We start from the raw sequence: 453,749 nt of genomic DNA on the forward strand, positions 1-453,749 counted from the left end.
AGGCGAAGGTGACGACGAGCACGATCGTCAGCGCAGCACGTCCAATCCGGATAGCGAAGTAGCGTCCCATCACGCCGCGTCCCGGGTTGCGACGCCCGTGACGAGATGGCAGGCAACCTGCCTGTCACCACCCACGGCAGACAACGCCGGCACCTCGCTCTTGCAGCGCGCGATCGCGCGCGGGCAGCGCGGATGGAAGGCGCAGCCCTGGGGGCGCGCTGCCGGGTTCGGCGGATCACCTGCCAGCACGATACGGCCCGCGCTGCGCCGGCCAGGTGCGGGTGATGCCGACACCAGCGCCTGCGTATAGGGATGCTCCGGCCGCGCAAACAGATCATCGGCGCTGCCGATTTCGACAATGCGGCCGAGATACATCACGGCGACGACATTGCTGATCTGCCTGACGACGCGCAGATCGTGGCTGATGAACAGGAGTGTGAGGCCGAGCTGTGCCTGAAGATCGCAGAGAAGATTCACCACCTGCGCCTGAATCGAGACATCGAGTGCGCTGACCGGCTCGTCGCAGACGAGGAAATCGGGCTTCGTGGCCAGTGCCCGCGCCAGCACGATGCGCTGGCGCTGACCGCCGGAGAGCGCGCCCGGATAGCGCCCGCCATGCGCCGGATTCAGTTCAACCGCGCGCAGCAATTCGCGGACGCGGTCGTCGCGCTCGGCAGGCGTGCCCAGTCCATGAATGTCGAGGGGTTCGCGGATCTGGGCCGCGACAGGCAAGCGCCGGTCCAATGCGCCCAGCGGGTCCTGAAAGATCATCTGCATGTGCGCCCGCTGCGCACGCCACGCCTTTGTCCCCGGCGCGGCCATCGGCTTGCCGTCGAAGTGCACCTCGCCGCGATCGGGCGGCTCGAGGCCGAGCACGATGCGGCCGGTGGTGGATTTGCCCGAACCGGATTCGCCGACGAGGCCAAGCGTTTCGCCCTTGGGGATCGTCAGCGACACACCGTCGACCGCATGAACGGCGGTGCTGCGGCCGAACATGCCGGAGCGCATGGCGTAGCTGCGCGCGATCGAGGACACCTCGACGAGCGGCGCGCTCATTCGGCGGCGATCCCGAGCAGTGCGCGGCGCGAGGCCTCGGCGCGGATGCAGGCCACAGTGCGGTCGTTCGCGATGGGCGCCAGCGTCGGCGCTGCAAGGCTGCACGGCTCCGCCGCCATCGCGCAGCGCGGTGCGAACGCGCAACCATCCGGCATGTGCGCAGGATCGGGCACGGTGCCGGGAATGGCGGTGAGACGGCGGCGCGGTCCGTCGAGCGGCGGCAGCGCGCCGATCAGGCCTTGCGCATAGGGATGCACAGGATCGACGAAGAGCTGGTTGGCGGGCGCCTGCTCGACGATGCGGCCGGCATACATCACGGCGACGCGGTCGCAGTTTTCGGCGACGACGCCGAGATCGTGGCTGATCAGCACCATCGCCATGCTCATCTCGCGGCGGATGGAGGAGAGGAGTTCAAGGATCTGCGCCTGGATGGTGGCGTCGAGTGCGGTGGTCGGCTCGTCCGCGATCAGCACGTCAGGGTTTCCGGCAAGCGCCATCGCGATCATGATGCGCTGGACCTGGCCGCCGGAGAACTCATGCGGATAGGCCGACAACCGCCGCGCCGCATCGGGAATTCCGACCAGATCGAGCAGGCGCCGCGCTTCGGCCTTCACCGCTTCACCCGAGAGGTCGCGATGCAAGGCCAGCGCTTCACAGAGCTGCTTACGGATGGTCAGCACCGGATTGAGCGCGCTTGCGGGGTCCTGGAAAATCATGGCGACCCGCCCGCCCCTGACATGGTCGAGCTCGGAAGACGGCGCCCCGAGAATCTCGCGTCCGTCGAGCCGCACGGAACCCGAAACCTTCGCATGCCGCGGGAGTAACCCAAGCGCGGCAAGCCAGGTCACCGACTTGCCGGAGCCGGACTCGCCGACGAGGCCCAGCGCCTCGCCCTTGCCGAGAGCGAGATCGACCCCGCGCAGGACCGGCACGCCGTTGAAGGCGACGCTGAGACCCTGGATGCTGACCAGCGGCGTCACGGCTCAGGCCTCGAAATTGCCGGCGCGGAAATCCATCGCGAACGCGGGCGACGCCTTCCACTTGATCGACTTCGGCTTGGCCGTGAAGGTCGCGTTCTGGTGCAGCACCGTGTAGGCGGGGTCTTCGCGCTCTGCGATCTCCAGCATGCGGCGGAATGCCTTCTTGCGGGCGGCACGGTCGATCGAGGTCTCCAAAAATTCCGACAGTGTGTTCAACTCGGCATTGGTCCATTCGCCGACCTGCTGCTGCTGGCCGTTCGGGCCATGCTGGGCGACCAGCGAGGAGACGGGATCGTTGAACGCGGCCGAGTTCGACCAATCGCGCACCGCGCGGCTCGGTCCGCGCTCCAGGATCTGCGACCAATTCTCCTTGGTCTCGATCTGGACGTTGAGGCCGACCGATCTCCACATCTCGACCAGCACCTGCGCGGTCGCAGTCTGGTTGGTATAGTAGTTGTTGAGCAGCCGATACGGAATCGGATCGCCCTTGTAGTTGGCCTGCTTCAGCAGGTCCTGCGCGAGCTTGGGATCATAGGCCGGCACGCTCCAGTCGGTGTTGAGCATGTCGCCGTAGAAGTCCCATTGCAGGCCCTTGGGCACGCGGGTGCGACCGGCCCACAGGCTGTCGACGATGGCCTGACGGTCGATCGCATGGGTGAAGGCGCGGCGCACGAGGGGATTGGCGAGCTGGGCGTGGTTCTTGTCGAACACGGTCAGGCGGTGATTGAGGATGGTGCCGCCCTGCACTTCGAACGCCGAATTCTTTTCGATGCCGGCGATCTGGTCCGGCGGGATGTCGCAGGCGAACTGATACTCGCCCGACAGCAGGCCGTTGATGCGGCTCGCGACCTCGGGCACCTCGAGGAAGCGGATGCGCTTGAGCGGCGGACGGCCGCCCCAATATTCGTCATGGGCTTCGAGCGTCAGCGAGACGTCCGGCTTGAGCTCGACGACCTTGTAGGGCCCCGTGGTGATCGGCTTGCGCGCCCAGTCGAGATAGCTCGCAGACTGTTCCCAGGCGCGGCGGTTCATGATGTCCGAGCCGTAGCGCTGCAACCGGCCCTCGATCGTGACGTCGGGCGTCGCATTGTAGAAGCGCACCGTGTACTTGTCGACGGCATCGACGCGCACGAGGTCCGGCCAGATGCGGCGGGCGACGGCGGGCACATCAGGCGGCAGTTCCTTGCCCGCGCGCGGAGTCGGGATCTTCTCGAACGCCTGGATGGTGGAGCGGCTCTTGGCCTCGCTCTCGCCGAACATGCGCTCGCGGCTGAAGGTGAAGATAACGTCGTCCGCCGTCATCTCGTCGCCGTTGTGGAACTTGACGCCCTGGCGCAGCTTCAGCTCGACGGTCTGGTCGTCGATGCGGCGCCACTCGGTGGCAAGGCCCGGCACCGCCTCGAGGCTGCCGCGCCAGTTCTTGGAGATCAGGCCTTCCCAGATCGACGAGAAGAACACGCGCTCGCCGACATTGGACTGCTCGCGCAGCACGTCGAGCACGTTCGAGTTCGTCACCTTCTGCACGGCGATCGTCACCGACGGACGATTGTCGGCCTGTCCGATCGCAAAGCGCGGCAGCAGCAGCGTGCCTGCGGCAGCGCCGCCGGACTTCAGGATGGTGCGACGGGTGAGTTTGCTCATGACAATCAGCCTTGCCCTTGATGAGGTCGGTTATTCGGCGAGACCAAGCGCGGCCAGATGGGCTGCGCCGGCGCGGACATTGTCGTGGTTACGCAGTTCGAGGATCAGCCGCGGGTTGGACGTCAACCGGCCGAGCGCGCGGAACACGGCGACCCACGGGATGTTGCCCTCGCCCGGCGCCCAGTGCCGGTCGGCAAAGCCGTCGGTGTCCTGAAGGTGGACATGGGTCAGCATGTCGCCCGCGGTCTCGACGTAATAATCGACCGGCGGCGCACCGGTGGAGATGTGGGCGTAATTGGCGTGACCGGTGTCGAGGGAGACGCGAACCTTGCTGCTTTCGAGCGCCTTGGCGAGACGCACGCGGTCGCGCGGATCCTTGTCCTCGATATTCTCGATGACGATCTCGCAACCGATCGTCTCGGCGCGCGCGATCACCTCGGCCAGCGTCGCCTTGACGCGCTCGACGATATTGGCGCGGTTATCCGGGTAGAGATCGAGATTGTTGTGGTCCCAGGTCGTGAACGGCGAATGGATCACCATCTGCGTCGCGCCGAGGAATTCAGCGGCGTCGAGCCCCTGAAGCAGGCGCCTGGTCACGGCCTGGCGGATCAGGGAATCGTGGCTGTCGATCTTGAAGCCCCAGAACGGGCCGTGAATGCCGAGCCGGCCGGTATGGCCCGAGAGCATCTGCTTGATCTCGCCGGCCGCACTGCGCCAGTCACCGTCGAGCAAATCCGCGCGGAAGAAATCCTGGATTTCGAGATCGCGCTGCCGTTCGAGAAGCCAGTCGCGGTGGGCGGGGATCGATTTGATGGACAAGGCGGCGCCCAACACCGGCTTCGACATGGCTTGCTCCTTCGACGTCGACGATGACGGGAGCAGCGCTAGACCAGTTCAATGACAGGCCGGTGAAATGCAGGTTCCGCAAGCCTCAGGAGATGTGGACATCGTGTCGACCGCCTGCATCGACTTCGGGCAACACCGCGCGCAGCGTGTGCAGACGCATGCATCGCCGCGCAGAATCAAGCACGTTTGAGTCCGTAGTGATCCGGAATGGAATCCTATTCCGATCTCGCGTACATCGCGGGACATCGATCGGCGGCCTTCCAAGGGCATCACCTTCTGATCGCGCTGCATGGGGTTGGGGGACCACATGGGGCTGGGGGATCAAAGGCTGGGGCAAAGGTGACGAGGTCCGGACTCCTAGGCACTCCGGACCTCGGCACTTTCTACGTTGAACGCAATTTCGCGCCGCCGGCTTGATCAGCCGCGCGGCGCGAAGTCGTTTTGAGCCTATCGGATCGGTCTGATCATTTCGGCACGTTCCGCTCGAGATCCTCGAGCCAGGCCGCCGCGCTCGAATCCGACGGCGCGCGCCAGTCGCCACGCGGCGACAACGAGCCGCCCGACGAAACTTTCGGCCCGTTCGGCATCGCCGAGCGCTTGAACTGGCTGAAGGCGAAGAAACGGCGCAGGAAAACCTCCAGCCAGCGCCGGATCTCGGGAAGCTCGTAGGCCTTGCGCTTGTCGGTCGGGAATGCCGGCGGCCATTCGCCCTTGGCGACATCCTTCCAGGCGTGTTGCGCCATGAAGGCGATCTTGGACGGCCGCATGCCAAAGCGCAGCGTGTAGAACAGGTTGAAATCCTGCAGCTCGTAGGGGCCTACCGAGGCTTCCGTGCTCTGGGGCTTCTCGCCGGGTTTGATCGGAACCAGCTCGGGCGAAATTTCAGCCGACAGGATCGAGGCCAGCGTCCCGTTCACCTCGCCGCTGAACTGTTGCGAGGCGATGACCCAGCGGATCAGATGCTGGATCAGCGTCTTCGGCACACCGGCGTTGACATTATAATGTGCCATCTGGTCGCCGACGCCATAGGTGCACCAGCCGAGCGCCAGTTCGGAGAGATCGCCGGTTCCGATGACGATGCCACCGTGATGGTTGGCGAGCCGGAACAGATAATCCGTGCGCAGGCCCGCCTGCACGTTCTCGAAAGTGATGTCGTAGACCGGCTCGCCCTTGCCGAAGGGATGGCCGATATCCTTCAGCATCTGCGTCGCCGTGGTGCGGATGTCGAGTTCCTGCCAAGTCGTCTGCAACGCCGTCATCAGCGCCAGAGCATTGGTCTTGCTCTCGCTGCCGGTGGCAAAGCCCGGCATCGTGTAGGCGAGGATGTTCGCGCGCGGCAGGCCAAGCAGGTCGACCGCCTTGGCGGCGACGATCAGCGCGTGGGTGGAATCGAGGCCGCCCGAGACGCCGATCACCACGCGCCTGGTGCCGGTGGCGCGCATGCGCTGCACGAGGCCGGCGACCTGGATGTTGTAGGCCTCGTAGCAGTCCTGCTCGAGCAGGCTCTCATCGCTCGGCACGAACGGGAAGCGCTCGATCTGGCGCAGGAAGCCGATATCGGTTGCGGGTGGCTTCAGCGCGAAACTGATCCTGCGGTAAAAACCTTCGCGCTGCCGGCGATTGTCGTCGAACGTCCCCATCGAGGCGCGCTCCTGCCTGAGCAGGTCGAGATCGACGTCAACAGTGGTGATCTGGCCGCCTTGACGGAACCGCTCGCCCTCGGCCAGCAGCACGCCGTTCTCGTAGATCGAGGTCTGGCCGTCCCAGGCGAGATCCGTGGTCGATTCCCCTGCCCCGGCGGCGGAATAGACATAGGCCGCAAGGCAGCGTGCCGAGGTCGACTGGCACAGCAGCGCGCGCGAGCGTGCCCGGCCGATCGTGATCGGGCTGCCGGAGAGGTTGATCAGCACGCTGGCGCCGGCCAGTGCCAGTTCAGAGGCCGGCGTCACCGGAATCCACATGTCCTCGCAGATCTCGACGCCGATCACCAGGCCGGGAACGTCCTCGGCCGCGAACAGAAGGTCCGGGCCGAACGGGGCATGCAGGCCGCCGAAGGCGATGGTCTCGCCGGCGATGCCGGTGCCGGAGGCGAAATGGCGTCCCTCGTAGAATTCACGATAGGTCGGCAGATAGCTCTTGGGTACGACGCCCAGCACATTGCCGCGATGAATGACGATGGCGCAATTGTAGATGCGCGCGCCGAAGCGCAGCGGCGCCCCGACGATCAGGACGGTCATCAGCGCCGATGAGGCCTCGACGATCGCCGCGAGGCCGCGCTCGACCGCATCGAGCAGCGGATCCTGCTTGACGAGGTCTTCGATCGCATAGCCGGACAGGCACAGCTCCGGAAACACGGCGACCCCCACCGACTGCGCGTGGCAGTCCTTTGCCGCCGCCAGGATCGCCGTCGCATTGGCGGTCGGATCGGCCACATGGGAGGTGGTGACGCAGGCCGCCACGCGCGCAAATCCGTGGGCGTAGATCGAGTGAAAACTCATCGAGCGCAGTACCTTTGATGATCTTGCCGCGGCCGCAGCCGTCAGTTCCAGCTGATATGTAGCCCATCGACCGGGTCCCGTGCAGACCCTCCACCATCATGCATAACGGATTTGCATGTTCGCCTGCCCGGCGATGTCAGGCGCGGCGGGCCAGCGCGCCGGACAGATCGTCGTTCAGCCACTCGGCGATCCGGGGCCAGGCATCGGCGTGGGTCCGCGCGCCCATGAACAGGCCGAGATGATTGCAGGGCTCCGAGACCGCGGCGATGTAGGCCGGCGGCGTGCCGAGCAGAGCGGCGGTCGCAAGCGCCTGCGCCGCCGGCACGACGTCGTCGTCGAGGCCAGCCAGCAGGAAAACCGGCACCTTGACGTCCTTCAGATCGACCTTGCGACCGAGCGCCGTAAAGTTGCCGCCCGCGATCAGATTGTCCCGGAAGATCCGGTTGACGATCTCCAGATAATAGGTGCCGGGCAGATCGAGCGTCTCGCTATTCCAGCGGTCGAACCGCGCGAGCAGTGCCGCGCCCTCCTCGTCCAAGACATCCTTCTGCAACGCCGTCGCGATGTCGTCGCGGCTCGGCGTCTTCGACCAGAGACGCAGCATCTCCTCGCCGCTGACATTGCCGCCGCCGCGGGCGACGAGTTGCTGGTAGACTGTTTCCGGCGTGCTGCGAACGAGCTGCGATAGCGTCGAGTGGATCGAGAGGTCCACCGGCGCGCCAACCAGCACCAGCCGCCGCACCTTGGCGGGAAAGCGGGCCGCATAGAGCAGCGACAGCCAGCCGCCCTGGCACAGGCCGACAAGGTCGACCGGCGCACCGATCTCGTCGATGGCAACGTTGAGATCGCCCAGATAGCTGTCGATCGAGAGATAGCGCATGTCTGATGAGGCCGAGCGCCAGTCGGTGAGATAGACCCGGTCGACGCCACCGCTCTGCAGGGACTGCACCACACTGTGGCCGGGCGCAAAATCCGCAATCAGGGCCCGATGCAGCGCATAGGGCGCACAGACCAGCGCCGGCTGACCGGACCGCGCCCGCGTGCAATCGCGCAGGCGCATGGTCGCAAGCTCCAGCGCGACGGTATTCGGCGTGGTCCACGGCAGATTGCTCGCGTCCTGTTCAGGTGGACCGCGCTCCAGCCACCAGAAACAGGCATCCATCGTGAGCCGCGCGGCGGCAAACGGCCACAGCAGCGGATCATCCGGAGCATGAACCGGTCCGCCCTGCCGTTTGCTGCGCGTCTCCACCATCTCTATCCCACGATCCTCACGGGAACGCTTCGAGGCTGACGACCGAGATGCCGCGCTCGCGAAAACTCCGGTGGGTCGCGGCCACCGAGCCGTCGAGATCGATGCCGCGGCAGGCGTTCTCGATGACGGCGACCTCGAAGCCGGCCGCGCGGGCATCCTCCGCCGAGAAGCGGACGCAGAAGTCCAGCGCCAGGCCGGCGACGAACACCGTCTTCAACTCGCGTTCGCGCAAATAACCGAGCAGGCCCGTCGGCGTCTTGTGGTCGTTCTCGAACAGCGCCGAATAGGAATCGATGCCGTGACGAAATCCTTTGCGCACCACGAGGTTTGCCCTGAGAACCTCAAGCTCCCGATGAAATTCGGCGCCCGCCGTGCCCTGCACGCAATGCGTCGGCCACAGCATTTGGGTGCCGTAGTCGAGCTCGATGGTCTGGAACGGCTGCTTGCCTTCATGGTTGGGCGCGAACGAGACATGCTCCCGTGGATGCCAGTCCTGGGTCAGCACGACATTGGTGAATTTTTGGGCGATTCGGTTGACGGCCGGGACGATCTTCTCGCCGCCGGGGACGGCGAGCGCTCCGCCGGTGCAGAAATCGTTCTGCACGTCGATCACCAGCAGCACGTCGCGGTCCGAAATTGTCATATTAAGATCCATTACAGCCACCGGGCGCGACAGACGCCCAAACGCTCTCGTCCAATGTCGATCTTCCCATCCGGCTTCGCAACCACCGACCGCATGCGGCGATGTCGCGCCCGTCGGAGCTATGATGCAACGGTTTGGCCTCGTCCGAGTTGATTAGGCTCACCCAAGGGCGGATTCTCGCAGAAATCCGCAACCTGCGGATCGAATGGAAGCGGAGGTAACGGTTCCCGCGAGCCTCTATGGCGCGGCAGCCGGATGGTCATGAGTATCGGCAAGACAGGCAAAATACTTCTCGCCGATATCGGCGGCACCAATGCGCGCTTCTCCCTCAGCGAGGACGACGAAGCCGGCCCCATCGACTATGTGAAGGTCGCGGACTTCCCGACCGTGCGGGAGGCCATCGCCGACGTTCTCGCGCGCCGGTCCGCGGGCGAGCAGCCGACAAGAGCCGTGCTGGCCGTCGCGGGTCCGGTGACCAACAACCGGTGCGTCATGACCAACAGCCCGTGGGTCATCGATGGCAACGAGCTGCAGCCGGCGCTTGGCTTCGACAGCGTCCACGTGCTCAACGATTTCGAGGTGGTGGCGTGGTCCCTGCCCGCTTTGCTGCCGGCCGATCTGATTCCGCTCGGCGGACAGGAGGGCCTTCCCGGTGAACCGTTGCTGGTGGTCGGGCCCGGAACCGGCTTTGGCGTCTCCTGTCTGGTCGAGCGCCATGGCGCCCGGCTGGCCGTCGTCACCGAGGCCGGACACGCGACGCTGCCGGCGGAGAACGAGCGCGAAGAGCGCGTGATCGCGTGCCTGCGCAAGCGCCTCGGCCACGTCTCCATCGAGCGCGGCGCGCTCTCCGGCTCCGGGTTGCAAAGTCTCTACGAGGCGCTGGCGGAAGTCGACGGCGCCCAGGTGCCGCACCGCGATGCGGCCGCCATCACCAAGGCGGCGCTGGAGGGCAGTTGTCCGGTCAGCCGCGCAACGCTGGACATGTTTTGCGCCATCCTCGGCTCGGTCGCGGGCAATCTTGCGGTGACTTTTGGCGCGCGCGGTGGTGTCTATGTCGCCGGCGGGATCGCGCCGCGCTTTCCGGAGTTCCTGACCGCCTCCGCTTTCCGCGCGCGCTTCGAGGCCAAGGGACGCTTCCAGGATTATCTGCGCAATATCCCGACCCGGCTTGTTACCAAGCCCGACGCGAGCTTCCTCGGCCTCAAGATGTTCGCCGACCACAACCCGGATTGAGACGCGAGCGCCCCTCCGGTTCCAGTCATGCACAGCTGATTGCAGCCCACACCCGGTTCCACGCAGGATCGTGCTTGCCCGTTTGTGTCCGATGGGAAACAATCACCTTCTGTATGTGGCGTAGTTGCGGGGGCGTGACATGCGTAAGCAAGACTTCGGTTTCGACTATCACCGCTATCACCGTCTGCTGCTCGAGGCGGACGACGACGACAAGCGACAGGCGCTGATCGAGCTCTTGATCGAGGAAAAGGCGCGCGACCGGCTGGCCGCGCAACGCGCCTCGGATCGTGCTGCCATGACGGCCCATACCATCGCCACGGTGCTGAAGAACGGCCGCAACTGAGACTTGCGGGAAAGCCTGTCACTCGCGCAACCACGCGAGCGATTGCGATTCCGTTAAGGATCCCTCGAAAGCTGACGTCAAACTTTCTGCTCTAGGGTTCCCTCACCTGATGCAATTCAGGGATCAACAAAGGGGGGAATGAACATGAGCATGATTTCGCTCGCCGCGATGCCGGCCGCCGTCGAAATGCGTTTTGCCAATTCTTCGTTCAAGACCATCTTGCTGTTCTGCTGCATGGGCCTGGTCGCCTCGTTCGGCCTGATGGCGCGCGGCATCGACATCGGCGCCGGCCTCGTCTGAGACTGACATCAATTCTTTCGCCAAATGGCCGCCCTCAGGGCGGCCATTTTCGTTGACGATGTCAACGCGGCGGCTCCGCCGTTCTCTGTTGGGCGCCTTCTCAGTGAGGTGTTTTGGCGATCGCGTCCGGAAACAGCGAGTCGATCATTATCTTGAGCTGATCGAGTGAAATCGGCTTGCGCAGGATCGGCCGGCGCCGGAGCAAGGATGGCAGCAGCTCCGGGCCGTAGCCGGTGGCGAACAGAAACGGCTTTCCGCGGCGCTCGATCAGATCAGCGACGGGATCGACGTAGAGGCCCTTCAGATTGATGTCGAGGATGGCGAAATCATATTGCGCGGTCATCGCGAAGGCGCTCGCGTCCCGGACATTGTCCGCCTCCGCGACGACATGATGGCCGAGCTCCTCCACCATGTCGACCATCATCATCCGGATCAAAGACTCGTCTTCAACCAGGAAAACGGAGAGTCCGTCCGCCATATCAACCCCGCAGTCAGCTTGCGAAGCTAACCATATCAGAAATGCGGAGAGGATTCACGAATTCGTGGCGGGCGCCGTTAATTCGGGCGCCCGCAATCGGATTCAACTTGATCAATCCAGCCCGCGCTCGTGGCTGAGGCGCACCATCTCCTGGATGAAGACCTGCTTCTGCTTGTCGTCGAGGCTCGAATAGAGCGGCTCGGCGGCATCGGCGACGTTGCGCTGGTCGGCGGCGCGGTCGATCAGGAATTGCGACTCGTTGCGCATCTGCTCGATGATGTCATCAGGCGGATCCCGCTTGGCCCGGGTAACCCGCAGGTTGAGCCGCTCCGCGCCGTTATGTCCCAGGTAATGCATGGCGCTCGAAAAGCCGAACCAGTGCTTCTCCTGATCGGGCGTCAGGTTCAACTCCGTCTTGATCCGCTCGATATAGGAATCGCTGTTGGCGACGATCTGCTCGGCTGTCTGTTGCGGCGCGCCGGTCTGGGTGAGGACGGGGACATCCTTGTCCTTGTCCTGCGGCGCGTTCTTGGCTTCCTTGGTCGCCTTGGCGTTCTCCTTGGCGCCCTTGCCCGCCTTGGCGTTTTCCTTGGCGCTCTTGGAGTCCTTATCTTTGCCGGCGCCCGGCTGCTTGGAATCCTTGGCGTCCTTGCTCGCATCCTTGCTGGCGTCTTTGGCGGCCGGCGGCGGCGCCTGGTTGTTGTTGTTATTGACGCCGAGCACGCCGGTGAAGACGCCGACCACGCCGCCGATCGCGCCGCCCAGCACGCCACCGACCGGACCGGCCGCCTTGTTGCCGGCCGCGGCCCCATCCTGAACGCCCTTGACCAGGCCTTGTGCATGCGCGACGGCGGCTGCGCCGAGCAGCACCGCGAGCACAGAGCCCAGCGCGAGCCATCGCCGCAGGTGAAGCCGCGCAGGCGGCGCCGGGTTGATCATTCTGGTCTCCATCGTCAATCCGATTGTCCTCTCGGGGTGGAAGCCACCCGCCGGTTGCAACTCTATCGTTTTCGCCGCTTCGAGGTCCAGACACGGCCAATGCCTGTCCACGCCCGAAAACTGTTTCGCGCGAAGCGGTTATGAAGGCTTATTCGAAACTGCGGCGTAATTGCGCACGGGATGTCCCCGTGCTCCCCATCAGACGTGTGCGTCGCAAAATGAGGGGCTGAGGTTCACGTCGGCCACATGTCGCACGACGCCCCCGCCGCGCTTCCGGACGCAACGTTAGTTCTAGACGGGAGCCGTTCGGCTTCCTCGACAGAGGCGACCAATCATGATCTGATCGCGCTACCAATTTGCAGAAGCGTTCTACAAAAAACGCCCAACAAGAAAATCAAAAGCAAACTCAGAAGAGTTCAGAGGAAACACCAGAACAATAAAACACCCAGGTGAGGAAACGAGATGTCACGCAAGACACTGACGCGACGTCAATTTGTGGCTGCCACTGCAATGTCCTCCGCGGCGCTGATCACAGCGCCTTATGTCCGGGGCGCCTACGCCGCCGGCAAGCTCTCGATCGGCTTCTGGGACCATTGGGTGCCGGGTGCCAACAAGGCCTCGACCGACCTCGTCAATGAATGGGCTGCGAGGGAGAAGGTCGAGGTCTCCATCGATTACATCACCAGCAACAACAAGAAGCTCGAGCTGACCGTCGCCGCCGAAGCGCAGGCGAAATCCGGTCACGACATTCTCCAGATGCCGACCTGGTGGCCGCATGCCTATGCGGAGCAGCTCGAACCGGTCAGCGACATCATGGAGGCGATCGTCAAGCAGAACGGCGAGGTCAACGGCACGACCAAATATCTCGGCCAGGCCGGCGGCAAATGGCTTGCCGTCCCTGCCACCGTCGGCAGCCAGATCAAGGGCCCCTGCTCGCGCATCGACCTGATGAAGAAGCATGCGGGCATCGACGTCCAGGAGATGTATCCGGCGGGCAGCACGCCCAAGGACGAGAACTGGACGATGGAGACCTTTCTCAAGGCCGCCGAAGCCTGTCACAAGGCCGGCGTCCCGTTCGGGATCGGCCTCGGCGAGACCACCGACAGCGTCGATACCGCCGGCGCGATCTTCCAGTCATTCGGCGCCGAACTGGTCAACGCCAAGGGCGACATCACCGTAAAGACCGACGCGGTTCGTCAGGCCCTCGAATTCTACAAGAAGCTGATCGCCGTGCTTCCGACGGATGCACCCTCCTGGGATGACGCGTCCAACAACAAATGGCTGATCTCGGGCCGCGGCGCGCTGATCCTGAATCCGCCGAGTTCCTGGGCCGTTGCCAAACGCGACGCACCGCAGGTCGCCGAGCAATGCTGGACTCACGGCATGCCGGCCGGTCCGAAGGGCCGCTTCGCACCGTTCCTGCCCTATTTCTGGGGCGTCTGGGCCTTCGGCAAGAACAAGGAGGCCGCCAAGAGCCTGCTGACCCATCTGTCGCAACCGTCGTCGATCGAGAAGTTTGTCGCGGCGAGCGGCGGCTACGACCTCCCGGCTTTCGCGAACATGACCAAGCTGAAGACGTGGGCCGAGGAAGGGCCGCCGAAGGGCACGCTCTATAGCTACCCCGACCCGCATGGACGCCAGACGATGTCGATCGCGGCGTCGCCGGCGCCGCCCAAGATCGCCCAGCAGATCTACAACCAGGCGACGCTGACCAAGCTGGCGTTGCGCTATGCCCGTGGCGAGACCATGGAGCAGGCGCTCGCCTGGGCCGAGGGCGAGTGCGAAGGCTTCATGCGGAGCTGATGCCGGGTCTATGCCATGGCGGTTTACGCGTTCGCGCGTGAGCCGCCGCGGATTCCACCCGCACCATCCCCTTCCGGGCGAAGCCGACCGATGCGGCCGGCTTCACCGTTGAACCTTCCGTCAGAAAGTTTGACCATGGCCGATGTCGTCGTTGAGCAAGGTCGCTCCGTCCGCGCTGCGAGTCCGCGCAAACGTGCCAGCCTGCACAATGCGCTGAGGCGGAAGTCGACGGTGGCGTTTTTCCTGACGCTACCGCTGATTCTCCTGATCGCGCTGCTCGTGCTCTATCCCGCCTTCTACTCCATGCATCTGGCAACGCTGAACAAGTCGATGCAGAAGTTCGTCGGCTTCGGCAACTTCACGTTCCTGTTCAAGCGTGAAACGTTCTGGATGGTGGTGAGGCAGTCCTGCATCTTCGCCCTCACCGCCGTATTCTTCAAAGCGCTGATGGGCTTCATTGTCGCGCATTTCGTCCACAATCTGCCGGCCAAGGGCCAGCGTAAATGGCGCGGCATGCTGCTGGTGCCGTGGGTGATCCCGCCGGCGATGAGCACGCTGGCCTGGCTGTGGCTGTTCGACCCCTCCTACAGCGCCTTCAACTACACGCTGTCCTTCTTCGGCGTCGGCCCCATCCCCTGGCTCGGTGACACCTTCTGGGCGCGCTTCTCGGTCATTCTCGTCAACGTCTGGTACGGCGCACCATTCTTCATGATCATGTACCTCGCCGCGCTGAAATCGGTCCCCGACCAGCTCTATGAGGCCGCGTCGATCGACGGCGCCAATTGGTGGCAGAAGATCTGGCACATCACGTTGCCGATGATGCGCAACATCATCGCCATCACCACGCTGTTCTCGCTGATCGTCACCTTCGCCAATTTCGACATCGTGCGCATCCTGACCTCCGGCGGCCCGCTGGATTCGACGCATCTGTTCGCCACCTGGGCGTTCCAGGTCGGCATCCAGAGCAGCGACATTCCGCTCGGCGCCTGCGTTTCGCTGTTCATGGTGCCCATCCTCGCGGTCGCGGCGATCTTCATTCTGCGCGACGTCAACAAACGTGGGAACGAAGCCTGATGAGCACGCTGGTAATCGACAAGGGCGGTCCTACGCGCAAGGTCAAATACCGCAGCATGAGCCGGGACCGCACCTGGGCGCTGCGCTGGTCCTACTTCTTCCTGGTGCTGTTTGCGATCTTCTCGCTGACGCCGCCGATCTACATGCTGATCACCTCGCTCAAGAGCAGCGCAGAAATCTCGGCGGCGACCAACCCCTGGTGGGTGTTTCATCCCACCCTGTCGAATTATGTCGAGCTTCTGACCTCGAACCAGTTTCTGCGCTTCTTCTGGAATTCCGCGATCGTCTCCATCGTGGTGGTGACGATCACGATGCTGATCAGCATTCCCGCGGCATTCGCACTGGCGCGGATGAAGTTCTGGGGCTCGACGACGCTCGCGACCGGCGTGTTCCTCACCTACCTCGTTCCGGACAGCCTGCTGTTCATCCCGCTGTTCAAGATGCTCGCGGTGTTTCAGGACATCACCGGCATCACGTTGCTCAATCGCTGGTACGTGCTGCTGTTCATCTATCCGACGCTGACGGTGCCGTTCTGCACCTGGATCATGATCGGCTATTTCGCCTCGATCCCGAAGGAGCTGGACGAGGCGGCCCTCATCGACGGCGCCTCGTGGCTGCAGACCCTGACGCGGATCTTCATTCCGGTCGCGCTGCCCGGGCTGATCGCCGCGACCATCTTCGCCTTCACGGTGTCCTGGGCCCAGTTCCTCTATCCGCTGGTGTTCACGACGTCGGTCGACCAGCTGGTGCTGCCGGTCGGCATCACCACCACGCTGATCAAGGGCGACGTTTTCAACTGGGGTCAGATCATGACCGGTGCGCTGCTTGGCGCAGCGCCGCCGTTGGTCATCTACGCGTTCCTGATGGACTACTACATTGCCGGCCTGACCGCCGGCGCGACAAAGGGTTGATGTCTCATGGCCGACGTTGCTTTGCGGAAAGTGGTCAAGCGTTACGATGATGTCGAAGCCGTGCGCGGCATCGACCTCGACATCTCCGACCACGAGTTCATCGTGCTGGTGGGCCCCTCCGGTTGCGGCAAATCGACCACGCTGCGGATGATCGCAGGGCTCGAGGACATCACCGACGGCGATATCATGATCGGCGGCGACGTCGTCAACGACGTGCCGCCGAAGGACCGCGACATCGCGATGGTGTTCCAGAACTACGCGCTCTACCCGCACATGACGGTCGCCGAGAACATGTCGTTCGGGCTGCGGCTGAAGCACTATCCCAAGGCCGAGATCAAGGCGCGGGTGACGGAAGCCGCCCGCCTGCTCGACATCACCGATCTGATCGACCGCAAACCGAAGCAGCTCTCCGGCGGCCAGCGCCAGCGCGTCGCCATGGGCCGCGCCATCGTGCGCAATCCAAAGGTCTTCCTGTTCGACGAGCCGCTGTCCAATCTCGACGCCAAGCTGCGCGTGCAGATGCGGATCGAGATCAAGAAGGTGCACCAGAAGGTCCGCACCACCACCGTCTACGTCACCCACGACCAGGTCGAGGCGATGACCTTGGCCGACCGCGTGGTGGTGATGAACAAGGGCAAGATCGAGCAGATCGGCACGCCGAACGAACTCTACCACAAGCCGGCCACGCGCTTCGTCGCCGGCTTCATCGGCTCGCCCGCGATGAACTTCATCCCGTGCCGGCTTGAAGATGCCGGCGGCACGCTCCAGATCCGCCTCACCGACCGCATCGCGTTCGCGCTGCCGCCGGCCCGCGCGGCGCGCTACAACGCGCTGCCGCGCACCGACAAGCTGCTGCTCGGCCTGCGGCCCGAGCATCTCACGGAGTCGCATGCGCATCTGGGACCGGGCGTCGAGACCTTCGACACCGTGCTCGACGTCACCGAGCCGATGGGAATGGAGACCCTGGTCTATTTCGGGCTCGAGGGCACGCCGATCTGCGGCCGCGTCGATCCCAACTCCGGCGCCAAGGACGGGGCACCCATGCGTTTGGCGATGGACCTCAATAACATGCACCTGCTAAACGAGGCGACCGGCGCCGTGTTGTGACGCTGGTTCAAGAAACTCGCGCAGGCAGGGGACGATGGCGACCAACAAGAAGAAGATTTTCGTTACACAAACTTTGTCGCAAGGGGCACGCGCCCTCCTCACCCAGCGGGACGATATCGAGCTCGTCGAGTTTCCGAACCTGATCTCGGCGAAGGACTTCGAAGCCTTGTTGAAGAGCCATGCGCCGGTCCACGGCGTGGCGTTAGGGGCCACCGCCTTCGGCGAGACCGAGCTCGAGGCCTCCCAGGACATGAAGGTGGTGACCCGCATCGGTGTCGGCTACGACGCCGTCGACGTGCCCGCCCTCTCCCGCCGCAAGGTGCCGCTGATGGTCGCGGGCAGCGCGAACTCGCCCTCGGTCGCCGAGCAGGCCTTGTTCATGATGCTGACGCTGGCCAAGCGCGCCAATGAAATGCACGCCTGCGTCAAGGACGGCCAATGGGCCAACCGGCTCGGCATGCTGCCGTTCGATCTCTATGGCAAGACCGTGCTGGTCATCGGCTTCGGCCGTATCGGCACCCGCACCGCCAGGCGCTGCCAGGCGATGGAGATGAAGGTGCAGGTCTACGATCCCTACAAGGGCGCGGCCGACATCAAGGCCGCCGGCTGCGAGCCCGTCGCCGATCTCGACGCCGCGCTGCCCCATGCCGACTTCGTCACCATCCACTGCCCGAAGACGCCGGAGACGATCGGCCTGTTCGATGCGACGCGGATCGGCCGGATGAAGCCGAAATCCTATCTCATCAATACCGCGCGGGGCGGCATCGTGAAGGAGGCGGCGCTGTACGACGCGCTGACGTCCGGCAGGCTCGCCGGTGCCGGCATCGACGTGTTCGAGGTGGAGCCGCCGCCGGTCAGCAATGCGCTGTTCGCGCTGCCCAACGTCATCATGGCGCCTCACGTCGCCGGCGTCACCGTCGAGGCGGTGAGCCGCATGAGCGAGCAGACCGCGCGCAACATCCTGAGTGTGCTGGACGGCGATCCGATCCGGCAGAACATCATCAATCAGGACGTGCTGGGCTGAGCCGACCTCCAGGCGGGCGGCTCATCCGCCCGCCTTCGGAACGCCAGAAAGCGTCCCATTTTGGTGCAGATCGAGCCCCAACTCAGCCTTAATCAAACGCGCGTAATAAGTCCGGCCGCGGCGGCAGTGGGACAGACTTGCCGGCCGCGTCGAGCTGGAGGATGGACCCTTGTCAGAGATCGACCCGACCGACCATGCGCTGGCGACCATCGCCAGCATCCTGGAGCACCCCGAGCCCGTTCTCGTCGTCCGCGACAGCCAGACAGAAACGGCGGCTACCGATGAGTATTCGATCGCCGACGAGCATCCGACGCGCGACGAGCACGCGGCAGTCGAGGAGCATCCGGTGGTCGAGGAGCAGCCGCTGGTGCCGGAGCACATTGATGCCGAGGGCTACAGCAAGGTCGGCCCTGGCCCGATGGTGGCGATCCGCCTGAAATGGACGGTCCATCGCGGCGACGACGGTCAATTCTACGTCCACGAGACTATCGGCGAGCAATCGACGCCCGTGGTCAGCGGCCCCATGACGAGCGAGGCCGCAGTGCATTTCGTCGACGCGCACGAGGATGAGGCCCATCGGCGCTTCGAAGAGCTGCGCAGCGAGATCGCCGGCCGCAGCTCGCTCGCCGATTACGAGCGCAGGGGTGAAGCGTAAGCAGCCCGAAGCATGAGCATGATCCCGAGCCGGATCATGCTCTACTTCCTTCCCAGGAAATCCTTCTTCACGAGCTCGACGCCTGCGTGCCGCAGCAAATCGTAGGCGGTGGTGACGTGAAAGAAGAACTGCGGGACGCTGTTGGTCAGCAGCAGCGACCGCCCGGTGAAGGGCAGCTCCGTCCCGTTCTTCAGCCTGAAGAAGACCTTCAGCTCCGCAGCCGAATCGATCTCGGCGCGCGGCAGGCTCTCGATGAATTCGATTGAGGTTGCGATGCGCGCCTGAATCCCGGCCATGTCGTGCTCCAGCGGCGGCAGCGCCACCGGCTCGCACTGCGCCAGCAGGGCCGGCGCGACCGTGGCATGGCGGCAGGCCTCGCCGATCTGCTGCGCCAGGTCGTACATGTTCGGCGCCATGCGCATGCCGAGCAGGACCGCCGGATTGAACTTGCGGGCCTCGGCATAGGCAACGCCCTTGTCGAGCAGGACTGACAGGTTGCGCAGGTAAGGCACGAAGAGGCCGACCGAGGCCTCGTACATCGAAATCGTCACGTCACAATTCCCTTCAATTCCGTCTCGCCAGCGACTGGCATCTGGTCTAAATCCACCCTCAAGCGCTGCACAATGACAGCTCGGGCATGGGTGGAAAAGAGATGATCGTTCGAATGAGTGTTCGAATCCTGGCGGCTCTGGCCGTGGTGTTGCTGGCTAACCTTTCGGCCCACGCGCAGCAGCCCTCGCCGTCGCGCCTCGACGACATCATGAAGCGCGGCACTCTGCGCGTCGGCATGACCGGCGACTACAAGCCCTTCACTTATCTCGACAAGGCCACGCAGCAGTTCTCCGGCTTCGACGTCGACATGGCGGAAGCACTCGGCAAGGCGCTCGGCGTCAAGGTCGAGTACGTCGCGACGGCCTGGCCGAAGCTGATGAAGGATTTCGAGGCCGACCAGTTCGATATCGCGATGGGCGGCGTCTCGGTCACGCTGGACCGGCAGAAGAAAGGCTATTTCTCGATGCCGATCATGCGCGAGGGCAAGACGCCGATCACGCGCTGCGCCGATGTCGGCAAGTACCAGAGCATCGCCGACATCGACAAGAAGGGCACCCGCGTCATCGTCAATCCCGGCGGCACCAACGAGCGCTTTGCGCGCGCCAACATCCGGGATGCCGACATCACCGTCTTCCCCGACAACACCGTGATCTTCGACGAGATCGCCAAGGGCAACGCCGACCTGATGATGACGGACGCCTCCGAGACCCGTTACCAGCAGAAGCAGCATTCAGGCGTGCTTTGCGCGGTGCATCCGGAAAAGCCGTTCGACTTCTCCGAGAAGGCCTACTGGCTCCAGCGCGACATGGCACTGAAGGCGTTCGTCGACCAGTGGCTGCACATCTCCATGGAAGACGGCAGCTACAGGAAGATCTACGCCGCCTGGTTCGACTAGACCCGCGTCGTCCTGTCGCTTGCCCCGGCCAAATTTTGGACCGGCTCCGCGCGTATTGAACCGGGAACCGCCGGAGGACGACTCATACGGACGACAGTGATCTAGATCACTTTTTGCGGTCGAACCGGGGCGTAAGCCTCGGTGCGGGGACCACCTGTTCAGGAGACGGAAATGAGGAAGCTGTTGGCCACGGCCGCATTCCTTTTGTTGGCGAGCACCGCTGCGCAGGCGCAGTACACTTTCGAATATGGCGGGCGCACCATCCGCATCGATCCGGACCGCGGCACGGTGCAGATCCCCGGCGTCTACGACAACACCGGCCAGGGCAAAGCGAAGAAGGCCAAGAACGACACCAAGGGAACTCCGAAAGCGGACCCGCAAGAGGCCAAGGTCGATCCGCAGCCGCCGGCCAATCCCGCGCCGCCCCCGGCACCCGCGCCTGCGAGGGCCGAGCAGGCCCCGGTCCAGCCGCCCGCCGCCGTGGCGCCTCCTGCCCCACCGGCACCTTCGGCCACCACTGCCAACAATGCCCCGGCCGAAGAGCCGCTGGTGCCGCCGCCTCAACCGGCTCCGAGCGCCGCTCCGACGGTCGCCGCAGTGCCGCCCGCACCGCCTCCGCCGCCTGCCCCGACAGTGGCCGCTGCGCCGCCTGCGTCCCCGGCTCCGCCACCCGCTCCGGCTCCTGCCGCCGCACCGGTGCAGTCCGCCGCCGTCGCGCCGCCGGCTCCAGCCGCGTCGACGCGCGACGTCAATTCACCTCTCGGCATCTGGCTGACCGAGGAGAAGGAAGGCAAGGTCCGCATCGAGCAATGCGGCAGCAATCTCTGCGGCTATTCGGTCGACAGCAAATCAAACCAGAACGGCGAGCAGGTCCTGATCAACATGAAGCCCGGCAAGGAGCAGACCAAGGATCCGAAATGGTCCGGCCGCATTCTCGATCCCAACACCGGTTCGACCTACGACTCCACGATTGCGCTGAAGGGCACGGATCGCCTGCGCGTGCAGGGCTGCGCCTTCGGCGGCATGTTCTGCGGCGGTCAGACCTGGACGCGCGTGAACTAGTTCGATTCAAGTCGGAGAGAGCTGCCGCTTGCGCGCGGCAGCGATCGGCTCGCGGCCTGCGCCGACCTGTGACAGCGCTTCGACGAAGATCGGCTCCCAGGCCCTGATGTGGTGGCGCAGCAGGTTCGTCAGCGCTTCCTCTTTGCCCGCGCTCGCCAGTTCGATGATCCGGAAGTGCTCGGTCGCGGACTCGTTCTGCCGGGCAAGGCCCGCGCGGGACTTGATGCCGTAGAGCCGCATCTGATCGCGCAGCCCCATCACCATCTCGGTCAGGCGAGGATTGTCGGCGGCGGCCGTCAGCACCTGATGAAAGCTTCGATCGGCTTCGAGGTAGAGCTTCATGTCCTCGGTCCGGACCGCGCGCGCGATGTCCTCGGCCCAGGGAATGAGCTCGCTCAGATCCCTGCCCGGTTTTCGTGCGACCAGTGTCGCGGCGTGGAGTTCGAGAACCTCACGCAGATCAAAGAGATTGCGGAGCTCCGTCAGGGTCGGCTCGACCACCTTGAAGCCGCGGTTGCGCACCGGCTCGATCAGGCCGCTGCGCGACAGCTCGAGCAGCGCTTCGCGGACGGGCGTCGTCGATACACCGAGACTGGCCGCCAAGGTCGGCACCGAATACATCGTGCCCGGCATGCTCTGACCGGAAATGATCTCCGCGCGCACCTGCTGCACAACCTGCTCGCGCAGATTCCGGTCCATGTCTCCTCCACCCCCGCCGATTGCCGCCCGATCTATCAGCACCGCCCAAAGAATGCACTTGACTTGCGAGGGCCCTCGACCAAGCATGTAGCGCGCTACTCTAATGCACTACCTTTGGATTGTCGATGGCAGAACGCTATCCCGGCTATTGCACGCTTTGCCGTTCGCGGTGCGGTTCCACGACCGTGGTCGAGAACGGCCGCATGGTCGCCGTGGAGAACGCGCCCGGGCATCCCACAGGCGGCGCGTTGTGCGCAAAGGGCCGCGCCGCGCCCGAAATGGTGCACAGCCCGCGCCGCCTGACCCACCCGCTTCGCCGTACCGCGCCGCGCGACGCCGCAGATCCGGGATGGGTGCAGATTTCCTGGGACGAGGCTCTGCGCGAGATCGCCGAAAAGCTCGGGCGCATCCGCAGCACCACTGGCGCGGAAGCCGTTGCCTTCGCCGTGACGACGCCGAGCGGCACGCCCATGGTCGACAGTTTTGAGTGGGTCGAGCGATTCATCCGCTGCTTCGGCAGCCCGAACCTGATCTACGCCGTCGAGGTCTGCGGCTGGCACAAGGATTTTGCCCACGCGCTCACGTTCGGCCGCGGGATCGGCTTTCCCGACTACGACAAGGCCGACACCATCGTCCTCTGGGGACACAATCCTGCCCGGACCTGGCTCGCGCAGGCGACCCGTGTTGCGGACGCGCGCCGCCGTGGCGCGCGCGTCGCTGTCGTCGATCCCAAGCCGAACGGATCGGGACAGCAGGCTGATCTCTGGCTGCGCATTCGCCCCGGCGCCGACGGTGCGCTTGCGATGGCGGCGATACGGCATCTCATTTCGACGGCGACGTTCGATGCGGCTTTCGTGACGCGCTGGACGAATGGTCCGTTCCTGATCGACACGGGCACCGGGCGTTTTGTCCGGGCGAACGATCTGTGGGCGGAGCAGTCGCCGGAAGCGTTCGTGGTGCTGGATCAATCAGGAAGGCCCCGAGCGCACGATCCGCGTATCGAGGCGCTTGATCCCGCGAACTGCGCGCTCGATGCCGAGGCAACGCTTGATCGCGTGGGCGGACGCGTGATCGTCGCGAAGACTGCGTTTTCGCGGCTCGCCGCTGAGGCCGCGTCCTACACGATGTCCAGCGTCGCCGCGACGACCTGGCTGGATGAAACCAAAGTCGCTGCATTCTGCGCACTGTTCGAGAACAGCCCAAAGCTCGCCTATCATTCGTGGACCGGCGTCGGCCAGCACACCAATGCGACCGCCACCGAGCGTGCGATTGCGACGCTCTATGCCCTTACCGGCGCATGCGACCGGCCGGGCGGCAATGTCTGGCAGGTGCCGCCGCCGACACGCGCGGTCAACGACATCAGCCTGCTGCCGCCGGGGCAAAAGGAGAAGGCGCTCGGCCTCGACGCATTGCCGCTGGGGCCGCCGAGCCGCGGCTGGATCACCGCGCGCGATTTCAGCCGTGCAGTGCTCGCGGGCGAACCCTATCGCGTCGAGGCGCTGATGAGCTTCGGCACGAACTTCGTGGTGTCGCAGGGACATTCCTCGCGCAATCGCGAGGCGCTGCGTGCGCTCGACTTCCATGTCCATGCCGACATGTTCATGAACCCGACGGCCGAGAATGCCGACATCGTGCTGCCGGCCAACATGCCCTGGGAGCGGGATGCGCTGAAGATCGGCTTCGAGATCACGCAGGAGGCCGTCGAGACGATCCAGTTCCGGCCGCAGATGCTGCCCCGGCTCGGCGAGAGCAAGGCGGACTACGAGATCGTCGCGGAATTGGCGCTGCGCATGGGCATGGCGGAGCAGTTCTTCGATGGCGACATCCATGCCGGCTGGAATTATCAGCTGGCGCCGCTCGGCGTCACGGTGGACGATTTGCGCAAGCAGCCGGAGGGCATGCGTTTCCCTCAGCCGTTCCACCATGAAAAATACGCCGACACCAAGAGCGACGGAACGATCGCGGGATTCGTCACGCCGACCCGGCGCGTGGAGATCTATTCCGAGCTGATGCTCGACCACGGCTATCCGCCACTCCCGGGCCACGTCGAGCCGGCCGAGAGCCCGATGACGGCGAGGCCGGACAAGCGTTTTCCGCTGGTGCTGACGACGGCCAAGAGCGGCTGGTTCGTCCACAGCTCGCATCGGCATGTCGCATCGCTTCGCAAGAAAGCGCCCGATCCTGCCGTGGAGATCAGCAGCACGCTCGCAACGCGGCAGGGCCTGGAAGACGGCGATTGGGCGATCGTCGAGACGCCGTCCGGTCAGGTGCGGCTCCGCGTCCGCCTGAACGATTCCCTCGACGACCGTGTCGTCCTCGCCGAGTTCGGCTGGTGGGAGGATTGTCCGCCACTCGGACGCAATGCCACGTCACCCGCCGGTGTCGCAACCTCGAACATGAACGATGCGCTGAGCGACGCATGGCGCGATCCCGTCAGCGGCTCGGTGCCGCTGCGTGCCACGCTTTGCGACATCCGGCGCGATCAGTCTGCCAACCGCGGCCGCTGGACCGGACGGCGCGCCTTCTCGGTCGCGAGTGTTCGTCAAGAGGCCGATGACGTCGTTGCGATCGACCTGGCTCCGAAGGTTGGCGATGCGCTTCCGTCGTATCGGCCGGGACAGCATGTCCTGCTGAGTCTGCCCGGTGTGGATGTCTCCCGTGCCTATTCATTGACCGGACACGGCGGCGAGAGCGTGCTGTCCGTTGCCGTCAAGAAGCGGCCGTCCGGCTTCTCCGAACACATCCATCGTCTTTCGGTCGGCGACGAGGTCTTCCTTGAAGTGCCCGGCGGCATCTTCACCCCACCGTTGCAGGGACCTCGCCCTCTGATTTTTCTCGCGGCCGGCATCGGTATCACGCCGTTCATGAGCCACCTCGAAGCCCTGCTGGCGCTGGCGCCAGGCGAGCGGGTCGACGACATCCTGCTGCTCTACACCTGCCGCAACGGCAGCGAACATCCTTTCGCAACACGGCTGCGAGAGCTCGCGGCGCAGCTGCCGCAGTTGAAGTTTGTGACGGCGTTCACCGCGCCTCGCTCCGCGGACCGCCTACATCGGGATTACGACCATGCCGGCCGCCCGGATTTGTCGGCGCTCGATCCGCTGCTGTCCAGGCACCCGCTCGTCTATCTCTGCGGCTCGGTGGATTTCACGTCCTCCATGACAGCGCGCCTCGTCGAGCGCGGTCTTCCTCGCTTCGACATCTTCGCGGAAACCTTCGCCTCGCCGCCTGACGTGCCGGCGACGCTTGCGCCGCAGACCGTTCACCTCGCCGGCAGCGACAGGAGTTTCGTCTGGTCGCCTGAGCTCGGCACCCTTCTCGATGCCGCGCACGCCGCGGGCGTGCCGCTTCCGAGTGGCTGCCGCGTCGGCCAGTGCGAAAGCTGCGCCATGCGCATCGTCGACGGCCGTGTCGCACAACTCGGCGACGGCGACAGCTCGGCCGAACACTGTCTGACCTGTCAGACGGTGCCGCTTTCGGAGCTCACGCTCGCGCTTTGACCACGCACACGACTTTCAACCACGACCAACACTGCCAAAATTGGGGGCTGATAATGACGACTGTTTCCGGAGACTCTCTCAACGAAAATGCACCAACCGAGTCCAACCCGCTCGCGAGGTTCTCGCAACGCCTCGTGGTGTTCTCCGAGCGCTGGTTTCCGGACGCCTATGTCTTCGTGCTCATCGCCGTGATCGCAATTGCCATCGGCACGATCGTGCATGGCGGCTCGCCCCTCGCCGTCAGCCGTGCATTCGGCGACGGCTTCTGGAACCTCATCCCGTTCACGATGCAGATGGCTCTGGTCGCCATCGGCGGCTATGTCGTGGCGATGTCGCCGCCCATCGCGGCCGCGCTGCGGCGGCTCGCGGCCGTGCCGTCCACCGGGCGCGGTGCGGTGGTGTTCGTCGGCGTCCTGAGCATTCTGCTGTCGCTGGTCAATTGGGGCCTGAGCCTGATCTTCTCCGGCCTGCTGGTGCGCGAGATCGCGCGGCGCACGGACATCAAGCTCGACTATCGCGCCGCTGGCGCGGCCGGTTATCTCGGCCTCGGCTGCGGCTTCACCCTCGGCATCACCTCGTCGGCCGCGCAGCTTCAGGCCAATGCCGCCAGCATTCCGAGCTCGCTGCTGCCGATCACCGGCGTCATCGGGTTTTCCGAGACGATTTTGACCTGGCAGAACCTGTTGACCACCGTCCTCGTGACAGTCGTGTCGGCTGTGATCTGTTACCTGACTGCGCCGAACGCGGCCCAGACGAAGACCGCTGAGGATCTCGGCGTGTCGCTCGAAGACGACACGATCAAGCCCAAGGCGCCTTCCCGTCCCGGCGACTTCCTTGAATTCAGTCCGATCCTGACCATCCTGATCGTCGTGCTGGCGCTGGGCTGGCTGTGGCAGACCTTCCAATCCGGCAATCCGCTGATCACGCTGTCGGGCCTCAACACCTATAATTTTGTCTTCCTGATCCTCGGCATCCTCCTGCACTGGCGTCCGCGCAGCCTGCTCGAAGCCTTCTCCAAGGCGATGCCGAGCGTCTCGGGCGTGCTGCTGCAATTTCCGTTCTATGCTGGCATCGCCCAGATGCTGACCAAGGTGCCGAACGCCAAGGGCGTGACGCTGTCCGACACCATCGCGCATTGGTTCGTCGATGCCTCCGCCAGCACCACCGTGTTCTCGTTCCTGGTCGGGATCTACTCGGCGGTGCTCGGATTTTTCATTCCGTCAGCGGGCGGCAAGTGGATCATCGAGGCGCCCTACATCATGAAGGCGGCGAACGCCGTCGGCGCGCATCTCGGCTGGACCGTCATGGTCTACAACATCGCCGAGACGCTGCCGAACTTCATCAATCCGTTCTGGATGCTGCCGCTGCTCGGCATCCTGGGACTGAAGTCGAAGGATCTGATCGGCTATACGTCGATCCAGTTCCTGATCCACTTCCCGATCGTGATGATCGTGGCGGCGATCCTGATGTCGACCTTCACGTATCACCCGCCGGTCCTTCCCTAAGGTTCGGAAAAGCATCGGCAGCGGGGCGTCCCGCTGCCGATCTGTGCTCTTGCGCACAGAACGGGAGCATCGCACCCCGGCCAGCCGGGGAACCGCGTGACAGCCCTCACATCGCCCGCCCCGGCCTCATGACACCATGCACGCAAGGTTCAACCATCGAGGCGTGTCATGAACAGCTTTCGCAAGGGTCTCTTCGCCACCATTGTCGCCATCGCGTTTCCGCTTGCGCAGGCCGATGCCGCGGGCTCCACCTTCGACGGCGCATGGAACGTCCGCATCTCGTCGTCGAGCGAGACTTGCGGCAACGGTTCGACCGTCTCGATCGGCATCAACAACGGCCAGATCGCATCGAGCAGCGCGATGGTGACGGCGTCGGGCCGGGTCGCGGACGCCGGCAGCATCAACGTCACCCTGAGCACCGGCATCAAGCGCGCGGTCGGCTTCGGGAGGCTCAGCGGCACCTCCGGCTCCGGCACCTGGCGCGGCGCCATGTGCACGGGCACCTGGACGGCGGAGCGGATGTAATTTCTTGTGTCCCGGACGCGCTGCAACGCGCCCGCGTTGCTGCGCAGAGCCGGGACCCAGAGATCTTACTTCAAGGAGAATTGTGGGCCCCGGATCAGCAATGCACCGCTTGCGCGCTGCATTGCATCCGGGGCACGAGAGCTAACCGAGCGGCGCGTTGTAGTCCGCGTCCGTCACCGGATCGAGCCAGGTCGAGAACACGCCGTCGAGCGCTTCCTGCATGGCGATGTGGCACATGCTGTTGTTCGGCGAGGCGCCGTGCCAGTGCAGCTCACCCGGCGGAATCCAGACGGTGTCGCCGGGACGGATTTCCTGGACCGGGCCGCCCTTGGTCTGGACGCGGCCGACGCCCGAAATCACGTAGAGCGTCTGCCCGAGCGGATGGTGGTGCCAGTTGGTGCGGGCGCCCGGCTCGAACGAGACGCGCGAGACGTTCAGCCGCGCCGGCGCGGGCGCCATGTTGATGGGGTCCTGCAACACGGTGCCGGTGAAATTTTCCTTGGGCGCGCGGCGGGTCGGCCGCGTGCCTGCGAGCGTGATATCCATGGGGGTCCTCGTTTCCTTCCAGATTGGTTCTTGCTGCTACTTCTTGCTGGCGGCGTAGCGCGCCTTGGTCTCGGCGTTCATGGGATAGAGGCCCGGCAGCGCAGCGCCGTTGTTCACCTCGTTGACGATCCAGGCTTCCATCCGCTCCTGCTCGACGCCCTCGTTGAGGACGTGATCGAGCAACGCCTGCGGGATCAGCACGCAGCCGTCCTGGTCGGCAACCACGATGTCGTTCGGGAACACGGCAACACCGCCGCAGCCGATCGGCTCGCCCCAGCCGACAAAGGTCAGGCCGGCCACGGACGGCGGCGCGGCATAGCCGTCGCACCACACCGGAAGATTGGTGCCGAGGGTGCCCTCGACGTCACGCACCACGCCGTCGGTGACGAGCGCGGTGACGCCGCGCTTCATCATACGGGCGCAGAGGATGTCGCCGAAGATACCGGCATCGGTGATGCCCATGGCATCGACCACGGCGATGCAGCCTTCGGGCATCGCCTCGATCGCGGTGCGGGTCGAGATCGGCGACGACCAGGATTCCGGCGTCGCCAGATCCTCGCGCGCCGGCACGAAGCGCAGCGTGAAGGCCGGTCCCACCAGGCGCGGCAGGCCCGGGCGCAGCGGACGCGCGCCGCGCATCCACACGTTGCGCAGGCCCTTTTTCAGCAGGACCGTGGTGATGGTGGCAGTGGTGATGCCGGCGAGGGTCTTGCGGGCTTCGGGGGACAGCGACATGGACGAAAACGAGCTCCGAGGTGCGGGAAAGAACGCGCGCATCTTGCGAGCCGGACGCTTTGCGTCAAGGGCCAAAGCCTCACAATAACGCAGGTCCGCCGGGCTGTTATGCGATGCGATAACAAGCCTTTATCGCTTCCCCCTGCATTAATTTATTGGACTTGCGGGCGCATTTACGCGAAGCAGGGTCAGGCGGAACTCAAGGTCGAGCCCGCGCAATTCCTCAAGGCCCGATTTCGACAGCTCATGGCCGCGACGCTCCCCCCGCCCCGCCTTTTGCCCAGTGGCGACAGTGCCGTCACGGTCGAATTCAGCCGCACCATCGACGACGCCGCCAATGAGCGCGTGCTCGCACTCGACAAGGCGCTGGCGGCCAACCCCATCGACGGCATCACCGAGACCGTGCCGACCTACCGCTCGCTGCTGGTGCATTACGATCCCGGAAAAATCGGCTTCGACGCGCTCGGAGAGAAGATCTTGCCGATTGCCACCCAGCCGCTACCGCCGGCCGGCAAGACGCGGCGCTGGCGCGTTCCCGTCGCCTATGGCGGCGAGCACGGCATCGACCTCGAAGACGTCGCCAAGGCGCTGAACACCACGCCCGACGACATCATCGCCCGCCACACCGGCGGCGATTATCGGGTCGCCATGATCGGCTTCACGCCGGGCTGGTCCTATCTCAGCGGGCTCGACAAATCGCTGCAGATGTCGCGGCGACAGAGCCCGCGGCTGTTCACGCCGGCCGGCACGATCTCGATCGGCGGCATCCAGGCAGGCATCCAGTGCCTGGCGGCCCCGAGCGGCTGGCACCTGCTCGGCCGCACGCCTGTGCGAACCTATCAGCTCCACCGAACTCCGACCTTTCTCACCGAACCCGGTGATCGCGTGACGTTTTTCGCCATCGACCACAAGACCTTCGAGGAACTGGACCGCGCCGCCGAGGCCGGCGAAATCGTCGCCGAGCAGGTGAGCGCATGAGCCGGCTCGTGATCGCCAGCATCGGCCCGGCAAGCTCCGTCCAGGATGGCGGCCGCCATGGCGCGCAGCGCTACGGCCTGACGGTCAGCGGTGCGATGGACCGGCTGTCGCTGGCGGCAGCGAACACGCTGGTCGGCAACGAGCCGTTCGCGGCCGTCGTCGAGATCGGCCCGTTCGGCGCCACGTTTACGGCCAAGGACGGCGCCGTGCGCGTCGCCATCGCAGGCGCGCCGCGCAATGCCGACGTCGCCGGGAAACCGGTGGCCATGGAGACGTCCGTCACGCTGAAGGACGGCGAGACGCTGACGCTGGGCTTTGCCCGCGGAGGTGCGTTCACGTATCTGGCGATCGAAGGCGGCATCAAGGGCGAGCTGGTGTTCGGCAGCCTTGCGGTGAATGCCCGCGCCGGGCTCGGCAGCCCCTACCCGCGCCCGCTCCAGGCCGGCGACGAGTTCACGGTCGATGCCGCGAGCGGTGCGCCCGAACTGCGGATCGAATTGCCGAAGCCGTCCACGGGACCAATCCGCGTGCTGCTGGGGCCGCAGGATGACGAGTTCGACGACGCCAACAAGGCATTGTTCCTCGATAGTGAGTGGAAGATCTCGGCGACCTCCGACCGCATGGGCTATCGGCTCGAGGGACCCGCGATCAAGCATCTGCACGGCCACAACATCGTCTCCGACGGCACCGTCAACGGCAGCATCCAGGTGCCCGGCAACGGCGCGCCGATCGCGCTGATGATGGATCGTGGCACCTCCGGCGGTTATCCCAAGATCGCAACTGTGATCACGGCCGATGTCGGCCGCCTCGCGCAGACCTCGGCGGGAACGGCGTTCTGTTTCAAGCAGGTCACCATGGCCGAGGCGCAGGACGAGGCGCGCAAATTCGCACAAGCGATCAAGAACCTGCCCGATCGCCTGCGCTCGTCCGACACCGTCGAACTCAACATCGAGGCGCTCAGCGATGCCAACGTCGCGGGCTATGCGGTGAGCGCCGTGGATGCCGGAACGTGGCAGGTCGTGGCCGAGCCGTAAACCACAAGAAGACCAGAGGCGGAGAGCACCCATGAAGACAGTCGATCTCAATTGCGACCTCGGCGAAGGTTTTGGCGCGTGGGAAATGGGCAACGACGCCGCGATGATCGACCTCGCCAGCTCGGTCAACGTCGCCTGCGGCTTCCACGCCGGCGACCCCGACATCATGCGCCGCACGGTCGAGCTGGCGAAAGCGCGCGGCGTCTCGGTCGGCGCACATCCCGGATATCGCGACCTGCACGGCTTCGGCCGGCATCCGATCGTGGGCTTGAAGGCCTCCGAGATCGAGAACCTCGTCGCCTACCAGATCGGCGCATTGCAGGCGATCGCGACCGCCGCCGGTCACAAGGTGACGCATGTGAAGGCGCATGGCGCGCTGTCCAACGTCGCCTGCGAGGACGACATGACGGCGAAGGCCATCGCTGCCGGCATCAGGGCGGTCGACCCCGGCCTCATCTTCGTCGTGCTCGCCAATTCGAAGCTGGTGAAGGCCGGCGAGGACGCCAATCTGCCGCTGGTGCACGAGGTCTTCGCCGACCGCGCCTATGAGGACGACGGCAACCTCGTCTCGCGCAAGAAGCCCGGTGCGGTGCTGCACGATGCCAAAGCGATCGCCGATCGCGTGGTGCGCATGGTGCAGGACGGCGCGGTGGTCTCGGTGACAGGCAAGGTCATCAAGATGCGCACCGACACGGTCTGCATCCACGGCGATACGCACGGCGCGGTCGATATCGCGCGGACCTTGCGTCAGGCGTTGAAGGATGCGGGGATTGAAGTGGCGCCGTTCAAGCGCGAGTGAGGCACATCAGGTGCCGTAGGGTGGGCAAAGGCGCAACGCGCCGTGCCCACCATCGCCGCATGATCGAGACAGGTCGTGGGCACGCTTCGCTTTGCCCACCCTACGAGATCCAGCAAGACGTCAGAACGGATGCACCGACAGCGTGCCGAACACGATCGCGGCGATGACCGCAAACGCGCTGTACATCCCGACATGGTGCATGCTCGCACCGGTCCGCCGCGAGAGCGAGCGCGCGTAGAAATGCAGTCTGGCTTCCGCCGATAGTTCGCGCATGGTCGATCTCCAACGCCCCATTTGCGGGAGTATGAAGGATCAACCAGGGCGGGAGGCAAGATGTCGGCGGAAATAGCGATGCGCCTTCTCTGAAGGCGCCGCATCGCAGGCGCAAATTCTCCCCGCATGCGGGTTCCGAGAATCTTATTCGTTAAGATCCGAGCCAGTTGGAACCGGCCCGAATGACGATGGGATGACAACCGGACCCGAGGCTTAGTAGACGTCGGCCTGGAAGCGCCCGGTCTTCTTGAGCTCGGCGACAAAACTGACGGCTTCGTCGGTCGAACGGGCTCCGAACTGGGCGACGATGTCGACCAGCGCGCGCTCGACGTCCTTGGCCATGCGCTTGGCATCGCCGCAGATGTAGAGATGCGCGCCGTCGGCGAGCCAGGTCCACAATTCGCGGCCGACCTCGCGCATGCGATCCTGCACGTAGAACTTCTTCTCGCCGTCGCGCGACCACGCCAGCGACAGACGCGTCAATTGTCCCGACGTCTTCATCGCATTGAGTTCTTCCTGGTAGAAGAAATCGCAATCGCTGCGCTGATGGCCGAAGAACAGCCAGTTCTTGCCGGGCGCGCCGGTCGCCTTGCGGTCGAGCAGGAAGGCGCGGAACGGCGCGATGCCGGTGCCGGGGCCGATCATGATCACAGGCGTCTTCGGATCCTGCGGCAGGCCGAAACCGTGCGCCTTCTGAACATAGACCTTGAGCTTCTCGCCCTCGCCGATGCGCTCGCCGAGGAAGGTCGAGGCCACGCCGATGCGCTTGCGCTTGCCGACGACGTAGCGCACGGAATCGACCGTCAGCGACAGCTTGCCGGGCGTGGCGTTGTGCGACGATGAGATCGAATAGAGCCGTGGCTGCAGCGGCTCCAGCGCCTCGACGAAGGCTTCGGGATGCGGGCGCGTGCCGGAAAACTTCTGGAGCGCCGCCATCACGTCGAGCGTCGCCGCATCGCCATCGGGATCCTCGCCCTGCGCCAGAGCCCGCGCCTTCTCGCGCAGCGCACCGCCCGTGATGAAGGAGAGCAACTCGAACAGCGTGTCGGGCGCCGGCGATAGCGAGACGTCGTCGATCAGCACCTCGCGCAGCGTCTTGCCGTTGACCTTTGTGGTGTGGGATGCCCCGAGCAGAGCGATGATCTGGTCGACGAGGCCGAGCTCGTTGCGCGCGAACACGCCAAAGGAGTCACCGACGATATAATCGAGCTTGCTCTCGGAGAGATCGAACTCGACGTGATAGGTTTCCTTTTCCGACTTCCCCTTGTTGAGCAGGCGCCGCGACAAAAACGTCGCTGCGACCGGATTGTCGCGCGAGCGGCCGGGCTCGGCGATCGTCACGGTCACGGCAGGCGCTGCCACCGCGTCCTGCTTGTCAGCCGTCTTGGCCGCCGGTGCCTTGTCGAGCTCCTCGTACAGCGACTTCAGCATCCGCGCCGTGTCCTTGCCGCCGGGGACGCAGAGGTTGAGCCGCGCCTCGCTGCGGCCCGCGATCGCCTCCGAATAGTCGTTGCAATTGTAGCCGCACTGGCCGCAATCCTGCTGCGCCATTGCCGCCATCATCTTGCGGCGCACGGGACGGCCTTCGGCGAGCTTCATCCGATCGGCGATCGGCATGGTCTGGTCGTGCCACGGCGCTTCACCGTCGTCGCCGTCACCGGCCTGCATGACGGCGGCGCCCTGCTCCGCCGACAGCGGCGTTGCCACATCAGGCGACAGTAGCCCGGCAAAGAAGCCGTTGAGCCAGGAGCGCTGCGCGTCGGAGAACGGCGCGCTCGCGGGAATGATGTCGAGTTTCGGCGGAGGGGTGATCTGGTTCATGCGGACACCTGTGCATCGGCAAGCTTGCGCAACGTTTCGCCGTCATGGCGGCGCGCAAAGGAGAGGAAGGTTTCGTCTGCAGACGAGCGATGGGCGATGTAGGCCTTGAGCAGACCTTCGACTGTCTTCGGCGCGTCCTCGGCCTTGAGGTCATGATAGACCTCCTGCCCGACGTCGGCATCGGGGCCGAAGCCGCCGCCGGTGAAGAGGTGATACCCCTCCACCGTGTCGTCCTCACTGACCGGCACACGCGCGCCGATCAGGCCGATGTCGCTGATGTAGTGCTGCGCGCAGGAATGATGGCAGCCGGTGACGTGAATGTTGACCGGCTTGTCCATCGCGACCCGCGGCTCGCACCAGTCGCCGATCTCGGCGGCGTTGAGCTTGGTGTTCGCCGCCGCGAAGCGGCAGCCCGCATTGCCGGTGCAGGCGATCAGGCCGGCGCGGATATGCGAGGCCTCGACCGCGAGCCCGATCTGCTTGATCGCGGCAATGGCGAGTTCGACATTCTCGTCGCGCACGCCTGAGATCAGCAGGTTCTGCCAGACGGTCAGGCGGATATCGCCGTCGCCGAGGTCGCGCGAAACCTTGGCGAGGCCCCGCATCTGGTCGCAGCTGATCTTGCCGAGCGTCAGCGAGACGCCGACCCAGTTCAGCCCATCCTGCTTCTGCTTGTGCACGCCGACATGCGCCATGCGGTCCGCGGCGGGTCGCGGCAGAAACGCGTCTTCCGGCACGCGGGTGAACGGCGTCTTCAGCCGCTCCTCGACCAGCTTGAGAAAGCCGTCATGGCCCATGGCGTCGAGCACGTATTTCAGCCGCGCCTTGTTGCGGTTGGTGCGGTCGCCGTGCTCGATGAACACGCGCACGATCATGTCGGCAACGGCCGTCGCGTGCTCCGGCTTGACGATGATGTCAGAGTATTTCGCGAAATCCTTGTGCCCGGTGATGCCGCCAAGACCGAGGCGGAACCAGACACCGGGCTCGACGCCGAAACCATCCTTCACCTCGAACGCGGTGAAGGCGATGTCGTTGGTCTCCTCGAGCACCGCGACCTTGCCGGCGCCGTCGAAGGCGACGTTGAACTTGCGCGGCAGGCCGTAGAGCGTGCGGTCGTTGAGGATGTGGTAGTGCCATTCCCGCGCATAGGGCCGCGTGTCGATCAGCTCCTGCGGATCGATGCCGGCGGTCGGCGTCCCCGTCACGTTGCGGATGTTGTCGGCGCCGGAGCCGCGCGAGCACAGGCCGAGGTCCTGGATGCCCTCGATCAGCTTGATGGCGTTCTTCGGCGGGATCTCGCGAAGCTGGAGATTGGAGCGCGTCGTGGCGTGGCTGTAGGGGCCGCAGAGATCGTCGGCGAGATCGGCAAGGCCCGACAGCTGCCAGTGCTTCATGATGCCGTTCGGAATGCGCAGGCGACACATGTAAGAGTCCTGCGTCGGCGCGACGTAGAAGATGCCGTAATAGCGCCAGCGGAAATTATCCGCAGGGCTCGGCGGGACATTGTCTGCCGCCTGCTGCCGAAGCCGCGGATAGGCATCGAACGGATGCTCGTCGCGCTTGACCTTCTCCTGGTCGTTGAGCTTCTTGCCCGACGCGATGACCTTGTCCTGCGCCTTGATGTGCACGGCGTCTGGGCCGGTCGGCTCGGCATTGGCCTTGCCGGTACCGCCGCCAAGACCGCGACCGACCCGGCTGATCTGCAAGCCGGTCGTGAAGCCTTCGAGATAGCGTTTCTGCTCGTCGGAGAAGTCGACTGAGACCGTATCGATTTTCATGGTCGGTAACGAAGCTCCTGCGGCCACCTCGGTGGCATCGACGGAAAATTGCGCGACCCGCGAGGAACTTGGCTGGCTCAGGAGCCGCTTCGCCACCCACGGTCCGGTCAGCTTCGTTGCTGCGGGACTTGGCTCAGCAGGCGTCTGTGACAAGCTGGCCGCACTGCAACATACAAGTTGCGTGCCAGCTTTGACGAAATTGAAATTGAAATGAAATCAGCCGGTTAGAGGCCCTCCCCCGGAATACCGCGGGGACGGGCATCTCATGAAATTCGAGCAGACGGCCTAAAATTTAGACGATGATCGCACCCGCCCAAAGACCGTGCAGATCGAATCAGGCCTTCCAGCGCCCGACCTCGAAGGCTTCGAGATGCCCTCGAATATTGCCGGAATCGAACGTCGGTCCGGCAAATGCCCCGAATGGTGCGGGCGCCTCAGCCGGCGGCTGGCGGCCAAGCGCCGCGTCATAGAGGTCGGGCCTGAACACGGCCATCGCCGTCTTGACCCCATCCGGGCTCAGCGCCGTCTGGCCCCAGCGCACCATCTGCGCATAGAGCCACGCGGCCTGCACAGGCTCCGGGCGCTCTGCCCCTTCACGTCCGACCAGGAGGTAACGCCCGCTCTCGCGCAGCGTCCCGTCGGGCGAGATCTTCAGCCGTCCCGTGAGGGTTCGCTGAATGACTTCGGCATCGACGCCGATCCGCTCCGGCTGCGCCAGGATGTGCGCTGCCTCGGCCAGATTCGCGGGCTCCTCGATGAACGCGGCGCCCTTTACCGCCGCACGCACCAGGCTCGCGACCACGTCCGGGTGCTTGTCGGCCCAGACCTGACGGACGGCCAGAACTTTCTCTGCCGCGCGCACCAGAATGTCGGAAACGAAATGCAGGATGTGGCCGATGCCGAGATCGACTGCGACGGAATTCCAGGGCGCGCCGACGCAGAACGCATCGACGTGGCCGTTGGCGAGACTGTCCACCATGTAAGGCGGCGGCAGCACGACGAGGCGCACGTCCTCATCCGGATCGACGCCGGCCGCCGCCATCCAGAACCGCAGCTGGTAATTGTGGGTCGAGAACGGGAAGGTCATGCCGAAGGTCAGGGGATCGGCACCCGCCTTGCGACGTTTCGCAACCACCTTCGCCAGCGCCTTGGCGGTCGCGAGCGGATCGAAACGGTCGCCTTCGATCTCCTGCATCAGCGCGGCATGCAGCCCCGGCGAGACCGTGATCGCGTTGCCGTTGATACCGAGATTGAAGGGCGCTGCGATCGGCACCTTGACGTGGCCGAGTCCGAGCGAGGACGCGATGGCCACGGGCGCAAGCAGATGCGCGGCGTCGAACAGGCCGATATTGAGCTTGTCGCGGACGTTGGACCAGGAGACCTCGCGCACCAGCGTGACGTCGAGGCCTTCGGCGGCGGCAAAGCCCTTGTCCACGGCGATGATCAGCGCGGCCGCGTCGACCAGCGGAATGAACCCGATGCGAAGGGGCGCGGTCATTTCAGCATCTCCGACGCGGTGATGATCGACTGGGCGATCTCGCCGATTTTCTTCTTCTCGCGCATCGCGGTGGAGCGCAGCAGCACGTAAGCCTCATCCTCGTTGAGACCCTTGACCTTCATCAGGATGCCCTTGGCCTTCTCGATGATCTTGCGGTCCTCGAGCTGCGATTTGGTGCGCTCAAGCTCCTCCTGGAGCTTGGCGAAAGCATTGAAGCGGGACACGCAGAGGTCGAGGATCGGCTTGATGCGCTCCTTCTTCAGACCGTCGACGATATAGGCGGAGACACCCGCTTCGACGGAGGCCTGGATCGAGGATGAATCACTCTGGTCCACGAACATCGCGATCGGTCGCTTCACGGCGCGGCTGACCTGGAACATCGCCTCCAGCACGTCGCGGCTGGGGTTCTCCAGATCGATCAGGATGATGTCGGGATCGACCGCATAAATACGGGCAAGCAGGCTCTGCATCTCGCGGATATGGACGATCTGCGTGAATCCGGCCTCGCGCAACCCCTCCTCAAGGATCGCAGCCCGGATCGGGCTTTCGTCGACAATCACGATTTTAGGCGACTGTTCGGCGCTCATGTCCCACTCACGTCCGGCGGTTCATCCATAGCATGCCGGAGGGCGATGCAAAGGGTTGTAATTATGGGCAATTGGGACTAGCTCAGGCCTGTCAATCAGGCAGATTTGGATATGGATCAGACGGCTGCGCCCAAGGTCAGCTTCGTGTCGCTCGGGTGTCCCAAGGCATTGGTGGATTCCGAGCGCATCATCACGCGCCTGCGCGCCGAAGGCTATGAGCTCGCCCGCAAGCATGACGGGGCCGACATCGTCATCGTTAACACTTGTGGCTTCCTCGACAGCGCCAAGCAGGAATCGCTCTCGGCGATCGGCGAGGCCATGGCCGAGAACGGCAAGGTGATCGTGACGGGCTGCATGGGCGCCGAGCCCGAGCAGATCGAGCAGGCCTATCCCGGCGTGCTCTCCATCACCGGCCCGCAACAATATGAGAGCGTGCTGGATGCCGTGCATCGCGCGCTGCCGCCCGCCCACAATCCGCATGTCGATCTGGTGCCGCCGCAGGGCATCAAGCTGACGCCGCGCCACTACGCGTACTTGAAGATCTCCGAAGGCTGCAACAACCGCTGCACTTTCTGCATCATCCCGAAGCTGCGCGGCGACCTCGTCTCGCGTCCGGCCAATGACGTGCTGCGCGAGGCCGAGCGGCTGGTCAGTGCTGGCGTCAAGGAATTGCTGGTGATCTCGCAGGACACCTCGGCCTATGGCGTCGATCTCAAATACGCCGAGAGCCCGTGGAAGGATCGCCAGGTCCGCGCGAGATTTTTGGACCTCGCGCGCGAGCTCGGCGAATTGGGAGCCTGGGTCCGTCTGCAATACGTCTACCCCTACCCGCATGTCGACGAGGTCATCGCGCTGATGAACGAGGGCAAGGTGCTGCCCTATCTCGACATCCCGTTCCAGCATGCAAGCCCCGAGGTGCTGAAGGCGATGAAGCGCCCGGCCGCGCAGGACAAGACGCTTGCGCGCATCAAGCGCTGGCGCGAGGAATGTCCGGATCTCGCACTTCGCTCGACCTTCATTGTCGGCTTCCCCGGCGAGACCGATGCCGACTTCGCCTATCTGCTCGACTGGCTCGATGAAGCCGAGATCGATCGCCTCGGCTGCTTCAAGTACGAGCCGGTTGCCGGTGCGACGTCGAACGTGATCGAGAATCCCGTGCCGGAAGAGATCAAGCAGGAGCGCTACAACGCACTGATGGCGCGCCAGCAGAAGATCTCGGCGCGCCGTCTGAAGCGCAAGGTCGGCACGCGCCAGCAGATCATCATCGACGAGGTCGGCCCAACCGTCGCAAAAGGCCGTTCCAAGGCCGATGCGCCGGAGATCGACGGCGCGGTCTATCTGACGAGCCGCCGCCCGTTGCGCGTCGGCGAAATCGTCACCGCGAAGATCGAGCGCGCCGACCAGTACGATTTGCACGGCACCGTCGCTGGGTTCTGAGATCCTCCGTCATTGCGAGCGCAGCGAAGCAATCCAGAATCCCTCCGCGGAGACAGCCTGGATTGCTTCGCTGCGCTCGCAATGACGACGTGGATGCCGTCAGGCCAGCCATTTCGGCACCCAACGCTCGGGGCGCGGTGCACGCGTCAGATCAGCTTTTGCTTCGGCCAGCAGCGCCGGCTCGCCGTCGATGGTCGGGCGCACATCGTAATCGAAATTCGGCATGACGCGGCCGTCGGCATAGAGGCCGAATTTCATCGCGTACCACAGCCCGAGCTCGGGCTGCGCCTTCCGCATCTCCTCGCGCAGATCGCGCAGCAGGGATTCGACCGAAGCGGCTTCCTCGAACGGCTGCGGCCCGCGCGACAGCACGCGCGCCTCGTATTGCTTGCCTGATATCGCGACCTCGAAATTCGTCTTGTCGCAGGGCTTCTTGCCCTTGGGCAGATGCGCGGCCAGCCGCCATCCGAGCTCGGCCATCAGGCGGTGATTGGCCCAATATTCCTCACGGTCCCTGCTCCATTTTTCCATGAAGCCGCGGAAGTCGGGCAACTCCGACGGTGCGTCGTCGGGCGACGTTGCCTCGCCGGCCGGCTGTCCGGCGAGCCATTGCGCAAGCTCGACCGTCTGACACTCGACCTCGTCATGCGGCTTGAGATCACTCCAGGCCTTGTCGAACGCCTGCGACGTCAGCTTGGCCAGCAAGGCGTCGAGGCTCGGCGCGAGCAGCTCATGGTCGCCTTCGGAGCCCAGCCCCACGATCGGCGGATTGTCGCGATCAAGGCCTGCGCCATACCAGCCGCCGACGGCCGAGCCGTCCGGCAGCCGCATGAACAGCGAAAATCTGTCGCGCAGGGGACTGCCGTCGAAGATCGGCGCCTGATCGGAGAACTGGCCCAGCAGGGAGAAACAGCCGACGCTGCCCCAGGGCCGCCCCTTCAGCCAGACGGCGAAGTCGACCAGCAGCGGCGGCGCCTCGATACCCGGCGGAAACGCGCCGCGAATGCTGTCGAGGTCGATCGGATAAGGCGTCTCGGACAAGGTTCTAAAACTATTCTGGTGGGTCCCGTCCCTCTTGGTCTGAGCCGACATGCATTCGGTTCGAACCAAGTCGCGTTCTTCGATCACAAACGCGCTAGAGGCGCAATGGTTTCCAGCGAGCGTACGAATGAAATGCGATGAAACATCAGGAATTTTTCTAAAGCTGTCCGCGATTGGCCTCGCGATGACCCTGCTTGCGCTGTCCGCGCCGGCCGCTGCACGATCACCGTCAGCCGCGCAGGCACGCCAATGGTGCTACAGCGACGACGACGGGGGCAGCGAGGACCAGCGCATCGCCGGCTGCTCGGCCGTACTCAAGGTCGATCCCAACGATGTTCATGCGCTCGCCAATCGCGGCGAGATGCTTCGGCGAAAGGGCGAAGCCGAGCGCGCGCTGGCAGACTTCAACCGCGCCATCGATCTCAATCCCAGGCATGCCGACCTCTGGTACAATCGCGGCATCGCCTATGACGATCTCGGCGACACCGATCACGCCATTGCCGACTACACGCGCGCCATCCGGCTGAATCCGCGCGAACCGCTCTACTACAACAACCGCGGCAATTCCCTCATCGACAAGAAAGACTACGAGCGTGCGATGGCCGACTACGATCAGGCCATCAAGCTCGATCCGAAATTTGCATTGGCCTATTTCAACCGCGGCACCGCCTATCGCAACCATGGCGAGGACGACCGCGGGCTTGCGGATTTCGACCTGTCGATCAAGCTCGACCCGAACTACGGCCCGGCCTATGGCAACCGCGCGCGCATCTTCCGCGACCGCGGCGACCGCACCCGCGCACTGGCCGATTTCGCCAGATCGCTTCAGCTCAGCCCGAACAACGACCGCGACTTCTATGCGCGCGCGAACCTGTATTTCGACACGCATGATTATGCGCTGGCGCTGGAAGATTACGATCGCTCGATCAAGGCCAACGCGACCTATCCCGGCGTGTTCAATTCGCGCTGCATGACGCGCGCGATCGTCGGCCGCCTGCAAGAGGCGCTCGACGATTGCGAGCAGTCGCTGCGGATGGCTCCCAACGATCCCTACACACTGGACAGCCGCGCCCTCACCCATCTCAAGCTCGGCAATCTCGACGCGGCGATTGCCGACTACGACGCGGCGTTGAGCGCAAAGCCCGGCTACGACAGCTCGCTCTATGGCCGTGGACTTGCGAAGCGGACGAAGGGCGACAACGACGGCGCCGAACGCGACATCGCAGCCGCCAAGGCTATCAACGCCGGCATTGCCGACATGTTCGCGCATTACGGAATTGAGTGAGGAAGCGGCGCATTCGGCCTGACCGACACACGTTCGGCGGGCATCTCGCAAAACAGCCGCTTGACAAGCCCTGCCATTCGGCTGTACGGACGCGCCCCATGATCAACGCTCGGACCCATCAGCGCATCGAAATGCTCCGCCGTCGCTCCCGCGACGACGAGAGGGTGCGCCATGTCCGACGACGCCGCTGAATCACTGAATTCAGCTCCGTTTTCGCAAAGGCCGCACCCGCAAGGTGCGGCCTTTCTGCTTTTTGCGCCCCTTTTCCACCCGCCTCCAGAGGAGTTCGACATGACGACGCATCCGTATGACGCGCTGATGGACATCACTGCACGGCCCAAGGCCGTGTTCGTCCGTGGCGCGGGCTCGTACCTCTGGGACGACAGCCGCAAGCGCTATCTCGATTTCGTGCAGGGCTGGGCCGTGAACTGCCTCGGCCATTCGCCACCGGCGATCGCCGATGCCTTGACCGCGCAGGCCAAGCGGCTGCTGACGCCGAGCCCGGCGTTCTACAACGAGCCGAGCCTGAAGCTGGCCGAGGCGCTGGTCGCAAACAGCGCATTCGACCAGGTGTTCTTCGCCAATTCGGGCGGGGAGGCCAACGAGGGGGCGATCAAGCTCGCGCGCAAATTTGGCAGCCTGCACAAAGGCGGCGCGTTCGAGATCATCAGCTTCGAGGGCGGCTTCCACGGCCGAACGCTGGCGACGATGTCGGCGTCGGGCAAGAAGGCGTTTGAGCCCCTGTTCGAGCCAAAGGTTGCCGGCTTCAAGAAGGCGAAATTGAACGACATCGCCTCGGTCGAGAAGCTGATCAACGGCAACACCGTCGCCGTGATGCTCGAACCGATCCAGGGTGAATCCGGCGTGTGGCCCGCGACCGACCAGTTCCTGCAAGAGCTCCGCGCGCTGACGGAGGCGCACGGCCTGCTGCTGATTTTCGACGAGATCCAGACGGGCATGGGCCGGACCGGAAAACTCTTCCACTATGAGCACGCAGGGATAGCGCCCGACATCATGACGCTCGGCAAGGGCATCGGCGGCGGCGTGCCGCTCGCAGCGCTGCTTGCCACCGAACGCGCATCCTGTTTCGAGCACGGCGACCAGGGCGGCACGTTCAACGGCAACCCGATCATGTGTGCGGTGGGGCTTGCGGTGCTCGAGGAGGTCGGCAAGCCGGATTTCCTCAAGGCGGTCACCGAGACCGGCCTGCTGCTCGAAAGCGAGCTGCAGAAGGTTTCGGCCCGGCATGGTCTCGGCGGCGTGCGCGGACGCGGGCTGTTGCTGGCGCTCGACCTCAAGCTGCCGATCGCGCCCGGCATCGTCGCTCAGGCGTTCGAGGCCGGCGTGCTGCTCAACGCGCCGCAAGTCGACGCACTGCGCTTCATGCCGGCGCTGAACGTCACGAAGGCGGAGATCGCCGAGATGGTCGATTGTCTCGACGGGATTTTGATCAAGGCCGGCGCGGCAAGACGCGTCGCGTAAAGCCGATCTCGTGCCCCGGACACCGAGGGCGTAGGGTGGGCAAAGCGAAGCGTGCCCACCATTCAGAAATGGTGGGCACTGCGCTTCGCGCCTTTGCCCACCCTACGAGACCAACCGTGACGGAGAGTTACGGCTTCAAAATCGACGCGCCCGTGGTCTTGCGGCTTTCGAGATCGATATGCGCCTTCGCGGCATCCTTCAGCGCGTAGGCGTGGTTGATCGGCACGTGCAGCTTGCCGTTGATGACGGCGGCGAACAGCGTGTCGGCGCCTTCGAGCAGCTCCTTGCGCGTGCCGACATAGTCGTTGAGCTTCGGCCGTGTCGCAAACAGCGAGCCGTGATTGTTGAGCTCGGCGATCGAGAACGGCGGCACCGGACCTGAGGCGTTGCCGAAGGAGACGAACATGCCGCGCGGCTTCAGGCAGGACAGCGACCCCGGGAACGTCGCCTTGCCGACGCCGTCATAGACGACGTCGCAGCCCTCGTTGCGGCTGATCTGCTTGACGCGCGCGACGAAATCTTCCTCGTTGTAGAGGATGACGTGATCGCAGCCATTGGCCTCGGCGAGCTCGGCCTTTTCGCGCGAACCGACCGTGCCGATGACGTGTGCCCCGAGCGCCCTCGCCCATTGGCAGGCGAGCAAGCCGATGCCGCCGGCGGCGGCATGGATCAGCACGCGGTGATGCGGCTCGACCTTGAAGGTCTTGTGCAGGAGATACCAGACCGTCAGACCCTTCAGCATCAGCACCGCGCCCTGCTCGTGCGTGATGTGGTCGGGCAGCTTGACCAGCTTCTCCCAGGGGATGTTGCGCTCACCGGCATACGCGCCGAGATTGTGGTAATAGGCGACGCGGTCGCCGGGATGGAAATGCGTCACGCCCGGCCCGACCGCGACCACCTCGCCCGAGGCCTCGTTGCCGGCGATGAAGGGCAGCCCCGGCGCCTTGTAGAGCCCGGCGCGATAGTAGACGTCGATGAAGTTCAGGCCAACCGCATGCTGGCGGATGCGCACCTCGCCGGGGCCAGGCGCCGGCACGTCGACGCTCTCATAGACCAGGGCCTCGGGGCCTCCGACCTTGTGCACACGGACGGCTTTGGTCATCACCTGACCTCCTCTTCTCCAGGGCCAGCGAAAGACATCGCGCCCACCTTGTCAACTCGACGCAAGCTGGAACGCCAGGCGGACGGCTTGCCAATTATCTTGCCCGCTTCCTGCGGTTGCGCTTGGCCAGCACGTTGAAGAATTCCACCGCCGCCGAGAACGCAATTGCGAAATAGATGTAGCCGCGCGGGATGTGGAAGTGCAGTCCGTCCGCAACCAGCGCAACGCCGATCAGCACAAGGAAGGCGAGTGCCAGCATCTTGGTGGTCGGATGCTCCGCAACGAAGCGCGACACCGGACCCGACGAGATATACATGATCAGGCAGGCGATCACGACGGCCGCGATCATGATCTCGATGTCCTGCGCCATGCCGATCGCGGTGATGATCGAGTCCAGCGAGAACACGATGTCGACGATGATGATCTGGACGATCACCCAGAAGAACGCGTTGCCGCCGGACTTCTCGCTGCCCTCGCCCTCATCGGCTTCGACCTCGGCGTGGATCTCGTGCGTCGCCTTCGCCATCAGGAACAGGCCGCCGCCGATCAGGATCAGGTCGCGCCACGACAAATCGTAGCCCGCGACCGACAAGACCGGTGCGGTCAGGCCGATCAGCCAGACCAGCAGGCTGAGCAGAATGATGCGGAAGATCAGCGCCAGCGCCAGCCCGATCTGGCGGGCGCGATGCGCCTGCTTCTCGGGGATGCGGGAGACGATCACCGACAGGAAGATGACGTTGTCGATGCCGAGCACGATCTCGAGCGCGGTCAAGGTGAGCAGCGCGGCCCAGGCTTCAGGACTCGTGAGGAGGTGCATCATGCGAAGAATCTTGCCAGGCGGATCATTGCGTCGCTGAAGCTGATCCAGAGCGCGATGGCACAGAGCGCGATGGTCACGGCCGTTCCGGCGTGGAAATCCGTCTTCAGAGCGTAGAAGGCGAGCAGCCCCCAGATCACGACGAGCGACATCGTCAGCCAGCGCAGCCGTACGACGCGGACCGGGTGCAGCACGTGGAACGGCACGAAGGTCAGCACCACCAGGGCCGCGACCAGCAACGTCGACCACAGCGGCGGCCAGTGCAGCAAGAAGAGGTAGAAAGCGGCCGCATTCCACAGCGCCGGAAAGCCGCGAAAATGATTGTCGTCGGCCTTCATGCGCAGATCGGCAAAATACAACGCGCTGGTGACGATGATGGCGACGCCGAGCAGCGGGGCTGCGACCGGCAGCAGCAGGCCGCTGGCGACGATGGCATAGGCCGGCACGAACACATAGGTGAGGAAGTCGACCACGAGGTCGAGCACGTCGCCCGACCAGTTCGGCTGCACATTCTTGACGTCCAGCCTTCGCGCGATCGGTCCGTCGATCGCGTCGATGATCAGGGCGATGCCCAGCCATCCAAACATCGCCACCCAGTGCTCGCGCACGGCCTCCAGCATCGCCAACAGCGCGATGGCCGCGCCGAACGCGGTGAAGATGTGCACCGAGAAGGCCGCGGCGCGGATCGCCGGTCTGGGCTTCAGGGAATCCTCGTGGGTATCCATGGCTTCTGCTATCAGAACGGGACCGGTTTGCACACAAGCCATTGCGGCGCCCGGTCGCACAATTCGCCATAAAATCAGGGAAATATAGATGGGCTTGAATTTGCCGCAGGCCGTGTCAAATGTCGGTCCCATGACAGAGGCAACGACACTTTTTGACGCGGCCGTGATCGGCGGCGGGCCGGCGGGATTGGCCGCGGCCATCGCGCTGGCACAGGGCGGCGCGCGGACCGCGCTGGTGGCCCGGCGCGTGCCCTATGCCGACAATCGCACCACCGCGCTGTTAGGCGCCTCCGTCGATCTGCTGGAGAGCCTCGACGTCTGGCCGCGCTGCAAAGACAAGGCGGCCGCGCTCGAAGTCATGCGGCTCGTCGATGACACCCGCCGGCTGGTCCGCGCGCCGGAGGTCCGGTTCTCCTGTCACGAGATCGGGCTCGATGCCTTCGGCTACAACATCGACAACCGCTCGCTGATGCTGGCGCTGGAAGAACGTGCCGCCGAATTGCCCAACCTCGTCCGTTTCGACGACGAGGCGGAGAATGTCTTGATCGAAGCCGACGACGTCGCGATCCGCACGGCGTCTGCGCAATTCCTCACGGCCCGGCTCGTGGTCGGCGCCGACGGCCGGCATTCGCTGTGCCGTCAGGCCGCCGGCATCGAGGTGACGCGGCGCGAGCTGACGCAGACCGCGCTGACCTTCAACGTCGGCCATTCGCGGCCGCATCGCAATGTCTCGACCGAGTTCCACACGCCACATGGCCCTTGCGTGTTCGTGCCCCTGCCCGGCGACCGCTCCAGCATCGTCTGGGTCTCGGCGCCCGCGGAAGCCGAGCGGCTGCGCGCCCTGAGCGATGCGGAACTGTCCGCCGCGATCGAGAAGCAGTCGCATTCCATTTTGGGACGCATGAGCGTCGAGCCCGGACGCAGCCTGTTCCCGCTGGCGATCGAGCGTCCCAAGTCGTTCGGCCGCGACCGCATCGCGCTGGTCGGCGAAGCCGCCCATGTGGTCCCACCGATCGGCGCCCAAGGCCTCAATCTCGGTTTGCGCGATGCCGCCGACATCGCCCGGTTCGCGGGCGAGGCCCTCGCGTCCAGCCAGGATCCCGGCGCGGACGAGGTGCTGAAGCGCTACGACCGGGCGCGGCGGCCGGACATTCTGAGCCGGACTTTTGCGATCGACATCGCCAACCGTTCCCTGCTCAGCGATTTCCTGCCGCTTCAGCCGGTCCGTGCCGTCGGCATGCACCTGCTCGGCGCCATCGGCCCGCTCCGGCGTTTCGCCATGCGCGAGGGCCTGACGCCGACCTGGCGGAAGTAGCTACGGAAACGCCAGCCGGCCGGTCTGGATCGCCCACATCACGCTGGTCAGCGTGACGACCGACGCAAAGGTCCCGAGCAGCACCGCGACAGAGGCGGATTCGATCCAGGCGTCGTTCTGCCGGGCGATGACGAACACGTTCAGCGCCGGCGGCAGCGAGGCCATCAGCACGGCGGTCGCAGCCCAGGGCTGCGCGAACGGGCCGAATGCCAGCATCAGGCCGAACGCTGCGAGCGGATGAAACAGCAACTTCACCGCGATCACGCCTGGCACCTCCCAGGGAACGCGATCGAATGGACGCAGCGCCACGGTCACGCCGAGCACGAACAGCGCGGTCGGCGCAGCCGCGTTCTGGAGGAAGGTGATGGTGCGGTCGAGCGCGACGGGCATCTCGATATGCAGCGATGCGAAGGCCGCACCAAAGACGGCCGACATGATCAGCGGATTCAGCACGATCTGCTTCAGCACGACGGCAAAGGCGTGAACGATCGAGGGATGGTCGCGGTCCGAGAGCTCGATCAGCAGCGGCACGATGGTGAACAAAAAGATGCTGTCACAGCAGAAGATCAACGCGGTCGGCGCTGACGCCTTGGTCCCGAGCACGGCGAGCGCCAGCCCCGGCCCCATGTAGCCGATATTGCCGTAGCCACCGGAGAGGCCCGCAAGCGTCGCCTCGCGCAGCGTCAGCCGTCCCAGAACCTTGCCGACGACCAGCGCCAGGGTGAATGCCGCAACCGTCGCAAGCGTGGTCGCGATCAGGAATGGCGGGTTGTTCAATTCCGAAAACGGCGTCTTCGACATGATCGCAAACAGCAGCGCCGGCAGCGACACATAGAGCAGGAAGAAGTTCATCCAGGCGAGGCCTGATTCCGGCAGCGATTTGGCCTTGCCGCACGCAAAACCGACGAAGATCAAGCCGAAATAAGGTAGAGCCAGATTGAGGATATCGACCATTGCTGAAGTGTTTTCTGAAGATTTGGGGGCTATCTGCCCCGCAACCGCGGGTTAATTCCAGATGAGGGCACTAGCATCGGCCACAATCCTGGTCTATCGACGGGGGATGATTAAAACGCGGACCGCGAAATTCCAGATCGGACAGGTCGTTCGCCACCGGATATTCTCGTTCCGGGGGGTGATCTTCGACATCGATCCGGAATTTAACAACACCGAGGAGTGGTGGTTGTCGATCCCCGAGGAGGTACGGCCTCACAAGGACCAGCCGTTCTACCACCTGCTCGCGGAGAACGCGGAGTCCGAGTACGTCGCCTACGTGTCCGAGCAGAACCTGTTGCCCGACGAGTCCGGCGAGCCGGTCCGGCATTCCCAGGTCGCCGAGATCTTCATCAAGAACAAGGACGGCGGTTATCGTCCGCGCAATCCGTCGCTGAACTGAAATAGCTGAACTGCATTTCGCCGCTGGTCAGCGGCCAATAAAAAAGGCGCTCGGATGAGCGCCTTTTTCATGTCCGGGATCTGGCCCCGATTACTTCTGAGCCGCCGGCGGTGCGCCGGGCGCGCCACCCTGCTGCTCGAGCTTCTTGCGCTGCTCGTCAGCCTTCTTCTGAAGCTCTTCCTGGAGCTTCTTCTGGGTTTCCTCGAACACCTTCGGATCGGTCGGCGGACCGTCATAGGCCTTCTGGAATTCGCCGGCGAGCGGCAGCGGCAGCGTCAGCGGCGCGCCATTGGCATTGATCGCCTGGACAACGAGATTCTGGCCCTTCTTCATCGAATTGATGAACTCGGGCGTGGCCTCGTAGTCCGACATGCAGCCGTTCTGGAAGCAGATCACATACGGCTGCTGCAGCGGCGCGTTGTTGTCCACAATGATGCGGGTGCCGTGCACGAGCTGCATGCCGAGCGGCAGCGTCACGCGCAGGATCTTCTTCGGCTCGCCTTCCGGCTCGATGATGACGGCGGCGATGACCGGCTGGCCCGATTCGATGCGGCCGTCCTTGCCGGTGAAGCACACCTGCTTGGCGTTGGCGTCCTGGCCCTTGAGGCAGAACTTGGTCCAGGGAGCGTAGATCAGCTGAATCTGCTGATCGGCCGGCTGGGCCGCGCCCTGCTGTGCCGGAGCGCCTGCGGCGGGAGGCTGCTGGGCTGGGGCCTGAGCGGCGGGCGCCGGAGCCTTGGGGGCAGCCTTGGGAGCGGCTTTCGGGGCCGGAGCTGCCTTGGGCGCGGCGGGCGCGCCAGGAGCCGGCGCCGGGGTCTGGGCCTCAGCGACAAACGGGACGGCCAACACCGTCGCCGCCAACAAGGCGACAAGTCGCCCGCGCGGCCGTACGGACGCGGCCAAGTAACGGAAATTCATTGCGGAAAACCCTTTCTGAACGGGAAGTGCCCGAACCGCTCCGAAGCGCCGAACCTGGCCGTCTTGGGCGCGGCTCTCTCCCCGCCAAATGAGGCGGATAAGTGACGGGCTCGACGCACTTGCGCGATTGCGTGCCTTCTTAACGTGGCCGACGAAAAGATCAATGCCGACAACCGTCTTTGACCACACCGTGAACCGCTCTCCGGCTGCGCTCCGCAAAATTGCCTGTGATAAGATTCAGGACCCGCCGGTCCTCGAATCAACGTGTGCCGATGTTCATGTTCCAGCGCCTGCTCGAGGGCGCTCTTGAGAGGTTTGGCGTCCGCCTCTGCGTCCTCGGCTTTGCATTGGCCCTGGCTGCCGGGATTCCAGCGAGCGGCGCACGCGCCGAGGAAGCCCATGCGATCGCGATGCACGGCAAGCCGGCACTGCCGGCCGACTTCACGCACATGCCCTACAGCAATCCCGATGCGCCCAAGGGCGGCCGGCTGGTCTGGGGCATTCTCGGGACCTTCGACAGCCTCAATCCATTCATCGTCAAGGGATTGGCGGTGCAGCCGATCCGCAATTACGTGGTCGAGAGCCTGCTCGCCCGTGGCCAGGACGAGCCGTTTACGCTCTATGGCCTGCTCGCCAGGACCGTCGAGACCGACGACGAGCGCAGCCATGTCACCTTCCGCCTCGATCCCCGCGCCCGCTTCTCCGACGGCAAGCCGGTCACGGCCGAGGACGTGCTGTTCTCCTGGCAGTTGCTCCGCGACCACGGCCGCCCCAACCACCGGCAATACTATGCCAAGGTCGCCAAGGCCGAGGCGAGCGATCCCCTCACCGTCCGCTTCGACCTCACCGGCGCCAACGACCGCGAACTGCCGCTGATCCTCGGTTTGATGCCGATCCTGCCGAAGCACGCGGTCGACGTCGCGACCTTCGAGGAGACGACGCTGACCGCACCGCTCGCATCGGGTCCCTATCGCGTCACGGCGGTGAAGGCCGGCGCCAGCGTGACCCTGACCCGCAATCCCGATTATTGGGGCCGCGATCTCGCTATCAATCGCGGGCTCTACAATTTCGACGAGGTCAGGCTCGACTATTTTCGCGAAGCCAACGGCCAGTTCGAGGCCTTCAAGCGCGGCCTCTATGATTTTCGCGTCGAGCACGAGCCGCTGCGCTGGCACGAGGGCTACGACTTTCCAGCCGCCAGAAGCGGCGAAGTGATCCGCGACACCGTCAAGCCCGGCGTGCCGCAACCGTCCGAATTCCTGGTGTTCAACACGCGGCGGCCGATCTTCGCCGACGTCCGCGTGCGCCGGGCGCTGACGCTTCTGTTCGATTTCGAGCTGGTCAACCGCAACTACTTCTTCGGACTCTATGCGCGCGTCGCCGGCTATTTTGCGGGCTCCGATCTCTCGGCCTATGGGCGGTCCGCCGATGCGCGCGAGCGCGAGCTGTTGAAGCCCTTTGCCGCGCAGATCCCGCCGGACATCATGGACGGCAGCTACCGCCTGCCGGTGACCGACGGATCGGGCCGCGACCGGACCACGCTGCGCGCTGCGCTGAAACTGTTGTCCGACGCGGGCTACGATCTCGACGGCACCGTGCTGCGCAATCGCAAGACGAAGGCGCCTTTCACCTTCGAGATGCTGGTGACGACGCGCGACCAGGAGCGCATTGCGCTGGCGTTCCAGCGCGACCTCAAGCGCGCCGGCATCGAGGTCAGCGTGCGTGCGGTCGATCCCGTGCAGTTCGACCAGCGCCGGCTCGCCTACGAGTTCGACATGATCCAGAACCGCTGGGACCAGTCGCTCTCGCCCGGCAACGAGCAGTCTTTCTATTGGGGCAGCGCCGCCGCCGACAATCCCGGGACCCGCAACTACATGGGCGCCAAAGATCCCGCGGTCGACGCCATGATCGGCGCCCTGCTCGAGGCCCGTGATCATACGGCCTTCGTCTCGTCGGTGCGGGCGCTCGACCGCGCCTTGATCGCCGGTTTCTATACAATCCCCCTGTTTAACGTATCCGAGCAATGGATCGCGCGCTGGAATCGGATAGAACGGCCAAAGGCCACCGCGCTGTCCGGCTATCTGCCGGAGACCTGGTGGTCGAAGGGGCAGCCGCAAGCCCCGCAAGCAAAGTGACGCCGTGAATCAGCCAGCCGTATCGCCGACGCTCGACACGCTGTTTCAGCGCACGCTGATGCGGCAGCCGCACGCCCCCGCTTTGCTCGATCCCATCAACAAGGCCCGCATCACCGGCCACCAGCCGCGGCGGATGAGCTATGCCGAGGCCGATACCGCCATCGAGGCGCTGTCGGCCCATTTCGTCGAATCGGGCCTGCCGGCCAATTCCGTCATCGCGATCCAGCTCCCGAATACGGTCGAGTTCGTGCTGACGGTGCTCGCCGCCCATCGCGCCGGCCTCGTCGTCGCCGTGCTGCCGTTGCTGTGGCGGCATGCGGAACTGACCGCCGCGCTCAACCGCACCGCGGCGCGCGCCATCGTCACCATGAGCAAAGTCGACGGCGTCAGCTATGCCGACCTGGCGATGCATGCGGCGGCCGAGGCCTTCTCGATCCGTTACGTCTGCGGCTTCGGAGGCGACCTGCCCGAGGGCATGGCCTCGCTCGACGACGTGCTGGACCGTCCACCCGGCACCGCCCGCGCCGTGATCCAGGACGGTCGCAAGGCGGCGATGATCTCCTTTGACGTCACCGCGGAAGGCTTTCGCCCGGTGCCGCGGCCGCATTTCAGCCTGATCGCCGGCGGGCTCGCGATGTCGCTCGAAGCCGACGTCAAGCAAGGCGCCACCGTCATGGCGGCGTTCACGCCGATGTCGTTCGCGGGGCTCGCCTCCTCGCTCGCGGTGTGGCTGCTGTCCGGCGGCGCGCTGGCACTGCACCATCCGTTCGAGAACGACGTGCTGGAGCAGCAGATCAACGAGCACGAATGCGAGGTGCTGATCGCCCCCGCCCAGCTCGCGCTGCGGCTTGGTGATTCCGGCCTCGCGGCGCGAATGCCGACCTTGCGCAATGTCATCGGCCTCTGGCGCGCGCCCGAGCAGGTCGCCACGAGCGAGGCCTGGACCGCGCCGCATGCGCCGCTGACCGACGTCTATCTGTTCGGCGAGGCCGGACTGTTCGGCGCCCGCCGTGGTGAGAACGGCATGCCTGTGCCTGTCTTGCCCGGGGCGCACGGCGCCCCGCGCGAGCAGTCGGGATCCTCCATCGCGGGCGAGATCCTGCTGACGCCGAAGGGCACGCTCGGCCTGCGTGGCGCCATGGTGCCGATCGCGGCCTACGCGCCGCCGCAACCGGCCGGCGATACGCTCATCGCGCAGCCGCCGCGCGACTATGTCGATACCGGCTATGCCGCACGGCTCGACCGTCCGAGCGGCGCGATCTGCATCACCGCGCCGCCCTCCGGCATCATGGCCGTCGGCGGCTATCGCTTTCTCTCCAACGACCTCCAGGAATGGGCGCGGCGGCTCGGCCAGGGAGCCCTGCTCACCGCGCTGCCGGACCGGCTTTCAGGTCACCGGCTGGCAGGGAGGGCCCAGGACAATGCCCGTGCCCGCGAGGCGCTCAGCGAGCTCGGGCTTAACCCGCTGATGGTCGAGGCTTTTCGCGACCGCTCCGGGCCGGTCTAGGCGCAGTTTCGACGTAGACATTGACGCTGCATTAAGGCGACCGGACTAGATTGCGCAGCATCTGTCGCGTGATCAGAGTTTCCTTGATGTCCCAGGCGGGCCCGATCCTGTTTGTGTCCAATGCCGAGCGGCCGCCCTTCATTGCGGCGCTGGACGAGGCCCGGCTGTTCCCCGTGGTCGACACCGATTGGGCCGGCGCGGCGCATGCGGTCGAGCAGGTGCAGCCGGCCGCGGTTCTCGCTGCGATGCATCCCGGGCATGAACCGCATCTGGCGCCGCTCGCCAGGAAGATCGCGGGCCAATCGCCCTACCTGCCCTTCGTGGCGCTGGACGCGGCGGGGATGCTGCCGCACAACGCCCTGCCCTTTTCCTCGCGCGGCGGCAATTCCGATCGCCTGATCGCGCGGCTCCGCGCCGCGCTGCGCGTCCGCACCCTTCATGCGACCGTGCTGCGCCGGCTGCCCGAGGTGACGGTCGCACTGCCGGAAGGCGATCCCGCACGCGACGCCAGCGTGCTCCTGATCGGCCGCGGCGCGGCCTATCCTGCGCTCTCCGTGACCCTCGGCGAACGCGTTGGCGTCGTCGGCGCGCTCTCGATCGAGGCCGCCGCGAAACATCTCAACACCCGCGACCTCGACGGCGTCGTGCTCGCCGAAGGTTTCACCCCGCGCGTCACCGATGCGTTCCTCACGGTGCTCGCCGAGGACACCCGCTTCCGCACGCTTCCTGTGATCGTCACCGCACATCAGCTGACGCAGACTTACGACCTGCCCAATCTCGAGCTGATCCCGGGCGAACCGGCGAAGATTGCCGCCAATGCACTGCCACTGATCCGCCAGCACGCGATGGAAGCGCAACTGAGCCGCACGCTGCGCTCGATCGACGCCGGCGGCTGGCTCGATCCACGCAGCGGCCTGCTCACAGTCGAAGCCTTCGCCAGCGATTTCGCCAAGGCGGTCGAGCAGACGCTGGCCCGCGGCGGCGGCCTCTCGGTCGCACGTTTCGCATTCGACCCCGGCAACTCCCGCGCCCAGCTGGACGCCGCGCGTATTCTCAGCCGCCTGATGCGGCAGATGGATTTTGGCGCGGCGCAGAAGGACGGCTCGGTGATCGTCGTGTTCGCGGAGACCGACTTCCGCACGGCCCATATGATCGCGCGCCGCCTGTCGGCGGTGATGCGGCACACCTCCAACGGCAAGCACGAGATGCGCAGCGATCCCGTCGTCAGCGTGGACGCGCTGTCGCCATCGGATACGGCACGCTCACTGCTGGCGCGGCTGTCGGCGGATGCGTCAAGGGCGGCGTCGTAACCACAACCTAGCTGCCATAGGGAGGGCAAAGGCGCGCAGCGCCGTGCCCACCATTTTCAACAACGACGAAACGCGTGGGCACGCTCCGCTTTGCCCACCCTACGGTAGCGCGCGCTAGCCGCCGCCATTCGTCCCCGGTTGCGCGCTGGTTGCGAGAGCAGGCGCAGGCGTGGCCAGGAGAAAGCCGACGGTCTCGCTCAGGCGCTCATAGGCACGGTCGACGATGTCGTCCAGGGACATCGTCTTCGTGAACATGCGCTGCGCTTCGGCGAGCAATTGCTCGCGGGTCGGCATGCTCGACAGGCGCAGATCGGCACGCTGTTGCAACAGAGTGATCGCGTCCCGCACCGACAATTCGGTCTCGTGGATCGACGTCCTGATCGCCAGCGCGATGTGTTCGGGATTGAAGCGGGCGGCAAGCTGCTCGGCCGCCTGCTTGACCACGCGCGATCCCAGCCGATGCTCATTGCGCAGAACCTGCTTCGGCGGCGCTTTCAAATCCCGGACGATCCCGAACCAGGACAGGGCCACCAGGATATAATAGGTGAAGTCGATCTCGTACCAGTAGAAGCCCTGCCGGGCGCTGGCCTGATAGGCGTGGTGATTGTTGTGCCACCCCTCACCCATCGTGAAGAACGCAAGCACCCAGTTGTTGCGGGAGTCGTCACCGGTCACATACCGCTTGCGCCCGTGAACATGCGCGAGCGAGTTGATGCAGAACGTGGCGTGATACACCAGCACGGTGCTCCAGAGGAAGCCGACCACGAGTCCCGACCACCCGGCGATGAGGAAGCACAGCCCCGCGAGCACGAATGCGGGCAGCAGCTCGAGTTTGTGCAGCCACATCAGCTCGGGATAGGCCGCCAGATCCGACACCTTCACAAGGTCAGTGCCGTCGTGCTGCCGGTAGAAGATCCAGCCGAGATGACTGTAGACGAAGCCCTTGTGGCGGGGCGAATGCACGTCCTTCGCCGTATCCGAGTGAAGATGGTGATGGCGATGCTTGGCAGCCCACCAGAGCACGCTCTTCTGGGCACTGCTCTGGGCCAAGAAGGCCAGGACAAACTGAAACACCCGGCTGGTCGCGTAAGCCCGATGCGAGAAGTAGCGATGGTATCCGGCCGTGACCCCGAACATGCGCAACCAGTACAGAACCACGCAAATGGTGACGGCTTGCCACGAAATGCCCGACCAGATCGCCGCGACGCATCCCGCGTGAACCAATATGAACGGCAGGACCTGCGGATACATGACGTCGTCGTGTTCGGCGTCGTTGTCCTGGCCTGAATCAATATTGACAGACACGCTCGCGACCTCAGTTGTTGTAATGGGGGTTACAAAAAGCCCGCGGCCGGTAAACCAGTCGCGGGTCGCACGAGCCAGAGGCTCTGTGACGGGGGCCAAGTCGTTTGGCCGAAACTCTTCGAATCGAACATGGCTGTTGTTCGACCATTCCGCAAGTGGCCATATGCCGCTGTTTTCGTATCCAAATACCGCGTCACTGATCCCGAAGTTCCTACGCCGCCTTCTTGCTCCCGGCGAGCTGCGCCAGCTGCCGCATGATCTCCGTGGTTCCGGCGAGACGCTCTTCCGGCGTCTCCCAATCCTGTAAAAATACCACCTTCATGTCGGGCCGCACCTTGGCGGCCTGGCCATAGCTCTTGATGAACGACACCAGTCGTTCGGGATGAGCGAACGAGTTGTCGCGGAAGGCGATGACCGCGCCCTTCGGGCCGGCGTCGATCTTGCCGACATTGGCCCGGCGGCAGAACGCCTTGATCGCGGCGACCTTGAAGAGATAGCGCACCTCGTCCGGCAGCACGCCGAAACGGTCGCGCATCTCGGCGCCGAAATTCTCGATCTCCTCCTCGGTGTCGAGGTCGGCGAGGCGCCGGTACAGCGACAGCCGCACCGAGAGATCGCCGACATAATCCTCGGGAATGAGCACGGGCATGCCGATGGTGATCGACGGCGACCAGCGGTCGGCCGCGGGCTCGGAGACGCCGGCCTTGAGGTTGACGATCGCCTCCTCCAGCATCGATTGATAGAGCTCGAAGCCGACCTCCTTGATGTGGCCGGACTGCTCTTCGCCGAGCAGATTGCCGGCGCCGCGGATGTCGAGGTCGTGCGAGGCAAGCTGGAAGCCCGCGCCCAGAGTCTCCAGCGATTGCAGCACGGTGAGCCGGCGCTCGGCCTGCGCCGTGATCTTCTGCTGCGACGGCAGCGTGAACAGCGCATACGCCCGCAGCTTGGACCGGCCGACGCGGCCGCGCAGCTGGTAGAGCTGGGCAAGGCCGAACATGTCGGCGCGGTGCACGATCAGCGTGTTGGCGTTGGGGATGTCGAGGCCGGACTCCACGATCGTGGTCGACAGCAGGATGTCGAACTTGCCGTCGTAGAAGGCGGTCATGATGTCCTCGATCACGGCGGGCGGCATCTGCCCGTGTGCGACCGCGACCTTCATCTCCGGCACGTTCTTGTCGAGGAAGTCCTTGACCTCGGCGAGATCGTCGATGCGCGGCACCACGTAGAAGGCCTGGCCGCCGCGATAGCGCTCGCGCAGCAGCGCCTCGCGGATCATCAGAGGGTCATGCGGGGCCACGAAGGTACGAACCGCGAGGCGGTCCACCGGGGGCGAGGCAATGATCGAGAGTTCGCGGACGCCGGTCAGCGCCAGTTGCAGCGTGCGCGGGATCGGCGTTGCCGATAAGGTCAGCACGTGGACCTCGGCGCGGAGCGCCTTCAGCCGTTCCTTGTGGGTGACACCGAAATGTTGCTCTTCGTCGACAATGACGAGGCCGAGGTCGCGGAATTTGATGGCCTTGCCGAGCAGCGCGTGGGTGCCGACGACGATGTCGACCGAGCCGTCGGCGATGCCCTTCTTGACCAGGTTCAGTTCCTTGGTCGGGACCAGGCGCGAGGCCTGCGCCACGTTCACCGGAAAGCCCTTGAAGCGCTCGGTGAAGGTCCTGTGATGCTGGCGGGCCAGCAGTGTGGTTGGCACCACGACCGCGACTTGCTTGCCTTCGAGCGCAACGGCAAACGCCGCGCGCAACGCCACCTCGGTCTTGCCGAAGCCCACGTCGCCGCAGATCAGCCGGTCCATCGGACGGCCGAGCTCGAGGTCCTTGAGCGTGGATTCGATGGCCCCTAACTGATCCTCGGTCTCGTCATAGGGGAAGCGCGCGCAGAACTCGTCGTAGATGCCCTGCTGCACCGGCAGCTTCGGCGCCTCGTGCAGATGGCGCGCGGCGGCGATCTTGATCAGCTCGCCCGCGATCTCGCGGATGCGGTTCTTGAGCTTGGCCTTGCGGGTCTGCCAGCCGGAGCCGCCGAGACGATCGAGCTCGACCGTGGTCTGGTCGGAACCGTAGCGCGAAAGCAGCTCAATGTTCTCCACCGGCAGGAACAGTTTTGCGTCGGCAGCATAATGCAGCTCGAGGCAGTCATGCGGCGCGCCGGCGACGTCGAGCGTCTGCAAGCCGATGAAGCGGCCGATGCCGTGGTCGGCATGGACGACGATGTCGCCGGCGGCGAGACTCGTCACCTCCGAGATGAAATTGTCGAGCTTGCGGCTCGCCTTGCGCGGCCGCACCAGGCGGTCGCCCAGAATATCCTGCTCGCTGATCAGCGCGATCTCGTCGGTCTCGAAACCGCTCTCCAGACCGAGAACGGCAAGCATGGTCTCGTTGCGCGGGGTGGCCTGCACCGTCCGCCAGCTGTTGACGCTGGTCACGGGGGTGAGCTTATGGTCGCGTAGCATCGAAATCATGCGGTCGCGCGAGCCTTCGGTCCACAGCGCGATCACGACCTTCTTGCGGCTTGTGAGCAGCCCATGCACATGAGCGACGACGGCCTCGAATACGTTGACCGTGGCGTCGTTACGCTCCGGTGCGAAGTCGCGGCCCTTGCGTGCGCCGGCATCGACGACATTGGTGCCATCGGCCGGCACGGAGAACTGCGTCAACCGCGCCAGCGGGATGTCGCCGAGACGCTTGCCCCACTCCTCTTCGGTCAGATAGAGCCGGTCGGGCGGCAGCGGCTTGTAGATCGCTCCACCCGCCCGATGCCCCAACGCATCGCGCCGGGCCTCGTAATAGTCCTGGATCTGCTTGAAGCGCTCGCGGACGGCGTCCTCGGCCTGCGGCTCGATCGCGAGGGCTGCGCCTTGCAGATAGTCGAACAGCGTGTCCATCCGGTCCTGGAACAGCGGCAGCCAGTGCTCCATGCCGGGATGGCGGCGGCCTTCGCTGACGGCCTCGTAGAGCGCATCGTCACGCTCGGGCGCGCCGAACTCGGCGACATAGCCCATCCGGAAGCGACGGATGGTGTCGGTGACGAGCTGGAATTCGGAGACCGGTACGAGATTGAGCGCGCGCATGTCGAGCAATGTGCGCTGGGTCTCGGCGTCGAAGGTACGGATCGATTCCAGGCTGTCGCCGAAGAAGTCGAAGCGGACGGGTTGCTCGAGACCAGCCGGAAACAGATCGAGGATGCCGCCGCGTACGGCATATTCGCCGGGCTCGCGCACGGTCGAGGAGCGGTTGTAGCCGTTGTGCTCGAGCCAGGCGACGATGGTGTCCATCGGCACGACGTTGCCGGGCGCGACCGACAGCGCTTGCGCGGCAACGAGCTCGCGCGCAGGCACGCGTTGCACCACCGCGTTCACCGTCGTCAGCACGATCAGCGGCTTGTCGCTGCCGGTAAGCGAGGCCAGCCGCGCCAGCGTGGTCAGGCGCTGGGCGAGAATGCCGCCATGCGGCGAGACACGGTCATAGGGCTGGCAGTCCCAGGCCGGAAACGTCAGCACCGGCAGATCAGGCGCGAAGAATTGCAGCGCGCGTTCGAGCTGCTGCATCCGCGCGCCGTCACGGCAGACCACGGCGAGGCTGACGGCCGGCTTCTTCGGCCGCGCCGCGATGGCGCGCGCGAGATCGGAGACGACGAGACCCTCGGCGCCCTCGGCGACATTGGCAAGCGTCACCGCGCGGCCGGGCGTGAGCAGCTCGGCCGGCGACTTCAGACCGGGTTTCATAAATCGCCGTCCGTAATCGGGAACGCCTTGATGCGGGCGAAGATCGCGCCGGTGACATCAGGTGGCAACACCTTGTCGCCGGTGATGGCGGCATAGAGGTCGGGATCGGACTCTTCGAGCAGGGTCTCCAGCTCGGTCAGCTCGGCATCGGACAAATTGCCGATCTCGGCATCGGCAAAGCGGCCGAGGATCAAATCCATTTCGCGCGTGCCGCGGTGCCAGCAACGGAACAGCAGCCGCTTGCGGCGGTCGTCCAGCCCGTTGCTCGATCGTGTCGTTCCCGTCATGTCTCAGATCCAGTCAAACGCCGAAAGCCCGGACGTGCCGGGCGGGGGTGATATAGCCACTCGGACCGCCCGTGTCAGCCCTTTGTTGCGACAGTTCGCCCATCCGATCCGTCATGGCCGGGCTTGTCCCGGCCACCCACGTAAGGCAGCGAAAAAAGACGTGGATGCCCGGCATAAAGCCGGGCATGACGGCGAGGAACAACCTTAGATTCCCATCCATGCGCCCCAGCCTGCTCAATCCGCTGTTTGCCCCCGTGACCAGCCTGTCCGGCGTCGGTCCGAAGCAGGACAAGCTGCTGCAATATCTGCTCAGCCGCAACGAGACGCCGCGGCTGGTGGATCTCCTGCTGCATTTGCCGAGCAAGGTCATCGACCGCCGCGAGCGGCCGAAGATCCGTGACGCCGCCCAGGGAACCATGGTGACGCTGGAAGTCACCGTCGATCGCCACCGCCCGCCCCCGCCGCGCAACGCCCGCGCGCCCTATCTGGTCTATGCCAGCGACGATACCGGCGACGTCGTGCTGACCTTCTTCCGCGCCAAGCCCGGCTATGTCGAAAAGCTCTTGCCGATCGGCGAGAAGCGTTTCGTCTCCGGCACGCTCCAGATGTATGACGGTATCCCGCAGATCGTGCATCCCGACCGCGTGCTCGACGAGGAGGCGATCTCGAAGCTGTCGGGCATCGACCCCGTCTATCCGCTGACGGAGGGCCTCGCGCTCGGCTCGCTGCGCCGCGCCGTGTCGCAAGCACTCCTGAAGTTGCCCGCTCTGCCGGAATGGATCAGCCCGGAGGTGATGCGGCGCTGTCACTTTCCGCCGATCGCGGAAGCCCTGAACCGCGTCCATCAGCCGGTCGAGCTGACGGACATCCTGCCCGAAAAACCGTTCTGGTCGCGCCTCGCCTTCGACGAACTGCTGGCCGGACAGCTCGCGCTGGCACTGATCCGGGCGCAATTGCGCCGCCCGGCCGGGGTCCGCAATGCCGGTGACGGCCATCTGCGCAACAAGATCATCGATGCCCTGCCCTATGCCTTGACGTCCTCCCAGCGTGAGGCAGCCGCGGCTATCGCGAGCGACCTGCAACAGCCGGTGCGCATGCTGCGCCTGCTCCAGGGCGACGTCGGCTCCGGCAAGACCGTGGTGGCGCTGCTGGCGGCCGCAGCCGTGGCCGAAGTCGGCAAGCAGGCCGCACTGATGGCGCCCACCGAAATTCTGGCGCGCCAGCACATCAAGACGATCGCGCCGCTTGCGGAGCGCGCCGGCTTGCGGGTCGCCATCCTCACGGGGCGGGAAAAAGGCAAAGAGCGGCGCGAGCTGCTGGCGCAACTCGAAGCCGGCGAAATCAATCTCCTCGTCGGCACCCACGCGCTGATCCAGGACGACGTCATCTTCCACGATCTCGCCCTCGCCATTGTCGACGAGCAGCATCGCTTCGGCGTGCGCGAGCGCCTTGCGCTCACGTCCAAGGGCGACGCGGTCGACGTGCTGGTGCTCAGCGCCACGCCGATTCCGCGTACCCTTGTGCTGACCTATTTCGGCGATATGGACATCTCCGAACTGCGCGAAAAGCCGGCCGGCCGCCAACCGATCGAGACCCGCACGATCTCGATGAGCCGCCTCGAAGAAGTCACAGAGAGCATCGGCCGCGCCTTGCAGGCGGGCACGCTGGTCTACTGGATCTGCCCGCTGGTGGAGGAATCCGAGGCCGAGGGTACCGAGCACTTGACCAATGCGACCAAACGTTTCGAGAGCCTGCAAAAACGTTTCGGCGACCGCGTCGGTCTCGTCCACGGCCAGATGAAGGGCACCGAGAAGGACCGCGTGATGGGCCAGTTCGCCGCCCACGAGATCGGACTTCTGGTCGCGACCACAGTCGTCGAGGTCGGCGTCGACGTGCCCGCCGCAACCATCATGGTGATCGAGAATGCCGAGCGTTTCGGCCTTGCCCAGCTGCACCAGCTGCGCGGCCGCATCGGGCGTGGTTCGGAGGCTTCGACCTGCCTTTTGCTCTATTCGGAGCCGCTTGGCGAGATGTCGAAGTCCCGGCTGAAGGTGATCCGCGAGACCACCGACGGCTTTCGCATCGCCGAGGAAGATCTGAAGCTGCGCGGCGAAGGCGACGTGCTCGGCGTGCGCCAGAGCGGCCTGCCCGGCTACCGCATCGCCCGCTCTGAGGTCCACGGCCAGCTCATTACGCAGGCCAGGGACGAGGCGCTGCGCATCCTCAAAGACGATCCGAAGCTGAAGGGCGAGCGTGGCGAGGCGCTGCGCTGCCTCCTGTATCTCTACGAGCGGGACGAGGCGATCCCGCTGATCGGCGCGGGTTAGCCGGCTCCTCTCTGACGCGCCACTTCGTAGGCCGCCACATGCGCGCGCGCCAGATCCAGCAGCGGTGTGTCGATGCCGAGCGCACGGGCGCGGTTGGCCATATCGCCGAGAATGTGCTCCGCCTCGGTGACCGAGCCGCGCTCGATGTCGCGTAACATCGACGCCTTGAGCGGCGAGTTCACCGTGGTGAAGAGCTTTCGGTCGAACTCGATGAACGGCGCGCGCGGCTCGTAGCCGGAGGCCGTCGCAACCGCGCAGCATTCCGCAAACAGGCGGAAGATGGACGCCTCGCCGTTCGGCACCGTCAGGATATCTCCGATGCTGGCGCGCATCAGGCAGGTGATGCTAGCGAGCGTCGTGAGTTGGACGAATTTCTCCCACATGTCCTGCATGATCGCGTCGCTGGCGCGCACATCGATGCCGGAGACCCGCAGCAGCTTCTCCAGCGCGAGCACGCGATCACTCAACGCGCCCCTGGTCTCGCCGAAGACGATCGTCTGATTGGCCATGAACTGAACGACACGGCCATCCGCATCGAGCCCGGCACTGACGTTGGCGAGCCCGCCGAGGACATGCGCGGCGCCGAACCGCGCCGTCAGAGCGTCGATATGTTTCAACCCATTCAGGATCGGCACAATCATCGTGCCGGCACCAACCGCCGGAGCAAACTGGCTCATCGCTTCGTCGAGCGAGTAGGCTTTCACGCCGACCAGCACGACGTCGAAGGGCTCCTTGAGGTCGTCAGCCAGGAGAATCTTCGGCTGCAGGGCAAAGTCGCCATGCGGGCTCACGACCCTCAATCCATCCCGCTGCAACTGCTCCGCACGCCGGGACCGTACCAGAAAGGTCACGTCAGCGCCCGCTCGGACCAGGCAAGCTCCGTAATAACCGCCGAGCGCGCCTGCGCCGATCACCAGCACTCTCATTCGAACTCCCATCTGAAAAACCTGCTTCCGCGGAAACAATAACAGATGGGCCTCGTGCCGTCTCCTCCTCGTCATTGCGAGCGCAGCGAAGCAATCCAGACTGTCTCCGCGGAAAGATTCTGGATTGCTTCGCCGCGCTCGCAATGACGGTGTAGGTAGAGCTAGGCCCCCATCGATCGGGTTGACTCGCGGCGACGCCCCCTCACCCTGCATGCACGCGCACGAACCTGCCGTGCTCCGCCTCGGTCGCATCATTGGCTGGGAACATGCATTCGAGCCGCAGCTCTTCGGCCGTCACCGTCTGCGGCGTTCCGACCGTCGTGACCAGGGAAAAAAAGTCGAGCGTCACGCCGTCCTTGACGAAGGAGAGCGGGATCATCGGCATCGCATCGGAGGCCGACGGCGCGCGCCATTCCGGCTTCACGCCGGGATAGTGCGACAGTTGCTCCAGCAGCGCCTTCGTCCTGATGTCGACGACGTGTCCGACAGCTTCACGATACACCCGTGCCAGCAATCCGCGAGCGGTCTGCGGCCAGTTCGCGATGAAGGGGCGCATGCCGTCAGGATCGAACATCAGATGCAACAGGTTTCTGGGTATCGGCCGCGCCGACAAGTCGATGAAGCAGTTGAACAGGAGCGGCGCCGCCTCATTGGTCATCAGCACGTTCCAGTAGCGGTCCATGACGATCGCCGGAAACGGCTCGTGCTGGCGCAGCATCCGTTGCAAGGCACGGTTGATGGTCGTCATGGCGGGCGCCTCAAGCGCGGGATCGGCATATGACGGCGCGTAGCCGGCAGCCAACAACAACTCGTTGCGCTCACGCAAGGGGACGTCGAGGGCTTGCGCAAGATCAAGCAGCATCTGGCGGCTCGGAATGCTGCGGCCGCTCTCGACGAAGCTGATATGCTTCTGCGAGACGCCGGCATCGAACGACAGATCGAGCTGCGTCTTGCCACGAATGTCCCGCCATTGACGCAACAGCGCGCCCGCAGATGTCGCACGTGCCCTGAGCGCGCTGGCCACAGCTTTCATGGTCGAACGATCCTTCCTGTCGGTGGCGCGGTGTCGTCAGCGCGCGAGCGCCGGTGTCCCGGGGGCGTCCCGGGACACTAGTTGGGTTGCCAATGACGGAAGATCAACCGAAGGCGACGGGCCCTACGGCCCCCACCCAGTGCCGCACCTTGGTCACGTCCCGCTCGTCCATGTAGAAGAAATGCGTCATCGTCGGATGTACCGTCTTCATCGAGGGATCGTCGGGCGTCATGTCCACGACGCCGCGAAACACCTTCAGCGACCCGGCATCCCAGTACTCGGTGATGTGATGCAGCGCCGTGAAGCCGGTGTCGATGAAGGCCTTCAGATTGGCACGGATTGCTTCCCGCCCCTTCCAGTCGGCGACGCCGAGATTGCAGACGGCATCGTCGGCAAAGCAATCAAAACCTCGTCCGAAGGTCTTGTCGTCGATCTCTTTCCACATATCGAGCAGCCATTGCGGCGGCTCCTGCTTCGTAAACACGGCCTGCATATCTCTCTCCTCTTGCGGTGGCGATGAGCGGGAAACTAGTCGGGCCGCGAATTGGCTCAATTACATCAGAGGTAATAAAGCGGGTGTGGTTTGCGTGGTCTTTCCCCGATGCTGATTTCGTGAAACCCTCGCGCCATGCGCCGGATCATCGTCGTCGGCTCCCAGGGGAGCGGAAAGACAAGCCTTTCCCGGAATCTCGGGCGGAAGCTCGGATTGCCTGTAGTGCATCTCGACGTGCTTTACTGGCGACCGGGCTGGAAGCCGTCCGATACGCCGAGCTTTCGCACGCGCGTCGCGGATGCGATCGCGGGCGATGCATGGGTGGTCGACGGCAGCTTTTCGGGGCTGGCGTTCGATCTCACGATGGCGCGTGCCGATATTCTCGTTGTCATCGACCGCCCGCGCTGGCTCTGCCAGTGGCGCATTCTCTGGCGCTCGGCCTTCGATCGCGACACGACGCGGCCGGATCTGCCCGAGGGGTGTCCGGAACAATTCGACTGGAAACTGATGCGGGAAGCGTGGCGCTACGATGTGGAGCGCGCGCCCGTTATCGAGGCCGAACGGCGGCAGTATGGTCCGGATGTCCCGGTCGTACGCCTGAGACGCGACCGGGACATTGAGGGTTTTCTGGAGTCGGTTTCAGTGAACGGCGAGTGAGTGCGAGCGATCAGGTTTTCTTCGTCGCGATGCTCGCCGCGAACGCCTTCATGAGATCGGCATCCACCGCCTCCCCATTCACATCCCCAGCGAGGTGCTCGAACCAACGCGCAAAACCCTCGTAGATCTGGCTGGCCGGGTGATCGGGGCCGAGGAAGCCGGAAATCTCCCGCATCTCCGCGACCCAGCGATAGGCCTTTGGAAGCATGTCGGGCAACGCGACTTCGAGCCGCGCCAGCACCGCGGGCTGGCTCAGCGCGAGCTCGTTACGCAGCGCATCTGCCGCGCCCGCTTTCGTCGCCGCGACCACCATGGCCGAGCTGATGCCGGCGAGACCCTTGACGATGCCGGCATAGGACATTTTGAGCGCCGACGCCGCACCGACCGGTCCCTCGACGATCCGTACGTCCAGACCGAAATCTTTGAGAAACGCGACGTCCTTGGCGTACTCGCCGGACATGTAGAAGGCCGGGCTCTTGCCGCCGGGCTGCGGCGGGAAGCCGATGATGCCGCCATCGACGAACGGTGCCTGCGCCGAGCCGATGATCTCCTCGATCCGTTGCACGGTACCGACGTTGACCGCGTTGCAATCGACCACGATCGGCTTTTTCTCGCGCCTGACGATCAACGCGGCCAGTCGTTCGGCCAAAGCCACCGCTTCGCCGGGCGGCACGATCGAGAGGATGATGTCGGCGTCTGCGATCGCGTCGTCTTCGGCGCCGATCATGCCGGCATCCGCCGCGCGTTTCAACGTGGCCTCGCTTCGTCCCTTCAGGGAGGTCAGCACACGCGCGCCATTCTCTGCCAGGCGGCGTGCCACCGCGCTGCCCATGGCACCGGGGGCGAGGATCGCAATGGTCTTGGACATCGTGCACTCCAGGTCGAATTCCGAGCGAGCCGCTCAGATCAACCGGAGAGTAGCAGACGATGCGAACGCATGCGTGACCGGCGGCCATCCGAAACCGGAATGGCCCTACTCCACCTTCGCAGGCTGCGGCTGGAGCGCTGACGCATTGGCGATGCGCGCCGCATTCGCCATGCCCGCGAGCGCGGCGGCCTTCTTCGGGTCGGGCGCCGAGCCCGGCTGCACCACGCCGGCCGACATGATCAGCGTCGCGGCATCTTCGGTGCTCATGTCGACCTCGACGATCTTGCTCCTGGGCACGTAGAAGAAGAAACCGGTCGTCGGGTTCGGCGAGCACGGCAGGAACACCGAGACGTGCTCCTCCTGCCCGGGCAGGCTGCGCGCAATGTCCTCGTTCGGCGATTGCGAGATCAGGACGATCGACCACATGCCGGGCGAAGGAAACTCGACCAGGCCGACTTTGCGGAAGCTCGAGCCCTTGCCCGAGAACAGCGTCTCGAACACCTGTTTCAGGCCGCGGTAGATGGCGCGCACCGCCGGGATTCGGCCGAGGAAGGTCTCGCCGACATCGACCAGCGTCCGGCCGATCAGATTGGCGGCGAGGAATCCGACCAGCGTCAGCGTGAAGAATGCCACAATCAGTCCCCAGCCGGGGATGACGTACGGCATGTAGGTTTCGGGCCGATAGGCCAACGGCACGAACGGCCGCACCACGCCGTCGACCCAGGTGACGAACCACCAGACCAGATAGAAGGTGATTGCGACCGGCCCCGTCACGACGAGGCCGGTGAGGAAGTAATTGCGGAAGCGGCCCATCAGGCCGGTATGCGGTTCCGGCGCGGGATCAAGCGGCGCAGGCGCGTCGTCGCGGGTGGTCATTCGGGTTCCAGGTCGGTCGCTACACTCAAGCTAGGGTCTTCTAGCAGGTTTTGGAAGAGCGCGGCCTGATCCCTTCTGCCTATTCCACGGTTACCGATTTGGCGAGATTACGCGGCTGGTCGACGTCGGTGCCCATGATGACCGCCGTATGGTAGGCGAGCAGCTGCACCGGGACGGCATAGACCATCGGCGTGAACGCCGCCGCCATGTCGGGCATGACGATGGTGACGAGCGAATCGACAGTCGCCTCCTCCGCCCCCTTGGCGTCGGTCATCAGGATGATCTTGCCGCCGCGGGCGGCGACCTCCTGCATGTTGGAGACGGTCTTCTCGAACACGCGGTCGTAGGGCGCGATGACGACGACAGGCATGGTCTCGTCGATCAGCGCGATCGGGCCGTGCTTGAGTTCGCCGGCGGCATAGCCCTCGGCGTGGATGTAGGAGATCTCCTTCAGCTTCAGCGCGCCTTCCAGCGCCAGCGGGAAGCTGGTGCCGCGGCCGAGATAGAGCACGTCGCGCGACTTCGCGATCTCGCGCGCCAGCTTCTCGATCTGGAGCTCGGTGGTGAGCGCGTCCGACATCAAACGCGGGATCTCGACCAGTCCGTGGACCAGCTTGGTCTCGTCCGCGTCGGACAATTCGCCTCTAGCCTTGCCGGCGGCGATCGCAAGGTTTGCCAGCACCATGAGCTGGCAGGTGAAGGCTTTGGTCGAGGCGACGCCGATCTCGGGGCCGGCCAGCGTTTGCAGCACCGTTTCGCTCTCGCGCGCGATCGTCGAGGTCGGCACGTTGACGACGGCCACCGTGTGCACGCCCTCGGCCTTGGCGTAACGCAGCGCCGCCAGGGTGTCGGCGGTCTCGCCGGACTGCGAGATGAAGATGGCGAGATCGCCCTTGCGCAAGGGCGCCTCGCGGTAGCGGAATTCGGAGGCGACATCGACCTCGACCGGCACGCGCGCAAAGCGCTCGAACCAGTATTTTGCGACGAAGCCGGCATAGCTCGCGGTGCCGCAGGCGGTGATGTTGATGCGCTGGATGTTCTTGAAGTCGAACGGCAGCTTGACCGGCAGCGAGACGCGTTCGGTCGCCATGTCGACATAGCGCGCCAGCGTGTGGCCGACCACTTCCGGCTGCTCGTGGATCTCCTTGGCCATGAAGTGTCGGTAATTGGCCTTGTCCACCAGCGAGGTCGAGGCGGCGTGCTTGATCTTCTCGCGCTGGACGGCGTGGCCGTCCTTGTCGAAGACCGAGGCGCTCTTGTGGGTCAGCACGACCCAGTCGCCGTCCTCGAGATAGCTGATCGTGTCGGTGAACGGGCCGAGCGCGATGGCGTCGGAGCCGAGATACATCTCGCCGTCGCCATAGCCGATTGCGAGCGGCGGGCCGTTGCGGGCGCCGATCATGAGGTCGTCTTCGCCGGCGAAGATGAAGCCGAGCGCGAAGGCACCGCGCAAGCGCGCCAGGGCCAGCTTCACCGCTTCCACGGGCTTGTTGCCGCGGGTCAGCAGATCGTCGACCAGATGCAGCACGATCTCGGTGTCGGTCTCGGTGTGGAACACCGCGCCCTTCTTCTCGAGCTCCTCGCGCAGCTCTCGAAAATTCTCGATGATGCCGTTATGAACGACAGCGACGCGCTCGGTCGCGTGCGGATGGGCATTGTTGACGGTCGGCTTGCCGTGGGTGGCCCAGCGGGTATGACCGATTCCGGTCGTGCCCTTCAGCGGCTCGGCTTCGAGCCGCTTCTCCAAATTCTTCAGCTTGCCCTCGGCGCGGCGGCGCTCGAGATGCTTGCCTTCGAGCGTGGCGACGCCCGCGGAGTCGTAGCCGCGATATTCAAGACGTTTGAGCGAATCCACCAATTGCTCTGCAACCGGTTCGCGCCCGAGAATGCCGACAATCCCGCACATGCGGATCAATATCCCCCAAATCGTCGAAAAATCGCCTAAACGACGCGCTCGGTTTTTAGCGAAGTTCCTAAGGAACCAGATACTCAATAATTATTGCTGATTGAGACAGCGCGGACTCGCGTCCAGCTTCGTGTGCGTCGAATTGGCCGGCGTTAAACCGCGCCGATTAACTTCTTGTCAACAAATTTGACCAACGATTCCCCCTCAGGGAGATATGGCCATGAAAGGCTCATCCGACCGCAAAGGTCTGTCATCGACACTCGTGCGCGCCAGCGAGACCACAGGCACGCACCTTGCGCATTGGCCGCCGCCTCACCGCGCCATGGAGCGAGGCAAGGAAGGCAAGCCTGCCCTCATCACGCAGACCGCCGGCGAACCGGCAAAGCGCGCAAGGCCGCGCGGCTGGCGCCTGGCACGCGCGATGTTCTCGGACGTCGCCGACGACGACTAGCGGCGCTCACGTCCCGGGTGTCTTCTCGACTTTCCTGCCGCTGGTCTTCATCTCGCGGTAGCGCGCAGCGCCGCCTTCGCGGATGGTCTGCGGGCTGCGCTCCAGCGCCATCGCATCGTCCGGCACGTCGCGCGTGATCACCGAACCGGAGCCGATATAGGCGCCGTTGCCGATCTTCACGGGCGCGACCAGCGAGGAGTTGGTGCCGACGAAGGCGCCCTGCCCGATCACCGTCTTGTGCTTCTTGAAGCCATCGTAGTTGCAGGTGATGGTGCCCGCGCCGATGTTAGAGTTGGCGCCGATGGTGGCATCGCCAATGTAGGAGAGATGATTGACCTTGACGCCGGCCTCCAGCGTCGCGGCCTTGGTCTCCACGAAATTGCCGATGCGCGCGCCGTCGCCGAGCGAGGTGCCGGGCCTTAAGCGCGCATAGGGACCGATCGAGACGTTCTTGCCAAGCGTGGTCTGCACGATGTGCGAAAAGGAATGGATCACCGTGCCGTCGGCGATGGATACGCCGGGGCCTATCACCACGAACGGCTCGATGGTGACGTCCTTGCCGAACTGGGTATCGGCGGACAGATAAACGCTCTCCGGCGCGATCAACGTCACGCCCGCGTCCATCGCCGCCTTGCGCAGCCGTGCCTGCATCACGCTTTCGGCCTCGGCGAGCTGCGCCTTGGTGTTGATGCCGCGCACCTCGTCCTCGCTGGTCTCGATCACCACGGACTCCCACCCCTGCTTGCGGACGATTTCGACCGCGTCGGTCAGATAATATTCGCCCTTGGAATTCGCATTGCCGATCTTGCTCAGAATTTCGAGCGCGCGGCGGCCGTCGATCGCCATCACACCGGCATTGCACAGATCGATCTTGCGCTCGGCGTCGCTGGCATCGGCCTGCTCGCGGATCGCGACCAGCCGGTCGCCCTCGACGATGAAGCGGCCATAGCCGGTGGGATCGGCCGCGCGGAAACCAAGTGCAGCGATTGCAGCGCCCTTGGCAAGCGGCGCGCGCAATCGTGCAAAGGTCTCGGCCGAAATCAGCGGCGTGTCGCCGAAGGCAATGAGCAGATCGTCGACGCCGCGGGCAATCGCCTCGCGTGCCGCCAGCACCGCATGCGCGGTGCCGAGCCGTTCGGCTTGCACGAAAGTCAGCGCGTCGGGTCGGATGCGCCTCGCCTCATCGGCGACCGCCTGATGGTCGGGGCCGATCACGACCGCGAGCGAGGTGCCGGTTCCCTTGGGAGCTGCGGCAAGCACATGGGCGAGCAGCGTCTGGTGAGCCACCGGATGCAGCACTTTCGGCAGTTGTGAGCGCATGCGCGTGCCTTCGCCGGCGGCGAGCACGATCGTGAGGCTGGAACGTGCGGTCATCGAGATCCTGTCAGATACGGCCGAATCGATTGGCAGCGGCGGGCCGATGCCGTCATGAGCTTGCAGCCTTGCTACCCCCGCAAACGCCCGGAGTTCAAGTGCGACCGGGTTTTCCTGTTAATGTTCCCTGACTGATTCGGGGAAGCTTCGGGGCTGGGCACTTAGCGTTCATGGCAAAGGATTCCGACCCACTAGCGGATGCCTTCGGCACCAAGGAGACCGGCGGGCTGTTCTCCGGACTTTTGGCCGAGGAAAGCGCGTTTGACCGCCGCATGGCGTGGCGGCTGGCCTCGTGGGGCGCGGCTGCCGTAGGCGCCGTCGTGCTGGCCGTATTGGCCAATCAGGCGCAGCTCGGCTGGCGGCGTGATCAGGTCGCCTCTGCGGATCTGTCGCGCCAGGCCGACCGGCTACAGGTGCTGACCAAGGAAAGCCAGAACGAGGCCCGCCGCCTCGCCTCCGCCATCGAGACGCTGAACACCGATCGCGACCGGCTCTATTCGCGCGTCACTGTGCTGGAGCAAGGGATTGATTCCGTCACCGGTGCCATCGCCAAGCAGAACGCGGCAGCATCGCAGACCTCCGCCGCGAAGCCGCAGGATGCGCCGGCTTTGGTCGGACCACCGGCCCCCAGCGTCGCGCCGGTCGCCTCGATGCCCGCTCCGGCGAGCGACAAGCCACGCGCGGACGCAGGCAAGGACACGAAGGACGCCGCCAAGGACACTTCCAAGGAACAGGCGAGCCCGCCGCCACAGACCGCGGCCGCCGCCTCGCTGGTGTCGCAGGCGCCGGCAACGACGTCCGCATTGCCCATGCTTCCGCTGGTGCCGTCCAAGTCGATGATGGCGCCGCCCGATGCGGCGGCCTCGAAGCTGATTCCGCCCGAGGCGACCGAGAAGGCAAACGAGAAGGCCGCCGAGAAGAAGCCCGAGCCGGCGCCCGTCGCGACCGAAGTCGCAGCCCTCCCTGCCAAGCCGCCGGAGGCCGCCGAAGCCGAAGCGCCTGCAATCGCAGTCCAGCAGACGCGCTTTGCGATCGACCTCGGCGGCGCCAACTCGCTCGACGGCCTGCGCGCACTCTGGCGCGGCGTCACCAAATCCAATCCGGAAGTCGCAGCACTGCGGCCGATCATCATGATCAAGGAAGGCAGCACCGGCCTCGGCATGCAGCTGCGCCTGGGCGCCGGTCCACTGATCAACGCTGCCGCCGCCGCAAAACTCTGCGCGGGCCTTGCCGAAAGCGACCGCCATTGCGAGACCGCTGTATTCGACGGCCAGCGCCTGTCGATGCGCGGCGGTCCGGACAAGGGACAAGAGAAGTCCCAGGACCGGGTTCAGGAAAAGAGCTCCGAGAAGACCCAGGACTCGGTGCCGCAAGCCGAGACCGCACCTGCCCCCGCGCCCGCCGCCAAACCGGACAAGCGCCGCCGCAGCTACTCGTCAAAGCGCTCCTCGAAGCGCGAGGAGCCCGCGCCGGCCCCCGCGCCGCAGCCGCCGGCCGCACAGGCGGCGAAGCCGGAAACCGCGTCGGCAGGATCGACGCTGTCGTCGTTCTTCAGGCGGTAGCGAACGCGAAGTCTGAACTTGTGGTAGAGTCCTGACAGCTTCGCTCAGGACCAGCCATGCACACGAGCTACGACGACATCATCTGCCGCATCAGCACGCCACCAATCTGGTTCGACGAGCACGCCGTACCCCGCTATTGCATCTTCGAGCCCGCACGTTCGGCAAACATTCACATTGGCGAAATCGCACTCGTTGAGATCGCTTGTCAGTCGTGCCAGCGCAAATTCCACGTTGCGTTATCGTCGGTCAATTTCCGTGAGGGGACAATCGCCGAGGCTATTCGTAGCAAGACGCTACATTATGGTGACCCGCCCCGTCACGACGGTGATCCAGATGACCTTCATGCATGCCGTTCCGGCGCAAGCATGAACAGCGAGCCGCGACGAGTCATCGAATACTGGCATCGCCATGATGCCCGCTTCGTTAAAGGCACCCGGGTTATCGATATGGCTTACTTCAAGTGGGCGCGGGATCCGGCGCTTGAAGTTGATATTCAGCGCGACAGGATCAATCAACATTAGCGGGCAACGCGAGTTTCGTACGCAAATTCGCCAAGAAAGGTCCACCTGCCCTGTTGCCCCCTTCCGTCATCCCGACCATATTGCGGCCATGACAAAAAAGCCCTTCCGCCTCACGCCCTACCAGGTGCAGTTCCTGATCGTCGTCGGTTTTGCCAGCGTCGGCTATGCGCTCTATCTGCGCTATCTCGGCATCGAGCTCTCGACCACCGGACTGGCCTGCGACGCCGGCTTGCAGACGCTGATCTGCAAGGCGCGCTCGGTCTCGACCGTGCTGTTCAAGAATTCGGTGTTCGGCATTGTCGCACTCGTCGCTGCGACGCTGAACCTGATGCGGCCGTCGATCGTGTTGCTGACCGTCGGCATCATCGCCGCGGGCCTTGGCATCGTGCTCTACAATATCGTGCTGGCGGGCCTTGCGATCGGCCTGCTCATCCTTGGATTTGCTCGGCCCGCGCCCGCCACAGCGTGAGCGCGAACAAGAGATAGATCGCGCAGGTCCACAGCGACTGCCAGTTCTCGCGGCCTTCGTTGAAGAGCACATAGGCCGCGGACAGCGTCAGCACGCCGGCGAAGACCGACTCCGCGATCGGACGCTGGCCGATCTGCGGCCGGTTCAGCATCAACAGCGCGAACGGCACCACCGCCATCGTCAGCGACGCGTAGGGGAAGTCGTGGTAGCGCGGGTCGAACACGAAGGCGAGCGCGGTCTGCGCCGCGATCACGGCGGTCACCGCCAGCGTCAGGCCGAGCACGGCCGTGAGCTTCGACCATTTGCGGCCCTCGCGCGGCCCCAGCAGATCGAGAAAGGTCGGTAGACTCCGGCCGATCACCATCGCCTGCGCACAGAAGATCGGCGACAGGATGCCGGCGAGCAGCAGGACACCCCAATGCAGCCAGCCGGCGATGCCGTAGCTCTCATAGTACATCTTGTCGACGCCGATCCCGAGCAGGATGCCCGCTGATGTCGCCGAGATGGCGACGCCGAGCCACGCCGAGAACCGCGGCGTCCACGGCCGCCTCCGCAGCGTGAGGCCCGCAACTGCGAACACCAGCACGCAGAGGCCCATGCCCGCGCCCATGTACCATTTCCAGAACGGAAAATTGCTGATCGGCTGGCCCGGCGGATATTTCAGGTTCCGGCGCACGGAGTCATAGAGCCCCCAATAACCGCCGACGGTGCCTTCCAGCTTGCGCTTCCAGGGCTGGTCGTAGGACTCGATCAGGTTGACGCGAAACTTGTTGGCTTTCGCAAGACCCAGGATTTCCGAGACGACGCGCGCCTGGTTGGTGCGCGACGGCAGCGCGCCCTCGCGCATGCGCCCTTCGCTCGGCCAACCGGTCTCGCCGATCAGGATCTCCTTGCCGGGGAAGGCCACCGCCATGCGCTCGCGGATCGCCTCGACATGGCTTGCCGCGAACTTCGCCTTGACCGGAATGTCTTCCCAATATGGCAGGATGTGGATCGTGACGAAATCGACGGCGTCATAGATCTCGCGATTCCTGAGCCAGAATTCCCAGACGTCGGCATAGGTCACGGGCACGCTGACCTGCGCCTTCACCGAGCGGATGATGGAGACGAGGTCCGCCGTCGTCATCTCGCCGCGCAGCAGCACCTCGTTGCCGACGATGATGCTGGTGACGGTTCCGGGGAAATCCTTAGAGAGGCGGACCGCGAGCGCGGCCTGCTCAAAATTCTTGGTGCGGTTGCTGGAGAGCCAGATGCCCTGGAGCACCTTCAGCCCGCCGAGCCTGGCGGCGATCGCCGGCACCTGGTCGAGGCCGTTCTCCATCGAATAGGTGCGGACGCAGTCGGTGATCTCCTTGAGCTGGCGCAGATCCTGCTCGATCTGGTCGGCTTCGATATGGGTCCACGCGTTCAGCGGCGTCTGCTCGCCGCGGAACGGCGCGTAGGAGACGCATTGAACCTTGTCGGCGGGATCGATCGGGGCGCGCGCGAGCGTGATCGGCGTGGCAAGCCACCACCACACGGCAGCAATCGCACCCAGTGAGACGAGCAGAAGCGCCAGTGGCGTACGAAGTGAAATCGGTTCCGTCCTCCGCGAGGTGCCGTCGATTACCTGCTCGCAGGCCATCTGCCAAGGGGTGACGAGAGGGACGCCCCGTCCCTCCCCCGAGGAATTTGCCTGCGGCCGTTCGACAGAGGCCTAGGATCGTGACTTTGCTGGACAAAATTCGAAATTCAGGCCATGGACTCGGGAGGACTTTTCCGCCGCATTGGAGACCCATTTGGACGCCATCACCGGCGCGTCCGCGGGATCCTGACGCGGGCGGTCAGCTGATATATTGGGGAATTCATGCGGCAACGGGTGTTCGAGTTACGAAATGCGGTCCTGCGGCAGTTGGCCGCCACCTTGGCCGTCTCCTCCATGCTCCTCCTGGCCGGCGTTGCCGGAGCCTCCGCCCAGAGCGGTACGCCCGCCCCGGATCAGGGCAAGGCCGCCGCCCAGCCCGCCGATGCCGCCGCCAAGGACGCCGCCCAGAACCAGCGCCGTACCGACGAGTTCTCCGAAGCCGCACAAGTCATCAACGGCCCGGCCGGCAATCCCGAATGCGTCTGGCTCGGCCGGCGCGTGGTGCGGCTGATGTGGCGGGACGACCTCGACACCGCGTTCCGCCATCTCGACCTCTACGACCGCTTCGGTTGCCCCGGCGGGCACGTCCAGGCCGCCTTCCGCTGCCTGACCCGGTTCGGCGGCCAGATCGACCCCAAGGTCGCCGAGACCTTGGACAGCCGTGTGCACGCTTGCTGGATCAATCCGGCGGCCCAACCGCAGCAGGCGGCGGCTGCGGCCTCCCAGCCGGCAGCTCCGGCCGCCAACAACGCCCAGCCGCAGCCGGCTGCAAGCCCTTCGCCCGCAGCGAGCCCGTCACCGGCGCCCCCGAAATAGCCGCGATCGTTTCAGCCGCCGTTCAGGAACGATCGTCCATAGACGCGGCTGGCACTGCCGCACACTCCGAAGCGTCACGCCCTCATACGGTCATGAGGGCATGACAGTTGTGAAACCGCGCGGCAGAGGTATGCTCCACTTGCCGCGGACTTGGTCGGATCTCGGGGTCGGATCCGCTGCCCTGCCCCCTCAGCCCCTTTTGGTTTAGCCGCGATGCGCGTTGTCGCCGCCGTTCTGTTGCTCGTGTCCGTGCTTCACGCAGGGCTGTGGGGAGTCTTGCGCGACAAGCAACCTGCGCCTGACTTCAAGGGCCTGTTGCCCAGCGTCTCCTACGCGCCGTTCGAAGGCTCGGCCCACCCCGACATCGACAACATTCCGTCCATCGAGAAAATCCGCGCCGATTTGAAGACGCTGTCGACGATGACGCGCGCGATCCGCCTCTATTCGTCCACCGGCGGCGTCGAGCTGGTGCCGCCGATCGCGGCCGAGTTCGGTATCAAGGTCACCGTCGGCGCCTGGATCGACAAGGACAAGGATCGCAACGAGCGCGAGATCAAGGCCGCCATCGAGCTCGCCCGCAAGAACAGCAACGTCGTCGGCGTCGTGGTCGGCAACGAGGTGATCTACCGCGGCGAGCAGAAGGTCGAAGACCTCATCGACATGATCAAGAAGGTGAAGGGCTCGGTCCGCGTGCCCGTCACCACCGGCGAGATCTGGAACATCTGGCGCGACAATCCCGACCTTGCCTCCAACGTCGACTTCATCGCCGCCCACGTGCTGCCCTATTGGGAAAACTTCCGGTCGGACCAGGCGGTCGACCAGGCCGTCGACCGCTATAACTTGCTGCGCAATCTGTTCCCCGGCAAGCGCATCGTGATCGCCGAATTCGGCTGGCCGAGCCAGGGCTACAATCTGCGCAACGCCGATCCGGGCCCGTTCCAGCAGGCGCTGACCCTGCGCAATTTCGTCAGCCGCGCCGAAGCCATCGGCATGGAATACAACATCGTCGAAGCCATCGATCAGCCGTGGAAATTCTTCGAAGGTGGCGTCGGTCCGTACTGGGGCATCCTGAACGCCAGCCGCGAGCCGAAATTCGCCTGGACCGGCCCGGTCGAGAACCCCGACTACTGGAAGCTGATGGGAATCGCGCTTCTCGTCGGCGTCCTGCTGTCGCTGCCGATCCTGCGGCTGGAGAAGCCGACCGCGAAGCAGGCCTTCCTGCTATCGGCAACCGCCAATGGCGTGGGCGCCTGGACGGCCACCGTGTTCGCGTTCTGGAACGACCATTATTTCATCTTCGGCTCGGCCTTCGCGCTGACGCTCGGCATGATCCTCCTTGTTCCTCTCGTCCTGATTGCGATGGCCCGCATTGACGAGATCGCGGCCGTCGCGTTCGGCCGGCCGCCGCAGCGGCTGCTCGCCAAGGACAAGCCGGTCGAGAACGTCCCGGAAAATTACTACCCGAAGGTCTCGATCCACATCCCCGCCTATTTCGAGCCGGTCGAGATGCTGAAACAGACGCTCGATGCGCTGTCGCGGCTGAACTACCCGAACTACGAATGCGTGGTCATCATCAACAACACGCCCGATCCCGCCTTCTGGCAGCCGATCCAGGACCATTGCCGCGCGCTCGGTGAACGCTTCAAGTTCATCAACGCGGAGAAGGTGCAGGGCTTCAAGGCGGGCGCGCTGCGCATCGCGATGGACCGCACCGCCGTCGATGCCGAGATCATCGGCATTCTCGATGCCGACTATGTCGTCGATCCCGACTGGCTGAAGGACCTCGTGCCGGCCTTTGCCGACCCCAGCGTCGGCCTCGTGCAGGCGCCGCAGGAGCACCGCGACGGCGATCTGTCGATCATGCACTACATCATGAACGGCGAATATGCCGGCTTCTTCGACATCGGCATGGTCCAGCGCAACGAGCTCAACGCCGTCATCGTGCACGGCACGATGTGCCTGATCCGCCGCGCCGCGATGGACATGGCCGGCGGCTGGTCATCCGACACGATCTGCGAGGACTCGGATCTCGGGCTTGCGATCCAGGAGCTCGGCTGGACCACGCACTACACCCGCTACCGCTACGGCCAGGGCCTGCTGCCCGACACCTACGAGGCCTTCAAGAAGCAGCGTCACCGCTGGGCCTATGGCGGCCTCCAGATCGTGAAGAAGCACTGGCGGCAGTTCCTCCCCGGCAAGAGCCGGCTGACGCCCGACCAGAAGCGCGAATACGGCCTGGGCTGGCTGAACTGGCTCGGGGCCGAAAGCCTCGGCGTCGTCGTGGCCCTGCTCAACCTCGTCTGGGTGCCGATCGTCGCCTTCGCCGACATCGCCATCCCCGACAAGATCCTGACGCTGCCGATCATCGGCGCCTTCATCGTCTCGCTCGCGCACTTCCTGTCGATGTATCGCGCCCGCGTCGCGATCAAGCCGGGCCAGATGCTCGGCGCCATGATCGCCGCGATGAGCGTGCAGTGGACGGTGTCGCGCGCGGTCGCGCAGGGTCTCATCACCGAGCACATCGCGTTCGCCCGCACCTCCAAGGGCGGCCTGAGCCGGATGTCGATCGAGTTCCAGGCGTTCTGGGAGGCCGTGATCGGCGCCCTGCTGCTGATCGGCGCCGGCGTGCTGGTCGCGACCAATAGTTTTCGGCAGATCACCGAGATCTACATCTTCGCGGGCGTGCTGGTGCTGCAAAGCCTGCCGTTCCTGGCGGCGGTCGCGATCGCCATCCTCGAGCTCAGCCGCATCAACTCGTTCCAGTTCTGGCGCGACAGCGCGATCCGCACCGCCGAACTGATCGGCCTGCGCCCCGTCGCCCTGCCGAACCCAGCCGGCACGCCGCAGCCGGTGCCGAGCGAGGTCCGGCGCGACGTGAAGTGACGCATCCAAACCTGGGCGCTCAGACCCCGTGATTAAAAGTCATGGGCGCTTTGGGCGTGGATGACGGCGCACCAATCGAGTTGAAAATCCCGGCCTAAACGACGGATACCGCAAGCAATTCCTCGCTCCAGCTACCTCTTTCGGCAGCCGCCCCTGCTATTGACCTCCGCCGCCACTCCCCCTACACAGCGCGGGCCGAAAGCATGATCCGGAAACAGCCGGTTTTTCCCCGCGACGCAGGTTACGCGCAGCGGCAAGACATGCTTCTCGAATGTCCGAAGACGATGGCGATCGACTTTTGAAGCCATCCAGCGGCCATGGGAGCGCGTAGCTCAGCCGGTAGAGCACGTGACTTTTAATCACGGGGTCCTGGGTTCGAGCCCCAGCGCGCTCACCACAGCCAAAGTAAACCTAGCTGAGAAATCAAAGCCGCCCCGCGATTGCTCGCGTCCGCTAATCGGTTGCCAGGCTGCCCGTCAGGGATTGCCGCACGCAAGCTGCTTGCGATGACGGAAAATCCCGTGCGCAACGCTTGCGTCTCGCTGCGTGAGCTGCCCTCAGCTCTCCGGCGCCGCAGCCGGCACGGTCAGCGGCGCGCCGCCGACCGAAATCGGCCCTACCGATTTCGGCTGCCGAACCATCCGCTTGCGCATCGCCGCCGACAGTCCGTAGCGCGCATTCGCGCGTCGAATGGAGGACGTGACGTCCGACGTCACGACGTTTTGCAACGAGTCGATCTTCGCGATCAGCGTCGACAGCTGCGACGATATCTTCCTCACATCGACCCGTTCGTCCGTGATGCTCTGGCGCAGGGACAGCAGCACCATCGAATCCTGCTGCTGCCGAACCGCATTTTGCTGCAAGGCGGAGTTGCTTTCCTGGAGCGAAGCGGTGTGTTGCTGCTGGGCCGACTGGATATCCTTCAAGGCGGCGACCACCGGATCCGGTTTCGGCGCGGAAGCGTCCCGGCGCGGAAGCAGTTCGGCCAGGCTGCCGACAGCCGCGGACTGAAAATCGGACGGCAAGGTGTAGATCGCCGCCGCGCCATTGATGGCCAAGGCGCAGACCGACAAGGCCAAGACCCGGCTGGAGCGCCTGGGCGGCGCCGGCACTTCCGGGACGGCCGATTCGGGCGCTGCGGCGAGCGCGAGTGCTGCGGGGTCGAGTTCTTCGACGAGGCCCTGCGCTTCGGATGTCGTGGTCATCTGCATTGACCTCATGAGTGGGCAAAAGGAGGCCATCGCCGGAACGTCCTCGTGACGCCTCCTTTACGCAGCACTCACTTACGCAACTGCCTAAAATTGTGAGCTTTTTGGCTTAATTCCACGTTAGCGACGTCGCCGTTCGGCCTGCCCGGCCACCCCGGCCGAATACGGTGTCCATGCGATGGAACCGCGCGACAAGGCCGCAGACAACTGTCGCAAAAGGTGTAAGATTCGGGGAAACAGGGAGGAACGGCATGTTTGAAATCAGCGGTTTCGACACGGCAGGCATCGTCAGCCTCAAGCGGCTCTCGCTTGAGGCCGCCCTCAAGAAGGCCAGGGAGCTCGTCCAGGACGGGTGCTGGGACGTTCAGATCGTCGATCCCGCTGGCCGGGTCTACACATCATTCGAGGAGCAGGCCGCTTAGCTGCCCTGCCATCGCAGGCAGCCGAAATGGAAAACCCCAGCGCCTGGTAGGGAGCGCTGGGGCGTTTTCAAAATATCAATCGGTAAAGCAATGAGGCCTTCATAGCAGTGGCCTCGCCGATCATGTGTGAACTGGTTCACACGTCTCCCGATTTTTCGACATTATCCGCCTCGGCCGACGTTGGACGAGGCACTGTTGAGCCAGCGCCGCGTTGCCTCGTCGCTCCAGCCCGGGACCGCGAAGCGCGCGCGAGAATTCACGTCCGGACCGGGACGGTCGACCGGAGGATGGCGTGTCGCGGAATCGCGCACGCCGGCGTGATGCACCGTTGCGGCGCTTGCCGACGTGCAGAGGACGATCAAGAGGCCCATGGCCAAAACGCAGCGCATCGTATCGGCTCCCATCGAGCAACCGTTCCAGCTGATGTGATACGCCGCCCGTCCCGCCGCAATCTGACGCGGCTTCACAGCTACGAGATGCGAAGGCAGCGCTCCCTGCGATGGCGGCAACCGGCACGCCATGCCGTTGCCGATCAACCTGTTTGGGAGCACGCCCTCTCCCGGCGCGCAGACGCCGCTCAGGGAGCTAGTCGATACTCGCCGCTCGACAGCACAGGAAAAACCAGCGCTTCAACCCTTCGGTTGAGGTGCCCGATCTGCAAAACCACAATCATGCGACCGCACCCAAGGGGAGATTGAGATGCGTCGCATTGTTTCGTTGGTTCTATTTTTTGGATTGGCAATAAGCTCGCTCGCCACGGCTCCGGCCCAGGCCCAGGCCACCCGCACCTGGGTCTCCGGCGTTGGCGACGACGTCAATCCGTGCAGCCGCACCGCCCCGTGCAAGACCTTTGCGGGTGCCATCTCGAAGACCGCCGCCGGAGGCGAAATCAACTGCCTGGATCCCGCCGGCTACGGCACTGTGACGATCACGAAATCGATGACTATCTCCTGCGAAGGAGTAACCGGGAGCATCCTCGGATCGTTCACCAACGGCATCAACTTCAACGGCCTCCCAACAGACTACCTCGTTGTGAAAGGCCTCGACATCGAAGGAGGCGGAAACGGGCTTAACGGAATCAACTTCCTTGCAGGCGGATTCCTTCACGTCGAGGATTGCAACATCCGTCATTTCACCGGCAGCGGGATCCTGATCCAGCCGACCAGCAGCGCAAGATTTGCGATCTCCCGGACCACGCTGTTCAGCAATGGCGGCGTCTCGACCGGTGCCGGCGTTCGCATCGCCCCCAGCTCGGGGACGATGAAGGGTACGATCGAATGGGTCCTGGCGGACCGCAATACCTACGGCATCGCCGTCGACGGAACCACCGGCGTTTCCGCGCTCACCGTTGCCATCCGCGACAGCGTGATGACCGACAACTCAAATGCGGCCCTTGTGGCAGTGGGCGCCAAGACGATTGCTCATGCAACCAGATCGTCGATGACCAACAGTGCGACGGGCGTTCAGAATGCGGAAGGCGCCACCATCAGGGTCGGCTCGTCCACGATCATCGGCAATGTCCTCGGCGTGAGCGCGAACGTGACGTCCTACGGCAACAACGAGCTCAACGGCAACACCACCGACGGCACGATGGCGGCGATCGCCTTGCACTAGGACGCCGCCGGACCGATGCCTCCAGGAGAATCCGCCGGCGGCAACGGCCGGCGGTGGCCTGACGAAGGATGATACCGTGCCCCGGATTGAGCCATCGACGTCGGCACGCTAGCATGAGCCTTTTTAAGGAGGCTCATTTGAAAACGATCATTTTCATCGCCGCGATCGCGCTCCTTGCCACCGCCCCGGCGCGTTCACAGGGGCTGGTCGATCCCAACAAGGTTGCCCCTGAGTATCGCGAGGCGGCCGAGAAGCGCCGGGCCGAGCAGATGCGGCAGCGCGAATGCGCACTGAAGGCGGATCTCGATAAGGTGCTGCCGAGGGATCGCACCGCCTATCTCAACCATTGCCTGGAGACGCTGGCGGCCAGGCAATAGCGACTGGCGGTTGAACCCGCCAAGTCCATCGCCCGTCGCGACCCATCGTCACCGCTCGGCCGAGCGTCGCAGGAGCCGTCGATCAAGTCGCGCGTGCGTTCAACCTTTCTTCAGACATTTGCGCTCACCCTGCACGTCCATTTCCAATCATCATTGTTGTGCGCAGATGAGTTCGGTTCAGGTTCAGTGCACGCGGTGCAAGGGCGTGTTTCGCGATCACGCCAGGCGATTGCAGGACGGCTATTCCAGGCAATGTCCGGGCTGCGAGGTGGTGCTGTTCTTCGCCGAAGATTCGCAGCATCCCTTCGTCAAGCGCGCGATGCGTGATGCGCGCAAGGTCCGCAAGCTGCTGCGCGAGGCCGAGGCGGCAAGCATCTCGGAGCCGCAGTCTCAGAAGACCCCGTCGCGGCGATTTGCCGGGCGCACACGCTCGGCGCAGAGATCCGACTAAGTTCGCGCCTGTCGTCGTACGAATGCAAACCGCCGGCCAGCGCGAAATCACGCTGCCGGCGGCAGGGCTTTGACAAGGCTGACGAAGCGGAGCGCAGGGCTCAGTAGCGCCGATAATAGGGCTTGTTCTGGAATTGATCCGGCACCGTACCGTTGGGGTAGCAACGGCCGTCGCGGGTATCGAGGTCCGCGCCATCGGTGCACGGCACCGGACGCCTGCGGGTTCCGTAGTATGGCCGGGGCTGCGCATATCCCTGCTGGTAATATCCCTGCATCGCAGCCTGATCTTCCGGACGCAGATAGCCGTTCGGATAGCACATGCCGTCACGGGCGCTGAGGTCCCAATGGTCGCCGCACGGCGGCGGATGCCGCGGCACGCCGCGATCGCGATACTGCACCTCGAGCGGACGCTCGGCAGCTGCGGTCGGCGCCGGTGCGCCGGCTTGAAGGGCAAGGATCGTGGCGATCGTGGCAATCAACATTGAGTTTCCTCCTGACGGCAGAACGATGGCCGCGTCGCACTGAATGCCACATGAACGCTGCAGCAACCAGCGGCGGTCATCATCGCGTTCGGGATCAGCGGGCAATTTGTCGCACCTTGTCGCAACGACCGCCCGCTCCTCACCGGCGCCGCGGCTTCCTTGGAAACAGGCGATCGCGGATGTAGCGCGAAGTCGCGGTCAGGCGGATGCCGCGCGGCTTCTGCCAGGCGGCGCGGTCGATCTCGTTCTTGTCGCCGATCGCGAGCCTGCCCTTGGCGCCCTTGGCGATGAAGATCGCGTCGTTCATCTTGCGGCCTGAGCGCTTGTTCCTGGCCGTCACTTCCTTCCAGAGGCTGATCCGGCCGAGCTTCAGCTTGGGCAGCTCCTCCTTGATCTCCCGACGCAGGCAGTCCTTGTCGGACTCGCGCGCACGTTTGCGGCCGCCCGGGAACATCCACAGGCCGTCCGACCGGCGTCTGACCAACAATACCTTGCCGCGCTTCGCTGCAACCAGCTTGGAAGACTTCGCCATTACAATCGTAGGCTCGAAAACTAGAATCTGGCCTATCGTAACTTGTCTAGCCGAATAGACAAGTTCAGCCGAAGCCTTGCTCACAGCCCGCGTGAGAAGCTCAACCCTCGCGCGCTGCCGCCCGGTCCTCGGTCCTGATCCAGGCCATCATCATCTCCCAGGCCACCGACAGGATGATCGGCCCGATGAACAGGCCAACGATGCCGTGGGCCAGCGTGCCGCCAATCACGCCGACGAAGATCACGATGGTGGGTGTGGTGAGGCCGCGGCCCATCACCAGCGGCTTCAGCATGGTGTCGATGAAGCCGACGAGCACCAGAAACACCGTGAGCAGCAGCGCCGTGGTGACGTCCTTGGCGGTCCAGATCCAGATGATCACCGGCAGCAGGACGAGGAAGGCGCCGATCTGGACGATCGAGAGCAGCAGCACGATGAAGGCGAGCAGGCCCGCGCTCGGCACGGCCGCAAGCTTGAAGCCGATGCCGGCCAGCAGCGCCTGCACGATCGCGACGCCGATCACGCCCTGCGCCACGGCGCGGATGGTGGCGCCCGCAAGCTCCAGGAAATGCTCGCTCTGCTCGGGCACGATGCGAAACAGGAAGCCGCGGCCGGCCGCGACGAGGCGCGGACCATGCGGAAACAGGAAGCCGGCGACGAACACCGAGACCAGAAACTGAAGCGTTCCGAGGCTGGCGTCTCCGGCGAGCCCCAACAATGGTCCCGCAAGCGGCTGAAGATAGGGCGCGACCTCGCGCAGCACCGCGCGGATGTTGTTGTAGGCCTGCTCCCAGAGCTCGAACAGCCAGGGGCCGACGAGCGGCCAGGATTTGAGCTGCTCCGGCGCCGACTGGAGCGCGAGATCCCCGGTGCCGAGCTGGCGGGCCAGCTCGCGCACGCCGTCGACCGCGCTGAGGCCGAGCCAGGTCGCGGGGCCGATGACGATGCCGAGCGTGATCAAGGTGAGGATCACGGCCGCGGTCTTCGGCCGGCCGCCAAGGATTTTCGCGACCCAGCTGAAGGCCGGATAGAACGCCACTGCGAGCACGCCGCTCCAGGCCAGGATCGGCACGAACGGACGGATGATCAGGAAGGTCCAGATGATCAGCAGGCCAAGCAGGCCGACCCGGATGACGAGCTGGATGATGTCCTCGCCCGTCAGGAGCTGACGGAGACTTTTCACGGGCACGGCTTTCCTTGCGGCATTGACGCGGGTTCCGGCGCTTGCGCGGCCCAGCGTTATTGCCAGCCAGACATCCGGCGTCAAGACGACGGGACCGCCTTCCGCCCGAGGATTAGGAACGCTTCGGCCCAAAGCGCATTTCGAAGTGATGCCGCGCCGCTCCAAACAGCCTGATCACCCCTCCGGCATTCATCGCGGCATACACTATGCGCTCGAGCCAAACGCCGCGCCCGGCTTCTGGCGCTACGCTTATGCGATCCGCGACCGGGTCCGGTCCGGCCGGGTGCAGGCCAAATTGCCGCTGCTCGCGGTCAGGCGCGTACGGATGCGCATCGACCGGGACATGCGGGGTGACCGGACCGAGGCGACGAGGTGAAATCCAGCCGCGGGATCAAGCGCGCGCCTGGACCCGCGGGCGGCGCAATTTGGACTGACGGGCCGCCTCGCGCCTGCGCGCCGGGTTTGGCTAACGACCATTAACCGGATTTCCCGAGGCCGGTTTACGCGGCTGCAAAGGCTCGCACCTACCCTTCCCGCAACGCATCCGGGAATACTGATTTGCAATGGCCAACAGCATCTGGACGACCGAAGAATTCACCTGCACCGGTTGCAGCATGAACTACACCGCGACACGCGAAGAGCACAGCGAAGCGCACAGCGGCCACTTCAAATGCAGCATCTGTAGCGGCGTGGTGCACAGCTGGTCCGGCAAGCATCACTTCTTCGGTTGGCGGGCTGTAAAGGCCAAGCCACCGGTGTTCGGACGGCGCTGGGCCGGCGTGCAGTGGTAGGCTGAGGCGGCACGTCCCTTGGAAGGTCGGTAGCCCGATTGAAGCGCGGCACCTCGACGCTGCCATTGCGCTCTGCACGAACTGCGGCTTCTGCTCCCTTGCGGCACCGGGTAAGCTCTCCCTCCCCGCAACAGAATCCGATACGCAATGACCGCTCCTTTCGTTCCCCAGATCGCCCTCTACCGCAACTGGCTCGCCACGCAGCGCGGCCTCTCCTTCTCGAATTACGAGGAGATGCGGCAATGGTCGGTGCGCGATCTCGATGCGTTCTGGCGCAGCATCTGGGACTATTACGATCTGCAATCGCCGACGCCGTTCGAGGCCGTGATCACCGAGCGAAAGATGCCGGGCGCGGTCTGGTTTCCCGGCGCGCAGGTCAATTACGCGCGGCAGGTGTTCCGGCATGTCGATGCCGCGCATGCCGCCGGCCTGCCCGCGATCGTCAGCTGCGGCGAGGACGGCAAGCTCAACGAGACCAGCTGGCCGGAGCTGCGGCGCAAGGCGGCCGCGCTGGCGCTGCATCTCAAGGACAAGGGTATCAAGCCCGGCGACCGCATCGCGGCCTATCTGCCCAACATCCCCGAGACCATCATTGCGTTCCTCGCAAGCGCCAGCATCGGCGCGGTCTGGAGCGTGTGCGCGCCCGACATGGCCGCGCCGGCCGTGATCGATCGCTTCAAGCAGATCGCGCCGAAAGTGCTGATCGCCTGCGACGCCGTCACCTATGCGGGCCGCAAGCACGACCGCAAGGACGTCGTCGCGGAGCTGCGCCGATCGCTGCCGACGGTCGAGCATGTCATCCTGCACAGCGAGGCCGCGCCCGCAGCGACGGACGTCCTGCTCTCCGACATCACCGCGAGAACCGGTGTCGCGATCGACGCGTTCGAGCCGATGTGGTTGCCGTTCGATCATCCGCTCTGGATCGTCTATTCCAGCGGCACCACCGGCCTGCCGAAGCCGATCGTGCATGGCCATGGCGGCATCGTCATCGTGGTGCTGGCGCTGCTCGGCCTGCACAACGACCTCGGCTGCTCCTATCACGAGAACTCGTTCGGCGAGCGCTATCACTGGTACTCGTCGACCGGCTGGATCATGTGGAATAGCCAGATCGGCGGCCTGCTCAGCGGCACCACCTGCTGCATCTTCGACGGCAGCCCCGGCGGCGCCAGGGACAAGCCGGACTGGACCACGTTGTGGCGCTTCGTGGCGCAGTCGAAGGCGACCTTCTTCGGCGCCGGCGCGGCATTCTTCGCCAATTGCGCCAAGGCCGAAATCGATCTGACCGCTGCCGGCGACCTGTCGCGGCTGCGCTGCCTCGGCTCCACCGGCTCGCCGCTCAGCGCCGATACGCAAGCGTGGTTCAACGACCGTTTCGCTGCGCTGTCGAAAACCAACGGCAGCGACGCGCAGGCCGACATCTGGTGGGCGAACATCTCGGGCGGCACCGATTTTGCCGGCGCCTTCATCGGTGGCAACCGCGAGCTGCCGCAGACGCCGGGCGCGATGCAGTGCCGCCTGCTCGGCGCTGCCGTCGAAGCCTTCAGCGAACAGGGCCGCGCCGTCATCGACGAGGTCGGCGAGCTCGTCTGCACCGAGCCGATGCCCTCGATGCCGCTCTATTTCTGGAACGACGAGGGCGATGCGCGCTATCGCGCCAGCTATTTCGAGACCTACCCCGACAATTTCGACGGCAGCGGCCGGGGGCCGGTGTGGCGGCACGGCGACTGGCTCAAGGTCAATCCGGACGGCTCCTGCGTCATCTATGGCCGCAGCGATGCCACCATCAACCGGCACGGCCTGCGCATGGGCACGAGCGAGCTCTATTCCGCGATCGAAGCCTTGCCCGAGGTGCTGGACTCGCTCGTCGTCGACCTCGAATATCTCGGCCGCGACAGCTACATGCCGCTGTTCGTGGTGCTGCGCGAGGGCATTGCTTTCGACACCGCGATGCAAGCCAGGATCAACAAGGCGATCGAGGCCGGCCTCTCCCGCAGATTCCTGCCGAACGAGATCTTCGCGGTTGCCGAAATCCCGCGCACCCTCTCCGGAAAGAAGCAGGAGTTGCCGATCAAGAAGCTGCTGCTCGGTCACCCCGTTGAGAAGGTCATCAACAAGGAAGCGATGGCCAATCCCGCCTGCCTCGACTGGTATCTTGCCTTTGCGCGCGACTATCTCGCGCGCACCGCAGCGTAAGTCGCAATCAGGCGCCGCCGAAATTGGAGGGATCGAGATTCCTGTTCTCCGAAGGCGGGATCGGCGGCCAGCCCGGGAATTTGTACCAGCCGGGCGGCACCGGCGCGTCGTCAGGCAGGCGGACGACGACGTGGTGACGCGGGCGAACGTGATGCGCCGGCGCTGCCGCGACGGACACGCATGTTGAAATCAAGAGGGTCAAGATCAGGACGGTTCGCATCGAGCGTACTCCAGACGCCACCCGGACCCTGATGTAGTGCGGGAACCACCGGCGAACGATGCACCGCAACGTCACGATGCCTCACTTCGGCGGCATCGTCGGTACCGGAGGCTCCGCAGATCGACCCAATTGCGCCGATGCTGTTTGGAGTCCGTTCACCGATCGCCGCTAGATCAGGACGCATCCTCTGCAACCAACAGCAGCCATGGCCGACCTCAACGCCGTCCTCACCAGACTCAACGATCGTCTGCTCCGCCTCGAGGGCGAGCTGTTCGTGCTGCGCTCGCTGGCGCGCGCAACGCTGACGGCGGGCGACGACCATGCACAGCGGATGCGTAAGCTGGTCGAGGCCGCAAAGGTCGCGCTCGACGACGAAGCCAAGCGCGAACTCGACAAGCCGACACGCAAATATGTCGATGCGGCAACCGCGCTCGTGGAAGAATTGCTGGTGGAGCCGACCCCTGCGCGACCGCTGTTCACCGTGATCGATGGCGGCCGGCGCGACTGAGTGGGTCAGATCGGACGTGTCGTCGCGATATCCGCGGCCGCAGCCTTCAGCCGGCTGAGGCCCGCCTCGATGATTGCGATCTCCTCGTCGATCTTGCCGATCGGCAGGCTGAAATCGTAGCCGGACCTGCTCTTCAGATCGACTGCGAGCCGCTGCCTGTGCATCATCAGCTCGTCGAGGCCACGGCGGTTCTTCAGCCGCACATAGGCGTCCACGATCTGCTCAATTGCGCTCGGCATGAAATCCGTCCCGGCAAAAAAGCCCGCGCGGCGCACCCACGCGGCGGAGCATTTTTGGTGTCGCGGTACGCAATACAAATCCGCGACGGATTCGTCGATACGCCCGGTTGGTTGAGAACGTGTTACCGTCTGATGATTTCGTGATGCGCGGCATGAAAAAGCCGCTGGCGTGATCGCGCCAGCGGCTAAAGCCGGGTTCGAAAACGGATCCGGAATGAAATTTGGCCAGCCCCGGTCCCTGCGTTCTACCCGCACACAACAGATTCCTTTGTTAAAAATGAAACAGAGGAACCGGAAAATCCATCATTTGCTGCTCACCGTGGCCGCGCGGCAACGCTAATCGACAACGCAAAAATATTTACGCGGCAGCCTGCGGTAGGCGCTGTAGCGGTAGTACGGCCTGTAGGCGTAGCCGCGATAGATCGCGGGCGGCTCCTCGCCGTAATAGGCGCGGTGGTAGAAATTGTAGGGAACCCCTTCGGCGCAACGATAAGAATCCCAGGTCGGGCCGATGAAGGGCGCGACCCCGATCTCGGGCGGGACCGCCGGGTATGGCCCGTCGGCATGGGCGGGCGCGGCCGCGATCAATGTCGCGAGAAGGAAAAACCAAGCGCTTCGCATTTGTCGCTCCTGATACGGTCCACTGCGCGCATGGAAGCACCGGGACTGCCGGCCGCGCAATCGCGGAATTCGGCGTGTTCGACGCCCGGCGCATTGTTGATAACCGCCGCAAACGCCCCACAGGTGGTGACAGGGCGTCCGGACGTGTTATCGGGTGGATGACGCAGTTGCGAGACGGAACGGACACCCATGCGCATCACCCTTGTCGGCTCCCGCCATTTCGGCGTGACCACCCTGAACATGCTCCGGGAGCACGGCGTCTCGATCGCGCGGGTCGTCGTGGCCGAGGCCGAGGATCGCCTCGCTGCGACCGCTCAGGCGGCCGGCATCGAGGTGGTGGTCCAGGCCAACCCGAAGCTGGTGGTGGCCTCCGAGATCGCCCCCGACACCGATCTGATCATCACCGCCCATAGCCACGCCCGGATCGGGAAGGACGCGCTGGCCGCCGCCAGGCTCGGCGGCATCGGCTATCACCCCTCGCTGCTGCCGCGTCACCGCGGCAAGGCTGCGGTGGAATGGACCATCAAGGAAGGCGACCCGATCGCCGGCGGCACGATCTACCATCTTGCCGACCGCATGGACGCCGGCGCCATTGCTGCCCAGGAGTGGTGCTTCGTCAAGAAGGGCGAAACGGCGCGGGAGCTCTGGGAGCGCGCGCTTGCCCCCCTCGGCCTCAAGCTGCTGGCCGACGTGATCGACTACGCCAAGGTCCACAAGGCACTGCCGTCCAAGACTCAGGACGAGCAATTCGCGACCTCGGCCCCAAGCCTCTCCTGAAGCCTTTCCTGAGTCGCTCCCGACGTTTACCCTTAACGTGAGGGGGCGTTGATTTTACTTCGAAAATTGGAGCCGGAAACACAAATAAACCATTGTTTCCACAGGAACAATTTTCGATTTGGCATTGCAACAAATTTCCGTCACATTTGGTCCAGATAAGCGACAGCATATCAGACACATTCAAGGACGGAATTCATGCGTTTTGCTCGCATCGCGGCGTTCTGTGCCGCTTCAGTTATCACCCTCGCCGCTCCCGCCTTAGCCCAGACTCCCTATGACGGCAACTGGCAGGTCACCATCGTCACCAAGACCGGTTCCTGCGAGCCGAGCGCAAGCTCCATGCTGACGGTTGCCGACGGCAAGATCACCGCCCCCGGCGCTAACGTTTCCGGCACCATCGGCAGTGGGGGTCTTGTGAAAGTTTCGATCAATGGTGCATATGCCAACGGTCAACTCAACGGCAACGCCGGATCGGGGAAGTGGAATGGAGCATCTGCAGGCATACCGTGCAGCGGGCGGTGGGAAGCATCGCGCCAATAAACCTATCGAGGCTCGCGCTTGGAACCGGCGGCTGCTGATTGCGGCCGCGGTTTTGTTTGCGGCGGGGATCACCAATTCTGAAAGCAGGGCCCAGTCCGGCCCGTTCGCCCCGCTGGCCGGCAGCTGGAGCGGCACCGGCACCGTCACCCTCGACGACGGCTCGACGGAGCGGATCCGCTGCCGGGCCAAATACGCCCCGATCGGACCGACCATGGAAATGTCGCTGACCTGCGCCAGCGACGCCTACAAGTTCAACCTCGGCGCCAACGTCAGGTCTGAAGGCAGCGCCGTCTCCGGCAGCTGGACCGAGGCCAGCCGCAACATCTCCGGCTCGCTCCAGGGCCGCGGCGCCGGCGGGAACTACGATTTGGTCGCCTCCACCGCCGGCTTCAACGCCAACATCTCGCTGAAGACGACCGGCAACAAGCAGAACGTCACGATGCGCGCGGACAGCCAGTTCCGTGGCGCCAACATTTCGCTGACGAAGTAAGCCAGCACGAGATCACGACGATCGACCCGGCGATCTCGCCGGGTCGATTTTTTTATGCGTTCGGCACGAACGCCGTGACCTCGATCTCGACCTTGGCGCGCTCGTCCACGAGACCGCCGATGTAGAGCAGCGTCGAGGGCGGGAAATTCCGCCCGAGCGTTTCTTTCCAGGCCGCCCCGATCCCGGCGCCCGCGGCCTCGTATTCGCTGCGGCTGGTCAGGTACCAGGTCAGGCGGACGATGTGTTCGGGACCGGCACCGGCCTCGCCCAGCAGCTTGATGATCCGTTTCAGCGCGGCTCCGACCTGTGCGGCCATGTCAGGCGCATATGCACCAGCGTCGTCGCCGCCGGTCTGACCGGCCAGCACCACCCAGCGGCCCGGGCCTTCCGCCACGACGCCATGAGAGAAGCCGCGCGGTTTCTTCCATTCGGCCGGCTGCAAGATTTGCATGAGCGAGTATCTCCCTTTTCTTGTTGTTCGATGAAGCCTTAGCACGTAGCGCTGCATCGCTGCATCCGCAGATTTGGCCGTTGCAAACGCCGGCGATGTCGCCGATACCGGCCGTCCCCTCAAGGCTTGATCTCCCGCACCCGCACCGATGACCGCGACACCGTCCAAAACCAGGGCTGCACTGTGGATGGCCGGCTGGCTGGCACTGATGCTGGTCATGGCGGTGGCCGGACGCGAGACCACGCGCGAGCTCAACGTCTTTCAAATTATGGAAGTGCGCTCGGTGATCGGGTTCACGCTGCTGCTTCCGCTCATCTACCGCAGCGGCGGTTTCAGGTCGGTCGCGACCAAGCGACTGCCCCAGCATCTCGCGCGCAACGGCGTCCATTATTTTGCGCAGCTCGGCTGGTTCTACGCCCTGACGCTGATCGGAATCGGCCAGGTCGTCGCGATCGAATTCACCATGCCGATCTGGACTGCCCTGCTCGCCGCGACCTTCCTGGCCGAGCGCATGACCGCCTGGAAGATCGCCGCCGTCGTGCTTGGCGTGGTCGGCGTCGTCATGATCGTGCGGCCCGCCACCGGCGAAATCAATCCGGGCCAGCTGATCGCGCTCGGGGCCGCGATCGGCTTCAGCATCTCCATGATCCTGGCCAAGTCGCTGACCCGGACCGAGAGCGCATTGTCGATCCTGTTCTGGATGATCGTGGTGCAATTCGTCGTGGGCCTGGTGCCGACCCTCTTCATCTGGACCTGGCCATCACCTCAGATGTGGGGCTGGCTCTTCGTCATCGGGGTCTGCGGCACATTCTCGCACTACTGCCTCGCCAGCGCGCTCCGCTACGCGGATGCGACCATCGTGGTGCCGATGGACTTCCTGCGGGTTCCACTGACGGCCACTGTGGGCTGGCTGCTCTATTCGGAGCGGCTCGACGCCTGGACGGTTTTCGGCGCCGCGCTGATCCTGTGCGGCAACCTCCTGAATTTGAAGCCCGCACCGCCGGTTCCCGCCCGCGCGCAGTGAACCAAACCCCGCCTTGCGCGACAAATCAAAGTGGTCGAGTGTGATTTGAATCACGTTGGAGGGGCATCCCATCGTGCACATTCGGCGCCGAAGTAATGGGTTGGGCGAACTGTCGTTTCGCTGGCGCGAAACCGGGCGTGTCGTGTAAGTTCGTTGCCAATTTGTTGCTGCCTGCAATTCGATTCTGGGGATTTCAGATGCGCTATCTCACCCTCATCGCTTCGCTGATGTGCATGGCATTGTCGGTCAGTGCCGCCAAGGCCGACCGCCGTGTTGCTTTCGTCGTCGGCAATGGCTCCTACAAGGCCGTCGCGCAATTGCCGAACCCGCCGATCGACGCCAAGGCGATGGCGGCGACGCTGCGCAATGTCGGCTTCGAGGTGATCGAAGGCTCCAACCTCACGCGCGATCAGATGACGGAGAAGCTGCTGGACTTCGGCCGCAAGGCACAGGGCTCCGATGTCGCGGTCTTCTATTATGCCGGCCACGGCATCGCGGTCGGCGGCAGCAACTATCTCCTGCCCGTCGATGCCGACATCAAGTCGGAGATGGACGTCAAGCTTGGCGCCGCCATCAATATCGACCTGACGCTCGAGCAGACCATGGGCGATGCCAAGGTCAAGCTCGTGTTCCTCGATGCCTGCCGCGACAATCCGTTCGCCGCCAAGATCAAGTCGAACTCGGCGACACGCAGTGTCAACGTGCAGAGCGGCCTCGCCGAGATGAAGTCCGGCGAAGGCACGCTGATCGCGTTCGCCACCGGCCCGGGCCAGACCGCGCTCGACGGCCAGGAGGGCAACAACAGCCCCTTCACCCGCGCCCTGATCGACAACATCACCAAGCCCGGTGTCGAGATCCAGCAGGCGATGACGTCGGTGCGCGCCCAGGTCAATGAAGAGACCCGCAAGGGTCAGCTGCCCTGGGGCCACACCAACCTGATCGGCGCGGTTTATCTCAATCAAGCGCCGACGACGCAGGTCGCCAATGCGGCGCCGACCGCTGCTGGCATCGTGCCGGCGACGGCCAGCAGCTCCGACGGTGTCGAGCTCGAGTATTGGCGCTCCGTGAAGGAGTCCAACAAGCCGGAAGAGCTCAACGCCTATCTCTCGGCCTATCCGAACGGCCAGTTCAAGGCGCTGGCGATGGCCCGGCTTGCGGCGATCAAGAGCGGCCCGTCCACGGCGACCCGCACCCTGAACGCAGGCATTGACCCCGCAACCTTCACCGATGACTCCACCCAGCTCACCGAGGACCAGATCGGCCTCGACAAGGGTCAGCGCCGCGATGTGCAGCGCCGCCTCACCGGCCTCGGCTTCGACACCAAGGTGACCGGCGCGTTCAGCGACGACACCCGCTCGGTGCTGAAGCGCTGGCAGGCCGCCCGCGGCTATCCGTCGACCGGTTACCTCAACAAGCTTCAGCACAAGGCCCTGCTCTCCGAGATCGTGGCGTCGGCACCAGCCACCGCGAGCGAGGAAAGCGCGAAGCCGGCCCGGCGTGCCCCCAGTCAGGCCCAGAGCGCACCGGCTCAGCATCGCAACAACGGCGGCGGCGATGCCGGCGCAGCCTTCGTCGGCGGTGTCGTCGGCGGCATGATGGGCGGCATGTTCCGCCGCTGAGGCGACTCAGATCGCAAACAAAAAGCCCGGCTCACGCCGGGCTTTTTTGTTGCTAGCGATGTCGCTAGTAGTCTTGGGTGAACCAGGGCACGAGCGTCCGGATGCGCGGCATCGCCTGCGTCGTAATGCTCATTCGCGCCAGCTCTGCGACGCGCGGCGCCAGGGATGAAAGATCTCCGCGGCGGGTCACCAGCAGCAGCTCACGAAAAAATCCAGGCCCCGGCAAAGGCAGCGCGCTGACTTGCGCCGCGTGAGCGAGCCCCTGCAACAAGCACAACGGCGTGGTGATCGCCACGCCCATACCCGTCGCGACCATGGCGACCAGGCTGTCAGAGGTGTCGAACTCGAAGGCCCGTGGCGGGCGAATGCCCAGACGGCTCAGATGGCGCTCGACCTGCGCACCTGCCCAGGAACGCTCGCTGTACCGAACCAGGCGATGTCGCGCGAGGATCTCGCGCAGGTCAAGGCCGGCAAATTCGGCTTCCATCCCGCGCGGCACCACCAGCAGATTTGGTTCGCGATAGAATGGCAAGCGCTCGACATCATAGAGGTCATCCATCGCGTCGCATGTGATCGCGGCGTCGATCTTGCGATTCATCAGCGCCTCGGCATGTGAGTGAGCGAGGCCCGACCATACGGACAGACTCAGTGCGATCTCGCCCGTCATGAGTTCTTTGACGAGGTGCGCGCCGACCGTGGCAGCATAGGAGTCGACGAGGCCGAGCCTCAGATCAACCCGTTCAGATTGTTCCGCCGCGACCCGGAGCGCGCTGAGAAGCGCATCAAAGTCACGGTTCAGGTCGAGAACGCGGCCTGCAAGAATACGTCCCGCCCGGGTCGGCGTGAGCGGCCTGCGGGTTCGATTGAAGAACGCGACGCCGACCGCGGCTTCTGCACGCCGGACCGCCTGAGACACCGCGGATTGCGTCATCCCGAATTGGCGGGACGTCTCCAGCATGCTGCCGGAGTCGGCGACGGCCGCGACAATCTGAAGGCTTCGCAGGTCTGGAACAGGTGGTGGCATCCGATGACTTAAGCAAAAGTCATATGAAGATGCAAACTTCCTTCATTATATGAATTATCCTTGTAGGAGAGCCGCATTTGAAAGCAGACTTCGGCCTGTCCTTACAATTAAGCAGTTCGATCGATGAGCGAGAAAGCGGATATTCTGGTGATCGGCCTCGGTGCCATGGGCAGCGCGGCGCTCTATCAACTGGCCAAACGAGGGGTGAAGGCGGTCGGCCTTGATCGCTTCGCCCCGCCCCACACGATGGGATCCAGCCACGGCGAAACCCGCATCACCCGGCAGGCGGTCGGTGAAGGCCGCGATTACGTGCCCCTGGTGCTGGATACCCACCGGATCTGGCGTGAGCTAGAAGCCGAGACATCCGCCGAGCTGCTGAACCCATGCGGCCTCGTCGTTATGGCGCCCGGTGTCGGCGAGACGTCGCACCATGGCAAACCCGATTTCGTCGCACGTTCAATTGGCGCGGCGCGTGACTTCAACATCGCTCATGAAGTGATCGACGGGCGGGAGGTGACCCATCGCTTCCCGCAATTCCTGAATCTCCAGGGCAACGAGAAAGCCTATTACGAGCCCGGCGGGGGATACGTTTTTCCGGAGCGCTGTATCAAGGCGCAACTGACGCGCGCGGAGCAGCTCGGGGCAACGATACGCACGGGAGTCGGAGTTCTCTCGATCGCGCAGAAAGGCTCCGCCGTTCAGGTGGAAACCTCCTCGGGCACGTTCGAGGCGGACAAGGTCGTGGTATCGGCAGGCGGCTGGAATGCTCACCTTCTCGGCGCGCCGTTTGACCGCGTGCTTTCGGTGAAGCGGCAGGTCCTGCATTGGTACGAGCTCGACGATACCAGCGCGTATCGCGCCAACGCCCCTGTGTTCATCTGGATGCACGGTGCGACGGACGTCGACTACCTCTACGGCTTCCCGCCGCTGCCAGGCGATGGTCGCCTCAAGGTCGCAACCGAGCAATACGAGACCAGCACGACGGCCGACACGATCGACCGCACCGTCGATCCGAGCGAGTCGGCCAAGATGTACAACGAGCACGTCAAAGGTCGGCTTGCAGGCGCCACGCCTCGTGTCGCGCACGCAGCCGCCTGTCTCTACACTGTGACACCCGATCGTGGCTTCATCATCGACCGGCATCCCGAACAGGACCGCGTCTTCGTCGTCTCGGCCTGCTCGGGCCATGGCTTCAAGCACTCGGCAGGAATCGGCAACGTCGTCGCAGGGATGGCAACCGACGCTCGAAGCGCGATCGACCTCACTCCATTCTCCGTCTCGCGATTTTCGTGAGATTTGGCACGAGCCTTGTATCTCGAAGAAGCACACGCAACCCGCGTCGTGATTTCAATCCTGGAGGCGTCATCCGATGAGAAACGTTGTCCTTTCCATGATGGCAGGTGCCGCGGCGCTGCTGATGTTCGGCGGCGCTCGAGCCGCTGACGGCGTCGATGCCATCAGGCAGCGCGGCACGTTGAATGTCGGCGTCAAGGCGGACTACAAGCCGTTCGGCTTCCGCGACCCCTCGGGCAACGTGGTCGGTATCGAGCCGGATTTTGCTGCGGACATCGCCAAGCGCCTCGGCGTCAAGCTCGAGCTCGTTCCGGTCGGAGCCTCGAACAGGATCGAGTTTCTTCAGCAGGGAAAGATTGACCTGCTGATCGCGACCATGTCGGACAGGCCGGAACGCCGCCGCGTCGTTCAAGCCATCGAACCGCTGTATTATTCGGACTACGTGAACATCCTTCTCAACAAGAAGGCCGGCATCAAGGACTGGGCCGACCTGAAGGGAAAACCCGTCTGCGCCACGTCGGGAGCCTGGTACAACAGGGACGTCGCCAAATCATACGGCCCCGAGATTGTTGCGTTTGACGGCTCGGAGAAGCCCCTGTTCGCCATGAAGCAGGGCAACTGCATCGGCTATGTCTACGATCAGACCTTCCTGCAAGGTAAACTGCTCGAAGACGAGTGGAAGACGGACTACGACCTCCCGCTCAAAGGCGTTCTGCCATCGCCATGGATGATCGCCGTCGCGCTCGAAAACACCAGCCTTCAGAAGCTGCTCGAAGACACGACGAAGGACTGGATGAAGACCGGCTTCATCGTGGCAGCTGAAAAGAAGTGGGGTATTACACCGACCGAGTACTCACTCTCCATGCACGAGCAGTACAAGGACAAATAGACGCGCGAAGCGGAGCGCCATGACCACCTCGCGCTCCGGACAGGTCGAACCAATGCACTGATACAAGGCATCGCCTCAACACTTCGGTGTCGCGCAACATGCAGGCCATCGGCGACTGGTTTCAGCAGCTCTACGAGACGACGGGGCTGAATTTCTCCGTGTTCTACGACGCGTATGATTGGGGCCGCTATCTCGGCGGCCTCAAGATGACGCTGTTTCTGAGTGTCACGACCATCCTGCTAAGCCTCATCCTCGGTGCGGTGGGCGCCTTGATGCAAGGCAGTCCGTCCGTGTTGTTGCGGCTGCCCGTCAATGCTTTCGTGGTGGTGTTCCGCAACACGCCCCCGCTGGTCCAGCTCTTCTTTTTCTATTTCGGCCTCGGCAACCTGCTTCCGGCCGTCGAGGCGGCGGGCATGCGCGTTCCGCTGCTGAGCAACGTTCAATGGGCCATCATTTCGCTGTCACTGTTCGCGGCCGCCTTCAACGTCGAAATCTTCCGCTCCGGAATTGAGGCGGTGCCGAGGACGACGATCGAAGCCGCGGAGGCGCTCGGATACACGCGCCTCAAGGCTTACGTCCATATCGTCCTGCCGCTGGCCATTCGCGTCTGTCTTCCCGCACTGAACAACAACCTCGTCAACCTGCTCAAGACCACCACCCTCGCCTACGCGATCGCCGTCCCCGACACGCTATACGCCGTCAAGCAGATCTGGTCGGAATCGCAGAATGTCCTCGAAATGATGATCGTGTTGCTGGCGACCTACGGCATCCTTGTTGGCGTCCTCGTCTGGCTGATGCATCGCTGGGAGCGGGCGATGCGCATCCCCGGATATGCGCGATGAAGACCGACCGCTCCGAGCACCGGCTCGCCGTCCTTCTGCCGTATCGTCTCGCGCCGTCCCGCATGTCCATTCGGATCGGTCCCCTATCCGCTGCGATCCTCTGCTTCTGCGCCATCATGGCGGCATCCACCGCGTGGGCGCAGGCCGGACCGACGATGCTGTCCCCGTTGCAGGTCATCGTGAAGTGGTCACCGCTCCTGCTGCGAGGGTTCGCCTTCAACATCCTGATCTCCCTGCTGGCGATGCTGCTGGGGACCGCCGCCGGGCTTGGCCTGGGTCTGGGATTGCTGTCGGAGTTCCGGCCGCTCGCCGCCGTCAGCTGGCTCCTCACTCAATTCTTCCGCAACGCGCCCTGGCTGGTGCTGCTGTTCTTCATCATGTTTCTGGTGCCTTTCCAGATCACCGTCTTCAAGACCACCATCCCCTTGCCGGATTGGGTCAAGGCGACGGTGGGCTTCGCATTGCCCGTCATGGCGAACGTCGCCGAGGTCGTACGTGGCGCGGTCCGCTCCGTTCCGTCGACGCAATGGGAGGCTGCGGAATCGCTCTCATTCACGCGGCGGCAGACGATGTGGCTGATCATGCTGCCACAGTGCATCAAGCGGATGCTGCCGCCCTGGATGAACATCTATGCGCTGGTCGCGATGTCGACGGTCCTCGCATCGATCGTCGGCGTATCGGAAATGCTCACGCTGACGGCTCAAGTGCATGCCGCCGAAGGCGGCAGACCGGAGCTGTTCGCGCCGCTCTACGGTTTCGCCCTGCTGTGTTTCTTTCTCTATTGTTATCCGATCAACCTCTGGACCGCTCGTCTCGAGCGTCGGTTCCGCGTACGCTGAGGGAAGCAGAGCATGGCCACGAGCTGGACTCCGGATCAGCCGATCGTCCAATTGGTCGACGTCAAAAAATCATTCGGAGCTCTCGAGGTCCTGAAAGGCATCAGCCTGTCGGTCAGGAAGGGCGAGGTGATCTGTATCATCGGCCCGTCCGGATCGGGGAAATCGACGCTGATCCGCTGCATCAATGCCCTTCAACCGATCTCGTCCGGCAGCATTCAAATCGAAGGCATCGAGGTGTCCGATCCCAGGCTCGACAAATTGGCGCTTCGTCGCAAGGTCGGGATGGTCTTTCAGCAGTACAACCTTTTCCCGCACAAGACGGCGCTCCAGAACGTGATGATGGCGCCGATCCATGTCCTCGGCCAGAAGCGCGCCGAGGTCGAAGCGCGCGCCCGGGCGCTGCTTGCCAAGGTCCGGCTCGCGGGCAAGGAGGACACCTATCCCGGCGAACTCTCCGGCGGGCAGCAGCAGCGCGTCGCCATCGCCCGCTCGCTGGCGATGCGACCGGACATCATGCTGTTCGACGAAGTCACCGCCGCCCTTGATCCGGAAACGGTCAAGGAGGTCCTGGTCACCATCCGGGAGCTGGCCGAGGACGGCATGACCTGCCTCCTCGTCACCCATGAAATGAACTTCGCCCGGGAGGTCGCCGACCACGTCTACTTCACCGATCGCGGTGTGATCGTCGAACACGGGCCGCCGGAAACATTGTTTACGGCGGCCAAGGACGAGCGAACGCAGCGGTTTCTGTCACAGGTGCTCTGAGCTCGCCGCCGGCATCCTCGCGCACGCCGGCTTCCGGTGCCCTCTGGCAACCGGCGCCTACTTCCCCGCGGCCTTGCGCAGCGCCTCGTTGATGCGGTCCTGCCAGCCCGGACCGCCCTCCTGGAAGAACTCGAGCACGTCCTGGTCAATGCGCAGGCTGACCTGCTCCTTGATCCCCGGCGCCACGTTTGGCTTCGGCGGCGCCACGGCGACTTTGGCGGTCACTTTCTTGAACGCTGCCTCGGCCTCGGTCCTGGCATCGCCAAGCGTGCGTGGCCGCCTCGGTGGTTGATCCGCCATGTGCTAAATTCCTTCAAACAGAGCCGTCGAAAGATACCGCTCTGAGAAGGACGGCACTATAGCCAGAATGGTTTTTCCCGCGGCTTCCGGCCGCTTGCCGATCTCGAGCGCTGCCGCGATCGCGGCGCCCGAGGAGATGCCGCCGGGAATGCCCTCGTGCCGCGCCAGCGCCCGCGCGGTCTCGATCGCCGTCGTCGAATTGATCTTCACGATCTCGTCGATCACCGAGCGGTCGAGAATGTCAGGCACGAAGCCCGCGCCGATGCCCTGGATCTTGTGCGGCGTGTGTTGGCCCCCTGATAGCACCGGGCTCTCTTCCGGCTCGACGGCGACCACGCGCAGCGAGGGTTTACGCGGCTTCAGCACCTGGCCGACGCCGGTGATGGTACCGCCGGTGCCGACGCCGGCGACGAAGAAATCGATGTTGCCGCCGGTGTCGTTCCAGATCTCCTCCGCGGTGGTGCGGCGGTGCACCTCGGGATTGGCGAGATTCTTGAATTGCTGCGGCATCACCGAGTTCGGCGTCGTCTTCAACAGCTCCTCGGCGGTGGCGATCGCGCCCTTCATGCCTTGCGCAGCCGGCGTCAGCACCAGCTCTGCGCCAAGAAAGGCCAGCATCTTGCGCCGCTCGATCGACATGGATTCCGGCATCACCAGCTTGAGCCGGTAACCGCGTGACGCCGCGACGAAGGCGAGCGCGATTCCGGTATTGCCCGAGGTCGGCTCGATCAGCACGGTGTCGGGCTTGACGATGCCGGCCTTCTCCATCGCGATGATCATGGCCGCGCCGATGCGATCCTTCACGCTGGCGGCGGGATTGAAATATTCAAGTTTTGCCAAAATCGTCGCGTTCACGCCCTGCATGCCCGGCAGTCGCTGCAACCGCACGATCGGCGTGTCGCCAAAAGCTTCGACGATGGAATTATAAACCCGGCCGCGGCCGGGTTGGTGCGCTGCACCCGCTTTTGCAGCCTTCTCGGACGATGCGTCCATGATGAACTCCCTGTGACGACAATTCGCACTTTGATCGCAGCTTCTGCGCAGTTACGGACAGCCTGTGACGACACGCAAGCGACAATGCGGCACATGTTAAATACGCTGCATCGCAAAATCGCGTGAGCTTCAATTAGCAGAAAACCAACGCATTTGTGTTGCGACCTCGTCAACTGATTCTGCTTATGTTAGACTTAGATCTCAAAGCAGGGAGGTCACCACGATGTCAGCAGTTGCTGAAGTGCTGTCGACCGTCACGCACCACCGCGATCCGCGTTGTAGCGAGTTGCCCACCTGTCCCGTCTGCGCCGACTCCATGGTCGCAGCCGAAGCCTCCGCGTATGTGTCCGACCACGTGATCAGCTATCTCTGGACCTGCGACACCTGCGGCTACGGCTTCGTGACCAAGCACGCCGTCAAGCAGCGGATCGTCTGCAACTGACGCCTGTCACGCCTCAGCGCGGGGCGATGTCGCCCCTCGCCCAGTCCTCGCGCGTACGCTGATAGAATTCCTCGAATTTTCCGTGTGCGATCGCGTCCCTGATGCCCTGCATCAGGAACTGGTAGTAGGCGATATTGATCTCGGACAGCAGCATCGCGCCCAGCGTCTCGCCGGCCTTGACGAGATGGTGCAGATAGGCGCGCGCGTAGTTGCGCGCCGATGGCCATGAGCTCTCTTCGTCCAGCGGTCGCGGATCGTCGGCATGGCGCGCGTTGCGCAAATTGACCTGGCCGAAGCGGGTGAAGGCGACGCCATGCCGGCCATTGCGCGTCGGCATCACGCAATCGAACATGTCGATGCCGCGTTTGACGGCTTCGAGGATGTCGTCGGGCGTGCCGACGCCCATCAGGTAGCGCGGCCGCTCCGTCGGCAGCCCCGGCGCGGTCTCGTCGATCATCGCCAGCATCACCGCCTGCGGCTCGCCTACGGCAAGGCCGCCGATGGCATAGCCATGGAAACCGATCTCGACGAGACCTCGCGCGCTTTGATGGCGAAGCTGCGGGATGTCGCCGCCCTGCACGATACCGAACAGCATGTAGCCGTCGGGCGCGCTCTCGAAAGCGCGCTTGCTGCGCTCGGCCCAGCGCAGCGACAATTGCATCGCGCGCTCGATATCGTCGCGCTCCGCCGGCAGCCGCACGCATTCGTCCATCTGCATGGCGATGTCGGAGCCGAGGAAACGCTGTACCTCGATCGAGCGCTCCGGCGACAGCTCGACCTTGGCGCCGTCGATATGCGAGCGGAAGGTGACGGCGTGCTCGCTGACCTTGCGCAGGTCCGACAACGACATCACCTGGAAGCCGCCGGAATCCGTCAGCATCGGCCCGTTCCAGCCGGTGAATTTCTGCAAGCCGCCGAGGGCCGCGATCCGCTCGGCGCCGGGGCGCAGCATCAGATGATAGGTGTTGCCGAGCACGATGTCGGCGCCGGCATCGCGCACCTCGCGCCAGTGCATGCCCTTCATGGCGCCGGCGGTGCCGACCGGCATGAAGGCCGGCGTGCGCACGGCGCCGTGGGGCGTCGTCAGGCGGCCGGTGCGCGCAGCACCATCGGTGGCGAGCAGCTCGAAATGATTGGGGAGAGCGGTATCAGGAGGATTCATGGCGGTGCTTATTGCGTGTCAGGCGAGGTCGATCAACCCGCCGCGACGTGATTGCTGCATCAGTCTGGGACACATTTGACGCGGACGTGATATTCGCCGCATCTTGCCAAACAGAACGATACAGTGTAGTTTCTCTCTGGGGGCTGGACGAGAGTGCTGCGGCGAGATTTGCCGGCGGCAGCAGATGCGTGATCGCCAGCCACCGACAATGTCCCCCGCTTCATGTTCGAATGATATGTCCGGTCCTTCGCGTGGCTGGACAAGGCTGACAAGTGCTCGCCTGACCGGAGCCCTGGTCCTGACGTGCAGCCTGGCGCTCGGCGCCTGCACCTCCCTGCCCCGCACGCCGTATACGGCAGCTGAAGCCAGCACGTCGCGCGTGCTCGATATCGACGGCTTGCGCCGCTACGCCGACGAGCCCGTCACGAAATTCAGCTTCGAGAAGGACACCAGCACCGCGACGAAATCCTATCTGGCGCTCTCGGGCGGCGGCGCCGATGGCGCCTATGGCGTCGGCGTGCTCAACGGCTGGACCGCGGCACGCACCCGTCCCACCTTCTCGGTCGTCTCGGGCGTGAGCACCGGCGGCCTGATCGCGCCCTTTGCCTATCTCGGATCGCAATATGACGACACGCTGCGAGAGGTCTACACCAGCGGCATCGCGGAGAGCCTGCTGAGCGATCCCAGCATCATGCGCGTGCTGTTCGGATCCGGCCTGTTCGGCAACACGCGGCTGCGCGAGCTCGTCGCCCGCTATGTCGGAGCCGAGCTCATGGCGCAGGTCGCGCGGGAAAATGCCAAAGGCCGGAAGCTCCTGGTGGTGACGACCGATCTCGACACCCAGCGCACCGCGATCTGGGACATGGGCAAGATCGCCGCGGTCGGGACGCCTGAGGCGCTCAAGCTGTTTCGCGACGTGATGGCGGCCTCCGCCAGCATTCCCTTGGTGTTTCCGCCGATCATGATCGACGCCGAAGGCCAGGGCCGCAAGTTTCAGGAGATGCATGTCGACGGCGGCGTGACCGCGCCGGTGCTGACGCTGCCGGAAGCCCTGCTCACGCAGGACCGCCTGCCGGGCAACGCGCGGCTGAACATCTACATCCTCGTCAACAAGAAGATCGAACGCAATTTCGAGCTCGTGTCCAACAGCACGATCGACGTCGCTTCGCGCAGCCTGTCGGCGATCACGCAGTCGCAGACGCGCTCGATCATCTTCTCGACCTACGACTTCGCCAAGCGCAACCGTCTCGGCTTCCATCTCTCCTACATCGCGCGCGATTATCCCGCGCCGCCCTCGGAAGGGTTCGACACCGCCTATATGCGCGCGCTGTATCAATACGGATATGAGAAGGCGGCGGCCGGCCAAGCCTGGACGTCGAACCTGCCGTGATCCCTGGTGACGGAACGACGCCGTGCCGAAACCGTTGACGATACGGCCAATTCGGCCAGATTAGCGATGACGCCCCCGCTCCTGCGCGATATAGAGCGAAGTACGACCGTCAGGCACGCGCAGGGATCATCGGGCATGGGATTGACTGCGACCAGGACAAGAACCACCGCGCCCCGGCGCGAAGTGCCGAAATCGCGCGGCGGCCGGCCGACGAAATCGGCCGCGATCGAGCGCGACCAGCGGCTGATCGAGGTCGCCACCCGCCTGTTCCTGGATCGCGGTTTCGACGCGACCTCGCTCGATGCGGTCGCGGAAGCGGCCCGTGTCAGCAAACCTACCGTCTATTCCCGTTACGGCGACAAGCGCGGCCTGTTTGCAGCCGTGCTGAGGCGCGAGATCGCACGCTGGCTTGCACCGCTGTCGGCGGCCGCAGAAACGCAGCTCGGCAGCGCCTCGGACATTTCGGTCGAGCAGCGGCTGGTCGAGATCGGCAAAGAGATGCTGACCTTCACCTGCGGGCCCGACGCCGTCGCGTTCAGCCGCATGATGACGTCACAGGCCATCAACTTCCCCGATGTCGCCAAGCTCGGCAAAGAGGAAGGCTGGCTCAAAGCCGTCGCCACCACGGCGCGTTTCTTCGACCATCTGGTGGCGCAAGGCGCGCTCGACGTCGACGACACCACCATCGCTGCGGAAGTATTCCTCGATGTCGTCGTGGGTCACAACCATCGCCTCGCGACGTTTGGAACGCCGCCGGAGATGAAGGCCGCGGAAAAGCGAATGCGCGCCGCGATCAAGCTGTTCCTGGCCGGTGCGCTGGGACGTGCGGACGGCGTCCAGAGCGCCGCGAAGGGCACGCCGCGGCGCCGCCCGGCCCGCTGACAATTCCGTGAAGTTGCGACGTTTCCCGCCGTGGCCACGCCCGCCCCGTTGACCAAAATAAAACGATACGGTATGGTTTAGTTATAAGCGATACGGACCGCTTTTTCACCAGCCCCAAAGTGGTCCGTACCGCTAAGATCGCCGCAACGGGTACAGCCCGTCGTGACGCTCCGCGGCCGGCCGATGCCCAAGGTCGGCCGCGAATTCTTTACGATCATCCGGCACACTCGCTGGCCGAGGGTTTCGAGCATGACGACAGCCAAACGACGGATCTCGCGACTGCTTGCGATCGCCTTGCCAGCGCTGCTCCTCGCTGTGCCAGCACGGGCGACCGTGACCACGGGCACGCCGACCGCGCTTCACAGCGACACAGATGGTGAGGCCCAGGCGGACCGCCAGGCCGTCAGCCGCGAAATCGAACGATTCCGTACCTCCTCGATCTCGATCAGCCAGGCCATGGCGATAGCGGAAGCCCGCCACGCCGGCGCCACCACCGCGGACGTCAGTTTCGACGGAGCCGCAGGCGTACCGGTCTACCGGGTGAAGACGCTGCACAACGACCGGATCTGGCGCCACACCATCAATGCCACGACAGGCGAACTCGTCGGCGGCGAAGCTGCCCTCCCCGTCGCCGAACTCGACCTCGACGATCGCAGCAACCTGGCAGCGCTCGGTGCGATCAGGCACCGCCTCGCGGATGCCGTGCACGTTGCCGAACGCGCGGCCTCGGGCAAGGCGATCAGCGGCGGCCTCGTGCGCGAAGGCGGTCGGCTGAATTTCGCGATCGTCGTCATCAGCGGCGACGACCTCAAGGAGGTCCTTCTGGAACCGCCGGGCGCCCGCGGGAAGTAGGTACCGCCACAATCCCGCCGAAAAGCCATTGACGGGCGTAAGACTCTCCCGCATAGATCGCCGCCATGTTCACGACCACCAAACGCACGACCAAAACCACCACGGCCTTCGGGGCCCGGGGAGGCGTGCGCTTGTAGTCGTCGACTAGAACGCAATCAGCTCTACCGAAGCCCCGCCTCTCAGGTCCGGGGCTTTTTTGTTGCCTAAATCTCAGCTCAACCGAAATGCAATGGAGGACAAAGTGAGTAACGATCCCGTCGTCGCGATTGTCGGCGTCACCGGTGCGGTGGGCGCCGAATTCATCGCCACCATGGACAAGCGCGGCTTCCGCGTCGGCAAGCTCAAGGCGTTGGCGAGCGCCCGCTCGGCCGGCAAGACGGTGTCATTCCGCGGCAAGGATGTTGTCATCGAGGAACTGACCGAGCGCGCCTTCGAGGGCGTCGATATCGCGCTGTTCTCCGCCGGCGGCAGCATCTCGAAGACGTTCGCGCCGATCGCCGTCAAGGCCGGTGCCGTCGTCGTCGACAACTCTTCCGCGTTCCGGATGGATCCGAACGTGCCGCTGGTGATCCCCGAGGTCAACGGCCACCGCATCCGCGACCACAAGGGCATCATCGCGAACCCGAACTGCGCCGCTATCACCGCGCTGGTGCCGCTGTGGCCGATCCACCAGAAGAACCGCATCAAGCGTGTCATCATCTCGACCTACCAGGCCGCCTCCGGCGCCGGCGCGGCTGCGATGGACGAACTCGTCGAGTCCACCCGCGCCAATCTCAACGGGCAGGTCTATACGCCCAAGGTGATGCCGCACCCCTACGCGTTCAATCTGTTCAACCACAACACCGCCGTCGACCCCGAGACCGGCTACAACGACGAAGAGACCAAGGTCATCAAGGAAACCCGCAAGATCTTCGAGGACGACAAGATCGCGATCGGCGTGACCTGCGTTCGCGTGCCGGTGCTGCGCGCCCATTGCGAGGCGATCACCTTCGAATGCGAGAAGCCGATCAATGAGGACCAGGTCCGCGCCATCATGGCCCGGGCCCCCGGCGTCAAGATCGTCGACGACCGCGTGAAGAACTACTTCCCGATGCCGATCGACGCCTCGGGCCAGGACGACGTTCTGGTCGGCCGTATCCGCAAGGACCTGAGCGACCCCTCCGGACATTCGATCTCGATGTTCGTGGCGGCCGATCAGTTGCTCAAGGGCGCGGCATTGAACGCGGTGCAGATCGCGGAGCTCTTGCCGCAGCGGGTCATGGCGTAACGGAAGTTGCGTAGGGTGGATTAGCCGAAGGCGTAATCCACCTCTTTACTGTCAACTCGGAGAGAGAGAAGTGGTGGGTTACGCCTTACGGCTAACTGTGGAATCTCAGGAGGTCGTCCATCGGTAGGCCGAGGCGGCTGATGGGTGGTTTGGCTTGCAGACTGCCGTGCGGGCGATGCCAGTTGTAGTGATGAAGCCAGATTGGCAGGTTTTTGGCGCGCTGATCTGAGGTGTCGTAGGCCCGAGCATAAGCCCACTCACGGAGCACTGTCTGGATGAAGCGCTCGGCCTTGCCGTTTGTTTGCGGTCTGTAGGGCCTGGTGAAGATGTGCTTGAGGCCGAGCTTGCTGCACGCTCTGGCAAAGGCCTTGGCGCGGTAGCAGGAGCCGTTGTCGGTCATGATGCCGGTGACCTTCATGCCGAGGCTGCGGTAGTAGGTGACGGCCTCCTTGAGGAAGGCGATGGCGCTCTCCTTTTTTTGATCTTGCCGGATCTGGGAGAAGGCCAGGCGCGATGCATCGTCGATGGCAACGTGGACGAACTCGTGGCCGGCGCCACGGCTTTCGCCCATCTGGCGATCGTGTGTGATGCGGTGGCCTGGTCTGACGAACCTGCCGAGCTTCTTGATGTCGATATGGATGAGTTCGCCGGGCTGCTCGCGTTCGTACCTGCGCACCGGTTCGGCGGGCTCCAGATCGCGTATCCGGCTTAATCCCAAGTGACGAAGGATGCGGCTGACAGTGGCCGGCGACACCTTAACCTCGGCTGCGATCTGCTTGCCGGTGTGGCGCTGCCGGCGCAACGTCTCGACGGCGGCGCGCGTGGCTGGCGGGGTTTGGCTTGGCGATGAAAGAGGCCTCGAGGAGCGATCCCGCAACCCTTCGACACCCTCCGCGCGGAACCGCTTGACCCATTTGGCAACGGTCTTCGCTGTCGTGTTGAACTGGTGGGCCGCGTCGGCTGGGCTCAGCCCGCCCTCGACGACGCTGCGCACCATCGCCTCTCGACCTTTGGGCGTCAAAGGCGCATTCTTGTGGACGTTCATCTGGTCTTTCCTTGGAATACTGAAGCTTCGCAACCTCAGCTTCCTCGGTTCAGACCAGATGGACAACCTCCTGAGAGACCAAAGCTAACCCACCCTACGGCACCGCCCGAAACAGCAAGCACGCATCCCCATACGAATAGAACCGGTACCCGTTCGCGATCGCGTGCGCATAGGCCTGCTGCATCGTCTCGAGCCCGGAGAATGCCGACACCAGCATGAACAGCGTCGATTTCGGCAGATGGAAATTGGTCATCAGAATATCGACCGCGCGGAAGCGATAGCCGGGGGTGATGAAGATCGAGGTCTCGGCCGCGAAAGGCTGGATGGTGCCGTCCTCGCTCGTTGCGCTTTCGAGCAGCCGCAACGACGTCGTGCCGACCGCGATGATACGGCCGCCATTCTTGCGCGCGGCGTTGAGCCGCTCCGCCGTCTCGGTCGAGATCGTGCCCCACTCGGCATGCATCTTATGGCCGTCGGTGTCGTCCACCTTCACCGGCAGGAACGTCCCTGCCCCGACATGCAACGTGATGCGATTGACGCCGATGCCCCGCGCGCGCAGCGCCTGCTCCAGCGCCGGCGTGAAATGCAGCCCCGCGGTGGGCGCGGCGACCGCGCCTTCATTCGCCGCGAACATGGTCTGGTAGTCGGCGAGATCCTGATCGTCGGGTGTGCGCTTGGAAGCGATGTAGGGCGGCAGCGGCGGGCTGCCGAGATCGGCGATTGCCTGGTCGAGCGCGGGGCCATGGAACGAGAATGAGAGCGTCACCTCGCCCTCGGCGCCCTTTGCCTCGACCTCGGCATCGAGATGCCCGAGCAGGCACACCTTGCCTTCGTTGCCGAAGCGGATGCGGTCGCCGGCGGTGAGCTTCTTCGCGGGCTTCACCAGCGCCTGCCAGCGCGAGCCGTCGAGCCGCTTGATCAGTGTCGCCTCGATCTTCGGCTCGGTCTCGCGGCCGATGCGGCGGCCTTTGAGTTGCGCCGCGATCACCTTGGTGTCGTTGACGACGAGCTGGTCGCCCGGCTTCAGCCATTGCGTGAGATCGGCAATGGTCTGGTCGCGCAGCGCGCCGTTCTCCACGACCAGCATCTTCGCGGAGTCGCGCGGATGCGCGGGACGCAACGCGATGCGCTCAGGCGGGAGATCGAAGTCGAAGAGATCGGTGCGCACGTTTGATACCTTGCCGCGCCCCGCCGAAGCGGGGCACGACTGCAGGCGTTACTCGGCGTCAGCCGCCATCCGCGCCTTGACGATCTTGTCGGGATTCTGCACCGGCTCGCCGCGCTTGATCTTGTCGACGTTCTGCATGCCCTCGGTGACCTTGCCCCACACCGTATACTGGTTGTCGAGGAAGCGGGCGTCGTCGAAAACGATGAAGAACTGGCTGTCGCCGGAATCGGGGCTCGCCGCACGCGCCATCGAGGTGACGCCGCGCACATGCGGCTCCTTGTTGAACTCGGCCTTCAGCTTCTTGCCGGAGCCGCCGGTGCCGGTGCCCTGCGGACAACCGGTCTGCGCCATGAAGCCCTCGATCACGCGGTGGAACACGATGCCGTCGTAGAAGCCCTCGCGGACCAGCTCCTTGATGCGCGCGACGTGGCCGGGCGCCAGGTCGGGACGCATCTCGATGGTGACGGGGCCCTGCGTGGTCTCGAGGATCAGGGTGTTTTCGGTGGCGCTCATGCTCGTCTCTCTTGCGTTGGAGGTGAAGTTTTGCGGTTACGGAACTGGATCGCGAATGGACGCCCTGCGGCGGCGCCGGCCATTGCGTCGGTAAATGGCATCGGCGTGCAGCGTTGCAACGCCTCCATCACCGCGATCCGGTATTGCAGCCGGTCATTGTCGGAGGCTTCCGCGGATTCATAGGAAATTCTCGGATGGCCCAAAATGTTTCCGGACCGGTTAAAGCTCACGACGACGGTGATGTCGAGAGGGCGAGCCTTGCTGGCCGGCGGCGGCTTCCAGCAGGTCCGCAAGTGCTGGAAGATGTCCTGGATGGTGTTGACCTCTGCGTCCCCCGCAGTCGCGCCGGAGACGCCTGAAACCAGCACCGCGGCAGCCAGCAAAAGCCTATTGCCGCAGCGCGCCATGGTCCCATCCTACTTGATGTCGGACGCGACCTGGACCTTCACCATCTTGTCGGGATCGGTCACGCTGCCGCTCGGTGAGCCGGGCGGTGCCTTCTTCAGCTTGTCGACGACGTCCATGCCCTGCACGACCTCGCCGATCACGGTGTACTGGTTGTCGAGGCTGCCGCCGTCCGCAAACATGATGAAGAACTGCGAGTTGGCCGTGTCGACGCTGTCGCCGCGCCGGGCCATGCCGACGATGCCGCGTGCAAAGTGCACCTTGGAGAATTCCTGCTTCAGATTCGGATATTTCGAACCTCCGGTGCCGTTGAACTTCTCGCCGTCACCGGTCTGGGCCATGAAGCCGTCCATGACGCGGTGGAACGGCACGTTGTTGTAATAGCCCTCACGCGCAAGCGTCTTGATGCGTTCGGCGTGCTGCGGCGCCAGATCAGTCCGCAGCTTGATGACGATACGGCCCTTGGTGGTGTCGATGACGATGGCGTTGGCCTTGTCGAGGCCGGCCGGCAAGGCTTGCGCGAACGCCGGCACCGCGAACAGGAGCGCGGCAAAAACTGCGAAAATTCGGATCATGACAACTCCGGATCAGAGACGAGAAAGGAAACGCGCCGTTATCAGGCGAACTTTGCCTTGAGCTGGCTGGCTACGAGCGGCGGTACGAAGGCCGAGATGTCGCCGCCCATGGCGGCGATCTGGCGCACCAATGTGCCGGTAATCGGGCGGACTATTGGGGAGGCCGGCAGGAAAACGGTTTGCACGTCGGGCGCCATGGTGCCGTTCATCCCGGCGAGCTGCATCTCGTAGTCGAGGTCGGTGCCGTCGCGCAGGCCCCGAATCATGATGGTGGCGCCATGCTTGCGCGCCGCGGTGACGGCGAGATCGTCGTAGGTCACGGCCTCGAGCGTGCAGCCGGCTGCGGCCGCCACCGGCCCGCAGACGTCATGCAGCATCTTGAGCCGTTCCTCGGTCGAGAACAGCGGCTTCTTGCCGGGATGAATCCCGACCGCGACCACCAGCCGGTCGCACAGCGGGACGCTGTTCCGGACCACGTCCAGATGGCCGTTGGTGATGGGGTCGAAGGAACCGGGGTAGAAGGCAATGCGCGGCATGCCCCCGTCCTACCGCGCCCGGCCCGGCCCGGCAAGCCGGACAGGTTCCTTGTCCGTTTTCCGCAAATTCCGCCTCGGCCCATGTCGGACCGGAGCGCTTTGTTTCGTCCTGGGGGCGGCCACGAAACAAAACGGACCGCGAACGAAACCATTTCCCCCGCCCGCGAAGACGTCCGGAAACTGGCCATGGTTAGTAATCCACCCAACGAATGACGGGCCGCACACAAGGCGCTAGCGGCCGCATCACAGGGGACCGTCACATGATCAAGACCATTTCGGCCATCGCGATCGCTGCGTTTGTTGCCGCCGCCCTCACCGTCCTCCCCGGTTTCGCTCCGGCCGTCGAAGCGAGCGTCCCGCAGCCGCTGGCCAAGAGCGACCGGCTCGACATCCGCAGCATCGGCAAGGATTGCTCGCAGCAGGCCTGGCCGAACTTCGAAGCCTCCTGCCTGCGTCAGGCCGGTAGCAAGGCTAACATCCGCGAGGCCCGCCTCGTGACCGCCGATCGCACGCCGTAGTTGCGGTTGTCAGCTTCGCGTCAGAGAAGCTTCCTGATATAAATTTCATGGATATTTGCGACGCCTCGTCGCAGACTGCCTGACACTCGCGCCCGTCGGAATGGCCCGGCGGGCGCGATCCCATCGGGGGGTCGACAGTGTCCAGTACGCCCGCAGTCGCTTCCGGCCATCACCCCGCCCCTCTGCCGATTGCCATGACCATGGGCGCCCTCGGGGTGGTCTATGGCGATATCGGCACCAGCCCGCTCTATGCCCTGAAAGAAGCCGCCAAGGCGGCTGCCCATGGCGGCACATTGAGCCACGACGCTGTCCTGGGCGTTGCCTCGCTGATCCTCTGGGCGTTGCTGCTGATCATCTCGCTCAAATACGCTCTGCTGATCCTGCGCGCGGACAATCGCGGCGAAGGCGGCATCGTCGCGCTGCTGGCGCTGCTCCATGCGCGCAACGCCCAACCCGGCACCTGGCGGGCGCATCTGCTGGTGGTCGGCCTCGTCGGTGCCGCGCTTCTCTACGGCGACGGCGCGATCACGCCGGCGATCTCGGTGCTCTCAGCCATCGAAGGCCTCAAGGTCGACGCGCCCTCGCTCGCGCCGGCGGTCGTGCCCATCACCGTCGCCATCCTGATCGGGCTGTTCATGATTCAGAAGCAGGGCACGGGCTTCATCGGCCGCATCTTCGGACCGGTGATGCTGGCATGGTTCGTCGTGCTGGCCGCGCTGGGCATCCACGGCATCGTCAAGGCGCCGGAGGTGCTGGCGGCGCTCAGCCCGCTCTATGCCTTCGACTTCCTGATCCACCAGAACTTTCACATCTCCTTCGCGATCCTCGGCGCGGCCTTCCTGGCCGTGACCGGCGGCGAGGCCATGTATGCCGACATGGGGCATTTCGGGCGCCTGCCGATCCGGCTCGCCTGGTTCGCGATCTGCCTGCCCGCCCTGGTGCTGAACTACTTTGGACAGGCCGCGCTCTTGATCACTGATCCCACGATGATCGAGAACCCGTTCTTCCAGCTCTGCCCCGACGCCCTGCACTATCCGCTGGTCGCCTTCTCCGCAGTCGCAACCGTGATCGCCTCGCAGGCCATCATCTCCGGCGTGTTCTCGCTGACCCAGCAGTCGATCCAACTCGGTTTCCTGCCGCGCATGCAGATCCGCCACACGCAGAGCGATGCGATGGGCCAGATCTACGTGCCGCTGGTGAACTGGCTGCTCGCGGCCGCAACGCTCGGTGCCGTCCTCAGCTTCGGCACCTCGGACGCGCTCGCCGGCGCCTACGGCATCGCAGTGTCGCTGCTGATGGCGATCACCACGCTGCTGGCCGCCCTCGTCGCGATCCAGTGGGGCTATTCGCCGTGGCTCGTGGTGACCGTGAATGGCTTCTTCTTCGTGATCGACGTGATCTTCTTTTCGGCCAATTCGGTCAAGCTGTTCGAGGGCGGCTGGTTTCCGCTGCTGCTCGCCGCGCTGGTCGCCTTCATGATGCTGACCTGGCGCAGCGGCGTGAAGCTGGTCGAGGCGGCGCGCGGCAAGCTGCGCCAGCCCGAGGAGGATTTGATCGAGACTGCGATCAACAAATGCAGCGCCCGGCTGCCGGGAACGGCCGTGTTCCTGGCCTCCGCACCGAACGGCGTTCCGCTCGCGCTGACGCAATTCGTCAAGCACAACCACGTCCTGCACGAGCGCATCGTGCTCGTCACCGTGCTGATCGAGGAATCCCCGCACATCGCCGACGAGGACCGCGCCGAGGTGATCGAGATCATCTCCGGCATCACCCGTGTGATTCTGCATTACGGCTTCATGCAAAACCCGACGATCTATGACGGGCTCAAGCTCGCCTGCCGCCAAGGCAAGCTGCCCGGCATCGACCTCTCCGACATCACCTATTACGTCGGTCGCGAGACCATCATCCCGAGCGAGGACGTCCCGGGCATGTGGGTCTGGCGCGAAGGCGTGTTCGCCTTTCTCCAGCGCAACGCCGAACGCTCGGCCGCGTTCTTCGGCGTGCCGACCAAGCAGGTGGTGGAGTTCGGGACCGAGCTGGAGATTTAGGGCAGTTCGTAGCCCGGATGGAGCGAAGCGCAATCCGGGACTTTCCGCGCGTGGCTAGAAATCCGGATTTCGCTTCGCTCCATCCGGGCTACGGGAGTGACGTATCACTCCCCGTTTGATTCCCCGTTCGCGCCGTTTCCGCTCTCGGCCTCTTCCGTGATGTGCTCGACCGAGACGACGTGCTCGTCCTCGGCGGTATCGAACACGATCACGCCTTGCGTCGAGCGCCCGGCGACGCGGATGCCTTCGACCGGGCACCGGATCAGCTGGCCCTTGTCGGTGACCAGCATGATTTGATCGGCATCTTCCACGGGGAAAGAGGCCACCAGATTGCCATTGCGGTTGTTGACGCTCATGGCGACGATGCCTTTGCCGCCGCGGCCCGTGGTGCGATACTCGTAGGACGAGGTCCGCTTGCCATAGCCGTTGACGGAGACAGTGAGCACGACCTGCTCGGCCGCCGACATCTCGACATAGCGCTCCTGGGCAAGCTGGAAGCTGCCGGAGGTCTCCTCGGCCTCGGCATCCACCGCGGGCTCTTCAGCCGTAGCTTCGCCGGCAACCGCGCGGCGCATCTTCAGATAGGCCGAGCGCTCGTCCGAGGTGGTCTCGACATGGCGCAGGATCGCCAGCGAAATCACCTTGTCGCCTTCGGCAAGCGCGATGCCGCGCACGCCCATCGAGGTGCGCCCGGAGAACACGCGCACGTCGGGGACAGGGAAGCGGATGCACTGGCCGGCGGCGCCGGTCAGCAGCACGTCGTCGTGCTCGGTGCAGATCTGGACATCGACAATCGCTTCGCCGTCGTCGAGCTTCATCGCGATGATGCCGGAGCGACGAACGTCGACGAAGTCGGACAGCTTGTTGCGCCGGACATTGCCGCCGGTTGTGGCGAACATCACGTCGAGATTGCCCCAGGTGGATTCATCCTCGGGCAACGGCATGATGGTGGTGATGCGCTCGCCCTGCTCCAGCGGCAGGATGTTGATCAGTGCCTTGCCGCGCGCGTTCGGCGCCGCCATCGGCAGGCGCCAGACCTTCACCTTGTAGACCTGGCCACGCGACGAGAAGAACAGCATCGGCGTGTGCGTGGACGCCACGAACAGGCGAGCGACAAAATCCTCGTCGCGGGTCTGCATGCCGGCGCGGCCCTTGCCGCCACGGCGCTGCGCCCGGTAGGCCGACAGCGGCACGCGCTTGACATAGCCGGCGTGGGAGACGGTGACCACCATGTCCTCGCGCTGGATCAGGTCTTCGTCCTCGACCTCGCCTTCCTGCTCGATGATCACGGTGCGGCGTGGCGTCGCGAACTCGGCCTTCACCTCGGCGAGCTCGGTCTTGATGATACCAAGCACGCGCTCGCGGGAGCGCAGGATGTCGAGATAATCGGCGATCTCGCCGGCGAGCTTGTCGAGTTCCTCGCGGATTTCGTCGCGACCGAGTGCGGTGAGGCGCTGAAGGCGCAGATCGAGAATCGCCCTCGCCTGCTCCATCGACAGCCGGATCGTGCCGTCCTCGCTGATGCGGTGACGGGGATCGTCGATCAGCGTCAGCATGTCCTCGACATCCCGCGCCGGCCAGTCGCGCGACATCAGGGTGTCGCGGGCGGTGGTCGGGTCGGGCGAGGTCCTGATGACGCGGATCATCTCGTCGATATTGGCGACCGCGATCGCCAGACCGACCAGGATATGCGCGCGATCGCGCGCCTTGGCGAGCAGGTACTTGGTGCGTCGCGTGACGACCCGCTCACGGAAGTCGACGAAGATCGCCAGCAGGTCCTTCAGATGCATGATCCGCGGACGGCCGCTGTCGAGCGCCACCATGTTGACGCCGAAGCTCGTCTGCAGCGGCGTGAATCGATAGAGCTGGTTCAGCACCACATCCGGCACGGCGTCGCGCTTCAACTCGATGACGACGCGGTAGCCGTCACGATCGGATTCATCGCGCAAATCGCCGATGCCCTCGATCTTCTTTTCCTTCACCAGCTCGGCGATGCGCTCGACCATCGTCGCCTTGTTCACCTGGTAGGGAATCTCGGTGATGATGATCGCCTCGCGCTCCTTGCGGATGGTCTCGATCGCGACCTTGCCGCGCATCATGACCGAGCCGCGGCCGAGGTGATAGGCGGCGCGGATGCCCTGCCGTCCGAGGATGACGCCGCCGGTCGGGAAATCCGGTCCCGGCACGATGTTGATGAGTTCGTCGATGGTGAGCGCGGGATTGTCGATCAGCGCGACGCAGGCGTCGATGACCTCGCCGAGATTGTGCGGCGGGATGTTGGTCGCCATGCCGACCGCGATGCCGCCGGCGCCGTTGACGAGCAGGTTCGGGAACTTGGCCGGCAGGACCGACGGCTCGGTCTCGTTGTTGTCGTAGTTCGGCTGGAAGTCGACGGTGTCCTTGTCGATGTCGGCCAGCAGGGCCAGCGCCGCCTTCGTCAGGCGCGCTTCGGTGTAACGATAGGCGGCCGGGGGATCGCCGTCGACTGAGCCGAAATTGCCCTGGCCGTCGATCAGCGGCACGCGCATCGAGAAGTCCTGCGCCATGCGGACCATGGCGTCGTAAATCGACTGGTCGCCGTGCGGGTGATACTTACCGATGACGTCGCCGACCACGCGGGCGGATTTGACGTACTTCTTGTCGGGCGTGTGCCCCTGCTCGTTCATCGAGTACAGGATGCGGCGGTGCACCGGCTTCAAGCCGTCGCGGGCATCGGGCAGCGCGCGCGCCACGATCACGCTCATGGCGTAGTCGAGATACGACTTCTTCATCTCCTCGAAGATGGAGACGGGGCGAATGTCCGAGGGTTGCGCCGGCTGGTCGCCGGGCTTGTTGTCGTCGTCAGCCAAGGGGAAATCCGGTGAGATTTTATCTGGGAATCATATAGCGCATCGCCCCCCCGATAACCACCCTTGCATGGCCAAGGGAAGCGCTTTTTCCCTTCGTTCTTTCATGGACTTACGGGATGGGCCGGAGGCTGTTCCAGCGCCCCGTTCCGGACACCGGCGGCACCGCGGCGCGGGCCCCGATGGCGGCCAGCGCTACGGCCCGAAAACCACTTCATGCATGATCCGGCCGGGCAGGAAGGTGAACAGCCCGGCAATCACGAGCGCGCCGAAGAAAATAGAGATCATCGTGATCTTGTGGCGCCGGACATTGCGGGTTCGCGCGGCCGTCACGCCCAATACGAGCATCACCAGCGCGAAGATCGAGAGCAGATGGATCGGGCTCCACGGACCGACCAGACGGATCTGGTGGATCCAGAACGAGCTGAGCGCCACGACCAGCATCAGCCCAACCCAGGTCCAGCCCAGAGCCCGGTGCGGCAGCGTTCCCTTGGGTGCGGCGAGCTGAACGATTCCGAGGACGAACGCAGCCATGGCCGCGAACGCGTGCAGCGGGATCGCCGGAGCAGCCTCAAGCAGCGGCGTCAGACTCACGCCTCATCCCCTCACGACGATGTCCCTGAGACGCAACATGAGCGCAGCCGGGAAACCCCAGTCTTCCCAGTCGACTGATAAGGATTGCTGACACTTCAGGAAAGCCGGCGCCGCGCTTGCGGCGCGCATGCTCTGGCAGTGGCCCAGCGGGCCTCAGAACGGGATATCGTCGTCCATGTCGTTGTTGCGGCCACCGCCACCGCCCGCGGCGACCGCACGGCGCGGCGCACTGCTGACGGGACCGGAGGAGCCGAAATCGCCGCCGGGCTCGTCGCCGAAGCTGCCGCCTCCCCCGCCGCTGCGACCGTCGAGCATCGTCAGGGTCGAGTTGAAGCCCTGCAGCACGACCTCGGTGGAGTATTTCTCGACGCCCGCTTGATCAGTCCATTTGCGGGTCTGGAGCGCACCCTCGATGTAAACCTTCGCGCCCTTCTTCAGGTACTGCTCGGCGACCTTGCAGAGCCCCTCATTGAAGATCACGACGCGATGCCACTCGGTCTTTTCCTTGCGCTCGCCGCTGTTCTTGTCACGCCAGGTCTCCGACGTCGCGATGCTCAGATTCGCGATCGGCCGCCCGTCCTGGGTGCGGCGGATTTCGGGATCCTTGCCGAGATTTCCAACCAGAATGACCTTGTTGACGCTTCCCGCCATCGCCGCTCTCCACTCCGAATGCCACTGAATTCAAAGGCTGAGCCCGCTTCCCGCGAGGCTCTGCCGCCCTGTTGAGGCGACCCTATACGCTTGCGAGGGCCGATCGCCCCACCGCGCCCTCGGTTATCCCCAAATATAGCACCGAACCAATCCTCGTTCCACATTTGTTCCAAATAAATCGCCACGACCCAAGCGTGCATGCCGGAACTCGATGTCACTGTTCACGCTGCAATGCATTGGAACTCCAATAGCCAAGAAAATACTTAACATTCATTAGCTTAGGACCACGACAGTGCGTCCGTGAGTGTTGCATTCCGGAGACGGACTCCCCCTTCCGATCGGAGTACGCTTCGCTTGGACTTGGATCATATGGGCGTCGCGCCTGATGACCGCTTCAGGGACTCCGGAAGCGGACAACACTGGGGAGACTGCAATGAAGAAAATTCTGTTCGGCACAATTGGAATTGTTGCGTTGGGGCTCTCGGCTCCGGCCGGTGCTGCGGACCTCGCTGCCCGTCCCTATACGAAGGCGCCGGTTGCGCCCCCCGCTCCGATCTATACCTGGACCGGTTTCTACGCCGGTATTCAGGGCGGCGGTGGCTGGGGCCGCAGCGACGAAACCTTCTTCGGCGCTCCGAATACGGCAATCTTCGCTGGTTCTCAGGACTACGACATCACCGGCGGCTTCGTCGGCGGCGTGTTCGGCTACAACTGGCAGTCGGGTCCGGTCGTGTTCGGCATCGAAGGCGATTACCACTGGTCTGATATCAGCGGCCGTTCAGCCGGGATCAATGCCGGCCTTGGCGACACCTACTTCACGAAGATCCGCAGCTTCGGCGATATCAAGGGCCGCCTCGGCTATTCGACCGGTCCCGCTCTATGGTTCGTCAGCGGCGGTGCGGCGGTCGGCGACATCCAACATCGCTATGACGGCATCCCCGGAAACGTCTTCGTGCAAAACGACTGGCGTTGGGGTTGGACCGTCGGTGCCGGCGCCGAATACATGTTCGCTCCGAACTGGTCCGCAAAGGTCGAGTACAACTATATCGATTTCGGCAACAGCGCCATTCAGTACAGCCCCGTAGCGACCAATCGCTCCGAGTGGAATGATACCGTGCACACGGTCAAGGCCGGTGTGAACTATCACTTCAACTGGGGCGCGCCCACGAGGTACTGATATCCCTCTGATATCTCATTAAGATCAAAGGCCGGCCTCGCGCCGGCCTTTTTCGTTTTCATGTGTGCAGGAGCAACAATGGGTCAGGCATTGTTACATTTTGTGGTTGCTGTGACTTTTGAGCGACACAACTTGCAGCTTTATTGATGTAGACCGTCAGCAGTTGGACCAACGCGTCCGCTGCCCTTCCACCGCACGGAAGGCAATATCAGAAACCGGGACTGGGATTTGTTGAAGATGAAAAAGGTTTTGTTGGCTTCGGCCTGTTTGTTCGCTCTCGCCGCTCCGGCTTCGGCCGCTGATCTGGCGGCCCGCCCCTACACCAAAGCTCCGGTGGCGATCTCCTCGATCTACAACTGGTCCGGCTTCTACATCGGCGCCAACGCCGGTGGTGGCTCGAGCCATAATTGCTGGGATCTCACCGCTGTCGGCGTCGCCGCAATTCCGGTCACGCCCGAGGGCTGTCACAATGCGACCGGCGCTATCGTCGGCGGTCAGATCGGCTATCGCTGGCAGTCGGCCAGCTGGGTGTTCGGCCTCGAAGCCCAGGGCGATTGGGCTGACCTGAAGGGCTCGAATACCAGCTCCCCGGCCGCTCTCGCGCCGCTGGTGAACAACACCAAGATCGACGCCATCGGCCTCTTCACCGGCCAGGTCGGTTACGCCTGGAATAACGTGCTCTGGTACGTGAAGGGCGGCGCGGCCGTCACCCACAACAAGTTCAATGGCTCGGTGGCTGGCGTTACGCTCGACACCGTGAACGACACGCGTTGGGGCGGCACCGTCGGCACCGGCATCGAGTTTGGCTTCGCTCCGAACTGGTCGGTCGCGGTCGAATACAACCACCTGTTCATGGGCAAGCACACCGACACCTTCACCTTCCTTGGCGTGACCACCCGCAGCGACAGCATCAAGCAGGACGTGGATATGGCCACGGTTCGCCTGAACTACACTTTCGGCGGCCCGATCGTCGCCAAGTACTGAGTTCAGTACTTAGCTCCAACGCCATCCGCGTTACGAAAGGCCGGCCTTGCGCCGGCCTTTTTGTTTTCGCGCGAGGGTGCGCCGGACCGTCAAGGAATCGTGGGGCGCAAATCGCCCACGCGAATTGGCTCGGTGCGTTGGGGACGTGAAATGAAAACATTGGCGCTCAAGACTCGGACGCTGAAGTCCTCGACACCAAATTCCTGGGCGCTGGCTGCGGTCAGCCTGTTCGCACTCGGCGCGGTCGCACCCGCCGGTGCCGCCGATATGCCACTCTACAAGGCGCCCGTGGCGCCTGTCCTCACCTATGACTGGAGCGGTATCTATGTCGGCATCAATGGCGGCGGCGGCCTGGCCCACGCCTGCTGGGGCGTGACCAGCGCGCTTGGCGTTGCGGTCGATCCGGCCGTCGGCGAAGGCTGTCACAATGCGGGCGGTGGCACGGTCGGCGGACAGCTCGGCTATCGCTGGCAGAAGTCGCGCTGGGTGTTCGGCATCGAGGGCCAGGGCAACTGGGCCGACTTCAAGGGCAACAATGTCAGCGTGGCGTTGGCGCCGATCACCAACCAGACCAGGATCGACAGCTTCGGTCTCTTCACCGGCCAGATGGGCTACGCCGTCAACAGCCTGTTGCTTTACGGCAAGGCCGGCGCCGCCGTAGCCCACAGCAAATACGACACCTTCTTTCCGGGCGCGCCCGCAGCGGCGGCGTTCAACAGCGTCAACCAGACCCGCTGGGGCTACACGGTCGGCATCGGCGTGGAATGGGGCTTTGCCGAAAACTGGTCGGTCGGCGGCGAGTACAACCACGTATTCCTCGGCCATCACAGCGCCGACTTCGCAACCCTCGTCGGCGGCTTCGCCCCGCGTACCGACCGGATCGGCCAGGACATCGACATGGGCCTGATTCGTATCAATTACCGCTGGGGCGGCCCGGTCGTTGCCAAATACTGACCCGGAGCATTGAGCCAGAGTTTCCGCAGGAACCTCCAAGTCCTGTCTCTGCGCGGATTGCCCCAAATCCGCATCCAAACGCGAACGAAGGGCCGGCCTCGCGCCGGCCCTTCGCATGTTCCGATTTGCCCGCTCCTGCCAGATGCCGCCAGCGCGCCAACAATCCGTTGACGATTCGCACACGCCACTGGAAATCCACTCCCGTTCTTCCTACGTTCGCTGACAACCCCATCGGCGCCGATCCCGGTTCCGGGCGAAGCGTGCCTTCTACGTTGGCGCGATCGCGCGCCCTTTGGAAATTTGCCCTCGGGATTCCTTGAGGACCACCAGGATGGATGAAGTGATCAAGGCGAAGCGCCAACAACCGAACGCCGGCTCCAGCCGGCACGCAATTACGATCCGTGGCGCGCGCGAGCACAACCTCAAGAATGTCGACGTCGAAATTCCCCGCGACAAGCTCGTGGTGTTCACCGGCCTCTCCGGCTCCGGCAAATCCTCGCTCGCCTTCGACACCATCTACGCCGAGGGCCAGCGCCGCTACGTCGAATCGCTATCCGCCTATGCCCGCCAGTTCCTGGAGATGATGCAGAAGCCCGACGTCGACCAGATCGACGGCCTCTCGCCGGCGATCTCGATCGAGCAGAAGACGACCTCGAAAAACCCGCGCTCGACCGTCGGCACCGTCACCGAAATCTACGACTACATGCGCCTGCTCTGGGCACGCGTCGGCGTACCCTATTCGCCCGCGACCGGCTTGCCGATCGAGAGCCAGACCGTCTCGCAGATGGTGGACCGCGTGCTGGCGCTGCCGGAAGGCACCCGCCTCTATCTGCTCGCGCCGGTCGTGCGCGGCCGCAAGGGCGAGTACCGCAAGGAGCTCGCCGAATGGCTCAAGAAGGGCTTTCAGCGCGTCAAGGTCGACGGCACCTTCCATGAGCTTGCGGAAGCGCCGACCCTGGACAAGAAATTCCCACACGACATCGACGTCGTGGTCGACCGCATCGTGGTGCGCGCCGATATCGGCCAGCGCCTCGCCGAAAGCTTCGAGACCGCGCTGAAGCTCGCCGAGGGCCTTGCCGTCGTCGAGTTCGCCGACGCGCCGGCGGCCACAGCGCCGGCCGAGGAAAAGAAGAAGACCGCAAAGATCCACGACAAGAGCGGCCCCGAGCGCATCCTGTTCTCGGAAAAGTTCGCCTGCCCCGTCTCTGGCTTCACCATCCCCGAGATCGAGCCGCGCCTGTTCTCGTTCAACAACCCCTACGGCGCCTGCCCCGCCTGCGGCGGCCTCGGCGTCGAGCAGCATGTCGACGAGGATCTCGTCATCCCCGACAAGGAGCTCGCCATCGGCAAGGGCGCGATCGCGCCCTGGGCCAAGTCGTCGTCGCCCTACTACGTGCAGACGCTGACCGCGCTCGGCAAGCACTACAAGTTCACGCTGACCACCAAGTGGAAGGACCTGCCGAAAAAGACGCAGAACGCCATCCTCCACGGCTCCGGCGAGGACGAGATCAAGTTCTCCTACGAGGACGGGGTGCGCTCCTACGACACCAAGAAGCCGTTCGAGGGCGTCATCACCAACATCAACCGCCGCTATCGCGAGACCGAGAGCGAGTGGGCGCGCGAGGAGCTGGCGAAATATTTCCACGACGTGCCCTGCGGCGCCTGCAACGGCTTCCGGCTCAAGCCCGAGGCGCTCTGCGTCAAGATCGGCGGCAAGCACATCGGCGAGATCTCCGAGATGTCCGTGAAGGGCGCCGGCGCGTGGTTCGAGACCGTGCCTGATACCCTCAACGCGCAGCAGAACGAGATCGCCGGCCGCATCCTCAAGGAAATCCGCGAGCGCCTCACCTTCCTGCTCGACGTCGGCCTCAACTATCTCACGCTGTCCCGCTCCTCCGGCACGCTGTCCGGCGGCGAGAGCCAGCGCATCCGCCTGGCCTCCCAGATCGGCTCGGGCCTGACCGGCGTGCTCTACGTACTGGACGAGCCCTCGATCGGCCTGCACCAGCGCGACAATGCGCGCCTGCTCGACACCCTCAAGCGGCTGCGCGATCTGGGCAATACCGTGATCGTGGTCGAGCATGACGAAGACGCCATCCTTCTGGCCGATTACGTGCTCGACATCGGCCCCGGCGCCGGCATGCATGGCGGCAACATCGTCGCCGAGGGCACGCCCGCCGAGATCATGCGCAACCCGAAATCGCTGACCGGCAAATACCTGACCGGCGAGCTCGAGGTCGAGGTGCCGGAGCGGCGCCCGCCGAACCATCGCCGCACCATCAAAGTGGTCAACGCACGCGGCAACAATCTCAAGAACGTCACGGCGGAAATTCCGCTCGGCCTGTTCACCGCCGTCACCGGCGTCTCCGGCGGCGGCAAGTCGACGCTGCTGATCGACACGCTCTACAAGGCCATCGCCCGCAAGCTGAACAACGCCAGCGAGGGCGCCGCCCCACACGACCGCATCGAGGGCCTCGAGCATATCGACAAGATCATCGACATCGACCAGTCGCCGATCGGCCGCACCCCGCGCTCGAACCCCGCGACCTATACCGGCGCCTTCACGCCGATCCGCGAATGGTTCGCCGGCCTGCCCGAAGCCAAGGCGCGCGGCTACGAGCCCGGCCGCTTCTCCTTCAACGTCAAGGGTGGCCGCTGCGAGGCCTGCCAGGGCGACGGCGTCATCAAGATCGAGATGCACTTCCTGCCCGACGTCTACGTCACCTGCGATGTCTGCAAGGGCAAGCGCTACAACCGCGAGACGCTCGAAGTCCTGTTCAAGGGCAAGAGCATCGCCGACGTGCTCGACATGACCGTCGAGGAAGCCGCCGAGTTCTTCAAGGCGGTGCCGCGCGTGCGCGAGACTTTTCAGACATTGCACCGCGTCGGGCTCGATTACATTCACGTCGGCCAGCAAGCGACGACGCTCTCAGGCGGCGAAGCCCAGCGCGTCAAACTGGCAAAAGAGCTGTCCAAGCGCGCCACCGGCCGCACGCTCTACATCCTTGATGAGCCGACCACTGGCCTTCACTTCCACGACGTCAAGAAGCTGCTGGAGGTGCTGCACGAGCTGGTCGCGCAGGGCAACACGGTCGTCGTCATCGAGCACAATCTCGAAGTCATCAAGACCGCAGACTGGGTCATCGACCTCGGCCCCGAAGGCGGCGACGGCGGCGGCGAGATCGTCGCCTGGGGCCCGCCGGAAGACATCGCGAAGGCGCCGCGGAGCTACACGGGCAAGTTTCTGGCGCCGGTGCTGAAGAAGGCGGGGAAGCCGAAGCGGCGGAGCACGAGCGAGGCGGCGGAGTAGAGGAGAGATCTGCAATCGATAGCGAGGCCGATGCACAGCATCGTCCTCTCTAGTCTGCCGGTCTACGCCAGGAACTCCGGCGGTACATGATCGGTCAACCATACTCCATTGTCTGCACGGAAGAATTTGAACCCCTTCAGATACATGCCACCCGCATCGATCTTGAAGATGTGAGGCTTGCCGCGGCGCTGACCGACGCGCAATGCGGTCTCCTCATCGGATGACAGATGCACCTGTTGGCGCGCTTGCGGCTTCAACCCCTCCGACAGGATCGCTTCAACAAACCGCGTCGCCGTCCCGTGATAAAGTATTGAGGGCGGTTGTTGGGGTGGCAAGCCGAGCTCCACCGATACCGAGTGCCCCTGCGCGGCGCGGATGTTGAGCCCGTCGGCCGACAGCGAAAATCTTTTCTTGTCACTGCTCGCGACGACGCCGAGCAGGTCGGCGCGGTCGAACTTCGTCCCCGCAGCACTGGCTTTTTCAACCAGTTCGTCGATATTTGCCCATCCCTCGACACCGAGCGTCAAGCCGATCTCATCGGGCTTGTGCCTCAGCACGAAGCTCAAGAACTTGCTAAGTTGAATCTGATCGACCGGCATCTGTGCATTCCTGTTCCACTCTTGTACATCTGGCTATGAAGTTCGACCAGACCTGCCGCCATTCTATGCCCTACTCCCTCGCCATCTTCGATCTCGACGGCACGCTGGCCGACAGCTTTCCGTGGTTTCGGCGCACCATCAACGACGTCGCCGATCGCTTTGGGTTTCGCCGCGTTGCGGATGAGGATGTCGAGGGGCTGCGGCATGCCTCGACGCGCGAGATCCTGAGCCGGCTCGAGGTGCCGCTGTGGAAGCTGCCGGCGATCGTGCGGCATGGGCGGCGGCTGAAAAGAAAAGCGGCGGCGGAGATTTCACTGTTCGGGGGCATCGAGACGATGCTGCGAACGCTGACGGAGAACGGCGTACAACTGGCGCTGGTGACATCCGACAGTGAGGCCAATGCGCGCGAGAAGCTTGGCAAGGCGGCGGCGCTGTTCACGCATTTCGACTGCTCGGCATCGGTGTTCGGCAAGCCCGCAAAGTTTCGCCGGGTCATTCGCCGCGCCGGCGTCGAGCCGGGCAAGGTCATCGCGATCGGCGACGAGGTCCGCGACATCGAGGCGGCGCGGGCGGTCGGGATTGCCTGCGGTGCGGTCTGTTGGGGCTATGCGGCTCCGGCGGCGCTGCGGGCGCTCGGGCCGGATCACGTGTTTGAGCGGGTGGAAGAGATTGCGGATACCGTATGCCGAAATCGTAGGGTGGGTTAGCCGAAGGCGTAACCCACCACTTCTCTATCCGGGTGGCGAGTAAAGAGGTGGATTACGCCTTCGGCTAATCCACCCTACACTCCCCTACTCCGTCTTGCGCAGGAACGCCCCGAAGGCCCTTGGGCCGTCGCCGGTCTTGACCTTGCCCACGACCTTGAGCTCAGTCGCATCGATGATCTCCAGCGTGTTGCTCTCCCAGCAGGCGACGATGACGCGCTTGCCGTCGGCGGTCGCGGCAATGCCTTCGGGATAATCGCCGACATTGATGCGCTTGACCGGCTTCAACGTCGCAACGTCGAACACACTGACCGTGCCGCCATATTGATCCGTGACGAAGCCGCGGCCTTGCGTCAGCGCCACCGCATAGGGGCGCATCCCGACCGGCACGCGGCCGATCTCGCGGCCTTCCGCGATGTCGATCACGGAGACGTCGTCGGAGCCGACATTGGCGGTGTAGGCGCGCTTGCCATCGGCATCGATGGTGACGCCGAACGGACGGGTGCCGACCTTGATGGTCGCCTTGCGCTGGCGCGTCGCGGTGTCCACGACCGAGACGCTGTCGTCGTCGCGATCCGCCGAGAGCAGCAGCTTGCCGTCAGGCGTCACCGCCAGCCCCGAGGGCGAAGCGCCGACCGCGATGCTGGCCGTGACGCTGCGGGAGGCCGTGTCGATCACCCGCACCGCCGCCGCATACCAGTCGGCGACATAGACCGTCTTGCCGTCAGGGGCGACCGCAATGCCGAGCGGCCCACCGCCGACCTCGATGCGGCCGGCGACCTGCCGTGTCGCGGCGTCCACCACCGTCACCGCTTTGGCATCGGGGCTGGTGACATAGGCAAAGCGCCCGTCCGCGCTGACGGCGAGGCCGGCCGGCTTGCCGCCGATCGGAATGGTTGCAACGCTACGCGCGGTGGCGAGGTCGACCACCATCAGATCGTCGCTGAGCTGGTTGGTGACGAACGCCTCCTCGGCGGACGCGCCGCCGATGCCTGCGAGCCAAAGGCTGGCGGCGAGCGCCGCCAGGACCAGTGCCCGCACGGTCAGCTTCCGCTCTCGATCTTCTTCTTCAGCGCCTCGAGGCCGGTCTTGTAGAGCCCGCTTACCGCGGTCTTTGCAGCTTCGTCGCTCAGCTCCGGCGGCGGGTCGTTATTGGGAAAGCCGCGGTAGAACGCGCCGGCCCATTCCAGCGTGGCCTTGCCGTCGGACGCCGGCGACACGGTCAATGTCGAGGAATAATTGGTGACGGGCAGCACCTTCACGTCGACCTTGGTGATCCGGTACGAATAGCTCAGCATGTCGGGCTCGTATTTGTAGAGCTCCTCCTCGACGGTCGCCCCGCCCGTAAGCGTCAGCGTTCGCGTCGCGCCGACCTCGTTGCCCTTCTCGCCCGTGGTCTTGGTGACGGGCGGAAGCCAGCTCATGTCCTGGAAATTACTGATCGCCGCCCACACCTTGGCCGGCGGCGCATTGATCTCGATGGATTCCCGCACCTTCTGCCGGGTCGGCCCATGCGCCCAAACCGGCGCAAACGCCGCCGTCAAAACCGCCGCGCCCGCAGCGCCCAAGACCGCGGCCACAGCTGTGCGCCGTCCAATCGTCACCCTCATCTCGTTTCCTCATACGTCTCATTGATCGTGCGCGACTTGATGCGCGCTGGGATCATGGTAGCGCATTTTGGGGCGGAGAACCCGCGTGGGTTACCGCAAAAACTCCGGCATCACCTATCCACTTCGATCCAGAACATATCGGGAACACAATCCCCGCGAAAGCCGCACCTGAGAAACATACGGAAACACATAGAAACAGACTCAATATGCGACGCTTGAACAGACACTAAATCCAAGAGTGTGGGCCAGGATGGCCCCAAGAAGACGAAGACAGTCTGCTGGCATGAGGCCAGCCCCCACCTCGCGACCCCGCAATGATTGAGGGACGTCCGGGACCGTAAAGCCCGCGAGGAATGCGCGATGGTCACAACGTATTTCAGCTACAGCTACATCACGCGCAATCTCAAGCAGTCCCTGACGCGGGTCGAGCAGCAGCCGGACGTCGCGCGCGAGGCCGCCTATTACAAGGCCAACATCGGCAAGGTGAAGACCGTCGATGATTTCATGAAGGACTATCGCCTGTATCACTATGCGACGAAGGCGTATGGGCTGGAAGACATGGCTTACGCGAAGGCCTTCATGAAAAAGGTGCTGGAGAGCGATCTCTCGGACCCGACGAGCTTCGTCAACAAGCTGGTCGACAAGCGTTACCAGGAATTTGCCGCGGCATTTTCCTTCAACGGCACTGCAACGCCGGTTGCGCAGTCGGACAACCAGACCGATGAGATGATCGGGCTCTACACGGCGACCAAGAAGAATCAGGTCGATGCCATTGCCGACGACACGAATTACTACAGCACCGAAATCGGCAACATCACCAGCGCAGACCAGCTCCTGAACAACGACCGCCTTCGCAACTATGTCTTTTCGGCCTACGGGATCGATCAAAGCAAGTGGCCGCCCGACACGATCAGCCAGGTCCTGCGCAGCGATCCGTCCGATCCGACCAGTTACGTCAACACCACCTTCGCGTCTCAGTTGAGCGGCCTCAACGCCCAGCTTGCCCAGGCGCAATCGGATGCCGACGCCGCCGATTTGAAGATAACCGACTACACGAAGCAATTATCGCAACCGGGTGCGGACGTGACCCAGTTGAACGTCCAGATCGTGATCGAAAAGTATCACCTGGACTCAGCGAAGAAGATCGTTTCCGGCCTCGACGACCAGATCGCGACGATCAAAGGGTTTGTGGACCTGGCCGGCGCGTTCGAGTTTTCGCCTGACGGGTCGCTCCCGGCAGGTACTCCTGCGCAGACAGCCGCAAATATCGCACTCACGAAACAACGGTTCGATACCAGCAAGGCCGACGTCTACCAGGCGGCAAGCCCGATCTACGAAGCCCTGGCGGTCAAGCAATTCAGGGCGGACCTCCTCAAGATCACTTCACTCCAGGCGTTCGTATCGACACCGGGCGTGTATGAATTCGCGCTGGGCGCCGTCGGCCTCGATCCCGACAAGGTCTCGCCGGAAATCATCAAAAAAGTCCTCGAAAGCGACCTTAGCGATCCCAAGAGCTACGTCTATACCCTCAAGGACACACGCTACGTTCAGCTCGCGCACGCCTTCAACTTCGATGCAAAGGGCAATCTGACCACGCCGCTGGTGGCGCAGGATTCTGCCGAAGTTCTCCAGATTGCGAGGGACTACGTCATTCAAGCGGTGAAGAGCGCAAGCACGGCGAGCCCTCAGCAGCAAAAGGCCGTTCGCGCACAAGCCACCCAGGACGCGACGGAATATCAGCAGGCGATCGCAGGCATCGACAGCGTGTCCGATCTTCTTGCAAACAGGCCCATGGTGGATTTAATCCTCCTGGCCAAGGGTCTGGATCCCAGGAAGGTCACCACCGAATTTCTCAAGAAGGCCTTCGCCTCCGACCTGAACGATAAAAAGAGCTTCGTGAACACGCAGAGCGATCCCCGCTTTGCCGAGATCGTTGCGTCCTTCAATTTCGACAGCAAGGGCAACGTCGCGCGCCTGCCGATGATCGGACCCCAGAAGCGGGATCAGCTCCGTGACACGCAGGCGAATTATCTCCAGCAAAGCCTGGAGCTGCAGCAAGGCGAGACCAATCCCGGCGTGCGCCTGGCGCTGTATTTCCAGCGCAAGGCGGGGGACATTACGTCCGCATACGACATCCTGGCCGACAAGGCGCTTTCGGAAGTGTTCAGGACCACCTTCAATCTACCGGATTCGATGGCGGCGATGCCGATCGACCAGCAGGCCAAGTTCGTCGACAAATTCATGAAGATCAAGGATCTGTCAGATCCCGCGAAGGTCGCGAAGCTGCTCAATCGCTTCTCCGCCATGTATGACGTCAAGAACAGCGAGAGCACCGGCCAGGCGCAATCTCCCTTGCTCAACCTCTTTCAAGGATCGAACTCAGGCCTATCGAGCATGAGCGAAGCCACGTACCTGGCCATCGCCAAATTACGCTCTCATTGACGATCGCGCCGATATCAGCCCAGCACCTCGAGCACCAGCTCCATGGTCATCAGCACAGGATTGTCGCCGCGGATGAGACGGCCCTCCGCAATGCCGCCGGTGTAGTCGATCAGGGCGACGTCGAGCGCAGCTTCCAGTGCACCGGAAGCACCGGGCGCGATGGTCCCGGCCGTTATCGCAAGTTCGGTGGCAAACGGCTCGGTGACACCGCCATGGGTGAAGCGCGCGCCGACGGTTGAGCCGACGCCGCCGTGGATCTTCGCGCGCGCAATGCCGCGCTCGCGGCAAAAATCCTCGAGAGAGAAGGCAAAGTCCTGATTGGGCCGCAGCCGCAGCGCGAAGGCGCGGCTCGTCGTACGCGCGCCGGTGCTCGCGGAGGCGACCGGCCCGAACAGTTTGAAATTGGTTTCAGGGTCGGGCTCGGCGGTGAACATCGTACCCTCGGTGCCGAAGGCCTCGACCTCGAACGGTTCGGCGACGACGGTCTCGTCCGGCATCATGTGGCCGCCTCCGGCCTTGCCGTCCGCCTCCGTCCATAGCCCGTGGCAATGAAAGAACGGCGCACCGTCGCGCGCGCCGAGCGTCATGCTGCCGAGCCTCGTGTGCGTCACGCCCGCGGGGCGATAGGTATCGCTGTAGAACGCAGCATTCTCGCCGGTCTTCGACAGCGCCGGCATCACATAGGCGAACGGCCCGAGCGTGCCGCGACCGAACGTCAGCACACCGCCCGCAAACCCCTCCGCGGCAAAGCCGCGGCGCGCGGCTTCCAGCAGCGGCAGGCCGGCTTCAAGCGTGAAGGTGAAGGCACGCCCCCTCGCCTCCACCCATTGGATGCGTTCGGCGACGGGCGCGCCCGGCTGCTTGATGCTGCGCATGACCTTCGCTCAGCCTGTTTTCGTCTTGTCGAGGTCGAGCAGCCCGCGCGCCTCGAGCTCGTCGCGCACCATGCGCTTCGGCACCTTGCCATAGCCGGACTTCGGCAAGGCCTCCCAGAAGAAGAAGCGTTTCGGCATCTTGTAGCGCGGCACCTTCGGCAACAGGAACGCCGCCATCTCCGCTTCGCTCACCGGCTTCTCGCCTTCGCGGGGAACGCAGACGGCGATTCCGACCTCGCCCCAGGTCGCATCGGGCACGCCGAGGACAGCGACCTCGCCGACCGCCGGATGGGTCAATATCTTCTCTTCGATCTCACGCGGATAGATGTTGGAGCCGCCCGAGATGTACATGTCGGAGGCGCGTCCCGTGATGTAGACGAACCCCTCCTCGTCCATGTGGCCGAGATCGCCGGTGCGGAACCAGCCGTTGCGGAACGCCTTCGCATTGGCCTCGGGGTTGTCGTAGTAGCCGGCGAGCACGGCAGGCCCGATCACGCAGATCTCGCCGCTCTGGTTGGCGGAGAGCTCGCGGCCCTCGTCGTCCTGAATCGAGACCTGCATGCCGGTGCGCTCGAAGCCGCAGGTGCCGATCTTCGCATACGGCCCGTCCTCGGGATCATGCAGTGCCGCCGGCAGCACCGTGATGTTGCCGGTGACCTCGCCCAATCCAAAATACTGCACGATGACCTTGCCGAGCTTCTTCAGCGCGGTCTTCTGATCCTCGCGATACATCGGCGCGCCGGCATAGATCACGTGGTGCAGCGAGGAGTGATCGTATTTGTCCACCGCGGGATGCTCGACCATCATCTTCAGGATCGTCGGCACGGTAAAGAGATTGCTGACGCGATGCGTTTCGATCAGGCGGAATGCCTCGCTGATGTCGAATTTTTCGGTCGGCAGCAAAACCGTGCAGACGCCGCGCGCGGTCTGCACCAGCTGATGCACGCCGGCGCCATGCGACAGCGGCGCCACCACCAGAGATGCATCGGCATCCGTCACGCCGGGGGTGAGATCGGCGAGATGATTGGTGACCACAAAGCCCATCTGGCCGTGGGTCAGCACCGCAGCCTTGGAGCGGCCGGTGGTGCCGGAGGTGAAGAAGAACCAGCAGGGATCGTCGTGCTCGACGGCGACGTTCTCGACCAGGCTGCCCGCCTGCGAGGCGATCGCTTCGGCCACCGAACGCTCGCCGAACGAAGCCTTGCCGTCGATGCTCCAGGTGAACTCCAGCGCGCCGCCCGTCACCGCTGCGGCATGCTCCGGGAAATCCACATGGCACAGAAACGCCTTCGCGCCGGAGGCCTGCGCGAGATAGGTGACCTCGTCCGGCATCAGGCGAAAATTGGTGGGCACCCAGACCGCACCAAGCCGGAACGCGGCGAACATCGAGACAAACATCTCGTCGCCGTTCTTGGAATGGACGAGGATGCGGTCGCCCTTGACGATGCCGCGCGCGGCGAGTGCTGCGGCCAGCGCCGAAACCTGCGCATCGATCTCGCGCCAGGTCCAGGATTTGTCACCCCAGACGAAGCCGGGACGCGATCCATGCCGCCGCGCATTCTGGGTCAGCATGTGAGCGAGATTCATGACGCGGCGGGACATGCGCAGGGGCTGCATCGGGCTTCCTCTTCGATGGCGGACGGCACGTGAACCGCACGCTCATTGCGGCTCATTTATCGCCATCGCCCGCGACCCTGCAAGGCCACCGGCCGCACACCTGCCCTACGGCTGCCTGAACGCGAACGGCGTCGCCGTGATCGCCTTCTCCTTGACGCAGGCCTGCGCACCGAACCCGCCACAGAAGCTGCCGTGCAGATCGAAGCGAATGGTGCGCGCGGCGCCCCGCTTCATCGGCGGCGCCAAAATCTTGTAGCTGCGGACGTGGCCGTCGAACACCGGACGCACGTTGCCGTCAGGCAGCGTCACCAGAATGGTCATGACGCAGCCGCCGGTTCCGCAATAGGTCGTCTCGCGCTCTCCGCATTTGGTGTCACGGAAATCGACGATGTAATCCTCGCGGCCGTCACCGGTCAGGTCGATCTTGCGCACGGTGTCGGCTGCGAAAGTCACCGCGCCGCCGTCCTGGCTCGCGCACTCCTCGTTGGCGTAACGGATGGCCTTCTGCACACCGGCCGGATAGTCGGCCGGATCGAACGGCTTTGCGTCGTGGGCACGCGCGACAGAGGCGAGGAGAACGAGCACGAGGATCAGATAGCGCATGCGCGTTTGTCGCCGGCACGGCCGCAATCGTTCAGACAATTTTAAGCACGATCGGCGCAACCTTCGTCAGTTCTCGCGTACAGAGTGCCGCATCATGTTCAAAGCGCCCGCCTTCCTCCTGTTGTCGCTGGCGCTCGGCGGATGTGCCATGGGCCCGCAAGCCCGCCTCGGCTCAGATCCCGCATTCAAGCCGGCGCGCTATGCGTGGGATGGGGCTGGCGAGGATCCCAATCAGCTGCGTTCTGCCTCGCGCTCCTCGCGCGCAACGCGAACCGCCGCAAGCTCCAGCCCGCAAGCCGGGCCCCAGCCCTATTCGAAGGAATGGTGGCAGGCGCAGGACGGCATCGAGGCCGAGCAGGATGCCAGGGTCAACCGCTCCCTCGTCATTTGCCGGGGCTGTCTCCCCCGGCAGCCGCAGCCGGAAGATTCCAGGCTCGCCAAAGCGAGTGATTGAACCGGACGGCCCTCGCATCGGAAACCCGCCGGCCGACGCTGCGTTATGTTAACGGACTCGCTGAAGAGCTGACCGGAGAGAACATGAGCGACGTCATCGACAACAAGGCCCATCACCGCTTCGAGCTGGAGGTCGAGGGCCATCTGGCGACAGAGCACTACAAGCTCGGCGGCAATTTCATCACCTTCGAGCACACCGATGTGCCGAAGGCGCTCGGCGGCAAGGGTGTCGGCGGAAAGCTCGTGCAAGGCGCACTCGACCAGGTCCGCAGCGCGGGATTGAAGCTGATCCCGGAATGCCCATTCGTGAAGGCGTGGATCGAGAAGCATCCGGAGTATCAGGACCTTGTGAAGGTCTAGTCACGCTATCACCGGGCGCAACGCGCATTTTCCGGATATCTCCCTTGCGGCATTCTCCCTTGGCCAGAGCCGGTTCGGACGCCTAGATCAGGGACAAGACAGCACCTCGGAAGGATCTGGCATGGCGGCATCGGTACGCGACAACAAGGACAGGAGCCGGTTCGAGCTCGACGTCGGCAGCGACATCGCCTTCGCCAATTACCGGCTGACGCCGTCGGCGGTGATCATCACCCACACCGAGACGCCGCGCGCACTGCGTGGCCGCGGCATCGCATCCGAGCTGGTCAAGGGCGCGCTGGATTTGATTCGCCGCGACGGCCACAAGGTGATCGCGGGCTGCGGCTTCGTCGTCGACTATCTCGAGCGGCATCCGGAAGATTCGGATCTCGTCGCCTGAACGCAAAAGGGCCCGCGAGATCGCGGGCCCTTCGCAAACGATCGAGAAATCGATCAGTGCTTGATTTCCGGCGGCAGCTTGCCGCCATTGGCGGCGAGCTTGGACATCACCTGCTTGTGCAGCCAGACGTTCATGCTCGCGGAGTCGTTGGTGTCGCCGGTGTAGCCGAGCTCCTTGGCGAGATCCTTGCGCGCAGCAAGGCTCGAGTCGATGTCGAGCGCCTTCATCAAGTCGACGATCGAGGTGCGCCACTCCAGCTTCTCGCCCTTGTGCGCGGCAACCGCCGCGTCGACGATCGCCGCAACGTCGACGTTTGATGCAGGCGCGGACGCCGATCCGGCCGGCGCAGCGCCGGCGGACGCGCTGCCCGATGGTGCGCTGCCTGCGGGCGCGGCGGAAGCAGGACTGCTACCGAAGATCGCGCCCATGATTTTCCCGAAAATGCTCATGTCTGCTCCCCGAAAAGGATCCGTTGGAAGGGCCTTGAGTGGCACTTATAGACGAAGTTACTGCGTAGCGCCCGCGAAGTTCCTGCGAACGAGCCAGCAGCATCAGCTTATCTGCGGCGAAATGACGGCCGAATGACGCATTCGAGTTGCACTGCGGCAACGAATCTCACCCAAGCGTGAGGGACAGGACTCGGAAATCGGCGTACGCTTTCCGTTCAGCTCGCGATGCCATCAGGAATTCGCGTCTGGTGGGAATCGCGAGACTCAAAGAGAGCGGCCGCTTGCGCCGTTGCCGGCGCCGAATTCGGCTGCATGGCAAGGGAGCTAGCGACCATGGCCACGTTCTACCAGGGCAATGTCCCCACCGTGGGTCCAACCGCCGAGGCGGCTGGACCGGTCATTCGAACCATCGAACTCGCCGACCTGCACGACGCGCTCAGGCGCGGCTGGGAAGATTTCAAGGCCGTTCCGAGCCACGCCATCATCCTCTGTGTGATCTATCCGGTGCTGGGCCTCGTGCTTGCCCGCGTGGTGATGGGCTATTCGGTGCTGCCGCTGTTGTTTCCGCTGGCCGCGGGCTTCGCGCTGATTGGCCCCTTTGCTGCGCTCGGTCTCTACGAACTCTCCAGCCGCCGCGAACGCTATGAGTCTGCCAGCGCCTGGGATGCCATGGAAGTGCTGCGCTCGCCCTCGTTCGGCGCCATGCTCGGTCTCGGCACCTTGCTGCTCGCCCTGTTCGTGACCTGGGTTGCGACCGCGCAGGCGATCTATGTCGCGGCGTTCGGTTATGAGGGCGCGACCGGGATCTCCGACTTCATGACGCGCGTGCTGACGACGCAGCAAGGCTGGTGGCTGATCGTGGTCGGCTGCGGCGCCGGCTTCCTGTTCGCGCTCGCCGCGCTCTGCATCAGCGCCGTGTCGTTCCCGTTGATGCTCGACCGCCATGCCGGCGCGTTCGAGGCGATGGTGACGTCGCTGCGCGTGGTCGCCAAGAACCCGGTGCCGATGGCGGCCTGGGGCGTGATCGTGGCGGTGCTGCTGGCGCTGGGCACGATCCCGGCCTTCCTGGGCCTTGCCGTGGTGATCCCCCTGCTCGGCCATGCCACCTGGCACCTCTACCGCAAGGCCATCGTCTCCGAGCCCGGCGCACGTCCGGTGGCGCCCCCGCCGCACCGTCCGCGCAAGCCGGCCGCCGACTTCCCCGCCAACCTCTTCCCCTGGCGTAACAGGACGGACGCCTGACGCTATCGTGACATGTGATCCTGCCCGGGCTCGGCCCGGGCGGGGTCACAAACTGTCATACGCCTTGCTTTGGCCGCGGTTACAATCGAAATTACACCCGCCGGTTAGACCGCTTCACGGAATCAATTTCATCTGATGACCCCGACGATTTCTCGTCTCGCTCTCGCAGCCTTCGCCCTCTCCGCATCCCTCCTGTCCGCCCAGCCAGTGCTCGCCGCTGTCGCCTGTGGCTCGGGCAATTTCGACGCCTGGCTTGCGGACGTCAAAACCGACGCCGCGGCCAAGGGCATCTCGCAACAGGCTATCACGGCCGGACTCGCAGGTGTGACGCTCGATGAGAGCGTGATCAAACGCGACCGCTCGCAAAAGGTCTTCACCCAGACCTTCGAGGAGTTCTCCGGCCGCATGGTGCCGCCGCGGCTGACGCGCGGCTCCAACATGATGAAGCAATACGGCTCGGTGCTCTCCCGCATCGAGCAGACCTATGGCGTGCCCGGCGAGGTGCTGGTCGCAATCTGGGGTCTCGAGACCGATTTCGGCGTCAACATTGGCAAGTTCGGCACCATCCGCTCGCTGGCGACGCTGGCCTATGATTGCCGCCGCTCCGACCAGTTTCGCGCTGAGCTTCTGGACGCGCTGCGCATCGTCCAGCGCGGCGACCTCGCACCCGCAGACATGAAGGGCGCCTGGGCCGGCGAGCTCGGCCAGACCCAGTTCATGCCGTCGTCCTGGATGAAATACGCGGTCGATTTCGACGGCAACGGCAAGCGCGACCTGCTGCACAACGCGCCCGACGTGCTCGCGTCCACCGCCAATTATCTCGCCGGCTATGGCTGGCAGAAGGGCAAGGACTGGCAGCCCGGCGCGCCGAATTTCGCGGTGCTGCAGCAGTGGAATAAGAGCGAGGTCTATTCCAAGACCGTCGCCTCGTTCGCGACCCAGCTTGCGCGCGCCCCTTAGCGCCCCCCGACGGAAACGCGTAGGGCCGATCGCCCGGCGACCGGCCCTCTCTTGGGTGCGTTTACCTACCCGTTTACTTGGCCATGGTGGCTTGCATCGCCTTGTTCAGGTGCGCGCCGCACACACCCATCTTGTTGTTGAGAAGCGCGTCCTGCGCTGCGGTGATCTCCTTCTGCGCGACGAACTTGCTGTCGCCGTCGGCCATGTTCTCGATCGCGGTTTCCGTCTTCTCCAGATTGGCCCCGCTGCAACCGCCCATCGAATGCTTGGCGGCCTGGGCCGGCGCGACGGCGAATGCGACGGCGGCAATTGCGATAACCCCGAGTAACTTCGTCATGATGTTACTTTCCTTCTCTTGTTCTTGAGACAGAACCAGCGACATTGCCGGAATCTGCAGCATGACTTTCCCCCGGGCGCGGCAACTTGCCGCAATAAATTCCTCGCGAGAATTGCGTGATGTTGCGCGCGGCGCAGAGGCGCATGCGAAATTTCTGATTTTCATTACACGCGTGTAATGAACGGCACACGTTTCGCGTGTGTGCATCGCAGCAAGGAGCTGTTCGTCCAGCTGAACTGAGTGAAATCGGTTTGTCCGGCCTAATGGCCCTGCCGTTGCACGAATCCACCAGCACCGAGCAGGCCGAATCGCGCGGCCGGCACGTTCGCAGCGACGTCCTCCTCCGCGCCATTTAATGAATTTAAATTCACTTATTTGGCTTCATCAGCATGCGATTCGCGCATGCGAGACTTGGGTATAGGAGCTGTTCAAGCGGGTTGCGGGCCACTGGAACGCAGCCTATTTGCCTCTCAAAGGGAACTGGATCACGTGCACTAAATCCGCGAATTCACGGGGGTTTATAGCAATTCATCCTCGCTTCCGCTCACACTTTGAGCGGGACTGCCCTCGGGTTAATCGTCCGTTACCAGCGCCATGCATCCAGCGCTTAGCTGCATCGCAACATCGGAACTTTCGCACCGCACCACTCTCATCTATATTCATTTCAACGATGAGGCCCGGGCAAGGGCTGAATCGAACTACAGGAGACTACACATGCTGCTCTCGCTCATCCGTATGGTTCAGGCTTTCCGCGACTATCAGCGCAATGTTGCCGAGCTGTCCCAGCTCAGCGATCGCGAACTGGCCGACATCGGCCTCGATCGCTCGGACATCCCGCGCGTTGCCGCCGGTCAGTATCAGGGCTGATATCGTTCAGCCCTTAGCCGGTCGAACCGATAACGCCCGCCTCGTGCGGGCGCTGTCGTTTTCAGCGGCAGAAAACTCGATCTCGGCGATTTCACTGACCGCCGAAAAGCGCTACCTGTCCGCCCCATGACAGGACTCTCATCCAAACTTGTACACGTCATCGGCGCCGGCCTTGCCGGTTCCGAAGCCGCCTGGCAGGTCGCCAAATCAGGCGTGCCCGTGGTGCTGCACGAGATGCGGCCGACCCGCATGACCGAGGCGCACCGGACCGACGGACTCGCCGAGCTCGTCTGCTCCAATTCGTTCCGCTCCGACGATGCCGCCAACAACGCCGTCGGCCTGCTGCATGCGGAGATGCGCCGGCTCGGTTCGCTGATCATGCGCGCGGCTGACGCCAACCAGGTGCCCGCCGGCGGCGCGCTCGCGGTCGACCGCGACGGCTTCTCCGCGGCCGTCACCAAGGCGCTGAACGACCACCCCCTGATCGAGATCGCCCGCGACGAAGTCAAAGGCCTGCCGCCGGCCGACTGGAGCAACGTCATCGTTGCGACCGGCCCCCTCACCTCTGCGCCGCTGGCCGACGCCATCCGCGAGTTGACCGACGAGAACGCCCTCGCCTTCTTCGACGCGATCGCGCCGATCGTCCACCGCGAGTCCATCGACATGTCGGTGGCCTGGTTCCAGTCGCGCTACGACAAGGTCGGCCCCGGCGGCACCGGCGCCGACTACATCAACTGCCCTATGACCAGGGAGCAGTATGACGGCTTCGTCGCCGCGCTGATCGCGGGCGAGAAGACCGAGTTCAAGGAGTGGGAGACCAACACGCCCTATTTCGACGGCTGCCTGCCGATCGAGGTGATGGCGGAGCGTGGCCCCGAGACGCTGCGCCACGGCCCGATGAAGCCGGTCGGCCTCACCAATCCGCACGATCCCACCACCAAGGCCTACGCGATCGTGCAGCTGCGCCAGGACAACAAGCTCGGCACGCTCTACAACATCGTCGGCTTCCAGACGAAATTGAAGTACGGCGAACAGCAGCGCATCTTCCGCACCATTCCCGGGCTGGAGAAGGCCGAGTTCGCCCGCCTCGGCGGCCTGCATCGCAACACCTTCCTGAATTCGCCGAAGCTGCTCGACGGCCAGCTGCGCCTGCGCGCGCAACCGCGGCTGCGCTTTGCCGGCCAGATGACGGGCTGCGAGGGCTATGTGGAATCTGCCAGCGTCGGCCTGATCGCCGGCCTTTATGCGGCAGCCGACATCCGCGGCGAGACGCTGGCGAGCCCGCCAAGCACGACGGCGCTGGGATCGCTGCTCGGCCACATCACCGGCGGCCATATCGAGACCATCGAACCCGGCACGCGCTCGTTCCAGCCGATGAACATCAATTTCGGCCTGTTCCCGCCGCTCGCAAGCGCGCCGACCAAGAAGCCCGACGGCTCGCGCCTGCGCGGCAACGAGAAGACGGTGGCCAAGAAGCAGGCGATGAGCGCGCTGGCACTCGCCGATCTCGATCGCTGGATCGCGGATCATCTGCGCATCGCTGCCGCGGCGTGAGTTTGCAATGAACCTCCCCAAAGACGACGCCGCGACCCTCTCGGCGCGCTGGACCGAGGGCGTGCTGCTCAAGCGCGACGTGTTCTCGACCGTCGAGCGCGGCCGCTTCCGTGGTGATGGCGGCGAGGTCGACGCGGTGCTGCGCCGGCTCGACGAGGTGCCGTGGTGGTCGTTCGTGCTCGCGCGGCATTTGTTCGCCCGCGAGAAGCACGCGCTGGTGCTCGCCAAGGGCCTCAATGTCGGCCCCGAGCTGCTGTGGGCCGGCCGCCGGGCGCTGGTCCGCGGCTTCGTCGACGGCGTCGCGCTGCATCTCGCCAAGCCTCATGGCGACCTCGCCTATTTCCGCTCGGCCAAGGCCGCGTTGCGTCGCTTGCGCCGCGCCGGCATCTGTCACAACGACCTCGCCAAGGAACAGAACTGGCTGGTCGGCCGCGACGGCCTGGCCTACGTGACCGACTTCCAGCTCGCGGCCTGCTTCAACCGCCGCGGCCGGCTCTACCGTACCCTTGCCTATGAAGATCTCCGGCATCTGCTCAAGCACAAGCGCTCCTACGCGCCGGAAGCGCTGACGCCGCGCGAGCGAAAGATCCTGGCCAAGAAGTCCTTCGCCGCGAGCCTGTGGCTTGCCACCGGCAAGAAGGTCTATCGCGCGATCACCCGCGGTCTGTTCAATTTCACCGACCGCGAGGGCGGCGGCCGCCGGCTCGTCAACGACGCGCCGGTGCTGGCCGAGCTGATCCGCAAGAACCCGGCCGTACGCGACACCGCGATCGTCGCCTTTGCGGACCGCCGCTCCGGCGTCGGGCTCTATGCCTTCGTCGAGGCGGATCAGGCCACGCTCGAGGACCAGCTCCGCAGCGAGCTGACCGCAGCCAAGGGCCCGAAGCCGCCGGAACACATCCAGGTGGTGCACGCACTGCCCCGCGACACGACCGGCAAGCCCCGCACCGAAATCCTGCAACTGGTCGCCATGAACCAGCTCGATTTGATCGAGCCGATGATGAAGAGCGACCAGGACCGCGCCTTCCTCAAGGACATCCTGGAGCAGCGCAAGAACCTGCGCGACCGCTTCAATTTCGAGGCGGACCTGCCGACAAGCTGACGGGCGCCTCGCCTTGAAGCGTCCACATTGGCGATAGAGAAGCGCTCGGACAGTTCGGGCTGGCGGGGATGATGAGCACTCGGGGGACTATGATGCATCGCGTGGCTGGCGGCCTGATCGCCGGCCTCCTGCTGCTGCTGGCGGCTGTGCCCGCCAGGGCGGACTCCGCCGCTGATCAGATCACAAGCTTCCGCCTCAAGCACGGCGAAGTCCGCGTCGTCCGCGATTCGACGTTGGACCGCATCGCCATGGACCAGGCGAAGGCGATGGCGGCGAAGGACGATCTCAGCCACGACGCGCTCGGCCCGTTCAACCGGCGTGTCGCACCGGCCGGCGCGGGCCGCGCCGCCGAGAACATCGCCTATGGCTACGACAATTTCGAGAAGACGCTCGGACAGTGGATCGACTCGTCCGGGCACCGCAAGAACCTGCTGCTGCACAACGCCTCCCGTGTCGGCATCGCGAGCGCCAGGACGGCCAGCGGCAAGCGCACCTATTGGGCGATGGTGATCGCCGGCGATTACGAGCCCAAAGGCAAGGACAAGGGCAAAGGCAAGAAAGACGGGGAACCGCTGGTCGCCGTGAAGCGCGAGGCCCCGCCCGCCAGCAAGCCCAAATCCGAGTCCAAGCCCAAATCCAGCAATTGCCACATCAAGCTGCTCGGTCTCTGCATCTGATCGCTGCCGGACGTCTTGTCCGTACTTCTCAACGCGTCTAATTCATGCACTGACATCGCGATAGATGGAGGCGCCGTTGATCGACATTGACCGAATCCGTGCCGACACGCCGGCGACCTCCCGGCTCACCTATCTCCACAATGCGGGCGCGGCGCTGATGCCGACGGCCGTTATCGCGGCAATGAAAGGGCACATTGATCTCGAGAGCGAGATCGGAGGTTACGCCGCCGCCGACCGCGAGTCCGATCGGCTCGATGCGGTCTACGGCTCAGTGGCACGCCTGTTGAACGCCGCGCCCGACGAGATCGCCCTGGTGGAGAACGCAACTGTCGCCTGGCAGATGGCGTTCTATTCGCTGCCATTTCGGAAAGGCGACCGCATCCTGACCGCCGAGGCGGAATACGCCGCCAACTATGTCGCCTTCCTCCAGGTCGCCAAACGCACCGGCGCGGTTATCGACGTGGTGCCGAGCGATGCCAGCGGCGAGCTCGACATCCATGCGTTGGAACGCATGATCGACGAGCGCGTCAAGCTGATCGCAATCACCTGGGTTCCGACCAATGGCGGGCTGGTCAATCCGGCCGCTGCGATCGGCAGGATCGCGCGGGCGCACCGCATTCCCTATCTGCTCGATGCCTGCCAGGCGGTCGGCCAGATGGAGGTCGACGTCGAAGCCATCGGCTGTGACATGCTGTCGGCGACGGGGCGCAAATTCCTCCGCGGCCCGCGCGGTACAGGTTTTCTGTATGTCCGCCGGCCGCTGGTGCAACAGCTCGAGCCACCCATGATCGACCATTTTGCGGCGCCCTGGGTCTCGCGGGACGCCTATCAACTCCGCGACGATGCCCGCCGCTTCGAGAACTGGGAGAACAATTACGCAGGCCGCCTTGGTCTGGGCGCCGCTGTCGACTATGCCCTCGCGATCGGCATCGGCCCGATCGCACAGCGCTGTCGCCTGCTCTCGGGCCGGCTTCGCGACGGCCTTGCCGGCATTCGCGGCGCCACCATTCGCGATCTCGGACGCGGCCCCGGCGCGATCGTCAGCTTCACGATTGAGGGGCACGAGGCGGAGGACATCGTCCGCAGCGCCGACGCGGCCGCTATCACCATCGGCGCGTCAGATCCCGCGAGCACCCGTATCGATGCCGAAATGCGTTCGCTGCCAAACGTCGTGCGGGCCTCGCCGCACTACTACAACACGGAAGCCGAGGTCGATCGGCTGATCCGCCATCTCGCGAGCTTGGCACCGCGATAGCTGGATGCGCACAGCGCTCAGGTGCAGCGCGCGCTCAGTCCGGATGCACTGAGCCTGGCCATGACCTCGTCGAGATGGGCGCTATCGCGGGTCTCGATGACGAGCTGGAGCAGCGTCGCCTTGGCCGGCAGGTCGGAGAAGGTCCGCTGATGCGAGACCTCGATGATGTTGGCGCCGGCCTCGGCCAGCAGCGACGCGACGGCGGCCAATTGCCCGGGTCTATCAGGGATATCGAGCGACAACTGCGTCAGCCGTCCCTCGCGCGCCAGCTCGCGCGTGAGGACCGATGCGATCAGCCGCGTGTCGATGTTGCCGCCGCTCAGCACCAGCCCGACCTTCTGACCGGCGAAGCGGGACGGATCGGACATCAGCGCGGCAAGGCCGGCAGCGCCGGCGCCCTCGACGACGGTCTTCTCGATCGAGATCAGGGTCGCAAGGGCACGCTCGAGTTCGGCTTCGTTGACGAGCGCGATGTCGTCGACGAGGCGGCGGACGATCTCGGTGGTGATCTTGCCCGGCGATTTTACCGCGATGCCTTCGGCCAGTGTGTCGCCGCGCGCCGGCAGGTTGCCGGCATGGATGGCATTGTACATCGAGGGATAGAGCCAGGCCTCGACGCCGAGAATCCGCAATGAGGGCTTGATCGATTTCGCGGCAATGCCGATGCCGCTGATGAGCCCCCCGCCGCCGATCGGGACGACCAGGGTGTCGAGCTCCGGCACCGCCTTCATCATTTCCAGCCCGACGGTGCCCTGCCCCGCAATCACCAGCGGATCGTCATAGGGGTGGACAAAGATCATGCCGCGCGCTTCGCCGTGGCTGCGCGCATGCGCGGCCGCCTCCTCCAGCGTCGCGCCCGTCACCACCACTTCGGCGCCGTGATGTCTGGTGTTCTCGACCTTCACCATGGGCGTGCCGACCGGCATCACGATGGTGGCGGGAATGCCGAGCCGCTTGGCGTGATAGGCAACGCCCTGCGCGTGGTTGCCCGCCGACATCGCGATGACGCCGCGCGCACGTTCCTCCGCCGTCAGCGCCGTGAGACGGTTGAGCGCGCCGCGCTCCTTGAACGAGGACGTGAACTGGAGGTTCTCGAACTTCAGCCAGATGTCGCAGCCGCAGATATTGCTCAGCGTGCGGCTGTAGCTGCAGGGCGTCTCGACGACGGCGCCGCGGATGGTGGCGGCGGCGGCATGGATGTCATCAGGCGCGACGGGAAGACCGGTGAGATCGGAGGACGTATTTTGGGACAACTCAGCCATGGGACAGCATAGAGCATTTTGGCGGTTCGAGGCGATAAGCCAGCCGCTATTTGGTAAATTCCCGGGAACGTGAAGCCCGCCACAACGTCCACAGCGTGCGCAGCCGCGACGATGGAAGCGACGTGAACGGATTGCGCCCGGGCTGCGACAGGCGCTTGAGGTCGGCCCGCGCCTGCGCGAGCGGCAGAAATGCAGGGCGCACCGACGCCGGCACCTCCGGCAGCAGCGACAAGGCCGTGGTCAGATGCTGCTGGGCTTCGGCCGCGAGCTGCGCCAGCACGGCACGCAAGGCCGGCGTCTCCTTGCCGGCGAACATGTCCTCCATCTCGCAGCCATGGCTCGCCAGCACCTGCTGCGGCAGGAACAGCTGCCGGTGCGCGGCATCGCGCGGCAGGTTGGCGATCGCTTGCACGATGCCCTGCGCCAAACCGGCATGCCTTGCGAGATGCTCGACGGCATCCGACGGCGGCGCCATGACCCGGGCGGCCAGAGCGAACAACGCCGACGACGTCGCGGCCAGATAGCCCTCCAGCGACGTCATCGTCGGCATCGGATCGTTGTAGAGGTCGAACTGGTGCTCATCGACCAGCAGCGACAGCGGCTCGACCGGCAGGCCGTAGTCGCGGATCGCGCGCAGCAGCTCTGCCGCCACCGGATTGCCCTCGGCGCTGCCATGGACGAGGCCCGAGAGCAGATCGGTCCACCATTGAAAGCGGATCTCGCCCGGCAAGGGCTGGCTGACCTGGTCGCGGACGCGGACGATCTCGACATTGAAGGCATAGAGCGCCAGCAGCGCGCGACGCTCGGCGGCCGGCGCGAACAGGGTCGCCGCATAGCGCGGAAAATCATGGCTGCGGACCAGATCGGCGCAGAACGCCACGGTGTCGGGCGGCGGCGCGGCGCTGCTCATGGCACGGCGATCAGCGCTGCCGCCACGCGCCGCCGCTCGCCGATCATGATGTTGTAGGTGCGCACGGCCGGACCGGTCTGCATCGTATCCAGCACCACCCTTGCTGCCTTGAGCGCCTGGCGCAGCTGCGGTGGCGGCAGCCAGAGCCCGGTTCCGGTGCCGATCAGCAGCGTGTCGATGCCGTTGGCGGCCGTGAACACCCGGTCGAGCGAATAGCGGTCGATCTTGCTGGGGTCCGTCACGTCCCAGGCCCAGATCGCGTCGGGCAGGCACAGCAGCGATCCCCGGTGCGACATGCCGGCAAAGGCGAATCCGCCCTTTCCATAGGCCTCGATCGGCGCTGAGCGCGGGAAATGCGGTGCGTTGGGATCGCCGGCCATCAGCTTCGTCCGAATGGGCTTACTGCCCTCGCAAACGCGTGCGAGAGCCTGCGGTTCGGATCATGCTTTGCTTTTCTTCGCCGGCGGAGCCTCTTCCTTCGCATCTTCGCGATGCTCGCCGACGCCGAGATAGATCAGGATCGGGGCCGCGATGAAGATCGAGGTGTAGGTGCCGACCAGCACCACGCCGAACATCATCACCGCGGTGAAGCTGTGGATGGCATGGCCGCCGAACAGCAACAGCGCGAGCAGCGCCAGCGTCACCGTGAAGTGGGTGATGATCGAGCGCGACAGCGTCGAGTTGATGGACTCGTTGAGCAGCTGCGGCATCGGCATCTTCTTGTAGCGCCGCAGCATTTCGCGGATACGGTCGTAGATGACGACGGTGTCGTTCAGCGAGTAGCCCAGAATGGTCAGCAGCGCGGCGATGCTGGTCAGGTCGAAATCGACCTGGCTGATCGACATGAAGCCGATCGTCAGCACGATGTCGTGCACGTTGGCGATCATGGCGCCGAGCGCGAACTGCCACTCGAAGCGGAACCAGAGATAGATCAGGATCGAGACGATCGCGAGCATCAGGCCGAGCATGCCGTACGCGAGCAGCTCTCCGGCGACGCGCGGGCCCAGCACCTCGGCGCGCTGAATGTCGACGCTGTCGCCAAGCGCGCTACGAAGCTTCTGCACGGCGGCCTGCTGCGCGGCGTCGCCGCCCGGCTGCTCCGCAACGCGGATCAGAACGTTCTCGGGGCCGCCGAACTGCTGCAACTGGACTTCGCCCAGACCCAGGGCGTCGAGCGAGGTGCGCATCGCCGAGATGTCGGCGGCGCCGGACTTTACCTTGACCTCCAGCAGCGTGCCGCCCTTGAAGTCGATACCGAGGTTCAACCCGTGGGTGAAGAACAGCGTGATGGCGACGATCGACAGCACAGCCGAGATCGGGAAGCTGATGCGGCGGAAGCGCGTGAAGTCGAAATGCGTCTCGTCCGGGACGATGCGCAGCGAAGGTAGCCAGCCAAAGGCTGCGACCACGGTGAGAATGGCGATGAGGACGCCGAGCCCGATGAGAACGGTCTGAGTCACGATCAGGCTCCTAGATCGGCACGCTCTGCGGCCGCTTCCACCGCACCCACCAGGCGACGATCAGCCGGGTCATGGTGAAGGCGGTGAACACCGTGGTGATGATGCCGATCCCGAGCGTCACGGCAAAGCCGCGCACCGGGCCGGTGCCGATGTAGAACAGCACCGCGGCGGCAATGAAGGTGGTGATGTTGGAATCGAGGATGGTCGCGAGCGCCCGCTTGAAGCCGGCGTCGATCGCCGAGATCGCATTGCGGCCGCCGCGCAATTCCTCGCGGATGCGCTCGTAGATCAGCACGTTGGAATCGACCGCGATGCCGACGGTGAGCACGATGCCGGCGATGCCGGGCAACGTCAGCGTGGCGTTGAGCAGCGACAGCAGGCCGAAGATCATGGCGACGTTGATGGCCACCGCGATGTTGGCGAACACGCCAAACAGCCGATAGGTCAACAGCATGAAGATCACGACGAGGATCGAGCCGACATAGGCCGCAAGCTCGCCCTTCTCGATCGAGTCCTGGCCGAGACCCGGACCGACGGTACGCTCCTCAACCACGGTCAACGGCGCCGGCAGCGCGCCGGCGCGCATCAGGATCGCGAGATCGTTGGCGGACTGGACCGTGAAGCTGCCCGAGATCTGTCCCTGCCCGCCCGTGATGGGCTCGTTGATCCTGGGCGCAGAAATCACCTTGTTGTCGAGCACGATCGCGAAGGGCAGCCCGACATTCTCTTGCGTGGCCTGCGCGAATTTGCGCGCGCCCGACGTATTGAACTTGAAGCTGACGACCGGCTCACTCGTACGCTGGTCGAAGGTTGCCTGCGCATCGATCAGATCGCCACCGGCAACCAACACCTGTTTCTTGACCACGTAGGGCGTCGGCGGCGGCGACGCGCTCATCAGCAGCTCGGATTCCGGCGGCAATCTGCCCTGTTGCGCCTGGTCCGGCGACACGGTCGTGTCGACCATGCGGAATTCCATCTTCGCGGTCTCGCCGAGCAGCTTCTTCAGGCGCGTCGGATCCTGAAGGCCCGGGACCTGCACGAGGATGCGGTCGTTGCCCTGGCGCTGGATCACGGGCTCGACGGTGCCAAGCTCGTTGACGCGGCGCTCGACGATCTGGATCGACTGCTCGATGGTCTTGCGCATGCGGTCGAGCATCGCGGCTTGCGGGACGGCCAGGCGGATCAGGCCGCCACCGGCATCGGTCACCTCGAGGTCGCGCTGACCGCTCGATCCCATCAGACCGCCCAGCGGCTGGGACAGCTCGCGCAGCTTGGCGAGCGCCGGCTGCCAATCGGCTTCCTTGGTGATGCGAACCTCGGCCGCGTCGTTACGCACGGTGACGCCGCCCGTGAAGCCGATCTTGGCATCGCGCAGCGTCCGACGAACGTCGTCGCGAACCTGATCGAGCCGCTCCTTCTTCACATAGGCGGAATCGACCTCAAGCAGCAGATAGGAGCCGCCCTGGAGATCGAGGCCGAGCACGAGCCGGCGCTGCGCCCAGGCGGGCCAGGTCTTGACCTGCGACTCCGGGAAGAAGTTCGGGACCGCGCAGAGGCACACGATCAGCGCCGTCAGGATAATCCCGAGCGCCTTCCACCGCGTGAAATACAACATCGACTGGACCTGTCAGATCGGGAGACTTGAGATGCTCGCGGAAGAGCTCACTTCGACGCGGCGTCGTCCTTGGCGGCTTCCTTGGCGCTATCCTTGGATTCCTTGGCCGGCTCGCCCTTGGCGCGCACGCCGGAAACCATCGAGCGCATCTGCCGCACGCGCACACCGTCGGCAATCTCGAACTCGATCTGGTCGTCGTCGACCACCTTGGTGACCTTGCCGACGAGGCCGCCCGAGGTCACCACGGTGTCGCCGCGGCGGATGTTCTTCACGAGATCGGCGTGGTCGCGGACCTTCTTCTGCTGCGGACGCAGAATCAGGAAGTACATGATCACGAAGATCAGGGCGAACGGCAGCAGCGACATCAACATGCTGTTGGTGTCGCCGGCGCCCGCGGCCTGGGCATACGCAGGAGTAATGAACATTCGGACGATCCTCGTGGAAACGGGGGAAGACCGGTCAGGCCCTCAAAGGCGACCGGTTCGGTCAAATTCGCGCGGACTATAGCGGCCATTGCCCCAATTGCAACGCTGCCAGACCGGCGATTTGGCCACCTTGCGGCGCGCCCTCAGGCCCGATAAGGCTGCGTTCTCAGGAACTTCGGACATGCCCCAAAAACCAAGCAAAAGCCCGGCCGGCAAAGGCCCCCGCACCCCTGCCAGGAAGGCCGCCCGCGTCGCGGCAAAACGCCCCACGGCGACCGTCAAGGCAGCCCTCAAGACATCCCCGGATCTCTCCCAGGAGCGCATCGTCCGCGCGCTGGAGACCATTGCGGCGCATCTTGCCGCCCAGGGCAAGCCGGCTGCCGAACGCGAATCGTTCAAGCAGGCGGACGCCTATGTCTGGCATCCGGACGGACGCCTCGCTGCGGTGCCGCGGGTCAGCCGCGTCGAGCTGTTCCTGCTCAAGGGGGTCGACCGGATGCGCGACATCCTGATGGAGAATACCGAGCGCTTCGCAGGCGGCCTGCCCGCCAACAACGCCCTGCTCTGGGGCGCACGCGGCATGGGCAAGTCGTCACTGGTGAAGGCCGCGCATGCCAGCATCAACGCGGACCGCAAGCCCGCCGACAAGCTCAAGCTCATCGAGATCCACCGCGAGGATATCGAAACGCTGCCGATGCTGATGGAGAAGCTCCGCGACTCCAGCTTCCGCTTCATCGTGTTCATCGACGATCTCTCCTTCGACGGCAATGATGCGTCCTACAAGTCGCTCAAGGCCGTGCTCGAAGGTGGCATCGAAGGCCGGCCCGAGAACGTCATTCTCTACGCCACTTCCAACCGCCGCCATCTGCTGGCGCGCGAGATGATCGAGAACGAGCGCTCGACCGCGATCAATCCCGGCGAGGCCGTTGAGGAGAAGGTGTCGCTGTCGGATCGCTTCGGCCTCTGGCTCGGCTTCCATCGCTGCAGCCAGGACGAATATCTCGCCATGGTGCGCGGCTATTGCAGCCATTTCGGCATTGAGGTCGACGACGAGGCGCTCGAGCGCGAGGCCCTGGAATGGTCGACCACACGCGGCTCCCGCTCGGGCCGCGTCGCCTGGCAGTTCGTGCAGGAGCTGGCCGGACGGCTGGGTGTGAAGCTGACGGGGAAGTAGTTAGTCGGAATTTATCGCCCAGCACACCGCTGTCATTCCCCGCGCAGCGGGGAATCCAGTACGCCACGGCCTGTCGGCTCAAGCACACCGGCCTCTGGAATACTGGATCGCCCGCTTTCGCGGGCGATGACACCGTTCGTATGACGAGAGCCCGACGAGGCCTCACGCCCCGTTCAAAAATTGAAGCGGGTCAACCGGGCTCGATCCCTTGCGGATCTCGAAGTGAAGCTGCGGCGACGCCACCTCCCCGGATTGACCCGACTTGGCAATGACCTGACCGCGCTTGATGGTATCTCCGCGCTTCACCATCAGCTCACTCGCATGGGCATATGCGGTGACGTAGCCGTTGGAGTGCCGAACCAGGACCAGATTGCCGTAACCCTTCAGCTCGTTGCCGGAATAGGCGACGACACCGTCTTCAGCCGCCTTGACCGGCGTCCCCTCGGGCACCGCGAGATTGATGCCGTCATTGGACTTGCCGTTGGTCTTGGCGCCGTAGCTCGTGACCACCTTGCCGCGGACCGGCCAGCGGAAGGTCGGGAGCGCGCTGGTGGTCTCGGCAGCTTTCGCCGGAGCCTCAGCAACTGGCTTCTCTTCGACATTGGTCGTGGCCTGGGCGAGGCGCGCGCTTTGCGCGGGCGCAGCGACAGCGGCCATCTTGGTGGCGGGTGCGGGAGCAGCAGCAACGGGCTGGAGTGTCCCGGCAACAGGAGCCGCCCCAACCGGGGCCGCCAAGGCGGCGGTCTTGGAACCGGGCACGGTCAACTTGGTGCCGAGCTTGAGTTTTGCAGACGGATCGAGGCCGTTGGCACGAGCCAGCTCAGTCGACGAAATGTGGTTCTTGCGCGCGATGCTGGCAAGCGTATCGCCGCGATTGACGAAGTGCATGCTCGACGGCGCAGCCATGACGGCAACCGGCCGAGCAGGCGCCATCGCGGGAGCCGCTGCGACGGGAGCCATCAAAGGCGCAGGCGCTGCGGCCGTCGCCGGATGCGGGATGATCAGCTGCTGACCGGGCGAAAGCGCGCGCGGCCCCTTGTAGCCATTGGCCGCCATGATCGCCTGCGGCGTGACGCGATAGCGCTTGGCGAGCACATCGAGCGTGTCGCTGGTGCCGACGATGATCTTGGTCCCGCCGGCCGGCTGGGCAGCCGCGACCGAGCGCGGCGGCACGGTCGCCGTGGTTTCGAGATGCGGCTGCGACGGGGGCGCGTAAGAGCTGACGCCGCGGCCGCCTCCGGACACACCGCCACCACCCGCAACCGGATAGGATTGCGGCGCGGACACCGCCGGTGGCGGCAAGGGTTGAGACTGATAATAGCCGGACTGCGTCTGCGGCCGCGAATATTGCGGCAGCTCACGCGGCTGCTGCGGCGGCGGTGCCTGCTGCACCGAGCCGGTCTGATCAGACGCGAAGGGGTTGGAGAAGTTCGACTGGGACATGCGCGACGACATGTCGGCGCTGCATCCCGCGAAGCTGAAGGAGATCAGCGCCAAGACCGCAACCTGCGGCACGCGGCGCGAGTTAAGCAACTCGGCGACAACAGACATGGTTACTCACTCGTACGCAACTGAACTGATGTTTTAAGTAAACACGTCGCGAGTAAATAACGGCTTAACCCTCCCAATAAGATGTTGGCAGCACAGCCGATCCGGAATTCTACAGCTCCCGCGCCACCCCGGGCAGTGCCGGCACGAAGCGGACCTCGACGAGTTCCTTGCGCTCGATCCCGGCCTCGGTCCGGCTGAGGCGGACCAGGGTCTGTACGCCCTGATGCGGGCCGACGGGGGCGATCAGGATGCCGCCGACCTCCAGCCGTTCGACCAGGTTCTCGGGAAGCTGCTCCACCGCGGCGGTGACGATGATGCGGTCGAACGGGCCGATATTGGCCGGCAGGTTCAGGCCGTCGCCCAGCATCACCTCGACATTGTGATAGCCGAGCTTCTCGATCCTCGTGCGCGCGGTGTCCGCCAGCTTGCGGTAACGCTCGACCGTCAGCACCTGCCCCGCGAGCCGCGACAGCACCGCCGCCTGATAGCCGGAGCCGGCGCCGATCTCGAGCACGCGATGCTTCTTCTGGAGCTGGAGCTGCTCTGTCATATAGGCGACAACAAAGGGCTGGCTGATGGTCTGCCCGCACGCGATCGGCAGCGCGCTATCGCGATAGGCGGCGTCACGATCCGGCTCGTCCACGAACTGGTCGCGCGGCACCTCCTCCATGGTCCGCAGCACCGCCTGGTCGCTGATGCCCCGGCGTCTCAGCGTGAGCTGAAACATCATCTTTTCCGGCGGGTGCTGATGGGAGGTCATGGCTGCTCGTGTCGTCTCGTCATATGCCCGTATCGCAAAGTCCAGAGGCAGGAATCTTGTTCCTGCTCAGGAACCCATGATAGCCTCTGGACGCGGTACTTGACCACAAATTGGCTTGAAGCGGACTGACGCAGAGGCCATTTTCAGTCATCCGTTCGCCGAAACGCGCATTGCGTCGATTCGCGTTATCTGCGAACGTTTTCCGCAAATGGGCAAGGACTCACCGACAATGACCGCGACCGGGCTTTCGGGCCGCTCTGTATTCCTCGTCGAAGACGAGGTGATGATCAGGATGATGGTCGCCGACATGCTCGAAGAGCTCGGCTACAAGGTCGCAGCCGAAGCCGGCGACATCAACGAGGCGATGCGGCTCGCCCAGGCGACCGAGTTCGACATCGCCATCCTCGACGTCAACGTCAACGGCAAGGTCATCTCGCCGGTCGCCGACGTCATCAAGGCGAAGGGCTGCCCGTTCATCTTCGCCACCGGCTACGGCTCCTCCGGCCTGCCCGAACAATATCGCGACCGGCCGGCGCTTCAGAAGCCGTTCCAGCTCGACGCGCTCGGCAAGACCATCGAAGCGGCGCTGCGCGGCGGCTAGCTTTATTTCAGCGTCGCGCTCAGCGCTTCCGAAAACGCCTCGTTGGTGCGGTCGAGCCGGAGCGGCGTGACCGAAACGTAGCGCTCGCGCAGCGCCGCCAGATCGGTGCCCTCCGCGGGCGTGTCCATCATCGCCGCGCGCTCGAAGCCGATCCAGAAATAGGGATTGTTGCGGCCGTCCCGGCGTTCGTCGATCCTGAGGAAGCCGAGATTGCGCTTGCCCTGCCGCGTGACGCGGATGCCTTGTACATCCTCCGGCGCGCAGGCCGGGAAGTTGACGTTGATGACGGTGTCCTTCGGGATCCCGGCCTTGATCACCTTGCGCAGGATGTCGGGCCCGAACTTGCGCGCGGTGTCCCACAGCGGCCGGTCGCGGGTCTCGATGCTGAACTCCTGCGACAGCGCGAACGACGGCAGGCCCAGAATGGTGCCTTCCAGCGCCCCGGCGATGGTGCCGGAATAGACCACGTCCTCGGCGACGTTGCGGCCCTTGTTGACGCCCGACAGAACGAGATCCGGCGGCTTGGTGCCGAGGATATGCCGCGCGCCCATGATGACGCAGTCGGTCGGCGTGCCGCGCACGGCGAAGTGCCGCTCGCCGACTTCGCGCAGGCGCAAGGGATCGTTCAACGACAGCGAGTGCGACACGCCGGACTGGTCGAGCTCGGGTGCAACCACCCAGACGTCGTCCGACAGCGCCTTGGCGATCTCCTCCACGACCTTGAGGCCGGGAGCGTGGATGCCGTCGTCGTTGGTGCAGAGAATGCGCATGCGAAAGGTCGATTCCTGGAAGCGGGTCTGAGCCGTCTTATCCGGCCGGGGCCGTTCAGGCAAACCGGGCGATTTACCCGCGGCCACCGGCTTGGCCCCGTTTATCTCCGAACACGCCATTGCGGCAGGAAGCGCGCGAGCCGGCCCTCCGCACGCAATTGCATCGCCGGCACGACCGGGCTTACGACGGGAGCCTCGATCACGCCGAGCGCCTGCAGCTGCGCCACGATCGGATCCGACTCCGGCGCCTCGAACGGCATATTGGGAAAGCGTTCGCGCGCCACCGTCAGCGCGCTGTCGAAATCCGCAGCATTCACGCCGGGCTTCGCGCGCCGGCTCCGGACGTAATCGTCGTCCCAGAGCCGCGCGATCGCGATGTCGAGCACGCCGCGCAGCCGCTGGTCGACCGCCTGGATGCCGGCACCCGTCACCGCCCATTGTCGGCCGACCCAGAAGATGTCGCGGTGCAAGGCCATGAACGGTCGGTTCGCGTTGTCGGGTGGCCGGCAGGATAACCGGCCGCCCGATCTTCGCAACCAAACGTTTCTGCGTTTCAGTCGAGCAACACGCTTTACTCGCGCGTGACCACCTTCAGCCCGCCCATATAGGGCTGGAGCACGTCGGGGACCGCGATCGAGCCGTCCTCCTGCTGATAGGTCTCCATCACGGCGATCAGCGCGCGGCCGACTGCGGTACCGGAGCCGTTCAGCGTGTGCACGAAGCGCGGCTTGCCGTCCGGCCCACGCGAGCGCGCATCCATGCGACGTGCCTGGAAGTCGCCGCAGACCGAGCAGCTCGAGATCTCACGGAACATGCCGCCATCGCCCTGCCCGGGCATCCAGACCTCGATGTCATAGGTTTTTTGCGACGAAAAACCCATATCCCCTGCGCAGAGCGTCATCACGCGGTAGTGCAGGTCCAGCTTCCGGAGCACCTGCTCGGCGCAGGACAGCATCCGCTCCAGCTCGTCCTTGCTGGTCTCGGGCGTCGTGATCGAGACCAGCTCGACCTTGGTGAACTGGTGCTGGCGGATCATGCCGCGGGTGTCGCGGCCCGCAGCACCCGCCTCCGCCCGGAAGCACGGCGTCAGCGCGGTGAGGCGCATCGGCAATTGCTTCTCGTCGAGAATGGATTCGCGCGCGAGGTTGGTGAGCGAAACTTCCGCGGTCGGGATGAGACCGAGGCGCTCGGTCTTCAGCCGCTCGAGATCGGGGGCAGCAAGAAGCTCGCCGCTGATCGCCCAGAACTGGTCATCCTCGAATTTCGGCAATTGCCCGGTGCCGAACATCACCTCGTTGCGCACGAGGAGCGGCGGATTGATTTCGGTGTAGCCGTGCTCGGTCGTGTGCAGGTCGAGCATGAACTGGCCGATCGCGCGCTCGAGCCGCGCCAGTCCCTTCTTCAGCACGACGAAGCGCGCGCCGGAGAGTTTTGCCGCCGCCTCGAAATCCATGTAGCCGAGCGCGGTGCCGAGATCGTCATGCAGCTTCGGCGCAAAGCTGTAATTGCGCTTGTTGCCGAACACATGGTGCTGGACGTTGCCGTGCTCGTCGACGCCATCGGGCACTTCGTCGAACGGAATGTTCGGGATTGCGGACAGCTCTTTCGTCAGTTCCTCATCGGCCGACTTCGCGGTGGCTTCGAGCTCCGGCATCGTGGTCTTGAGCTCGGCGACCTCGGCCATCAGCTTGGCGGCACGCGCGTCGTCCTTCGCCTTCTTTGCGTCGCCGATTTCCTTGGAGGCCGCGTTGCGCCGCGCCTGCGCCTGCTCGGACGCCAGGATCGCCGCGCGCCGCCTCTCGTCGATCGCGAGCAGCGATGCCGACAGCGGCTTGAGGCCACGCCGTGCGAGGCCGGCGTCGAAGGCTTGCGGATTGTCGCGGATCGATTTGATGTCGTGCATGGGCGTGGTCCTGAGGCTTGTTGCAAACTTGCAAATCAGGATTTGCATTTGTGCAAATGGCTGTTCCCCCTAGCACAGCTGTCATCGCCCGCGAAAGCGGGCGATCCAGTATTCCAGAGACGCCAGTGATTCTCCGAGGGGCCGCGGCGTACTGGATTCCCCGCTCCAGTGCGCAATTGCGCACAAGGCGGGGAATGACACCGGTGAGGCGGCGCCCTACTCCGAATGACACCGGTGAGGCGGCGCCCTACTCCGCCGGATTGGCCGGCGTCGACACGTCGGTGCCAGTGGGGGCCTGCGCGGCTGCGGCCTTCTTCTCCACGATCCCGACCGCGATGATCGAGCCCTCGTAGAGCAACAGCAAGGGGATCGCGAGCGAGCACTGGCTCAGCACGTCGGGCGGCGTCAGCACGGCCGCGATGACGAAGGCGATGACGATGAAATAGCGGCGCTTCTCGCGCAGCATTTTGGCCGAGACGATGCCGATCCGGCCCAGCAGCGTCAGGATCACCGGGAGCTGGAAGGCGATGCCGAAGGCGAAGATCAGCGACATCATCAGCGACAAATATTCGCCGACCTTGGGCAAGAGCTGGATCTGTGCGGTCTCGTCGCTACCGGCCTGCTGCATGCCGAGCGAGAAGCGGACCAGCATCGGCAACACGACGAAATAGACCAGCGCTGCGCCCAGCACGAAGAAGAACGGTGTCGCGACCAGATAGGGTACGAAGGCGTTCTTCTCGTGCTTGTAGAGGCCCGGCGCGACGAACTTGTAGATCTGGGTCGCCACGATCGGGAACGAGATAAAGCCGGCGCCGAACAGCGCGAGCTTGAGCTGGGTGATGAAATATTCCAGCAGCGCCGTGTAGATGAATTTGGAATTCTCGGGACCCGCAACCCACACGAACGGCCAGACCAGCACGTTGTAGATCTGCTTGGCGAAGAAGAAGCACAGGATGAAGGCCACGCCGAAGCCGAGCAGCGCCTTGATCAGGCGCGAGCGCAGCTCGATCAGATGGTCCATCAGCGGGGCCTTGCTGGCCTCGATATCGGCGTCGCTCATGACGCTTTGGCGTCCTTGATCGCTTCGGATGGCGCGGTGTCCTGAGCCACCGCGGTCTCGGCAATTTGCGCCTGCTCGACCTCACGGGTGATGGCGAGCGGCTCGTTCACGGCCGCATGCGCCTCGGCCTCCACGAAGGTCTCGGGCGTCGGCGCTTCCGGTGTCGTCGGTGCCACCGGCGGTTCGACGGCGGTGGTCGTGGTCGTCTCGGCCGGCTTGTCCAGCGCATCGACGCGGAGTGCGTCGCTGACGTCCTTCTGGAGCGAGGTCATCAGATTGTTGCCGGCAAAACCGGACGCTGCTTCCTTGACCTCGTCGAAGCTCTTCTTGAGGTCGGCCATCTCGGCCTCGCGCATGGCTTCCTGGAACTGGCCCTGGAATTCAGAGGCCATCTTGCGGGCCTTGCCCATCCACTGCCCGACCATGCGCAGCACGCCCGGCAACTCTTTCGGGCCGATGGCAACCAGGGCCACGACCCCGATCAGGACCAGTTCACTCCACCCGATGTCGAACATGAGGTCTTCCGTTCACGCCAGCCGCAACCGGCCCAATCCCTTGCGCGCAGGATCGGGGCCGCTACCCGCGTCTCGCGTACTCTTGCTCAGACGGCCTTGCTGCCGACGTCGGACCGGGCCGCAGTCGGTGCGGCGTTGTTATGCTCGATGGACTTCGAAGGCTCGGGCTTGTCGGCGACCTTGTCGTCGTCCTGCATGCCCTTCTTGAACGCCTTGATGCCCTGCGCCACGTCGCCCATCAGATCCGAAATCTTGCCGCGGCCGAACAGCAGCAGGACGACTGCGATCACCAGGATCCAGTGCCAAATGCTAAGCGAACCCATCCTGCAACCCTCCAAACACGCTTGGCCGGGGACCCGGCCGATCTTCCCCGAAACCTAGGCGCGGCAGGCCTCAAAAACAAGGACCAAGGCAGCGCCAATTCGCTGTTGGCGCTACGTAATCTTGCTAGTGTTAACTGGTCGCAGGCAGCCCATACCAGGCCGGGACGTCAGTCCTCGCTGCCGCCCTCGCGGCCCTCATTGCCGCCGTCCGGCGCCTCTTCCGGCGTCTCGGGCTCGACCGCGGGCGCCAGCGCCAGATCGAGGTCCTCGCCAGGTTCCAGCGGATCCTCGTCTTCGCGCAGCTGCGGGTCGTCCGACGGCGTCGGCACGCTGAATCCGGTCGGCAGGCGCGAATCCAGCAGGCCCGTGCCCTTCAGCTCTTCCAGACCCGGCAGGTCGCCAAGCTGTTCCAGCGTGAACTGCGACAGGAAGTCCTCGGTGGTTCCGAAGGTCAGCGGGCGGCCGGGTGTCTTGCGACGGCCACGCGGCTTGATCCAGCCGGTCTCCAGCAGCACGTCGAGCGTGCCCTTCGAGGTGACGACGCCACGGATCTCCTCGATCTCGGCCCGCGTCACCGGCTGGTGATAGGCGATGATCGCCAGCACCTCGATCGCGGCGCGCGACAGGCGGCGGGTCTCGTGGCTTTCGCGCGTCATCAGCCAGGCGAGATCGCCGGCGGTACGGAAGGTCCATTTGTTGGCGACGCGCACGAGATTCACACCGCGCAGCGAATAGTCGGCCTGGAGCTGCTCCAGCGCGGCCTTGACGTCGACACCATCAGGCATGCGCTTGGCGAGCGTCGCGGTATCCAGCGGTTCATTCGAGGCAAACAGCAGCGCTTCCAGCAGCCGCAATTCCTCGGGACGTGCCTGGGACTCGTTCTCCATCGGCTCGGCCTCTTCTACCCGCACTTCAGCCAGGCTTGCCATGGCAGATTCTCCTTGTTGCACTTAAGCGACCGGCGCGTCGGGCGCAGGAGCTGCGTCCACGACCGGCTTGGGGCGCCCCTTCCGGAAATAGATGGGCGCAAACGCCTCTTTCTGGTTCAGCTCGAGCTGACCTTCACGCACCAGTTCGAGCGCAGCAGCAAAGCTCGAGGCGAGCACCGTCGCGCGCTGGGTCGGATCGGCGACATGCCGGAGCAGATAGTCGTCGAGAACGCCCCAGTCGTCCTGCTCGCTGATGCTGCCGACGAGGCGCTCCAGCGTGGCGCGCGCTTCGGCGAGCGACCACACCGTGCGCTTGGCCAGATGCACGCTCGCGAGCACGCGCGACTGCCGCTGCGAAGCGTAGGCGGTCAGCAAATCGTACAGCGTCGCGGTATATTTCTGATGCTTGATCTCGGCGATCTGCTCAGGCTCGCCGCGCGGGAAGATGTCGCGCAGCAATTGCTGCCTGTTCATCAGCCGGTTGGCCGCTTCGCGAATGGCTTCGAGACGGCGCAGGCGGTTGGCGAGCGCAGTCGCCATTTCTTCGGCGCTCGGACCTTCCGCGCTCGGCGGCTCCGGCAGCAGCAGGCGCGACTTCAGGAAGGCGAGCCACGCCGCCATCACGAGATAGTCGGCGGCCAATTCGAGCCGGATCTTTCGCGCCGCTTCGATGAAGTGGAGATACTGATCGGCCAGCGCCAGGATCGAGATCTTGGCGAGGTCGACCTTCTGGTTCCGCGCCAGCGCGAGCAACAGGTCGAGCGGGCCTTCATAGCCCTCGACATCGACGACCAGCGCCGGTTCATCCTCGGCGAGCTCTGCGGGCCGCCCGGTTTCAAACGATAGGATTTCTGCGCTCATGCGGATGCCGTATTTGCCCGTGCGATCAATGCGTCGAGTTCGGCGCGTGCGGCCGCCCGGTCGAACGCCTGCGGAGCCTTGCGCGCAGCAAGCGCGGCTTTCGCCCGCTCCAGCGCCCTGCCCGACAAGTCAGGCGTCTCGCCGGCGACTTCGCGCATCTCCTCGATGTTGCCGTTGCAATGCAGGGCGACGTCGCAACCAGCCGCGAAGATGGCGCGGGTCCGTTCGGCGATATTCCCCGACAGCGCGTTCATCGACACGTCATCACTCATTAACAAACCCTGGAACCCGATTACGCCGCGAATCACCTGATCAATCATTGTCGCAGAAGTCGTCGCCGGATGGGCGGGGTCGACCGCGCTAAACACAACATGTGCAGTCATGGCCATCGGCAGGTCCGCCAGCGGCTTGAACGCGGCGAAGTCGGTCCGCTCCAACTCGTCGCGCGGCGTATCCACGGTGGGCAGCTTGAAATGGGTGTCGGCGGTGGCGCGGCCATGACCGGGAATGTGCTTGAGCACCGGCAGCACGCCGCCCTGCTCCAGCCCCTCGGTGACCGCGCGGGCGATCGCAGCGACCTTGCTCGGCTCGGTGCCGTAGGCCCGGTTCCCGATGACGCCATCGGCGCCCTCCACCGGCACGTCGGCCAGCGGCAGGCAATCCACGGTAATGCCGAGATCGGCGAGATCGGCCGCGATCAAGCGGGCGCTGAGGCGTGCGGCCGTCAGCCCGAGCGCCGAATCAGTGTCGTACAAAGTCGAGAAGACGGCCCCCGGCGGATAGGCCGGCCAGTGCGGCGGCCCCAGCCGCTGTACCCGTCCGCCCTCCTGGTCGATCAGGACAGGGGCATCAGCGGCCCCCGCGACAGAGCGCAATTCCGCAACGAGTGCAGCAACTTGAGCAGGCGTCGCGATATTGCGCTTGAAGAGGATGAAGCCCCACGGGCGCTGGCTACGGATAAACTCCCGCTCGGCGGCGGTCAGTTCCGTTCCGGATACGCCCGTAATGAAGGCCCGCGTGCTCATAACGGCCGATTAACCCTGACCCGCGAGGGGGTCAAGGAAACGGCCGCTAATTCCTCTGGATGAAGCAGGCCGACAGGCCAGCGGACTTCAGGCTGTTGCAAGCCTGCGTCGCTTCCTCGGCCGAAGCGTAGGGTCCCGCGAAGGCGCGGTAGACGACGCCCTTGCCCTTGTCGGTGAGATCGACCCGCTTGATCACCGGCGAGCGGGAGCCGAGCACGCTGCCGTACTTGCCCTGAAGGACGCGATAGGAGGCGTGCGCGCTGTCTTCCGTCTGCTGCGAGGAAACCTGCACGACGTAGCCGCCTCCACCACTGCTGGCGGGCGCGATCTGTGTCGGGGTGGTTGCAGCCATCCGCTGCGGCGGCTCGGCCGCCGGCACCGATTGCGGCGCCAGCGACATCGGCTGGTTGGCGCTGGCATTGGCGGACGTCGGCGGATTGCGCGGGGCGGCCGGAGCCGCAGGTGCGGCAACAGCCCTAGGCGAAGCTGCGCCCGGCTTCGTCGCGGCCGATTGCGGCGTCGCGCTGTCGGTCTGATCGCCCCTCACTGCCACGGTCCGGATCGGGCGCGGCGAGTTGGCCGGCAGCGTGCCGTTGCTCGGGACCGGACCCGTGCTTGGCGGCGGCACCGTGGACGGCGACACGCTCGCCACCGGCGGCGGGTTCGCATTCTGGTTCAGCGGCGGGAACACCACGCGAGGACCGCCCGCCTTGGCGGCGACATCGACAGGCGCCTCTTCGCGCGGCACGATCTTCTCGGAGCCGTCACCGGTCGCCATGCGATCGGGCACCTTAGCCGCGGAGTCCGTCGGCGCCGGCACGATCTTGGTGGGCGTATTGTCGGCCTTGATGATCGGCGGCTCGCCGCTGCGGGGCGAACCGACATAGGTCTTGTAGGCGAACGCCGCGCCGGTGCCGACCACGGCAAGCGCGAGGATCGCCGCGACCGTCATCATGCCGCCGCGCTGCTTCTTCGGCTCGTCGAGATCAGCCTCGGGATAGTCGCTCTGGAACGCGTAGGGATCATCGGGATAGGCGGGATCGCGCTGGTAGTCCTGCTCGCCCGACTCCAGCCGCCCGTACAGCGCATCGTCGTAGCGCGACGGATCGGGCTGCTGATGCGGCTCCTGATAGGCTTGCTGCTGGTAGGCCTGATCGTGCTGCTGGTGCGCATGGGCCTGATAGGCCGGTTCCTGATACGCCTGGTTTTGATAGCCCTGATCCTGATACGCGTGATCCCCGTAGGCCTGCGGCTGATGGACCTCAGGCTCGGGCGCGGTCGGCTGGGCTGAATAGCGATGCAATGGATGAACCGGGTTCATAGAGGCGGTGAAGTCGGGCTCGGGCGCCGACTGCGGCTGCACATTGGCGCGCCGCATCCATGAGGGCGGCCCGGGCTGAGGCGACGGCGCCTGCTCGGCATAATCCTGCTGGTCATCGCCCTGCGGATAATCGTGATCCTGATAGGTCTGGGCGGGCGCTGCCGGCGGCGTGCTCGGCCGACCCTGCGCTGCGAACGGATCGGTCTGTCCGATCAGGCGGGCCAGCTCGGCCAGGGGATCGCTATCCGCCTTGCCATGCTGGTCGCCACCGCGACCATAGTCGTCGGAGGGAAACGGTCTGTCTTGATATCGTTCGGCCATCGTGATGATGCGTCCCTTCGGGAAAGCCGCGCGCCCCTCGACCAAGGCACGGCTTTCGACCCACAAGGCTTTCAACCAAGTCTAAGCGATCCGGCTTCTGCCGGTTACCCCCAAAAATTCCCCTTAAGTAGTTCGCCCCAAACTACCGCATCTCGTCCGGAGCATGGACGCCGAGGATGGCGAGGCCCGATGCCAGGACAGAGACGACGCCCTGGACCATGGCCAGTCGCGCCTTCGTTAGAACTGCATCATTATTGATAATGAAGCGTAAATAGGGCAAATCGCGCCCCTTCGTCCAAAGTGCGTGAAATTCACTCGCTAAGTCATAGAGATAGAAGGCAATTCGGTGCGGCTCGTGGGCGCTAGCAGCCGCTTCCAGCATGCGCGGAAAAATTGCGAGGCGCTTGAGAAGATCAAGCTCCACCGGGTCCGAAAGCCGTTCCACGGCCGACTCAGCAAGCCAGGCGATACGCTTGTCCGCATCCTCCGGCAAGTCCGGGAACATTTCGGCCCGTGCGTTGCGGAAGATCGAATGGCCGCGGGCGTGGCCGTACTGGACGTAGAACACAGGGTTGTCGCGCGACTGTTCCATGACCTTGGCGAGGTCGAAGTCGAGCACCGCGTCGTTCTTGCGGTAGAGCATCATGAAGCGGACGGCGTCCTGGCCGACTTCATCCACCACCTCACGCAAGGTGACGAAGTCCCCGCTCCGCTTCGACATTTTCACCGGCTCGCCGTTGCGCAGCAACTTCACGAGCTGGACGATCTTGACGTCGAGCGCACCCTTGCCGGACGTCGTCGCCTTCACCGCCGCCTGCATGCGCTTGATGTAGCCGCCATGGTCGGCGCCCCAGACGTCGATCATCTCCGCAAAACCACGGTCGAACTTGTTCTTGTGGTAGGCGATGTCGGAGGCGAAGTAGGTGTAGGAATTGTCCGACTTGATCAGCGGACGATCCACGTCGTCGCCGTAGGCGGTCGCCTTGAACAGCAACTGCTCGCGGTCTTCCCAATCCTCGACCGGCGCGCCCTTCGGCGGCGGCAGGCGGCCTTCGTAGATGTCGCCCTTGGCCTTCAGAAAATCGATGGTCTCGGCAACCTTGTTGTTGCCGGTCTCGATCAGCGAGCGTTCGGAGAAGAACACGTCGTGGCGGATGTTGAGGGCGGCAAGATCGTCCTTGATCATGTCCATCATCATCGCGATCGCCTTGGCGCGAACCGCCGGCAGCCACTCGGCTTCGTTCTTGGCAAGGAGCTTGTCGCCGTGCTCCTTCGCGAGCGCCGCGCCGACCGGCTTCAGATAGTCGCCGGGATAGAGCCCTTCCGGAATCGCGCCGATGTCCTCGCCGAGCGCCTCGCGATACCTGAGGAACGCCGAGCGCGCGAGCACGTCGACCTGCGCACCGGCATCGTTGATGTAATATTCGCGTGTGACGTCGTGACCGCCGAACTGGAGCAGGCTCGCCAGCGCATCGCCGAACACGGCGCCGCGGCAATGGCCGACATGCATCGGCCCGGTCGGATTGGCCGAGACGTATTCGACATTGACCTTGGAGCCGCCACGGACGAGGCCATAGTCAGCGCCCTCGCGCAGCACCGTGCGCAGCGCCTCGGCCCAGGCCTCCGGCATCAGTGTCAGGTTGATGAAGCCGGGGCCGGCGACGTCGACCTTTGCGATCAGCGCATCGGCACGGAGCCTTTCGGCGATCTGCTCGGCGAGGTCGCGCGGCTTGGCCTTTGCCTCTTTCGCAAGCACCATGGCAGCGTTTGTCGCCATGTCGCCATGGGTGGCATCGCGTGGCGGTTCGACCACCACGCGGGAGAGATCGATGCCCTCGGGCCAGTTGGCGTCCGCGCCGAGCGCGCGGCAAACGGCGTGCACGCGTGCGAGCACGTCGGCGAACAGATGCGGTGCTGAGGATGTGTCGGGCATGGGCGCCGCCTAACGCAAATCCGGGGTCGAGTCAAAAAGCCGCTGGTGCTCGGTCAGGGCGAAACGGTCGGTCATTCCGGCAATGAAATTGCCGATCCGCCGGGCCCGGTCGCCCTCATTGTCAGCCCCTGCCCCCACCAGCCATTCCGGTGGCAACTCGGCCGGCGATGTCAGGTATTTTGCGAACAGGTCGAACAGGATCTGCTCCGCCTCCCCCATCACCCGCATCACCCGCTTGTGGCGGTACATGTGCTGGTACAGGAAGCGCTTGATGGCGGCCTCTTCCTCCGCGACCGCGGCGGGGAACGCGATCAGCGCCCGGCTCTGCTGGCGCACGTCCTGGGCTGATTGCGGCTTCACGGCGGCGAGGTTCTTCTCAGCTTCCGCAAACACCGCGCCGATCAGATGTGAGATCAGTTCGCGCACCAGCTCGGCGCCGCGCCTGAAATCTTCGAGGTCAGGGTAATGCGCCGAGGTCTCCGCGATGATCTCAGCGGTGAGCGGCATCACCTTGAGATCGTCCAGGTGGAACAGGCCCGCGCGCAGGCCATCGTCGATGTCGTGGGCGTCATAGGCGATGTCGTCGGCGAGTGCTGCGACCTGCGCCTCCAGTGAGGCGAAGCTCCACAATTCGAGATCATAGGTCTTGATGTAATCGGCGATGCCGACGGGAATGCCGTGCTCGCGATAGCGCCCGACCGGCGCGCCGCTGCGGTCAGTCAGCGGGCCGTTGTGCTTGACGATGCCCTCCAGCGACTCCCAGGTCAGGTTGAGACCGTCGAATTCGGGATAGCGGTGCTCCAGCGAGCCGACGACGCGGAGGGTCTGGGCATTGTGGTCGAAGCCGCCGAAATCCATCAGGCAGGCGTCCAGCGCCCGCTCGCCGGCGTGCCCGAACGGCGGATGGCCGAGATCATGGGCCAGCGCCAGCGTCTCCGTGAGGTCCTCGTCGAGCCCGAGCTGCCGGGCCAGCGCGCGGGCGATCTGGGCGACCTCCAGCGAATGGGTCAGCCGGGTGCGATAATGGTCGCCCTCATGGAACACGAACACCTGGGTCTTGTACTTCAGGCGGCGAAACGCGGTGGAATGGATCACCCGGTCGCAATCCCGGCGGAACGGGCTCCGGGTCCGGCTCGGCGGCTCCGCGACCAGCCGGCCGCGGCTGCGGTCGGGGTCGCAGGCATAAGGCGCGCGGGGGGCTGCCATTCCGACGGACACGGTGAATTTAGTCCCTATCCATTTGATTCTGCGTATCCTTGCACTTAACTATGCCGGACGCGCGATACCAAATGAATTGGCCAAATGAATTTGGTATGACCGCGGGACGATCGGAGACGAGCCATGACGACTGACGTGACGACGAATGACGTGACCATCAGTGACCGCGCCGCACGCCGGATTGGGGAGATCCTCAAGGGCGAAGGCACAGGCGCGATGCTGCGCATCTCCGTCGAGGGCGGCGGCTGCTCCGGCTTCCAGTACAAATTCGACATCGACCGCGACCGCACCGACGACGATCTCGTGATCGAGCAGGAGAATGCGGTGGTGCTGGTCGATTCCGCCTCGCAGCCGTTCCTGGCGGGCTCGCAGGTCGATTTCGTGGACGACCTGATCGGCGCCTCGTTCCGCGTCAACAATCCCAACGCGACGGCGTCCTGCGGCTGCGGCACCAGCTTCTCGATCTAACCTCGATTCGAAATCTGAAAAACAGCCCCATGTAGCCGGGAGACCGGCACGATGCATTTCGGCTTTCACGGGTCGTGGCTGGATCATTCGGGTGAATTGCGATGGAGCGCCGCCATCGCGTGGACTGTGGTTCAATCCCCCACAAGCTTCTGTCCGACCGCGTAACGCCTGCAATCTTCGCCGCGCGAATTGATCTTGCATTTCATCACAGCAGGCTCGCGCGCCTCGGGAGCTGTGCGGCCAAAGCCGGTCGCGCAGTGGCCGCGCGTGCTCACCGCGAAGGCCTTGGCATCATCGGGATTGGCGAGGTAGTCCGCGAATGCCTCCTGGCAAGCGGCGACAGCCCCCGGCGGGATTGGCAGCTCAGCGAACAACGGCGGCCCCATGACGATCTTCGTTGGAAGACCTAACTTTTCGAGAAAAGGGTCGACGGACGGAAACCAATTGCCTGCCGGCGCGAGCATGACGGTATTGTGGCCGTTCGATCCGAACGGAGGCAGCACATGCAACTGCGCAGGCGCACCGCCAGCGCTGTAGGCCGCGAACATGCGCCGTGCCAGGTCCGGACCATAGAATTGATCGTTCTCGGCATAGAGCCAAAGCACCGGGACACGGGCCGTGCGCCCCAATGCGGCGACCGTATCGACCAAATTATCAGGCGAGCAAGGCTGGTTGGGTGCGGAGAAGCTTTGCCGGCCGCCATCAAAATTAACGGCGCCAACGACCCCCGGTATGCTCTGTGCGGCGACGTCCATCACCGTGAGTCCCCCAACGGAATGACCGAGCAAGACAACATGCTCGGCGTCGACCCAGGGCTCATCACGCAGTGAAGCGACCGCCGCAATGACGTCGTCGCTGGCAGCGCGCACGGCCGGAAGATAGTCGCAGGCCTGCCGCAAAGACTCGGAGAACCCTCCCCCAGATCGGCCATAGCCACGACGCATGATCGAGACCACGGCATATCCTCGCTGCGCGAAGGCGACGGCCGCCTTGCTGTAGGCGACCGGAGAGCGGTTGAGGATTTCAGCGAAGAATTCATCGCCGAAGATGCCGGGCATTCCGTGAGTGATCACGACGAGAGGAAATTTGCCGGGACGATCAGGACGAACCACGAAGCTTTCGAGCGAGACTTTGTTGCCGGAGATCACGACAGGCAACATCATGTGCGCGCTCATCAGCGGCCCGTCGCCGGCGCGGGCAGAGCCTGTGAAGAAGATGAGAAGCAGGGCAACGAGGCGCATGGCGCAGCAAGGTAACACCGCGCATCCGAATTGCCAGCGTCCGGCCAACCGGTGCGAAGTTCATATTCATGCGCGTGGTTAGCGCCTCACGCGCCCGTCATCTGCCTTTCCTCGTCCGTCCATTCGACATCGTCAGGCGTCAGCTCCGGCTGAAGCGGTGCGTCCTCCGACATGGACATCGTGTAGCCATCCAGCGCGCGGAGCAGCGCGGCGGCCAGCGCCGGCTTGCGCAAGGGCTTTGCCAGGAAGTCGGACATCCCCGCCTCGCGGCAGATCTTGACGTCCTCGGGGAAGGCGTTGGCGGTCAGCGCGACGATCGGCAATGTTTCGAAGCGCCCGCCTTGCGCGCGGATCGCGCGTGTCGCGGCAAGGCCGTCCATGTCGGGCATGCGCACGTCCATCAGCACGACGTCGTAGCCGCCCCCTGAGGCCGCTTCGACGGCCTGGACGCCATCGGTCACGACACGCAGCTCGACGTCGAACGCGCCGAGCATCTTGCTCACCACCATGCGGTTGACCGCATCGTCCTCGGCGACCAGCACCTTCAGAGGGCGGTCGAGCTCGGCGATGCGCGCCTTGAGTTCGTCGGCTTCGTCACGGCCGGCGGACTGGTCCGAGGCCGGCGCCTGGCTCCAGGGCAGCACCAGCGTGAAGCGGAAGGTCGAGCCCTTACCCGGCGTCGAGATGACGCCGATGGTGCCGCCCATCTGCTCGATGATGCGCCGGGAGATTGCGAGCCCAAGGCCGGTGCCGCCGAAGCGGCGGCTGATCGAAGCATCGGCCTGCGCGAAGTCGCTGAAGAGTTCCCCAACCTTCTCGGGTGCGATGCCGATGCCGCTGTCAGTGACCGTCCATTCGACGGTGGCCAGCAAGTCGCGGCGGGCCTGACAGGTCGCCGAGATCGTGACTTCGCCGTCGTCGGTGAACTTGACCGCATTGGACGCAAGGTTGAGCAGCACCTGCCGGATACGCGCGACGTCACCGCGCAGCGTCGGCGGCAGGTTCGGATCGAGCGCGACCTTGACCGCCAGCCCTTTGCTCTTGGCGCTGGCCCGCGCGACATTCGCGACCATTTCGATCAGCCCCTGCGGCGCGAAGTCGATCGCCTCGAACTGGAAGCGGCCGGCTTCGAGCTTGGAGAGGTCGAGGATGTCGTTGAGGATGCGCTGGAGATTGTCACCGGACTCGCGGATCGTGGTGACGGCTTCGTGCTGTTCCGGATCGAGTTTGGTTTCGAGCAGCATGCTGGCAATCCCGAGCACGCCGTTCATGGGCGTGCGGATCTCGTGGCTCATCACGGCGAGGAAATCGGACTTGGCGCGACTTTCGGCCTCGGCCTTCTCCGCGCGCCAGCGTTCAGTGACATCGCGGCCGAAGCCGCGATAGCCCAAAAATTGCCCGTCGCGGTCATAAGCCGGCTTCGCGGTGAGCGACCACAGCCGGGCCTCGCCGCCGGCAACGACCCTGAGATTCATCTCGTGCAGCGGCTCGGCATGCTCCATCAGGCCGACGACGTTGTAGGCGGCGCTCTTGTCATCGGGGCAGAGCATGTCGAGCACGTCGACAAAATGCGAGCCCTTCAGCAGCGGAAGCGGCAGCTGCGCGACGTCGGCGAAGCGCTGGGGCACGTCGACCAGATGCCCCTCTGCATCGGTCTGCCACAGCCAGTCGCTGGCGTTTTCCTGAAAGTCCTTCAGCAGCAGCGAGATGATCTCGGTCTGCCGCTCAAGCTCGAGCTGGGCCTTGAGATTGCCGAGGAACAGATTGCCCTGCGAGACGATGTTGCGCGCCATGAAGAACGCGAACAGCAGCAGGAACACCGCGGTCACCAGATACGGCCCGCTGCCGCACAACAGCAGCGCTCCGGTGCAGGCGATGGTCACGGTGGCGAGATAGACGAGGCCGGCGCGCGGGAAAGTCGACAGCGTGAAGGCGCCGCCGGACATCATGCCGACCATGAGACAGGCAAGGATCAGCTGGCTGGTCGGCTCGACGCGGCTGAACAGCGCCAGCGGCAGCGTGCCCCAGATCGCGGCGAGGAAGAATGCCTGCCGCATCATCTGCCGCGCGGCACGCGCTGAAGCCTCCTGCGGCGGGTTCCGATGCGACCGCCGCCATGCGCGCACGGCGAGCGAGGCGGTGACGGCCAGCGTCATGCCCCAGATCGCGAGGAAATCGTTCCAGCCCCTGCCCCAAAACAAAATCAGCACGATGGCGACGTTGAGCATGGTGACGGCCATCGTCACCGGGATGGCCCGCGTCACCGCATCGATCTGCTTGGCGCGGATGCGGCGCAGCTCGCGCTCGCTGAGATCGGCGGTCAGGCCGTCCTCGATCTCGAAGCCGCCGAGCCAGTACAGGAACGCGCCGATCAGGCCGTCGCGCGGCTCGCCTGGCTTCATGGATTTGTCCGGCCAACCCATTCGAAAAACCTCTTCCGCATCAATGGCCCAGGCCCGGCTTAAGCCGGGTTAATTTTGTGGGAGATTTTGCGGCGTCCTTGACGGGGGCGTTGGCGGTTTGTTCTAACCATGGCCCCTGCCCGGAGCCCGCCGACATGCCCATCAGAATTGCCACCTGGAACGTGAATTCGGTCCGGCAGCGGATCGACCTGCTGCTGACCTGGCTGAAAGAGTGCCAGCCGGACATCGTCTGCCTCCAGGAGATCAAATGCGTCGACGAGGCCTTCCCGCGGCTGGAGATCGAGGCGCTCGGCTACAACGTCGTCACCCACGGGCAGAAGACCTTCAACGGCGTCGCCCTGCTCTCCAAGCTCAAGTTCGACGAGACCAAGTCGGGCTTGGCCGGTGACGACGAGGATGCCCATGCCCGTTTCCTCGAAGGCGTGGTGACGCTCAAGACCGGCGTGCTGCGCATCGCCTGCCTCTATCTGCCCAACGGCAATCCGGTCGGGACCGAGAAATATCCCTACAAGCTCAAATGGATGTCGCGGCTTCTTGAGTATTCAAAGGAGCGCCTTAAGACCGAGGAGCCGCTGATCCTCGCGGGCGACTTCAACGTCATCCCGCATGCCCGCGACGTCCATAATCCCGCCGCCTGGACCGAGGACGCCCTGTTCAAGCCGGAGACGCGGGAGAGCTTTCAGTCCCTGCTCGGCCTCGGCCTGACCGATGCGCTCCGGGCCGTCACCGACGAGCCCGGGCTCTACACCTTCTGGGATTACCAGGCCGGCGCCTGGCAGAAGAACCACGGCTTGCGGATCGACCATCTGCTGCTGTCGCCGCAGGCTAGCGACAAGCTCGCCAATGTCGGCATCGACAGCTACGTGCGGGCCTGGGAGAAGCCATCGGACCACGTGCCGGTATGGGCGGATCTGGATCTGGAGGCGGCGTAGATCTTACGCGGCGGTGGTGCGAGCAAGCGGCAGTCGCAACTGCCGTAGGGTGGGCAAAGCGAAGCGTGCCCACCACTCGTATTTGCGAAGAGAGATCGTGGGCACGGCGCCAAGGCGCCTTTGCCCACCCTACGGCACCGAGGTCGGTGCGATTACTCGCGGCGGCCCTGCACCCACTGCTCCAGCATCTGCAGGCACATGGCGCGATCGTCGTCGGAGGCCTTGGAGAAAGCGCGGTTGTAGCTTTCCTTGATCCAGGTCTCTTCGGTGCCGGCACTGTCACGCGCCAGCGTCAGCCACATCAGGCCACGGGCGGCCTGCCGCGGCAGGCGGTCGCCGTTGAACAGCATCTGGCCGAGCAGCGCCTGCGCCTCGTGCTGGCCCTTCTGGGCGGCAAGGCCGAGCCAGCGGGCGCCATAGCGGAAATCCTCGCGCGAGGCGTCCGGCGTCTTCAGGTACAGCCGGGCGAGATCGTACTGGGCGTCGGCATTGCCGAAATAGGAGGCGGCATAGGAGAACATCTCCCGCGCCCGGTCCGAATCGGCCTTGATCTTCGAGTTCGGGATGCCGCTGAGGTAGTAGCGGCCGAGCGCGACGAAGGCGTTGGCCACGACCTGCGCCTGCGGCGCCGACGGGCTGTCCTCGGCATGCGCGTTGGCGATCCGGCTGAAATATTCGAACGCGCGCAAATCGTCCTGGGCGACGCCGTCGCCATTGGCATACATGCGGCCGAGCTTGAACTGGGCGCCGGGATGGCCGCCCTCGGCGGCATATTGCAGGGCGCTGAGCGAGGTTTCCTGGGGCGCGGTCACCGGCGCGACCTTGCTGCGCACGGCGCCGACGGCGCCCGGCAAGGTGGTCACGACCGGGATGGTTGAGTCCTTGACCGGCGCACCGTCGAAGGCGAACGCCGGCGCGGCCAGCGCACTGGCCCCCAACACAAACGCAACGATTGTACGCCTAGATGTCCGCATAGCACTGTTTCTCGTGCGCGCCGCCCGGATGGGTCACTGCCCCCCCGACCGCGGGTCCAACCTGCTGAGCATATTTCCAGAGCGCGCCCGTCGTGTGGTTAGTCGCGCGAGCGGTCCATTTGGTCTTGCGCTGGGCAAGCTCCTGGTCGCTCAATTTTACGTTAAGGGTACCGGCGACCGCGTCGATCTCGATGATGTCGCCGTCCTCGAGCAGCCCGATCGGGCCGCCGATGGCGGCTTCCGGCCCGACATGGCCGATGCAGAAGCCGCGGGTGGCGCCGGAGAAGCGGCCGTCGGTGATGAGCGCGATCTTGCCGCCCATGCCCTGGCCGGTCAGCGCCGCGGTGGTCTGGAGCATTTCCCGCATGCCGGGACCGCCCTTGGGCCCCTCGTAGCGGATCACGATGACTTCGCCTTCCTTGTAGGTGCGCTGCTGGACCGCCTCGAAAGCATCCTCCTCGCGGTCGAAGCACCTGGCCGGACCGGTAAACCTGAGGTTGGACATTCCCGCGACTTTCACGATCGCACCTTCTGGCGCCAGATTGCCCTTCAGACCGACCACACCGCCCGTGACGGTGATGGGTTTGTCTGCCGGGTGCACCACGTCCTGGTGCGGATTCCATTTCACGCTTTTGAGGTTTTCGGCGATCGTTCGACCGGTGACCGTAATGCAGTCGCCGTGGAGAAATCCGTTGTCGAGCAGCGTCTTCATCAGAAGCGGTATGCCACCTACTTCAAACATGTCTTTGGCGACATAACGGCCGCCCGGCTTCAAATCCGCGACATATGGTGTCTTTTTGAAGATTGCGGCGACGTCGAACAGGTCGAACTTGATGCCGCACTCATGCGCGATCGCCGGCAGGTGCAGTGCAGCATTGGTCGAGCCGCCGGACGCGGCGACCACGGCGGCGGCATTCTCCAGCGCCTTGAGGGTAACGATGTCGCGCGGCCGGATGTTCTGGGCGATCAGGTCCATGACCTTCTCGCCCGCGGTCGTGCAGAAGGCATCGCGGATCTCGTAGGGCGCCGGTGCGCCAGCCGAGTAAGGCAGCGCCAGCCCGATCGCCTCGGACACAGTCGCCATGGTGTTGGCGGTGAACTGCGCGCCGCAGGCGCCCGCCGAGGGGCACGCCACGCGCTCGATTTCGTCGAGGTCCTCGTCCGACATGGCGCCGACCGAGTGCTTGCCGACCGCCTCGAACATGTCCTGCACGGTGACCTGCTGCCCGCGGAAAGTGCCGGGCAGGATCGAGCCGCCATAGATGAAGATCGAGGGGACGTTGAGACGGACCATCGCCATCATCATGCCCGGCAGCGACTTGTCGCAGCCGGCCAGGCCGACGAGGGCGTCGTAGGCATGACCGCGCACGGTCAACTCGACGGAGTCGGCGATGCATTCGCGCGACGGCAGCGACGAGCGCATGCCGTCATGGCCCATGGCGATGCCGTCGGTGACGGTGATGGTGCAGAATTCGCGGGGTGTGCCGCCGGCCGACGCGACGCCCTTCTTCACCGCCTGCGCCTGGCGCATCAGCGAAATGTTGCAGGGAGCGGCCTCGTTCCAGCACGAGGCGACGCCGACGAAGGGCTGGTGGATCTGCTGGGTGGTCAGGCCCATGGCGTAGAAGTAGGACCGGTGCGGCGCGCGCGCAGGGCCTTCCGTCACGTGACGGCTCGGCAGCCTCTGCTTGATGTTGGTCTTCGCGTCCATCGCGACCAGTTTCCTTGGTGAACCCTTGTCAGACCCGGAAAATCAGACCCAAGATTTGAATCGACCTTGGGATTTCCCGTCCCCGTCGCGGGTACGCCGCTGCCCTCGAACTTTAGAGCGATTTTATTCATGTTCAGGTGTGGCTAAATAGCGGCGTTGATGCGAACGCACTGAGATAAGGGTTAAATCCACAGTGAGTGTTGCAGAGGCAGCACAATCGTTACCGGGAAGACACGGGTAAGGCTACCGCGATACCGCCGCAGAGAAAGCCCTCCACAACTTTAGATTTCATGGAAAAGCAGGCGCACCCGTTTTCGTGACGGCCACGAGGCGACGCACGTGAGTCGCTGCAATTGCCTCACTCATCCTGCGGCGCGAGCCGCACGCAGCACGTCACACAATGACAGCGCGTTTGCTGCGTAGCCCGGATTTCGCTGCGCTCCGTTCGGGCTACAGGGACAAGGCCTCAGGCCGACATCGCACCCTTGCGCCCGAACGGGTCAACCAGACGGACGATCTCGCAGGCGGCGACGAGGCCGGCGAGCCATGCCGCGCTGGTCAATCCGATGCGCGTCACGATGGCGGCGGTGAAGGCGCCCTCTCCGCCGAGGAACGGCGTGGCGGCAAGCAGCGCGAGCTCATAGGCCGCGTAGGCGGCGACGAGCGCGATCGCCAGCATCAGCGGCGTGCGGCCCTGCGGCAGCGCACGGAGCACCGAGGACGAAACGGCGGTCGCAACCAGCGCAGCGGCGCCGATGATAAAACCCCAGGCGATGGTGCTGCCGTCGACGGGATAATGCAGCACGCCGAAACCGATGATCTGGTTGACGAGCCAGGCGCCAGTGACGACGAGCAGCGCCGGGCGCAGTTGCATCATCGCGGCGGCGACGACCGCGAAAGCCGCGAACGGCGTGGCGCAGGCGAACGCAAAACTCGCGAGCGCGCATGACACCGTCAGCAGCGCAAAGCCGAACATCGGCGCAAGGCGCTGTGCCACCGGTTGAAGGCGAAAACCGTCGGCGTGAGGCGGCAGGATAGTGACAGTCATTGAACGATCTCCTTGCAGGATTGATAGCACATCTTGTTGGAACGCGGCAGCACCGTTGACTTCAGTGAAGGCCCTCCATGGGATCATCGGCATCGGTCGGATCGCGCCGGTCGTACGCAGCAAGCCAGGCAGCGAGCGCCGGCGCCCGCCGTTCCAGTTCAGCCAATTGCCGCAAGGCGACCCGAACGGTGGCGCGCGCCGCACGGTCCGACGGAAGCGTCGCCGTCGCAGGCCCCTCACCGGCCGTCACGGCTGCGACGACATTTCGTTTGAATGCCGTGAGCTCCGGCACTCCGTAACGTTCCAGCATCGCCTGAAAGGCTGCGTGACGGTCCGGCCGAAAGACGCGCTTGCGGCCGAGCTGATCGCGCAGCGGATGGGCCGGGTAAAGATGCGCGCAAGGAATCCAGCCGTCCGGCAGCGGCTCCGTTGCTGCATGCGTGCGGCCATGCGCAAGCAGCTTTGGCAGGACATGGGTGTGCGGACCATCGGGGCTCTTGCCACCCGGCGTCGGGATCGGCTGGAACACTTCGGCCCGCCCCAACTTGCTGACGAAGACGCGATGCGGATTGGCCGCGAGGATGATCGGCATGGCATCACTTTCGGCTGCGAAGACGGATTGTCCGGCGCGGCTTCTGAGTGCGGCGACGACGTCCGCGTCGCCGACCCGGATGCAGGCGTCGATCTGCGACGTTCCAAGGCCAAGATCGAACAGGATGCCGCTTCGATCCCGGCTGCGCAGCGCCTCGCGGTCCGGACCGATGTCCGTCAGCACCTTGCGCCCGCTCATGGCGCCGGCCTGTTGCGGCAGACACAGCGCGACGCGATGGCTCCAGCTTTCAGTGGTCGGCGATTCCGATGCAATCAGGTGCAGATCCGGATGGGAGACGATGCGTATCCCACCCTTCTCCGTCACGATGCTGATCCGCTCGCGGGACCGCTCCATGTCGAGGTCCTCGCCGGGCTCACGCGTGAACTCGGCGATCGCCCCGAACGAGCCGACGCTCCAGCCGGCTTCGGCATCGGCAAGCTGGCTTGCAAGCAAGTCCATGAGCGGATCGGCCGTCGTCATGTGGCTTCTGTCTTTCCCGCTATCTGACGTCGTAGTTCGCCAGGCGAATGCCGCCATAGACGCCAAGTCCCGGCTGCAGAAAGCCCGTCGGATTCTGATAATGCACGTTGGCGACATTATCGATCCGGCCAAACACCTTGATCTGGTCGGTGGCCAGATATTCGGCCGCCAGATTGACGACGGTGTAGGCCGGAGCCAGCAGACGTGGAATGCTGAAGTCACGGTTTCCGTCGACGAAACTGCCGACGTGCAAGACGGTTGCGGAGAGCGTCAGCGGATCGATTGGATTCCAGATCAGGTTTGCGCTCCACTTCTCCTTCGGACGCCTCAGCAGCTCCAGTCCTGCCGTCGCATCGACGGCCCGGGTAAAGGTGTAATCGGCACGAACACGAAGCCGGTCGGTGATTGCGGCCGCGACGAAGCTCTCCGTGCCCTCCGTGATCGCCTTGCCGATATTGGTGTTGGTGCTCGTGAATGTCAGGGGATCGAATGTGCTCTGGATCAGGTCCGTGATGTTGTTACGGAAGTAAGTCGACCCGAAGCGAACACGATTGCCAAACAAGGGCTGCTCGAACCCGGCGTCGTATCCGACGCTTTCCTCGGGTCTCAGGTTCGGATTTGCGAAGAAGAAGAAAGCAGGAAAGCTGACGTAAAGCTGGTTGAGCGTCGGCGCCTTGAACGCGGTGCCGTAGCTGCCCTTGAACTTCGTGTCCGTGACCGGCGCGATCACAGCGGACGCCAGGCGAAAGGTCGGATGCTCTCCGAACCGCTCGTTGTCGTCCTGCCGAACGTTGGCCGTGAAGAAGACGCGCTCCCGGAACTGGGACTGCAGCTCCATATAGCCGGCCTTGTTGACGTTCTGCGCGGAGACCGTCGCCGTTTGCAGCGTCTCCGTCTCGTGCTCGGCGCCGATGATGACGTTGTTGTCGGGCGCGAGCCGGGTCGTGGTGTGCCAGTCGTATTTGACGCGATCGCCGGTGGTGGTGGTTGGCATCGCGTCGCCGGGCGAGATGCTGGAATTCCAGTGATTGGTGTAGTTGACGCCGAAATAGCTCTTCATCCGGCCGTCGAGAGCGGACCAGACCGCCTCCCCGCGCGTGAACAGCTGGTGCACCGTCTGGGTGCTTTGCGCGGCTGCGGGAAAGCTCGCAAATGTCACGGGATCGAACGTGTCTCCAGTGAAGCGTAAGGTGGCATCGGTGTAGCGCGCCACACCGTTGAACGTCAGGTTTTCGCTGACATCGACGCCAAGCTTCGTCGAATAGGTCATGTTGTCGTAGTTGTTGCCGATCGCCTTCTGCCCCGGCGGCAGCAATTCGACCGGCGTCACCGGCACGTCGTTCGCGTGGAAATGCGCGACGTTGAAGGCATAGTTGAAATGGTCCTGCGAACCGCTCAGGCCTGCCGTCTGGTTGAGTGTCCCGAACGAGCCGCCTTCGATCGAGCCGGTCACGCGCGCGGGACCGTCGCCCTTCTTCGTCACGATGGAGATCACACCACCCAGCGCGTCTGCGCCGTAGAGACCGCTCTGCGGACCGCGCAGGACTTCGATCTGCTGAATGTCGGAGGTGAGCAGCTGGCCGAAATCGAACGAGCGGTTCGGGTTGCTGGAATCGCTGACGTCAATGCCGTCGATCAGGACCTTGGTGTGGTTCGAGTTCGTTCCGCGCATGAAGATCGACGTCTGTCCACCCGGCCCGCCGGTCTGGACGAGGTTGAGACCGGGAACGGCGCTCAGTGCATCGGATGCGGTCCGGCGCTGATCGCGCTCCAGGTCTCTGGCGGTCAGGACTGTCACCGAGTTCGCAACCAGATTGCTCGGGGTGACGACGCCCGTGGGACTGACGACGACCGTCGGAAACAAATTGGCGGCGGACACTCCGGCAACAGGAGGCGTCGGCGGCGGCGCCTCTTGTTTCGGCGCTCGCGCGAGACGCCGCTGCTCGGGCTTGTCAGGCTTGCGCCGCGTAACTTGCGGCTTGGCCGGCCGCTCGGTGAGCGCGATCTCGACGGGCGGCAGCAGATTGGGCGATGCCGATTGCTGCGCGAAGGCGATGGAGAGATCGAGCGAATAGAAGGAGACAGACACGAAGAGACCGGCGCTCACGCGCCTGGCGGCAAAGACAATACGGGACACAATTGTAACCTCGGTATGACGTCAGTGGCACGTCACAGCGAACGAGGTTCCACGGAGCGCTTGCTTGCTCCGGTGAAGCTAATGTCTGTACTCCCCGACCGACATCTTCGCGTGTGACCACGGCTGACGGCAGGTCTCCTGGCTCGCGGGTCGTTACCTCTACGTCGCCTTCCCAGGACCGAGATTCCCAGTGGCATATGACGAAAAGATTCACCGCTTACAGTTGCGGGGGCAGCCGCTGCATTGGGAAAATCCCGGCGTTGGGACAATCCTGCACAACGTTCCCTTTTGATCTCCCGAGGGAGAACCGTCGGGAACCAATTTACGAGTCGTTCGAGCGGAGAGTCAATCGGCCTGTTGCATGACGGTCAAAGCACCGCACCGAGAATTGAGCTGGTGCAATCAGGCCGGCTCGCGCTCCGCGCCAGTCCTGATCATCACCCGCTCGCCGGCGTCGACGAGCTGGCCGATGCCGGTGCGGCCCGTGAGCGCGCAGCGAATGATGTTTTCGGCCACCGATCTGCGGAAGCCATGGTCCTCGCCGCTGGGTCGATTGCGGCAGATCCGATCCAGCGCCAGCTTCATGTTGATCCGTGTGCGGGTGTCGAAGTGTTCGCTGATCATTCGCACGGCCTCGATGCATTGATGTCGGGCGGAAACGTCTGGCGGCCGGCCGGGTTCCAAAAATGGATCGCGTCGCGCCCGTGCTCTTTGACCCCAGAGACGGACGCTATGCTCTTCAATCTTGAGACGGCCAGGCTACGCCCGGCCTCTTGTCGCCTAAGACGGCCGAGCTACGCACGGCCTCTTGGCCGCTGGGCCTGAGCCCAGGCCGCGGCGACGTCGCGCGGCGGGATTTCGACGCGCTTGATCGGCATCAGCTGTCCGGAAGCAGAAACAATGGCGGTCTCCTCGTGGCGGCAACGGGGGCAGACGAAGCGGACTTCGTGCGGGGATGCCGACCAGCTCGATCGCTTGACGTTGGCCGCCATCGGCCACGCCTCGCAATGCGAGCATGACACCAGGAACCGACCGGGATCGAGCATACCCATTCCATAGGACTCCTCGTCCTGCCCGCCCCTTCAATGATTAACCCATGTGAATCGTTCCGGTGCCACGACACCGGCGGCCGCCGATCGGAAGTTCAGTGCGCGCCCTTGAGGGAGCAGGACGTGGAACAGGTGACGGTGTTGCCACGGTCGCACGCCTTGCAGGCGGCAACGCACTGGTTCAGGTCGCGGGGATTGTAGGAGGTGTAGGTGCGCATCGCACAGACCGGCGTCGAGCCGGTGATGTCCGGCTCCGGGTTGCAGGCCGCCGTCAAAAGCGCAAACACGATGACCGCAAGGAAGCGCATGGGATATCAACCATCGGCAGAGCAATTTTCTGCGGGGAATGTTGCATGGCAACCTTGCCCCGGGCATTCCCATCGCCGGGAATCGCAATGCAGCAATTGCAATGCGCGACTCTCCGCTCTGCACAAGGATGCGCGTCAATCATTAAGAACGGATTGCAGTCGCGCGGCGTCTCGCAACGACGCGGATGCTGCGCGTCGTGCCACGACCGGTGCGGTGCCTCAGGCCGCAGCCCTTGTCGCGATCGCCTGCCGCATGTCCAGCGCGAGCTGGCGGTACTGCTCCGAAAGCTTCAGGTAAAACTCGCGCTTGGTGCTGTCGGTGGCGAGCTTGGCAATCAGCTCGCACTCGGCGGTGAGCGTCTCGAACCGCTCCAGCCTGTCCTCAAGTTCTGTCATCGGCGTGTCCCCATCAAACGCCTCAAGGACACGTAACCTAAGCCCGCGAAATAGGTCACGGCGAACATCGTTATGGAGTAGAATCGTTTTTGTTCGGAAAGACACACTGGACGACAATGGTGTGCCGCCGCACGGGGCGGATATTGACGCGCCTCCAACCGGATGTCAGTTTTGTCAGCGGTAGTGCCCGCAAGGGCTCTTTCGAAGGGAATGCGGTGCGTCCACGTCGGTGGGCAATTCCGCGGCTGCCCCCGCAACTGTAGGCGGATAGCCGACGACCAAACGAACCACTGGAGCCCCGCTTGGGCCTCTGGGAAGGTGGTCGGAGGCGATGACCCGCGAGCCAGGAAACCTGCTGCCAGCCATGAGTCACGCGCGAACGCATTGGGCGGGGTGCCCCGGTGTGGAAGAGTAGCCGGTGCATCTGCCGCCAGGGGCGAAGGCAGTCTGCTAAGGCAACCGCGGTGACGGTTTGTTTGCGTCGCCGCAGAGCGTTGTTGTGCAAAATCTTCATTTCGGGTCCGGCATTGCGCCGGAATCTTCGCGTGTTCGTACGGGCATCTCTCGGGGACTAACGGGCCAGCTCCGGCGTACCGGACCCGCCCTGCTCGCCTTGCTGCTCTCGACATCCCTGTCTTCCGTGGCGGTGGCGCAGACGGCCGCACGCGGCGCCTCACAGGAGGTCGGACCGGTGATCGTCTCACCGGCCGCACCAAGACCGGCACCCGCCGTCAGCCCTGGCAGTCAGAGGTCGCGGACGGCACGCCGCGCCGCAGGACGCAATCGCGCCGTCCCCGTTGCCCCGGCAACCCAAGTGTCGAATGCCCCGGTGCAAACGCCGCTCAACACGGCCGCCGTGACCGACGTCGGCTCCCGGCTCGGGATCACCGCACGGGAAACGCCGGCGACCGTCGAGGTGATCGGCCAGCAGAGGATGCAGGATCTGGGCATCCGGACGACGACCGACGTCGCCAAAGCCGCCGTCGGCGTGACCGGCGGCGATGCGCCCGGCGCGCCGGCGATCTTCTCGATGCGCGGCTTTGCCGGCGACCAGCTCACCACGCTCTACAACGGCATTCCGATCGGGCCGTCCACCATGACCGGCCGTCCGATGGACACCGCCAATCTGCAACAGGTCGAGATCATCAAGGGCCCGGACTCCCTGGTGGCGGGCCTCGGCGCCACCGGCGGCGCGATCAACTACGTGAACAAGGCGCCGCACACCGGACCAATCGTCAACGAGGCCTTCACCTCCTGGGATTCCTTCAACGGCTATCGCGCCGGTTACGGATCGGGCGGCAGCACGCTGATCAATGGCCTCGACTACCGCTTCGACATCAGCCATTTCAACAACCAGGGCTTCATCGACGACACCTATTCGAAACTGAGCAACGTCTCGGGCCAGTTGAACTACCGCGTCAGCGACAGCCTGAAGATCTGGGGCGCGGCCGAATACAAGCAGGACAAGGACCGTTTCTACTGGGGCACGCCGCTGGTGCCGGCGAACGCGCCCGGCATCGTCCCGACAACAGGCGTCGTCTCGGGCCAGTGGAGCAACTACTACCTCGGCGGCGGCACGCGGGTCCCGGTCACCGTGGACGCGCGCACACTGACCACAAACTACAACGTGCTCGACAATCACAGCGGCGCCAGCGAGCTCTGGCTGCGCAGCGGCTTTCAATGGGACATCACCAACAGCATCTCGCTGAAGAGCCAGGTCTACGGCTATGACGCCCATCGGCACTGGTTCAACAACGAGATCACGTCGTTCGACCAGACCGTCGGGAATTTCGCCGGCGCGCAGAGCATCTATCGCGAACGCCTGGCGCTGGATCACGCCCAGCGGCTCTACGGCAACATCACCGACCTCACCGTCAATTCCAACCTCGGCGGCATGGACAACCGCTTCGTCGCCACCGTCATGGCGAGCAGCTCGCAGTTCAACGTCTCGCAGGATACGCTGTTCTCCTCGGACTACGTCGATCTCCTTAATCCGGACCGTGGGCTCTACGGCCCGCGCAGCGACGAGAAGATCTACACCCATCTCAACACCGCCTCGCTGTCGCTCGAGGACAGGCTCAAGCTGACCTCGACCTTCGCGCTGATCGGCGGCATCCGGTTCGAGGATATCGAGCTGTCGCGCACGCGCTACTCGCCGGACGGCGTGCTGCGCACCGATCGCGGCTATCCGTTCTCGAAGACGTTCAATCCGATCACCGGTCGCATCGGCTACACCTGGGAGGTCACCCCGGGCGTCCTGCTGTACAGCCAGTATGCGACGGCGGCGGACCCGACGGTCGCCAACATCTTCATCCTCGCCCCGCAGGTGCCGCTGCTGCTGACGACGTCGCGGACCTACGAGACCGGCGTCAAGCTGCAGTCGGCCGACAAGCGCGCGGAGGCCACGTTCTCGGCCTTCGACATCGAGCGCAAGAACGTCTACGTGCCCGAGAGCGGCATCGTCTTCAACGTCGCCGGCAAGATGGCCTCCAAAGGCGTCGAGATCGCCGCCGCGGTCAACCCGGTCGCTGGCCTGAAGCTGTGGGGCAACGTCGCCTTCGTGCAATCGCGCTTCATCGACTTCAACTATGTCGACGGCAGCGGCGACTTCCAGTCCTATTCGGGCAAGACGCCGCCGAACGTCCCGAACTTCATCGCCAATGCCGGCGCGTCCTATCGCTTCGACACAAGGCTGCCGGTGGAGATCGGCGGCCTCGTCCGCCACGTCGGCGACCGCTTCAACTACCAGGACAATCTGGTCACGATGAACGCCTATACGATCTTCGACGCGTTCGCGTTCGTGGACATTCCAAAAGCCTACTTCCCGGGCGTCGACCAGACCCGCATCAGCGTCCGCGTCAAGAACCTGACCAACAAGCTCTACGCGGCCTGGGGCGATCCTGGCTACACCGACCAGGTCATCCTGGGCGCGCCGCGCAGCTACGAGCTGGCCGCGTCGTTCAAATGGTGACGCGGCGACAACCTACTTCTGCTCCAGCCGCCAGGCGCCGTCCCAACCCGCGCCCGGCGGATTGGCCTCGAACTGCGCGATGCGACCGAGCAGCATGCGCGCGGGGCCGTCGCCGGGGACGGCTTCCAGCGCCGCATTGAAGGCGGCGCGCGCATCGTCGAAGCGCTGCGCGCGATAGGCGGCGAGACCTTCGGCGTAATGCGAGCGCAGATTTTCCTGCGGGACGCTGAGCCCGTGCGCCTTGCTCATCACTTCGAAGATGGCCTGCGGTGCACTCTGGCCGGCGACCGTCAGGCGATCGATCTCGCGCAGCTCCAGGTTCGATCCGATCGCATCCGCCGTGGCCTGCGCGATCAGGATGCGGGTGCCGTAGACCTTGTTGACGTGCTCCAGACGTGAGGCGAGGTTCACGGCGTCGCCCATCACGGTGAAGCTCATCATCAGCTCGGAGCCGATGCTGCCGGTCAGGACCTCGCCGGTGGCAATGCCGATCCGCAGGTCGCAGGGACCGGGCATGGCGCGGATGCCGAGCAGGTCGGGCAATTGCTTCTGAAGCGCGGGCACCTGGTCGGCCATGTCGATGGCGGCGTAGCAGGCAAACAGCGCCGGCTCTTCCTCCTCGATGAAGGGAGGACCCCAATAGGCCATGATGGCGTCGCCGATATATTTGTCGATGACGCCGCGGTGCGCCCTGACCGGCGCGGACATCACCGTGAAATAGTGGTTCATCACCTTGACGAGGCCGCGCGGCGTCATGCCCTCGCTCATCGAGGTGAAGCCGCTCATGTCGCAAAACATGATCGTCATCACCCGGCGCTGTCCGTCGATGGCGACCTCCGGCCGGTCGATCAGCCCCTGCACCACCTTGGGATCGATATAGCGGCCAAAGGTCTCGCGAATGCGCTCGTTGTGCCTGAGCTGCTCGGTCATGCGGTTGAAGGCGGCGGCGAGCTCGCCGATCTCGTCCTTTGTCGAAACAGTGATGGCCTTGTCGAACCGGCCCGCCTCGATCTCGCGCGCGCCGGCGAGCAGCAGCCGCACCGGACGGGTGATGCCGCTACTGACCATCAGCGCGAACACGAAGCCGACGACCGCCGCAAGAATGGTGACGATCCCCGAGATGATGATCGCCTGATGCTGGCGGCTGATCACTGTCGATGTCGAGGCGAAGACCTGCTTGAGCATGTCGGCACGGATCGCATCGATCTTCTGGTTGAATTGGTCGCGCAGCGCGTCGAGATGCTCGAGCGCGCCGCGCGCCTCCGCCATCTGCTTGCCCTCGATCTGCTTGAGCAGCCTCGCGTGAGCCTCGTTCATGCCACGGCGCAGCTCGGACACGGCGGTCTCGATGCGGGTGTCGATCCGCGCCAGTGCGGCGTTGTCGGACGGCGTCCTGGTATCGTCAATGATCGCGTTGATGTGCTCGCGCGCCCCCGAGGTCTCCTCCTCGATCCTGCGGTCGGCCTCCTCGAACTCTTTCAGCCGCGCAGCGTAAGCCTCCTCGTCAGGGGCTTCCTGCATCTTCATCATCACCATGCGACGCAGCGCCACCGACCGCTCCAGCGAGCGGATGTTGGCACGCGCAAGGTTGCCGTAAGCCGGGATGTAGCGGTTGGTGAGCTCGTCCAGGAGGACGCCGACCTGGCTCGACATCACCATCGACAGGATCGAGGTGACGAGCATCAGGACGATCAATCCGAGGGCGATGCCGACGATCTTGCGCCGGATCGACTGGTTGAAAAGCGGCATGGCTGCGGGGGCAAAGGGTGAAAGGAGGAGTTGGAACCTCAATACACCGGATTTGACCGCGGGAACACGCGCAATCTGCCTGCCGGCGTGCGAGACCGCGCGCAACTGTCGCGCCAGCCCGGATCGTTAACAAAGGTTAAAGGGCCTGACTTTTCCGCTGTTTCGGAAGTTCCCCAGTTCCCATCCGTATTTTGCCGCATTGTTGAACGAGCGTGAGGAATGCGAAACGATGTCATGGCATCGTTTTGGTGTCGTCCTTGATTCTCAAGCCGCATGTCGTCGCGGACCTTGGTTTGTAGTGGTTTCGCAGGGGGACCATCGAATGAACCAGTGCCTACGCTCGCTCGCGTGTGTCGTTGCCGTGGCCGCATTGGCCTTTCTCCCGACTGAGCTGGCAGCGAAGAGCAGTCACAAATCGTCCGCGTCGAAGAAGACGCATGAGGCCAAAGCCGGCAGCAAAGCCGGCAAGCAGCGTCATGCCGCCGCGAAGTCGCGTCACGGCAAGCATGCCGATGCCAAACGCAAGTCGAAGACGGACGACGAGGCCTCGGCCAAGCCGGCGGCACCGCCGCTCACCGGTGACCTCGCCGCGCTGAAGGACGCGATCGATCTCGCGCGCAAGGGCAAGACCGACGACGCCAGCGCGGCCCGCGACCGCATCGCCGATCCCGCCGGACGGAAGCTCGCCGACTGGTTCATGCTGCGCCATTCCGAGAGCACCGCGGGCTTCAAGCGCTACGCAGCTTTCCTCGCCGCCAATCCGGACTGGCCGAGCAGCGCCCTGCTCCGCCGCCGCGCCGAGGCCCGGCTGTGGCAGGAGAAGAGCGACGCCGCGACCGTGCACAAATTCACGATGGACCGGCCGACCAGCGCCAAGGGCAAGTTCGCCCTTGCCCGCGTGCTGCTCGCGGAGGGCGACAGCGACCGGGCCACGCGTCTCGTCCGCGAGACCTGGCGCACGGAGGAATTGTCCGAGCGCAGCGAGGAGGATTCCTACGAGGTGTTCCGCGATCTCCTCAATTCCGACGACCATCGCGCGCGCATGGACAAGCGCCTCGGCGCCAAGGACTACGCGGGCGCAAGGCGCGCCGCCAAACGGCTCGGCGAGGATGCGCTGGCGATCGTCAAGGCCTGCTCGGCCGTTACCGGCAAGGCCAGCAAGGCCAAGGACTATCTCGAGGACGTCTCGACCGACGCACGGCGCGACCTCGGCTACGTGTTGTGCCGCGCGCAGTGGCATCTCCAGAACGACCGTATCGACGACGCTGCCGAGGTCATCCTCGCCGCCGCACCCGACATGATGGCCGCGCAGGACACCGACGCCTGGTGGCGCGAGCGCCGCCTGCTGGCGCGCAAGCTGCTCGACCAGGGCAAGTCCAAAACCGCCTACGATGTGGTGCGCCATGCGGCGGTGCCGGACAAGGAAGTCTACCGCGTCGACTATCACTTCATGTGCGGCTGGATCGCGCTGCGCTATCTCGACGATCCCAGGGCGGCGATGGTGCATTTCGCCGCGATCGACGAGGGCTCGGCCAATCCGATCGCGCTGTCGCGCGCAAACTACTGGCGCGGCCGCGCCGCCGAAGCCATGGGCGCGACCGCCGACGCGCGCATGAGCTACAAGGCCGCCGCACGTTATCCGACCGCCTATTACGGCCAGCTCGCGCGCGCCAGGCTTGGCGTCGACGGCATCGAACTGCGTCCGCCCTCTCCCGTGCTGGCCGCAGCCGACACCCCGCCGTCAGACGATCGCGTGCGCGCGGCCGACATGCTCTACGGCATCGGCGAGCGCGACATGGTGTTTTACTACGCCGAGGATTTCGCCAAAGAGAGCACCGACGTCGCGGCACTCGAAGCGCTCGGCGAGCTCGCCGGCCGCCGCAACGATGCGCGCGTCATGCTGGAGGTCGGCAAGTCGGCGCTGGCGCGCGGGCTCGCGCTCGACCATTACGCCTTTCCGACCATCGGCATCCCCGAGCACAAGCAGGTCGCGCCCGCGATCGAGACCAGCATGATCTATTCGGTGGCGCGCACCGAAAGCTCGTTCGACCAGCGCGACAAGTCGGCCGCGAATGCGGTCGGCCTGATGCAGGTGACGCCGGAAGCCGGCCGCGACACCGCGAAACGCTTCGGCCTCACCTATGACTGGGACAGGATGGTCTCCGATCCCGTCTACAACACGCAGATGGGCGCCGCCGAACTCAGTGCGCTGTTGGCGGAATATCGCGGCAACCAGATCATGACCTTCGCCGGCTACAACGCCGGCCGCGGCCGCGTGCGCGAATGGATACAGGCGCGCGGCGACCCCCGGGATCCCAAGGTCGATCCGGTCGACTGGGTCGAGCGCATCCCGCTGTCGGAGACGCGCAACTACGTCCAGCGCGTGATCGAGAACGTGCTGGTGTATCGCGCCCGGTTCGAGGCAAGCAACGTGGTCGCCGGCAAGAGCGACGAGCGCGTGGTGACGAAGGACGCCAGCGCCAAGGCGACGCCCGCGGACTAGACGCGAGACCTGTAGGGTGGATTAGCGAAGCGTAATCCACCTCTTCTCGTTCAGCCAAGAAGGTGGTGGATTACGCTTCGCTAATCCACCCTACCGACCCGCGGCTCAATCCACCTTGATGTTCGCCGCCTTGATCATCGGCCACCATTTCGCGATCTCGGCCTTCTGCCGCGCACCGAGCGCTTCGGGGGTAAGCTGGTCCTTGGGCGTCATCTCCAGCCCCTGGCTTTCGAGCTGCTTCTTCACGGCGGGATCGTTCAGCGCTTCCACGGCGGCGGCATTGAGTTTCGTGACGATCTCCTTCGGCGTGCCCTTCGGCACCCACAGGCCCGACCACAGCGTCATGTTGAAGCCCTTCAGGCCGGCCTCCTCCGCAGTCGGAATCTCCGGCGCCGAGGCAAGGCGCTTGTCGTCGGTGATGGCGTAGGCGCGGATGGTGCCGGCGCGGACCTGGTTGATGGAGTTGGAGGTCTGGTCGATGATGACGTCGATCTGGCCGGCGATGAGATCGTTCAGCGCGGGCGCCGTGCCGCGATACGGCACGTATTGCAGCTTGATGCCGCTGACGCTCTCGAAATAGACACCGGCGATGTGGCTGCCGGAGCCCGCACCGGCGGTGCCGGCGGTCGGCGGCGACGGCCGCGACTTCAGCCACTCCATCAGCTCCTTCAGCGAGGTCGCGGGCGCCGCGGTCTTGCTGACGACGATCATCGGGTTGCTCGGCAGCAGCACCACCGGCTCGAGATCGGCGACGAGGTCGTATTTGAGCTTGTAGACGGCGCCATTGGCGACGTGGGTGCCGAGATGGCCGAACGAGATGGTGTATCCGTCCGGCGGCGATTGCACGGCGCGCCCCACCCCGATCGAGCCGCCCGCCCCCGTGACGTTCTCGATCACCAGCGGCTGGCCGAGCGAGGTCCGCATCCGCTCGGCGAGCACACGCGCCATCGCGTCGGACGGGCCGCCGGCGGCGAAGGGAACGATGACGGTGATGGGATGCGAGGGATAGTCGTCGGCGCGCGCGGCGCATGACACAGCGAGAACAGCAACCAGCGCAGCCCAGACGGCCTTCTTCATGGTCTTCTCCCCAACGATATGCATTCTTGTTTTTCTTATACCTCTCCCCGCTTGCGGGGAGAGGTCGAAATCGTGCGCAGCGCGAATTCGGGTGAGGGGGAGCCTCCGCGGGTCTCTCTGCCCCCGCATGTGCGGAAGCAGCCCCTCACCCCAACCCTCTCCCCGTAAGAACGGGGCGAGGGAGAGATTTCTAGAACTGCGTGTAGTCGATCGGCTTGTGGCGATCGAGCGTGCGGTCGACCTTCGGCAGCGGGTATTTCAGGCCGGTCGCGCAGTTGAACAGCATCACACGGTCGCCCTTCGAGACGCGGCCGTCGGCGAGGCTGTCCTTGTAGGCGGCGTAGGTCGCAGCGCCCTCGGGGCACAGCAGCAGCCCCTCCTCGCGCGCGACCTCGTTCAGCGCCGCCGAAATCTTGTCGTCGTCGACCGCGATGGCAAAGCCCTTGCTCTCGCGCACCGCGCGCAAAATCAGGAAATCGCCGATTGCCTGCGGCACGCGGATCCCGGATGCGATGGTGTGGGCGTGCTCCCAGCGCGTCGCGTGCTCGGTACCGGCGTCATAGGCCCGCACCATCGGCGCGCAGCCCGAGGCCTGCACCGCGACCATGCGCGGGCGCTTGCTGCCGATGAAGCCGATCTTCTCGAGCTCGTCGAACGCCTTCCACATGCCGATCAGGCCGGTGCCGCCGCCGGTCGGATAGAAGATCACGTCGGGCACGTCCCAGCCGAGCTGCTCGGCAAGTTCGAGGCCCATCGTCTTCTTGCCTTCGATCCGGTACGGCTCCTTCAGCGTCGAGGTGTCGAACCAGCCGACTTTCGCCTTGCCCTCGCCGACGATCTTGCCGCAATCGTCGATATAGCCGTTGACGCGATAGACGGTCGCGCCCTGCAGCTCGATCTCGCTGACATTCACCTCGGGCGTATCGGCCGGGCAGAAGATCGTGGTCTTGATGCCGCAGGACGTCGCATAGGCCGCGAGTGCGGCACCCGCATTGCCGTTGGTCGGCATCGCCATATGCTTGATGCCGAGCGCCTTGCCCATCGACACCGCCATCACCAGGCCACGCGCCTTGAACGAGCCGGTCGGCAGCCGTCCCTCGTCCTTGACGATGATCTCACCACCACCGAGCTTCTTCCCGAGCTTCGGCAGCCGGATCAGCGGCGTGGTGACCTCGCCAAGCGAGACGATGTCAGCGCATTTGCGCACCGGCAGCAGCTCGCGGTAGCGCCACATGTCGGCGGGACGCTGGCTCAGCGCATCCTTGGTCAGTGCCTTCTTCACACCCGCGAGGTCATAGCGCACGAGCAGCGGCTTGCCGGTCTTGGAGAGGTTGTGAACCTGGTCGGCGGCGTAATGATCGCCTTCCATGGCGCATTCGAGATGCGTGACGAAGGTCGGGCGCTCGATGGTCAGGTTGTCGTTGTCTTGCATGGGTTCATTCCCTCTTCTTGTTCTGTGTTCAGTGTCTCACCGTCACCCTGAGGTGCCGGAGCGAAGCGGAGGCCTCGAAGGGCGGCGAGCCCGGCTGCATCTCGGCCGTGCATCCTTCGAGGCTCGCTGCGCGAGCACCTCAGGATGACGGGTCGGGGACGGCGCAGCGCTCGTCCGCTAGATATTCAACACCCGCCCATACGCATCCAGCACCGCTTCCTTCATCATCTCCGACAGGGTCGGATGCGGGAACACCGTGTGCATCAGCTCTTCTTCCGTCGTCTCCAGATTCATCGCGACGACGTAACCCTGGATCAATTCGGTGACCTCCGCGCCGACCATGTGGGCGCCGAGCAGCTGGCCGGTCTTCTTGTCGAAGATCACCTTGACCAGGCCCTGGTCCTCGCCGAGCGCGATCGCCTTGCCGTTGCCGACGAAGGGGAAGCGGCCGACGCGGATTTCGCGTCCGTTCTCCTTGGCCTTGGCTTCGGTCAGACCGACCGAGGCGACCTGCGGCTGGCAATAGGTGCAGCCCGGGATCATCAGCTTGTCCATGGGATGCGGATGCAGGCCCTTGATGGCTTCGACGCAGATCACGCCCTCATGCTCGGCCTTGTGGGCCAGCATTGGCGGGCCCGCGACGTCGCCGATGGCGTAGATGCCGGGAATGTTGGTCTTGCCGTAGCCGTCGATCACGATGCAGCCGCGGTCGGTTTTGACGCCGAGCTTTTCGAGCCCGAGATTCTCGATATTGCCGACGACGCCGACGGCCGAGATCACGCGCTCGAACTCGGTGGTGACGGGCTTGCCCTTGCCGTCGTCGATGGTGGCAACGACGCTGTCGGCCTTCTTCTCCAGTTTAGTCACTTTCGTTGAGGACATGATCTTGATGCCCTGCTTCTCCAAACGCTTGCGGGCAAAGCCGGCGATCTCGGCGTCCTCGACCGGCAGGATCTGCGGCAGCACTTCCACCACGGTCACGTCAGAGCCCATGGTGTGGAAGAACGAGGCGAACTCGATGCCGATCGCGCCGGAGCCGACCACCAGCAGCGACTTCGGCATTTTCTCAGGGACCATCGCTTCAAAATAGGTCCAGATCAGCTTTTTGTCGGGCTCGAGCCCCGGCAGCACGCGCGGCCGCGCGCCGGTCGCGACGATGATGTGTTTTGCTTGATAGCTCCCCTCGCCCAGCGCCCCCTTGGGCGCCTCGACGTCGGACTTCTTCACGGTGACCTTGCCGGGCGCGTCGATCGAAGCCGCGCCCCAGATCACGCTGACCTTGTTCTTCTTCATCAGGAAGCCGACGCCGTCGTTCAGCCGCTTCGAGACGCCGCGCGAACGCTGCACCACGGCCTTCGGATCGAACGAGACGTTATCCGCCGACAGGCCGTAATCCTTGGCGTGCTGCATGTAGTGGTAGATCTCGGCCGAGCGTAAGAGCGCCTTGGTCGGGATGCAGCCCCAGTTCAGGCAGATGCCGCCGAGATAGGACTTCTCGACGATCGCGACCTTGAAGCCGAGCTGCGCCGCCCGGATCGCGGTGACATAGCCGCCGGGGCCGGAGCCGATGATGATGACGTCGAAGGATGTGTCGGCCATGCTGTGCGCTCGTTCTCGTTCCAACCGGCCTCAATGTTCGAGACCGTCATTGCGAGGAGCTCTTGCGACGAAGCAATCCAGTCTGCCGGTGACGTCCTGGATTGCTTCGCTTCGCTCGCAATGACGACGCGAATTCTCACACCATCATCATGACGGGATTTTCGATCAGCTGCTTGAACGCGCCGATCAGCTCGGCGCCGAGCGCGCCGTCGATGGCACGATGATCGCAGGACAGCGTCACGCTCATCATGTTCGCGATCTCGATCTTGCCTGCGCGTACGACGGGACGTTCCTCGCTGGTGCCGACCGCCAGGATGGTTGCATGCGGCGGGTTGATCACGGCGGTGAAGTGGCTGATGCCGAACATGCCGAGGTTGGACACCGCAGTGGTGCCGCCCTGGTACTCTTCCGGCTTCAGCTTGCGCGAGCGGGCACGCGCGGCAAAATCCTTCATCTCGTTGGAGATCGTCGACAGCGTCTTGGTCTCGGCCTTGCGGATAATCGGCGTGATCAGGCCGCCGGGCATTGCTACCGCAACGCCGACGTCGGAATGATGATGCTTGACCATTCCGGATTCAGTCCAGCTCACATTGCAGTTCGGAATCTTCTGCAGCGCGACCGCCATCGCCTTGATGACGAAGTCGTTGACCGAGATCTTGTAGAGCGGCTTCTTCTCCTTGTCCTTGGGAGCGGCCGCATTGATCTCCTCGCGCGCGGCGAGCAGTTTTCCGATGTCGCAGTCGATGGTGAGATAGAAATGCGGAACGTTCTGGATCGAGGCGGTCAGGCGCTGCGCGATGGTACGGCGCATGCCGTCATGGGGCACGACCTCGTACGAGCCGGGCTCGAACAGCGACAGGATCTGCTTGTCCGACATGGTCGGCGCGGCCGAGGGCGCACCCGATGGCGCCGCCGCGGGGGCCTTGAGGCCCTTGCCGGACTTGGCCTGCTCGACGTCGCGCGCGACCACGCGACCGTGCGGGCCGGTACCGGTGACCATCGCAACATCAACGCCGGCTTCCTTGGCGAGACGGCGCGCCAGCGGCGAGGAGAATACGCGACCAGCATGGCCGTTGCCCTGAGCGGCCGGGGCTGCGGCCTGCGGTGCAGGTGCGGCGGGCGCCGGGGCAGCCTTGGGAGCAGCAGGAGCCGGCGCCTCGGCAGGCTTCTCGGCGGTCTTGTCAGCCGCTTTCGGCGGCGCGGCCGACGCGCCGGGCTTGGCGGCACCTGCGGCCTTCACGTCCTCGCCCTCACCGGCGAGCACCGCGATGACGTCGTTGACCGGCACGTCCTGCGTGCCCTCAGGCACGAGGATCCTGGCGATCGTGCCCTCGTCGATGGCTTCGACCTCCATCGTCGCCTTGTCGGTCTCGATCTCGGCGATGACATCGCCGGATTTGACCTTGTCGCCTTCCTTCTTCAGCCATTTGGCGAGGTTGCCCTTCTCCATCGTCGGCGAGAGCGCGGGCATCAGGATGTTGATGGGCATGCTGACCTCAAGACAAACTTTGCAAAAATCCGTCCCCGAAAGTGAGAACGAACAGACCAGGTTTAGTTACCGATGTCGCCTTGCCAGAGGCGCTCATTGGCAGGAACGGAACGCCAATTCTTCATCATGGTGATGGAGCGGTCGTCGGCAAGGTCGATCCAGGGGATGCCGAACTTGTCGAGGATGTCCTTGGAGCCCTCGAAGGTGACGGATTCCCCGATCACCACGAGCTTGACCTTGAACAAAGCGAGCGCGCCGGCACACATCGAGCATGGCGACAGCGTGGTGTACATGATCGTGTCGTGGAACGAGATCGCGCCCGCTTCGCGCAGGCAGCTCATCTCGCCGTGCAGGATGACGTTGTTTTCCTGCACACGGTTGTTGTGACCGCGGGCGATGATCTTGTTGTCGCGCGTCAGCACGGCGCCGATCGGCAGGCCGCCCTGCGCGATCGAGTCCTGCGCCTCGCGGATCGCCTCGAGCATGAAATCGAAATGATGGGCTTCGATCGCCACGGTCAGTGTCCCTTCCCGCGCGGCGTCGTGGTGCCGGTGTCGGTCGGACGCTCGATCTCCGCCTGGAACATCTCGAGGATCCGGCTCAAGGCGTCCTCCTCGGTATACTCGCTCTCGCGCGCATAGGCGCGCGCGGCGTGGCGGGCGAGATCGACCAGCAGAAGGCCCCACATGTCGGGCTCCTCGAAGGCCCGCTGGAACGCCATCGACAGCCCGCCGTCCAGCACGAATACGCGCAGGATCTCGACCGCATCATCGCGGGCGAGAACGTCGGGTGGCAGTGGCTGCTCCTTCGGGCCCGTCATGGCCTACCTGTAGCAGACGGCTTTGGCGGCCTCGACGACTTCCGCCACGGAGGGCAGCGCGAGCTTCTCCAGGTTCGCCGCATAAGGCATCGGCACGTCCTTGCCGGACACGCGCGCAACCGGCGCATCGAGATAGTCGAAGGCGTTCTCCATGATGCGCGCGGCGATCTCGGCGCCGACGCCGCTCTGGGCCCAGCCCTCTTCCACCGTCACGGCACGGCCGGTCTTCTTGACCGAGTTGATGATGGTCTCGGTGTCCATCGGGCGCAGCGTGCGCAAATCGATCACCTCGGCCTCGATGCCCTCCTTGGCGAGTTCGTCGGCGGCCTTCAGCGCGTAGCTCATGCCGTTCGACCACGAGATGATGCTGACATGGCTGCCCGACCGCACGATGCGGGCCTTGCCGATTGGGATCACGAAATCGTCGAGCTTGGGCACTTCGCCGGTGTGCCCGTACAGCATCTCGTTCTCGAGGAAGATCACCGGATTGGGATCGCGGATCGCGGCCTTGAGCAGGCCCTTGTAGTCAGCCGCCGAGAACGGTGCGACGACTTTCAGACCGGGAACGCTCGAATACCAGGCGGAGTAATCCTGGCTGTGCTGGGCGGCGACGCGCGCGGCCGCGCCGTTGGGCCCGCGGAACACGATCGAGCAGCCCATCTGGCCGCCGGACATGTACAGCGTCTTGGCCGCGGAGTTGATGATCTGGTCGATCGCCTGCATGGCGAAGTTGAAAGTCATGAACTCGACGATCGGCTTCAGGCCGGTCATGGCGGCACCGACACCGACGCCGGCAAAGCCGTGCTCGGTGATCGGGGTGTCGATGACGCGCTTGGCACCGAACTCCTGAAGCAAGCCCTGCGTCACCTTGTAGGCGCCCTGGTATTCGGCGACCTCTTCGCCCATCACGAAGACATCGGCGTCGCGACGCATCTCTTCGGCCATGGCGTCGCGCAGCGCTTCGCGGATGGTCTGGGTGATCAACTCGGTGCCGGCGGGCACTTCCGGATCGGGCTCGGCCACGGCCTGCGGCGCGGGCGCGGCCTTCGCTGCAGGCGCCTCGGCCTTTGCAGCAGCGGGCGGCGCGGACTCCGCAGCCTTCTCCTGCTTGGCCGGCGCCGGCGCCTTGGCAAGATCGGCGGCACTTTCGCCATCGGCGAGAATGGTCGCGATCGGCGTGTTCACCGGGACGTCGGCGGTCCCCTCGGCGATCAGTATCTTGCCGAGCGTGCCCTCATCGGTCGCCTCGACCTCCATGGTGGCTTTGTCGGTCTCGATCTCGGCGATCACGTCGCCGGACTTGATCGTCTCACCCTCTTTTTTCAGCCACTTGGAAAGGTTGCCCTTTTCCATCGTGGGCGACAACGCGGGCATCAGCACTTGAATTGGCATATCGACTCCAAAAGAAAGCTTGCGCGCGTTCAGCGGTAAATGTCGGTCCAGAGCTCGGCGGCATCCGGCTCGGGATCATGCTGGGCGAAGTCGGCGGACGCGTTGACGATGTCGCGCACCTCGGCGTCGATCGCCTTGAGATCGGCCTCGCTGACCTTGGCCGCAAGCAGGCGATTGCGCACCTGCTCGATCGGGTCCTGGTCGTGGCGGACCTTCTCGACCTCCTCGCGCGTGCGATATTTTGCAGGGTCGGACATCGAGTGGCCGCGGTAGCGGTAGGTCTGCATTTCCAGAATGTAGGGACCCTTGCCGTCGCGACACCAGGCGGCAGCTTCGTCGCCCGCAGCCTTGACGGCGCGGACGTCCATGCCGTCGACCTGCTTGCCGGGAATGTTGAAGGACGCGCCGCGCTTGGAGAAATCCTGCTGCGCCGAGGCGCGCGAGACCGCAGTGCCCATGGCGTAGCGGTTGTTCTCGATCACGTAGATCACCGGCAGCTTCCAGAGCTCCGCCATGTTGAAGCTCTCATAGACCTGGCCCTGGTTGGCCGCGCCGTCGCCGAAATAGGCGACGCTGACATTGTCGTTACCGCGATAGTGGTTGGCGAAGGCGAGACCCGTGCCCAGCGAGACCTGCGCGCCGACGATGCCATGGCCGCCGTAAAAGTGCTTCTCCTTGCTGAACATGTGCATGGAGCCGCCCTTGCCCTTGGAATAGCCGCCGCGGCGGCCCGTGAGCTCGGCCATGACGCCGTTGGCGTCCATGCCGGTGGCAAGCATGTGGCCGTGATCGCGATAGCCGGTGATGACCTGATCGCCCTGTTTCAGGGCCATCTGCATGCCGACCACCACGGCCTCCTGGCCGATATAGAGATGGCAGAACCCGCCGATCGCACCCATGCCGTAGAGCTGGCCGGCCTTTTCCTCGAACCGCCGGATCAGGAGCATCTCGCGGAGCGCCTTGAGCTCCTGCTCTTTCGTGAACTCCGGGGGCGAACCGCCGTCGGTCTTGTCCTGTGCAGCGCCTGCGGCGGCTTTCTTGGGTGCGGCCATGGGAATTCCGGGTCAGAGAAAACTTCAGCCCTCTCTAACCCAACTCAAACACCATTGGAAAGCACCGCGGCGATGCGGTGCAAGTTTCGTTATGCCGCACTGCAACGTGGTCGAAATATTGCACAATGTTTGGCGCTCATCGGGCAACATTAGCTCCCGTGACTCACGCCAAGGTGTGTGGAATGCCAGATCAGCGACACGCTGACGTCATCCGCACGACGGCAACGCGCCTTGCGCATGTCTCGCGCGTGTTCGATCGATGGAATCGGTGAGAGGTCGCCTGCTCACGCAGGCATCCGCCCGCGCCGATTATTTCGCCGGGATCATCCGAACGAGATCGTGCGGATTGACATAGTCGAGCTGGTAACGCGCCCGCTCGTCCAGCATGTCGGGGTCGATCCGCGACGTCCGCAGCAGCGACACACGCTGCTCGCTCCGGGCGCGTTCGCGCTTGAGCTGGGCCAGCTCGCTGGTCAGCGCAATGATCTCCTGATCGAGTTCCTGGCGGGCGTTGAGGCCGTATTTGCCGGTGTAGGCGTTGACGCCGAAATAGCCGACGATGGCGGCCGCCATCGCATAGAGGGCAAGGCCGGTCAGGATCGATTTCAGGCGCGCGCGGGAGACCATCATGGGAAGATGCGGCAGGTTGGTTAAGGGCGTGCTAATTCTGCCTGCGGACCGGTATGGGGGACACTATCCCCGCGCGTCATGGCCGGGCTTGTCCCGGCCATCCACGTCCTTTGCCTGCGATGACGAAGACCGTGGATGCCCGGGACAAGCCCGGGCATGACGAAGAGCTGGGTGGCCTCAGCCGTGGTGCTTGGCCACGTGCGCCGCATAGGCGTCGATGTAAGCCTGGAGCACGGGCTTCAGCGATTCCTTGGTCAGGTTCCCCTCCGCATCGAAGGCGTCGCCGACCGCGTTCAGATAGATCTCCGGCTGCTGCAGGATCGGGCCGGCGATGCCCGGCAGGATGTTCTGGAGCGTCTTGGCCGCGCTGACGCCGCCGAGCGGGCCCGGCGAGTTCGAGATGATGCCGACCGGCTTGCCGTTGAACGAGCTCTTACCATAGGGGCGCGAGGCGACGTCGATGGCGTTCTTCAGCACGCCCGGAATGGCACGGTTGTATTCGGGGGTGACGAAGATGACGCCGTCGGACTTCTGGAGCTTTTCGCGGAAGGCCAGCCAGTCGGCGGGCGGCGCGCCCTCGAGGTCCTGGTTGAAGAACGAGATGCCGGCGGGCGTGATGACGTCGAGATTGAGCGTATCAGGCGCGAGCTTGGCGAGCGCGTTGGCGATCTTCAGCGAGAAGCTGTCCTTGCGCAGGCTGCCGGCGATCACGACGATGTTGTAGGCCATGGGGTGTCCTTGAAACCTTGAGGGAAGTGCCGGCGGCACTTAAGCGATCCGGAGCAATGGATGCAAGTGCATGAACCGGTCCGGTTTGGAAACGCTGAGTTTCACGAAAGCAGATGGTCGGGCCTTTAGCCTGTAGCCCGGATGAAGCGAAGCGTAATCCGGGGAAGTCGAAGTTGCGGCACGCCTCCCGGATTGCGCTTCGCTCCATCCGGGCTACGCAAAAGCCGCTGGCCAGCGCATCTGTCCACCCTGCCATGCTACCCCTGTTTTGCCCGACGGCGCAATCTCCAATTCGGTTTTGACGAATATTTGAAATCGCTCACGATTTCTACTGTGCATGGGGTTGTTTCGACGTTTTTGTTTGGACAGGCGGTTCCGCGAGATGCCTCCGCAAAAGCAAACAGGCCGCCCGAGGGCGGCCTGCCGTTTCGCGTCGATCGGCAACCCGGATCAGATCGTCGGATTCCACGCCGACGGGATCAGGCGGTACTTGGCGCCGTCCTTCTCGACATGGCCGATCGAGGGGAAGGTGAAGTGGAAGCCGATCACGGTGGCCTTCTCGGCTGCCGCCATGTCGTAGAATTTGTGGCGCGTCTCCTGCGCCATCGCGGCATCATTGTCGAACAGCACGTGCCAGTCCGGATTGCGCAGGAAGAACTCGGGAATGTTGGTGACGTCGGATTGGATCAAAACCTTCGCATCGCCCGAGGCGACCGCGAACGAGGTATGACCGGGCGTATGGCCGGGCGTCGCGATCGAGGTGATGCCCGGCGCGACCTCCTTGCCCCACTCGTACTTGGTCACCTTGGATTCGAGGCCGGCAAAGGTCTTCTTCACGTTTGCAAAATAGTTTTTCATCATCGGGTTGGACTCGGCCTTGGCCGTGTTGTCCTCGCTGGTCCAGAACTCCCAGTCCTTGCCCGGCACCATGATCTCCGCATTCGGGAAGGCCAGCGCACCGTCAGCCAGACGGATGCCGTTGGTGTGATCGGGATGCAGATGCGACAGCAGCACGACGTCGATGTTCTTGGGATCGACGCCGGCGGCCTGGAGGTTCTGCAGCGTACGGCCGACCGCGCCCTTGCTCGGCTCCAGATTGGCGACGCCGTTGCCGGCGTCGATCAGCACCAGCTTGGAGCCGGTGTTGATGAGCTGCGGATTGAACGGCACCGTGACCATGCCCTTCGGCATGTAGGCGGCCTCGGCCGCGGCCAGCCCCTCTTCTTTCGGCTTGTTGGCGACGAACTTGTCCGGCATCGGGAAGGTGCGCGCACCGTCATTGATCGAGGTGCATTCGTAGCTGCCGACCTTGTAGCGATAGAAGCCCGGCGCCTGCGTCCCGGCTTGCGGCACCGCGGCATTGGCCACGGTCGGCCGGAGGCCGGTCGCGGCAGCCGCACCGACGGCGGCCGCGCCTGCGAGCAAATGGCGGCGATTGAGATCGGTCATGGAGAGGTCCCCTTCTGAACGCCTTGCGGTTTTTCCGCTATCAAATGGCGGCGGAATAATCTCCCGCTTCGTTCAGAAGGCAAGACCTCTTTTGGGTGACGTGCGGTCGCACGTCCCGATTATTTATTTGGGTTGATCAGGAATTTTTCGCCGGTGGCGCGTTTGGCGTACACCGCGATATTGGCAGGATCGAGCGTCTCGGACAGCGACACCACCTTGGTGTAGTGGCTGGCGAACGTGGTCTTGAGCTCGGACGCCACACGCTGGCGCAGCCGTCCGATCTCGGCCGGGCCGATCTTTTGCAGGAACGGCGTCAACAGCCAGCCGCCGACGCCCCAGGTCAGGCCGAACGACCGGCTCAGCTCGGTCGGACGGTTGTCGAGACTGCCGTAGATGTAGACCTGCTTGTACACGTTGGAGCCGTAGCGGCTGTACTCCTTCGCGGTCTTGTTGGCCGCGGCCTCCATCGCCGTGAGGATCTGGCCGGCAAGCTTGCCGCCGCCGATGGCGTCGAAAGCGATCGTGGCACCGGTTTCCACCAGCGCATCGGTCAGATCGTCCATGAAGGACGGCGCCGTGGAATCGACGACATGCCTGGCGCCGAGCTTGGTCAGGATGTCGGCCTGATCCTTGCTGCGAACGATGTTGACGAGGCCAATGCCGTCCTTGATGCAGATCTTGTTCAGCATCTGGCCGAGATTGGAGGCGGCCGCCGTATGCACGAGCGCCTTGTGGTTCTCCCGCCGCATCGTCTCGGTCATGCCGAGTGCGGTCAGCGGATTGACGAACCAGGACGCACCGTCGGCCGCCGTGGTCCCCGCCGGCAATTCCATCACGTCGCGGACCTTGAGGACGCGATATTGCGTGTACATGGCGCCGCCGATCATCGACACCGTCTTGCCCATCAGCGCCTTTGCGGCATCCGACGATCCGGTCCCGACGACCGTGCCGGCGCCCTCGTTGCCCACAGGCAGCGATTGATCCAATCGCGCCGTCATCATCCGCATCACGGCGTCCGGCATCTTGCCGGTGATCACGGGCAGATCCTTGGTGCCGGACGCCTGCGCGGCCGACATGTCGGCGGGGCCGATCAGCAGCCCGAGGTCGGACGGATTGATCGGCGCAGCCTCGACACGAACCACGACCTCGTCGTCGGCCGGCTCCGGCGTCGGGATATTCACCAGTGACAATTCGAGCTCGCCGCTTGTCTTCAGCAGCGAACGCAGTTGCAGTCCGGTCTTGCCGTCGCTCATGTCGATCCTCTCCTGTCCTTGCTGGAGCGCTGGCTTATGCCAGCGCCTTCAGTGCCGCCTTGCCGCCGTAGAGCGCCTGCTTGCCGAGCTGCTGCTCGATGCGCAGGAGCTGGTTGTATTTGGCGGTGCGATCGGAACGCGCAAGGGAGCCGGTCTTGATCTGACCGCAGTTCGTGGCCACCGCGAGGTCGGCGATGGTGGAATCCTCGGTCTCGCCGGAGCGGTGCGACATGACAGAGGTATAGCCGTTCTTGTGCGCCATCTCGACGGCGGCGAGCGTCTCGGTCAGTGTGCCGATCTGGTTGACCTTGATCAGGATCGAGTTGGCGCGGCCGGCCTTGATGCCGTCGGCGAGGCGCTTGACGTTGGTGACGAACAGATCGTCGCCGACCAGTTGGCACTTCTTGCCGATGAGATCGGTGAGCTCCTTCCAGCCGTCCATGTCGTCTTCCGACATGCCGTCCTCGATGGTCACGATCGGATAGCGGCCGACGAGGTCGGCGAGATATTTGGCCTGCTCGGAGATCGAGCGGGTCTTGCCCTCGCCTTCATAAACGTACTTGCCGTCCTTGAAGAATTCGGTCGAGGCGCAGTCAAGGCCGATCACGATGTCGGAGCCCGCTTTGTAGCCGGCCTTGCCGATCGCGTTCATGACGAACTCAAGGGCAGCGTCCGCCGACGGCAGGTTCGGCGCGAAGCCGCCCTCATCGCCGACATTGGTGTTGTGGCCGGCCTTCTTCAGCTCCGACTTCAACGTGTGGAAGACCTCGGCGCCGTAGCGCAGGCCTTCGGCGAAGGAGGACGCGCCGACGGGCAGGATCATGAACTCCTGGAAGTCGATCGGGTTGTCGGCATGCATACCGCCATTGATGATATTCATCATCGGCACCGGCAGCAGCCGCGCCGAGGTGCCGCCGACGTAGCGATAGAGCGGCATGTCGAGCGAGTTCGCGGCAGCCTTGGCGCAGGCGAGCGAGACGCCGAGGATGGCGTTGGCCCCTAACCGGCTCTTGTTCGGCGTGCCGTCGAGGTCGATCATGATCTGGTCAAGCTGGGCCTGCTGCTCGACATCGAGACCGCTCAGGGCCTCGAAGATCTCGCCGTTGACGGCGCCGACCGCCTTGGTCACGCCCTTGCCGAGATAGCGGGCCTTGTCGCCGTCGCGCAGTTCCACGGCCTCATGGGCGCCGGTGGAGGCACCGGAGGGCACCGCGGCCCGGCCAAGCGCGCCATCTTCCAGCACGACGTCGACCTCGACGGTGGGGTTGCCGCGGCTATCGAGAATTTCGCGGCCGATGATGTCGATGATGGCGGTCATGGGAGCCTCTTTCCGGGGAACAAGGGGGCGGTTCGCGGGTGCTTCTACCGCAATGCATCGAAGTGGAAAAGGCCGGGTGACGGCCGCCCGATGATTGGCTAAGAGGGCCGCACCGGAGGCGGCCTGATGTCGAAAAAAACCAGCAAATCGAACAACTCACCTTCCCTGCAGCTCGGCCGCGCCGTGGAATGGCCGGATACGCCCGAGAAGGCGAAGCTCGACCGCGTGCCCAATCCGCAGGCGGGCACCGATTATCTGGTCCGCTTCACCGTGCCGGAATTCACCTCGCTCTGCCCCGTCACGGGCCAGCCGGATTTCGCCCACCTGATGATCGACTACGCGCCCGGCCCATGGCTGCTGGAGTCGAAATCGCTCAAGCTCTACATCGCGAGCTTCCGCAATCACGGCGCCTTCCACGAGGACTGCACGGTGATGATCGGCAAGCGCATCGCCTCCGAGATCAAGCCGAAATGGCTGCGCATCGGCGGCTATTGGTATCCGCGCGGCGGCATCCCGATCGACGTGTTCTGGCAGACCGGAAGCGTGCCGAAGGGCATGTGGGTGCCGGAGCAAGGCGTCGCGTCTTATCGCGGACGGGGCTAGTTGGAGACGAACACGATGAAATCGATATCAGCAACATTCCGTAACCTCGCCCTCAGCGCTCTCGGCGTCCTGTGGCTCACCGGCCCGTCTGACGCTGCTGAAGTGCGCGTAATGATCTCGGGCGGCCTGACGGCGGCCTACAAGGCACTCGTGCCGGAGTTCGAGAAAGCCACCGGCAACAAGGTACTGACGGAATATGGGCCGTCGATGGGGACGACCACCAATGCGATCCCGGTCCGGCTGGAGCGTGGCGAGCCCGCCGACGTCCTGATCATGGTGGGCTACGCCCTCACCGACCTCGCGAGCAAGGGCAAGGTCGTGGCCGGCAGCCAGGTGGACCTCACGCGATCGCCGATCGGCGTTGCCGTGAAAGCGGGTGCGCTGAAGCCGGACATCAGCTCGGTGGAGGCCGTCAAGCGCGCGCTGCTGGCGGCGAAGACGATCGCCTATTCCGACAGCGCCAGCGGCGTCTACGTCTCGACCGAGATGTTCGACAAGCTCGGCATTGCCGACGTGATGAAGGACAAGGCGCGCAAGATTCCGGCCACGCCCGTCGGCGAGATCGTCGCGCACGGCGAGGCCGAGCTCGGCTTTCAGCAGATCAGCGAGCTGAAGCCCGTGAAGGGCATCGATATCGTCGGGCCGCTGCCGAATGAATTGCAGAAAATCACGATCTTCTCGGCGGGGATCGCCGCGGGTTCGAAAGAACCCGAGGCCGGACGGGCCTTGATCAAGTTCCTCGCGTCCCCCGCCGCGCGCGATACGATCATCGCGAGCGGGATGGAGCCGATCGTGGCTGACGGGGCGAAATAGTCCGATCAACGAGAAAGCCCGCCGCAGTGTCACGCTGCGGCGGGCTTTTGTTGCTTGTCGTTCCTGCGGACGTTACGCCACTTCACGCACCCTGGTGATGAAGCTGTCAACCTCGCCCGTCAGCGAAGCCGACTGGCTCGATAGATCGGCCGCAGCCTTCAGCACGCCGTTGGCCGCGCGGCCGGTCTCGTTGGCCGCTGACGACACGGTCGCGATGTTGCGCGTGACGGTCGAGGTCGCTTCCGCGGTGTGCTGCACGGTGGTGGCGATCTCGGCAGTGGCCTTGTTCTGCTCCTCGATGGCAGCCGCAATGACGCGGTTGATGCTCGAGACTTCCTCGATGGTCTTGACGATGCCGTCGATGGCGGAGACCGCCTTCTGCGTCGCGCCCTGAATCTCCGTGATCTGGGCGCTGATCTCTTCGGTCGCCTTCGCCGTCTGCGACGCCAGATTCTTCACCTCGCTCGCGACGACCGCAAAGCCGCGGCCGGATTCGCCGGCGCGGGCGGCTTCGATGGTCGCGTTGAGCGCCAGCAGGTTGGTCTGGCCGGCGATCGAGGTGATGAGGCCGATGACCTCGCCGATCCGGTCGGCGCCGTCGGCGAGCGCACGCATGGTGCTGTCGGTTTCTCTGACGGTCACGACCGCCTGCTCGGTGGCGCGGCTCGCCTGCTCGACCTGGCGGTTGATCTCGCGGATCGAGGCATTGAGCTCCTCGGCTGCGGCCGCCACGGTCTGCACGCCGCCGCCGACCTGGTCGGCCAGGGTCGAGGCCGAGCCGGCCTGGGTCTGGGCTTCGGCGGCCGTGCCCGACATCGAGCGTGCCGTCGTTTCCAGCTCGCCCGAGGCGCTCGAGAGCGTCTGCACCATCTGGCCGATCCGGCTTTCGAACTGCCGCACGAGCCCGGACAGTTCGGACGCACGCTTCTCCTTGTCGGCACGCTCGACTGCCTGATCGCCGGACAGGCGCTCGGCGTTGATCATGGCCTCCTTGAACACCTGGAGAGCTTCGGCCATGCGGCCGATCTCGTCGTTGCGGCCGAGGCCCGGGACTTCGCCGGCGAAATCATGCGCGGCAAAGCGCGTCATGACACCGGTGATCGCGGTCAGCGGTCGGGTGACGCGGTTGCGCATCAGCATCAGCCCGCCGATCGTCAGCGCCAGCGAGGCCGGCACCAGCAGGCCGAACAGGAACAGGCTGAAGCGGGCGCGCGAGGCGCCCTCCTCGGCCCGCGAGATCATGTTGGCGAGCGCGGTCTGCGTGACGATGACGACGTTGTTGGCGCCGACAAGCTGGCGATCGCGGTACTCGAGGCCGACGACGCCGGCGGGCTCACCGGCAAGCAGCTTGGTCGCAATCGCATTGCGCTCGTCGCTGAGCGCACCGGAGATTTCCGGCTCGGCGTTACGGATCGCCTCCAACAATTCGGGCGAGGCCACATTCGGGCTGAGATCGCGCACGACGACCCAGGACTGCTGGATGCGGCCCCGCAGATCGGCGAAAGTGACGCCGTCGGCCGCGGTCCAGGTCTTGTTGGCGAGGATCGAGGAGAACTGGACGAGGATGGTCTGACCGGCATTGGCGCGCGCCTGCCAGGACGCCTGCTTGGCGATCAGGAGGCGATCGACCACGGGATCGATCAGCGTCATCGCGTTGTCGACATGGGCGGTGACATCGCCGATCGCGTCCATATAGGCGTCGCTGATCTTGGCCCAGCCCGGCGTCAGGCTGGCTTCACGAGCCGCCTTCTCCTGCTTCAAAGCCGTGACCGCGCGCGGCCTGAGCTCCTCGAGCTGCGCCCAGATGCCGCGGAGCTTGTCGAGCTTCTCAGTGAGTCCGGGTGCTTCGACGGCGGCGAGGCTTTCCAGAGCCTGCGCGTAATTCTTCTGCACGGTGGCGCGCTGCCCGGCGAGGCTGGTCATGACGCTGTCGGGCGCGGGCGCGGCCGACGCCAGATAGCTCAGCGTGTCGCCGCGCTCCAGGCGAAAGATCACCAGCGTGTTGGTCAGGTCGCGGCTGGCGACCGCGAGTGAGACGATGCGGTTGCTGTCCGAATACCGCGTGACCGCGAGCTTCAGCGCATAGGCTGAGATGAGAATAAGGACGAGGCCGAGAGACCCAACCACCGCTCCGAGAATACGAGCGACCGAACGCTGCTTTTGCATCGACTGATCCACAGATGTTGCCGCCAAGTTGCGATTTGCGGGCAATCTACGGAGCGAACGGTGAGGTTTGATTTAAGATTGGACGGATCCGGCTGCCATTTTTTCCCGGGAAACTACGGGGAAATCGATGCTGCCGTCAGGCGCGCGCGTCGCCCGGTGCCCGCGACCTGAGCATCCGGGCGCAGACGACGCCCAACACGACCATGATCGTCGCACTCGCAAGCAGGGTCGGCTCCTTGCCGCCATGCTGGAGACCCAGGCCATAGGCGATCGGGCCAACCGTCTGCCCCATGAAGAAGAAGAACGAATGCAGCGACATCGCGGTGGCGCGCGCGCCGACCGAGAGCTCGCTGGCGAACACCTGGAGGCAGCCATGGATCATGTAGAAGCCCCACCCCATCGCCAGCATGCTGACGAATTGGAGCTTCCATTGCGGACCGAAAGCGAGCACGCCGAGCTGGAGCGCGACGAGGCCCGCGCCCGCAATCATCATGCCCTTGACGCCGAGCCACGGCAGGAAGCGCGAGACCGTGAAGGTATAGAACAGTCCGCCGACCGCAAAACCGGCGATCACGATGCCGGCGATCGACGGCGACTTCTCACCGAGGTCGAACAACAACGCCGCGATGAACGGAAACAGGCCGAACACGCAGCAGCCCTCGACGAAGACGGCCGAGTAGCAATAGCGGGTATTGGGGTTGGCGAAGATGGTGCGATAGCCCTGCCGCAAGGCCTTGAGATCCGTCTTCGGCGGCGCCGTCAGCGCGGCACCGCGAAAGCCCGCCGCCACCGCCACGGCCGCGATCAGACCGAGCCCGCCCAGGATCATGAGCACACCGCGCCAGCCGATGAACTCGCCGATGATGCCGGAGGCGGTCGCCCCTAACAGATTGCCGGTCATCGACCCCGCCAGCGTGCGCCCGATCGCAACCTGCCGCTTGGCGGGCGCAACGAGATCGGCGGTCAGGCCGAGCGCCACCGGAAACACGCCGCCGGAGGCGATGCCGGCGAGGATACGGCTCGCGAACAGGCCAGAGAAGGTGGTCGCGACCGCACCGAGAATGGAGGCAACACCGAGCAGCGCCAGACACAGCGTCATCAAACGCGCCTTGCCGAACATGTCGGCGGCCGCGCCGATCACGGGCTGGACCAGCGCATAGATCAGCGCATAGCCGGCCGCGATGCTGGCGGCGGTCGTGACGCTGATCGAAAAATCCTCGGCGACATGCGGCAGCACGGGATCGAGCGCGCGCGTGGACAAGGCGGCCGAAAAACTCGCGAGCGCGATGATATTGATCGCGGGCGGAAACTTCTGGTCGGACGCCGCCCCGGTCGCAGGCTGCGACATCAGTGCGCTGCGCTTTTCGTCACCGCGTCGAACGCCATCAGCGTGCGGATCAGACCTTCGAATTCGCGCAGCGGCACCATATTGGGACCGTCGGACGGCGCGCTGTCAGGGTCGGGATGGGTCTCGATGAAGACGCCGGCAACCCCGACCGCAACAGCCGCGCGTGCGAGTACGGGGACGAACTCCCTCTCGCCGCCCGACGACGCTCCCTTCCCGCCCGGCTGCTGCACCGAATGGGTGGCGTCGAAGATCACAGGTGCGCCGGTGGTGCGCGCCAGGATCGGCAGCGCGCGCATGTCGGAGACCAATGTGTTGTAGCCAAAGGAAGCGCCGCGCTCGGTGACGAGCACGTTGGGATTGTTCGCGCTGGTGATCTTGGTCACGACATTCGTCATGTCCCAGGGTGCGAGAAACTGGCCCTTCTTGACGTTGACGACCTTGCCGGTCGCGGCCGCCGCCAGCAGCAGATCGGTCTGGCGACACAGGAAGGCCGGGATCTGAAGCACGTCCACCGCTTGCGCCACGTCGGCGCATTGCGCGGCGTCATGTACGTCGGTCAACACCGGCAGGCCGAGAGACGAACGGATCTCGGCGAAGATCGGCAGCGACTGCGCCAGGCCAAGGCCGCGCGCAGCCGACGCGCTGGTGCGATTGGCCTTGTCGAACGAGGTCTTGTAGACGAGGCCGATCTTGAGCCGCGCCGCGATCTCCTTCAACGCGGAGGCCACCTCCAGCGCATGCTGGCGGCTTTCGAGCTGGCAGGGCCCCGCAATGATCGAGATCGGCAGATCATTGCCGAATTTGACCGTACCAACGCTGACGACGGGGGCCGCTGATGTTGAAGCGCTCAAGGCAAATTCCCTCGTTTCGCCGCGACCATAGCGGCGATGAGGGGCGGATCAACCCTATTCGGCCCGGGCTGTCAGAATATCAGGGTTGCGCCGGGGATCCCGCCGCGCCCCACGCCAGACGCCGTTACTTGACCGACGAGAAGGCGGTCGGCGTCAGGATCTGGCTGACGATGTTGCCGACGATCTGGCCATCGGCTTCGCTCTCGGCGCGCGCCTTCATCCAGTCGGGATCGGTCATGAAGCCGCCCCACTTCTTCTCGCGCTCGGCGAGAGAGTCCCACGCCAGGAAATAGGTGAGCTCCTGGTTGGATTCGCCGATCAGCGTGGTGAAGAAGCCGGCCTGCTTGATGCCGTGCTTTTCCCAGAGCTTCAGCGTCACCGTCTCGAAACGCTTCAAGAGCGCCGGCAAGCGGCCGGGCACGCAGCGATAGATGCGCATTTCGTAGATCATCGAAGTTCAACTCCCTGCATTGTTGTTCTTGCGGCGGAGAGTTGTCGCAACAAAAAGCGCGATCGTCAAAGGGAGAGAATGCGCTACACCAGCCGCGACTGCACCATTGCCGCCTGGATGAACGAGGCAAACAGCGGGTGCGGCTCGAACGGCCGCGACTTCAGCTCGGGGTGGAATTGCACCCCGATGAACCAGGGATGATCCTCGTATTCGACGATCTCCGGCAGCACGCCGTCGGGCGAGAGGCCGGAGAATTTCAGGCCGTGCTGCTCGAGGCGATCCTTGTAGGCGGTGTTGACCTCGTAGCGGTGGCGATGGCGCTCGGAAATCTCGGTGGCGCCGCCATAGACCTGCGAGACCCGGCTGCCGCGATTGAGCGCCGCCGGATAGGCGCCGAGCCGCATCGTGCCGCCGAGATCGCCGGCGTTGGAGCGCTTCTCGAGCTCGTTGCCGCGCAGCCATTCCGTCATCAGGCCGACCAAGGGCTCCTTGGTGGGGCCGAACTCGGTGGAGTTGGCCTCCTCGATGCCGACGAGATTTCGCGCCGCCTCGATCACCGCCATCTGCATGCCGAAACAGATGCCGAAATACGGCACGTCGCGCTCACGCGCGAACTGCGCCGCGCGGATCTTGCCTTCGGCGCCGCGCTGGCCGAAGCCCCCGGGCACCAGGATGCCGTTGACGTGTTCGAGGAACGGCGCCGGATCTTCCTTCTCGAAGATCTCGCTCTCGATCCAGTCGAGATTGACCTTCACCTTGTTGGCGATGCCGCCGTGCGACAGCGCCTCGATCAGTGACTTATACGCATCCTTCATCCCGGTATATTTGCCGACGATGGCGATGGTGACGTCGCCTTCGGGATTGCGGATGCGTTCGTTGATCTGCCGCCAGCTCTTGAGCTCCGGCGGAATTCGCGAGCCGATGCCGAAGGCGGCGAGCACTTCGTCGTCGAGGCCCGCGTTATGATAGGCCTCGGGGACCGCGTAGATGCTGTCGGCGTCGCGCGCCTCGATCACGGCGCTCTCGCGCACGTTGCAGAACAGGCCGAGCTTGCGGCGTTCTTCCTTTGGGATTTCGCGGTCGGTCCGGCAGAGCAGGATGTCCGGCTGGATGCCGATCGAGCGCAGCTCCTTCACCGAATGCTGCGTCGGCTTGGTCTTGAGCTCGCCGGCGCTCGGAATGTAGGGCAGCAGCGTGAGGTGGATGTAGATGGCATGATCGCGCGGCAGCTCGTTCTTGAGCTGGCGGATCGCCTCGAAGAACGGCAGGCCTTCGATGTCGCCGACGGTGCCGCCGATCTCGACCAGTACGAAATCGTAGTCGTCGTTGCCGGAGAGGACGAATTCCTTGATGGCGTTGGTGACGTGCGGAACCACCTGGATGGTCGCGCCGAGATAATCGCCGCGACGCTCCTTCGAGATGATGTCCTGGTAGATGCGCCCGGTGGTGATGTTGTCCTGCTTGGTCGCAGGCCGCCCGGTGAAGCGCTCGTAGTGACCGAGATCGAGATCGGTCTCCGCGCCGTCATCGGTCACGAACACTTCGCCGTGCTGATACGGCGACATCGTTCCGGGATCGAGGTTGAGATAAGGGTCGAGCTTGCGGAGGCGGACCTTGTAGCCCCGGGCTTGCAACAGAGCACCCAGTGCCGCTGAAGCCAGACCCTTGCCGAGCGAAGAAACCACGCCGCCGGTGATGAAGATGTACCGCGCCATGGGGCTTAACCTCTAATCCCTCGAATTCGATTCGCCAAAGCGATTCGTATTCCGCCCAAAAGATTTTGCGGGCCTGTGGGTGAGCCAAAACTAAGAGTGGTGACAGTGCCTTGATGGGGATTTTTGATGCAGGACAGTAGCAGCCGCCCTGCATGGCCCCCCTGCTTTATTGCGAACGCGGCACCTGCGGACCGGTCGGAGCCGGTGCCTGCTGCTGCTCGTCGGCCTTCTTCAGCGAATCCAGGATCCCGCCCGAGGTCGGCGCGGTGATCGGACCGCCGCCGGCCGGCTGGCCCTGCGACGCCGGCGTGCCAATGATCGACGACGGCGCACGGCTGTAGCCCGCGTGCCAGGACAGGAACATGCTGGTGAGGAAGAAGCCCGCAGCCAGGATCGCGGTGGTCCGCGTCAAGAGGTTCGCGGTGCCGCGGCTCGACATGAAGCCTGCGCCGCCACCCATGCCGAGGCCGCCGCCTTCCGACTTCTGGAGCAGGACGGCGCCGATCATGACGGCGACGATCATGAGGTGAATGACGATGACAACAGTCTGCATAATGCCCTTCCGTCACAAGCCGACAGCGCCGAGACGGCGGCCGATCGCGCTTCGCGGGTTTTCCTGAAGTTGCGCGGTGTTACACGATCGGAAACGGCATTGCCACCCCCGATCGGGCCCGGATCGCGTTCCGACGTTAGCTAAGGGCAGCCCTTCGCAATCGCAAGGAAATCAGCCGCCTTCAGGCTGGCGCCACCGACCAGCGCACCATTGACGTTCTTGACCGCCATCAGCTCGGCCGCGTTCGAGGGTTTGACCGAGCCGCCGTAAAGGATGCGCATCTTCGCTCCGGCATCCTTGAACCTGGTGGTCAGGAGTTCCCGGATAAAGTCATGAATCTGCTCAACATCTTTTGCCGTGGGGGTCAGGCCGGTGCCGATCGCCCAGACCGGCTCATAGGCCACGACCAGATTCGCGGCGGTCGAGGCGTCCGGAAGCGAGCCATCGAGCTGGCCGCGCAGGATATCGAGGGTCTGGCCGGCATCGCGCTGGGCCTGCGTCTCGCCGACGCAGACGATCGCGGTGACCCCGGCGCGCCAGGCAGCCTCGGCCTTCTGCCGGATCAGGGCATCGCCCTCGCCGTGGTCGGCGCGGCGCTCGGAATGGCCGACGATGATGGCGGTCGCACCGGCATCCGCCAGCATTTCGGCGGCGATATCGCCGGTATGGGCTCCGGAAGCCTTGGGATGGCAGTCCTGGGCCCCGACCGCGACCTTCTTGGCTCCCGCCTTGTCGGCGAAGGCGGCGATCAGGGTGGCCGGCGGGCAGACCAGCAAATCGGCCTTGGCGGCGACGTCTGCCGCACCATTGAGCATGGCGTCGAATTCGGCAGCCGAGCCCTTCAGCCCGTTCATTTTCCAGTTGCCGGCGATCAGCGGTCGGATGGCGTCGGTCATGTCAATTTCCAGCAAAATGAGGTTGTGCATGCGCTAGCAGAGCTGCCACGGCAGTTCCAGAGACCAGAGGCCTTTAACCGCAGTTGGGAGGAGCGGCCTGACCTGAGGTTGCGGGGGGAAAGCCACCACTTTATGATGATTGATCAATTTGGTGACGCGCTTTTGCGGAATCTGCATTAAGACGCGCTCCCGATCCCCTCCTGACCAAACAAGTTGGACCAAATGCTTCGAGGAATGCGCAAGGCCTCATCAAACTGGCTCGGCAAGACCATCATGGCCATCGTGATGGGCGTGCTGATCATCAGTTTCGGCGTCTGGGGCATCGCCGACATCTTCAAGGGCTTTGGACAATCCACCGTCGCCAAGGTCGGCGGCACCGAGATTTCGCTGAACGAGTTCCGCCAGATCTATACCGACCGCCTCCAGCAGATCGGCCGCCAGGTCGGCCGTCCGCTGACGCCCGATCAGGCGCGGGCCTTCGGCCTCGACCGCCAGGTGCTCCAGCAGACGATCGCAGAAGCCGCCCTCGACGAAGAGGCGCGTCGGCTCGGGCTCGGCCAGTCCGACGAGCAGATCCGGCAGTTCATCATGAACGACCCCAACTTCAAGGGTGTCAGCGGCAGCTTTGATCCGAACCGCTTCCAGGCCGTGATCCGCAATTTCGGCTACACCGAGCAGCGCTACGTCTCCGAACAGCGCAAGGTGTCGCTGCGCCGGCAGATCACCGGCACGATCGGCGCCGGCTTGGAGCCGCCGAAGGCGATGCTCGACGTGCTGACGCGCTTCCAGAGCGAGCAGCGTGCGATCGAATTCGTCAGGCTCGACGCCGCGCAGGCCGGCGCCATCGACGCCCCCTCGCCCGAAGCGCTCGCCGCCTATTTCGAGGATCACAAGGTTCAATTCCGCGCGCCTGAATTCCGCAAGATTTCCTTCGTGGTGGTCTCTCCCGAAGAAATCGGCAAATGGAGCGAGGTCTCCGACGAGGACGCGAAGAAACTGTTCGAGCAGCGCAAGGACCGCCTCGGCACGCCGGAAAAGCGCCAGATCCAGCAGCTTGTGTTCCCCAACGCCGCCGAGGCGCAGGCTGCGCGCGAGCGCCTCGTCGGCGGGATGTCGTTCGAGGACCTCGGCAAAGAGCGCGGCTTGAGCGCTTCGGACGTCGAGCTCGGACTCGTGACCAAGTCCTCGCTCGACCAGACGGTCGGCAATGCCGCCTTCGCGCTGCCCGCGGGTGAGATCAGCCAGCCGATCCAGGGTCCCCTCGGCACCTCCATCGTGAAGGTCGACAAGATCGAGCCGGGCAAGGAGGCGGACTACGCCAGCCTTGCCGCCGACATCAAGCGCGAGATCGCCACCGAGCGCGCGCGCGTCAAGGTCAACGATCTGCGCGACAAGATGGAAGACGAGCGCGGCGGCGGCGCCAGCGTGATCGACGCGGCGCAGAAGCTCGGCCTCGCTGCCGTGACCATCGACGCCGTCGACCGCTCCGGCCGCGCCCCGAACGGGCAGCCGGTCTCGACCATCCCGCAGGGCCTCGATGTGGTATCGCAGGCCTTCAACACCGATGTCGGCGTCGACAACGATTCGATCTCGTTCAAGGGGGGCTATGTCTGGTACGACGTGCTCGGCATCACGCCCTCGCGCGATCGCAATCTCGACGAGGTCCGCGACCAGGTCGAAGCGCGCTGGCGTCAGGACCAGATCGCCGCCAAGCTGAAGACCAAGGCGACCGAGATGGTGCAGAAGCTCGAAGCGGGCGGCAAGCTCGCTGACGAGGCGGCCGCGATCAACGCCAAGGTGGAGACCGCGACCGGCTTCAAGCGTGACGACTCGCCCGCCGGCGTGCCCGCCAACGTCGTTTCGGCCGCCTTCCGTACGGCCAAGGATGCGGTTGGACAGACCGCTGTGAGCGGCGGCAGCGAGGTGATCGTGTTCCGCGTCACCGACATCGTCGAACCCGCGGTCAACGCCGCGTCCGACGACGCGGTCAAGAAGCTGAAGGACAGCCTCGACCGCGCGCTGACCGACGAGCAGGTTGCTTCCTATGTCACCAAGCTGCAAACCGACATCGGAACCACCATCAATCAGGCCGCCTTCGCGCAGGTGACCGGCGCGAACCAGTGAGTTGAAAGCACGCGATGGACGACCTGAAATCGATCATTGGAAAAGTCGCGACCGGCGCCAGCCTGTCGCGTGAGGAAGCGGCTTCCGCCTTCGACGCCATGATGTCCGGCGAGGCAACGCCCTCACAGATGGGCGGCCTGTTGATGGCGCTGCGGGTGCGCGGCGAGACCGTGGACGAGATCACCGGCGCGGTTGCGGCGATGCGCTCGAAGATGCTCACGGTCGAGGCGCCCGCGGACGCCGTCGACATCGTCGGCACCGGCGGCGACGGCTCCGGCTCGGTCAACGTCTCGACCTGCGCCTCCTTCATCGTCGCGGGCACCGGCCTGCCTGTGGCCAAGCATGGCAACCGCGCGCTGTCGTCGCGGTCGGGCGCCGCCGACGTGCTGGCCTCGCTCGGCGTAAAGATCGATCTCCGGCCGGAGCAGGTCGGCCATTGCGTGAGCGAATGCGGCATCGGCTTCATGTTCGCCCCCGCGCATCATCCCGCCATGAAGAACGTCGGCCCGACCCGGGTCGAGCTTGCCACGCGCACGATCTTCAATCTGCTCGGCCCCTTGTCCAACCCGGCCGGCGTGAAGCGCCAGATGGTCGGCGTGTTCTCCAGGCAATGGGTGCAGCCGCTGGCGCAGGTGCTGAAGAACCTCGGCTCCGAATCCGCCTGGGTCGTGCACGGCTCCGACGGCCTCGATGAGATCACCCTCACCGGCCCGACCTTCGTGTCCGCACTCCACAATGGCGAGATCCGGAACTTTGAAGTGACGCCGGAGGATGCCGGCCTGTCGCGCTGCGAGCCCGGCGCGCTCAAAGGCGGTGACGCCGACGCCAATGCGATTGCGTTGCAGAGCGTGCTCGACGGCAAGCCGAGCCCCTATCGCGACGTCGCGCTGATCAACGCCGCCGCCGCGCTGGTCGTGGCAGGGCGTGCCAAAGACCTCAAAGAGGGCGTTGCGATCGGCGCGAAGTCACTCGACAGCGGTGCGGCGAGTGCGCGGCTGAAGCATCTGATCGCGGTCTCGAACGGCTGAGCCTGACATGTCCGACATCCTGACCAAGATCGAAGCCTACAAGCGCGAGGAGATCGCGGCCGCGAAGCGCGCGCTGCCGCTGGCGGAAGTCGAGGCGAAGGCCAAGGCGCAGGGCGCCCCGCGCGGCTTCCTGCGCGCGATCCAGGCCAAGCACGCCAATGGCGACTACGCGCTGATCGCGGAGGTGAAGAAAGCCTCGCCGTCGAAGGGGCTGATCCGCGCGGACTTCGATCCGCCGTTGCTTGCCAGGGCCTATGAGGCCGGCGGCGCCGCTTGTCTGTCGGTGCTGACCGACACGCCCTCGTTCCAGGGCCATCTCGATTTCATGGTGGCCGCGCGCGCGGCGACATTGCTGCCGGTGCTGCGCAAGGATTTCATGTTCGACACCTATCAGGTGGTCGAGGCCCGCGCGCATGGCGCCGATTGCATTCTGATCATCATGGCGGCGCTCGACGATGCCACGGCCAGGGATCTCGAGGACGCTGCCCTCGCCCATGGCATGGACGTGCTGATCGAGATTCACGACCGCGCCGAGCTCGACCGCGCGCTGAAGCTGCGTTCGCCGATGATCGGCGTGAATAACCGCAATCTTCGTACTTTCGAGACGACGCTCGCAACCAGTGAGACGCTGGCGCCTCTGATCCCGGCGGATCGGCTGATGGTCGGCGAGAGCGGCATCTTCACGCCCGCCGATCTCGCCCGGCTCGAGCGCGTCGGCATGTCGACCTTCCTGGTCGGCGAGAGCCTGATGCGTCAGACTGATGTGACCGCCGCCACCCGCACGCTGCTCGCCCGCGAGACCCCGCCGCGCGCCACGGGCACGCGCTGATGGCGCGCAAGCCCGCGAAGGCCCAACCGGCCAAAGCCGGCCCCGCCCTCACCCATATCGGCGCCTCGGGCGAGGCGCGCATGGTCGACGTTTCGGACAAGCCTGCGACCGAACGGCTCGCGGTCGCGGAAGGCCGCGTCATCATGACCAAAGCGACGCTCGACCTGATCGTTTCGGGCAACGCCAAGAAGGGCGACGTGCTCGGCACCGCGCGCATCGCCGGCATCATGGCCGCCAAGCGCACCTCCGAGCTGATCCCGCTCTGTCATCCCCTCGCCCTGTCGAAGGTCACCGTCGACATCGAGCCCGACGCAAAGCTGCCGGGCTGCCTCGTCCGCGCCAGCGTGAAGGTGACGGGCCCGACCGGCGTCGAGATGGAAGCGCTCACGGCCGTCTCGGTCGCCTGCCTCACCATCTACGACATGATCAAGGCGGTGGAGCGCGGCGTGCGGATCGAGGGCATCCATCTCGTCGAGAAGCTCGGCGGCAAGTCGGGTCACTACCGCATCTGATCGCAATTATTTCAGCGACGAGCTGATCGATCCGAATTTCGCATTGAGCTTGCTGCCCATTCCGTTGACGACGGTGATGATCGCCAGCGCGATTCCCGCGGCGATCAGGCCGTATTCGATGGCGGTTGCGCCGGACTCGTCGGCGAGAAAACTCTTCAAAGTATTTTTCATCATCCTGATCCTCTCTGTGTCGTCATCGGGCTTGTTCGCAAATCACGTGCCAATGCGCGCTTGAGGATTGCCAGCATGTTAGATGGTTAAGCCCTGGTTGATCGCCGCGAGACCGGCAGGAAATGACCGGCACCCACGGACACGCCCGGCAATTCCTGCACGTCGTGCGCCCCGCACATCGGTTGCTTTTGTTCGTTTCAATTCATGTCGCATTAACTGCGCTTCCTAACTTCGCCTCCACATCGTTTCCGTAAACCAACGGATGTTCCGGGGATCAAGAATTGATCCTGACGTGTGCACGGCAATTATCGACATGATGACGAAATACGGCAGTCGCCTTCTTGACCAGGCCTTCGTGCGCAGCGGACCGATCCGCTGGCTGGTGGTGGGCGGCACGCTGCTGATCGCGGCCATCGCCATCGGCTCGGTGCTGATGGCGCAGAATTTTCGCGAGCGCGCGCTGCGCAACTCCGGGCGCGAGCTCGAAAATACGGTGCTGCTGCTCGCGCATCACTTCGATCAGCAATTGCAGGATTTCGCGGTGATCCAGAAGGATTTCGTCGCCCACGTCCGCGCAAACGGCATCAACAATGCGGAAGACTATCGCAAGCGCCTCTCCGGCCAGAACATCCACCTGATGCTGCGCTCGAAGATCGAGGCGCTGCCCTACATGGGCGGGGTCAACATCATCGATGCCGAAGGCAATGTGATCAACTCGTCGACGGCATGGCCGGCGCCGAAGGTCAACGTCGCCGACCGCGCCTACTTCCGCACCTTCCGCTACGATCCCAGCGCGCCCGAAATCCTGATCGAGCCGGTGCACAGCCGCATCTCCGGCGCCTGGACCATCCTGATCGTGCGCAAGATCGTCGGGCCGAACGGCGAGTTCATGGGCGTCGTCGGGCGCGGCATCGAGCCGGCCAATTTCGAGAAGTTCTTCGAGTCCGTGGTGCTCGGCGAAGGCGCCACGATCTCGATGCTGCATCGTGACGGCACGCTGCTCGCGCGCTATCCGCATTCCGGCGAGCTGATGGGACGCAACTTCAGGAACGGCTCGTTCGAGCAGCAACGCATCTTCGGCCTCGATCACTTCGCCGGCCGCTTCATGAGCCCGGTCGACGGCGAGGACCGGCTGATCTCGGCACGCGCCCTGCCCCATTTCCCGATCCTGATGATGGCCACCACGACACGCGCGGCGGCGCTGACGGACTGGCGCGAGCAGATCGGCATCCTGATCTCGGTCGCGGGCGCCTCCGCGCTCGCCATTGCAGGCGTGCTGATCGCGATCGTGCGCAAACTGCTGGAGCAGCACCGCGCCTCCCGCGAGCGGCTGACGCTGGAGAAGCAGCGCCTCGACCGCGCCGTCAACAACATGACGCAGGGCCTCTTGCTGTTCGATGCCGAGCAGCGGCTCGTGGTCTGCAACCAGCGCTACATCGAGATGTACGGCCTGTCGCCCGAGGTGGTGAAACCGGGCTCGAGCTTCCACGACATCATCTCGCATCGCAAGGCGACGGGGTCGTTCACCGGCGACATCGACGACTATGTCGTCCGCGTGCTGCGCGACATTCACGTCCGCAACTCGATGGTGGTCGACACCTCCGACGGCCGCTCGATCCACATCCTCAACGAGCCGCTCGCGGACGGCGGCTGGGTCGCGACCCACGAGGACATCACCGAGCGCCGGCGCATCGAGGAGCGCATCACCCACCTCGCCCATTATGACGCGCTGACCGACCTGCCCAACCGCACCATGTTCCACGAGCATCTGCGCGCGGAGCTGGCCGCCATTGCCGGCGGTGAAGAGATCGCGGTGCACTACATCGACATCGACGAGTTCAAGGGCGTCAACGACGCGCTCGGCCATCTCGTCGGCGACGAATTGTTGAAATCGGTCGCGGCGAGCCTGAGCCTCTGCGCAGGGCCGACGGACTTCGTGGCGCGGCTCGGTGGCGATGAATTCGCCATCGTGCAGAGCGCGGTGACGTCACTGGACCAGGTCAACGATCTCGTCGCGCGGGTCTTCGAAGCCATCCGCACCCCGTTCGACTGCATGGGCCACCATCTCACCACCGACGCCAGCATCGGCATCGCGCTGGCGCCGCAACACGGCACTGCGCTCGACCAGATCCTTAAGAATGCGGACATGGCGATGTATGCCGCCAAATCCGCTGGCCGCCGCACCTACCGCTTCTTCGAGCCGGAGATGGATGCCAAGGTCCGTGAACGGCGGCAGCTCGAGATCGACCTGCGCCACGCCATCGCGCATGGCGGGCTCGAGGTCTACTACCAGCCTTGCCTCGGCCTGAAGGACGACCGCATCACCGGCTGCGAGGCACTGGTGCGCTGGCGTCATCCCGAGCGCGGCATGGTCTCGCCCGCCGAATTCATCCCGATCGCCGAGGACACCGGCCTGATCAACGAGATCGGCGAATGGGTGCTGGCGACCGCCTGCCGGGATGCTGCGACCTGGCCCGACGACATCCGCCTTGCTGTCAACGTTTCGCCGGTGCAGTTCAAGAGCGGCACGCTGGCGCTGAAGATCATGGCGGCCCTTGCCGCCTCCAATTTGCCGGCGAGCCGGCTCGAGCTCGAGATCACCGAAGCGGTGCTGATCCGCGACGACGACACCGCATTGGCGATCCTGCATCAGCTCCGCGCCATCGGCGTGCGCATCGCGCTCGACGATTTCGGCACCGGCTACTCCTCGCTGAGCTATCTGCACCGCTTCCCGTTCGACAAGATCAAGATCGACCGCTGCTTCGTCAACGACATCGCCGGCCCAGACGGATCCGCCAGCATCGTCCAGGCCGTCGTCAATCTGGCGGCTGCCCGCCGCATGACCACCACGGCCGAGGGCGTCGAGACCGAGGAGCAGCAGCGCCTGCTCCGCGCGCTCGGCTGTTCGGAGATGCAGGGCTATCTGTTCAGCGCCGCAAAGCCGGCCGACAAGGTGCTGGAGCTGTTCGCGCTGCATCGCAGCCGGCTCGCCAAACGCGCCGGCGAGGAAAGCCGCCGCCGCGAGGCTGGTTAGCTGGCTAACGCAGCCCGGATTACGCTTCGCTCCATCCAGGCTCCGGATCACCGAGACGGCGCCCCAAACGAAATCGCCCGGGAGCGGTGATCCACTCCCGGGCGATTTCGATGTCTAGAAGTCGTAAGGCCTAGTTCGGCACCGCAGCCTTCGGCGCGGGCTTGGCCGCGACGGCATTCGCGGTCTGGCCGTGCAGGAAGTCGTAGGCCGCGTGCAGGGCCTTGTCGTCCTTCTCTTCCGGCGGCACGTAGGATTGCGATCCGGTCTGCTCGGTACCGTCGGCGGCCTGCAGATGGCCGCGCATCTGTGACTCCGCCATGGTGTCCATCCGGCCCTTCAGCTCCGGCGGCACGTCCTGGAGGATCTCGATGTCGGGAGCGACGCCCTGGGCCTGAATCGAGCGGCCCGACGGCGTGTAGTAGCGCGCCGTGGTCAGCGCCAGCGCGCCATTGCCGGCGCCGAGCGGAATGATGGTCTGCACCGAGCCCTTGCCGAACGAACGCGTGCCGATGATGGTCGCGCGCTTGTGGTCATGCAGCGCGCCGGCCACGATCTCGGAGGCCGAGGCCGAGCCGCCGTTGACCAGAATCACTAGCGGCTTGCCCTTGGTGAGGTCGCCTCCATGCGCGGTGAAGCGCTGGGTCTCTTCCGGATTGCGGCCGCGGGTCGAGACGACCTCGCCGCGCTGAAGGAACGCGCTCGACACCGACACGGCCTGGTCGAGCAGCCCGCCCGGATTGTTGCGCAGGTCCATCACGTAGCCGGCGAGCTTCTCCTGGGGAATGTCTTTCGAGATCGAGGCAATCGCCTTCTTCAGACCGTCGGTGGTCTGCTCGTTGAACGAGCTGACGCGGATATAGCCGATGTCGCCGTTCTCGACATGGAAGCGCACCGGGCGCACATGGATGATCTCGCGCTTGATCGCGACGTCGAGCGGGGCGTCGGCGCCCTTGCGCACGATGGTGAGCTTGGTCTGGGTGTCGACCGGGCCCTTCATCTTGTTGACGGCTTGCTCGAGCGTCATGCCCTGCACGGCATCGCCGTCGATCTTGCTGATGAGGTCGCCGGACATGATGCCGGCCTTGGACGCCGGCGTATCGTCGATCGGCGAGACGACCTTGACCAGGCCCTCCTCCATCGTGACCTCGATGCCGAGGCCGCCGAACTCGCCGGAGGTGGTCTCCTGCATCTCGGTCCAGGCCTTGTCGTTCATGTAGCGCGAATGCGGATCGAGCGAGGTGACCATGCCCGTGATCGCGCCTTCGATCAGCTTGGCGTTGTCGGGCTTCTCGACATAGCTCGCCTTCACCCGCTCGAACACTTCGCCAAACAGATTGAGCTGGGAATAGGCATCGCCCGCGCCCGCTGCCGCTCGTGCCGCCCATACGCCGCCGTGCGGGCTGGCTACCAGAAGGGTCAGACACACTCCCGTGAGCGCGCCCAGGGGGAACAGCAGATTTTTCCGCATGGATAGGCTGGCCTTCTTGCTTTGGGGCTTCGGCGGCGCCATGCAAATGGCGATCCAGCCCGCTGTTCACAATACCATTCAGGTTTCTTCAAGGCCGGGACGCCACGCCGGCAGGTGCACCGCAAAAATCCCTTCGCCAAAAAGCCTTGGCCTGAGACCTAAACTTTTGGCAACGTTTCGAAACCGTTTCGCGCGGAAAGCGGGAATCGGTCGAACCGTCCACGCCTCGCAGGTATGCGATTTTAGGATGGTTTTGGAGGGCCGGACGCGATACGCGATGACGATAAGACTTCAAATTCTCGGGAGGACAACAACAATGAACGACGCGCCCCGCATCCAGCCGGAAAGGAACGTCGAACTCGGCGCCAGTAACGAGCCGTTCCAGAATCTGCACGAATTCGTCCGCAAGGCGCGCGCCAACCTCAATCAGAACGCCTGGGACTACATCGTCGGCGCCGCCGAGACCGAGACCACGATGCGCCGCAACCGCCTGGCGCTGGACGAGATCGCCTTCCGCCCGCGCGTGCTGCGCGACGTCCGCATGGTCGACGGCTCGGTCGAGCTGTTCGGGCGCAGGATGCGCCTGCCGGTGGTCCTCGCCCCCGTCGGCGCGCTCGAGATCTTCGATCCGGATGGCGCGGCGAGCGTTGCGCGCGCCTGCGGCACGTTCGGTGCCGCCCACATGCTGAGTTCGGTGTCGGAGCCCGGCCTCGAGAAGACCGCCGAAGCCGCCCCCGATGCGCTGCGCTTCTACCAGCTCTATGTGCGCGGTGACGACGCCTTCGTCGCCGACGTCGTCGCCCGGAGCGAGAAGAACGCCTATGCCGCGTTCTGCCTGACCGTGGACACGGCCCATTACAGCCGTCGCGAACGTGACATCGCCAAGCGCTACGTTCGCGAGAGCCGCCTGCGCGCCACCGGCGGCGACTACCAGAAGGGGCTGGAGTGGCGGACCGTGAAGATGGTCAAGGACAAGTTCAAGATCCCGCTGATCCTCAAGGGCATCGCGACCGCCGAGGACGCGCAGATCGCGGTCGATCACGGCGTCGACTGGATTTACGTCTCCAATCATGGCGGCCGCCAGCTCGATCACGGCCGCGGCGCCATGCACGTGCTCCCTGAAATCGTCGATGCCGTGAAGGGCCGCGCCAAGATCATGGTCGACGGCGGCTTCTGCCGCGGCACCGACATCGTCAAGGCGATTGCGGCGGGCGCAGACATGGTCGGCATCGGCCGCCTGCAATGCTGGGCGCTGGCGGCGGCCGGCGAAGCCGGCGTGGCGCGAATGCTGGAGCTCTTGGAGGACGAGGTGCTGCGCTGCCTCGGCCTTTTGGGCGCCACCTCGTTCGCCGAGGTCAACAAGTCCAGCCTGCACCAGGCGACCGCGACGAATGCGCCGAGCGTGTTCAGCGCGTTTCCGCTGTTCGACCACGACCCCTATCGATATTGAGTGAAAGGATGCAGGTGACCTCGCTCTCTCCTGGAGCCGCGGACGCGCTTCTGTTCGATCTCGGGCGCGTCGTACTCGACATCGATTTCTCCAAGGCGATCGCCTGCTGGGCGGGACATGCCGGCTGCAAGCCCGAAGCCATCGTCGCGCGCTATGTGCGTGACAACGAGGCCTACCGGCTGCACGAGGTCGGCAAGCTCAGCGATGCGGATTATTTCGCGTCGCTGCGCTCATCGCTCGGGATCGGTATCTCCGACGCGCAGTTCCTCGAGGGCTGGAACGCGATCTTCACGGGCGAGATGCCCGACATCGCCGAGCTGCTGCCGCGCGCGGCGAGGCAGATGCCGCTCTACGCCTTCTCCAACACCAACCGGCCGCATGTGGACTATTTCTCGAAGGAATATGCCGGCCTGCTCGGTCATTTCCGCGAGCTGTACCTATCGTCCAGCATTGGCCTGCGCAAACCGAATGCGGAAGCATTCGACCATGTCGTGGCCGCCATCGGCGTCCCGGCGAACCGTATCGTATTCTTCGATGACCTCGCCGAGAACGTCGAGGGAGCGCGGTCGCGCGGCCTGACCGCGGTGCATGTGACCTCGCCCGGTGATGTCGGGAACGCCCTGAGGGCGCTGGGCATCTGACAAAGCCCGTAGCGGCCCTCCCGGAACGAATTGGCCGGGAGGCTAGGAACCAAAGCCCTTTGTGCACTTTTGTACAAAGTTCCCGGAACGAATGCCCTTCTCAGGACTCATGAATCCGTTGGGAATTACATATCGGGTCTATCGTCGTGTTGGGCAAAACCTACCTCACCAAGCAGGCCTCTCTGCTGATGAAATTCGCCAGAACCACCTCGGATTCTGAGCTTTCCGCCAAGCTGATCAGCAAGGCCGCCGACCTGAAATCCCAGGCCGATCCTATGCCTGACAAGGATCAAGGCCCTGCGGCGCCGGACGTCAGTCCGTACAAATAGCCGGAGACCTTAACCGATGCTGGCCGTGGCTCTCGTCTTTCTCGTCCTCGCCATGGCTATCCTCGTGCCGGTCTACGTCGCCTTCCGGATCATGCCGCCGCGGACGTGATGCTCCCTCAGGCATCCGATTGCCCACGTTCCCGTGCGGGATGCTGGATCGTGAGAATGACGACTTCGCCACCCTCTTCATCCAGTTTGTAATACACCAGATAGGGGTACCGCCGCGTCACCAGCTTGCGTACGCCCTCGACCTTCTGCGGTCGCCCGAGACCTGGAAAGCGAACGAGATTCTGCAGCGATTCAAGAATTGCAGCGCGCACTCGCAATGCGCCTTGCGGGCTGTGCGCATGGATATAGTCGGCAATGCTGATCAGATCCTGGGTCGCGCGCGGTGTGAACCGGAGCTTCATCGCTCAAAGCGACGGAACGCGATTTCGACCTCGGCATCAGACGCAAACTGCCCAAGGTTGGCTTGTGCAAGCCCCTCAAGAACCGCCGGAAGATGCCCGGGATCGATATCCTCGGGCTCGCCCGCGTTGCCGGTCAAAGCCAGCATCGCGCGCGCAACCTCGTCCTGGCTATCCGCAGGGAGCTGCCGCACGGCCTGGAGCGCCTTTTCGAGCAGTTTCGTCATGGACAGGAAGATAAGCCGAGCCGGCGCCGAAAGGAAGTGTGGCTTCCCACTCCATTGAGAAGCCCGTTTTGCTTCAGCCCCTCCGCTCGGCTAGAACCTTGCCAACCGAATCCTTCGATTTGTTGCGGGAGTTCACCGTGGCCCTGATGCCGGTTTCCGACGCGCTCGCCGCGGTGCTTGCCGGCGTGCAGCCGCTGCCGGAAGAGACGGTCGCTCTCGACCAGGCCTTTCACCGCGTGCTCGCACGCGACGTTGCTGCACGACGCACGCAGCCGCCGCAGGCGATGTCGGCGATGGACGGCTATGCGGTGCGCACCGTCGACGCGGCGAAAGTCGATGCCACGCTCACCGTGATCGGCGAGGTCGCGGCAGGCCGGCCGTTCGCGGGATCGGTCGGCGCCGGCGAAGCCGTGCGGATCTTCACCGGCGGCGTCGTCCCCGATGGCGCTGATGCGGTCGTGATCCAGGAGGACACGGTCGCCGACGGCAAGCGCATCACGATCAAGGAAGCGGCGCTGACGGGGCGGCACATCCGCCCAGCCGGCGTCGATTTTCGCGAGGGCGATGTGCTCCTGCGCAAGGGAATCCGGTTGACCGAGCGAGACCTCGCCCTCGCTGCCGGCATGAATTACCCGCTGTTGCCCGTCTGCCGCCGTCCGAAGGTCGCGATCCTCGCCACCGGCGATGAATTGGTGATGCCGGGCACCACGCCCGGCCATGGCCAGATCGTCTATTCCAACGGCTACGCACTGCACGCGCTCGCCCGCAGCGAGGGCGCGGACACCGTCGATCTCGGAATTGCCGCCGACACCCTGGAAGCCACCAGCGCGGGCATCCGCCGCGCGCGGGAGAGCGGCGCCGACATCCTGATCACGACCGGCGGCGCCTCGGTCGGCGACCATGATCTGGTGCAGCAGGCGCTCAGGGACGAAGGTATCTCCATGGCGTTCTGGAAGATCGCGATGCGGCCGGGCAAGCCGATGATGAATGGGCAACTCGGTCCGATGCGCGTGATCGGCCTCCCCGGCAATCCCGTATCATCCTACGTTTGCGGCTTCCTGTTCATGGTTCCGCTGATTCGCGCGCTCGCGGGCCGTTCGACGATTCATCATCGCCGCGAACGCGCCGTGCTCGGCGGCGATGTCGGCGCCAATGACCAGCGCGAGGATTACCTGCGCGCGCGCCTCGCGTGGCGCGACGACGGTGCGCTGATCGCCCTTCCGGTCAATCACCAGGATTCTTCGCTGCTTGCGAATCTCGCTGCGGCACAGGCACTTCTCGTGCGCGCACCGTTCGCGCCGAAGGCCGAGCAAGGCTCGCCTTGCGAGGTGTTGCGACTGCCCGTCTGATCGCGTCGTTCGCATGCGTTCCGCGAACTTTGTCGCGTTCACGGTAAATTAAGCAGTTGCGGAACATGTATCGAACATATAGTGTCCGTTCATGATTTGTTTCGAGCATGTAGCGGCTTATCGCTGAATTCAGCGTCTCGGAATCGAACGACATCAACCGGGGGATTTTGGTCGAGATGTTAACGCGCAAACAATACGAGCTCCTGCGGTTCATCAGCGAGCGGCTGAAGGAAAGCGGCGTGCCGCCCTCCTTCGACGAGATGAAGGACGCGCTCGACCTGCGCTCCAAGTCGGGCATCCATCGCCTGATCACCGCACTCGAGGAGCGCGGCTTCATCCGTCGCCTGCCCAACCGTGCCCGCGCCATCGAGGTGATCAAGCTGCCCGAGCTTCAGGCCGCTGCCGGCAACCGCCGCGGCTTCACGCCGAGCGTCATCGAGGGCAATCTCGGCAAGGTGCGCACGACCTCCAGCCCGTCCGCCGACGAGGGCGAGCGCCCCGTCGCGGTGCCCGTGATGGGCCGGATCGCGGCAGGTACGCCGATCGAGGCGTTGCAGACCCGCAGCCACACCATCAGCGTCCCGCCCGACATGCTCGGCTCGGGCGAGCATTACGCGCTCGAAGTGCGCGGCGATTCCATGGTGGAAGCCGGCATCCTCGACGGCGACATGGCGCTGATCCAGCGCAACGAGAGCGCCGATACCGGCGACATCGTGGTGGCGCTGATCGACGACGAGGAAGCGACCCTGAAGCGCTTCCGCCGCCGCGGCGCCTCCATCGCGCTCGAGCCCGCCAACGCGGCCTATGAGGTGCGCATCCTGCCGCCCAACCGGGTCAAGATACAGGGCAAGCTGATCGGGCTGTATCGCAAGTACTGATCTCGAAAGCGCTTGGCCCACCCGCGCTCACGCGATCCACGATCGCGATCAACAATTGGAGCGGACGATTGTCCGCTCCCGCTGGATAGTCTTTCTAGTTTCGCGCAGATTATCCGGCCTCTCCTCCAGCGCTAGATCCTCGGCACGCCCGCGCGAAGCAGCATCGCTTCGCAGGCTTTAAGGTCTCGAGGAGAAATCATGCGCAAGATCATCTTCAGGACAGTCGCGGCGGCGCTGGTCGCAGCATCAGCGTCGCAAGCCGTCGCCACGCCATCGCGGCACCATGTCCGCAAGGAGACGGCGATGCGCACACAGGTTCGCAACGCCCACGATGCCGCCGCGCAGCCATCGCAGCCGGGCTGGCCATATTCGGGCTGGTCGGCACCTGCGGGGCGCTGAGACGCGACTCTCGCATGCGTGTGAGCGGGCCTTGTTCCCAGTGACCTCGATAATGTGATCGCGGCTGCGGCGGCGAGCCGCAGATTTGCCTACAACCGGGCAGACGCTTCGATGCTTCCACTCTGATGGAGGCCTGCGCCTCGAGAGGAGACGCGGGTCGCTATCCCGGAATGAGGAGCACCCCCGATGTGTGACTACAGCCTGCACGCCATCGCATCGCGTCCCGCAGAGGTCGGCGAGACCATCGTCTCGACGAACTTCCGCGGCACCTCGACGCGCGGCTTTGCCTCCGCAGCCGATCCGACGATCGCCGTCTGCCTGCTGCCGGGAACGGAGCTCGCCTTCGCCGACAACGTCCGCTACGACAATCGCTGGATCTGGACACGCACGATCAACTCGCGTGTCGGCAAGTTCGGCAAGATCGATCCGCACATCCCCGACCGCCATCATGACGCAATCGAATTTCCCGACGGCAAATATGTGCTGGTGACGCAGCTCGTCGAGGGCCAGCGCGCGACCGTGCTGCAACTGCCGGTGACCCTGCCGACCGGTGAGCGCGAGCACAAACCGCAGATCATCTCCGACGGCCGGCCAACGACCCCGCGCCTGCCGATCGGCTGAGACAGCATCTCCGGCCGAGAGGTCGGGGTGAGGATTGAAATCGCCATCGCCGGCCGAGGCCGGCGAGATGGTGGCACTTGTGTCCCGCGAAACCCCATGGGGCGGGCCACGCCGACACAGCTCCCGCCGCACGAAGTTTGCGCTGTCCTGCCTGAATTTTGAACGTCCGTTTCGCAAGCAAATAGCCGATGCTGGTCGGGCTTGAGGCGGCGGACACGTTCGATGAAAACCTTCATTCGCGTCGTTGAACTCTGGGTGCCCGACCGGACGCGCATGCGGCTGGAATTCGGTGGCGGCCTCTACGGCGACGAGGGCCTCTCCGCCTTCAAGACCATGAGCGAGACTCTGCGCTTCGGATATGACGAGGGCCTTCCCGGCAAGGCCTGGGCAAGCGGCCACCCCGTGATCCTCACCAAATTCGCCAACTCCTATTTCAAGCGAACCGATCAGGCGCTCGCGGCTGGCCTCACCTGCGGCGTGGCCGTGCCGCTGTTTGCCGGCGAATTCCTGCAGGCCGTCATGGTGCTGTTCTGCGGCGACGACGAGGCCCATGTCGGCGCGATCGAGCTCTGGCACAACGACGCCGAAATCTCCCACGAGATGGGACTCGTCGACGGCTATTACGGCGCGGCGGAGATGTTCGAATTCAACTCCCGCCACACCAAATTTCCGCGCGGCTTCGGCCTGCCCGGCCGCACCTGGAAAGCCGGCCTGCCGCTGATCATCAGGGACCTGCACGACGCCAAGAGCTTTCTGCGCTGGGAGGACGCCGCCAAGATCGGCATCAATCTCGGCGTCGGCGTCCCCTACCGGACCGGCAATGACCACACTTGGGTGCTAACCTTCCTGTCGGCGCAGGCAACCCCGATCGCACGACGCTTCGAGATCTGGGTCCCGAACGAGGCTCGTTCGGCATTGATCTTTCGCGCCGGCGATTGCAGCGCGCAGACCGACCTCGCCGCGCTCTACGAAACGAAATCGATTGCCAAAGGCGAAGGCAGCATCGGCGGGGCCTGGGTCACCGGCATGCCCGCGCTCAACGAGGACCTCGCGCATGACGGCTCGATCGCAGGCTCCGAGGCCCGCGCGGCCGGCTTGAGCCGGATGGTGGCCCTGCCGGTGATCGGGAGCACAGGGCTCGACGCCATGCTGGTCTGGTACCTGTAGCAGGTCCGCTCAATCCTCAGCCTGCAAGTCGGCTTCCGATGGCGTCGCGTCCCTGCTGCGAGGCGCAGCCGTCTTCGGTGTAAGGCTTCCGTCGAAATCCGCTTCGCCTGCGATCGCCGGCGACCACGGACGGTCGGTGCCTCTGGCTTTCACCGCCTGGACCGCAAAGCCGTCGCCGCGCCGTGTCAGCGCGAGCGCGCCTTGGGCAGCGAGACGTGGACGATCGACCACCATCGCCGCGCAATCCGGCGGCGCGGGCCGCGCCGTCACCACCAGCGCGGCACGGCTGCAATCATCCGCCAGGGAATCGATGCGCAAGGCCAGCGCGACCAGGCGGCCGTCGGCGAGCGGCGTCACGCAGCCGGCCTCGTCGCACGACACACCATGGGCCAGCGAGGCGCTGCCGGCGTCGCGCGGATCGGCGTCCGCAGCCAGCCACTCCTTCAGCAGAAAGCTGTCCTTGCCGGCCCTGATCAGATGCAGGCGCCCGTCCTCGCCACGCACCGCCACGCTCTGGCCGTCCCCGGCGATCAGGACGTCGGGCTGCCGCACTGATAGCCCCCAGGCGATCGCAGCCAGCAGCACCAGCGCGCCGGACCATCGCAGCGGGGTGCGCAGCAGGCCCATCACGATGATCCCGAGACTGGCCAGGATCAGCGGCACGATGCCGAAGGCCGGGATGCGGCCGACCGCGCCCGGCAATGAAGCCACCCAGCGCGACACCGCCACCATCCAGTCGATGCCGATCCCCATCAGCCACCAGAACACGCCGTCGAGCCCGAACGGCGCTGCGAGCAGCCCCAGCAGCCCGGCCGGCATCACCAGCGCCGAGACCACCGGCATCGCGCCGAGATTGGCGAGCACGCCGTAGGGCGTGACGCGGTGGAAATGGAAGGCGGCATAGGGCGTGGTCGCAAGCCCCGCGATCAGCGAAGCCAGGAACAGCATCGCGATCTCGCGGCCGCCCCACATCGCAATGCGCGCGGTCGCCGAATGATCGGGCGAGGCAAACAGGTTCGGCATGCCGATCTGCACCAGCGCCACGAGCCCGAGCGTCGCGGCAAACGACATCTGGAAACTCGGATGCACCAGCGATTCCGGCGCGACCGCGAGAACGACAAGCGCCGCCACGGCCAACGTGCGAAATGTGACGGCGCGGCGATCGACCATCACCGCGATCAGCACCACCGCCGTCATGAAGAACGATCTTTGCGTGGCGACCTCCGCGCCCGACAGCAGCAGATAGAAGGCGGCCGCGACCAGCGCGGCGGCCGCCGACCATTTCTTGATGGCGAAGCCGACCGCAAGTCCCGGAATGAGCGCAAGCATCGCGCGCACCGCGAAGAACACGACGCCGGCGACGACGGCCATGTGATAGCCGGAGATCGAGAGCACGTGGCCCAGGCCCGAGATGAACATGGCATCGTTGACGGGCGTGGTGATCGCATCGCGCCGGCCGGTGAGCAGCGCGGTCGCGATCGCGCGATTGTCGCCCTCGAGCGTGGCACGGATGCGCGCGTCGATGGCATCGCGCAGGCCCTGCATGAACGCGGCATAGCGCAGCCGCAGGCCGCCGGTATCCGGCGGCGCCACAGCCGCGATCGCGCCCATCACGAAACCGGAGGCGCCGATGCCTTGAAAAAACATGTCACGCGAAAAATCATAGCTGCCGGGGCGAACCGGCGAGATCGGCGGCATCAGCCGCGCCTTCAATTGCACGAAGCTGCCGACCTCGGGCGCGGTCCCCTTGCGCACCGAGAGCCGCACCCGCTCCAGCTTGACGTCGCTGCGCTGCGCCTCCATCGACGTCACGCGCAGCACGAAACGATCAGTGCGCTCGCGGATATCGCGGCTTTCAACGAAGCCGGACAACGCCACCGAATAGAGCGGTTTCGCCAAAACGGGATGCGCGATGCGAGCCGTTTTCCAGGTCGCCACCGCAAAGCCGGCCGCGACCGCGGCAGTCATGATCGCCGGCGCGAACAGCCGGCTCCGCCGCAGCAGCACCGCGCCGAGCGTGAGCACCACCGCCGTCGCGGCAACGACCCAAAGCACCGGCTCGTGATCGGCGGCAAAATAAAACGCAATGCCGCAACCGAAGGCGACAGGCACCCACGGCAACAGCCGCCCGGCGCCGGCCTCCGCGCCAACCCAGGCTCGCAGTGTCTCGGCCAGCGATGTCCAGAGATCGAAGCCTGCAGGCACAAGACCGCCCGCAGACGCAGTACGGCCCACGGGCCAAGTCCCCGCGATCCCCTGCGACCGTAACGGACGGCCCGGATCCGCCATTCCCTGCACCCGATGATACGCAACGAAAGCCGAAGCTACCGGAACGTGCAGGCGCGAGAATAGCGGTACAGATCAGGAACGGAGCGTTGTGGCCCCTACTTTTCCTCTTCCATCGTCACGGCGACATCCGCCTTGGCCGAGAGCCGGACCTTGTTGCCCTCGACGCCGGCGACGAGGCCCTTGTCGATGAAGTGGTGATGGCCCTTGTGGCTGCCCTCGCCGCTGTCCTTTTTGGTCAGCTTGATGCGGTTGCCTTCGACCTTGTCGACCGTGCCGACATGGACGCCATCGGCGCCGATGACTTCCATATGCTCTGCGATGTTCTGCATGGTGGGATCCTCTGGTTGGATACCACTCAACGCGACGGGGGCCCGTTCGTTGCTTTCGTCATTCCGGGGCGCGCCACTTGGCGCGAGCCCGGAATCCATAACCACGAGCCGGGGTTATGGATTCCGGGCCTGGCCCTACGGGCTATCCCGGAATGACGACGCTGATGGAGTTGCGACTAAATCAACGGCGCCTTCGCCGAGGCGTGGTGATTGACGATCTTCCAGTCACCGTTCTCGCGAATGATGACCCAGCTCATCTTGACGATGAGATCGTCCCGCTCGCCGGCGAGGTCGAACGTGATGGTCGCGCCCATGTTGATCAGATCAGGGCCGGCCTGCGCCGCGGTCACCTCGGAAAAGGCCGCGCTCGGCTTGCGCCAGCGCGGCAGGCCGTTGAAATAGTCGGCGACCCCATCCCTGCCCCGATAGAGCTTCGGATTCGAGCCGAAGAAGAACGCGTTGTTCGCGTACAGCGACGACAGCGCGGCCGCATCGAGCGTTGCAAAGCCGGCGCACCATTTTGTGATGATGGCGGAAACGACGGCGTCGGCTTCGTTGCTCATATGCCCTGCCCCATGTCAGCCCTTCGCGACTTCCTTCGCGAACGTGTCGCGCAGACCGATGGTCCTCGAAAATACCGGCTTGCCCGGCGTCGAGTCCTTGTCGCGCACGAAATAGCCCTGGCGCTCGAACTGCATCGGCTCGGCCGAATTGCTCTCGGCAACGGAGGCTTCGATCCGCGCGTCGGCAAGGATTTCCAGCGACTGCGGATTGAGATCGGCCACGAAGTTCGAGGCGTCCGGGCTGGGATTCGCAAACAGCTGGTTATAGACGCGTATCTCCGCGGGAACGGAGGTCGCCGCCGGCAGCCAGTGCATGGTCGCCTTGACCTTGCGGCCGTCGGGCGCGTTGCCGCCCTTGGTCGCGGGATCGTAGGTGCAGCGCAGCTCCACCACCTCGCCCGCGTCGTTCTTGATCACGCCGGTGCACTTGACGAAATAGGCGTAGCGCAGCCGCACCTCGTTGCCCGGCGACAGGCGGAAGAACTTCTTGGGCGGGTTCTCCATGAAGTCGTCCTGCTCGATATAGATCTCACGGCCGAAATTGATCTTGCGCGTGCCGGCAGAGGGATCGTCGGGATGGTTGATCGCCTCGAGCTCCTCGCTCTCGCCTTCCGGATAATTCTCGATCACGACCTTGAGCGGCCGCAACACGCCCATGCGCCGCTGCGACGTGCGGTTCAGCTCCTCGCGGATGCAGAACTCGAGCATGCCGACATCGACCACGCTGTTGGCCTTGGCGACGCCGATGCGCTTGATGAATTCGCGCAAGGCTGCCGGCGGCACGCCGCGGCGGCGCATCCCCGCCATGGTCGGCATGCGCGGATCGTCCCAGCCGGCGACATGGCCGTCGCGGACGAGCTGGGTCAGCACGCGCTTGGACAGCACCGTGTAGGTGATGTTGAGCCGCGCCATTTCGTACTGGTGCGGCTTCGACGGCACCGGGAGCTTTTCGATGAACCAGTCATAGAGCGGCCGATGGTCCTCGAACTCCAGCGTGCAGATCGAATGCGTGATGCCTTCGATCGCGTCCGACTGGCCGTGGGCATAATCGTAGCTCGGATAGATGTGCCACTTGGTCCCGGTGCGCGGATGGTGCGCGTGCAGGATACGATACAGCACGGGATCGCGCAGGTTGATGTTGCCCGAGGACATGTCGATCCTGGCCCGCAGCACACGCGCGCCGTTCGGGAATTCGCCGGCTTTCATGCGGCGGAACAGATCGAGGTTCTCGTCGACGCTGCGGTCGCGGAACGGCGAATTCTTGCCGGGCTCGGTCAGCGTGCCGCGCGCGAGCCGCATTTCCTCCTGGGACTGGTCGTCGACATAGGCGAGCCCGTCGCGGATCAGCTTCTCCGCCCATTCGTACAGGCGGTCAAAATAGTCCGAGGCGTAGAACAGGTTCTTGCCCCAGTCGTAGCCGAGCCAGCGCACGTCGGCCTGGATGGAATCGATATATTCCTGCTCTTCCTTGACCGGGTTGGTGTCGTCGAAGCGCAGATGGCAGCGGCCCGGAAACTCCTGGGCGATGCCAAAATTGAGCGCGATCGACTTGGCGTGGCCGATGTGCAGGTAGCCGTTCGGCTCCGGCGGGAACCGGGTCACGATCTCCTTGTACTTGGCCTGATCGAGGTCGGCCTGGATGATGTCACGAATGAAATCGCGCCCAACCTCAGCAGCCACCGGTTCTGTCATTACGAAAATCCTGTAGGGAAATCAGCGGTCCTTCTGCCAAATTCGGGAGGCTGAGCCAAGGGCTTAAGCAAGGCCTTAAGCGGTCCGCTGCCGGGCTTTAGTTATGCTCCGGTCCTGTTATATAGCACCGCTTCCAATGCATAGGCCCTGCCAAGTATGACCGATTCCGTCGTCACCCGCTTTGCTCCCTCCCCGACCGGCTTCCTCCATATCGGGGGCGCCCGCACGGCGCTGTTCAACTGGCTCTATGCGAAGAAGCACGGCGGCAAGATGCTGCTCCGGATCGAGGACACCGACCGCGAGCGCTCCACCGAGGCCGCGATCGGCGCGATTCTGGACGGGCTGAAATGGCTCGAGCTCGACCATGATGGCGACGTCATCTACCAGTTCAGCCGCGCCGCCCGTCACCGCGCCGTCGCCGAGCAGCTGCTCGCCGACGGCAAGGCCTATCGCTGCTACGCCACCGCCGAGGAGCTCACCGCGATGCGCGAGAAGGCGCGCGCGGAGGGCCGCACCCGCCTCTATGACGGGATGTGGCGCGACCGCGATCCGGCAACTGCCCCCTCCGACGTCAAGCCGACGATCCGCCTGCGCGCGCCGCAGACCGGCGAGACCGTGATCGAGGACCAGGTCCAGGGCCGTGTGGTCTGGCAGAACGAGAACCTCGACGATCTCGTCCTGCTGCGCGGCGATGGCAACCCGACCTACATGCTCGCGGTGGTGGTGGATGACCACGACATGGCCGTGACCCATGTCATCCGCGGCGACGACCATCTGATCAACGCCGCCCGCCAGAAGCAGATCTATGACGCGATGGGCTGGGCGCTGCCGAGCATGTCCCACATCCCCCTCATCCACGGTCCGGACGGATCGAAGTTGTCCAAGCGCCACGGCGCGCTCGGCGTCGATGCCTACCGCGCCATGGGATACCTGCCGGCCGCGCTCCGCAATTACCTCGTCCGGCTCGGCTGGAGCCATGGCGACCAGGAGATCTTCTCGACCGAGGAGATGATCGCCGCCTTCGACCTCGCCAATGTCGGCCGTGGCGCCGCCCGCTTCGATTTTGCCAAGCTGGAAAGCCTCAACGGCCACTACATCCGCAATGCCGACGATCAATCACTCGTGAAGGCGTTCGAGGACGTGCTGGACCACGTCGTCCCCGCGCGCGACGAGCTTAAGGCCAAGTTAAACGACACCACGCGGGCGCAGCTTCTCAAGGCCATGCCGGCGCTGAAGGAGCGCGCCAAGACGCTGATCGAGCTGATCGACGGCGCCGATTTCATCTTCGCCGACCGGCCGCTGGCGCTCGATCCCAAGGCGGCAGCCCTGCTCACACCCGAGACCCGCAACCTGATCGGCCAGCTTCATTCCGCGCTGGAGAAAGTCGAGACGTGGAGCGGCGCCGCGACGGAGGCCGCGCTGCGCGCCTTTGCCGAGGAAAATAGTCTCAAGCTCGGCGCAGTCGCCCAGCCCTTGCGGGTGGCGCTGACCGGACGGACCACGTCGCCTGGTATATTTGAGGTTTTGGACGTGCTGGGACGCCAGGAAAGCCTGGGGCGGCTTAAGGATCAGTCCGGCGGTCCTTGGTAAGGATCAGTCTACGACGTAAGTAGGCCATAAGCAGACCATGGCAGCCATGATCTTGCAGCGCACACAGCAATAATATACCCATCTCCCCGTACATTCTGGAACATCCGGCCTGCCCCCTTTCTGTCTTCGGGGCCTTCCGGGTCCGGCCCGTTTCACCATACATCGGGGACCTCTGATGGACGCAAAACCAAGCAACAAGACCGCCACGCTGACGGTCGGAAACAAGAACTTCGATCTTCCGATTCACAGCGGCAGCGTCGGGCCTGATGTCATCGATATCGGCAAGCTCTACGGCCAGTCCGGCCTGTTCACCTACGACCCCGGCTTCACCTCGACCGCGAGCTGCCAGTCCAAGATCACCTACATCGATGGTGACGCGGGCGTGCTGGAATACCGCGGCTACCCGATCGAGCAGCTGGCCGAAAACGGCGACTTCCTCGAAACCTGCTATCTCCTGCTCTACGGGAACCTGCCGACCGCCGCGCAGAAGAAGGATTTCGACGATCGCGTGATCCATCACACGATGGTGCACGAGCAGATGGCCCGCTTCTTCCAGGGCTTCCGCCGCGACGCGCATCCGATGGCCGTGATGGTGGCCTCCGTGGGCGCGCTCGCCGCGTTCTACCACGACTCCACCGACATCAACGATCCGAAGCAGCGCATGATCGCTTCCATGCGCATGATCGCGAAGATCCCGACCTTGGCCGCGATGGCCTACAAGTACACGGTCGGCCAGCCCTTCGTGTATCCGAAGAACTCGCTCTCCTTCGCGGAGAACTTCCTCAACATGTGCTTCGCCGTGCCGTGCGAGGACTACAAGATCAACCCGGTGCTGGCTGAGGCGCTGGACAAGATCTTCATCCTGCACGCCGACCACGAGCAGAACGCCTCGACCTCGACGGTGCGCATCGCCGGCTCCTCCGGCGCCAACCCGTTCGCCTGCATCGCCGCCGGCATCGCCTGCCTCTGGGGCCCGGCGCATGGCGGCGCCAACGAAGCCGCGCTCGCGATGCTCGCCGAGATCGGCACCGTGGACAAGATCCCCGAGTTCATCGCCAAGGTGAAGGACAAGAACTCCGAAGTCCGCCTGATGGGCTTCGGTCACCGCGTCTACAAGAACTACGATCCGCGCGCCAAGATCATGCAGAAGATGTGTCACGCCGTGCTCAAGGAGACCGGCCATGGCGACGATCCGATGCTGAAGGTGGCGCTCGAGCTCGAGAAGATCGCGCTCAGCGACCCGTACTTCATCGACCGCAAGCTCTACCCGAACGTCGACTTCTATTCGGGCATCACGCTGAAGGCGATGGGCTTCCCGGTCTCGATGTTCACCGTGCTGTTCGCGGTCGCCCGCACCGTCGGCTGGATCAGCCAGTGGAGCGAGATGATCGAGGACCCGCAGCAGAAGATCGGCCGTCCGCGCCAGCTCTACACCGGCGTCACCAGCCGCGACTACGTCGCGATCAAGGATCGCAAGTAAGATCGAGCCTCAGGGCTTTTGAAGAAGCGGCGTCATCTTCGGATGGCGCCGTTTTTTTTGCGGAGATCTTGTAGGGTGGGTTAGTTGTGGAATCTCAGGAGGTCGTCCATCGGTAGGCCGAGGCGGCTGATGGGTGGTTTGGCTTGCAGACTGCCGTGCGGGCGATGCCAGTTGTAGTGATGAAGCCAGATTGGCAGGTTTTTGGCGCGCTGATCTGAGGTGTCGTAGGCCCGAGCATAAGCCCACTCACGGAGCACTGTCTGGATGAAGCGCTCGGCCTTGCCGTTTGTTTGCGGTCTGTAGGGCCTGGTGAAGATGTGCTTGAGGCCGAGCTTGCTGCACGCTCTGGCAAAGGCCTTGGCGCGGTAGCAGGAGCCGTTGTCGGTCATGATGCCGGTGACCTTCATGCCGAGGCTGCGGTAGTAGGTGACGGCCTCCTTGAGGAAGGCGATGGCGCTCTCCTTTTTTTGATCTTGCCGGATCTGGGAGAAGGCCAGGCGCGATGCATCGTCGATGGCAACGTGGACGAACTCGTGGCCGGCGCCACGGCTTTCGCCCATCTGGCGATCGTGTGTGATGCGGTGGCCTGGTCTGACGAACCTGCCGAGCTTCTTGATGTCGATATGGATGAGTTCGCCGGGCTGCTCGCGTTCGTACCTGCGCACCGGTTCGGCGGGCTCCAGATCGCGTATCCGGCTTAATCCCAAGTGACGAAGGATGCGGCTGACAGTGGCCGGCGACACCTTAACCTCGGCTGCGATCTGCTTGCCGGTGTGGCGCTGCCGGCGCAACGTCTCGACGGCGGCGCGCGTGGCTGGCGGGGTTTGGCTTGGCGATGAAAGAGGCCTCGAGGAGCGATCCCGCAACCCTTCGACACCCTCCGCGCGGAACCGCTTGACCCATTTGGCAACGGTCTTCGCTGTCGTGTTGAACTGGTGGGCCGCGTCGGCTGGGCTCAGCCCGCCCTCGACGACGCTGCGCACCATCGCCTCTCGACCTTTGGGCGTCAAAGGCGCATTCTTGTGGACGTTCATCTGGTCTTTCCTTGGAATACTGAAGCTTCGCAACCTCAGCTTCCTCGGTTCAGACCAGATGGACAACCTCCTGAGAGACCAAAGTTAGCCGAAGGCGTAACCCACCAGCTTCGTTCGACAAGCGCGGAAACATGGTGGATTACGCTTCGCTAATCCACCCTACGGATGTGGAGAACCTGATGCTGACCGGAAGCTGCCTCTGCGGGCACGTCGCCTACGAAGTCGATGCCTCTCCGAGCATGATCGTGCACTGCCATTGCCGGACCTGCCGGAAGACGCACGGCTCGGCGTTCTCGACCGTCACCAATGTCCCGCGCGACCGCTTTCTCTGGACCAAAGGCGAAGACCTGCTGCGCGGATTTGAATCCTCACCGGGCAAGACGCGCTATTTCTGCTCACAATGCGGATCGCACATCGTTGCCGCCCGCGGCGGCAAGGACACGGTGCTGTTGCGGATGGGCTGTCTGGATACGCCGATCGCGGAACGGCCCGAGGTGCATATCTGGCGATCGGACGCCGCCGACTGGTACGACCCGAAGGATGAATTAGCCGAATGGCAGGAAGGCACGCGGCCGCCCGTAGCCTAGCCAAGTCATGTAGGGTGGGCAAAGCGAAGCGTCCCCACCATCTCTCCGTGGGCACGCTTCGCTTTGCCCACCCTACGAAACCGGTTTGATCGCGTCCCGTTCTTGCTGCCGCGCACAACAACAAGTCGACGCATCGCGCCGTCGAACGCTTGACAGCCGAAATGCTCCGCGCGCATTCTTACACTAAGTAAGAATGACGACAGGGATGGAAATGCCGGAGCAGCCGCGAAGTCGGCGGCAGACGCGCGCTGCCATTTTGACTCAACTCCTCCAGTCCGGCGGCTCGTTCCGGCCGCCGCTGGCCAAGGCCGTGCGCCTGTCCGAAGCGAGCCTGTCGCGCATCCTGTTTGACCTGAAAGCCGAAGGCCTGATCGAGGAAGTCAGGCGCCCTGCCCCTTATGTCGGCGGCCCGACGGGGCTCGTATCGCTCGACAGTTCGGTCGCGCTCGCGGCCCTCGAGCTGAACAGCCAGGGGCTCAGCGTCGGCGTTGGCGGCCTATCGGGCGAGTTGCAATACACCGAGCGTCTGCCGCTGCCGAAAAAGCCGACCGTCGAGACCGTCGGCCGGGTGTTTCGCGAAGCGGCTACCCTGTTGCGCGACTGGACGCGCCGACGCCGCATCACGCTGGCGCAGATCGGCATCACCATTCCGGGCCTCGGCCGCCTGAGCGAGTTTGGCAACCCGATCATTCCCTGCGACGTCGAACGCATCGGCGACATGTTCGGTGAGCTGTTCGTGGACGTCCCGGTCGTCTTCACCAATTCGGTCATCGCGCACGCCATTTTTCACCGCTGCCGCACGCAAGACTATCCGTTCAGCGGCGCGCATCTGTTCGTCTTTGTCGGCCAGGGCGTTGCGGGCACGTGGATGGACGACCCGGCCGAGGCCGATTCCCTGCAACCGGTCGAACTCGGGCATATGGTGTTCGGCACCGACGGGCCACGCTGCCGCTGCGGTCATCATGGCTGCGTCGAGGCCTACACGTCGCTTCCGGCCATTGCCGAGCTCCTTGGCGTTCCCGAAGCCGAGCTGCTTCGGCTCGGCAACGAATGGGTGAGCACGATCCCGATTCCAGCGCGCGTTCGCCAGGAATTGCGCCGCCGGCTGTTCCGGCTTGGCCTGGCGATCGGCAACACGCTCAATGTGAAACCGTGCAACGGCGTCGCGATCAGCGGCTGGCCGTCGCTTCTCGCCGAAGACGATCGCGCGACCGTAGTCGAGGGGATCGACGCCTGTCTGCTGGGCGGACGGAAACTCGCGCAGCTATCCCTCGCCTTCGTGCCGCCGTCGACCGGCAACGATCCGCAGGCTGCGCTGGCCTTCGCCGGCTTTTGTCTCGCCAGCCGTGGCGGAATGCCCGCGGCATCGACGGAGGCCGCCTGACATGCCCTGACGCGCGGCCTCAGGCACCCAAACAAGACGTTCACACCGGGAGGAACTGCCATGCCGATCATCACAACAAGGCGTCGTCTGCTCGCTGGATCCGCTGCCGCGCTCGCGCTGCCGGCCTTTGCCCGCGCGCAAAGCGCGACCAAGCCGCGCCTGACCGCAATCTCGCAATGGTCCGCAGGCAGCGACGGGGCGGCCATCACCGCGCTCGGCAAGAAATTCGAGGAGAAAGGCGGCGTTTGGCAGCACTCGCCCGTCCCCGGCTTCACCACCGAGATGATGAACAAGCTGCGGGCCCAGATCATCGCCGGCGATCCGCCGGCCTGTTCGCAGCTCAAGGGCCCCGAGATTGCGGCCTGGTCGAAGATCGCCCCGACCGTCGATCTCGACGCCCTGGTCGCGGCCGCCGGCTATGAGAAGGTCGTCGCTCCGGACCTTGCAAAGCTGCACAAGCCCGGGGGCAAGTGGATCGCGCTGCCGCTGCAGATCTACAGCACCAACATGCTGTTCCTCTCCAAGCGCGCGATGGACAAGGCCAAGGCGGACAAGATCCCCGTCACCTGGGCCGAGTTCAACGATCTCGCCGACAAGATGAAATCGGGCGGCGTTGCATTTCCCGTCGCCAATGGCGGCACCCGCCCGGATGACGGGCAGAAGTTCGAGGCCTCTCTCGCCGGCATCAGCCCGACCGCGTACCGCGCGGCCATCATGAATCTCGACAAGAAGGCCCTGGACGGCCCCGAGATCAAGGCAGCGTTCACGCAGGTCCGCAAGATCGCCGACTGGATGGATCCCAATGTCGGTGCCCAGCACTTCTCGACCAATTTGAAGCGCTTCATCGACGGCGACATGGGCATGATGATCATGGGCGGATGGGCCCAGGGCGTGTTGCGCAACGCCGGTTTCAAGCTCGACGACTTCATGATCGCCCCCGGTCCGAGCGACAACAGCAAGCCGGTCTTCCTGCTGAATGCCGATGCCTTCATCTTCTGGCAACGCAAGGAGGCGGATCTTCAGGCCGGCCAGACGCTGATGGCTCAGCTCGTCATGGATCCGGCGATCCAGACGATGTATTCGCAGATCACGGGATCGATCCCCGTGCGCACCGATGTCGATCTGTCCGGTGAAGGCTGGTCGGACGGTCAGCGCCGGACCGCAGCCGCGCTGAAAGACGCGATCGCCAGCAATCAGGCCGTCCTCAGCATGGCGCACAACATGGCACTGGAAAACGGCATGACGGCTGCGATGATCGACGTGATCACCGAGTTCGTGAAGAACAAGACGATCAAGCCGGAGCAAGCGGCCACCCGCCTCGCCGAAGCCGTCGAGAGCTCACGTTGACCATCGCCGTCTCGACGAGACCGGGCCGGCCGGCGGCCTTCGACCGGGTACGCCGGCTGCCCGAAATTCTGACCATCTGGGTGCCGCTGCTGTTGTCGGCGGCGCACCTCATTGCGTTTACGCTGTGGACGATCTGGATATCGTTCACACCGTCCACGCTGGTCCCGGTCTCGGGCTGGGTGGGCTTGCGCAACTATTCCTCGGTTGCGGCCTCGCGGAACTGGCAGATCGCCCTCGACAATCTGCTGCTGTTCGGCAGCGCCTTCGTGGTGCTCAGTCTTGCAACCGGCCTGATCCTTGCGATCCTGCTCGACCAGCGCATCCGCGGCGAGAACGTGCTGCGCTCCATCTTCCTCTATCCCTTGGCGGTCTCGTTCGTCGTCACCGGCACGGTCTGGAGCTGGCTGCTCAATCCCGGCCTCGGAATCCAGAAGCTGGTCCACGACCTCGGCTGGACCTCCTTCCGGTTCGACTGGCTAATCGACCGCGACATGGCGATCTGGACCATCGTCATCGCGGCAATCTGGCAATCCTCCGGTTTTGCCATGGCGCTCTTCCTCGCCGGCCTCCGCTCCGTCGATGCCGACTTGATCAAGGCCGCGCAGATCGACGGCGCCGGACCGATCAGGATGTACCGGCGCGTCATCCTGCCCACGCTTTGGCCGATCACCATCACCGTCATCGTCATCCAGTTGCAGTTCGCGATCTCGACCTTCGACCTCGTCCGCGCGCTGACCAATGGCGGACCTGGTATCGCGACCCAGCTTCCGGCGCTTGTCGTCTATGATTTGATGTTCCAGCGCAGCCTGCTCGGGCGCGGCGCGGCGGCCGCAGTTCTCATGTTGCTCATTCTTCTCGCGGTTTTGCTGCCTTATGCAGCGTGGCGTTATGTCCAGCGGCGGCGGGCGATCCATGCGTGACCGAAGCTTCGTACCCGGTCGGATTTTGATCTATCTCATCGTGTCGCTGATCGCTGTCGCATGGCTCGCGCCACTCGCTGTCGTCGTGCTGAATTCGCTCCGCACCAACGAGGAGATCGCGCAGGGGTCGATGATCGGCTGGCCGCAGCATCTGGCCTGGAGTAATTACGCCACCGCCTGGAGCGGCTTCTGCGTCGCCGAGACCTGCGCCGGTCTTCGGCCGTACATGCTGAACTCCGCGCTCGTGACCATTCCGGCAACGGTCTTCTCCACCCTGCTCGGTGCGGTCGCGGGTTACGCGATTTCGCTCTGGCGCTTTCGCGGCGACAGCTGGATCTACGGCATCGTCACGCTCGGCATCTTCCTGCCGCAGCAGATGCGTTTGCTGCCCTGGACCTTCGTGCTGCGCGATACCGGCCTGATGAACACGCTGACGGGCCTCGTCATCATCCACACGATCCAGGGGCTTTCCTTTACCGTCCTGTTCTGCCGGAACTACTACGTCGCCATCCCGCAGGAGTTGATCAGGGCCGCGCGCATCGATGGCGCAGGGTTCTTCCGTATTTTCTGGCGCATCATCCTGCCGCTCTCGCCGCCGATCCTGGTCGTCACCGTGATCTGGCAGTTCACGCATATCTGGAACGAGTTTCTCTACGGCGTGACATTCACGACCGGTCAGCAGCAGCCGGTCACCGCCGCGCTGATCGCGCTATCCGCCGCGGTCGCCGATATCCCGCAGCATGGCGTGCAAAGCGCCGCGGTGATGATCGCCGCCCTGCCGACGCTGCTGATCTATCTGATCGGCGGCAAATACTTCGTACGCGGCCTGACCGCCGGCGCCGTGAAATGATGGGGTTGTCATGACAGCACTGAGCATTCGCGCCCTGTCGAAGCGCTACGCCAATCTCGAAGTGCTGAAAGGCATCGATCTCGACATCGAGAGCGGCGAGTTCACCGTGCTGGTCGGGCCGTCCGGCTGCGGCAAGTCCACGCTGCTCAACATCGTCGCCGGGCTCGATCGCGCCAGCGCAGGCACGGTGGAAATCGGGGGGCGCGTCGTCAACGACGTCCCGCCCAAGGACCGCGACATCGCCATGGTGTTCCAGTCCTATGCGCTCTATCCGTCGATGACGGTGCGCCAGAACATCACCTTCGGCATGGAATGCCGGGGCGTCGCCAAACCGGAGCAGGAAAAGGCGCTGGCGAATGTGGCCAGGCTGCTCCAGATCGAACCGCTGCTCGGCCGCAAGCCGTCGCAGCTCTCCGGCGGCCAGCGCCAGCGCGTGGCGATGGGGCGTGCACTGGTGCGCGATCCCCTGCTCTTCCTGTTCGACGAGCCGCTCTCGAACCTCGATGCAAAACTGCGCGTCGAGATGCGGATGGAGATCAAGCGGCTGCACCAGCGCATCGGCGCGACCATCATCTATGTCACCCACGACCAGATCGAGGCGATGACGATGGCGACGCGGATCGCCGTGATGCATCGGGGCGTGGTGCAGCAATTCGCCGATCCCGACACGGTGTATCGCTATCCGGCCAATCTGTTCGTGGCCCGCTTCATGGGCTCGCCGCCGATGAACACGATGCCGGCACGGCTCGAGGCCGAGGCCGATGGGCCGGTGGTCGTGATCGGCGCCGGGCGGCCGGACGAGGTTCGTCTGCGCCTCCGGGGCTATGACGCGGCAGCTCCTTATGTCGGCCGCGAAGTGGTGCTCGGCATCAGGCCGGAATGCATCGCCGAGGGCGACCGCGTGTTCTCCGGCGAGGCGCCCATCATCCTCAACGCGCCGGTGGAGATGGTCGAGCCCACCGGCGCCGAGACTATCGTCCTGCTGCGGCTCGGCGGCGAGCCCGCACAGGCGCGCATCTCGCCGGACGTCCGACCCACGCCGGGTGCCGTTGCCCCCTTTGCGCTCGACACCCGCCGCATCTGCCTGTTCGACCCCGAGACGGAGCGCCTGATCGCATGACCCAGACGACCTATTCCAGCCTTGCCGGCCGCGTGGTGCTGATCACCGGCGGCGCCAGCGGCATCGGCGCCGCCTTCGTGCGCGCCTTCGCGGCCCAGACAGCCCGTGTCGCGTTCCTCGATATCGATCAGGAAGCCGGCAAGGCGTTGGCAAGGGAGGTCACGAACTCGTCCGGCTCCGAACCGCTGTTCGTACCGTGCGACCTCCTGGACATCGACGCCTTGCGCGCTGCGATCGCGCAGGTCCATCGGTCGCTCGGCAATGCCGCAGTCCTCGTCAACAACGCCGCCAACGACAAGCGCCAGGTGCTGGCCGAGGTGACCCCGGCCGAGTTCGACTGGACGATCGGCGTCAATCTCAAGCACGTCTTCTTTGCAGCGCAAGCCGTGGTGCCGCAGATGCAGGCGCGCGGCGGCGGCTCGATCATCAACCTGTCCTCGGTGGCGTGGATGCGCGGCGCGCCGGCGCTGCCGGTCTACGCAGCGGCGAAAGCGGCGATCGTCGGCTTCACCAACTCGCTGGCGCGATCGGTCGGCCCCGACCGCATCCGTGTCAACGCGATTGCGCCGGGCATGGTGATTACCGAGCGCCAGCGCCGGCTGTGGTATCCGGACGAGCAGGTCATCGCCGAGATTCGCAGCACGAAGCAGATCGTTCCCGATGCGGTGACGCCGGAGGACATCGCGAGCATGGCGCTGTTTCTTGCATCCGACGAGAGCCAGCGCATCACCAGCCAGTGTCTTCGGGTGGATGCGGGGCTCGGTTGATCTCGTAGGGTGGGCAAAGGCGGCGGAGCGCCGTGCCCACCAATTTTCTCCAACAGACAAGGAACGTGGGCACGCTGCGCTTTGCCCACCCTACGAGACCGTCGTCTATCACTTACCCCTGCGCATCGTCGCGAGCACGATGTCGGCGGCGAGCACGCTCGGCGACTTGTTACCGGTCGACATGATCTGATCGAGCCGTGCGAACGCCTCGACCTGCCGCTTGCGCAGCGGCGTGTCCGTGAGCAACTGCGTCAGCGCCGGCGCGAGCTTCTCGGGCGTGCAGTCCTCCTGCAAATATTCCGGAATGACATCCTCGCCGATCACGAGATTGGCGAGGATCACCGACGACACCCGGATCGCGCGACGCAGGATGAAGGCTTCCATGGCGCCGACGCGATAGGCCGTCACCATCGGAATGCCCGACAGCGCAAGCTCCAGCGTCACCGTGCCGGATTTTGCCAGCGCGGCATGCGCGATCCGGAAGATGGCGCGCTTCTCGTTTTCGCCAACGACGATCCGCGGCTTGACCGGCCAGTTCGCGACGCCTTCGCGCACGGTGGCTTCGAGATGCGGCATGGTCGGCAGCATCAATTCGAACGCGCGACCTTCGGCGGTGAGCCGGCCGAGCGTTGCGCCGAATATGTCGAGATGGTGCCTGACCTCGCTGCGGCGGCTGCCGGGCAGCACCAGCAGCACCGGTGGCTCGCCGACGCGGCGCGTCTGCTCCTCCACGTTCGGCCGCAGCGAGCCCAATTGCTCGATCAGGGGATGGCCGACATAGCTGCACGGGGGCCCGCCGAGCTTGCGGTATTCCTCCGGCTCGAACGGCAACAGGCCGAGCACATGATCGACGTAGCCCAGCATGGTCCGCGCCCGTCCCGGCCGCCAGGCCCAGAGTTGGGGCGAGACATAGTCGACAACAGGGATCGCCGGATTCTTCGCGCGCACGCGCCGGGCGACGCGGTGGGTGAAATCGGGACTGTCGATAATGACGAGCGCGTCGGGCGCGGTCTCCAGCACGGCGTCCACAGTCTGGCGGATCAGCCGCAGGATCTTGGGCAGCTGCTGCACAACGGCGGCGAAGCCGACGATCGACAACTCCTCGATTGGAAACAGCGTCTCCAGCCCCTCGCGTGCCATGGTGCGTCCGCCGACGCCAACGAACTGCACGCCGTCGCCAAGCCGCTGGCGCAACACCTTCATCAAGGCGCTGCCGAGCCGGTCGCCTGACTCCTCGGTGGCGATCAGAAAGATCTTCCGTTTGGGATCGCGACCCTGCATCACGCCGCCAGACCGATGACGAAGAGATACTTTGCGTCGGCGAGCGTGATCATGGCCTGCGGCTCGGCCGCTATGGTGTTGCCGGCGATGACGGCGATGCCGGCAAGGCCCGCCTTTGCGACGCCTTCCAATGTGCGCGGGCCGACCGTCGGCAGGTCGAAGCGCAAATCCTGCCCGCTCTTCGGCGCCTTGACCAGCACGCCGCGTCCTGTCGCTGCGCGGATACGTCCCTCATCGCGCAAGCGCGCGACCCGCGCGAGCAGCGCGTCCGTGCCCTCGATGTCCTCGACCGCGACCACGTGGCCGTCGATCACGACCGCGGCCTGGCCGATGTCGAACGGACCGAGCGCGGTCAGCACCGCGCGGCCACGCTCGATATCGGTCTTGCTGTTGTCGCTCGGCCACGCGCGGGTGATGCAGCCCTCGGGCATCAATAGGTCGGGCGCGACATCCTTGATGCCGACCATGCGAAAGCCGCCCTGCTCGAGGATGCGCCCGACGCCGGACAGCAGATGATCGTCGCCGCCGCGGAAGGCGCGGATGACATGGCTGAGCAACCGCAGCGTCGTGACGTCGAACCGGATCTCCGAGAGCGAGGGCCGCACCAGCGTGCCGATGAAGATCAGGTCGCGGCAGCCCTCCTCGCGAAACAGCCGCATCGCCCGGCCGAGCTGGCCGACCGAGATCCAGCGATGGCGGAATTTCTCAGCCCGCACCGGATCGCAGGCGCCACGCAACGGAAACAGCACCGGCTTGAGACCGCGCGCGGCAAGCGACTCGGCCACCGCAAACGGCATGGCGCCGCCGCCGGCGACCACGCCGACCGGCGATGGAATCTCCGCTGCCGCCGATGTCATGTCCGCGGCCATCTCAAGATCACTTTGCGATGGCGGGGAGACAGAGCGGGCGATGCTTGCCCTTGCCGATGAAGTCGAGGATCTCGGCGATCGCAGGATCTTCGGCCGCGAGTGGCTGCGCGGCTGCGAGCCGCTCGGCGAACATGCCGGGGCCGTGGAAGAGTTTTTGATAGAACCCGCGCACGGTCGCGAGCCGCTGCTTGGTGAACTTGCGCCGCTTCATGCCGATGATGTTGAGGCCTTCGAGCGCGGCATACTGGCCGTTGACCAGCCCGAACGGAATGATGTCGTCGCGCACGCCGCAGACGCCGCCAACCATCACCTGCGGCCCGATGCGGGTAAACTGGTGCACCGCGGACAGGCCGCCGATGAAGACGAAGTCGCCGATCTCGGCGTGACCGCCGAGCGTCGCCGAGGTCGCGAAGATCACGTCGTTGCCGACATGGCAGTCGTGGCCGACATGGCTGCAGTTCATGAAATAGCCGCGGTCGCCGACCGTGGTGATGCCGCCACCGGCGACCGTGCCGGCATTCATGGTCACGGATTCGCGGATAGTGCAGCCCGAACCGATCTTGAGCCTGGTCAGCTCACCGCGATAGCTCAGCGACTGCGGCGGCGTACCGAGCGAGGCGAAGGGGTAGATGGTGCAATCATCGCCGATCGTGGTCTGCGCCGTGATGTGCACATGACCGATCAGCTTGCAGTTCGCGCCGATCACGACATTGGGGCCGATCATGCAGAAGGGTCCGATCTCGGAGCCCGCTCCGATCACGGCGCCGTCCTCGACCCTGGCGGTGGGATCAATCTTACTCATCAAGCAATCTGACTCATCAAGAAGGTCTGATTAGGTGTTGAAGTCGCTCGGTTTTCCGCTGGTTAGCGCGACTATGCCCGATCTGTCCAGTGACGTATCATATCGACCTGTTTCAGGTGCCGGACGAGCCGGCCGTCCCAACGCGTCAACGCGTTCATGTGGAGCTTGAAGTCATCATGGTCAGGGCCCTGGCAATCCTGCTCGCGCAATTGGCAACCGCGCCGGTCGTGTCCGAGACGGTCGAGACCGGCGAACGCCACTTCGTCGATCTCAAGACATTCGAATGTCGCGATATCACCCGCAGCACGGTGCTTCAGCGGGTCTGTTACGATCCTGCGCAGCAGCACCTCATCGTCGCGCTGAACGGCGCCTATGACCGCTATTGCGGCGTCACCGCCGACACGGTCGAGCACCTGTTGGGTGCACCGTCCATGGGCCAGTTCTTCAACCAGAATATCAAGCGCGACGTGACGACAGCCCGCTACGCTTGCCCAACGCGCGAGCGCATCCAGAGAAGCTGATGCCGCGATGGGCTTTTGTCTGGCCGCCTTTTCCTGACGCGAACCGGTATCCAATTCGCTCGAAAACGCTTCAGTCCGTCAGCATCGCGCCGACGTCGGCTTCCGCAACGACCTGGCCGTTGACCTTGGCATCGCCGTGAAACCACCACATCGCCTTGCGGCGGCCGATCGAACGCATGTGATATTCGATGGTATCGCCGGGCAGTACGGGCTTGCGGAATTTACACTTGTCGATGGTCAGGAAATACACCGCCCGCGGCTTCTCGGTGCCCTCGACCGAGGTGATGCCGATCACGCCCGCAGTCTGCGCCATCGCTTCGATCATCATCACGCCTGGATAGACCGGGCGCTCCGGGAAGTGCCCCTGGAAGGCCGGCTCGTTGAACGTGACGTTCTTGATGCCGATGCCGCTGTAATCGGCGCGGATGTTGATCACGCGGTCGATCAGCAGCATCGGAAAACGGTGCGGCAGCGTCCGGAGGATCGCATTGATATCCACCAGCTCGAACTTAACAGGTGATTCCGCCGTCATTCCCGTCCCTCACTCTTCGGATCGGCCTTGCTGTCGCGTACCAGGCGCTCCACCGCGATAATTTCCTTGAACCACTGCTTGGTCGGCTTGGCAAAAAAACCGCCCCAGCGACCGTTCGGCGGGATGTCGTCCTTGACGCCGCTCATCGCGGTGACCTGGGCCCCGTCGCCGATCTTGAGGTGATTGTTGATCCCAACCTTTGCCCCCAGCGCCACGTTGTCGCCGATCGTCAGGCTGCCCGCGAGCCCGATCTGGGCTGCCAGCAGGCAATTCCGGCCGATCGTCACATTGTGGCCGATCTGGACCTGATTGTCGATTTTGGTGCCCTCGCCGATCACGGTGTCGCGCAGGGACCCGCGATCGATGGTGGTGCCGGCACCGACTTCCACATTGTTCTGGATCAGCACGCGGCCGGTCTGCGGCACCTTGAGATGGCCTTCGGGGCCGAAGAAGATGAAGCCGTAGCCGTCCTGGCCGATCGAGCAGCCGGGATGGATCAGCACATTGTTGCCGATCAGTGCGCACTGGACGGCCGTACGTGCGCCGACATTGCAGTCCCGGCCGATCTTGACGCCCGGGCCGATGACCACGCCGGCGCCGATCACGGTGCCGCTGCCGATCTCGACGTCGGGACCGATGACAGTGAGCGGCTCGACGATGACGTCGTCCTCCAGCCGGGCCGAGGGATCGATGACGGCCGACGGCGCAATGCCCTCATTGCCGAACCAGGACTGCGGGCGCAGCGCATCGCCGTGCCATTCCCGCGAGATCCCGACGAAGGCACGGAACGGCTGCGCCACCCGCAGCACGGCCACATGCGCGGGCACCTGGGCCTCGAAACGCGGGCTCACCAGGCAGGCGCCTGCCCTGGTCGCCTTGAGCTCGTCGGCATATTTGAGGTTGTCGAAGAACGCCAAGTGCATCGGGCCGGCCTCGTCGAGCGAAGCAAGACCCGTGATGACATGGCCGCCCCTGGCGGGGTCGACGAGCTGCGCCTTGGTCAGCGCGGCGATGTCGGCCAGCGCTGTGGCCGGTGGCTTTTTGAAGAAGGTCGGCTGCGCCATTCCACCCCGTCGCGGTCCGGCTTCGGCATGAAGCGGTCAGGCCGCATCATGCCTTATCTCACGGATTGAGCACGATCTTTTTGGAGATCGGCCCCCAAGGGAAATCCAAACGGAAACCCTGGGGGACGGATCATGCCGTGCAGTTCGAATTAGAACGAGGTGCCGCCGCCGAACCGGAATTCCTGCGTACGGTCGTACTTGCCCTTGGTGAGCGGCACGGCGTAGTCGAAGCGCAGCGGACCGAACGGCGACTGCCAGATCAGGCCGACACCGACCGACGAGCGGACGACATTGCCGTTGTCATACACCAGGCCGGTACACGTTCCAGCCGTGGGCGGGTTGATGGTCGAGCCCACGCAATTCGAATTCTTGGTCGTGGTCATTTCGTTGGTCACCGACCAGGTCGTCGGGCCCTGGTAGTCGAACAGACCGCCGGCGTCGGCATAGACCGCGCCCTTCAGACCGACTTCCTTCGGCAGGAACCAGAACGGCATCTGCAATTCGAGCGAAGCGCCCCAATATTTGGTGCCGCCCAGCGCGTCCTGCGTACCGAAGGGATTCAGGTCGCGCGGGCCGATGCCGTTCGGGGCAAAGCCGCGGACGAGGTTCGGGCCCATCTGGAAGTGATCGAGCATGCGCAGATCCTGGCTGCCGATCTTGTTCAGCATGCCGCTCTGCACGCGGACCAGGCCGACGATGTCGGAGACCAGCGGAGCGTAGTACTTCGCGTCGACCACGGTCTTCAGGTAGGAGACGTCGCCGCCAACGCCAGCGAAGTCCTGGCGGAAGTCGACGAGCAGACCGTCGGTGGGGTTCTTGTTGTTGTCCAGCGTGTTGTAGGTCAGCGTGTAGCCGAGCGCCGAGGTCAGGGTCTTGCCGTTGGCAAGCTCCTTGCGCACCGGCAGCGAGGCTTCGCCGTCGCTGTAGCAGCCGAGGCCGCCGGTCGAGCTCAGATCCGGGACACCGCCATTGGCATTGACGAAGGCCGGGCTCGGGTTGAAGGCCGCCGAGCCGACGACGTTGTTACAGTTCGCCAAATAGTACGGCAGCGAGATTTGCTGCTGGTAGACCGAATAGCGCAACTGAAGCGCCAGATCTTCGCGCAGGGAGAAGCCGAGGCGCGGCGAGAAGCCGAGCGTCTTGGTGCCGTAGGAGATGTAGCTGTTGGACAGCTGCTCACGCTGATAGAGGTCGAGGCCGAGCGCGACGCGGTAGTCGAGCAGATACGGCTCGACGAACGACAGCGAGTAGCCGCGGGCATACTGGCCGTAGGTCACCGATGCCTTGGCGAACAGGCCGCGGCCGAGCAAATTGCGCTCGGAGACCGAGACTTCGGCGAGCGCACCGTCGGTGGTCGAGTAACCGCCCGAGATCGAGAAGTCGCCGGTCGATTTCTCTTCGAGATCGACGATCAGGACCACGCGATCGCTGGAGGAGCCCGGCTCCGTCGTGATCTTCACGGTCTTGAAGTAGTCGAGGTTCTTCAGGCGGCGCTCGGCACGATCGACCAGCGCGCGGTTGTAGGCATCACCCTCGGAGATGTCGAACTCGCGACGGATCACGTAGTCGCGCGTGCGGCTGTTGCCGCGAACGTTGATGCGCTCGATATAGGTGCGCGGGCCTTCGTCGACGTTGAACACGACGGAGACGGTGTGCGCCTCGAAATTGCGGTCGCCGCCGGGACGAACCACGGCGAAGGCATAACCGCGGCGCGAGGCCTCGATCTGCATTTCCTCAACCGACTTCTCGACCGATTCGACGTTGTAGAGCGCGCCGACATTGACGCGTGAATAGGCGCGCAACGCGGTCGGGTCGAAGTTCGGAATCGAGGAGCGGAAGTCGACGGTGCCGACGCGGTACTGCGAGCCTTCCTCGATCTTGAAGGTGACGTTGAAGCCCTTCTTGTCGGGATCGTATTCGGTCAGCGCCGCGACGACCTGGACGTCGGCGAAGCCGTTCTTGAGATAGAAGCGGCGGATCAGGTCGCGGTCGGCCTCGACGCGATCCGGATCATAGATGTCGTTGCTGGCGAGGAAGCTCAGCAGGTTCGATTCGTGCGTCTTGATGATGTCGCGCAGGCGATAGGACGAGAACGCGCTGTTGCCGACGAACTCGATCGACTTGACGCCGGTCTTGGAGCCCTCCTCGACCGTGAAGACCAGGTCGACGCGGTTGTTCGGCTGCTCGATGATTTCGGGCGTGACGCGCACGTCGTAGCGGCCGGACCGGCGATAGATTTCGGCGATTCGCAGCGTGTCGGACTGCACCATGGCGCGGGAGAACGTGCCGCGCGCCTTGGACTGAACTTCGGTGGTGAGCTGCTCGTCCTTGATCTTCTTGTTGCCCTCGAAGGCAATGCGACCGATCACCGGGTTTTCCACCACGGAGACGACGATCTGGCCACCGGCGCCACGATTGATTCGCACGTCCTGGAACAGACCGGTCTCGATCAGCGCCTTCAGACCGTCATCGATGGCGCCCTGATCCAGGCGGCCACCCGGGCCCGGCCGGAAATAGGAGCGAATCGTCTCCACCTCGACACGGCGATTCCCTTCGACGGAAATCGACTGGACGGTCTGAGCGACCGCAGACGAAGACACAAAAGCAGCCCCAATCGGGGCAACCACCGGCGCGCCGAACATGATCAGGGTTGCGAGCAAGCCACCCCGGAGTCGCAGTCCAAACTTCATTGCGCAACGCGCCCTTATCAGTACCAGACCAACCCCAACGCGGGTCTGGGAGATTCCCCAAGTTCGAAGCCGCTTGTAGCCAATTTCCTCGGTGCCGCAAACGGCAGCAGACACCGTAATTTCAATTTCATTCCAAGACGTTGCGAAACAGCAACGCCACAAAAAAGCCCCTATCAGGAAGCGGCCATCCGGAGGATGTCGTTGTAGGTGGCAAACACCATCAGCATCAGCACCAGACCGAGCCCGATTCGGAACCCCATTTCCTGGGTCCGCTCGGACAAAGGACGGCCGCGGAGGATTTCCGCCGCATAGAACATCAGGTGTCCGCCATCGAGCAGCGGGATCGGGAACAGGTTCAGAAGCCCGATCGACACCGACAGCACCGCGCACAGATTGATCACGAACTGGAACCCGGCGCTGGCCGCCTGCCCCGACATCTTTGCGATGCCGAGAACGCCGCTGACCTCGTTGGGATTGCCCTGTCCGACGAACAGCGAGCCCAGGAACTTGAAGGTGCTGGTGATGATGAACCAGACCTGCTCGACCCCGATCTTGAGCGCTTCGCCGACGCCGACCGGCGTGGTCGAGGCTTCGCCCGCCTGCGACTTGTGCTCGACGCCGAGCACCCCGAGCCGATGGCTGTTGCCAAAAGGATCCTTCCGCTCGAGCAGCGCCGGTGTCGCCGTCAGGGCGACGATGGCGCCATCCCGCTTGACCTGGAAGGCAAGCGCTGAACCCGCGTTCATCGCAACGATTCGCTGCATGTCGGCAAAGCTCTCGATCGGCTTGCCGTCGATCTGGACGACCACGTCGCCGATCTTGAAGCCGGCAACGGCCGCGGCACCGTCGGCGACGACGCCGTCGACGCGCGCGATCGTGCTCGGCTTGCCGTAATAGAGCGCCATGCCGGCGAAGATCAGCGCGCCCAGGATGAAATTGGCGATCGGGCCGGCTGCAACGATCGCCGCACGCGGACCGACCTTCTTGTGATGGAAGCTGCCGGCACGCTCCTCGGCCGTCATGGCGGCAAGGGTGTCAGACGAAGGGGTCGAGGCCTCGCTTTCGTCGCCGAAGAACTTGACGTAGCCGCCGAGCGGGATCGCCGAGACCTTCCAGCGGGTGCCGTGGCGGTCGTTGAAACCGATCAGCTCAGGTCCGAAACCGAGCGAAAAGGTTAACACCCGAACGCCTGCCCAGCGCGCGACCAGGAAATGGCCGAGCTCATGGAAGAACACGACGATCGTCAGGACGAACAGGAAGGGAACCGCATAACCCAAGAGCCCATGGCTCAACGTATTGAAACTATGGACGAAAAAGTCGATCATCGAATTCCCTCATCCAGCGCCGCTAGGCCCTGGCCCCGAACCATCTAGGATGCCTTTAAGGCAATTTGAGGCAATAGGGCGGCAGCTCTATTTCGCGCAACATGGTCAACAGAGATTGCATCATCCGCTGACGTCATTGGAGCCTGGTTCCCGCCACGGACCCAGTCGTCCAGCGTCGCCTCGACCAGCCGGGCAATGGCGCCGAACCGGATCTTGCCGGCGATGAAGGCGGCGACCGCGACCTCGTTGGCCGCGTTGTAGACGGTGGTCGCCCCCTTCCCGGTCCGAAGCGAGTCGAACGCGAGGCGCAGCCCGGGGAACCGTTCGAAGTCCGGCGCTTCAAAAGTCAGCTGGCCGATCTTGGCCAGATCGAGCTTCGCCGCCGGCCCCTTGATCCGGTCGGGCCAGCCGAGGCAATGCGCGATCGGCGTGCGCATGTCGGGCGAGCCGAGCTGGGCCATCACCGAACGGTCAGAGAATTCGACCATGCCGTGGATGATGGACTGCGGATGCACGAGAACATCGATCTCGTCGGGCGAGAGCGCGAACAGATAGGACGCCTCGATCACCTCGAGGCCCTTGTTCATCATCGAGGCGGAATCGATCGTGATCTTCTGGCCCATGCTCCAGTTCGGATGCTTGAGGGCCTGTTCGAGCGTGGCCTGCTCGATGTCGGCGGGCTTCCAGGTCCGGAACGGGCCGCCCGAGGCGGTGATGATGACACGAACCAGTTCGTCGCGATTGCCCGATGCGAGCGCCTGGAACAGCGCGTTGTGCTCGGAATCGGCCGGCAAGATGCAAGCGCCCGCCTTCGCTGCACGCTGCATGAAGAAATCACCGGCGCAGACGAGACATTCCTTGTTGGCGAGCGCGACATGCGCACCGCGATCGACGGCGGCCAATGCCGGCTTCAGTCCGGCGGCGCCGCTCACGGCCGCCATCACCCAATCGGCCGGACGCGCGCCGGCTTCGATCACCGCGCTTTCGCCCGCGCCGCATTCGGTGCTGGTTCCCGCAAGCGCAGCCTTCAGCTCGGCAAACTTGGACGTGTCGGCGACCGCGACGAAGCGTGCGGAAAACTCCTTGGCGAGCTTGGCCAGCGCTTCGACATTGCTGTTCGCCGTCAGGGCTTCGACGCGGTAGCGCTCGGGCGAGGCGCGCAGCAGATCCATCGTGCTGTCGCCGATCGAGCCGGTGGCGCCGAGAACCGTGACGCTGCGGACGGTCGTCGCCGCAGCCTTGTTGTTACGCAATGGGACCGCGCTCATATCCTCACCAAACCATAAGACCGCTTCCGGCGCTATGCACACCATGGCGGAGAAAGCCGATAATCCATGCCACCAGGACGGCAGCGACAAAACCGTCCAGACGGTCCAGTAATCCGCCGTGGCCGGGAATTAAGTAACTGGAATCCTTGACACCGAAGCGCCGCTTCACCGCGGATTCGAACAGATCGCCGCAGGCCGAGACCACCGACAGGACGGCGCTGACGAGCAATAGCGGAACGAGCTTTCCAATCCCGCAAGCGGCAAACCCGGCCGCAACCGCAAGGCTCGCGGCAAAACCGCCGAGCGCCCCGGACCAGGTCTTCTTCGGGCTCACCCGCGGCCACAGCTTCGGTCCGCCAATGCTGCGTCCGGCAAAATAGCCGCCGATATCGGTCGCCCAGACCACCAGCAGCACGAACATCAGTGCCGCGAAGCCGTTGACGAGATCTTTCCGCAACAGGATCGAGGCCAGCAGCGCCGCCGACGCATAGGCAAAGCCGGTGGCTGCCCAGACGAACTTGCCGCGCGCGATCAGCGTCACGATCGCGCCGCCGATCAGGCCGGTGACGATGGAGGTCTTGAGCGCGCCGAATGCGACGGAGGCCCCCATCATGGCGATGACGACCGTCCCTGCCCCGGTCAGCGCGGCCGAGCCTGCGCCCACCACCATGAGCCATTCCGCGAACAGCCCGATCGAAACGAGGGTCACGAGAAGCGCCCACAGCCAGCCGCCGGCGTACGCAACCGCAATGGTCAGCGGCGCCAGCACCAGCGCTGCGAGGACTCGCATCACGAGATTGCTCGGGGCGGGCTTGGCGCCCGCCGATGCGGCGTCGGGGTCGCTCACGAGGCGGTTTTCGCGACCAGGCCGCCGAAACGGCGCTCGCGCCTGGCGAATTCGGCGATCGCGCCTTCCAGCGCCGCCTTGTCGAAATCGGGCCAGTGGATCGGCACGAAGACGAGTTCGCTATAGGCGGCCTGCCACATCAGGAAGTTGGACAGACGCTGCTCACCGCTGGTGCGGATGATCAGATCGGGATCGGGAATGTCGGGCGCATCGAGATGCGCACCGAGCGTCTCGGCGTCGATCGAAGCGGCATCGCGCTTGCCGTCGGCGACTTCGCGCGCGAGCTTCTGGGCCGCCTTCGCGATCTCCTGCCGCGAGCCGTAATTGAACGCGACCACGAGCGTGAGGCGCGTGTTGTCGCGCGTCAGTTCCTCGGCCTCGTTGAGCAGCGCGCAGATGTCGCCTTCGAGCCCGTCGCGCTCGCCGATGATGCGGACCTTGACGCCGTCACGGTGCAGGCTCGCGAGATCATTGCGGATGAAGCGGCGGAGCAGACCGAAGAGATCGCCGATCTCGCTCGCCGGGCGCGACCAGTTCTCCGACGAGAACGAGAAGATGGTGAGATAGCGGATGCCGAGCTCGTGCGAGGCACGCACCACGCGGCGCAGCGCCTCGACGCCGCGGCGATGCCCCTCCGCACGCGGCAGGCCGCGCGCGGCCGCCCAACGCCCGTTGCCATCCATGATGATGGCGACATGCGCAGGCGCGTCGGACCGGTCGGGTCCTTCGGTTGCGGGCGCGGCGGCGTTGGACATTGAAGCAGGCCTTAAACGGTCAGGATTTCTTTTTCCTTGGTGGCCAGCAGCTGATCGATCTCGGTGATCGTGCCGTCGGTCGCCTTCTGCACCTCGTCGGCGTGACGCTTCTGATCGTCCTCCGACATCTCGTGATTCTTCTCGAGCTTCTTCAGAACATCGAGACCGTCGCGGCGCACATGGCGCACGGCGACCTTGGCGGCTTCAGCGTATTTGTGCGCGACCTTCACCAGCTCCTTGCGGCGCTCCTCGTTGAGCTCGGGAATGCGCAGGCGCAGCACCTGGCCTTCGGTCGCGGGCGAGAGGCCGAGATTGGAATCGACGATCGCCTTCTCGACCGGCTTGACCATCGATTTGTCCCAGACCTGCACCGAGATCATGCGCGGCTCCGGCACGCTGACGGTGGCGAGCTGGTTGAGCGGCATGTGGCTGCCGTAGGCCTCGACCTGGACCGGGTCGAGCATCGAAGCCGAGGCGCGTCCCGTGCGCAGGCCGCCAAGCTCGTGCTTGAGCGATGCGACGGCGCCCTGCATGCGGCGCTTCACTTCGTTGAGGTCGAAATTACCCGTGGCCATCACGTTTCTCCTTCAAAATCCCGGCGACCTCTCCGCGCCCTCACGGGTGCGACGATGAGCCGTCAGCCGGCGACGATGGTTCCGTGGCCGCCGCCACGCAGTACAGCGCCGATCGAACCCGGCTCCGCGATCGAGAACACGATGATAGGCAGCGACGTCTCGCGGGCAAGCGCGAAGGCGGTCGCATCCATCACCTTGTAGCCGCCCTCGATCGCCTGCGAATGCGTCAGGCGGTCGAACCGCGTCGCGGTCGGATCCTTCTTCGGGTCGGCCGAGTAGACGCCGTCGACATTGGTCGCCTTCAGCACCGCCTGGGCGCCGATCTCGGCGGCGCGCAGCACCGCGGTCGTATCGGTGGTGAAGAACGGATTGCCGGTCCCGCCTCCGAGCAGCACGATTCGGCCTTCGGCGAGATATTTGTGCGCCGCGGTGCGGGTGAACAGCTCGGAAATCTCGGGCATGACGAAGGCCGACAGCGTGCGCGCCGGCGTGCCCTTGCGCTCGATCGTCGCCTCCAGCGCGAGGCAGTTCATCATGGTGGCGAGCATGCCCATGGTGTCGCCGGTCGGGCGCGACACGCCGCGCGAGGAGACCTCGACGCCGCGAAACAGGTTCCCGCCGCCGATCACTACCGCAACCTCGATACCGAGCTGGCGCGCAGCGATCAGATCGTCCGCAACCCGGTCGAGGGTTGGCTGATCGATGCCAAAACCCTGCTGTCCCGCGAGATATTCGCCGGACAGCTTGATCACGACGCGACGATAGACCGGATCAGTCATGAGCACTTTCCTCGTCCGGGCGCCGCTTCCGGCGGCACGCCGGAAGGAACGTTCCGGCGCTTACTTCTTGCCGCTGGCCGCGGCGACCTCGGCTGCGAAGTCGCTTTCCTGCTTCTCGATTCCCTCGCCGAGAGCATAGCGCACGAAGCCCGCGATCTTCAGCGCGCCACCGACCTTGCCTTCGGCTTCCTTCAGCGCCTGCGCCACCGACTTGCCGGTGTCGTGGATGAAGGCCTGCTCGAGCAGGCAGACTTCCTTGTAATAGGTCTTGAGGCCGGACTCGACGATCTTCTCGATCACGTTCTCCGGCTTGCCCTGCTGGCGATATTTGTCGGCGAGCACGTCCTTCTCGCGCTTGACGACCGCCGGATCGAGGCCGGACGGATCGAGCGCGAGCGGGTTGGCAGCCGCGATATGCATCGCGATCTGACGGCCGAGGACGGCGAGATCGTCGGCCTTGCCGGGCGATTCCAGCGCAACGATCACGCCCATCTTGCCGGCGCCCTCGACGACGGCGCCGTGGACGTAGCTCGACACCACGCCCTGGCTCACTTCGAGCGAAGCCGCGCGGCGCAGCGTCATGTTCTCGCCGATGGTGGCGATCGCGTCATTGATGGCGGCTTCGACCGTGACGTCGCCAACCTTGGCGGCCTTGATCTTCTCGACATCGGCGCCGGCGTCGAATGCGACCTGGGCGACCATCTTGACGAGGCCCTGGAACTGGCCGTTGCGCGCGACGAAGTCGGTCTCGGAGTTGACTTCGACCACGACGCCCTTGGTACCCTTGGTGAGCGCGCCGATCAGACCTTCCGCGGCGACGCGGCCGGACTTCTTGGCGGCCTTCGACAGGCCCTTCTTGCGCAGCCAGTCCTGCGCCGCTTCCATGTTGCCGTCGTTTTCGGTCAGCGCGGCCTTGCAGTCCATCATGCCTGCGCCGGTCGACTCGCGCAGGTCCTTGACCATCGCAGCAGTGATCGTTGCCATCGTTGAAAATCCTTTTTGCCTGCCGGTTTGCCGCGGCGCGGCCTGATCGCCTCGCCGCGGTCCATCTCAGGAATTCGCGTCAACTGAAATGGTGGCCGGACTCGTATCCGGCCAGCCCATCGCTCTTTGTGACTATTCCGCTTCCGCGGTCAGCGCCTTGGCCTTGGCCACCCAGGCATCCGCGCGGCTGGGCAGACCGACTTCTTCGCCGATCTTGTGCGCGGTGTCGTGATCGAGCTCGGCGAGCTGCCAGTAGTGGAAGATGCCGAGGTCGTTGAACTTCTTCTCGATCGCACCCGACACGCCCGGGAGCTTCTTGAGGTCGTCCGAGGTGCCGCGCGGACCGGCAAGGCCCTGGAAGCCGCTCGTGGCCGGCAGCTCTTCTGCGACCGGACGAACCGAAGCGCCGACGTCGACGCCCGAATCACCCTGGGCACGCGAAATGCCGTCGATCGCGGCGCGCGCGATCAGGTCGCAATAGAGGGCGATGGCGCGACCGGCGTCGTCATTGCCCGGCACCACATAGGTGATGCCCTTCGGGTCCGAATTGGTGTCGACGATCGCGGCGACCGGGATGTTGAGCCGCTGGGCTTCCTGGATCGCGATGTCTTCCTTGTTGGTGTCGATCACGAAGATCAGGTCGGGCAGACCGCCCATGTCCTTGATGCCACCGAGCGAGCGGTCGAGCTTGTCGCGCTCGCGCTGAAGCGTCAGGCGCTCCTTCTTGGTGTAGGAGGAAGCATCGCCGCCGGCGAGCACGTCGTCGAGGTGGCGCAGGCGCTTGATCGAGCCCGAGATCGTCTTCCAGTTGGTCAGCGTGCCGCCGAGCCAGCGCGAATTGACGAAATACTGCGCGCAGCGCTTGGCAGCGTCCGCGACGCCATCCTGCGCCTGGCGCTTGGTGCCGACGAACAGGATGCGGCCGCCCTTGGCGACGGTGTCGCTGACCGCCTGCAAGGCGTTGTGCAGCAACGGCACGGTCTGTGCGAGGTCGACGATGTGAATGTTGTTGCGGGCGCCAAAGATGAAGGGCGCCATTTTCGGATTCCAGCGGTGAGACTGGTGACCAAAGTGCACGCCGGCCTCGAGGAGCTGACGCATAGTGAAATCGGGTAGTGCCATCGTTCTAATTCTCCGGTTGGTTCCTCCGGAAGCGTGTGAGCAAAACGGAGCGTTGTCGCCCCGGCTGCCACCGGACGGCCTTGTGAGCCATGCTTCCGTGTGAGATGGCGCGGTGTATAGCGCGATTTTGGCCAGAAGCAAGGAAATAAGGGCCTTTCGGGGGCGGGTTTCGCCCGCGAGAGGCCCAGTCCGTGAAGACCCGGCCCCGCCCTAGCACCTTGGCTGGTTCGGCGGGCACTTCTTGGCGGCCGGCGCCGGCGCCGCAGGCCGCGGCGGAGGTGCAGCCGGACGTGGCGGGGGGGCGACCGCCATCCGGGGCGGCGGCGGGGGTGCCGGCCGGGCGACCGGCGGTGGCGGCGCCGGCCGCGCCATCGGCGGCGGGGCCGGCCGCGCAACCGCCACGGGCGGAGCGGACCGAACCGGCGGAGGCGATGCGACATGCGGCGGCGGCGCGGGACGCGCGACGACCGGCGGAGGCGTTGACCTCGCCCCGGCCTGGGGCCGCGTGGGTGGCGGTGCCGCCGGTGACGGCCGGGCCGCATGCGCTGGAGCGGCCGTTGGTAGATTCTGCGGCCTGGCAGGCTCGCGCGCGGCCGAAGGCGACGGCGCGACCGGCCGTCCCGCGGCCCCCGGCGGCGTGCTTGGCGGCGTCTGCGCCAATGGTGGCTTGGGCGGTTGGCCTGGCGCAGCGGCCGGATTTGTCACGGTGGGCACGGTCGCCGGAGCGGCAGCCGTTGGCGCGCCAGGGCGACCAGGCTGCGTTGACCCCGGAGCTGCCGTGGTCGGCGCTCCCGGACGTTGCGGCATCGCACCCGGGGCGGTCGCCGTGGGAGGCACAGGCCTGCCGCCGGGAAGAGGCCCTGCCCCCGCCGGCGGCGTTGGCGGACCGCCATGGGCGCCGGGAACCGGCAGCGTATTCGCCTGCGGCAACCTTGCCGGCGGCACAGCGGCTGGCGCCGCGGTCGGCGTGACATTGGCCGGCGTCGCCGGCGGCAAGCCGGGCCGTGCTGTCGGCTGGATCGTCGCGCTCGGCGGCATCGGCGCCTTGCCCTGCTGAATCAGGGCGGCACGCTGCATGACTGCCTGCGGCACGGCCGGGCCCACCGGGTTGGCGCGGCCGGCGACGGCCGGCGCGAGCGCACCAAGCCCGGGCCCTGCTCCGGACCCTGCTGGCCCGGCTCCCGCAGCCAGCGCCGCTGGAATCGGCGGGCGGTTGATCACCGTGTTGATGACCGTGGTGTTGTGGATGTTCTGGTAGATGATGTTGTTCGGCGGCGGCGCGACATAGACCGGCGCCCTGACGAACACCGGAATCGGTATGAACACCGGCTGCGGCAGTACGAACAATCCGACCACGGCAAGCGGCGGCGCCAGCACGACGAAATCCGGCGGTGGCGGCGGCAGATAATAGACCGGCGGCGGCGGTGGCGGCGCGAAGGCGAACACGGGATCGCTGAAATACAGCACGGGGCGATCGACGTAGACGATCTCCTCCGGCGGCGGTGGCGGGACGTCATAGTCGATCATCGCGAAGGTCGGCGGCGGTTCGACCGGCGCGGTCAGGATCGCGAGGCGACGGCGCGCATCGCCCGCGTGGGGCCCGCGCGGATAGCGGCGCAGATACGACCAATAGGCTTCCGGCGTGTCGTTGCGATAGGTCCGCCGCCAGGTGATGGCCTCACGGCGCGCCGCCACGATCGCCATCACGCGCTTCGACAAGGGATCGCCGGGATAGGCGGCGAGAAACTCCTCATAGGCCGGCAGCGTGTCGCGCTCGAGCGCGGCCGCATAGGCATCCTGCACGCCGAGATCGCGGATCGGCTTGTTGCGGATCGCGGCGACCTGGTCGGGTGCGGTCTCCGGCGGCGGCGCATCGGGACCGCGCTCGAAGAACGAGAATGGCGCCGAAATCTTCTGTTCGTTCCAGGGCACCTGCGCGCCCTTGCTCGCCTCGTTGACGCGAAGCCGCACGCGATCGAACACTTCAGGCAGCGGCAGGCCGCCGGTGCGGATCATCTCCGCCAGCGACTGCGCATAGATGCCGTACGGTCCCGGCTCCTCCGGCGCCACCGTGCCGGGCGCGGCGTTGAAGGCGATCAGCATGTTCGGATCCGGCTCGACCAGCGCCAGCCCGCTCGCGATCGGCTGGCCGCCCTCGATGAAGGGCTGCGCGCGCGCCGCATCGAGCACGACGATGTTGGCCTTGAGCGGAATGGACGCAAGCTGGCGCGCATAGTCGCCGATGCGCAGGCCCTCGGTCGGAATGTCGGTATCACGCGTGATGTTGGAATCGACCGGGATGAAATAATTCTCGCCGGCAAGCTGCACGCCGTAGCCGGCAAGATAGACCATCGCGACGGTGCCGGGTCCGGAGGCCTGTGCCTTCTGGATGAAATCGCGAAAGCTCTTGCGCAGCGTATCACCGTCGAGATCGCGCGCGCCGACGACGTCGAACCCCGCCGCTTGCAGCGTCTGCGCGATCAGGCCGGCATCGTTCGCGGTGGTCGCCAGCGGCGACTTGGCGTAAGCGCCGTTGCCGACCACGAGCGCGATCCGCTTTTCCTGCTGCTGCGCGCGAACAGGGTCGGGCGCGCCGGTGGCAAGAACCAGGATCGGCAAGAGAAAACAGAGGAAGGCCTTGGTGATCCCACGCATGGCTTGCTTGCCCGCTATCGTTGTTGAGCTGCCACCGTACATGAGACGCGCGGCCGGCTGAATGGCTCTTGAACGAAAAGCGCCGATTGAGGCGGCGGCATGGCGCCCCCGCCTCCTGTCAAACCTCTGCGTCAGATCCGAGCAAGGCCCGCGCAAGGCTCTCGTAAGGCTCGCGACCGCACGGCGACGCGAGCCCCTCGAGCCGTTCAGCTCTGGGCGATCAGATCGACCGTGCCCGTCGTGAGCCGGTAGATGCCGCCGACAACCTTCAGCTTGCCCTGCTCCACGGCTGCATTGAGGATCGGTGCGGCCGTCTTCAGCTTGGCGATGTTGTCGACGACGTTCTGCCGGATCGCCTTGTTGAGCACGTCCCCGCCTTGCTGCATCGCAGCCTTGGCAGCGGTTGCAATCGCATCGACCAACGAAGGGATGTGGCCCGGCGGCGACGTATTGTCCTTGATCGCCTTCAGCGTCGCATCGACCGCGCCGCAAGCATCATGGCCGAGAACCAGGATCAGCGGCGCGTTGAGCACGGCAACCGCATATTCCATGCTGGCGATGGTCTCGGTGCCGGCAAAATTTCCGGCGACGCGGCAGACGAAGAGATCGCCGCGAGCGGTGTCGAAGGCGTATTCCGGCGCGATGCGCGAATCCGCACAGCCCAGCACGGCGGCGAACGGATTCTGTCCGCCGGCCAGCGCCTCGCGCTCGTGCTTGAAATCATGGCGGCGCGATACGCCCGAGACGTAGCGCGCATTGCCTTCCATCAGTCGCTTCAACGATGCGTCGGGCGACAGCACGTTCTGCGGCTTCGGCGGCAGCTTGGCGTCCTTTGCGAGGGCACCGTTGGCAACAGCTCCGCCGGCGAAGGCCATGCCGAACGCAGCAGCGCCGAACAGCATCGCGGACCGCCGTGACGGCGTGATGTCTTGATGCAGAGAGTCATGATGCAGAGAGTCAGAGCACTTGTCGCACATGTGACATTTCCCCAGGTACAGTGGACGAATGGAAGCGTCGCGATGATAGGTGCGCCGACGTGAAGAAATCACCAATGATAAATGATGCAACCGATGCTTGCTGCAACGCGGACCATGCTGCAAGGCCGAAGCGGTCGCTCACCTCACGCGCAGCGACTGCACCGAGCTGCGCCCGTCTGCACATATTCGAGCTCGGCTGCGAAAGCACGATAACGAAAAAAGGACAGCAATTCTGTCTCACGACAAACGCGGCACGCGTTTGCGCGGAGATCATGCTCAAACAGGGCACCAAAGCGCGGTGACGATTCGTCCGGATCCCATCGTGCTCTAGATCTGCTGCACGTCCACCACGCCCGCCACCGCCTTGATCGCACCGGCGATCTGCGGCGAGACCTTGAAGCGGCCCGGCAGCTTCATCTCCACCTCCGTCTCGAGGTCGAGCATCATCACCAGCGAGACCTCGCCGTCGCCGTTCGAACGCGGCGCGATGGCGGGGCTGCCGATCTTTGGCGCAGCACCGTTCGACGAGGCCGCCTCGGGACCAGCGAGACGCTTGGCGATCGAGTCCAGCGGCTTGGTGTCACGCACGAAGATGCGCAAGCCCGTCTGCGTCTTGGCGGCGGCGTGGTCGAGCGGCTCGGCGTGCAGCACGCGGGCGCGGACGTCCTCGCCCTGCAACTCCGCACCGAGTTGCAGCAGCACGGCGGCGCCCGGCTCCAGCACGTCGCGATATTGCGCGAGCCCTTCGGAAAACAGCACCGCCTCGAAATGGCCCGTGGGATCGGAAAGTCCCATGATGCCCATCTTGTTGCCGGTCTTGGTGCGCCGCTCCATGCGCGACACCACGGTCGCCGCGACCTTGCCCGCGGTGGCCCCGGTTTTCACGGCGCGCGAGAACTCGGCCCATGACTGCACGCGCAGGCGCTTCAGCACCGTGGCGTAATCGTCGAGCGGATGTCCCGACAGGAAGAAGCCGATCGCGTCATATTCGCGGCGGAGTTTTTCGGCCGGCAGCCACGCCTCGATCTGCGGCAGCATGATGGTCGGCGCATCCGCCGAGCTGCCGAACATGTCGTTCTGGCCGACGGTCTCGGCCTGATGCGCGCGCTGGCAGGCGGCCAGGATCGCATCGGCACCGGCGAAAACGCGGGCGCGGTTCGGCTCCAGCGTGTCGAAGGCGCCGGCGGCGGCAAGACTCTCGATGATGCGCTTGTTGACCGCGCGCGGATTGACCCGCGCGGCGAAGTCGGCGAGCGAGGTGAACAATCCCTTCTTCGTCCGCTCCTCGATGATCTGCTCGACCGCCTGGATGCCGACGCCCTTCAGCGCGGCGAGCGCGTAATAGATCGTCTTGTCGCCGACCTCGAAAGTCGCACCGGAACGGTTGATGTTCGGCGGCTCGACCTTGATGCCGAGACGCAGCGCCTCGGCGCGGAATTCGGAGAGCTTGTCCGTGTTGTTCAGGTCGAGCGTCATCGACGCCGCGATGAACTCCACCGGATAATGCGCCTTCATGTAGGCGGTGTGGTAGGACACCAGCGCATAGGCCGCCGCGTGGCTCTTGTTGAAGCCGTAGTCGGCGAACTTCGCCAGCAATTCGAAGATGGTCTCGGCCTGCCCTTTCGGCACGCCGTTCTTGACCGCGCCCGCGACGAAGATGTCGCGCTGCTTGTCCATCTCGGCGCGGATCTTCTTGCCCATGGCGCGGCGCAGCAGGTCGGCGTCGCCGAGCGAATAGCCCGACATCACCTGCGCGATCTGCATCACCTGTTCCTGGTAGATGATGACGCCGAAGGTCTCCTTCAGGATCGGCTCCAGCACGGGGTGCAGATATTCGGACTCCTCGTCGCCGTGCTTGCGCGAGCAATAGGTGGGGATGTTCGCCATCGGGCCCGGTCGGTAGAGCGCGACCAGCGCGATGATGTCCTCGAAACGGTCGGGACGCATGTCGACCAGCGCGCGCCGCATGCCCTGGCTTTCAACCTGGAACACGCCGACCACCTCGCCGCGCGCCAGCATCTGGTAGCTTTCGGCGTCGTCGATCGGCAGCGTCGCGAGATCGACATGGATGTCGCGCGGCTTGAGCAGCTTGCAGGCGACGTCGAGCACCGTCAGGGTCTTCAGGCCGAGGAAGTCGAACTTCACGAGGCCCGCGGGCTCGACCCATTTCATGTTGAACTGGGTCACCGGCATATCCGACTTCGGATCGCGGTACATCGGCACGAGTTCGCTCAACGGGCGATCGCCGATCACGATGCCGGCCGCGTGGGTCGAGGCGTGGCGGGTCAGGCCCTCGAGGCGCTGCGCGATGTCGAAGGCGCGCGCCACCACCGGATCTTCATCGCGGAACGCCTGGAGCTTCGGTTCGCTCTCGATCGCGGCCGCCAGCGTGACGGGCGCGGCCGGATTCTGCGGCACCAGTTTTGTCAGCTTGTCGACCTGGCCATAGGGCATCTGCAGCACGCGGCCGACGTCGCGGAGCACGCCGCGCGCCTGCAGCGTACCGAAGGTGATGATCTGCGCGACCTGGTCGCGGCCGTAGCGTTGCTGGACGTACTGGATCACCTCGCCGCGGCGATCCTGGCAGAAGTCGATGTCGAAGTCCGGCATCGAGACGCGCTCGGGATTGAGGAAGCGCTCGAACAGCAGACCGAACTTGATCGGATCGAGGTCGGTGATGGTCAGCGCCCACGCCACCAGCGAGCCTGCGCCGGAGCCGCGGCCCGGCCCGACCGGAATGCCCTGGCCCTTGGCCCATTTGATAAAGTCAGCGACGATCAGGAAGTAGCCCGCATATTTCATGCGCATGATGACGTCGAGCTCGAACGCCAGGCGCTTGTTGTAGTCCTCTTCCGTCGTGCCCTGCGACAGGCCATGCACGCGCAGGCGGTTGGCGAGCCCCTCCTCCGCCTGGCGCTTCAATTCGCCTGCCTCCACCGAGGCGGCATCGGAGCTGGCGGCGGCGCCGACCGTGAAGAACGGCAGGATCGGCTTGCGCGTCATCGGCCGGAACGAGCAGCGCTCGGCGATCTCGACCGTCGAGGCGAGCGCCTCCGGAATGTCGGCGAACAGCAGCGCCATCTCGGCGCGGGTCTTGAAGCGGTGATCGGGCGTAAGCTGCACGCGATCGGTCTCGGCGATCAGCCGCCCGCCGGCGATGCAGAGCAGCGCGTCATGGGCCTCGTAATCGTCGGTCGACGCGAAATACGGCTCGTTGGTCGCAACCAGCGGCAGACCCTTGGCATAGGCGATGTCGATCAGCCCGCTCTCGACGCGCCGCTCCTTGTCGAGGCCATGGCGCTGCAATTCCACATAGAGGCGGTCGCCGAACAGGCTCGCCAGACGTTCGCAGCGCAACGCCGCAACCTCAGCCTGGCCCGCAGCAAGCGCCAGCGAGATCGGCCCGTCGGGGCCACCGGTGAGCGCGATCAGGCCCTCGGTCTCGCCTTCGAGCCAGTCGAACTTGATGTGGCAGGCATGGGTGTCGGGCGTCTCCAGGAACGCGCGCGAGTTCAGCCGCATCAGGCTGCGATAGCCGCGCTCCTGGCCCGCCAGCAGCACCACGCGCGAAGGCGGCAGCGCGTTGCGCGCATTGGGATCCTGGTCGCCGAAATCGATCGCGAGCTCGCAGCCGACGATCGGCTGGATGCCGGAGCCCGCCATCTTGTCGGAGAACTCCAGCGCACCGAACATGTTGTCGGTGTCGGTCAGCGCCAGCGCGGGCTGGTGGTCCTTCTTGGCCAGCTCGGCGAGCTTGGCGATCTTGATCGAGCCCTTGAGCAGCGAATAGGCCGAGTGAACGTGAAGGTGGACAAATCCGGCGCTCGGCATGGTCGCGTGACGGCCTCTTGTGAGATGAGATGGAGCGCTCGCCGGCTCCAGGGGATGATCTGGGCATCCTGTACCCGCCATCCACCACCCATCGCCGACTCGCCCCGCAATGGTGGGGGCTCACTGCCTCAGAGTCCACGGCGGAGCAGCCGCTTCGCCGCGTCGTCCCGCTTTTCCCCAGGGCGGCCCCGAGTCGGGTTCCCGAGCATCGGCTTGCAAAACCGCAGGTCTAAAGCTGCGGGATCACCTGAGCCCAGATTGCGACCATGCCGACGAACAGCGCGATCGAGGCGAGTGCGGCGGCTTCTTCGACGAAAATCCTGAACATGGCTTGCTCCATCACCAGAACGTATGAAGAACATTGTTCTCATTTCGTTCTCTAGAGTCAAGCCGTGTGAGCCTGCGCCGAAAATAATGGTTAACTCGCTGAATTCACGCAACAAAAAAGCCCCGGCGCAAGGCCGGGGCTTTCGACGGTCGCTTCTTTCGAAGCAACTATGTCTTAGTAGCGGGCGATGCTGGGGCCGCCGAACTTGTAGTTCAGGCGGACGAGACCCATGTCGACGTCCTGACGGATACGATCGGTCGAGGGCACCAGCGCGAACGTGACGTCCTTGTCCTGCAGGAAGATGTGGTTGTACTCGACACCAACCGACCAGTTCGGCGCGAAACCGAACTCGAGGCCGGCACCGACCGTGCCACCCCAGCGGGTCTGGTCGTTCGAAGCGAGCACCGCGCCCGAAGCCGTGCTGATGACGTCGAACTTGCTGCCGACCACAGCGGCGCCGCCCTTGGCGTAAACGAGGACGTTGTTCCAGGCATAACCGACCTGACCGGTGATCAGACCGAACGAATCGATCTTCGAACGGTTGCGGGTCGCGAACAGCGCGCTGGCGTTGTCGCCCGAGAAGTCAGCCCAGTTGCCCTGGCCTTCCACGCCGAACACCCACTGGCCGGACTGCATGCGATAGCCGATCTGGCCACCGACCGTGCCGCCCGTGGCATCGTGCGAACCTTCGCGGCCACCGCCGACGAGATCCCAGGTCGAATGCGAGGAACCGCCACCGCCGTTGATGCCGATGTAGAAGCCGCTCCAGTCATAGACGGCGGCGATCATCGCGGGCGCCTTGGTGTAAGGACGCGCGGCGAGGTCAGCAGCCAGCGCCGGCGCAGTCGCGCTCAGCGCAACGAGGCTCACAGCAGCAAGCAACAAATTCTTGTTCATTTGATTCCCGTTCCAGTTTCGTCGTTAGGCCCCCGGGCCGTGACGTCGTCATAACAGTGATCGACGAGATTGCTGTAACCTCGACGCAACAGTCAGAGCCAAAGGCCAGCGCTGCGTTAATGGATGTTTAGCAGAGCGCGCAGGAAACCCTTTGAAACAAGTGTTTTCACGAGTTCCAATGTCGACTACACAACATATGTTGCATTCGTGCGAACACATCGTCGCACGCACGATTGCGTGATTGGAGAAAGAGATGCGCAGACAAATTTCGCTTCCCATTGTCGCCACATTTTCGCTCGCAATCGCCACATTCGCCCTCGCGCTGAGTCCGAGTTCCCCTGCACGCGCGTTCGGTACGCGTCATGCGTTCTGCCTCACCGGCGATGAATGGCCGGGGCTGAGCAATTGCACCTTCGACACTTATGCGCAGTGTCAGGCGAGCTCGTCGGGCCGCGCGCTCACCTGCATCGCCAACCCGTATTTCGCGGGCCAGAGCGATGATCCCTATGCCTATCCGAATCGTCCGGGCGCGCAGGCGCCCGGTTATTCACCCGGCTATTACGTGCCGCGCTGAGATGCGCCGCGCAGCTCTCATACTCGTGAGCGTCCTGCTCTTCGCGAGCGGGTCTGCACACGCGCAGACCTACGATCCCGGCTATCCCGTCTGCATGCAGATCTACGGCCCCGTCGGCTATTTCGACTGCCGCTACGGCTCGCTTGAGCAGTGCAGATATCTTGCGGTCGGACGTTCGGCGAGCTGTGTCGCGAATCCCTATTTCGCGCAGAAGAAGAAGGCCCCTCGCCGGTCGAGGCGCATCGACTAGGGTTGGCGCATGCGGGATGCTGATATGCAGCCCGCTCCGTATCGCGGCTCCGCTGTTGACGCGAGCTGATGCGGGTTTAAGTACGACAGACAAATCTTGCAGGGATGGCGACGTTCGCTGGGCTGGTTCCCGTTGACGCCACCAATGCAGGACACATGACGCCCTCGCCTCAAGCGACCTCGCCCCGCGCGACCGCGGCTTCCGCGCCCCCTCGCCTCGCCATCGTCCTGATCTCGCTCGCGATGGGCGGCTTTGCGATCGGAACCACCGAATTCGCGTCGATGAGCCTGCTGCCGTTTTTCGCCGCCGACCTGAAGATCGACGAGCCGACCGCAGGGCACGCGATCAGCGCCTACGCGCTCGGCGTGGTGCTGGGCGCGCCGCTGATCGCCGTGCTTGGCGCGCGGTTCGCGCGGCGCACGCAATTGCTGGCGCTGATGCTGGTGTTCGCGCTCGGCAATGCGCTCACCGCGCTTGCGCCCGGCTTTGGCTGGATGATCGCAGCCCGCTTTCTCTCCGGCTTGCCCCACGGCGCCTATTTCGGCATCGCCGCCTTGGTCGCGGCTTCCCTGGTTCCACTCGATCGCCGTTCGCAGGCCGTTGGCCAGGTGATGCTCGGCTTGACGGTCGCGACGATCATCGGCGTGCCTCTGGCCAATGTGATCGGCCAGGCGGTCGGCTGGCGCGCGAGCTTCGGCCTCGTGTCGGTGCTGGCGCTGCTCACGCTGCTGCTGTGCGCGCTGTTTGCACCGCGCGACCAGGCCGGCCGGTCGGATCCGCTGCGCGAGCTCGCGGCGCTCCGCAGCGGCCGCGTCTGGATCACGCTCGCAATCGGCGCCATCGGCTTCGGCGGCATGTTCGCTGTCTACACTTATCTGGCGTCGACGCTGATCGAGGTCACCAAAGTCAGCCCCGCAATCATTCCGTTCTTCCTGGCCGTGTTCGGCGTCGGCGCCACGCTCGGCAATCTGTTCGTGCCGCGCTTTGCCGACCGCGCACTGATGCCGACGGCGGGCGTCATCCTGCTGTTTGCCGCGGTCGCGCTGCTGCTGTTCCCGCTTGCCGCCGGCAATCCCTGGCTATTGGCGATCGACGTCTTCGCCATTGGCGCCAGCGTCTCGCTCGGCGCCATCCTCCAGACCCGGCTGATGGACGTCGCCGGCGATGCACAGCTGCTCGCCGCCGCGCTGAACCATTCGGCCTTCAACACCGCAAATGCCCTCGGCCCGTTCCTGGGCGGCATTGCCATTCGCGAGGGGCTGGGCTGGACCTCGACCGGTCCCGTCGGCGCAGCGCTGGCGCTGCTGGGCTTCCTGATCTGGACCGTCGCCTGGCGCGACTCGAAGTCTGCAACGGTCGCGGCCGCTTCAAACGGCGACGCTGCTTCGTTCAGGAGCGCGCCCGCAAGACCGGCGCCGCCGTTGGCGCCGGATCATAGCCGTTCCAACCCTGCCACGGATCCGGTGGCCTGACAGCTCAGCTTTGCCAGGGCGAGTTACGGACGCGCGCACACACGTTCGGCTTGTGGAAGCCGGGATCGTGATCCTGGATATAGTCGAAATTGACGGTCCCGAACGTCGTCTGCGGCTTCTTCAGCGCTGAGCACGTCTGCACCTTCAAGAACGCGTTCTTGAAATCGCCGCGCGGGAACGCAGCGATCACCTGATCGCGCTGCTCCGGCGTGTACTCGTCATATCCAACGCCCCCGACGTCCACCACAACGCCTGCCCGCGTGAGCGCGATTTCCGGTCTCATATATTCGGGAATGCCGGGTGTGGTGTGGAGCGCGATCGCCTCCCAGACCAGATCGGCCTGCGGCTCGGCGATGCCGCGTGCCCGGAGAAAGTCGCGGGCAGCGTCGGCGCCGTCGACCTCAAATCGCTTTGTCTCGGTGTGGTAGTGATCGACCAGACCGAGGTCGTGAAACAGCGCCGCGACATAGAGCAACTCGGAATCGAATTTCAGCTTCTGGCGCAGCCCCTTGATCGCGCCGAACGCGTAGACGCGAACCGAATGGTTGAACAGCATCTCGTCTTCGTAACTGCGCACGAGTTCGGCGGCCTCGCGCGCCAGCTTGCTGTCGGGAATCTTGACGCCGGAAATCACGCTGCTCATTTTCGGGCTCCTGCCTTGCATGTCGGCCAATGCCGTTTGCCGTCCGTCAGGCTGCTTTTTCGAGGGCTGCCTGCGGCGTGTTTCGGAAGCTGATCGACATGCGATTGTACGCATTCATCAAGCTGATGGCGATGGTGAGATCGACCAGCTCGCGCTCGCTGAAGACGGCGCGGGCGGCTTGATAGGCTTCATCGGGCACGTTGGTTTCGGCCACGCGGGTCACCGTCTCCGCCCATTCGAGGGCGGCGCGTTCGCGCGCGTCGAAGAGATCGCCGGCCTCGGCCCACGCCTGGAGCAGCGCGAGCTTCTCGATCTTCACCCCGTTCTTGAGCAAATCGCGCGTGTGCATGTCGAGGCAGTAGGCGCAGTTGTTGATCTGCGAGACGCGCAGATAGGCGAGGTTGACGAGCGTCGTGGGAAGTCCGCTCTGCGTGACGTAGCCGTAGACACCACCCAAGGCCTTCGCGCCTCCCGGTGCGACGTGGTTGTAATTGAGGCGTTCACTCATCTGCTTCTCCTGATGCTTGCTGTTGCCGAGGGAAGCGAAGCGCTCCCTGTGCCCCCTTAAATGCTATCGTCCTGGTCCACCTAAAAGTACCAAGAACGCACGAAAATCGTGTACTACGGAGCATGACCAAAGCGCTGCGGCTGAAGCTCGATCGTTCTTCCAGGACGCCGCTGGCCGAGCAGATCCACAGAGGGATCAAAGCCGCCATCGAACGCGGCGTCCTCGCCCCGGGCGCGCGCCTGCCCTCCTGGCAGGATCTGGCCGCCCAACTCGGCGTCGCACGCGGCACCGTGCGCTCGGCTTACGCAAAACTCTCATCCGCCCAACTGATCGTCGCGGCCCGTGCGACCGGAACGCATATCGCGGACCGGCTGTCCTTCCCGGTGCGGCGGGAGAAAGCTCCGGCCCCCGGCTCGTTCATGGAGATGTACCAGGAGCTCACGGCGGGCCCCGCGATCTTCCAGATGGGCGTGCCTGCGCAAGACACCTTTCCGGCCAAACTGCTCGCAAAAATGCGTACGCGGGCGGTTCGCGTCGAGGCGAGCGCGCCGGCGATTTATCCGGACCCGCGTGGCGAGCCGGCCTTGCGGCGCGAGATCGCGGCCTACCTTGCACTGGCGCGCGGGATTGAATGCGCCCCGTCCCAGATCATCATCACCAGCGGCTTCAGCGGCGGCCTCGGCCTGGCACTCCGCGCCCTCAGCCTCGAGCAGAAGAAGGTCTGGGTCGAAAATCCGGGCTTTCCGTTCACCCGGCACGGTCTCGCGCTTGCAAGATTGTCGATCGCGCCGATCCCGGTTGACGCTGACGGTATCGATGTCGATTACGCCCTGAAACATGCGCCCGACGCGGCGCTTGCCGTCGTGACGCCCGGCCAGCAGGCGCCGCTCGGATCGACATTGTCGCTGGCAAGACGCTCGCGCCTGCTCGACTGGGCTGCGCACAGCAGGGCCTGGGTGATCGAGGATGATTATCTCAGCGAGCTTCAGCTCAAGGGCCGGGCCACGCCGGCGCTCGCCTCGCTCGATCGCGCCGGCCGCGTCATCCACATCGGCTCTTTCAGCAAGACCGTGACCCCTACCCTGCGGCTCGGCTTTGTCGTTGCACCGGCGGCGCTGGCGTCGCGATTTGCCGAGGCTGCCGCCTGCCTCGCGCCGGCGCCGGGACCTGCGGTGCAACTCGCCATCGCCGATTTCATGCGCGACGGTCATTACCTGCGGCATCTCCGACGCACCAAGCGCGTCTACGCGGCACAAGGCGATGCCTTGTTTAAACAGCTTCACGCGCGCACGACGAATGTCACGCTTGCGGGCCTCGCCGCAGTGCTGCGATTGCCGGACGGCGCACCTGATCTCGCCATCGCCAGGGAAGCGGCATCGTTCGGACTGGCGCCCACGCCGCTATCGCTCTGGTATGCGTCGAAAGCCTCGGCGCGGCCTGGTCTGTTGCTCGGCATCGCCACATCGCCACAAAGGAAGATCGAGGTGTCCTGCGGGAGGCTCTTTCAGATCATCAGCCGCCACTTGTGAGGGTTCGTGCCGGACGGTGCGCAAAACGCTCCATGGCCACCTGACGTTGTACCCGCGTCGATCATCATGTAACGTCGGCGCTCATCGTCCTCCGTGCGCGGCCCTTCATTTCATGCTTGCCCGTATCCTGCTTCTTGTGGCCGCGTTGTTGCTTCCGGACGCATTGCACGCCGCGGAGACGCCAGCCGAGAAAGCTGGATTTGCCGCGAAGCTGACGATCTATCTCGCCAAGGGCGCACCGGACGCATGCGGGCCGGGCTGCGACCGCTGGATCGCCATCGAGGGCCAGCTCGATGCGGACGCCGGTCAGCGGATTCGCCGCTTCCTCGCCGACGTCAAGGACACGCAGCGCCCGATCTACCTTCATTCGCCCGGCGGCAACGTGGAGCAGTCCTACGTGATCGGGCGGCTGCTGCGCAGCCGCAAGGCGGTGGCGCGGGTCGGCCGGACCACCGTGACAGCCTGCGCCGCCGGCACGCAGGTGGACGCCGCCTGCCTCAAGACGAAGGCCGCGGGCGGCGAGGTCGAGGCCGAGCTCACCACCTATCACGCGATGTGCAACTCGGCCTGCGGCTACCTGTTTCTCGGAGCGACATCGCGCGAGGTCGCCCCCGACGCCGCGCTGGCGGTCCATAATTCCAGGCTCATCCTCAACATTCGCGGCGAGCCGCCGCCGGGCTTGATTGCCGAACTCAGGCAGCGCCGGATGGCAGCCGGCGACCGCGACCGCATCGCGTACATTGCGACGATGGGGATCAGCCGCGAGCTCAACGATCTGATCCGGACCGTGAAGTTCGAAAATTTGCACATGCTGACGCGCGCCGAGCTCTATCGTTTCGGCATCGATACGCGATTGTTTGCCGAGACGATGTGGCGGCTGGACACAGGCGCGCGGCCGGCGGTCAGCAAGATCGCGATGATGAAGAAGGAGAACGATGCCTCGTTCCGGATGATGGAGTGGCGCATGTTCTGTGAAACCAGAACGCGCGTGCCGCTGATGTTCGCAGCCGAGATCGACGGCACCACCACCGGCAAGAGCACTGTTCAGGTGACGGCAGATGCCGACACGGGCAAGGGGGCCGGAGGCTCATCGGTTCGGACCGAAAAGTACGAGATGTGGACCAGCAGCCTCGACCCTGACATGGTCAAGGCCGTCATGGCATCCCGCGCCTTGCATGTGCGCCAGACCACGACCATGCCGGAGGACAAGACGGAGGTCACGACATTCGACGTCGACCTGACGGGCCTGGCATCGGCGCGGGCACAGCTTGCGACGGCATGCGCAGCGGTGGCGCCCAAGCCGAAGAGTCCGTGGCCGGCCATTCCGCCGCCAAGCGCCAGCGCAAAGCCTCCCGCCGCCCCCGCGCCGTGAGTCCGATTGACGATCCCCGATCTCGAAGCGCTCAAGAACGCCGCGCTGTATTCGCCCGGCTATCTCCGGCTCCATGACGCCGGCTGACCGATTTCCTGCAGAGGAACGAGTGACCGCGGATTAGCTTATGTTAATGCATGAGCGGCGCGGGCGTCGCTTGGCCGACAGTGCAACGCGCAAAACAGGGAGAGGAAACCGCCGGCAACAACCGAAATTGGAGGTCCGCGAGATGACACGCTATTATTTCGATCTTCGCGACGAAGACGAGTTGGCCCTCGACGAGGAGGGCCTGGAGCTTCGCGACCTTCGCGCGGCACAGCTCGAGGCTGCGCGGTCGTTGGCCGAAATGGTCCTGGATGCCGTCCACCCTACCGCTTCCGTGAATGACAGGCACTACATGGCTATTGAAGTCCGAGACCCCACTGGTCCCGTGATGCAGGTGAAGTTCACCTTCGAGGTCGAGACGCTGAAGCATTGATCAATGTCGCTCGCCGACCTGGATCGAAGATTTGCCGCCGTCATCCTCTGCTCGACTCCTGTCGATTTCAGCGAATTTGAGCACGGCATTAACATATTCTGGAAGGAGTCTACCGCCAGGGCGGAACGCGCAACGACGGCGTGTTCGCGAAGGCGCCCGCCTCGCCACGCTGCGCCATCCCGTCACGCAGTGACAGCGCCGCGTCATCCAAAGAGCGATGCGACTCGTCGGCCTCGCGCCAGCTGTCCCATGCCGAGGTCTCGATCCCTGCGAGAGCAAGCAGGTCGCGCGCCAGATTGACGCGCGCAAAGAACAGCCCGGTCGTCGGACCGTGACCGAGTTGCGCGGGATCGATCGTTCCGCTTCGGCAGAGCGTCCACGCCTCGATACCGGTGATGAACGCGGTACGCGGCACGTCGACCGGGTCGAAGTCGAACTTGAGCAGGCGGCGATGCAGCTCGTCGAGCTCGGCATCGACCAGAACCCAGCGCTGCTCGTCTCCGGCCCAATATTCGCACACCCAATGATCGTCGTAGGGATTTCCGCTGAAATATCTGGCGAAACCGCAGCGGATGCGGGCGGGCACACCGCGATGCCGCAGGACGGCGCACAACATCATTGAAAAATCACGGCACGTCGCCAATGCCCTCGACGTGCCCAGCCTCGCGACGGTCAGTGGCCGCAGGTCGATCGTCAGAAGCTGCTGCAGGCGCTGCGCCACTGGCAACGTCGCGCGGCTTTGGCCGGAGAAGGCGGCGGGGTCCAGCCCCTGCCGCTCGATCCATGCTTCGTGGATCAGCAATCCGTGCAGCGCGCGGCACACGGCCGGAATATCCGGCGGCAGGCTGCTGATCGAAGCAGCGTAAGCGCCGGGATCGGTGAACACGCTCTGGCCGGCGTAGTCGTCGGGCGTTGCGCGTTCCGTCACGGATTACTCCAACGCCAGGCTGGTGCAGTACAGGCGATTTCCGACTCTACCCCCATCCGCTCAATTGACAAGAGCATTGCCCGCACGACACACGTCCAGCATGTCAGCTTCGTGTTCAGCAAATCGGAACGCGAGACCCGCGGGCTTGCAGTGATCCACCGGCCCGTCGCGCGCGTATACGGTATGACATCATTTCCGGAGAGCTCGATGGCCTATGTGACTGGCTATATCACCGCGCTGATCGCCTTTGGCGCCGTTGACCTCGTTTGGCTTCGCTTCATGGGCCCTGCGCTCTATCGCCCGACGCTCGGGGACATCCTGCTGACCGATCTCCGTGTGGCACCCGCGCTCGCGTTCTATGCAATCTATCCCGTGGGATTGCTCGTCTTCGCCGTGCTGCCCGGACTGAGATCCGGTTCCGCCGTCAATGTAATCGGATCGGCCGCCCTGTTCGGAGCGATCGCCTACGCCACCTACGATCTGACCAATTTCGCAACGCTGCGCAACTGGACGCTCCAGATCACGGTGCTCGACATCGCCTACGGCGCGGCGGCCTCGGCTTTCGCGGCCTTCGTCAGCTTCCTGGTCGTCCGCGCGGTGTCGAACGCCTGAGGGATCAAGCTGGACGTGACGGCGACAGCCGATAATGGCTGACGCCCCATTCTTGTCCGCGGGCGTGACCGAACAGGCCGATCGTGGCGAGAAGGAACAAGCGCCATCGCCGCTGCCAAAGACGCGCGTCCTTGCCGTAGACCTGCTTCAGCACCTCGAAGATCTCGGTTCGATTGCGGTCATAGTTGGCCAGCCAGTCCCGCGCCGTCGTCTCGCAATGCCCGAGGGGAGCGCTTCACCAAGCCGGATCGCGGTTTCGGCAAGTGTCAAACTAGCCTCCCGCGAATGTCTTCGGCGGCCCCGGAAAGAATGCGTTCGTGGTCATCTGATATCTGCGAAATGCCTCGCCGCGATGGGCCAGCATGTGTTCTTCCAGCGGCGGAATGCCTGAGACATAAACGAGCAGCCAGTACATGCAGAGCGGCGCAAGAAGCGCGAAGATGCCCCAGAGATCGTTCCCCGAGAGATCGATGGCCAGCACGGGATAAGCGAGCCAGCCGAGCCATTCGAAGAAGTAGTTGGGATGACGCGACAACCGCCACAGCCCGACGTCGCAGATCTTGCCCTTGTTGACCGGATCATGCCGAAACCGCCGGAGCTGTTCGTCGGCGGCCGCCTCGCCGATCACGGCCACGGCAAAAATCAGCATGGCGATCGCGCTTTGCGCCGGCGGTGCCGAACCATACGCTGCGAGCCACATCGAAAGGGCCAGCGGAATGCTGACGAGCGCCTGCTTCTGCAACAGCAAGAACATCTGGCGTGACGCGTCCGGTCCCCAGTCCTGAACGAGCCTGGCATAGCGCGGATCGTCGGTGATGCCGCGGGTGCGGCGCGCAATGTGCAGCCCCAGCCGAAGCGACCAGACCGCGGCCATCGCCGCAACGATGCCGCTGTGAAAGTCCATTGTCCCTGTCGTCACCGCGCCAATGAAGCCGACGCAGCCAAGCCCGAATGTCCAGATCGTATCGACCCACCCCGAATTCCCCGAGGCGCGCCAGACCAGCCAGGCGGCGGCCATGATGACGGAGAGTCCCGCCGAAAGGCATGCGAGGCCGAGAATGAATGTCGAAGCCGTCATTGCGTCACAACCGAACGAAGGGTTGCAGCAGCTTTCCGAGCCAGCCGCGCAGCTCAAGGTCGCCCTGCATGGCCACCAGGCAGATGCAGACATCGCCCTCTTCGACAAACGGCGTGTGATCGACGGTACTGTCGGCGGCGTCGAAATCGCCGGGGCCGTAACGTCCGAGATCGTGGCGGAACGCGCCCTGGAGCACGCAGGTCCATTCGACCCCGGAATGGCCGTGGTGCGGCAGCGAGGATCCCGGCGCGGCTTTCAACATGAAGACACGCGTTCCCTCACTCTCGGGAACCTCGACCTTTCTCCAGTGCACGCCGGGGCCGATCCATCGCCAGCGTCCGACCTCGTAGGGCGCTAGCACGTCAGGACAATCCGGAGCCGCCTCGCGGATGACGGGCGTGGGCGGTGCGGCCTCGTCCAGCCGCGCAAGAGCCTCGTCCAGCGCGCCGGCGCGCGGGCTGGCCGGCACGGCTCGCTCGACCAATGCGCCACCGAACTGCTCGACCGCTGCGACCGCCGCCCGGCACCGGGGGCACAGGGCGACATGGGCGGCCACCACGACGCTGCGCGGCTCGTCAAGCGTACCCGCCGCGAAGGCGGCCAACGCTTCCTCATCGGGGTGATGTGTGATCGTCGTCATGAATTCTCACCAAGGAAGTCGCGCAGGCGCGCCATGGCCAGCCGCAGCCGGGATTTCACCGTGCCGAGCGGAATGCCGAGCTTGCTCGCGATATCGCCATGGGCGATGCCTTCAAAAAACGACAGCTCCACCACGCGAACCTGCTCCTCCGGCAATCCCGCCAGCGCCGCCCGCACCCGGCTTTCGCGTTCCACGGCCTCGAACGGCACATCGGGCGGATCGGCCTCGGCCGGAAGCATCAGCTCGTACACGTGATGAAGCTGCGTGCGCTGATCCCTGCGGAAACGGTCGATGCGAAGGTTGCGGGCGATGGTGAAGATCCAGGCGGACACCGTCGCCCTCCGGGGATCATAGCTGTCGGCCTTGCGCCAGACGGCGATAAGGGTCTCCTGCGCCAGATCCTCGGCGATCTCGCCCGCGGCACCACCCCTCATCAGCACGGATTTGATGCGCGGCGCGTAGAAATTGAAGAGGTCCTTGAACGCCTCGCGATCCCGGCGCGTCGCGATGGCACGAACCAGGCTGGCGGCTTGTTGCGGCGTAATGGACTCAGCCTCGTGACGCATGATGGCTTCCGGCCGACCGTCCCATCGTCGCCGTCTCTCCCCTGGTCCCGGCCGACGCCTGCCGTACCCTAGCCTAGCTGCTGTGCCGATGGTTTGCATACACCCGATACGCTCCCGGCTCCGCTTTGGATCACCGCGAGCGGCGCGTGATCCAAAACCGTTTCTCGTCCGTATCTGTCCTGGAACGCAAAATCTGCGGTCAACGGACAGAGCCACGAGGACGGGGGCTGATGCAGGGCGAGAACGGACCACGAAAGCGGATTGCGGTCATTGGAACCGGCATATCCGGAATGTCTGCAGCTTGGCTCCTGAGCCAGCGCCATGACGTGACCGTCTACGAACAAGACGGCCGGCTCGGTGGCCATTCCAACACCGTCGAGGTCAGCACCCCCGATGGCGCTGTCCCGGTCGATACCGGCTTCATCGTCTACAACGAGAAAACCTATCCCAATCTCACGGCGCTGTTCGCCCATCTCGGCGTGCCCACGCACCCCTCCGAGATGTCGTTCGCGGTCTCTCTCGAGGACGCCGCGCTGGAATATTCAGGAACCAGCCTGAACGGGCTGTTCGCTCAACGCAGCAACGTCTTCCGCCCGCGTTTCTGGTCGATGCTTGGCGATCTCTGGCGGTTCTATCGCGAGGCGCCGCGGGACCTGTCGTCGCTCGACGATTTCTCCTCGCTGGAGCAATATCTTGACGCCGGCCAATACGGCGAGGTCTTTCGCAGCGACCACCTGTTGCCGATGGCCGCAGCGATCTGGTCGGCTTCGCCCAGCCTGATGCTGCAATATCCGGCAGCCTCGTTCATTCGCTTTCACGACAATCATGGGCTGCTGCGCCTGCGCAACCGGCCGCAATGGCGGACCGTCGTCGGTGGCAGCCGCAATTATGTCGACGCGCTCACGCATCGTTTCAGGGACCGCGTCCACCTCGCCCGCGGTGTCGCGGCAATCCGGCGCCATCGCGACGGCGTCGACGTCAGGGACCGCGGCGGCCACACCGACCAATTCGACGAGGTGGTGATCGCGACGCATGCCGACCAGGCGCTTGCGCTGCTGGATGAGCCCACCGCACATGAGCGAAGCGTGCTCGGTGCATTCCGCTACAGCCAAAATCGCGCCGTCCTCCATAGCGACCCCGTGCTGATGCCCCAGCGCAAGGCGGCATGGGCGAGCTGGAACTACATCGGAGGCAGAGGCACGACCAACAGTCCGACTGTGACTTACTGGATGAATGCCCTTCAGCAACTGCCGACATCGCAGAACTTGTTCGTGACGCTCAATCCCTCGGCCGAACCGAAACAGGTTCTGCACGAGGAATTTTACGACCACCCCATCTTCGACGCCGCGGCCATGAGCGCGCAGCGCCGTCTATGGTCCCTGCAAGGCCAGGATCGGACATGGTTCTGCGGTTCCTATTTCGGCGCCGGTTTCCATGAAGACGGCCTGCAATCAGGGCTCGCCGTCGCCGAGACGCTCGGCGATGTCAGGCGGCCATGGCGAGTGGAAAACGAGTCCGGCCGCATCTATATCGACCATGCAGCCCGTCATCAGACCGGACGACTTGCCGCATGATCCCAACGTCGTGTCTCTACACTGGTCAGGTGGTCCACCGCCGCTTCGCGCCCCGGACGCATCAACTGCGCTACCGGGTGTTCTGGATGTTGCTCGATCTGAGCGACATCGACAATCTCTCGAAACGTCTCAGGTTCTTTTCCCGCAACCGGTTCAATCTCACCGGCTTTGTCGACGCCGACCATGGCGACGGCAGCGACGTTCCGCTTGCGGCTCAGGCTCAGGCCCTGCTGCGACGCGCCGGATGCCGGACAGAGCAGCTCACGATCAAGTTGCTCTGCATGCCGCGCATCCTCGGCTACGGCTTCAATCCGCTGAGCGTCTATTTCTGCGCCGGGCCTGACGGCGCGCTCGAGGCGATCATCTACGAGGTCCACAACACCTTTGGCGAGCGTCACAGCTACGTGATGCCGGTGCGGGAAGCCGCCGCAGAGATCATCGAGCAGCACTGCCCCAAGGAATTCTACGTCTCGCCGTTTCTCGGAATGGACATGGCGTATGATTTTCGCGTCCGGCCTCCGGCCGCGCAGGTCGAGGTGTCCATCCACGGCAAGGAGAACGATCAAACCGTCATCACGGCATCACTGTCGGGAACGCGCCGCGAACTGACTGATCGAGCGCTGATCGAGACTTTTGCCAGCCACCCGTTGCTGACGTTGAAAGTCATTGCGGGCATCCATTGGCAAGCGTTGCGGATGGTGCTGAAGGGCTTTCGCTTTCATGCGCGCAAGCAGGCCGCGCAAGCCACGGCAGAGGTGGCCAATCATCGGGGACTACGGTCTTGAGGTCCGGTTCATCCCTGATATCCCCCGATGTCGTCGCCGGGCCCTCGCGGCTGACAACCCGGATGATGGGTCGGCTGCTTCCTCCGATTCAATCCGGTCATTTGCGGCTGGTTTTCCCGAACGGCGAGCGGCTCGATCTGGGCCGCCGAGAGCTCGGTGTTCGCGATCAGGGCAGCGACGTCACGATCACCGTGCATCGCTGGCGCGCCCTGCGGCGCTTGTTGCTGTCCGGCGAGGCCGGCTTCTCCGACGGCTATATCGCGGGCGATTGGTCCACCAATAATCTGGTCGGGGTGCTCGATTTCATCGTTCGAAACGAGACCTCGTTTGCCGCTGTGGCCGGCTCGCGCGTCGCTCGTGTCCTCGGCTGGCTCCGGCACCGCGCCAACGAAAACACCAGGACCGGCAGCCGGAAGAATATCGCGGCTCACTACGACCTCGGCAACGAGTTCTACCGCCATTGGCTCGATCAGGGCATGAACTACTCCTCCGCGATCTATGAATCGGAGCTTTCGCTGGAAGCCGCGCAGCGAAACAAGCTCGATAGGGTCTCCACTCATCTCGATCTCAAGGGAGGCGAGCGGGTTCTCGAGATCGGATGTGGTTGGGGATCGCTCGCCGAACACCTCGTTCGCCGCCACGATGCCACCGTCACCGGCGTCACCCTCTCCAACGCGCAGTTGGCCTATGCCCGCGAGCGCCTGGAGACGGAAATCGAGACCGGCAAGGCCGCCATTCTGTTCCAGGACTATCGCGATATCGTCGGGCGTTTCGACCGGATCGTGTCGATCGAGATGTTTGAGGCCGTCGGTGAACGGTACTGGCCGCTGTATTTTGAAAAGCTCCGGTCGTGCCTCGTCGACGGCGGGGTCGCCGTGCTGCAGATCATCACGATCGCGCCGTCACGCTTCAATTCCTATCGCGCGTGCCCGGATTTCATTCAACGCCACATCTTCCCCGGAGGCATGCTGCCGACCGCTGAAATCGTCGAGGATTACGCCGCCAAGGCCATGCTCACGGTGACGGGCCGGGAGTCCTTCGGTCTGAGCTACGCCCGCACGCTTCAGGACTGGCGCGATCGCTTCCTGGCATCGTGGCCGGACATCGAGGCGCTCGGCTTCGACATGACGTTTCGCCGGATGTGGGAATACTATCTGGCCTATTGCGAAACCGGATTTCGCCATGACGCCATCGACGTCAGCATCTTCAAGCTGACGCGGTGATTGATCCGACCGTCTGTCCGTAGGGCGATCGCTTGTGGCGTTGGAGGCTGCCGGATGGGATCGGCCCGCACGTGGCTGGGGAGCTGCCCGGGAAATATTCGCTAGCGGCTGATTTCTATCTGCACACTTCGACCAATCCGCCGGTGCCGTTGCCGGCATATGCCGAGCCCACGTTCCCCGTTCCGGAAGCCGCGGTGGCTCTTTCAAGCCTGCATCCTCGCGCCACCGGCCGGCATCCCGCCTGACCGCAAATGATCTGACCGGACGCCTGGGGAGTTGATGGCGCGGTTTCGACCTTCTTGCGCTCCACGTCCCGCTTGCTCGCGTCCTCGCGCGCGACCGGTTTCCTGTCCTGTACTTTCTCGCATTCATTGTCGTCGTTGACGCGGTATCCCGCGCGACAGGCGATCTTCACGCAAGCATTGCCGTCGGCCCGGAAACCATGATCGCAGACCAACGGGCAAACGCGACCCGTTTTCGCCTTGATGGCGTCGAGCGCATCGAAGCTTGCGAGCTTCGGGTCGAGCTTCGTTCCGGCATATTTGTTGAACAAGGTCAGCGAACGCTGCGACACCGCGTTCCAGTCGCCCTCGCCCGAGGCTGTCAGACATCCGACACGCCGCAACTCCGACTGCACCAGCTTTGCGGTCTCTTGCGGAGAGAGGGACGGCTGCGAGTTGGCCGGCGCGAGGACTGCCACCTTCTCGCCGCTCCCGGTCTTGTCCTTCGTCTCGGACGCCTGCTTCTGCGCAGCCGCCAACTCCGCGGCCGCCTTTTCACCTGCAACCCTGTCGGCGAGCGCCTTCTCGGCGGCCTGCTTGTCGGCAATCACCCTGGCCGCGGCCGCTTCGGCCTCCTTGCGCCGTTGCTCGGCGGCGGCTGCCTTTGCTTCCTCCGCCTGCTTTGCTTTCTCCGCGGCAAGACGGGCGTCCTCGGCAACCTTGGCGGCGGCAGCAGCCTTGTCCTGTTCCGCCGTCCTGGCGCGCTCGACCGCAAGGCGTGCTTTTTCGTCCTCAGCCTGCCTTGCTCTCTCGGCGGCAGCGGACCGTGTTTCCTCCGCGGCGATCCGGTTCAACTGTCCCTTGGCGAGGCTTGCATAGAACCCATCGGAATATTTGGAGAGGAAGGCCGTCCAGACTTCCCGCGTGCCAATCTGCAACGCCAGCTCGTAGTCGCGGCGGACCGCCTCATCCGGGTTCGCCTGCGGCCCGACGGCAACCGGCTTTGCCGGAACGAGCGCAACGTCCTCGCCGCCGAGAGAGCCATAGACATAGGGCTCCTGCCGGTAGCTCGTGTTCTTCAACACGTCGTCGCGCACAAAACCGAACGCCTTGCGCAAGTCCAGACCGGGTGTCGGCAATCGCTCGACCAACGCGGCTGCGAACGGGCTGTTTCTGGAATCGCCGTCCGAAGCCGTCGAGCCCGCTTTCGCGGCAAAGGCGATCATCGTGTTGGGGCTGGTCGGCTCGACCTTGGCAAGACCACGGCCGATCGCGCGCGCCGCAACCGTCCGCTTCATCGTCTTCGCAAAGGGATTGTCACGGCAAGCGTCCAGAATGACCAGGCGAAGCTGCTTTGCGGGCTCGACCGCGAACAGCGCCCGGTCCAGCGCCACGGTCTCGTCGAGAACATCGCTGTCGGTCTCCAGCGCCGCATCGGTCGGGATCAGGTAATTTGACCCGTCCAATTCGATGCCGTGACCGGCGTAGTAAATGACGGCGACCTCGGCGTCGCGTGCCCGTGCACCAAACTCCCGCAAGGCTTTGCGCATCTCGGCGGCGTTGAGATCGGTCCTGACGTCGATCAGGTCAAATCCGGCTTTCTTGAACATGCCACCGACCAGCGCGGCATCGTTCACCGGGTTCCCAAGCCGCGGCACACTCTTGTAGGCGGAATTGCCGATCACCAGCGCGACGCGTCGCTCGGCCTGCGCCGAGCCGCAGGTCAGCCAAATGGAAACGAGCAGTGCGAACCAGCGAAACGCGCCCATCGTAGCCCCGAATAACATGTGCGCAGCGTAGGCAGAGCCTGCCGAAAGGCAAGAGATCACTCTGTGAGGTCGGTCACTCCCCTTCTTACACCGGCGTATAAATCACCAGCTTCAGCGCAGGATCGTCGTTGGCTTGAAAGCTCGTGTGCTCGAAATGCAGCACGCCCAGGGTCGGATGGGACATGGTCTTGCGGCCCGACATGGTGCCGCGGATCTCGTGCGCCTCCCACCATTTGACGAACTCCGGACTGCCTTCGCGCAGCCGCGCCAGCAATTCCGCGAAGGCGGGATCGCCGGCCCAGACGTCGTGGGTTGCGCGAAACATCGCCACCATGCCCTTGGCCATGTCCGTCCAGCCTGCCCCATACAACTTTCGCCGCTGCTTGTCGGTCATGACGAGGAGCAGCGTGTTGCGATCCCGCTCCGGCAATTGTCCGAATGCAAATACCTCTTCGGCCGCGTCGTTCCAGGCCAGCACGTCCCAGCGCCGCCCGGTGACATAGGCCGGATGATTCAGGCTCTCGATCATCCGCCGGATGGAGGGAGGCACGATCTCGCGCGCGAACGCGCCTCTCGCGCCGTCGCGGGCGAGTGCCTTGAGATGCGCATGCTCTGTCTTGCTGAGCCGTAGCGCACGCGCCAGCGCGTCCACCGTCGTGACCGACGGGCTGACGGTGCGGCCCTGTTCGAGGCGGATGTACCAATCGACACCGATGCCGGCGAGCTGCGCGACCTCCTCGCGGCGGAGCCCTGCGGTGCGGCGCCGGCTGCCCGCGGGCAGCCCTACCGTCTTCGGCGTCAGCTTCTCGCGGCGGGAGCGCAGGAAGTCGCCGAATTCGACGCGGCGTGGGTCGGCCATGATGTCGCTCCCGCATGGAGGGTCTTTGTAATACTAGGATAATACCAGGCCTTCCTGGCTCTTCCAAGGCGGCGCATATGGGCTTCACCGCTCAAGAGGTGAACATCATGAAAGCCGCAATACTCAAATCCTTTGGATCGCCGCTCGCGATCGAGAATGCCCCGGACCCCGTGCTCGGCACCGGCGAGGTCATCGTCGATGTCGTCGCCACGCGCGTCCTCTCCTACATGAACGAGGTTTTCAGCGGGGAACGCAATTACGCGCTCGACCTGCCGATCATCCCGGGCCCCGGCGCCATCGGCCGCGTCCGCGCGATCGGCCCGGACGCAACCAAACTGGCGGTCGGCGACTGGGTGTTCTGCGACCCGACGGTGCGCTCCCGCGACGATGCGGTTGCGCCTGACATCGCGCTGCAAGGGCTGACGGCCGCCGGTCCCGGCGGCATGCGCCTGCAACAGCATTTTCGCCACGGCTCATGGGCCGGGCAGATGCGGGTCCCGACGGAGAACGTCAAACCTCTCGGCGCGATCACGTCCGAGGAGGCCACGCAGTGGTGCGCATTGGGCACGCTGCTCGTGCCCTATGGCGGCTTCCTTGCCGCCAACCTGCAACCGGGCGAGACCGTGCTGGTGAGCGGTGCCACCGGAAATTTCGGCAGTGCTGCGGTGTCGGTCGCGCTCGCCATGGGCGCGGCCTGCGTGGTCGCCCCGGGCCGCAACGCGACGATTTTGGCCGATCTCGTCCGCCGCTTCGGCAGCCGCGTGAAGCCGGTCAAGCTCTCCGGCAACGAGACAAACGACTGCGAGGCCATGAAGCGTGCCGCACCCGGCCCGATTGATTGCGTGTTCGACATCATGCCGCCCTCGGTGAGCCCGAACGTGGTCCGCGCGGCGGTCATGACCGTGCGCGCCTACGGCCGCGTCGTGCTGATGGGCGGCGTCGGCATGGCCGGCGGCGCCGGGCTCGAGCTGCCCTATCCCTGGATCATGCGCAATTGCATCAGCATTCACGGCGTCTGGATGTATCCGCCGGATGCGGCGAGTCGCCTGATCGCGCTGGTGCGCGCGGGGTTGTTGCGGCTCGACGAATACGAGACGACGGAATTCGACCTCGACCACGCCAACGAGGCGGTGGATCACGCCGCGGCCCATGGCGGACCGTTCAGACTGACGGTGATCAGGCCGTAAAATGGCCCGCCGCTGCGGCGATGCGCCGTCGCAGCGGTTTTTCATGACATCTCAATGGGCTGAAAGGCATCACCCCGCTCGTGGCCGCCGGTGTCCGGCTACTGTGCATGGGGTTGTTTTCGCAGTTTTTTATTCGAGCTCGACGACCTGGCCGTTCGACAGCGACACGCGCCGGTCCATGCGGCCGGCGAGCTCCATGTTGTGGGTCGCGATCAGCATGGAAACCTTGGTCGCCTTCACCAGCTGCATCAGCGCCTGGAACACATGGTCCGCCGTGTGCGGATCGAGGTTGCCGGTCGGCTCGTCCGCGAACAGGACGCGAGGCGCATTGGCCACCGCCCGCGCGATCGCGACGCGCTGCTGCTCGCCACCCGACAGTTCGGCCGGGCGGTGGGTGATGCGGTCGCCGAGGCCGAGATAGCCCAGAATCTCTTTCGCGCGCTTGACGCTCTCGGACTTCTTCAGGCCGCGGATCATCTGCGGCATCATGACGTTCTCCAGCGCCGAGAACTCCGGCAGCAGCCGGTGCGACTGGTAGACGAAGCCGATATCGGTGCGGCGAAGCTGGGTGCGCTCGATGTCGGGCAGCTGCGAGGTCGGCGCGCCGTTGACATAGACCTCGCCGGAATCGGGGGCTTCGAGCAGGCCTGCGATATGCAGCAGCGTCGACTTGCCCGAGCCCGACGGCGCGACCAGCGCGACCGACTGACCCGCCCATAGCGCGAGCTTGGCGTTGTCCAAAATCGTCAGCGCCGCCTCGCCCTGCAAATACTGCCGTTTTATCTCGTGGAGATAGATGACCGGTACATCTTCCGCCCCCTGCTGCTGCTCCATCAGCCCCTCACTCGTACCGCAGCGCTTCGACCGGATCGAGGCGCGCGGCGCGCCAGGACGGGTAGAGCGTCGCCAGGAACGACAGCGTCAGCGCCATGATGACGACGGCCGTGGTCTCGCCGATGTCGATCTCGGCCGGCAGCTTCGACAGGAAATAGAGTTCCGGCGAGAACAGCTCGGTCGAGGTCAGCCAGGACAGGAATTGCCGGATCGACTCGATGTTGAGGCAGATCACGAGACCGACGAAGAAGCCGACCAGCGTGCCGACCACGCCGATCGAGGCGCCCGTGATCAGGAAGATGCGCATGATCGAGCCCTGCGAGGCCCCCATCGTGCGCAGAATGGCGATGTCGCTGCCCTTGTCCTTCACCAGCATGATCAGGCCGGACACGATGTTGAGCGCTGCGACCAGCACGATCATGGTCAGGATCAGGAACATCACGTTGCGCTCGACCTGGAGCGCGTTGAAGAAGGTCGAGTTGCGCTGCCGCCAGTCGACCAGGAACACCGGCCGGCCCGCGGCCTCGGTCACCGCCTGGCGGAAGGCGACGATCTGGTCCGGATTGGTGGTGAACACCTCGATCGAGGTGACGTCGTTGCTGCGGTTGAAATAGGCCTGCGCCTCCGCGAGCGGCATGAACACGAAGCCGAGATCGTATTCGGACATGCCGATCTCGAACACGGCGGCGATCTTGTACGGCTTGATGCGCGGCGTGGTGCCCATCGGCGTGACCGCGCCCTTCGGCGCCACCAGCGTGATGCTGTCGCCGGCGTGCAGCGAGAGCTGGTCGGCGAGGCGCCGGCCGATCGCCACGCCCTGCCCGTCGTCAAAGCCCTCGAGCGAGCCCTGCTTGATGTTCTTGGCGATCGAGGTGAGGTTGTTGAGATCGTCGGAGCGGATGCCGCGCACCAGCACGCCCGAGGCGTTCCACGGCGAGGACGCCAGCGCCTGGCCGTCGACCACGGGCGCGGCAAGCCGGATGCCCTTCACCTGGCTGAGGCGGTCGGCAACGTCCTTCCAGTCGGTCAACGGCGATTCCAGCGGCTGCACCAGGATGTGGCCGTTGAGGCCGAGGATCTTGTCGAGCAGCTCCTTGCGGAAGCCGTTCATGACCGCCATCACGATGATCAGCGTTGCAACGCCCAGCATGATGCCGAGGAAGGAGAACCCGGCGATGACCGAGATGAATCCCTCCTTGCGGCGCGCCCGCAGATAGCGCGCCGACAGCATCCACTCGAATGGCGCGAAAGGCGCGGTTGGCTTGGTCTCAGTCATGGTTTCATCCATCGCTCGATAATCCCATGATTCGGGGTCAAATGTGGCCGGATTACCGGCCCACTATCGCGCGATGAACACTATTCAACCGACCAGCCGGGCGACCGCGTCCGCAGGCGACATCGTCTCGCGGGAGCCGTCACTGCGCTTCTTGATCTCGACCTTGCCCTCGGCGAGCCCCTTCGGGCCGATCATGATCTGCCAGGGGATGCCGATCAGGTCGGCGGCGGCGAATTTGGCCCCGGCGCGCTGGTCGGTGTCGTCATAGAGCACGTCGACGCCCTTGGCGGTCAGCTCCGCGTAGAGCTTCTCGCAGGCCGCATCGACCGCGGCATCGCCCTGCTTGAGATTGAGGATCGACACGCGGAACGGCGCCACCGCCTCCGGCCATTTGATGCCGGCATCGTCATGGCAGGCCTCGATGATGGCACCGAGCAGGCGCGAGACGCCGACCCCGTAGGACCCGCCATGGATCGGCACGTCCACACCATCGGGACCAGCCACCAGGGCCTTCATCGCGTCGGAATATTTGGTGCCGAAATAGAAGATCTGGCCGACCTCGATGCCGCGGGTGTTGACCCGCTTGTCTTCGGGCACTTCCTGCTCGAACCGCGCGCCGTCGTGGACGTCCTCCGTCGCGGCATAGACCGAGGTCCACTGCTTGATGATCGGCGTCAGGTCGCTCTCGTAGTCGACGTCCTCGCCCGGCACCGGCAGGTCCAGCACGTCGCGATTGATGAACACGCCGGATTCGCCGGTTTCGGCGAGCACGATGAATTCGTGGCTGAGATCGCCGCCGATCGGGCCGGTCTCGGCGCGCATCGGGATCGCCTTCAGCCCCATTCGCGCGAAGGTCCGCAGATACGCCACGAACATCTTGTTGTAGGAGATGCGCGCTGCCGCCTCGTTGAGGTCGAAGGAATAGGCGTCCTTCATCAGGAATTCGCGGCCGCGCATCACGCCGAAACGCGGACGCTGCTCGTCGCGGAATTTCCATTGAATATGATAGAGATTGAGCGGCAGGCTCTTGTACGACTTGACGTAGGCGCGAAAGATCTCGGTGATCATTTCCTCGTTGGTCGGTCCGTACAGCAGCTCGCGCTTGTGGCGGTCGGCGATGCGCAGCATCTCCGGGCCGTAGGCGTCGTAGCGGCCGCTCTCGCGCCAGAGGTCGGCGAGCTGGAGCGTCGGCATCAGCAGTTCCAACGCACCGGCGCGGTCCTGCTCCTCGCGGACGATCTGCTCGATCTTCTTCAGCACACGGAAGCCGAGCGGCAGCCAGGCATAGATACCGGCCGCCTCCTGCCGGATCATGCCGGCCCGCAGCATCAGCCGATGCGAGACGATCTCCGCCTCTTTCGGATTTTCCTTCAGGATGGGCAGAAAGAACCGCGACAACCGCATGGCAATACTCTGGGAATCAGTGCTGGCCTGCAGTGAAACCGGATTGAGAGCGAAAACACAAGACCGGGAATGAGGAAAAGCCGCTAAGGCGTCGGAATTCCTGTCATTTTTCCGTTGCCTTCAGGTTCAACTTGAGCAGCAAGTGGCACGCTTCAAGGCGCCACGACGTCGAGATCGTCCTCCAGCGTCACCTTCTCGAAATCGGTCACCAGCGCATCGATCCGCACATGCCAGCGGCCGGCGAAGGGCAGCTCGACCTTGCGCACATGCCAGTAGCCGTCAGGGCCAAGCGCGGCGTCCCGCTCGATCGGCTCGATGCCGCGTTCAGGCAGACTCAGGGTCAGCGTCACCTCCTTGGCCACCAGCGGCGCGGCATCGCCGGTCATGAGCTGAAGCACGAAGTCGTCGAGGCCAACTTTGCCCGGCGAGACCAGCACCTGGAACATCGCCTTGTCGGTGTGGATGTGGATCGCCAACGGCGTGTCGGGAACGATGGTCCGCGGCGGCGGCGTGAAGCGCCAGCCGGCCACGACGGCAAGAATGGCGAGTGCAATCACGCTTTCCAGCACGATCGAACGTCGGAGCGCGGGAGCTCCCGTAGCGTCCCGGGCCAGGGCTGGTGTCAGCCGGAACCGGTTGAGCGCGGCAAGCGCCAGCAACCCTATGACCAGTGAAAGCTTGGTCGCGAGGATGGCCCCGTAGCGGGTCTCGACCAGCGCGACCGGCTTTTCGAGCTGGACGATCGCGAGGCCAAGCCCGGTCAAGGCCAGCACGCCAACCGCGAGCGCAGCGATGCGGGAAAAGCGATTCACAATGGGAAGCGTCGCGACCGTCGGCTTCGACATCAGCGCGGCCAGCGGCGCGAGCGCACCGATCCAGATGGTGACGCCGAGACCGTGGAGGAAGATCGCAGGGCGCGTCAACGCCTCGGGCGGTGCCGTGGCGGCGTGCCCGGTCATGGCGAGCGACAGGCCGACGCCGATTAAGGCGATGATCGCAAGAGCGCGCGCGTACCACGCGCTGCGCAGCGCCAGCAGCGCGATCAGCATCGCGGCGATGGCAACGAGCAAGGCGGGTCCGGCACTGGTCGCAAATGCCACTTTCCAGGGAGCCGCTGTTGCGAGAGCCGCCAGTGGCAGGCCGAGGAGATCGAGGCCCAACACACCGAGGGACGACACCGCGCTCGGAAGACCGACCGCGAGCGCCACGCGCGGTACCGTCATTCCGGTCATCGACCACGCAATCCAGCGCGCAAAGAACACGCCGCCGACGCCGACGAACAGCCCGACATAGAGACCAACCCGTGCCAGCCAGATCAGCGCGTTCAATCCGCCGTCGGCACTTGCAGGAGGCTGCGTTCCCGTCGGCATGCCGATCGAAAAAATCACCGAACCCGCGACGGGATGACCGTCCTGCGAGATCACGCGATAACTCACCACCGCCGTACCCCGCGGCAGGTCCGGCGGCATCGCGATCGAGATCGTCTCGCCCGATGCGTTGACGCGCGCATCGTCCCGCGCCCTGCCCGCGCCGTCGATCAGCCGGATCGCGCCCGGCGTCACCGCCTCGTTGAACCGCAGCTCCACCGCCTTCGGCGCGACCGCGAGCATGCTGCCGCTGACTGGCTCGACCGCGACGAGCGCCGCATGCGCCAGCGCGCCGGTCGCGAAGCCGACAGCAAGAAGCAGCGTCGCGAGCGCGGCGAGCAGGCGCATCAGGGCTTTGGCAGCAGCTTCAGGCCAGGCGCCGGCGAGTTGCCCTCGTGCGAATGCTTCGCCCCTTCCGCCGGAATCTCGATCCAGCGGCTGACGCCGCTCTCGCATTCCTGGACGACCGGAAAATACAGCGTCGTGTTGGGCTTCAGGCCGCCCGTAAGGAAGCTGCTGATCACGAACTCATCGTAATTGTGATCCGGCAGCTTGCCGCCGGACCAGGCGACTTCCTTGACGCCGGATGTGAGTTTGTTGCCGTGATAATCGTATTCGCCGGCATATTTGCCCTCGACGACATCGACGCTCCAGCCCGCCTTCGGCATCGGCTTCACCGCGATCACGCCTTCCGGAATCTGCACCCGGATCTTCACCGTGGGCGAGCCCTTGCAGCCGTGCGGCACGGCGAAGACGGCCTTGTAGTAGGAGCCGACCGCCGCCTGCTTGGTCTCGAGCGTGATATGCGCCGCCGCGGGCGACGCGGCGAGCGCGGCGATCAGGCCAGCAAGGATTCGATCCGAGGTCATGGGAAACTTGATCTGCTTCATCACATCTTCATTCCCGAATGATCAGGCATTTTCTTCATCATGTGCCCGCCATCGCCGCCGGGCGCCTGCGCGCCGACGCCCTGAACGTCGAGGGACACCGCGACCTTGCCGGCCTTCTCGAACTGAAGCGTCACCGGCACCTTGTCGCCCTGCTTGAACGCGCCTTTCAGCTCCTGAAGCATCAGATGATTGCCGCCTGGAGCAAGCTTCACCGTCTTGCCGGCGTCGATGACGAGGCCCTTGTCGAGCGGGCGCATCTTCATCACGCCGTTATCGATCGCCATCTCGTGGACCTCGGCCTTCCCCGCGATATCGGCAGACACGCTGACCAGCCTGTCGGCCGCAGCTCCCTTGTTCTCGATGGTGAGATAGCCGCCCGCGACTTTGGCACCACCAGGCGTCGCACGGCTCCAGGCTTGCGAGATGACGAGATCGCCGGCCTTGACGTCATCGGCCGCGGCCGGTGCCGCGCAGAACGCGAGAGCGATCGCCGCGAGCATCACATCTTTCAACATCGTCTTCATATTGGTCTTCCCGTTTGCAGATAGAACTTCAGTGCGTGCCGAGCTGTTGGCCCGACCATTTTTCGAGATCGGCCATCTCAGCCGAGCCTTCGATCGTCGTGACGGTCCCGTCCCGGGAGATCAGCATGGTCCGGGGAATGTCGCCCTGCCAGGCAGGATCGATCTCGAACCTCAATCGCTCGACAAAGCCGTCGCTGAAGATGAAGTTCTCGGTCGATGATAGTCCCGCCTTGTCGAGCATCGATTGCGTTGCCGCCGGCAGGTTCGGCACGAGATCGGCACTGATCGTGACCACGTCGATCCCGGGATGATCCTTTGCAAATTGCCCGAGCTCAGGCAGCTCGACCTTGCAGGGCCCGCAAGTCACGCCCCAGAAATGCACCAGCGTCGGACGGCCGGCGTGGCCCTTCAGGACGCTTTGCCAGGTGCCGCGCTCGAACGGTTTCAGGGCCGGCGCCGCGCCGGGCGCAGAGACCGATGCGATCAGGATACCCAGACCCAGGATACCGGCAAATCGACGTTTCATGGCTGGTCCTCGATTGCTGTGAGCCGATAGCCATCCGCCTTCGTCATCCATGACAGATAAGTCTGCCGGCTATTGGAAACGAGCAAGGGATGATCGGACGTGTCGGTCGTACTCGCGATCGTCTTCGGTGGCGACCACGTCTCGCCATCGTCTCGGGAGATCGTCAGCTGGACCGAGGTCTTCTCGCCATCGAACTCCTTCCAGACCATCACCGTTCCCGCAGGACTTGCCAGCACGTAGGGGCGCGTCGGACTGCGGCCCGGCTGCCCCAACGCCATCGGTGCAGAAAAGGTGCGGCCCTCGTCGCGCGAATGCGCGTAGAACAATCCCTTGCGCGCCTTGCCGTTCGTGTACCAGACGACGTGGTAGGTCCCGTTCGGCGCAACCGTGAGGCTCGGCCCGTGATGTGGGCAGGCATTGATCTGCCAGTCGTCATTGCTGACCCGGCGGACTTCACCTGGAGTCGTGAGGTCGGTGAAGGTCATCACCGCATGATCGCGCACGCCGCCGTCAAACATGTTCCTGAAGATCACCGCCGGCCGGCCCGGCGCCGCGAATGTCAGCCCCAACCGGCAACATTCGCAGGTGCCTTCGCGCGCCAGCCGGGCCTCCGCGTAGGTGGTGCCCCCGTCGCTGGACGCGGCAAAGAACAGCCCCGCTCCCTCGTACTTCTGTCCCGCTTCCTTCGCGAGAACGCGATTGCGCTTGTCCAGCCAGGCTGCGAAGACCGTTCCATCCTGATCGAGCGCCAGCGCCTCGAAGCGCTGGCTCTCGTTGCTGGCGGTGATCGGCTTCAGCTCAGCAAAGCTCTTCCCGCCGTCGGCCGAGCGCGTGTAGAGCACCTGACCGTTAAAGGCCTCGTCCCTGAAGATCGAGAATGCAAGCGCGATGCCGCCCTTGCGATCGACCACGATCTTCGGCCGGGCATCCGGCCCCCAATCGAGGTTCAGCCGTTTCGTCGTGACCTGGACTGGAGCGGAGAAACTCCGCCCCCAATCCTGCGAACTCGCAACCGAGACCTGCCCGCCCGCCATCCAAGCGAGCCACAGCGTTCCGTCCGGTCCGAATGCCGGCGTCACCTTGGTCGCACAGCGCAACGTCGGCTCTTCGCAGGCCGCCTCAGATGCATGCTGACCGTGCATCTGCGCGAGCGCCGCGCCCGGCAGAAACGCGAGAGCAGCTAGCCCGAGCAAGCCGCTTCGGATCATGGCCCTATTCCCTTCGAGAGCCCGGATCATCTGAACGCCACCTTCATACCCGCAACGAACAGGCGCGGCGAGCCCGCGTAGATCGATCCCGTCGTGTTTGCGAGCGTACTCGCAGGATCTTGAACGCCGGCGGCCGAGACCGTGTTGGTGATATTGTTTGCTGAGGCAACATAGGTGCGGTCGAACACGTTTCTCACTTCGAGGAACAGGTTCAGGGTTCTGAACGTGTCGGATACCAGATCGGTCTTGTAGTGAACGTTGACGTTGACCAATTCGTAACCAGGTGCCTTCAGCAAATTTGCATTGTCCATGTAGAAGGAGTCCTTCCACTGGAGCTCGATGAAGCCCCCGAGGCCTGTCAGCGGCCCGGCGAATTCATCGTAGCCGATCCTCGCCGTCAGCTCGTTAGGCGAGATACCGGGAATCTTGTTGCCTGCCCGGTTGAAGCTGAACACAGCCCCCTTGGCGATATTCTCGACATACTCGGTGTAGACCTCGTCGAGATAGGTGTACGCCGCCGTGAAGCGCCAGCCCGGCTGGAATTTCCAGTCGGCCGCGAGCTCGACGCCGCGATGCTCCGATCGCGGTGCGTTGAAAGAATAGGTAACGCCGGCGAGCGGCGTCGCCTGAGTGACGATTTCGTTGCGGAAGAACTCGTAGAAGCCGGTCGCGCTGAGCTTGAGCGTGCTGTTCGGCGTCCAGTCAAAACCGAGGTCGTAGCCGAGATTTTTCTGGGTCTGGAGCTGGGTATTGTTGCCCGCAGCCCCGCTCTGAACAACAAACAGGTTCGAAACCTGCGGCGTGCCGTACCCCGTGGCGACCCGGCCGCGGACCAGCCATTCGCTGTTGACCGTATAAAGCAAGGCCAGCTCGGGTGCCGTATTCTGGAATTGCCTATCCGCAGCGGTAACCTTCAGCGGATCCAGGACGCCCGTCGGACCGGAGTAGCTGTAGGCCGTGTTTATGCCCTTCAGGACGGTCTGCTCCCAGCCGATGCCGGCAATGGCGAGCAGCGATGGTGCAAGCCGCAGTCCCTCCCGCGCGCGCACGCCGTAGTTCGACGTTTCACTGTAGAGGTTATTCGTGAGCCTGCCGAGAGTCGCGTTGCCGCCAGGCATCACGGCCCGCGTATCGCTCGAGGCCGTCAGGGTGTTATAGAAAGCACCGAAGAACGTGGTCGCCTCCAAACCGAGAATCTCACCTCGCTTGGTGACGTCGCTCATGAAATTGTACGAGGGAAAGTCTCCGATCGCGCTGGTCGTGCCGGTCGGCTGGCTGATGTTGCGATCGTCGAACACGAACTGGTTGCGCCAGGTCGTGGTGTTGTCGAAATCGTGCTCCCACCGACCACCGACGATGGTGCGGCGGTCGTTGCGGCCGAGCCCCGCCTGCACGGCCGTCTCCTTGTCGGTTCCGGCAGTCGGATTGAAGCCGTTGTTGTTAAGCAGGACCGTGGCGCATCCGGCTGCCGCCGAGACACCCGTCGCGCAGCCCTGCTGGAAGGGATTTTGATAATACTGGTTCAGCGACTGCCGGATCGGCAGCCGCGTGCTGAGGTCGTTGTTGATGATCTTGACCGTGAAGCGATCGTCGGGAGTCGCCTTGAGCGTCCCGAGGAAGTTGACGGTCTGCGTGTTGAACCAGCTGTTGCCGATATAGCCGTCGGCCCGCGTGTCGCTTGCGAACAGGGAGCCCTCGAAATTCCCGACCTTCTTGCCAGCAGCCAGGTAATTGTTGAGGTAGCCGTAGCTGCCGCCGTCGACGCCGTATTCGACGCCATCGATGGTGCCGCCCGGCCGCGTCCGGAAATTGAGCGCGCCGCCGGTCGCGTAGTTCCCGTAAAGCGCCGATGAGGGTCCGCGGACGACGTCGATGGCGCCATAGGCGTGAGGATCGATCAAATCGCTCCGCGACAGGCCGTCCGGCTGCGTCACTGGAAAGCCGTCGTCGAAGATCACGAGATTGCGGATGCCGAAGCCGTTCCTCGCGTTCGATCCGCGAATCGAGATGCCGAAATCGCGCGGGCCATTCCCCTGCTTGATCGAAATGCCCGGACTGTCCCGCAGGACGTCGCTGACCGACAACGCAGGACGGTTGTCGAACTGGCTGCGATCGATGGTCGTCGCGGTCTGGCCGGCCGGCGCCTGATTGAGGCCATCGCGCGCGGCGCTCGTAGTCACCGTCCTGTTCTGGGTCGATGCACTGACGTTCGCGATCGGCGTAACCGGCCTTGCGGCGCGGCCCGCCGAAGCGGATCGCGGTTTCGAGGGCCGGGCGACCGGTTTGGCGCGAGCGGCCTGCGGTGCCTCGACGGTCACCGCGGGAAGCTCGGTATTGCCGCTTTGGGCAAAGGCACCGCTCGACGACGCAAGCAGCGCAGCCTGAACGGCAACGACACTCGCGCCACGGCGGGCATGACAACGTAACATGGGGCATTCCTGACGCCGGGCTTTCTCTCCGGCCATTCGACAGCATCAATCGCCTGCGGACGGACCGCGGCAATCACGAAGGTCGTCAGGAAAAGCGTGGAGGCGCGCGCGCCTGGGCGCTTGGGCTCTTATGGGCCGCGGCGGCAGAGACATCCGCCGCGTGCCACGCCACGCGCACGGCGTGACGGAATGGAATGGCGAATGCAGCATGCGGCGGCGAATCGAGTGATGCACTTGCCTGCGCCAGACAGCAGAGTGCGCACGCAGCACCATGTGCCGTCGGCGTGCCGGTCTGGTCGTTCAGACCACCTTGCTCGCTGGCGCTGTGACAGATGACGGCTGCAGATAGAGGATCGGCCACGGCCTGGCTGGCCGCCAGACAGGCCGCAATCGGCGCCAGCACCTGCATCGCCAAGGCGAGCAGGACCAGGGGTAAGAATCTTTGCAGCCGTGCGCGCATCCACCGAACCGTTCGTTCGTGCGCTAACTAAACACCCGGCCGGGACCTGAGTCGAGGTCAGTTCCGCCGCCGGCCTGGTCCAGCACAAATTTCTCGGAAACTGTGGTCCGGCCGCCCCATGGGAGGCGACCTCCGGCATTTGAGGCAGTGGCGAAACCCTGGACCATCCACAGATTTCTTATATTTGTCATATGCTTAGATGGCAAACAGCCCGATCGTTTCGTCAGCTGCTCTAATTTTGAACAATCGTTGCCGAAAATGATGACAAGTGAGAAAAGTTGATCTAGCATCCCTCTTGCTCAGGCTAGCCGCGAGGTCAAAGTCTGGTGGTCCAAGTCTCGGGAGGAGCCCCTGGCGCGCAAAATGCAGCGTCGCCCCGTCAATCAAGAGCAAATCTTAGAATCGGGGATAATAGGGTCGACACAATTTTCGAGCGGGGCCAGGGCCCCGCTCTTTTTTTGTCTGCGCGGCTGAAGTGCCGATGAATGTTTCTCCCAATCCCATCGAAATCAGCTTCGAACGCGCGGCCGCGCGTTGCGCGGATCTCACCCCGCTCGTCTATCAGCGTCTGTTCGACGAGCATCCGGAAACGCGGGCTATGTTCCGGACGCAAGGCAGCGAGCTCGTGAAGGGATCGATGCTGGCGCTGACGATCGAGGCGATTCTCGATTTTGCGGGTGAGCGTCGCGGACATTTCCGGCTGATCGCCTGCGAGGTCGTCTCGCACGATGGCTATGGCACGCCGCGCGAACTGTTCATCGCGTTCTTCGGCGTGATCAGGGACACGCTGCGCGACCTGCTCGGCGATGAATGGTCGCCGGACATCGCCCATGCCTGGGATACATTGCTCGTCGAGATCGACGCGTTCGCCGGCGTTCCGGCCTGACGCTTTGCGCTGCACCAACACCAGCTGCGGCGATCTCGCGGCTGATTGCAGGCTGATTGCAGATTGAGTGCCAACAACTCTTGTGAGAGACTTTCGGACATCGGTCGCGCAAGCAATGACGCGCCGACGAAAAATATATGGGAGCGAGCGATGTCCGGGACGAAAGATTTCTCCACGACGAGGCGCGATCTTCTTCAGGCGGCAGCGACCGCCGGCGCCGGGGCTGCCCTGTTCGGCAGCATGGGCATAAGCCCCGCATTGGCAGCAGAGGTCGGACGTAGCGAGAAGCCGCTGAAGGCGGCCTTCTCCAATGCAGGCCTCCAGGCGACCTGGTGCGCACAGGGCAAGCAGGCCGCGGAGTTCTGGGGCAAGCTGTTCAACGTCGAAGTGACGTGGTTTGACGGCCAGCTCGATGCCGTGAAACAACGCGCGGCGATCGACAACATGGCCTCGCAGAAATGGGACTTCGTCGCGATCCAGGCCTTCGGCATCGGCACTCTCACCCAGCCCGTGCAGAAGATGATCGACGCCGGCACGCCCGTGATCGACATGGACACGCTGATTGCGCCGCTGGACCAGATCAACGTCCACTCCTTCCTCGCCCCCGACAACGAGTTCATGGGCGCCTCGGTGACGCAGGCGCTGTGCAACGCCATGGGCGGCAAGGGCAAGATCATCATGACGCAAGGCGCGCTCGGCCATACCGGCGCGCAAGGACGGGCGAAGGGCTTCAACAATGTCGTGAAGCAGTTTCCCGGCATCGAGGTGCTCGACACCCAGCCGGCCGACTGGGATGTGTCGAAGACCGCCCGCCTCTGGGAAACCTATCTGACAAAATATCCGCAGATCGACGCGGCGTTCTTCCACAATGACGACATGGCGCTCGCCGCCGCCAATATCATGAAGGCCCGCAACCGCACCAACATCCTGATCGGCGGCGTCGATGCCATGCCACCGGCGATCCAGGCGGTGAGCGAGGGCCGCATGTTCGCGACCGTCCGCAATCCCTCCTGCCGCATCCATGGTGGCGCCATCATCGCCGGCGTCTCCGCCGTGGTCGGCGGCGAGAAGAGCGGCCAGGGTATCCCCAAGAACGTCGTCACCGACGGCCCGGTCGTGACCAAGGCCAATGCCGCCGGGATGCAGTGGATGCAGGATCATTTCCTGATCTGAGCCTCCATGCCCGAGGTGCGTTCTCCCATCCTGGAACTACTGGGCATCACGAAGAGCTTCGGCGGCGTCGAAGCGCTTCGTGGTGTCGATTTCGCGCTTCACGCGGGCGAGATCCACGGTCTCGTCGGCGAGAACGGCGCTGGCAAAAGCACGCTGATGAAGATCATCGCCGGCGTGCACAGCGAATTCTCCGGCCGCTTCCTGATTGACAACCAGGAGACGCATTTCCGCTCGGCCCGCGACGCGCATGCAGCCGGCATCGCCATGGTGCATCAGGAGCTCTCCGTTGCACCCGACCTCACGGTCGCCGAGAACGTCTTTCTGGGCAACCAGCCGACCAACGCCCTCGGCCTCGTGCAATGGCGGCGGATGGCGCGCGAGGCCAGCGAGCAGCTCGCCCGCTTCGGCATCGACGTCGATCCGATGTCGAGGCTCGGCGACCTCTCGATCGGGCTCCAGCAGCTGATCGAGATCGCGCGCGTGCTGTTCTCCGGCGCCCGCATCGTCATCCTGGACGAGCCGACCTCCGCCCTCTCCCCGCCCGAGGTCGAGCGCCTGTTCGCCACACTCCGGCGATTGCGCGAGGAAGGCACCAGCATCGTCTTCATCTCGCATTTCATCGAGGACATTCTTCGCGTCTCCGACACGGTCACCGTGTTCCGCAACGGGCGAAAGGTCGCCGAGAGCGAGGCTGCCGCGACCAGCAAGGGCGCGCTGATCGAAGCCATGATCGGCCGCGGCGGCGAGGCACTCGAGCACAGCTATAGCGACGACCTGATGCTGCCGCAGCCAGCGGACGGCTCGGTGGTCCTGAAGGTGGACCAGCTATCGCTGGCGCGCAGCCTGAAAGACATCTCCTTCGAGGCGCGGGCCGGCGAAGTGCTCGGCATCTACGGCTTCATGGGCTGCGGCCAGCAGGAGCTGTCGCGCATCCTGTTCGGCAAGCTCAAACCCGACAGCGGCACCCTCATCGTCGAGGGCAAACCCAAGACGTTCGGCAGCACGGCGGCGGCGCGGCGCGCGGGCGTGGCACTGGTGCCGGAGAGCCGGCGCGCCATGCTGTTTCACCAGGAGCCGGTCTACAAGAACATCTCGATCAGCATTCTCGACCGCATCTCGGCTTTGCTGCTCAAACCGGCGCAGGAGCGCGAGATCGCCCAGCGTCAGGTCGAGCAGCTGCAGATCAGGCCGCCGGTGGTCGGTCTCGACCTCGGCATGCTCTCCGGCGGCAACCAGCAGAAGGTGGCGCTGGCGAAATGGCTGACCTATCCGCCAAAGCTGCTGGTGCTGTGCGAGCCCACGCGCGGCATGGATGTCGGCGCCAAGAACGACGTCATCAACATCGTCCGCGATCTCCGCGCCAAGGGGCTCGCGATCATCGTGCTGTCGACCGAGCCGGAAACGGTGCTGTCGCTGGCCGACCGCATCCTCGTGCTCAAGCGCGGCGAAGTGGTGCGGGAATTCAGGAACGAACCGGTCAGCAAGGACCGCCTGCTGGAAGCGGCATGACGGAGAAGCACCATGGCGAGCAGTGAGACGGTTCCGGCGGCAGGTCAGCGGGCACGCGGCCTTGCGCCCTTCCTGCGCTCGCAGATGCGCAACATCGCGCCGTTCCTGACCTTGATCTTCCTGACGGCCTTTTTCGCCTTCGCCAGCCCCTCCTTCGCCACGCTCGACAATCTCGGCAATATCCTGACGCAGGTGTCGGTCACCGGCATCATCGCGGTCGGCCTCACCTTCGTGATCCTGTGCGCCGAGATCGACCTCTCGATCGCCAGCATCGCCAACGTCACCGGCATCGCGGTCGCCTACTTCACGCTGCAGGAATCCTACGTCAACATCGCCAACCTGCCCTTGCCCGGCGTCGCCGCGATCATGCTGGCCATCGCGCTCTGCGCGCTGCTCGGCCTCGTCAACGCGCTGGGACTGACAGTGATCGGCATCCCCTCCTTCATCATGACGCTGGCCATGATGCAGATCGCGGCTGGCATCTCCGCGATGCTGGTGCGCGGCCAGATCGCCTACAAGGTGCCGAGCCTGATCACGACGCTCGGCTCCGGCTCGATCGGCGGCATCCCCTGGCTCGTCATTGTCGCGGCCGTCATGCTGCTCGGCGGCCATCTGGTGCTGACCTACACGCGCTTCGGCCGCTACGTTTACATGGTCGGCGGCAATCGCGAGGCGGCCGAATATGCCGGCCTCAACGTCAAGCTCATCCTGGGCAGCGTCATGGTGATCTCGGCGGTGTGCTCCGGCATCGGCGGCATGCTTGGCGTCGCCCATTTCGGCAGTGCGCAGCAGAACGAGTTCGACACCTATCTGCTCGACTCCATCGCCGCCGTCGTCGTCGGCGGCACCAGCCTGTTCGGCGGTCGCGGCGGCATCGGCAACACCATCGTCGGGCTGTTCGTGCTCGGCGTCCTCAACAACGGCCTCGACCATGTCAACATCGACAGCTTCCTGAAGATCCTGATCCGCGGCCTGATCCTGTTGGCGGCGCTGGTGATCAACGTCTATGCGCAGCGGCTGAGGGAGAAGGCGGCGGAGTAGACGGCCGTCAAAACAAAAACTGCGAAAACAACCCCATGCACAGTAGCCGGGACTAGCGAAATCAACGACTTGAGGGCGGCGCAGCGCAATTGCTGATTTTTCGAACTCCATTTGACACGTCGGGCAAAACAGGAGCAGAATGTCATCATGGCGTCCGCTTCGAAAGGCCGGTGCCTCCCCCCGTCATTGCGAGCGCAGCGAAGCAATCCAGATTGTCGCCATGGAAGGATTCTGGATTGCTTCGCTGCGCTCGCAATGACGATGCAGGGCAGCCCGGCCATCTGCCGCCGTCCTAATCCGGCGGCAGCCGCGAGAACCGGAAATTACAGTGGCTCGCGCCACCGGCCAATGTCTGCGTCCTTTCCAGGCGAATGCCGCGTGCGGCGTAAGCGACGAAATCGAGGCCGCAGATGTTCGGCAGGACGTCCTTGTCACCATGGCGCGCGGCGAGCTTGCAGAAGCCGCAGGCCTTGTAGTTGATGCCGAACTCGAAGCTGTCTTGCGGGCCCGGCTCGACGAAATCATAGACGAAGTCTTCCGGAAACTCTTCCTGATGGCCTTCTGTGACACTCTTCGCGGCCTGCTCGCGCATTAAGGCCTGGTTCTCCGGCGACATGAACTGACGCCCCGAAGCAAGGCGCTCGGCTTCGGGCGCGGTCAGCAATTGCGCCTTGTAGGTTTCCCGCTCGATCTCGCCGATCACGGGCACCGGCACGCCGTGGCGGTGGAGCACGCGGCTGATGGCCATGAAGCCCGTCAGACGCATGAAGAAATCACTCATGCGACTTGCCGCGCCGCCGACATAGGGCATCTGGGCGAGCACGATCTCGAATTCGTCCATCACCTCCCGCCTGATCCCGTCGATCTCGGAGAGGCGCGCGCGCTCGCGCAACATCGCCTCGGCAAGGTCGAGCCGATCGCGCATCGCGGCCTCCATGGCGCCGCGATGCTGTTCGTAAAAGGGATGGATCATCTGAGACATGGGACACCAGATATGATTGGCAAATTGCAGAGCCGGCGCGTCCGATTTCACTCCGCCGCGATCGCTTCGATCTCCAGCAACCATTTGCTGTCGACGGTCTCGACGACCACGACCGTCAGCGCCGGCTGATGGTCGCCGAGCATCGCGCGACGGATGGCGCGGTTGGCCACGAGTTGACTGCGGTCGGTCAGGAACGTGGTGACCTTGACCAGATGCGCAACGCCAAGGCCGGCGGCCGCGAGCACCTCCTTGACGTTGCGCCAGGCCTGCTCGCATTGCGCTTCGAAACCTTCGGGCACGGTGCCGTCGGAATTTTCAGGCACCTGGCCGCTGACGAACAGCAGGCGGCGATGCCCGCTCACTTCAAGCCCCATGCTGTAGCCGCCGGCAGGCGGGTGGACCGTTGCGGGGTTGTGGCTGACGATCTGGGCTGGGGGCATTGGGTTTCTCCGGATTGCGGGCCGACCGTATCCGGCGCCATCACGCCAGCGCAAAGCATCATTGCTGCGGTTTAGCGCAAGAAAATCTATTGCAAGGCCGCGGCCCATCAGTGTCAAACTGCGGGAAATGACCTACGCCCTTCCCCCACTCAACGCGCTCCGCGCTTTCGAGGCCGCCGCCCGGCATCTCAGCTTCAAGCTCGCCGCGCACGAACTGCACGTGACACCCGCCGCCGTGGGGCAGCAGGTGAAGGCGCTGGAAGCGCGTCTCGGCGTGCAGCTGTTCGAGCGGCTGCACAAGCAGCTCATCCTGACTGCGGCCGGTCAGGCCTATCTGCCCGGAATCTCCGAGGGCTTTCGCCACATCGCGGAGGCGACCTCGCAATTGAAGCCGGCGGGCGCGGTGCTGCTGCAACTGGGCGTCCACGCCAGCTTCGATCTGCGTCGCCTCGATCTGGCGGAATTTCGCAGCACGCATGCGGAGATCGGTTTGCGGGTGCTGCAGCCCGCAGGTCTGCACGAGCTGGTCGAGGGCAAGGTCGACTTGCTGATCGCCCGTGGTGTTGGCCACCATCCGGGCTATCGCTGCGACCGGATCCATGAGGGATCGGGTCTCGGCGATTGGCTGATTGCGCCTGAAGGCACCGCTGATTGTCCCGAGATCGTCAGTTTCCGGGAATGGCTGCGCGCCCTGCCGGCCGAGAATCCACTCGCCAACCGCCGCCCGCGTCTGGTCGGCATCAGACAGTAGGCTCGATCGGCAATCCATAACCTCGCGCGAGAGGTTGGCCCCGGGCGATCAATCGACATGCCTTCGGGCCAGACAGTGCTCCTGTTTCGCCTCCCGTTTCAACCGTAGGACACCGTAAGCTTGACATCAGCATAGAACACGGGCTGCACCTCGATCCCGGGCAAGCCGACTATTCTGATTAGACGCTCATTGAAGTGTGCACCGTCTCCAACTGGAAATGGTAGCAGCTCGGTTGACCCCTCCCACGCGGGGTTGTCACCGGCACGTATCGTGATGGCGACTGGCTCTGAGCCCTCATCACTGGACCACTCCAGCGAAAGTTGGGGCGGGCGAACGAGAAGTCCAGTCTCCATGTTGTCCCACCTAAAAGTCTCGTGCGCGATCATCTGCTGGCCTTGAGTTACCAAAGCAAGTGTGAAAATTGGATCGCCGTTGAGGCTGTCGTCGTTTACACAGGTGAGTTGAACGACCTCAACTGCGATCTTGCGCGTGAGCGCCGTCTGCTCCAGAGGCTCGTCCGCGCTTTCTTTCGACCACGCGAAATCCCAATGCCCCCTTCTCGTCCAGACCAGGGCGATGAACCAATACGAGTTATCTGGCGGGATTTGATCAATGCTAGCAAAGTTCGTGTTTGATGGCGCGTCGACACGATGAATCCGGGCCGCGCGCTCCGAACTGGAGAGAGCGACCGGAATACTGCCGCCAGCTCCAAAGCGCGGCACCGGGCCTTGGCCAGTATCGAACAGCCTCGGCATTGTGTTCCCGACCAGCAGGAGCATTCGGGTCGTCTCTCCTCCCGTTGCAAGTATTGCCCGGAGCGCGTTGCTATCCTGGCTAAGTCTGAGTTGTGGGACCGCTGCACACGACGTCAGCAGAGACTCCCTTCCTTCAACAAGAATGCTCGGCAGTTCAACGCGTCCGACCGCCAGCGGGAAATCGTCATCGCTGGGTTGCGATCCAGCAGAGATCTGGCCGCGACGGAATGCTAGTGCCTGGTACAACGATCCCGCAGGAATAGAATTGACGCTGTGTTCGCCAATCTCCTTCGGCGGGAACACGCCCGGGATTTTGTTGAAATCTGGCAGTTGGCTGCCGGTCGCGTCGAATGGAATAATTCGTTCGAATACTTCAACGTCGCCTGTGTCTTCGTTTGGCTCGATCAAGAGTTTGGCAGAACTCATATCTGCCACGTATAGTAGTTTGTCTGGCGTAAGTATCGACATTGCCATGGCGAGCTACTCCGCGGAGCGGGTGAGCGAGGCTCAGTCACGCATATGACACAGCAACCGAGCAATGCATCAAGAAGTGAAAGTCATCGCCGCCGATTTGTGTATCCAACGTCAGGATTTCGTTGAACGTTTCAGTACCAGGACCTTTGCGAAACTGAAAAATCTTCAACGAGGCACTTGCTAAATCGTGCCCATCGGGAGGGAATGAATCAGAATCATCCTCGGTCGCACTTACCGCAACTGTCACAGCGTCGGCCGCCTGGCCAGTCAGTGGAAACTTAAAAGAGCTCCCGCCGAGTAATTTGATCGACCCGGTCTCCATTGGATCCCAAGAAACAAGCCTTTTGATCGGGAGGGCGGCCGACGGTGTGATCACGATTTGAAACTCCGCTTCACCGTCGCTCAAGTCATCGCTGTCATCCAGACACACCAGCTCATCGATCACCAACACGATATGACGCTCTTTCGTGGTCACTTTTTCAGGAGGGGCCGCCGACGTGCCTACATGTGGCATGCCCGCCTCGCTTGTCCACGTAAAGTCGAAACCGCCGTCGCTATCCCAGACTAGCGCCACGAAATGGACGGTTGCACCCGGCCCGAGGCGTCGACGCGCCGGCGGTCCGTCGGCTCGCAGATCCACGACTGCAACTTCATGAATCAAGTCGGTGCTTTCGGACGGCGATGACAGCAAGAAATCGATCGTCGTTGCGCCATTTAGCACGGGAAATTCGCCCATCGGCCAACTGGGCTGCGCGTCCATGATCAGCAACAGCGCACGGGTCACAACATTGCCCGAGCCGATAACTGCTCTGACGAACGTGCCCCCGCTCTCCACCGCCAACTGAGGCGCCCCCTCGCTGCACATCGTCAGGTAGTCGCGCCGTCGGCCCGATTCCAATCGGGGGATATTGAGTTCATCGATAAAGGCTCCATCCCCACTGGATGAACCCGTATTCGCGGCAAATAAGCGGAGCCTGTACAGATGGCCGGGCTCCGACGTGTCCACCGACAATTCTTCCGCGACGTTAGCGCCAAACGACTCCACGAGAGAAAATCGTTGCTCCTGGATCGACTCGTCGAATGCTAACTTCGCGACCCAGAGTTCTGCACGGGCATCGTCTGTTTTGACCTTCACCTCGAATTGCGATTCAAATGAAACGAGCTGGCCGTTTGCAGGCGTCATCCCGGGCATGGCCTTTATTCCCTGATTCGCTTGCAGCGGCCCAACAGGTCGGCTCGGAGAACGAGCCACGCTTGAGTTGGGGACGGAGAGCCAGAGCCAAATGCGTTGCAAGCCTTGGCTATACTACCTCTGATTTAGATCAAGTCAAACGACTGCTTCCGGTAATAACCGTTACCGGGCATATGGACGCTGTAGTAGATGTGTCGGCTGCCTCTCCCATGTTGCTACCCAATCAGGTCGCACACATGAAAATAGGCGGTAAGCGATTGACTGTCCGAAGCGCAACGGAGGCGCCCTCAATCCTCGGGACGCCCGCCCTCGGCCGCGGCCAACACCATCCGCCTCGCAATCTCGTCAGCCCGCCAGCACCTCACCGCATGCCCGTCGGCGCGCGTCTCCAGCACCGGACCCGGCTCGTGGCGGCACACATCCTCGGCGTGGCGACAACGCGGGCTAAAGGCGCAGCCGTTCGGAGGATTGAGCGGGTTGGGCAGATCGCCGCCGGTCGTCGCCAGCGGTGCATGATGCAGCGGATCGGGAATGGCTGCGATCAGGGCTTGCGTGTAGGGATGCGCCGGCCGCTCGAAGATTTCGCGCCAGTCGCCGTTCTCGACGATACGGCCGAGATACATCACGGCGACCCTGTCGCTCATGTGCTCGACGACGCCGAGGTCGTGGCTGATCATGATGTAGGAGAGACCGAGCGTCTCCTTCAGCTCCAACAGCAAATTGATGATCTGGGCGCGGATCGAGACGTCGAGTGCCGAGACCGGCTCGTCGCAGATGACGATCTTGGGATTGAGGATCAGGGCACGCGCGATGCCGATGCGCTGGCGCTGGCCGCCGGAGAATTCATGCGGGTAGCGGTCGGCCTGTTCGGGCCGCAGGCCGACATGCCGCAGCATCGCCGCGACACGGTCCTCGATCTCGCTCTTGGCGGTCACGCCGTGCACACGTAGGGGATCTTCCAGCGTGCGGCGGACGGTCTGGCGTGGATTCAGCGAGGCGTAGGGATCCTGGAACACGATCTGCACAATGCGGGCCAGCGATTTGCGATCGCGGGATTGCCTGTTCGTCACGACCTGCCCGTCCAGCACGATGCGGCCGCGCGTCGGCGTCAGCAGACCCAGGATCGACAAGGCCACCGTCGACTTGCCCGAGCCGGACTCGCCGACGAGGCCGAGGCATTCGCCGCGCTTCAGCTTGAGATCGACACCATCGACGGCACGCAACATCCGCCGGCCGCGTCCCAGCAGGCCGCCCCCCATCGGGAAATGAACCGCGAGATCCTCGACGCTGAGGATGAGATCGTCGTCCGCCCTGGCCTCACCCTGCATGTCCAGTGGCTCACGCATGGTGATGACACCTCACCAGACCGCCCGCCTCCAGCAAATCCGCCGCCGGCGCGATGGTCCGGCAAATATCGGTCGCCTGCGCGCAGCGCGGATTGAACCGGCAACCATCGGGGAAACTCGTGATGGCGGGAACAACGCCCGCGATCTCCTTGAGCCTGGTCCGGCCAAGTGCAGCGCGGCTGCCCAGCCGCGGCAGCGAAGCAACCAGGCCTTGCGTATAGGGATGCGAGGGCGCGCGGAAGATATCGGCCGAGCCGCGCTCCTCGACGATGCGGCCGGCATACATCACAGCGACGCGGCGGCAGACATTGGCGACGAGGCCAAGATCGTGGCTGATCATCAGGATCGCCGTCCCCCGCTCGGCGCACAGATTCCGCATCAGCTCGATGATTTCGGCCTGCACGGTGACGTCGAGCGCCGTGGTCGGCTCGTCCGCAATCAGGAGATCCGGACCGCAGGCGAGCGCGATGGCGATCATGACGCGCTGGCGCATGCCGCCGGACAGCTGGTGCGGATAGTCCTTCACGCGCCGCTCGGGCGCTGGAACGCGGACGCTCGCGAGCGACTCGACCGCCAGCCGGTTGGCTTCCCGCCAGCTCTTGCCCTTGTGCAGCACGAACATCTCGGCGATCTGCCGTCCCACGGGCGAGACCGGGTTCAGCGCCGTCATCGGCTCCTGGAAAATCATGGCAATGCGGTTGCCGCGCAGCTCACGCTGCCTGGCCGCGGAAAGATGCTGGATCTCCCGTCCCTCGAACCGGATGACGCCGCCGCCGATCGACAGTGGCTGCCGCAACAGGCCGATCAGCGCGAGTGCCGTGATGCTCTTGCCGCAGCCGGATTCGCCGACCAGACCGAACGTCTCGCCGCGATCGATGCGAAATGAAACGCCCTCGGCCGCCGCAACGCGCCGCGATCCGTCGTCGAGATCGATGCGCAAATCCTCGACTTCGATCAGCGGGGCGCCGGTCATGTCCGCCGGCTCCGCGATTGCGGATCGAGAATGTCGCGCAGGCCGTCGCCGAGCAGGTTGAGGCCGAGCACCGTCAGGAAGATGGCGAGGCCCGGAAACACCGAGAGCCACGGCGCCGTCGTGATCTGGTCGCGGGCGTCCGACAGCATGCTGCCCCAGCTCGGAAACGGCGGACGGACGCCGAGGCCAAGGAACGACAATGCGGCCTCGGAGAGGACCGCGCTGCCCATGCCCAGCGTGCCGATCACGACGATCGGCCCGAGCATGTTCGGCAGCAGCTGCGTGATCATGATGCGCAGGTCGCCGTAGCCGAGCACGGTCGCCGCCTGCACGTAACCCTGGCTCCGCAGCGACAGCGCCGACGCCCGCGCGATCCGGCAGGTGAAGGACCAGTTGGTCAGGCCGAGCGCGATCAGCAGGCTCGTCAGCCCGGGGCCGAGCACCGCCATGATGGCGAGCGCGAAGATCAGCGAGGGAATCGCGAGCATCAGATTGGTCAAGCCGTTGACCACATCGTCCCACCAGCCGCCCCAATAGCCGGCGCTCAGGCCGAGCGCGACGCCGATGACGCTGTTGATGAGCTGCGAGACGATGCCGACCGTCAGCGAGACGCGGGCGCCGTAGACGACGCGAGAATAGATGTCGCGGCCCTGGTCATCGGTGCCGAACCACCAGGTCCAGCTCGGCGGCTCCTCCGCGTTCATGAGGTTGGCGTCGAGCACGGGGTCGGTGTGCGCCAGCCACGGCGCGAGCAGGCCGACCAGGATCGCGAGCGCGAATAATGCGCCGCCGATGATGAGATTGGCGCGGAGCTTCATGCGTATCTGATCCTGGGATCGATCACCCCGTAGAGCAAATCGATCAGCAGATTGATCGCGAGAAAGGCCAGCACCACGACGAGAATGGAGCCCTGCACGGCGGGAATGTCGCGCTGGAGAACACTGTCGACGAGCAGCGAGCCGATCCCCGGCCACGAGAACAGTTTCTCGACCACGACCGCCTGCCCCATCAGCGCACCGAACTGGAGGCCGACGGTGGTGAGAATGATGACGAGCGCGTTGCGCATCACGTGCCACCTCACGACGCGGGTCTCGCTCATGCCCTTGGAGCGCGCGGTGCGGACGAAATCAGCGGTCATGATCTCGAGGACCGCGGCGCGCGTCGTCCGCGCAAACAGCGCCATCGGCGAGACGCCAAGCGTCACGGCCGGCAGGATCAGATATTTCAGCCCCCCATCGCCATAGCCGAAACTCGGCAGCCAGCCGAGCTTCAACGCGAACAGATACATGAGCACGAGGCCAAGCCAGAATTTGGCGATCGACAGGCCCGATACCGCCACGACCATCGCGAGCGTATCGACGATGCCGCCGGGTTTCAGCGCAGCGATGAAGCCGAGGGGAACACCGATCACGACGGAAAACGCCATGGCCGCGAAGATCAGCTGCAGCGTCGGCCAGGCCCGCTTGGCAATCATGGTCGTCACGGGCTCGCGGGTCCGGAACGAGGTCCCGAAATCGCCGGTCGCGAGCTTGGCAATGTAGGCGCCGAAACGGACATAGACGGGCTGGTCGAGACCGAGCTGCTTCTTCAAGCGGAGTTCAACCTGGGGATCGGCGTCGTCGCTCATCGAGGAGACGATGCTGCCGGGAACGACGCTGAACAGCACGAACACCAGAGCCACGACGGCCAGCACGGTCGGAATGGTCTGCAGGAGACGGCGGAGCAGGAACGAGAGCATCGGCACTTTTCCTCTCTCCCTCCATCGTTTGCGGCGATGAAGGGATCGCGAGAGCGCGTGTCACTTCGCGGGCGAGGTCTCGTCGACCCAGAGGTCCTCGACATTCTGATGGGTCAGCTCCGTCGCGTTCAGCTGAACGCCCTTGAGCCAAGGCTGCACGGCCATGACCGCCTTGTTGTAATTGAAGAACCAAACCGGCGCTTCTTCATAGAGCAGCGCGTTGGCCTTCTGCAGCAGCTCGGTGCGCTTGGCGGCGTCGTCGGCCTGCCCGGCCGCGTCGATCAATTTGTCGAAATCGGGATTCTTGTAGTTCATGTAGTTGCAGGCCGATTGCGGCGTCGCGGAGTAGAAGCATTTGAGCGCGGCCTGCGGATCCGGGCCGGTGGCCTGGGAATAGACAAAGGCCTGGTAGTCGCCGCTGCGTACCACCTCCGCCAGCACCGCGGTCTCGACCTGCTTGACTTTGACCTTGATGCCGACCTTGTCCAGCATCGGGATCACCGCCGAGACGATCGGCAGGCCCCAGCTCTCGTTCTGGCTGGTCGTCCATTCGAATTCGAAGCCTTGGGGATAGCCGGCCTCGGTGAGCAACTGCTTGGCCTTGGCAGGATCATAGGGGTACGGCTTCATCGCCTTGTCGTAGGCGGTCGAGGTCAGCGGCAGCCAGCTGGTGGCGCGATAGGCCTTGCCCTTGACCAGCTTGTTGATGATCAGGTCGGTGTCGATCGCGTAGTTGATCGCCTGCCGGACGCGCTTGTCGGTGAACGGCTTGAACGAGGGATTCATCCCCATATAGCGCGTGAAGACCTCGGCGACCTCGACGATGGTGCCCTTGAGGGCGGCGTCGGACTGGTAGGCGACGTATTGCGCGGGGCCCAGCACCGAGGTGTCGATCTCCTTGTTGCGGAAGGCGACATCGCGGGCCGCGGCCTCGGCCATGATCGACACGATGACCTTGTCGGCATAGGGCTTGCCGGGCTTGTAGAACCGGTCCCATCGCTCCAGCACGATGCGCGAGCCCGGCACGTGCTCGACGAATTTGAACGGCCCGAGACCGATCGGCTTCTGGATGAAGCTTTCCTTGGCGCCCTCGTCGGCGGGATAGATCGAGGTCAGCGCGGTGAAGAAGTAGAAGCCCGGATCGACCTTCTCGGTCAGCTTCATCTCAACGGTGAAGTCGTCGATCTTCTTCAGGCCGGAAATTTCCTTGGCCTGGCCCTTCTCGACCGCGGCCGCGCCCTCGATCACGCGGACATACCGCGCGCCGGGAAAGGCCTTGGTGCCGTCCATGATACGATTGTAGGACCAGATGACGTCGTCGGCGGTCATCTTGCGGCCATTGTGGAAATAGGCGTCGTCGCGCAGCTTGAAGGTGTGAACGAGCCCTCCGCCCGAGACGACGTCCTCCTTGGCCAGCTCCAGAACCGGCTTTCCTTCCGCGGAATTCCAGATGTAAAGCGAACGGTGCAGCGCCTTGGCGTAGATCTCGTCCTGGGCGCGCTGGGTGGTGTGAATGTCGAGGCTGGTGAAACTCGAGCCGTAAGGCGCGGTCATGCGGATGGTTCCGCCCTTGCGCGGTGTCTGGGCCTCCGCATTGGCGGCGAACGCCATCCCCAAACCAGCGACGATCGCGATCATCCTGAACATCATGTGTCCCCCAGCAACGCAAATATTCCGATCAGGGATTTGATCATTCGCAGCCTATGGAAAGCAAGCTTCGTTTTGATGGCGGTCCATGCCGGTTCCGGATAGCGACCCTTCTGGTTGGCCCGGGCGGTGCCCCGCTTCCGATGCGGCTTTAGCGTTCTGCGACAATCCCTCCCCGTCATTGCGAGCATAGCTCTCTCCACCGTCATTGCGAGGAGCCCTTGCGACGAAGCAATCCAGAGTGGTTCCGGAGAGGGACTCTGGATTGCTTCGCTGCGCTCGCAATGACGGAGGGTGCGGGCGCGCCTCTCGCCGCATCCTCAGTCTGACAATTCCGGCATCCAGTCCCGCAGTTTTCGCGCAGTCCCGGTGACGTCGGCGACCGTCCGGAACGCCGCCGTCTCCAGCATCATCGCCCTCGCCAACCGCACGGCGCGGGCTTCGCAGATCGCCCGCTTCTTCGAGTCCTCGATCAGCTCGAAATCGATATTGTGGGCGAGGCCGAAGATGCGGCGGATGGTTTTGGCGGCCGCGAAGCCGACGGCATCGGCGAACAGGCGCTGCATATAGGCTTGCCGCTCGGCTTCCAGCCGTGCCGCCCCCGTCTCGCCGGCAAAGAGCGAGGCGGGATAGGCATCGCCGGTGGCGCCGGCGCGCCAGAGATCGAGAAATTTTCGCGCGAACTCGGCCCAGACTTTCTCCACTGTCTCCAGCACCCAGCCCTCGAACGCCTGCCGGTCACCCGGCGCGCGTTCGTGACCGGCCGAGGCGAAATAGGCCATCAGCAGGTTCGCCAGCACGGCGCCGATGTCGAAACCCATCGGGCCGTAGAATGCGAATTCCGGGTCGATCACGCGCATCTGGCGCTCCGTCACCATGATCGAGCCGGTGTGGAGGTCGCCGTGGAGCAGCGCCTCGGGGCTTGCCATGAATTTCAGCTTCAGCCGGGAGACCGCGACATGCAGCTCCATGTTGTCGCGCAGCTCCGCGGCGAGCGCGTCGAGATATGGTGCGGTCCAGCGATTCTGCTCCGCGACACGGTACGGATCGGTAAAGATCAAATCCTCTGTGATCTTGCAGAGCGCGTGATTGCCGGCAAACGCCGCAATGCCCTGCTTCTTCTCGGCCGCCGAGCGCGCGAGGTCGGAGGTGAAGAACGGGGTCCGCGCCATGAACGTGGTGATGTCGTCCACGAAGCCGGGATATTGCGTTGCGGCGACCATCCCCTTGCGCATGATGATGTGGGGTTCGAGCAGCTCCATCACCGTCAGCGCCAGCGCCTCATTGTGGTGCAGCAGCGCCGGCACGAGGCCGGGCGCGAGCTCGGCCTGCCGGGACAAAGCCAAAAACTCGTAATGGGCGCGCGACAGCGGCAGCGGCCAACTCTCGCCGACGAGGCGGACATAAGGCAGCGCCTGCTTGACGGCGACGCCGCCCTTCGCGCCCTTGACGATAAAGACGAGATTGAGATTGCCGTCGCCGACCTCGGTGATCGGCCAGACGGCCGGATCGCCGCCCAGGAGGGCGTTCAGGTCCGGCACGCCTGCGAGATAGTCCCGCAAGTCGGCCTCATGCAGAATCCGGTAATCCCCAGCCTGCGCCATGACGATCCCATCCCATGTCGGGGCCGGATCGTTACTCCCGCTCCAGGAAGCTCGAGCCGATCTCGGCCTTTCTTTTGATGGGATCGTAATCACAATAAACGAGGTCCGCCACCAGCGTGTAGCTGGCGCTGACGGTGTATTTGTCGAGCTTCACCGAGTTCAGCCCGATCACCGAGGTGCTCTTGCCGCCGTTCCATTTGAACGGGGTCGAGCTCTTGGCCTGCTCGCAGGCCGCGACCGCCTCATTGAAGACGTAGCCCTCGACGAACGCTTTCAGCGTCCGCACCTGCACGGCCATCTTCCATTCAAAATAGCCGATGGTGCCAAGCCCGGCGACGATCAGCACCAGAAGCGCGATGACGATACGCTGAAAAGTCATTGGTTTCCCCCGAACAATCAAACAGGCTCAGAATTCCAGACGAGACAGAGCACGCGCACGCCTCGTCCTTCGAGACGACCGCGTCGCGGTCTCCTCAGAGCCTGACCGGAAAAGAAAATTGAGTGATTTCAGCCCGTTGTGATTCTCTCGTGTTTGCGAAGACTCGAGGGAGCACAACATGTGTTGGACCGAAATCACCCGCGAACAATATCGGCGCGATGGACTTCGTTACGCAAGTGACATGACGGATGCGGAGTGGAGTTTGCTTGAGCCGTTGATGCCTGTCTGCTGTCGGCTCGGCCGTCCGCGAAAGATCAGTCTCCGCGTGATCATGAATGCAATTCTCTACATTGGCGCTAGCGGCTGCCAGTGGCGAGCACTGCCCAAGGACTTCCCGGCGTGCTCGACGGTTCAGTATTATTTTTACAAGTGGCGCGGGTCTGGCTTGTGGCGCACGATCAATGACACGCTGGTCCAACGCGTTCGGCAACGGCAAGGACGCGAACCTACGCCAACGGCTGGGATTATCGACAGCCAGAGTGTGAAGACCACGGAAAGTGGCGGTCCAAGCGGGTTTGACATGGCCAAGCGCGTCAAAGGACGCAAGCGTCATATCGTCACCGATACCGAGGGCTCCTTGCTAGCTGTGCAGGTGCATCCCGCCAATCTTCAAGACAATCACGGCGCAGTTCCGCTGCTGCGAATCATCGGCCGCCTGTTCCCCGGCCTGCGCCACATCTTCGCCGATCGCGTCTATCGTGGTCCAAAGCTGCTCGATGCCATCGCTGACCTGGGCAAATGGACCATTGAAATCGTCACCCGCTCGCAAAGCGTTGGAACGTTCAAAGCCGAACCCCGACGATGGGTCGTTGAGCGTACGTTCGCCTGGTTCGGTCGCAATCGACGGCTTGCCAAGGACTTCGAGGCAACCATCGCCAGCGCGGAGGCATGGGTCCTCATCGCAAGCATCCGTCTGCTCTCTCGTCGACTGGCCAGAGCTTGATATCTCAATGACTTATTTTGAGTCAGGCTCTCAGGATGAGGCTAACGGGCTTTGGTGCCCGTTGAAACTGCTGCCACGTACTCCGTCCTCATCCTGAGGAGCCCGCCAAAGGCGGGCGTCTCGAAGGATGGGCCACCAAGAAACTAGAACGGCATGCCCATCAGTTTCGACAGGCGTTCGATCGAGAGATAGCCGGCGTGATAGGCGACCATGGCGATCCCGTAGATGATGGCCGAGATGATCGTGGTCCAGATCAGCTTGCTTCTCATCCGCGTCAAGATCGGCGCGCCGGGGTCGGTGCCCGGGGCGCCCACGCCGTCCTCATGCTGGCTGCGCACGCCGAACGGCAGCGTCAGGAACAGCGCGACCCACCAGATGACGAAGTAGATCGCAATCGCAGTCGAGATCTGGATGGCCATGGGGCGGCTCTATGCCTGCTCGATTTCGACGAGCGCGCCGGAAAAGTCCTTCGGGTGCAGGAACAGCACCGGCTTGCCGTGGGCGCCGATCTTCGGCACGCCGTCGCCGAGAACGCGGGCACCCTCCTTCACCAGCGTGTCGCGCGAGGCGATGATGTCGACGACCTCGTAGCAGATGTGGTGGATGCCACCGTCGGCATTGCGCTCGAGGAATTTTGCGATCGGCGAGGTCTCGCCGAGCGGCTCGATGAACTCGATCTTGGTGTTGGGCAGGGTCGCGAACACGGTGATCACGCCGTGCTCAGGCAGCGGAACGGCTTCCGAGATCTGCGCCCCGAATGCCGCGCCATAGATCTTCGCAGCCTTGATGGCGTCCTTTGTGGCGATCGCCACATGGTTGAGCCGGCCCAGCATGTGTTTCTCCCTCAGGGCATGATCCGGAAAAGTGTGAAGCGGTTTTCCGAAGAGACCATGCCCAAAACTTACACTGTCAGGACGTGTACCAGACAGGGGGGCTTTTTACCCCAATGTTCGTTGATGACGGAGCGGACAGCGCGTCGCACCGACTCGGCCAGGGCATCCGGATCGCGGCGGCGCGCCTTCGGCAGGCCCTCGATGGTCGAGACCACCGCGTCGAACACGAGATCGTCGAAGGGCTCGCCAGCCTTGTTTTTCTCGGGGATTCCGACCAGATCGACCTCGGGATCGTCGGCCAGCTCGCCCTGCGCGTTCATGGCAAAGGCGACGAACGCGCAGCCGGAGAACGCCATGCGCCGCCGCTCACTCACCGCGCGGGATTTGGAATCCTCGAGGATGTTGCCGTCCTTGTAGAGACGGCCCGACGGCACCTCGCCGACCACACCGGGATCGCCGGGGCCGAGCTTGACGAGGTCGCCGTTGCGGATGACCAGCACGCGCGGCACGCCCGCGGCGCGCGCGAGCTTGGCGTGCTCGTTCAGATGCAGCGCCTCGCCATGAACGGGGATCAACAGCTGCGGCTTCACCCAGGAGATCAGGTCGCGCAACTCGTCGCGGCGGGGATGGCCGGAGACGTGGACCAGATGGTCGCGGTCGGTGATGACCTCGACGCCCTGGAGCACCAGATTGTTGATGATCGAGCCGACCGCCTTCTCGTTGCCCGGGATGGTGCGCGAGGAGAAGATCACGCTGTCGCCGCGGTTGAGCGTGATCTCGGGGTGGTCGTCATTGGCGATGCGCGCCAGCGCGGCGCGGGATTCGCCCTGGCTGCCGGTGCAGAGCGCCAGCACCTTATCCTGCGGCAGATGGCCATAGACCTCGGGCGAGCGGAAATTCTGGACCCCGTCGAGATAGCCGGTCTCGCGCGCGACCTGGGTGACGCGCTCCATCGCGCGGCCGACAACAACGACCTCGCGGTCGGCGGCCTTGGCGGCATCGGCCACGGCCTTGATGCGGGCGACATTGGACGCAAAGGTCGTGACCGCGACGCGGCCCTTGGCGGCCTTGACCAGATCGATGATGGTCCGCGCAACCTCGGCTTCCGACGGCGAACGGCCGTCGCGCACCGCGTTGGTGGAATCGCCGATCAGAGCGAGCACGCCCTCCTCGCCCAGCTCGCGCAGGCGCTTCTCGTCGGTCGGCTTCCCAAGCGTCGGGGTCGGGTCGATCTTCCAGTCGCCGGTGTGCAGCACGATGCCGGCAGAGGTGTGGATCGCCAGCGCGTGCGCCTCGGGAATCGAATGCGCGACCGGGATGAACTCGACGTTGAAAGGGCCGATATCGACGCGGCCGCCTGACGGCACCACCGTCACCGGAATCTTCGGTGCATTGCGCTCGGCGGCGCATTTGGCCTCGAACAGCGCCGCACTGAACTGCGTCGCATAGATCGGGCATTTCAGCTTGGGCCAGAGGTCGATGATGGCGCCGAAATGGTCTTCGTGGGCGTGGGTGAGCACCAGGCCCATCAGGTTCTTGCGTTCCTTCTCCAGGAAGCTGATGTCAGGCATGATCAGGTCGATGCCCGGCAGATGCTCCTCGTCGCCGAACGAGACGCCGAGATCGACCGCGAGCCAGGACCGCTGCTGGCGATTGCCGAGGCCGTAGATCGACAGGTTCATGCCGATCTCGCCGACGCCGCCGAGCGGCGCAAATACCAATTCGTCGGGCTTCGCCATCATGCAGCTCCCACCGAGCGGACCGGGCCGAAGAACACCTCGCCCGCCGCCACCGGTACCCGCCGCCCCTCCGCTGTGCGGACGATCAGGCAGCCGGTGTCGTCGATGGTGTCAAAAATGCCTTCCAGCGTCATCGTTCCCGTGTGGATTGCGACCCGCTCGCCGAGGCCGGCGGCGCGCTCCAGCCAGAGTTTCCGGATCTCGGCAAAGCCGTGGCCATTGTCCCAGATGCCGCGGAATTCGACCCAGGCATCCGATAGCGCGGTGAACAGTTCTTCCGCGCTGATCTGGACACCGAGGGCGGCCAGCGACACTGCGGGCGTCGGCGTCCCTTCCGGGGCTCCCACCACGTTGGTGCCCATGCCGACGACGACGGCGAGACGATCGCCGACGGCCTCGGCCTCGAGACCGATGCCGACAAGCTTCTTACCACCGGCGAGCACGTCATTCGGCCATTTCAGCGCGTAGCGGGGACGGCCCTCGCCGAGCCGCATGGCAGCTTCGAGGCTGACCTTTTCCAGCGCCATCTCCTGCGCCAACCCCGCCGCGAAGCCGATCGTGGCGGCAATGCCGGGCGCGACATCGAGGACTTCGAGAATACTGGCGGCGAGATTGCCCTTGGGCGCGATCCAGGCGCGCTGGCGCCGGCCGCGGCCGGCGGTCTGCTCGGACGTGACGAACCACATCGGGCCGCGTTCGCCGGCCCGCGCGCGCTCGATCGCGTCGGTGTTGGTCGAGCCGGTCCGTTCGAACGCTGCGAGCTTGTAGCCCGCGGACTGTGCGCGAGGACCGAGCGCGAAAGCCATCCTAAAACAACGACTTTGCGGCGGCAGAGGCGACGCTCACCACCGGGCCCGCGAACAGCGCGAACAGGATGTTGAACGTGCCCGCGATCGCCAGCACCGTCTTCACCTCGACGCGCACCGGATCGACCTGACCGGCCGGCTCGTCGAAATACATCGTCTTGACGATGGAGAGGTAATAATAGGCGCCCACCACGCTGGTGAGCACGCCGATCACGGCAAGCGTGAACAGATTGGCCCTGATGGCGGCGACGAAGACGTACCATTTGCCGAAGAAGCCGGCGAGCGGCGGAACGCCGGCCAGCGAGAACAGCAGCATCGCGAACATGAAGGCGAGCAGCGGATTGGTGCGCGACAGACCTGCGAAATCGCTGATCTGCTCGACGGCCTGACCGTTGCGCTTCATGGCGAGGATGACCGAGAACGAGCCAAGCGTCATCGCGACATAGATCACGACATACATCAGCACGCCCTGCGCGCCTTCCATCGTACCGGAGGCGAGACCGACCAGCGCAAAGCCCATATGGCCGATCGAGGAATAGGCCATCAGGCGCTTGATGTTGGTCTGGCCGATCGCCGCGAACGAACCGAGCGCCATCGAGGCAATCGCCACGAACACCAGGATCTGCTGCCATTGCGAGACGATGCCCGGGAACGCCGTCAGCGTGACGCGGGTGAAGACGGCGAGCGCCGCTACCTTCGGCGCCGAGGCAAAGAAGGCGGTGACCGGAGTCGGTGCGCCCTCGTAGACGTCGGGCGTCCACATGTGGAACGGCACGGCCGAGACCTTGAAGCACAAGCCCGCGAGCAGGAAAACGAGGCCGAAGACGAGGCCGACATTCGAGACCGTCGCCGCGGCCGCGATCCCGGTGAAGGTCACGGTGCCGGTGAAGCCGTAGATCAACGAGGAGCCGTACAGCAGCATGCCCGAGGACAGCGCACCGAGCACGAAATACTTCAGGCCGGCTTCGGTGGACTTGGCGTTGTCGCGGTTCGAGGCCGCCACGACGTAGAGCGCGAGCGACATCAGCTCGAGGCCGAGATAGAGCGAGATCAGATCGCCGGCCGAGATCAGCACCATCATGCCGAGCGTCGAGAGCAGCACCAGGATCGCGTATTCGAAGATGCGGCGCGACGGGTCGGACAGGAACTCGGTCGACAGCACCAGCGTCGCCGCCGAACCGATCAGCGCCATGATCTTCATGAAGCGCGCGAAGTCATCGACGATGAAGCTGCCGCCGAAGGTCACCTGCTTGCCCGCGGGCTGGAGATACACCAGCACGCCAACCACGATCAGGAGCAGGACCGCGAGCGAGGTGACCGTCCTGGTGGTCTCCTGCCCGCGATAGGCGCCCAGCATCAGGAGTGCCATGGCGCCGACCGCGAGCACGAGCTCGGGCAGCACCGGCGCCAGTTGATAACCTGAAATCACAAAGTTCATGGCGATATCCTGACCTGCCCGGTCACTGGAGCAGCGCGGCGGCCTTCACGGCCGTCACAGCGGTGTTGTAATTGTTGACGAGTTGCTGGACCGAGGCGGCCGACATGTCGAGCACCGGCTTCGGCCAGACGCCGAACAGGATCGTCAGCGCGAGCAGCGGGAACAGCGTCACGCATTCGCGGAAGGTGAGATCCTTCATGCTCGCCAGCGACGGCTTGACCAGCGCCCCGAACACGACCTTGCGGTAGAGCCACAGCGCGTAGCCGGCCGAGAGGATCACGCCGAAGGTGGCGAAGAACGCGGTCGGGATCGAGACCTTGAAGGTGCCGAGCAGCGTCATGAACTCGCCGACGAAGCCGCTCGTGCCGGGCAGACCGACATTGGCCATGGTGAAGACCATGAAGGCCAGCGCGTAGAGCGGCATCCGGTTGACGAGGCCGCCATAGGCCGCGATCTCGCGTGTGTGCATGCGGTCGTAGACGACGCCGACGCAGAGGAACAGCGCGCCGGAGACGATGCCGTGCGAGATCATCTGGAACACGCCGCCGGCGACACCCTGCATGGTGCCGGCGAAGATGCCCATGGTGACGAAGCCCATATGCGCGACCGACGAGTACGCGATCAGCTTCTTCATGTCCTCCTGCATCAGCGCCACCAGCGAGGTGTAGACGATGGCGATGGCGGAGAGCGTGAATACCAGCGGCGCGAAGTCGTGCGACGCCAGCGGGAACATCGGCAGCGAGAAGCGCAGGAAGCCGTAGCCGCCCATCTTCAGCAGGATCGCAGCCAGAACCACGGAGCCTGCGGTCGGCGCTTCCACGTGCGCGTCGGGCAGCCAGGTGTGCACCGGCCACATCGGCATCTTCACCGCGAACGAGGCGAAGAAGGCGAGCCACGCCCAGGTCTGCAACGACCGCGGCACGGCGGTGTGCATCAGGGTCGGGATGTCGGTGGTGCCGCCGTTCCAGTACAGCGCCATGATGGCGAGCAGCATCAAGACGGAGCCGAGGAACGTGTAGAGAAAGAACTTGAAGGAGGCATACACCCGGCGCGGACCGCCCCAGATGCCGATGATCAAGAACATCGGGATCAGGCCGCCCTCGAAGAACAGATAGAACAGCACGAGATCGAGCGCCGAGAAGGTGCCAATCATCAGCGTTTCCAGGATCAGGAACGCCATCATGTATTCGCGGACCCGGCTCGTCACCGATTTCCAGCTCGCGATGATGCAGAACGGCATGATCGCGGTGGTCAGGATGATGAGCGGCAACGAAATGCCGTCGACACCCATGTGGTAGGTGATGCCGGTGGCGAGCCAGCCCGCCTTCTCGACGAACTGGAAGTCGGGGTTGGCCGGGTCGAAGCGCATCACCAGGATCACCGACACCGCGAAGGTGATCAGCGTGGTCCAGAGCGCGATCCAGCACGCATTGCGCCGGGCCGCCTCGTCATCGCCGCGGCTGAGATAGACCATCAGCGCCCCGACCAGCGGCAGGAACGTCGTGACCGAAAGGATGGGCCAGGTCGTCATTTACTGGCCTCCAAAGCCGAACATGAACCAGGTGATCAGGCCGGCGGCGCCGATCAGCATGGCAAAGGCGTAGTGATAGAGATAGCCGGTCTGGATCTTCACGACGTTGCGGGTGACGTCCAGCACGCGGGCGGAGATACCATCGGGACCGAGGCCGTCGATGATGAAGCCGTCGCCCTTCTTCCAGAGCTGATAGCCGATCCACTTCGCCGGACGGACGAAGATGAGATCGTAGAGCTCGTCGAAGTACCATTTGTTGAGCAGGAACTGGTACAGCATCGGCTGCGTGTTCGCGAGCTCGACCGGCAGATAAGGCCGGCGGATGTAGAACAGATACGACACCAGGAAGCCCAGCACCATCATCACCGTCGGCAGGAAGGCGATGTGCTGCGGGATGTGGTGCATCTCCTCGATGATGTGCGGGTTCATCTTGACGGATTCGCGGAAGAACTCCTCGACGCCATGACCGGCGAACAGCTCCTTGAACGGCAGACCCGCGACGAACGAGCCGACCGCGAGCACGCCGATCGGGATCAGGATCCAGAGCGGAGCCTCGTGCGCGGCCTCGTAATGATGCTCGTCATGCGGCTCGCCGTGGAAGGTCTTGAAGATCAGGCGCCAGGAGTAGAACGAGGTCAGGCCGGCGGCGACGACCGTCATCACGAAGCCGTAGATCGCGAACGGATTATGCGAGGCGTAGGCCGCTTCGATGATCGCGTCCTTGGAGAAATAGCCGGCGGTGAGCGGGAAGCCGGTCAGCGCGAGCGTGCCGACCACCATCACCGCATAGGTGTAGGGGATCTTCTTCCAGAGGCCACCCATGTTGCGGATGTCCTGCTCGTGGTGCATCGCGTAGATCACCGAGCCGGAGCCTAAGAACAGCAGTGCCTTGAAGAAGGCGTGCGTGAACAGATGGAACATGCCGACCGAATAGGCCCCCGCTCCCATCGCCACGAACATGTAGCCGAGCTGCGAACAGGTCGAATAGGCGACGATGCGCTTGATGTCGTTCTGGACGAGGCCGATGGTCGCCGCGAAGAACGCGGTGGTGGCGCCGAAGAACATCACGACGGCCTGCGCGTTCGGCGCGAGCTCGAACAGCGGCGACAGACGCGCCACCATGAACACGCCGGCGGTGACCATGGTCGCGGCGTGGATCAGCGCCGACACCGGCGTCGGGCCTTCCATCGCGTCCGGCAACCAGGTGTGCAGCAGGAACTGCGCCGACTTGCCCATCGCGCCCATGAACAGCAGCAGGCAGGTCAGCGTCAGCGCGTCGGCGTGCCAGCCGAGGAAGTCGATGGTCTTGCCAGTCAGGCTGGGAGCCTGATGGAAGATGGTCTCGAAATCGGTCGAGCTGGTCAGCAGGAAGATCGCGAAGATACCGAGCGCGAAGCCGAAATCGCCGACGCGGTTGACCACGAAGGCCTTGATGGCCGCGGCGTTCGCCGTGGGCTTCTGGTACCAGAAGCCGATCAGCAGATAGCTCGCCAGACCCACGCCTTCCCAGCCGAAGAACAGCTGCACGAGGTTGTCGGCGGTCACCAGCATCAGCATGGCGAAGGTGAACAGCGAGAGATAGCCGAAGAAGCGCGGCCGGTTCGGATCCTCGTCCATGTAGCCGATGGAATAGAGGTGCACGAGCGAGGACACGGTGGTCACCACCACCAGCATCACGGCGGTGAGCGTGTCGACCCGCAGCGTCCACCAGACCTGGAGGTCGCCGGAGAAGATCCAGGGCAGCAACTGGATGCGGACGTCATGGTGCATGAAGCCGACATCGACCAGCGTCATCCAGGACAGCGCCGCCGACACGAACAGCAGCCCTGTCGTGATCAGCTCCGCGCCGCGCGAGCCGGCCGCGGGCGGCTCGGCCGGACCGTGGTCGTCATGCGCGTGGTCGTCGTGACCATGATCGTCATGTCCATGAGAATCATGGGGCGCCGACGCGTGGGCGTCGCCGTGGCCATGACCGTGGTCGTCGTGATGCTCGACGGTGTCGCCCGAGGGGTTGCGGGCATGAGCGCCGAACAGCGCGATCAGGCCGGCCAGAACGGCGCCCAGGAGCGGCAGGAAAACGATTGCCTGAACCATGACTGAGCTCAGCCCTTCATCAGATTGACGTCCTCAACCGCGATCGAGCCGCGGTTGCGGAAATAGACCACCAGGATGGCGAGACCGATCGCGGCTTCAGCAGCAGCGACAGTGAGCACCAGAAGCGCGAAGACCTGGCCGACGATGTCGCCGAGGAAGGTCGAGAATGCCACGAGGTTGATGTTGACCGAGAGCAGGATCAGCTCGATCGACATCAGGATGACGATGATGTTCTTGCGGTTCAGGAAAATGCCGAGGATCCCGAGCGTGAACAGGATCGCGCCGACCGCCAGATAGTGTCCGAGCCCGATCGTCATTTCACCCACTCCGCGGAGTCGCTGTCCTGGAGCCCCTGCCCCGGAGCCACCTTGCGCATCGCCATCGCCATCTCGGGCGTGCGCGCGTTCTGAACGTTGATGTCCTGCCGCTTCACGCTCGCCTTGTGGCGCAAGGTCAGCACGATGGCGCCGATCATGGCGACCAGCAGAACCATGCCCGAGAGCTGGAAGTAGTGGATGTACTTCGTATAGAGCACCAGGCCGAGCGCTTCGGTGTTGGAGACGTTGGCCGGAATTGGCGCCGTGATGGTCTTGCTGACGCTCGGGTTGATGACCCAGGCGCCGACGGTCAGCAGCAGCTCAAACAGGAAAATGCCGCCGATCACGACACCGACCGGCAGGTACTGGATGAAGCCTTCGCGCAGCTCGAGGAAGTCGACGTCGAGCATCATGATCACGAACAGGAACAGCACCGCGACCGCGCCGACGTAGACGACGATCAGCATCATGCCGAGGAACTCGGCGCCCATCAGGACGAACAGGCCGGAGGCGTTGACGAAGGCCAGGATCAGGTACAGCACGGAGTGCACGGGATTGCGCGAGACAATCACCATCACCGCCGAGGCGACGCAGACGCCGGCGAAGAGATAGAAGAACAGCGCGGGGAGGATCATGCTCTCATCTCACCGGTAAGGCGCATCGAGCTCGATCGCCTTCGCGATCTCGCGTTCCCAGCGGTCGCCATTGGCGAGCAGCTTGGCCTTGTCATAGAACAGTTCCTCGCGGGTCTCGGTCGCGAACTCGAAGTTCGGACCTTCGACGATGGCGTCGACCGGGCAGGCCTCCTGGCAGAGGCCGCAATAGATGCACTTCACCATGTCGATGTCGTAGCGCACGGTGCGGCGGGTGCCGTCATTGCGGCGCGGGCCGGCCTCGATGGTGATGGCCTGCGCCGGGCAGACCGCTTCGCACAGCTTGCAGGCGATGCAGCGTTCCTCGCCGTTCGGATAGCGGCGCAGCGCGTGCTCACCACGGAAGCGCGGCGAGATCGGGCCCTTCTCGAACGGATAGTTCAACGTCGGCTTCGGCTGGAAGAAATAGCGCATGGCGAGGAAGAACGCCGAGACGAATTCCGACAACAGGAGCGAGCGTGCAGTGGCGTTGATGTTGATACCCATGACGGCCCTCACTTCGGCGCGATGTCGGCGAAATGCAGCACGCCGGCCACCACGATCACCATCGCCAGCGACAGCGGCAGGAACACCTTCCAGCCGAGGCGCATCAATTGGTCGTAGCGGTAGCGCGGCACGATCGCCTTGGCCATCGCGAACAGGAAGAACATGAAGAAGACTTTGAGCGCGAACCAGATGATGCCCGGCACCCAGTTGAAGGGCGGCAGGTCCACCGGCGGCAGCCAGCCTCCGAGGAACAGGATCGTCGCCAGCGCGCACATCGTGACGATCGCGACATACTCGCCGAGCATGAACAGCAGATACGGCGTCGAGCCGTATTCGACCATGAAGCCCGCGACCAGCTCGGATTCAGCCTCCACGAGGTCGAAGGGCGGACGGTTGGTTTCCGCCAGCGCCGAGACGTAGAAGATCACGAACATCGGGAACAGCGGCCAGACGTACCAGTTCAGGATGGTCAGCTGCGGCAACCCGATCAGGCTGGCGAGGCCCCGCGCATGCTGGGCCTCGACCACGGCCGACAGGTTCAGCGTGCCGGCGCAGAGCAGCACCGTGATGATGACGAAGCCGATCGAGACTTCATAGGACACCATCTGCGCCGCCGAGCGCAGCGCGGCGAGGAAGGGGTACTTCGAGTTCGACGACCACCCGGCCATGATGATGCCGTAGATCGACAGCGACGAGATCGCGAAGATGAAGAGCACGCCGACATTGATGTCCGAGATCACCCAGCCGAGATTGGTCGGGATCACCGCCCAGGCCGCAAGCGCGAGCACGCACGAGACCAGGGGAGCAAGGAGGAACACGCCCTTGTTGGCGCCGGACGGAATGATCGGCTCCTTCAGCACGAACTTCAGCAGGTCGGCGAAGGATTGCAGCAGGCCCCACGGGCCGACCACGTTGGGACCGCGGCGGATCTGCACCGCCGCCCAGATCTTGCGGTCGGCCAGCAGGATGTAGGCGATCGCGACCAGCAGCAAGACGAGCACCAGCACGCTCTGCGCGATCATGATGATCAGCGGCCAGAGGAAACCGGTCCAGAATGCGCTTTCGAAAAATTCCATCAGCTCACTCCGCTGCGGTCAGCATCTGCCCGGAGGCAAGCCGCGAACATTCCGCCATCACGGCGGACGCACGCGCGATTGGGTTGGTCAAATAGAAGTCCTCGACGAGAGCCTTGAACGGCGCCTTCTCGGGCGAACCGCCCTTCCCCGCCAGCTTCTTGATCTGGTCGGCCGAGCCGGCCTCGATCTGGTCGAGACGGATCAGATGCGGCACGGCCTTGAAGATCGCCTGGCGCAGCGCGGCCAGCGAGTCGTAGCCGAGCTTCTTGCCGAGCGCTTCCGAGAGCGCACGGACGACCGCCCAGTCCTCGCGGGCTTCGCCCGGCGGGAACGCGGCGCGGCCGGTCATCTGCACGCGGCCTTCGGTGTTGACGTAGATCGCGGACTTCTCGGTGTAGGCGGCCGCCGGCAGGATCACGTCGGCGCGATGGGCGCCGCGGTCACCATGGGTGCCGATATAGACGACGAAGGTACCGTCGGAGGGCTTGATCTCGTCGGCGCCGAGCAGGAACAGCAGGTCGAGCGTGCCGAACGTGGTCATCTGCGCGGCGTTCAGGCCACCCGCCGTTGCGGAGAAGCCGATATCGAGCGCACCGACGCGCGAGGCGGTCTCGTGCAGCACGCCAAAGCCGTTCCAGCCGTCCTTGAGCGCGCCGACATCGAGCGCGAGCTTGGCGGCTGCAGCGAGGATGGCGGCGCCGTCGTGGCGCGAGGCCGCGCCAGCACCGACCAGGATGATCGGGTTCTTGGCGTTCTTGAGCACGTCCATGAAGGAGTGCTTGCCGGCCGCGAGCTCACCGAGCGTTTCGGTGCCCGCGCCGAGATGATCATAATCGTAAGTCAGGTCGGCCTTGGCGCCGATCACGCCGACCTTGAAGCCGCCGGCGCGCCAGCGCTTGCGGATGCGGGCGTTGAACACGGCCGCCTCTTTCCGCGGATTGGCGCCGATGATGAGCAGCGCATCGGCCTGCTCGACGCCGACCAGCGTCGGATTGAAGATGTAGGAGCCGCGGCCGAGCGCGGGATCGAAGGCGTCGCCGCCCTGCACCGCCAGATTGCTCGAGCCGTACTTGGCGAGAAGATCCTTGATCGCGAACATCTCTTCGACGCCGGAGAGATCGCCCGCGATCGCGCCGATGCGCTTGCCGTCGGTGCGCGCTGCCTTGGCGGCAATCGCGGCAAAGGCCTCGGGCCAGCTTGCCGCGCGCAGCTTGCCGGCTTCGCGGATGTAGGGCCGGTCGAGGCGCTGGGTGCGCAGGCCGTCGACGACGTGACGGGTCTTGTCGGAGATCCACTCCTCGTTCACGGCCTCGTTGATGCGCGGCAGCACGCGCATCACCTCACGGCCGCGGGTGTCGACGCGGATCGCCGATCCCACGCCGTCCATGACGTCGATCGACTGGGTCTTGCCGAGCTCCCACGGACGCGCGGCGAAGGCATAAGGCTTCGAGGTCAGCGCGCCGACCGGGCAGATGTCGACGAGGTTGCCTTGCAGTTCGGACGTCAGCGCGTGCTGGAGATAGGTCGTGATCTCCATGTCCTCGCCGCGGCCGGTGGCGCCCATCTCGGGCGCGCCTGCGACTTCCGCCGAGAAGCGGACGCAGCGCGTGCACTGGATGCAGCGGTTCATCGAGGTCTTGACCAGCGCGCCGAGATATTTGTCCTCGACCGCGCGCTTGTTCTCGGCGAAGCGGCTGGTGTCGACACCATAGCCCATCGCCTGGTCCTGAAGGTCGCACTCGCCGCCCTGGTCGCAGATCGGGCAATCCAGCGGATGGTTGATCAGAAGGAATTCCATCACGCCTTCGCGTGCCTTCTTCACCATCGGCGAACGGGTCGAGATTTCCGGCGGCTCGCCCTTCGGGCCCGGACGGCAGTCGCGCACGCCCCAGGCGCAGCTTGCGACCGGCTTCGGGCCGCCCTTCACCTCGACGAGGCACATCCGGCAATTGCCGGCGATCGACAGCCGCTCGTGATAGCAGAAGCGCGGAATCTCGGCGCCGGCCGCCTCGCACGCCTGAAGCAGCGTGTATTCGGCGGGGACATCGATCTCTTTGCCGTCGATGATGAGCTTGGTCATGTCTCTTACTCCGCCGCGACCATGTTCACGGGATCGCGGACGCCGATATCGTCGATGTCGGCCTTGTGCGAATATTCGTCGATGCGCGCTTCGATCTCGTGACGGAAATGCGCGATCAGGCCCTGGATCGGCCAGGCGGCTGCGTCGCCGAGCGCGCAGATGGTGTGGCCTTCGACCTGTTTCGTCACTTCGAGCAGCATGTCGATCTCACGCTTGTGGGCGCGGCCGTCGGCCATGCGGGTGAGCACGCGCCACATCCAGCCGGTGCCCTCGCGGCACGGCGTGCACTGGCCGCAGCTCTCATGCTTGTAGAAATAGGAGATGCGGGCGATCGAGCGGATCAGGTCGGTCGATTTGTCCATCACGATCACGGCCGCGGTGCCGAGGCCCGAACGCAGCTTGCTCAAGCTGTCGAAATCCATCGGCGTGTCGATGATCTGCTCGGCCGGCACCATGCGCACCGACGAGCCGCCGGGGATCACGGCCTTGAGGTTGTCCCAGCCGCCGCGGATGCCGCCGCAATGCTTGTCGATCAACTCACGGAACGGAATGCCCATGGCTTCTTCGACGTTGCAGGGCCGCTCGACATGGCCGGAGATGCAGAACAGCTTGGTGCCGACATTGTTCGGACGGCCGATGCCGGCGAACCACGCCGCACCCCGGCGGAGGATGTCCGGCGCAACCGCGATCGACTCGACGTTGTTGACGGTGGTCGGGCAGCCATACAGGCCGACATTCGCCGGGAACGGCGGCTTCAGGCGCGGCTGGCCCTTCTTGCCTTCGAGGCTTTCGAGCAGCGCGGTTTCCTCGCCGCAGATATAGGCGCCGGCGCCGTGGGCGACGTAGATGTCGAACGGCCAGCCGTTGACATTGTCCTTGCCGACCAGCTTGGCCTCATAGGCCTGGTCGATCGCGGCCTGGAGATGCTCGCGCTCGCGGATGAACTCGCCGCGGACATAGATGTAGCAGGCATGCGCATTCATCGCGCAACTCGCGATCAGGCAGCCCTCGATCAGGAGATGCGGATCGTGCCGCATGATCTCGCGATCCTTGCAGGTGCCGGGCTCGGATTCGTCGGCGTTGACGACGAGGTAGCTCGGACGGCCGTCGGTCGATTCCTTCGGCATGAAGGACCATTTCAAACCGGTCGGAAAGCCGGCGCCGCCGCGCCCGCGCAGGCCCGAGGCCTTCATCTCGTTGATGATCCAGTCGCGGCCCTTGTCGATGATGGTCTTGGTGCCATCCCAGGCGCCGCGACGCCGCGCGCCCTCGAGGCCCCAATCATGGAGGCCGTAGAGGTTCTTGAAGATGCGGTCCTTGTCCTCGAGCATATCAGTGCTTTCCGATCAACGAATGGACTGCTTGTAGGCAAGTCCGGCGGCGCAGACGGCGAAGATCAGCGCCCAGAGCAGACTGGTCTCCTGCGTCGCGTTCATGAAGAAGCGCTGCAGCAGGAACATGAAAGCGGCCGCGACCGCGGCGTGCATGGCGACGAAGCCCCATTTCTTCACGGCCTCGTTCCCTCCAATTGCGATGAGATCACGCATCAGGTGATTTCCTTCAGCGTGGTCGGTCCGCCGCTCGGCGCCGAGAACTGGCGGCCGTTCTGCGGACCGGGCTTGGGCGGATTGCCCGAAGCAAAACCGTCGAGCACCTTGCCGAAGGTTTCCTTGGTCAGGTCCTCATAGGTGTCCTTGCCGATCAGCACCATCGGCGCGTTCACGCAGGCACCGAGGCACTCGACCTCTTCCCAGCTGAAATTGCCGTCCTTGGACAGATGGAAGGGCTCGTGATGGATGCGGTGCTCGCAGACGTGGATGAGGTCCTCGGCGCCGCGGAGGCGGCACGGCGTGGTGCCGCAGACCTGGACGTGGGCCTTCTTGCCGACGGGCGCGAGCTGGAACATCGTGTAGAAGGTCGCGACTTCCAGCACGCGGATATAGGGCATGTCGAGCAAGTCGGCGACGGCGCGGATCGCGGCTTCCGAAACCCAGCCGTCGTGCTGCTCCTGGACGCGCCAGAGAATGGCGATGACCGCGGAGGCCTGACGCCCTTCCGGATATTTCGCGATCTGCTGTTTCGCGAACGCGAGGTTCTCGTCCGTGAACGCAAAGCTCGCGGGCTGGACTTCCTTCGGTGCTAATCGGCGAACGGACATCTCTTAATCTCTCACTGCATACGGCGCGCGTTTTTCGCATTCAGGGCTTCGATCCTGTCCTGCCAGAACGCGCTTGCGGTGCCGAAAACGTTGTAGCCGACATGGGTCGAGACCTTGATGCGGTCGAGGATCGACAGCTCGGTCACGGTCTCCAGCCGGTTGCTGCGCGGATCGAGCACGATCAGCTTCAGCGGGGTCTGCTCGAGGATGTAGCGCGACACGGAGTGATTGCGGTCGCTGCCGTGCTCCTCGCACATGATGACGCTGTCGGTCTGGAGCAACCGGGCGCCGCCCTTGATCGCCTCGATCTCGACGCCTTCGACGTCGAGCTTGATCAGGTACTTGCCGCTGGCGGCAATCTTGCCGTCGTCGATCAGATTGTCGAGCGCGAGAACAGGCACGTCCTCGCCGCCCGCCGACGGCGCGCCGGCGATGCTGAAGGCCTCGTGCTTGGTGCCGGACAGCCGCGCGGTGCCGCGGCTCGCGCCGATCGCGCATTTCAGGGTCTCGAAGCGATGGCCGTTGACGCGGGCGTTGTTGGCGAGCTTCGGATAGTTCTGCCCGGACGGCTCGATCGCGATCGCCTTGTGCGAACCGAACGGCTTGCTCGACACCAGCACCGACCAGTAGCCGTAATTGGCGCCGCAATCGAGCAGCGTGTAGTCTACGTCGATCGAGTCGGCGAACAGCAGCTCGAGCTCGTCCTCGTAATTGTACGAGCGGTTGAGCAGCTTGCTCCAATAGCCATCGCCGTAAGGGAATTCGAACACGGCGTCGGGATTGAGCTTGATCGCGATGTCGCGCTTGGGCAGCGTCTTCGCCAGCAGATTGGCGCAGGCAATGTAGCCCATATGCGAGAAGTGCGAGGAGATCTTCGATCCCGTCACCAGCGCCAGCGCAGCCGTCCGCTCCCACAGGTTGGCCCCTTCAAGGGCCCCCGAGTTGCGGTCGAACTGAATTGGCGCCTGCTGCCCCATCAGCGATCGACCTCTCCGAACACGATGTCGAGCGAGCCGAGAATGGCCGAGACGTCGGCGAGCAGATGACCGCGGCAGATGTGGTCCATCGCCTGCAGATGCGCAAAGCCCGGCGCGCGGATCTTGCACTTGTACGGCTTGTTGGTGCCGTCGGAGATCAGATAGACGCCGAACTCGCCCTTGGGCGCCTCGACCGCGGCGTAGACTTCGCCGGCCGGCACGTGAACGCCTTCGGTGTAGAGCTTGAAGTGGTGGATCAGCGCTTCCATCGAGCGCTTCATCTCGCCACGGCGCGGCGGCGCGACCTTGTTGTCCTCGACGACGACGGGGCCCTTGCCGTCGGGCGCGTTCAGCTTCTGGATGCACTGCTTCATGATGCGCACCGACTGGCGCATCTCTTCCATGCGGATCAGATAGCGGTCGTAGCAGTCGCCGTTCTTGCCGATCGGAATGTCGAAATCCATCTCGGCGTAGCATTCATAGGGCTGCGACTTGCGCAGATCCCAAGCCGCGCCCGAGCCGCGCACCATCACGCCCGAGAAGCCCCACTCCCAGGCCTCCTTCAGCGACACCACGCCGATGTCGACGTTGCGCTGCTTGAAGATGCGGTTGGCAGTGAGCAGCCGATCGAGATCCTCGACCACCTTCAGGAACGGATCGCACCAGGCCTCGATGTCGTCGACCAGCTTCTGCGGCAGGTCCTGATGCACGCCCCCGACGCGGAAATAGGCTGCGTGCATACGGCTGCCGGAGGCGCGCTCGTAGAACACCATCAGCTTTTCGCGCTCTTCGAAACCCCACAGCGGCGGGGTCAGCGCGCCGACGTCCATCGCCTGCGTGGTGACGTTGAGAAGATGAGACAGGATGCGGCCGATCTCGCAATAGAGGATGCGGATCAGCTGACCGCGGCGCGGCACCTCGATGCCCAGCAGCTTTTCGGCCGCCATGCAGAAGGCGTGCTCCTGGTTCATCGGCGCGACGTAGTCGAGGCGGTCGAAATACGGGATCGCCTGGAGATAGGTCTTCTGCTCGATCAGCTTCTCGGTGCCGCGGTGAAGCAGGCCGATATGCGGGTCGACGCGGGCGACGACTTCGCCGTCAAGCTCCAGCACCAGCCGCAGCACGCCATGCGCAGCCGGATGCTGCGGGCCGAAGTTGATGGTGAAATTGCGAAGCTGTTCGGGTTGCTCGTTCATGATCAGACCTTCGGCCCTGCTTTTTCATCTCCCGGAAGGACCGGATAATCGGCTCCCTCCCACGGAGACAAAAAGTCGAACTTGCGGAATTCCTGGTTGAGCCGGACGGGCTCGTACACCACCCGCTTCTCCTGGTCGTCGTAGCGAACCTCGACGAAACCGGTGGTCGGGAAATCCTTGCGCAGCGGATGGCCTTCGAAACCGTAGTCGGTCAGCAGGCGGCGCATGTCGGGATGACCGACGAAGAACACGCCATAGAGGTCGTAGGCCTCGCGCTCGAACCAGTCGGCGCCGGGAAACACCTCGATCAGCGACGGCACCTGCGTGGTCTCGTCGGCCTGGGCCTTGAGCCGGATCCGCGCGTTCAGGGTCGGAGACAGGAAGTGGTAGATCACGTCGAAGCGCTTTTCGCGCGACGGATAGTCGGCGGCCGTGATGTCGGTGAAGTTGATGAACCGGCAGTTCGGGTCGTCGCGGAGGTACTTGACCACCTCGACGATCTTGCTGGCCTCGACATCGACCGTGAGCTGGTTGAAGGCCACCGAATGACCGAGCGCGGCGCCGGGAAGCGCGCTCACGATCGTCTGCCCCAGGGCGTCGAGCTTGGCGTCGTCCATGACGTAAAACCTTAGCGTTCGATGGTGCCGGTGCGGCGGATCTTCTTCTGCAGCAGCAGCACGCCGTAGAGCAGCGCTTCCGCCGTGGGCGGGCAGCCCGGCACGTAGATGTCGATCGGCACGATGCGGTCGCAGCCGCGCACGACCGAGTAGGAATAGTGATAATAGCCGCCGCCATTGGCGCAGGAGCCCATCGAGATGACGTAGCGCGGCTCGGGCATCTGGTCGTAGACCTTGCGCAAAGCCGGGGCCATCTTGTTGGTCAAGGTCCCCGCGACGATCATCACGTCGGACTGGCGCGGCGAGGCGCGCGGGGCGAAGCCGAAGCGCTCGACGTCGTAGCGCGGCATCGACACCTGCATCATCTCGACCGCGCAGCAGGCGAGACCGAAGGTCATCCACATCAGCGAGCCGGTCCGGGCCCAGGTGATGAGGTCGTCGGTCGCGGCCACGAAGAAGCCCTTGTCGGACAGCTCGGAATTGACCTCGAGGAAGAACGGATCATTGGCCCCGACCGGCCGGCCGGTGGAGGGATCCAGGATGCCCTTGGGGGCCGGCGCTACGACCGGACCGGCGGACGTTGCAGGGTTCAATCCCATTCCAGTGCCCCTTTCTTCCATTCATAGGCGAACCCGACGGTCAGCACGCCGAGGAACACCACCATGGACCAGAAGCCGGTCGCGCCGAGCTTGCCGAACGCCACTGCCCAGGGAAACAGGAACGCCACCTCGAGGTCGAAGATGATGAAGAGGATGGCGACCAGATAGAAGCGGACGTCGAACTTCATGCGGGCGTCGTCGAAGGCGTTGAAACCGCACTCATACGCCGACAGCTTTTCCGGATCCGGCTGCTGGAACGCCACGATGAAGGGCGCGATCAGCAGCACGAGGCCAATGAGGCCCGCTACCCCTATAAAGACGACGAGTGGAAGATAGTTCTGTAGAATGCCGCTCATTGACGAGCCCTTTTTCCCGCGGCCTCGGGACAGCCACGGATTCGTCCAGTTTGGAATTGTTCTGAGCCTTAGCGCAGTGCACCAATGGGCGCAAGACACGCTCTTTTCAGGCCCTTTGCTGCTCCCAGACCGGTGGAAATCCCGGAATCACCCGCGGCTGGTATGGAGCAGATCGCCAGACCCAGCAAGGGCGGCCACAGTTTTGCAGGGCAGCAGTTCTGAGATTGCGGCGCACGGGCGCGCCGGCTGTTTGCCGCGTATCGCCCGTGAAAATTGCTCGGATTTTTGCGTGCGGCGGCGCACCCAAACCCAGGCAATGACCACCACCGGGGCCCCGACCGTCACCCAGACGACATACTGGCCCAGCGCTCCCCGGAGCAGCGCCGCTAACAGACCCGTGATGGCCGCGGCCGCGAGCGCGATAGATGCCGCAAAGACACGTATCCACAGGCGCGAACGGTCAGGGGAGCCATGCATCACGACGGGACCGGGGCTCGTCTGGCGAATGCACCGGCTTTGGCAGGCACGCGCTTGCGCCGCCGCGCCAGCCAGAGATAGAGGCCGCCGCCGATCACAACGACGGTGAGCAGGTCGAGCGCGGCGTCGTCGACCGCCTGGGTGGTCGCGCGCGCCGCGCTCGCATGAGCTTCGGACTGGGGGGCGTAGCCCGGGAGCTCATCGATCTCGGGATGGAAGATCAGTGGCAGTCCAGTGAGGCAGAGGAGCAGCAGGAAGACGGTCGAGATCAGGCTGGTCCAGGGTGTGGACCACGGACCAGAGCCTGACCGTGCGCGCGCGTTCAAGAGCTTCTCCCCTGCCCGTCCTCACCACTTGTAGGACAAGCTGCCAGTGATGCGCCGGCGGTCGCCATAGAAGCAGGCGCCAATCGACGAACAACTCGCGACATAGGTCGTATCCGCAATGTTGATGAAGTTCACCGCTGCCCGCCCGTTCTTCAACTCGTAGTGCACAGCGAGATCGCCGAGAACGACGGACGGCACCACCAGCGTATTGGCCGTGTCCGCAAAGGACGAGCCGACATATCGAACGCCGCCGCCAAAGCCGAAACCGCTCAGGGCTCCCTCCCGGAAGGTGTAATCACCCCACAGCGAGGCAAGCTGTCTCGGCGTATTCGTCGGAACAGTACCGACCAACGCCGGATTCAGGTCCTTGCTGACGAACAGCTCGAAGTTGGTGTAGCTCGCTGTGACCTTGAAGTCCGGCGTGATGTTGGCAACCGCCTCGAGTTCCACACCTCGCGAGGTGACCTCACCCGTCTGAATGGACCCGAGGACAAAGGTCGGATCGCTCGTCAGAACGTTCTTTCGCTTCAGATCGAACAGCGAAATTCCGAAGCGGGCGTTCAACCCGACAGGCTGGTACTTCAAGCCGATTTCGGCCTGCTCACCGGTTTCGGGCACAAGCAAATTGCCGGTGGAGAAATTGGTGCCGATGACCGGATTGTAGCTCGTCGCGTAGGAGACATAGGGCGCGAGACCCATGTCGAAATTGTAGATCGCGCCGACGCGGCCCGAAAAACGGCTGTCTTCGCGGCTCTGATCTGCCCCGACATGATTATTGTTGACGGTGCTGACCCAATCATTGCGTCCGGACAACACGAACGTGAAACGCCCGAGCTTCATCTGATCCTGAACGTAGAGCGCTTTCTGACTTTGCGTCAGATAGTGGTTCGTTCCGGCCACCCCGTTGAACTCGGCCGTGGGAGCATAGACCGGGTTGACGAGATTGAGCGGATTGGCCGCGCCGAACCCTTGATAGTCGTCGATCCCGTAATGCTTCAGGTCGAGCCCGACGAGGAACGTATGCGCAACGGGGCCTGTCGCCACCCGGTACTCGAACTGGGTGTCCACATCGGCCTGCCCCGCCTTGTCGCGCACGAAGAAATTGCCGCGATTCAAATTCACATCGCCCGGCGTGGTCGTGCCCAGCCCGAACAGAGTTGAGTAGAGCACGTCCACATGCGCGTATCGCGCGTTCTGACGGATCGTAACGCTGTCCGAGAGGTTCTTCTCGAACTGGTAGCCGATCATCTCCTGATCGCGCCGCAAGCGATCAACGCTGGGATCGCTCGCGAACAGGCTGGTGGAGATGCGTCCGTACGGAGCGTTCACCACGGTCCCGACATAGGGCAGGAAATTCTGACCTCGGGTGTCAGTGTGGGAGACCTGCGCGTACAGCGTGAAACGGGTGTCGCTATCGGGCATCCACGTGAACGACGGCGAAAGAAAATAGCTGTTGTCGTTGGTAAAATCGACCTGCGTTCCACCGCCGTGAACCTGACCGACGAAGCGATAGAAGAGCTTCCCGTCGGACTGACTGAGTGTGGCCGGACCACCAACGTCAAACTGGACATAGGAGTTGCCGAAGTTGTTGACCCCCGCTTCGATGAAGCGAATGGGTTCACCGAAAGCGAGCTTGCTGACCGCGTTCACGATGCCGCTGGGACTTGAGCCACCATACAGAACTGCAGAAGGTCCTCGCAGGACTTCGACGCGATCGAGGCTCCACGGCTGGAGCTTCCAGGTCCCGAACGCAGTCGAGAACAGCTGCAGGCCGTCCAGGAAGGTGCCGACGTCCTGAGAGGGGAACCCGCGGATCTGAAACCAGTCCTGCCGCGTGTCGTTGCCGAACGTGCCGGCGAAAACGCCGGGGGTGTACCGCAAGGTCTCGTCGAACTTCGTGTTGACGTTCTGATCGCGAATTTGCTCGGCCCCGATCACGGACAGTGATTCAGGGGTTTCCATGATCGGCGTGTTGGTCTTGGTCCCCGCCAGGGAGCGGTTTGCGACGTAGCCGGTGACCGGACCGTTCGCGCGTTCGGTGCTCGAATTTGCCGAGCGATCGGCCGTCGGCGCGGGAGCGGCGGCCGAGTTCGCACGTGGTCTCGTGCGGGTCGTCGTTCTTGAACTTCGCCCCTGCCGCTGAGTTGCGACTGCGGGCCGCGCTTGCTGTTTGGGTGCATCGATCGTCACCGGCGGAAGGCTGGATTGTGCATGACCTTCGCGCGGCAGGATTGCGGTCGCGATCAGCAGACTGCTGCCGAGCATGAACCGCGACGTAGAAACATGAAGAAACATGGACGCGCCCGAAAGCATGGTTGCGCCGCGTTTACATGATGATTTCTGGAGAATGACGCCAGGACGCTTAGAACGCTTCGAGTTCGAGCCGTATCGTCAGCAGTGTTGCGGGTCCGCAACTGCATCACGTAGTGGGTGGTAATGACCTGCCTCTGTTTAGAACACTTCTTGAAGGAACTCTTACAGGCGATCAAATTCGCTGGAAAATCGGATTGAGATCAGCGCGCTTCCTTCTCCGCTTCGAGCAACTTCTCGGCCGTCGATGTGAGGCGGTCAATCTGCGCCAGCAGCGTCTCGAACTCGTCCTTGCTCAACTGTTCCAGCAGCTTTCGATTGCGCTCCTGCGCGCCCTCGACGATCGCATCATGCGCGGCGAGCCCTGCCGCGGTCAGCGAGACCAACACCTCGCGGCTGTCCTTCGGATTGGCCGATTTCGCGATCAGCTTGCGCGCCACGAGCTCCGCGAGCGCGCGGCTGATCTGGCCCTTGTCCTGGCCGACGGCTTCGGCGAGCCGCGCCACGCTCATCGGCGGGCGGCGGCCGAGCGAGGCAACGAGTCCGAACTCGACCGAGGACAATCCCGCGAGGCGCTTGTAGCGCAGGATCGCGCCGCGCTTGAGCAGATTGGCCAGCACCATCAGCCGCGACGACAGCATCACGGTGATCGGCGCCGGCGAGTGGATTTCGTCCGCATCCGGCGGCGCGTGCCCGTCACTGCTCGATGTCTGGCTCATGATCCACCTCTGCCAAGAAAGCCAGGGCGTGCCAAGTGTTGGTAGCGCAACCTCCCCAGCCACTTCCAAATGCGACTAAGAGGCACTTCGGAAGATCGTTGACATTGTCATCGAATTATCTTTCACTGGAGCACGCACGAAAAACGACCTGGCTAGCAAGGCCGGCGGCGGGAGGAACAGCATGACGATCACGCAGCGGGATCGCGATCTCGGCACGGCGTATGCGATGAAGCCGGCGCAGACGCGCACCGAGCTGACATCGGTCGTGCGCGGCACTGCGATGGGAGAATTGCTTCGCCGTTACTGGCATCCGGTCGGGCTTGTCAGCGACGCCACCGACACGCCGAGAAAGGTGCGCGCGCTCGGCGAGGACCTCATCCTGTTCCGCGACAGGCACGGCCGCGTCGGCCTGCTGCACGCGCGCTGCTGCCATCGCGGCACCACGCTCTACTACGGCAAGGTCGAGGAAGACGGCATCCGCTGCTGCTATCACGGCTGGAAGTTCGACACCGAGGGCCATTGCCTGGAGCAGCCCTGCGAGCCCGATGGCGGCCAGTTCAGGGACAAGGTGCGCCAGCCCTGGTATCCGGTCGAGGAGCGCTACGGGCTGATCTTCGCCTATATGGGCCCGGCCGAGAAACGTCCGGTGCTGCCGGCTTACGAGTGCCTCGAAAACATGGACGACGGCGAATTCGTCGAGGCCGATGATTCCTCGATCGGCGGCGGCGGACCGGCAATCATCCCCTGCAACTGGCTGCAGCATTTCGAGAACGTGGTCGATCCCTATCATGTGCCGGTGCTGCACGGCTCGTTCTCGGGACCGCAATTCACCAACATGATGGCTTCGATGCCGGAGGTGAAGTTCGACAAGACACCGCGCGGCATCGCCGTGCGCTCGATCCGCAAGCAGGATGACGGCCGTGTGTTTTATCGCGTCACCGAAGCCGCCCTCCCCACTCTGCGCGTCGTGCCGAACCCGCGCGTGGCGCAATTCGCCCGCGTCGAGTCGATCGGTTGGACGCTGCCGATCGACGACAATTCGTTCCGCATCTACGTCGCCGGCCGCGTCAAGACATCCGGCGACATCGGCCGCATGCGCTCGAAGTTCAACGGCAAATTCTGGTGGGACATGACAGAGCAGGAGCACCAGCAATTCCCCGGCGATTACGAGGCCCAGGTCGGTCAAGGACCCGTGACCGTTCATTCCGAGGAACATTTCGGCCAGAGCGACCGCGGCATCCTGATGATCCGGCGCATGCTGAGCGAGCAGCTGGACGCAATTGAAGCGGATCGCGACCCGATCGGTGTCTCATTCGACGCAGATGCCGCACCCCTCGAATTCGAAGCGGGAAATTACATCCGCGACGCCTGAGCTTTTTTGTTCGACGCGTTTTCTTCCCGCGAACCGGTATCCACTTCGCTCGAAAACGCTCTCGACCAGCTCCGATAAGGCTGGACCGCCGACAACAACAAAGACAAATTGGGGGGGATGCGATGGTCGATGTGACGTCACAGGTGTCGGTGCAAACGCCCGCCGCGGCAGCTCCCTCGCCGCGGCGCTATTACGTGCTGGGTCTGCTTACCATCATCTATGCGCTGAACTTCCTCGACCGCACGATCTTCAACGTCCTGATCGAGCCGATCAAGAAGGAGTTTGCCCTCAGCGACACCATGATGGGCCTGCTCGCGGGCTTCGGCTTCGCGCTGTTCTATTCCCTGCTCGGCATTCCCATCGCGCGCGTCGCCGACCGGCTCAACCGGCGCAACATCGTCGCCGTCGCCTTCGCCTTCTGGAGCGCGATGACGGCGCTGTGCGGCGCCGCGTCGAGCGTGACCTCGTTGGCGCTTGCCAGAATCGGCGTCGGCATCGGCGAATCCGCGGGCTCGCCCGCCTCGCAATCCATCGTCGCCGACCTCTTCGCCAAGAACGAGCGCCCGCGCGCGCTCGGCATCTACGCCATTGGCACCTATCTCGGCGTCTTCCTCGGCTACTTCATCGGCGGCTACGTCAATCAGCACTATGGCTGGCGAATGGCGTTCTATGTTGCGGGCCTGCCCGGCATCCTGCTCGCGGTCGTGCTGTGGCTGACGATCTCCGAGCCGAAGCGCGGCGCGATGCAGGAGAACTTCGTGCCCGAGCCGTTAGGGCCAACGCTGCGCTTCCTCGGCTCGCAGCGAAGCTTCATCATCGTCCTGATCGGCTTTTGCCTGACCACCTACACGAACTACGCCACCGCGGCCTGGGTCCCGCCGTTCCTCGCCCGCGTCCACCATCTGTCGAGCGCGGAGATCGGCACCTATGCCGGCACCTTCAAGGGGCTCGCCGGCATGGCCGGGACCCTACTCGGCGGCATCGTGGTGGCGCAGATCAGCCGCCGCGACGACCGCTGGAAGCTGTGGGCGCCTGCGATCACCTCCGGCCTGGCAGGCCCGGTGTTCGCGCTGTGCATGCTGACGCAGGATTTCGCGATGATGGTCGCCATGCTGGCGCTGACCTCGTTCCTGGTCGGCTTCCATCTCGGACCGATCTTCGCGATCGCGCAAACGGTGGCAAAGCCGAGCATGCGGGCGCTGGCTTCCGCCCTGATCGCGCTTACCGCCACCTGTTTCGGACAAGGCGTCGGACCGCTCGCCGTAGGCGTCGTCAACGACGCCCTCAACGGCAGCTACGGTGCGGACGCCGTGCGCTACTCCCTGCTCTCGGCGGCGGTCACGACCACGCTCGGCGCGCTGCTGTTCGTCTGGGCTGCGCGAACGATCCGGGACGATATCGGCCGGGCGGCCGCCTGAGGGCAGCGCCTCGCCGCCAGCCCGGCGAAACCAAGCAGGCGTATTCATGAAACCATTTTGAGGAACCCGCGAAACCATCCGGAAACAGATGGTCCTTAGAACTTGAGCCCATAGACGGCGGCAAAGCCCGTCGGGAGGCTCATATGAACCACTCAATTCACTCTGCAGACCGTGGTACCCACCTGAAGATCGTGGTGGTGGCGCTGGTTGCCGGCATTGCAGTGGCTTGTCTCGGGATTGCTGCCCGGACCAACGCCGATTACAGCCAGACTGCCCAGTCGACCCATGTGATCAAGGCCGGCAAGCCGGTCGTCGTCACCAGCGCGAGCACGTCCGAGATTCGCTGACACGCCCCCATTCAGGGCTGACCAGGGCCGCCTCCGGGCGGCCTTTTCGTTTTCCAGAGCAATGCTTAGCCGAGATGTACCGACGAAGTGCAACGTCCTTGACTTCATCATGTCCCCCCTTTAATTCCCCCCTCGTTCCGCGCGCTTTCAGCGAACCACGCGGGAGTAGCTCAGTTGGTTAGAGCGCCGGCCTGTCACGCCGGAGGTCGCGGGTTCGAGCCCCGTCTCTCGCGCCATTTTTGGCAATCCCTTCATAGCCTTAGCCTGAGATTCTCGACGCCCTTCGCAGCTGCGCGGGCGATCGATGCCGATTGCCGGGCCCACGCCTCGGCGTAGTCAGGCCACGCCCGAATCGTCTACGCCTTCCCGGACTTAGAGAATCCCCCACATTCTCCCACCTTTTCCGGGGGTTCCCTGCCATTGGAAATCGAGGAGGCCAGACATGGCTAAGAAGGACTCGGCTAAGAAGGATTCGGCGAAGAAGACGGCCGCTCCCGCCACCATCACGCTCAAGCACCTCGCCGCCGACATCGCGGAGAGCCAGGACCTCTCCAAGAAGCACGCCGAGGCGGTCCTGACCGACATGGTCGAGCTGATCACCAAGCACCTGAAGAAGGGCGACCGCGTCCGGATCGTGGGCCTGGGCATCCTCCAGGTTCGCAAGCGCGCCGCCCGCACCGGCCGCAACCCGGCGACCGGCGAGGCCATCCACATCAAGGCCAGCAAGAAGGTCGCGTTCCGCCCGGTCAAGGAACTGAAAGAGGCAATCTAGCCGCTCACGGATTGTTAAGCCTGATCCAGCTTCCGTCCTGCCGCATCACAGCCCGCTTTTCTGATATACCGCCTGCTTCCCCAAAGACCCGGCGGTTGACCAGAAATGTCCTCCCTCACCTTCTCGCATACCGTGACCGAGCGCTTCCTGCGCTACGTCACCATCGACACCCAGTCCGATCCGCAATCCCCCAACTCGCCTTCGACCGAAAAGCAGAAAGACCTCGGCCGCGTGCTCGCCGCCGAGTTGAAGGCCATGGGCGTCGCCGACGCCCATCTCGACGATTACGGCTATGTCTACGGAACGATCCCGGCCAACACCGACAAGAAGGTGCCGGTGATCTGTTTCTGCTCGCACATGGACACGTCGCCCGACGTCACCGGCAAGGACGTCAAGCCGCAAATGGTGAAGAACTATCGCGGCGGCGACATCACCCTGCCGGGCGATACCAGCCAGGTGATCCGCTTCACCGAGCACCCCGCGCTGAAGAACCAGATCGGCAACGACATCGTCACCACCGACGGCACCACGCTCCTGGGGGCCGACAACAAGGCCGGTGTCGCCGAGATCATGGATGCCGCGTATTTCTTCATCAACAACCCGGATGTGAAGCACGGCACCATCAAGATCCTGTTCACGCCCGACGAGGAGATCGGCCGCGGCGTCGACAATGTCGACATCAAGAAGCTGGGGGCCGATTTCGGCTACACCATGGACGGCGAGAGCGCCGGCTGCGTCGAAGACGAGACCTTCTCGGCCGACGGCGCCACCATCACCATCACCGGCGTCAGCGCCCATCCCGGCTATGCCAAAGGCAAGATGGAGCACGCGATCAAGATCGCGGCCGCCATCGTCGAGCGCCTGCCGAAGGAAGGCTGCTCGCCCGAGACGACCTCAGGCAAGCAGGGCTTTCTGCATCCGGTCGGCATCGAGGGCGCGCTGGAGCAGGCCACGCTGTCCTTCATCGTGCGCGACTTCACCGAGGAGGGCTTGAAGGAGAAAGGGGTCCTGCTCGAGGACATCGTCAAGGACGTGATGAAGGACTATCCGCGCTCGACCTACAAATTCGAGGTGCGCGAGCAGTACCGCAACATGAAGCAGGTGATCGACCGTCACCCGCACGTGCTTGAATACGCCATCGAGGCGATCCGTCGCGCCGGGCTGCGCCCGATGCGCACCGCGATCCGCGGCGGCACCGACGGATCGCGCCTGTCCTTCATGGGCCTGCCCTGCCCCAACATCTTCGCCGGCGAGCACGCTTTTCATTCGCGGCTCGAATGGGTCAGCCGGCAGGACATGGAAAAAGCGGTCCAGACCATCGTGCATCTCGCGATGATCTGGGAGGAGAAGGCGTAGCAGCTGTCATGAGGGCGATTTGGCCGGATTTCCTCCGGCCAAGTCGCACGCGTTACGGGATCGTGCGGGGAGTGCGATGGAAGCGGTCGGAGCTCACGATCCAGTTCGGTAGCGGCTCGCCATCGCGATGCCGCCCCCCGGCAACAGCAGCGGCCCAGGCGACCACGGCCCCGATCAGGGTCGCGGCTGCAATCGAAAATGCGAGGATGATCGAGCTGCGTCGCGCCCGGTTGATCGCCGTCCGGGAGTCCGCAATCGCGGTATCGACCCGGCGTTCGGAGTCCGGGGCCGCCAATCCCGTCAACGCCGTGACCTGCTGCACGAGATAGGTTCGATCGTCGCTGCTGACGCCGCCATGGCTCGACGACGTCATGAGGATGCGGCCGGCTTCCGCGCGGGTTTCCCTGAGGTCGGTGGGAGGTCGCCTTGGCGCCCGGAACAGCCTGTCCAGTTCATAGCCCAAAAGCGGTTCGGCTGCGGTCGCATTGCCTGACGAAGAACGTGCCGGAGAGCGGTCGATGGCAGCCGCGCCGAGAAACGCGAGGAAAACCCCACCGATCAGCACGGCAAGCGCCCATGACATCAGGCCATGCAGCCCGTCCCGCCGCTCACCGTCCTCATCGACCGCCGAAACGGCCGCCGGCTGTGACGTGGTACGGCCGGCGATATAGCCGCCGAGACCAAAACTGGCGATCGCCTGAAGGATCAAATAAAGCCCCGAAAGAAGAGCCAGGGCGGTCGACGCATCGCGCCATGTGGGCGACGTCGAGCTGACGCCGAGCCCGACGGCGACGCCAAAGCTCACCAGGATGAAGGACAACGCGGCTGCCGCGAACGCGCCTGCGACGATAGAACTCCATTGGATGCCCCAGCGATCGGCGACGATCGGCCGACGATTTTCGATGACGTCTTCCTGCACGAGAGCTTCGATTGTCATGTTCAGCTCTCTCAACGCAGGCCGAACAACGACAACACCGCCATGATCACGACAATCAGGCCGACGAGATAGATCAGTCCGTTCATAGTCCGTCCTCCTCAGATTTCTCCTGCGCGCTAATGAGGCGGACGGCGGAACGTTCCTAATTTCCTCGGTCGGACGGAACGAATCCGTGGGAGGCGAATTGTTGATCCAAGTCCCAAGGATAGAGAAGTGAGCACGAAGGCCTCAGCCGGTCAGCCCCGGGCTGGGGCCTTTTCGTGTCTCGCATGTGCGACATCGAGTTCCCCACACGTAACACTATTGCGGGTCGACACTGTTCCGGCCGCCATGCTACCGCAGGCGGATCAGGAGATCTCGTGACGTCGATCCGCCGCCTCTACAGCATTCGCTCCTCGCGCAATTGGCGCGCGCTCGTGGCTGTGCTGGTGGCGACCATGTACCTGTTCTCGGGCATGCTCCACGGTACGCACGATATCGACGTCACCAGCCCCTCCGGCGGCTCTGAAATCGCTTTGATCCTCGACGGCGGCTCCGCCGGCCACGGCGATCACAAGACGATCGGTGGCCATCACTGCCATGGCTGTTTCTCGGTCGCTGTTGTACAGCCGCTGCTGGCCGAAGCTGCCGCGGACATCGTTGCCGCACCGATCCCGCAGCGCGAGCCCGCGCTGATCGGCATTGCGCCCGATACCGACTCCCCGCCTCCCAAACACCTGACCTGAACTGATCAGCCGGGTGCCTGCGCACCCATCATGCTATTGTTCACAGGTCATCTTCATGTCTTGCAGACGGACTGCCGCGCGCCTCGCTTGCGCGTTGGCTCTACTCGTTGGCCCCTCGCTGACGCAGCACGCGCACGCCCAGACCCTGACCATGCGCGCCGCGCTCTCGCGCGCGCTGGGCGCGAGCCCGCGCCTGACGGCGGCGGAGCGCGACGTCGGCATCGCCACGGGCCAGCGCATCCAGGCCGGGGCCCTGCTCAACCCGGAACTGTCCTACGAGCAGGACGATTCATTCGGCTCCGGCAAATATCGCGGGACGCGATCGGCCGAGACCACGCTTCAGATCAGCCAGGCCTTCGAGCTGTTCGGCAAGCGCGACGCGCGGATCGCCGCGGGCGCGGCCGGCATCGAGGTCGCCGCGATCCAGCGCAAGGCGATCCGGCTGGAGGTGCTGTCGGAGACCGCGATTGCGTTTCTCAGCGTGCTCGGCGCGCAGCGGCGCATCCAGATCCTGGACGAGCAGATTGCGGCGATCGACAAGCTGACGCCGCTGCTGCGCCGCCGCGTCGAGGCCGGCGCGTCTTCGCCTGCCGAGACCGGCCGCGCCGAGGTCGCTTCCGCTCTGGTGAAAGCCGACCGCGAGCGCTTCAAGGCGACGCTTTCGAGCGCCCGGCGCGAGCTTGCGGTGCTGATGGGCGATCCCGCCGCCAAATTTGGCGAAGTTTCGGGCCGGCTCGACATCATGGCCAAGACGCCGACGTTCCAGGCGGTGGTCGCCGCCATCGATGCCAATCCGCAGCTGGTGCGCTGGACCGCCGTCTATGCCCAGCGCAATGCCGAACTGCTGATGGCGCGACTCCGGCCCTATCCCGACGTGCGCATCGCCGCCGGCTGGCGCCATTTCAACGAGACCAATGACGACGCGGCGCGCCTGACCGTCTCGGTGCCGATCCCCGTGTTCGACCAGAACCAGGGCAATATCCTCTCGGCGCAGGAAAGCCTCGCCAAAACCCGAGCCGAGCGCGAAGCCAATCGCAACACGCTGATCGTGGTGGCAGGCCGCGCCTACGACTCGGTCCAGGGCTCGCTACGCGAGCTCGCGGTGCTGCGCGAGATCGCGATTCCCAAGGCGACCGAAGCGTCGGAAGCGATCGCGCAAGGCTACGGCCAGGGCCGCTTCACCCTGCTCGAAGTGCTCGACGCCCAGGCCAGCGTCACGCAGGCGCGGCTGCGCGAGCAGGAGGCGCTCCAGAATTTCCACGCGGGCGTCGCCACCATCGAAGGCCTCGTCGGCAACCCCTTTGCGCTGGCCCGGGAGGGCGCACGATGAAGACATCCTCCACCATTCTCATCGCGATCGTTGCCGCCGCGCTCGGCGCCTACGGCACCTCCCTGCTCGCCCCGGGAAAGGTCGCGCACACCGAGCACGCCGAGCATTCCGAACAGAAGAAGCCGACCGACCATGTCGAGCAGGACGAGCACGGCGCCGACCGCATCCGCATCTCCGACGTCAAGCTCGCCGCGGCCGGCGTGGTGCTGGCGGAGGCGGCGAGCGCGACGCTCACCGATACGCTGTCGTTCAACGGCATCCTGCGTGCAAACCAGGAGGCGGTCGTTCAGGTCACACCTCGCTTTCCCGGAATTGCCAAATCGATCCTGAAACGCATCGGCGACAAGGTCGGCAAGGACGATCTGCTGGCCACCATCGAGAGCAACCAGAGCCTCACCGTCTACGAGCTGAAGGCGCCGATCGCCGGCACCATCATCGAACGGCAGATCTCGCTGGGTGAATATGCCTCCGAGCAGAAGCCGGCCTTCGTCGTCGCCGACCTCTCCACCATCTGGGTCGATCTCTCGATCTACCGGCAGGATCTGCGGCGCGTTCGCCTCAACGACGAGGTGTTGATCGATCCCGACGACGGCCGTGGCGAGATCAAGGGCACGATCTCCTACATGGCGCCGATCGGCAGCAGCGAGACCCAGACCGCGCTCGCGCGCGTGGTGCTGCCAAATCCCGACGGGCGCTTGCGGCCCGGCCTGTTCGTGACGGCGCGGCTGATCCTGGCCGCCCGCAACGTCGCAGTCGCCGTGCGCCGAAGCGCGATCCAGACGCTGGAGAACCGGACCATCGTGTTCGTCCGCGAAGACGGCGACAAGATCGAGGCGCGCCCCGTCGAGCTTGGCGATTCCGACCCGAGATTCGTCGAGATCAAGGCAGGCCTTTCGCCCGGCGAGCATTACGTCGCGGAGAACAGCTTTGTCGTGAAGGCGGAGATGGGCAAGGGAGAGGCCGAGCATGATTGAGCGCCTCATCGCCGTCTCGCTGCAACAGCGCTGGCTCGTCCTCCTGCTCGCGCTCGGCGCCATCGCGTTCGGGATCTGGAATTTCCAGCGTCTGCCGATCGATGCCGTGCCCGACATCACCAACGTCCAGGTCCAGATCAACACCCGCGCGCCCGGCTATTCCCCGCTGGAGACGGAGCAGCGCATCACCTTCCCCGTCGAGACCGCGATGGGCGGCCTGCCGAAGCTCGACTACACGCGTTCGCTGTCGCGCTACGGCCTCAGCCAGGTGACGGTCGTGTTCAAGGACGGCACCGACATCTATTTCGCCCGCCAGCTCGTGGGCGAGCGCATCCAGCAGGTGAAGGACCAGCTTCCCGCCGGCGTCGAGGTCGCGATGGGGCCGCTCTCGACCGGGCTCGGCGAGATCTTCATGTATACCGTCGAGGCGAAGGCTGGCGCGAAGACCCAGGGCGGCCACGATTATTCGCTGACCGAGCTGCGCACCGTGCAGGACTGGATCATCAAGCCGCAGCTTCGCAACGTGCCCGGCGTGATCGAGATCAACACCATCGGCGGCTTCGAGCGGCAATTCCACGTGCTGCCGGACCCCGGCAAGCTGATGGCTTACCGGCTCGGATTCCGCGACGTCATGACGGCGCTTGCCGCCAACAACGCCAATGTCGGCGCCGGCTATATCGAGCGCAACGGCGAGCAATATCTGGTTCGCTCGCCGGGCCAGGTCGGCAATATCAGCGAGATCCAGGACGTCGTGATCGGCTCGCGCGGCGGCAATCCCGTCAGGATCAGGGACGTCGCTGTTGTCACCGAAGGTCGCGACCTGCGCACGGGCGCGGCGACGCGTGACGGCGAGGAAACCGTGCTCGGCACCGCCATGCTCCTGATCGGCGAGAACAGCCGCACGGTGGCGCGCCGTGTCGCGGCCCGCCTGCAAGACATCGCCAAATCGCTTCCCGACGGCGTCGTGACGCGAACCGTTTACGACCGCACCGATCTGGTCGAGGCCACCATCCGCACGGTCCAGAACAACCTTCTGGAAGGCGCGGCGCTGGTCGTGGCCGTGCTGTTCCTGATCCTCGGCAACATCCGCGCGGCGCTCGTGGTGGCCTGCGTCATTCCGCTGTCGATGGCCATGACGATCACCGGCATGGTCGAAACCAAAGTCAGCGCGAACCTGATGAGCCTGGGGGCGATCGACTTCGGCATCATCGTCGATGGCGCGGTGATCATCGTCGAGAACTGCCTGCGGATGCTGGCGGTCGCCCAGCGCGAGAAAGGCGGCCTGCTCTCCACGCCCGAACGGCTGCGCGCGATCCTGCGCGGGTCGCGCGAGGTCATCAAGCCGAGCCTGTTCGGAACGCTGATCATCGCGGTGGTCTATCTGCCCGTGCTGACGCTGACCGGCGTCGAGGGCAAGATGTTCACGCCGATGGCGCTGACCGTGCTGATGGCGCTGGGCGCCGCCGTGCTGTTCTCCATCACTTTCGTGCCTGCGGCGGTCGCGATCTTCGTCACGGGCAAGGTGTCGGAGCACGAAAACCTGTTCATGAGGGCGGCGAAGCGGGTCTATCTGCCGCTGCTCCGCTTTGCCGTCGACAATCGCGGCACGGTCGCCATCGCGGCCGCCATCATCGTGATTGCGAGCGGCATCGCCGCTTCGCGCATGGGCGGCGAGTTCATTCCGAGCCTGGACGAAGGCGACGTCGCGCTGGCCTCGATCCGGATCCCCGGCACCAGCCTGACCCAGTCGCTGGACCTTCAAAAGGCGCTGGAAAAGCGCATCACGCAGATTCCGGAGGTGAAGGAGTTCTTCACCCGCATCGGCACCGCCGAGATCGCGACCGATCCGATGTCGCCGGCGCAGACCGACGGCTACATCATGCTGAAGCCGCGCGCCGAATGGCCCGACCCGGACAAGCCGAAATCCGAGGTGATCGAAGCCATCGACAAGGCCGCCGACGACATCCCCGGCAGCGCCTATGAGCTCTCCCAGCCGGTCCAGTTCCGCGTCAACGAGCTGATCTCCGGCGTGCGCAGCGATGTAGGCATCAAGGTGTTCGGCGACGACCTCGACATCCTGCAAGGTGCGGCAAAGCAGGTCGAAGCGGCGATCCGCGGCATCCGCGGCGCCAGCGACGTCAAGATCGAGCAGGTCTCGGGCCTGCCGATCCTCACCGTCCGCCTCGACCGCCAGGCGCTTTCCCGCTACGGTCTCAGTGTCGGCGAGGTGCAGGGCATCGTCGAGATCGCGGTGGGCGGCAAATCGGCCGGCAAACTGTTCGAGGGCGACCGCCGCTTCGACATCGTCGTGCGCCTGCCGGAACGCCTGCGCGGCGATCTCGAGGCGATCCGGGCCATCCCGATTCCGCTGCCGCCGAGCGAGGAAGCCACGTCCGGCACAGCCATTCGTACGGCGCTGTCCAGCTCTCCCCTCGCCCAGATGCGCTATGTGCCGCTGTCGTCGGTCGCAACCGTCGATGCGACACCCGGCCCGAACCAGATCAGCCGCGAGAACGGCAAGCGGCGCATCGTCGTCACCGCCAATGTCCGCGCCCGCGATCTCGGCTCCTTCGTCAGCGAGGCGGAGGCGGCCGTGGCCGAGAAGGTCAAGCTGCCGCCGGGCTACTGGATCGGCTGGGGCGGACAATTCGAGCAGCTGGTCTCCGCGACCAAGCGGCTGACGATCGTGGTGCCGGTGGCGCTGCTGCTGGTGTTCCTGCTGCTGTTCATGGGCATGGGATCGGTGGCGGACGCGGCGCTGGTGTTCTCCGGCGTACCGCTGGCGCTGACCGGTGGCATCGCGGCGCTGCTGCTGCGCGGCATCCCGTTGTCGATCAGTGCGGGCGTCGGCTTCATCGCGCTATCGGGCGTGGCGGTGCTCAACGGCCTCGTCATCATCGCCTTCATCGAGCGGCTGCGCAGCGAGGGGCGATCTGTTGCGGAGGCCGTGCACGAGGGCGCGCTGACGCGGCTGCGGCCGGTGCTGATGACGGCCCTGGTCGCCTCCCTCGGCTTCGTGCCGATGGCGCTCGCCACCGGCGCCGGCGCCGAGGTGCAGCGGCCGCTCGCGACCGTCGTGATCGGCGGCATCATCTCCTCGACCATCCTGACGCTGCTGGTGCTGCCGGCGCTCTACGTGCTGTTCCGCCGTGACGCAGCAAACGAAACGCCTACAATGGCCCCTGATTTGGCGGTTTCCGGGGAGCGCTAGACTTGGGTAGCCACGACCATCACGGTCATCACCACCATGACCATGCCGGGCACGATCATGGTCACGGCCACGCGCATGTCCATGCCCCCGCCAATTTCGGCAAGGCGTTCGCGATCGGCATCACGCTCAACACCGCGCTGGTCGTCGCCGAGGCGGTCTATGGCTATCTCGGCAACTCCACCGCGCTGCTCGCCGACGCCGGCCACAATTTGTCCGACGTGCTTGGCCTCGTCGTGGCCTGGGCCGCCTCGATCGCGGCGCGTCGCGCGCCGAGCGGCCGCTTCACCTATGGTTTTCGCGCCTCCACCATCCTGGCGGCGCTGGCGAATGCGGTGTTCCTGCTGGTCGCGACCGGCGCAATCGGCTGGGAGGCCATCCTGCGCCTGCGCGATCCGGAGCCGGTCGCGGGCGTCACGGTGATGGTGGTCGCCGGCATCGGTATCCTCATCAACGGCTTTACCGCGATGCTGTTCGCTGGCGGACGCAAGGACGACATCAACATCGAAGGCGCCTATCTGCACATGGCGGCCGATGCCGCGGTCTCGCTCGGCGTCGTGGTCTCGGCGGCGCTGATCATCTGGACCGACTGGCTCTGGCTCGATCCCGTCACCAGCCTCGTCATCTGCCTCACCATCCTCTGGAGCACCACCAGCCTGCTGCGCGGCTCGATCGACATGTCGATGGCCGCCGCGCCCAAGGGCACCGACCTCGCCGCGATCAAGGCCTTTTTGCTCGCGCGTCCCGGCGTATCAGGGATCCACGACCTCCACGTCTGGCCGATCTCGACCACCGAGACGGCGCTGACATGTCATCTGATGATGCCCGCCGGCACCGCCGATGCATTCCTGATGGAAACCGCACAGCTCCTGAAGACGACCTATCGCATCGGCCACACCACGCTTCAGGTGGAAACGCATCCGGACAATGGCTGCGCGCTGGCGCCAGATGATGTGGTGTGAGTGACGCAGCGTCGCTGCCTCCCCATCGTCATTGCGAGGAGCGAAGCGACGAAGCAATCCAGACTGCCTCCGTGGAAACAGTCTGGATTGCTTCGCTACGCTCGCAATGACGGCGGTGAGAGAGCGTGGCCGCCTACGCCGGCTTCGCCGTCACGATCCAGATCGCGCCCTGCAGCGCCACGCTCTGGCCCTTCAGGAACGGCGTGAGCATCTCTCGGATCGAGGCTTTGGCGGCCGCGTACGTCTCCGGCGGATGGCCCTGAAGCGCGCGGCTGGCGGGGCCGATCTGGAGCGCCCCATCGACGGCACCATCGAGCCCGCCGCCGATGGCGACGTCCATCGGCAGATTGTGCGGCTCCATCGCCACGTCCACAAAGCCTGCCCCTTTCAGAATGCGCGTCACGCGCTCCTCTGATGCAAAGGCGAACGGGCCCGGCTCTTCCGGCCCGACAGGCGGCATTTTTGGTACGTGTTTGTAGACCGCCATCAGCGGCGCCATCATCCACGGATTTTCCTTCGGCTCGCGCCAGCAAGCAAACGCGAGCCGTCCCGTGGGCTTCAGCGCTCGGCGGAGATTGGTGAAGGACGCAACGGGATCGGCGAAGAACATCACGCCGAAGCGCGACGCCAGCAGGTCAAAGCTCGCCGGCTGGAACGGATGCACCGTCGCATCCGCCAGCACGAAATCGAGCGGCAGGCCCTTTGGCGCAAACGCGCGCGCCTGCGACAGCATCGGATCGGAAACATCGAGGCCGAGCGCAAAGCCGTCAGGCGCCACCGCCTTCGCGAACGCGAACGTCGTCGCACCGGAGCCGCAGCCGACATCGAGAACGCGCTCGCCCGGCATCGGCCTGGCGCGGGCGATCAGCGCGTCGGCAATAGGGCCGAGCAGGCTTTCCTGCGCCGCGTGGCGATCGGCCCAGCGTTGTCCGCTCGGACCGTTCCAGTAGGCGATCTGGTCAGCGTTTTGCTCGTGTCCGCTAGGCTGTTGCATGATGTCCCCGGTCATTCCGTTCGCGCGATACGCTCGTCGCGGTTCTGCGACCGCACAGCGGCGATATCACGTCGGGATGTCAGGCGCACCATTCCCGGAACCGGGGCTCGGCGCGAAATTACCAGATGGCGATCGACGAACCGCCGTGGCTCATGCGGCGCGCTTCGCGCAGGCACGCCCGGCAGCAATGGCGATAGATGAGATCAAGCAGCGCACACATTGGACCAACCCTCCGTTGTGACTTGCGGGTTGACCTTGGACCATTCCGGCGCGGGCGCCTGTGACGATGGTCACAAATGGTTTGGCCTTGCCGAGCCGAAGCTCGCCGCCAAACGCCCGCCTTCGCCCGTTGGGCTTCGGCGTGGCAGCCTTCGCTCGCTTCGCGCCAACCTGCTGGGCTGGCCTGCCGAGCCGCAGCTCGCGAAGCGAGCGAAGGCTGGTGGGCGATCACGGATTCGAACCGCGGACCCTCTCGGTGTAAACGAGATGCTCTAACCGCTGAGCTAATCGCCCCACGGCGCCTCTTTAGCCTTACGGGCCCCGAAGGGGCAAGTGCCCAGCCCCATCGACTTGGGCCTCAATCCCCCGGCCTTCCCGGCAGCAGCGGTACCGCGTCGATCCACACCGCGGCCGACTGACACCAGATCTGCCTGACCGGCCTGAGCTCGTCACGCTGGCGGATCGCGCCCCAGCGGATGCCCCAATCGTCGGCCTGGTCGCCCTCGCCGCTGGTGAACAGCGGGGAACCGCAATCGGCGCAGAAATGCTGGAAGCGCATCCGGCCGTTGTCGCCGCGCTTGCCGTAGACCTTGGGCGTGCCGGCGGTCAGCTTGACGTCGGCGCCAGTGCAGATCGCGGTCACCCGGAACGGCGATCCCGTCAGGGACTGACAGTCCCGGCAGTGGCAGACCGAGACCGTCTCGGGATCAATCTCGGCCTCGAAGGTGATCTGTCCGCAATGGCAGTGCCCATCGATCTGCATCGCCTCGTCCCCCTGTTCGCCGTCCCCTGCCCCAAAAACAAAAACGGCGCCCGAAGGCGCCGTTTTATCATCTTTTCGAACTGCGATCTCAGTGAGCGGTCAGGCCGCCTGCGGCTTCGTCGCCGTCCGGCTTCACCGTCACCTTGGTGTCCTCTTCCCAGACGATCGGCACGGGCTTCTTCACCAGCGCCTTGGCGACGACGTCGTCGAGACGGGAGACCGGGATGATCTCCATGCCGCCCTTGATCGCATCGGAAATCTCCGTGAGATCCTTGGCGTTGTCCTCGGGGATCAGCACCGTCTTGATGCCGCCGCGGGCCGCAGCCAGCAGCTTCTCCTTCAAGCCGCCGATCGGCAGCACGCGACCGCGCAGCGTGATCTCGCCGGTCATCGCGACATCGTGGCGAACCGGAATGCCGGTCATGACCGAGATGATCGCGGTGGCCATCGCCACACCCGCCGACGGACCGTCCTTCGGCGTCGCGCCTTCCGGCACGTGCACGTGGATGTCGCGCCGGTCGAACAGCGGCGGCTCGATGCCGTAGACGATCGCACGCGAGCGGACATAGGACGCCGCCGCCGAGATCGATTCCTTCATCACGTCGCGCAGATTGCCCGTGACCGTCATCTTGCCCTTACCGGGCATCATGACGCCTTCGATGGTCAACAGCTCGCCGCCGACATCGGTCCAGGCAAGGCCGGTGACGATGCCGACCTGCGGCTCGCTCTCGATCTCGCCGTAGCGGTACTTCGGCACGCCCAGAAGCTCTTCCAGAGTCTTCTCGGTAACCTTGACCGACTTCTTCTTGGAGATCATCAGCTCCTTCACCGCCTTGCGGGCGAGTGTGGAGAGCTCACGCTCCAGATTACGCACGCCCGCTTCGCGGGTGTAGCGGCGGATCAACAGCAGCAGCGCGTCGTCGTCGATCGAGAATTCCTTGGAGTCCAGGCCATGCTTGGACACCGCGTTCGGAATCAGATGCTTGCGCGCGATCTCGACCTTCTCGTTCTCGGTGTAACCCGCGATCCGGATGATCTCCATGCGGTCCATCAGCGGGCCCGGAATATTGAGCGTATTCGCGGTCGTGATGAACATCACGTTGGACAGATCGTAGTCGACCTCGAGATAGTGGTCGTTGAAGGTCCCGTTCTGCTCGGGGTCGAGGACCTCGAGCAGCGCCGAGGACGGGTCACCGCGGAAATCGGCGCCCATCTTGTCGATCTCGTCCAGCAGGAACAGCGGATTGGACGACTTCGCCTTCCGCATCGACTGGATGATCTTGCCGGGCATCGAGCCGATATAGGTCCGGCGGTGACCGCGGATCTCGGCCTCGTCGCGCACGCCGCCGAGCGAGACGCGCACGAACTCGCGCCCCGTCGCCTTCGCGATCGACTTGCCGAGCGAGGTCTTGCCGACGCCAGGGGGCCCGACGAGGCACAGGATCGGCCCGGTCAGCTTGTTGGCGCGCGACTGCACCGCGAGATACTCGACGATGCGTTCCTTGACCTTCTCCAGACCGTAGTGATCGGAGTCCAGAACGGCCTGCGCCGATTCCAGATCCTTCTTCACCTTGGACTTCTTGTTCCACGGGATCGACAGCAGCCAATCCAGATAGTTGCGCACGACGGTCGCTTCCGCGGACATCGGCGACATCTGGCGCAGCTTCTTCAATTCATGCTGCGCCTTCTCGCGCGCTTCCTTGGAGAGCTTGGTCTTGGAGATCTTCTCTTCGAGATCGGCGAGCTCGTCGCGACCGTCGTCGTCGCCGAGTTCCTTCTGGATCGCCTTCATCTGCTCGTTGAGATAATACTCGCGCTGGGTCTTCTCCATTTGCCGTTTGACACGAGAACGAATCCGCTTCTCGACCTGCAGCACCGAGATCTCGCTCTCCATCAGGCCCAGCACCTTCTCCAGGCGCGTGGTGACGGACAGCGTCTCCAGGATCTGCTGGCGATCGGCGATCTTGACCGCGAGATGCGAGGCAACCGTGTCGGCGAGCTTGGCGAAATCGGTGATCGCCTGCACGACGCCGACGACCTCGGCCGAGATCTTCTTGTTGAGCTTCACATAGCTCTCGAAGTCGGACACGACCGAACGAGACAGTGCTTCCGCCTCCACCGACTTTCCATCGGTGTCGGCAAGCGCAATCGCGGTCGCTTCGTAGTACTCGCTGCGATCGGTGTACTTCTGCACGCGCGCACGCTCGAGCCCTTCGACCAGCACCTTCACGGTGCCGTCGGGAAGCTTCAAGAGCTGGAGCACGCTGGCAAGCGTACCGGTCTCGTAAATGGAATCGGGCGCCGGATCATCGTCGGAGGCGTTCTTCTGCGTCGCGAGCATGATCAGTGCGTCGTTCTTCATCACCTCTTCGAGCGCGCGGATCGACTTCTCGCGACCGACGAAGAGCGGAACGATCATGTGCGGGAAGACGACGATGTCGCGCAGCGGGAGCACGGGATAGGCGTGCGTTTCGCCATGAACGATGGTTGGCCTGGGTTTTGGATTAGTCATGGCCTTTTCCTTTTGCTTTGCCCCCCTGCACGCAGCCCGCCATGCTCATGCGCAACCGCCACAAGGTGCCGAGGTGATCCACAAAACCGGTCTGCCATTCGCTGGACGGACCGGGCTTGCCGGATCGGAACTGAGGCGAATCTTGAACAGAATTCTCGCTCGCCGCCGACATTAGGTGGCTATCGACCCGGGGGGTGTCAAGTCATTGAAAGACGCGCGCCATCAGGCGCTTACGCACACGGGTAAGCGACGCAACATCGGCTGCGGAGTACATGTCCGCAGCCGTCACTTCTATGAACGATTGGAGCGTTCCAGCGCCGGAAAATCAGGCGCTGGCGTTCTCGACGGCGCGATCCGACCGATCGGCATAGATGTAGAGCGGACGGGCCGTTCCTTCCACGACTTCGCGCGAAATCACGACTTCTTCCACACCTTCGAGACCCGGCAGATCGAACATGGTCTCGAGCAGGATCGCCTCGAGGATCGAACGCAGACCACGCGCGCCGGTCTTGCGCTCGATCGCCTTGCGGGCAACCGCGCCAAGCGCCTCGTCGGCGAAGGTCAGCTCGATGTTCTCCATCTCGAACAGCCGCTGGTACTGTTTCACCAGCGCGTTCTTCGGTTCGACCAGAATCTTCTTGAGCGAAGCCTCGTCGAGATCCTCCAGCGTCGCCACGACCGGCAGACGACCGACGAACTCCGGGATCAGGCCGTACTTCAGCAGATCCTCGGGCTCGACGTGACGGAAGATTTCGCCGGTACGGCGATCTTCCGGCGCGAGCACCTGGGCCGCGAAGCCGATCGAGGTCGAACGTCCGCGCGCCGAGATGATCTTTTCGAGGCCGGAAAACGCACCACCGCAGATGAACAGGATGTTGGTGGTGTCCACCTGCAGGAATTCCTGCTGCGGATGCTTGCGGCCGCCCTGCGGCGGGACCGAAGCCACCGTGCCTTCCATGATCTTCAGCAGCGCCTGCTGCACGCCCTCACCCGACACGTCGCGCGTGATCGAGGGGTTGTCCGACTTGCGGCTGATCTTGTCGATTTCGTCGATGTAGACGATGCCGCGCTGGGCGCGCTCGACGTTGTAGTCGGCGGCCTGGAGCAGCTTCAGGATGATGTTCTCGACGTCCTCGCCGACATAGCCGGCTTCGGTCAGCGTCGTCGCATCCGCCATCGTGAAGGGCACATCCAGAATGCGAGCGAGCGTCTGCGCGAGCAGCGTCTTGCCCGAACCGGTCGGACCGATCAGCAGGATGTTCGACTTCGCGAGCTCGACGTCGTTGTGCTTGGTCTGGTGATTGAGGCGCTTGTAGTGATTGTGCACCGCGACCGACAGGACCTTCTTCGCATGGTTCTGGCCGATCACGTAATCGTCCAGGACCTTGCAGATTTCCTTCGGCGTCGGAATGCCGTCGCGCGACTTCACGAGCGAGGATTTGTTTTCCTCGCGGATGATGTCCATGCAGAGCTCGACGCACTCGTCGCAAATGAAGACCGTGGGACCCGCGATCAGTTTACGGACTTCGTGCTGGCTCTTGCCGCAGAACGAGCAATACAGCGTGTTCTTGGAGTCGCTCGTGCCGACCTTACTCATTCATGTCTCCGTCCGCGGTTCGATCCCGTTCCGCTCGATCGCTCCATTCCGACACGAGGGCCGGCATGCAGTTCAAATAGAGCAAATTCCGTACCAAAAAAGACCCTACGCGTTACATCCCGTGCGAATCACGGTCACTCGATTCTCCGCGATCATAGCCGATCATTCGTAGCCAACCATGCTGTCACCCGACTATCAAGAATTCGCTAATCGAGGGGGCGTCGGCTACCCGTGACAATACCGTGATTTCACGTCTTGGCACGGGTGAAGTGATCGAAATCGCGATTGCGTGGCTGGATTGCCACCAAAAACAGGCACGAAAGCGGAACTTTCTGCCTGTCGCAGGGCGCAAATGACTTTTTGCGCCCTCGCGAATGCGTCCTTAACGTGAACGCGGCCCTGACGATCCCCCGCAATCGAGGGGATCGCAGTTGCGATCCCGGTAATGCTACGGGGCTTTCGCCGCGCCCGCCTCTTCCGCGCGCTTGTCGATGACCCTGTCGACCAGACCGAATTCCTTGGCGTCGTTCGCGGTCAGGAACTTGTCGCGCTCCAGCGCGTCCTCGATCGTCTTGTAGGTCTGGCCGGTGTGCTTCACGTAGATCTCGTTGAGCCGCTTCTTCAGGTTCAGGATTTCCTGGGCATGCAGCATGATGTCGGTGGCCTGGCCCTGGAAGCCGCCGGAGGGCTGATGCACCATGATGCGCGCGTTCGGCAGCGAGAAGCGCATGTCCTTCTCGCCGGCGCAAAGCAGCAGCGAGCCCATCGAGGCAGCCTGGCCGGTGCACAGCGTCGAGACCGGCGGGCGGATGAACTGCATGGTGTCGTAGATCGCGAGGCCCGACGTCACCACGCCACCCGGCGAATTGATGTACATCGAGATTTCCTTCTTCGGATTTTCCGCCTCAAGGAACAACAGCTGCGCGACCACCAGCGTCGACATGCCGTCCTCGACCGGTCCGGTCAGGAAGATGATGCGCTCTTTCAGGAGGCGCGAGAAAATGTCGTAGGCGCGCTCGCCACGGTTGGTCTGCTCGACCACCATGGGCACGAGGTTCATGTAGGTTTCAACCGGATCGCGCATGAGTCACCTAGGGTTTTCGGACGCGGACACCGCCTGTCCTGGCTGCCAGTAGGGCTGGATTTGCCGGAGGCGATGGACGTCCCGTGATGCAGGACTTATTGGCAGAAGACTTGTCGCAGAAGGCTTGTTGGTCAAGGAACTCGGGTACAGGGCGTACCGACAGATATAGCCCAAATCGCGCCAGACAAGTGCGGAGCGAATTAAGGCTTAATCCACGTGTAAATCGACTTGGCACTTGAAGCTGATTCTCGCAAAGAGGCCCAGCCAGCCACATGGCTAACCGGGCCTCTTCGCTGATCATCCTTAATAGAAGGCTGTCTCAAGAGAATTGCTCAAAACCTTCAGGCAGCGGTCTTTTCCGCATCGTCGTCCTTGTAGAGGTCCTCGCGCGAAACCTTCCTCTCGGTCACGTTGGCAAGCTCGAGGATGAAGTCGACGACCTTGTCCTCGTAGATCGGTGCACGAAGCTGGGCCAACGCCTGGGCGTTGCTGCGGTAATAGTCCCAGACTTCCTTCTCGCGGCCGGGCATCGAGCGCGCCCGCTCGATCACGGCGCGGCCGACCTCGTCGTCGGTCACGGTGATCTTGTTCTTCTCGCCGATCTCGGAGAGCACGAGGCCGAGCCGCACGCGGCGGTCGGCGATCTTGCGGTACTCTTCCTTGGCCTTGTCCTCGGTGGTGTCCTCATCGGCAAAGGTCTTGCCGGCCGAATCCATCTCGGCCTTGACCGAGTTCCACATCAGATTGAACTCCTCGTCGACCAGCGAGGGCGGCGCCTCGAAGCGATGCGCCTCGTCGAGCTGGTCGAGCAGCGCGCGCTTGACGCGCTGGCGGGTCGCGCCAGCGAACTCGGCGGTCAGACGCTCGCGCGCGGCTTCCTTCAGCTTGTCCAGCGATTCGAGGCCGAGCGTCTTGGCGAACTCGTCGTCGATCGCGACATCCTGCGGCGCCTCGATCAGCGTCGCGGTGGTCTCGAACTCGGCCGGCTGGCCGGCGAGCTTGTCGTTCATGTAGTTCTTGGGGAACGACACTTTCAGCGTGCGCGTCTCGTTGGCGCCGATGCCGACGAGCTGCTCCTCGAAACCGGGGATGAAAGTGTTCGAGCCGATCGCAACCTGGATGCCTTCGCCGGTGCCGCCTTCGAAAACTTCGCCGTTGATGGAGCCCTTGAAGTTGATGGTGACGCGGTCACCGGACTCGGCCTTGGCGCCGTCGGCCTTCGCGGCATAGCCGCGATTGGTGTCGGCGATGCGCTTGATCGCCTCGTCGACGTCGGTGTCGGACACGTCGGCGACGGGCTTCTCGACCTGGAAGGCCTTGAAGTCGGCGAGCGCAATCGCGGGCACGACCTCGATCGCGACCGTGTAGGTCAGATCGGTCTTGCCGTTAAGCAGCTCCTCGACCTCGGCCTGCTCGCTCGGCATGGTGATCTTCGGCTCGGTCGCGAGCTTGAAGCCGCGCTCGGAGAACAGCTGCGTGTTGGTGTCGCGGATGGTCTGGTCGATGGTCTCGGCCATCACCGAGCGGCCATAGACCTTCTTCAGGTGCGCGACCGGCACCTTGCCGGGACGGAAGCCGTTGATTTTGACCTTGTCCTTGAGGTCGACGAGCTTGGCGCCGGCCTTGGCGTCGAGATCAGACGCGGGAACGCTGATCTTGAACTCGTGCTTCAAACCTTCCGAGAGGGTTTCTGTGACCTGCATGGCGTCCAATCTTCTTCTCGTTCGGCCCCGGCACATTGCGCGTCGGGACGCTGTCATTAATCGATCCGGCGCGAGGCTGACGCCTCAACGCCGATGGTTCATCGGACCGCTCCCGCCGGAAACTCTCCGTGTGGAAGCAGGCCCGTCGGTAATCCGTGCAAACGCTGAAAGCGCTTGGTGCGGGCGGAGGGACTCGAACCCCCACAACTTTCGTCACTGGAACCTAAATCCAGCGCGTCTACCAGTTCCGCCACGCCCGCGTAATTTGCATCAAGACCGGCCGCGATGCCGCGGGCGGCGGGCTTATAGCATGCGCCTGACTGTTCGCAGCAAAAAAATGGCCCGATGGAGGCAGGCTTCAAGTAGGCACGATGGCTGGACTTATCCAGCGCGGCGTGGTCCGGATCGAGCCATGAAAACGCGGATCCTGAACCCCAATCGGCGTGAGATTCTGGCCGGCCTTGGAGCCTCCGTCGGAGCCTCGGCGGCGGGGCTGATGGCGGGCGGAGCCGGCCCGCTCGTGACCGCCCAGCTCGCCCTCCAGGCAAGGCCGGCAACGCTGCCTCTCAAGCCAGGCCGGCCGCCTGCACCCATCTGGGAGCTGGCCGCCGTAAGTCATCTCGGGGACGTCCGTCTCAAGCGCTTCGACGGCTGCCAGGTGGTGTTCCGGAACGACCTGCCTGTGCCGATTGCGCCAGTCTGGTACGGGCTGAATGCTCCGACCACCGCCGACCCGCTCCGCGGACGCGCGCCGACGGCGCCGGGTGCAACAGAAACATCAATCATTTCAATATCGAACGCGGGGACCTTGCTGGCCGACTTCCGGCTCTTCGAGGACGGCCAGAAGCAGCCCGCCCGCCCGCTCCCGATCATCGCTGCCGAGTCCGGCCTGGTCGCCGTCGATCGTGACGTGGTCCTCCTGATCGAGGAATGGCGCCTGCGGCCGGACGGGACCGCGCTTCCCCCGGGCCAGGACCCCAAGGAGACCAGCCCGCTCCATACGATCAACGGCAAGACTTCATTCGAACTCTCAGCCTCAGTCGGCGAGCGGCTGCGGCTGCGCTTTATCAACGGCTCGCAACGCTCTGTTCTGGCGATCAAATTGGAGAATCACGCGGTCCAGGTCATGGCGCTGGACGGGCAGCCCGCCGAGCCGTTCCCGGCGCGCAACGGCGCCGTGGTGCTGGCCCCCGGCGCACGCGCGGACGCCTTCGTGGATGCGGCCACACCGGCCCGATTCCTGCTCCATGACGGCAAGGAAGCGCAGCAGGTCGGAAGCCTCACCATCTCCGGCAAACTGGAGCGCGCACCGCTGCTCCCGCCACAGCCGCTCCCGTTGAACGGGCTGCCCGAGAAGCTCGACCTGAAGGGCGCACTGCGGTTCGATGTCGCGCTCGGCATGCCCGAGGCAGGCTGGACGCGGCCAGCAGGATTCTCCATCTCCTCCAGCCCCGCCTTCCGCGCCAGGACCGGCCGCACCGTCGTGCTGGCCCTGAAGAACCCCGGCCCCATCACCAACGTGTTCCACCTGCACGGCCACCATTTCCGCCTGCTCGACAAGCTCGACGACGGCTGGAAGCCCTATTGGCTCGACACCCTCGCCATCGAACCCGGCCAGACCCAGCGCATCGCCTTCGCCGCGACCTCCCCCGGCCGATGGCTGATCGAGTCGGTCGTCACCGACTGGGCGGCGCCACGGCTGGTGCGGTGGTACGGGGTGGAGTGAGATTTGTAGCAACCATTAGATCGCCCGATCGCCGTTGAGACTGACGCCGTGCTCGCAGCCGTCAAGGCGTGGCCTGTCGTGAGCGGAGGATGGGGTGACATTTGAGCGACGGCCATCCCTGACGGCCGCTGTGCGCGGCGTCCTTGGGATGGCAGGTCGGGACGAAGAAACGGCGCCCCGATCGAACAAAGAAACGCGTCAGGCCGCAGGAGCCGCGGGCAGCGCATCAGCTTGCCAAGGAGTGCCTCGGGCCACCACGGCGTTGATGAACACGAGCAACTTCCTGGCGCAGGCGATCAGCGCACGCTTGTGGCCTTTGCCGGCGGCGATCAATCGTTGGTAAAGGTCCATGAGCTGCGGATTCCAGCGGAAAGACGCCGCCAGCGCCGCAGCATAGAGCGCGTGGCGCAAGCGTTTGCGTCCACCATCGATGTGACGAGCGCCGATGTGTGCGCCGCTGTCGTCGTCATAAGGCGCAAGGCCCGCAAGGGCGGCGGCTTGCTCGCGAGTGAGCTGGCCGATCTCGGGCATCCGTACCAGGACGGCGACCGCAGTCGGCAGCCCGCTGCCGCCGACGCTGTAGATCAGATCGAGCCGGGCCGCGAGATCGCAATGCTCGCGGATCGCTGCCACCAGAGCCTTGAACTCGACGCGTTGGCGTTTGGCCAGGCTGGCGATCTCTTCCTTCCAGAGCCTTTGGATCCGTGCATCACGGCAACTCTCGAGCCGGTTCTTGAGACGCGCGATATCCTCTCCGATCTGATCGATCAGCGTCAGATGCTCGGCAAATGGCGATAATCTCGGATCGGGTGCAGGATGGATCTTTTCGGCCGCAGCGGTGCAAGCGGCGATCAGGGCGGCATCGATGCGGTCGTTCTTGGCGCGCTGCCCGCGGTATTTGGCATAGGCACGCACCTGCGCCGGCTGGAACACCACGACGACAAACCGCTTGCGCCGCAGCTCGGCGACGATCGGCTGCTCATAGCCGCCGCTCGCCTCAATCCCAACCCGCTTGACCTTGTGTTGTCTAAGCCATTCCGACAGCGTCTTATGACCTTCCGTCGTGTTCTCCACCTGCAGCTGCTCCGAGCCGCCGTCGAGAGCCACGTCGAGCTTCCGTTTGCCGGTATCGATCCCGGCACAGATTGTGGTACGCTTGGCCATCTTCCTCGACCCTCCCTTGTGATGCGAACCTAAAGTTCGTTCAACCATGCGGGTCCCGATGAAGTGCCGACCGCGATCCTGCTACGACGACAGCCCTCAAGGCTTCGATGGGTATCGATCCGATCGATCGGCGGCCCAGCTCGGGTGGCCGCCCGAGCTGGGCCATTCCTCACGGAACGGGGCCAGTCTAACCCAGCGCGCTAATACAAGGATGGGTAGAGCGCAGCGAAACGCATCGCCATCGCGCCGAGATTGAGATGATGGTTTCGCTACGCTCTACCCATCCTACCTGGCAGCTCAGTACTCCACCCCGATCGCATTATAGATCCGCCGGTGCACCGCCGGCAGCGTCTCGGTCAGATCCTCGGCGATCAGGCCCGGCCCTGCCTCGCTCCCCGCCTCGCCATGCATCCACACGGCGATGCTGGCGGCTTCGAAGGCTGGCACGCCTTGGGCCAGCAGGCCCGCGATGATGCCGGCGAGCACGTCGCCGGCGCCGGCCGTGGCAAGCCAGGGCGGTGCGTTGGCTGCGATGGTGGCGCGGCCGTCGGGGGCGGCGATCGTGGTGTCCGGTCCCTTCAGCAGCACGACGGCGCCCGAGCGCTCGGCGGCGGCGCGGACGCGCTCGAGCTTGGAGCGGCCGGGGGTCTTGTTGCTGAGGTCGGAGAACAGGCGCGGAAACTCGCCCTCGTGCGGCGTCAGCACCACCGCGTTGTCTCCTGAGGATTTGATCGATTCAAACAACCGCTCGGGGTTTGCGGCGAAGCTCGTCAGCGCGTCCGCGTCCAGCACCAGATGCCGTTGCGCCGCCAGCGCCGTGTGGACGAGATCGCAGGTGCGATCGCCGATGCCCGTGCCGGGGCCGATCATGCAGGTGTTGTAGCGCTTGTCGCCGAGCAGCTCGGCGAACTCGATCGCGGTGTCGACGGGACGCACCATCACCGCGGTCAGCGCGGCTGCATTGATCGCGAGCGCATCGCGCGGCGTCGCCAGTGTCACCAGGCCCGCTCCGGCCCGCAATGCGCCGCGCGCGGCGAGCCTCGCGGCACCGGTCGCGGCGGCATCGCCGGAGACGGCCAGCACATGGCCGCGCGCGTATTTGTGGCCATCGATGCGCGGCACCGGAAAAGCGGCGCCCCAGCAATCCGGATCGTTCTCGAAAATCTGCGGCGCGATCTCGTCCAGCACCTGGGCGTCAATCCCGATATCGGCGACGCGCACATGCCCGCAATGCATTCGTCCCGGCAGCAGCAGATGCGCCGGCTTCTTGCGGAAGAAGGTCACGGTCTCGGTGGCGTTCACGGCCACGCCCAGCACCGCAGCACTGGTGCCGTTGATGCCGCTCGGCAGGTCGACGGCGAGCACGGGCGCGCCATTGGTGTTGATCGCCTCGATCATCGCGCGCGCCTCGCCGTCGACGGGACGGCTGAGGCCCGCGCCGAACAGCGCATCGATGATCAGCGCCGGTCGTCCGATCGCCTGCGGGTTGAACGGCAGCACCGGGTGCTTCCAACCGCGCGCCGCGGAAGCCGCATCGCCCTGGAGCTGGTCGCGCTCGCACATCAGGATCACCGAGACCTCGCGCCCCTGGGCGGCGAGCTCGGCGGCTGCGACAAAACCGTCACCGCCATTGTTGCCGGGGCCGGCCACGATCAGGATCGGCCCCTCCTCCACCAGCGCGTTGGCGGCCTCGGCGACCGCCTGCCCGGCGCTGAGCATCAGCTTGAAGCCGGGCGTACCTGCCGCAATACTGAGCTGGTCGGCGCGCTGCATTTCGGCGTTGGTCAGAACTTCCATGCCACTTCCCTGGTCCAATCGCCTTTTCAACAGGCACGTTCCGTGCCGACACGCGCCACGGAACAACGATCTGCACAGATATCGAACCGTTTGCCTATTTCGTAGTCTGCGGTATTTTAAGCCGGTCGGCGCCACCTATCAGAGATGCGCGTTAAAAGGCTGATAACGCTTCAATAATCAGGGCATCTGCAACTTGGCATAGACCCTGCTTTCGAGGAAGCCGCTTCGGTTCGTCGTGCTCACTGGCAAAATATCAGGGTGTAGCCGGCCGTTGGCGCCGGGTTGGTCAGGGATCCCGGCATAGCGAAGACAAGATCGTGCGTTAAGAGAAGCGCATCCTGACGAAGACGTTGCTATTTGATCGACAAGGCCGGAGGCGCGCAGTGAAGAAAATCGAAGCCATCATCAAGCCATTCAAGCTCGACGAGGTGAAGGAAGCGCTTCAGGAAGTCGGCCTTCAGGGCATTACCGTGACCGAAGCCAAGGGCTTCGGCCGGCAGAAGGGCCACGCCGAGCTTTACCGCGGCGCAGAATACATCGTCGACTTCCTGCCCAAGGTGAAGATCGAGATCGTGATCGGCGACGATCTGGTCGAGCGCGCCATCGACGCGATCCGCCGCGCCGCGCAAACCGGGCGTATCGGCGACGGCAAGATTTTCGTCTCCAATATCGAAGAGGCGATCCGCATCCGAACCGGCGAATCCGGGCTGGACGCTATTTAAGCCGGGTGCTATCCCGCCTTTTGCGACACTCTAACGAGAAATAAGGCTGCTTCGGCGGCCTGATTTCATTTGTGCGGTCGCGCAAACTCGCCAAAAGCGAGAATAATTTGCTCATCTGGAAACCGACCCGCAGAGCCAAAAGGGGTATGCATGAAGACCGCCAAAGACGTCCTGAAATCGATCAAGGACAACGACGTAAAGTACGTCGACCTGCGCTTCACCGATCCGCGCGGCAAGTGGCAGCACGTCACGTTCGACATCAGCATGATCGACGAAGACATTTTCGCTGAAGGCACCATGTTCGACGGCTCCTCGATCGCCGGCTGGAAGGCGATCAACGAGTCCGACATGTGCCTGATGCCCGACCCGGTGACCGCGACGATCGATCCGTTCTTCGCCGAGACCACCATGGTCATCACCTGCGACGTGCTCGAGCCGACCACCGGCGAGCCCTACAACCGCGACCCCCGCGGCATCGCCAAGAAGGCGGAAGCCATGGTGAAGTCGATGGGCGTGGGCGACAGCGTGTTCGTCGGCCCCGAAGCCGAGTTCTTCGTGTTCGACGACGTGCGCTTCTCGAGCGGCCCCTACAACACCGGCTTCCGCCTCGACTCCTCGGAGCTGCCGACCAATTCCGACACCGAATATGAAGGCGGCAATCTCGGCCACCGCATCCGCACCAAGGGCGGCTACTTCCCGGTGCCGCCGCAGGACTCGGTGCAGGACATGCGCTCGGAAATGCTCGGCGCCATGGCCAAGATGGGCGTCAAGGTCGAGAAGCACCATCACGAAGTGGCTTCCGCCCAGCACGAGCTCGGCATGAAGTTCGACACGCTGACGCTGATGGCCGACCACATGCAGATCTACAAATACTGCATCCACCAGGTCGCGCACATCTACGGCAAGACCGCCACCTTCATGCCGAAGCCGATCTACGGCGACAACGGCTCGGGCATGCACGTGCACCAGTCGATCTGGAAGGACGGCAAGCCGGTGTTCGCCGGCAACAAATACGCCGACCTGTCGGAGACCTGCCTCCACTACATCGGCGGCATCATCAAGCACGCCAAGGCGATCAACGCCTTCACCAACCCGTCGACCAACTCCTACAAGCGTCTGGTCCCGGGCTATGAGGCCCCCGTGCTGCTCGCCTATTCCGCGCGCAACCGCTCGGCCTCCTGCCGCATCCCCTACACGTCTTCGCCGAAGGCCAAGCGTGTCGAGGTGCGCTTCCCCGATCCGCTCGCCAATCCCTATCTCGGCTTCGCCGCGATGCTGATGGCCGGCCTCGACGGCATCAAGAACAAGATCGATCCGGGTCCGGCGATGGACAAGGACCTCTACGACCTGCCGAAGGAAGAGCTGAAGCAGATCCCGACCGTCTGCGGTTCGCTCCGCGAGGCGCTTGAAAACCTCGACAAGGACCGCGGCTTCCTCAAGAACGGCGGCGTGTTCGACGACGATTTCATCGACGCTTACATCGAGCTGAAGATGACCGAAGTCGCCCGCTTCGAGATGACCCCGCACCCGGTCGAGTTCGACATGTACTATTCGGGCTAAGCAGCCCGCACTCTACGCGACAAGCAAAAGGCGCTCCGAAAGGAGCGCCTTTTCGTTTTCGGGAGCGGGGCCGCTACCACGTCGCCGTGAACGCCTTCTGGAGCTCGGCCGACGCCGTCACGCCGCCGGCGATCAGCAGCTGGGTGAGAACGCGCGCCTTCTGCGGATTGAGATCCTCGGACACCACGAACCCGTTCTTGTCGTCGTCGACCTCGACGTTCCTTGTGACGAAGCCGGATCGAACCCGCGTGGAGCGGACGACGACGATACCCTTCTTCGCCGCCGCTTCGAGCGCATCGAGCGCCGACTTCGAGGTGTTGCCGTCGCCGACACCGGCCAGCACGATGCCCTTGGCGCCGTGCGAAATGGCGTCCTCGATCGGAACGGCGTCCATGTTGGCGTGCGAGTAGACGATCTCGACGCGCGGCAATTGCTCGCCGGCCGGGAGCTGATAGGTCGTACGCCTGAACCCGGGAGCCTGCGCCATGAAGCGGATGCCACCGGCGGTGTCGACATAGCCGACAGGCCCGTCATTGGCTGAACTGAAGGTCTCGATGCTCGTGGTGTTGGTCTTGGTGACCGAGCGCGCGCCTTGAATCTTGTCATTCAGCACGGCCATCACGCCGCGCCCGCGCGAGCGCGGATCGGCGGCCACCTGCACCGCTTCGTAGAGATTGCCGGGGCCATCTGCGCTGACTGCCGTGGCCGGCCGCATCGAGCCGACGATGACCACCGGCTTGTCGCCGCGCACCACATTGTCGAGGAAGAACGCCGTCTCCTCCAGCGTGTCCGTGCCATGGGTCACGATGACGCCATCGGCTTCATTCTTGTCGAAGGCGTCCTGGATGCGACGGGCCAGCGCGAACCAGACCTTGTCGTTCATGTCCTGCGATCCGATCGACGAAATCTGCTCCGCGTTGATTTTGGCGAGCTTGTCGAGGCCCGGCACCGACTGCATCAGCTGCTCGCCGGTGATCTGGCCGGATTTGTACGCGCCCGTCGCACGCGGATCGGCCTGGCCTGCGATGGTGCCGCCGGTCGCAAGCACGAGAATGCGCGGCAGCTCTGCGGCCTGCGCCGCCGCGCCAATGCCGCCCGACCAGAACGCGAAGCAAACCAGTGGAATGGCAAGCATCCATCGACGGCGATGCTGGTGGCGTGCTGAGGTGACGGCGTCCCTGGTCATGGAATTCTCCTGCTGCTTCCCCGGGCCCGCTATTCGAGACCGCGCAATAGGGCCGAAGATGGGCGGCCGCACGCAGGGCGGGTAAAGTTCTCACAAGACTTCCCCCAGCCAGTCACGCCGGGGCAGGTCTTGCTTCGCTTGACCCGCCCCCCGCCGCTACGTCTTCGACGTCGCGACCCGCAACCCATCCGCCCCGATCGGACCGAACGTGCCGGCGATGATCTCGCTGGTCGGTTGCTGGCCGCCGAGCGACCAGTGCGAGGGCTCCTGCTCGTCGATCCGAACCCAGACGTTGCGGCAGAAATCCGGGCTGCCGTGCCCTTCGACCTCGACCATCAGGTCGGTGATGCGCTCGAGCAGCGTCTTCTTCTGGGCAGCGTCCAGAATGCCGCGGACGGTGGAAACGGTGATGTAAGGCATGTCTTTCTCCATTCATGTCGTGTGACGACAGAGCAAGACTGGACCCGGCACGGCCGGCAAGGCAGTGGCGGATAAGACAGAGATCGGGCAATTTCCGCCACGCGTGTCCCGCGGCGATCGGATAGCATCGCGGCATCTGCTGGAGGTCCCATGAAACTCGCAATTCTGGCGCTGGAAGGCTGCATGCATTCGGCGATCTCAGGCGTCGCCGACATCCTCTCGATCGCCAATCACGTGATGCAGCAAAGCGGCGCAAAACCTCGCTTCACCTGGCAGACGCTGTCGCTCGACGGCAAGGACGTGCGCGCCGGCAGTGGCAGGATGGTCGCGGTCGATGGCGCGATCGGCACACGCACTCGCTTCGACGCGATCATCGTCCCCGGCAATCTCGTCGATCACGTCACGGCAGAACGCCTGCAACCGCACTATGCGCGTGCCGGCGCCTGGCTGCGGCAGCAGCATGCCAACGGCCGGCTGATCGGCGCCTTTTGCAGCGGCGTCTTCCTGTTGGCCGGCGCCGGAATGCTCGACAACCGCCGCGCCACCATCACCTGGTGGCTGCAGGGCGAGTTGCGGCAGCGCCATCCCGCGATCGATCTCGCCGCCGACGCCGTCGTCACCGTCGCGGACCGCATCGTCTGCGCGGCCGGACCGATGTCGTGGGTCGACCTCCTGCTCCGCCTGATCGAGATGGTCGACGGCAAGGAGATCGCAAAGCTCTGCGCGGACTATGTCGTCATCGACACCGCGCAGCGCACCCAGTCGATCTTCATGCCGGTCGGCTATCTGCTCTCGCAGGACCCGTTGCTGACCAGGGCCGATTTGCTGGTTCGCCGCACCGGCAAACGCCCGATGACGGTCAGGCGCCTTGCAGACGCGCTTGGGCTCAGCGAGCGCACGCTGAACCGAAAGTTTCAGGAGCTCACGCGCGAGCCGCCGCAGGCCTTCATCACGCGCCGCCGCGTCGAACACGCGCGCACGCTGTTGGAGACGACGACGCAGCCGGTCAAGACGATCGCGCGCGCCGCCGGCTATGAGGACGAAAGCAGCTTTCGCAAGGCGTTCCGCAAGCTGACCCTGATGTCGCCGCAGGCTTATCGCGCGCGGCGAATCGAGCGGGCGGCATGAGGCGCCTCGCAGCCATCAGCTTTCGTTCTGCATCTGACTCCACTTCGTTCTCAAAGAACAAATCGGCAGCGTGAAAATCAGAACGGATCAATTCCTACCGTTTGGTTTATTTCGCAGTTGCCCCAGCCTCGTCATTGCAAGGAGCCTGGCGACGAAGCAATTCAGACTGCCGCTGCGGAAAAGACTCTGGATTGCTTCGCTGCGCTCGCAATGACGCGGTGAGAGCGTGCCTGACGCGCCTGTCAGCGCCAACCGCCTATGCCGTCGCGCGCTGGCGTTCGACCATGGCTTCGCCAAAGGCCTCGAACAGCTTGCGGTTGATCGGATTTTGCTGCGGATCGTATTCGGCGTGCCATTGCACGCCGAGCGCAAAGGTCGGGGCCTCCGCGATGCGGATCGCCTCGATGGTGCCGTCCTCGGCGATGCCTTCGATCAGCACGCGCTTGCCCGGGTCGAGAATGCCCTGGCCATGCAGCGAGTTGACCCGGATCTTCTCGCAGCCGAGCAGTTGCGCGAACGCGCCGCCCGGCGTGAGGTCGACATCGTGGCGGTCGGCGAACACCACGGTCGGATCGGGATGGATCTCGCCGTTCTCGAGCCGGGGCATGCGGTGGTTCATGCGGCCGGGGATTTCGCGGATTTCAGGGTGCAGCGAGCCGCCGAAGGCGACGTTCATCTCCTGCAAGCCGCGGCAGATGCCGAACAGCGGGATGCCGCGGGACACGCAGGCGATCGACAGCGCCAGCGCGACCTCGTCGCGGTGAATGTCGTAGGGCTCGTGCCGCTCGCACGGATCGACGTTGAAACGGGTCGGATGAACGTTGGCGCGGGCGCCGGTCAGCACGATGCCGTCGACGGTGTCGAGCAGCGCAGCAAGGTCGGTGATGTCAGGCGCGCCCGCAAACATCACAGGCAAGCCGCCGGACACCTCGGCGACGGCGCGCAGATTGCGCTCGCCGACCATCTGGACCTGAAATCGATTTTCGACGCGATGGGCGTTCCCGATCACGCCGACGACCGGCTTTCTCATCTCCCGTTCCGACCTTCCACGCTAAGAAGATTCTCCAAACATGCCCTCAGCATGGAACAAATTCAACAGAAGGGATCGCGGGACGGCAATGCTATTTTCGCGCAAATGCCTCCCGGGCCTCGATCCCGCCCCCGACGGGGAGGTCCGCGCCCTTCAGGGCGGTAGTTGCCCCATCGCCCGGCGCGGTCAGCCAGGGCAATTTCCCCTCGATTCCGCGCGTCACGGGTTCCCCGAGCACCCCGCCGAAATCAATCGGCCAGACGCCGTTGGGCACCACTTCGGCGGTGAGGCCGCGGATGGCGTAGCCATCGCCCAGCACCGCTTCCGCATGGTCGGCGGCGACAAGGCGCGCGCTGGTGGGGTCTTTGGCATCGCCAAAGCTCACGAGCACGGGGATCAGCTCCCCCTGCACCGGGACAATGCCGGTCTGCCGGCTGATATCGTTGAACGAGACCCGGTTGCCGCGCGCGGCGCCAAAGGCCCGGAGAGCCACGTAGTTGATATCGTCGAGATCGAGCTTGCCGCCCTGCTGATGCGCCAGCAATGCCACCAGGTTTTTGCGCTGGCCGAGATCGACGAATACCGCCTCTCCGCGCATTACGGTGCGGCCGCTGCGGTTGTAGTTGCGGTCGGGCACGACAGACAGGACGCCGGACGCGGTCTTGATCCCCTCAGGCGTCGTCACCTCGACCGTGAGGCGGTATTTGTGCCCGGGACGATTGATCCGGATCTGGTCGCCGATCACGATCACGGCCAGCAGCCCGAGCAGACCCGCCCATTTGCTGATGAAACTCAAGCGCCCCCCACCTGTTCTCTTTCCATCGCTCTGCACCGTTCGCGCGGCAGCGTCAAACCAGCGCGTTGACGCGGGCTTGATCGGCAGGGCGTTTGCCGAAAGAGTGCCGTGCATATTGCGCTGATAAAGGATCCCATGTGAGCATTTCTAGAGATGAACGATCCCGGCCCCGCAGCGATCAGGCTCGGGATCTTGCCTGGGCGATCTCGGTCGGCGGCATCGGAATCGTGCTGTTCACGGCCGCGCTGGTCTTCACCTGGTATTTTGCCACCACGCTGCTGCTGATCTTCACGGGCATGCTGCTGGGCCTCGGCCTCAACGCGCTGACCAATGCGCTTGGTCGCCGCGTGCACCTGCCCCATGCGGTGCGGCTCGCGATCGTCTGCACCGTCCTTGCGGTGCTGCTCGCCGGCGTCGCCTATCTCGGCGGCGCCACCATCGCGGAGCAGGCTTCGCTGCTGAGCAAGACCATCAAGTCGCAGATCGGCACCGTGAAATCCTTCCTGGACAATCACGGGATCGACACCAGCTTCTTCGATTTCGGCAATGCTGCATCCGACTCTACGGCCACGACACCACCTGACTCGACGTCTTCGCCGGCAGCGACGCAGCGCGGTCCCCTGCCCGGTGCCGACGCGCTGGCCTCCAGCGGCGGAGCGATCGTCAGCCAGACGTTCAAGCTGCTGCTCGGCACCATCCACGGCGTCGGCAACATCTTCATCGTGCTGTTCCTGGGGCTCGCCTTCGCCGCCCAGCCCAGCGTCTATCACGATGGCCTGCTGTTCCTTGCACCGGCCAAACATCGCGCACGCGCAGCCCTGATCATCGATCGCATCGGCGAAACGCTGGAGCGCTGGCTGATCGCACAGATCGTCGTGATGATCTCGGTCGGAATCGTGACCTGGATCGGGCTTGCCATCATCGGCATCCCCGGCTCGTTCATCCTGGGGATTCAGGCCGGCCTGCTCGCCTTCATCCCGACCGTCGGCGCCATCATCGCCGGCGTCGTCGTGGTGCTGGCGAGCCTCGCCTCGGGCTGGATTCCGGCGCTGTCGGCCTTCATCCTCTTCATGGGGGTGCACGCCATGGAGAGCTATGTGCTGACGCCGATCCTGCAGCGGCAGGCACTCGACATCCCGCCGGCGACGCTGTTCGCGTTCCAGATCCTGCTCGGCGTCGTGTTCGGAATCTGGGGCCTGGCGCTGGCGCTGCCCCTCGTCGCCATCGCCAAGGTCATGATCGACCATTTCAAGACGTATGAGGCGCCGCCCCTCGCGGAGGCGGCGTAAGGCGTCGTGAAATAACTCAGGTCGTCAGCACCGTCTCGGTGTGCTCGACCTCCGGGGGCGAGGCAAAATACTGGCCGACGAGGCCGCGCCATTCGGTGAAATTCTCCGAGCCGCGGAAATCAACGGTGTGGTTCTCCAGCGTCGCCCATTTCACCATCAGGCGGTAGCGCTGCGGCTTCTCGATCGACTTGTGCAGTTCGAAGCCGTGAAAGCCCTTGGAGCTGCCGAAGGCGGCCTTGGCCTTGGCGACGGCGGCCTCAAAGTCCTTCTCGCTGCCCGGCTTGACGTCGATTTGCGCGATCTCGGTGATCATCGGTTTCCACCCTTTCTTGTTCGATGGGCGTGTCTACCGCAGACGCGGGCAAAGAAAAAGGCGCCGAAACGGCGCCCTGACCGGTCAAAAAATGCAGATCGCTCAGGCGAACAACAGCGCCGTGCCGGCCACGATCAACGCGCAACCGATGAACAGCGCGAGCGGCCAGTAGCTGCGTCCTTGCGTGTAGCGCCCCTGCGCGCGGCGCTCGGTGATCAGCGCGCTCTCGTATTCATCCGCGGTGGAGAACAGACAGGCAAAGCCCCCGCGTGCCGAAGCCGCGTGGGCTTCGAGCGACATCAGGGCAGCCTGCGGGTTCTGTCGACGGATCGATTCCATGACCGCAATGGTAGGGATCGAATGGTAAACAGGGGATTACCGCAGGCGCCATTCCGCTCAAGGGCTTTCGCGTCAGGCTGTGGCCGGGCGTGCCTGCGGCGCACCGATCCGCGCGGCGCTCTGGCGGCGCCAGTTCTCCAGCGACAGCGGCAGCTCTTCCGCCGCCTCGACGCGGTTACGGCCGCCGCGCTTGGCCTGGTAGAGCGCGGTGTCGGCCGAAGCCAGCAACACTTCGAGCTCGGTCCCGGCCGGACCGCCGGCGACGCCGATGCTGACGGTGGTGTCGACCGGACCTTCATCGACCACGACGCCGGATGTTTCGAACGCCTCGCGCACGCGCTCGGCAACCAGCACGCCTTCCTCCAGCGAGCACGGCAGCAGCGCTGCGAACTCCTCGCCGCCGATGCGGCCCGACATGTCGGTCATGCGCAGATTGCTGACGACGACGGTCGAGAACAGCTTCAGCATTTCGTCGCCGGCGGGATGGCCGAAGCGGTCGTTGATCGACTTGAAATGGTCGATGTCGAAGATCATCACGGTGACGGGACGGCCGGCCTTGGCCTCGCGCTCGATCACACGCCCGCAGGCTTCCGAGAAGCCGCGGCGGTTGAGCATGCCGGTCAGCGGATCGGTGGACGCGGCGGTCCGGTGCGCGGTCACCGTGCGCTCGGACACCAGCATGAAGATCACGAACACGGTGCCGACGGCATAGAGGATCAGTTCGACGGCAAACACCGTAACCCAGATGCTGCCGGAGAAGCCGGCATCATTCGGACGCAGGAAGCTGCCGAGGACGATCGGCAGCATCAGGACGCAGCCGTGCATCACCGGCACCACGAAAGCCGGCCAGCGCCTTTGCAGGCTCTTGCGCCGCTCGACCCACAGCTCGCTCGCGGTCAGCGCCGCATAGACCGAGACGATGCCCGCACCGACGATCATGCGCAGCATGGACGCAGCGGGATCGAGCAGCGTAACGGCAGCGGCCCAGGCGAGCGCGCCGACGAGAAGACCCGGCCAGTTCGGCTTGCGGCCATGGAAGACGCGTGCCGCGTTCCACACCATGCCGCAGGCAACGAAGCCGACCGCATTCAGCGCAAGGTAAAGATGCGGACCGAGCTTGTCGCCCGCCGCAGTCCACAGCGCGACTGAGGCCGCACCCAGCAGATACGCAGTGCCCCACCATTTCAGCGCGGGACTGTTCTCCTGCCTGCCGAAAAACACCATCATGGCGCCGAGCAATGCGGCGACCATCGTGGCGACCAAATAGAGCGTGATGCTATCGAGCGACGTCATGTCGGCCCCCTTCAAGTCATAGCAGTTACGCGATCGGCCCAGCCGACTTGCGCGCCCTTCCAAATGCGACGCTATGTCTCGCGGGTTCCATTCAGGTTTTCACGGGCCCCCAAGTTTTCGGGAAACACGCCATCAATTTGCGTACAAACGAACAGCAAAAAAGGGCGCTGAATCAGCGCCCTTTTGCATCTCATTGAAGCCGCTTTCGCGGCGAATGTGACCGAAGCGATTAACGCTTCGAGAACTGGAAGGACCGGCGGGCCTTGGCCTTGCCGTACTTCTTGCGCTCGACCACGCGCGAGTCGCGGGTGAGGAAGCCGCCCTTCTTGAGCACGGTGCGCAGCTCCGGCTCGAAATAGGTGAGAGCCTTGGAGATGCCGTGACGGACAGCGCCGGCCTGGCCGGACAGGCCGCCGCCGGCAACCGTGCAGATCACGTCGTACTGGCCGGAACGCGCGGCCACCGAGAACGGCTGCTCGATCATCATGCGCAGCACGGGACGGGCGAAATAGACCTCGACCTCACGCGCGTTGACCGTGACCTTGCCGGCGCCCGGCTTGATCCAGACGCGGGCGACCGCGTCCTTGCGCTTGCCGGTGGCGTAGGCGCGGTTGAACTTGTCGACCTTCTTCTCGTGCTTGGGCGCGTCGGGCGACGCCGCCGTCTTGAGCTGCGAGAGCTGGTCGAGCGACTGAATGGATTCGGCCATGATTATGCGGCCCTCGTGTTCTTGCGGTTCAACTTCGCGATGTCGAGCTTCTCGGGCGTCTGCGCCTCGTGCGGATGATCGGCGCCGCCGTAAACACGGAGGTTGCCCATCTGCACGCGACCGAGCGGACCACGGGGGATCATGCGCTCGACGGCCTTCTCGAGCACGCGCTCGGGATGCTTGCCCTCGAGGATCTGGCGCGCGGTGCGCTCCTTGATGTGGCCGACATAACCGGTGTGCTTGTAATAGGTCTTCTGCTCGCGCTTGCGACCGGTGAGGACCGCATGCTGCGCGTTGATGATGATGACGTTGTCGCCGCAATCAACGTGCGGGGTGTAGATCGGGAGGTGCTTGCCGCGCAGGCGCATGGCGACGATGGTGGCGAGGCGGCCGACGACCAGACCCTTGGCGTCGATCAGCACCCACTTCTTCGTCACCTCAGCCGGCTTTGCCGAAAAGGTTTTCATGTCAGAGTTTCCGTGGACGGGGAGCATCGGCGCGAACACCGCACCGGACTGCGCGATTTTCTAGAGAAGAGACGCGCAACGGTCAATGCCCAAAGATGTAATTTATTTCAGCGATATCAATGACTTAAAAATATGGTGCGATATTACCTGCAAAAAGCTCAAACATTTGGAATGGAATAGGTCGAGGTGACATGGGCAATGGGATCGGGCGAGGAACCGGACAGCAGCTTCACCTCCCCGACCGCCAGGCGCTTGCCGAGCTTGAGCAGCCGGGCCTCCGCCAGCACATCCTGCCCGGGCTGGCCCTTGCGCAGGAAATTGATGTTGAGATTGGTGGTCACCGCGAGCCCGACCGGGCCGATGGCGGACAGGAGCACCACGTACATCGCGAAATCCGCGAGTGCCATCAGCGTCGGGCCGGATACGGTTCCGCCCGGCCGCAGCATCCGTTCGCTGTAGCGCTGCCGCAGCAGGCAGGTCTGGCCGTCCGCGCTCTCGATCGTAATGTCGTCGCCGCTGAAGGCCTGTGGAAACTCGACACGGAGAAACTGCTCGACCTCCGCCACGCTCATTTTCGCTAACGCCATGCTTCGCCTCACCCTCGCTTCACGTCCCCTGTTACATTAAGTTATCTGCGTCATCCAAACGCAATAATCCAACTGGAAACGCTTCGATGCCCGCCCAGGCCGCCCGCGCCCCCTCCCCGCAACCGCCAATTCTGCTGCGTGAAACCATCGGCAGCATCGCGGTCCTGACGCTGAACCGGCCGGCCGCACGCAACAGCCTGTCGGCGGCGATGATCGCCACCCTGCATGCCGCCCTCGATGACATCCGCGACGACAAGGCGATCCGCGGCGTCGTGATCGCCGCCAACGGCCCTGCCTTCTCCGCCGGGCACGACATGAAGGAGCTCACCGCACGCCGCGCCGACCCGGATCGCGGCCGTGCCTTCTTCGCCGAGATGATGACCGCCTGTAGTGCGATGATGCAGGCGATCGTGCAGCTGCCGAAACCCGTGGTCGCCTCCGTGCAGGGCATCGCGACCGCAGCCGGCTGCCAGATCGTGGCAAGCTGCGACCTCGCGATCGCCTCGGAGGACGCGAAGTTCGCGACGCCGGGTGTCGACATCGGCCTGTTCTGCTCAACGCCGATGGTGGCGCTGTCGCGCAACGTGCCGCGCAAGCAGGCGATGGAGATGCTGCTGACGGGCGAGCCTGTCACGGCCGATCGCGCCCGCGAGATCGGCCTCGTCAACCGCGTGGTGCCCGCCGGCTCCGAACTCGGCGCCGCGATCGAGCTTGCACAACAGGTCGCGCTCAAATCGGCCTACACCGTGAGGCTCGGCAAGGAAGCATTCTATCGCCAGGCCGAGATGAGCCTTGCCGACGCCTATCGCTATGCGGCAGAGGTGATGACCGAGAACATGATGGCGCGCGACGCCGAGGAAGGCATCGGCGCCTTCATCGAAAAGCGCGAGCCGTCATGGCGGGATGAGTAGTCACTCCTCATCCTGAGGAGCCGCGTAACGCGGCGTCTCGAAGGATAGAGGCCCGACTGTGGCTTCATGGTTCGAGACGCGCGTGCCGCGCTCCTCACCATGAGGGTCAGAGAAAGAAAAAGATGAACCACGACGCCTATCCCGACAATTACATCCGCGCCATCCTCAACAGCGTGAAGTCGATCGCGATGGTCGGCGCCTCGCCGGTCAATGTGCGGCCGAGCTATTTCGCCTTCAAATATCTGGCGCAGCGCGGCTACGACATGATTCCGGTCAATCCCGGCCATGTCGGCAAGGAGCTGCTCGGCAAACCCTTCGTCGCCTCGCTCTCCGACATCGATCATCCCATCGACATGATCGACATCTTTCGCAATTCCAGCCACATCATGCCCGTCGTCGAAGAGGCGATCACGCTCGATCCGCTGCCGAAAGTGATCTGGATGCAGCTCGGCGCCCGCGATGACGCGGCGGCTGCGAAAGCGGAATCGGTCGGCATCCAGGTCGTGATGAACCGCTGCCCCAAGATCGAATATGGCCGTTTGTCGTCCGAGATTTCCTGGATGGGCGTGAATTCGCGTACCCTGAGTTCCAAGCGCGCGCCGGCGCCGACACAGGGCATGCGTCTGTCCCTCAATCGGATGAGTGTCGGCGGCGGCGACACCGCGGCCTCGGATCGCGCTGCAAAAAACAAGACCGAACAAAGCTGACGCAATAAATTTCCGCTGCGCGAACGTGACAATCGTAGCGTTGAGATGTGAAGCGGCGGCTTGACGGCAGCCGCGGCGCCGATCAGCATGCCGCGCGATTTCAGACCACGAGAACAGGACGCCCCCAATGAGCGATCGCCTTCCGGGATTTTCGACCCTCGCCGTGCATGCCGGTGCACAGCCCGATCCCACCACCGGTGCGCGCGCTACACCGATTTATCAAACCACCTCGTTCGTTTTCAACGACGCCGACCACGCCGCCTCGCTGTTCGGCCTGCAGGCGTTCGGCAACATCTATACCCGCATCGGCAACCCCACCAACGCGGTGCTCGAAGAGCGCGTCGCCGCGCTCGAAGGCGGCACGGCCGCGCTTGCGGTCGCCTCGGGCCACGCCGCGCAGGTCGTGATCTTGCAGCAATTGCTTCAGCCCGGCGACGAGTTCATCGCCGCGCGAAAGCTCTATGGCGGCTCGATCAATCAGTTCACGCATGCGTTCAAGAGCTTTGGCTGGAACGTGGTGTGGGCCGATCCCGACGACATCGCGAGCTTCGAGCGCGCGGTGACGCCGCGCACGAAGGCGATCTTCATCGAGTCCATTGCGAACCCCGCCGGCAGCATCACCGACATCGAAGCGATCTCGACGGTCGCGCGCAAGGCGGGCGTGCCGCTCATCGTCGACAACACGCTGGCCTCGCCCTATCTGATCCGCCCGATCGACCACGGCGCCGACATCGTCGTTCACTCGCTGACGAAATTTTTGGGCGGCCACGGCAATTCGCTCGGCGGCATCATCGTCGATGCCGGCACCTTCGACTGGTCGACCGGCGGCAAATATCCGATGCTGTCGGAGCCGCGGCCGGAATATCACGGCATCCGCCTCCAGGAGACCTTCGGCAATTTCGCCTTCGCGATCGCCTGCCGCGTGCTCGGCCTGCGCGACCTCGGCCCCGCGCTGTCGCCGTTCAATGCCTTCATGATCCTCACCGGCATCGAGACGCTGCCGCTGCGCATGCAGAAGCACTGCGAGAATGCGAAAGCGGTCGCCGAATTCCTCGCCGGCCATCCGGCAGTGGCCTCGGTCAGCTATGCAGGCCTGGCGAGCGACAAGTACAATCAGCTCGCCCGCAAATATGCGCCGAAGGGCGCGGGCGCCGTGTTCACCTTCAGCCTGAAGGGCGGCTACGACGCCGGCGTCAATCTGGTGTCGAAACTCCAGCTGTTCTCGCATCTGGCCAATGTCGGCGACACCCGCTCGCTGGTGATCCACCCGGCCTCGACCACACACAGCCAGCTCGACGACGCCGCCAAGGTGAAATCAGGCGCCGGCCCCGATGTGGTGCGGCTCTCGATCGGCATCGAGGACAAGGAAGATTTGATTGCCGACCTGGAACAGGCGCTGAGCGCGTAGTCGTCCGGTCCTGCCGGGGCGCAGAAAATGCGCCCCGGTTAACAGTCATTAACCATGTCAGCCCCATACATCGTCTTTGGATCGCCCTTTTGATTCGGAGCCGACGATGCTGCGCTGGATAGTGCCTGCCCTTGCGGTCGCGCTGACAATCACGACAGCCGTCGCCGCCGACCTGCCCGCAACGCCGAAGCGCCGCGCCGCGGCTCCGCCGCAGGAGCCGCCCAAGGTTTATGTCGAGACCGATCCGGATGCGCTGATCTCGCCAGCCTATGGCGTCGGCAGCTACATCCGCAACCTGCCGGGCACGCCGCTGCTGCCGGGCGCACACACCCTGCCGGGCTATTACGGCCGCCCCTGGGACTACGATTATCAAGGCTCGTATTACGGCGGGAAGCAGGTCGACTATTTCTGGCGCCTGCCCTACTCGTGCGGCATCTACGGCTATTGCTGATCAGCCGGCCTGGCTCACCGGAACCGCGTGCGGCTGCGCTTCGGCAGATTGCCGTAGCGCAAGCCGCTCCACCTGCATCACGGCAAGCGTCAGCACCACGATCGCCACTGCCTGATGCGCGAGCGCAAGGCCAATCGGCACCTGGTTCAGCAGCGTGAGGATGCCGAGCACCGCCTGAACGCTCACCGCCCCGAACAGCCAGACCGCACCGCTTGCCGCCGCTCCCGCGCGCGAACGGACAGCGTCGATCGCGTGCAGCGCCGCCAGCGCGAACAGCGCATAGGCGGTCATGCGGTGCTCGAACTGCACCGTCAGCACGTTGTCGAACATGTTGCGCCACCACGGCGTCTCGAACCACAGCCGGTCCGCCGAGGGAATGAACGCACCGTCGATCTGCGGCCAGGTGTTGTAGGCGCGCCCGGCGCGCAGACCCGCGACCAGCGCGCCGAAATAGATCTGCACCAGGGTCACCGCGAGGAGCAGCACGCTGGTGAAGCGCAACCGCGCGGGTGCTGCGATCTGAGGCCGCTCCTTGAGCCGCCGCACCGTCCAGACGATGCCGGCGAAGATCAGCAGTGCCAGCATCAGATGCGTCGCCAGCCGATATTGCGAGACTTCGACGCGCTCCGTGAGACCCGAGGCCACCATCCACCAGCCGACCGCGCCCTGGAGGCCACCGAGCGCGAACAGCAGCCACAGCCGCCGCTTCAGCTCACCCGAGAGACCGCCGCGCCAGAGAAAGAACAGGAACGGCAGCAGATAGGCGACGCCGATGAAGCGGCCGAGAAACCTGTGGCTCCATTCCCACCAGAAAATCTCCTTGAACTCGAACAGGCTCATGCCGGCGTTGAGCTCACGGTATTGCGGGATCTTCTTGTAGGCCTCGAAGGCATCGGTCCACGCCGCATCCGTCAGCGGCGGGACGCTGCCCGTGACCGGCTTCCATTCGACGATCGAGAGGCCGGATTCCGTCAGCCGCGTCGCACCGCCGACCAGCACCATCAGCGCGATCAATGCGGCCACGGAGATCAGCCACCAGCGCACGGCGCGATGGGGATTGATTGGGGCGGAAATCGTCGTCATTTCAGGGGCAAAACCAGGACTTGAAGGCTTGAACCGGACTGCGTGCCCCTTATAGTCCCCCGCTTCCGCAGCGCAAGTTACGCGAAAGCCGCTAGTCCCCGCCATGACGATCCGCACCCGCAAGTTCCTCGGCGCCATCCTGCTTCTGGTGCTGGTCACCGTCTGGGCCCTGCTCGGCATGGCGGCCGCGCAGATGCCCTGGATCGCCGAGTCCGGCTGGCGTCAGGCGATCTATTACGTGGTGGTCGGCATGGGCTGGGTGCTGCCGGCGATGCCGATCGTGAGCTGGATGCAGCGGCCGGATCGCGTGAAATCTAGTTCGTGACGCTGCCCGTCGGCTTGACCGGCGCAAAGGCTGTACCCGACACCAGCACGCGCAGCATGCGCAGCGAACGTATCCGGCCATCCCAGGAAATCCGCGGCAACGCGCGCAAATTGGTCCGCCCCTCCGAATCCACGATGCCCGGGATCGTCGACACGGCGCTGGCAAAGCCGGCCTCCTCCGCCATCACGACGTGGTTGCGCCGGAACGAGGCGCGATCACCGAACGGAAAGGCCAGATGCCTGATCTCGCGGTGGAAGGCCGATTCCGCCACCGCCTTGCCCATCGACATCTCGCGGAGCGCGCCTGCGTCCTTCATGTTGGCGAGAACCGGATAGTTCACCGTCGCACTGCCGATCGTGACCAGTGGATCGGCCGCAAGCGCTGCAAGGTCCTCCCAATCCATCGACGCCTCGCGCGAGAGCGCGGCGAGATCGATCCGGTAGCGCGTGCAGAGATCGGCGATCGCGGCCGACACATCCGCCGGCGGCAGCGAGCGCAGCCAGCTCTCGACGAACGCGAACAGCGCCTGCTTTTCGGCATGGTCGGTGACGACGAAACGCTGCTCCTTCTCGCCCATCATCAGGCTGATGCGGCTCTCGCGCGCGATCATCTGCTCGAGCCCGAGCCACCAGGCCTCTCCGACGCCGTCGGGAAACGCGGTGGGGACATAGATCGTGAACGGCACGGCGTGACGCACCAGCACCGGATAGGCGAAACGGATCAGGTCCTTGTTCGCACCGTCGAAGGTGAGCGCCACGAAGCGCCGCTTCTCCGGCAGCGTCACCGCGCGGCGGCAGACCTCGTCCATGCCGAGGAAGTCATAGCCCCACCGCTTCAGCGCGCGAATGGCGCGGTCGAGGAATTGCGGACTGATCTCGTTCTCGCGCAGCGGCTGGAACGCACCGCTTCGGCGCGGCCGCACATGGGTAAAACGCAGGATGGTGCCGGCACCACGGCTGCGCAATGCGGCCTGGCCGGTGAACCAGGCCAGCTCGAGCCGCAACCGCTCCAGCCATCTGTCGTCGGATGCCAATATCCCACCTTCGCCTGCGCCGGCAGCTTGTTCCCTCGACCATAGTCATTACCCTTTGTTGACATTTCTTTGCAAAGGTCGGCCCCAGGCCGAAATACGTATTTTTCGTTTTCTCGACAGGTTTCGAATGACCATGGCTGCGGCGATGCAAAGCCGGACGGCAGACCTGCTTGCGCGGTCGAAAGCGAGCCGGCTCGCGCATGTCGATGTCGTCACCGATCTCGGCGAGGCCGAGGCAGTCTGGCGCGCCCTCGAAGACAGCGGCCACCTCTTCACACCCTACCAGCGCTTCGACCTGTTGAGCCCGTGGCAACGGCTCGTCGGCCACCACGAAGGCGCCCGCCCCTTCATCGTCATTGGTCGCGATGCCGAGCGGCAGCCGCTGCTGTTGCTGCCGCTCTCGCTGCGTCAGAGCCACGGCGTGCGCACGGCCTGCTTCATGGGCGGCAAGCACACCACCTTCAACATGGGCCTGTGGAACGCCGAGTTCGCCCGGCAGACGGTCACCGCCGATCTCGATGCGCTGCTTGCGCCGCTGCACGCGCATGCCGACGTGCTTTGCCTGACGCAGCAGCCGCTGCGCTGGCACGACCAGCAGAACCCGCTTGCGTTGTTGCCACGGCAGAGCGCGATCAACGGCTGCCCGCTGCTGGCGATGGAGCCCGGCGGCCCGCCGGCATCGCGGATCAGCAACTCCTTTCGTCGTCGCCTCAAGAGCAAGGAAAAGAAGCTTCAGGCGCTGGCCGGCTACCGCTATCACCTTGCCACCACGGATGAGGACGTCACCCGCCTGCTCGACTGGTTCTTCCGGGTCAAGCCGGCACGGATGGCCGAGCAGAAGCTGCCGAACGTCTTCGCCGAGCCGGGTGTCGAGCAATTCATCCGCAGCGCATGCCTCGCGCCGCGCGGCGAAGGCCGCGTCATCGACATCCACGCGCTCGAATGCGACGACGAAGTGATCGCGATCTTCGCCGGCGTCGCCGACGGTCAGCGCTTCTCGATGATGTTCAACACCTACACGATGTCCGAGCACGCCCGCTACAGCCCCGGGCTGATCCTGATGCGTTACATCATCGACCGCTACGCCGAGCGCGGCTACCGCTCGCTGGATCTCGGCATCGGCTCGGACGAGTACAAGCGGATGTTCTGCAAGGACGACGAAACCATCTTCGACAGCTTCGTGCCCCTGACCTCCCGCGGCAAGCTTGCGGCGATGGCGATGTCGTCGCTGAGCCACGGCAAGCGGCTGGTGAAGCAGAACCAGATGCTGTTCGACCTTGCGCGCAGGCTGCGGCAGGCGTTCGGGTAGACCTCGCAGTCTCGTAGGGTGGGCAAAGCGTAGCGTGCCCACGTCTGCCGCAATCGTTGAAAGGTTGTGGGCACGGCGCAAAAGCGCCTTTGCCCACCCTACGATTCCGAACGCGTGGAAAGACCTCTCCCGCAAGGAGAGAGGGCAAGACCGCCTACGCCGCCACCACGCGCAGCGTATCCGCCGCATTCGACGGCTGCACCGGCTTGCTCAGCATCGTCACCTCGCCGAAGCCGACGGCCCGGAGCTGCTCGCACATCAGCGTGCGCGCGTCCTGTGCCATCGACGCATCGGGGACCACGACGGCGCGGGCATGCGCCGTCAGCAGTTCCGCCGGGAGGTCCGAGGCGCTGCCGGCATCCAGCAGCACATGGTCGTAGGCGCGGAGCAGCGCATCGACGGCAAGCGTCACGCGCGGCGACTGAAGCAGGCTGCGGTCGAAGCCGGGACGGCCGGCCATGACCAGATGCAACCGCGAGAGCTTGTCGCGGGTGATGACCTGCGCGAACGAGGCCTCACCCTGCATCAATTCGGCAAGACCGGGAGCCGACGCATCGACGGACACCGCCGCAATGGTCGGCGAGGACGCCGCAAGATCGACCACCACGACGCGGGCGTCGCGCGCAAGATATCGGGCGAGCGTCAACGTCGACAGCGTGATGGCTTGGCCAGAAGCCGTGCCGAGCACGGTCACCTTCTTCGCGCCCGGGCCTGCGGCGCGAAGGCGCTCGGCCAGATGTTCGATCTCCGCAAATTCGCTGAGCTCGGCATCGTCAGTCATCTGCGGCTGAAGCGGCGCGGGTTCGGCCAACGCTGGATCCAGGACTGGATCCACGACTGGCTCGACGATCGGCTCGAGGTCCGGCTGGACGACCGGCTCATGACGCAGCGGCGCCGGCGTGAACGCAGCCACGGCGCGGGGCGCGGTCTGGCGCAGCAGCTCGCCGGTGACGACGACACCGGATGACAGCAGCAACGTCGCGATCGTCGCGATCAGCACGATCGGCAGCTTTTTCGGATAGGCCGGCGTGTTCGAGACGATCGCACGCGAGATGATGCGGCCTTCCGCCGGCGCGGTGTCGATGCTCTCGCGGGTGCTGGCCTCGCGGTACTTTCCAAGATACGTCTCGAGCAAGTCGCGCTGGGCCTTGGCTTCACGATCCAGCGCACGGAGCTGGACGTCCTGGCCGTTGGTCGAGGTCGCCTGCTTCTTGAGCTGTTCGAGGCTTACCGTGAGCTCTGCGACCCGGCCGCTGGCGAAACGGGCGTCGTTCTCCAGCGAACGGGCGATCTTGGCGGCCTCGTCCCGGATCTGGGTGTCGAGGTCGGTGAGCTGCGCTTTCAGTTCCTTGATGCGCGGATGATTGCCCAGCAGCGTCGAGGATTGTTCCGCCAGTTGCGCCCGCAGCGCCACGCGCTGCGCCGACGGCGTGCGCAACGCCTCCGAGTTCAGAACTTCCGACGACTCGATCGGCTTGCCACTCTGGAGCATCTCGCGGATCAGCCGCGCCTTGGATTCCGCATCCGCCTTCATCGAGCGCGCATTGTTGAGCTGGGTGTTGACCTCGCCCATCTGCTGGTTCGACAGCGTGGTGTTGTTGGTGCCGATGAACAGGCTCGACTTGGAGCGGAAGTCCTCGACCTTCGCTTCGGCATCGGAGACCTTCTTGCGCAGGTTCTCGATCTCGCCCAAAAGCCACTGGCTCGCATTGCGCGCCTGTTCCTGACGCGCATTCTGCTGCAGCACGAGATAGCCGTCGGCGATCGAGTTGGCGACGCGGACGGCGAGTTCGGGATCGGCCGACTGGAATTCGACCACGATCACGCGTGACTTGTCGACGGCATAGGCCTGGAGGCGATCGTAATAGGCGTCGAGCACGCGCTCTTCCGGCGTCATCGAGAACGGATCGCGGCCGATGCCGATCAGCGCCGCCAGCGACTTCAGCGGCGAGACGCCTTGCAGGACCGAATCGAATTCGGGCCGCTCCGCAAGCTTGTTCTTCTTGATGATCTCGCGCGCGAGATCGCGCGACAGCACCAGCTGCACCTGGCTCGTCACAGCCTCGGGGTCGAGCGCCTGCCGCTCCTCGGTGCTGCGGTCGCTGCTCGGACGCAGGAATACGTTCTCGCGGCCGTCGATCAGGATGCGGGATTCCGACTTGTAGCGCGGCGTGACGAGATTGACGATGGCGATGGAGGCGACGAGCGCGAGCACCGTCGGCACGATGATCCAGCCGCGCTTGCGGGCGAGCGCGCCGCCAAGCGCGTGCAAATCGATGTCGCCTGATTCCACCGGCGCCGGCTTCGAAACAACATATGCAGGTTTTGCTTCGGCCTTGGGCGCGGCTTCAGCCACCCTGGCTTCGGGTTTCGGCTTCGACACCGCCCGCTCGATCACAGCCTTGTCCTTGCCGGCACGCCAGAACGCTAAACGCATCGAACACTCCCGCAGGGCAACGCTGCGACTCTACCTCAACCGAGGCGATTACACTCCATTAAGGTTGCCGCTGGGTTAATCGCGCGGCGACACGTCCGCGCATGCGCGCGCTCGTCACCGTTTGTTAACCACGAGGGCTCTTAATCCATCTCGATATTTCGAGACTTGTTCGAGCATTCGCCGCACGCCGCGCTGGTTCTGATCATGCCCCCCTCTCCCGACCGGCCGCTCCGCATCCTGCACGCCGTCCGCGCGCCCGTGGGCGGCATCATCCGCCACATCCTCGACCTCGCCAACGGCCAGGTCGATCGCGGCCACCACGTCGGAATTCTCGCCGACAGCCTCACCGGCGGCGAACGCGCGGACAAGGCACTGGCCGAGCTCGCACCGCGGCTGAAGCTCGGTGTGCATCGCCTCGCGATCCGCCGCGAACCCTCGCCTGACGATGTCCTGGTGTGGCTGCGGATGCGGCGCCTGATCGGCGCGCTCAAGCCCGACGTCCTGCACGGCCACGGCGCCAAGGCGGGCGCCTTCGTCCGCATGCGGCGACGCTCGGCCGACACCATCCGCATCTACACCCCGCACGGCGGCTCGCTGCATTATCCGCTCAACACATTGAAGGGCGAGTTCTACGCCCGGCTCGAACGTACGTTGATGGATGCGACGGACCTGTTCCTGTTCGAGAGCGCGTTTGCCCGCGACACCTATCAGCGCATCGTCGGCACGCCCAAGGGCGTGGTCCATTGCGTCTTCAATGGCGTGACGCCGGAGGAATTCGAGCCTGTTGTCACCGCCGATGACGCCACGGATCTCGCCTATGTCGGCGAATTCAGGCACATCAAGGGCGCGGATCTGCTGGTCGACGCGGTGGCGCGCCTGCACGAAGGCGGCAAGAAAGTCACGCTGACGCTCGGCGGCGACGGCGAAGAGACGGCAGCCCTGAAGGCGCAGGTGGAGAAGCTCGGCCTCACCGGCGCCATCCGCTTCATCGGCCACGTCAAGGCGCGCTACGGCTTTTCCAAGGGGCGGCTGCTGGTCGTCCCCTCGCGCGGCGATTCCATGCCCTACGTCGTGATCGAGGCCGGCGCTGCCGGCATTCCCATGATCGCGGCGCGCGTCGGCGGCATCCCCGAGATCTTCGGGCCGGAAAGCCCCGCTTTGTTCGCAGCGAGCAACGCCGAGGCGATGGCCGAAGCGATCGCATCCGCGCTCGACGATCCGCAGGGAACTGCGCAACGCGCGACCTCGTTGCGCGAGCGCATCTCCGCGCATTTCTCCCAGCAGGCGATGGTTGACGGCGTGCTCGCGGGCTATCGCGACGCATTTACCAATCACTAACCATTCTTAAGACCCGCTTTAGAGAATCTTCCGATTTGTCCGATAATCCAGGTGCCAGGGGATGCTCGCCCGGGGCGCAAAGACGCGGCCCACGGGTTTTTTGGAATGGACGTGGACACCCGTGGAACCGCTCAACGCACGCTCGATGCTGGATGCCGCGACCACCGCCGCGGCCAGACCGGCTGACCAACCCTTTGTCGAACGACGTCGCCGGCTGACTCCGGCCGCGCTCGAAGTCGTCAATCAGAAGGTCGCCCGCGCCTATTCGCCGATTGTCATCACCGGCTTCGTCCGCGTGATCGACTTCGCGCTGCTGACCCTCGTCGGCGTCGCGCTCTATGTCGGCTACGTCATGCCACTTGCCGACTTCAGCTGGGCTTATCCTGCGCAGATCGTCGCCGTCGCGGTCGCCGCCGTGGTCTGCTTCCAGGCCGCCGACATCTATCAGGTGCAATTGTTCCGAGGCCAGCTCCGGCAGATGACACGGATGATCTCGTCCTGGTCGTTCGTCTTCCTGATGTTCATCGGCATCTCCTTCTTTGCGAAATTTGGCTCGGAAGTGTCGCGGCTGTGGCTTGCCGCCTTCTATTTCCTCGGGCTCGCCACACTGATCTTCGAACGTCTGGTGCTGCGCTCGCTGGTACGCGGCTGGGCGCGCCAGGGCCGGCTCGACCGCCGCACCATCATCGTCGGCTCGGACAGCAACGGTGAGCAGCTGGTCGAGGCTTTGAAGGCGCAGGACGATTCCGACATCCACGTGCTCGGCGTGTTCGACGACCGCAACGACAGCCGCGCGCTCGACACCTGCGCCGGCGCGCGCAAGCTCGGCAAGGTCGACGACATCGTCGAGTTCGCCCGCCGCACCCGCGTCGATCTCGTGCTGTTCGCGCTGCCGATCTCGGCGGAGACGCGCATCCTGGAAATGCTGAAGAAGCTCTGGGTGCTGCCGGTCGACATCCGCCTCTCCGCCCACACCAACAAGCTGCGCTTCCGCCCCCGCTCCTATTCCTATCTCGGCGAGGTGCCGACGCTCGACGTGTTCGAGGCGCCGATCACCGACTGGGATCTGGTGATGAAATGGCTGTTCGACCGCGTCGTCGGCAGCCTCGCGCTGCTCGCAGCCCTCCCGGTGATGGGACTGGTCGCGCTGGCCATCAAGCTCGACAGCCCCGGCCCGGTGCTGTTTCGCCAGAAGCGTTTCGGCTTCAACAACGAGCGCATCGACGTCTACAAATTCCGCTCGATGTACCACCATCAGGCCGATCCGACGGCGTCGAAGGTCGTGACCAAGAACGATCCCCGCGTCACCCGCGTCGGCCGCTTCATCCGCAAGACCAGCCTCGACGAGCTGCCGCAGCTGTTCAACGTGGTGTTCTCCGGCAATCTCTCGCTGGTCGGCCCGCGTCCGCATGCGGTGCAGGGCAAGCTCCAGAGCCGCCTGTTCGATGAAGCCGTCGACGGCTATTTCGCCCGCCACCGCGTCAAGCCCGGCATCACCGGCTGGGCCCAGATCAACGGCTGGCGCGGCGAGATCGACAACGAAGAGAAGATCCAGAAGCGCGTCGAGTTCGACCTCTATTACATCGAGAACTGGTCGGTGCTGTTCGACCTCGTCATTCTCCTGAAGACGCCGATCTCGCTGCTGACGAAGAACGAGAACGCGTATTGAGTTTTGTGGTCATGCCCCGCGAAGGCGGGGCATCCAGTACGCCGCAGCGCCAGCTGTTCTCTCCAATCGGCGCCGCGGAATACTGGATCGCCCGGTCAAGCCGGGCGACGACAGCGGTGTTTGTGGCGTAGAGTTGCGTAAGCGTGTGAGCGTGTGATGGCGTATGCGGCGACAGCCGGTGGAGTGAATTTGGCCGCACCGGCCGCGCCCGGCGTGCTGGCGCTCCAGCGCGCGCTGGTGTGGCTGGTCGGCGCCTCCGGCGCGATCGTCTTCATCGAGCCGAGCCCCTACGAAATCGCGACGCTGCTCGCGACCGTCACTTTCTTCGCCACCGGCCTGCGCCTGCGGCTCGTCCTGATGCCGTTGATCCTGATGCTGGTGCTGCTCAATGTCGGCTACACCATCAGCGCGATCCCGCTGTTCGAACAGTCCGAGGTAGCGAGCTGGATCGCAACCTCATGGTACATGGCAATCACCGTCGTGTTCTTCGCCATGGTCACCTCGGAAGACACCGCCGCCCGGCTCGACATGCTCCGCCGTGGCCTCGTGGTCGGCGCGATGGTCGCTTCAGTCCTCGCGGTCGCCGGCTATTTCCACCTGGTGCCGGGCGGTAACGACCTGCTCACGCTCTACGGACGCGCGCGCGGTACGTTCAAGGACCCGAACGTGCTCGGAGCCTTCCTGATTTTGCCGGCGTTGTTCGCGCTCCAGAGCGTAGTCTCGGACAAGTTCGGCAAAGCGCTCCGCAACGTCTTTGCGTTCGGCATCATGTCGCTGGCCATCCTGCTCGCCTTCTCCCGCGCAGCCTGGGGCGGGCTCGTGCTGACGTCGGCCTTCATGCTGGCGCTGATGGTGCTGACCAGCCGCACCAACGCGCAACGCTCGCGCATCGTCATCATGGCGATCGTCGCCGCGGTGCTGGGCCTCGCCCTGATCGCGGTTTTGCTGTCCTTCGATGCCACCGCCGAGATGTTCAAGCAGCGCGCCAGCTTCGACCAGAGCTATGACGAAGGCCGCTTCGGCCGGTTCGGCCGGCATATCCTGGGTGCGGAAATGGCGCTGGACCTGCCGTTCGGCATCGGCCCGCTGCAATTCCACCGCTTCTTTCCCGAGGACACCCACAACTCCTACCTCAACGCCTTCATGTCAGGCGGCTGGCTCTCCGGCATGTGCTATCCCGCGCTGGTCTTCACCACCGTCATCATGGGCTTCCGGCACATTTTCGTCCGTGTGCCCTGGCAGCGCGCTTATCTCGCGATCTTCTCCGCCTTCGTCGGCACCATCGGCGAAAGCTTCGTGATCGACACCGACCACTGGCGCCATTTCTGGATGATGCTGGGCGCGATGTGGGGCATGATCGCGGCCGCGCAGATCTACAAGACCAGAACTAGCGACGCTTCTTCAGCTTGAGGTCAGGCCGCTTTTCCGGCGGCGTATCGAGCAGGCCCTTCAGTGCCTCGGTTGCCGCGAGCACGCCCTTGTAGCCCTCGCCTGCGAAGCGCAGCAGCAGGCGCAGCTCCTCGTCCGAATAGGCGCCAAAGACCTTCTCCATCGCCTGCTGCATCGGCACGTAGAGCTGGCCGATCTTCATCGCCTGCTCCGGCACGACGGAAATGAAGACCTTGCGGCGATCCTTCTCGTCGCGCTCGCGACGCACCAGCCCCGCTTTCTCGAGCCGGTCGATCACACCGGTGATGGCACCCGTCGTCAGCCCCGTGACCTCGGCGAGCCTCCCTGCGGTGACGCGTCCTTCGAGATAGAGAATGTCCATGCATTCGAGATCGGAATTGGCAATTCCGGCAACGTTCGCAACGGTCTGGCCATAGAGCACGCCCTGCGCGGACGACCTGCGCATTGCCTCCTCGAGATCCTGCAACAGCGCCGTGCGCGCCTTCGTCCTTGACAAGGCTGACCTCATATCTTAGTCGATATATATCTTAGCTACTAAGAGATTTAGCAGCCGTAATTTCTCCTAGCACCACGGAAACGTCGGGAGCAAGCCATGTCCACCCGTCCCCGCAAGGCCCTGATCATCGGCGCCGGCATCGCCGGGCCCGTCGCCGCGATCCTGCTGCGCCGCGCCGGCATCGAGTCCGCGATCTACGAGGCCTGGCCCTATTCGAAAGGCATCGGCGGCGGTCTCCAGATCGCGCCGAACGGCATGCATGTCATGGACGAGATTGGCCTTGCGAACGAGCTGATCAGCCGCGGCTCGGTCGCGGAGGCGTTCGACTTCTATTCGCAAGGGGGCGAGCGGCTCGGCTCGATCAACCGCGACATGGCGCGGCGCTTCGGCCAGCCGGCCGTCAATGTCTGCCGCGCCACGCTGAACGAAATCCTGATCGACAAGGCCTGGTGCGCCTGCGTCTCGCTCTATTTCGAGAAGCGCCTGATCAAGATCGAGGATCGCGGCGACCAGCCGATCATCGCCTACTTCTCCGACGGTACCACCGCCGAAGGCGATTTCCTGATCGGCGCTGATGGCGTGCATTCAGTCGCGCGCCGCCAGGTCGTGCCCGACGGACCGCAACCGTTTAACACCGGCCTGATCGGCTTCGGCGGCTTCGTGCCGCACGCCGTGCTCGACGGTCGATCGATCGGCCGGCATGTCGAGACCACGTTCGGCCAGAGCGGATTCTTCGGTTACGGCTATTGCAGCCCGGATCCGACCGACGGCGTGATGTGGTGGAGCACGCAGCCCGCGCATGGCATGGACGCGGCGATGTTTCGCGCGCTTGATCAGACGACACTCAAGCAGCATCTGCGCGGCTTCCATCGCGGCTGGCATGATCCGATCACCGAGATCATCGAGGCTGCCGAGAACATCGTGGTCACCGATACGCTCGACGTCGCAACCCTGCCGACCTGGTCGCGCAAGCGCTCACTGCTGATCGGCGATGCCGCGCATGCGACCAGCCCTCACGCCGGCCAGGGCGCTTCGCTCGCGCTCGAGGATGCGATGCGGCTCGCGCGGCTGATGCAGGAAGGTCAGGAGCTCACCGAGACCTTCCACGCTTTCGAGGCCGAGCGGCGTCCGCGCGCCGAGAAGATCGTCGCGATGGCGCGCCGCAATGGCAACAGCAAGCGCGAGTTCAGCGCCACCGGCGCCTGGGTGCGCAATCAGATGATGAAATGGCTGTTGCCGTTGGGTTCGAAGAGCATGGAGTTCATGTACGCGTATGACGCGCGGGCGGTGTAGCGACACGGACGGTGCCGTAGGGTGGGCAAAGGCGCAGAGCGCCGTGCCCACGATCTCTCTCGACTTGTGACAATGGTGGGCACGCTTCGCTTTGCCCACCCTACGAGATCTGAGCTAGCCTTCCACCTCGAACCTCAACCCGGCGTGCTCAACCAGCCGCTTGATCAGCCTGCCCTGCATCGCCGCGCCCGGCGTCCAGAGACCGGCCGGCACATCGGGCGAGTCGCGCAACAGGCAGATCGCGCATTCGGACATCATCTTCGCCGTCGACGCATAGCCGGGATCGAGATCGCCCTTCACCGCCGCGCGAACCTGACGGCCATCGGGCGCGATCGCGATATAGAGCAGGTCGTAATGACCGTTGTCGCGCTCCTCCTTCGACGGTCCCTCGCCGGGCTTGAGCGCTTCAGGGCCGGTCTTCTCGCTGTTGGCGGCCATGACCAGCTTTGCGTTGGCCTGCCCTTCGTCCCCCGCTCCCGTCAGCACCATCTCGTCGTAGACGAAATCCCGGCCATACGGGAATCCCATCAGCATGTTGGAGCGATGGACATTGCGCGTATTGAGGATCGCCATCGCGAACGGGGCGGACCAGGATTGCAGATCTTCCTCGAAAACCGGCCTGTTGCCGCGCGGCTGCTTGGGTCCCTCGAAGCCCGGCGTGAAGGCAAACGGGTCCTTGAGGATCGACACCAGGCTGAGATCCTGCGCCACCGCTTCGAAGGTGACCCTTGCGCTCGCCGAGGTGCCGCCGGAGAACTTCCAGCTGAGATCGCGGACGCGCCCCTTGACGCGGGGCGCCGGCGAGCCGAACACGCGCCTTGCTTCCTCCTGCACGACAAACGCGCCGAGCTCGAACGGGATGGAATCGAAGCCGCAGGAAAACATGATGCGCGCGCCGCTCGCCTTGGCCGCCGCCTCGTGCCGGTCGATCATCTGCTTCAGCCAGATCGGCTCGCCGCAGAGATCCATGTAGTCGGTGCCGTCAGCGACGCAGGCGGCCAGCAGATCGGATCCGTAAAGCTGGTACGGACCGACAGTGGTGACGACGAGCTTTGCCTGAGCGACCATCGCGCGCAGCGAGGCGGGGTCGGCGGCGTCCGCGACGATGAGCGGCGTGTCCGCGGGCGCCCCGATCGCGTCGCGAACGGAGGCGAGCTTGTCGCTGCTGCGTCCGGCCAATGCCCATGTCGGCGCATCGTCACCGACGTAATGCGCGGCGAGATATTCGGCGATGAGCTGGCCGGTGTATCCCGTCGCGCCGTAGACGACGATGTCGAACTTCGCGGACACGGATCGCGTTCCCCGAAATTACGCTTCGACGGCGAACGTCAGCCCCGCATTGTCCCGCAGCCGCTTGATCAGACTGTGCTGCATCGCTGCGCCCGGCGTCCAGAAGCCGGCGGCGACGTCCGTGGTGTCGCGCAGCATGCAGATCGCGCATTCCGAGATCATTTTCGAGGTCGAGCCGTAGCCGGGATCGCGGTCGCCGGTGACGCCGGCGCGGACCATGCGGCCGTCGGGCGCGATCGCGATATAGAGCAGATTGAAGAGCCCGTTCTCCCGCTCTTCCTTCGACGGCCCCTCGCCCGGCTTCGGCGCGGTCGGGCCGGTCTTCTCGGCATTAGCCGCCATCACGCGCTTCGCGTTGGCCTCGCCCTTCTCGCCGGGACCGGTCAAAACCATCTCGTCGTAGACGAAATCCTGCCCGTAGGGAAAGCCCATCAGCATGTTGGAACGATGGACGTTGCGGGTGTTGATCAGCGCCATCATGAACGGCGCGGCCCAGGATTGCAGATCCTCCTCGACGATCGGCTTGTTGCCCTTCGGCTGCTTCGGACCGGTGAAACCTGGCGTCAGCGCAAAATGATCGTTGAGAATGGCGACAAGGCTGATGTCCTTGGCGACCGCGTCGAAAGTCGCCTTCGCGCTCGCGGCGGTGCCGCCCGAGAGCGTGCCGCGCATGTCGCGCACGCGGCCCTTCACGCGCGCCGCGGGTGCGCCGAACACGCGCTTCGCCTCTTCCTGCACGAAGAATGTGCCGAGCTCGAACGGCACGGAATCGAAGCCGCAGGAGAACACGATGCGCGCGCCGCTTTCCTTCGCAGCCGCTTCGTATTTATCGATCATCTGCCGCATCCAGATCGGCTCGCCGCAAAGATCGAAATAATCCGTGCCGGTGGCGACGCAGGCAGCCAACAGTTCCTCGCCGTAGAGCTGATACGGGCCGACGGTGGTGATTACCGACATCGTCTGCTCCGCCATCGCCTTCAGCGAGGCCGCGTCGGACGCGTCGGCGACGATCAGCGGCGTATTCCCTGGCGCGCCGACCGCATCGCGTACCGCCTTCAGCTTGCCGAGGCTGCGGCCTGCCATGGCCCATTTCAGCGAGTTGTCGCTCTTGTAGTGCCGGGTCAGATATTCGGCGACGAGCTGACCGGTGAAACCGGTCGCGCCGTAGACGACGATGTCGAATTTCGCAGAGCTCATGGTCGGCCTTTACTTCTTCGCATAACTCACGCCCATGCCGGCGCGGACATCACTTTGAATACCATAGGGCGGGATCGGATAGCGCAGGCCGTTTTTGGCCAGCGCCTTCATGCCCTCGACTGCCTTGGCGAGATGCGCGGGCTTCAGGGCCATCAGCATCTCCTCGTCCGGCACGCCGCCATAGCGCCGTTCGGCATAGCATGGCAAGGACAGGCTGGGCTCGCCGCTTTTGAGCGCACGTCCCCAGGAATCCGCGCAGGCGGTCTCGCCGACCACACCCCATTCGAACTTCTTGTAGCCGATATATTGCAGGCCGTTGATCAGGATGATCATCTGCCCGGGCGTCGCATAGACGAGGCAGATGTCGGGCGGATCGAGCCGGCCGCTGGCAAGCGGGCTGACCGCGAGCGCCTGGTATTGCCCGAACGGAACCACGTCGAGCGCCTCCTGACGTTTGCGCGCGTCTTCGGCCGTGCCGTGCCAGACCCCGACATAGTTTTCGCCGGCGAGCCATTTTTCGTCCTGCGGCGCAAGCCCGATCACCGCGCGGCACTGCGCGCCGACGAGATCGTCGCCGGTGATCCCGACGGTCCAGCCGAGGCGCGAGGCCATGCTGACGATCTGATCGGTGGTGTGGACCGCATTAGGCCGCCTGACTTTCGGGATCGCCTCCATCTCCGCAGCATGCGCGAACAGCTTCATGCCGATCACAGTCGTCTTCAGCCGCAACAAATTGTTGAGATCGGCGACGAGGCCGGCAAGATCGATCCTGTCTGCACTCTGCTGCTGCATGGTATCCTCCCGGCCGGCAATCGCGCGCCGGTGCTGTGTTCTTGTTGTGCAGCCCTCGTTCTAGTCCTTGCCCGGCCCGGGAAGCAACTCGCCGGTCCGGCCCATGACGCGATACGTCAGAAGGCCGATCCATTCGCGCACCGCGACGTCGGTCTTGCCGAGCCCGTCGGCGCCGTTGCGGGTGAACTCGAAAAGATCGTCGCGCCCACCCATCCGCCAATCCACCGGATAGGCTTCGACATCAAATCCGGCCTTGCGAAAAATCCCCATCGAGCGCGGCATGTGAAAGGCCGAGGTGACCAGCAGCCAGCGCTCGCCCGGTTTCGGCGTCACCAATTGTTTTGTGAAGATCGCGTTCTCCCAGGTGTTGCGGGACTCGCGCTCGAGGATCAGCCGCTCCTTCGGAATGCCCAGGCTTTCCAGGATCGGCGCGGAATAGTCGGCCTCCCTCGCCTCGGTCGGGACCAGATTCGCGGTGCCGCCGGTGAAGACGATGCGCGCGTTCGGATAGCGGCGCGCAAGCTCGGCCGGCGCCAGCATGCGATCGGCCGCGTGCGAGACCACCGGCATGCGATGCGCCGCAGACAGCTCGGTGTCGACCGAACCGCCGAGCACGATGATGCCGTCGGGCGCCCCCCGCGAGGGATCCCACTTTGGAAACTGTGACTCCAGCGGATAGAGCAGGAGATTGCCGAGCGGCGAGAACGCGACCAGTGCCAGCAGGGCCAGCGTGGTCACGGCGAGCTTGCGGCCGAGCGCGGCAAAGCGCGTCAGCATCAGCAGCAGCGACAGGATGCCGAGCTCGACCAGGAGATTGACCGGCAGCACCGCGATGCCGAGGGTCTTGGACAGAACGAAATACAGGGGAGCCTCGCTGGAATGATCGTGCCATGCACGGGCTTGACCGGCCCGTCGGTCTTCGGAAATCTTCTTGGAAGAGGATCGATTGCCGGGTCAAGCCCGGGCATAACAGGTTCTCATGACGAGTTCTGATGAAACCGATTGGACGCGGCAAATGACCCACCACCACCTGCAATCGAGCCCCGAGACCTGCCATTGGGGCTTTTTCGAAGCCGCGCTCAAGCCTGTCCTCACCGTCAAAAGCGGCGATGAGGTGACGGTCGACACCATCAGCGGCGGCCCGGACCTGCTGCCCGATCGCGACAAATTCCACATTCCGCCGGAGATGTACGAGGTTCATGCCAAAAACGAGCGCATGCTGCCCGGCCATATCCTCACCGGTCCGATCGCCGTCGAGGGCGCCGAGCCCGGCGACGTGCTCGCAGTTGATATCCTCGACGTCCAGCTCCGGCAGGATTGGGGCTGGAACATGATCAAGCCGCTGTCGGGCACCCTGCCCGACGATTTTCACGAGACGCGCCTCCTCAACATCCCGCTCGACCGGGAACGGATGGTCGGCCGCCTGCCTTGGGGCCTCGACCTGCCGCTCAAGCCGTTCTTCGGCGTGATGGGCGTGTCGCCGCCGCCGGCCTGGGGCCGCATCTCTTCGCTCGTGCCGCGCGCGATGGGCGGCAATCTCGACAACAAGGAGCTCGGCGCCGGTGCGACGCTGTATCTGCCGGTGTTCGTCCCGGGCGCGCTGTTCTCCTGCGGCGACGGCCATGCCGTACAGGGCGACGGCGAGGTGTGCGTCACCGCGATCGAGACCGCGCTCCAGGGCCGCTTCCGCCTGACGCTGCGCAAGGACCTCAAATTCGATTATCCCCGCGCCGAGACGGCCACGCACTACATGACCATGGCGATGGACCCGGACCTCGACCAGTGCGTGGTGCGTGCGCTGCGCGACATGATCGTGCTGCTTGGCGAGACACGAAACCTGTCGCGCGAGGACGCTTACACGCTGTGCAGCCTGGCCGCCGACCTCAGGGTGACCCAGACCGTCAACGGCAGCAAAGGCATCCATTGCATGATCGAAAAGACGATCGTGCACGGCTGAGCCAGCCCCGCCTCTCCTGACCAGTTAACGCCACGCCGCCGCCCGGTCTCCCGCGCGGCGCGCTCGCTCGTGTTCGATTTCCCAAATGATTCCAAAGGGCTGAACCACCGTTTCAATACGGATTTGACTTCTGCCATCGAACCTAAATAGAGTCTTAATCGTTACTTTTATGTACCTGCGTAAGAGGCTAGCGTTTAGGCATGGCCACCGAAAAAGCCGAGACTGACCGCATTCCCGTAACCTTGGCGCTCTCGACCATCACCTATCTGGAGAAGTTGGTGAGACAGGGCACCCACGGCACCAGCGTTCCCGGCGTCGCACGCACTCTGATCGAGGAAGGCATCCGTCTCGCCATCAAGGACGGGCTTTTGTCGATTCGCGACAATGGCAGGACGTGAACAGGCGCCGGACGTGAGGCGGACGGATCTCGATAGGCGGATGGCCGACATCTGCAACCTGGGATCGTACCAATGCCTGTGCTCTCACCAACCTGGACCGACGAACGAATCGAACTTCTGAAGCAGCATTTCGAGGCCGGCCTCTCCTGCCGCGAGATCGCGGCCGACATCGGCGTCAGCCGCAACGCAGTCATCGGCAAATTGTCCCGGCTCAATCTGACGCGCAGCCGCGCGGTCGAAGACCGCAGGATCGAGCGCAGCCTGGCGCCTGTGCGCGGGACGCGCGCCGTGCCGCGGCTGCAATACGAGATGCTGGCCACGATCTACGGCGAAACCGATACGCCCGTGGTCGCAGGCCCCATCGACGACGCCAATCGTTGCACGCTGCTGGAGTTGGCCGAGAACCGCTGCCGCTGGCCGATCTCGACGCCGGGTGCGGAGGACTTCTGCTTCTGCGGCAACAGCGCGCCCGACGGCCAGTCCTATTGCGCCGGCCACAGCCGCCTCGCCTACCGGCCGAACTCGCGCGCCCGCATGATGCGCGGCTGAAGAGGATGGCCCACAACGAAAAACCTCCGGCAGGGCACTACCGGAGGTTTCTGGAGGCTTAGCATCAAGCTAAGAGCGCTACTTTCGTAATCACTGAAAACTATATAGCTGATCAACTCAGGTAAGTAAATAAGTTTGAGGCGATCGAGTCGCATAGCTCGTCTTCGCCCCTTGCACAGGCCGCCGGATTTTCCGAAAGCCGCTCTCGCGAAAAAAAAGCCCCGGCGGTTTCCCGCCGGGGCTTCGTCAAGTCCGAAGACCTTTCAGCTTACCAGTTGCGCTGGGCGCGCAGCAGCAGGCTGTAGGTGTCCTGGTCCTTCAGCTCGTACGTGGCCGCGGGCTTCGCAACCGACGTCAGCGCCGGGGTGGTGATCACGCCCGAATACTTCTGGTCGAGATGGCTGTAGGTGAAGTCGGCCGAGAAGGTCAGGTTCTTGACCGGGGTCCAGCGGGTGATGACGCCCACCTGACCGATGTTGAAGTCGGGGTTGCAGGAGCCGGTCAGGGTCGCGAACGCGGCGCTGCCGCAGATCATGCTCTTGGCCGTGCCGCTGTAGTTGACCGCAGCCCACGCGCCGTAGAGCGCCGTGTTCCAGTACGGGCTCCAGTTGTGGGTGTAGGCACCACGGAAGCCGTAGGTCTTGGTCAGCTCGAGGCTGCCGCCGGGACCGAACACCGCGTCAGACACGCCGGCGAAGCCGAGGCTCTGATACGCGCCGCCCGAACCACCGAACATCGAGTAGCTGGTCGCGGCCAGCTCCTGGAAGTTGTAGCGGCTCGCGCCCTCGGTGTAGACGCCCGACACGTTGATCAGGTCGCCTGCGCCGGTCGGGATGTTCTTGATCTGCAGAGCGAGCTGAACGGCCCAACCCCATTTGTCTTCCGGATGACCGGTGACTTCCGACGCGCCGTAGTAGGCGACGTGGTTGTCGTGCGCGGCAACCGACGCCTGGAACAGGCCCCAGGCCTGGTCGACACGGACCATGCCGACCAGGTCGGGAGACCGGGTGCCGCCAAGGTCGTTCGAGCCATAGGCACCGCCGAGAACGCTGGCGGTGGTCATGCCCGCGGTGTTCCAGATGTTGGTCTGGAAGACCTGGGTCTGATCCTGCGCCGAGAACGCGGCCGTCACGCCCTGGCCGAAGTCGGCGGTGTAGGTGAACTGGGCGACGCCGTTGGTGGTGCCGCTGCCGCCGACCAGCTGGTCGAAGTTGTTGCCGGGATAGTTGATCCAGGGCGCGTCGAACTGCGACACGGCCTTACCCATGGTGAAGCCGGCGAACTGGATGAAGGCGTAGTAGACGCCGAGCGAACCGCCCGAGATCGTGCCGTCCGTGCCGTTGACCGCGCCGCCACTCGAACCGATCAGGCCGGTACCGGCCGCGTTCAGGCCGAGGGTGCCGCTGTACTGGGTCGCACCCGTGCCGCTGCCGGCGCCGACATAGTTGCCGGTCGTCCAGGTGAACACCGCATCGAAGTAGGTGCGGACCACGCCGTACTCGGTCGCGGTGCGCGTGTCGATGTTGAGGTCTTCACGAGCGCGCATCGAGTAATAGTTGGTCAGACGATTGTTGGCCGCGAACACGCCGTTGTACTGGGCGCTGTAGTTGCCGCCGGCATTGAGCGCGACTTCAGCACGCAGATAGCCGCCGAGCTTGATGCAAGTGTCGGTGCCCGGGATATAGTAGAAGCCCGCGCCGTAGAGCGTGCAGATCTTCACGTACTCGACCGCCTTGGCCTTGACCGGAAGATCGGCCGCCTGGGCTCCGCCGACGGCGATCAGGACCGCCGAAGTGCCGAGCAAAAGGCTCTTCACCACTTTCATTATAAAACCTCCAAGTTGCTCATTTTTCGGAGACCGGACCGTGAGGCCCCCCAGATCCCCGGCTCTTTAAATCCGCCCGGCCGCTTCGCGCTTTCGGACACACCCGCATGAGACGCGAGGGACGTGAGCGAACCACCTGAACGGGACGATCGAGTATCCCCCCACCGTCACGGCGCAATATGCCTGCGCCGTTCCACTAATCAAAATAGTTTATTGAGTAAGCTTTCTTGTTTCACTAAACCTGTGCCCCGGGCGCAACACCGGGGGTGAGGCAATTTGCTGAGTTGCTCATCTTTGTAGTTTTAGTGACAAGATTACCCTGCTCTGCACTTGCGTCAGGGCAGGCTTGCGTGGACTATGACCTTGCCACGACACCGGACCGGAAGAATCAGATCACGGGAGTGACGCTGTGTCAGCGACGAGGAAAGAAGGGGCGCGCATCCGCCCGATCGGCAATCTGGATATCATCAGGCGTTTCACCTGGGAGATATCGTCGATCAACATGCATCTGGAGGAGCTGCGTCAGTTCTGGGCGAGGACGCTGGGCATCAGCGGTCCGCAATGGCTGATCCTGATGGCGATTTCCGACCTTGACAAGGACGACGGCGTGCCGGTCAACGTGGTCTCCAAGCTGCTCCACGTCGACCCCTCCTTCGTCACCACCCAGTCCAAGCTGCTGGAGAAGAAAGGCCTGCTGCGCCGGCGGCCCTCGCCGACCGACGCCCGCGTGGTGCGGCTCTCGCTGGTCGACAAGACGCAGAAGCACATCGCGAGCCTCAACGATCAGTACAAGTCGATTCGCGAATTCGTCTTCCAGGAGTTCGACGAGAACGAACTCACCGAATTCACCGGCAAGCTCGCGACGCTGAAGACCCGGCTCGAAAAGGCCTGCGTCCGGATTTCCCTCGACTACTGAGGCTGCCGCTCAGATTCGCCGGCCGACGGCGCCGAGCTGCGATTCCAGCCAGTCGAAGATGTATTCGTTGGCAAGGCTCGGATTGTCCGCATGAGCCTGCGCCGCGCCGGTCTCCGCCGCGGTGAACACCTTCAGCACGATATCGGAGCTGCCCAGCCGCGACGTCTGCACGATTTTCCGCGCATGGTCGGCCTTGAGCCAGCCGTCCTCGCCGAGCGTGATCAGTACCGGACAATCGGCGCTGGAGGCCATCAGCGGCGCCGACGGCACCGGGACGATGCTGAGGTCGCTCATCGCAAAACGGCTGGCGAAGAAGGATCGTTCGTGCAGGTCCCACAGCCCGCCGTCGCAGACGGCTGCGGCCAGCCGCGGCTCCTGCAACACCGCACGTGCGACGAAGGATGAGCCCCACCCGTCGGCGACGATGGCGATTCGATCGAAATCGACGTCGTCGCGCGTCTCCAGATAGTCCATGACGCTGCCGATCGAGCTTTCGAGATCGCGGCGCCGCAACAGCACATCGGTATAGTCGTCGCGCTGGTCGCCGAGCAGGTCGAGAGCCAACATCGACAATCCACGCTCGCGCGCATGCGGCGCGAGCTTGAACAGGAATTCTTCCTTGCGATGGCCGGGCTCGCCGATGCAGATCACGGTCGGGGCACGCGTCCCCGCCGATGGCGCCGGCAGGAAATAACCCTGCAAGGCGTGTCCGTCGTCGGCCCAGGGAATCGTGACGACCTCGCCGGCCGGGCTGCGCGCACTGAGGAAACGGCGCGCGCATTCCTGCATGGCCAGCACCGCGACCCAGCGGCGCTCGTCGTCCTGGTCCAGCGGCATCGCGGCCGCGCCGTAGTAATTCATCGCCCGCAGCCAGTTGCGCTGCGCGGTCGCCCTGTGGCCTTCCGCAAACGCCGCCTCGGCACGCTCCCGGTTGGCTTGCGCAAGCCGCTTCCATTCACGGTGCCAGGATTGCTCGCCACCCTGCTTGAGCTGGCGCGCGATCATCAGGCATTCGGCGATGGTGGCGCCACCCTCCTGCGCCGCGGTGAGGAGCCGCGTGAATTCAGCGGAGATATCCTCTCTCTCCGGGCAGAGGATCCAGTCGTCGGAGAGGCATGCGGGTATCATCGGAGCTACGCTTTATGATGGCGTTACCCCTGATTGACTAAACTATTTTGGTTCACCAACCAAGCTGCCGTGCGCCGAATGAGAGGCGTTTGACATCACCATCGCTTGAACATCGCTTGAACGATGGAGCATGTCGCATGCGTGACATTCCAAATCGTCATAAGCGGCCAAGACTGGCAAGAGAAGACTGGCAAGAGGTGGCAGGTACACTACATCCGTAGTATCACCTGCGCACCTCTTGCCATGATGATCATCATACCTATATCGGCGCGCGCTCGTTGACAGTCTCAGCCAACCGGATTCAGCCGAGCTTCCAGCCAACCTCCTGCGTAAAACTTTCGTAGAAGGCGCGGTCATAGGCCTGCTCCGGGGCAGCACGCACGCGCGCGTCAAGCCGTTGTGCATCCTCGCCCACAAGAATGCGCCACCGTTCCGCCTTGACGCCGTCGAGGATGATCTTCGCGGCCTGCGCAGCCGTCGTCGGTGCGTCCTCGAGGAAGCTGCGGGCGCGCTCGGCGAACACCGCCTGGATGTCCTCGTCCGACATCCTGTCGGCATCGGGCACGCCGGCCGCGACCATGCGCTTGCGGGTCAGCGCGACCTCGTCCGGATTGAGACGCTCCGACCCGTCCGTGCTCTGCACCTTGCGCGAATTGGAGACGATCGAGGTGCCGACATGGCCGGGCATCACCACCGAGCATTTGACATGCGGCGCGTGCAGGCGGAGGTCGTTGATCAGCGCTTCGGTAAATCCCTTCACGGCGAACTTGGCCGAGCTGTAGGCGGTGTGCGCCTGGTTCATGCCGATCGAGGCCCAGAAGCCGTTGACGCTCGCGGTGTTGACGATGTGGGCCTCGTCCGCGGCCACCAGCATCGGCAGGAAGGTGCGCACGCCGAGATAGACGCCGCCCCAGCAGATGTTGAAGGTGCGCTCCCATTGCTCGCGCGTGTTGGTGAACAGGCTGCCCCCGCCACCGATGCCGGCATTGTTGAACAGCAGATGGATCTTGTCGGTCTTCTGCTGCTCGGCGAGTTCGTCGCGAAAGCGCTTGAGATGATCCTCGATCGAGACGTCGGCGACATGGGTCGTGACGCGCAGGCCCTGCGGCAGCTTCTCGACCTCGCACAGCCGCTTGGTCTCGGCCATCGCGGCTTCCGAGACGTCGCACATCGCGACATTGCAGCCCTCGGCGACGAGTTGCCGCGCAAGCTCGCGCCCCATTCCTGTGCCGCCGCCGGTAATCACGGCGATCTTTCCCGCAAAATCCTTCATGGGCTTTCGGCCCCTCCCCTTGTCGGTATGTTTCTTCGTCGCACCGCTCATCGCGGCGCTGCGCAAAATGTAGCAGCGCCGCATCCGCAGGTAAAAGCGGATCGGCGCGGCTGCTCGACATAAGTTATTTCGGCCGGCGGACTATTCGGCCGCTTCGACGCGCACCCCGTTCAACGCGCCGAGCGCCTCCAGCGCCCTGCGCGTGGCAGCCTGCTGCGCCGGCGAGGCTTCAGGCATCGGCGCGCGCGGATAGGTCTTCGGCAAGCCCTGGAGCGTCTGCGCGTAACGCGTACACGCCGGCAGATTGTCGGCGACAACGGCATTCCACAGCGTCAGCAGCTTCTTGTGCAGGTCGAGCGCGCGCGGGTGGTCGCCGGCCTTCACCGCATCCCACAGCGCGACGGACGCATGCGGCGCAGCCGTGAGAATCGCGGCGATCGAGCCATGGGCGCCCAGCGTGTAGGACGGATACATCAGCGCATCGACGGCGCTGTAGATCAGCTTGTCCGGCGCCATCATCATGAGATCCGCGAACAGTTTCAGGTCGCCCGCGCTCTGCTTGACACCGACCACCAGCGGCACCTCGGTCATGATCCGCGTCAGCAGCGCCGGCGACAGATACGACCACGGCACCACGTTGTAGATGATGATCGGCATGCCGGTCTCATCGGCCATGGCGCGGAAATGCGCGACCATGGCTTCATCATCCGGCTTGAACAGATAATGCACCGGCGTGACCTGAAGGGCGGCAACATTCATGTCGCGCACCAGTCTGCCGCGGCGGATCGCATCGCGCGTGGAGTCCACGATGATGCCGGCGATCACGGGAATGCGCCCGTTCACCGCCTCCACTGTCGCCGCCATCAGGTCACGATATTCCTCGTGATCGAGCGTGTGGCCCTCGCCGGTCGAGCCCCCGGCGGCAACGCCATGCGCGCCGGCTCCGATCATCCAGTCGACCTGCGGCGCCACCAGCTTGGTGTCGATCTCGCCGTCTTTCCGGAATGGCGTGGTCATCGGCGGGATCACGCCGGTCGGTCTTGCCTTCATGGTCTGCCCTCACGTTTCCATTACCCTTGAGGCGGTCCCGCTCTTTTGACGAGTATCCGCACGCTTCCGAGCGTATCGGCTGTGCAGGCCTTGGGAAGGGGCCGTTCGCGCGGCACTGCCCCCACAATCGGTCATTCCTGCTCTCATTCCCTGTGGGTTCCCCGTAGTTGCCCGGCTTCGGTTTAAGGGTAATTTTTTTACAATCCGAATCGTCAAATGGGGGTGGACGCTGGGTCGAGTCGGCCAGGCCAGCGTGTTATTCGTGTCACAGGCTCTGGCACTCCGCTTGCATCCTCTTCGTGGTCAGAAACTACCGATGAGGTGACTGGAATGTTCGTGACCGTCGTAGCCGTGCTCTGCCGGCTTAGCGCAGCTAGCTCAGGCAGTTGCGTCGAGGAAATCGTGACCGACAGCAACATGACGCCCGAAATTTCGATGATGCAATGTGCGGTCGGCGCACAGGCACCACTTGCGAAATGGATGGGCGAGCATCCGATCTATCACGCCAACTGGCGCCTTGAGCGCTACAAATGCGTGCCGGGTCACTACGAGATCAAGGGCCACGCCTAAGGCCCCGCAAAACTACGTCTATCGAGGAAACGCCCGAGGGCACGCCGACGTCCCTTCGTTGCAAGCTCACCGGCCAAGCGCCCGCCTCTTGAGGCCATGCGCTCTGTGAGAACGATCACGCTTCTACCCACGCCGATGGAGCTTAGAATCATCGAACGCGCGGGGGCTGATCGGTGAGAAGCAGGACGGGTTCCAACCCAACAATTGTTAGCTGAAACGCTGCAAATGCGAGCGCACTGATCCTTAATGACTGGCCCCCTATCGTGCCTCCCGCAATGAAGGAGAGTTCGATGTCAGGGGCCTGCAAGGGATGCGGTGATGGCGATGGGCTGCCGTTCGAATTCAAGATGGCATTTCAGCCGATCGTCGCCGTGAACGAGCAACGTGTCTGGGGCTACGAAGCCCTGGTGCGCGGGCCGAATGGCGAAGGTGCGCACAGCGTGCTGAGCCAGCTGACCGAGGACCAGCTTTATCGCTTCGACCAGGCTGCCAGGGTCATGGCGATTGAAACCGCCGGAAAGTTGTTTGACGATCCCCAAGCCCGGCTGTCCATCAACTTCATGCCCAACGCAGTCTACGAGCCGCAGGCGTGCATCCAGAAATCCCTGGCGGCGGCACGCCGTTCGAACTTCCCGGCCTCGAACCTCATGTTCGAGTTCACCGAAAACGAACGCATGACCGATCCTGCGCATGTCGAGCGCATCGTGCAGGCCTACAAGAAGCTCGGATTTCTGACCGCGCTCGATGACTTCGGCGCCGGCTATGCCGGGCTCAGCCTGCTGGCGAGGCTCCAGCCCGACCTCATCAAGATCGACATGGAGCTCTTGCGCGACATCCACCTCAGCCGTGCGAAGCAGGTCATCGTTGCCGGCATCGCCGCGATGGCGCGCCAGCTCGATATCAGAATCCTCGCCGAGGGCGTCGAAAGCGAAGCCGAACTCTCCGTGCTCCGGGCCGCCGGGATCGACCTCTTTCAGGGCTATTATTTTGCCAAGCCGGGATTCATGAGCTTGCCGAGCGTGGCCGCGTTTTCCAACCCGACCGTGGCCCTCGTCGGCTGACAGTCGCTGCGCCGACGCCCCCTTTAAGTTATCGCACGCATGATCAGCGCCCGCGCACGCCGCCCCTCCGGCGTCGGCATCAGCGCATAATTGTGCGGCTGGTCCCGCAGCAGATGCAGCTCGACCGGCACGCCCACCGCCCTCGCCCGCTCCGCAAGATCGACGCTGTCGGGGTAAAGCAGATCGCGCGTGCCGGAGAAGATTGTCATCGGCGCGAGCGCGCGAAACGCCCCGTTGAGCGGACTGACGAAGGGATGGCCGACATCGAGCTCGCCGGCATAGAGCCGTCCCGCCTCGACGATCCCCGGAATGTCCTGGATCGGATCGCGCGTTGCGATCTCGACTTGCTCCGGACGGCTGACCGACGCGTCGGCCGCAGGCGAGATCAGCATCAATCGGTTCGGCTGCCGATGCCCGCGATCGCGCAGCCATTGGCACGCCGCGAGCGCAAGGCCCGCGCCTGCCGAATTGCCGACCACCGTGACCTTTGCGGAGCCGGCATCTTCCAACAACATCCGCAACAGCTCGGCCGTCGCCGGCACGACATCCTTTGCGGTGGCGCGCGGCGCCAGCGGATAGATCGGCACGACGCACACGACACCCGCCTTGCGCGTCATCTGTCCGACGAAGCGCCAGTGCGCCGGCACGATCTCGTTGATGTAGCCGCCGCCATGCAGGAACATGACGAAGTTGCAGCCCTCATGGCCCGACGACGGCGCGGTGTAATAGACCGGCCACCCGCCCATTTTTGTCAATGTCGCCTCGACATCGCGGCCGAGCCCCACCGGCTCGAACGACGCCGGCTCCAGCGCGAGCTTCTGCACATGCGCCTGCACGGCCTCGGCGGACGCGAGCTGCTGCTTGTACGGAAGCTGACCGAGCAGCAGGTTGAGCGCGCGGCTTTGCAGGCTCGGCGCGGGATCGGCGGGTGGCCGCGCGCCGAACACGCAAGCACCCGGGCAGAATTGAAAGGCCGACACAAGTCTTGCAACGCTCATGGTCCGTTCCCCACCTGGCTCCGCATTCATATGGCGACAAAAGGGCTTGCCGACAGGCCGCCCCCCGCGGATATAATGCGAGCATTCGCTCGCTTTTCATACTCGCATTCGGGATCGCAAGACCATGGCGCGCAAGCCGCCGACAAATCCGCGAAAAAATGCCTCGCAGGCGCGCTCACGCGCCACCGTCGACGCGCTGGTCGAGGCGACCGCTCGCATTCTGGTCAAGGAAGGTTTTGAGAAAACGAGCACCAACCGGATCGCCGAGATCGCAGGCGTCAGCGTCGGCTCGCTCTATCAATACTTCCCCAGCAAGGAGGCCCTCGTCGCCGCCGTGATCGACCGCCACAACGACGAGATCATGACAATCGTCCGCGCCGCCTTCGTCGAGGTCGCGGACATGCCGGTCGACAAGGCCGTGCGCCGCCTCGTCACCGTCGCGATCGAGGCCCATCACATCGACCCCGACCTGCACCGCGTCCTCGCCGAGCAGATCCCGCGCTCAGGCCACCTCGCCGAAGTCGAAGCCTTCAACCACGAGGTCCACGGCCTCGTCCGCACCTATCTCGAACGTCACCGCAAGGAGATGCGCAAGATCGATCCGAGGCTAGCCGCGTTCATGTGCGTCAGCGCGATCGAGGCGGTTGCTCACAACACGGTGCTGAACCCGAGTGAGATGCTGTCGCAGAAGATGGTGAAGGTGCTGGTGGATGAGACGACGAGGATGGTGGTGGGGTATTTGAGGTAGGGCGACGTCGAATTGGACGCCAGATGCTGTTAGCTGCGACGAAGCATCTCAACTCCGGACGCTGCGTGCCTTATCCTGAGGAACGGCCAGTCCTACTTCGCCTGCTCGGGCCCGTTGAAAGGCGCATATCTCTTTGCAATTCTTTTGAACGAGAAGACCTTTTTCGTGAATTCCAATTGATTGTCATGGAATTCATAAGCGCAGGCCAAGTATTGATAGTACGTCCCATTGAACGCTCCGACGACGCTCGTCGGAGCCGCGATCAGGACTTCCTCGCCCTTTGAAAAGAGACTGCCGAACGGCTGTGCGCCAACAACAAAGGGGCCATGAAATTTGACTGTCGGGTTCTTTCCGACAATCTCGTCAGCACATTGCTTGATCACTTCTGGAGTTATCAACGCTTTTGCGGCTGGAGAGACAACATCAGTTCCTGGAGTTGGAGCTTCAGCGCCTGAAGATGTGGCTTCGGCCACCTGAGTCGTCTTACATCCTGACAACAGTAAAGCTGCAACACACAGAAAAACCAAACAGCGCATGCTAGTCCCCTGACCCAGCTAGGGGATATCCCGCCATCACGCGAAACTCAACCGCAGATTGCTTGGCGCGCGCGTATGGCCTTCACGAGGGAGATGACAAGTAGGCTGGACGACGCAAGGGCGTCTACCGTCGACGCGTGCGCATCTAGGGAAGCCGACGTTCCCGAAGCTCCCGAATCTGTTGTCCGATTGCGAGTGCCCGCTCCTGCGCCCACAGTTGGTCGTACGCCGCGACTTCATGCCTGCCGAGATCTTCCGTCGTTGCCCCCTGGACGATCTGCTCCCTATTCTTCCGACTGCAGAAATGGGCAACGAGTCCGGAAATCTTCTGCTGCTCGTCCAGAGCTTGATTGGACAATCGCGCCAGGCTCTCGCGCCACAGACAATCCTCGCGCGCGATTTCGTCACGAAGGACCTGCATGAGCCGGTCTGTTTCTTGATCCTTCGGCCGATCGCCCGCGAATGTGGACGACGCGGTCAGTGCGAACATGCAGAGCAGTGCAATCCGATGCATGACCCGACAAGCCGGCATGATGACACCATACCCCTGTTTTGCCCGACGCGTCAAATCGATTCGGAAAAACAGCATCTCGCCAATGACATCGCTACTGTGCATGGGGTTGTTTTCGGCATTTTGATTTGCCGACCGCCGAAGCCCCCGCCCGCGACTGGCCATCGCGCATGCGTCACCGGCGGGAGCGAACTCCACCCCGGTCAATCCACCCGACAGATGCTTTGGAAAAAAATGGTCGGAGCGAGAGGATTTGAACCTCCGACCCCTAGTCTCCCAGACTAGTGCGCTAACCGGGCTGCGCCACGCTCCGAACGTCGTTCCATTAGCTAGGATCGGTGCTTAGCGCAAGGCGAGCGACACCATTTTGGCGTGTCCGTCCAAGGCCGCTGGAACTGCCGGCAAGGCCGGCGAAAACGGCCTTAGCCCTCGTTCAGCGCCTGATCCAGCATTTCCCGGCACGCCACGAGGTCAGCGAGGGCCCGCCCGAGGCGCTCGCGGTCCAGCGCGCTGGGGCCGGCGGGTGCGGCCGGGGTGCCGCCCTTGCGGAAGGTGGTGAGGATCTCCTCGTCATCGACCTCGGTGAAGCGGAAGTCGATGCCTTCCTCTTCGTCGCCCTGGTAATCGTCATCGTCGGCGTCGGCGACGCCCTTGATGGGGGCCTCGTCGTCGGGCTCCATCAGGCTGGCGCCGATGGCGTCCTCGATGGCGCCGAACGAGACCGCGGCCGCGCCGTCAGCGAGGCCCTGCACCGATTTGACGCCGTGCTCTTTCAGGATCCGCTGCACCCCGCGGATGGTGTAGCCCTCCCCGTAGAGGAGCCGGCGGATGCCCTTGAGCAGGTCGACGTCGTCGGGGCGGTAATAGCGACGACCGCCGCTGCGCTTCATCGGCTTGATCTGGGAGAAACGCGTCTCCCAGAACCGCAGCACGTGCTGCGGAATGTCGAGTTCCTGCGCTACTTCGCTGATGGTTCGGAACGCATCCGGCGCCTTGTCCAAATGCCAGGTCCTTGTCCGTCGGGGCGGTTACGCCTCGGGTTGCGCCTTGCTGGCGTCGCCATTGCCGCGATGCTGGGTGTTGATCCGCTGCTTCAGGATCGCCGACGGCTTGAACACCATGACGCGCCGCGGCGAGATCGGCACCTCGGTGCCGGTCTTCGGATTACGTCCGATGCGCTGGCCCTTCTTACGGACCATGAAGGAGCCGAACGAGGACAATTTCACCGTCTCGCCCTTTTCCAGGCAGTCGGTGATCTCCTTCAGCACGAGTTCCACGAACGCAGACGATTCCGTCCGCGACAGGCCCACCTTCTGGTAGACGGCTTCGCAGAGATCGACACGCGTTACGGTTTTACTTTGATCGGTCATCGCCCTGCCCCACATCACGGCGAACAATTGTTGTCTGAAATTATGAGGTTACGATACGGCGGTCAACAGCGCTCATCAATGCAGACGCATCGATAATCCGCGCAGATTCGGGCAAAATTTTATCGATTGTGGCTCTACCAGCGCACCAGGGCGGAGCCCCAGGTGAAGCCGCCGCCCATCGCCTCCAGCAGGACCATGTCGCCGCGCTTGATGCGGCCGTCCTTGCGCGCCACCGACAGCGCCAGCGGAATCGAGGCCGCCGAGGTGTTGCCGTGACGGTCCACCGTCAGCACCACCTTCTCCGGCGCGATGTGGAGCTTGTGGGCGGAGGCGTCGATGATTCGCTTGTTGGCCTGGTGCGGCACGAACCAGTCGATGCTGTCGGCGTTGAGCCCGGTCGCCTGGAAGGCATCGACGATCACGTCGGTGATCATGCCGACCGCATGCTTGAAGACCTCGCGGCCCTCCATGCGCAGATGGCCGACGGTCTGGGTCGAGGACGGCCCGCCGTCGACGAACAGTTTTGCCTTGTGGCGGCCGTCGGAGCGTAAGTGAGTGGTGACGATGCCGCGGTCGGTTGCGGCGTTGCCCGGCTGCTCCTGGGCCTCCAGCACCACCGCGCCGGCGCCGTCGCCGAACAGCACGCAGGTGCCGCGGTCGTTCCAGTCGAGGATGCGCGAGAAGGTCTCGGCGCCGATCACCAGCGCGCGCTTGAAGGCGCCGGTACGCAGAAAATTGTCGGCGGTCGCGAGCGCGAACACGAAGCCCGAGCACACCGCCTGGAGATCGAAGGCCGCGCCATGGTTGATGCCGAGCCCATGCTGCACGGCGACCGCACTGGCCGGAAAGGTGTTGTCGGGCGTCGAGGTCGCCAGCACGATCAGGTCGATCGACTGCGCGTCGAGGCCGGCATCCGCGAGCGCCGCCTGCGCCGCCTTGATCGCCAAGTGCGAGGTGAACTCGCCCTCGGCGGCGATATGCCGCTCGCGAATGCCGGTGCGCTGCACGATCCACTCGTCGGAGGTGTCGATACGCGCCGCCAATTGGGCGTTGGTCACCACTTGCTCCGGCAGATAGGAGCCGCAGCCGAGCACGACCGAACGAATTTGAGTCACGAAACATCCTCCGGCGCGGTCTGCACGAAATTGAGCGCGCCACCCTCGCGGTTGAGCATCTGATTGATCTTGTTCAGGAGATCGGTGTGCGCCATCTCATAGCCAACATCGATCGCGGAGGCAAAGCCTTCGGCGCTGATTCCGCCATGGCTTTTGACCACGACCCCGTTCAATCCAAGGAACACGCCGCCATTGGTCTTGTTCGGATCCATCTTGTTGCGGAGGGCCTGGAAGGCACCTCGCGCGAAGAGATAGCCGAGCTTGGACATCCAGCTCTGCTGAATGGCTTCGCGGAGCAACTCCGCCATCTGCCGCGCGGTTCCCTCGGCGGCCTTCAGCGCGATATTGCCGCTGTAACCTTCGGTGACGATGACGTCGGCGAGACCCTTGCCGATGCCGTCGCCCTCGACGAAACCGATATAGTCGAGCTCCGGCAGGTTCCTCGCGCGCAGGATTTCACCGGCATCGCGAATCTCCTCGTGCCCCTTGATCTCTTCGGTTCCGATATTGAGCAGGCCGACGGTGGGACGCGGCTTGTTGAACAAAACGCTCGCCATGGCGGCGCCCATGACCGCGAGCGACACCAGATGGTGCGCATCGCCGCCGATGGTGGCACCGAGGTCGAGCACGACGGACTCGCCGCGCTTGGTCGGCCACATCCCGGCGATCGCGGGACGGTCGACGCCGGGCAGCGTGCGCAGGTGGAATCGCGACATCGCCATGAGCGCGCCGGTATTGCCGGCGGAGACCACGACATCCGCCTCGCCCCTCTTCACGGCATCGATGGCGAGCCACATCGAGGAGGTCTTGCGGCCGCGCCGCAGCGCCTGGCTCGGCTTGTCGTCCATGCCGACGGCAACGTCGGTGTGGATGATCTTCGAAGCGGCCTTGAGGGCGGGATGGTTCGCGAGCTCGGGCTCGATTTTGGCGCGGTCCCCGACCAGCAGGAACTCGATCCCGCGATGCCTCTGAAGCGAGATGGCGGCGCCTGGAATGACCACGGCGGCGCCGAAATCGCCCCCCATGGCGTCAAGCGCGATGCGAACCTTGCTTGGCATAAAAGTCCTGGAAACCTGGTCTGGTGCGGTCTTGAACGAGCGGGGCCGCAGAATGGGCTCGCCATGGACATGGCGGCTGGCCAAGCGCCACGCCGCGCCCTGACCGGGGCGCGACAATAGCGTTTTGTCATCCCGAAACAACCTCTTGCCCCCAGCCTTTTGCAGGCTTAGCGGTCCGGCGGCAGACCGGAAAATTCAACAGAAATACACTGAAATCAAACAGATAAGATCGGCTCTCAAACCATTCAGGCAACCGCCTCGCCTTGCCCGGGAAGCCGTTCTTGCGGGGGAATGCCCAGCTATTTGCCTTTCTTCTTGCCTGTCTTGTTATCCTGGAGCGCCTTCAGCACCGCGAACGGATGATCTTCCGGATCGGGCGCGGTCACCTCGGCCTCGAACACCACACCTTGCTTCCGCGGATAGGGGTCGACCGCCAGAAAGATCGCGTCGGTTGCGATTCGGCCGAGGTCGATAATTCCATTGGCAATCGGCTCCGGAGGATCGACGACCTCCGGCGGCTCCTCGTCGTCCCGCCCCTCCTCGATCAGGTCAGCCAGCCGCCGGGCCTCAGCTTCGGGCGCAAAGATCAGGTCGACCTCCTCGTCGATCTCGTTCTCGATCGGATCGAGGGTGACGACGCAGGTCTGGCCGATCCGGGCCCGGACGCTGCCTGTAACCTGGTAGCGGCCACCGCTTTTCGGCACGATTTCAAGATCGGCTTGGGCGGAAAGCACCTCGCGTAAGCCCGCAAACTCGGCCATGGCCAGCCGCTCGGCGGCTGACGCCTCGAGCTTGCGATGCACGCCAGTGTCGGGAATTTGCGCGACGATGACGGGGGACCGCCAGGGATCTGGCCTGGATTCGGCGTTTGGTCGGCTCATGGCGTGACACCCTCCGTGAACGCCGGGGGAAACTTGAAGGACGCGCACAGCAGCGCAGCCTCATCAGCCCGGCCAAGATCGGCCTCGGTAGCCCGGGCGTAGGCCGCGAGCTGCCGCGCGTGCTCCATACCGGCTCCGTTCAAAACATTCTTGCAGATGGCTGCGGCCAGCGCCTCGCTGTCGCCTGCCATAGCCAGGTCATAGGCCTGCACCCGGCCGTAAAACGCCTCGCCAAAGGCTCGCATCCGCTTCGGCACGGTCTGGTCGCCGATCCCCATCTCGCGCAGATTATCGTCCATATCCTCGCAAAACCGGTCAAACAGCGCCTGCGACAGCTCCGTGGCGCCTTGCTGGGGTGCGCCCTGGACCGTGCGCAGGCGGCGCAGCAGAAGCCAGAGATGCAGCAGCAACAGGTCGAAACGCCCGTTAACCGTATCGGGGACGCCCAAGTCGCGGTAAAATATGGGTTCTCGCGCCTGCGTCACGATCATGCCATAGATGGCTTCAATGGTGCCGCGCGGGGCTTGCCGGGGTTTCCTGAAGTGATTGAACGGCCAAACCATTGTGGGTTCCGCAAGCGGGCGTGCGCGTGTTGCAATTGCAGCCTCCGCCCGGTACTTCAGCGCCTCACGCGACGCAAGGGGACGGAATCAGTTCCGCTATGACGATAACGAACCAGACCAGCCTGCGCGCCAACAAGCAGCGCGGCCTTTCTGCACGATGGCGCGGCCTGCGCATGTTCGCGGCCGTTGCTCTGGTCGGCGCGGCCCTTGCGGGGTGCACCGGCGAGCAATTCCAGAAGGGCTACATCCTGCCGCCCGGTGCGCTCGAGCAGATCCCGATCGGCGCGAGTCAGGACCAGGTGCTGATCGTGATGGGCACACCCTCCACGGTCGCGACCCTCGACGGCGAGGTGTTTTACTACATCTCGCAGCGCTCGGAGCGCATGGTCGCCTTCATGAACCAGAAGGTGGTCGATCAGCGCGTCATCGCCGTTTATTTCGACAAGAACCGGCGCGTGCGCCGGCTCGCGAATTACGGCCTCCAGGACGGCAAGATCTTCGACTTCATCAGCCGGACCACCGCGACGTCGGGTCAGGAGATGAGCTACCTCGCGCCGATCTTCAAGCTGTTGAGCTTTAACTAGGCGTTCAGCCTGCGGCGTCCTGCCGCTGTCCGCGCGGCACTTGCTGTCGCGCGCGGCTTGCCGTCGCACGTCGGGTTCCCTACGCTCCCTGCAAAACAAGAAGCAGGGAGTGGATTCGTGCCCAAGAAGATTCAGAAGAAATTTCTGTCCCGTCGTCAGGTGCTCACCGGCGCTGCCGGTCTCTCGGCTGCAGCGATCCTGCCGCGTTCGAGTCTGGCGGACTGGAAACCGACCGAGACCGTTCGAATCATCGTGCCGGCTGCGGCCGGCGGCTCGACCGACGTCATGGGCCGGCTGCTCGCCGCACATCTGCAAACCGCCTGGGGCCAGTCGGCCGTCGTGGAAAACCGCTCCGGCGGCGGCGGCACGATCGGCACCGCCGAGGTGGTCCGGTCAAAGCCTGATGGCCAAACCATTTTGATCGGCAATCCCGGTCCGAACGCGATCGCCTACAGCATCTTCAAGAACCTCACCTACAAGCCGGATCAGCTCCAGCCTGTGACCAACATCATCCGGATCCCGAACATCGTCTCGGCACATCCGAAGACCGGCATCAAATCGATCGCCGAGCTGATCGCGTATCTGAAGACCAATCCGGACAAGCTCAGCTACGCCTCCTCCGGTGTCGGCCAGAGCCCTCACCTCACCGGCGCCTGGTTCCTCCAGCTCACCGGGCTGAAGATGACGCACATCCCGTTCCGCGGCGCCGGCCCGGCGCTGCAGGCCGCACTTGCCGGCGACATCCAGATCCTGTTCGACAATCTCTATCCGAGCCTGCCGCAGGTGCAGAACGGCACGCTCACCGGTCTCTGCGTCACCACCACCGAGCGCAGCGACCTCGCGAAAGATTTGCCGACCATGCGCGAGAGTGCGCCCGAGCTGGCGAACTTCGACGTGTCGTCCTGGTTCTCGGTATTCCTGCCGAAGGGCGTGCAACCCGCCGTGCTCGATGCGCTCAATCTCCAGGTCAAGGCGATGCTGGAGCGCGACGACATCAAGAAGAACATCGCCGCCATGGGCGCCCGCGCCGACTACGGCACGCCCGAGCAGTTCTCCGCCTTCGTGGACGCCGAGACGAAGAAATTCGCCGGCATCATCCAGAAGGAAGGGCTGCAGATGGATGTGCAGTAGGCCACGCAGCAACGATTCGTAGGGCGGATTAACGCAGCGTAATCCGCCGATGGCCGCGGCACGAAGGTGGCGGATTACGCTTCGCTAATCCGCCCTACGACGCGAACCCGCATCGCACAAATCCCGCTTGACTTAGAGCGCGCTCGAACTCGTAGTTTCCGTGCGTCGTGATGAGAGACAGGCATGAAGATCGGCGAACTCGCGAAGCGTTCCGGACTGACTGCCCATACGATCCGCTACTACGAGCGGATCGGGCTGATGCCTTACGCCGACCGGGATCGATCCAGCCAACGTGACTACGACGCCTCGATCCTCGTGTGGATCGAGTTTCTCGGCCGCCTGAAGACAACAGGCATGCCGATCCGGGACATGCTGCTTTACGCGGAACTCCGGGAGCGTGGCAGCGGCACCGAAGCCGGGCGGCGCGCGCTGCTGGAGCGACACCGCGAAAGCGTGCGTGCCCGCGTCGACGAACTGAATGCCTGTCTTCTCGTCCTCGACACCAAGATCGGCGGTTATGCCGAAACGGAACAGAGGATGAAGGACTATGATGCAACAGTTTTCGGACGCCGGCGAAAGCCGGTTGGAGCGCGGTCGCCGCGCACTCGCTGAGATCGACGGAGAGGCCGGCCATAAGGTCGTGGCGGCGCTTGGCGACATCGCCCCTGAGTTCGCCACCTATATTCTCGAATTTCCATTCGGCGACATCTACTCACGGCCCGGGCTCGACGTCCGTTCGCGCGAAATCGCAACGATCGCAGCGCTCGCGGCCATGGGAAACGCCGACCCTCAACTCAAGGTCCATATCGAGGCAGGCCTGAATGTCGGGCTCACCCGCGACGAGATCGTCGAGATCCTGATGCAGATGGCCGTCTATGCCGGCTTCCCGGCTGCCCTCAACGGCCTGTTCGCAGCGAAGGAGGTGTTCGCACGGTTGGCTGGACATGGATCGGAAGCCAAGGCGCGATGATGATTCAACCCAATCGCATCGCGCCTAGGACGACTTGTTGATCTTCTTGACCTTGGCATCGGTGGCCTCGATGGCCAGAGCGAGTTCCAGGATGGCCTTGGATAACAATTCGGCGGCCTCCTTCTGGTCCTGCGACTTCGCGGCACGGAGTGCATAATTCCGGGCGGATGAGAGCGACATGGATCAATCTCCGTGTTTGTTCGCATACAGCGAAGCTGGTTCTTGCCAAGCAAAACCCCGCGGCTCGCACCGCGGGGTTTGTCTTGTCTCGTTTGCGTAGCTCAGTGCGCCAGGATCGCCAGCAGCAGCAGGGCCACGATGTTGGTGATCTTGATCATCGGGTTCACCGCGGGACCCGCCGTGTCCTTGTAGGGATCGCCGACGGTGTCGCCAGTGACGGCCGCTTTGTGGGCATCGCTGCCCTTGCCGCCGTAGTGGCCGTCCTCGATGTACTTCTTGGCGTTGTCCCAGGCGCCGCCGCCCGAGGTCATGGAAATCGCGACGAACAGGCCCGTCACGATCACGCCGAGCAGCATCGCACCCACCGCCGAGAACGCCGCCGACTTGCCGGCCGCGCCACCGCCCGCAATCGCATAGATCAGGAAGTAGACCACGATCGGCGACAGCACCGGAAGCAGCGAGGGGATGATCATCTCCTTGATCGCCGCCTTGGTGAGCAGGTCGACCGCCCTGCCATAATCCGGCTTGTCGGTGCCCTGCATGATGCCCGGCTTTTCGCGGAACTGGCGCCGCACTTCCTCGACGATCGCGCTGGCCGCACGCCCCACCGCCGTCATGCCCATCGCGCCGAACAGATACGGCAGCAGGCCGCCGAACAGCAGGCCCACTACGACGTATGGGTTATTCAGCGAGAAGTCCGGATTGACGCCCTTGAAGTAGACGTGGTTCGCGGAGTCGGCGATGAAGAACTTGAGGTCCTGGTTGTAGGCCGCAAACAGCACGAGAGCACCGAGACCGGCGGAGCCGATCGCGTAGCCCTTGGTCACCGCCTTGGTGGTGTTGCCGACCGCATCGAGCGCGTCGGTCGATTTGCGCACCTCCTTGGGGAGGCCCGCCATCTCGGCGATGCCGCCGGCGTTGTCGGTCACCGGACCGAACGCGTCGAGCGCGACGATCATGCCGGCGAGCGCCAGCATGGTGGCGGTCGCGATCGCGATGCCGAACAGCCCGGCAAGGCTGTAGGTGACCAGGATGCCGGCGATGATGACGATCGCGGGGAGCGCGGTCGACTCCATCGAGATCGCCAGACCCTGGATCACATTGGTGCCGTGGCCGGTCACCGACGCAGCCGCGATCGACTTCACCGGACGATAGTCCGTGCCGGTGTAGTATTCGGTGATCCAGATGATCAGCGCGGTGACGACGAGGCCGACGATGCCGCATTCGAACAGCGCCAGGCCGGTGTAGTCGACGCCGGCGAGCTTGCCGAAGCCGATCAGGTAGTAGATCACGCCGGCGATGCCGATCAGCGACAGGATGCCGGTTGCGATCAGGCCCTTGTAGAGCGCACCCATGATCGACTGGCTCGGCCCGAGCTTCACGAAGAACGTGCCGATGATGGAGGTGATGATGCAGACGCCGCCGATGGCGAGCGGCAGCGTCATCATGTCGGCGAGGATCGGCGTCTTGGCGAAGAAGATCGCCGCCAGAACCATGGTGGCGACCGCGGTCACCGCATAGGTCTCGAACAGGTCGGCGGCCATGCCGGCGCAGTCGCCGACGTTGTCACCGACGTTGTCGGCGATGGTGGCCGGGTTGCGCGGATCATCCTCCGGGATGCCGGCCTCGACCTTGCCGACGAGGTCGCCGCCGACGTCCGCACCCTTGGTGAAGATGCCGCCGCCGAGACGGGCGAAGATCGAGATCAGCGAGGCGCCGAAACCGAGCGCCACCAGGGCGTCGACAACGACGCGGCTGTCAGGCGCGAGTTTCAGCGAGTGGACCAGGAAGCCGAAATAGAGCGTCACGCCGAGCAGCGCGAGACCCGCCACCAGCATGCCGGTGATGGCGCCCGCCTTGAAGGCGAGCTCGAGGCCGCCGGCAAGCGACGTCGTCGCCGCCTGAGCGGTACGCACATTGGCGCGGACCGAGACGTTCATGCCGATGAATCCGGCCGCCCCCGACAGGACGGCGCCGATCAGGAAGCCGATGCCGACGTAGAGACCAAGGAAATAGACAAGCAGGACGAAGATGACGACGCCGACAATACCGATCGTCGTGTACTGGCGCCGCAGATAAGCCTGTGCGCCTTCAGCGACTGCGCCTGCGATTTCCTGCATGCGCGGTGACCCCGCATCCGCACTCAACACCGAAGACGTCGCCCAGATCGCGTAGACGATGGAAAGCACTCCGCAGAGCACTATCAACCCTAATGCTGTCATGTGATTTTTTGCCTCAGATCCTTGATGAACGTACCCCCGGCGCCTTTTGTTTTTCCGTCATGCGGTGGGCGCCTTGATTTTGAACAAGGCCGCCCCGTATCCGAAGCAGCGGCCCTAGTCGGCCACAAGCTTGCCAAAATCAAATTGAGGGTGCAACGCCGGATAAGGCCGAAAAAGCCGATCTCGGCAGGTATTTAGACCTAATCCTGAGCGCCTGGCCGACGGCTTGACGCAACTTTGGAAGCCGCCCCTCCCGAACCGGGCGAGGCTCCACTCAGGCCGCCGATCTCACGGGATGACGGGATGTTGACGCCATTTCCATGGTCTGTCCGTCGACCGTCGTCCTTCGGTTGAAGATCTTGACGTCATAAACGCTGCCATTGGGGCCCGCCTCCAGCGTCACCGAAATGACCTGCTCGGGCTTGAGGATGCCGAGCGGCACATCCTGGTCGGGCAGGATGAGCGTCGCCTGCTCATTGACCAACACCACCACAAGATGGCCCTTGGTCATGTTGGTCTTCGACAACCCGCGCAATTGGCCGTGATAAGGCTCCCGGGTCCAGGCCGATGGCTGGCCGGGATCGACCACGACATGAATGTTGTTGGTCCCGGGGTGCAAGGTCAGCACCATCTTCGACTGATCGGGCTTCCATTGCATCGACATCGACGGCATGGTTTTCCAGAGACAATTGAACGCTGCGCACTCACTGGGCAGGCTGTCGTGGATCGTGCAGCCCCGGCCGGGCTTGCAATGCGAGCACCATTTGCCGGCGACCTTGCCGAGCTCGACCACGTTGTAAACCTTGCAACAAAGCGTGCAGCTTCCGCACTCCCTGCCGGGAACAGGCTGCGTGTTGCTTACACCCGAAACGGCCGCCGTCATCGAATCGCATCCATTGGCTGCTTTCGCATCAATGGGCAGCGATACATCCGCTTGCTTTCGCCGGGGTTGCGGCAAGCGGCGCCCGGAACAACCGGCAGGCAGACCGGATTCGACGCGGCCTTGAAATCAGAAGTGGCTGTAGGACAGGCGCTTCAAGGCCAGTTCCCGGCCCTGCCCGTCCCAAAAGCGCGGCCGCTCGTGGCCCGCGACGATCGTGCCGATCGTCGTGATAGCCACGCCCGCCGCCTGCCCTGCGGCAATCAGCGCATCGCTCTGGGCCGGCGGTACCGTGCACAGCACCTCGTAATCGTCGCCGCCGGCAAGCAGCGCCTCAACGCCAACGGCGTTGCGCGCGACCAGGCCGCCCGCCGCAGCCGACAGGGGGACGCTCGCCACATTGACCGTGGCCGAGACGCCGGACGCTGCACAGAGTTTCGTCAGGTCGCCGGCGAGCCCGTCGGACACATCCATCGCGGCCGTCGCGCGGTCGCGCACGGCCTGTGCCAGCACATTGCGCGGCTGCGGCACGCGGTAGCGCGAGACCAGAGCTTCCCTTGCGGCAGGATCGGAGGCGAGCGCTGTGGCCACCGCGCCGCCTGTCAGCACGTCGAGGCCGAGCGCGGCATCACCGATCGTCCCCGTCACCATGATGCAGTCGCCCGGCCGCGCTCCGGTACGGCCGACCATCCGCCCCTTCGGCACGCGGCCGAAGGCGGTGATCGAGATCATCTGCGGCCCCGGTGTCGACACCGTGTCGCCGCCGAGCAGCGGGCACGCGAAGGTTTGGGCGTCCTCGCCGAGCGCATCCGCGAACGGCCTGAGCCAGGCATCCTCCTTGCTGCGCAGCGCCAGCGTCAGCACGAAGCCGGCAGGCACGGCGCCCTTGGCAGCAAGGTCGGACAGGTTCACCCGCAGCGCTTTTCGCGCGACGGTGTCGGGCGGATCGGTGGCAAGGTAATGCACGCCTTCGACGACGGCGTCGGTGGTGACGACGATGTCGTCGCCGGACGAGGACAGCACCGCAGCGTCATCGACCAGCCCCAACGCGCCGGGATCAGTCGCCAGCGGCTTGAAATAGCGCGCGATGAGGGAGTCTTCGGCGGAGCCCTGATCGTCGTTCTGCGTCACTGGTAGACCCGTCATCCTGAGGTGCGAGCCCTAGCGAGCCTCGAAGGATGCACGGCCGAGATGCGACCTCAGTGGCACGCCGCCGCCCTTCGAGGCCTCCGCTTCGCTCCGGCACCTCAGGGTGGCGGCTACGGCGGACGTCCTCGTCTCAAACTACCCCCGCCCGAACTCGTCGCCGCGAAACTGGCGGCCGATCTGGTCGAGCACGGCGTTGACCATGCCGGTCTCCTCGCGGTCGACGAAGGCATTGGCGACGTCGACATATTCGGAGACCACGACGCGGGCCGGCACGTCCTTGCGGTGCTCCAGCTCATAAGCCCCAGCCCGCAGCACCGCGCGTAAAATCGCCTCGATGCGCTTCAGCGGCCAGCCCTTCGACAGCGCCTCGTCAATGAGGGGATCGAGCTTCTTCTGGTCGCGCACGACGCCGGAGACGACGTCGCGGAAGAACGCGGCTTCCGCCGGCAAATACGTGTCGCCCTCGACCTCGTTGCCGAGCCAATGGCTCTCGAACTCGGCGAAGATGTCGTTGATGCCGGCGCCGGCGATGTCCATCTGGTACAGCGCCTGCACGGCTGCGAGCCGCGCCGCACCGCGCCGGTTCGCTTTCTTCTCGGTGCCGACCGGCGGCTTTTTGCTGTTGTCAGCCATCGCTCAGGCCCGCGCCAGGCGACGTTTGATGCGCAGCATCGCGATCGCGGCGCGCGCGGCATCGCCGCCCTTGTTGAGCTCGCTGGCGCGCGCCCGCGCCCAGGCCTGGTCCTCGTTGTTGACGGTGAGGATGCCGTTGCCGAGCGGCAGCTTGCGCGCCACCGCCAGATCCATCAGCGCGCGCGAGGACTCTTGCGAGACGATCTCGAAATGAATGGTGTCGCCGCGGATGACGCAGCCGAGCGCGATCGCCGCGTCGTAGGGCTTGCCGTTCGCCGCGGCCGCGTCGATCGCGATCGCGATCGCCGCCGGGATTTCCAGCGCGCCCGGAACCGTGATCACGTCGTGCGTCAGCCCGGCCGCCTTCAGCTCGGTCACCGCGCCGTCCAGAAGCGCGTCCTGGAGGTCGTCATAGAACCGTGCCTCGACAATCAGCGCGCGCGCGCCGGAAATGTCGGTCTGGTCCTTCAGGGGGGCACGCCGTGCGTCAGCCATTCTTCGATCCGTTTGAAGTTATCGACAGTCGCAGCAGCGGCGGCCGGAATTTGGGGTCTTTGTAGTCGCCCAAACCGTCAATTCCAAGCAGGAAGTCAGGCAAAACCGACGAGCGAAATCCTCAGATGGAGCCTGTATCGGCCGCTTTCAATGCACGGGCCATACGCGTTGAATCGCCCCATGTCGACAACCAGATCAGCATGTCGGTCAGAACCGAAATCAAACCACGAAGCAGGCGCAAGCTCGCCCGCTTCTCCCGCAGGCAATCCTCGGCATGCCTGAGATGCGCGAGCTCCTCGGCCCTTATCGACAGGATCACCCGATACAGTTCTGGATCGCGTGCCGCGAGGAAATGGAGCTGATCGTCGAGATGGCGGTGAACCGCAGCCTCGACGGCCGCCGTGCAGGCCCATATCCCGTTGCGACCGAGACAGGCGGTCAGGAACCCCAGCAACCAGCCGCCGCTACTCCACAATCGCATGATCCGGCACGGCCGCGAATTGCGCGGCGGCATGGTCGCCCGGAAAATAGCGCAATGGTTACGCTCGTCCTGCAGCATTTCCGCCAGGGCAGGACAGCAATCCGGGACGAAATGTCGGGCCACCCAGAGCTGCGCCGAATAGATCCTGACAGCCCGAACTCGCCAGCGTGATTGACCCGCACGATACGTGCAATCGTCAATGCATCGCGCACGCTGGGCCGTGGAAGTTCGCAATGCTCTGGAGCCGTCGACACCACCGCCTCCATGCGGGTTCGCCGCGTCTATTTCATTTCCGTCAGCCGCGCCGCATAGCGGGCCATCAGATCGACCTCGATGTTAACCTCGCTCCCCGCCTTCCAGCCGCCGATCGTCGTAACATCAAGCGTATGTGGAATGATCAGCACCGAAAAGGTCACATCCTTCACCGTATTGACGGTCAGCGAGACGCCGTCGAGCGTAATCGACCCCTTGGTGGCGATGAAGCGCGCCAGCTCCCGCGTGGTCGAGAGCTCGAACCGCGCCATGTCGGGCAGGTCCTCACGGCTGACGATGGTGGCAATGCCGTCGGCATGGCCGGCGACGATATGGCCGCCCAGCTCGTCGCCGATCTTCAGCGCACGCTCGAGGTTGAGACGTGTCCCCGTCTTCCAGTGCTTTGCCGTCGTCAGCGCCAGCGTCTCCGCCGCCGCATCGACGTCATACCAGGTTTTGCCGTCCGCGACGCCGGACGCAACCACAGTCAGGCACACGCCGTTGCTGGCGATCGAGGCGCCGTCGGCGATGGTGGTCTGATCGTAGCCGCAGGCGATGCGCAGCCGGTGCAACTGGCCCTGCGCCCTCGGCGTGAAGCCGACGATCTCGCCGATATCGGTGACAATGCCAGTGAACATTACGCGCGCTCGTAGATGGTGAGAGTATCCTTGCCGAAGGTCTCGCTAGCATGAACCTTGTAGGCCTGCGACTGCGTGATTTTCGACAGGGGCAATGCATCGAGCGCATCGACGCCGCCGGGGCCCACCTCTTCCGCTCCGCGAAACAGCCAGATTTCGTCGACGAGGTCCGCCGACACGAACGAGGCCGCGACGCGGCTGCCGCCTTCGACCATCAGGCGTGAGATGCCCTTCCCGGCCAGCGCATGCAGCACGGCCGACAGATCGAGGCCGGATGTATTGCCCGGCGGGATGCGGATCACTTGCGTACCGGCAGCGCCGAGCCGCATGGCGGCGGCGGCTTCCGCAAGCTCGGACGCGATCACCCAGAGCGGCGTCTCGCGCGCGGAGCGCACGAGCTGGCTCGAGGCGGGAATGCGCAGGCTCTGGTCCAGCACCACGCGCACCGGCGAGCGCGCTTCCATGCCCGGCAGGCGACAGCTGAGCTGCGGATCGTCCGCCAGCACCGTGCCGATCCCGACCAGGATGGCGTCGCTCTGCGCGCGCAGGAGATGCACACGATCGCGCACGCCCTCGCCCGTGATCGCAAGCGGCTTGCCGCCGGCTGCGCCGATCTTGCCGTCGGGCGAGACCGCGAGCTTCAGGATCACATGCGGGCGCTTGTCGCGGATGCGGCGGAAATGGCCGGAATGGTCGAAGGCGGCCTCGGCTGCGCACAGGCCCACATCCACATTGATACCGGCAGCGCGCAACCGCGCATGGCCCTGCCCTGCGACCTCAGGATTGGGATCCTCGATCGCCGCGACCACGCGCGTGATGCCGGCGGCGATCACCGCATCGGCGCAAGGCGGCGATTTGCCGACATGCGAGCATGGCTCGAGCGTGACATAGAGCGTGGCGCCGCGGGCGGCCTCGCCGGCCCGACGCAACGCTTCGGGCTCGCCATGAGGGCGTCCGCCGGGCTGCGTCCAGCCGCGGCCGACGATGACGCCGTCCTTGACGATGACGGCGCCGACGGCGGGATTAGGCCAGGTGCGCCCCTGACCGCGCCGGCCAAGCGCCAGCGCCAGCTGCATGAACCGGCGATCGGCGTCCTTGGTTTCGCGGATCTTCTGGGCGAACTGATCTTCCAGGATGCGGAAGATCATTTGCGGATCGCGGCGAGCCGCGCTTCCTCCTCACCGGAGAGCTCGCCGAGCACGTCAGCGAAATCCTTGGCTTCACGGAAATTGCGGTAGACGGAGGCGAAGCGCACATAGGCGACGTCGTCGAGCGTGCGCAGATGCTCCATCACGGTCTCGCCGATCACCTCGGAGGAGATCTCGGCCTCGCCGCCGGTCTCGAGCTCGCGCACGATGGTGGAGACCATCTTCTCGACCCGCTCCGGCTCGACCGGCCGCTTGCGCAAGCTGATCGACACCGAACGCATCAGCTTGTCGCGGTCGAACGGCACGCGGCGGCCGTTGCGCTTGATCACCGTGAGCTCGCGCAATTGCACGCGCTCGAAGGTGGTGAAGCGGAAATTGCAGGCGACGCACACGCGCCGCCTGCGGATGACGGAGGAATCCTCGGTCGGACGCGAGTCCTTTACCTGCGTGTCGAGACTGTTGCAGTTCGGGCAGCGCATCCGTTGAACCCAGCTTTACTGATAGATCGGGAACCGATCGGTGAGCGTCTTGACCCGTTCCTTGATCGCGGCCTCGACCAGCGGCGCCTTGCCGTCGGAGGATTGCGCGATCGCGTTGAGCACCTCGGCGATCATGCCGCCGACCTGCTGGAATTCGGCGACGCCGAAGCCGCGGGTCGTCGCCGCCGGCGTGCCCAGACGGATACCGGAAGTGACGAACGGCGACTCCGGGTCGAATGGAATGCCGTTCTTGTTGCAGGTGATGGCGGCGCGAACCAGCGCCTTCTCCGAGGCATTGCCTTTCAGGCCCTTCGGCCGGAGATCGACCAGCATGAGATGGTTGTCGGTGCCGCCGGAGACAATGTCGAACCCATGGCTCTTCATCGCCTCGGCCAGCGCCTTGGCGTTCTCGACGACGTTCTTCGCATAGACCTTGAAGTCCGGACGCAGCGCCTCGCCGAAGGCAACCGCCTTTGCCGCGATCACATGCATCAGGGGGCCGCCCTGCAGACCCGGGAAGATCGCCGAGTTGAACTTCTTGGTCAGCGCCTCGTCATTCCACAGCATCAGGCCGCCGCGCGGACCCCGCAGCGACTTGTGCGTCGTGGTCGTGGTGATGTGCGCATACGGCACGGGCGAGGCATGCACGCCGCCGGCGACGAGGCCCGCGAAGTGCGCCATGTCGACCAGCAGATACGCGCCGACCGAGTCCGCGATCTCGCGGAAGCGCTTGAAGTCCCAGGCGCGCGAATAGGCCGAGCCGCCGGCCACGATCAGCTTCGGCTTGACCTCCTCGGCCTGCTTGGCGACCGCGTCCATGTCGATAATCTGGTCTTCGCGGCGCACGGTGTAGTGCGCGGCCTTGAACCACTTGCCGCTCATGTTGACGGGCGAGCCGTGGGTGAGATGGCCGCCGGCCGCCAGATCGAGGCCCATGAAGGTGTCGCCGGGCTGGAGCAGCGCCAGGAACACCGCCTGGTTCATCTGGCTGCCGGAGTTCGGCTGCACGTTGGCGAATTTGGCGCCGAACAGCTTCTTGGCGCGATCGATCGCGAGGTTCTCGGCGACGTCGACCCACTCACAACCGCCGTAATAGCGCGCGCCCGGATAACCCTCTGCGTACTTGTTGGTCATCACCGAACCCTGCGCTTCCAGCACGGCCCGGCTGACGATGTTCTCGGAGGCGATCAGCTCGACTTCATGGCGCTGACGGCCGAGCTCGCCCTTGATGGCGGCGGCGATTTCCGGGTCGGCCTGCTCAAGCGAGGCGGCGAAAAACGAATCGGGCGCGGAGGCGGTCTTGGCTGAGGTCATCTTGCGAATATCTCCACCGCCGCAGGCCTTTTAGGGGGGCTACGGGCGGTCTGGTGTGGCGATCGGAAGCGGCGAGCGCGATCTACCACATCGCCCGCCCCCGGCCAAGGGTTTGCGGGTCGGGCCTGATATTTATGCAAGATATGGTGGGGATTGAAGGATTTGGATGGGAGGACGGTTCTCCTGAGCCGCCCCGATCCGATAATCCCAGACGGGCTCCCTACAGCCCGGTATACCCCGCCTTCACCGGATCCACGCTGCCGTCCAGCTGGCGCAGATAGGTCAGGCCGCAGACAGTCAACCTGTGGGTGTCTTTTTCACCCGCTTCCATCAGTGTATTGAGATAGTTCGTGACCTTGGCCCGCGCCTCTGCGCTCGCCGCCGACGTGCGGTTGGCGAGCAAATCATAGGTTTGCATGATGCGGTCGATCGCGGCTTCCATGGCACCCTCTGGTTCTCTTTGATTTCAGGAGTTTTGATCAGGCAACTGCCCTCGCCTCGGACTGCGCCTCGAACCGGCCAATGGCCTTGTTGGCGAGCCTGATCTTGTTGAGTTCGCCGTGCTGGAGCAGCTTGACGACGATTTCGAGCAGACGTTCGTTGGTGACGAGCGTGTCGGGGATCGCGCCGGATCGGCGGAGGTAATTCGCAGCGATGGCATAGGCATCACTCACGAGTTCGACGTTCATTGCCTGAAGCCCGCGCTCGACCAGCATGGCATCCTCCGATCCGGAGAGACAACTGCGATGCGGGGAACTTGTTCCGCCCGGCGGGGTCGTTATTTCGCAGTCGCGAAGACGGCAAAACGCACCGGTCCGGAGCAATCCGGGCCGATGCGCTTGGGGAAGTGAGACACGTTCGGGAGGCTTGCCGGTCTTGTTGCGGGCCGGCTTGGCCAAATCCCTCTTAAACTCAGAGGCGATACAGGATCTGGTCGGTCCAGAACCGCTCGAGGCGGTGCAGCGACTTGTTGAGCGTGGAGAACTCCTCGCCCGAGATGCCACCGACCTGCTCCACCGTCTTGACGTGCTTCTGGTAGAGGCTGTCGACGATGCGGCGGACTTCCTGGCCCTGCGGCGTCAGGCGGATGCGCACCGAGCGGCGATCAACGCGCGAGCGCTGGTGATCGAGGAAGCCGAGCTCGACGAGCTTCTTCAGATTGTAGGAGACGTTGGAGCCGAGATAGTAACCGCGCGTGCGCAGCTCGCCCGCGGTCAGCTCCTTGTCGCCGATGTTGTAGAGCAGGAGAGCCTGCACCGAATTGATGTCCGCGCGGCCGCGGCGATCGAACTCATCCTTGATGACGTCGAGGAGCCGGCGATGCAGCCGCTCCACCAGAGTCAAAGCTTCCAGATAGAGCGTCTGCACCGAACCCTGCTGGCCGGAGACGCGTTCTGCGGTATCTGCCGCAGTTGCGACGGCTTTCATCATGACACTTCCCCTGTTGTCGTTTTTATCGACACTTATTCGACGAAACTTGTGCTCCGTCTGATAGGTGCAACTTAAGGGGGGCGTTTGAAGATCGGCTTAAATAAGAGAATAAAGAGATCATGAATTTAAGACAGTGAATTGCGGATTAAGCCTGTGCCACAAGGGGTTTTCGCAACGCTCTGTTGACCTTCGCAAGGTCCTGTTCACCCTCCGTCCGTCCCTGATGTCGCATTCCAGAACAGCCCCGCCCCGTTTCGAAACGCTCGCGTAACGGCTGTGGCGGAACGGGCTGGTTAGCGAAAAGTTACGTCGAATTTTACGCAACCAACGGTCAACCAAGCGGCCACAACTGCGGTCGTGTCCCGGACGAGCGAAGCGAAGATTCGGGACCCAGGGGCCAAAAACGAGATTGCGGAGACGTGGGCCCCGGCTCTGCTGCGCATCACCATAGTGCGTGAAGACGCGCGTAAACGCGCTGTTGGTGCTGCGCAGCGTCCGGGACACGAGAGAGCGCAAGTTGAAATCGTCGGCGCGCTATGGCGGGCGTTCCCGCGCAGCCATCCAGGCGAGCGCGAGATAGGCAGCGAGCATGAAGGCTTCGACGCCGACGACGACCAGGCTGCCGCCATAGATGCCCGGGAACATCAGCTCGATCACTGCCATCGACACCACGGTCGTCAGCCACACCACCGCGCCCCAGGGCGTCGCCAGCCACAGACCGACTGCGGCGACGAGCTCGATCACGGCGAAGTAGACGGTCGCGGCCTGCCAGGCCATCGACTGGTTTTCGAACGCCTCATCCTCGCCGCCGACGAAGCCGGTGACCTGCGCCCAGTGATAGAGGCCCTTCAGGATCGAGAGCAGCGCCATCACCCGCAGGAACAGCACCAGCCGGCGCGTCCAGACGTTGTCGTCGGACTCCGGCCGCTCCGACGAGATCGCCGCCACCGACATTGCATTGTCTCTGGCGTTGTCTCGGGCGGCATCCCTGGCATTGGCGCCGTCACGGGCCGCATCGCGGGTGGAGATCTCGGACATGGGCCCCCTTCTGGCTGCTTCGCCCTGCAAAATCAATCGGCCGCCCATCTCTTGCGGCAGGTCAAGCCGCGGTGACGGGAACCATGCGAGCTGGTATAAGAATAATTCCAGCCGGAGGAAGAGTGATGGCGATTAAATACGGACGTCCGATCGAATTGCGCGAGGTTTCGCGCCGGGAGGGTACAGCAGTGCCCCATGCCCTCGATCTGACCGTCCGCCCGCGCCGCAACCGCAAGGCCGAATGGGCCCGGCGCATGGTGCGCGAGAACGTGCTCACCACCGACGACCTGATCTGGCCGCTGTTCCTGATCGACGGCAACAACAAGCGCGAGCCAATTGCCTCGATGCCCGGCGTCGAGCGCCTCAGCGTCGACCAGGCCGTGCGGGAGGCCGAGCGGGCCATGAAGCTCACCATCCCCTGCCTTGCGCTGTTTCCCTACACCGACCCGTCCCTGCGCGACGAGGAGGGCACGGAAGCGACCAACCCGGATAACCTGGTCTGCCAGGCGGTGCGCGCGATCAAGAAGGAATTTCCTGACATCGGCATCCTCTGTGACGTCGCGCTCGATCCCTTCACAAGTCACGGCCATGACGGCCTGATCTCCGACGGCAGGATTTTGAACGACGAGACGGTCGCCGTGCTGGTGCGTCAGGCCTTGGTGCAGGCCGAAGCCGGCTGCGACATCATCGCGCCCTCCGACATGATGGACGGCCGCGTCGCCGCGATCCGCGAGGGGCTGGACCGCAGCGGCCTGCTCGATGTGCAGATCATGGCCTATGCGGCAAAGTACGCTTCCGCCTTCTACGGCCCGTTCCGCGACGCCATCGGCTCGGCGAAGACGCTGACCGGCGACAAGCGCACCTACCAGATGGACAGCGCCAACACGGATGAAGCGCTGCGCGAGGTCGAGCTCGACATCGCGGAGGGCGCCGACATGGTGATGGTGAAGCCCGGCATGCCCTATCTCGACGTCGTCCGCCGCGTGAAGGACACTTTCGCGATGCCGACCTTCGCCTACCAGGTCTCCGGTGAATACGCGATGATCGCGGCGGCTGCGAACAACGGTTGGCTCGACGGCGAGCGCGCGATGATGGAGAGCCTGTTGGCGTTCAAGCGCGCCGGCGCCGACGGCGTGCTCAGCTATTTCGCGCCGAAGGTGGCGGAGAAGCTGCGCACCCAAGGATAGGTGCCGTAGGGTGGGCAAAGCGAAAGCGTGCCCACCAATCCATCCATCGTGCACGACAGCGGACAATGGTGGGCACGGCGCTGACGCGCCTTTGCCCACCCTACGGCAGTAGCGCAAACGGCCCCATCCGCCCCCGAATCGCCGGAATATTTCGGCTTGCTGACGGCCGTGCGCCCTTGGCACGGGGATGGCCTGTTCCCATGTCCTGCTCGAGGGGTTTCCCTCTGTTTCCCCTTGGGAGGACGGACATGTCGTACGATTCGGGTAGTTCAGGCACCTGGCGCAATAGCGGTGCGGTTCAGCCGCATGCCTACGACCCTGACCTGCATCCGGAGCTGTTCCGCGGCGTCGCGACGCGGCGGGCGTTCGCTTTTCTGATCGACCTGGTCATCATCTCGGTGCCTGTCATCCTCGGCTATGTCTTCATCTTTGTGTTCGGCGTGGTCACGCTCGGCGTCGGCTTTCTGCTGTTCGGGATCGCCTGGCCAGCCTCCGTGATCTGGGCCATCGTCTATTACGGCGCCTGCATCGGCGGTCCCTCGTCGGCGACGATCGGCATGCGCCTGATGGATCTGGAGCTGCGCACCTGGTACGGCGGATCTGGCTATTTCGTGCTCGGCGCCACCCATGCCGTGCTGTTCTGGGTGACGGTCTCGTTCCTCACGCCCTTCGTGGTGCTGCTCGGCCTGTTCAACGGCCGCCGCCGCCTGCTGCATGATTTCGTGCTGGGAACGGTCGTGATCAACAATTCCGTTCGCGCCCCCGTGCCCCAGGCCGCCAGGACTTATTGAAAATCCAGGGATCAAGAACCTATCAACCGGAACCAGCTAAGCTGACTGATCTGACCTGCCGAGCAGGCCAATTGACCGGGGGCTTCCGTAGCGCGATGCTCATGTTCACTTCGGAGGCCCACGACGTCCCTTGACCCAGCACTCGCGCGACACCCCCCAATTTTACCTCACGGCGCCGTCCCCCTGCCCGTATCTACCGGGTCGGCATGAGCGCAAGGTGTTTACGCACCTCGTGGGCGAGCGCGCGGGCGACCTCAACGACCTCCTGACCCATGGCGGATTCCGTCGGAGCCAGTCGATCGCCTACCGTCCCGCCTGCGACCAGTGCCGTGCCTGCGTCTCGGTCCGGGTCGTCGCCAACGAGTTCCGCGCCTCCCGCAACTTCCGCAAAGTCATCGCCCGCAACGCCGACATCATCGGCGAGCAGCGCAGCGCAGTGCCGACCTCCGAGCAATATTCGGTGTTCCGCGCCTATCTCGACTCCCGCCATCGCCATGGCGGCATGGCCGACATGACCGTGCTCGACTACGCCATGATGGTCGAGGACAGCCATGTCGAGACCCGCATCATCGAGTACCGCAAGCGCGGCCCTGACAGCGGCATCACCGGCCGCGGCGAGGAGCTGATCGCGGTGGCGCTGACCGACGTGCTCAGCGATGGCCTGTCGATGGTCTATTCGTTCTTCGAGCCGAGCCAGGTCAGCCGCTCGATGGGCACCTTCATGATCCTCGACCACATCGCCCGCGCCCGCAGGCAGGGATTGCCCTACGTCTATCTGGGCTACTGGATCGAAGGCTCCAAGAAGATGGACTACAAGGCCCGCTTCCTGCCGCAGCAGCGTCTGGCGCCGTCAGGCTGGTTGCGCATCGATGCGCAGGGCGATGCGGCGTCCGAGCCGCAGGATTAAGAAGCGGTGGTTCGAGGTCGTGCTGCGAGCATAGGCCTGTGCTTGCGGTCTGCAATTTTCGTCCTGTTCGCACTCGCGTTAATTGCGCCGTCGAGCATCCACGCTCATGACTGCGATGCCGGCCACAAGGAGTATTTTGGTCGCTGCATCGCGGTGACGCCTCCGCCCCCGAAGCTTCCGTTTCTCAAGGACTACGGTCAGCCGGTCGGCAAGATCGGTGAGTTTGCTGATCTCTTCGCGCCGGATGTTCCCTTGTTCGACAAGCCCGAGCTCGGCCGCAAGACCATTTACACATGGCGTTACCCGAACTTCGATGTCGAATCCGAAGCCCGGGTCGATGGCGTTCTTCCCGATTTCTATCTCGTGACAGTGAGTGTGTACGAAGGCCCGACATCGTGCGGGATCGAGGAGTTCAAGCAGAAGGGACCGAAGACGACCTTGCGGGGTTACGTGCCGAAAGCCAACCCACAGGGATTGCCGTCGCTCTGGAAATTCAGGCACATGAGTGGGCTCTGCTAGCGGCCCACGCTTGCAGGCGTGCTCACCCGAACAGCGTATCCGCCAGCAGCTTCAGATTCAAAATCACGATGATGCCCGCGACGATCCATGCGATCGCGGCGACATAGGGCGGGATCGCGAACTTGCCCATCTTGCGGCGGTCGGAGACGAAACGCACCAGCGGGATGACGGCGAAGGGCAGCTGCATCGACAGCACGACCTGGCTGAACACCAAGAGATCCGCCGTGCCGCGCTCGCCATAGATTGCGGTGACGATGATTACCGGAATGATGGCGATGCCGCGCGTGAGCAGGCGGCGCGCCCAGCTCGGCAGGCGCAGGTCGAGAAAGCCCTCCATCACGATCTGGCCGGCGAGCGTCGCCGTCACCGTCGAGTTGAGACCGGAGGCAAGCAGCGCCACCGCGAACAGCGTCGAGGCGATCCCCAGCCCCAGCAACGGTGAGAGCAGTTCGAAAGCCTGGCCGATCTCGGCGACATCGGAATGGCCGCTCTTGTGGAAGGTCGCCGCGGCGACCACGAGGATCGCAGCGTTGATGAACAGCGCCAGCATCAGGGCGATGGTCGAGTCCGTCGTCGCCCATTTGATGGCTTCGCGCCGGCCCTCGTCGTTGCGCTGATAGGCGCGCGTCTGCACGATCGAGGAGTGCAGATAGAGATTATGCGGCATCACGGTCGCACCGATGATGCCGATCGCGATGTAGAGCATCTCCGGATTGGTGAAGATCTCGGTCTTCGGCATGAAGCCGTGCAGGACCTCCGCCACCGGCGGCGCCGCTGCCGCGATCTGGACGACGAAGCAGACCGCGATCACGGCGAGCAGCGCCATAACGAAGGCTTCGAGGAAGCGGAAGCCGCGGTTCATCAGGATCAGCAGCAGGAAGGCATCGAGCGCGGCGATCAGCGCGCCGCCGATCAGGGGAATGCCGAACAGCAGTTTGAGTGCAATCGCGGTGCCGATGACCTCGGCGAGATCGCAGGCGATGATCGCGGCTTCGCAGGCGAGCCAGAGCAGGAAGTTCACCGCCGGCGAATACGTCGCGCGGCAGGCCTGCGCGAGGTCGCGGTCGGTGACGATGCCGAGCCGTGCCGCCAGCGATTGGAGCAGGATCGCCATCAAATTCGAGAGCAGGATGACCGAGAGCAGCGTGTAGCCGAACTTCGACCCACCGGCGAGGTCGGTCGCCCAATTGCCGGGGTCCATGTACCCGACCGAAACCATGTAGCCCGGACCGACAAAGGCGAGCAGCCGGCGCCACCACACCCCTGCCGTCGGGACCGCAACCGTGGAATTCACCTCTGCAAGGCTCTTGGTGGTGGGCGCATCAGCGCGCCAGCCGGCCGCGTCTCGGGTCAGGTTTTGGGTCAAATCAGGCGATCGAGCATCCATGACGGGCGAGAATAGCGAAGTCGATGCTTATTGCAACTCATTTGCAACTGCATCTAGCGGCATTGGTTCCCGGACGGCTCCCGTCCCCCGTCGTGTCGGGAAGCGGGTGGGTTTGGGCTTCCCGAGAAGCGGATACTGGCGCCAACCCGATTTTGCAGGAATGAGCCATGTCAAATCCCCCACGCCTCCCCGACACCTTCAACCGCCTCGCCTGGTCCAACCTCGCGGCGCAGTCGGCCGAGCAGATCGCCCTGGCCGCCGCGCCCATCGTCGCGGTGCTGACGCTGGGCGTCGCCGAAGGCCAGACCGGCCTGCTCCAGACCGCGCTCACTCTGCCTTTCGTCCTGTTCGCGATTCCGGCCGGCCTGCTCGCCGACCGCATCTCGCGCCGCTCACTGATGGCAGGCGCGGAAGCACTACGCGCTGCGGCGCTTGCGGCGATCGTGCTGCTGCTCGGGCTCGGCGCGCTCAATCTGCCGCTGCTGGCCCTGCTCGGCTTCACTGCCGTGTGCGGCACCGTCGTCTACAGTGTGGCCGCGCCGGCGCTGGTGCCCTCACTGGTCAGCGCGGAGCTGTTGCCGGCCGCGAATGCCCGCATCGAACTCGCCCGCACCATCGCCTTTGCCAGCGGCCCCGCGCTCGGCGGCGCGCTGGTGGGATGGTGGGGCGCGAGTCTCGCTTTCGGCCTTGCCGCGTCGCTCTCGGCCATTGCGGTCCTGCTGCTCTCCGGACTCTACGAGCCCGCGCGTGCCCCTTCGCCGCGCCGCCATCCGTTCCAGGACATCCGCGAAGGCGCCGCCTTCGTGTTTCATCATCCGCTGCTGCGGCCTGTGTTCATGACCCAGTTCATCTTCAACACCGGATGGTTCCTCCAGATCGCGGTGTTCGTGCCCTACGCCGTGCGCCATCTCGGACTGACCGCCACCGGCGTCGGCACCGTGCTCACGATGTACGGTGTCGGCATGGTAATCGGTGCGCTGTTCGCCACGCGCGTGATGAAGCGCATCGCGTTCGGCACCGTGGTCGGCCTCGGCCCGGTCACGGGTTTCGTCGCCGCGGTGGTGATGGCGCTGACGGTGCTGGTCCCCTCGCCCTTTCTCGCGTCACTCAGCTTTTTCCTGCTCGGCGTCGGACCGATCCTGTGGGTGATCTCGACCACGACGCTGCGCCAATCGGTGACGCCACCGCGGCTGTTGGGGCGGGTCTCCGCCATCAACATCATGAGCTTCGGCGCGCGTCCCCTCGGCTCGGCACTGGGCGCGATCGTCGGCGGGTTCTGGAGCGCTGAAGCGTGTCTCTATCTCGCGGCGGCCGTGTTCGGCGTGCAGGCACTGGTGATCTGGCTGTCGCCCGCCGTGGCGCTGGACCGGCAGCCCGACATGGTGGGGGACGAGGTGGCGGCGCGGTGCTAGCCACGATCGTCATTGCGAGCGTAGCGAAGCAATCCAGAATCCCTCAACGGAGACAGTCTGGATTGCTTCGTCGCAAGAGCTCCTCGCAATGACGGAGTGTGTTGAAACAGCCCGGCCTAATTCGCCAGATACCGCTCGTAGCTGCCGGTCACCGGCTCGCTCGCATCGACTTCCGGATCGAGCGTGTACAAATCCTGCGCGCGGCCGATGCCGCGCAGCGCGTAGCGGCCTGTAGAGACGAGGTAACGGCGGCCAGCGGCGTCGAGCCCCTTGTAGAACTCTGCGGACGCCAGCAGCTCGCGGTCGACGGAGCGGCTCATCGAGGCGATGCGGCTGACCTCGTTCACCGTCGGGCCGACCACCGTGAAATCGAGCCGGTCTTCGCTGCCGATATTGCCGTAAAAGACCTCGCCGACATGCAGGCCGATATAGGCCGACGTGGTGGGACGGCCGGCAGCCTCCCGGCGTGCGTTGAGCGCCGTGACGTTCTTGCGGGAGAGATGCTCGGCCCGCAGCGCCGCGCGACGGGAATCCGCCATGTCCGCACCGGTGAACATCGCCAGCACGCCGTCGCCGATCAGCTTCAGCACGTCGCCGCCCGCATCGTGGATCGCGTCGATCACGGCCTGCGCATAGTCGTTGAGAAACGGGATGATCTCGTCGGGCCCGATGCTCTCGCTGATCCCGGTCGAGCCGCGCAAATCCGAATACCACAGCACGGCATTGATGCGCTCGGTGACGCCGCGCGAGATCCGCCCGCGCAAAACCTGTTCGGAGGCATCGCGGCCGAGATAGACGCGGCCGAGCGTGCGCGCGATGTCGACCTGCTGCGCCGACTTGATCGCGAGCCCCAGCACCGGCACGAGATCGCGCAGCGCCTCCAGCCCCTCTTCGCCAAAGCCATCGGGGCTGCGCGTGGTCCAGCAGGAATAGAAGCAGTCCATCAGGCCAAGCGCGCCATTCTCCCCGAAGCGGTGCACGAAGGCGAGATAGTGCTTGTGGCCCTTTTCGGCGAGCTCGCCGATCTGCGAGAAATCCATCGACGGCGCGTCGGCGAGATCGATCACCATCTCGTCCTGGCCGTGCTCGAGCAAGTGGAAGAACACCGAGCGGCGCCAGCTCTGGGCAGCGTCGCCTTCGGCGGTCGAGCCATATTCGAAGGCGTCGCTCTCGTTGCTGGCACGGTCGCTCCAGCGGAAGCCGCGGCCCTCATAGATCGGATGCAGGGTGTCGATGACGACGAGCCCGCGCGAGAGCTCCAGGCCTTCGGCGCGGCAGCGCTCGCAGAACCCGCGAAGCAGTTCGTTCTCAGGCAGGCCCGTGAGCCCCTGACTGGTCAGCCAATTCATCAGCGCAAGGCGCGAGGTCAATTGCATACGCCATTATGGCGTGCATTCGTGACCAACGAAAGGCGGATGTCGGCGAGCCTCGCGTCTCCGTCGGTCCGGCGTAGTGGACGCCCTCCGCAACGCCCCCCTTGTGGCGTGCATTGCAGTCCTGGAACTCGAAAAGGTAGTATTAGAAAAAATTGGCAGCAGGAGGGGCCGATGTATCAGCGTTGGATTGTTTGGATACTCTTTGCATCGATAATGGGTTTTGCATCGGGTGGGAGCGTGTTTTGGGGTTTATACGGACCTAATGCGACCATAGAGCGGGTCAGCGAAGTCACCGAACACCCCACGTCACACCACGAGGCCAAGTCCAAGAAGGAGGAAACTGACGAAGCCCTCGCTTACTACACTCTATGGCTCACGGTCTTCACCGGCGTATTGGCATTTGCCACCATCGCGCTTGGTGGAGCCACATTCGGCCTTTACTTCACAGGCGAGAAGCAAATCAAGTTCTTGCGCGAAAGCTCTGAGGTTCAATCCCGCGATATGCAGGCGTCGCTAAAGATCGCTAAAGATGCAGCTACCGCTGCAGCAGAAGCGGCCTACTCCGAAAGAGCCTGGATCACCCCCGACGGAATAGACGCAGCTGCTATTACAAATCTATTTGTCGATGGAGTTCACTACAGCGAGGGCCTAGGCGCAATTCCAAAATGGACGAACACCGGTCGAAGTCCAGCAATTCAACTTGAAATATTTACGACAGCAATGATCGTGCCCCTGGAAGCGACGATTCCCGTGTTTGATATGGAAGTGCCCAATCCAGAAAATATGAAAGGCATTCTCGGTCCGACAATTCAAGGAACCGGCCAGATGATGCATATCTGCGGTGAGGACCTTTCCAACCTTAAGGCGCGGAAGGTAAAATGGGTCATTTACTCGCGCGCGGTCTATAGCACCGTCTTCCAGCCCGACATCCGAAGAGTCTCAGAAATTTGCGCAAGGGCCGAATGGAATGGCGAAGTCCGCCAATCCGATGGAAGCTCCTTTCCAAGGATTAATTTCACGGCTACGGGGCCGCAAAATGGCGCCGCGTGACAAAAACGCGGCCAGATCGCCCTAACAATCACGTTCCGTACATTGCGGCATTCGCGCCAATACCAGTAACATGAAGCAGAAGCGGTTGACGCGTTCCCGCCGCGGGCCGCAAATGCAACCGATGAAACCGTCGACCAGAAACACCGGGATATGAGCCGGCGCCAGCTTCCGATCATTCTGGCGCTCGGCACCTCGCAGACCCTCGCCTGGGCTTCCAGCTATTATCTGCCGGCGTTGATCGCCGATCCCATGGCGCGCGACCTCGGCGTCTCCTCCAACTGGATCTTCGGCGCGTTCTCGGCTTCGCTGGTCATCGCGGCGATGCTCGGCCCGCGCATCGGCCGGCAGATCGACCTCGTCGGCGGACGGCAGGTGCTGTCGGCCTCGAACTTGATCATCGCCGCCGGCCTCATGCTGCTCGGCTTCTCGCAGTCCGTGGCGGTGATGGCCTTCGCCTGGCTCGTGCTCGGAATCGGCATGGCGATGGGGCTGTACGATGCCGCCTTCGCCGCGCTCGGCCGCATCTACGGCACCGAGGCGCGCAGGTCCATCACCGGCATCACGCTGATGGCGGGCTTTGCCTCCACCGTCGGCTGGCCCCTCACCGCCTGGGGCCTGTCGCATATCGGCTGGCGCGAGACCTGCTTTGCGTGGGCGGCCGCCAACATCCTGATCGGCCTGCCCCTCAATCTCTTCATGCTGCCGTCGATCAAGGGCGCCAGGCAGGCGGCTGCGACGGCCGGGAAGCCGCATGTGCCGCTCGACCGCACGATGGTGCTGCTCGCCTTCGTCTTCGCCGCGGTCTGGACCGTCACCGGCGCCATGGCCGTCCATTTCCCGCGCCTGCTGGAGACAATGGGCGCGACGCATGTCGAGGCGATCGCGGCCGGCGCACTGATCGGGCCGGCGCAGGTGGTCGCGCGCATTCTCGAAGCGGGGTTTCTGAGCCGTTTCCATCCCCTGTGGTCGACGCGCCTTGCCTGCGTCACCCATCCGCTCGGCGCGGCCGTCGTCGCTATCTTCGGCGCGCCCGCGGCAAGTGCATTCGCGCTGCTCTACGGCTCCGGCAACGGCATCTTGACGATCGCGCGCGGGACGCTGCCGCTGGCGATCTTCGGCCCGAAGGATTTCGGCTATCGCCTCGGCATCATCGGCGCGCCGGCACGCATGGCTCAGGCCGTGGCGCCGCTCGCCTTCGGGCTGTTGATTGACGTCATGGGCGCCAAGGTGCTGATCGTCTCGTCCGCGCTCAGTCTCTCGGCGCTGGCCGCGCTGTTCCTGATCCGGCCGGGACCGTCGCCGGATTGACCATGCACCAGCTTTCGCGCACAAGCGGGCCATGACCGAGGACAATCGCCCGCCCCGCACCTTCAAAGGCCTCCTGCGCTGGGCGACCACGCCGCCGCAGGCCTGGGGCGTCTACCTCCTCGCCATCATCCTGGTGTGGCTGGTCTCGTTCTATGCCGGTTCGCTGAAGCCGAAGAAGCTGCCGGACACGAGCCCGCCGGCCGCGACCGCGCCAAAGAGCTAGGCCGGTTTCGCCTCGCTGGTCGCGATCCAGATGCCGGCGAACACGGCAACCAGCCCGATCAGAAGATTTGGCGTGATCGGCTCGCCGATCAGCAGCGCCGCCAGCAAGGTCGCCGCGATCGGATTGACCGTCATCGTATTGGCGACCCGCGTCGGCGTCGCCCGCGTCAGCGCCATGACCCAGAGGATGAAGGCGAGCGCACCACCGCCGATTCCGAGATAGATGCCAGCGATCCACTGCGCGCTCGTAAAGTGCTCGAGCGCCGCAAAGCTGCCCTTCACCAGACCCGCCAGCACCAGCACGGCAGCACCTGCGCCCATGCCGACGGTGAGAAAGCCGAGCGCGCTGGAGCGCTGCATCAGCGGACGCGACAGCACGTTGTAGAACGCCATGCAGAACACCGCGCCGGTCATGATCAGCTCGCCGCGCCAGGCACCGGGCGGGCTCTGCGCGAGGCCCGCGGCCAGCGCTGCCGTCACGCCGAGCACGGCGATGCCGACACCGATGATCTTGCGCGCGGTGAGACGCTCCACGCCCAGGATCGCGCCGACGACCATGGTGTGGAGCGGTAGCGTTGCCAGCGCGAGACTGGCGCGCGCCGCGGTCGTGTAGGACACCGCGATGTGGTAGAGGATGAAGAACAGCCCGAAGAAGCAGATGCCGAGCAGCGCCACCGCCGGCCAGTCCGACCGCTGCGGCCAGCGCACACCGAGCACGAGCGCGCATGGCAACAGGCAGAGAAAGCCGATCCCCCAGCGCAGGATCGCGAGCAAAATCGGATCGGCACCGCCGACGAGATAGCGGGTGATTGCCGCCGCGGTGCCGCCGAGGCTGCTCGACACCAGCGCGATCGCGACCCCGACCCACTCGTCCACGATTGTCTCCCGTTGCGGAGCTTGTTGTGGGCGCCTAGCACGGCCCTGCTGCCACCGTCGTGGCAACAGGTGCGCCGCGGGCAGCTAGTCGTAAAACTGCGGCGCCATCTTCTGGCTGTCGCGCTGGGCCTTGTCGTGGTTGATCCAGAGCTGCGCCTTCTCCTTGTCCAGCGTGTCCGCAATCTTCTGCATCGACGAAGCGCTCAGCTCCTTGTTGGCGTTCATGCTGGGGACACGGCGGTTGTCCCAATTATCCCTGAAGTGAACGGCATCGCCCGACAGCACCACCGCGCCGGTCTTCGGCAGCTTCACCAGCAGCGACTGGTGCCCCGGCGTATGGCCCGGCGTCGACAGGATGGTCACGCCGCCGTCGCCGAAAACGTCCTTGTCGCCGGTGAGCAGCTCGACCGGATGCGAGGGCTTGAAGCGCGGCTCGTTGTTGGCGCCGGGCCAGTCATATTCGGCCTTCTGCACGTAAAGCGTGGCCTGCGGGAACAGCTCGACATTGCCGGTGTGATCAGGATGCGTGTGCGACACCGCCATCGCCTTGATGTCATCGGGCTTGAGCCCAAGCTGTTCGATCTGGGCTTGCAGCGTCTTCGGCCGCTTCCACGTCACGGCCTTGGGATCGGCGGGCGCAAGACCATTCGGCATCGCCGCAACTGAATCGGCAATGCCGGTATCCCACAGGAACCAGCCCTTGCTGTGCTTGATGAGGTAGCAGCTGTCGACGAAGTCCATCGTCTTGCCTTCGTTCAGGCCGGGCGTCCAGCGCGAGATGTCGCCGGCAGTGCCCTCCCCGCAATTGAGGACGTAGAGCCTTTCGACGCCCGACTGCGCGACAGCCGCCTGGCTTGATAAGGCCAGTGCGGCGGCGACGAGAGCAAACTTGATCCTTGGCATCATCCTTACGTCCCTCCATGCAGCGCCTTGCGCAGCCTGCGACCGAAGATCAACCCCGGCCGTGCCGCTGAATTCCGCTCCCGCTCGTCAGGTCAATGCGGGCAGGTCTCGACCTCGACCGTGACGTGGCTCAGCCCCTTCAGTCCGGCAAGCCGCCGCTTGTAGACGGCCGGCTGCTGCGGCGTATCCGAGACCACCGACATCAGCACGGCGCAATGGCCGGGGCCGACCTGCCAGAGATGCAGATCGGTGACGCGGTCGTCGCCGACTTCCACGCGCGCCCGGATGGTGCGCTCCAGCTTCTCGTCCGCGCGCACGTCGAGCAGCACCGCGCCGGAACTCTTGACCAGGCCGAATGCCCAGCTCGCAATCACGGCGCTGCCGATCAGGCCGACGGCCGGATCAGCCCAGACCCAGCCCGAATACATCGCGACGACGAGTGCTGCGATCGCCAGCACCGAGGTCGCGGCATCCGCCATGACGTGAACATAGGCGGCGCGGAGATTGTTGTCGTGGTGATGGTGGTGATGATCATGATCATGATCATGGTCGTGGTCGTCGTGATCATGATGCACATGGCCGTGATCGTGGCCGCGGTGGTGATGATCGTGGCTGCCGCGCAGCAGCCAGGCGCTGACGAGATTGACGCAGAGGCCGAGTGCCGCCACCGCGATCGCCTCGCCATAGACGATCGGCACCGGCGTAAACAGCCGCAGCACGCTCTCATAGGCGATCTCGACCGCGATCAAGCCCAGAATGATCGCGCTGGAGAAAGCCGCGAGATCACCGAACTTGCCGGTCCCGAAGGTGAAATGCGCATTCCCCAGGTGCCGGCGCGCAAAGCGGTAGGCAAAAGCGGCGATGCCGAGTGCGGCTGCATGCGTGCCCATGTGCCAGCCGTCGGCGAGCAGCGCCATCGAGCCGAACAGCGAGCCGGCGACGATCTCCCCCACCATCATGACCAGCGTCAGGACGGCCACGAGCCAGGTGCGACGCTCATTCTCGTCATGCTTGTCGCCGAGGAAGGCGTGATCATGTGTCCACTGTTCAATGGAGTGGGAATGCATCGAATTCTCCAGAAGATTCAGGTTTCTTGGCGCACATTATAGACCGGCGGCCGCCGATTTTCTAAGGTCCGATCGCGCTAACGATTGACAGTTCCGCCTGGTTTCGCTGTAATCGGCCCATGGGGATTTGAGCGATCTCCCCACGAGGCGACATGCCCAAGTATCGCGTCCCGTTCGTTTTATGCGAGGACGCATCATGTCAACGTTCACGACCATATCATCCGATAAATTGGCGCGCCTGATCGGCACAGCCAATGCACCCGTCCTGATCGACGTGCGCACCGAGGAAGATTTTGCTGCCGACCGGCGGCTGATCCCGGGCTCCATCAAGCTCAGCCACGAGACCGTTGCGGAATGGGGTGGCGCGTTTGCCGGCCGCACCGCGATCGTCTCCTGCCTGCGCGGCGCCAAGCTCGCACAGGGCACGGCCGCCTGGCTCAGGCAACTCGGCGCCGAGGCGGAAACGCTGGAAGACGGTTTCGAAGGCTGGAAAGCGGCCAAGCTGCCGCTGGTCGACGCCCGCAAGCTGCCGCCGCGCGACGCCAAGGGCCGCACCGTCTGGGTGACACGGGCGCGACCAAAGGTCGACCGAATCGCTTGCCCCTGGCTGATCCGCCGCTTCGTCGATCCCAACGCGGTGTTCCTGTATGTGGCGCCGTCCGAGGTGATCGCCGTCGGCGAGCGCTTCAATGCCGCTCCCTTCGACATCGAGAACGTGTTCTGGAGCCACCGCGGCGAGCTCTGCACCTTCGACGTCATGATCGAGGAGTTCGGGATTGCGACGCCGCCCTTGCTGCGTCTCGCAACGCTGGTGCGCGGCGCCGACACCGCGCGGCCCGACCTCGCGCCGGAAGCCCCCGGCCTGCTCGCGGCCTCGCTCGGGCTATCGCGCATGTACGACGACGACCTCGAACAGCTCGAAGCGGGCATGCTGCTCTACGACGCCTTCTACCGCTGGTGCCGCGACGCCACGGCCGAGACGCACAACTGGCCGACCAACAAGGTGAAGGCGTAATGGACACCCGTAATCTTGAAGCAGGAGCTGATGCCGGCCACGGCATCAGCTTCGGTGAAGCCTTTCGCGTCTGGCTCCGCGTCGCGTGCCTGAGCTTTGGCGGGCCCGCGGGCCAGATCGCGGTGATGCATCGCATCCTGGTTGAGGAGAAGAACTGGATTTCCGAGGGCCGTTTCCTGCATGCGCTGAACTATTGCATGCTGCTGCCGGGTCCGGAGGCGCAGCAGCTTGCGACCTATATCGGCTGGCTGATGCATCGCACCGCCGGCGGGCTGATGGCGGGCGGACTGTTCATCCTGCCCGGCATCTTCGCCATCATGGGGCTCAGCTACATCTATGCGGCCTTTGGTAATGTCAGCTTCGTCGAGGCGCTGTTCTTCGGCCTCAAGGCCGCCGTCCTCGCCATCGTCGTCGAGGCCGTATTCCGCGTCGGCAAGCGCGCGCTGAAGAACCGCATCATGATCGCGCTGGCCGCGAGCGCTTTCATTGCCATTTTCTTCTTCGCGGTCCCCTTCCCGATCATCATCATGGCCGCAGGAATGATCGGCTATGTCGGCGCCAGGCAGGGCCGTCCGGAATTTGCTCCGGCCGGTCACGGTCATGGCGGCAGCAGCGCCGTGATCGACAGCATGCTCGGCGACGCCGTGCCCGAGCATGTGCGCCCCAACACCGCGCGCGCAGTTCGCGTCGCTGCGGTGTGGCTGGCACTCTGGCTGGTGCCGGTGGTCGCGCTGCTCATGATCCTTGGTCAGGCCAGTGTGTTCAGCCAGATCGCGCTGTTCTTCTCGAAGATGGCGCTGGTCACCTTCGGCGGCGCCTATGCGGTGCTGGCCTATGTCGCGCAGCAGGCGGTCGAGCATTATCACTGGCTCAAACCGCACGAGATGCTCGACGGTCTCGGCATGGCCGAGACCACGCCGGGTCCGCTGATCATGGTGCTCCAGTTCGTGGGCTTCATGGCCGCCTATCGCGATCCGGGCGGCTTGTCGCCGATGGCCGCGGCCACGTTCGGCGGCCTGCTCGCAACCTGGGTCACGTTCACGCCGTGCTTCCTCTGGATCTTCGTCGGCGCGCCCTATATCGAGCGCCTGCGCGGCAACACGGGGCTTGCCGGCGCACTGAGTGCGATCACCGCCGCCGTCGTCGGCGTGATCCTCAACCTCTCGATCTGGTTCGCGCTGCACACGCTGTTCCGCGAGACCGTGCCGGTGCACGCCTTCCCGCTGGATTTTGACAGGCCGGTGCTGACGAGCGTCGACATTCCCGCGCTTGTGCTGGCGGTCGCGGCTGCGACCGCGATCTTTCGGTTCAAGCTCGGGATGCTGACGGTGCTGGCGGCAAGCTGCGCGGCCGGCGTGGCGCTGCGGCTGGCGGGCGCGATCTAGGCGCGAGCCGCATTCCCAGTGTCATCGCCCGCGAAAGCGGGCGATCCAGTATTCCGAGACGATCATGATTGACCCGATAGGCCGCGGCGTACTGGATGCCCCGCCTTCGCGGGGCATGACACCTTTGCTGTGGCACCTACCGCATCATCATCCGCGCGATCGCCTCGCCGATCACCACTGTCGTGAAGTGGGTGTTGGCGCGGCAGTCGGACGGCATGATCGAGGCGTCGGCGACGCGCAGGCCCGAGATGCCCTTCACCGAGCCATCGGGATTGACCACGCCATCGGCGTCATTGACGCCGCTCATGCGGCAGCTGCCGGCAGCATGCTGAATGTCGCCGGTTTCACGGCGCAGCAGCGTGTCGAGCTCGTGATCCGGCAGGCTGGCGGCCTGCGCCAACGTTAGATCGGTATCCGTCAGCCTGATCCAGTCGGCGATGCCTGATAGCGCCGGCTGCGAGGTGATCACCGCGAGCCGCTTCACCGCATCCTTCATGCGCAACATGTCGCGGGGATCGGCCAGCATGTTTTCCTCGACGATCGGATCAATCGACGGATCGGTCGAGGCCAGTTTGAGCGTTCCCCGCGAATAGGCGTTGAACAGCCCCGCACCGATGGCGCCGGGCACACCGACGCCGCGGTGGTTGAACGCGATCAGGATCATGTCGCGCTTGCCGCCATTGGCGAGGCCGGAGGAATAGGTCACGCAGCAATTGGTGTGACGGGTATCCGGATCGGTCGGCCGCAGCTCTTCGTGGAGCTGGATCGTCGCGCGAAACAACGGGTGGTCGAAGAAGTGCTTGCCCACCGGCAGGTCGCGTTCGACCGCAATCCCCATCGCCTTCAGCTCTTCGGCAGGTCCAACGCCCGAGCGCAGCAGGATCGCTGGACTGTGGATCGCGCCGGCGCACAGCACGATCTGGCGCGCGCTGATTTCCTGGGTGCCCTGTCCCTCGATGTGAACACGAAGACCGGTCGCCCTACCGTCGCTGACCAGCACGCGGTCGACCAGCGCATGCCCGCGAATTTCCAGGTTGGCGCGGCCGCGCGCCGGCTCCAGATAACCCTCATTGGTCGTGATGCGGCGGCTGTCGCGGCTGTTGATGGGATAGCAGGCGACGCCCTCGCCATCCGGGCCGTTGACGTCGGCGCACCAGGGATAGCCGCTCGCGAGCGCCGCATCGCGCAAGCCGCGATCGATCGGGCCCCATTTTTCCGGCGGCGCGCGATAGACCGGCAGCGGTCCGCCGCGGCCATGGCCCGCGGCATCGCCGAACTCAAAATCGTCCTCGATCACCGAGAACAGCGGCATCACCTCCTTGGCCGACCAGCCGATGCAGCCATTGGCCGCCCATTCGTCGAACGCATCAGCAACACCGCGGATCGCGATCTGGCCGTTCATCATCGATGAGCCGCCGAGACCCTTGCCGCGCCAGTAGAAGCGCGGCTCCTGTTCCGCCACCCGGCGCGTCAGGAGATACGGCCACTGCCATTTCTCCTGATACTCGCGCTTGTGAATGATCGGGATCGGGTTCGGCGTCCTCACCTCCCACGGCGCCTCGTCGGCGCGCCAGTCCAGACCTGCTTCGAGCAGCAGGACGCGCCGTGCGGGATCCTCGGAAAGCCGCGCCGCAACCGCGGCGCCGGCGGAGCCGCCGCCGACAACAATGACATCGTACATCGCGTTACTTCTCAACGTTCCAGAACACCGGGATGGCGGACGGTATCAGACCGCGCAAGGTCGCGCGATAGGCCGCCGGCTGGGCAAACTGGCCCCACGGAATAGCCGGCGTCTGATCGTACATCACGGCCTGGATCTCACCGGCGATTTTCTTGCGATCCTCTTCGGCCGGCGCCTTGGCAAAGGCTTCCACCAACGGCGTGATGCGCGCATCGCACTGCCATCCCGTGAAGTCGGCGCAGTTGAACGCGACCATGACATTGGTCAGCGGCGATCCCAGATCGAAACCGCCGGCGTGAACGCCGTAGACGCTCCAGCCGTCCTTCTTGGCGCGGCGCGCCAGCACGCTCGCCCAGTCCATCACCTGGAGATCGACGTTGAACCCGGCCTGCTTCAGCCGCTCGGCCAAGACTTGGGCCGAGACGCGCGGCGCTTCGAGATCGTTGGCCTCCATCACGACGACGGGCTCGCCGGCATATTTCGTCGCCTTCAGCGCGGCCTTCGCTGCCTCGATCGACGGCTTTGCCGCAGCTTCGATTCCAGCCTTGCTGTCATAGGTGGTGCCGCAGGTGAAATAGGTCGCACAAGGCGTGGCGTATTTGGCATCGAGGCCGAGTGCATCCAGCACCTCGCGCTGGTCGACCAGCTTCCACAGCACGCGCCTGATCGCGGGATCGTCGAACGGCTTGGACGCAGCGTTGAGGCGATAGGCGCCCGCGAACATGTTGCCGCCGGTGAAATTCACGAGCTTGACGCGGGAGTTCTTTTCCAGCGTCGGTAACAGATCGAACGGCGCGTATTGCATGAAGTCGACTTCGCCGGCCTGCAGCGCCGAGGCGGCGGTCGCACCATCGGGGATGACGCGGATCTCCAGCGTGTCGACGTTGACGCGCTTGCCGCCGGCGAGGAAGTCGGCAGGCTCGGAGCGCGGCACGTAGTCGGCGAATTTCTTCAGGATCATGCGATCGCCGGTGCGGTGATCGGCCTTGCTGTAGACGAACGGGCCGGAGCCGACGATCTCGGTGATGCGCTGGTCGCCGGGCGTCTTGGCAATGCGCTCGGGCATCATGAAGGCGACGGGGCTGACGGGATTGCCGAGTGCGTCGATGACGAGGCCGGACGGCTCCTTGAGCGTCAGCACGAAGGTCTTCGCATCCGCTGGCTCCAGCGCGGCCGTGATCGCGAAGATGCGGCGGCCAAGCGCGCTGCGGGTGCCCCAGCGGCGCAGCGACGCCACGCAATCAGCCGCCGTGACCGGCTGGCCGTCGTGCCATTTCAGGCCGTCGCGCAGCGTGAAACTATAGGTCAAACCGTCTGCGGAGACCTTCCAGTCCTGCACCATCTGGGGCTTGATGTCGCCCTTGGAATCCTTCGCGAACAGCGTGTCGAACACCATGTAGCCGAACGTGCGCGAAATGTAGGCCGTGGAGAAATGCGGATCGAGCGTGACGATCTCGGCCTCGAGCACGGCGACGAGATTGCCTGCTGCATGCGCGGGCGCCGCGACAATCGCGAGAGCGAGCAGCGCCGGAATGAAAGTCTTCAGTTTGAACATTGGTGTCTTGTTGCCTTTTGACTGCGTTGAAGTCGTCAGACAAAAAGCAATGTTCGTGCCGTATGAGGACGACACTTATGCGCTCGCGACTATCTGCCACGCGTTTGCAGGGATGCGGAATGTGAGTAGGAGAGCGACGCTATCGCCCATTCTCCGTCATTGCGAGCGAAGCGAAGCAATCCAGACTGCGGCCGTGGAACGACTCTGGATCGCTTCGCTGCGCTCGCAATGACGAGGAGGGACAGGTGCGCGTTACACCCGCTCTCGTGCCCCGGACGCAGTGCAGCGCGTAGCGGTGCGCTGCAGAGCCGGGGCCCATGTTTCCAAGAGTACCGTTGTTGCGTGGGTCCCGGCTCTGCGCAGCAGCGTTTCACGCTGCAGCGCGTCCGGGACACGGGCCCTACCCGATCACCTTGCCGAACTTGTTCGACTTCGGGAAACCCTTCGGCGGCAGACGGCCGGCATCCGCACGGGTCCCCTTCCACTCGGCGAGCTCCTTCATGGTCGCGGAGAATTCGCGGCCCGCGGAATCCTTCCAGGTCAGGCCTGCCCTGGCCTCGAACACGGCAATGTCCGAGAGACCGCCGTCCTTGTACTTCTGCAAGCGCACGCCGCGGCCACGCGCCATCTCCGGCACCTGGTCGAGCGGGAACACCAGCATCTTGCGGTTCTCGCCGATGACCGCGACGGTGTCGCCGATCACCTCGGTCACCGTGCGCGCCTCGTTCGGCATGTCGACGTTGAGGACCTGCTTGCCCTTCTTGGTGGTGCCGACGCAATCGTCCTCGTTGACGACGAAGCCCTGGCCCTCGTGGCTCGCGACAAGGAATTTGCGTCCGCCCTTGTTGACGAACAGCGTGACCGGCGCGGCCTCCGGCTCGAGATCGATGAACTGGCGGATCGGCTCGCCGTGACCGCGGCCTCCCGGAAGCTTCGCCACGTCGATCGAATAGAACTTGCCGTTGGTGGCGAACATCAGCAGCTTCGACGTTGTCTCCGCGAAGAAGGCGAAGCCGAGCTTGTCGTCCTGCTTGAAGGCAAGGCCGGAGAGATCCTCGACATGGCCCTTCAGGGTGCGGATCCAGCCCTTGTCGGAGACGACCACCGTCACCGGCTCGCGCTCGACGAGGGCTTCCTCCATCGCGGCGAGATCGTGCTCGGGCGCGTCGGCGAAGGTGGTGCGGCGCTTGCCGAGCGGCGTCTTCGGCCCGAACATGTCGCGGACCTTGCCGACCTGCTCGCCGACCTTCTTCCACTGCTCGGGCTCGGACGCGAGCACCGCGTTGATGCCCTTGAGCTCGGCGCGGAGGTTCTTGTCCTCGGTGCGAATTTCCATCTCTTCGAGCTTGCGCAAGCTGCGCAGCCGCATGTTGAGGATGGCTTCGGCCTGCACCTCGGTGAGCTTGAACCGCTTGATCAACGCCGGCTTCGGCTCATCCTCGGTGCGGATGATCCTGATCACCTCGTCAATATTCAGAAACGCGATCAGGAAGCCGCCGAGGACTTCCAAACGGTTCTCGATCTGCAGCTTGCGATAGTTGGTCCGGCGAACCAGCACGTCGCGCAGATGGTCGAGCCATTCGCGCAAGCACTCCGCGAGTCCCACCACCTTGGGGACGCGTCCCTTGATCAGCACGTTGAGGTTCAGCGGGATCTTGTTTTCGAGCTCGGTCAGCCGGAACAGCGATTCCATCATCAGCGCCGGATCGACGTTTTTCGATTTCGGCTCAATCACGATGCGGACGTCTTCGGCCGACTCGTCCCTGATGTCGCCGACCAGCGGCAGCTTCTTCTGGTCCAGCAGCTCGGCGATCTTCTCGATCAGGCGCGACTTCTGCACCAGAAACGGGATCTCGGTGACGACGACGACCCAGGTGCCGCGCGCCCCCTCTTCCTGCTCCCATCGCGAGCGGACGCGGAACGAGCCGCGGCCGGTGGTGTAGGCTTCAGCGATCGCCTGCTTGGAATCGACGCAGATGCCGCCGGTCGGGAAATCCGGACCCTTCACCCATTTCAAGAGCGCCTTGGATTTCGCGTCGGGCTTCTCGATCAGATGCAGCGCGGCCTCGCAAAGCTCGGCGGCGTTGTGCGGCGGGATCGAGGTCGCCATGCCGACCGCGATGCCCTGCGCGCCGTTGGCGAGCAAATTCGGGAAGCCGCCGGGCAGCACGATCGGCTCTTTCGACTGGCCATCGTAATTGGGACGGAATTCGACCCCGTCCTCGTCGATGCCCTCGAGCAGAAGCCGCGCGACATCGGTCATGCGCGCTTCGGTGTAGCGGTAGGCGGCCGGATTATCGCCGTCGATATTGCCGAAATTGCCCTGGCCGTCGACCAGCGGGTAGCGCGAGGAGAAATCCTGCGCGAGCCGCACCATGGCGTCGTAGATCGCCTGGTCGCCATGCGGATGGAACGAGCCCATCACGTCGCCGACGATCTTGGCGGACTTCTTGAAGCTGGTGCCGGGGTCGAGCCGGAGCAGGCGCATGCCGTAGAGGATGCGCCGGTGGACCGGCTTCAGGCCGTCGCGCGCGTCGGGCAGCGCGCGATGCATGATGGTGGAGAGCGCGTACGCGAGATAGCGCTCTTCCAGCGCCTCACGCAGCGGCACATCATGAATTTCGGCCGGTTCTTCCGGCGGAACGATTCGTTTTCCCATGCCGCCCGGTTAAACCGTGGAAGCGAATCGGGCAAGGATCGATTGGTTCCCTGTGGGCGGCTACTGGCCTGCCCAGCCGGCTGTCACAGGCTGGGTTTTGGCTGGTCCAGGCACCTGCGCAGTCACCGGCGCGTTGGCCACGCAGCGCCGGGCAGCCTCGATCTCGGCCTCGGTCGCGCCCTTGGAGCGCGCCCAACTCTCTGCGGCCGCAGCGGAATATTTCGCCACATAGTACCGGACGACGGTGCAGGAGGCACGGCGAAACACGCCGGGTTGCGGCTCACCGGCCATGGCATCGGGCGCAAGCGCGATCAGCGCCGCGGACAAGGCAAATCCTCTGATCAACATTTAGGCTGTCCCCGTTGTGGAACCTGCGGGGCCAATGCGAGCAGGCTGATTTCGTTCCGGGGAACAGCATGCTCTCAGGCAAGGCAGAGGCGCGGTCAGCTCATGGCCGCCGATTATGGCGCCGGAAGCGCCGCCTTTTGCTGCTGTCGCGTCAGGGCATTGATGAAGCCGGCGCGCGCGTCAGAATGGGCCTGGCCGCGCGGCTCCAGCACGTGACGCAGCAGGAACAGGCCGGTGAGCCGAAAGCCGTCCTGGAGATCCTCATCGGTGAGATCGTTTGCGGTTTCGCCCTGGCGCAGGAATTGGGGCAAGCGCAACAGCCGGTCGCGCCACGGCTCACCCGCGCCGCGCGACACCGCGCCGCCTGATTTCGGCGAGACATAGATCAGGTCCGTGGTCTCCCCGGTCACCGCGCAATTGTCCAGGGCAAGCCCGAAGCCGAGCTCGCCGAGCATCGCCAGCTCGAAATGGATGACATGCACCGCGGCGCTGCCGATGTCGTCGAAATCGTCGAGCGAATGTTCGAGCAGCGCAAAGATGTCTTCGTGGGGATCGCGTTCGGGAAGGAGCCTCGCGACCGAAGCCAGATGGGTGACGCCGTAGACGCCATGGGACGATCCCAGCAGTGTCGCCGCACGCAGCTTCAAGCCTTCGATGGCATAAGTGCCGAGATGTTCGTCGAGCCGCGCCCGCCACACCACGCTGACGCTGTTACCGGGTTGCAGCAGGGGCCGCATCCGCGCGCCGGCGCCGCCGCGCACGAGGCCAAGATGCCGGCCATGCGCCCGCGTCAGCAGCTCGACGATGGCGCTGCTCTCGCCATGCCGCCGCACGCCCAGCACGATGCCTTCGTCGGTCCATTCCATGGGGTATAGTCTAGCGGATTCCGGCCTTCAATCGTAGGGCGGATTAGCCGAAGGCGTAATCCGCCAATCACGCATGCATAATCTAAATGGTGGATTACGCTGCGCTAATCCACCCTACGGCACCGCGCCAGACGCTACGCGTTGAACCAGCCCTGCGCGTCGCCGCTGAACGAGAAATACAGGCCCATCGTCGTCAGCACGCAGGAGACGACCTCGATCGCGCTGTCGAGCTCCATGCCCTTTTCGCCGACGATCTGGCCGAGCGAGATCACCGACAGCACGAGCGCTGCCGCCAGCACCCAGCGCGGCCAGTTCTTGCGCCAATGCGCGGCCAGCCGCACGAAATAGACCAGCAGCAGGATCATGCCCCCGGCGAGCAAGGTCGCCGTCATGATCATCTGCTCGGTCATCTCGGCGGTCGGCGTGCGGTCCTGCACCGCGACCGAGACGGCATCCAGCATCAACGAGGCATAGAGCAGCGCTTCGAAGCGCCGGACGTTGCTGGGTACGCTCATCGGTGACCGATCTTTTCTTGCTTATTCTTTGGGAAATTCCAGGCCCATCTCGCGGTAGCGATCGGGATCGTCGCCCCAGTTCTCGCGCACCTTGACGAACAGGAACAGATGCACCGGCACGCCCAGGATCTCGGCAAGCTCCTTGCGCGAGTCCGCGCCGATCGACTTGATGGTGGCGCCGCCCGCGCCGAGCACGATCTTGCGCTGGCTCTCGCGCTCCACGAAGATGGTCTGCTCGATGCGCACCGACTTGTCCTTGCGCTCCTCCCATTTTTCGGTCTCGACCGTCGACTGGTAGGGCAGTTCCTGGTGCAGCTTGCGAAAGATCTTCTCGCGCGTGATCTCGGCCGCAAGATGCCGCATCGGCGCGTCCGACATCTGGTCTTCGGGATAGAGGAACGGCCCAGGCGGCACGATCTCGGCCAGCGTCTGCCTGAGGTCGTCGACGCCGTCGCCCGAGATCGCCGCGATCATGAAGGTCTTCGCGAACGGCATGCGCTCGTTGGCGGCCTGCGCCAGCGCCAGCAGCTTCTCGCGCTGGACCAGATCGACCTTGTTGATGACCAGGATCTTCTCGTGTTTCACGCTGGCGACCTTGGTGAGGATCGCCTCCGCCTCCTCGTCGATCCCCGCCTTGGCATCGAGCAGCACGCAGACGAGGTCGGCGTCATGCGCGCCGCTCCACGCGGTCGAGACCATGGCGCGGTCGAGCCGGCGCTTCGGCAGGAAGATGCCGGGCGTGTCGACCAGAATGATCTGTGCGTTGTTCTCGATGACGATGCCGCGGATCAGCGCGCGCGTGGTCTGCACCTTGCGCGAGACGATCGTGACCTTGGCGCCGACCAGCGCGTTGACCAGCGTGGACTTTCCGACATTCGGCGCGCCGATCAGCGCAACGAAGCCGCAGCGCGTGGCCGTGGGCGCCTCGCCGCTTGTTTCAGCCGTCATTGCCGCCGCCAACGCCTTCACGTTCGATCATCACTGATGCTGCTACTTTCTCTGCTGCGCGCTTGCTGCCGCCGATGCCTTCGGCCGGCGCCAATCCCGGCAGGTCCACCGCGACGCGGAACTGCGGATCGTGATGCGGGCCGGTGCGCTCGACCTCGCGGTAAACCGGCGTCGGCAGCCCCTTCCCCTGCGCCCATTCCTGCAGCACGGTCTTGGGGTCGCGCAAGGGGCGCCGCGGCTTGTGCATGCGCTCGGTCCAGTTGCGCTTGACGAAGTCGGACGCCGCCGCATGGCCGCCGTCGAGGAAGATGGCGCCGATCACGGCCTCGCAGATGTCGCCGAGCACGCTCTTGCGCAGGCGGGCGTCGGCGCTGGGGCCGACCGAACCGAGCTTGATGTCGTCGAGCAGACCGAGCGACTTGGCGACGTCGGCGCAGCTTTCCTTGCGCACGAGTTCGGCAAGGCGCTTGGACAGCTCGCCCTCATCGGCGTTCGGGAAGGCGTGATAGAGCATGTCGGAGACGACCAGCCCGAGCACGTGATCGCCGAGAAACTCCAGCCGCTGATAGCTGTCGCCGCGCTTGCGCCCGGACTTCAGCGCCGAGACATGCGTGATCGCCTGGATCAGCTGGTTCGGATCCGCAAAGCTGTAACCAATGCGCGCCTCGAGCGCTGCATTCGCGTCGGTCGCCTTGGCCTTGCGGACCCGCTTCTTCTTCGCAGGCGTCTTGGTTGCAGCTTCGCCCTCAGGGGCGGCTTGCGCCTCGATCGATTGGGTCGCGATGTCCTTGGCTTCGTCTTTCATCGGACGATTTTGAAGAAGCGATTCCAGCGCACCGCCCACGGCCAGCGCCAGAACATCCAGGCGTGCTCACCTTCGGCGATGGAAAAGAAGATCATCTGGGCGCGGCCGATCAAGTTTTCCTGCGGCACGTAGCCGACCTGGCCGAGGAAGCGGCTGTCGGTGGAATTGTCGCGGTTGTCGCCCATCATGAAGAAGTGGCCGGACGGCACGGTGTAGACGTTGGTGTTGTCCATGTAGCCGTTGTCGGCGCAGTCCAGCGTCTCATAGGACACGCCGTTCGGCAGCGTTTCCTTCCAGCGCTTCACCCTGGAGATGCCGCCGCCTTCGGAGCCGCACGGATCCTCGCCGACGAATTCGCTCATCCGCTGCCGCTCGACCGGGGTGTCGTTGATGTAGAGCAGCCCGTCCCGCATCTGGACGCGGTCGCCGGGAAGCCCGATGACGCGCTTGATGTAGTCGGTGGAATCGTCCTTCGGCAGGCGGAAGACGACGATGTCGCCGCGATCCGGGTCGGAGCCCCAGATCCGTCCCGAGAACAGGTTCGGCGAGAGCGGGATCGAGTAGTGGCTATAGCCGTAGGAATATTTCGAGACGAACAGATAGTCGCCGACCAGCAGCGTCGCCTTCATCGAGCCGGACGGGATGTTGAAGGGCTGGAACAGAAATGTGCGGATCACGAGCGCGATCAGGAGAGCGTGGATCACAACCCGGATCGTTTCGCCGACGCCGCTCTCAGTTTTTGTTCCCGAAGTCACGCTCATTGCTCTCTCAATTCCGGCCGGCGGTCACAGAGCGCCCTCCTCCCGCGAACTGCCCATCGTTCGCGGCCCAAGGAGATTGTCCTGATTCTGATAGTGAGGGCCAATTCCGGCGTAAAGCCGAATTCGCCCAGCCTGATCTGCGTCGGCGGACTTTTAGACGGTTGTCGGGGGGCACGCAATCAAGGATCGCGTCAAAACATCGTAAGACACTGATTTTAAATATGAATTATAAAAAGATCGATGACCGGATCAGGCCTTGGCCAGCGGCACGGCGGAAATGACGACGAAGGCCTGCGCCAGCGGCCAGTCGTCGGTGATCGACAGGTCGATCCTGGCCTCGAAGCCATCGGGCGTCAGGGCATGGAGGCGGGCCAGCGCCCCGCCGGTCAATTGCATGGTCGGCCGCCCGCCGGGCAGGTTGACCACGCCCATGTCACGCCACCAGACGCCGCGCCGGATCCCGGTGCCGAGCGCCTTGGAGCAGGCTTCCTTGGCAGCGAAGCGCTTGGCGTAGGTCGCGACCACCATCTTCTCGTTCTTGGCGCGGCGCTCGGCCTTGGCCCGCTCGGCCGCGGTGAAGATGCGGTTGAGGAAACGCTCGCCGTGGCGCTCGATCACCTTGGCCACGCGGGTGATGTCGATCAGGTCGGAGCCGATGCCGATGATCATGCCCGGCTCCGGCCACGGTCCATCGCCGCGCGCATGCTCCGCACCGTCTCGGACAAACCGACGAACAGCGCCTCGCCGATCATGTAATAGCCGATGTTCAGCTCCATGATCTCAGGCAGCGCGGCGATCGTCTCCGCCGTCGCGTAATCGAGCCCGTGACCGGCGTGAACTTCCAGCCCGGCGTCCTTCGCGAGCTTCACGCCCGCCACGATCCGCTTCCACTCGGCTTCCGCCTTGTCTGCGTGACCGTCAACGACGGCGTCGCACCAGGCGCCGGTGTGGATCTCGATCACGGGCGCGCGCAGCCTTGCCGCCATCTCGATCTGCGCAGGGTCGGCGGCGATGAACAACGAGACGCGGATGCCGGCATCGTTGAGCCGCGCGATATAGGGCGCCAGCGCATTGTGCTGGCCGACCACGTCGAGGCCGCCTTCGGTCGTCACCTCCTGGCGCCGCTCCGGCACCAGGCACACCGCGTGCGGCCTGGTGGCGAGCGAGATCCGCATCATGTCGTCGGTCGCCGCCATCTCGAAATTCAGCGGCTTGGAAATCCCGGCCTTCAGCCGCGCCATATCCTCGTCGCGGATGTGCCGGCGGTCCTCGCGCAAATGGGCGGTGATGCCGTCGGCGCCGGCCTCGATCGCCAGCAGCGCGGCGCGCACCGGATCGGGATGACGGCCGCCGCGCGCGTTACGCA

Annotated in this window: 435 protein-coding genes, 5 tRNA genes, 1 pseudogene and 2 riboswitches (2 of these 443 cut by a window edge); of the genes and pseudogenes, 170 read left to right on the forward strand and 271 right to left on the reverse strand. The window is 64.4% G+C overall.

Annotation, left to right across the window (positions count from 1 at the left end):
* The 8 genes from AB7532_RS18735 to pncA form a co-directional block, all read right to left on the reverse strand.
* A protein-coding gene (locus AB7532_RS18735; RefSeq protein ID WP_441236244.1) for an ABC transporter permease crosses the window boundary here: on the reverse strand, positions 1-70 show its 5' end (the start). Its footprint begins 860 nt before the window's first position; 70 of the gene's 930 nt are visible here — the first part of the coding sequence; its start codon is at positions 68-70; its stop codon lies beyond the left edge, outside the window.
* Positions 70-1,056 carry an ABC transporter ATP-binding protein gene (locus AB7532_RS18740; protein WP_441236245.1) on the reverse strand — a complete coding sequence of 329 codons (987 nt, stop codon included), beginning with the start codon at positions 1,054-1,056 and terminating at the stop codon, positions 70-72. The genes AB7532_RS18735 and AB7532_RS18740 overlap by 1 nt, the downstream gene beginning before the upstream one ends.
* Positions 1,053-2,036, reverse strand: a complete 984-nt coding sequence (locus tag AB7532_RS18745; protein ID WP_441236246.1) for an ABC transporter ATP-binding protein — start codon at positions 2,034-2,036, stop codon at positions 1,053-1,055. Before AB7532_RS18745 ends, AB7532_RS18740 begins: the two co-directional genes overlap by 4 nt.
* A 3-nt stretch (positions 2,037-2,039) precedes the next feature.
* Positions 2,040-3,677, reverse strand: coding sequence for an ABC transporter substrate-binding protein (locus tag AB7532_RS18750; RefSeq protein ID WP_441236247.1), 1,638 nt, complete (start codon positions 3,675-3,677; stop codon positions 2,040-2,042).
* Between the two features lie 30 nt (positions 3,678-3,707).
* Positions 3,708-4,523 (reverse strand): sugar phosphate isomerase/epimerase family protein, encoded by an 816-nt coding sequence (locus AB7532_RS18755; protein WP_441236248.1) that lies wholly within the window; start codon positions 4,521-4,523, stop codon positions 3,708-3,710.
* Between the two features lie 464 nt (positions 4,524-4,987).
* Positions 4,988-7,021 (reverse strand): NAD(+) synthase, encoded by a 2,034-nt coding sequence (locus AB7532_RS18760; RefSeq protein ID WP_441236249.1) that lies wholly within the window; start codon positions 7,019-7,021, stop codon positions 4,988-4,990.
* Positions 7,022-7,157: 136 nt separating this feature from the next.
* The gene (locus tag AB7532_RS18765) at positions 7,158-8,273 is read right to left on the reverse strand and encodes an alpha/beta fold hydrolase (RefSeq protein ID WP_441236250.1); all 1,116 of its coding nucleotides are present in this window, start codon (positions 8,271-8,273) and stop codon (positions 7,158-7,160) included.
* A 16-nt stretch (positions 8,274-8,289) separates the two neighbouring features.
* Positions 8,290-8,928: a bifunctional nicotinamidase/pyrazinamidase gene (pncA, locus tag AB7532_RS18770; protein ID WP_441236251.1), complete on the reverse strand. Its 639-nt coding sequence runs from the start codon at positions 8,926-8,928 to the stop codon at positions 8,290-8,292.
* A 249-nt stretch (positions 8,929-9,177) separates the two neighbouring features.
* Here pncA and glk point away from each other — a divergent pair, with 249 nt between their 5' ends.
* From glk to AB7532_RS18785, 3 genes are all read left to right on the forward strand, one after another.
* Complete coding sequence (gene glk / locus AB7532_RS18775) at positions 9,178-10,149, forward strand: glucokinase (protein ID WP_441236252.1); 972 nt, start codon at positions 9,178-9,180, stop codon at positions 10,147-10,149.
* 139 nt (positions 10,150-10,288) lie between these two features.
* Entirely contained in the window at positions 10,289-10,492 is a 204-nt protein-coding gene (locus AB7532_RS18780) for a hypothetical protein (RefSeq protein ID WP_441236253.1), read from the forward strand.
* A 144-nt stretch (positions 10,493-10,636) separates the two neighbouring features.
* Entirely contained in the window at positions 10,637-10,792 is a 156-nt protein-coding gene (locus AB7532_RS18785) for a hypothetical protein (RefSeq protein ID WP_441236254.1), read from the forward strand.
* 100 nt (positions 10,793-10,892) lie between these two features.
* On the opposite strand, the gene AB7532_RS18790 is transcribed toward AB7532_RS18785, so the two are convergent.
* Together AB7532_RS18790 and AB7532_RS18795 are read right to left on the reverse strand one after the other, a co-directional pair.
* The gene (locus tag AB7532_RS18790) at positions 10,893-11,270 is read right to left on the reverse strand and encodes a response regulator (RefSeq protein WP_441236255.1); all 378 of its coding nucleotides are present in this window, start codon (positions 11,268-11,270) and stop codon (positions 10,893-10,895) included.
* A gap of 111 nt (positions 11,271-11,381) precedes the next feature.
* Positions 11,382-12,209 (reverse strand): Spy/CpxP family protein refolding chaperone, encoded by an 828-nt coding sequence (locus tag AB7532_RS18795; protein ID WP_441236256.1) that lies wholly within the window; start codon positions 12,207-12,209, stop codon positions 11,382-11,384.
* A 462-nt stretch (positions 12,210-12,671) separates the two neighbouring features.
* Between AB7532_RS18795 and AB7532_RS18800 the strand changes: the two genes are divergently transcribed.
* The 6 genes from AB7532_RS18800 (at position 12,672) to AB7532_RS18825 (ending at position 18,783) form a co-directional block, all read left to right on the forward strand.
* Positions 12,672-14,012, forward strand: a complete 1,341-nt coding sequence (locus AB7532_RS18800) for an ABC transporter substrate-binding protein (protein ID WP_441236257.1) — start codon at positions 12,672-12,674, stop codon at positions 14,010-14,012.
* A 135-nt stretch (positions 14,013-14,147) separates the two neighbouring features.
* A complete protein-coding gene (locus AB7532_RS18805; protein WP_441236258.1) occupies positions 14,148-15,086 on the forward strand; it encodes a carbohydrate ABC transporter permease in 939 nt (312 codons plus the stop codon).
* Positions 15,086-15,997 carry a carbohydrate ABC transporter permease gene (locus AB7532_RS18810; RefSeq protein ID WP_441236259.1) on the forward strand — a complete coding sequence of 304 codons (912 nt, stop codon included), beginning with the start codon at positions 15,086-15,088 and terminating at the stop codon, positions 15,995-15,997. Before AB7532_RS18805 ends, AB7532_RS18810 begins: the two co-directional genes overlap by 1 nt.
* Positions 15,998-16,003: 6 nt before the next feature.
* Positions 16,004-17,104, forward strand: coding sequence for an ABC transporter ATP-binding protein (locus tag AB7532_RS18815; RefSeq protein ID WP_441236260.1), 1,101 nt, complete (start codon positions 16,004-16,006; stop codon positions 17,102-17,104).
* A 34-nt stretch (positions 17,105-17,138) separates the two neighbouring features.
* Complete coding sequence (locus AB7532_RS18820) at positions 17,139-18,128, forward strand: hydroxyacid dehydrogenase (protein ID WP_441236261.1); 990 nt, start codon at positions 17,139-17,141, stop codon at positions 18,126-18,128.
* Between the two features lie 169 nt (positions 18,129-18,297).
* Positions 18,298-18,783, forward strand: coding sequence for a hypothetical protein (locus AB7532_RS18825; RefSeq protein ID WP_441236262.1), 486 nt, complete (start codon positions 18,298-18,300; stop codon positions 18,781-18,783).
* 41 nt (positions 18,784-18,824) lie between these two features.
* Here the strand turns inward: AB7532_RS18825 and AB7532_RS18830 are convergent, their stop codons facing one another.
* Positions 18,825-19,322 (reverse strand): DUF1993 domain-containing protein, encoded by a 498-nt coding sequence (locus tag AB7532_RS18830; protein WP_441239305.1) that lies wholly within the window; start codon positions 19,320-19,322, stop codon positions 18,825-18,827.
* A gap of 125 nt (positions 19,323-19,447) precedes the next feature.
* Here AB7532_RS18830 and AB7532_RS18835 point away from each other — a divergent pair, with 125 nt between their 5' ends.
* Positions 19,448-20,230, forward strand: coding sequence for a transporter substrate-binding domain-containing protein (locus AB7532_RS18835; protein WP_441236263.1), 783 nt, complete (start codon positions 19,448-19,450; stop codon positions 20,228-20,230).
* 171 nt (positions 20,231-20,401) lie between these two features.
* Positions 20,402-21,292 (forward strand): DUF2147 domain-containing protein, encoded by an 891-nt coding sequence (locus AB7532_RS18840; RefSeq protein ID WP_441236264.1) that lies wholly within the window; start codon positions 20,402-20,404, stop codon positions 21,290-21,292.
* 6 nt (positions 21,293-21,298) lie between these two features.
* Here the strand turns inward: AB7532_RS18840 and AB7532_RS18845 are convergent, their stop codons facing one another.
* The gene (locus tag AB7532_RS18845) at positions 21,299-21,991 is read right to left on the reverse strand and encodes a GntR family transcriptional regulator (protein WP_441236265.1); all 693 of its coding nucleotides are present in this window, start codon (positions 21,989-21,991) and stop codon (positions 21,299-21,301) included.
* A gap of 125 nt (positions 21,992-22,116) precedes the next feature.
* Here AB7532_RS18845 and AB7532_RS18850 point away from each other — a divergent pair, with 125 nt between their 5' ends.
* The 3 genes from AB7532_RS18850 to AB7532_RS18860 all read left to right on the forward strand — a co-directional run bounded on the left by AB7532_RS18850 (position 22,117) and on the right by AB7532_RS18860 (position 27,521).
* Entirely contained in the window at positions 22,117-25,491 is a 3,375-nt protein-coding gene (locus tag AB7532_RS18850) for a molybdopterin-dependent oxidoreductase (protein ID WP_441236266.1), read from the forward strand.
* 53 nt (positions 25,492-25,544) lie between these two features.
* The gene (locus AB7532_RS18855) at positions 25,545-26,996 is read left to right on the forward strand and encodes a short-chain fatty acid transporter (protein WP_441236267.1); all 1,452 of its coding nucleotides are present in this window, start codon (positions 25,545-25,547) and stop codon (positions 26,994-26,996) included.
* Between the two features lie 168 nt (positions 26,997-27,164).
* Complete coding sequence (locus AB7532_RS18860; RefSeq protein WP_441236268.1) at positions 27,165-27,521, forward strand: hypothetical protein; 357 nt, start codon at positions 27,165-27,167, stop codon at positions 27,519-27,521.
* A gap of 141 nt (positions 27,522-27,662) precedes the next feature.
* On the opposite strand, the gene AB7532_RS18865 is transcribed toward AB7532_RS18860, so the two are convergent.
* Together AB7532_RS18865 and AB7532_RS18870 are read right to left on the reverse strand one after the other, a co-directional pair.
* The gene (locus tag AB7532_RS18865) at positions 27,663-28,067 is read right to left on the reverse strand and encodes a (R)-mandelonitrile lyase (protein WP_441236269.1); all 405 of its coding nucleotides are present in this window, start codon (positions 28,065-28,067) and stop codon (positions 27,663-27,665) included.
* A gap of 36 nt (positions 28,068-28,103) precedes the next feature.
* Entirely contained in the window at positions 28,104-28,802 is a 699-nt protein-coding gene (locus tag AB7532_RS18870) for a ribonuclease activity regulator RraA (protein ID WP_441236270.1), read from the reverse strand.
* Positions 28,803-29,048: 246 nt separating this feature from the next.
* On the opposite strand from AB7532_RS18870, the gene AB7532_RS18875 reads away from it, so the two are divergent.
* Genes AB7532_RS18875 through AB7532_RS18885 form a run of 3 tightly spaced genes read left to right on the forward strand, consistent with a single transcriptional unit; the run spans position 29,049 to position 31,613 of the window.
* Positions 29,049-29,780 (forward strand): 5-oxoprolinase subunit B family protein, encoded by a 732-nt coding sequence (locus AB7532_RS18875; RefSeq protein ID WP_441236271.1) that lies wholly within the window; start codon positions 29,049-29,051, stop codon positions 29,778-29,780.
* Positions 29,777-30,814: a biotin-dependent carboxyltransferase family protein gene (locus AB7532_RS18880; RefSeq protein WP_441236272.1), complete on the forward strand. Its 1,038-nt coding sequence runs from the start codon at positions 29,777-29,779 to the stop codon at positions 30,812-30,814. Before AB7532_RS18875 ends, AB7532_RS18880 begins: the two co-directional genes overlap by 4 nt.
* 31 nt (positions 30,815-30,845) lie before the next feature.
* Positions 30,846-31,613, forward strand: a complete 768-nt coding sequence (locus tag AB7532_RS18885) for a LamB/YcsF family protein (RefSeq protein WP_441236273.1) — start codon at positions 30,846-30,848, stop codon at positions 31,611-31,613.
* Positions 31,614-31,733: 120 nt separating this feature from the next.
* Here the strand turns inward: AB7532_RS18885 and AB7532_RS18890 are convergent, their stop codons facing one another.
* The 5 genes from AB7532_RS18890 to AB7532_RS18910 form a co-directional block, all read right to left on the reverse strand.
* The gene (locus AB7532_RS18890; RefSeq protein ID WP_441236274.1) at positions 31,734-31,886 is read right to left on the reverse strand and encodes a hypothetical protein; all 153 of its coding nucleotides are present in this window, start codon (positions 31,884-31,886) and stop codon (positions 31,734-31,736) included.
* A 213-nt stretch (positions 31,887-32,099) separates the two neighbouring features.
* Positions 32,100-33,707 (reverse strand): sulfite reductase subunit alpha, encoded by a 1,608-nt coding sequence (locus AB7532_RS18895; protein ID WP_441236275.1) that lies wholly within the window; start codon positions 33,705-33,707, stop codon positions 32,100-32,102.
* On the reverse strand, positions 33,704-35,485 hold the full coding sequence (locus tag AB7532_RS18900) for a NirA family protein (RefSeq protein ID WP_441236276.1): 1,782 nt from the start codon (positions 35,483-35,485) through the stop codon (positions 33,704-33,706). The genes AB7532_RS18895 and AB7532_RS18900 overlap by 4 nt, the downstream gene beginning before the upstream one ends.
* Positions 35,486-35,819: 334 nt before the next feature.
* On the reverse strand, positions 35,820-36,983 hold the full coding sequence (locus AB7532_RS18905) for a CmpA/NrtA family ABC transporter substrate-binding protein (RefSeq protein ID WP_441236277.1): 1,164 nt from the start codon (positions 36,981-36,983) through the stop codon (positions 35,820-35,822).
* Entirely contained in the window at positions 36,980-37,570 is a 591-nt protein-coding gene (locus tag AB7532_RS18910; RefSeq protein WP_129275551.1) for an ANTAR domain-containing response regulator, read from the reverse strand. The genes AB7532_RS18905 and AB7532_RS18910 overlap by 4 nt, the downstream gene beginning before the upstream one ends.
* Positions 37,571-37,681: 111 nt before the next feature.
* Between AB7532_RS18910 and rimO the strand changes: the two genes are divergently transcribed.
* Complete coding sequence (gene rimO, locus AB7532_RS18915; RefSeq protein ID WP_441236278.1) at positions 37,682-39,007, forward strand: 30S ribosomal protein S12 methylthiotransferase RimO; 1,326 nt, start codon at positions 37,682-37,684, stop codon at positions 39,005-39,007.
* A 99-nt stretch (positions 39,008-39,106) separates the two neighbouring features.
* On the opposite strand, the gene AB7532_RS18920 is transcribed toward rimO, so the two are convergent.
* Positions 39,107-40,048 carry a hypothetical protein gene (locus AB7532_RS18920; RefSeq protein WP_441236279.1) on the reverse strand — a complete coding sequence of 314 codons (942 nt, stop codon included), beginning with the start codon at positions 40,046-40,048 and terminating at the stop codon, positions 39,107-39,109.
* 184 nt (positions 40,049-40,232) lie between these two features.
* Here AB7532_RS18920 and AB7532_RS18925 point away from each other — a divergent pair, with 184 nt between their 5' ends.
* Both AB7532_RS18925 and AB7532_RS18930 read left to right on the forward strand, forming a co-directional pair.
* The gene (locus tag AB7532_RS18925) at positions 40,233-41,333 is read left to right on the forward strand and encodes a tetratricopeptide repeat protein (RefSeq protein WP_441236280.1); all 1,101 of its coding nucleotides are present in this window, start codon (positions 40,233-40,235) and stop codon (positions 41,331-41,333) included.
* Between the two features lie 291 nt (positions 41,334-41,624).
* Positions 41,625-42,815 (forward strand): acetylornithine transaminase, encoded by a 1,191-nt coding sequence (locus AB7532_RS18930; RefSeq protein ID WP_441236281.1) that lies wholly within the window; start codon positions 41,625-41,627, stop codon positions 42,813-42,815.
* 127 nt (positions 42,816-42,942) lie between these two features.
* On the opposite strand, the gene AB7532_RS18935 is transcribed toward AB7532_RS18930, so the two are convergent.
* The 3 genes from AB7532_RS18935 to pcsA form a co-directional block, all read right to left on the reverse strand.
* Complete coding sequence (locus tag AB7532_RS18935; RefSeq protein ID WP_441236282.1) at positions 42,943-43,917, reverse strand: quinone oxidoreductase family protein; 975 nt, start codon at positions 43,915-43,917, stop codon at positions 42,943-42,945.
* Positions 43,918-44,011: 94 nt separating this feature from the next.
* Positions 44,012-44,737 (reverse strand): TerC family protein, encoded by a 726-nt coding sequence (locus tag AB7532_RS18940; RefSeq protein ID WP_441236283.1) that lies wholly within the window; start codon positions 44,735-44,737, stop codon positions 44,012-44,014.
* On the reverse strand, positions 44,734-45,459 hold the full coding sequence (gene pcsA, locus AB7532_RS18945; RefSeq protein WP_441236284.1) for a phosphatidylcholine synthase: 726 nt from the start codon (positions 45,457-45,459) through the stop codon (positions 44,734-44,736). Before pcsA ends, AB7532_RS18940 begins: the two co-directional genes overlap by 4 nt.
* Before the next feature lie 130 nt (positions 45,460-45,589).
* Here pcsA and AB7532_RS18950 point away from each other — a divergent pair, with 130 nt between their 5' ends.
* On the forward strand, positions 45,590-46,774 hold the full coding sequence (locus AB7532_RS18950) for a UbiH/UbiF family hydroxylase (protein WP_441239306.1): 1,185 nt from the start codon (positions 45,590-45,592) through the stop codon (positions 46,772-46,774).
* Here AB7532_RS18950 and AB7532_RS18955 read toward each other — a convergent pair whose 3' ends face one another.
* On the reverse strand, positions 46,775-47,728 hold the full coding sequence (locus AB7532_RS18955; RefSeq protein WP_441236285.1) for an AEC family transporter: 954 nt from the start codon (positions 47,726-47,728) through the stop codon (positions 46,775-46,777).
* 106 nt (positions 47,729-47,834) lie between these two features.
* Here AB7532_RS18955 and hspQ point away from each other — a divergent pair, with 106 nt between their 5' ends.
* Positions 47,835-48,167 (forward strand): heat shock protein HspQ, encoded by a 333-nt coding sequence (gene hspQ, locus AB7532_RS18960; RefSeq protein WP_441236286.1) that lies wholly within the window; start codon positions 47,835-47,837, stop codon positions 48,165-48,167.
* 90 nt (positions 48,168-48,257) lie between these two features.
* Here the strand turns inward: hspQ and AB7532_RS18965 are convergent, their stop codons facing one another.
* Positions 48,258-49,085, reverse strand: a complete 828-nt coding sequence (locus AB7532_RS18965; RefSeq protein ID WP_441236287.1) for an invasion associated locus B family protein — start codon at positions 49,083-49,085, stop codon at positions 48,258-48,260.
* A 272-nt stretch (positions 49,086-49,357) separates the two neighbouring features.
* Between AB7532_RS18965 and AB7532_RS18970 the strand changes: the two genes are divergently transcribed.
* The 3 genes from AB7532_RS18970 (at position 49,358) to AB7532_RS18980 (ending at position 54,037) form a co-directional block, all read left to right on the forward strand.
* Positions 49,358-51,220, forward strand: a complete 1,863-nt coding sequence (locus tag AB7532_RS18970; protein ID WP_441236288.1) for an extracellular solute-binding protein — start codon at positions 49,358-49,360, stop codon at positions 51,218-51,220.
* Between the two features lie 4 nt (positions 51,221-51,224).
* Complete coding sequence (locus AB7532_RS18975; protein ID WP_441236289.1) at positions 51,225-52,727, forward strand: AMP-binding protein; 1,503 nt, start codon at positions 51,225-51,227, stop codon at positions 52,725-52,727.
* An 86-nt stretch (positions 52,728-52,813) separates the two neighbouring features.
* Positions 52,814-54,037 (forward strand): GGDEF domain-containing protein, encoded by a 1,224-nt coding sequence (locus AB7532_RS18980; RefSeq protein WP_441236290.1) that lies wholly within the window; start codon positions 52,814-52,816, stop codon positions 54,035-54,037.
* A 114-nt stretch (positions 54,038-54,151) separates the two neighbouring features.
* Here AB7532_RS18980 and AB7532_RS18985 read toward each other — a convergent pair whose 3' ends face one another.
* The 3 genes from AB7532_RS18985 to AB7532_RS18995 form a co-directional block, all read right to left on the reverse strand.
* The gene (locus AB7532_RS18985; protein WP_441239307.1) at positions 54,152-55,288 is read right to left on the reverse strand and encodes an acyl-CoA desaturase; all 1,137 of its coding nucleotides are present in this window, start codon (positions 55,286-55,288) and stop codon (positions 54,152-54,154) included.
* A 265-nt stretch (positions 55,289-55,553) separates the two neighbouring features.
* Entirely contained in the window at positions 55,554-59,072 is a 3,519-nt protein-coding gene (gene mfd / locus AB7532_RS18990) for a transcription-repair coupling factor (protein WP_441236291.1), read from the reverse strand.
* Positions 59,069-59,359, reverse strand: a complete 291-nt coding sequence (locus AB7532_RS18995) for an FAD assembly factor SdhE (RefSeq protein ID WP_247527272.1) — start codon at positions 59,357-59,359, stop codon at positions 59,069-59,071. The genes mfd and AB7532_RS18995 overlap by 4 nt, the downstream gene beginning before the upstream one ends.
* A gap of 218 nt (positions 59,360-59,577) precedes the next feature.
* On the opposite strand from AB7532_RS18995, the gene recG reads away from it, so the two are divergent.
* Complete coding sequence (gene recG, locus AB7532_RS19000; protein ID WP_441236292.1) at positions 59,578-61,686, forward strand: ATP-dependent DNA helicase RecG; 2,109 nt, start codon at positions 59,578-59,580, stop codon at positions 61,684-61,686.
* Here the strand turns inward: recG and panE are convergent.
* From panE to AB7532_RS19015, 3 genes are all read right to left on the reverse strand, one after another.
* Complete coding sequence (gene panE / locus AB7532_RS19005) at positions 61,683-62,612, reverse strand: 2-dehydropantoate 2-reductase (protein ID WP_441236293.1); 930 nt, start codon at positions 62,610-62,612, stop codon at positions 61,683-61,685. The genes recG and panE overlap by 4 nt on opposite strands.
* 202 nt (positions 62,613-62,814) lie before the next feature.
* On the reverse strand, positions 62,815-63,645 hold the full coding sequence (locus AB7532_RS19010) for a helix-turn-helix domain-containing protein (RefSeq protein ID WP_441236294.1): 831 nt from the start codon (positions 63,643-63,645) through the stop codon (positions 62,815-62,817).
* 103 nt (positions 63,646-63,748) lie between these two features.
* Positions 63,749-64,138 (reverse strand): nuclear transport factor 2 family protein, encoded by a 390-nt coding sequence (locus tag AB7532_RS19015; protein ID WP_441236295.1) that lies wholly within the window; start codon positions 64,136-64,138, stop codon positions 63,749-63,751.
* A 135-nt stretch (positions 64,139-64,273) separates the two neighbouring features.
* Between AB7532_RS19015 and AB7532_RS19020 the strand changes: the two genes are divergently transcribed.
* Positions 64,274-64,795 carry an AAA family ATPase gene (locus AB7532_RS19020; protein WP_441236296.1) on the forward strand — a complete coding sequence of 174 codons (522 nt, stop codon included), beginning with the start codon at positions 64,274-64,276 and terminating at the stop codon, positions 64,793-64,795.
* A gap of 10 nt (positions 64,796-64,805) precedes the next feature.
* Here AB7532_RS19020 and AB7532_RS19025 read toward each other — a convergent pair whose 3' ends face one another.
* The 3 genes from AB7532_RS19025 to glmS form a co-directional block, all read right to left on the reverse strand.
* Positions 64,806-65,663, reverse strand: coding sequence for a DUF1932 domain-containing protein (locus AB7532_RS19025; protein WP_441236297.1), 858 nt, complete (start codon positions 65,661-65,663; stop codon positions 64,806-64,808).
* 105 nt (positions 65,664-65,768) lie between these two features.
* The gene (locus AB7532_RS19030; RefSeq protein WP_441236298.1) at positions 65,769-66,539 is read right to left on the reverse strand and encodes a DUF502 domain-containing protein; all 771 of its coding nucleotides are present in this window, start codon (positions 66,537-66,539) and stop codon (positions 65,769-65,771) included.
* Between the two features lie 79 nt (positions 66,540-66,618).
* The gene (gene glmS / locus AB7532_RS19035; protein WP_441236299.1) at positions 66,619-68,445 is read right to left on the reverse strand and encodes a glutamine--fructose-6-phosphate transaminase (isomerizing); all 1,827 of its coding nucleotides are present in this window, start codon (positions 68,443-68,445) and stop codon (positions 66,619-66,621) included.
* Positions 68,446-68,665: 220 nt separating this feature from the next.
* Between glmS and AB7532_RS19040 the strand changes: the two genes are divergently transcribed.
* Positions 68,666-68,896 (forward strand): hypothetical protein, encoded by a 231-nt coding sequence (locus AB7532_RS19040; RefSeq protein ID WP_441236300.1) that lies wholly within the window; start codon positions 68,666-68,668, stop codon positions 68,894-68,896.
* Between the two features lie 6 nt (positions 68,897-68,902).
* Here AB7532_RS19040 and glmU read toward each other — a convergent pair whose 3' ends face one another.
* A complete protein-coding gene (gene glmU / locus AB7532_RS19045; protein ID WP_441236301.1) occupies positions 68,903-70,270 on the reverse strand; it encodes a bifunctional UDP-N-acetylglucosamine diphosphorylase/glucosamine-1-phosphate N-acetyltransferase GlmU in 1,368 nt (455 codons plus the stop codon).
* A gap of 170 nt (positions 70,271-70,440) precedes the next feature.
* Between glmU and AB7532_RS19050 the strand changes: the two genes are divergently transcribed.
* The 3 genes from AB7532_RS19050 to AB7532_RS19060 all read left to right on the forward strand — a co-directional run bounded on the left by AB7532_RS19050 (position 70,441) and on the right by AB7532_RS19060 (position 72,822).
* Entirely contained in the window at positions 70,441-71,832 is a 1,392-nt protein-coding gene (locus AB7532_RS19050; RefSeq protein ID WP_441236302.1) for a hypothetical protein, read from the forward strand.
* A gap of 56 nt (positions 71,833-71,888) precedes the next feature.
* Positions 71,889-72,353, forward strand: a complete 465-nt coding sequence (locus AB7532_RS19055; RefSeq protein ID WP_441236303.1) for a hypothetical protein — start codon at positions 71,889-71,891, stop codon at positions 72,351-72,353.
* 88 nt (positions 72,354-72,441) lie between these two features.
* Positions 72,442-72,822, forward strand: a complete 381-nt coding sequence (locus AB7532_RS19060; protein WP_441236304.1) for a hypothetical protein — start codon at positions 72,442-72,444, stop codon at positions 72,820-72,822.
* Here the strand turns inward: AB7532_RS19060 and AB7532_RS19065 are convergent.
* Positions 72,782-74,446 carry a glycoside hydrolase family 17 protein gene (locus tag AB7532_RS19065; RefSeq protein WP_441236305.1) on the reverse strand — a complete coding sequence of 555 codons (1,665 nt, stop codon included), beginning with the start codon at positions 74,444-74,446 and terminating at the stop codon, positions 72,782-72,784. The genes AB7532_RS19060 and AB7532_RS19065 overlap by 41 nt on opposite strands.
* Positions 74,447-74,668: 222 nt before the next feature.
* Between AB7532_RS19065 and AB7532_RS19070 the strand changes: the two genes are divergently transcribed.
* The 3 genes from AB7532_RS19070 to AB7532_RS19080 all read left to right on the forward strand — a co-directional run bounded on the left by AB7532_RS19070 (position 74,669) and on the right by AB7532_RS19080 (position 78,542).
* Positions 74,669-75,262 (forward strand): beta-1-3, beta-1-6-glucan biosynthesis protein, encoded by a 594-nt coding sequence (locus tag AB7532_RS19070; protein ID WP_441236306.1) that lies wholly within the window; start codon positions 74,669-74,671, stop codon positions 75,260-75,262.
* 213 nt (positions 75,263-75,475) lie between these two features.
* Positions 75,476-78,145, forward strand: a complete 2,670-nt coding sequence (locus AB7532_RS19075; RefSeq protein ID WP_441236307.1) for a glycosyltransferase — start codon at positions 75,476-75,478, stop codon at positions 78,143-78,145.
* Between the two features lie 321 nt (positions 78,146-78,466).
* Positions 78,467-78,542, forward strand: a tRNA-Lys gene (locus tag AB7532_RS19080).
* Between the two features lie 160 nt (positions 78,543-78,702).
* Here AB7532_RS19080 and AB7532_RS19085 read toward each other — a convergent pair.
* The gene (locus AB7532_RS19085) at positions 78,703-79,356 is read right to left on the reverse strand and encodes a hypothetical protein (protein WP_441236308.1); all 654 of its coding nucleotides are present in this window, start codon (positions 79,354-79,356) and stop codon (positions 78,703-78,705) included.
* A gap of 248 nt (positions 79,357-79,604) precedes the next feature.
* Here AB7532_RS19085 and AB7532_RS19090 point away from each other — a divergent pair, with 248 nt between their 5' ends.
* The 4 genes from AB7532_RS19090 (at position 79,605) to AB7532_RS19105 (ending at position 82,217) form a co-directional block, all read left to right on the forward strand.
* Positions 79,605-79,775 carry a hypothetical protein gene (locus tag AB7532_RS19090; protein WP_441236309.1) on the forward strand — a complete coding sequence of 57 codons (171 nt, stop codon included), beginning with the start codon at positions 79,605-79,607 and terminating at the stop codon, positions 79,773-79,775.
* Positions 79,776-80,474: 699 nt separating this feature from the next.
* Positions 80,475-81,389: a right-handed parallel beta-helix repeat-containing protein gene (locus tag AB7532_RS19095; RefSeq protein WP_441236310.1), complete on the forward strand. Its 915-nt coding sequence runs from the start codon at positions 80,475-80,477 to the stop codon at positions 81,387-81,389.
* Between the two features lie 137 nt (positions 81,390-81,526).
* Positions 81,527-81,766 (forward strand): hypothetical protein, encoded by a 240-nt coding sequence (locus AB7532_RS19100; RefSeq protein ID WP_441236311.1) that lies wholly within the window; start codon positions 81,527-81,529, stop codon positions 81,764-81,766.
* Positions 81,767-81,971: 205 nt separating this feature from the next.
* Complete coding sequence (locus AB7532_RS19105) at positions 81,972-82,217, forward strand: hypothetical protein (RefSeq protein WP_441236312.1); 246 nt, start codon at positions 81,972-81,974, stop codon at positions 82,215-82,217.
* Between the two features lie 100 nt (positions 82,218-82,317).
* Here AB7532_RS19105 and AB7532_RS19110 read toward each other — a convergent pair whose 3' ends face one another.
* The 3 genes from AB7532_RS19110 to AB7532_RS19120 all read right to left on the reverse strand — a co-directional run bounded on the left by AB7532_RS19110 (position 82,318) and on the right by AB7532_RS19120 (position 84,410).
* Positions 82,318-82,698: a hypothetical protein gene (locus AB7532_RS19110; protein WP_441236313.1), complete on the reverse strand. Its 381-nt coding sequence runs from the start codon at positions 82,696-82,698 to the stop codon at positions 82,318-82,320.
* A 139-nt stretch (positions 82,699-82,837) separates the two neighbouring features.
* Entirely contained in the window at positions 82,838-83,230 is a 393-nt protein-coding gene (locus tag AB7532_RS19115) for an NUDIX hydrolase (protein WP_441236314.1), read from the reverse strand.
* 100 nt (positions 83,231-83,330) lie between these two features.
* Positions 83,331-84,410 carry an AI-2E family transporter gene (locus tag AB7532_RS19120; RefSeq protein ID WP_441236315.1) on the reverse strand — a complete coding sequence of 360 codons (1,080 nt, stop codon included), beginning with the start codon at positions 84,408-84,410 and terminating at the stop codon, positions 83,331-83,333.
* A gap of 148 nt (positions 84,411-84,558) precedes the next feature.
* Here AB7532_RS19120 and AB7532_RS19125 point away from each other — a divergent pair, with 148 nt between their 5' ends.
* From AB7532_RS19125 to AB7532_RS19135, 3 genes are all read left to right on the forward strand, one after another.
* Entirely contained in the window at positions 84,559-84,786 is a 228-nt protein-coding gene (locus tag AB7532_RS19125; protein WP_441236316.1) for a hypothetical protein, read from the forward strand.
* A 187-nt stretch (positions 84,787-84,973) separates the two neighbouring features.
* The gene (locus AB7532_RS19130) at positions 84,974-85,201 is read left to right on the forward strand and encodes a hypothetical protein (protein ID WP_441236317.1); all 228 of its coding nucleotides are present in this window, start codon (positions 84,974-84,976) and stop codon (positions 85,199-85,201) included.
* Positions 85,202-85,348: 147 nt separating this feature from the next.
* Positions 85,349-87,394 (forward strand): acetoacetate--CoA ligase, encoded by a 2,046-nt coding sequence (locus AB7532_RS19135; protein ID WP_441236318.1) that lies wholly within the window; start codon positions 85,349-85,351, stop codon positions 87,392-87,394.
* A 7-nt stretch (positions 87,395-87,401) separates the two neighbouring features.
* On the opposite strand, the gene AB7532_RS19140 is transcribed toward AB7532_RS19135, so the two are convergent.
* Positions 87,402-87,572, reverse strand: a complete 171-nt coding sequence (locus AB7532_RS19140; protein WP_441236319.1) for a hypothetical protein — start codon at positions 87,570-87,572, stop codon at positions 87,402-87,404.
* 247 nt (positions 87,573-87,819) lie between these two features.
* Between AB7532_RS19140 and AB7532_RS19145 the strand changes: the two genes are divergently transcribed.
* On the forward strand, positions 87,820-88,122 hold the full coding sequence (locus AB7532_RS19145) for a hypothetical protein (protein WP_441236320.1): 303 nt from the start codon (positions 87,820-87,822) through the stop codon (positions 88,120-88,122).
* A 5-nt stretch (positions 88,123-88,127) separates the two neighbouring features.
* Here the strand turns inward: AB7532_RS19145 and AB7532_RS19150 are convergent, their stop codons facing one another.
* Together AB7532_RS19150 and AB7532_RS19155 are read right to left on the reverse strand one after the other, a co-directional pair.
* Positions 88,128-88,361, reverse strand: a complete 234-nt coding sequence (locus AB7532_RS19150) for a hypothetical protein (protein ID WP_441236321.1) — start codon at positions 88,359-88,361, stop codon at positions 88,128-88,130.
* Between the two features lie 336 nt (positions 88,362-88,697).
* Positions 88,698-88,982: a hypothetical protein gene (locus AB7532_RS19155; protein WP_441236322.1), complete on the reverse strand. Its 285-nt coding sequence runs from the start codon at positions 88,980-88,982 to the stop codon at positions 88,698-88,700.
* A 189-nt stretch (positions 88,983-89,171) separates the two neighbouring features.
* Between AB7532_RS19155 and AB7532_RS19160 the strand changes: the two genes are divergently transcribed.
* The 3 genes from AB7532_RS19160 (at position 89,172) to AB7532_RS19170 (ending at position 90,789) form a co-directional block, all read left to right on the forward strand.
* Positions 89,172-89,759 (forward strand): formyltransferase family protein, encoded by a 588-nt coding sequence (locus AB7532_RS19160; RefSeq protein ID WP_441236323.1) that lies wholly within the window; start codon positions 89,172-89,174, stop codon positions 89,757-89,759.
* A gap of 195 nt (positions 89,760-89,954) precedes the next feature.
* Positions 89,955-90,299 carry a hypothetical protein gene (locus tag AB7532_RS19165; protein WP_441236324.1) on the forward strand — a complete coding sequence of 115 codons (345 nt, stop codon included), beginning with the start codon at positions 89,955-89,957 and terminating at the stop codon, positions 90,297-90,299.
* The gene (locus tag AB7532_RS19170) at positions 90,244-90,789 is read left to right on the forward strand and encodes a hypothetical protein (protein ID WP_441236325.1); all 546 of its coding nucleotides are present in this window, start codon (positions 90,244-90,246) and stop codon (positions 90,787-90,789) included. The genes AB7532_RS19165 and AB7532_RS19170 overlap by 56 nt, the downstream gene beginning before the upstream one ends.
* 52 nt (positions 90,790-90,841) lie before the next feature.
* On the opposite strand, the gene AB7532_RS19175 is transcribed toward AB7532_RS19170, so the two are convergent.
* On the reverse strand, positions 90,842-91,240 hold the full coding sequence (locus tag AB7532_RS19175) for a RidA family protein (protein WP_441236326.1): 399 nt from the start codon (positions 91,238-91,240) through the stop codon (positions 90,842-90,844).
* 148 nt (positions 91,241-91,388) lie between these two features.
* Here AB7532_RS19175 and AB7532_RS19180 point away from each other — a divergent pair, with 148 nt between their 5' ends.
* Both AB7532_RS19180 and AB7532_RS19185 read left to right on the forward strand, forming a co-directional pair.
* Positions 91,389-92,264, forward strand: a complete 876-nt coding sequence (locus tag AB7532_RS19180) for a DMT family transporter (RefSeq protein ID WP_441236327.1) — start codon at positions 91,389-91,391, stop codon at positions 92,262-92,264.
* A gap of 197 nt (positions 92,265-92,461) precedes the next feature.
* Positions 92,462-93,883 carry a caspase family protein gene (locus AB7532_RS19185; protein WP_441236328.1) on the forward strand — a complete coding sequence of 474 codons (1,422 nt, stop codon included), beginning with the start codon at positions 92,462-92,464 and terminating at the stop codon, positions 93,881-93,883.
* Between the two features lie 64 nt (positions 93,884-93,947).
* Here AB7532_RS19185 and AB7532_RS19190 read toward each other — a convergent pair whose 3' ends face one another.
* Complete coding sequence (locus tag AB7532_RS19190; RefSeq protein WP_441236329.1) at positions 93,948-94,907, reverse strand: LysR family transcriptional regulator; 960 nt, start codon at positions 94,905-94,907, stop codon at positions 93,948-93,950.
* Positions 94,908-95,030: 123 nt separating this feature from the next.
* On the opposite strand from AB7532_RS19190, the gene solA reads away from it, so the two are divergent.
* The 5 genes from solA (at position 95,031) to AB7532_RS19215 (ending at position 99,535) form a co-directional block, all read left to right on the forward strand.
* The gene (solA, locus tag AB7532_RS19195) at positions 95,031-96,200 is read left to right on the forward strand and encodes an N-methyl-L-tryptophan oxidase (protein WP_441236330.1); all 1,170 of its coding nucleotides are present in this window, start codon (positions 95,031-95,033) and stop codon (positions 96,198-96,200) included.
* Between the two features lie 76 nt (positions 96,201-96,276).
* The gene (locus AB7532_RS19200) at positions 96,277-97,089 is read left to right on the forward strand and encodes a transporter substrate-binding domain-containing protein (protein WP_441236331.1); all 813 of its coding nucleotides are present in this window, start codon (positions 96,277-96,279) and stop codon (positions 97,087-97,089) included.
* A gap of 98 nt (positions 97,090-97,187) precedes the next feature.
* On the forward strand, positions 97,188-97,931 hold the full coding sequence (locus AB7532_RS19205) for an amino acid ABC transporter permease (RefSeq protein ID WP_441236332.1): 744 nt from the start codon (positions 97,188-97,190) through the stop codon (positions 97,929-97,931).
* Positions 97,928-98,770 carry an amino acid ABC transporter permease gene (locus AB7532_RS19210; protein ID WP_441236333.1) on the forward strand — a complete coding sequence of 281 codons (843 nt, stop codon included), beginning with the start codon at positions 97,928-97,930 and terminating at the stop codon, positions 98,768-98,770. Before AB7532_RS19205 ends, AB7532_RS19210 begins: the two co-directional genes overlap by 4 nt.
* Before the next feature lie 12 nt (positions 98,771-98,782).
* A complete protein-coding gene (locus AB7532_RS19215; protein ID WP_441236334.1) occupies positions 98,783-99,535 on the forward strand; it encodes an amino acid ABC transporter ATP-binding protein in 753 nt (250 codons plus the stop codon).
* A 57-nt stretch (positions 99,536-99,592) separates the two neighbouring features.
* On the opposite strand, the gene AB7532_RS19220 is transcribed toward AB7532_RS19215, so the two are convergent.
* Positions 99,593-99,835, reverse strand: coding sequence for a BrnA antitoxin family protein (locus AB7532_RS19220; RefSeq protein ID WP_441236335.1), 243 nt, complete (start codon positions 99,833-99,835; stop codon positions 99,593-99,595).
* 3 nt (positions 99,836-99,838) lie between these two features.
* Positions 99,839-100,828, reverse strand: a complete 990-nt coding sequence (cysK, locus tag AB7532_RS19225) for a cysteine synthase A (protein WP_441236336.1) — start codon at positions 100,826-100,828, stop codon at positions 99,839-99,841.
* A 223-nt stretch (positions 100,829-101,051) separates the two neighbouring features.
* Between cysK and AB7532_RS19230 the strand changes: the two genes are divergently transcribed.
* Positions 101,052-101,270 carry a hypothetical protein gene (locus AB7532_RS19230; RefSeq protein ID WP_441236337.1) on the forward strand — a complete coding sequence of 73 codons (219 nt, stop codon included), beginning with the start codon at positions 101,052-101,054 and terminating at the stop codon, positions 101,268-101,270.
* A gap of 13 nt (positions 101,271-101,283) precedes the next feature.
* On the opposite strand, the gene tgt is transcribed toward AB7532_RS19230, so the two are convergent.
* Positions 101,284-102,432, reverse strand: a complete 1,149-nt coding sequence (tgt, locus tag AB7532_RS19235; protein ID WP_441236338.1) for a tRNA guanosine(34) transglycosylase Tgt — start codon at positions 102,430-102,432, stop codon at positions 101,284-101,286.
* Positions 102,433-102,667: 235 nt separating this feature from the next.
* On the opposite strand from tgt, the gene AB7532_RS19240 reads away from it, so the two are divergent.
* The 4 genes from AB7532_RS19240 (at position 102,668) to AB7532_RS19255 (ending at position 106,823) form a co-directional block, all read left to right on the forward strand.
* On the forward strand, positions 102,668-103,822 hold the full coding sequence (locus tag AB7532_RS19240) for a patatin-like phospholipase family protein (RefSeq protein ID WP_441236339.1): 1,155 nt from the start codon (positions 102,668-102,670) through the stop codon (positions 103,820-103,822).
* Positions 103,823-103,957: 135 nt separating this feature from the next.
* Positions 103,958-104,704 (forward strand): TetR/AcrR family transcriptional regulator, encoded by a 747-nt coding sequence (locus tag AB7532_RS19245; protein ID WP_441236340.1) that lies wholly within the window; start codon positions 103,958-103,960, stop codon positions 104,702-104,704.
* 249 nt (positions 104,705-104,953) lie between these two features.
* Positions 104,954-105,556: a PepSY domain-containing protein gene (locus tag AB7532_RS19250; RefSeq protein WP_441239308.1), complete on the forward strand. Its 603-nt coding sequence runs from the start codon at positions 104,954-104,956 to the stop codon at positions 105,554-105,556.
* A 229-nt stretch (positions 105,557-105,785) separates the two neighbouring features.
* Positions 105,786-106,823, forward strand: a complete 1,038-nt coding sequence (locus AB7532_RS19255; RefSeq protein ID WP_441236341.1) for an aspartate-semialdehyde dehydrogenase — start codon at positions 105,786-105,788, stop codon at positions 106,821-106,823.
* 91 nt (positions 106,824-106,914) lie between these two features.
* On the opposite strand, the gene AB7532_RS19260 is transcribed toward AB7532_RS19255, so the two are convergent.
* The 6 genes from AB7532_RS19260 to coaD all read right to left on the reverse strand — a co-directional run bounded on the left by AB7532_RS19260 (position 106,915) and on the right by coaD (position 111,065).
* Positions 106,915-107,868, reverse strand: coding sequence for an IS481 family transposase (locus AB7532_RS19260; protein ID WP_441232939.1), 954 nt, complete (start codon positions 107,866-107,868; stop codon positions 106,915-106,917).
* Positions 107,869-107,962: 94 nt separating this feature from the next.
* The gene (gene queA, locus AB7532_RS19265) at positions 107,963-109,036 is read right to left on the reverse strand and encodes a tRNA preQ1(34) S-adenosylmethionine ribosyltransferase-isomerase QueA (protein WP_441236342.1); all 1,074 of its coding nucleotides are present in this window, start codon (positions 109,034-109,036) and stop codon (positions 107,963-107,965) included.
* A 48-nt stretch (positions 109,037-109,084) separates the two neighbouring features.
* On the reverse strand, positions 109,085-109,549 hold the full coding sequence (locus AB7532_RS19270) for a peptidylprolyl isomerase (protein WP_441236343.1): 465 nt from the start codon (positions 109,547-109,549) through the stop codon (positions 109,085-109,087).
* Positions 109,546-109,956, reverse strand: coding sequence for a hypothetical protein (locus AB7532_RS19275; RefSeq protein ID WP_441236344.1), 411 nt, complete (start codon positions 109,954-109,956; stop codon positions 109,546-109,548). The genes AB7532_RS19270 and AB7532_RS19275 overlap by 4 nt, the downstream gene beginning before the upstream one ends.
* A gap of 9 nt (positions 109,957-109,965) precedes the next feature.
* Complete coding sequence (locus AB7532_RS19280; protein WP_441236345.1) at positions 109,966-110,529, reverse strand: peptidylprolyl isomerase; 564 nt, start codon at positions 110,527-110,529, stop codon at positions 109,966-109,968.
* 41 nt (positions 110,530-110,570) lie between these two features.
* Complete coding sequence (gene coaD, locus AB7532_RS19285) at positions 110,571-111,065, reverse strand: pantetheine-phosphate adenylyltransferase (protein ID WP_441236346.1); 495 nt, start codon at positions 111,063-111,065, stop codon at positions 110,571-110,573.
* A gap of 260 nt (positions 111,066-111,325) precedes the next feature.
* On the opposite strand from coaD, the gene AB7532_RS19290 reads away from it, so the two are divergent.
* Together AB7532_RS19290 and AB7532_RS19295 are read left to right on the forward strand one after the other, a co-directional pair.
* Positions 111,326-111,583 carry a hypothetical protein gene (locus AB7532_RS19290; protein ID WP_441236347.1) on the forward strand — a complete coding sequence of 86 codons (258 nt, stop codon included), beginning with the start codon at positions 111,326-111,328 and terminating at the stop codon, positions 111,581-111,583.
* 194 nt (positions 111,584-111,777) lie between these two features.
* Positions 111,778-113,631: a potassium transporter Kup gene (locus AB7532_RS19295; RefSeq protein ID WP_441239309.1), complete on the forward strand. Its 1,854-nt coding sequence runs from the start codon at positions 111,778-111,780 to the stop codon at positions 113,629-113,631.
* 104 nt (positions 113,632-113,735) lie between these two features.
* Here AB7532_RS19295 and gyrA read toward each other — a convergent pair whose 3' ends face one another.
* The 3 genes from gyrA to AB7532_RS19310 all read right to left on the reverse strand — a co-directional run bounded on the left by gyrA (position 113,736) and on the right by AB7532_RS19310 (position 117,722).
* Complete coding sequence (gyrA, locus tag AB7532_RS19300; protein ID WP_441236348.1) at positions 113,736-116,480, reverse strand: DNA gyrase subunit A; 2,745 nt, start codon at positions 116,478-116,480, stop codon at positions 113,736-113,738.
* Between the two features lie 192 nt (positions 116,481-116,672).
* Positions 116,673-117,071 carry a DUF2306 domain-containing protein gene (locus tag AB7532_RS19305; protein ID WP_441236349.1) on the reverse strand — a complete coding sequence of 133 codons (399 nt, stop codon included), beginning with the start codon at positions 117,069-117,071 and terminating at the stop codon, positions 116,673-116,675.
* A 153-nt stretch (positions 117,072-117,224) separates the two neighbouring features.
* Positions 117,225-117,722, reverse strand: a complete 498-nt coding sequence (locus AB7532_RS19310) for a single-stranded DNA-binding protein (RefSeq protein WP_148777910.1) — start codon at positions 117,720-117,722, stop codon at positions 117,225-117,227.
* A 433-nt stretch (positions 117,723-118,155) separates the two neighbouring features.
* Between AB7532_RS19310 and AB7532_RS19315 the strand changes: the two genes are divergently transcribed.
* The 4 genes from AB7532_RS19315 (at position 118,156) to uvrA (ending at position 124,147) form a co-directional block, all read left to right on the forward strand.
* A complete protein-coding gene (locus AB7532_RS19315) occupies positions 118,156-118,899 on the forward strand; it encodes an outer membrane protein (RefSeq protein WP_441236350.1) in 744 nt (247 codons plus the stop codon).
* A gap of 237 nt (positions 118,900-119,136) precedes the next feature.
* Positions 119,137-119,883 (forward strand): outer membrane protein, encoded by a 747-nt coding sequence (locus AB7532_RS19320; RefSeq protein WP_441236351.1) that lies wholly within the window; start codon positions 119,137-119,139, stop codon positions 119,881-119,883.
* A gap of 150 nt (positions 119,884-120,033) precedes the next feature.
* A complete protein-coding gene (locus AB7532_RS19325) occupies positions 120,034-120,837 on the forward strand; it encodes an outer membrane protein (RefSeq protein WP_441236352.1) in 804 nt (267 codons plus the stop codon).
* 331 nt (positions 120,838-121,168) lie between these two features.
* Complete coding sequence (gene uvrA, locus AB7532_RS19330; protein ID WP_441236353.1) at positions 121,169-124,147, forward strand: excinuclease ABC subunit UvrA; 2,979 nt, start codon at positions 121,169-121,171, stop codon at positions 124,145-124,147.
* A 62-nt stretch (positions 124,148-124,209) separates the two neighbouring features.
* On the opposite strand, the gene AB7532_RS19335 is transcribed toward uvrA, so the two are convergent.
* On the reverse strand, positions 124,210-124,746 hold the full coding sequence (locus AB7532_RS19335) for an RNA 2'-phosphotransferase (RefSeq protein WP_441236354.1): 537 nt from the start codon (positions 124,744-124,746) through the stop codon (positions 124,210-124,212).
* Between the two features lie 65 nt (positions 124,747-124,811).
* Here AB7532_RS19335 and AB7532_RS19340 point away from each other — a divergent pair, with 65 nt between their 5' ends.
* Positions 124,812-125,453 carry an HAD family hydrolase gene (locus AB7532_RS19340; protein WP_441239310.1) on the forward strand — a complete coding sequence of 214 codons (642 nt, stop codon included), beginning with the start codon at positions 124,812-124,814 and terminating at the stop codon, positions 125,451-125,453.
* 84 nt (positions 125,454-125,537) lie between these two features.
* Here the strand turns inward: AB7532_RS19340 and AB7532_RS19345 are convergent, their stop codons facing one another.
* Positions 125,538-126,491, reverse strand: coding sequence for a YVTN family beta-propeller repeat protein (locus tag AB7532_RS19345; protein ID WP_441236355.1), 954 nt, complete (start codon positions 126,489-126,491; stop codon positions 125,538-125,540).
* Between the two features lie 2 nt (positions 126,492-126,493).
* Positions 126,494-127,060: an SRPBCC family protein gene (locus tag AB7532_RS19350; protein ID WP_441236356.1), complete on the reverse strand. Its 567-nt coding sequence runs from the start codon at positions 127,058-127,060 to the stop codon at positions 126,494-126,496.
* A 360-nt stretch (positions 127,061-127,420) separates the two neighbouring features.
* On the opposite strand from AB7532_RS19350, the gene AB7532_RS19355 reads away from it, so the two are divergent.
* Positions 127,421-129,502, forward strand: a complete 2,082-nt coding sequence (locus AB7532_RS19355; RefSeq protein ID WP_441236357.1) for a DUF1217 domain-containing protein — start codon at positions 127,421-127,423, stop codon at positions 129,500-129,502.
* Positions 129,503-129,516: 14 nt separating this feature from the next.
* Here AB7532_RS19355 and AB7532_RS19360 read toward each other — a convergent pair whose 3' ends face one another.
* From AB7532_RS19360 to AB7532_RS19370, 3 genes are all read right to left on the reverse strand, one after another.
* Complete coding sequence (locus AB7532_RS19360; protein ID WP_441236358.1) at positions 129,517-130,377, reverse strand: PCC domain-containing protein; 861 nt, start codon at positions 130,375-130,377, stop codon at positions 129,517-129,519.
* 9 nt (positions 130,378-130,386) lie between these two features.
* On the reverse strand, positions 130,387-131,994 hold the full coding sequence (locus tag AB7532_RS19365; protein ID WP_441236359.1) for an acyl-CoA synthetase: 1,608 nt from the start codon (positions 131,992-131,994) through the stop codon (positions 130,387-130,389).
* A gap of 105 nt (positions 131,995-132,099) precedes the next feature.
* Positions 132,100-132,597: a hypothetical protein gene (locus tag AB7532_RS19370; RefSeq protein ID WP_441236360.1), complete on the reverse strand. Its 498-nt coding sequence runs from the start codon at positions 132,595-132,597 to the stop codon at positions 132,100-132,102.
* Between the two features lie 94 nt (positions 132,598-132,691).
* Between AB7532_RS19370 and AB7532_RS19375 the strand changes: the two genes are divergently transcribed.
* From AB7532_RS19375 to AB7532_RS19385, 3 genes are all read left to right on the forward strand, one after another.
* A complete protein-coding gene (locus AB7532_RS19375) occupies positions 132,692-133,051 on the forward strand; it encodes a hypothetical protein (protein ID WP_441236361.1) in 360 nt (119 codons plus the stop codon).
* An 83-nt stretch (positions 133,052-133,134) separates the two neighbouring features.
* Positions 133,135-133,410, forward strand: coding sequence for a GNAT family N-acetyltransferase (locus AB7532_RS19380; RefSeq protein ID WP_441236362.1), 276 nt, complete (start codon positions 133,135-133,137; stop codon positions 133,408-133,410).
* A 121-nt stretch (positions 133,411-133,531) separates the two neighbouring features.
* Positions 133,532-133,807: a GNAT family N-acetyltransferase gene (locus tag AB7532_RS19385; RefSeq protein WP_441236363.1), complete on the forward strand. Its 276-nt coding sequence runs from the start codon at positions 133,532-133,534 to the stop codon at positions 133,805-133,807.
* A 53-nt stretch (positions 133,808-133,860) separates the two neighbouring features.
* On the opposite strand, the gene AB7532_RS19390 is transcribed toward AB7532_RS19385, so the two are convergent.
* Positions 133,861-134,256 (reverse strand): DUF3597 domain-containing protein, encoded by a 396-nt coding sequence (locus AB7532_RS19390; RefSeq protein ID WP_441236364.1) that lies wholly within the window; start codon positions 134,254-134,256, stop codon positions 133,861-133,863.
* A 333-nt stretch (positions 134,257-134,589) separates the two neighbouring features.
* Between AB7532_RS19390 and AB7532_RS19395 the strand changes: the two genes are divergently transcribed.
* Together AB7532_RS19395 and AB7532_RS19400 are read left to right on the forward strand one after the other, a co-directional pair.
* Positions 134,590-135,498 carry a DUF2189 domain-containing protein gene (locus tag AB7532_RS19395; RefSeq protein ID WP_441236365.1) on the forward strand — a complete coding sequence of 303 codons (909 nt, stop codon included), beginning with the start codon at positions 134,590-134,592 and terminating at the stop codon, positions 135,496-135,498.
* A 135-nt stretch (positions 135,499-135,633) separates the two neighbouring features.
* On the forward strand, positions 135,634-136,458 hold the full coding sequence (locus AB7532_RS19400; RefSeq protein ID WP_441236366.1) for a lytic murein transglycosylase: 825 nt from the start codon (positions 135,634-135,636) through the stop codon (positions 136,456-136,458).
* 73 nt (positions 136,459-136,531) lie between these two features.
* Here AB7532_RS19400 and AB7532_RS19405 read toward each other — a convergent pair whose 3' ends face one another.
* Positions 136,532-136,858: a hypothetical protein gene (locus AB7532_RS19405; RefSeq protein WP_441236367.1), complete on the reverse strand. Its 327-nt coding sequence runs from the start codon at positions 136,856-136,858 to the stop codon at positions 136,532-136,534.
* Positions 136,859-137,509: 651 nt separating this feature from the next.
* Between AB7532_RS19405 and AB7532_RS19410 the strand changes: the two genes are divergently transcribed.
* From AB7532_RS19410 to AB7532_RS19430, 5 genes are all read left to right on the forward strand, one after another.
* The gene (locus AB7532_RS19410) at positions 137,510-137,662 is read left to right on the forward strand and encodes a DUF1127 domain-containing protein (RefSeq protein WP_092028666.1); all 153 of its coding nucleotides are present in this window, start codon (positions 137,510-137,512) and stop codon (positions 137,660-137,662) included.
* A gap of 126 nt (positions 137,663-137,788) precedes the next feature.
* Positions 137,789-139,216 (forward strand): methylenetetrahydrofolate--tRNA-(uracil(54)-C(5))-methyltransferase (FADH(2)-oxidizing) TrmFO, encoded by a 1,428-nt coding sequence (trmFO, locus tag AB7532_RS19415; protein WP_441236368.1) that lies wholly within the window; start codon positions 137,789-137,791, stop codon positions 139,214-139,216.
* Between the two features lie 7 nt (positions 139,217-139,223).
* Positions 139,224-140,318 (forward strand): serine/threonine protein kinase, encoded by a 1,095-nt coding sequence (locus AB7532_RS19420; RefSeq protein WP_441236369.1) that lies wholly within the window; start codon positions 139,224-139,226, stop codon positions 140,316-140,318.
* Positions 140,319-140,410: 92 nt separating this feature from the next.
* The gene (locus AB7532_RS19425; RefSeq protein ID WP_441236370.1) at positions 140,411-140,995 is read left to right on the forward strand and encodes a CAP domain-containing protein; all 585 of its coding nucleotides are present in this window, start codon (positions 140,411-140,413) and stop codon (positions 140,993-140,995) included.
* A 76-nt stretch (positions 140,996-141,071) separates the two neighbouring features.
* Entirely contained in the window at positions 141,072-142,250 is a 1,179-nt protein-coding gene (locus AB7532_RS19430; protein WP_441236371.1) for an aminotransferase class V-fold PLP-dependent enzyme, read from the forward strand.
* A 17-nt stretch (positions 142,251-142,267) separates the two neighbouring features.
* Here the strand turns inward: AB7532_RS19430 and AB7532_RS19435 are convergent, their stop codons facing one another.
* The 6 genes from AB7532_RS19435 to yajC are packed head-to-tail and all read right to left on the reverse strand — an operon-like array spanning position 142,268 to position 147,922.
* Positions 142,268-143,512: a threonine ammonia-lyase gene (locus tag AB7532_RS19435; protein ID WP_441236372.1), complete on the reverse strand. Its 1,245-nt coding sequence runs from the start codon at positions 143,510-143,512 to the stop codon at positions 142,268-142,270.
* 46 nt (positions 143,513-143,558) lie between these two features.
* Positions 143,559-144,422, reverse strand: a complete 864-nt coding sequence (locus tag AB7532_RS19440; RefSeq protein WP_441236373.1) for a phytoene/squalene synthase family protein — start codon at positions 144,420-144,422, stop codon at positions 143,559-143,561.
* Positions 144,419-144,802 carry an Mth938-like domain-containing protein gene (locus AB7532_RS19445; protein ID WP_441236374.1) on the reverse strand — a complete coding sequence of 128 codons (384 nt, stop codon included), beginning with the start codon at positions 144,800-144,802 and terminating at the stop codon, positions 144,419-144,421. The genes AB7532_RS19440 and AB7532_RS19445 overlap by 4 nt, the downstream gene beginning before the upstream one ends.
* A 60-nt stretch (positions 144,803-144,862) precedes the next feature.
* Positions 144,863-145,882: a protein translocase subunit SecF gene (gene secF / locus AB7532_RS19450; protein ID WP_441236375.1), complete on the reverse strand. Its 1,020-nt coding sequence runs from the start codon at positions 145,880-145,882 to the stop codon at positions 144,863-144,865.
* 10 nt (positions 145,883-145,892) lie between these two features.
* Positions 145,893-147,497, reverse strand: a complete 1,605-nt coding sequence (secD, locus tag AB7532_RS19455; protein WP_441236376.1) for a protein translocase subunit SecD — start codon at positions 147,495-147,497, stop codon at positions 145,893-145,895.
* A 47-nt stretch (positions 147,498-147,544) separates the two neighbouring features.
* Positions 147,545-147,922 carry a preprotein translocase subunit YajC gene (yajC, locus tag AB7532_RS19460; RefSeq protein WP_441236377.1) on the reverse strand — a complete coding sequence of 126 codons (378 nt, stop codon included), beginning with the start codon at positions 147,920-147,922 and terminating at the stop codon, positions 147,545-147,547.
* Positions 147,923-148,103: 181 nt separating this feature from the next.
* On the opposite strand from yajC, the gene AB7532_RS19465 reads away from it, so the two are divergent.
* Positions 148,104-149,096, forward strand: a complete 993-nt coding sequence (locus AB7532_RS19465) for an ATP-binding protein (protein WP_441236378.1) — start codon at positions 148,104-148,106, stop codon at positions 149,094-149,096.
* A gap of 162 nt (positions 149,097-149,258) precedes the next feature.
* On the opposite strand, the gene AB7532_RS19470 is transcribed toward AB7532_RS19465, so the two are convergent.
* Positions 149,259-150,647, reverse strand: coding sequence for a peptidoglycan DD-metalloendopeptidase family protein (locus tag AB7532_RS19470; RefSeq protein ID WP_441236379.1), 1,389 nt, complete (start codon positions 150,645-150,647; stop codon positions 149,259-149,261).
* Between the two features lie 109 nt (positions 150,648-150,756).
* Positions 150,757-151,407: a protein-L-isoaspartate(D-aspartate) O-methyltransferase gene (locus AB7532_RS19475; protein WP_441236380.1), complete on the reverse strand. Its 651-nt coding sequence runs from the start codon at positions 151,405-151,407 to the stop codon at positions 150,757-150,759.
* A gap of 229 nt (positions 151,408-151,636) precedes the next feature.
* Here AB7532_RS19475 and AB7532_RS19480 point away from each other — a divergent pair, with 229 nt between their 5' ends.
* Positions 151,637-152,008 carry a response regulator gene (locus tag AB7532_RS19480; RefSeq protein WP_439368269.1) on the forward strand — a complete coding sequence of 124 codons (372 nt, stop codon included), beginning with the start codon at positions 151,637-151,639 and terminating at the stop codon, positions 152,006-152,008.
* Between the two features lie 2 nt (positions 152,009-152,010).
* Here AB7532_RS19480 and surE read toward each other — a convergent pair whose 3' ends face one another.
* The 12 genes from surE to AB7532_RS19540 form a co-directional block, all read right to left on the reverse strand.
* The gene (gene surE, locus AB7532_RS19485; protein ID WP_441236381.1) at positions 152,011-152,778 is read right to left on the reverse strand and encodes a 5'/3'-nucleotidase SurE; all 768 of its coding nucleotides are present in this window, start codon (positions 152,776-152,778) and stop codon (positions 152,011-152,013) included.
* A 101-nt stretch (positions 152,779-152,879) separates the two neighbouring features.
* Positions 152,880-153,254 carry a hypothetical protein gene (locus tag AB7532_RS19490; protein ID WP_441236382.1) on the reverse strand — a complete coding sequence of 125 codons (375 nt, stop codon included), beginning with the start codon at positions 153,252-153,254 and terminating at the stop codon, positions 152,880-152,882.
* 95 nt (positions 153,255-153,349) lie between these two features.
* On the reverse strand, positions 153,350-154,681 hold the full coding sequence (serS, locus tag AB7532_RS19495; RefSeq protein ID WP_441236383.1) for a serine--tRNA ligase: 1,332 nt from the start codon (positions 154,679-154,681) through the stop codon (positions 153,350-153,352).
* 247 nt (positions 154,682-154,928) lie between these two features.
* Positions 154,929-155,741 (reverse strand): twin-arginine translocase subunit TatC, encoded by an 813-nt coding sequence (gene tatC, locus AB7532_RS19500; protein ID WP_441236384.1) that lies wholly within the window; start codon positions 155,739-155,741, stop codon positions 154,929-154,931.
* Positions 155,738-156,256 carry a Sec-independent protein translocase protein TatB gene (tatB, locus tag AB7532_RS19505; protein ID WP_441236385.1) on the reverse strand — a complete coding sequence of 173 codons (519 nt, stop codon included), beginning with the start codon at positions 156,254-156,256 and terminating at the stop codon, positions 155,738-155,740. The genes tatC and tatB overlap by 4 nt, the downstream gene beginning before the upstream one ends.
* Before the next feature lie 86 nt (positions 156,257-156,342).
* Positions 156,343-156,579, reverse strand: coding sequence for a twin-arginine translocase TatA/TatE family subunit (locus AB7532_RS19510; protein WP_200292034.1), 237 nt, complete (start codon positions 156,577-156,579; stop codon positions 156,343-156,345).
* A gap of 167 nt (positions 156,580-156,746) precedes the next feature.
* Positions 156,747-157,508, reverse strand: a complete 762-nt coding sequence (gene scpB, locus AB7532_RS19515) for an SMC-Scp complex subunit ScpB (protein WP_441236386.1) — start codon at positions 157,506-157,508, stop codon at positions 156,747-156,749.
* Between the two features lie 21 nt (positions 157,509-157,529).
* A complete protein-coding gene (locus AB7532_RS19520; RefSeq protein WP_441236387.1) occupies positions 157,530-158,369 on the reverse strand; it encodes a segregation and condensation protein A in 840 nt (279 codons plus the stop codon).
* Positions 158,366-159,394 (reverse strand): beta-N-acetylhexosaminidase, encoded by a 1,029-nt coding sequence (gene nagZ, locus AB7532_RS19525; RefSeq protein ID WP_441236388.1) that lies wholly within the window; start codon positions 159,392-159,394, stop codon positions 158,366-158,368. Before nagZ ends, AB7532_RS19520 begins: the two co-directional genes overlap by 4 nt.
* A gap of 46 nt (positions 159,395-159,440) precedes the next feature.
* Positions 159,441-161,036 (reverse strand): SPOR domain-containing protein, encoded by a 1,596-nt coding sequence (locus tag AB7532_RS19530; RefSeq protein WP_441236389.1) that lies wholly within the window; start codon positions 161,034-161,036, stop codon positions 159,441-159,443.
* Between the two features lie 142 nt (positions 161,037-161,178).
* Positions 161,179-162,969, reverse strand: a complete 1,791-nt coding sequence (gene argS, locus AB7532_RS19535) for an arginine--tRNA ligase (protein ID WP_441236390.1) — start codon at positions 162,967-162,969, stop codon at positions 161,179-161,181.
* Positions 162,970-162,978: 9 nt separating this feature from the next.
* The gene (locus AB7532_RS19540; RefSeq protein WP_441236391.1) at positions 162,979-164,175 is read right to left on the reverse strand and encodes a deoxyguanosinetriphosphate triphosphohydrolase; all 1,197 of its coding nucleotides are present in this window, start codon (positions 164,173-164,175) and stop codon (positions 162,979-162,981) included.
* A 135-nt stretch (positions 164,176-164,310) separates the two neighbouring features.
* Between AB7532_RS19540 and erpA the strand changes: the two genes are divergently transcribed.
* The gene (gene erpA / locus AB7532_RS19545; RefSeq protein ID WP_441236392.1) at positions 164,311-164,655 is read left to right on the forward strand and encodes an iron-sulfur cluster insertion protein ErpA; all 345 of its coding nucleotides are present in this window, start codon (positions 164,311-164,313) and stop codon (positions 164,653-164,655) included.
* A gap of 131 nt (positions 164,656-164,786) precedes the next feature.
* Here the strand turns inward: erpA and AB7532_RS19550 are convergent, their stop codons facing one another.
* Together AB7532_RS19550 and AB7532_RS19555 are read right to left on the reverse strand one after the other, a co-directional pair.
* Positions 164,787-165,896 carry a dienelactone hydrolase family protein gene (locus AB7532_RS19550; protein WP_441236393.1) on the reverse strand — a complete coding sequence of 370 codons (1,110 nt, stop codon included), beginning with the start codon at positions 165,894-165,896 and terminating at the stop codon, positions 164,787-164,789.
* An 86-nt stretch (positions 165,897-165,982) separates the two neighbouring features.
* Positions 165,983-168,319 (reverse strand): ATP-binding protein, encoded by a 2,337-nt coding sequence (locus AB7532_RS19555; protein ID WP_441236394.1) that lies wholly within the window; start codon positions 168,317-168,319, stop codon positions 165,983-165,985.
* A 134-nt stretch (positions 168,320-168,453) separates the two neighbouring features.
* On the opposite strand from AB7532_RS19555, the gene xth reads away from it, so the two are divergent.
* Positions 168,454-169,251, forward strand: a complete 798-nt coding sequence (gene xth / locus AB7532_RS19560; RefSeq protein WP_441236395.1) for an exodeoxyribonuclease III — start codon at positions 168,454-168,456, stop codon at positions 169,249-169,251.
* 152 nt (positions 169,252-169,403) lie between these two features.
* Here xth and AB7532_RS19565 read toward each other — a convergent pair whose 3' ends face one another.
* From AB7532_RS19565 to AB7532_RS19605, 9 genes are all read right to left on the reverse strand, one after another.
* A complete protein-coding gene (locus AB7532_RS19565) occupies positions 169,404-170,225 on the reverse strand; it encodes a tetratricopeptide repeat protein (protein WP_441236396.1) in 822 nt (273 codons plus the stop codon).
* On the reverse strand, positions 170,212-171,936 hold the full coding sequence (gene ilvD, locus AB7532_RS19570) for a dihydroxy-acid dehydratase (protein ID WP_441236397.1): 1,725 nt from the start codon (positions 171,934-171,936) through the stop codon (positions 170,212-170,214). The genes AB7532_RS19565 and ilvD overlap by 14 nt, the downstream gene beginning before the upstream one ends.
* Before the next feature lie 466 nt (positions 171,937-172,402).
* The gene (locus tag AB7532_RS19575) at positions 172,403-172,984 is read right to left on the reverse strand and encodes a hypothetical protein (RefSeq protein WP_441236398.1); all 582 of its coding nucleotides are present in this window, start codon (positions 172,982-172,984) and stop codon (positions 172,403-172,405) included.
* Positions 172,985-173,045: 61 nt separating this feature from the next.
* Positions 173,046-174,056 carry a DUF6925 family protein gene (locus AB7532_RS19580; RefSeq protein WP_441236399.1) on the reverse strand — a complete coding sequence of 337 codons (1,011 nt, stop codon included), beginning with the start codon at positions 174,054-174,056 and terminating at the stop codon, positions 173,046-173,048.
* 19 nt (positions 174,057-174,075) lie between these two features.
* Positions 174,076-176,193, reverse strand: a complete 2,118-nt coding sequence (locus AB7532_RS19585; protein WP_441236400.1) for a TonB-dependent receptor plug domain-containing protein — start codon at positions 176,191-176,193, stop codon at positions 174,076-174,078.
* A 111-nt stretch (positions 176,194-176,304) separates the two neighbouring features.
* Positions 176,305-176,520, reverse strand: a riboswitch (cobalamin riboswitch).
* A 75-nt stretch (positions 176,521-176,595) separates the two neighbouring features.
* On the reverse strand, positions 176,596-176,817 hold the full coding sequence (locus AB7532_RS19590) for a hypothetical protein (protein WP_441239311.1): 222 nt from the start codon (positions 176,815-176,817) through the stop codon (positions 176,596-176,598).
* Between the two features lie 170 nt (positions 176,818-176,987).
* Positions 176,988-177,245: a hypothetical protein gene (locus tag AB7532_RS19595; RefSeq protein ID WP_441236401.1), complete on the reverse strand. Its 258-nt coding sequence runs from the start codon at positions 177,243-177,245 to the stop codon at positions 176,988-176,990.
* 92 nt (positions 177,246-177,337) lie between these two features.
* On the reverse strand, positions 177,338-177,550 hold the full coding sequence (locus AB7532_RS19600; protein ID WP_441236402.1) for a hypothetical protein: 213 nt from the start codon (positions 177,548-177,550) through the stop codon (positions 177,338-177,340).
* Positions 177,551-177,769: 219 nt separating this feature from the next.
* Complete coding sequence (locus AB7532_RS19605) at positions 177,770-177,946, reverse strand: hypothetical protein (protein ID WP_164988093.1); 177 nt, start codon at positions 177,944-177,946, stop codon at positions 177,770-177,772.
* Positions 177,947-178,107: 161 nt separating this feature from the next.
* Positions 178,108-178,320, forward strand: a riboswitch (cobalamin riboswitch).
* Between the two features lie 185 nt (positions 178,321-178,505).
* Here AB7532_RS19605 and AB7532_RS19610 point away from each other — a divergent pair.
* Positions 178,506-180,917, forward strand: a complete 2,412-nt coding sequence (locus tag AB7532_RS19610) for a TonB-dependent receptor (RefSeq protein ID WP_441239312.1) — start codon at positions 178,506-178,508, stop codon at positions 180,915-180,917.
* 12 nt (positions 180,918-180,929) lie between these two features.
* On the opposite strand, the gene AB7532_RS19615 is transcribed toward AB7532_RS19610, so the two are convergent.
* A complete protein-coding gene (locus tag AB7532_RS19615) occupies positions 180,930-182,666 on the reverse strand; it encodes an adenylate/guanylate cyclase domain-containing protein (RefSeq protein WP_441236403.1) in 1,737 nt (578 codons plus the stop codon).
* 322 nt (positions 182,667-182,988) lie between these two features.
* Here AB7532_RS19615 and AB7532_RS19620 point away from each other — a divergent pair, with 322 nt between their 5' ends.
* The gene (locus AB7532_RS19620) at positions 182,989-185,169 is read left to right on the forward strand and encodes a transglycosylase SLT domain-containing protein (RefSeq protein ID WP_441236404.1); all 2,181 of its coding nucleotides are present in this window, start codon (positions 182,989-182,991) and stop codon (positions 185,167-185,169) included.
* Positions 185,170-185,274: 105 nt separating this feature from the next.
* Here AB7532_RS19620 and AB7532_RS19625 read toward each other — a convergent pair whose 3' ends face one another.
* From AB7532_RS19625 to eno, 13 genes are all read right to left on the reverse strand, one after another.
* Complete coding sequence (locus AB7532_RS19625; protein ID WP_441236405.1) at positions 185,275-186,246, reverse strand: tripartite tricarboxylate transporter substrate binding protein BugD; 972 nt, start codon at positions 186,244-186,246, stop codon at positions 185,275-185,277.
* 190 nt (positions 186,247-186,436) lie between these two features.
* The gene (locus AB7532_RS19630) at positions 186,437-187,678 is read right to left on the reverse strand and encodes a threonine synthase (protein WP_441236406.1); all 1,242 of its coding nucleotides are present in this window, start codon (positions 187,676-187,678) and stop codon (positions 186,437-186,439) included.
* Positions 187,679-187,855: 177 nt separating this feature from the next.
* On the reverse strand, positions 187,856-189,277 hold the full coding sequence (gene lpdA, locus AB7532_RS19635) for a dihydrolipoyl dehydrogenase (protein ID WP_441236407.1): 1,422 nt from the start codon (positions 189,275-189,277) through the stop codon (positions 187,856-187,858).
* Between the two features lie 136 nt (positions 189,278-189,413).
* The gene (locus AB7532_RS19640; RefSeq protein WP_441236408.1) at positions 189,414-190,766 is read right to left on the reverse strand and encodes a pyruvate dehydrogenase complex dihydrolipoamide acetyltransferase; all 1,353 of its coding nucleotides are present in this window, start codon (positions 190,764-190,766) and stop codon (positions 189,414-189,416) included.
* A 62-nt stretch (positions 190,767-190,828) separates the two neighbouring features.
* On the reverse strand, positions 190,829-191,281 hold the full coding sequence (locus tag AB7532_RS19645; RefSeq protein ID WP_441236409.1) for a nucleoside deaminase: 453 nt from the start codon (positions 191,279-191,281) through the stop codon (positions 190,829-190,831).
* A gap of 2 nt (positions 191,282-191,283) precedes the next feature.
* Positions 191,284-191,586 (reverse strand): DUF5076 domain-containing protein, encoded by a 303-nt coding sequence (locus tag AB7532_RS19650; RefSeq protein ID WP_441236410.1) that lies wholly within the window; start codon positions 191,584-191,586, stop codon positions 191,284-191,286.
* Between the two features lie 3 nt (positions 191,587-191,589).
* Positions 191,590-192,978: a pyruvate dehydrogenase complex E1 component subunit beta gene (locus tag AB7532_RS19655; protein WP_441236411.1), complete on the reverse strand. Its 1,389-nt coding sequence runs from the start codon at positions 192,976-192,978 to the stop codon at positions 191,590-191,592.
* Positions 192,979-193,007: 29 nt separating this feature from the next.
* Complete coding sequence (gene pdhA / locus AB7532_RS19660; RefSeq protein WP_441236412.1) at positions 193,008-194,030, reverse strand: pyruvate dehydrogenase (acetyl-transferring) E1 component subunit alpha; 1,023 nt, start codon at positions 194,028-194,030, stop codon at positions 193,008-193,010.
* Positions 194,031-194,339: 309 nt separating this feature from the next.
* Complete coding sequence (locus AB7532_RS19665) at positions 194,340-194,657, reverse strand: FtsB family cell division protein (protein WP_008567889.1); 318 nt, start codon at positions 194,655-194,657, stop codon at positions 194,340-194,342.
* Positions 194,658-194,837: 180 nt separating this feature from the next.
* Positions 194,838-195,389, reverse strand: coding sequence for an NADPH-dependent FMN reductase (locus tag AB7532_RS19670; protein ID WP_441236413.1), 552 nt, complete (start codon positions 195,387-195,389; stop codon positions 194,838-194,840).
* A 450-nt stretch (positions 195,390-195,839) separates the two neighbouring features.
* Entirely contained in the window at positions 195,840-196,838 is a 999-nt protein-coding gene (locus tag AB7532_RS19675) for an MBL fold metallo-hydrolase (protein ID WP_441236414.1), read from the reverse strand.
* A 119-nt stretch (positions 196,839-196,957) separates the two neighbouring features.
* The gene (locus AB7532_RS19680) at positions 196,958-198,091 is read right to left on the reverse strand and encodes a zinc-binding dehydrogenase (protein ID WP_441236415.1); all 1,134 of its coding nucleotides are present in this window, start codon (positions 198,089-198,091) and stop codon (positions 196,958-196,960) included.
* A 34-nt stretch (positions 198,092-198,125) separates the two neighbouring features.
* Complete coding sequence (eno, locus tag AB7532_RS19685; RefSeq protein ID WP_441236416.1) at positions 198,126-199,409, reverse strand: phosphopyruvate hydratase; 1,284 nt, start codon at positions 199,407-199,409, stop codon at positions 198,126-198,128.
* Positions 199,410-199,535: 126 nt separating this feature from the next.
* Here eno and queF point away from each other — a divergent pair, with 126 nt between their 5' ends.
* Both queF and AB7532_RS19695 read left to right on the forward strand, forming a co-directional pair.
* Positions 199,536-200,012: a preQ(1) synthase gene (gene queF / locus AB7532_RS19690; protein ID WP_441236417.1), complete on the forward strand. Its 477-nt coding sequence runs from the start codon at positions 199,536-199,538 to the stop codon at positions 200,010-200,012.
* A 15-nt stretch (positions 200,013-200,027) separates the two neighbouring features.
* Complete coding sequence (locus AB7532_RS19695; RefSeq protein WP_441236418.1) at positions 200,028-200,825, forward strand: substrate-binding domain-containing protein; 798 nt, start codon at positions 200,028-200,030, stop codon at positions 200,823-200,825.
* Between the two features lie 72 nt (positions 200,826-200,897).
* On the opposite strand, the gene AB7532_RS19700 is transcribed toward AB7532_RS19695, so the two are convergent.
* The 7 genes from AB7532_RS19700 to tpiA form a co-directional block, all read right to left on the reverse strand.
* Positions 200,898-202,991 carry a methyl-accepting chemotaxis protein gene (locus AB7532_RS19700; protein ID WP_441236419.1) on the reverse strand — a complete coding sequence of 698 codons (2,094 nt, stop codon included), beginning with the start codon at positions 202,989-202,991 and terminating at the stop codon, positions 200,898-200,900.
* Between the two features lie 136 nt (positions 202,992-203,127).
* The gene (locus AB7532_RS19705; RefSeq protein ID WP_441236420.1) at positions 203,128-204,339 is read right to left on the reverse strand and encodes an MFS transporter; all 1,212 of its coding nucleotides are present in this window, start codon (positions 204,337-204,339) and stop codon (positions 203,128-203,130) included.
* Positions 204,339-205,190: a 3-deoxy-8-phosphooctulonate synthase gene (gene kdsA, locus AB7532_RS19710; protein WP_441236421.1), complete on the reverse strand. Its 852-nt coding sequence runs from the start codon at positions 205,188-205,190 to the stop codon at positions 204,339-204,341. Before kdsA ends, AB7532_RS19705 begins: the two co-directional genes overlap by 1 nt.
* 124 nt (positions 205,191-205,314) lie before the next feature.
* Positions 205,315-205,641: an NIPSNAP family protein gene (locus AB7532_RS19715; protein WP_441236422.1), complete on the reverse strand. Its 327-nt coding sequence runs from the start codon at positions 205,639-205,641 to the stop codon at positions 205,315-205,317.
* Between the two features lie 83 nt (positions 205,642-205,724).
* Positions 205,725-207,356: a CTP synthase gene (locus AB7532_RS19720; RefSeq protein WP_441236423.1), complete on the reverse strand. Its 1,632-nt coding sequence runs from the start codon at positions 207,354-207,356 to the stop codon at positions 205,725-205,727.
* Between the two features lie 166 nt (positions 207,357-207,522).
* Complete coding sequence (secG, locus tag AB7532_RS19725; protein ID WP_441236424.1) at positions 207,523-207,909, reverse strand: preprotein translocase subunit SecG; 387 nt, start codon at positions 207,907-207,909, stop codon at positions 207,523-207,525.
* A 140-nt stretch (positions 207,910-208,049) separates the two neighbouring features.
* Positions 208,050-208,805 carry a triose-phosphate isomerase gene (gene tpiA / locus AB7532_RS19730; protein ID WP_441236425.1) on the reverse strand — a complete coding sequence of 252 codons (756 nt, stop codon included), beginning with the start codon at positions 208,803-208,805 and terminating at the stop codon, positions 208,050-208,052.
* A gap of 222 nt (positions 208,806-209,027) precedes the next feature.
* Between tpiA and AB7532_RS19735 the strand changes: the two genes are divergently transcribed.
* From AB7532_RS19735 to moaC, 4 genes are read left to right on the forward strand one after another with little or no spacing between them, the layout of a single operon-like run.
* Complete coding sequence (locus AB7532_RS19735; RefSeq protein ID WP_441236426.1) at positions 209,028-210,929, forward strand: SurA N-terminal domain-containing protein; 1,902 nt, start codon at positions 209,028-209,030, stop codon at positions 210,927-210,929.
* Positions 210,930-210,943: 14 nt separating this feature from the next.
* The gene (gene trpD / locus AB7532_RS19740; RefSeq protein ID WP_441236427.1) at positions 210,944-211,957 is read left to right on the forward strand and encodes an anthranilate phosphoribosyltransferase; all 1,014 of its coding nucleotides are present in this window, start codon (positions 210,944-210,946) and stop codon (positions 211,955-211,957) included.
* A 7-nt stretch (positions 211,958-211,964) separates the two neighbouring features.
* Positions 211,965-212,786 (forward strand): indole-3-glycerol phosphate synthase TrpC, encoded by an 822-nt coding sequence (gene trpC, locus AB7532_RS19745; protein WP_441236428.1) that lies wholly within the window; start codon positions 211,965-211,967, stop codon positions 212,784-212,786.
* The gene (moaC, locus tag AB7532_RS19750; protein ID WP_441236429.1) at positions 212,786-213,298 is read left to right on the forward strand and encodes a cyclic pyranopterin monophosphate synthase MoaC; all 513 of its coding nucleotides are present in this window, start codon (positions 212,786-212,788) and stop codon (positions 213,296-213,298) included. The genes trpC and moaC overlap by 1 nt, the downstream gene beginning before the upstream one ends.
* A 6-nt stretch (positions 213,299-213,304) precedes the next feature.
* Here the strand turns inward: moaC and AB7532_RS19755 are convergent, their stop codons facing one another.
* Positions 213,305-213,469, reverse strand: coding sequence for a Flp family type IVb pilin (locus AB7532_RS19755; protein ID WP_441239313.1), 165 nt, complete (start codon positions 213,467-213,469; stop codon positions 213,305-213,307).
* A 313-nt stretch (positions 213,470-213,782) separates the two neighbouring features.
* On the opposite strand from AB7532_RS19755, the gene AB7532_RS19760 reads away from it, so the two are divergent.
* Complete coding sequence (locus AB7532_RS19760) at positions 213,783-216,503, forward strand: bifunctional diguanylate cyclase/phosphodiesterase (protein WP_441239314.1); 2,721 nt, start codon at positions 213,783-213,785, stop codon at positions 216,501-216,503.
* A gap of 130 nt (positions 216,504-216,633) precedes the next feature.
* Here the strand turns inward: AB7532_RS19760 and AB7532_RS19765 are convergent, their stop codons facing one another.
* Positions 216,634-217,971, reverse strand: coding sequence for a S41 family peptidase (locus AB7532_RS19765; RefSeq protein ID WP_441236430.1), 1,338 nt, complete (start codon positions 217,969-217,971; stop codon positions 216,634-216,636).
* A gap of 316 nt (positions 217,972-218,287) precedes the next feature.
* Here AB7532_RS19765 and AB7532_RS19770 point away from each other — a divergent pair, with 316 nt between their 5' ends.
* The 3 genes from AB7532_RS19770 to AB7532_RS19780 all read left to right on the forward strand — a co-directional run bounded on the left by AB7532_RS19770 (position 218,288) and on the right by AB7532_RS19780 (position 220,391).
* Entirely contained in the window at positions 218,288-219,421 is a 1,134-nt protein-coding gene (locus tag AB7532_RS19770; RefSeq protein WP_441236431.1) for an alpha-hydroxy acid oxidase, read from the forward strand.
* Between the two features lie 8 nt (positions 219,422-219,429).
* Complete coding sequence (locus tag AB7532_RS19775) at positions 219,430-220,062, forward strand: HAD family hydrolase (protein ID WP_441236432.1); 633 nt, start codon at positions 219,430-219,432, stop codon at positions 220,060-220,062.
* A 146-nt stretch (positions 220,063-220,208) separates the two neighbouring features.
* The gene (locus tag AB7532_RS19780; RefSeq protein WP_441236433.1) at positions 220,209-220,391 is read left to right on the forward strand and encodes a hypothetical protein; all 183 of its coding nucleotides are present in this window, start codon (positions 220,209-220,211) and stop codon (positions 220,389-220,391) included.
* 116 nt (positions 220,392-220,507) lie between these two features.
* Here the strand turns inward: AB7532_RS19780 and AB7532_RS19785 are convergent, their stop codons facing one another.
* Both AB7532_RS19785 and AB7532_RS19790 read right to left on the reverse strand, forming a co-directional pair.
* Positions 220,508-220,801 (reverse strand): type II toxin-antitoxin system RelE/ParE family toxin, encoded by a 294-nt coding sequence (locus AB7532_RS19785; RefSeq protein WP_441236434.1) that lies wholly within the window; start codon positions 220,799-220,801, stop codon positions 220,508-220,510.
* The gene (locus tag AB7532_RS19790) at positions 220,798-221,025 is read right to left on the reverse strand and encodes a hypothetical protein (RefSeq protein WP_441236435.1); all 228 of its coding nucleotides are present in this window, start codon (positions 221,023-221,025) and stop codon (positions 220,798-220,800) included. The genes AB7532_RS19785 and AB7532_RS19790 overlap by 4 nt, the downstream gene beginning before the upstream one ends.
* Positions 221,026-221,162: 137 nt before the next feature.
* Here AB7532_RS19790 and AB7532_RS19795 point away from each other — a divergent pair, with 137 nt between their 5' ends.
* The 5 genes from AB7532_RS19795 (at position 221,163) to AB7532_RS19815 (ending at position 225,439) form a co-directional block, all read left to right on the forward strand.
* On the forward strand, positions 221,163-222,374 hold the full coding sequence (locus AB7532_RS19795) for a molybdopterin molybdotransferase MoeA (protein ID WP_441239315.1): 1,212 nt from the start codon (positions 221,163-221,165) through the stop codon (positions 222,372-222,374).
* A 176-nt stretch (positions 222,375-222,550) separates the two neighbouring features.
* Positions 222,551-223,252 carry a transcriptional repressor LexA gene (gene lexA, locus AB7532_RS19800; protein ID WP_145665872.1) on the forward strand — a complete coding sequence of 234 codons (702 nt, stop codon included), beginning with the start codon at positions 222,551-222,553 and terminating at the stop codon, positions 223,250-223,252.
* 198 nt (positions 223,253-223,450) lie between these two features.
* Positions 223,451-223,651: a hypothetical protein gene (locus AB7532_RS19805; RefSeq protein ID WP_441236436.1), complete on the forward strand. Its 201-nt coding sequence runs from the start codon at positions 223,451-223,453 to the stop codon at positions 223,649-223,651.
* Positions 223,652-223,837: 186 nt separating this feature from the next.
* A complete protein-coding gene (locus tag AB7532_RS19810; RefSeq protein WP_441236437.1) occupies positions 223,838-224,272 on the forward strand; it encodes a hypothetical protein in 435 nt (144 codons plus the stop codon).
* A 222-nt stretch (positions 224,273-224,494) separates the two neighbouring features.
* Positions 224,495-225,439: a GAF domain-containing protein gene (locus tag AB7532_RS19815; RefSeq protein WP_441236438.1), complete on the forward strand. Its 945-nt coding sequence runs from the start codon at positions 224,495-224,497 to the stop codon at positions 225,437-225,439.
* A gap of 9 nt (positions 225,440-225,448) precedes the next feature.
* Here AB7532_RS19815 and AB7532_RS19820 read toward each other — a convergent pair whose 3' ends face one another.
* The 4 genes from AB7532_RS19820 to AB7532_RS19835 all read right to left on the reverse strand — a co-directional run bounded on the left by AB7532_RS19820 (position 225,449) and on the right by AB7532_RS19835 (position 230,312).
* Complete coding sequence (locus AB7532_RS19820; protein WP_441236439.1) at positions 225,449-227,728, reverse strand: ComEC/Rec2 family competence protein; 2,280 nt, start codon at positions 227,726-227,728, stop codon at positions 225,449-225,451.
* A 95-nt stretch (positions 227,729-227,823) separates the two neighbouring features.
* A complete protein-coding gene (locus AB7532_RS19825; RefSeq protein WP_015685840.1) occupies positions 227,824-228,057 on the reverse strand; it encodes a DUF2171 domain-containing protein in 234 nt (77 codons plus the stop codon).
* 176 nt (positions 228,058-228,233) lie between these two features.
* Positions 228,234-228,620, reverse strand: coding sequence for a nuclear transport factor 2 family protein (locus AB7532_RS19830; protein WP_441236440.1), 387 nt, complete (start codon positions 228,618-228,620; stop codon positions 228,234-228,236).
* A gap of 15 nt (positions 228,621-228,635) precedes the next feature.
* A complete protein-coding gene (locus AB7532_RS19835) occupies positions 228,636-230,312 on the reverse strand; it encodes a glutamine--tRNA ligase/YqeY domain fusion protein (RefSeq protein ID WP_441236441.1) in 1,677 nt (558 codons plus the stop codon).
* Positions 230,313-230,468: 156 nt separating this feature from the next.
* Between AB7532_RS19835 and gltX the strand changes: the two genes are divergently transcribed.
* Positions 230,469-231,902 carry a glutamate--tRNA ligase gene (gene gltX / locus AB7532_RS19840; protein ID WP_441236442.1) on the forward strand — a complete coding sequence of 478 codons (1,434 nt, stop codon included), beginning with the start codon at positions 230,469-230,471 and terminating at the stop codon, positions 231,900-231,902.
* Positions 231,903-232,077: 175 nt separating this feature from the next.
* Positions 232,078-233,382: a citrate synthase gene (gene gltA / locus AB7532_RS19845; protein ID WP_441236443.1), complete on the forward strand. Its 1,305-nt coding sequence runs from the start codon at positions 232,078-232,080 to the stop codon at positions 233,380-233,382.
* An 80-nt stretch (positions 233,383-233,462) separates the two neighbouring features.
* Here gltA and AB7532_RS19850 read toward each other — a convergent pair whose 3' ends face one another.
* Positions 233,463-234,416, reverse strand: coding sequence for an IS481 family transposase (locus tag AB7532_RS19850; RefSeq protein WP_441236444.1), 954 nt, complete (start codon positions 234,414-234,416; stop codon positions 233,463-233,465).
* A gap of 131 nt (positions 234,417-234,547) precedes the next feature.
* On the opposite strand from AB7532_RS19850, the gene AB7532_RS19855 reads away from it, so the two are divergent.
* The 7 genes from AB7532_RS19855 (at position 234,548) to AB7532_RS19885 (ending at position 241,391) form a co-directional block, all read left to right on the forward strand.
* A complete protein-coding gene (locus tag AB7532_RS19855) occupies positions 234,548-235,003 on the forward strand; it encodes a GFA family protein (protein WP_441236445.1) in 456 nt (151 codons plus the stop codon).
* Between the two features lie 205 nt (positions 235,004-235,208).
* On the forward strand, positions 235,209-236,387 hold the full coding sequence (locus AB7532_RS19860) for an ROK family transcriptional regulator (RefSeq protein ID WP_441239316.1): 1,179 nt from the start codon (positions 235,209-235,211) through the stop codon (positions 236,385-236,387).
* Positions 236,388-236,447: 60 nt separating this feature from the next.
* Entirely contained in the window at positions 236,448-237,734 is a 1,287-nt protein-coding gene (locus AB7532_RS19865; RefSeq protein WP_441236446.1) for an ABC transporter substrate-binding protein, read from the forward strand.
* Positions 237,731-238,654, forward strand: coding sequence for a carbohydrate ABC transporter permease (locus tag AB7532_RS19870; protein WP_441236447.1), 924 nt, complete (start codon positions 237,731-237,733; stop codon positions 238,652-238,654). The genes AB7532_RS19865 and AB7532_RS19870 overlap by 4 nt, the downstream gene beginning before the upstream one ends.
* Positions 238,647-239,504: a carbohydrate ABC transporter permease gene (locus AB7532_RS19875; RefSeq protein WP_441236448.1), complete on the forward strand. Its 858-nt coding sequence runs from the start codon at positions 238,647-238,649 to the stop codon at positions 239,502-239,504. The genes AB7532_RS19870 and AB7532_RS19875 overlap by 8 nt, the downstream gene beginning before the upstream one ends.
* A 10-nt stretch (positions 239,505-239,514) precedes the next feature.
* The gene (locus AB7532_RS19880) at positions 239,515-240,624 is read left to right on the forward strand and encodes an ABC transporter ATP-binding protein (protein ID WP_441236449.1); all 1,110 of its coding nucleotides are present in this window, start codon (positions 239,515-239,517) and stop codon (positions 240,622-240,624) included.
* Positions 240,621-241,391: an SDR family NAD(P)-dependent oxidoreductase gene (locus AB7532_RS19885; protein ID WP_441236450.1), complete on the forward strand. Its 771-nt coding sequence runs from the start codon at positions 240,621-240,623 to the stop codon at positions 241,389-241,391. The genes AB7532_RS19880 and AB7532_RS19885 overlap by 4 nt, the downstream gene beginning before the upstream one ends.
* 108 nt (positions 241,392-241,499) lie before the next feature.
* On the opposite strand, the gene lpxB is transcribed toward AB7532_RS19885, so the two are convergent.
* Genes lpxB through lpxA form a run of 3 tightly spaced genes read right to left on the reverse strand, consistent with a single transcriptional unit; the run spans position 241,500 to position 244,343 of the window.
* Complete coding sequence (lpxB, locus tag AB7532_RS19890; RefSeq protein WP_441236451.1) at positions 241,500-242,675, reverse strand: lipid-A-disaccharide synthase; 1,176 nt, start codon at positions 242,673-242,675, stop codon at positions 241,500-241,502.
* The gene (locus AB7532_RS19895; protein WP_441239317.1) at positions 242,672-243,529 is read right to left on the reverse strand and encodes an LpxI family protein; all 858 of its coding nucleotides are present in this window, start codon (positions 243,527-243,529) and stop codon (positions 242,672-242,674) included. Before AB7532_RS19895 ends, lpxB begins: the two co-directional genes overlap by 4 nt.
* Positions 243,530-243,548: 19 nt before the next feature.
* A complete protein-coding gene (lpxA, locus tag AB7532_RS19900; RefSeq protein ID WP_441236452.1) occupies positions 243,549-244,343 on the reverse strand; it encodes an acyl-ACP--UDP-N-acetylglucosamine O-acyltransferase in 795 nt (264 codons plus the stop codon).
* 176 nt (positions 244,344-244,519) lie between these two features.
* Here lpxA and AB7532_RS19905 point away from each other — a divergent pair, with 176 nt between their 5' ends.
* Positions 244,520-244,864: a KTSC domain-containing protein gene (locus tag AB7532_RS19905; protein ID WP_441239318.1), complete on the forward strand. Its 345-nt coding sequence runs from the start codon at positions 244,520-244,522 to the stop codon at positions 244,862-244,864.
* Between the two features lie 70 nt (positions 244,865-244,934).
* On the opposite strand, the gene fabZ is transcribed toward AB7532_RS19905, so the two are convergent.
* The 15 genes from fabZ to AB7532_RS19980 all read right to left on the reverse strand — a co-directional run bounded on the left by fabZ (position 244,935) and on the right by AB7532_RS19980 (position 265,493).
* Positions 244,935-245,396, reverse strand: coding sequence for a 3-hydroxyacyl-ACP dehydratase FabZ (fabZ, locus tag AB7532_RS19910; RefSeq protein ID WP_092028759.1), 462 nt, complete (start codon positions 245,394-245,396; stop codon positions 244,935-244,937).
* A complete protein-coding gene (gene lpxD, locus AB7532_RS19915; RefSeq protein ID WP_441236453.1) occupies positions 245,393-246,460 on the reverse strand; it encodes a UDP-3-O-(3-hydroxymyristoyl)glucosamine N-acyltransferase in 1,068 nt (355 codons plus the stop codon). Before lpxD ends, fabZ begins: the two co-directional genes overlap by 4 nt.
* Before the next feature lie 149 nt (positions 246,461-246,609).
* On the reverse strand, positions 246,610-249,150 hold the full coding sequence (gene bamA / locus AB7532_RS19920) for an outer membrane protein assembly factor BamA (protein ID WP_441236454.1): 2,541 nt from the start codon (positions 249,148-249,150) through the stop codon (positions 246,610-246,612).
* Positions 249,151-249,323: 173 nt separating this feature from the next.
* Complete coding sequence (gene rseP, locus AB7532_RS19925; RefSeq protein ID WP_441236455.1) at positions 249,324-250,475, reverse strand: RIP metalloprotease RseP; 1,152 nt, start codon at positions 250,473-250,475, stop codon at positions 249,324-249,326.
* A gap of 44 nt (positions 250,476-250,519) precedes the next feature.
* Entirely contained in the window at positions 250,520-251,743 is a 1,224-nt protein-coding gene (gene dxr / locus AB7532_RS19930) for a 1-deoxy-D-xylulose-5-phosphate reductoisomerase (protein ID WP_441236456.1), read from the reverse strand.
* A 4-nt stretch (positions 251,744-251,747) separates the two neighbouring features.
* A complete protein-coding gene (locus AB7532_RS19935) occupies positions 251,748-252,533 on the reverse strand; it encodes a phosphatidate cytidylyltransferase (RefSeq protein ID WP_441239319.1) in 786 nt (261 codons plus the stop codon).
* Positions 252,534-252,586: 53 nt separating this feature from the next.
* Positions 252,587-253,345 carry an isoprenyl transferase gene (locus AB7532_RS19940; RefSeq protein ID WP_441236457.1) on the reverse strand — a complete coding sequence of 253 codons (759 nt, stop codon included), beginning with the start codon at positions 253,343-253,345 and terminating at the stop codon, positions 252,587-252,589.
* An 11-nt stretch (positions 253,346-253,356) separates the two neighbouring features.
* Entirely contained in the window at positions 253,357-253,920 is a 564-nt protein-coding gene (gene frr / locus AB7532_RS19945) for a ribosome recycling factor (protein ID WP_441236458.1), read from the reverse strand.
* A gap of 62 nt (positions 253,921-253,982) precedes the next feature.
* Complete coding sequence (pyrH, locus tag AB7532_RS19950; RefSeq protein ID WP_441236459.1) at positions 253,983-254,699, reverse strand: UMP kinase; 717 nt, start codon at positions 254,697-254,699, stop codon at positions 253,983-253,985.
* 60 nt (positions 254,700-254,759) lie between these two features.
* Entirely contained in the window at positions 254,760-255,683 is a 924-nt protein-coding gene (gene tsf, locus AB7532_RS19955) for a translation elongation factor Ts (RefSeq protein ID WP_441236460.1), read from the reverse strand.
* Positions 255,684-255,815: 132 nt separating this feature from the next.
* A complete protein-coding gene (locus AB7532_RS19960; RefSeq protein WP_441236461.1) occupies positions 255,816-256,805 on the reverse strand; it encodes a 30S ribosomal protein S2 in 990 nt (329 codons plus the stop codon).
* A 210-nt stretch (positions 256,806-257,015) separates the two neighbouring features.
* Complete coding sequence (locus AB7532_RS19965) at positions 257,016-259,460, reverse strand: caspase family protein (RefSeq protein WP_441236462.1); 2,445 nt, start codon at positions 259,458-259,460, stop codon at positions 257,016-257,018.
* Positions 259,461-259,666: 206 nt separating this feature from the next.
* Positions 259,667-260,437: a carbonic anhydrase gene (locus tag AB7532_RS19970; protein WP_441236463.1), complete on the reverse strand. Its 771-nt coding sequence runs from the start codon at positions 260,435-260,437 to the stop codon at positions 259,667-259,669.
* Positions 260,438-260,764: 327 nt separating this feature from the next.
* Positions 260,765-264,268, reverse strand: coding sequence for a DNA polymerase III subunit alpha (dnaE, locus tag AB7532_RS19975; RefSeq protein WP_441236464.1), 3,504 nt, complete (start codon positions 264,266-264,268; stop codon positions 260,765-260,767).
* Between the two features lie 502 nt (positions 264,269-264,770).
* A complete protein-coding gene (locus AB7532_RS19980) occupies positions 264,771-265,493 on the reverse strand; it encodes an outer membrane protein (protein ID WP_441236465.1) in 723 nt (240 codons plus the stop codon).
* A 253-nt stretch (positions 265,494-265,746) separates the two neighbouring features.
* Here AB7532_RS19980 and AB7532_RS19985 point away from each other — a divergent pair, with 253 nt between their 5' ends.
* The 3 genes from AB7532_RS19985 to AB7532_RS19995 all read left to right on the forward strand — a co-directional run bounded on the left by AB7532_RS19985 (position 265,747) and on the right by AB7532_RS19995 (position 267,789).
* Positions 265,747-266,067 carry a DUF3551 domain-containing protein gene (locus AB7532_RS19985; protein WP_441236466.1) on the forward strand — a complete coding sequence of 107 codons (321 nt, stop codon included), beginning with the start codon at positions 265,747-265,749 and terminating at the stop codon, positions 266,065-266,067.
* 1 nt (position 266,068) lies between these two features.
* The gene (locus AB7532_RS19990; RefSeq protein ID WP_441236467.1) at positions 266,069-266,317 is read left to right on the forward strand and encodes a DUF3551 domain-containing protein; all 249 of its coding nucleotides are present in this window, start codon (positions 266,069-266,071) and stop codon (positions 266,315-266,317) included.
* Between the two features lie 155 nt (positions 266,318-266,472).
* A complete protein-coding gene (locus AB7532_RS19995; protein ID WP_441236468.1) occupies positions 266,473-267,789 on the forward strand; it encodes an MFS transporter in 1,317 nt (438 codons plus the stop codon).
* 4 nt (positions 267,790-267,793) lie between these two features.
* Here AB7532_RS19995 and AB7532_RS20000 read toward each other — a convergent pair whose 3' ends face one another.
* Entirely contained in the window at positions 267,794-268,432 is a 639-nt protein-coding gene (locus AB7532_RS20000) for an HD domain-containing protein (RefSeq protein ID WP_441236469.1), read from the reverse strand.
* Positions 268,433-268,478: 46 nt separating this feature from the next.
* Positions 268,479-268,940: a carboxymuconolactone decarboxylase family protein gene (locus AB7532_RS20005; RefSeq protein ID WP_441236470.1), complete on the reverse strand. Its 462-nt coding sequence runs from the start codon at positions 268,938-268,940 to the stop codon at positions 268,479-268,481.
* A 122-nt stretch (positions 268,941-269,062) separates the two neighbouring features.
* Between AB7532_RS20005 and pdxR the strand changes: the two genes are divergently transcribed.
* From pdxR to AB7532_RS20020, 3 genes are all read left to right on the forward strand, one after another.
* Positions 269,063-270,469: a MocR-like pyridoxine biosynthesis transcription factor PdxR gene (pdxR, locus tag AB7532_RS20010; RefSeq protein ID WP_441236471.1), complete on the forward strand. Its 1,407-nt coding sequence runs from the start codon at positions 269,063-269,065 to the stop codon at positions 270,467-270,469.
* Positions 270,470-270,581: 112 nt separating this feature from the next.
* A complete protein-coding gene (locus tag AB7532_RS20015) occupies positions 270,582-271,841 on the forward strand; it encodes a hypothetical protein (protein WP_441236472.1) in 1,260 nt (419 codons plus the stop codon).
* 229 nt (positions 271,842-272,070) lie between these two features.
* Positions 272,071-272,319 carry a DUF6894 family protein gene (locus AB7532_RS20020; RefSeq protein ID WP_441236473.1) on the forward strand — a complete coding sequence of 83 codons (249 nt, stop codon included), beginning with the start codon at positions 272,071-272,073 and terminating at the stop codon, positions 272,317-272,319.
* A 109-nt stretch (positions 272,320-272,428) separates the two neighbouring features.
* Here the strand turns inward: AB7532_RS20020 and AB7532_RS20025 are convergent, their stop codons facing one another.
* Positions 272,429-273,247, reverse strand: a complete 819-nt coding sequence (locus tag AB7532_RS20025; protein ID WP_441236474.1) for a transglutaminase-like domain-containing protein — start codon at positions 273,245-273,247, stop codon at positions 272,429-272,431.
* Between the two features lie 207 nt (positions 273,248-273,454).
* Here AB7532_RS20025 and AB7532_RS20030 point away from each other — a divergent pair, with 207 nt between their 5' ends.
* Positions 273,455-273,859, forward strand: coding sequence for a DUF2177 family protein (locus AB7532_RS20030; protein ID WP_441236475.1), 405 nt, complete (start codon positions 273,455-273,457; stop codon positions 273,857-273,859).
* Positions 273,860-273,863: 4 nt separating this feature from the next.
* On the opposite strand, the pseudogene AB7532_RS20035 reads toward AB7532_RS20030, so the two are convergent.
* The 4 genes and pseudogenes from AB7532_RS20035 to AB7532_RS20050 form a co-directional block, all read right to left on the reverse strand.
* Positions 273,864-274,079 (reverse strand): annotated as a pseudogene (locus tag AB7532_RS20035) (SAM-dependent methyltransferase); the annotation flags it as partial.
* A 51-nt stretch (positions 274,080-274,130) separates the two neighbouring features.
* On the reverse strand, positions 274,131-274,937 hold the full coding sequence (locus tag AB7532_RS20040) for a DUF1295 domain-containing protein (protein ID WP_441236476.1): 807 nt from the start codon (positions 274,935-274,937) through the stop codon (positions 274,131-274,133).
* Between the two features lie 4 nt (positions 274,938-274,941).
* Positions 274,942-275,577 carry a ChrR family anti-sigma-E factor gene (locus AB7532_RS20045; RefSeq protein ID WP_441236477.1) on the reverse strand — a complete coding sequence of 212 codons (636 nt, stop codon included), beginning with the start codon at positions 275,575-275,577 and terminating at the stop codon, positions 274,942-274,944.
* Positions 275,574-276,242, reverse strand: a complete 669-nt coding sequence (locus tag AB7532_RS20050) for a sigma-70 family RNA polymerase sigma factor (protein ID WP_441236478.1) — start codon at positions 276,240-276,242, stop codon at positions 275,574-275,576. Before AB7532_RS20050 ends, AB7532_RS20045 begins: the two co-directional genes overlap by 4 nt.
* Before the next feature lie 131 nt (positions 276,243-276,373).
* Here AB7532_RS20050 and AB7532_RS20055 point away from each other — a divergent pair, with 131 nt between their 5' ends.
* The 3 genes from AB7532_RS20055 to AB7532_RS20065 all read left to right on the forward strand — a co-directional run bounded on the left by AB7532_RS20055 (position 276,374) and on the right by AB7532_RS20065 (position 279,725).
* The gene (locus AB7532_RS20055; RefSeq protein ID WP_441239320.1) at positions 276,374-277,717 is read left to right on the forward strand and encodes an NAD(P)/FAD-dependent oxidoreductase; all 1,344 of its coding nucleotides are present in this window, start codon (positions 276,374-276,376) and stop codon (positions 277,715-277,717) included.
* Positions 277,714-278,502 carry a DUF1365 domain-containing protein gene (locus tag AB7532_RS20060; RefSeq protein WP_441236479.1) on the forward strand — a complete coding sequence of 263 codons (789 nt, stop codon included), beginning with the start codon at positions 277,714-277,716 and terminating at the stop codon, positions 278,500-278,502. The genes AB7532_RS20055 and AB7532_RS20060 overlap by 4 nt, the downstream gene beginning before the upstream one ends.
* A 62-nt stretch (positions 278,503-278,564) precedes the next feature.
* On the forward strand, positions 278,565-279,725 hold the full coding sequence (locus tag AB7532_RS20065; protein ID WP_441236480.1) for a class I SAM-dependent methyltransferase: 1,161 nt from the start codon (positions 278,565-278,567) through the stop codon (positions 279,723-279,725).
* Between the two features lie 115 nt (positions 279,726-279,840).
* Here the strand turns inward: AB7532_RS20065 and AB7532_RS20070 are convergent, their stop codons facing one another.
* Complete coding sequence (locus tag AB7532_RS20070) at positions 279,841-281,715, reverse strand: caspase family protein (protein WP_441236481.1); 1,875 nt, start codon at positions 281,713-281,715, stop codon at positions 279,841-279,843.
* 85 nt (positions 281,716-281,800) lie between these two features.
* The gene (locus AB7532_RS20075; protein ID WP_441236482.1) at positions 281,801-282,574 is read right to left on the reverse strand and encodes a helix-turn-helix transcriptional regulator; all 774 of its coding nucleotides are present in this window, start codon (positions 282,572-282,574) and stop codon (positions 281,801-281,803) included.
* 107 nt (positions 282,575-282,681) lie between these two features.
* Here AB7532_RS20075 and AB7532_RS20080 point away from each other — a divergent pair, with 107 nt between their 5' ends.
* Positions 282,682-283,761, forward strand: a complete 1,080-nt coding sequence (locus tag AB7532_RS20080; RefSeq protein WP_441236483.1) for a zinc-binding dehydrogenase — start codon at positions 282,682-282,684, stop codon at positions 283,759-283,761.
* A 129-nt stretch (positions 283,762-283,890) separates the two neighbouring features.
* Here the strand turns inward: AB7532_RS20080 and AB7532_RS20085 are convergent, their stop codons facing one another.
* The 10 genes from AB7532_RS20085 to AB7532_RS20130 all read right to left on the reverse strand — a co-directional run bounded on the left by AB7532_RS20085 (position 283,891) and on the right by AB7532_RS20130 (position 294,679).
* Positions 283,891-284,595, reverse strand: a complete 705-nt coding sequence (locus tag AB7532_RS20085) for an ABC transporter ATP-binding protein (RefSeq protein ID WP_254131834.1) — start codon at positions 284,593-284,595, stop codon at positions 283,891-283,893.
* Between the two features lie 7 nt (positions 284,596-284,602).
* A complete protein-coding gene (locus tag AB7532_RS20090; RefSeq protein WP_441236484.1) occupies positions 284,603-285,883 on the reverse strand; it encodes a lipoprotein-releasing ABC transporter permease subunit in 1,281 nt (426 codons plus the stop codon).
* A gap of 72 nt (positions 285,884-285,955) precedes the next feature.
* Complete coding sequence (gene proS, locus AB7532_RS20095) at positions 285,956-287,275, reverse strand: proline--tRNA ligase (RefSeq protein WP_441236485.1); 1,320 nt, start codon at positions 287,273-287,275, stop codon at positions 285,956-285,958.
* Between the two features lie 152 nt (positions 287,276-287,427).
* The gene (locus AB7532_RS20100) at positions 287,428-288,990 is read right to left on the reverse strand and encodes a copper resistance CopC/CopD family protein (protein ID WP_441236486.1); all 1,563 of its coding nucleotides are present in this window, start codon (positions 288,988-288,990) and stop codon (positions 287,428-287,430) included.
* Entirely contained in the window at positions 288,990-289,532 is a 543-nt protein-coding gene (locus tag AB7532_RS20105) for a YcnI family copper-binding membrane protein (protein WP_441236487.1), read from the reverse strand. The genes AB7532_RS20100 and AB7532_RS20105 overlap by 1 nt, the downstream gene beginning before the upstream one ends.
* Positions 289,532-290,056 (reverse strand): copper chaperone PCu(A)C, encoded by a 525-nt coding sequence (locus AB7532_RS20110; RefSeq protein ID WP_441236488.1) that lies wholly within the window; start codon positions 290,054-290,056, stop codon positions 289,532-289,534. Before AB7532_RS20110 ends, AB7532_RS20105 begins: the two co-directional genes overlap by 1 nt.
* A gap of 28 nt (positions 290,057-290,084) precedes the next feature.
* Positions 290,085-290,582, reverse strand: a complete 498-nt coding sequence (locus AB7532_RS20115) for a TlpA family protein disulfide reductase (RefSeq protein ID WP_441236489.1) — start codon at positions 290,580-290,582, stop codon at positions 290,085-290,087.
* Entirely contained in the window at positions 290,579-291,790 is a 1,212-nt protein-coding gene (locus tag AB7532_RS20120; RefSeq protein WP_441236490.1) for a sialidase family protein, read from the reverse strand. Before AB7532_RS20120 ends, AB7532_RS20115 begins: the two co-directional genes overlap by 4 nt.
* A gap of 26 nt (positions 291,791-291,816) precedes the next feature.
* Positions 291,817-294,219 carry a TonB-dependent receptor family protein gene (locus AB7532_RS20125; protein WP_441236491.1) on the reverse strand — a complete coding sequence of 801 codons (2,403 nt, stop codon included), beginning with the start codon at positions 294,217-294,219 and terminating at the stop codon, positions 291,817-291,819.
* Between the two features lie 85 nt (positions 294,220-294,304).
* Positions 294,305-294,679 carry a DUF2946 domain-containing protein gene (locus AB7532_RS20130; protein WP_441236492.1) on the reverse strand — a complete coding sequence of 125 codons (375 nt, stop codon included), beginning with the start codon at positions 294,677-294,679 and terminating at the stop codon, positions 294,305-294,307.
* 481 nt (positions 294,680-295,160) lie between these two features.
* Between AB7532_RS20130 and AB7532_RS20135 the strand changes: the two genes are divergently transcribed.
* The 4 genes from AB7532_RS20135 to AB7532_RS20150 all read left to right on the forward strand — a co-directional run bounded on the left by AB7532_RS20135 (position 295,161) and on the right by AB7532_RS20150 (position 299,288).
* Positions 295,161-295,565, forward strand: coding sequence for a globin (locus AB7532_RS20135; protein ID WP_441236493.1), 405 nt, complete (start codon positions 295,161-295,163; stop codon positions 295,563-295,565).
* 150 nt (positions 295,566-295,715) lie between these two features.
* Positions 295,716-296,738, forward strand: a complete 1,023-nt coding sequence (locus AB7532_RS20140) for a sugar ABC transporter substrate-binding protein (RefSeq protein WP_441236494.1) — start codon at positions 295,716-295,718, stop codon at positions 296,736-296,738.
* Positions 296,739-296,744: 6 nt separating this feature from the next.
* The gene (locus AB7532_RS20145) at positions 296,745-298,247 is read left to right on the forward strand and encodes a sugar ABC transporter ATP-binding protein (protein WP_441236495.1); all 1,503 of its coding nucleotides are present in this window, start codon (positions 296,745-296,747) and stop codon (positions 298,245-298,247) included.
* Positions 298,248-298,259: 12 nt separating this feature from the next.
* Positions 298,260-299,288 carry an ABC transporter permease gene (locus tag AB7532_RS20150; RefSeq protein WP_441236496.1) on the forward strand — a complete coding sequence of 343 codons (1,029 nt, stop codon included), beginning with the start codon at positions 298,260-298,262 and terminating at the stop codon, positions 299,286-299,288.
* Positions 299,289-299,580: 292 nt separating this feature from the next.
* Here AB7532_RS20150 and AB7532_RS20155 read toward each other — a convergent pair whose 3' ends face one another.
* Positions 299,581-300,270 (reverse strand): L-2-amino-thiazoline-4-carboxylic acid hydrolase, encoded by a 690-nt coding sequence (locus AB7532_RS20155; RefSeq protein WP_441236497.1) that lies wholly within the window; start codon positions 300,268-300,270, stop codon positions 299,581-299,583.
* A 47-nt stretch (positions 300,271-300,317) separates the two neighbouring features.
* A complete protein-coding gene (locus AB7532_RS20160) occupies positions 300,318-300,710 on the reverse strand; it encodes a RidA family protein (protein WP_441236498.1) in 393 nt (130 codons plus the stop codon).
* Between the two features lie 127 nt (positions 300,711-300,837).
* On the opposite strand from AB7532_RS20160, the gene AB7532_RS20165 reads away from it, so the two are divergent.
* A complete protein-coding gene (locus AB7532_RS20165; protein WP_441236499.1) occupies positions 300,838-301,461 on the forward strand; it encodes a LysR family transcriptional regulator in 624 nt (207 codons plus the stop codon).
* 98 nt (positions 301,462-301,559) lie between these two features.
* Here the strand turns inward: AB7532_RS20165 and AB7532_RS20170 are convergent, their stop codons facing one another.
* The 9 genes from AB7532_RS20170 to AB7532_RS20210 all read right to left on the reverse strand — a co-directional run bounded on the left by AB7532_RS20170 (position 301,560) and on the right by AB7532_RS20210 (position 311,569).
* Positions 301,560-302,690: a hypothetical protein gene (locus AB7532_RS20170; RefSeq protein WP_441236500.1), complete on the reverse strand. Its 1,131-nt coding sequence runs from the start codon at positions 302,688-302,690 to the stop codon at positions 301,560-301,562.
* A 37-nt stretch (positions 302,691-302,727) separates the two neighbouring features.
* Complete coding sequence (locus tag AB7532_RS20175) at positions 302,728-303,882, reverse strand: hypothetical protein (RefSeq protein WP_441236501.1); 1,155 nt, start codon at positions 303,880-303,882, stop codon at positions 302,728-302,730.
* Positions 303,883-304,169: 287 nt separating this feature from the next.
* Entirely contained in the window at positions 304,170-305,228 is a 1,059-nt protein-coding gene (locus AB7532_RS20180) for an ABC transporter ATP-binding protein (protein ID WP_441236502.1), read from the reverse strand.
* Positions 305,221-306,201, reverse strand: a complete 981-nt coding sequence (locus tag AB7532_RS20185; protein ID WP_441236503.1) for an ABC transporter ATP-binding protein — start codon at positions 306,199-306,201, stop codon at positions 305,221-305,223. The genes AB7532_RS20180 and AB7532_RS20185 overlap by 8 nt, the downstream gene beginning before the upstream one ends.
* A complete protein-coding gene (locus AB7532_RS20190) occupies positions 306,198-307,019 on the reverse strand; it encodes an ABC transporter permease (RefSeq protein WP_441236504.1) in 822 nt (273 codons plus the stop codon). The genes AB7532_RS20185 and AB7532_RS20190 overlap by 4 nt, the downstream gene beginning before the upstream one ends.
* Complete coding sequence (locus AB7532_RS20195) at positions 307,016-307,939, reverse strand: ABC transporter permease (protein ID WP_441236505.1); 924 nt, start codon at positions 307,937-307,939, stop codon at positions 307,016-307,018. The genes AB7532_RS20190 and AB7532_RS20195 overlap by 4 nt, the downstream gene beginning before the upstream one ends.
* A gap of 60 nt (positions 307,940-307,999) precedes the next feature.
* Entirely contained in the window at positions 308,000-309,589 is a 1,590-nt protein-coding gene (locus AB7532_RS20200; RefSeq protein WP_441236506.1) for an ABC transporter substrate-binding protein, read from the reverse strand.
* Between the two features lie 317 nt (positions 309,590-309,906).
* Positions 309,907-311,190, reverse strand: a complete 1,284-nt coding sequence (gene mtnK / locus AB7532_RS20205) for an S-methyl-5-thioribose kinase (RefSeq protein ID WP_441236507.1) — start codon at positions 311,188-311,190, stop codon at positions 309,907-309,909.
* 31 nt (positions 311,191-311,221) lie between these two features.
* Positions 311,222-311,569: a hypothetical protein gene (locus tag AB7532_RS20210; protein ID WP_441236508.1), complete on the reverse strand. Its 348-nt coding sequence runs from the start codon at positions 311,567-311,569 to the stop codon at positions 311,222-311,224.
* A gap of 178 nt (positions 311,570-311,747) precedes the next feature.
* Between AB7532_RS20210 and AB7532_RS20215 the strand changes: the two genes are divergently transcribed.
* Positions 311,748-312,572 carry an IS5 family transposase gene (locus tag AB7532_RS20215; protein WP_441233133.1) on the forward strand — a complete coding sequence of 275 codons (825 nt, stop codon included), beginning with the start codon at positions 311,748-311,750 and terminating at the stop codon, positions 312,570-312,572.
* A gap of 143 nt (positions 312,573-312,715) precedes the next feature.
* On the opposite strand, the gene AB7532_RS20220 is transcribed toward AB7532_RS20215, so the two are convergent.
* From AB7532_RS20220 to AB7532_RS20330, 23 genes are all read right to left on the reverse strand, one after another.
* Positions 312,716-312,991, reverse strand: a complete 276-nt coding sequence (locus tag AB7532_RS20220) for a DUF1467 family protein (protein ID WP_441236509.1) — start codon at positions 312,989-312,991, stop codon at positions 312,716-312,718.
* 9 nt (positions 312,992-313,000) lie between these two features.
* Complete coding sequence (mce, locus tag AB7532_RS20225; RefSeq protein WP_441236510.1) at positions 313,001-313,405, reverse strand: methylmalonyl-CoA epimerase; 405 nt, start codon at positions 313,403-313,405, stop codon at positions 313,001-313,003.
* Between the two features lie 68 nt (positions 313,406-313,473).
* On the reverse strand, positions 313,474-315,144 hold the full coding sequence (locus AB7532_RS20230) for a ribonuclease J (protein ID WP_441239321.1): 1,671 nt from the start codon (positions 315,142-315,144) through the stop codon (positions 313,474-313,476).
* Positions 315,144-315,950 carry a biotin--[acetyl-CoA-carboxylase] ligase gene (locus AB7532_RS20235; protein WP_441236511.1) on the reverse strand — a complete coding sequence of 269 codons (807 nt, stop codon included), beginning with the start codon at positions 315,948-315,950 and terminating at the stop codon, positions 315,144-315,146. Before AB7532_RS20235 ends, AB7532_RS20230 begins: the two co-directional genes overlap by 1 nt.
* 1 nt (position 315,951) lies before the next feature.
* Positions 315,952-317,388: an NADH-quinone oxidoreductase subunit NuoN gene (gene nuoN / locus AB7532_RS20240; RefSeq protein ID WP_441236512.1), complete on the reverse strand. Its 1,437-nt coding sequence runs from the start codon at positions 317,386-317,388 to the stop codon at positions 315,952-315,954.
* Positions 317,389-317,410: 22 nt separating this feature from the next.
* Positions 317,411-318,919: an NADH-quinone oxidoreductase subunit M gene (locus AB7532_RS20245; RefSeq protein ID WP_441236513.1), complete on the reverse strand. Its 1,509-nt coding sequence runs from the start codon at positions 318,917-318,919 to the stop codon at positions 317,411-317,413.
* The gene (gene nuoL, locus AB7532_RS20250) at positions 318,920-321,013 is read right to left on the reverse strand and encodes an NADH-quinone oxidoreductase subunit L (protein ID WP_441236514.1); all 2,094 of its coding nucleotides are present in this window, start codon (positions 321,011-321,013) and stop codon (positions 318,920-318,922) included.
* Between the two features lie 8 nt (positions 321,014-321,021).
* Entirely contained in the window at positions 321,022-321,330 is a 309-nt protein-coding gene (gene nuoK / locus AB7532_RS20255) for an NADH-quinone oxidoreductase subunit NuoK (RefSeq protein WP_008547737.1), read from the reverse strand.
* Positions 321,327-321,965, reverse strand: a complete 639-nt coding sequence (locus AB7532_RS20260) for an NADH-quinone oxidoreductase subunit J (RefSeq protein WP_441236515.1) — start codon at positions 321,963-321,965, stop codon at positions 321,327-321,329. The genes nuoK and AB7532_RS20260 overlap by 4 nt, the downstream gene beginning before the upstream one ends.
* Positions 321,966-321,974: 9 nt before the next feature.
* Positions 321,975-322,463, reverse strand: a complete 489-nt coding sequence (gene nuoI, locus AB7532_RS20265) for an NADH-quinone oxidoreductase subunit NuoI (protein WP_026232873.1) — start codon at positions 322,461-322,463, stop codon at positions 321,975-321,977.
* 14 nt (positions 322,464-322,477) lie between these two features.
* Positions 322,478-323,545 carry an NADH-quinone oxidoreductase subunit NuoH gene (nuoH, locus tag AB7532_RS20270; RefSeq protein WP_441236516.1) on the reverse strand — a complete coding sequence of 356 codons (1,068 nt, stop codon included), beginning with the start codon at positions 323,543-323,545 and terminating at the stop codon, positions 322,478-322,480.
* 4 nt (positions 323,546-323,549) lie between these two features.
* Positions 323,550-325,625 (reverse strand): NADH-quinone oxidoreductase subunit NuoG, encoded by a 2,076-nt coding sequence (gene nuoG / locus AB7532_RS20275; protein WP_441236517.1) that lies wholly within the window; start codon positions 325,623-325,625, stop codon positions 323,550-323,552.
* 5 nt (positions 325,626-325,630) lie between these two features.
* Positions 325,631-326,956, reverse strand: a complete 1,326-nt coding sequence (nuoF, locus tag AB7532_RS20280; protein ID WP_441236518.1) for an NADH-quinone oxidoreductase subunit NuoF — start codon at positions 326,954-326,956, stop codon at positions 325,631-325,633.
* A gap of 15 nt (positions 326,957-326,971) precedes the next feature.
* Positions 326,972-327,172, reverse strand: coding sequence for a hypothetical protein (locus AB7532_RS20285; RefSeq protein ID WP_441236519.1), 201 nt, complete (start codon positions 327,170-327,172; stop codon positions 326,972-326,974).
* Positions 327,172-327,783, reverse strand: a complete 612-nt coding sequence (gene nuoE, locus AB7532_RS20290; RefSeq protein ID WP_441236520.1) for an NADH-quinone oxidoreductase subunit NuoE — start codon at positions 327,781-327,783, stop codon at positions 327,172-327,174. The genes AB7532_RS20285 and nuoE overlap by 1 nt, the downstream gene beginning before the upstream one ends.
* Before the next feature lie 11 nt (positions 327,784-327,794).
* Positions 327,795-328,760 (reverse strand): FkbM family methyltransferase, encoded by a 966-nt coding sequence (locus tag AB7532_RS20295; protein ID WP_441236521.1) that lies wholly within the window; start codon positions 328,758-328,760, stop codon positions 327,795-327,797.
* Positions 328,760-329,956: an NADH-quinone oxidoreductase subunit D gene (locus AB7532_RS20300; RefSeq protein WP_441236522.1), complete on the reverse strand. Its 1,197-nt coding sequence runs from the start codon at positions 329,954-329,956 to the stop codon at positions 328,760-328,762. Before AB7532_RS20300 ends, AB7532_RS20295 begins: the two co-directional genes overlap by 1 nt.
* A gap of 2 nt (positions 329,957-329,958) precedes the next feature.
* A complete protein-coding gene (locus AB7532_RS20305; RefSeq protein WP_441236523.1) occupies positions 329,959-330,573 on the reverse strand; it encodes an NADH-quinone oxidoreductase subunit C in 615 nt (204 codons plus the stop codon).
* Between the two features lie 11 nt (positions 330,574-330,584).
* Entirely contained in the window at positions 330,585-331,172 is a 588-nt protein-coding gene (locus AB7532_RS20310) for a NuoB/complex I 20 kDa subunit family protein (protein ID WP_441236524.1), read from the reverse strand.
* Complete coding sequence (locus AB7532_RS20315) at positions 331,163-331,528, reverse strand: NADH-quinone oxidoreductase subunit A (RefSeq protein ID WP_007603535.1); 366 nt, start codon at positions 331,526-331,528, stop codon at positions 331,163-331,165. The genes AB7532_RS20310 and AB7532_RS20315 overlap by 10 nt, the downstream gene beginning before the upstream one ends.
* Before the next feature lie 476 nt (positions 331,529-332,004).
* Positions 332,005-332,331: a PepSY domain-containing protein gene (locus AB7532_RS20320; RefSeq protein ID WP_441236525.1), complete on the reverse strand. Its 327-nt coding sequence runs from the start codon at positions 332,329-332,331 to the stop codon at positions 332,005-332,007.
* 21 nt (positions 332,332-332,352) lie between these two features.
* Positions 332,353-334,626 carry a TonB-dependent siderophore receptor gene (locus tag AB7532_RS20325; RefSeq protein ID WP_441236526.1) on the reverse strand — a complete coding sequence of 758 codons (2,274 nt, stop codon included), beginning with the start codon at positions 334,624-334,626 and terminating at the stop codon, positions 332,353-332,355.
* 218 nt (positions 334,627-334,844) lie between these two features.
* Positions 334,845-335,360 (reverse strand): MarR family winged helix-turn-helix transcriptional regulator, encoded by a 516-nt coding sequence (locus AB7532_RS20330; RefSeq protein ID WP_441236527.1) that lies wholly within the window; start codon positions 335,358-335,360, stop codon positions 334,845-334,847.
* Positions 335,361-335,541: 181 nt separating this feature from the next.
* Between AB7532_RS20330 and AB7532_RS20335 the strand changes: the two genes are divergently transcribed.
* The 6 genes from AB7532_RS20335 to pepT all read left to right on the forward strand — a co-directional run bounded on the left by AB7532_RS20335 (position 335,542) and on the right by pepT (position 340,625).
* On the forward strand, positions 335,542-336,732 hold the full coding sequence (locus tag AB7532_RS20335) for a Rieske 2Fe-2S domain-containing protein (RefSeq protein ID WP_441236528.1): 1,191 nt from the start codon (positions 335,542-335,544) through the stop codon (positions 336,730-336,732).
* A gap of 122 nt (positions 336,733-336,854) precedes the next feature.
* Positions 336,855-338,150 carry a spinster family MFS transporter gene (locus tag AB7532_RS20340; RefSeq protein ID WP_441236529.1) on the forward strand — a complete coding sequence of 432 codons (1,296 nt, stop codon included), beginning with the start codon at positions 336,855-336,857 and terminating at the stop codon, positions 338,148-338,150.
* A gap of 143 nt (positions 338,151-338,293) precedes the next feature.
* On the forward strand, positions 338,294-338,497 hold the full coding sequence (locus AB7532_RS20345; protein ID WP_441236530.1) for a hypothetical protein: 204 nt from the start codon (positions 338,294-338,296) through the stop codon (positions 338,495-338,497).
* Positions 338,498-338,656: 159 nt separating this feature from the next.
* Positions 338,657-338,733, forward strand: a tRNA-Asp gene (locus AB7532_RS20350).
* A gap of 206 nt (positions 338,734-338,939) precedes the next feature.
* Positions 338,940-339,269 (forward strand): HU family DNA-binding protein, encoded by a 330-nt coding sequence (locus AB7532_RS20355; RefSeq protein ID WP_441236531.1) that lies wholly within the window; start codon positions 338,940-338,942, stop codon positions 339,267-339,269.
* 105 nt (positions 339,270-339,374) lie between these two features.
* Positions 339,375-340,625, forward strand: a complete 1,251-nt coding sequence (pepT, locus tag AB7532_RS20360; protein ID WP_441236532.1) for a peptidase T — start codon at positions 339,375-339,377, stop codon at positions 340,623-340,625.
* A 52-nt stretch (positions 340,626-340,677) separates the two neighbouring features.
* Here pepT and AB7532_RS20365 read toward each other — a convergent pair whose 3' ends face one another.
* Entirely contained in the window at positions 340,678-341,562 is an 885-nt protein-coding gene (locus AB7532_RS20365) for a hypothetical protein (RefSeq protein WP_441236533.1), read from the reverse strand.
* Between the two features lie 359 nt (positions 341,563-341,921).
* Between AB7532_RS20365 and AB7532_RS20370 the strand changes: the two genes are divergently transcribed.
* From AB7532_RS20370 to AB7532_RS20390, 5 genes are read left to right on the forward strand one after another with little or no spacing between them, the layout of a single operon-like run.
* Positions 341,922-342,287, forward strand: coding sequence for a hypothetical protein (locus AB7532_RS20370; RefSeq protein ID WP_441236534.1), 366 nt, complete (start codon positions 341,922-341,924; stop codon positions 342,285-342,287).
* 55 nt (positions 342,288-342,342) lie between these two features.
* Complete coding sequence (gene ihpA / locus AB7532_RS20375; protein WP_441236535.1) at positions 342,343-343,617, forward strand: divalent metal ion exporter subunit IhpA; 1,275 nt, start codon at positions 342,343-342,345, stop codon at positions 343,615-343,617.
* A complete protein-coding gene (ihpB, locus tag AB7532_RS20380) occupies positions 343,614-344,591 on the forward strand; it encodes a divalent metal ion exporter adaptor subunit IhpB (RefSeq protein WP_441236536.1) in 978 nt (325 codons plus the stop codon). The genes ihpA and ihpB overlap by 4 nt, the downstream gene beginning before the upstream one ends.
* Entirely contained in the window at positions 344,584-347,802 is a 3,219-nt protein-coding gene (locus AB7532_RS20385; RefSeq protein WP_441236537.1) for an efflux RND transporter permease subunit, read from the forward strand. The genes ihpB and AB7532_RS20385 overlap by 8 nt, the downstream gene beginning before the upstream one ends.
* Positions 347,803-347,804: 2 nt before the next feature.
* Positions 347,805-348,761 (forward strand): cation diffusion facilitator family transporter, encoded by a 957-nt coding sequence (locus tag AB7532_RS20390; RefSeq protein ID WP_441236538.1) that lies wholly within the window; start codon positions 347,805-347,807, stop codon positions 348,759-348,761.
* Between the two features lie 133 nt (positions 348,762-348,894).
* On the opposite strand, the gene AB7532_RS20395 is transcribed toward AB7532_RS20390, so the two are convergent.
* The 8 genes from AB7532_RS20395 to AB7532_RS20430 form a co-directional block, all read right to left on the reverse strand.
* The gene (locus tag AB7532_RS20395) at positions 348,895-349,755 is read right to left on the reverse strand and encodes a class I SAM-dependent methyltransferase (RefSeq protein ID WP_441236539.1); all 861 of its coding nucleotides are present in this window, start codon (positions 349,753-349,755) and stop codon (positions 348,895-348,897) included.
* 437 nt (positions 349,756-350,192) lie between these two features.
* Positions 350,193-350,268: transfer RNA gene (locus AB7532_RS20400), tRNA-Val, on the reverse strand.
* 64 nt (positions 350,269-350,332) lie between these two features.
* The gene (locus AB7532_RS20405; protein ID WP_441236540.1) at positions 350,333-350,737 is read right to left on the reverse strand and encodes a GFA family protein; all 405 of its coding nucleotides are present in this window, start codon (positions 350,735-350,737) and stop codon (positions 350,333-350,335) included.
* Positions 350,738-350,825: 88 nt separating this feature from the next.
* Complete coding sequence (gene lon, locus AB7532_RS20410; protein WP_441236541.1) at positions 350,826-353,249, reverse strand: endopeptidase La; 2,424 nt, start codon at positions 353,247-353,249, stop codon at positions 350,826-350,828.
* A gap of 325 nt (positions 353,250-353,574) precedes the next feature.
* Positions 353,575-354,846 carry an ATP-dependent Clp protease ATP-binding subunit ClpX gene (gene clpX / locus AB7532_RS20415; RefSeq protein WP_441236542.1) on the reverse strand — a complete coding sequence of 424 codons (1,272 nt, stop codon included), beginning with the start codon at positions 354,844-354,846 and terminating at the stop codon, positions 353,575-353,577.
* A 448-nt stretch (positions 354,847-355,294) separates the two neighbouring features.
* Positions 355,295-355,930 carry an ATP-dependent Clp protease proteolytic subunit gene (locus AB7532_RS20420; protein WP_441236543.1) on the reverse strand — a complete coding sequence of 212 codons (636 nt, stop codon included), beginning with the start codon at positions 355,928-355,930 and terminating at the stop codon, positions 355,295-355,297.
* 341 nt (positions 355,931-356,271) lie between these two features.
* A complete protein-coding gene (gene tig / locus AB7532_RS20425) occupies positions 356,272-357,633 on the reverse strand; it encodes a trigger factor (RefSeq protein WP_441236544.1) in 1,362 nt (453 codons plus the stop codon).
* A 175-nt stretch (positions 357,634-357,808) separates the two neighbouring features.
* Positions 357,809-357,893: transfer RNA gene (locus AB7532_RS20430), tRNA-Leu, on the reverse strand.
* Between the two features lie 152 nt (positions 357,894-358,045).
* Between AB7532_RS20430 and AB7532_RS20435 the strand changes: the two genes are divergently transcribed.
* Positions 358,046-359,359: a multicopper oxidase family protein gene (locus tag AB7532_RS20435; RefSeq protein ID WP_441236545.1), complete on the forward strand. Its 1,314-nt coding sequence runs from the start codon at positions 358,046-358,048 to the stop codon at positions 359,357-359,359.
* A gap of 198 nt (positions 359,360-359,557) precedes the next feature.
* Here AB7532_RS20435 and AB7532_RS20440 read toward each other — a convergent pair whose 3' ends face one another.
* On the reverse strand, positions 359,558-360,523 hold the full coding sequence (locus AB7532_RS20440) for an IS110 family transposase (protein WP_441233770.1): 966 nt from the start codon (positions 360,521-360,523) through the stop codon (positions 359,558-359,560).
* A 297-nt stretch (positions 360,524-360,820) separates the two neighbouring features.
* Entirely contained in the window at positions 360,821-362,320 is a 1,500-nt protein-coding gene (locus tag AB7532_RS20445; protein WP_441236546.1) for an NAD(P)H-hydrate dehydratase, read from the reverse strand.
* A gap of 383 nt (positions 362,321-362,703) precedes the next feature.
* On the opposite strand from AB7532_RS20445, the gene AB7532_RS20450 reads away from it, so the two are divergent.
* On the forward strand, positions 362,704-363,042 hold the full coding sequence (locus tag AB7532_RS20450) for a P-II family nitrogen regulator (protein ID WP_007603495.1): 339 nt from the start codon (positions 362,704-362,706) through the stop codon (positions 363,040-363,042).
* Positions 363,043-363,192: 150 nt separating this feature from the next.
* A complete protein-coding gene (gene glnA / locus AB7532_RS20455; RefSeq protein ID WP_441236547.1) occupies positions 363,193-364,602 on the forward strand; it encodes a type I glutamate--ammonia ligase in 1,410 nt (469 codons plus the stop codon).
* A gap of 73 nt (positions 364,603-364,675) precedes the next feature.
* On the opposite strand, the gene AB7532_RS20460 is transcribed toward glnA, so the two are convergent.
* Both AB7532_RS20460 and AB7532_RS20465 read right to left on the reverse strand, forming a co-directional pair.
* Positions 364,676-365,788, reverse strand: a complete 1,113-nt coding sequence (locus tag AB7532_RS20460; RefSeq protein ID WP_441236548.1) for an asparaginase — start codon at positions 365,786-365,788, stop codon at positions 364,676-364,678.
* Between the two features lie 156 nt (positions 365,789-365,944).
* Complete coding sequence (locus tag AB7532_RS20465) at positions 365,945-366,208, reverse strand: tautomerase family protein (RefSeq protein ID WP_441236549.1); 264 nt, start codon at positions 366,206-366,208, stop codon at positions 365,945-365,947.
* Between the two features lie 150 nt (positions 366,209-366,358).
* On the opposite strand from AB7532_RS20465, the gene AB7532_RS20470 reads away from it, so the two are divergent.
* A complete protein-coding gene (locus tag AB7532_RS20470; protein WP_441236550.1) occupies positions 366,359-367,336 on the forward strand; it encodes a GlxA family transcriptional regulator in 978 nt (325 codons plus the stop codon).
* A gap of 256 nt (positions 367,337-367,592) precedes the next feature.
* Here the strand turns inward: AB7532_RS20470 and AB7532_RS20475 are convergent, their stop codons facing one another.
* Both AB7532_RS20475 and AB7532_RS20480 read right to left on the reverse strand, forming a co-directional pair.
* A complete protein-coding gene (locus tag AB7532_RS20475) occupies positions 367,593-368,366 on the reverse strand; it encodes a gamma-glutamyl-gamma-aminobutyrate hydrolase family protein (protein WP_441236551.1) in 774 nt (257 codons plus the stop codon).
* Positions 368,367-368,457: 91 nt separating this feature from the next.
* Positions 368,458-369,162 (reverse strand): hypothetical protein, encoded by a 705-nt coding sequence (locus tag AB7532_RS20480; RefSeq protein WP_441236552.1) that lies wholly within the window; start codon positions 369,160-369,162, stop codon positions 368,458-368,460.
* Between the two features lie 137 nt (positions 369,163-369,299).
* Between AB7532_RS20480 and AB7532_RS20485 the strand changes: the two genes are divergently transcribed.
* Positions 369,300-370,451, forward strand: coding sequence for an AI-2E family transporter (locus tag AB7532_RS20485; protein WP_441236553.1), 1,152 nt, complete (start codon positions 369,300-369,302; stop codon positions 370,449-370,451).
* Positions 370,452-370,467: 16 nt separating this feature from the next.
* On the opposite strand, the gene AB7532_RS20490 is transcribed toward AB7532_RS20485, so the two are convergent.
* From AB7532_RS20490 to AB7532_RS20515, 6 genes are all read right to left on the reverse strand, one after another.
* Complete coding sequence (locus AB7532_RS20490) at positions 370,468-370,764, reverse strand: antibiotic biosynthesis monooxygenase family protein (RefSeq protein WP_014494819.1); 297 nt, start codon at positions 370,762-370,764, stop codon at positions 370,468-370,470.
* Between the two features lie 102 nt (positions 370,765-370,866).
* Positions 370,867-371,103, reverse strand: a complete 237-nt coding sequence (locus AB7532_RS20495; RefSeq protein WP_441236554.1) for a hypothetical protein — start codon at positions 371,101-371,103, stop codon at positions 370,867-370,869.
* 72 nt (positions 371,104-371,175) lie between these two features.
* Positions 371,176-372,396 (reverse strand): diguanylate cyclase, encoded by a 1,221-nt coding sequence (locus AB7532_RS20500; protein ID WP_441236555.1) that lies wholly within the window; start codon positions 372,394-372,396, stop codon positions 371,176-371,178.
* 229 nt (positions 372,397-372,625) lie between these two features.
* Positions 372,626-373,105 (reverse strand): 30S ribosomal protein S9, encoded by a 480-nt coding sequence (gene rpsI, locus AB7532_RS20505; protein WP_247443245.1) that lies wholly within the window; start codon positions 373,103-373,105, stop codon positions 372,626-372,628.
* A 2-nt stretch (positions 373,106-373,107) separates the two neighbouring features.
* Positions 373,108-373,572, reverse strand: a complete 465-nt coding sequence (gene rplM / locus AB7532_RS20510) for a 50S ribosomal protein L13 (RefSeq protein WP_247503193.1) — start codon at positions 373,570-373,572, stop codon at positions 373,108-373,110.
* Between the two features lie 158 nt (positions 373,573-373,730).
* Positions 373,731-374,159, reverse strand: a complete 429-nt coding sequence (locus tag AB7532_RS20515) for a PaaI family thioesterase (RefSeq protein WP_441236556.1) — start codon at positions 374,157-374,159, stop codon at positions 373,731-373,733.
* Positions 374,160-374,245: 86 nt separating this feature from the next.
* On the opposite strand from AB7532_RS20515, the gene AB7532_RS20520 reads away from it, so the two are divergent.
* The 4 genes from AB7532_RS20520 (at position 374,246) to AB7532_RS20535 (ending at position 377,636) form a co-directional block, all read left to right on the forward strand.
* A complete protein-coding gene (locus tag AB7532_RS20520) occupies positions 374,246-375,070 on the forward strand; it encodes an enoyl-CoA hydratase (RefSeq protein WP_441236557.1) in 825 nt (274 codons plus the stop codon).
* Positions 375,071-375,192: 122 nt separating this feature from the next.
* Positions 375,193-375,777 carry a CoA-binding protein gene (locus AB7532_RS20525; protein ID WP_441236558.1) on the forward strand — a complete coding sequence of 195 codons (585 nt, stop codon included), beginning with the start codon at positions 375,193-375,195 and terminating at the stop codon, positions 375,775-375,777.
* 127 nt (positions 375,778-375,904) lie between these two features.
* Positions 375,905-377,185, forward strand: coding sequence for an O-acetylhomoserine aminocarboxypropyltransferase (locus AB7532_RS20530; RefSeq protein ID WP_441236559.1), 1,281 nt, complete (start codon positions 375,905-375,907; stop codon positions 377,183-377,185).
* A 106-nt stretch (positions 377,186-377,291) separates the two neighbouring features.
* The gene (locus tag AB7532_RS20535; RefSeq protein ID WP_441236560.1) at positions 377,292-377,636 is read left to right on the forward strand and encodes a hypothetical protein; all 345 of its coding nucleotides are present in this window, start codon (positions 377,292-377,294) and stop codon (positions 377,634-377,636) included.
* On the opposite strand, the gene AB7532_RS20540 is transcribed toward AB7532_RS20535, so the two are convergent.
* Positions 377,637-378,719 carry a COX15/CtaA family protein gene (locus tag AB7532_RS20540; protein WP_441236561.1) on the reverse strand — a complete coding sequence of 361 codons (1,083 nt, stop codon included), beginning with the start codon at positions 378,717-378,719 and terminating at the stop codon, positions 377,637-377,639. It abuts the gene before it with no gap.
* Between the two features lie 103 nt (positions 378,720-378,822).
* On the opposite strand from AB7532_RS20540, the gene AB7532_RS20545 reads away from it, so the two are divergent.
* On the forward strand, positions 378,823-379,044 hold the full coding sequence (locus tag AB7532_RS20545; protein WP_441236562.1) for a DUF2842 domain-containing protein: 222 nt from the start codon (positions 378,823-378,825) through the stop codon (positions 379,042-379,044).
* Here AB7532_RS20545 and AB7532_RS20550 read toward each other — a convergent pair.
* On the reverse strand, positions 379,034-380,077 hold the full coding sequence (locus AB7532_RS20550; RefSeq protein WP_441236563.1) for a polysaccharide deacetylase family protein: 1,044 nt from the start codon (positions 380,075-380,077) through the stop codon (positions 379,034-379,036). The genes AB7532_RS20545 and AB7532_RS20550 overlap by 11 nt on opposite strands.
* A gap of 127 nt (positions 380,078-380,204) precedes the next feature.
* On the opposite strand from AB7532_RS20550, the gene AB7532_RS20555 reads away from it, so the two are divergent.
* Positions 380,205-381,386: a GNAT family N-acetyltransferase gene (locus AB7532_RS20555; RefSeq protein WP_441236564.1), complete on the forward strand. Its 1,182-nt coding sequence runs from the start codon at positions 380,205-380,207 to the stop codon at positions 381,384-381,386.
* A 154-nt stretch (positions 381,387-381,540) separates the two neighbouring features.
* Here AB7532_RS20555 and AB7532_RS20560 read toward each other — a convergent pair whose 3' ends face one another.
* Positions 381,541-383,823: a GumC family protein gene (locus tag AB7532_RS20560; RefSeq protein ID WP_441236565.1), complete on the reverse strand. Its 2,283-nt coding sequence runs from the start codon at positions 383,821-383,823 to the stop codon at positions 381,541-381,543.
* 204 nt (positions 383,824-384,027) lie between these two features.
* Here AB7532_RS20560 and AB7532_RS20565 point away from each other — a divergent pair, with 204 nt between their 5' ends.
* From AB7532_RS20565 to AB7532_RS20575, 3 genes are all read left to right on the forward strand, one after another.
* Positions 384,028-385,161: a glycosyltransferase family 4 protein gene (locus tag AB7532_RS20565; RefSeq protein WP_441236566.1), complete on the forward strand. Its 1,134-nt coding sequence runs from the start codon at positions 384,028-384,030 to the stop codon at positions 385,159-385,161.
* Positions 385,162-385,282: 121 nt separating this feature from the next.
* Positions 385,283-386,830, forward strand: a complete 1,548-nt coding sequence (locus AB7532_RS20570; RefSeq protein ID WP_441236567.1) for an undecaprenyl-phosphate glucose phosphotransferase — start codon at positions 385,283-385,285, stop codon at positions 386,828-386,830.
* Between the two features lie 156 nt (positions 386,831-386,986).
* On the forward strand, positions 386,987-388,240 hold the full coding sequence (locus tag AB7532_RS20575; RefSeq protein ID WP_441236568.1) for an O-antigen ligase family protein: 1,254 nt from the start codon (positions 386,987-386,989) through the stop codon (positions 388,238-388,240).
* Here the strand turns inward: AB7532_RS20575 and AB7532_RS20580 are convergent.
* Complete coding sequence (locus tag AB7532_RS20580) at positions 388,218-388,685, reverse strand: MarR family transcriptional regulator (protein WP_441239322.1); 468 nt, start codon at positions 388,683-388,685, stop codon at positions 388,218-388,220. The two genes, AB7532_RS20575 and AB7532_RS20580, sit on opposite strands and share 23 nt — an antisense overlap.
* A 147-nt stretch (positions 388,686-388,832) precedes the next feature.
* On the opposite strand from AB7532_RS20580, the gene AB7532_RS20585 reads away from it, so the two are divergent.
* Positions 388,833-390,029 (forward strand): FAD-dependent monooxygenase, encoded by a 1,197-nt coding sequence (locus AB7532_RS20585; protein WP_441236569.1) that lies wholly within the window; start codon positions 388,833-388,835, stop codon positions 390,027-390,029.
* A gap of 114 nt (positions 390,030-390,143) precedes the next feature.
* Here the strand turns inward: AB7532_RS20585 and AB7532_RS20590 are convergent, their stop codons facing one another.
* Genes AB7532_RS20590 through AB7532_RS20605 form a run of 4 tightly spaced genes read right to left on the reverse strand, consistent with a single transcriptional unit; the run spans position 390,144 to position 394,136 of the window.
* Positions 390,144-391,319: a saccharopine dehydrogenase family protein gene (locus AB7532_RS20590; protein WP_441236570.1), complete on the reverse strand. Its 1,176-nt coding sequence runs from the start codon at positions 391,317-391,319 to the stop codon at positions 390,144-390,146.
* An 18-nt stretch (positions 391,320-391,337) separates the two neighbouring features.
* The gene (locus tag AB7532_RS20595; RefSeq protein ID WP_441236571.1) at positions 391,338-392,516 is read right to left on the reverse strand and encodes a saccharopine dehydrogenase family protein; all 1,179 of its coding nucleotides are present in this window, start codon (positions 392,514-392,516) and stop codon (positions 391,338-391,340) included.
* A gap of 9 nt (positions 392,517-392,525) precedes the next feature.
* On the reverse strand, positions 392,526-393,308 hold the full coding sequence (locus AB7532_RS20600; RefSeq protein WP_441236572.1) for a DUF169 domain-containing protein: 783 nt from the start codon (positions 393,306-393,308) through the stop codon (positions 392,526-392,528).
* Between the two features lie 60 nt (positions 393,309-393,368).
* Complete coding sequence (locus AB7532_RS20605; protein ID WP_441236573.1) at positions 393,369-394,136, reverse strand: YdcF family protein; 768 nt, start codon at positions 394,134-394,136, stop codon at positions 393,369-393,371.
* A gap of 187 nt (positions 394,137-394,323) precedes the next feature.
* Here AB7532_RS20605 and AB7532_RS20610 point away from each other — a divergent pair, with 187 nt between their 5' ends.
* The 3 genes from AB7532_RS20610 to AB7532_RS20620 all read left to right on the forward strand — a co-directional run bounded on the left by AB7532_RS20610 (position 394,324) and on the right by AB7532_RS20620 (position 396,212).
* On the forward strand, positions 394,324-395,265 hold the full coding sequence (locus AB7532_RS20610; RefSeq protein ID WP_441236574.1) for an acetamidase/formamidase family protein: 942 nt from the start codon (positions 394,324-394,326) through the stop codon (positions 395,263-395,265).
* Between the two features lie 200 nt (positions 395,266-395,465).
* Positions 395,466-395,663 carry a hypothetical protein gene (locus tag AB7532_RS20615; RefSeq protein WP_007603456.1) on the forward strand — a complete coding sequence of 66 codons (198 nt, stop codon included), beginning with the start codon at positions 395,466-395,468 and terminating at the stop codon, positions 395,661-395,663.
* 72 nt (positions 395,664-395,735) lie between these two features.
* Complete coding sequence (locus AB7532_RS20620; RefSeq protein ID WP_441236575.1) at positions 395,736-396,212, forward strand: GcrA family cell cycle regulator; 477 nt, start codon at positions 395,736-395,738, stop codon at positions 396,210-396,212.
* Positions 396,213-396,480: 268 nt separating this feature from the next.
* Here AB7532_RS20620 and AB7532_RS20625 read toward each other — a convergent pair whose 3' ends face one another.
* A complete protein-coding gene (locus AB7532_RS20625) occupies positions 396,481-398,037 on the reverse strand; it encodes a porin (protein WP_441236576.1) in 1,557 nt (518 codons plus the stop codon).
* A 409-nt stretch (positions 398,038-398,446) separates the two neighbouring features.
* Between AB7532_RS20625 and AB7532_RS20630 the strand changes: the two genes are divergently transcribed.
* On the forward strand, positions 398,447-398,953 hold the full coding sequence (locus tag AB7532_RS20630; protein ID WP_441236577.1) for a MarR family winged helix-turn-helix transcriptional regulator: 507 nt from the start codon (positions 398,447-398,449) through the stop codon (positions 398,951-398,953).
* Positions 398,954-398,962: 9 nt separating this feature from the next.
* On the opposite strand, the gene AB7532_RS20635 is transcribed toward AB7532_RS20630, so the two are convergent.
* The 3 genes from AB7532_RS20635 to AB7532_RS20645 form a co-directional block, all read right to left on the reverse strand.
* Entirely contained in the window at positions 398,963-400,081 is a 1,119-nt protein-coding gene (locus tag AB7532_RS20635) for an alpha/beta hydrolase family protein (RefSeq protein WP_441236578.1), read from the reverse strand.
* Positions 400,082-400,382: 301 nt separating this feature from the next.
* Positions 400,383-401,354, reverse strand: a complete 972-nt coding sequence (locus AB7532_RS20640) for an SDR family NAD(P)-dependent oxidoreductase (RefSeq protein ID WP_441236579.1) — start codon at positions 401,352-401,354, stop codon at positions 400,383-400,385.
* 141 nt (positions 401,355-401,495) lie between these two features.
* Positions 401,496-402,404 (reverse strand): dihydrodipicolinate synthase family protein, encoded by a 909-nt coding sequence (locus tag AB7532_RS20645; RefSeq protein WP_441236580.1) that lies wholly within the window; start codon positions 402,402-402,404, stop codon positions 401,496-401,498.
* A gap of 330 nt (positions 402,405-402,734) precedes the next feature.
* Between AB7532_RS20645 and AB7532_RS20650 the strand changes: the two genes are divergently transcribed.
* Positions 402,735-402,974 carry a hypothetical protein gene (locus tag AB7532_RS20650; RefSeq protein WP_015685698.1) on the forward strand — a complete coding sequence of 80 codons (240 nt, stop codon included), beginning with the start codon at positions 402,735-402,737 and terminating at the stop codon, positions 402,972-402,974.
* 290 nt (positions 402,975-403,264) lie between these two features.
* On the forward strand, positions 403,265-404,035 hold the full coding sequence (locus AB7532_RS20655) for an EAL domain-containing protein (protein ID WP_441236581.1): 771 nt from the start codon (positions 403,265-403,267) through the stop codon (positions 404,033-404,035).
* 23 nt (positions 404,036-404,058) lie between these two features.
* Here AB7532_RS20655 and AB7532_RS20660 read toward each other — a convergent pair whose 3' ends face one another.
* Entirely contained in the window at positions 404,059-405,033 is a 975-nt protein-coding gene (locus tag AB7532_RS20660) for an alpha/beta hydrolase fold domain-containing protein (protein WP_441236582.1), read from the reverse strand.
* Positions 405,034-405,157: 124 nt separating this feature from the next.
* Between AB7532_RS20660 and AB7532_RS20665 the strand changes: the two genes are divergently transcribed.
* Positions 405,158-405,781: a TetR/AcrR family transcriptional regulator gene (locus AB7532_RS20665; protein WP_441236583.1), complete on the forward strand. Its 624-nt coding sequence runs from the start codon at positions 405,158-405,160 to the stop codon at positions 405,779-405,781.
* A gap of 92 nt (positions 405,782-405,873) precedes the next feature.
* Here the strand turns inward: AB7532_RS20665 and AB7532_RS20670 are convergent, their stop codons facing one another.
* From AB7532_RS20670 to AB7532_RS20710, 9 genes are all read right to left on the reverse strand, one after another.
* A complete protein-coding gene (locus AB7532_RS20670) occupies positions 405,874-406,254 on the reverse strand; it encodes a hypothetical protein (RefSeq protein ID WP_441236584.1) in 381 nt (126 codons plus the stop codon).
* Positions 406,255-406,462: 208 nt separating this feature from the next.
* A complete protein-coding gene (locus tag AB7532_RS20675) occupies positions 406,463-406,933 on the reverse strand; it encodes a hypothetical protein (RefSeq protein WP_441236585.1) in 471 nt (156 codons plus the stop codon).
* 130 nt (positions 406,934-407,063) lie between these two features.
* Positions 407,064-407,141: transfer RNA gene (locus tag AB7532_RS20680), tRNA-Pro, on the reverse strand.
* A 109-nt stretch (positions 407,142-407,250) separates the two neighbouring features.
* Complete coding sequence (locus AB7532_RS20685) at positions 407,251-407,829, reverse strand: MerR family transcriptional regulator (RefSeq protein ID WP_441236586.1); 579 nt, start codon at positions 407,827-407,829, stop codon at positions 407,251-407,253.
* A gap of 27 nt (positions 407,830-407,856) precedes the next feature.
* Complete coding sequence (locus AB7532_RS20690) at positions 407,857-408,198, reverse strand: integration host factor subunit alpha (RefSeq protein WP_028152484.1); 342 nt, start codon at positions 408,196-408,198, stop codon at positions 407,857-407,859.
* A 134-nt stretch (positions 408,199-408,332) separates the two neighbouring features.
* A complete protein-coding gene (locus tag AB7532_RS20695; RefSeq protein WP_441236587.1) occupies positions 408,333-409,313 on the reverse strand; it encodes a beta-ketoacyl-ACP synthase III in 981 nt (326 codons plus the stop codon).
* Positions 409,310-410,371 (reverse strand): phosphate acyltransferase PlsX, encoded by a 1,062-nt coding sequence (gene plsX, locus AB7532_RS20700; protein ID WP_441236588.1) that lies wholly within the window; start codon positions 410,369-410,371, stop codon positions 409,310-409,312. Before plsX ends, AB7532_RS20695 begins: the two co-directional genes overlap by 4 nt.
* 299 nt (positions 410,372-410,670) lie before the next feature.
* Positions 410,671-411,252, reverse strand: a complete 582-nt coding sequence (locus AB7532_RS20705; protein WP_441236589.1) for a YceD family protein — start codon at positions 411,250-411,252, stop codon at positions 410,671-410,673.
* Positions 411,249-411,815: a ubiquinol-cytochrome C chaperone family protein gene (locus AB7532_RS20710; RefSeq protein WP_441236590.1), complete on the reverse strand. Its 567-nt coding sequence runs from the start codon at positions 411,813-411,815 to the stop codon at positions 411,249-411,251. Before AB7532_RS20710 ends, AB7532_RS20705 begins: the two co-directional genes overlap by 4 nt.
* 98 nt (positions 411,816-411,913) lie before the next feature.
* Between AB7532_RS20710 and AB7532_RS20715 the strand changes: the two genes are divergently transcribed.
* The 4 genes from AB7532_RS20715 to AB7532_RS20730 all read left to right on the forward strand — a co-directional run bounded on the left by AB7532_RS20715 (position 411,914) and on the right by AB7532_RS20730 (position 414,500).
* On the forward strand, positions 411,914-412,399 hold the full coding sequence (locus AB7532_RS20715; protein ID WP_441236591.1) for an outer membrane protein assembly factor BamE: 486 nt from the start codon (positions 411,914-411,916) through the stop codon (positions 412,397-412,399).
* 129 nt (positions 412,400-412,528) lie between these two features.
* On the forward strand, positions 412,529-413,530 hold the full coding sequence (locus tag AB7532_RS20720) for a Bug family tripartite tricarboxylate transporter substrate binding protein (protein WP_441239323.1): 1,002 nt from the start codon (positions 412,529-412,531) through the stop codon (positions 413,528-413,530).
* Between the two features lie 183 nt (positions 413,531-413,713).
* Complete coding sequence (locus AB7532_RS20725) at positions 413,714-414,142, forward strand: MerR family transcriptional regulator (RefSeq protein ID WP_441236592.1); 429 nt, start codon at positions 413,714-413,716, stop codon at positions 414,140-414,142.
* The gene (locus tag AB7532_RS20730; protein WP_441239324.1) at positions 414,081-414,500 is read left to right on the forward strand and encodes a carboxymuconolactone decarboxylase family protein; all 420 of its coding nucleotides are present in this window, start codon (positions 414,081-414,083) and stop codon (positions 414,498-414,500) included. The genes AB7532_RS20725 and AB7532_RS20730 overlap by 62 nt, the downstream gene beginning before the upstream one ends.
* Before the next feature lie 24 nt (positions 414,501-414,524).
* Here the strand turns inward: AB7532_RS20730 and AB7532_RS20735 are convergent, their stop codons facing one another.
* The 15 genes from AB7532_RS20735 to AB7532_RS20805 form a co-directional block, all read right to left on the reverse strand.
* On the reverse strand, positions 414,525-414,680 hold the full coding sequence (locus AB7532_RS20735; protein WP_008129438.1) for a hypothetical protein: 156 nt from the start codon (positions 414,678-414,680) through the stop codon (positions 414,525-414,527).
* A 101-nt stretch (positions 414,681-414,781) separates the two neighbouring features.
* The gene (locus tag AB7532_RS20740; protein ID WP_441236593.1) at positions 414,782-416,902 is read right to left on the reverse strand and encodes a sodium-translocating pyrophosphatase; all 2,121 of its coding nucleotides are present in this window, start codon (positions 416,900-416,902) and stop codon (positions 414,782-414,784) included.
* Between the two features lie 274 nt (positions 416,903-417,176).
* Complete coding sequence (locus AB7532_RS20745; RefSeq protein ID WP_441236594.1) at positions 417,177-417,695, reverse strand: hypothetical protein; 519 nt, start codon at positions 417,693-417,695, stop codon at positions 417,177-417,179.
* 216 nt (positions 417,696-417,911) lie between these two features.
* Positions 417,912-418,928 (reverse strand): thiamine-phosphate kinase, encoded by a 1,017-nt coding sequence (thiL, locus tag AB7532_RS20750; RefSeq protein WP_441236595.1) that lies wholly within the window; start codon positions 418,926-418,928, stop codon positions 417,912-417,914.
* Between the two features lie 138 nt (positions 418,929-419,066).
* Entirely contained in the window at positions 419,067-419,564 is a 498-nt protein-coding gene (nusB, locus tag AB7532_RS20755) for a transcription antitermination factor NusB (RefSeq protein ID WP_441236596.1), read from the reverse strand.
* Positions 419,565-419,567: 3 nt separating this feature from the next.
* The gene (ribH, locus tag AB7532_RS20760) at positions 419,568-420,059 is read right to left on the reverse strand and encodes a 6,7-dimethyl-8-ribityllumazine synthase (RefSeq protein ID WP_441236597.1); all 492 of its coding nucleotides are present in this window, start codon (positions 420,057-420,059) and stop codon (positions 419,568-419,570) included.
* Positions 420,060-420,180: 121 nt separating this feature from the next.
* Positions 420,181-420,663: a demethoxyubiquinone hydroxylase family protein gene (locus tag AB7532_RS20765; protein WP_441236598.1), complete on the reverse strand. Its 483-nt coding sequence runs from the start codon at positions 420,661-420,663 to the stop codon at positions 420,181-420,183.
* Positions 420,664-420,821: 158 nt separating this feature from the next.
* Positions 420,822-421,430, reverse strand: a complete 609-nt coding sequence (locus AB7532_RS20770) for a riboflavin synthase (protein ID WP_441236599.1) — start codon at positions 421,428-421,430, stop codon at positions 420,822-420,824.
* Positions 421,430-422,578, reverse strand: a complete 1,149-nt coding sequence (ribD, locus tag AB7532_RS20775) for a bifunctional diaminohydroxyphosphoribosylaminopyrimidine deaminase/5-amino-6-(5-phosphoribosylamino)uracil reductase RibD (RefSeq protein ID WP_441236600.1) — start codon at positions 422,576-422,578, stop codon at positions 421,430-421,432. Before ribD ends, AB7532_RS20770 begins: the two co-directional genes overlap by 1 nt.
* Positions 422,575-423,057: a transcriptional regulator NrdR gene (gene nrdR / locus AB7532_RS20780; RefSeq protein ID WP_128951432.1), complete on the reverse strand. Its 483-nt coding sequence runs from the start codon at positions 423,055-423,057 to the stop codon at positions 422,575-422,577. The genes ribD and nrdR overlap by 4 nt, the downstream gene beginning before the upstream one ends.
* Before the next feature lie 15 nt (positions 423,058-423,072).
* Positions 423,073-424,371, reverse strand: coding sequence for a serine hydroxymethyltransferase (gene glyA / locus AB7532_RS20785; protein ID WP_441236601.1), 1,299 nt, complete (start codon positions 424,369-424,371; stop codon positions 423,073-423,075).
* Between the two features lie 220 nt (positions 424,372-424,591).
* A complete protein-coding gene (locus tag AB7532_RS20790; protein WP_008131709.1) occupies positions 424,592-424,813 on the reverse strand; it encodes a hypothetical protein in 222 nt (73 codons plus the stop codon).
* 37 nt (positions 424,814-424,850) lie between these two features.
* Complete coding sequence (locus AB7532_RS20795) at positions 424,851-425,087, reverse strand: hypothetical protein (protein WP_441236602.1); 237 nt, start codon at positions 425,085-425,087, stop codon at positions 424,851-424,853.
* Positions 425,088-425,283: 196 nt separating this feature from the next.
* Positions 425,284-425,802: a transcriptional regulator LdtR gene (ldtR, locus tag AB7532_RS20800; RefSeq protein ID WP_007603420.1), complete on the reverse strand. Its 519-nt coding sequence runs from the start codon at positions 425,800-425,802 to the stop codon at positions 425,284-425,286.
* Positions 425,803-426,336: 534 nt separating this feature from the next.
* A complete protein-coding gene (locus AB7532_RS20805; RefSeq protein ID WP_441236603.1) occupies positions 426,337-426,840 on the reverse strand; it encodes a DUF6163 family protein in 504 nt (167 codons plus the stop codon).
* Positions 426,841-426,965: 125 nt separating this feature from the next.
* Here AB7532_RS20805 and hemB point away from each other — a divergent pair, with 125 nt between their 5' ends.
* The 4 genes from hemB to AB7532_RS20825 all read left to right on the forward strand — a co-directional run bounded on the left by hemB (position 426,966) and on the right by AB7532_RS20825 (position 430,244).
* Positions 426,966-428,027 carry a porphobilinogen synthase gene (gene hemB / locus AB7532_RS20810; protein WP_441236604.1) on the forward strand — a complete coding sequence of 354 codons (1,062 nt, stop codon included), beginning with the start codon at positions 426,966-426,968 and terminating at the stop codon, positions 428,025-428,027.
* A gap of 248 nt (positions 428,028-428,275) precedes the next feature.
* Complete coding sequence (locus tag AB7532_RS20815) at positions 428,276-428,818, forward strand: RDD family protein (protein WP_441236605.1); 543 nt, start codon at positions 428,276-428,278, stop codon at positions 428,816-428,818.
* Between the two features lie 130 nt (positions 428,819-428,948).
* Complete coding sequence (locus AB7532_RS20820) at positions 428,949-429,725, forward strand: arginyltransferase (protein ID WP_441236606.1); 777 nt, start codon at positions 428,949-428,951, stop codon at positions 429,723-429,725.
* A gap of 42 nt (positions 429,726-429,767) precedes the next feature.
* A complete protein-coding gene (locus AB7532_RS20825; protein ID WP_441236607.1) occupies positions 429,768-430,244 on the forward strand; it encodes a hypothetical protein in 477 nt (158 codons plus the stop codon).
* A gap of 22 nt (positions 430,245-430,266) precedes the next feature.
* Here the strand turns inward: AB7532_RS20825 and AB7532_RS20830 are convergent, their stop codons facing one another.
* Positions 430,267-431,631 carry an Nramp family divalent metal transporter gene (locus AB7532_RS20830; protein ID WP_441236608.1) on the reverse strand — a complete coding sequence of 455 codons (1,365 nt, stop codon included), beginning with the start codon at positions 431,629-431,631 and terminating at the stop codon, positions 430,267-430,269.
* 167 nt (positions 431,632-431,798) lie between these two features.
* Here AB7532_RS20830 and AB7532_RS20835 point away from each other — a divergent pair, with 167 nt between their 5' ends.
* Positions 431,799-433,043: an MFS transporter gene (locus AB7532_RS20835; protein ID WP_441236609.1), complete on the forward strand. Its 1,245-nt coding sequence runs from the start codon at positions 431,799-431,801 to the stop codon at positions 433,041-433,043.
* A gap of 116 nt (positions 433,044-433,159) precedes the next feature.
* Here AB7532_RS20835 and AB7532_RS20840 read toward each other — a convergent pair whose 3' ends face one another.
* Positions 433,160-434,419 carry an adenylate/guanylate cyclase domain-containing protein gene (locus tag AB7532_RS20840; protein ID WP_441236610.1) on the reverse strand — a complete coding sequence of 420 codons (1,260 nt, stop codon included), beginning with the start codon at positions 434,417-434,419 and terminating at the stop codon, positions 433,160-433,162.
* Between the two features lie 171 nt (positions 434,420-434,590).
* Here AB7532_RS20840 and AB7532_RS20845 point away from each other — a divergent pair, with 171 nt between their 5' ends.
* The 3 genes from AB7532_RS20845 (at position 434,591) to AB7532_RS20855 (ending at position 437,000) form a co-directional block, all read left to right on the forward strand.
* Positions 434,591-435,469: a hypothetical protein gene (locus AB7532_RS20845; protein ID WP_441236611.1), complete on the forward strand. Its 879-nt coding sequence runs from the start codon at positions 434,591-434,593 to the stop codon at positions 435,467-435,469.
* Between the two features lie 150 nt (positions 435,470-435,619).
* On the forward strand, positions 435,620-436,777 hold the full coding sequence (locus tag AB7532_RS20850) for an MFS transporter (protein WP_441236612.1): 1,158 nt from the start codon (positions 435,620-435,622) through the stop codon (positions 436,775-436,777).
* Positions 436,778-436,808: 31 nt separating this feature from the next.
* Positions 436,809-437,000 carry a hypothetical protein gene (locus AB7532_RS20855; RefSeq protein ID WP_441236613.1) on the forward strand — a complete coding sequence of 64 codons (192 nt, stop codon included), beginning with the start codon at positions 436,809-436,811 and terminating at the stop codon, positions 436,998-437,000.
* Here the strand turns inward: AB7532_RS20855 and AB7532_RS20860 are convergent.
* The 3 genes from AB7532_RS20860 to dmeF all read right to left on the reverse strand — a co-directional run bounded on the left by AB7532_RS20860 (position 436,997) and on the right by dmeF (position 439,845).
* Positions 436,997-437,875, reverse strand: a complete 879-nt coding sequence (locus AB7532_RS20860; RefSeq protein ID WP_441236614.1) for a DMT family transporter — start codon at positions 437,873-437,875, stop codon at positions 436,997-436,999. The genes AB7532_RS20855 and AB7532_RS20860 overlap by 4 nt on opposite strands.
* 84 nt (positions 437,876-437,959) lie before the next feature.
* The gene (locus AB7532_RS20865) at positions 437,960-438,781 is read right to left on the reverse strand and encodes an N-acyl homoserine lactonase family protein (RefSeq protein ID WP_441236615.1); all 822 of its coding nucleotides are present in this window, start codon (positions 438,779-438,781) and stop codon (positions 437,960-437,962) included.
* Between the two features lie 89 nt (positions 438,782-438,870).
* Entirely contained in the window at positions 438,871-439,845 is a 975-nt protein-coding gene (gene dmeF / locus AB7532_RS20870) for a CDF family Co(II)/Ni(II) efflux transporter DmeF (protein WP_441236616.1), read from the reverse strand.
* Between the two features lie 196 nt (positions 439,846-440,041).
* Here dmeF and AB7532_RS20875 point away from each other — a divergent pair, with 196 nt between their 5' ends.
* On the forward strand, positions 440,042-440,860 hold the full coding sequence (locus AB7532_RS20875; protein WP_441236617.1) for a chromate resistance protein ChrB domain-containing protein: 819 nt from the start codon (positions 440,042-440,044) through the stop codon (positions 440,858-440,860).
* Positions 440,860-442,245: a chromate efflux transporter gene (chrA, locus tag AB7532_RS20880; protein WP_441236618.1), complete on the forward strand. Its 1,386-nt coding sequence runs from the start codon at positions 440,860-440,862 to the stop codon at positions 442,243-442,245. Before AB7532_RS20875 ends, chrA begins: the two co-directional genes overlap by 1 nt.
* Positions 442,246-442,381: 136 nt before the next feature.
* Here chrA and AB7532_RS20885 read toward each other — a convergent pair whose 3' ends face one another.
* The 11 genes from AB7532_RS20885 to AB7532_RS20935 all read right to left on the reverse strand — a co-directional run.
* Positions 442,382-443,926 (reverse strand): GMC family oxidoreductase, encoded by a 1,545-nt coding sequence (locus AB7532_RS20885; RefSeq protein WP_441236619.1) that lies wholly within the window; start codon positions 443,924-443,926, stop codon positions 442,382-442,384.
* A 4-nt stretch (positions 443,927-443,930) separates the two neighbouring features.
* Complete coding sequence (locus tag AB7532_RS20890; protein WP_441236620.1) at positions 443,931-445,481, reverse strand: ABC transporter substrate-binding protein; 1,551 nt, start codon at positions 445,479-445,481, stop codon at positions 443,931-443,933.
* 400 nt (positions 445,482-445,881) lie between these two features.
* A complete protein-coding gene (gene parC / locus AB7532_RS20895) occupies positions 445,882-448,140 on the reverse strand; it encodes a DNA topoisomerase IV subunit A (RefSeq protein ID WP_441236621.1) in 2,259 nt (752 codons plus the stop codon).
* A gap of 60 nt (positions 448,141-448,200) precedes the next feature.
* Positions 448,201-448,488 carry a hypothetical protein gene (locus tag AB7532_RS20900; RefSeq protein ID WP_441236622.1) on the reverse strand — a complete coding sequence of 96 codons (288 nt, stop codon included), beginning with the start codon at positions 448,486-448,488 and terminating at the stop codon, positions 448,201-448,203.
* 113 nt (positions 448,489-448,601) lie between these two features.
* Positions 448,602-449,354 carry a DNA repair protein RecO gene (gene recO, locus AB7532_RS20905; protein WP_441236623.1) on the reverse strand — a complete coding sequence of 251 codons (753 nt, stop codon included), beginning with the start codon at positions 449,352-449,354 and terminating at the stop codon, positions 448,602-448,604.
* A gap of 134 nt (positions 449,355-449,488) precedes the next feature.
* The gene (locus AB7532_RS20910) at positions 449,489-449,869 is read right to left on the reverse strand and encodes a hypothetical protein (RefSeq protein WP_441236624.1); all 381 of its coding nucleotides are present in this window, start codon (positions 449,867-449,869) and stop codon (positions 449,489-449,491) included.
* Positions 449,870-449,890: 21 nt separating this feature from the next.
* On the reverse strand, positions 449,891-450,817 hold the full coding sequence (era, locus tag AB7532_RS20915; protein WP_441236625.1) for a GTPase Era: 927 nt from the start codon (positions 450,815-450,817) through the stop codon (positions 449,891-449,893).
* Positions 450,807-451,622: a ribonuclease III gene (gene rnc, locus AB7532_RS20920; RefSeq protein WP_441236626.1), complete on the reverse strand. Its 816-nt coding sequence runs from the start codon at positions 451,620-451,622 to the stop codon at positions 450,807-450,809. Before rnc ends, era begins: the two co-directional genes overlap by 11 nt.
* The gene (lepB, locus tag AB7532_RS20925; RefSeq protein WP_441236627.1) at positions 451,619-452,383 is read right to left on the reverse strand and encodes a signal peptidase I; all 765 of its coding nucleotides are present in this window, start codon (positions 452,381-452,383) and stop codon (positions 451,619-451,621) included. The genes rnc and lepB overlap by 4 nt, the downstream gene beginning before the upstream one ends.
* Before the next feature lie 249 nt (positions 452,384-452,632).
* Complete coding sequence (acpS, locus tag AB7532_RS20930; RefSeq protein ID WP_441236628.1) at positions 452,633-453,052, reverse strand: holo-ACP synthase; 420 nt, start codon at positions 453,050-453,052, stop codon at positions 452,633-452,635.
* Positions 453,049-453,749: the 3' portion of a pyridoxine 5'-phosphate synthase gene (locus tag AB7532_RS20935; protein ID WP_441236629.1), read on the reverse strand. Its footprint extends 52 nt past the window's final position; only the last 701 of its 753 coding nucleotides appear in the window; its start codon lies beyond the right edge, outside the window; it ends in the stop codon at positions 453,049-453,051. The genes acpS and AB7532_RS20935 overlap by 4 nt, the downstream gene beginning before the upstream one ends.

Source organism: Bradyrhizobium sp. 930_D9_N1_4 (genome assembly GCF_052076015.1).
GTDB lineage: Bacteria > Pseudomonadota > Alphaproteobacteria > Rhizobiales > Xanthobacteraceae > Bradyrhizobium.

Coding starts and splice junctions, on each gene's coding strand:
- AB7532_RS19125 (WP_441236316.1), top strand. CDS start 84,559: ATGCCGCGCCGCTCCAAACAGCCTGATCACCCCTCCGGCATTCATCGC.
- AB7532_RS19550 (WP_441236393.1), bottom strand. CDS start 165,896: ATGCGCCTCGTTGCCCTGCTTCTCATCTTCTTCACAGGCTCTGCCCGC.
- AB7532_RS19935 (WP_441239319.1), bottom strand. CDS start 252,533: ATGCGAGTCCTCGCAGCGCTGGTGCTGGCGCCGCTGACCATTGCGGTT.
- AB7532_RS19435 (WP_441236372.1), bottom strand. CDS start 143,512: ATGGCTGAGTTGTCCCAAAATACGTCCTCCGATCTCACCGGTCTTCCC.
- AB7532_RS20065 (WP_441236480.1), top strand. CDS start 278,565: ATGATGGGTCGGCTGCTTCCTCCGATTCAATCCGGTCATTTGCGGCTG.
- AB7532_RS20665 (WP_441236583.1), top strand. CDS start 405,158: ATGGCGCGCAAGCCGCCGACAAATCCGCGAAAAAATGCCTCGCAGGCG.
- AB7532_RS19865 (WP_441236446.1), top strand. CDS start 236,448: ATGCCGATCATCACAACAAGGCGTCGTCTGCTCGCTGGATCCGCTGCC.
- AB7532_RS19820 (WP_441236439.1), bottom strand. CDS start 227,728: ATGGCGGATCCGGGCCGTCCGTTACGGTCGCAGGGGATCGCGGGGACT.
- AB7532_RS19465 (WP_441236378.1), top strand. CDS start 148,104: ATGCCCCAAAAACCAAGCAAAAGCCCGGCCGGCAAAGGCCCCCGCACC.
- AB7532_RS20840 (WP_441236610.1), bottom strand. CDS start 434,419: ATGCAATTGACCTCGCGCCTTGCGCTGATGAATTGGCTGACCAGTCAG.
- AB7532_RS20525 (WP_441236558.1), top strand. CDS start 375,193: ATGAACCACGACGCCTATCCCGACAATTACATCCGCGCCATCCTCAAC.
- AB7532_RS18980 (WP_441236290.1), top strand. CDS start 52,814: ATGTCCCAGGCGGGCCCGATCCTGTTTGTGTCCAATGCCGAGCGGCCG.
- AB7532_RS18830 (WP_441239305.1), bottom strand. CDS start 19,322: ATGTACGAGGCCTCGGTCGGCCTCTTCGTGCCTTACCTGCGCAACCTG.
- AB7532_RS20855 (WP_441236613.1), top strand. CDS start 436,809: ATGACCGAGGACAATCGCCCGCCCCGCACCTTCAAAGGCCTCCTGCGC.
- AB7532_RS19940 (WP_441236457.1), bottom strand. CDS start 253,345: ATGTCCAACGCCGCCGCGCCCGCAACCGAAGGACCCGACCGGTCCGAC.
- AB7532_RS19530 (WP_441236389.1), bottom strand. CDS start 161,036: ATGGCCGAACGATATCAAGACAGACCGTTTCCCTCCGACGACTATGGT.
- AB7532_RS19765 (WP_441236430.1), bottom strand. CDS start 217,971: ATGCGGAAAAATCTGCTGTTCCCCCTGGGCGCGCTCACGGGAGTGTGT.
- ilvD (WP_441236397.1), bottom strand. CDS start 171,936: ATGGACGCGAAGACCAACATCAAGCAGAGGCTGCCGAGCCGTCACGTG.
- pncA (WP_441236251.1), bottom strand. CDS start 8,928: ATGGATCTTAATATGACAATTTCGGACCGCGACGTGCTGCTGGTGATC.
- AB7532_RS19160 (WP_441236323.1), top strand. CDS start 89,172: ATGCGCATCACCCTTGTCGGCTCCCGCCATTTCGGCGTGACCACCCTG.
- AB7532_RS20200 (WP_441236506.1), bottom strand. CDS start 309,589: ATGATGTTCAGGATGATCGCGATCGTCGCTGGTTTGGGGATGGCGTTC.
- AB7532_RS20395 (WP_441236539.1), bottom strand. CDS start 349,755: ATGCAACAGCCTAGCGGACACGAGCAAAACGCTGACCAGATCGCCTAC.
- secG (WP_441236424.1), bottom strand. CDS start 207,909: ATGCAGACTGTTGTCATCGTCATTCACCTCATGATCGTCGCCGTCATG.
- AB7532_RS19960 (WP_441236461.1), bottom strand. CDS start 256,805: ATGGCACTACCCGATTTCACTATGCGTCAGCTCCTCGAGGCCGGCGTG.
- AB7532_RS19340 (WP_441239310.1), top strand. CDS start 124,812: ATGCCCTACTCCCTCGCCATCTTCGATCTCGACGGCACGCTGGCCGAC.
- AB7532_RS19790 (WP_441236435.1), bottom strand. CDS start 221,025: ATGACGAAACTGCTCGAAAAGGCGCTCCAGGCCGTGCGGCAGCTCCCT.
- pyrH (WP_441236459.1), bottom strand. CDS start 254,699: ATGACTGATCCGGTCTATCGTCGCGTCGTGATCAAGCTGTCCGGCGAA.
- AB7532_RS19360 (WP_441236358.1), bottom strand. CDS start 130,377: ATGCGCAGCATCAAGCAGCCGGGCGCGCCCGTCGCCGAACGCATCCAA.
- AB7532_RS19185 (WP_441236328.1), top strand. CDS start 92,462: ATGCGCTATCTCACCCTCATCGCTTCGCTGATGTGCATGGCATTGTCG.
- clpX (WP_441236542.1), bottom strand. CDS start 354,846: ATGAGTAAGGTCGGCACGAGCGACTCCAAGAACACGCTGTATTGCTCG.
- AB7532_RS19190 (WP_441236329.1), bottom strand. CDS start 94,907: ATGCCACCACCTGTTCCAGACCTGCGAAGCCTTCAGATTGTCGCGGCC.
- AB7532_RS19760 (WP_441239314.1), top strand. CDS start 213,783: ATGATGACGAAATACGGCAGTCGCCTTCTTGACCAGGCCTTCGTGCGC.
- AB7532_RS20175 (WP_441236501.1), bottom strand. CDS start 303,882: ATGCCCGGGATGACGCCTGCAAACGGCCAGCTCGTTTCATTTGAATCG.
- dnaE (WP_441236464.1), bottom strand. CDS start 264,268: ATGCCGAGCGCCGGATTTGTCCACCTTCACGTTCACTCGGCCTATTCG.
- AB7532_RS20100 (WP_441236486.1), bottom strand. CDS start 288,990: ATGCGCCTGCTCGCCGCGCTCGCGACGCTGCTTCTTGCTGTCGGCTTC.
- AB7532_RS18805 (WP_441236258.1), top strand. CDS start 14,148: ATGGCCGATGTCGTCGTTGAGCAAGGTCGCTCCGTCCGCGCTGCGAGT.
- AB7532_RS19615 (WP_441236403.1), bottom strand. CDS start 182,666: ATGCCGCTTTTCAACCAGTCGATCCGGCGCAAGATCGTCGGCATCGCC.
- surE (WP_441236381.1), bottom strand. CDS start 152,778: ATGCGCATTCTCTGCACCAACGACGACGGCATCCACGCTCCCGGCCTC.
- AB7532_RS19595 (WP_441236401.1), bottom strand. CDS start 177,245: ATGGGTATGCTCGATCCCGGTCGGTTCCTGGTGTCATGCTCGCATTGC.
- trpC (WP_441236428.1), top strand. CDS start 211,965: ATGTCCGACATCCTGACCAAGATCGAAGCCTACAAGCGCGAGGAGATC.
- secD (WP_441236376.1), bottom strand. CDS start 147,497: ATGTTGTATTTCACGCGGTGGAAGGCGCTCGGGATTATCCTGACGGCG.
- AB7532_RS18780 (WP_441236253.1), top strand. CDS start 10,289: ATGCGTAAGCAAGACTTCGGTTTCGACTATCACCGCTATCACCGTCTG.
- AB7532_RS20365 (WP_441236533.1), bottom strand. CDS start 341,562: ATGACAATCGAAGCTCTCGTGCAGGAAGACGTCATCGAAAATCGTCGG.
- AB7532_RS20600 (WP_441236572.1), bottom strand. CDS start 393,308: ATGCAGCAGCAGAGTGCAGACAGGATCGATCTTGCCGGCCTCGTCGCC.
- AB7532_RS19255 (WP_441236341.1), top strand. CDS start 105,786: ATGGAGGACAAAGTGAGTAACGATCCCGTCGTCGCGATTGTCGGCGTC.
- dmeF (WP_441236616.1), bottom strand. CDS start 439,845: ATGCATTCCCACTCCATTGAACAGTGGACACATGATCACGCCTTCCTC.
- AB7532_RS20030 (WP_441236475.1), top strand. CDS start 273,455: ATGGCCTATGTGACTGGCTATATCACCGCGCTGATCGCCTTTGGCGCC.
- AB7532_RS20285 (WP_441236519.1), bottom strand. CDS start 327,172: ATGCGTGATCTCATCGCAATTGGAGGGAACGAGGCCGTGAAGAAATGG.
- AB7532_RS20105 (WP_441236487.1), bottom strand. CDS start 289,532: ATGAAGCAGATCAAGTTTCCCATGACCTCGGATCGAATCCTTGCTGGC.
- AB7532_RS19850 (WP_441236444.1), bottom strand. CDS start 234,416: ATGAACGTCCACAAGAATGCGCCTTTGACGCCCAAAGGTCGAGAGGCG.
- AB7532_RS20230 (WP_441239321.1), bottom strand. CDS start 315,144: ATGGCGAAGCCCGACGAATTGGTATTTGCGCCGCTCGGCGGCGTCGGC.
- AB7532_RS19010 (WP_441236294.1), bottom strand. CDS start 63,645: ATGAAAGCTGTGGCCAGCGCGCTCAGGGCACGTGCGACATCTGCGGGC.
- AB7532_RS19320 (WP_441236351.1), top strand. CDS start 119,137: ATGAAAAAGGTTTTGTTGGCTTCGGCCTGTTTGTTCGCTCTCGCCGCT.
- AB7532_RS20195 (WP_441236505.1), bottom strand. CDS start 307,939: ATGCTCTCGTTCCTGCTCCGCCGTCTCCTGCAGACCATTCCGACCGTG.
- recO (WP_441236623.1), bottom strand. CDS start 449,354: ATGGAATGGACCGACGAAGGCATCGTGCTGGGCGTGCGGCGGCATGGC.
- AB7532_RS19400 (WP_441236366.1), top strand. CDS start 135,634: ATGACCCCGACGATTTCTCGTCTCGCTCTCGCAGCCTTCGCCCTCTCC.
- AB7532_RS19390 (WP_441236364.1), bottom strand. CDS start 134,256: ATGAGCATTTTCGGGAAAATCATGGGCGCGATCTTCGGTAGCAGTCCT.
- AB7532_RS20110 (WP_441236488.1), bottom strand. CDS start 290,056: ATGAAGACGATGTTGAAAGATGTGATGCTCGCGGCGATCGCTCTCGCG.
- AB7532_RS19295 (WP_441239309.1), top strand. CDS start 111,778: ATGACCATGGGCGCCCTCGGGGTGGTCTATGGCGATATCGGCACCAGC.
- AB7532_RS20795 (WP_441236602.1), bottom strand. CDS start 425,087: ATGCTGGTCGAGCGCGGGCTTCAGGCAATGAACGTCGAACTCGTGAGT.
- AB7532_RS18935 (WP_441236282.1), bottom strand. CDS start 43,917: ATGACCAAAGCCGTCCGTGTGCACAAGGTCGGAGGCCCCGAGGCCCTG.
- AB7532_RS19370 (WP_441236360.1), bottom strand. CDS start 132,597: ATGCGCTATCTGATCCTCGTGCTCGTTCTCCTCGCCTCTGTCGCGCGT.
- AB7532_RS20515 (WP_441236556.1), bottom strand. CDS start 374,159: ATGGCGTTAGCGAAAATGAGCGTGGCGGAGGTCGAGCAGTTTCTCCGT.
- AB7532_RS20575 (WP_441236568.1), top strand. CDS start 386,987: ATGGCGTATGCGGCGACAGCCGGTGGAGTGAATTTGGCCGCACCGGCC.
- AB7532_RS19180 (WP_441236327.1), top strand. CDS start 91,389: ATGACCGCGACACCGTCCAAAACCAGGGCTGCACTGTGGATGGCCGGC.
- queF (WP_441236417.1), top strand. CDS start 199,536: ATGTCGAAAAAAACCAGCAAATCGAACAACTCACCTTCCCTGCAGCTC.
- AB7532_RS19310 (WP_148777910.1), bottom strand. CDS start 117,722: ATGGCGGGAAGCGTCAACAAGGTCATTCTGGTTGGAAATCTCGGCAAG.
- AB7532_RS19425 (WP_441236370.1), top strand. CDS start 140,411: ATGCATCGCGTGGCTGGCGGCCTGATCGCCGGCCTCCTGCTGCTGCTG.
- rplM (WP_247503193.1), bottom strand. CDS start 373,572: ATGAAAACCTTTTCGGCAAAGCCGGCTGAGGTGACGAAGAAGTGGGTG.
- AB7532_RS19475 (WP_441236380.1), bottom strand. CDS start 151,407: ATGACCTCCCATCAGCACCCGCCGGAAAAGATGATGTTTCAGCTCACG.
- AB7532_RS20310 (WP_441236524.1), bottom strand. CDS start 331,172: ATGGGATTGAACCCTGCAACGTCCGCCGGTCCGGTCGTAGCGCCGGCC.
- AB7532_RS19165 (WP_441236324.1), top strand. CDS start 89,955: ATGCGTTTTGCTCGCATCGCGGCGTTCTGTGCCGCTTCAGTTATCACC.
- AB7532_RS19170 (WP_441236325.1), top strand. CDS start 90,244: ATGGAGCATCTGCAGGCATACCGTGCAGCGGGCGGTGGGAAGCATCGC.
- AB7532_RS19240 (WP_441236339.1), top strand. CDS start 102,668: ATGTCCGGTCCTTCGCGTGGCTGGACAAGGCTGACAAGTGCTCGCCTG.
- AB7532_RS20730 (WP_441239324.1), top strand. CDS start 414,081: ATGCAACAGTTTTCGGACGCCGGCGAAAGCCGGTTGGAGCGCGGTCGC.
- rseP (WP_441236455.1), bottom strand. CDS start 250,475: ATGATCGACTTTTTCGTCCATAGTTTCAATACGTTGAGCCATGGGCTC.
- nuoF (WP_441236518.1), bottom strand. CDS start 326,956: ATGCTCGAGGACAAGGACCGCATCTTCAAGAACCTCTACGGCCTCCAT.
- AB7532_RS19470 (WP_441236379.1), bottom strand. CDS start 150,647: ATGTCTGTTGTCGCCGAGTTGCTTAACTCGCGCCGCGTGCCGCAGGTT.
- pcsA (WP_441236284.1), bottom strand. CDS start 45,459: ATGGATACCCACGAGGATTCCCTGAAGCCCAGACCGGCGATCCGCGCC.
- AB7532_RS19055 (WP_441236303.1), top strand. CDS start 71,889: ATGCACACGAGCTACGACGACATCATCTGCCGCATCAGCACGCCACCA.
- cysK (WP_441236336.1), bottom strand. CDS start 100,828: ATGGACGCATCGTCCGAGAAGGCTGCAAAAGCGGGTGCAGCGCACCAA.
- AB7532_RS20145 (WP_441236495.1), top strand. CDS start 296,745: ATGCCCGAGGTGCGTTCTCCCATCCTGGAACTACTGGGCATCACGAAG.
- AB7532_RS19350 (WP_441236356.1), bottom strand. CDS start 127,060: ATGAGGGTGACGATTGGACGGCGCACAGCTGTGGCCGCGGTCTTGGGC.
- AB7532_RS18870 (WP_441236270.1), bottom strand. CDS start 28,802: ATGTCGCTGTCCCCCGAAGCCCGCAAGACCCTCGCCGGCATCACCACT.
- AB7532_RS19995 (WP_441236468.1), top strand. CDS start 266,473: ATGACGCCCTCGCCTCAAGCGACCTCGCCCCGCGCGACCGCGGCTTCC.
- AB7532_RS20405 (WP_441236540.1), bottom strand. CDS start 350,737: ATGCAGATCGATGGGCACTGCCATTGCGGACAGATCACCTTCGAGGCC.
- AB7532_RS20465 (WP_441236549.1), bottom strand. CDS start 366,208: ATGCCTTACATCACCGTTTCCACCGTCCGCGGCATTCTGGACGCTGCC.
- AB7532_RS19810 (WP_441236437.1), top strand. CDS start 223,838: ATGTGTGACTACAGCCTGCACGCCATCGCATCGCGTCCCGCAGAGGTC.
- AB7532_RS19270 (WP_441236343.1), bottom strand. CDS start 109,549: ATGAGCGCCACCGAAAACACCCTGATCCTCGAGACCACGCAGGGCCCC.
- AB7532_RS19395 (WP_441236365.1), top strand. CDS start 134,590: ATGGCCACGTTCTACCAGGGCAATGTCCCCACCGTGGGTCCAACCGCC.
- AB7532_RS20535 (WP_441236560.1), top strand. CDS start 377,292: ATGCTGCGCTGGATAGTGCCTGCCCTTGCGGTCGCGCTGACAATCACG.
- AB7532_RS19095 (WP_441236310.1), top strand. CDS start 80,475: ATGCGTCGCATTGTTTCGTTGGTTCTATTTTTTGGATTGGCAATAAGC.
- parC (WP_441236621.1), bottom strand. CDS start 448,140: ATGGGAAAACGAATCGTTCCGCCGGAAGAACCGGCCGAAATTCATGAT.
- AB7532_RS19825 (WP_015685840.1), bottom strand. CDS start 228,057: ATGCAGAACATCGCAGAGCATATGGAAGTCATCGGCGCCGATGGCGTC.
- AB7532_RS19420 (WP_441236369.1), top strand. CDS start 139,224: ATGAACCTCCCCAAAGACGACGCCGCGACCCTCTCGGCGCGCTGGACC.
- AB7532_RS20050 (WP_441236478.1), bottom strand. CDS start 276,242: ATGCAAACCATCGGCACAGCAGCTAGGCTAGGGTACGGCAGGCGTCGG.
- AB7532_RS20610 (WP_441236574.1), top strand. CDS start 394,324: ATGACCCACCACCACCTGCAATCGAGCCCCGAGACCTGCCATTGGGGC.
- AB7532_RS19135 (WP_441236318.1), top strand. CDS start 85,349: ATGACCGCTCCTTTCGTTCCCCAGATCGCCCTCTACCGCAACTGGCTC.
- AB7532_RS19365 (WP_441236359.1), bottom strand. CDS start 131,994: ATGCAGCCCCTGCGCATGTCCCGCCGCGTCATGAATCTCGCTCACATG.
- AB7532_RS19835 (WP_441236441.1), bottom strand. CDS start 230,312: ATGACAGAACCGGTGGCTGCTGAGGTTGGGCGCGATTTCATTCGTGAC.
- AB7532_RS19245 (WP_441236340.1), top strand. CDS start 103,958: ATGGGATTGACTGCGACCAGGACAAGAACCACCGCGCCCCGGCGCGAA.
- nagZ (WP_441236388.1), bottom strand. CDS start 159,394: ATGAGCACGCGGGCCTTCATTACGGGCGTATCCGGAACGGAACTGACC.
- lon (WP_441236541.1), bottom strand. CDS start 353,249: ATGACTAATCCAAAACCCAGGCCAACCATCGTTCATGGCGAAACGCAC.
- AB7532_RS19480 (WP_439368269.1), top strand. CDS start 151,637: ATGACCGCGACCGGGCTTTCGGGCCGCTCTGTATTCCTCGTCGAAGAC.
- nuoN (WP_441236512.1), bottom strand. CDS start 317,388: ATGAACTTTGTGATTTCAGGTTATCAACTGGCGCCGGTGCTGCCCGAG.
- dxr (WP_441236456.1), bottom strand. CDS start 251,743: ATGAGCGCGGTCCCATTGCGTAACAACAAGGCTGCGGCGACGACCGTC.
- AB7532_RS20690 (WP_028152484.1), bottom strand. CDS start 408,198: ATGACCGATCAAAGTAAAACCGTAACGCGTGTCGATCTCTGCGAAGCC.
- AB7532_RS19380 (WP_441236362.1), top strand. CDS start 133,135: ATGAGCGACGTCATCGACAACAAGGCCCATCACCGCTTCGAGCTGGAG.
- AB7532_RS18865 (WP_441236269.1), bottom strand. CDS start 28,067: ATGGATATCACGCTCGCAGGCACGCGGCCGACCCGCCGCGCGCCCAAG.
- nuoG (WP_441236517.1), bottom strand. CDS start 325,625: ATGACCAAGCTCATCATCGACGGCAAAGAGATCGATGTCCCCGCCGAA.
- AB7532_RS20130 (WP_441236492.1), bottom strand. CDS start 294,679: ATGCGCGCACGGCTGCAAAGATTCTTACCCCTGGTCCTGCTCGCCTTG.
- AB7532_RS19150 (WP_441236321.1), bottom strand. CDS start 88,361: ATGCCGAGCGCAATTGAGCAGATCGTGGACGCCTATGTGCGGCTGAAG.
- AB7532_RS18905 (WP_441236277.1), bottom strand. CDS start 36,983: ATGACCGCGCCCCTTCGCATCGGGTTCATTCCGCTGGTCGACGCGGCC.
- acpS (WP_441236628.1), bottom strand. CDS start 453,052: ATGATCATCGGCATCGGCTCCGACCTGATCGACATCACCCGCGTGGCC.
- AB7532_RS19575 (WP_441236398.1), bottom strand. CDS start 172,984: ATGACTGTCACTATCCTGCCGCCTCACGCCGACGGTTTTCGCCTTCAA.
- fabZ (WP_092028759.1), bottom strand. CDS start 245,396: ATGACGGCGGAATCACCTGTTAAGTTCGAGCTGGTGGATATCAATGCG.
- AB7532_RS20635 (WP_441236578.1), bottom strand. CDS start 400,081: ATGATACCCGCATGCCTCTCCGACGACTGGATCCTCTGCCCGGAGAGA.
- AB7532_RS19700 (WP_441236419.1), bottom strand. CDS start 202,991: ATGCAAAAGCAGCGTTCGGTCGCTCGTATTCTCGGAGCGGTGGTTGGG.
- AB7532_RS18760 (WP_441236249.1), bottom strand. CDS start 7,021: ATGAGTTTTCACTCGATCTACGCCCACGGATTTGCGCGCGTGGCGGCC.
- ihpA (WP_441236535.1), top strand. CDS start 342,343: ATGTCTTGCAGACGGACTGCCGCGCGCCTCGCTTGCGCGTTGGCTCTA.
- AB7532_RS19675 (WP_441236414.1), bottom strand. CDS start 196,838: ATGACCGATCTCAATCGCCGCCATTTGCTCGCAGGCGCGGCCGCCGTC.
- AB7532_RS20020 (WP_441236473.1), top strand. CDS start 272,071: ATGACACGCTATTATTTCGATCTTCGCGACGAAGACGAGTTGGCCCTC.
- AB7532_RS20210 (WP_441236508.1), bottom strand. CDS start 311,569: ATGACTTTTCAGCGTATCGTCATCGCGCTTCTGGTGCTGATCGTCGCC.
- AB7532_RS19290 (WP_441236347.1), top strand. CDS start 111,326: ATGATCAAGACCATTTCGGCCATCGCGATCGCTGCGTTTGTTGCCGCC.
- AB7532_RS19670 (WP_441236413.1), bottom strand. CDS start 195,389: ATGGCCTACAACATCGTCGTGATCGCCGGCAGCCTGCGCAAGGACAGC.
- serS (WP_441236383.1), bottom strand. CDS start 154,681: ATGCACGACATCAAATCGATCCGCGACAATCCGCAAGCCTTCGACGCC.
- gltA (WP_441236443.1), top strand. CDS start 232,078: ATGGACGCAAAACCAAGCAACAAGACCGCCACGCTGACGGTCGGAAAC.
- AB7532_RS18765 (WP_441236250.1), bottom strand. CDS start 8,273: ATGGTGGAGACGCGCAGCAAACGGCAGGGCGGACCGGTTCATGCTCCG.
- AB7532_RS18860 (WP_441236268.1), top strand. CDS start 27,165: ATGAACAGCTTTCGCAAGGGTCTCTTCGCCACCATTGTCGCCATCGCG.
- AB7532_RS19065 (WP_441236305.1), bottom strand. CDS start 74,446: ATGGCCTGCGAGCAGGTAATCGACGGCACCTCGCGGAGGACGGAACCG.
- AB7532_RS20135 (WP_441236493.1), top strand. CDS start 295,161: ATGAATGTTTCTCCCAATCCCATCGAAATCAGCTTCGAACGCGCGGCC.
- AB7532_RS19115 (WP_441236314.1), bottom strand. CDS start 83,230: ATGGCGAAGTCTTCCAAGCTGGTTGCAGCGAAGCGCGGCAAGGTATTG.
- AB7532_RS18820 (WP_441236261.1), top strand. CDS start 17,139: ATGGCGACCAACAAGAAGAAGATTTTCGTTACACAAACTTTGTCGCAA.
- thiL (WP_441236595.1), bottom strand. CDS start 418,928: ATGACGGGTCTACCAGTGACGCAGAACGACGATCAGGGCTCCGCCGAA.
- era (WP_441236625.1), bottom strand. CDS start 450,817: ATGACGGCTGAAACAAGCGGCGAGGCGCCCACGGCCACGCGCTGCGGC.
- AB7532_RS18925 (WP_441236280.1), top strand. CDS start 40,233: ATGACCCTGCTTGCGCTGTCCGCGCCGGCCGCTGCACGATCACCGTCA.
- AB7532_RS19060 (WP_441236304.1), top strand. CDS start 72,442: ATGACAAAAAAGCCCTTCCGCCTCACGCCCTACCAGGTGCAGTTCCTG.
- AB7532_RS19605 (WP_164988093.1), bottom strand. CDS start 177,946: ATGACAGAACTTGAGGACAGGCTGGAGCGGTTCGAGACGCTCACCGCC.
- AB7532_RS19755 (WP_441239313.1), bottom strand. CDS start 213,469: ATGAAAAATACTTTGAAGAGTTTTCTCGCCGACGAGTCCGGCGCAACC.
- AB7532_RS20830 (WP_441236608.1), bottom strand. CDS start 431,631: ATGGATGCTCGATCGCCTGATTTGACCCAAAACCTGACCCGAGACGCG.
- AB7532_RS19520 (WP_441236387.1), bottom strand. CDS start 158,369: ATGAGCGCAGAAATCCTATCGTTTGAAACCGGGCGGCCCGCAGAGCTC.
- AB7532_RS19385 (WP_441236363.1), top strand. CDS start 133,532: ATGGCGGCATCGGTACGCGACAACAAGGACAGGAGCCGGTTCGAGCTC.
- AB7532_RS18845 (WP_441236265.1), bottom strand. CDS start 21,991: ATGGACCGGAATCTGCGCGAGCAGGTTGTGCAGCAGGTGCGCGCGGAG.
- AB7532_RS19085 (WP_441236308.1), bottom strand. CDS start 79,356: ATGCAGATGACCACGACATCCGAAGCGCAGGGCCTCGTCGAAGAACTC.
- AB7532_RS19015 (WP_441236295.1), bottom strand. CDS start 64,138: ATGCAGGCCGTGTTTACGAAGCAGGAGCCGCCGCAATGGCTGCTCGAT.
- AB7532_RS19490 (WP_441236382.1), bottom strand. CDS start 153,254: ATGGCCTTGCACCGCGACATCTTCTGGGTCGGCCGACAATGGGCGGTG.
- AB7532_RS18810 (WP_441236259.1), top strand. CDS start 15,086: ATGAGCACGCTGGTAATCGACAAGGGCGGTCCTACGCGCAAGGTCAAA.
- AB7532_RS20305 (WP_441236523.1), bottom strand. CDS start 330,573: ATGGACGACGCCAAGCTCGACGCCCTGGGGCAGACGATCGTGAGCGCG.
- AB7532_RS20220 (WP_441236509.1), bottom strand. CDS start 312,991: ATGGCCATCCAGATCTCGACTGCGATTGCGATCTACTTCGTCATCTGG.
- AB7532_RS19680 (WP_441236415.1), bottom strand. CDS start 198,091: ATGAGCGACGGCAAGACCGGACTGCAACTGCGTTCGCTGCTGAAGACA.
- AB7532_RS19030 (WP_441236298.1), bottom strand. CDS start 66,539: ATGACCACCCGCGACGACGCGCCTGCGCCGCTTGATCCCGCGCCGGAA.
- AB7532_RS20565 (WP_441236566.1), top strand. CDS start 384,028: ATGCCCCCCTCTCCCGACCGGCCGCTCCGCATCCTGCACGCCGTCCGC.
- AB7532_RS20090 (WP_441236484.1), bottom strand. CDS start 285,883: ATGGATGAAACCATGACTGAGACCAAGCCAACCGCGCCTTTCGCGCCA.
- AB7532_RS19130 (WP_441236317.1), top strand. CDS start 84,974: ATGGCCAACAGCATCTGGACGACCGAAGAATTCACCTGCACCGGTTGC.
- AB7532_RS20545 (WP_441236562.1), top strand. CDS start 378,823: ATGACGATCCGCACCCGCAAGTTCCTCGGCGCCATCCTGCTTCTGGTG.
- AB7532_RS20850 (WP_441236612.1), top strand. CDS start 435,620: ATGAGCCGGCGCCAGCTTCCGATCATTCTGGCGCTCGGCACCTCGCAG.
- AB7532_RS20355 (WP_441236531.1), top strand. CDS start 338,940: ATGGCTAAGAAGGACTCGGCTAAGAAGGATTCGGCGAAGAAGACGGCC.
- AB7532_RS19335 (WP_441236354.1), bottom strand. CDS start 124,746: ATGCCGGTCGATCAGATTCAACTTAGCAAGTTCTTGAGCTTCGTGCTG.
- solA (WP_441236330.1), top strand. CDS start 95,031: ATGAGCGAGAAAGCGGATATTCTGGTGATCGGCCTCGGTGCCATGGGC.
- scpB (WP_441236386.1), bottom strand. CDS start 157,508: ATGGCAAGCCTGGCTGAAGTGCGGGTAGAAGAGGCCGAGCCGATGGAG.
- mce (WP_441236510.1), bottom strand. CDS start 313,405: ATGCTGGGCCGGCTCAACCATGTGGCGATCGCCACAAAGGACGCCATC.
- AB7532_RS20180 (WP_441236502.1), bottom strand. CDS start 305,228: ATGCGTGAGCCACTGGACATGCAGGGTGAGGCCAGGGCGGACGACGAT.
- AB7532_RS19590 (WP_441239311.1), bottom strand. CDS start 176,817: ATGATCAGCGAACACTTCGACACCCGCACACGGATCAACATGAAGCTG.
- glmS (WP_441236299.1), bottom strand. CDS start 68,445: ATGTGCGGGATTGTCGGCATTCTCGGGCGCGAACCGGTTGCAGAGCAA.
- AB7532_RS19260 (WP_441232939.1), bottom strand. CDS start 107,868: ATGAACGTCCACAAGAATGCGCCTTTGACGCCCAAAGGTCGAGAGGCG.
- AB7532_RS19735 (WP_441236426.1), top strand. CDS start 209,028: ATGCTTCGAGGAATGCGCAAGGCCTCATCAAACTGGCTCGGCAAGACC.
- AB7532_RS20160 (WP_441236498.1), bottom strand. CDS start 300,710: ATGCCCCCAGCCCAGATCGTCAGCCACAACCCCGCAACGGTCCACCCG.
- AB7532_RS20900 (WP_441236622.1), bottom strand. CDS start 448,488: ATGTTGATCAGAGGATTTGCCTTGTCCGCGGCGCTGATCGCGCTTGCG.
- AB7532_RS19325 (WP_441236352.1), top strand. CDS start 120,034: ATGAAAACATTGGCGCTCAAGACTCGGACGCTGAAGTCCTCGACACCA.
- AB7532_RS19540 (WP_441236391.1), bottom strand. CDS start 164,175: ATGGCAGCCCCCCGCGCGCCTTATGCCTGCGACCCCGACCGCAGCCGC.
- hemB (WP_441236604.1), top strand. CDS start 426,966: ATGGCGATTAAATACGGACGTCCGATCGAATTGCGCGAGGTTTCGCGC.
- AB7532_RS18985 (WP_441239307.1), bottom strand. CDS start 55,288: ATGTATCCGCAGGTCCTGCCGTTCATATTGGTTCACGCGGGATGCGTC.
- AB7532_RS19355 (WP_441236357.1), top strand. CDS start 127,421: ATGGTCACAACGTATTTCAGCTACAGCTACATCACGCGCAATCTCAAG.
- rpsI (WP_247443245.1), bottom strand. CDS start 373,105: ATGGCCGAATCCATTCAGTCGCTCGACCAGCTCTCGCAGCTCAAGACG.
- AB7532_RS19885 (WP_441236450.1), top strand. CDS start 240,621: ATGACCCAGACGACCTATTCCAGCCTTGCCGGCCGCGTGGTGCTGATC.
- AB7532_RS20435 (WP_441236545.1), top strand. CDS start 358,046: ATGAAAACGCGGATCCTGAACCCCAATCGGCGTGAGATTCTGGCCGGC.
- ldtR (WP_007603420.1), bottom strand. CDS start 425,802: ATGATGAAAGCCGTCGCAACTGCGGCAGATACCGCAGAACGCGTCTCC.
- AB7532_RS19990 (WP_441236467.1), top strand. CDS start 266,069: ATGCGCCGCGCAGCTCTCATACTCGTGAGCGTCCTGCTCTTCGCGAGC.
- AB7532_RS19815 (WP_441236438.1), top strand. CDS start 224,495: ATGAAAACCTTCATTCGCGTCGTTGAACTCTGGGTGCCCGACCGGACG.
- AB7532_RS20625 (WP_441236576.1), bottom strand. CDS start 398,037: ATGAAAGTGGTGAAGAGCCTTTTGCTCGGCACTTCGGCGGTCCTGATC.
- AB7532_RS20655 (WP_441236581.1), top strand. CDS start 403,265: ATGTCAGGGGCCTGCAAGGGATGCGGTGATGGCGATGGGCTGCCGTTC.
- AB7532_RS19510 (WP_200292034.1), bottom strand. CDS start 156,579: ATGGGTTCGCTTAGCATTTGGCACTGGATCCTGGTGATCGCAGTCGTC.
- AB7532_RS20645 (WP_441236580.1), bottom strand. CDS start 402,404: ATGAAGGCAAGACCGACCGGCGTGATCCCGCCGATGACCACGCCATTC.
- AB7532_RS19280 (WP_441236345.1), bottom strand. CDS start 110,529: ATGATCCGAATTTTCGCAGTTTTTGCCGCGCTCCTGTTCGCGGTGCCG.
- panE (WP_441236293.1), bottom strand. CDS start 62,612: ATGAGAGTGCTGGTGATCGGCGCAGGCGCGCTCGGCGGTTATTACGGA.
- AB7532_RS19025 (WP_441236297.1), bottom strand. CDS start 65,663: ATGTCCAAGACCATTGCGATCCTCGCCCCCGGTGCCATGGGCAGCGCG.
- AB7532_RS19275 (WP_441236344.1), bottom strand. CDS start 109,956: ATGGCGCGCTGCGGCAATAGGCTTTTGCTGGCTGCCGCGGTGCTGGTT.
- AB7532_RS19155 (WP_441236322.1), bottom strand. CDS start 88,982: ATGCGAAGCGCTTGGTTTTTCCTTCTCGCGACATTGATCGCGGCCGCG.
- lpxA (WP_441236452.1), bottom strand. CDS start 244,343: ATGAGTAAGATTGATCCCACCGCCAGGGTCGAGGACGGCGCCGTGATC.
- AB7532_RS19210 (WP_441236333.1), top strand. CDS start 97,928: ATGAAGACCGACCGCTCCGAGCACCGGCTCGCCGTCCTTCTGCCGTAT.
- AB7532_RS19565 (WP_441236396.1), bottom strand. CDS start 170,225: ATGCGGACATCTAGGCGTACAATCGTTGCGTTTGTGTTGGGGGCCAGT.
- AB7532_RS18815 (WP_441236260.1), top strand. CDS start 16,004: ATGGCCGACGTTGCTTTGCGGAAAGTGGTCAAGCGTTACGATGATGTC.
- AB7532_RS19665 (WP_008567889.1), bottom strand. CDS start 194,657: ATGGTCTCCCGCGCGCGCCTGAAATCGATCCTGACCGGCCTTGCCCTC.
- AB7532_RS20235 (WP_441236511.1), bottom strand. CDS start 315,950: ATGGCTTTCGCGCTCGGTCCTCGCGCACAGTCCGCGGGCTACAAGCTC.
- AB7532_RS20740 (WP_441236593.1), bottom strand. CDS start 416,902: ATGACAGCATTAGGGTTGATAGTGCTCTGCGGAGTGCTTTCCATCGTC.
- AB7532_RS20440 (WP_441233770.1), bottom strand. CDS start 360,523: ATGGCCAAGCGTACCACAATCTGTGCCGGGATCGATACCGGCAAACGG.
- ihpB (WP_441236536.1), top strand. CDS start 343,614: ATGAAGACATCCTCCACCATTCTCATCGCGATCGTTGCCGCCGCGCTC.
- nuoH (WP_441236516.1), bottom strand. CDS start 323,545: ATGGAATTTTTCGAAAGCGCATTCTGGACCGGTTTCCTCTGGCCGCTG.
- AB7532_RS20070 (WP_441236481.1), bottom strand. CDS start 281,715: ATGGGCGCGTTTCGCTGGTTCGCACTGCTCGTTTCCATTTGGCTGACC.
- AB7532_RS20215 (WP_441233133.1), top strand. CDS start 311,748: ATGTGTTGGACCGAAATCACCCGCGAACAATATCGGCGCGATGGACTT.
- AB7532_RS19375 (WP_441236361.1), top strand. CDS start 132,692: ATGTTCAAAGCGCCCGCCTTCCTCCTGTTGTCGCTGGCGCTCGGCGGA.
- AB7532_RS18950 (WP_441239306.1), top strand. CDS start 45,590: ATGACAGAGGCAACGACACTTTTTGACGCGGCCGTGATCGGCGGCGGG.
- AB7532_RS20005 (WP_441236470.1), bottom strand. CDS start 268,940: ATGAGTGAACGCCTCAATTACAACCACGTCGCACCGGGAGGCGCGAAG.
- coaD (WP_441236346.1), bottom strand. CDS start 111,065: ATGCCGCGCATTGCCTTCTACCCCGGTTCCTTCGACCCCATCACCAAC.
- AB7532_RS19905 (WP_441239318.1), top strand. CDS start 244,520: ATGGTCAGGGCCCTGGCAATCCTGCTCGCGCAATTGGCAACCGCGCCG.
- AB7532_RS19580 (WP_441236399.1), bottom strand. CDS start 174,056: ATGACGACGGCCGATCCGCTCATGGACTTGCTTGCAAGCCAGCTTGCC.
- chrA (WP_441236618.1), top strand. CDS start 440,860: ATGGACACCCGTAATCTTGAAGCAGGAGCTGATGCCGGCCACGGCATC.
- AB7532_RS20520 (WP_441236557.1), top strand. CDS start 374,246: ATGCCCGCCCAGGCCGCCCGCGCCCCCTCCCCGCAACCGCCAATTCTG.
- ribD (WP_441236600.1), bottom strand. CDS start 422,578: ATGATCTTCCGCATCCTGGAAGATCAGTTCGCCCAGAAGATCCGCGAA.
- AB7532_RS18970 (WP_441236288.1), top strand. CDS start 49,358: ATGTTCATGTTCCAGCGCCTGCTCGAGGGCGCTCTTGAGAGGTTTGGC.
- AB7532_RS19090 (WP_441236309.1), top strand. CDS start 79,605: ATGTTTGAAATCAGCGGTTTCGACACGGCAGGCATCGTCAGCCTCAAG.
- AB7532_RS19020 (WP_441236296.1), top strand. CDS start 64,274: ATGCGCCGGATCATCGTCGTCGGCTCCCAGGGGAGCGGAAAGACAAGC.
- AB7532_RS19855 (WP_441236445.1), top strand. CDS start 234,548: ATGGTGGATTACGCTTCGCTAATCCACCCTACGGATGTGGAGAACCTG.
- AB7532_RS20580 (WP_441239322.1), bottom strand. CDS start 388,685: ATGCGCAGGTCGTCCGCGCAGGGCGTGCTCTATGGCCAGACCGTTGCG.
- AB7532_RS19440 (WP_441236373.1), bottom strand. CDS start 144,422: ATGAGCAGCGCCGCGCCGCCGCCCGACACCGTGGCGTTCTGCGCCGAT.
- AB7532_RS19880 (WP_441236449.1), top strand. CDS start 239,515: ATGACAGCACTGAGCATTCGCGCCCTGTCGAAGCGCTACGCCAATCTC.
- AB7532_RS19775 (WP_441236432.1), top strand. CDS start 219,430: ATGCAGGTGACCTCGCTCTCTCCTGGAGCCGCGGACGCGCTTCTGTTC.
- AB7532_RS20540 (WP_441236561.1), bottom strand. CDS start 378,719: ATGACGACGATTTCCGCCCCAATCAATCCCCATCGCGCCGTGCGCTGG.
- AB7532_RS19695 (WP_441236418.1), top strand. CDS start 200,028: ATGAAATCGATATCAGCAACATTCCGTAACCTCGCCCTCAGCGCTCTC.
- AB7532_RS20660 (WP_441236582.1), bottom strand. CDS start 405,033: ATGAGCGTTGCAAGACTTGTGTCGGCCTTTCAATTCTGCCCGGGTGCT.
- AB7532_RS18750 (WP_441236247.1), bottom strand. CDS start 3,677: ATGAGCAAACTCACCCGTCGCACCATCCTGAAGTCCGGCGGCGCTGCC.
- AB7532_RS20170 (WP_441236500.1), bottom strand. CDS start 302,690: ATGGCAATGTCGATACTTACGCCAGACAAACTACTATACGTGGCAGAT.
- AB7532_RS20875 (WP_441236617.1), top strand. CDS start 440,042: ATGTCAACGTTCACGACCATATCATCCGATAAATTGGCGCGCCTGATC.
- AB7532_RS20790 (WP_008131709.1), bottom strand. CDS start 424,813: ATGGAAGCCGCGATCGACCGCATCATGCAAACCTATGATTTGCTCGCC.
- AB7532_RS20345 (WP_441236530.1), top strand. CDS start 338,294: ATGAACCACTCAATTCACTCTGCAGACCGTGGTACCCACCTGAAGATC.
- AB7532_RS19770 (WP_441236431.1), top strand. CDS start 218,288: ATGAACGACGCGCCCCGCATCCAGCCGGAAAGGAACGTCGAACTCGGC.
- AB7532_RS19175 (WP_441236326.1), bottom strand. CDS start 91,240: ATGCAAATCTTGCAGCCGGCCGAATGGAAGAAACCGCGCGGCTTCTCT.
- AB7532_RS19040 (WP_441236300.1), top strand. CDS start 68,666: ATGAAAGGCTCATCCGACCGCAAAGGTCTGTCATCGACACTCGTGCGC.
- AB7532_RS19980 (WP_441236465.1), bottom strand. CDS start 265,493: ATGAACAAGAATTTGTTGCTTGCTGCTGTGAGCCTCGTTGCGCTGAGC.
- gltX (WP_441236442.1), top strand. CDS start 230,469: ATGACCGATTCCGTCGTCACCCGCTTTGCTCCCTCCCCGACCGGCTTC.
- AB7532_RS20445 (WP_441236546.1), bottom strand. CDS start 362,320: ATGGAAGTTCTGACCAACGCCGAAATGCAGCGCGCCGACCAGCTCAGT.
- AB7532_RS19215 (WP_441236334.1), top strand. CDS start 98,783: ATGGCCACGAGCTGGACTCCGGATCAGCCGATCGTCCAATTGGTCGAC.
- AB7532_RS19445 (WP_441236374.1), bottom strand. CDS start 144,802: ATGGCCGGCGATCCCAACGCACCGCATTTCCCGCGCTCAGCGCCGATC.
- AB7532_RS19655 (WP_441236411.1), bottom strand. CDS start 192,978: ATGCCAATTCAAGTGCTGATGCCCGCGTTGTCGCCCACGATGGAAAAG.
- AB7532_RS18755 (WP_441236248.1), bottom strand. CDS start 4,523: ATGTCGAAGCCGGTGTTGGGCGCCGCCTTGTCCATCAAATCGATCCCC.
- AB7532_RS20560 (WP_441236565.1), bottom strand. CDS start 383,823: ATGCGTTTAGCGTTCTGGCGTGCCGGCAAGGACAAGGCTGTGATCGAG.
- AB7532_RS20295 (WP_441236521.1), bottom strand. CDS start 328,760: ATGGGGCAGCAGGCGCCAATTCAGTTCGACCGCAACTCGGGGGCCCTT.
- AB7532_RS20805 (WP_441236603.1), bottom strand. CDS start 426,840: ATGTCCGAGATCTCCACCCGCGATGCGGCCCGTGACGGCGCCAATGCC.
- AB7532_RS19860 (WP_441239316.1), top strand. CDS start 235,209: ATGGAAATGCCGGAGCAGCCGCGAAGTCGGCGGCAGACGCGCGCTGCC.
- AB7532_RS19075 (WP_441236307.1), top strand. CDS start 75,476: ATGCGCGTTGTCGCCGCCGTTCTGTTGCTCGTGTCCGTGCTTCACGCA.
- pdxR (WP_441236471.1), top strand. CDS start 269,063: ATGACCAAAGCGCTGCGGCTGAAGCTCGATCGTTCTTCCAGGACGCCG.
- AB7532_RS20055 (WP_441239320.1), top strand. CDS start 276,374: ATGCAGGGCGAGAACGGACCACGAAAGCGGATTGCGGTCATTGGAACC.
- AB7532_RS20585 (WP_441236569.1), top strand. CDS start 388,833: ATGTCCACCCGTCCCCGCAAGGCCCTGATCATCGGCGCCGGCATCGCC.
- AB7532_RS19250 (WP_441239308.1), top strand. CDS start 104,954: ATGACGACAGCCAAACGACGGATCTCGCGACTGCTTGCGATCGCCTTG.
- AB7532_RS20500 (WP_441236555.1), bottom strand. CDS start 372,396: ATGACGTCGCTCGATAGCATCACGCTCTATTTGGTCGCCACGATGGTC.
- pdhA (WP_441236412.1), bottom strand. CDS start 194,030: ATGGCCGCACCCAAGAAAGCCGCCGCAGGCGCTGCACAGGACAAGACC.
- AB7532_RS18835 (WP_441236263.1), top strand. CDS start 19,448: ATGAGTGTTCGAATCCTGGCGGCTCTGGCCGTGGTGTTGCTGGCTAAC.
- AB7532_RS20530 (WP_441236559.1), top strand. CDS start 375,905: ATGAGCGATCGCCTTCCGGGATTTTCGACCCTCGCCGTGCATGCCGGT.
- AB7532_RS19625 (WP_441236405.1), bottom strand. CDS start 186,246: ATGAAGAAGGCCGTCTGGGCTGCGCTGGTTGCTGTTCTCGCTGTGTCA.
- AB7532_RS18995 (WP_247527272.1), bottom strand. CDS start 59,359: ATGACGGGAACGACACGATCGAGCAACGGGCTGGACGACCGCCGCAAG.
- lexA (WP_145665872.1), top strand. CDS start 222,551: ATGTTAACGCGCAAACAATACGAGCTCCTGCGGTTCATCAGCGAGCGG.
- AB7532_RS20725 (WP_441236592.1), top strand. CDS start 413,714: ATGAAGATCGGCGAACTCGCGAAGCGTTCCGGACTGACTGCCCATACG.
- AB7532_RS19200 (WP_441236331.1), top strand. CDS start 96,277: ATGAGAAACGTTGTCCTTTCCATGATGGCAGGTGCCGCGGCGCTGCTG.
- nrdR (WP_128951432.1), bottom strand. CDS start 423,057: ATGCGCTGCCCGAACTGCAACAGTCTCGACACGCAGGTAAAGGACTCG.
- AB7532_RS20060 (WP_441236479.1), top strand. CDS start 277,714: ATGATCCCAACGTCGTGTCTCTACACTGGTCAGGTGGTCCACCGCCGC.
- AB7532_RS19970 (WP_441236463.1), bottom strand. CDS start 260,437: ATGTGCGACAAGTGCTCTGACTCTCTGCATCATGACTCTCTGCATCAA.
- AB7532_RS20385 (WP_441236537.1), top strand. CDS start 344,584: ATGATTGAGCGCCTCATCGCCGTCTCGCTGCAACAGCGCTGGCTCGTC.
- AB7532_RS19220 (WP_441236335.1), bottom strand. CDS start 99,835: ATGGCGGATCAACCACCGAGGCGGCCACGCACGCTTGGCGATGCCAGG.
- AB7532_RS20260 (WP_441236515.1), bottom strand. CDS start 321,965: ATGATCCTCCCCGCGCTGTTCTTCTATCTCTTCGCCGGCGTCTGCGTC.
- AB7532_RS19315 (WP_441236350.1), top strand. CDS start 118,156: ATGAAGAAAATTCTGTTCGGCACAATTGGAATTGTTGCGTTGGGGCTC.
- AB7532_RS18940 (WP_441236283.1), bottom strand. CDS start 44,737: ATGATGCACCTCCTCACGAGTCCTGAAGCCTGGGCCGCGCTGCTCACC.
- ribH (WP_441236597.1), bottom strand. CDS start 420,059: ATGGCTGACGCACGGCGTGCCCCCCTGAAGGACCAGACCGACATTTCC.
- AB7532_RS20845 (WP_441236611.1), top strand. CDS start 434,591: ATGTATCAGCGTTGGATTGTTTGGATACTCTTTGCATCGATAATGGGT.
- AB7532_RS20460 (WP_441236548.1), bottom strand. CDS start 365,788: ATGACCAGGGACGCCGTCACCTCAGCACGCCACCAGCATCGCCGTCGA.
- AB7532_RS18840 (WP_441236264.1), top strand. CDS start 20,402: ATGAGGAAGCTGTTGGCCACGGCCGCATTCCTTTTGTTGGCGAGCACC.
- AB7532_RS20150 (WP_441236496.1), top strand. CDS start 298,260: ATGGCGAGCAGTGAGACGGTTCCGGCGGCAGGTCAGCGGGCACGCGGC.
- AB7532_RS20330 (WP_441236527.1), bottom strand. CDS start 335,360: ATGAGCCAGACATCGAGCAGTGACGGGCACGCGCCGCCGGATGCGGAC.
- AB7532_RS20015 (WP_441236472.1), top strand. CDS start 270,582: ATGCTTGCCCGTATCCTGCTTCTTGTGGCCGCGTTGTTGCTTCCGGAC.
- AB7532_RS19805 (WP_441236436.1), top strand. CDS start 223,451: ATGCGCAAGATCATCTTCAGGACAGTCGCGGCGGCGCTGGTCGCAGCA.
- nuoK (WP_008547737.1), bottom strand. CDS start 321,330: ATGACGATCGGGCTCGGACACTATCTGGCGGTCGGCGCGATCCTGTTC.
- AB7532_RS18900 (WP_441236276.1), bottom strand. CDS start 35,485: ATGAAAATCGATACGGTCTCAGTCGACTTCTCCGACGAGCAGAAACGC.
- AB7532_RS19985 (WP_441236466.1), top strand. CDS start 265,747: ATGCGCAGACAAATTTCGCTTCCCATTGTCGCCACATTTTCGCTCGCA.
- tatB (WP_441236385.1), bottom strand. CDS start 156,256: ATGTTCGACATCGGGTGGAGTGAACTGGTCCTGATCGGGGTCGTGGCC.
- AB7532_RS20735 (WP_008129438.1), bottom strand. CDS start 414,680: ATGTCGCTCTCATCCGCCCGGAATTATGCACTCCGTGCCGCGAAGTCG.
- AB7532_RS20495 (WP_441236554.1), bottom strand. CDS start 371,103: ATGGAATCGATCCGTCGACAGAACCCGCAGGCTGCCCTGATGTCGCTC.
- AB7532_RS20715 (WP_441236591.1), top strand. CDS start 411,914: ATGACGATAACGAACCAGACCAGCCTGCGCGCCAACAAGCAGCGCGGC.
- AB7532_RS19785 (WP_441236434.1), bottom strand. CDS start 220,801: ATGAAGCTCCGGTTCACACCGCGCGCGACCCAGGATCTGATCAGCATT.
- AB7532_RS20340 (WP_441236529.1), top strand. CDS start 336,855: ATGGTCGATGTGACGTCACAGGTGTCGGTGCAAACGCCCGCCGCGGCA.
- glmU (WP_441236301.1), bottom strand. CDS start 70,270: ATGACCGCACGTTCCAGCCTCACGATCGTGCTCGCCGCCGGCGAAGGC.
- AB7532_RS20475 (WP_441236551.1), bottom strand. CDS start 368,366: ATGAGAAAGCCGGTCGTCGGCGTGATCGGGAACGCCCATCGCGTCGAA.
- AB7532_RS18740 (WP_441236245.1), bottom strand. CDS start 1,056: ATGAGCGCGCCGCTCGTCGAGGTGTCCTCGATCGCGCGCAGCTACGCC.
- nuoL (WP_441236514.1), bottom strand. CDS start 321,013: ATGGTTCAGGCAATCGTTTTCCTGCCGCTCCTGGGCGCCGTTCTGGCC.
- AB7532_RS19830 (WP_441236440.1), bottom strand. CDS start 228,620: ATGAGCAACGAAGCCGACGCCGTCGTTTCCGCCATCATCACAAAATGG.
- tgt (WP_441236338.1), bottom strand. CDS start 102,432: ATGAATCCTCCTGATACCGCTCTCCCCAATCATTTCGAGCTGCTCGCC.
- AB7532_RS20620 (WP_441236575.1), top strand. CDS start 395,736: ATGCCTGTGCTCTCACCAACCTGGACCGACGAACGAATCGAACTTCTG.
- AB7532_RS20650 (WP_015685698.1), top strand. CDS start 402,735: ATGTTCGTGACCGTCGTAGCCGTGCTCTGCCGGCTTAGCGCAGCTAGC.
- mtnK (WP_441236507.1), bottom strand. CDS start 311,190: ATGGCGCAGGCTGGGGATTACCGGATTCTGCATGAGGCCGACTTGCGG.
- AB7532_RS20490 (WP_014494819.1), bottom strand. CDS start 370,764: ATGATCACCGAGATCGCGCAAATCGACGTCAAGCCGGGCAGCGAGAAG.
- nusB (WP_441236596.1), bottom strand. CDS start 419,564: ATGGCTGACAACAGCAAAAAGCCGCCGGTCGGCACCGAGAAGAAAGCG.
- AB7532_RS20835 (WP_441236609.1), top strand. CDS start 431,799: ATGTCAAATCCCCCACGCCTCCCCGACACCTTCAACCGCCTCGCCTGG.
- erpA (WP_441236392.1), top strand. CDS start 164,311: ATGACGACTGACGTGACGACGAATGACGTGACCATCAGTGACCGCGCC.
- AB7532_RS19640 (WP_441236408.1), bottom strand. CDS start 190,766: ATGCCCATCAACATCCTGATGCCCGCGCTCTCGCCGACGATGGAGAAG.
- bamA (WP_441236454.1), bottom strand. CDS start 249,150: ATGAAGTTTGGACTGCGACTCCGGGGTGGCTTGCTCGCAACCCTGATC.
- AB7532_RS18965 (WP_441236287.1), bottom strand. CDS start 49,085: ATGAATTTCCGTTACTTGGCCGCGTCCGTACGGCCGCGCGGGCGACTT.
- AB7532_RS19720 (WP_441236423.1), bottom strand. CDS start 207,356: ATGGCGCGGTACATCTTCATCACCGGCGGCGTGGTTTCTTCGCTCGGC.
- AB7532_RS18930 (WP_441236281.1), top strand. CDS start 41,625: ATGACGACGCATCCGTATGACGCGCTGATGGACATCACTGCACGGCCC.
- AB7532_RS18890 (WP_441236274.1), bottom strand. CDS start 31,886: ATGCGCGAACTATCGGCGGAAGCCAGACTGCATTTCTACGCGCGCTCG.
- AB7532_RS19620 (WP_441236404.1), top strand. CDS start 182,989: ATGAACCAGTGCCTACGCTCGCTCGCGTGTGTCGTTGCCGTGGCCGCA.
- AB7532_RS20140 (WP_441236494.1), top strand. CDS start 295,716: ATGTCCGGGACGAAAGATTTCTCCACGACGAGGCGCGATCTTCTTCAG.
- AB7532_RS19110 (WP_441236313.1), bottom strand. CDS start 82,698: ATGTTGATTGCCACGATCGCCACGATCCTTGCCCTTCAAGCCGGCGCA.
- AB7532_RS20325 (WP_441236526.1), bottom strand. CDS start 334,626: ATGTTTCTTCATGTTTCTACGTCGCGGTTCATGCTCGGCAGCAGTCTG.
- AB7532_RS20865 (WP_441236615.1), bottom strand. CDS start 438,781: ATGATGCCAAGGATCAAGTTTGCTCTCGTCGCCGCCGCACTGGCCTTA.
- AB7532_RS20080 (WP_441236483.1), top strand. CDS start 282,682: ATGAAAGCCGCAATACTCAAATCCTTTGGATCGCCGCTCGCGATCGAG.
- pepT (WP_441236532.1), top strand. CDS start 339,375: ATGTCCTCCCTCACCTTCTCGCATACCGTGACCGAGCGCTTCCTGCGC.
- AB7532_RS18875 (WP_441236271.1), top strand. CDS start 29,049: ATGGCCGCGACGCTCCCCCCGCCCCGCCTTTTGCCCAGTGGCGACAGT.
- tig (WP_441236544.1), bottom strand. CDS start 357,633: ATGCAGGTCACAGAAACCCTCTCGGAAGGTTTGAAGCACGAGTTCAAG.
- AB7532_RS20245 (WP_441236513.1), bottom strand. CDS start 318,919: ATGACGACCTGGCCCATCCTTTCGGTCACGACGTTCCTGCCGCTGGTC.
- AB7532_RS20640 (WP_441236579.1), bottom strand. CDS start 401,354: ATGAAGGATTTTGCGGGAAAGATCGCCGTGATTACCGGCGGCGGCACA.
- AB7532_RS20615 (WP_007603456.1), top strand. CDS start 395,466: ATGGCCACCGAAAAAGCCGAGACTGACCGCATTCCCGTAACCTTGGCG.
- AB7532_RS20470 (WP_441236550.1), top strand. CDS start 366,359: ATGAAACTCGCAATTCTGGCGCTGGAAGGCTGCATGCATTCGGCGATC.
- uvrA (WP_441236353.1), top strand. CDS start 121,169: ATGGATGAAGTGATCAAGGCGAAGCGCCAACAACCGAACGCCGGCTCC.
- AB7532_RS18880 (WP_441236272.1), top strand. CDS start 29,777: ATGAGCCGGCTCGTGATCGCCAGCATCGGCCCGGCAAGCTCCGTCCAG.
- AB7532_RS20595 (WP_441236571.1), bottom strand. CDS start 392,516: ATGAGCTCTGCGAAATTCGACATCGTCGTCTACGGCGCGACCGGTTTC.
- trpD (WP_441236427.1), top strand. CDS start 210,944: ATGGACGACCTGAAATCGATCATTGGAAAAGTCGCGACCGGCGCCAGC.
- lpdA (WP_441236407.1), bottom strand. CDS start 189,277: ATGGCCGACACATCCTTCGACGTCATCATCATCGGCTCCGGCCCCGGC.
- AB7532_RS18910 (WP_129275551.1), bottom strand. CDS start 37,570: ATGAGCGCCGAACAGTCGCCTAAAATCGTGATTGTCGACGAAAGCCCG.
- AB7532_RS19895 (WP_441239317.1), bottom strand. CDS start 243,529: ATGACATCGGCGGCAGCGGAGATTCCATCGCCGGTCGGCGTGGTCGCC.
- AB7532_RS20335 (WP_441236528.1), top strand. CDS start 335,542: ATGACGATCACGCAGCGGGATCGCGATCTCGGCACGGCGTATGCGATG.
- AB7532_RS18785 (WP_441236254.1), top strand. CDS start 10,637: ATGAGCATGATTTCGCTCGCCGCGATGCCGGCCGCCGTCGAAATGCGT.
- mfd (WP_441236291.1), bottom strand. CDS start 59,072: ATGAAACCCGGTCTGAAGTCGCCGGCCGAGCTGCTCACGCCCGGCCGC.
- AB7532_RS18955 (WP_441236285.1), bottom strand. CDS start 47,728: ATGGTCGATATCCTCAATCTGGCTCTACCTTATTTCGGCTTGATCTTC.
- AB7532_RS18850 (WP_441236266.1), top strand. CDS start 22,117: ATGGCAGAACGCTATCCCGGCTATTGCACGCTTTGCCGTTCGCGGTGC.
- xth (WP_441236395.1), top strand. CDS start 168,454: ATGCCCATCAGAATTGCCACCTGGAACGTGAATTCGGTCCGGCAGCGG.
- AB7532_RS18895 (WP_441236275.1), bottom strand. CDS start 33,707: ATGAACCAGATCACCCCTCCGCCGAAACTCGACATCATTCCCGCGAGC.
- AB7532_RS18795 (WP_441236256.1), bottom strand. CDS start 12,209: ATGATCAACCCGGCGCCGCCTGCGCGGCTTCACCTGCGGCGATGGCTC.
- AB7532_RS19715 (WP_441236422.1), bottom strand. CDS start 205,641: ATGATCTACGAAATGCGCATCTATCGCTGCGTGCCCGGCCGCTTGCCG.
- recG (WP_441236292.1), top strand. CDS start 59,578: ATGCGCCCCAGCCTGCTCAATCCGCTGTTTGCCCCCGTGACCAGCCTG.
- proS (WP_441236485.1), bottom strand. CDS start 287,275: ATGCGGTTGTCGCGGTTCTTTCTGCCCATCCTGAAGGAAAATCCGAAA.
- AB7532_RS20120 (WP_441236490.1), bottom strand. CDS start 291,790: ATGATCCGAAGCGGCTTGCTCGGGCTAGCTGCTCTCGCGTTTCTGCCG.
- AB7532_RS20885 (WP_441236619.1), bottom strand. CDS start 443,926: ATGTACGATGTCATTGTTGTCGGCGGCGGCTCCGCCGGCGCCGCGGTT.
- tsf (WP_441236460.1), bottom strand. CDS start 255,683: ATGGCAACGATCACTGCTGCGATGGTCAAGGACCTGCGCGAGTCGACC.
- AB7532_RS18885 (WP_441236273.1), top strand. CDS start 30,846: ATGAAGACAGTCGATCTCAATTGCGACCTCGGCGAAGGTTTTGGCGCG.
- AB7532_RS18790 (WP_441236255.1), bottom strand. CDS start 11,270: ATGGCGGACGGACTCTCCGTTTTCCTGGTTGAAGACGAGTCTTTGATC.
- argS (WP_441236390.1), bottom strand. CDS start 162,969: ATGCCCGACACATCCTCAGCACCGCATCTGTTCGCCGACGTGCTCGCA.
- trmFO (WP_441236368.1), top strand. CDS start 137,789: ATGACAGGACTCTCATCCAAACTTGTACACGTCATCGGCGCCGGCCTT.
- AB7532_RS18800 (WP_441236257.1), top strand. CDS start 12,672: ATGTCACGCAAGACACTGACGCGACGTCAATTTGTGGCTGCCACTGCA.
- AB7532_RS20815 (WP_441236605.1), top strand. CDS start 428,276: ATGTCGTACGATTCGGGTAGTTCAGGCACCTGGCGCAATAGCGGTGCG.
- AB7532_RS20910 (WP_441236624.1), bottom strand. CDS start 449,869: ATGAGCGTACCCAGCAACGTCCGGCGCTTCGAAGCGCTGCTCTATGCC.
- AB7532_RS20165 (WP_441236499.1), top strand. CDS start 300,838: ATGACCTACGCCCTTCCCCCACTCAACGCGCTCCGCGCTTTCGAGGCC.
- rnc (WP_441236626.1), bottom strand. CDS start 451,622: ATGAAAGACGAAGCCAAGGACATCGCGACCCAATCGATCGAGGCGCAA.
- lpxD (WP_441236453.1), bottom strand. CDS start 246,460: ATGGCGCAGCCGACCTTCTTCAAAAAGCCACCGGCCACAGCGCTGGCC.
- AB7532_RS19650 (WP_441236410.1), bottom strand. CDS start 191,586: ATGACGGGCCCGAAGGAGCAGCCACTGCCACCCGACGTTCTCGCCCGC.
- AB7532_RS19205 (WP_441236332.1), top strand. CDS start 97,188: ATGCAGGCCATCGGCGACTGGTTTCAGCAGCTCTACGAGACGACGGGG.
- AB7532_RS20710 (WP_441236590.1), bottom strand. CDS start 411,815: ATGGTTTGGCCGTTCAATCACTTCAGGAAACCCCGGCAAGCCCCGCGC.
- eno (WP_441236416.1), bottom strand. CDS start 199,409: ATGACCGCCATCATCGACATCATCGGCCGCGAAATTCTCGATAGCCGC.
- glyA (WP_441236601.1), bottom strand. CDS start 424,371: ATGACCTCAGCCAAGACCGCCTCCGCGCCCGATTCGTTTTTCGCCGCC.
- AB7532_RS20085 (WP_254131834.1), bottom strand. CDS start 284,595: ATGGAGCAGCAGCAGGGGGCGGAAGATGTACCGGTCATCTATCTCCAC.
- AB7532_RS19875 (WP_441236448.1), top strand. CDS start 238,647: ATGCGTGACCGAAGCTTCGTACCCGGTCGGATTTTGATCTATCTCATC.
- glnA (WP_441236547.1), top strand. CDS start 363,193: ATGAAGACCGCCAAAGACGTCCTGAAATCGATCAAGGACAACGACGTA.
- AB7532_RS18855 (WP_441236267.1), top strand. CDS start 25,545: ATGACGACTGTTTCCGGAGACTCTCTCAACGAAAATGCACCAACCGAG.
- plsX (WP_441236588.1), bottom strand. CDS start 410,371: ATGCCAAGCAAGGTTCGCATCGCGCTTGACGCCATGGGGGGCGATTTC.
- AB7532_RS20420 (WP_441236543.1), bottom strand. CDS start 355,930: ATGCGCGATCCGGTTGAAACCTACATGAACCTCGTGCCCATGGTGGTC.
- nuoE (WP_441236520.1), bottom strand. CDS start 327,783: ATGTCCGTTCGCCGATTAGCACCGAAGGAAGTCCAGCCCGCGAGCTTT.
- AB7532_RS20040 (WP_441236476.1), bottom strand. CDS start 274,937: ATGACGGCTTCGACATTCATTCTCGGCCTCGCATGCCTTTCGGCGGGA.
- AB7532_RS20555 (WP_441236564.1), top strand. CDS start 380,205: ATGACCATGGCTGCGGCGATGCAAAGCCGGACGGCAGACCTGCTTGCG.
- AB7532_RS19965 (WP_441236462.1), bottom strand. CDS start 259,460: ATGCGTGGGATCACCAAGGCCTTCCTCTGTTTTCTCTTGCCGATCCTG.
- tpiA (WP_441236425.1), bottom strand. CDS start 208,805: ATGACCGACGCCATCCGACCGCTGATCGCCGGCAACTGGAAAATGAAC.
- glk (WP_441236252.1), top strand. CDS start 9,178: ATGAGTATCGGCAAGACAGGCAAAATACTTCTCGCCGATATCGGCGGC.
- AB7532_RS20190 (WP_441236504.1), bottom strand. CDS start 307,019: ATGAAGCTCCGCGCCAATCTCATCATCGGCGGCGCATTATTCGCGCTC.
- AB7532_RS20155 (WP_441236497.1), bottom strand. CDS start 300,270: ATGTCTCAGATGATCCATCCCTTTTACGAACAGCATCGCGGCGCCATG.
- AB7532_RS19600 (WP_441236402.1), bottom strand. CDS start 177,550: ATGCGCTTCCTTGCGGTCATCGTGTTTGCGCTTTTGACGGCGGCCTGC.
- AB7532_RS19070 (WP_441236306.1), top strand. CDS start 74,669: ATGCGGCAACGGGTGTTCGAGTTACGAAATGCGGTCCTGCGGCAGTTG.
- AB7532_RS19230 (WP_441236337.1), top strand. CDS start 101,052: ATGTCAGCAGTTGCTGAAGTGCTGTCGACCGTCACGCACCACCGCGAT.
- AB7532_RS20185 (WP_441236503.1), bottom strand. CDS start 306,201: ATGACCGGCGCCCCGCTGATCGAAGTCGAGGATTTGCGCATCGATCTC.
- AB7532_RS20075 (WP_441236482.1), bottom strand. CDS start 282,574: ATGGCCGACCCACGCCGCGTCGAATTCGGCGACTTCCTGCGCTCCCGC.
- AB7532_RS20300 (WP_441236522.1), bottom strand. CDS start 329,956: ATGAACGAGCAACCCGAACAGCTTCGCAATTTCACCATCAACTTCGGC.
- AB7532_RS20125 (WP_441236491.1), bottom strand. CDS start 294,219: ATGTTACGTTGTCATGCCCGCCGTGGCGCGAGTGTCGTTGCCGTTCAG.
- AB7532_RS20315 (WP_007603535.1), bottom strand. CDS start 331,528: ATGAGCGGCATTCTACAGAACTATCTTCCACTCGTCGTCTTTATAGGG.
- rimO (WP_441236278.1), top strand. CDS start 37,682: ATGGATCAGACGGCTGCGCCCAAGGTCAGCTTCGTGTCGCTCGGGTGT.
- AB7532_RS19050 (WP_441236302.1), top strand. CDS start 70,441: ATGGCAAAGGATTCCGACCCACTAGCGGATGCCTTCGGCACCAAGGAG.
- AB7532_RS20770 (WP_441236599.1), bottom strand. CDS start 421,430: ATGTTCACTGGCATTGTCACCGATATCGGCGAGATCGTCGGCTTCACG.
- moaC (WP_441236429.1), top strand. CDS start 212,786: ATGGCGCGCAAGCCCGCGAAGGCCCAACCGGCCAAAGCCGGCCCCGCC.
- yajC (WP_441236377.1), bottom strand. CDS start 147,922: ATGTTCATTACTCCTGCGTATGCCCAGGCCGCGGGCGCCGGCGACACC.
- AB7532_RS20115 (WP_441236489.1), bottom strand. CDS start 290,582: ATGAAACGTCGATTTGCCGGTATCCTGGGTCTGGGTATCCTGATCGCA.
- frr (WP_441236458.1), bottom strand. CDS start 253,920: ATGGCCACGGGTAATTTCGACCTCAACGAAGTGAAGCGCCGCATGCAG.
- AB7532_RS20045 (WP_441236477.1), bottom strand. CDS start 275,577: ATGACGACGATCACACATCACCCCGATGAGGAAGCGTTGGCCGCCTTC.
- AB7532_RS20705 (WP_441236589.1), bottom strand. CDS start 411,252: ATGAGCCGACCAAACGCCGAATCCAGGCCAGATCCCTGGCGGTCCCCC.
- AB7532_RS19410 (WP_092028666.1), top strand. CDS start 137,510: ATGCTGCTCTCGCTCATCCGTATGGTTCAGGCTTTCCGCGACTATCAG.
- AB7532_RS19555 (WP_441236394.1), bottom strand. CDS start 168,319: ATGGGTTGGCCGGACAAATCCATGAAGCCAGGCGAGCCGCGCGACGGC.
- hspQ (WP_441236286.1), top strand. CDS start 47,835: ATGATTAAAACGCGGACCGCGAAATTCCAGATCGGACAGGTCGTTCGC.
- lepB (WP_441236627.1), bottom strand. CDS start 452,383: ATGAGCGTGACTTCGGGAACAAAAACTGAGAGCGGCGTCGGCGAAACG.
- tatC (WP_441236384.1), bottom strand. CDS start 155,741: ATGAGCGACGCCGATATCGAGGCCAGCAAGGCCCCGCTGATGGACCAT.
- AB7532_RS20675 (WP_441236585.1), bottom strand. CDS start 406,933: ATGCACAGTAGCGATGTCATTGGCGAGATGCTGTTTTTCCGAATCGAT.
- AB7532_RS19145 (WP_441236320.1), top strand. CDS start 87,820: ATGGCCGACCTCAACGCCGTCCTCACCAGACTCAACGATCGTCTGCTC.
- AB7532_RS19630 (WP_441236406.1), bottom strand. CDS start 187,678: ATGCAAGACAACGACAACCTGACCATCGAGCGCCCGACCTTCGTCACG.
- AB7532_RS19705 (WP_441236420.1), bottom strand. CDS start 204,339: ATGTCGCAGCCTGCGACCGGGGCGGCGTCCGACCAGAAGTTTCCGCCC.
- AB7532_RS20890 (WP_441236620.1), bottom strand. CDS start 445,481: ATGTTCAAACTGAAGACTTTCATTCCGGCGCTGCTCGCTCTCGCGATT.
- AB7532_RS20000 (WP_441236469.1), bottom strand. CDS start 268,432: ATGAGCAGCGTGATTTCCGGCGTCAAGATTCCCGACAGCAAGCTGGCG.
- AB7532_RS19405 (WP_441236367.1), bottom strand. CDS start 136,858: ATGCTGCAGATTCCGGCAATGTCGCTGGTTCTGTCTCAAGAACAAGAG.